The 461373-nt window shown below is 61.0% G+C and carries 398 protein-coding genes, 10 tRNA genes, 3 rRNA genes, 26 pseudogenes and 1 riboswitch (2 of these 438 cut by a window edge); of the genes and pseudogenes, 253 read left to right on the top strand and 184 right to left on the bottom strand.

Annotation, left to right across the window (positions count from 1 at the left end; genetic code table 11):
- The 3 genes from PSH87_RS23385 to PSH87_RS23375 all read right to left on the bottom strand — a co-directional run.
- Positions 1 to 108: the beginning of a hypothetical protein gene (locus PSH87_RS23385; protein ID WP_305431293.1), read on the bottom strand. Its footprint begins 222 nt before the window's first position; 108 of the gene's 330 nt are visible here — the first part of the coding sequence; the start codon lies at positions 106 to 108; its stop codon lies beyond the left edge, outside the window.
- A gap of 72 nt (positions 109 to 180) precedes the next feature.
- A complete protein-coding gene (locus tag PSH87_RS23380) occupies positions 181 to 924 on the bottom strand; it encodes an OmpA family protein (protein ID WP_305431292.1) in 744 nt (247 codons plus the stop codon).
- Positions 921 to 1736, bottom strand: a complete 816-nt coding sequence (locus PSH87_RS23375; protein WP_305431291.1) for a motility protein A — start codon at positions 1734 to 1736, stop codon at positions 921 to 923. The genes PSH87_RS23380 and PSH87_RS23375 overlap by 4 nt, the downstream gene beginning before the upstream one ends.
- A gap of 241 nt (positions 1737 to 1977) precedes the next feature.
- On the opposite strand from PSH87_RS23375, the gene PSH87_RS23370 reads away from it, so the two are divergent.
- Both PSH87_RS23370 and PSH87_RS23365 read left to right on the top strand, forming a co-directional pair.
- On the top strand, positions 1978 to 3030 hold the full coding sequence (locus PSH87_RS23370; RefSeq protein WP_017736843.1) for a flagellin: 1053 nt from the start codon (positions 1978 to 1980) through the stop codon (positions 3028 to 3030).
- 163 nt (positions 3031 to 3193) lie between these two features.
- Positions 3194 to 6436, top strand: coding sequence for a tetratricopeptide repeat protein (locus tag PSH87_RS23365; protein WP_305431290.1), 3243 nt, complete (start codon positions 3194 to 3196; stop codon positions 6434 to 6436).
- Positions 6437 to 6577: 141 nt separating this feature from the next.
- On the opposite strand, the gene PSH87_RS23360 is transcribed toward PSH87_RS23365, so the two are convergent.
- The 13 genes from PSH87_RS23360 to fliE all read right to left on the bottom strand — a co-directional run bounded on the left by PSH87_RS23360 (position 6578) and on the right by fliE (position 18802).
- Positions 6578 to 7270 (bottom strand): RNA polymerase sigma factor FliA, encoded by a 693-nt coding sequence (locus PSH87_RS23360; protein ID WP_305431289.1) that lies wholly within the window; start codon positions 7268 to 7270, stop codon positions 6578 to 6580.
- Positions 7271 to 7491: 221 nt separating this feature from the next.
- Positions 7492 to 7893 carry a hypothetical protein gene (locus tag PSH87_RS23355; RefSeq protein WP_305431287.1) on the bottom strand — a complete coding sequence of 134 codons (402 nt, stop codon included), beginning with the start codon at positions 7891 to 7893 and terminating at the stop codon, positions 7492 to 7494.
- Complete coding sequence (locus PSH87_RS23350; RefSeq protein ID WP_305431285.1) at positions 7886 to 9598, bottom strand: flagellar biosynthesis protein FlhF; 1713 nt, start codon at positions 9596 to 9598, stop codon at positions 7886 to 7888. The genes PSH87_RS23355 and PSH87_RS23350 overlap by 8 nt, the downstream gene beginning before the upstream one ends.
- Complete coding sequence (gene flhA / locus PSH87_RS23345; RefSeq protein ID WP_305431283.1) at positions 9595 to 11691, bottom strand: flagellar biosynthesis protein FlhA; 2097 nt, start codon at positions 11689 to 11691, stop codon at positions 9595 to 9597. Before flhA ends, PSH87_RS23350 begins: the two co-directional genes overlap by 4 nt.
- Positions 11688 to 12857 carry a flagellar biosynthesis protein FlhB gene (gene flhB / locus PSH87_RS23340; RefSeq protein WP_305431281.1) on the bottom strand — a complete coding sequence of 390 codons (1170 nt, stop codon included), beginning with the start codon at positions 12855 to 12857 and terminating at the stop codon, positions 11688 to 11690. Before flhB ends, flhA begins: the two co-directional genes overlap by 4 nt.
- 195 nt (positions 12858 to 13052) lie before the next feature.
- Entirely contained in the window at positions 13053 to 13895 is an 843-nt protein-coding gene (motB, locus tag PSH87_RS23335; protein WP_305431279.1) for a flagellar motor protein MotB, read from the bottom strand.
- Positions 13892 to 14752, bottom strand: a complete 861-nt coding sequence (gene motA / locus PSH87_RS23330; protein ID WP_207041687.1) for a flagellar motor stator protein MotA — start codon at positions 14750 to 14752, stop codon at positions 13892 to 13894. Before motA ends, motB begins: the two co-directional genes overlap by 4 nt.
- A 212-nt stretch (positions 14753 to 14964) precedes the next feature.
- On the bottom strand, positions 14965 to 15531 hold the full coding sequence (flhC, locus tag PSH87_RS23325) for a flagellar transcriptional regulator FlhC (RefSeq protein WP_017735859.1): 567 nt from the start codon (positions 15529 to 15531) through the stop codon (positions 14965 to 14967).
- 3 nt (positions 15532 to 15534) lie between these two features.
- The gene (gene flhD / locus PSH87_RS23320; RefSeq protein ID WP_017735858.1) at positions 15535 to 15870 is read right to left on the bottom strand and encodes a flagellar transcriptional regulator FlhD; all 336 of its coding nucleotides are present in this window, start codon (positions 15868 to 15870) and stop codon (positions 15535 to 15537) included.
- A 330-nt stretch (positions 15871 to 16200) separates the two neighbouring features.
- Positions 16201 to 16572, bottom strand: coding sequence for a flagellar protein FliT (gene fliT / locus PSH87_RS23315; RefSeq protein ID WP_017735857.1), 372 nt, complete (start codon positions 16570 to 16572; stop codon positions 16201 to 16203).
- Positions 16573 to 16574: 2 nt separating this feature from the next.
- A complete protein-coding gene (gene fliS, locus PSH87_RS23310; RefSeq protein WP_017735856.1) occupies positions 16575 to 16976 on the bottom strand; it encodes a flagellar export chaperone FliS in 402 nt (133 codons plus the stop codon).
- 22 nt (positions 16977 to 16998) lie between these two features.
- Positions 16999 to 18408, bottom strand: coding sequence for a flagellar filament capping protein FliD (gene fliD, locus PSH87_RS23305; RefSeq protein ID WP_305431277.1), 1410 nt, complete (start codon positions 18406 to 18408; stop codon positions 16999 to 17001).
- 79 nt (positions 18409 to 18487) lie between these two features.
- Positions 18488 to 18802 (bottom strand): flagellar hook-basal body complex protein FliE, encoded by a 315-nt coding sequence (fliE, locus tag PSH87_RS23300; protein WP_017735854.1) that lies wholly within the window; start codon positions 18800 to 18802, stop codon positions 18488 to 18490.
- A gap of 182 nt (positions 18803 to 18984) precedes the next feature.
- Between fliE and fliF the strand changes: the two genes are divergently transcribed.
- The 13 genes from fliF (at position 18985) to fliR (ending at position 29551) form a co-directional block, all read left to right on the top strand.
- Complete coding sequence (gene fliF / locus PSH87_RS23295) at positions 18985 to 20694, top strand: flagellar basal-body MS-ring/collar protein FliF (RefSeq protein WP_305431274.1); 1710 nt, start codon at positions 18985 to 18987, stop codon at positions 20692 to 20694.
- Positions 20687 to 21685: a flagellar motor switch protein FliG gene (gene fliG / locus PSH87_RS23290; protein ID WP_017735852.1), complete on the top strand. Its 999-nt coding sequence runs from the start codon at positions 20687 to 20689 to the stop codon at positions 21683 to 21685. The genes fliF and fliG overlap by 8 nt, the downstream gene beginning before the upstream one ends.
- Complete coding sequence (locus PSH87_RS23285; RefSeq protein WP_305431272.1) at positions 21678 to 22355, top strand: flagellar assembly protein FliH; 678 nt, start codon at positions 21678 to 21680, stop codon at positions 22353 to 22355. The genes fliG and PSH87_RS23285 overlap by 8 nt, the downstream gene beginning before the upstream one ends.
- On the top strand, positions 22352 to 23698 hold the full coding sequence (fliI, locus tag PSH87_RS23280; protein WP_305431270.1) for a flagellar protein export ATPase FliI: 1347 nt from the start codon (positions 22352 to 22354) through the stop codon (positions 23696 to 23698). The genes PSH87_RS23285 and fliI overlap by 4 nt, the downstream gene beginning before the upstream one ends.
- A gap of 19 nt (positions 23699 to 23717) precedes the next feature.
- On the top strand, positions 23718 to 24188 hold the full coding sequence (gene fliJ / locus PSH87_RS23275; protein WP_305431269.1) for a flagellar export protein FliJ: 471 nt from the start codon (positions 23718 to 23720) through the stop codon (positions 24186 to 24188).
- Positions 24189 to 24196: 8 nt separating this feature from the next.
- Positions 24197 to 25318, top strand: coding sequence for a flagellar hook-length control protein FliK (locus tag PSH87_RS23270; RefSeq protein ID WP_305431267.1), 1122 nt, complete (start codon positions 24197 to 24199; stop codon positions 25316 to 25318).
- Between the two features lie 123 nt (positions 25319 to 25441).
- Positions 25442 to 25900, top strand: a complete 459-nt coding sequence (locus PSH87_RS23265; RefSeq protein WP_305431266.1) for a flagellar basal body-associated FliL family protein — start codon at positions 25442 to 25444, stop codon at positions 25898 to 25900.
- Between the two features lie 3 nt (positions 25901 to 25903).
- Entirely contained in the window at positions 25904 to 26959 is a 1056-nt protein-coding gene (gene fliM, locus PSH87_RS23260) for a flagellar motor switch protein FliM (protein WP_124526386.1), read from the top strand.
- A complete protein-coding gene (gene fliN / locus PSH87_RS23255; protein ID WP_305431265.1) occupies positions 26952 to 27422 on the top strand; it encodes a flagellar motor switch protein FliN in 471 nt (156 codons plus the stop codon). The genes fliM and fliN overlap by 8 nt, the downstream gene beginning before the upstream one ends.
- Positions 27419 to 27796: a flagellar biosynthetic protein FliO gene (fliO, locus tag PSH87_RS23250; protein WP_305431264.1), complete on the top strand. Its 378-nt coding sequence runs from the start codon at positions 27419 to 27421 to the stop codon at positions 27794 to 27796. Before fliN ends, fliO begins: the two co-directional genes overlap by 4 nt.
- Positions 27793 to 28473, top strand: coding sequence for a flagellar type III secretion system pore protein FliP (fliP, locus tag PSH87_RS23245; RefSeq protein WP_017735843.1), 681 nt, complete (start codon positions 27793 to 27795; stop codon positions 28471 to 28473). The genes fliO and fliP overlap by 4 nt, the downstream gene beginning before the upstream one ends.
- Before the next feature lie 13 nt (positions 28474 to 28486).
- Positions 28487 to 28756: a flagellar biosynthesis protein FliQ gene (fliQ, locus tag PSH87_RS23240; protein ID WP_017735842.1), complete on the top strand. Its 270-nt coding sequence runs from the start codon at positions 28487 to 28489 to the stop codon at positions 28754 to 28756.
- 6 nt (positions 28757 to 28762) lie between these two features.
- The gene (gene fliR / locus PSH87_RS23235; RefSeq protein WP_017735841.1) at positions 28763 to 29551 is read left to right on the top strand and encodes a flagellar biosynthetic protein FliR; all 789 of its coding nucleotides are present in this window, start codon (positions 28763 to 28765) and stop codon (positions 29549 to 29551) included.
- A 144-nt stretch (positions 29552 to 29695) separates the two neighbouring features.
- Here fliR and flgL read toward each other — a convergent pair whose 3' ends face one another.
- The 12 genes and pseudogenes from flgL to flgB (PSH87_RS23175) all read right to left on the bottom strand — a co-directional run bounded on the left by flgL (position 29696) and on the right by flgB (PSH87_RS23175) (position 39505).
- Positions 29696 to 30892 carry a flagellar hook-associated protein FlgL gene (gene flgL / locus PSH87_RS23230; protein ID WP_017735840.1) on the bottom strand — a complete coding sequence of 399 codons (1197 nt, stop codon included), beginning with the start codon at positions 30890 to 30892 and terminating at the stop codon, positions 29696 to 29698.
- 12 nt (positions 30893 to 30904) lie between these two features.
- Positions 30905 to 32509: a flagellar hook-associated protein FlgK gene (flgK, locus tag PSH87_RS23225; protein WP_305431263.1), complete on the bottom strand. Its 1605-nt coding sequence runs from the start codon at positions 32507 to 32509 to the stop codon at positions 30905 to 30907.
- A gap of 65 nt (positions 32510 to 32574) precedes the next feature.
- A complete protein-coding gene (flgJ, locus tag PSH87_RS23220; RefSeq protein ID WP_305431262.1) occupies positions 32575 to 33465 on the bottom strand; it encodes a flagellar assembly peptidoglycan hydrolase FlgJ in 891 nt (296 codons plus the stop codon).
- Positions 33465 to 34574, bottom strand: a complete 1110-nt coding sequence (locus tag PSH87_RS23215) for a flagellar basal body P-ring protein FlgI (protein ID WP_017735837.1) — start codon at positions 34572 to 34574, stop codon at positions 33465 to 33467. Before PSH87_RS23215 ends, flgJ begins: the two co-directional genes overlap by 1 nt.
- 11 nt (positions 34575 to 34585) lie before the next feature.
- Complete coding sequence (locus PSH87_RS23210; protein ID WP_017735836.1) at positions 34586 to 35242, bottom strand: flagellar basal body L-ring protein FlgH; 657 nt, start codon at positions 35240 to 35242, stop codon at positions 34586 to 34588.
- Between the two features lie 14 nt (positions 35243 to 35256).
- The gene (flgG, locus tag PSH87_RS23205) at positions 35257 to 36039 is read right to left on the bottom strand and encodes a flagellar basal-body rod protein FlgG (protein ID WP_017735835.1); all 783 of its coding nucleotides are present in this window, start codon (positions 36037 to 36039) and stop codon (positions 35257 to 35259) included.
- A gap of 31 nt (positions 36040 to 36070) precedes the next feature.
- Positions 36071 to 36808, bottom strand: a complete 738-nt coding sequence (locus PSH87_RS23200; RefSeq protein WP_305431260.1) for a flagellar basal body rod protein FlgF — start codon at positions 36806 to 36808, stop codon at positions 36071 to 36073.
- A gap of 4 nt (positions 36809 to 36812) precedes the next feature.
- Positions 36813 to 37043: a flagellar basal body rod C-terminal domain-containing protein gene (locus PSH87_RS23195; RefSeq protein ID WP_305434364.1), complete on the bottom strand. Its 231-nt coding sequence runs from the start codon at positions 37041 to 37043 to the stop codon at positions 36813 to 36815.
- A gap of 7 nt (positions 37044 to 37050) precedes the next feature.
- Positions 37051 to 37962, bottom strand: a pseudogene (locus PSH87_RS23190) (flagellar hook protein FlgE); the annotation flags it as partial.
- 29 nt (positions 37963 to 37991) lie between these two features.
- The gene (locus tag PSH87_RS23185) at positions 37992 to 38669 is read right to left on the bottom strand and encodes a flagellar hook assembly protein FlgD (RefSeq protein WP_305431259.1); all 678 of its coding nucleotides are present in this window, start codon (positions 38667 to 38669) and stop codon (positions 37992 to 37994) included.
- Between the two features lie 3 nt (positions 38670 to 38672).
- A complete protein-coding gene (gene flgC / locus PSH87_RS23180) occupies positions 38673 to 39080 on the bottom strand; it encodes a flagellar basal body rod protein FlgC (RefSeq protein WP_207046709.1) in 408 nt (135 codons plus the stop codon).
- Positions 39081 to 39094: 14 nt separating this feature from the next.
- Entirely contained in the window at positions 39095 to 39505 is a 411-nt protein-coding gene (gene flgB, locus PSH87_RS23175) for a flagellar basal body rod protein FlgB (RefSeq protein WP_305431257.1), read from the bottom strand.
- Between the two features lie 162 nt (positions 39506 to 39667).
- On the opposite strand from flgB (PSH87_RS23175), the gene flgA (PSH87_RS23170) reads away from it, so the two are divergent.
- The 14 genes from flgA (PSH87_RS23170) (at position 39668) to rrf (ending at position 55042) form a co-directional block, all read left to right on the top strand.
- Entirely contained in the window at positions 39668 to 40327 is a 660-nt protein-coding gene (gene flgA / locus PSH87_RS23170; protein ID WP_305431256.1) for a flagellar basal body P-ring formation chaperone FlgA, read from the top strand.
- An 80-nt stretch (positions 40328 to 40407) separates the two neighbouring features.
- Positions 40408 to 40686: a flagellar biosynthesis anti-sigma factor FlgM gene (flgM, locus tag PSH87_RS23165; protein WP_017735828.1), complete on the top strand. Its 279-nt coding sequence runs from the start codon at positions 40408 to 40410 to the stop codon at positions 40684 to 40686.
- Between the two features lie 27 nt (positions 40687 to 40713).
- Complete coding sequence (locus PSH87_RS23160; RefSeq protein ID WP_017735827.1) at positions 40714 to 41145, top strand: flagella synthesis protein FlgN; 432 nt, start codon at positions 40714 to 40716, stop codon at positions 41143 to 41145.
- Between the two features lie 85 nt (positions 41146 to 41230).
- Entirely contained in the window at positions 41231 to 41761 is a 531-nt protein-coding gene (locus PSH87_RS23155) for a sigma-70 family RNA polymerase sigma factor (protein ID WP_017735826.1), read from the top strand.
- Entirely contained in the window at positions 41758 to 42714 is a 957-nt protein-coding gene (locus tag PSH87_RS23150; protein ID WP_305431255.1) for a FecR domain-containing protein, read from the top strand. The genes PSH87_RS23155 and PSH87_RS23150 overlap by 4 nt, the downstream gene beginning before the upstream one ends.
- Positions 42715 to 42801: 87 nt before the next feature.
- Complete coding sequence (locus PSH87_RS23145) at positions 42802 to 45207, top strand: TonB-dependent siderophore receptor (protein WP_305431254.1); 2406 nt, start codon at positions 42802 to 42804, stop codon at positions 45205 to 45207.
- Between the two features lie 76 nt (positions 45208 to 45283).
- On the top strand, positions 45284 to 45820 hold the full coding sequence (locus PSH87_RS23140) for a sigma-70 family RNA polymerase sigma factor (RefSeq protein ID WP_305431253.1): 537 nt from the start codon (positions 45284 to 45286) through the stop codon (positions 45818 to 45820).
- A complete protein-coding gene (locus PSH87_RS23135; protein ID WP_207046696.1) occupies positions 45817 to 46782 on the top strand; it encodes a FecR domain-containing protein in 966 nt (321 codons plus the stop codon). The genes PSH87_RS23140 and PSH87_RS23135 overlap by 4 nt, the downstream gene beginning before the upstream one ends.
- A 90-nt stretch (positions 46783 to 46872) precedes the next feature.
- Positions 46873 to 49287, top strand: a complete 2415-nt coding sequence (locus PSH87_RS23130; protein WP_305431251.1) for a TonB-dependent receptor — start codon at positions 46873 to 46875, stop codon at positions 49285 to 49287.
- A gap of 541 nt (positions 49288 to 49828) precedes the next feature.
- Positions 49829 to 51364, top strand: a 16S ribosomal RNA gene (locus tag PSH87_RS23125).
- 83 nt (positions 51365 to 51447) lie between these two features.
- Positions 51448 to 51524: transfer RNA gene (locus PSH87_RS23120), tRNA-Ile, on the top strand.
- 30 nt (positions 51525 to 51554) lie between these two features.
- Positions 51555 to 51630 (top strand) — tRNA-Ala (locus tag PSH87_RS23115).
- 248 nt (positions 51631 to 51878) lie between these two features.
- Positions 51879 to 54770 (top strand): 23S ribosomal RNA (locus PSH87_RS23110).
- A 156-nt stretch (positions 54771 to 54926) separates the two neighbouring features.
- Positions 54927 to 55042: ribosomal RNA gene (gene rrf, locus PSH87_RS23105) — 5S ribosomal RNA — on the top strand.
- The 16S, 23S and 5S rRNA genes sit together here with 2 tRNA genes alongside, the layout of an rRNA operon.
- Positions 55043 to 55472: 430 nt before the next feature.
- On the opposite strand, the gene PSH87_RS23100 is transcribed toward rrf, so the two are convergent.
- Positions 55473 to 55557: transfer RNA gene (locus tag PSH87_RS23100), tRNA-Leu, on the bottom strand.
- A 108-nt stretch (positions 55558 to 55665) separates the two neighbouring features.
- On the opposite strand from PSH87_RS23100, the gene queA reads away from it, so the two are divergent.
- From queA to PSH87_RS23070, 6 genes and pseudogenes are all read left to right on the top strand, one after another.
- The gene (queA, locus tag PSH87_RS23095; protein WP_017736834.1) at positions 55666 to 56715 is read left to right on the top strand and encodes a tRNA preQ1(34) S-adenosylmethionine ribosyltransferase-isomerase QueA; all 1050 of its coding nucleotides are present in this window, start codon (positions 55666 to 55668) and stop codon (positions 56713 to 56715) included.
- A gap of 5 nt (positions 56716 to 56720) precedes the next feature.
- Positions 56721 to 57837 (top strand): annotated as a pseudogene (gene tgt, locus PSH87_RS23090) (tRNA guanosine(34) transglycosylase Tgt).
- A 43-nt stretch (positions 57838 to 57880) separates the two neighbouring features.
- Positions 57881 to 58220 (top strand): annotated as a pseudogene (yajC, locus tag PSH87_RS23085) (preprotein translocase subunit YajC).
- A 62-nt stretch (positions 58221 to 58282) separates the two neighbouring features.
- Complete coding sequence (secD, locus tag PSH87_RS23080) at positions 58283 to 60151, top strand: protein translocase subunit SecD (protein ID WP_017736832.1); 1869 nt, start codon at positions 58283 to 58285, stop codon at positions 60149 to 60151.
- Positions 60152 to 60160: 9 nt separating this feature from the next.
- The gene (gene secF / locus PSH87_RS23075; RefSeq protein ID WP_120449815.1) at positions 60161 to 61075 is read left to right on the top strand and encodes a protein translocase subunit SecF; all 915 of its coding nucleotides are present in this window, start codon (positions 60161 to 60163) and stop codon (positions 61073 to 61075) included.
- Between the two features lie 123 nt (positions 61076 to 61198).
- Entirely contained in the window at positions 61199 to 61741 is a 543-nt protein-coding gene (locus tag PSH87_RS23070) for a glycine zipper 2TM domain-containing protein (protein ID WP_017736830.1), read from the top strand.
- A 189-nt stretch (positions 61742 to 61930) separates the two neighbouring features.
- Here the strand turns inward: PSH87_RS23070 and suhB are convergent.
- A pseudogene (gene suhB, locus PSH87_RS23065) lies at positions 61931 to 62746 on the bottom strand (inositol-phosphate phosphatase).
- A gap of 145 nt (positions 62747 to 62891) precedes the next feature.
- Here suhB and trmJ point away from each other — a divergent pair.
- The 21 genes from trmJ (at position 62892) to PSH87_RS22960 (ending at position 81729) form a co-directional block, all read left to right on the top strand.
- Entirely contained in the window at positions 62892 to 63662 is a 771-nt protein-coding gene (gene trmJ / locus PSH87_RS23060; protein WP_026136796.1) for a tRNA (cytosine(32)/uridine(32)-2'-O)-methyltransferase TrmJ, read from the top strand.
- Between the two features lie 2 nt (positions 63663 to 63664).
- Positions 63665 to 64447, top strand: coding sequence for a serine O-acetyltransferase (cysE, locus tag PSH87_RS23055; protein ID WP_017736828.1), 783 nt, complete (start codon positions 63665 to 63667; stop codon positions 64445 to 64447).
- 299 nt (positions 64448 to 64746) lie between these two features.
- On the top strand, positions 64747 to 65238 hold the full coding sequence (gene iscR, locus PSH87_RS23050) for a Fe-S cluster assembly transcriptional regulator IscR (protein WP_003194020.1): 492 nt from the start codon (positions 64747 to 64749) through the stop codon (positions 65236 to 65238).
- 50 nt (positions 65239 to 65288) lie between these two features.
- Positions 65289 to 66503: an IscS subfamily cysteine desulfurase gene (locus PSH87_RS23045; RefSeq protein WP_305431249.1), complete on the top strand. Its 1215-nt coding sequence runs from the start codon at positions 65289 to 65291 to the stop codon at positions 66501 to 66503.
- Between the two features lie 99 nt (positions 66504 to 66602).
- Positions 66603 to 66989 (top strand): Fe-S cluster assembly scaffold IscU, encoded by a 387-nt coding sequence (gene iscU / locus PSH87_RS23040; RefSeq protein WP_010565229.1) that lies wholly within the window; start codon positions 66603 to 66605, stop codon positions 66987 to 66989.
- A 28-nt stretch (positions 66990 to 67017) separates the two neighbouring features.
- Positions 67018 to 67341 carry an iron-sulfur cluster assembly protein IscA gene (gene iscA / locus PSH87_RS23035; RefSeq protein WP_003175963.1) on the top strand — a complete coding sequence of 108 codons (324 nt, stop codon included), beginning with the start codon at positions 67018 to 67020 and terminating at the stop codon, positions 67339 to 67341.
- Between the two features lie 8 nt (positions 67342 to 67349).
- Positions 67350 to 67871: a co-chaperone HscB gene (hscB, locus tag PSH87_RS23030; RefSeq protein ID WP_038848811.1), complete on the top strand. Its 522-nt coding sequence runs from the start codon at positions 67350 to 67352 to the stop codon at positions 67869 to 67871.
- Between the two features lie 53 nt (positions 67872 to 67924).
- Positions 67925 to 69787, top strand: coding sequence for a Fe-S protein assembly chaperone HscA (gene hscA, locus PSH87_RS23025; protein WP_305431246.1), 1863 nt, complete (start codon positions 67925 to 67927; stop codon positions 69785 to 69787).
- Positions 69788 to 69790: 3 nt separating this feature from the next.
- Positions 69791 to 70132 (top strand): ISC system 2Fe-2S type ferredoxin, encoded by a 342-nt coding sequence (fdx, locus tag PSH87_RS23020; RefSeq protein ID WP_017736823.1) that lies wholly within the window; start codon positions 69791 to 69793, stop codon positions 70130 to 70132.
- 14 nt (positions 70133 to 70146) lie between these two features.
- Entirely contained in the window at positions 70147 to 70347 is a 201-nt protein-coding gene (iscX, locus tag PSH87_RS23015) for a Fe-S cluster assembly protein IscX (protein WP_017736822.1), read from the top strand.
- Positions 70348 to 70435: 88 nt separating this feature from the next.
- Positions 70436 to 70861 carry a nucleoside-diphosphate kinase gene (gene ndk, locus PSH87_RS23010; RefSeq protein ID WP_003175956.1) on the top strand — a complete coding sequence of 142 codons (426 nt, stop codon included), beginning with the start codon at positions 70436 to 70438 and terminating at the stop codon, positions 70859 to 70861.
- Positions 70862 to 70890: 29 nt separating this feature from the next.
- Positions 70891 to 72039 carry a 23S rRNA (adenine(2503)-C(2))-methyltransferase RlmN gene (gene rlmN / locus PSH87_RS23005; RefSeq protein ID WP_017736821.1) on the top strand — a complete coding sequence of 383 codons (1149 nt, stop codon included), beginning with the start codon at positions 70891 to 70893 and terminating at the stop codon, positions 72037 to 72039.
- Between the two features lie 12 nt (positions 72040 to 72051).
- A complete protein-coding gene (gene pilW, locus PSH87_RS23000; protein ID WP_305431244.1) occupies positions 72052 to 72810 on the top strand; it encodes a type IV pilus biogenesis/stability protein PilW in 759 nt (252 codons plus the stop codon).
- Complete coding sequence (locus PSH87_RS22995) at positions 72810 to 73808, top strand: RodZ family helix-turn-helix domain-containing protein (protein WP_017736819.1); 999 nt, start codon at positions 72810 to 72812, stop codon at positions 73806 to 73808. The genes pilW and PSH87_RS22995 overlap by 1 nt, the downstream gene beginning before the upstream one ends.
- Positions 73809 to 73810: 2 nt before the next feature.
- Positions 73811 to 74920, top strand: a complete 1110-nt coding sequence (gene ispG / locus PSH87_RS22990; protein WP_017736818.1) for a flavodoxin-dependent (E)-4-hydroxy-3-methylbut-2-enyl-diphosphate synthase — start codon at positions 73811 to 73813, stop codon at positions 74918 to 74920.
- A 23-nt stretch (positions 74921 to 74943) separates the two neighbouring features.
- The gene (gene hisS / locus PSH87_RS22985; protein WP_017736817.1) at positions 74944 to 76233 is read left to right on the top strand and encodes a histidine--tRNA ligase; all 1290 of its coding nucleotides are present in this window, start codon (positions 74944 to 74946) and stop codon (positions 76231 to 76233) included.
- Between the two features lie 41 nt (positions 76234 to 76274).
- Complete coding sequence (locus PSH87_RS22980; protein WP_017736816.1) at positions 76275 to 76916, top strand: tetratricopeptide repeat protein; 642 nt, start codon at positions 76275 to 76277, stop codon at positions 76914 to 76916.
- The gene (bamB, locus tag PSH87_RS22975; RefSeq protein ID WP_305431241.1) at positions 76909 to 78060 is read left to right on the top strand and encodes an outer membrane protein assembly factor BamB; all 1152 of its coding nucleotides are present in this window, start codon (positions 76909 to 76911) and stop codon (positions 78058 to 78060) included. Before PSH87_RS22980 ends, bamB begins: the two co-directional genes overlap by 8 nt.
- A 134-nt stretch (positions 78061 to 78194) precedes the next feature.
- Positions 78195 to 79664 (top strand): ribosome biogenesis GTPase Der, encoded by a 1470-nt coding sequence (gene der / locus PSH87_RS22970; RefSeq protein WP_003194008.1) that lies wholly within the window; start codon positions 78195 to 78197, stop codon positions 79662 to 79664.
- A gap of 137 nt (positions 79665 to 79801) precedes the next feature.
- On the top strand, positions 79802 to 80950 hold the full coding sequence (locus tag PSH87_RS22965; protein WP_017736814.1) for a pyridoxal phosphate-dependent aminotransferase: 1149 nt from the start codon (positions 79802 to 79804) through the stop codon (positions 80948 to 80950).
- Positions 80938 to 81729, top strand: a complete 792-nt coding sequence (locus PSH87_RS22960; RefSeq protein WP_305431240.1) for an amidohydrolase — start codon at positions 80938 to 80940, stop codon at positions 81727 to 81729. The genes PSH87_RS22965 and PSH87_RS22960 overlap by 13 nt, the downstream gene beginning before the upstream one ends.
- Before the next feature lie 151 nt (positions 81730 to 81880).
- Here the strand turns inward: PSH87_RS22960 and leuA are convergent, their stop codons facing one another.
- The 4 genes from leuA to PSH87_RS22940 all read right to left on the bottom strand — a co-directional run bounded on the left by leuA (position 81881) and on the right by PSH87_RS22940 (position 87008).
- Complete coding sequence (gene leuA, locus PSH87_RS22955) at positions 81881 to 83560, bottom strand: 2-isopropylmalate synthase (RefSeq protein WP_017736812.1); 1680 nt, start codon at positions 83558 to 83560, stop codon at positions 81881 to 81883.
- A 322-nt stretch (positions 83561 to 83882) separates the two neighbouring features.
- Positions 83883 to 84704 (bottom strand): M23 family metallopeptidase, encoded by an 822-nt coding sequence (locus tag PSH87_RS22950; protein WP_017736811.1) that lies wholly within the window; start codon positions 84702 to 84704, stop codon positions 83883 to 83885.
- 3 nt (positions 84705 to 84707) lie between these two features.
- Positions 84708 to 86087, bottom strand: coding sequence for an exodeoxyribonuclease VII large subunit (gene xseA, locus PSH87_RS22945; RefSeq protein ID WP_305431238.1), 1380 nt, complete (start codon positions 86085 to 86087; stop codon positions 84708 to 84710).
- A gap of 30 nt (positions 86088 to 86117) precedes the next feature.
- Complete coding sequence (locus PSH87_RS22940; RefSeq protein WP_305431237.1) at positions 86118 to 87008, bottom strand: LysR family transcriptional regulator; 891 nt, start codon at positions 87006 to 87008, stop codon at positions 86118 to 86120.
- A 99-nt stretch (positions 87009 to 87107) separates the two neighbouring features.
- Between PSH87_RS22940 and PSH87_RS22935 the strand changes: the two genes are divergently transcribed.
- The 4 genes and pseudogenes from PSH87_RS22935 to guaA all read left to right on the top strand — a co-directional run bounded on the left by PSH87_RS22935 (position 87108) and on the right by guaA (position 91869).
- Complete coding sequence (locus tag PSH87_RS22935) at positions 87108 to 87875, top strand: sulfite exporter TauE/SafE family protein (protein ID WP_305431236.1); 768 nt, start codon at positions 87108 to 87110, stop codon at positions 87873 to 87875.
- A 135-nt stretch (positions 87876 to 88010) separates the two neighbouring features.
- Positions 88011 to 88560: pseudogene (locus tag PSH87_RS22930) on the top strand (sugar ABC transporter ATPase).
- Positions 88561 to 88742: 182 nt separating this feature from the next.
- Entirely contained in the window at positions 88743 to 90212 is a 1470-nt protein-coding gene (guaB, locus tag PSH87_RS22925) for an IMP dehydrogenase (protein WP_017478674.1), read from the top strand.
- 79 nt (positions 90213 to 90291) lie between these two features.
- On the top strand, positions 90292 to 91869 hold the full coding sequence (gene guaA, locus PSH87_RS22920) for a glutamine-hydrolyzing GMP synthase (RefSeq protein WP_017736806.1): 1578 nt from the start codon (positions 90292 to 90294) through the stop codon (positions 91867 to 91869).
- Between the two features lie 67 nt (positions 91870 to 91936).
- Here guaA and PSH87_RS22915 read toward each other — a convergent pair whose 3' ends face one another.
- Complete coding sequence (locus PSH87_RS22915) at positions 91937 to 92707, bottom strand: APH(3') family aminoglycoside O-phosphotransferase (RefSeq protein ID WP_305431234.1); 771 nt, start codon at positions 92705 to 92707, stop codon at positions 91937 to 91939.
- A gap of 159 nt (positions 92708 to 92866) precedes the next feature.
- On the opposite strand from PSH87_RS22915, the gene PSH87_RS22910 reads away from it, so the two are divergent.
- Together PSH87_RS22910 and PSH87_RS22905 are read left to right on the top strand one after the other, a co-directional pair.
- Entirely contained in the window at positions 92867 to 93121 is a 255-nt protein-coding gene (locus tag PSH87_RS22910) for a helix-turn-helix transcriptional regulator (RefSeq protein ID WP_017736804.1), read from the top strand.
- The gene (locus PSH87_RS22905) at positions 93105 to 94340 is read left to right on the top strand and encodes a type II toxin-antitoxin system HipA family toxin (protein ID WP_305431233.1); all 1236 of its coding nucleotides are present in this window, start codon (positions 93105 to 93107) and stop codon (positions 94338 to 94340) included. The genes PSH87_RS22910 and PSH87_RS22905 overlap by 17 nt, the downstream gene beginning before the upstream one ends.
- A 16-nt stretch (positions 94341 to 94356) precedes the next feature.
- Here the strand turns inward: PSH87_RS22905 and treR are convergent, their stop codons facing one another.
- Entirely contained in the window at positions 94357 to 95061 is a 705-nt protein-coding gene (treR, locus tag PSH87_RS22900; RefSeq protein WP_017736802.1) for a trehalose operon repressor, read from the bottom strand.
- Between the two features lie 216 nt (positions 95062 to 95277).
- On the opposite strand from treR, the gene treP reads away from it, so the two are divergent.
- The 5 genes from treP (at position 95278) to PSH87_RS22875 (ending at position 102759) form a co-directional block, all read left to right on the top strand.
- Complete coding sequence (gene treP, locus PSH87_RS22895) at positions 95278 to 96720, top strand: PTS system trehalose-specific EIIBC component (protein WP_017736801.1); 1443 nt, start codon at positions 95278 to 95280, stop codon at positions 96718 to 96720.
- A gap of 125 nt (positions 96721 to 96845) precedes the next feature.
- Positions 96846 to 98492, top strand: coding sequence for an alpha,alpha-phosphotrehalase (treC, locus tag PSH87_RS22890; RefSeq protein WP_305431231.1), 1647 nt, complete (start codon positions 96846 to 96848; stop codon positions 98490 to 98492).
- A 69-nt stretch (positions 98493 to 98561) separates the two neighbouring features.
- Positions 98562 to 99782: a carbohydrate porin gene (locus tag PSH87_RS22885; protein ID WP_305431229.1), complete on the top strand. Its 1221-nt coding sequence runs from the start codon at positions 98562 to 98564 to the stop codon at positions 99780 to 99782.
- A 185-nt stretch (positions 99783 to 99967) separates the two neighbouring features.
- Entirely contained in the window at positions 99968 to 102484 is a 2517-nt protein-coding gene (gene ptsP, locus PSH87_RS22880; RefSeq protein ID WP_305431228.1) for a phosphoenolpyruvate--protein phosphotransferase, read from the top strand.
- A 2-nt stretch (positions 102485 to 102486) separates the two neighbouring features.
- The gene (locus PSH87_RS22875) at positions 102487 to 102759 is read left to right on the top strand and encodes a PTS transporter subunit EIIB (protein WP_305431226.1); all 273 of its coding nucleotides are present in this window, start codon (positions 102487 to 102489) and stop codon (positions 102757 to 102759) included.
- A 141-nt stretch (positions 102760 to 102900) separates the two neighbouring features.
- Here PSH87_RS22875 and mltF read toward each other — a convergent pair whose 3' ends face one another.
- Positions 102901 to 104361 carry a membrane-bound lytic murein transglycosylase MltF gene (gene mltF / locus PSH87_RS22870; protein ID WP_026136794.1) on the bottom strand — a complete coding sequence of 487 codons (1461 nt, stop codon included), beginning with the start codon at positions 104359 to 104361 and terminating at the stop codon, positions 102901 to 102903.
- Between the two features lie 286 nt (positions 104362 to 104647).
- On the opposite strand from mltF, the gene purL reads away from it, so the two are divergent.
- From purL to PSH87_RS22855, 3 genes are all read left to right on the top strand, one after another.
- Positions 104648 to 108544, top strand: coding sequence for a phosphoribosylformylglycinamidine synthase (gene purL / locus PSH87_RS22865; protein WP_305431224.1), 3897 nt, complete (start codon positions 104648 to 104650; stop codon positions 108542 to 108544).
- Between the two features lie 4 nt (positions 108545 to 108548).
- Complete coding sequence (locus PSH87_RS22860; protein WP_017736794.1) at positions 108549 to 108860, top strand: NIF3 1; 312 nt, start codon at positions 108549 to 108551, stop codon at positions 108858 to 108860.
- Positions 108861 to 109321: 461 nt separating this feature from the next.
- Entirely contained in the window at positions 109322 to 109600 is a 279-nt protein-coding gene (locus PSH87_RS22855) for a DUF6124 family protein (protein WP_305431222.1), read from the top strand.
- A 104-nt stretch (positions 109601 to 109704) separates the two neighbouring features.
- Here PSH87_RS22855 and nagE read toward each other — a convergent pair whose 3' ends face one another.
- The 7 genes and pseudogenes from nagE to PSH87_RS22820 all read right to left on the bottom strand — a co-directional run bounded on the left by nagE (position 109705) and on the right by PSH87_RS22820 (position 118199).
- Positions 109705 to 111411, bottom strand: a complete 1707-nt coding sequence (gene nagE / locus PSH87_RS22850) for an N-acetylglucosamine-specific PTS transporter subunit IIBC (RefSeq protein WP_305431221.1) — start codon at positions 111409 to 111411, stop codon at positions 109705 to 109707.
- 27 nt (positions 111412 to 111438) lie between these two features.
- Positions 111439 to 113951 (bottom strand): annotated as a pseudogene (gene ptsP / locus PSH87_RS22845) (phosphoenolpyruvate--protein phosphotransferase).
- A 29-nt stretch (positions 113952 to 113980) separates the two neighbouring features.
- A complete protein-coding gene (locus tag PSH87_RS22840) occupies positions 113981 to 114991 on the bottom strand; it encodes an SIS domain-containing protein (RefSeq protein WP_017736789.1) in 1011 nt (336 codons plus the stop codon).
- The gene (nagA, locus tag PSH87_RS22835) at positions 114984 to 116090 is read right to left on the bottom strand and encodes an N-acetylglucosamine-6-phosphate deacetylase (protein WP_017736788.1); all 1107 of its coding nucleotides are present in this window, start codon (positions 116088 to 116090) and stop codon (positions 114984 to 114986) included. The genes PSH87_RS22840 and nagA overlap by 8 nt, the downstream gene beginning before the upstream one ends.
- 10 nt (positions 116091 to 116100) lie before the next feature.
- Positions 116101 to 116859 carry a GntR family transcriptional regulator gene (locus tag PSH87_RS22830; protein ID WP_016977704.1) on the bottom strand — a complete coding sequence of 253 codons (759 nt, stop codon included), beginning with the start codon at positions 116857 to 116859 and terminating at the stop codon, positions 116101 to 116103.
- A gap of 263 nt (positions 116860 to 117122) precedes the next feature.
- Positions 117123 to 117626, bottom strand: coding sequence for a murein L,D-transpeptidase family protein (locus tag PSH87_RS22825; RefSeq protein WP_017736787.1), 504 nt, complete (start codon positions 117624 to 117626; stop codon positions 117123 to 117125).
- A gap of 24 nt (positions 117627 to 117650) precedes the next feature.
- The gene (locus PSH87_RS22820; protein WP_305431220.1) at positions 117651 to 118199 is read right to left on the bottom strand and encodes an NUDIX hydrolase; all 549 of its coding nucleotides are present in this window, start codon (positions 118197 to 118199) and stop codon (positions 117651 to 117653) included.
- Between the two features lie 149 nt (positions 118200 to 118348).
- Here PSH87_RS22820 and PSH87_RS22815 point away from each other — a divergent pair, with 149 nt between their 5' ends.
- The 5 genes from PSH87_RS22815 (at position 118349) to purT (ending at position 121607) form a co-directional block, all read left to right on the top strand.
- The gene (locus PSH87_RS22815; RefSeq protein WP_017736785.1) at positions 118349 to 118951 is read left to right on the top strand and encodes a CoA pyrophosphatase; all 603 of its coding nucleotides are present in this window, start codon (positions 118349 to 118351) and stop codon (positions 118949 to 118951) included.
- A 35-nt stretch (positions 118952 to 118986) separates the two neighbouring features.
- Positions 118987 to 119511 carry a gamma carbonic anhydrase family protein gene (locus PSH87_RS22810; RefSeq protein WP_017736784.1) on the top strand — a complete coding sequence of 175 codons (525 nt, stop codon included), beginning with the start codon at positions 118987 to 118989 and terminating at the stop codon, positions 119509 to 119511.
- On the top strand, positions 119508 to 119726 hold the full coding sequence (locus PSH87_RS22805; RefSeq protein ID WP_305431219.1) for a DUF1289 domain-containing protein: 219 nt from the start codon (positions 119508 to 119510) through the stop codon (positions 119724 to 119726). Before PSH87_RS22810 ends, PSH87_RS22805 begins: the two co-directional genes overlap by 4 nt.
- 162 nt (positions 119727 to 119888) lie before the next feature.
- On the top strand, positions 119889 to 120356 hold the full coding sequence (locus tag PSH87_RS22800; protein ID WP_017736782.1) for a VUT family protein: 468 nt from the start codon (positions 119889 to 119891) through the stop codon (positions 120354 to 120356).
- 69 nt (positions 120357 to 120425) lie between these two features.
- A complete protein-coding gene (gene purT, locus PSH87_RS22795; protein ID WP_305431218.1) occupies positions 120426 to 121607 on the top strand; it encodes a formate-dependent phosphoribosylglycinamide formyltransferase in 1182 nt (393 codons plus the stop codon).
- A 105-nt stretch (positions 121608 to 121712) separates the two neighbouring features.
- On the opposite strand, the gene PSH87_RS22790 is transcribed toward purT, so the two are convergent.
- The 3 genes from PSH87_RS22790 to PSH87_RS22780 all read right to left on the bottom strand — a co-directional run bounded on the left by PSH87_RS22790 (position 121713) and on the right by PSH87_RS22780 (position 125471).
- Positions 121713 to 123026 carry an MFS transporter gene (locus tag PSH87_RS22790; protein WP_017736780.1) on the bottom strand — a complete coding sequence of 438 codons (1314 nt, stop codon included), beginning with the start codon at positions 123024 to 123026 and terminating at the stop codon, positions 121713 to 121715.
- A 381-nt stretch (positions 123027 to 123407) separates the two neighbouring features.
- Positions 123408 to 124646 (bottom strand): transporter associated domain-containing protein, encoded by a 1239-nt coding sequence (locus PSH87_RS22785; protein ID WP_305431216.1) that lies wholly within the window; start codon positions 124644 to 124646, stop codon positions 123408 to 123410.
- 12 nt (positions 124647 to 124658) lie between these two features.
- Positions 124659 to 125471 carry an inner membrane protein YpjD gene (locus PSH87_RS22780; RefSeq protein WP_370695281.1) on the bottom strand — a complete coding sequence of 271 codons (813 nt, stop codon included), beginning with the start codon at positions 125469 to 125471 and terminating at the stop codon, positions 124659 to 124661.
- 234 nt (positions 125472 to 125705) lie between these two features.
- Between PSH87_RS22780 and ffh the strand changes: the two genes are divergently transcribed.
- The 12 genes from ffh to PSH87_RS22720 all read left to right on the top strand — a co-directional run bounded on the left by ffh (position 125706) and on the right by PSH87_RS22720 (position 139649).
- Positions 125706 to 127082 (top strand): signal recognition particle protein, encoded by a 1377-nt coding sequence (gene ffh / locus PSH87_RS22775; protein ID WP_003193965.1) that lies wholly within the window; start codon positions 125706 to 125708, stop codon positions 127080 to 127082.
- Between the two features lie 250 nt (positions 127083 to 127332).
- Positions 127333 to 127584 (top strand): 30S ribosomal protein S16, encoded by a 252-nt coding sequence (gene rpsP, locus PSH87_RS22770; protein WP_003238923.1) that lies wholly within the window; start codon positions 127333 to 127335, stop codon positions 127582 to 127584.
- Between the two features lie 5 nt (positions 127585 to 127589).
- On the top strand, positions 127590 to 128126 hold the full coding sequence (rimM, locus tag PSH87_RS22765) for a ribosome maturation factor RimM (RefSeq protein ID WP_003175898.1): 537 nt from the start codon (positions 127590 to 127592) through the stop codon (positions 128124 to 128126).
- Positions 128108 to 128881 carry a tRNA (guanosine(37)-N1)-methyltransferase TrmD gene (gene trmD / locus PSH87_RS22760; RefSeq protein ID WP_177413985.1) on the top strand — a complete coding sequence of 258 codons (774 nt, stop codon included), beginning with the start codon at positions 128108 to 128110 and terminating at the stop codon, positions 128879 to 128881. The genes rimM and trmD overlap by 19 nt, the downstream gene beginning before the upstream one ends.
- A gap of 45 nt (positions 128882 to 128926) precedes the next feature.
- The gene (rplS, locus tag PSH87_RS22755; protein WP_003175895.1) at positions 128927 to 129277 is read left to right on the top strand and encodes a 50S ribosomal protein L19; all 351 of its coding nucleotides are present in this window, start codon (positions 128927 to 128929) and stop codon (positions 129275 to 129277) included.
- A gap of 82 nt (positions 129278 to 129359) precedes the next feature.
- The gene (locus PSH87_RS22750) at positions 129360 to 129773 is read left to right on the top strand and encodes an acyl-CoA thioesterase (protein ID WP_286842655.1); all 414 of its coding nucleotides are present in this window, start codon (positions 129360 to 129362) and stop codon (positions 129771 to 129773) included.
- A gap of 152 nt (positions 129774 to 129925) precedes the next feature.
- On the top strand, positions 129926 to 130822 hold the full coding sequence (gene xerD, locus PSH87_RS22745) for a site-specific tyrosine recombinase XerD (RefSeq protein ID WP_017736773.1): 897 nt from the start codon (positions 129926 to 129928) through the stop codon (positions 130820 to 130822).
- 139 nt (positions 130823 to 130961) lie between these two features.
- Entirely contained in the window at positions 130962 to 131693 is a 732-nt protein-coding gene (locus tag PSH87_RS22740) for a thioredoxin fold domain-containing protein (protein WP_017736772.1), read from the top strand.
- A gap of 129 nt (positions 131694 to 131822) precedes the next feature.
- On the top strand, positions 131823 to 133127 hold the full coding sequence (locus PSH87_RS22735) for a homoserine dehydrogenase (protein ID WP_026136790.1): 1305 nt from the start codon (positions 131823 to 131825) through the stop codon (positions 133125 to 133127).
- A 103-nt stretch (positions 133128 to 133230) separates the two neighbouring features.
- Entirely contained in the window at positions 133231 to 134640 is a 1410-nt protein-coding gene (gene thrC, locus PSH87_RS22730; protein ID WP_017736770.1) for a threonine synthase, read from the top strand.
- A 142-nt stretch (positions 134641 to 134782) separates the two neighbouring features.
- The gene (locus PSH87_RS22725) at positions 134783 to 138331 is read left to right on the top strand and encodes a transporter substrate-binding domain-containing protein (protein ID WP_370695334.1); all 3549 of its coding nucleotides are present in this window, start codon (positions 134783 to 134785) and stop codon (positions 138329 to 138331) included.
- A 73-nt stretch (positions 138332 to 138404) separates the two neighbouring features.
- Positions 138405 to 139649, top strand: coding sequence for an EAL domain-containing protein (locus tag PSH87_RS22720; RefSeq protein ID WP_017736768.1), 1245 nt, complete (start codon positions 138405 to 138407; stop codon positions 139647 to 139649).
- Here PSH87_RS22720 and PSH87_RS22715 read toward each other — a convergent pair.
- Together PSH87_RS22715 and PSH87_RS22710 are read right to left on the bottom strand one after the other, a co-directional pair.
- Positions 139618 to 140271 carry a response regulator transcription factor gene (locus PSH87_RS22715; RefSeq protein WP_026136788.1) on the bottom strand — a complete coding sequence of 218 codons (654 nt, stop codon included), beginning with the start codon at positions 140269 to 140271 and terminating at the stop codon, positions 139618 to 139620. The two genes, PSH87_RS22720 and PSH87_RS22715, sit on opposite strands and share 32 nt — an antisense overlap.
- Before the next feature lie 142 nt (positions 140272 to 140413).
- Positions 140414 to 140656 (bottom strand): hypothetical protein, encoded by a 243-nt coding sequence (locus PSH87_RS22710; RefSeq protein WP_017736766.1) that lies wholly within the window; start codon positions 140654 to 140656, stop codon positions 140414 to 140416.
- 312 nt (positions 140657 to 140968) lie between these two features.
- Here PSH87_RS22710 and PSH87_RS22705 point away from each other — a divergent pair, with 312 nt between their 5' ends.
- A complete protein-coding gene (locus PSH87_RS22705; protein ID WP_026136787.1) occupies positions 140969 to 141253 on the top strand; it encodes a DUF3509 domain-containing protein in 285 nt (94 codons plus the stop codon).
- A gap of 170 nt (positions 141254 to 141423) precedes the next feature.
- On the opposite strand, the gene PSH87_RS22700 is transcribed toward PSH87_RS22705, so the two are convergent.
- A complete protein-coding gene (locus PSH87_RS22700; protein ID WP_305431210.1) occupies positions 141424 to 142311 on the bottom strand; it encodes a TIGR02285 family protein in 888 nt (295 codons plus the stop codon).
- Positions 142311 to 143510 (bottom strand): CaiB/BaiF CoA-transferase family protein, encoded by a 1200-nt coding sequence (locus tag PSH87_RS22695; RefSeq protein WP_017736763.1) that lies wholly within the window; start codon positions 143508 to 143510, stop codon positions 142311 to 142313. The genes PSH87_RS22700 and PSH87_RS22695 overlap by 1 nt, the downstream gene beginning before the upstream one ends.
- 148 nt (positions 143511 to 143658) lie before the next feature.
- On the opposite strand from PSH87_RS22695, the gene PSH87_RS22690 reads away from it, so the two are divergent.
- Together PSH87_RS22690 and recJ are read left to right on the top strand one after the other, a co-directional pair.
- Complete coding sequence (locus PSH87_RS22690) at positions 143659 to 144201, top strand: YaeQ family protein (protein ID WP_017736762.1); 543 nt, start codon at positions 143659 to 143661, stop codon at positions 144199 to 144201.
- Between the two features lie 187 nt (positions 144202 to 144388).
- The gene (gene recJ, locus PSH87_RS22685) at positions 144389 to 146098 is read left to right on the top strand and encodes a single-stranded-DNA-specific exonuclease RecJ (protein ID WP_017736761.1); all 1710 of its coding nucleotides are present in this window, start codon (positions 144389 to 144391) and stop codon (positions 146096 to 146098) included.
- 168 nt (positions 146099 to 146266) lie between these two features.
- Here the strand turns inward: recJ and PSH87_RS22680 are convergent, their stop codons facing one another.
- The 4 genes from PSH87_RS22680 to PSH87_RS22665 all read right to left on the bottom strand — a co-directional run bounded on the left by PSH87_RS22680 (position 146267) and on the right by PSH87_RS22665 (position 150817).
- Complete coding sequence (locus PSH87_RS22680) at positions 146267 to 147547, bottom strand: virulence factor family protein (RefSeq protein WP_305431209.1); 1281 nt, start codon at positions 147545 to 147547, stop codon at positions 146267 to 146269.
- Entirely contained in the window at positions 147547 to 150189 is a 2643-nt protein-coding gene (gene mprF, locus PSH87_RS22675; RefSeq protein WP_017736759.1) for a bifunctional lysylphosphatidylglycerol flippase/synthetase MprF, read from the bottom strand. The genes PSH87_RS22680 and mprF overlap by 1 nt, the downstream gene beginning before the upstream one ends.
- A 279-nt stretch (positions 150190 to 150468) precedes the next feature.
- Positions 150469 to 150545 (bottom strand) — tRNA-Met (locus PSH87_RS22670).
- Between the two features lie 195 nt (positions 150546 to 150740).
- Positions 150741 to 150817: transfer RNA gene (locus tag PSH87_RS22665), tRNA-Met, on the bottom strand.
- Positions 150818 to 151096: 279 nt separating this feature from the next.
- Between PSH87_RS22665 and dinB the strand changes: the two genes are divergently transcribed.
- Positions 151097 to 152155, top strand: coding sequence for a DNA polymerase IV (gene dinB / locus PSH87_RS22660; RefSeq protein ID WP_017736757.1), 1059 nt, complete (start codon positions 151097 to 151099; stop codon positions 152153 to 152155).
- A gap of 129 nt (positions 152156 to 152284) precedes the next feature.
- On the opposite strand, the gene PSH87_RS22655 is transcribed toward dinB, so the two are convergent.
- From PSH87_RS22655 to PSH87_RS22640, 4 genes are all read right to left on the bottom strand, one after another.
- Positions 152285 to 153238, bottom strand: a complete 954-nt coding sequence (locus tag PSH87_RS22655; RefSeq protein ID WP_017736756.1) for a hypothetical protein — start codon at positions 153236 to 153238, stop codon at positions 152285 to 152287.
- Positions 153239 to 153258: 20 nt separating this feature from the next.
- On the bottom strand, positions 153259 to 154974 hold the full coding sequence (locus PSH87_RS22650) for a proline--tRNA ligase (protein ID WP_017736755.1): 1716 nt from the start codon (positions 154972 to 154974) through the stop codon (positions 153259 to 153261).
- 127 nt (positions 154975 to 155101) lie between these two features.
- Positions 155102 to 156634, bottom strand: a complete 1533-nt coding sequence (locus tag PSH87_RS22645) for an AmpG family muropeptide MFS transporter (protein ID WP_017736754.1) — start codon at positions 156632 to 156634, stop codon at positions 155102 to 155104.
- A gap of 43 nt (positions 156635 to 156677) precedes the next feature.
- Positions 156678 to 156992, bottom strand: a complete 315-nt coding sequence (locus PSH87_RS22640) for an MGMT family protein (RefSeq protein WP_207040803.1) — start codon at positions 156990 to 156992, stop codon at positions 156678 to 156680.
- Between the two features lie 193 nt (positions 156993 to 157185).
- Here PSH87_RS22640 and PSH87_RS22635 point away from each other — a divergent pair, with 193 nt between their 5' ends.
- From PSH87_RS22635 to groL, 5 genes and pseudogenes are all read left to right on the top strand, one after another.
- Positions 157186 to 158193: a DUF481 domain-containing protein gene (locus tag PSH87_RS22635; protein WP_305431206.1), complete on the top strand. Its 1008-nt coding sequence runs from the start codon at positions 157186 to 157188 to the stop codon at positions 158191 to 158193.
- A gap of 107 nt (positions 158194 to 158300) precedes the next feature.
- Positions 158301 to 159033, top strand: a pseudogene (locus PSH87_RS22630) (HugZ family protein).
- 66 nt (positions 159034 to 159099) lie between these two features.
- Positions 159100 to 159577: pseudogene (locus tag PSH87_RS22625) on the top strand (FxsA family protein).
- Positions 159578 to 159824: 247 nt separating this feature from the next.
- Positions 159825 to 160121 (top strand): co-chaperone GroES, encoded by a 297-nt coding sequence (gene groES / locus PSH87_RS22620; RefSeq protein WP_003175874.1) that lies wholly within the window; start codon positions 159825 to 159827, stop codon positions 160119 to 160121.
- 50 nt (positions 160122 to 160171) lie between these two features.
- Positions 160172 to 161818, top strand: coding sequence for a chaperonin GroEL (groL, locus tag PSH87_RS22615; protein ID WP_305431205.1), 1647 nt, complete (start codon positions 160172 to 160174; stop codon positions 161816 to 161818).
- A 235-nt stretch (positions 161819 to 162053) separates the two neighbouring features.
- Here the strand turns inward: groL and PSH87_RS22610 are convergent, their stop codons facing one another.
- Positions 162054 to 164003, bottom strand: coding sequence for an LTA synthase family protein (locus tag PSH87_RS22610; protein ID WP_305431204.1), 1950 nt, complete (start codon positions 164001 to 164003; stop codon positions 162054 to 162056).
- A 201-nt stretch (positions 164004 to 164204) separates the two neighbouring features.
- Between PSH87_RS22610 and colR the strand changes: the two genes are divergently transcribed.
- From colR to PSH87_RS22585, 5 genes and pseudogenes are all read left to right on the top strand, one after another.
- Positions 164205 to 164888, top strand: a complete 684-nt coding sequence (gene colR, locus PSH87_RS22605; protein ID WP_026136965.1) for a two-component system response regulator ColR — start codon at positions 164205 to 164207, stop codon at positions 164886 to 164888.
- Positions 164878 to 166158, top strand: coding sequence for a HAMP domain-containing sensor histidine kinase (locus PSH87_RS22600; protein WP_305431203.1), 1281 nt, complete (start codon positions 164878 to 164880; stop codon positions 166156 to 166158). Before colR ends, PSH87_RS22600 begins: the two co-directional genes overlap by 11 nt.
- 191 nt (positions 166159 to 166349) lie before the next feature.
- Positions 166350 to 167030 carry a class I SAM-dependent methyltransferase gene (locus PSH87_RS22595; RefSeq protein ID WP_257782504.1) on the top strand — a complete coding sequence of 227 codons (681 nt, stop codon included), beginning with the start codon at positions 166350 to 166352 and terminating at the stop codon, positions 167028 to 167030.
- Positions 167031 to 167034: 4 nt separating this feature from the next.
- A pseudogene (locus PSH87_RS22590) lies at positions 167035 to 167755 on the top strand (lipopolysaccharide kinase InaA family protein).
- Positions 167752 to 167979 (top strand): hypothetical protein, encoded by a 228-nt coding sequence (locus PSH87_RS22585; protein ID WP_017738089.1) that lies wholly within the window; start codon positions 167752 to 167754, stop codon positions 167977 to 167979. The pseudogene PSH87_RS22590 and the gene PSH87_RS22585 overlap by 4 nt, the downstream one beginning before the upstream one ends.
- Before the next feature lie 60 nt (positions 167980 to 168039).
- On the opposite strand, the gene PSH87_RS22580 is transcribed toward PSH87_RS22585, so the two are convergent.
- Genes PSH87_RS22580 through PSH87_RS22570 form a run of 3 tightly spaced genes read right to left on the bottom strand, consistent with a single transcriptional unit; the run spans position 168040 to position 171663 of the window.
- The gene (locus tag PSH87_RS22580; protein WP_305434363.1) at positions 168040 to 169137 is read right to left on the bottom strand and encodes a DUF1513 domain-containing protein; all 1098 of its coding nucleotides are present in this window, start codon (positions 169135 to 169137) and stop codon (positions 168040 to 168042) included.
- Positions 169138 to 169139: 2 nt separating this feature from the next.
- The gene (locus tag PSH87_RS22575; RefSeq protein WP_017738087.1) at positions 169140 to 170204 is read right to left on the bottom strand and encodes an imelysin family protein; all 1065 of its coding nucleotides are present in this window, start codon (positions 170202 to 170204) and stop codon (positions 169140 to 169142) included.
- A 31-nt stretch (positions 170205 to 170235) separates the two neighbouring features.
- Positions 170236 to 171663 (bottom strand): di-heme oxidoredictase family protein, encoded by a 1428-nt coding sequence (locus tag PSH87_RS22570; RefSeq protein ID WP_305431201.1) that lies wholly within the window; start codon positions 171661 to 171663, stop codon positions 170236 to 170238.
- A gap of 139 nt (positions 171664 to 171802) precedes the next feature.
- Between PSH87_RS22570 and PSH87_RS22565 the strand changes: the two genes are divergently transcribed.
- Positions 171803 to 172366 (top strand): NAD(P)H nitroreductase, encoded by a 564-nt coding sequence (locus PSH87_RS22565; protein ID WP_017738085.1) that lies wholly within the window; start codon positions 171803 to 171805, stop codon positions 172364 to 172366.
- A 139-nt stretch (positions 172367 to 172505) separates the two neighbouring features.
- On the opposite strand, the gene PSH87_RS28925 is transcribed toward PSH87_RS22565, so the two are convergent.
- The 8 genes and pseudogenes from PSH87_RS28925 to gap form a co-directional block, all read right to left on the bottom strand.
- Complete coding sequence (locus PSH87_RS28925) at positions 172506 to 173210, bottom strand: methyl-accepting chemotaxis protein (protein WP_370695333.1); 705 nt, start codon at positions 173208 to 173210, stop codon at positions 172506 to 172508.
- Between the two features lie 201 nt (positions 173211 to 173411).
- Positions 173412 to 173468, bottom strand: a pseudogene (locus PSH87_RS28920) (hypothetical protein); the annotation flags it as partial.
- Between the two features lie 1315 nt (positions 173469 to 174783).
- Positions 174784 to 175185, bottom strand: a complete 402-nt coding sequence (locus PSH87_RS22555; RefSeq protein WP_305431199.1) for a YbaN family protein — start codon at positions 175183 to 175185, stop codon at positions 174784 to 174786.
- A gap of 158 nt (positions 175186 to 175343) precedes the next feature.
- A complete protein-coding gene (locus PSH87_RS22550; RefSeq protein WP_305431198.1) occupies positions 175344 to 175952 on the bottom strand; it encodes a biliverdin-producing heme oxygenase in 609 nt (202 codons plus the stop codon).
- A 137-nt stretch (positions 175953 to 176089) separates the two neighbouring features.
- A pseudogene (locus PSH87_RS22545) lies at positions 176090 to 178662 on the bottom strand (TonB-dependent receptor).
- Between the two features lie 115 nt (positions 178663 to 178777).
- Positions 178778 to 179746, bottom strand: a complete 969-nt coding sequence (locus PSH87_RS22540; RefSeq protein WP_026136963.1) for a FecR domain-containing protein — start codon at positions 179744 to 179746, stop codon at positions 178778 to 178780.
- 61 nt (positions 179747 to 179807) lie between these two features.
- Complete coding sequence (locus PSH87_RS22535) at positions 179808 to 180326, bottom strand: RNA polymerase sigma factor (RefSeq protein ID WP_305431197.1); 519 nt, start codon at positions 180324 to 180326, stop codon at positions 179808 to 179810.
- Positions 180327 to 180546: 220 nt separating this feature from the next.
- Complete coding sequence (gene gap / locus PSH87_RS22530) at positions 180547 to 181548, bottom strand: type I glyceraldehyde-3-phosphate dehydrogenase (protein ID WP_017738077.1); 1002 nt, start codon at positions 181546 to 181548, stop codon at positions 180547 to 180549.
- 221 nt (positions 181549 to 181769) lie between these two features.
- Here gap and edd point away from each other — a divergent pair, with 221 nt between their 5' ends.
- From edd to PSH87_RS22510, 4 genes are all read left to right on the top strand, one after another.
- Complete coding sequence (gene edd, locus PSH87_RS22525) at positions 181770 to 183596, top strand: phosphogluconate dehydratase (protein ID WP_017738076.1); 1827 nt, start codon at positions 181770 to 181772, stop codon at positions 183594 to 183596.
- Positions 183593 to 184549, top strand: a complete 957-nt coding sequence (locus PSH87_RS22520) for a glucokinase (RefSeq protein WP_305431196.1) — start codon at positions 183593 to 183595, stop codon at positions 184547 to 184549. Before edd ends, PSH87_RS22520 begins: the two co-directional genes overlap by 4 nt.
- Before the next feature lie 119 nt (positions 184550 to 184668).
- Entirely contained in the window at positions 184669 to 185403 is a 735-nt protein-coding gene (locus tag PSH87_RS22515; RefSeq protein ID WP_017738074.1) for a response regulator, read from the top strand.
- The gene (locus PSH87_RS22510) at positions 185393 to 186862 is read left to right on the top strand and encodes an ATP-binding protein (protein ID WP_017738073.1); all 1470 of its coding nucleotides are present in this window, start codon (positions 185393 to 185395) and stop codon (positions 186860 to 186862) included. Before PSH87_RS22515 ends, PSH87_RS22510 begins: the two co-directional genes overlap by 11 nt.
- A 140-nt stretch (positions 186863 to 187002) precedes the next feature.
- Here PSH87_RS22510 and PSH87_RS22505 read toward each other — a convergent pair whose 3' ends face one another.
- Complete coding sequence (locus PSH87_RS22505; RefSeq protein ID WP_017738072.1) at positions 187003 to 187932, bottom strand: AraC family transcriptional regulator; 930 nt, start codon at positions 187930 to 187932, stop codon at positions 187003 to 187005.
- A gap of 328 nt (positions 187933 to 188260) precedes the next feature.
- On the opposite strand from PSH87_RS22505, the gene PSH87_RS22500 reads away from it, so the two are divergent.
- Positions 188261 to 188602, top strand: a complete 342-nt coding sequence (locus tag PSH87_RS22500) for an antibiotic biosynthesis monooxygenase family protein (RefSeq protein ID WP_305431195.1) — start codon at positions 188261 to 188263, stop codon at positions 188600 to 188602.
- An 8-nt stretch (positions 188603 to 188610) separates the two neighbouring features.
- Positions 188611 to 188889, top strand: a complete 279-nt coding sequence (locus tag PSH87_RS22495) for a hypothetical protein (protein ID WP_017738070.1) — start codon at positions 188611 to 188613, stop codon at positions 188887 to 188889.
- Between the two features lie 128 nt (positions 188890 to 189017).
- Here the strand turns inward: PSH87_RS22495 and PSH87_RS22490 are convergent, their stop codons facing one another.
- Entirely contained in the window at positions 189018 to 189650 is a 633-nt protein-coding gene (locus PSH87_RS22490; RefSeq protein WP_017738069.1) for a flavin reductase family protein, read from the bottom strand.
- A 166-nt stretch (positions 189651 to 189816) separates the two neighbouring features.
- Between PSH87_RS22490 and PSH87_RS22485 the strand changes: the two genes are divergently transcribed.
- Entirely contained in the window at positions 189817 to 190572 is a 756-nt protein-coding gene (locus PSH87_RS22485; protein ID WP_305431192.1) for a hypothetical protein, read from the top strand.
- Between the two features lie 118 nt (positions 190573 to 190690).
- On the opposite strand, the gene PSH87_RS22480 is transcribed toward PSH87_RS22485, so the two are convergent.
- The 4 genes from PSH87_RS22480 to PSH87_RS22465 form a co-directional block, all read right to left on the bottom strand.
- On the bottom strand, positions 190691 to 192010 hold the full coding sequence (locus PSH87_RS22480; RefSeq protein ID WP_017738067.1) for an MFS transporter: 1320 nt from the start codon (positions 192008 to 192010) through the stop codon (positions 190691 to 190693).
- A 271-nt stretch (positions 192011 to 192281) separates the two neighbouring features.
- Positions 192282 to 193607 carry a sigma-54 dependent transcriptional regulator gene (locus PSH87_RS22475; protein ID WP_017738066.1) on the bottom strand — a complete coding sequence of 442 codons (1326 nt, stop codon included), beginning with the start codon at positions 193605 to 193607 and terminating at the stop codon, positions 192282 to 192284.
- The gene (locus PSH87_RS22470) at positions 193592 to 195367 is read right to left on the bottom strand and encodes an ATP-binding protein (protein ID WP_305431190.1); all 1776 of its coding nucleotides are present in this window, start codon (positions 195365 to 195367) and stop codon (positions 193592 to 193594) included. Before PSH87_RS22470 ends, PSH87_RS22475 begins: the two co-directional genes overlap by 16 nt.
- A gap of 156 nt (positions 195368 to 195523) precedes the next feature.
- Positions 195524 to 197047 (bottom strand): fumarate hydratase, encoded by a 1524-nt coding sequence (locus tag PSH87_RS22465; RefSeq protein WP_016971118.1) that lies wholly within the window; start codon positions 197045 to 197047, stop codon positions 195524 to 195526.
- A gap of 331 nt (positions 197048 to 197378) precedes the next feature.
- Here PSH87_RS22465 and PSH87_RS22460 point away from each other — a divergent pair.
- A pseudogene (locus tag PSH87_RS22460) lies at positions 197379 to 198310 on the top strand (iron-sulfur-binding ferredoxin reductase).
- Between the two features lie 30 nt (positions 198311 to 198340).
- Positions 198341 to 199090, top strand: coding sequence for an enoyl-CoA hydratase-related protein (locus PSH87_RS22455; protein WP_305431189.1), 750 nt, complete (start codon positions 198341 to 198343; stop codon positions 199088 to 199090).
- A gap of 166 nt (positions 199091 to 199256) precedes the next feature.
- Here the strand turns inward: PSH87_RS22455 and pyk are convergent, their stop codons facing one another.
- Complete coding sequence (gene pyk, locus PSH87_RS22450) at positions 199257 to 200708, bottom strand: pyruvate kinase (protein ID WP_124524970.1); 1452 nt, start codon at positions 200706 to 200708, stop codon at positions 199257 to 199259.
- A gap of 173 nt (positions 200709 to 200881) precedes the next feature.
- On the opposite strand from pyk, the gene PSH87_RS22445 reads away from it, so the two are divergent.
- Positions 200882 to 201256 carry a hypothetical protein gene (locus PSH87_RS22445; protein WP_017738056.1) on the top strand — a complete coding sequence of 125 codons (375 nt, stop codon included), beginning with the start codon at positions 200882 to 200884 and terminating at the stop codon, positions 201254 to 201256.
- 227 nt (positions 201257 to 201483) lie between these two features.
- Positions 201484 to 201843 (top strand): pilus assembly protein PilZ, encoded by a 360-nt coding sequence (locus tag PSH87_RS22440; protein ID WP_017738055.1) that lies wholly within the window; start codon positions 201484 to 201486, stop codon positions 201841 to 201843.
- Between the two features lie 59 nt (positions 201844 to 201902).
- Here the strand turns inward: PSH87_RS22440 and PSH87_RS22435 are convergent, their stop codons facing one another.
- From PSH87_RS22435 to PSH87_RS22390, 10 genes and pseudogenes are all read right to left on the bottom strand, one after another.
- On the bottom strand, positions 201903 to 203234 hold the full coding sequence (locus tag PSH87_RS22435; RefSeq protein WP_017738054.1) for a DUF58 domain-containing protein: 1332 nt from the start codon (positions 203232 to 203234) through the stop codon (positions 201903 to 201905).
- A 7-nt stretch (positions 203235 to 203241) separates the two neighbouring features.
- Entirely contained in the window at positions 203242 to 204282 is a 1041-nt protein-coding gene (locus PSH87_RS22430) for a MoxR family ATPase (protein ID WP_305431187.1), read from the bottom strand.
- 288 nt (positions 204283 to 204570) lie between these two features.
- Positions 204571 to 205230 carry a 3'-5' exonuclease gene (locus PSH87_RS22425; RefSeq protein WP_305431186.1) on the bottom strand — a complete coding sequence of 220 codons (660 nt, stop codon included), beginning with the start codon at positions 205228 to 205230 and terminating at the stop codon, positions 204571 to 204573.
- 52 nt (positions 205231 to 205282) lie between these two features.
- Complete coding sequence (locus PSH87_RS22420) at positions 205283 to 206467, bottom strand: UvrD-helicase domain-containing protein (RefSeq protein WP_305431185.1); 1185 nt, start codon at positions 206465 to 206467, stop codon at positions 205283 to 205285.
- On the bottom strand, positions 206464 to 207444 hold the full coding sequence (locus PSH87_RS22415; RefSeq protein WP_305431184.1) for an ATP-dependent endonuclease: 981 nt from the start codon (positions 207442 to 207444) through the stop codon (positions 206464 to 206466). The genes PSH87_RS22420 and PSH87_RS22415 overlap by 4 nt, the downstream gene beginning before the upstream one ends.
- 106 nt (positions 207445 to 207550) lie before the next feature.
- A pseudogene (locus PSH87_RS22410) lies at positions 207551 to 208285 on the bottom strand (tyrosine-type recombinase/integrase); the annotation flags it as partial.
- Between the two features lie 154 nt (positions 208286 to 208439).
- The gene (locus tag PSH87_RS22405; RefSeq protein ID WP_305431182.1) at positions 208440 to 209597 is read right to left on the bottom strand and encodes a DUF4350 domain-containing protein; all 1158 of its coding nucleotides are present in this window, start codon (positions 209595 to 209597) and stop codon (positions 208440 to 208442) included.
- Complete coding sequence (locus PSH87_RS22400) at positions 209594 to 211123, bottom strand: DUF4129 domain-containing protein (RefSeq protein WP_305431180.1); 1530 nt, start codon at positions 211121 to 211123, stop codon at positions 209594 to 209596. Before PSH87_RS22400 ends, PSH87_RS22405 begins: the two co-directional genes overlap by 4 nt.
- A complete protein-coding gene (locus PSH87_RS22395) occupies positions 211110 to 212090 on the bottom strand; it encodes a stage II sporulation protein M (protein ID WP_305431179.1) in 981 nt (326 codons plus the stop codon). The genes PSH87_RS22400 and PSH87_RS22395 overlap by 14 nt, the downstream gene beginning before the upstream one ends.
- Entirely contained in the window at positions 212087 to 212779 is a 693-nt protein-coding gene (locus PSH87_RS22390) for an RDD family protein (protein ID WP_305431178.1), read from the bottom strand. The genes PSH87_RS22395 and PSH87_RS22390 overlap by 4 nt, the downstream gene beginning before the upstream one ends.
- Before the next feature lie 167 nt (positions 212780 to 212946).
- Between PSH87_RS22390 and sbcB the strand changes: the two genes are divergently transcribed.
- Complete coding sequence (sbcB, locus tag PSH87_RS22385; RefSeq protein WP_017738048.1) at positions 212947 to 214374, top strand: exodeoxyribonuclease I; 1428 nt, start codon at positions 212947 to 212949, stop codon at positions 214372 to 214374.
- A gap of 86 nt (positions 214375 to 214460) precedes the next feature.
- Here sbcB and mvaT read toward each other — a convergent pair whose 3' ends face one another.
- Positions 214461 to 214835, bottom strand: coding sequence for a histone-like nucleoid-structuring protein MvaT (mvaT, locus tag PSH87_RS22380; RefSeq protein ID WP_005790963.1), 375 nt, complete (start codon positions 214833 to 214835; stop codon positions 214461 to 214463).
- Between the two features lie 346 nt (positions 214836 to 215181).
- Here mvaT and purU point away from each other — a divergent pair, with 346 nt between their 5' ends.
- Positions 215182 to 216030 carry a formyltetrahydrofolate deformylase gene (gene purU / locus PSH87_RS22375; protein ID WP_017738047.1) on the top strand — a complete coding sequence of 283 codons (849 nt, stop codon included), beginning with the start codon at positions 215182 to 215184 and terminating at the stop codon, positions 216028 to 216030.
- Between the two features lie 86 nt (positions 216031 to 216116).
- The gene (locus tag PSH87_RS22370; RefSeq protein WP_305431177.1) at positions 216117 to 216287 is read left to right on the top strand and encodes a hypothetical protein; all 171 of its coding nucleotides are present in this window, start codon (positions 216117 to 216119) and stop codon (positions 216285 to 216287) included.
- Between the two features lie 474 nt (positions 216288 to 216761).
- On the opposite strand, the gene PSH87_RS28915 is transcribed toward PSH87_RS22370, so the two are convergent.
- Both PSH87_RS28915 and PSH87_RS28910 read right to left on the bottom strand, forming a co-directional pair.
- Positions 216762 to 217526: a methyl-accepting chemotaxis protein gene (locus PSH87_RS28915; protein ID WP_370695332.1), complete on the bottom strand. Its 765-nt coding sequence runs from the start codon at positions 217524 to 217526 to the stop codon at positions 216762 to 216764.
- Between the two features lie 141 nt (positions 217527 to 217667).
- Positions 217668 to 218507, bottom strand: a pseudogene (locus tag PSH87_RS28910) (cache domain-containing protein); the annotation flags it as partial.
- Between the two features lie 347 nt (positions 218508 to 218854).
- Here PSH87_RS28910 and PSH87_RS22360 point away from each other — a divergent pair.
- On the top strand, positions 218855 to 220333 hold the full coding sequence (locus PSH87_RS22360; RefSeq protein WP_305431175.1) for a helicase HerA-like domain-containing protein: 1479 nt from the start codon (positions 218855 to 218857) through the stop codon (positions 220331 to 220333).
- 4 nt (positions 220334 to 220337) lie between these two features.
- Here PSH87_RS22360 and PSH87_RS22355 read toward each other — a convergent pair whose 3' ends face one another.
- Positions 220338 to 220793, bottom strand: coding sequence for a DUF721 domain-containing protein (locus tag PSH87_RS22355; protein ID WP_026136959.1), 456 nt, complete (start codon positions 220791 to 220793; stop codon positions 220338 to 220340).
- A 305-nt stretch (positions 220794 to 221098) separates the two neighbouring features.
- On the opposite strand from PSH87_RS22355, the gene secA reads away from it, so the two are divergent.
- The 3 genes from secA (at position 221099) to PSH87_RS22340 (ending at position 226141) form a co-directional block, all read left to right on the top strand.
- The gene (secA, locus tag PSH87_RS22350; RefSeq protein ID WP_017738042.1) at positions 221099 to 223834 is read left to right on the top strand and encodes a preprotein translocase subunit SecA; all 2736 of its coding nucleotides are present in this window, start codon (positions 221099 to 221101) and stop codon (positions 223832 to 223834) included.
- Between the two features lie 124 nt (positions 223835 to 223958).
- Positions 223959 to 225176: a bifunctional glutamate N-acetyltransferase/amino-acid acetyltransferase ArgJ gene (gene argJ / locus PSH87_RS22345; protein WP_124524956.1), complete on the top strand. Its 1218-nt coding sequence runs from the start codon at positions 223959 to 223961 to the stop codon at positions 225174 to 225176.
- A gap of 20 nt (positions 225177 to 225196) precedes the next feature.
- Positions 225197 to 226141, top strand: a complete 945-nt coding sequence (locus tag PSH87_RS22340; RefSeq protein WP_305431170.1) for a Nudix family hydrolase — start codon at positions 225197 to 225199, stop codon at positions 226139 to 226141.
- Positions 226142 to 226258: 117 nt separating this feature from the next.
- On the opposite strand, the gene PSH87_RS22335 is transcribed toward PSH87_RS22340, so the two are convergent.
- From PSH87_RS22335 to PSH87_RS22325, 3 genes are read right to left on the bottom strand one after another with little or no spacing between them, the layout of a single operon-like run.
- Positions 226259 to 226837 (bottom strand): cob(I)yrinic acid a,c-diamide adenosyltransferase, encoded by a 579-nt coding sequence (locus PSH87_RS22335; protein WP_017738039.1) that lies wholly within the window; start codon positions 226835 to 226837, stop codon positions 226259 to 226261.
- Between the two features lie 2 nt (positions 226838 to 226839).
- Positions 226840 to 228876, bottom strand: coding sequence for a PAS domain-containing sensor histidine kinase (locus PSH87_RS22330; RefSeq protein ID WP_017738038.1), 2037 nt, complete (start codon positions 228874 to 228876; stop codon positions 226840 to 226842).
- A 46-nt stretch (positions 228877 to 228922) separates the two neighbouring features.
- The gene (locus PSH87_RS22325; protein WP_305431168.1) at positions 228923 to 229840 is read right to left on the bottom strand and encodes a putative 2-dehydropantoate 2-reductase; all 918 of its coding nucleotides are present in this window, start codon (positions 229838 to 229840) and stop codon (positions 228923 to 228925) included.
- Positions 229841 to 229963: 123 nt separating this feature from the next.
- Here PSH87_RS22325 and PSH87_RS22320 point away from each other — a divergent pair, with 123 nt between their 5' ends.
- Positions 229964 to 230449: a YajQ family cyclic di-GMP-binding protein gene (locus tag PSH87_RS22320; protein ID WP_017738036.1), complete on the top strand. Its 486-nt coding sequence runs from the start codon at positions 229964 to 229966 to the stop codon at positions 230447 to 230449.
- A 138-nt stretch (positions 230450 to 230587) separates the two neighbouring features.
- Positions 230588 to 231430 carry a mechanosensitive ion channel family protein gene (locus PSH87_RS22315; RefSeq protein ID WP_017738035.1) on the top strand — a complete coding sequence of 281 codons (843 nt, stop codon included), beginning with the start codon at positions 230588 to 230590 and terminating at the stop codon, positions 231428 to 231430.
- 190 nt (positions 231431 to 231620) lie between these two features.
- On the opposite strand, the gene PSH87_RS22310 is transcribed toward PSH87_RS22315, so the two are convergent.
- The gene (locus tag PSH87_RS22310) at positions 231621 to 232916 is read right to left on the bottom strand and encodes an OprD family porin (protein WP_017738034.1); all 1296 of its coding nucleotides are present in this window, start codon (positions 232914 to 232916) and stop codon (positions 231621 to 231623) included.
- Positions 232917 to 233649: 733 nt separating this feature from the next.
- Here PSH87_RS22310 and PSH87_RS22305 point away from each other — a divergent pair.
- Together PSH87_RS22305 and PSH87_RS22300 are read left to right on the top strand one after the other, a co-directional pair.
- A complete protein-coding gene (locus tag PSH87_RS22305; RefSeq protein ID WP_017738033.1) occupies positions 233650 to 234075 on the top strand; it encodes an HIT domain-containing protein in 426 nt (141 codons plus the stop codon).
- A 3-nt stretch (positions 234076 to 234078) separates the two neighbouring features.
- Entirely contained in the window at positions 234079 to 234285 is a 207-nt protein-coding gene (locus PSH87_RS22300; RefSeq protein WP_257781290.1) for a SlyX family protein, read from the top strand.
- Between the two features lie 68 nt (positions 234286 to 234353).
- On the opposite strand, the gene PSH87_RS22295 is transcribed toward PSH87_RS22300, so the two are convergent.
- Positions 234354 to 234956 (bottom strand): cold-shock protein, encoded by a 603-nt coding sequence (locus tag PSH87_RS22295; RefSeq protein WP_005790922.1) that lies wholly within the window; start codon positions 234954 to 234956, stop codon positions 234354 to 234356.
- 430 nt (positions 234957 to 235386) lie between these two features.
- Between PSH87_RS22295 and PSH87_RS22290 the strand changes: the two genes are divergently transcribed.
- The 19 genes and pseudogenes from PSH87_RS22290 to PSH87_RS22200 all read left to right on the top strand — a co-directional run bounded on the left by PSH87_RS22290 (position 235387) and on the right by PSH87_RS22200 (position 250158).
- Positions 235387 to 235860 (top strand): Dps family protein, encoded by a 474-nt coding sequence (locus PSH87_RS22290; protein ID WP_003193874.1) that lies wholly within the window; start codon positions 235387 to 235389, stop codon positions 235858 to 235860.
- A 180-nt stretch (positions 235861 to 236040) separates the two neighbouring features.
- Positions 236041 to 236382 (top strand): ribbon-helix-helix domain-containing protein, encoded by a 342-nt coding sequence (locus tag PSH87_RS22285; RefSeq protein WP_026136956.1) that lies wholly within the window; start codon positions 236041 to 236043, stop codon positions 236380 to 236382.
- Positions 236383 to 236553: 171 nt separating this feature from the next.
- Complete coding sequence (locus tag PSH87_RS22280; protein ID WP_010208103.1) at positions 236554 to 236775, top strand: FmdB family zinc ribbon protein; 222 nt, start codon at positions 236554 to 236556, stop codon at positions 236773 to 236775.
- 108 nt (positions 236776 to 236883) lie between these two features.
- Complete coding sequence (aspS, locus tag PSH87_RS22275) at positions 236884 to 238659, top strand: aspartate--tRNA ligase (RefSeq protein ID WP_305431165.1); 1776 nt, start codon at positions 236884 to 236886, stop codon at positions 238657 to 238659.
- Between the two features lie 135 nt (positions 238660 to 238794).
- A complete protein-coding gene (locus PSH87_RS22270; RefSeq protein ID WP_017738028.1) occupies positions 238795 to 239541 on the top strand; it encodes a YebC/PmpR family DNA-binding transcriptional regulator in 747 nt (248 codons plus the stop codon).
- Between the two features lie 158 nt (positions 239542 to 239699).
- Positions 239700 to 240224: a crossover junction endodeoxyribonuclease RuvC gene (gene ruvC, locus PSH87_RS22265; RefSeq protein ID WP_005790910.1), complete on the top strand. Its 525-nt coding sequence runs from the start codon at positions 239700 to 239702 to the stop codon at positions 240222 to 240224.
- A gap of 68 nt (positions 240225 to 240292) precedes the next feature.
- Complete coding sequence (gene ruvA / locus PSH87_RS22260) at positions 240293 to 240904, top strand: Holliday junction branch migration protein RuvA (RefSeq protein ID WP_003193868.1); 612 nt, start codon at positions 240293 to 240295, stop codon at positions 240902 to 240904.
- Complete coding sequence (gene ruvB / locus PSH87_RS22255) at positions 240905 to 241963, top strand: Holliday junction branch migration DNA helicase RuvB (protein ID WP_305431164.1); 1059 nt, start codon at positions 240905 to 240907, stop codon at positions 241961 to 241963.
- 151 nt (positions 241964 to 242114) lie between these two features.
- Positions 242115 to 242570, top strand: a complete 456-nt coding sequence (ybgC, locus tag PSH87_RS22250) for a tol-pal system-associated acyl-CoA thioesterase (RefSeq protein ID WP_017738027.1) — start codon at positions 242115 to 242117, stop codon at positions 242568 to 242570.
- Between the two features lies 1 nt (position 242571).
- The gene (tolQ, locus tag PSH87_RS22245; RefSeq protein ID WP_015885609.1) at positions 242572 to 243267 is read left to right on the top strand and encodes a protein TolQ; all 696 of its coding nucleotides are present in this window, start codon (positions 242572 to 242574) and stop codon (positions 243265 to 243267) included.
- A gap of 23 nt (positions 243268 to 243290) precedes the next feature.
- Positions 243291 to 243743 carry a protein TolR gene (gene tolR / locus PSH87_RS22240; RefSeq protein ID WP_161630238.1) on the top strand — a complete coding sequence of 151 codons (453 nt, stop codon included), beginning with the start codon at positions 243291 to 243293 and terminating at the stop codon, positions 243741 to 243743.
- A pseudogene (gene tolA / locus PSH87_RS22235) lies at positions 243743 to 244818 on the top strand (cell envelope integrity protein TolA). Before tolR ends, tolA begins: the two are co-directional and overlap by 1 nt.
- A gap of 17 nt (positions 244819 to 244835) precedes the next feature.
- Positions 244836 to 246116, top strand: coding sequence for a Tol-Pal system beta propeller repeat protein TolB (tolB, locus tag PSH87_RS22230; protein ID WP_032865025.1), 1281 nt, complete (start codon positions 244836 to 244838; stop codon positions 246114 to 246116).
- A gap of 55 nt (positions 246117 to 246171) precedes the next feature.
- Positions 246172 to 246672 carry a peptidoglycan-associated lipoprotein Pal gene (gene pal / locus PSH87_RS22225; protein WP_003209827.1) on the top strand — a complete coding sequence of 167 codons (501 nt, stop codon included), beginning with the start codon at positions 246172 to 246174 and terminating at the stop codon, positions 246670 to 246672.
- A 6-nt stretch (positions 246673 to 246678) separates the two neighbouring features.
- Positions 246679 to 247512 (top strand): tol-pal system protein YbgF, encoded by an 834-nt coding sequence (gene ybgF, locus PSH87_RS22220; protein WP_305431163.1) that lies wholly within the window; start codon positions 246679 to 246681, stop codon positions 247510 to 247512.
- 164 nt (positions 247513 to 247676) lie between these two features.
- Positions 247677 to 248324 carry a 7-carboxy-7-deazaguanine synthase QueE gene (gene queE / locus PSH87_RS22215; protein ID WP_017738023.1) on the top strand — a complete coding sequence of 216 codons (648 nt, stop codon included), beginning with the start codon at positions 247677 to 247679 and terminating at the stop codon, positions 248322 to 248324.
- A 1-nt stretch (position 248325) separates the two neighbouring features.
- The gene (queC, locus tag PSH87_RS22210) at positions 248326 to 249015 is read left to right on the top strand and encodes a 7-cyano-7-deazaguanine synthase QueC (protein ID WP_305431162.1); all 690 of its coding nucleotides are present in this window, start codon (positions 248326 to 248328) and stop codon (positions 249013 to 249015) included.
- Between the two features lie 63 nt (positions 249016 to 249078).
- Positions 249079 to 249154, top strand: a tRNA-Lys gene (locus PSH87_RS22205).
- 134 nt (positions 249155 to 249288) lie between these two features.
- Positions 249289 to 250158 (top strand): phosphotransferase, encoded by an 870-nt coding sequence (locus tag PSH87_RS22200; protein ID WP_305431161.1) that lies wholly within the window; start codon positions 249289 to 249291, stop codon positions 250156 to 250158.
- A 5-nt stretch (positions 250159 to 250163) separates the two neighbouring features.
- Here the strand turns inward: PSH87_RS22200 and PSH87_RS22195 are convergent, their stop codons facing one another.
- Positions 250164 to 251129, bottom strand: a complete 966-nt coding sequence (locus tag PSH87_RS22195; protein ID WP_026136953.1) for an AraC family transcriptional regulator — start codon at positions 251127 to 251129, stop codon at positions 250164 to 250166.
- 162 nt (positions 251130 to 251291) lie between these two features.
- Between PSH87_RS22195 and PSH87_RS22190 the strand changes: the two genes are divergently transcribed.
- From PSH87_RS22190 to nadA, 15 genes are all read left to right on the top strand, one after another.
- Positions 251292 to 253268 carry a TonB-dependent receptor gene (locus PSH87_RS22190; RefSeq protein WP_305431159.1) on the top strand — a complete coding sequence of 659 codons (1977 nt, stop codon included), beginning with the start codon at positions 251292 to 251294 and terminating at the stop codon, positions 253266 to 253268.
- A gap of 11 nt (positions 253269 to 253279) precedes the next feature.
- Positions 253280 to 254311, top strand: coding sequence for a methyltransferase (locus tag PSH87_RS22185; protein WP_305431157.1), 1032 nt, complete (start codon positions 253280 to 253282; stop codon positions 254309 to 254311).
- The gene (locus PSH87_RS22180; RefSeq protein WP_305431156.1) at positions 254308 to 255537 is read left to right on the top strand and encodes an MFS transporter; all 1230 of its coding nucleotides are present in this window, start codon (positions 254308 to 254310) and stop codon (positions 255535 to 255537) included. The genes PSH87_RS22185 and PSH87_RS22180 overlap by 4 nt, the downstream gene beginning before the upstream one ends.
- A gap of 31 nt (positions 255538 to 255568) precedes the next feature.
- Positions 255569 to 257971, top strand: a complete 2403-nt coding sequence (locus PSH87_RS22175; protein ID WP_305431155.1) for a decarboxylase — start codon at positions 255569 to 255571, stop codon at positions 257969 to 257971.
- Positions 257972 to 257991: 20 nt separating this feature from the next.
- Positions 257992 to 260490 (top strand): aminotransferase class III-fold pyridoxal phosphate-dependent enzyme, encoded by a 2499-nt coding sequence (locus PSH87_RS22170; protein WP_305431154.1) that lies wholly within the window; start codon positions 257992 to 257994, stop codon positions 260488 to 260490.
- 150 nt (positions 260491 to 260640) lie between these two features.
- The gene (moeB, locus tag PSH87_RS22165; RefSeq protein WP_370695280.1) at positions 260641 to 261813 is read left to right on the top strand and encodes a molybdopterin-synthase adenylyltransferase MoeB; all 1173 of its coding nucleotides are present in this window, start codon (positions 260641 to 260643) and stop codon (positions 261811 to 261813) included.
- A gap of 5 nt (positions 261814 to 261818) precedes the next feature.
- Positions 261819 to 262226 (top strand): Mov34/MPN/PAD-1 family protein, encoded by a 408-nt coding sequence (locus tag PSH87_RS22160; RefSeq protein ID WP_017738013.1) that lies wholly within the window; start codon positions 261819 to 261821, stop codon positions 262224 to 262226.
- A 44-nt stretch (positions 262227 to 262270) separates the two neighbouring features.
- Complete coding sequence (locus PSH87_RS22155; RefSeq protein ID WP_124524932.1) at positions 262271 to 262543, top strand: MoaD family protein; 273 nt, start codon at positions 262271 to 262273, stop codon at positions 262541 to 262543.
- Positions 262544 to 262629: 86 nt separating this feature from the next.
- Entirely contained in the window at positions 262630 to 264456 is a 1827-nt protein-coding gene (locus tag PSH87_RS22150; RefSeq protein WP_305431149.1) for a CoA transferase, read from the top strand.
- On the top strand, positions 264453 to 266102 hold the full coding sequence (locus PSH87_RS22145) for a class I adenylate-forming enzyme family protein (protein ID WP_305431147.1): 1650 nt from the start codon (positions 264453 to 264455) through the stop codon (positions 266100 to 266102). The genes PSH87_RS22150 and PSH87_RS22145 overlap by 4 nt, the downstream gene beginning before the upstream one ends.
- Positions 266096 to 267232: an acyl-CoA dehydrogenase family protein gene (locus PSH87_RS22140; protein WP_305431146.1), complete on the top strand. Its 1137-nt coding sequence runs from the start codon at positions 266096 to 266098 to the stop codon at positions 267230 to 267232. Before PSH87_RS22145 ends, PSH87_RS22140 begins: the two co-directional genes overlap by 7 nt.
- On the top strand, positions 267229 to 268383 hold the full coding sequence (locus PSH87_RS22135) for an MFS transporter (RefSeq protein WP_305431144.1): 1155 nt from the start codon (positions 267229 to 267231) through the stop codon (positions 268381 to 268383). Before PSH87_RS22140 ends, PSH87_RS22135 begins: the two co-directional genes overlap by 4 nt.
- Positions 268380 to 269453 (top strand): glucuronyl hydrolase, encoded by a 1074-nt coding sequence (locus tag PSH87_RS22130; RefSeq protein WP_305431142.1) that lies wholly within the window; start codon positions 268380 to 268382, stop codon positions 269451 to 269453. Before PSH87_RS22135 ends, PSH87_RS22130 begins: the two co-directional genes overlap by 4 nt.
- A gap of 198 nt (positions 269454 to 269651) precedes the next feature.
- Entirely contained in the window at positions 269652 to 270938 is a 1287-nt protein-coding gene (locus PSH87_RS22125; protein WP_305431141.1) for an OmpP1/FadL family transporter, read from the top strand.
- Between the two features lie 235 nt (positions 270939 to 271173).
- Complete coding sequence (gene nadA / locus PSH87_RS22120; protein WP_305431140.1) at positions 271174 to 272232, top strand: quinolinate synthase NadA; 1059 nt, start codon at positions 271174 to 271176, stop codon at positions 272230 to 272232.
- A 135-nt stretch (positions 272233 to 272367) separates the two neighbouring features.
- Here nadA and PSH87_RS22115 read toward each other — a convergent pair whose 3' ends face one another.
- The 12 genes and pseudogenes from PSH87_RS22115 to arcD (PSH87_RS22060) all read right to left on the bottom strand — a co-directional run bounded on the left by PSH87_RS22115 (position 272368) and on the right by arcD (PSH87_RS22060) (position 286906).
- The gene (locus tag PSH87_RS22115) at positions 272368 to 272856 is read right to left on the bottom strand and encodes an RDD family protein (protein WP_305431139.1); all 489 of its coding nucleotides are present in this window, start codon (positions 272854 to 272856) and stop codon (positions 272368 to 272370) included.
- Positions 272857 to 272949: 93 nt separating this feature from the next.
- On the bottom strand, positions 272950 to 273168 hold the full coding sequence (locus PSH87_RS22110) for a cold-shock protein (protein WP_003193835.1): 219 nt from the start codon (positions 273166 to 273168) through the stop codon (positions 272950 to 272952).
- Between the two features lie 391 nt (positions 273169 to 273559).
- Positions 273560 to 274686 (bottom strand): annotated as a pseudogene (gcvT, locus tag PSH87_RS22105) (glycine cleavage system aminomethyltransferase GcvT).
- A 39-nt stretch (positions 274687 to 274725) separates the two neighbouring features.
- The gene (locus tag PSH87_RS22100) at positions 274726 to 276102 is read right to left on the bottom strand and encodes an L-serine ammonia-lyase (RefSeq protein WP_017738002.1); all 1377 of its coding nucleotides are present in this window, start codon (positions 276100 to 276102) and stop codon (positions 274726 to 274728) included.
- A 177-nt stretch (positions 276103 to 276279) separates the two neighbouring features.
- Entirely contained in the window at positions 276280 to 279117 is a 2838-nt protein-coding gene (gene gcvP, locus PSH87_RS22095; protein WP_305431137.1) for an aminomethyl-transferring glycine dehydrogenase, read from the bottom strand.
- A gap of 10 nt (positions 279118 to 279127) precedes the next feature.
- Positions 279128 to 279511: a glycine cleavage system protein GcvH gene (gene gcvH, locus PSH87_RS22090; RefSeq protein WP_257783735.1), complete on the bottom strand. Its 384-nt coding sequence runs from the start codon at positions 279509 to 279511 to the stop codon at positions 279128 to 279130.
- A gap of 412 nt (positions 279512 to 279923) precedes the next feature.
- Positions 279924 to 281432, bottom strand: a complete 1509-nt coding sequence (locus PSH87_RS22085; protein WP_305431135.1) for a sigma-54-dependent transcriptional regulator — start codon at positions 281430 to 281432, stop codon at positions 279924 to 279926.
- Positions 281433 to 281634: 202 nt separating this feature from the next.
- Positions 281635 to 281997 carry a DUF5064 family protein gene (locus tag PSH87_RS22080; protein WP_017737998.1) on the bottom strand — a complete coding sequence of 121 codons (363 nt, stop codon included), beginning with the start codon at positions 281995 to 281997 and terminating at the stop codon, positions 281635 to 281637.
- A gap of 18 nt (positions 281998 to 282015) precedes the next feature.
- Positions 282016 to 282945, bottom strand: coding sequence for a carbamate kinase (arcC, locus tag PSH87_RS22075; RefSeq protein WP_017737997.1), 930 nt, complete (start codon positions 282943 to 282945; stop codon positions 282016 to 282018).
- 162 nt (positions 282946 to 283107) lie between these two features.
- On the bottom strand, positions 283108 to 284118 hold the full coding sequence (locus PSH87_RS22070) for an ornithine carbamoyltransferase (RefSeq protein ID WP_017737996.1): 1011 nt from the start codon (positions 284116 to 284118) through the stop codon (positions 283108 to 283110).
- Positions 284119 to 284187: 69 nt separating this feature from the next.
- Entirely contained in the window at positions 284188 to 285444 is a 1257-nt protein-coding gene (arcA, locus tag PSH87_RS22065; protein WP_017737995.1) for an arginine deiminase, read from the bottom strand.
- Positions 285445 to 285478: 34 nt separating this feature from the next.
- Positions 285479 to 286906 carry an arginine-ornithine antiporter gene (arcD, locus tag PSH87_RS22060; RefSeq protein WP_026136948.1) on the bottom strand — a complete coding sequence of 476 codons (1428 nt, stop codon included), beginning with the start codon at positions 286904 to 286906 and terminating at the stop codon, positions 285479 to 285481.
- 447 nt (positions 286907 to 287353) lie between these two features.
- Between arcD (PSH87_RS22060) and arcD (PSH87_RS22055) the strand changes: the two genes are divergently transcribed.
- Positions 287354 to 288781, top strand: a complete 1428-nt coding sequence (gene arcD, locus PSH87_RS22055; RefSeq protein ID WP_305431130.1) for an arginine-ornithine antiporter — start codon at positions 287354 to 287356, stop codon at positions 288779 to 288781.
- Between the two features lie 158 nt (positions 288782 to 288939).
- Here arcD (PSH87_RS22055) and PSH87_RS22050 read toward each other — a convergent pair whose 3' ends face one another.
- The 7 genes from PSH87_RS22050 to PSH87_RS22020 form a co-directional block, all read right to left on the bottom strand.
- A complete protein-coding gene (locus PSH87_RS22050; RefSeq protein ID WP_305431128.1) occupies positions 288940 to 290289 on the bottom strand; it encodes a CoA transferase in 1350 nt (449 codons plus the stop codon).
- Between the two features lie 40 nt (positions 290290 to 290329).
- Positions 290330 to 291673: a HAMP domain-containing sensor histidine kinase gene (locus PSH87_RS22045; protein ID WP_305431127.1), complete on the bottom strand. Its 1344-nt coding sequence runs from the start codon at positions 291671 to 291673 to the stop codon at positions 290330 to 290332.
- A 68-nt stretch (positions 291674 to 291741) separates the two neighbouring features.
- Entirely contained in the window at positions 291742 to 292206 is a 465-nt protein-coding gene (locus PSH87_RS22040) for a Spy/CpxP family protein refolding chaperone (protein WP_017737990.1), read from the bottom strand.
- A gap of 266 nt (positions 292207 to 292472) precedes the next feature.
- Positions 292473 to 293150, bottom strand: coding sequence for a response regulator transcription factor (locus PSH87_RS22035; protein ID WP_017737989.1), 678 nt, complete (start codon positions 293148 to 293150; stop codon positions 292473 to 292475).
- Positions 293151 to 293157: 7 nt separating this feature from the next.
- Entirely contained in the window at positions 293158 to 293565 is a 408-nt protein-coding gene (locus PSH87_RS22030; RefSeq protein WP_017737988.1) for a translation initiation factor 2, read from the bottom strand.
- Positions 293566 to 293672: 107 nt separating this feature from the next.
- Complete coding sequence (locus tag PSH87_RS22025) at positions 293673 to 293972, bottom strand: YciI family protein (protein ID WP_305431125.1); 300 nt, start codon at positions 293970 to 293972, stop codon at positions 293673 to 293675.
- Between the two features lies 1 nt (position 293973).
- On the bottom strand, positions 293974 to 294570 hold the full coding sequence (locus PSH87_RS22020; protein WP_124524905.1) for a septation protein A: 597 nt from the start codon (positions 294568 to 294570) through the stop codon (positions 293974 to 293976).
- Between the two features lie 87 nt (positions 294571 to 294657).
- On the opposite strand from PSH87_RS22020, the gene PSH87_RS22015 reads away from it, so the two are divergent.
- The 8 genes from PSH87_RS22015 (at position 294658) to arfB (ending at position 302593) form a co-directional block, all read left to right on the top strand.
- Positions 294658 to 295521 carry a PHP domain-containing protein gene (locus PSH87_RS22015; protein ID WP_257783709.1) on the top strand — a complete coding sequence of 288 codons (864 nt, stop codon included), beginning with the start codon at positions 294658 to 294660 and terminating at the stop codon, positions 295519 to 295521.
- A 13-nt stretch (positions 295522 to 295534) separates the two neighbouring features.
- Positions 295535 to 296164, top strand: a complete 630-nt coding sequence (locus PSH87_RS22010; protein WP_017737984.1) for an L-threonylcarbamoyladenylate synthase — start codon at positions 295535 to 295537, stop codon at positions 296162 to 296164.
- Between the two features lie 120 nt (positions 296165 to 296284).
- On the top strand, positions 296285 to 296983 hold the full coding sequence (locus PSH87_RS22005) for a ScpA family protein (RefSeq protein WP_177325347.1): 699 nt from the start codon (positions 296285 to 296287) through the stop codon (positions 296981 to 296983).
- Between the two features lie 12 nt (positions 296984 to 296995).
- Complete coding sequence (scpB, locus tag PSH87_RS22000) at positions 296996 to 297916, top strand: SMC-Scp complex subunit ScpB (protein WP_305431120.1); 921 nt, start codon at positions 296996 to 296998, stop codon at positions 297914 to 297916.
- A 227-nt stretch (positions 297917 to 298143) separates the two neighbouring features.
- A complete protein-coding gene (gene rluB, locus PSH87_RS21995) occupies positions 298144 to 299352 on the top strand; it encodes a 23S rRNA pseudouridine(2605) synthase RluB (RefSeq protein WP_305431118.1) in 1209 nt (402 codons plus the stop codon).
- Positions 299353 to 299956: 604 nt separating this feature from the next.
- Positions 299957 to 301378 (top strand): amino acid permease, encoded by a 1422-nt coding sequence (locus PSH87_RS21990; RefSeq protein ID WP_305431117.1) that lies wholly within the window; start codon positions 299957 to 299959, stop codon positions 301376 to 301378.
- 105 nt (positions 301379 to 301483) lie between these two features.
- Complete coding sequence (locus PSH87_RS21985; protein WP_305431115.1) at positions 301484 to 302167, top strand: pentapeptide repeat-containing protein; 684 nt, start codon at positions 301484 to 301486, stop codon at positions 302165 to 302167.
- A gap of 12 nt (positions 302168 to 302179) precedes the next feature.
- Complete coding sequence (gene arfB, locus PSH87_RS21980; RefSeq protein ID WP_017737978.1) at positions 302180 to 302593, top strand: alternative ribosome rescue aminoacyl-tRNA hydrolase ArfB; 414 nt, start codon at positions 302180 to 302182, stop codon at positions 302591 to 302593.
- Here the strand turns inward: arfB and PSH87_RS21975 are convergent.
- The 3 genes from PSH87_RS21975 to PSH87_RS21965 form a co-directional block, all read right to left on the bottom strand.
- Positions 302590 to 303786, bottom strand: a complete 1197-nt coding sequence (locus PSH87_RS21975; RefSeq protein ID WP_305431112.1) for an MFS transporter — start codon at positions 303784 to 303786, stop codon at positions 302590 to 302592. The genes arfB and PSH87_RS21975 overlap by 4 nt on opposite strands.
- 104 nt (positions 303787 to 303890) lie before the next feature.
- Positions 303891 to 304061 (bottom strand): hypothetical protein, encoded by a 171-nt coding sequence (locus tag PSH87_RS21970; protein WP_305431110.1) that lies wholly within the window; start codon positions 304059 to 304061, stop codon positions 303891 to 303893.
- A gap of 363 nt (positions 304062 to 304424) precedes the next feature.
- Complete coding sequence (locus tag PSH87_RS21965; protein WP_026136947.1) at positions 304425 to 304736, bottom strand: DUF962 domain-containing protein; 312 nt, start codon at positions 304734 to 304736, stop codon at positions 304425 to 304427.
- 162 nt (positions 304737 to 304898) lie between these two features.
- On the opposite strand from PSH87_RS21965, the gene PSH87_RS21960 reads away from it, so the two are divergent.
- Positions 304899 to 305957: an AraC family transcriptional regulator gene (locus PSH87_RS21960; RefSeq protein ID WP_026136946.1), complete on the top strand. Its 1059-nt coding sequence runs from the start codon at positions 304899 to 304901 to the stop codon at positions 305955 to 305957.
- On the opposite strand, the gene PSH87_RS21955 is transcribed toward PSH87_RS21960, so the two are convergent.
- The 3 genes from PSH87_RS21955 to PSH87_RS21945 form a co-directional block, all read right to left on the bottom strand.
- Entirely contained in the window at positions 305914 to 307368 is a 1455-nt protein-coding gene (locus PSH87_RS21955) for a TrkH family potassium uptake protein (protein ID WP_017737972.1), read from the bottom strand. The genes PSH87_RS21960 and PSH87_RS21955 overlap by 44 nt on opposite strands.
- Before the next feature lie 249 nt (positions 307369 to 307617).
- Entirely contained in the window at positions 307618 to 308961 is a 1344-nt protein-coding gene (locus PSH87_RS21950) for an imelysin family protein (RefSeq protein ID WP_257782672.1), read from the bottom strand.
- Positions 308962 to 309088: 127 nt separating this feature from the next.
- A complete protein-coding gene (locus PSH87_RS21945) occupies positions 309089 to 311140 on the bottom strand; it encodes a bifunctional diguanylate cyclase/phosphodiesterase (RefSeq protein ID WP_124524892.1) in 2052 nt (683 codons plus the stop codon).
- A 185-nt stretch (positions 311141 to 311325) separates the two neighbouring features.
- Here PSH87_RS21945 and PSH87_RS21940 point away from each other — a divergent pair, with 185 nt between their 5' ends.
- Positions 311326 to 311502 (top strand): hypothetical protein, encoded by a 177-nt coding sequence (locus PSH87_RS21940; protein ID WP_177325346.1) that lies wholly within the window; start codon positions 311326 to 311328, stop codon positions 311500 to 311502.
- Between the two features lie 122 nt (positions 311503 to 311624).
- Here the strand turns inward: PSH87_RS21940 and PSH87_RS21935 are convergent, their stop codons facing one another.
- The 4 genes from PSH87_RS21935 to PSH87_RS21920 all read right to left on the bottom strand — a co-directional run bounded on the left by PSH87_RS21935 (position 311625) and on the right by PSH87_RS21920 (position 313779).
- Positions 311625 to 311849 (bottom strand): hypothetical protein, encoded by a 225-nt coding sequence (locus PSH87_RS21935; protein ID WP_026136945.1) that lies wholly within the window; start codon positions 311847 to 311849, stop codon positions 311625 to 311627.
- Positions 311850 to 311997: 148 nt separating this feature from the next.
- Positions 311998 to 312594 (bottom strand): superoxide dismutase, encoded by a 597-nt coding sequence (locus PSH87_RS21930; RefSeq protein WP_016975406.1) that lies wholly within the window; start codon positions 312592 to 312594, stop codon positions 311998 to 312000.
- Between the two features lie 178 nt (positions 312595 to 312772).
- Positions 312773 to 313372 carry a LysE/ArgO family amino acid transporter gene (locus tag PSH87_RS21925; RefSeq protein WP_017737968.1) on the bottom strand — a complete coding sequence of 200 codons (600 nt, stop codon included), beginning with the start codon at positions 313370 to 313372 and terminating at the stop codon, positions 312773 to 312775.
- 5 nt (positions 313373 to 313377) lie between these two features.
- A complete protein-coding gene (locus PSH87_RS21920) occupies positions 313378 to 313779 on the bottom strand; it encodes an ACT domain-containing protein (protein WP_017737967.1) in 402 nt (133 codons plus the stop codon).
- Between the two features lie 98 nt (positions 313780 to 313877).
- Between PSH87_RS21920 and PSH87_RS21915 the strand changes: the two genes are divergently transcribed.
- The 10 genes and pseudogenes from PSH87_RS21915 (at position 313878) to PSH87_RS21870 (ending at position 325294) form a co-directional block, all read left to right on the top strand.
- Complete coding sequence (locus PSH87_RS21915; protein ID WP_207040712.1) at positions 313878 to 314771, top strand: LysR family transcriptional regulator ArgP; 894 nt, start codon at positions 313878 to 313880, stop codon at positions 314769 to 314771.
- Between the two features lie 52 nt (positions 314772 to 314823).
- A complete protein-coding gene (locus tag PSH87_RS21910) occupies positions 314824 to 315822 on the top strand; it encodes an NAD(P)-dependent oxidoreductase (protein WP_017737965.1) in 999 nt (332 codons plus the stop codon).
- 114 nt (positions 315823 to 315936) lie between these two features.
- On the top strand, positions 315937 to 316782 hold the full coding sequence (locus PSH87_RS21905; RefSeq protein WP_305431101.1) for an ATPase: 846 nt from the start codon (positions 315937 to 315939) through the stop codon (positions 316780 to 316782).
- Positions 316783 to 317039: 257 nt separating this feature from the next.
- Positions 317040 to 318299, top strand: a complete 1260-nt coding sequence (locus PSH87_RS21900) for an AGE family epimerase/isomerase (RefSeq protein WP_305431099.1) — start codon at positions 317040 to 317042, stop codon at positions 318297 to 318299.
- A 104-nt stretch (positions 318300 to 318403) separates the two neighbouring features.
- The gene (locus PSH87_RS21895) at positions 318404 to 319690 is read left to right on the top strand and encodes an ABC transporter substrate-binding protein (protein ID WP_017737962.1); all 1287 of its coding nucleotides are present in this window, start codon (positions 318404 to 318406) and stop codon (positions 319688 to 319690) included.
- 166 nt (positions 319691 to 319856) lie between these two features.
- A complete protein-coding gene (locus PSH87_RS21890; protein ID WP_305431096.1) occupies positions 319857 to 320765 on the top strand; it encodes a carbohydrate ABC transporter permease in 909 nt (302 codons plus the stop codon).
- On the top strand, positions 320758 to 321603 hold the full coding sequence (locus PSH87_RS21885) for a carbohydrate ABC transporter permease (RefSeq protein ID WP_017737960.1): 846 nt from the start codon (positions 320758 to 320760) through the stop codon (positions 321601 to 321603). The genes PSH87_RS21890 and PSH87_RS21885 overlap by 8 nt, the downstream gene beginning before the upstream one ends.
- Before the next feature lie 2 nt (positions 321604 to 321605).
- Positions 321606 to 322769, top strand: coding sequence for an ABC transporter ATP-binding protein (locus PSH87_RS21880; protein WP_017737959.1), 1164 nt, complete (start codon positions 321606 to 321608; stop codon positions 322767 to 322769).
- A 133-nt stretch (positions 322770 to 322902) separates the two neighbouring features.
- The gene (locus PSH87_RS21875; RefSeq protein ID WP_017737958.1) at positions 322903 to 324249 is read left to right on the top strand and encodes a carbohydrate porin; all 1347 of its coding nucleotides are present in this window, start codon (positions 322903 to 322905) and stop codon (positions 324247 to 324249) included.
- Between the two features lie 198 nt (positions 324250 to 324447).
- Positions 324448 to 325294, top strand: a pseudogene (locus PSH87_RS21870) (D-hexose-6-phosphate mutarotase).
- A gap of 117 nt (positions 325295 to 325411) precedes the next feature.
- Here the strand turns inward: PSH87_RS21870 and PSH87_RS21865 are convergent.
- Positions 325412 to 326272, bottom strand: coding sequence for a MurR/RpiR family transcriptional regulator (locus tag PSH87_RS21865; protein WP_177325322.1), 861 nt, complete (start codon positions 326270 to 326272; stop codon positions 325412 to 325414).
- 219 nt (positions 326273 to 326491) lie between these two features.
- On the opposite strand from PSH87_RS21865, the gene zwf reads away from it, so the two are divergent.
- From zwf to PSH87_RS21850, 3 genes are read left to right on the top strand one after another with little or no spacing between them, the layout of a single operon-like run.
- A complete protein-coding gene (zwf, locus tag PSH87_RS21860; protein ID WP_017735660.1) occupies positions 326492 to 327958 on the top strand; it encodes a glucose-6-phosphate dehydrogenase in 1467 nt (488 codons plus the stop codon).
- Positions 327945 to 328658 carry a 6-phosphogluconolactonase gene (gene pgl, locus PSH87_RS21855; RefSeq protein WP_305431094.1) on the top strand — a complete coding sequence of 238 codons (714 nt, stop codon included), beginning with the start codon at positions 327945 to 327947 and terminating at the stop codon, positions 328656 to 328658. Before zwf ends, pgl begins: the two co-directional genes overlap by 14 nt.
- A gap of 17 nt (positions 328659 to 328675) precedes the next feature.
- On the top strand, positions 328676 to 329341 hold the full coding sequence (locus PSH87_RS21850; protein ID WP_017735662.1) for a bifunctional 4-hydroxy-2-oxoglutarate aldolase/2-dehydro-3-deoxy-phosphogluconate aldolase: 666 nt from the start codon (positions 328676 to 328678) through the stop codon (positions 329339 to 329341).
- Positions 329342 to 329544: 203 nt separating this feature from the next.
- On the opposite strand, the gene PSH87_RS21845 is transcribed toward PSH87_RS21850, so the two are convergent.
- Both PSH87_RS21845 and PSH87_RS21840 read right to left on the bottom strand, forming a co-directional pair.
- On the bottom strand, positions 329545 to 330720 hold the full coding sequence (locus tag PSH87_RS21845) for an aminotransferase class V-fold PLP-dependent enzyme (protein WP_017735663.1): 1176 nt from the start codon (positions 330718 to 330720) through the stop codon (positions 329545 to 329547).
- A 10-nt stretch (positions 330721 to 330730) separates the two neighbouring features.
- Positions 330731 to 330967 carry a DUF3820 family protein gene (locus PSH87_RS21840; RefSeq protein WP_017735664.1) on the bottom strand — a complete coding sequence of 79 codons (237 nt, stop codon included), beginning with the start codon at positions 330965 to 330967 and terminating at the stop codon, positions 330731 to 330733.
- A gap of 205 nt (positions 330968 to 331172) precedes the next feature.
- On the opposite strand from PSH87_RS21840, the gene PSH87_RS21835 reads away from it, so the two are divergent.
- Entirely contained in the window at positions 331173 to 331640 is a 468-nt protein-coding gene (locus PSH87_RS21835) for a PA2169 family four-helix-bundle protein (RefSeq protein WP_010208206.1), read from the top strand.
- Positions 331641 to 331777: 137 nt separating this feature from the next.
- On the opposite strand, the gene PSH87_RS21830 is transcribed toward PSH87_RS21835, so the two are convergent.
- Together PSH87_RS21830 and PSH87_RS21825 are read right to left on the bottom strand one after the other, a co-directional pair.
- On the bottom strand, positions 331778 to 332248 hold the full coding sequence (locus PSH87_RS21830) for a MaoC family dehydratase (RefSeq protein WP_017735665.1): 471 nt from the start codon (positions 332246 to 332248) through the stop codon (positions 331778 to 331780).
- Positions 332249 to 332305: 57 nt separating this feature from the next.
- Complete coding sequence (locus tag PSH87_RS21825; protein ID WP_017735666.1) at positions 332306 to 333250, bottom strand: alpha/beta hydrolase; 945 nt, start codon at positions 333248 to 333250, stop codon at positions 332306 to 332308.
- 210 nt (positions 333251 to 333460) lie between these two features.
- Between PSH87_RS21825 and fadD2 the strand changes: the two genes are divergently transcribed.
- Together fadD2 and fadD1 are read left to right on the top strand one after the other, a co-directional pair.
- A complete protein-coding gene (gene fadD2 / locus PSH87_RS21820; protein ID WP_305431091.1) occupies positions 333461 to 335149 on the top strand; it encodes a long-chain-fatty-acid--CoA ligase FadD2 in 1689 nt (562 codons plus the stop codon).
- Positions 335150 to 335532: 383 nt separating this feature from the next.
- Positions 335533 to 337224 (top strand): long-chain-fatty-acid--CoA ligase FadD1, encoded by a 1692-nt coding sequence (gene fadD1 / locus PSH87_RS21815; RefSeq protein WP_017735668.1) that lies wholly within the window; start codon positions 335533 to 335535, stop codon positions 337222 to 337224.
- 199 nt (positions 337225 to 337423) lie between these two features.
- Here fadD1 and PSH87_RS21810 read toward each other — a convergent pair whose 3' ends face one another.
- The gene (locus PSH87_RS21810) at positions 337424 to 337801 is read right to left on the bottom strand and encodes a hypothetical protein (RefSeq protein WP_017735669.1); all 378 of its coding nucleotides are present in this window, start codon (positions 337799 to 337801) and stop codon (positions 337424 to 337426) included.
- A 200-nt stretch (positions 337802 to 338001) separates the two neighbouring features.
- On the opposite strand from PSH87_RS21810, the gene PSH87_RS21805 reads away from it, so the two are divergent.
- From PSH87_RS21805 to def, 3 genes are all read left to right on the top strand, one after another.
- Positions 338002 to 338187 carry a CsbD family protein gene (locus PSH87_RS21805; protein ID WP_017735670.1) on the top strand — a complete coding sequence of 62 codons (186 nt, stop codon included), beginning with the start codon at positions 338002 to 338004 and terminating at the stop codon, positions 338185 to 338187.
- Between the two features lie 170 nt (positions 338188 to 338357).
- Positions 338358 to 339302, top strand: coding sequence for a YihY/virulence factor BrkB family protein (locus PSH87_RS21800; RefSeq protein ID WP_017735671.1), 945 nt, complete (start codon positions 338358 to 338360; stop codon positions 339300 to 339302).
- Between the two features lie 3 nt (positions 339303 to 339305).
- Positions 339306 to 339845: a peptide deformylase gene (def, locus tag PSH87_RS21795; protein WP_305431086.1), complete on the top strand. Its 540-nt coding sequence runs from the start codon at positions 339306 to 339308 to the stop codon at positions 339843 to 339845.
- Between the two features lie 135 nt (positions 339846 to 339980).
- On the opposite strand, the gene PSH87_RS21790 is transcribed toward def, so the two are convergent.
- From PSH87_RS21790 to PSH87_RS21780, 3 genes are all read right to left on the bottom strand, one after another.
- Entirely contained in the window at positions 339981 to 340799 is an 819-nt protein-coding gene (locus PSH87_RS21790; RefSeq protein ID WP_305431084.1) for a class I SAM-dependent methyltransferase, read from the bottom strand.
- Between the two features lie 60 nt (positions 340800 to 340859).
- Positions 340860 to 341297 carry a GNAT family N-acetyltransferase gene (locus tag PSH87_RS21785; RefSeq protein ID WP_017737642.1) on the bottom strand — a complete coding sequence of 146 codons (438 nt, stop codon included), beginning with the start codon at positions 341295 to 341297 and terminating at the stop codon, positions 340860 to 340862.
- 229 nt (positions 341298 to 341526) lie between these two features.
- Positions 341527 to 341739, bottom strand: coding sequence for a hypothetical protein (locus tag PSH87_RS21780; protein ID WP_305434385.1), 213 nt, complete (start codon positions 341737 to 341739; stop codon positions 341527 to 341529).
- On the opposite strand from PSH87_RS21780, the pseudogene PSH87_RS21775 reads away from it, so the two are divergent.
- The 6 genes and pseudogenes from PSH87_RS21775 (at position 341644) to PSH87_RS28900 (ending at position 346820) form a co-directional block, all read left to right on the top strand.
- Positions 341644 to 342529, top strand: a pseudogene (locus PSH87_RS21775) (fatty acid desaturase). The gene PSH87_RS21780 and the pseudogene PSH87_RS21775 sit on opposite strands and share 96 nt — an antisense overlap.
- Positions 342530 to 342538: 9 nt before the next feature.
- A complete protein-coding gene (locus PSH87_RS21770) occupies positions 342539 to 343330 on the top strand; it encodes a phosphate/phosphite/phosphonate ABC transporter substrate-binding protein (protein WP_305431081.1) in 792 nt (263 codons plus the stop codon).
- A 108-nt stretch (positions 343331 to 343438) separates the two neighbouring features.
- On the top strand, positions 343439 to 343951 hold the full coding sequence (locus PSH87_RS21765) for a sigma-70 family RNA polymerase sigma factor (protein ID WP_305431080.1): 513 nt from the start codon (positions 343439 to 343441) through the stop codon (positions 343949 to 343951).
- A gap of 162 nt (positions 343952 to 344113) precedes the next feature.
- Positions 344114 to 345119: pseudogene (locus PSH87_RS21760) on the top strand (ABC transporter substrate-binding protein).
- Positions 345120 to 345410: 291 nt separating this feature from the next.
- Positions 345411 to 346229 (top strand): annotated as a pseudogene (locus tag PSH87_RS28905) (PAS domain-containing protein); the annotation flags it as partial.
- 18 nt (positions 346230 to 346247) lie between these two features.
- The gene (locus PSH87_RS28900) at positions 346248 to 346820 is read left to right on the top strand and encodes a methyl-accepting chemotaxis protein (protein ID WP_370695331.1); all 573 of its coding nucleotides are present in this window, start codon (positions 346248 to 346250) and stop codon (positions 346818 to 346820) included.
- 142 nt (positions 346821 to 346962) lie between these two features.
- Here PSH87_RS28900 and PSH87_RS21750 read toward each other — a convergent pair whose 3' ends face one another.
- The 4 genes and pseudogenes from PSH87_RS21750 to PSH87_RS21735 all read right to left on the bottom strand — a co-directional run bounded on the left by PSH87_RS21750 (position 346963) and on the right by PSH87_RS21735 (position 350212).
- Positions 346963 to 347451 (bottom strand): hypothetical protein, encoded by a 489-nt coding sequence (locus tag PSH87_RS21750; RefSeq protein ID WP_017738786.1) that lies wholly within the window; start codon positions 347449 to 347451, stop codon positions 346963 to 346965.
- A gap of 142 nt (positions 347452 to 347593) precedes the next feature.
- On the bottom strand, positions 347594 to 348331 hold the full coding sequence (locus PSH87_RS21745) for an NAD(P)-dependent oxidoreductase (protein WP_017738787.1): 738 nt from the start codon (positions 348329 to 348331) through the stop codon (positions 347594 to 347596).
- Between the two features lie 15 nt (positions 348332 to 348346).
- Positions 348347 to 348980, bottom strand: a pseudogene (locus PSH87_RS21740) (glutathione S-transferase family protein).
- A 200-nt stretch (positions 348981 to 349180) separates the two neighbouring features.
- Complete coding sequence (locus tag PSH87_RS21735; RefSeq protein ID WP_305434357.1) at positions 349181 to 350212, bottom strand: LacI family DNA-binding transcriptional regulator; 1032 nt, start codon at positions 350210 to 350212, stop codon at positions 349181 to 349183.
- A 214-nt stretch (positions 350213 to 350426) separates the two neighbouring features.
- Between PSH87_RS21735 and PSH87_RS21730 the strand changes: the two genes are divergently transcribed.
- Both PSH87_RS21730 and PSH87_RS21725 read left to right on the top strand, forming a co-directional pair.
- Positions 350427 to 350960, top strand: coding sequence for a gluconokinase (locus PSH87_RS21730; protein ID WP_305431077.1), 534 nt, complete (start codon positions 350427 to 350429; stop codon positions 350958 to 350960).
- 84 nt (positions 350961 to 351044) lie between these two features.
- Positions 351045 to 352397, top strand: coding sequence for a GntP family permease (locus tag PSH87_RS21725; RefSeq protein ID WP_017738791.1), 1353 nt, complete (start codon positions 351045 to 351047; stop codon positions 352395 to 352397).
- A gap of 170 nt (positions 352398 to 352567) precedes the next feature.
- On the opposite strand, the gene alaC is transcribed toward PSH87_RS21725, so the two are convergent.
- On the bottom strand, positions 352568 to 353779 hold the full coding sequence (alaC, locus tag PSH87_RS21720) for an alanine transaminase (RefSeq protein ID WP_017738792.1): 1212 nt from the start codon (positions 353777 to 353779) through the stop codon (positions 352568 to 352570).
- A gap of 193 nt (positions 353780 to 353972) precedes the next feature.
- Between alaC and PSH87_RS21715 the strand changes: the two genes are divergently transcribed.
- Positions 353973 to 354455 carry a GyrI-like domain-containing protein gene (locus PSH87_RS21715; protein WP_017738793.1) on the top strand — a complete coding sequence of 161 codons (483 nt, stop codon included), beginning with the start codon at positions 353973 to 353975 and terminating at the stop codon, positions 354453 to 354455.
- Positions 354456 to 354515: 60 nt separating this feature from the next.
- Here the strand turns inward: PSH87_RS21715 and PSH87_RS21710 are convergent, their stop codons facing one another.
- A complete protein-coding gene (locus PSH87_RS21710; protein WP_305431073.1) occupies positions 354516 to 355016 on the bottom strand; it encodes a GNAT family N-acetyltransferase in 501 nt (166 codons plus the stop codon).
- Positions 355017 to 355173: 157 nt separating this feature from the next.
- Here PSH87_RS21710 and PSH87_RS21705 point away from each other — a divergent pair, with 157 nt between their 5' ends.
- Positions 355174 to 355653, top strand: coding sequence for an SRPBCC family protein (locus PSH87_RS21705; RefSeq protein WP_305431071.1), 480 nt, complete (start codon positions 355174 to 355176; stop codon positions 355651 to 355653).
- A gap of 135 nt (positions 355654 to 355788) precedes the next feature.
- Here the strand turns inward: PSH87_RS21705 and PSH87_RS21700 are convergent, their stop codons facing one another.
- Complete coding sequence (locus PSH87_RS21700) at positions 355789 to 356643, bottom strand: LysR family transcriptional regulator (RefSeq protein WP_017738798.1); 855 nt, start codon at positions 356641 to 356643, stop codon at positions 355789 to 355791.
- 88 nt (positions 356644 to 356731) lie between these two features.
- Between PSH87_RS21700 and PSH87_RS21695 the strand changes: the two genes are divergently transcribed.
- On the top strand, positions 356732 to 357193 hold the full coding sequence (locus PSH87_RS21695) for a multidrug/biocide efflux PACE transporter (RefSeq protein ID WP_305431068.1): 462 nt from the start codon (positions 356732 to 356734) through the stop codon (positions 357191 to 357193).
- Here the strand turns inward: PSH87_RS21695 and PSH87_RS21690 are convergent.
- The gene (locus tag PSH87_RS21690) at positions 357150 to 357908 is read right to left on the bottom strand and encodes an SDR family NAD(P)-dependent oxidoreductase (protein ID WP_305431066.1); all 759 of its coding nucleotides are present in this window, start codon (positions 357906 to 357908) and stop codon (positions 357150 to 357152) included. The genes PSH87_RS21695 and PSH87_RS21690 overlap by 44 nt on opposite strands.
- 106 nt (positions 357909 to 358014) lie before the next feature.
- On the opposite strand from PSH87_RS21690, the gene PSH87_RS21685 reads away from it, so the two are divergent.
- On the top strand, positions 358015 to 358911 hold the full coding sequence (locus tag PSH87_RS21685; protein WP_017738801.1) for a LysR family transcriptional regulator: 897 nt from the start codon (positions 358015 to 358017) through the stop codon (positions 358909 to 358911).
- Here the strand turns inward: PSH87_RS21685 and PSH87_RS21680 are convergent.
- Positions 358908 to 359825, bottom strand: a complete 918-nt coding sequence (locus PSH87_RS21680; RefSeq protein ID WP_305431064.1) for a LysR family transcriptional regulator — start codon at positions 359823 to 359825, stop codon at positions 358908 to 358910. The genes PSH87_RS21685 and PSH87_RS21680 overlap by 4 nt on opposite strands.
- A gap of 102 nt (positions 359826 to 359927) precedes the next feature.
- Between PSH87_RS21680 and PSH87_RS21675 the strand changes: the two genes are divergently transcribed.
- The 3 genes from PSH87_RS21675 to PSH87_RS21665 are packed head-to-tail and all read left to right on the top strand — an operon-like array spanning position 359928 to position 362594.
- Positions 359928 to 360686: a 5-oxoprolinase subunit PxpA gene (locus tag PSH87_RS21675; protein ID WP_017738803.1), complete on the top strand. Its 759-nt coding sequence runs from the start codon at positions 359928 to 359930 to the stop codon at positions 360684 to 360686.
- Between the two features lie 58 nt (positions 360687 to 360744).
- Complete coding sequence (locus tag PSH87_RS21670; protein ID WP_017738804.1) at positions 360745 to 361623, top strand: allophanate hydrolase subunit 1; 879 nt, start codon at positions 360745 to 360747, stop codon at positions 361621 to 361623.
- Positions 361620 to 362594 (top strand): biotin-dependent carboxyltransferase family protein, encoded by a 975-nt coding sequence (locus tag PSH87_RS21665; protein WP_305431062.1) that lies wholly within the window; start codon positions 361620 to 361622, stop codon positions 362592 to 362594. The genes PSH87_RS21670 and PSH87_RS21665 overlap by 4 nt, the downstream gene beginning before the upstream one ends.
- Positions 362595 to 362719: 125 nt before the next feature.
- Here the strand turns inward: PSH87_RS21665 and PSH87_RS21660 are convergent, their stop codons facing one another.
- Positions 362720 to 364336 carry an inorganic phosphate transporter gene (locus tag PSH87_RS21660; RefSeq protein ID WP_017738806.1) on the bottom strand — a complete coding sequence of 539 codons (1617 nt, stop codon included), beginning with the start codon at positions 364334 to 364336 and terminating at the stop codon, positions 362720 to 362722.
- Between the two features lie 244 nt (positions 364337 to 364580).
- Positions 364581 to 365603, bottom strand: coding sequence for a transporter (locus tag PSH87_RS21655; protein ID WP_305431059.1), 1023 nt, complete (start codon positions 365601 to 365603; stop codon positions 364581 to 364583).
- 262 nt (positions 365604 to 365865) lie between these two features.
- Here PSH87_RS21655 and PSH87_RS21650 point away from each other — a divergent pair, with 262 nt between their 5' ends.
- Positions 365866 to 367494 carry a methyl-accepting chemotaxis protein gene (locus tag PSH87_RS21650; protein WP_305431056.1) on the top strand — a complete coding sequence of 543 codons (1629 nt, stop codon included), beginning with the start codon at positions 365866 to 365868 and terminating at the stop codon, positions 367492 to 367494.
- 123 nt (positions 367495 to 367617) lie between these two features.
- Here PSH87_RS21650 and PSH87_RS21645 read toward each other — a convergent pair whose 3' ends face one another.
- A complete protein-coding gene (locus PSH87_RS21645; RefSeq protein WP_017737097.1) occupies positions 367618 to 367923 on the bottom strand; it encodes a PepSY domain-containing protein in 306 nt (101 codons plus the stop codon).
- Positions 367924 to 368079: 156 nt separating this feature from the next.
- On the opposite strand from PSH87_RS21645, the gene PSH87_RS21640 reads away from it, so the two are divergent.
- Entirely contained in the window at positions 368080 to 368943 is an 864-nt protein-coding gene (locus PSH87_RS21640; RefSeq protein WP_017737096.1) for a sterol desaturase family protein, read from the top strand.
- Here PSH87_RS21640 and PSH87_RS21635 read toward each other — a convergent pair.
- Both PSH87_RS21635 and PSH87_RS21630 read right to left on the bottom strand, forming a co-directional pair.
- Positions 368935 to 369588 (bottom strand): helix-turn-helix domain-containing protein, encoded by a 654-nt coding sequence (locus tag PSH87_RS21635; protein WP_017737095.1) that lies wholly within the window; start codon positions 369586 to 369588, stop codon positions 368935 to 368937. The genes PSH87_RS21640 and PSH87_RS21635 overlap by 9 nt on opposite strands.
- Positions 369589 to 370716 carry a glycerophosphodiester phosphodiesterase family protein gene (locus PSH87_RS21630; RefSeq protein WP_017737094.1) on the bottom strand — a complete coding sequence of 376 codons (1128 nt, stop codon included), beginning with the start codon at positions 370714 to 370716 and terminating at the stop codon, positions 369589 to 369591. It abuts the gene before it with no gap.
- A gap of 232 nt (positions 370717 to 370948) precedes the next feature.
- Between PSH87_RS21630 and PSH87_RS21625 the strand changes: the two genes are divergently transcribed.
- Entirely contained in the window at positions 370949 to 371272 is a 324-nt protein-coding gene (locus PSH87_RS21625) for a DUF2025 family protein (protein WP_124524831.1), read from the top strand.
- Positions 371273 to 371380: 108 nt separating this feature from the next.
- On the opposite strand, the gene PSH87_RS21620 is transcribed toward PSH87_RS21625, so the two are convergent.
- Entirely contained in the window at positions 371381 to 371701 is a 321-nt protein-coding gene (locus tag PSH87_RS21620) for an antibiotic biosynthesis monooxygenase (protein WP_305431049.1), read from the bottom strand.
- Positions 371698 to 372396, bottom strand: a complete 699-nt coding sequence (locus tag PSH87_RS21615) for a CTP synthase (protein ID WP_305431047.1) — start codon at positions 372394 to 372396, stop codon at positions 371698 to 371700. Before PSH87_RS21615 ends, PSH87_RS21620 begins: the two co-directional genes overlap by 4 nt.
- Before the next feature lie 80 nt (positions 372397 to 372476).
- Here PSH87_RS21615 and PSH87_RS21610 point away from each other — a divergent pair, with 80 nt between their 5' ends.
- Positions 372477 to 373355, top strand: coding sequence for a LysR family transcriptional regulator (locus tag PSH87_RS21610; protein ID WP_305431046.1), 879 nt, complete (start codon positions 372477 to 372479; stop codon positions 373353 to 373355).
- Positions 373356 to 373481: 126 nt separating this feature from the next.
- Here the strand turns inward: PSH87_RS21610 and PSH87_RS21605 are convergent, their stop codons facing one another.
- The 5 genes and pseudogenes from PSH87_RS21605 to PSH87_RS21590 all read right to left on the bottom strand — a co-directional run bounded on the left by PSH87_RS21605 (position 373482) and on the right by PSH87_RS21590 (position 377528).
- The gene (locus tag PSH87_RS21605; RefSeq protein ID WP_017737088.1) at positions 373482 to 373994 is read right to left on the bottom strand and encodes a DUF1003 domain-containing protein; all 513 of its coding nucleotides are present in this window, start codon (positions 373992 to 373994) and stop codon (positions 373482 to 373484) included.
- Positions 373995 to 374071: 77 nt separating this feature from the next.
- Positions 374072 to 374506: pseudogene (locus PSH87_RS28895) on the bottom strand (methyl-accepting chemotaxis protein); the annotation flags it as partial.
- A gap of 165 nt (positions 374507 to 374671) precedes the next feature.
- Positions 374672 to 375301: pseudogene (locus PSH87_RS28890) on the bottom strand (PAS domain-containing protein); the annotation flags it as partial.
- 353 nt (positions 375302 to 375654) lie between these two features.
- A pseudogene (locus PSH87_RS21595) lies at positions 375655 to 376714 on the bottom strand (diguanylate cyclase).
- Between the two features lie 187 nt (positions 376715 to 376901).
- The gene (locus PSH87_RS21590) at positions 376902 to 377528 is read right to left on the bottom strand and encodes a TetR/AcrR family transcriptional regulator (protein ID WP_017737085.1); all 627 of its coding nucleotides are present in this window, start codon (positions 377526 to 377528) and stop codon (positions 376902 to 376904) included.
- A 123-nt stretch (positions 377529 to 377651) separates the two neighbouring features.
- On the opposite strand from PSH87_RS21590, the gene PSH87_RS21585 reads away from it, so the two are divergent.
- The 3 genes from PSH87_RS21585 (at position 377652) to PSH87_RS21575 (ending at position 381179) form a co-directional block, all read left to right on the top strand.
- On the top strand, positions 377652 to 378710 hold the full coding sequence (locus PSH87_RS21585; protein ID WP_017737084.1) for an MBL fold metallo-hydrolase: 1059 nt from the start codon (positions 377652 to 377654) through the stop codon (positions 378708 to 378710).
- Positions 378711 to 378817: 107 nt separating this feature from the next.
- Complete coding sequence (locus PSH87_RS21580; protein WP_305431042.1) at positions 378818 to 379558, top strand: hypothetical protein; 741 nt, start codon at positions 378818 to 378820, stop codon at positions 379556 to 379558.
- Positions 379559 to 379688: 130 nt separating this feature from the next.
- Positions 379689 to 381179 carry an amidase family protein gene (locus PSH87_RS21575; protein ID WP_017737082.1) on the top strand — a complete coding sequence of 497 codons (1491 nt, stop codon included), beginning with the start codon at positions 379689 to 379691 and terminating at the stop codon, positions 381177 to 381179.
- 125 nt (positions 381180 to 381304) lie between these two features.
- Here the strand turns inward: PSH87_RS21575 and PSH87_RS21570 are convergent, their stop codons facing one another.
- From PSH87_RS21570 to PSH87_RS21545, 6 genes and pseudogenes are all read right to left on the bottom strand, one after another.
- The gene (locus tag PSH87_RS21570; RefSeq protein ID WP_017737081.1) at positions 381305 to 381685 is read right to left on the bottom strand and encodes a helix-turn-helix transcriptional regulator; all 381 of its coding nucleotides are present in this window, start codon (positions 381683 to 381685) and stop codon (positions 381305 to 381307) included.
- Between the two features lie 105 nt (positions 381686 to 381790).
- Positions 381791 to 382738, bottom strand: coding sequence for a hypothetical protein (locus PSH87_RS21565; protein WP_017737080.1), 948 nt, complete (start codon positions 382736 to 382738; stop codon positions 381791 to 381793).
- Positions 382739 to 382887: 149 nt separating this feature from the next.
- Positions 382888 to 383532 (bottom strand): HAD-IB family hydrolase, encoded by a 645-nt coding sequence (locus PSH87_RS21560; protein ID WP_305431039.1) that lies wholly within the window; start codon positions 383530 to 383532, stop codon positions 382888 to 382890.
- Between the two features lie 8 nt (positions 383533 to 383540).
- Positions 383541 to 383714: pseudogene (locus tag PSH87_RS28885) on the bottom strand (HNH endonuclease); the annotation flags it as partial.
- A 65-nt stretch (positions 383715 to 383779) separates the two neighbouring features.
- Entirely contained in the window at positions 383780 to 385030 is a 1251-nt protein-coding gene (locus PSH87_RS21550; protein WP_305431037.1) for a ribonucleotide-diphosphate reductase subunit beta, read from the bottom strand.
- Positions 385031 to 385596: 566 nt separating this feature from the next.
- Positions 385597 to 385866 (bottom strand): DUF2790 domain-containing protein, encoded by a 270-nt coding sequence (locus tag PSH87_RS21545; protein ID WP_026136438.1) that lies wholly within the window; start codon positions 385864 to 385866, stop codon positions 385597 to 385599.
- A 397-nt stretch (positions 385867 to 386263) separates the two neighbouring features.
- On the opposite strand from PSH87_RS21545, the gene acs reads away from it, so the two are divergent.
- From acs to argR, 7 genes are all read left to right on the top strand, one after another.
- Positions 386264 to 388219 (top strand): acetate--CoA ligase, encoded by a 1956-nt coding sequence (acs, locus tag PSH87_RS21540; RefSeq protein ID WP_305431035.1) that lies wholly within the window; start codon positions 386264 to 386266, stop codon positions 388217 to 388219.
- Between the two features lie 693 nt (positions 388220 to 388912).
- Positions 388913 to 389698 carry an ABC transporter substrate-binding protein gene (locus tag PSH87_RS21535; protein ID WP_017734151.1) on the top strand — a complete coding sequence of 262 codons (786 nt, stop codon included), beginning with the start codon at positions 388913 to 388915 and terminating at the stop codon, positions 389696 to 389698.
- Positions 389699 to 389789: 91 nt separating this feature from the next.
- Positions 389790 to 390479, top strand: a complete 690-nt coding sequence (locus PSH87_RS21530; RefSeq protein ID WP_010208305.1) for an ABC transporter permease — start codon at positions 389790 to 389792, stop codon at positions 390477 to 390479.
- Positions 390476 to 391174: an ABC transporter permease gene (locus tag PSH87_RS21525; RefSeq protein WP_017734152.1), complete on the top strand. Its 699-nt coding sequence runs from the start codon at positions 390476 to 390478 to the stop codon at positions 391172 to 391174. The genes PSH87_RS21530 and PSH87_RS21525 overlap by 4 nt, the downstream gene beginning before the upstream one ends.
- A gap of 1 nt (position 391175) precedes the next feature.
- Entirely contained in the window at positions 391176 to 392288 is a 1113-nt protein-coding gene (locus PSH87_RS21520) for a succinylglutamate desuccinylase/aspartoacylase family protein (protein ID WP_017734153.1), read from the top strand.
- A gap of 27 nt (positions 392289 to 392315) precedes the next feature.
- The gene (locus PSH87_RS21515) at positions 392316 to 393080 is read left to right on the top strand and encodes an ABC transporter ATP-binding protein (RefSeq protein ID WP_003214336.1); all 765 of its coding nucleotides are present in this window, start codon (positions 392316 to 392318) and stop codon (positions 393078 to 393080) included.
- A 247-nt stretch (positions 393081 to 393327) separates the two neighbouring features.
- Positions 393328 to 394308, top strand: a complete 981-nt coding sequence (argR, locus tag PSH87_RS21510; protein ID WP_017734154.1) for a transcriptional regulator ArgR — start codon at positions 393328 to 393330, stop codon at positions 394306 to 394308.
- Positions 394309 to 394311: 3 nt separating this feature from the next.
- On the opposite strand, the gene PSH87_RS21505 is transcribed toward argR, so the two are convergent.
- On the bottom strand, positions 394312 to 400179 hold the full coding sequence (locus PSH87_RS21505) for a dermonecrotic toxin domain-containing protein (RefSeq protein ID WP_305431031.1): 5868 nt from the start codon (positions 400177 to 400179) through the stop codon (positions 394312 to 394314).
- A gap of 246 nt (positions 400180 to 400425) precedes the next feature.
- On the opposite strand from PSH87_RS21505, the gene PSH87_RS21500 reads away from it, so the two are divergent.
- The 7 genes and pseudogenes from PSH87_RS21500 to astE all read left to right on the top strand — a co-directional run bounded on the left by PSH87_RS21500 (position 400426) and on the right by astE (position 408251).
- Positions 400426 to 401646: an aspartate aminotransferase family protein gene (locus tag PSH87_RS21500; protein WP_305431029.1), complete on the top strand. Its 1221-nt coding sequence runs from the start codon at positions 400426 to 400428 to the stop codon at positions 401644 to 401646.
- Positions 401647 to 401830: 184 nt separating this feature from the next.
- A pseudogene (gene aruF, locus PSH87_RS21495) lies at positions 401831 to 402854 on the top strand (arginine/ornithine succinyltransferase subunit alpha).
- Between the two features lie 51 nt (positions 402855 to 402905).
- Positions 402906 to 403931, top strand: a complete 1026-nt coding sequence (gene astA / locus PSH87_RS21490; RefSeq protein WP_305431027.1) for an arginine N-succinyltransferase — start codon at positions 402906 to 402908, stop codon at positions 403929 to 403931.
- Complete coding sequence (astD, locus tag PSH87_RS21485; RefSeq protein ID WP_305434354.1) at positions 403928 to 405397, top strand: succinylglutamate-semialdehyde dehydrogenase; 1470 nt, start codon at positions 403928 to 403930, stop codon at positions 405395 to 405397. The genes astA and astD overlap by 4 nt, the downstream gene beginning before the upstream one ends.
- Before the next feature lie 174 nt (positions 405398 to 405571).
- Positions 405572 to 406918, top strand: coding sequence for an N-succinylarginine dihydrolase (astB, locus tag PSH87_RS21480; protein ID WP_305431025.1), 1347 nt, complete (start codon positions 405572 to 405574; stop codon positions 406916 to 406918).
- Positions 406919 to 406943: 25 nt separating this feature from the next.
- On the top strand, positions 406944 to 407234 hold the full coding sequence (locus tag PSH87_RS21475) for a hypothetical protein (protein WP_003214319.1): 291 nt from the start codon (positions 406944 to 406946) through the stop codon (positions 407232 to 407234).
- Positions 407235 to 407246: 12 nt separating this feature from the next.
- Entirely contained in the window at positions 407247 to 408251 is a 1005-nt protein-coding gene (gene astE / locus PSH87_RS21470; protein ID WP_305431023.1) for a succinylglutamate desuccinylase, read from the top strand.
- A 132-nt stretch (positions 408252 to 408383) separates the two neighbouring features.
- Here the strand turns inward: astE and PSH87_RS21465 are convergent, their stop codons facing one another.
- Positions 408384 to 408893, bottom strand: coding sequence for a 6,7-dimethyl-8-ribityllumazine synthase (locus tag PSH87_RS21465; RefSeq protein ID WP_003233516.1), 510 nt, complete (start codon positions 408891 to 408893; stop codon positions 408384 to 408386).
- Positions 408894 to 408981: 88 nt separating this feature from the next.
- Positions 408982 to 409151: riboswitch (FMN riboswitch) on the bottom strand.
- 190 nt (positions 409152 to 409341) lie between these two features.
- On the opposite strand from PSH87_RS21465, the gene ltaE reads away from it, so the two are divergent.
- The 8 genes from ltaE to mgtE all read left to right on the top strand — a co-directional run bounded on the left by ltaE (position 409342) and on the right by mgtE (position 417095).
- Positions 409342 to 410346: a low-specificity L-threonine aldolase gene (gene ltaE, locus PSH87_RS21460; protein ID WP_305431020.1), complete on the top strand. Its 1005-nt coding sequence runs from the start codon at positions 409342 to 409344 to the stop codon at positions 410344 to 410346.
- A gap of 146 nt (positions 410347 to 410492) precedes the next feature.
- Positions 410493 to 413111, top strand: coding sequence for an alanine--tRNA ligase (alaS, locus tag PSH87_RS21455; protein WP_305431018.1), 2619 nt, complete (start codon positions 410493 to 410495; stop codon positions 413109 to 413111).
- A 97-nt stretch (positions 413112 to 413208) separates the two neighbouring features.
- Positions 413209 to 414450 carry an aspartate kinase gene (locus PSH87_RS21450; protein ID WP_017738212.1) on the top strand — a complete coding sequence of 414 codons (1242 nt, stop codon included), beginning with the start codon at positions 413209 to 413211 and terminating at the stop codon, positions 414448 to 414450.
- Between the two features lie 178 nt (positions 414451 to 414628).
- Complete coding sequence (csrA, locus tag PSH87_RS21445; RefSeq protein WP_003175645.1) at positions 414629 to 414817, top strand: carbon storage regulator CsrA; 189 nt, start codon at positions 414629 to 414631, stop codon at positions 414815 to 414817.
- Between the two features lie 62 nt (positions 414818 to 414879).
- A tRNA-Ser gene (locus tag PSH87_RS21440) sits at positions 414880 to 414970 on the top strand.
- 107 nt (positions 414971 to 415077) lie between these two features.
- A tRNA-Arg gene (locus tag PSH87_RS21435) sits at positions 415078 to 415154 on the top strand.
- Positions 415155 to 415226: 72 nt separating this feature from the next.
- A tRNA-Arg gene (locus PSH87_RS21430) sits at positions 415227 to 415303 on the top strand.
- A gap of 349 nt (positions 415304 to 415652) precedes the next feature.
- Positions 415653 to 417095: a magnesium transporter gene (gene mgtE / locus PSH87_RS21425; RefSeq protein WP_017738211.1), complete on the top strand. Its 1443-nt coding sequence runs from the start codon at positions 415653 to 415655 to the stop codon at positions 417093 to 417095.
- 106 nt (positions 417096 to 417201) lie between these two features.
- On the opposite strand, the gene PSH87_RS21420 is transcribed toward mgtE, so the two are convergent.
- The 3 genes from PSH87_RS21420 to PSH87_RS21405 form a co-directional block, all read right to left on the bottom strand.
- The gene (locus tag PSH87_RS21420) at positions 417202 to 417528 is read right to left on the bottom strand and encodes an Arc family DNA-binding protein (protein WP_003193592.1); all 327 of its coding nucleotides are present in this window, start codon (positions 417526 to 417528) and stop codon (positions 417202 to 417204) included.
- A gap of 392 nt (positions 417529 to 417920) precedes the next feature.
- On the bottom strand, positions 417921 to 418100 hold the full coding sequence (locus tag PSH87_RS21410; RefSeq protein ID WP_305431015.1) for a PA3371 family protein: 180 nt from the start codon (positions 418098 to 418100) through the stop codon (positions 417921 to 417923).
- Between the two features lie 10 nt (positions 418101 to 418110).
- Complete coding sequence (locus PSH87_RS21405; RefSeq protein ID WP_026136983.1) at positions 418111 to 418338, bottom strand: hypothetical protein; 228 nt, start codon at positions 418336 to 418338, stop codon at positions 418111 to 418113.
- Between the two features lie 325 nt (positions 418339 to 418663).
- On the opposite strand from PSH87_RS21405, the gene PSH87_RS21400 reads away from it, so the two are divergent.
- Positions 418664 to 418740, top strand: a tRNA-Arg gene (locus PSH87_RS21400).
- Positions 418741 to 419868: 1128 nt separating this feature from the next.
- On the opposite strand, the gene PSH87_RS21395 is transcribed toward PSH87_RS21400, so the two are convergent.
- Both PSH87_RS21395 and PSH87_RS21390 read right to left on the bottom strand, forming a co-directional pair.
- Entirely contained in the window at positions 419869 to 420492 is a 624-nt protein-coding gene (locus tag PSH87_RS21395) for a recombinase family protein (RefSeq protein ID WP_305431014.1), read from the bottom strand.
- Between the two features lie 1269 nt (positions 420493 to 421761).
- Positions 421762 to 425535: a hypothetical protein gene (locus tag PSH87_RS21390; protein ID WP_305431013.1), complete on the bottom strand. Its 3774-nt coding sequence runs from the start codon at positions 425533 to 425535 to the stop codon at positions 421762 to 421764.
- Positions 425536 to 425929: 394 nt separating this feature from the next.
- Here PSH87_RS21390 and PSH87_RS21385 point away from each other — a divergent pair, with 394 nt between their 5' ends.
- The 4 genes from PSH87_RS21385 (at position 425930) to PSH87_RS21370 (ending at position 428725) form a co-directional block, all read left to right on the top strand.
- Complete coding sequence (locus PSH87_RS21385) at positions 425930 to 426904, top strand: hypothetical protein (protein ID WP_305431012.1); 975 nt, start codon at positions 425930 to 425932, stop codon at positions 426902 to 426904.
- A gap of 4 nt (positions 426905 to 426908) precedes the next feature.
- Positions 426909 to 427193 carry a hypothetical protein gene (locus PSH87_RS21380; RefSeq protein WP_305431010.1) on the top strand — a complete coding sequence of 95 codons (285 nt, stop codon included), beginning with the start codon at positions 426909 to 426911 and terminating at the stop codon, positions 427191 to 427193.
- 420 nt (positions 427194 to 427613) lie between these two features.
- On the top strand, positions 427614 to 428534 hold the full coding sequence (locus tag PSH87_RS21375; protein ID WP_305431009.1) for a hypothetical protein: 921 nt from the start codon (positions 427614 to 427616) through the stop codon (positions 428532 to 428534).
- 32 nt (positions 428535 to 428566) lie between these two features.
- Positions 428567 to 428725 (top strand): hypothetical protein, encoded by a 159-nt coding sequence (locus PSH87_RS21370; RefSeq protein ID WP_305431008.1) that lies wholly within the window; start codon positions 428567 to 428569, stop codon positions 428723 to 428725.
- 58 nt (positions 428726 to 428783) lie between these two features.
- On the opposite strand, the gene PSH87_RS21365 is transcribed toward PSH87_RS21370, so the two are convergent.
- From PSH87_RS21365 to PSH87_RS21345, 5 genes are all read right to left on the bottom strand, one after another.
- The gene (locus tag PSH87_RS21365; protein WP_305431006.1) at positions 428784 to 429626 is read right to left on the bottom strand and encodes a chromosome segregation protein SMC; all 843 of its coding nucleotides are present in this window, start codon (positions 429624 to 429626) and stop codon (positions 428784 to 428786) included.
- A 95-nt stretch (positions 429627 to 429721) separates the two neighbouring features.
- On the bottom strand, positions 429722 to 432610 hold the full coding sequence (locus PSH87_RS21360) for a DUF927 domain-containing protein (protein WP_305431004.1): 2889 nt from the start codon (positions 432608 to 432610) through the stop codon (positions 429722 to 429724).
- The gene (locus PSH87_RS21355) at positions 432607 to 432879 is read right to left on the bottom strand and encodes a DUF3077 domain-containing protein (RefSeq protein WP_124371591.1); all 273 of its coding nucleotides are present in this window, start codon (positions 432877 to 432879) and stop codon (positions 432607 to 432609) included. Before PSH87_RS21355 ends, PSH87_RS21360 begins: the two co-directional genes overlap by 4 nt.
- On the bottom strand, positions 432876 to 433160 hold the full coding sequence (locus PSH87_RS21350) for a hypothetical protein (protein WP_124371590.1): 285 nt from the start codon (positions 433158 to 433160) through the stop codon (positions 432876 to 432878). The genes PSH87_RS21355 and PSH87_RS21350 overlap by 4 nt, the downstream gene beginning before the upstream one ends.
- A gap of 385 nt (positions 433161 to 433545) precedes the next feature.
- Complete coding sequence (locus PSH87_RS21345) at positions 433546 to 433746, bottom strand: helix-turn-helix domain-containing protein (protein WP_065929339.1); 201 nt, start codon at positions 433744 to 433746, stop codon at positions 433546 to 433548.
- A 116-nt stretch (positions 433747 to 433862) separates the two neighbouring features.
- On the opposite strand from PSH87_RS21345, the gene PSH87_RS21340 reads away from it, so the two are divergent.
- Positions 433863 to 434402, top strand: coding sequence for a hypothetical protein (locus tag PSH87_RS21340; RefSeq protein ID WP_305431002.1), 540 nt, complete (start codon positions 433863 to 433865; stop codon positions 434400 to 434402).
- Here the strand turns inward: PSH87_RS21340 and PSH87_RS21335 are convergent.
- Entirely contained in the window at positions 434395 to 435606 is a 1212-nt protein-coding gene (locus PSH87_RS21335) for a site-specific integrase (protein ID WP_305431001.1), read from the bottom strand. The genes PSH87_RS21340 and PSH87_RS21335 overlap by 8 nt on opposite strands.
- 437 nt (positions 435607 to 436043) lie before the next feature.
- On the opposite strand from PSH87_RS21335, the gene PSH87_RS21330 reads away from it, so the two are divergent.
- Positions 436044 to 437423, top strand: coding sequence for an MFS transporter (locus PSH87_RS21330; protein WP_305431000.1), 1380 nt, complete (start codon positions 436044 to 436046; stop codon positions 437421 to 437423).
- 61 nt (positions 437424 to 437484) lie between these two features.
- Here the strand turns inward: PSH87_RS21330 and PSH87_RS21325 are convergent, their stop codons facing one another.
- From PSH87_RS21325 to flgA (PSH87_RS21310), 4 genes are all read right to left on the bottom strand, one after another.
- Positions 437485 to 438234 (bottom strand): flagellar brake protein, encoded by a 750-nt coding sequence (locus PSH87_RS21325; protein WP_026136980.1) that lies wholly within the window; start codon positions 438232 to 438234, stop codon positions 437485 to 437487.
- 96 nt (positions 438235 to 438330) lie between these two features.
- Positions 438331 to 438801 (bottom strand): flagella synthesis protein FlgN, encoded by a 471-nt coding sequence (locus PSH87_RS21320; protein ID WP_305430999.1) that lies wholly within the window; start codon positions 438799 to 438801, stop codon positions 438331 to 438333.
- 48 nt (positions 438802 to 438849) lie between these two features.
- A complete protein-coding gene (gene flgM / locus PSH87_RS21315; RefSeq protein ID WP_017738197.1) occupies positions 438850 to 439173 on the bottom strand; it encodes a flagellar biosynthesis anti-sigma factor FlgM in 324 nt (107 codons plus the stop codon).
- Positions 439174 to 439314: 141 nt separating this feature from the next.
- Entirely contained in the window at positions 439315 to 440079 is a 765-nt protein-coding gene (gene flgA, locus PSH87_RS21310) for a flagellar basal body P-ring formation chaperone FlgA (protein ID WP_305430998.1), read from the bottom strand.
- Between the two features lie 94 nt (positions 440080 to 440173).
- Here flgA (PSH87_RS21310) and PSH87_RS21305 point away from each other — a divergent pair, with 94 nt between their 5' ends.
- The 6 genes from PSH87_RS21305 to flgE all read left to right on the top strand — a co-directional run bounded on the left by PSH87_RS21305 (position 440174) and on the right by flgE (position 445166).
- A complete protein-coding gene (locus PSH87_RS21305) occupies positions 440174 to 441106 on the top strand; it encodes a chemotaxis protein CheV (RefSeq protein ID WP_026136978.1) in 933 nt (310 codons plus the stop codon).
- Positions 441107 to 441148: 42 nt separating this feature from the next.
- Positions 441149 to 441976: a protein-glutamate O-methyltransferase CheR gene (gene cheR, locus PSH87_RS21300; RefSeq protein ID WP_016979774.1), complete on the top strand. Its 828-nt coding sequence runs from the start codon at positions 441149 to 441151 to the stop codon at positions 441974 to 441976.
- Positions 441977 to 442227: 251 nt separating this feature from the next.
- Complete coding sequence (gene flgB / locus PSH87_RS21295) at positions 442228 to 442635, top strand: flagellar basal body rod protein FlgB (RefSeq protein ID WP_017529461.1); 408 nt, start codon at positions 442228 to 442230, stop codon at positions 442633 to 442635.
- A gap of 3 nt (positions 442636 to 442638) precedes the next feature.
- Positions 442639 to 443082, top strand: coding sequence for a flagellar basal body rod protein FlgC (gene flgC / locus PSH87_RS21290; RefSeq protein ID WP_017738193.1), 444 nt, complete (start codon positions 442639 to 442641; stop codon positions 443080 to 443082).
- Between the two features lie 16 nt (positions 443083 to 443098).
- Positions 443099 to 443818 carry a flagellar hook assembly protein FlgD gene (gene flgD, locus PSH87_RS21285; RefSeq protein ID WP_017738192.1) on the top strand — a complete coding sequence of 240 codons (720 nt, stop codon included), beginning with the start codon at positions 443099 to 443101 and terminating at the stop codon, positions 443816 to 443818.
- Positions 443819 to 443849: 31 nt separating this feature from the next.
- Positions 443850 to 445166 carry a flagellar hook protein FlgE gene (gene flgE / locus PSH87_RS21280; protein WP_017738191.1) on the top strand — a complete coding sequence of 439 codons (1317 nt, stop codon included), beginning with the start codon at positions 443850 to 443852 and terminating at the stop codon, positions 445164 to 445166.
- 392 nt (positions 445167 to 445558) lie between these two features.
- On the opposite strand, the gene PSH87_RS21275 is transcribed toward flgE, so the two are convergent.
- Positions 445559 to 448453, bottom strand: coding sequence for a ribonucleoside-diphosphate reductase subunit alpha (locus tag PSH87_RS21275; protein ID WP_017738189.1), 2895 nt, complete (start codon positions 448451 to 448453; stop codon positions 445559 to 445561).
- 620 nt (positions 448454 to 449073) lie between these two features.
- On the opposite strand from PSH87_RS21275, the gene PSH87_RS21270 reads away from it, so the two are divergent.
- On the top strand, positions 449074 to 449796 hold the full coding sequence (locus PSH87_RS21270; protein WP_017738188.1) for a response regulator: 723 nt from the start codon (positions 449074 to 449076) through the stop codon (positions 449794 to 449796).
- Entirely contained in the window at positions 449793 to 451403 is a 1611-nt protein-coding gene (locus PSH87_RS21265; RefSeq protein WP_305430995.1) for an ATP-binding protein, read from the top strand. The genes PSH87_RS21270 and PSH87_RS21265 overlap by 4 nt, the downstream gene beginning before the upstream one ends.
- A gap of 98 nt (positions 451404 to 451501) precedes the next feature.
- Here the strand turns inward: PSH87_RS21265 and PSH87_RS21260 are convergent, their stop codons facing one another.
- On the bottom strand, positions 451502 to 452218 hold the full coding sequence (locus PSH87_RS21260; protein WP_305430994.1) for a 4'-phosphopantetheinyl transferase: 717 nt from the start codon (positions 452216 to 452218) through the stop codon (positions 451502 to 451504).
- Positions 452219 to 452329: 111 nt separating this feature from the next.
- Here PSH87_RS21260 and PSH87_RS21255 point away from each other — a divergent pair, with 111 nt between their 5' ends.
- Genes PSH87_RS21255 through PSH87_RS21245 form a run of 3 tightly spaced genes read left to right on the top strand, consistent with a single transcriptional unit; the run spans position 452330 to position 454677 of the window.
- Positions 452330 to 452638 carry a hypothetical protein gene (locus tag PSH87_RS21255; RefSeq protein ID WP_305430993.1) on the top strand — a complete coding sequence of 103 codons (309 nt, stop codon included), beginning with the start codon at positions 452330 to 452332 and terminating at the stop codon, positions 452636 to 452638.
- Between the two features lie 18 nt (positions 452639 to 452656).
- Positions 452657 to 453334, top strand: a complete 678-nt coding sequence (locus tag PSH87_RS21250) for a response regulator transcription factor (protein WP_017738184.1) — start codon at positions 452657 to 452659, stop codon at positions 453332 to 453334.
- Entirely contained in the window at positions 453331 to 454677 is a 1347-nt protein-coding gene (locus PSH87_RS21245) for an ATP-binding protein (RefSeq protein ID WP_305430992.1), read from the top strand. The genes PSH87_RS21250 and PSH87_RS21245 overlap by 4 nt, the downstream gene beginning before the upstream one ends.
- 130 nt (positions 454678 to 454807) lie before the next feature.
- Here PSH87_RS21245 and PSH87_RS21240 read toward each other — a convergent pair whose 3' ends face one another.
- Positions 454808 to 455806, bottom strand: a complete 999-nt coding sequence (locus PSH87_RS21240) for an AraC family transcriptional regulator (RefSeq protein ID WP_305430990.1) — start codon at positions 455804 to 455806, stop codon at positions 454808 to 454810.
- Positions 455807 to 456145: 339 nt separating this feature from the next.
- Between PSH87_RS21240 and PSH87_RS21235 the strand changes: the two genes are divergently transcribed.
- The 3 genes from PSH87_RS21235 to PSH87_RS21225 all read left to right on the top strand — a co-directional run bounded on the left by PSH87_RS21235 (position 456146) and on the right by PSH87_RS21225 (position 459148).
- Positions 456146 to 457477, top strand: a complete 1332-nt coding sequence (locus tag PSH87_RS21235) for a dicarboxylate/amino acid:cation symporter (RefSeq protein ID WP_017738180.1) — start codon at positions 456146 to 456148, stop codon at positions 457475 to 457477.
- 136 nt (positions 457478 to 457613) lie between these two features.
- Entirely contained in the window at positions 457614 to 458567 is a 954-nt protein-coding gene (locus PSH87_RS21230) for an XdhC family protein (protein ID WP_305430988.1), read from the top strand.
- On the top strand, positions 458564 to 459148 hold the full coding sequence (locus PSH87_RS21225) for a nucleotidyltransferase family protein (RefSeq protein ID WP_305430987.1): 585 nt from the start codon (positions 458564 to 458566) through the stop codon (positions 459146 to 459148). Before PSH87_RS21230 ends, PSH87_RS21225 begins: the two co-directional genes overlap by 4 nt.
- Before the next feature lie 99 nt (positions 459149 to 459247).
- Here the strand turns inward: PSH87_RS21225 and rne are convergent, their stop codons facing one another.
- Positions 459248 to 461373: the 3' portion of a ribonuclease E gene (rne, locus tag PSH87_RS21220; protein WP_305430986.1), read on the bottom strand. It continues 1015 nt past the right edge of the window; the window shows 2126 of its 3141 coding nt (coding positions 1016-3141); its start codon lies off the right edge, out of view — the gene reads right to left on this strand; it ends in the stop codon at positions 459248 to 459250.

Genomic DNA, 461373 nt, shown 5'->3' with positions numbered 1-461373 from the left:
CTCATACCCATCCATCACCAAATCATCCCTTAAAACCGGGCTGCCGCCGTCCTCCTCGTGCACCAATTTCAGTGCAAAAAGCGCCACAGCTTCCAGCGTCAATTCCATGGTCTCGGTTCCTCAACAGTCGGGGGGAGGGCGATGATCACTGTTCTGCCGCGCAAAAAACAACCCCGGCCGTCACCGCTCCAGGATCAATTCCACCCGACGGTTACGCGCGCGGCCTTCAGGCGTAGCGTTATCCGCCAGCGGCCGTGTGTCGGCATAACCGATGGCGGCGAGGCGTCCGGGCTGGATGCCGTTGGCTTGCAGGTAGCGCACCACGCTGCCGGCGCGGGCGCTGGAGAGTTCCCAGTTGGAGGGGAAACGGGCGCTGCGGATATCTTGGGTGTCGGTGTGGCCGGCGACGATGAGTTTATGCGGGACGCTGTCGAGCACCGGGATGAGCTTGTGCAGCACGGCGAGGCCGCCGAGGTTGAGGTCGGATTGGCCGGAGGGGAACAGGATTTCGCTGCTGATGCGAAAGCTCACGCTGCTTTCATTGGTGACCACTTCGATGTCGTTGCCCAATTGATCCAGCGGCAGTTCGTTGAGCAGGTCTTGTGTCGTCGGTTTCGCGGGTTCAGGTTCAACGACCGCAACCGGCTCAGGTTCAGGCGCTACAACCGGCACCAACAACAACGCTCCCGGCACCTCCTCCGAGGTCAATCGCTTGAAGGAAAACACCGGCGGTCCACTGATCTCGGCACTATGCCGCGTACGCTCATGCCCCTTGCCCGCCAACGCCAGCATGGCCATGGTCACCACCAGCAGCAACGTCATCATGTCCAGGTACGTCATCATCCATGTCTCACCCGCCGCGTCCTCCACCGGCGGCATGCCGCTGGCAATCGCTGCGGCCTGGATGCGCGTCACCGGCCTCACGTGCGCGGTTTCCAACTGAGCCGCAGCGGCGCCCGCAAAGGCTCATCCCGCAGTTCGTTCTGGTAATGCGCCACAAAGGACTTGAGCGTCTCGCGCATCAACCCCGGGCTGCGTTTGTTGGCCATCATCGCCACGCCTTGCAGCACCATGTTCATCACCACCACGCGCTGTTCGGTGCGTCGCTCCAGCTTTACCGCCACCGGTTTGCACAGCAGGTTGGCGAGCAACACGCCGTACAGCGTGGTCATCAGGCCCACCGCCATCTGCCGGCCGATGGTCACCATGTCGCCATCGCCAAGCACGAACATCAGGTTCACCAACCCTACCAACGTGCCAAGCATGCCGAACGCGGGAGCGTAGCTGGCCATCACACGGAACAGCTGCGCCTCGGCATGTTCCTTGGCCCGCAGCCGGGCGATGCGCCATTGCAGCAGGTCGAGGATGTCGTCCAGCGGGGTTTTGTCGATGACCAACTGCACGCCGGAACGCAGGAAGGGATTTTTCACGCCGTCGAGTACTTCCTCCACGGCGCGCAGGTCGCCGTCGATCCACAGCCGCGAAAGGCTCACCAACTCGTCGATGTCTTCCTGGGTGTACTCGCGCTCATGCCGCACCACGGTCTTGATCAGGCTGAAGATACGCAGCACTTCGCGCAGCGGGTAGCTGATGAAGGTCGCGGCAAAGGTGCCGACCACCACAATGCCCAGCGCCGGCAGGTCGACGAACAAACCGGGTTGTTGCGCGCTGAACACCAGCAGCACGGCCAGCAGTAGCAGGCTGGCGAGCAGGCCGATCAGGGTTGAGGGGTTCATGCAGCACTCCAGTTGTGGGCCAAGGCAGGCTTTATAACGCGCGGGGTGCGGATTCAAATCGGCTAATACAGGCACTTTCGTTGGTGAAATCGAGTGGATGCAGAAATTTTTCAGAGGCTGCCTAAAGACGGCAGATCGGTTCGCCGATGTTCGCTTTGTCTGTACGGCAACGGCGTGGAATGTCCTCGGCGCCGGGCCCGAACTCTGTCCCCAGCGGCTCACCCACGAAAGGAACTGCACCATGTCAGTCATCAATACCAACATCACGTCCATGATCGCCCAGCAAAACCTGAACTCCTCGGAGAGCAGCCTGAGCACCTCGATCGAGCGCCTGTCGTCGGGCCTGAAAATCAACAGCGCTTCCGACGACGCCGCAGGCCAGGCGATTGCCAACCGCATGACCTCGCAGATCACCGGCCTGTCCCAGGCCAGCAGCAACGCCAGCGACGGCATCTCCCTGGCGCAGACCACCGAAGGCGCGCTGGACCAGGTGAACGACAACTTGCAGCGCATCCGTGAGCTGTCGGTACAAGCGGCCAACGGCACCAACTCCCAGTCCGACCTGCAATCGATCCAGGACGAGATCACCCAGCGCCTGGACGAGATCGACCGTATCTCCTCGCAAACCGCATTCAACGGCGTGGACGTGCTGTCCAAAGACCAGACCATCACCATCCAGGTCGGCGCCAACGATGGCGAAACCATCGACATCAAGCTCAGCGAAATCAACGCCGACACCCTCGGCCTGAGCAGCTTCAACGTGAACGGCTACGACACCACCCTGACCGCCAGCACCCTGTCGGACTCCGCAGGCACCGCGATCACCTCGACCAACACCAGCTATGTCGACAAGTCCGGCACCACCGTGACCGGCGGCACCCTGTCCACCGACGCCGATGGCGACTACTTCCTGACCGTCGGCGGCAAGACCTACGCGGCCGAAGTGACCCTGACCACCGACGGCACCACCACCTCGGCGAGCATCAGCATCGACACCGACAACGCGGTGAGCAAGAAGTCCACCAACACCCTGACCACCCTCGACAACGCCCTGAACACCGTGGACTCCATGCGTTCGGACCTGGGTGCGGTGCAAAACCGCTTCGACTCGGCGATCACCAACATTTCCACCACCACCACCAACCTGACCTCCGCGCGGTCGGGCATCCAGGACGTGGACTACGCCACCGAAGTGTCGGCCATGACCAGCGCGCAGATCCTGCAACAAGCCGGTACGTCGGTATTGGCCCAGGCCAACTCGATGCCGCAACAGATGCTGTCGCTGCTGCAATAAGTACTCGCAGGTAAAGAAGGGGCCAGCGCACGCTGAGCCCCTTTTTTTATGCGCGCAATCCCCGGTAATCACCCTGCTGGGGCGGGTTTATCCGGGCTTTGGTGGAGGGGGTGTCGCGCTAGCATTCCCGCAGACTATTTATCCACAAGGCGAATGCCCGTTCATGTCCAAACCCCAGCGCCCCAAGACCCCGCAAGGGTGGAAAGACCTCGGCAACCAACAACTGCGCAGCGCCCCCGAGCAAGCCCTGGCCAGTTTCGAGCAGGCCTTGCGCCTGCTGCCAGACGAGCCCCAGGCCCTGGAGCTGGTCGCCAAGACCGCACAAAAGCTCGGCCAGGCGGATCGCGCCCTGGAGCTGGTGCTGAAAGCGTTGGCGATAGCCCCGGATTTCGCCATCGGCCATCACCGGCTGGCCACGTTGTACTTCGAGAAAGGCCAGTTCGCCCTGGCCCTGGCGCATGTGCAACAGGCACTGGAACTGGCGCCGCAGGATTGCCGCATGCTGTCGCGCCAAGGCTTGATCCTCAACCGCCTGGAGCGCCACGGTGAAGCCATCGCGGTGTTCGAAAAGCTGATCGAGCGCGAGCCCGGCGACTACAGCCACTGGAACAACGCCGCCAACCTGTACAAGGACATCGGCCAACTGGGCAAGGCCGACACCTACTACCAAAAGGCCGTGGCCCTGGCCAAGCGCAAGGACGTGCTGCCGTACTCCAACCGCCTGACGTCATTGCACTACGACCCCGAGCGCAGCCGCGATTACATCTTCGCCGTGTGCAAGGAATGGCAATCGCGCTTCGGCCCCAAAGTCGTGCCGCCACGCCCCGAGACCGACAAAACCCCCAACCGCCGCCTGCGCATCGGCCTGGTCTCCGATGGCCTGCGCCAGCACCCGGTGGGCAATATGATCGTCGGCGTGCTGGAAAAACTGCCGCGCCACCGCTTCGAGCTGTTCGCCTACAGCACCAGCCAGGTCTGCGACCACCTGACCCGGCGCATCCAGGCCAGGGTGCAGCAGTGGCTGGCGATCAAGCATATGGACGACCAGGCCCTGGCCCAGCGTATCCGCGAGGATCGCATCGATATCCTGATCGACCTCTGCGGCCACAACGCCGGCAACCGCATGGGCGCCATGGCCTTGCAGCCGGCGCCGTTGCTGGTGAAGTGGGTCGGCGGCCTGATCAACACCACCGGCCTGGACGCCATCGACTACCTGCTCACCGACCGCATCGAATCCCCCGTGGGCGAGGACGCGTACTACACCGAAAAACTCATCCGCCTGCCCGACGACTACATCTGCTACGACCCGCCGCCGTACACGCCAGATATCCGGCCGTTGCCCGCGCTGGCCAACGGTTACATCACCTACGGCTGCTTCAACAACCCGACCAAGATCAACGACCAGTTGCTGGCGCGCTGGGCCGAGGTGATGCGCGCCACGCCGGACTCGCGCCTGCTGCTCAAGGGCGGCGCGTTCGGCAACCGCGAGTTGCGCGGCCATGTGCACGGCTTTATGGCGGCCCAAGGCATTGCCGAAGAGCGTGTGCTGATCGAGGGCCCGGTGGGCCACAAAACCCTGCTCGACACCTATAACCGCATCGACATCGCCCTCGACCCGTGGCCGTATTCCGGCGGCCTCACCACCTGCGAAGCCTTGCTGATGGGCGTGCCGGTGGTGACGTTCCCCGGCCCGACGTTCGCTGGGCGCCACTCGGCCACGCACCTGATCAACGCCGGGTTGCCGGAATTGGTGGTGCACAGTTGGGAGCACTATCAGCAGCGCGTGATCGAATTGGCCAGCGACCTCGACAGCCTCACGCGTATTCGCAGCCATCTGCGCGAAGTGCTGATGGGCTCGCCGGTGTGCGACAGCCAGCGGTTTGCCAACCACTTCGATACGGCCCTGCGCGCCATCTGGCAGCGCTATTGCGAGAACACACCGCGCGCCGCGTTGACGCTGGACGCGCAAGGGCAGGCCCGTTTCGACGGTGACGACGCTGCCGTCGCACTGCAACACCCAGCCAGGCCGCCAGAGGACGAAGGTTTCCGCTTCACCTTCCAGGGCAAAATCGTGACCCTCGACCACGGCGGTACGTTGATCGCCTCGGCGCAGTTCGTCGCCCTGCAAAAAATGGCGGCGTTTTCCACCGTCGCCTTCGACCCCGCCAGCCGCATCAGCAATGCGCGGCAACTGGCCCAGCTCGGTGAGTTGCACTACTACCCCCACGCCGCGCTGGGCAATGGTCAGCCGGCCACGCTGTATGCCTGCCTCGATCCGAGCCTGAGCGCCACGCTGGCCCCGCTGGCGGCTGCAAATGTGCTGGCCAAACTGGCGTTGCCGACCCTCAAGCTGGACGCGATCAACGGCCTGCCCGCGGTGGATTGGCTCTTGCTCGACAACCTCAACGACAGCCTCGCCGTGATCGACCACGGCCAGCGCAGCCTCGCCGAGACGTTGTTGGTGCAGGCCCGGGTCAACTTCGCGCCGACCCATGACCAGCAGGCCGATGTAGGCTTGATCAGCCGCTGCCTGGCCCGGCGTGGCTTCAGTTTTTACCGCCTGAACAACTTGCAGCATCAGCCGCAGACCTCCCACCTGGTGTGCGCCGACGCGCTGTTTCTGCCGGATGCCACGCGCATGGCGGTGCTGTCGGATAACCAGCGTTTGAAGCTGGCGTTCCTGTTGCACACGGTCTACGCCGCCCACGATGTAGCGGGTGAACTGCTCAAGGCCATCGACGCTGACCTGGCCGCCCAGTACCTCAAGCACTGCCAGAACCCGCAGCTGCCGGAATTGCCCCGCGAGCCCATGGAGGAACCCCAGGTCACCTTCCCGGCAGACGTCGCCGCGTACGTCAAAACCCTCTACACCCAGGCCTCGGTGATCCTTGAATACGGCAGCGGCGGCTCGACCCTGCTGGCGGCGAACCTGCCGGACAAAACCGTGATCGCGGTGGAAAACGACGCCCATTGGGCCGCAGACATGCAAACCTGGATCGCCAACGCCACGCTGCCTTCACGGCCACTGATCTACCCGGTGAACGTCGGCGAAACCGGCAAATGGGCCCGCCCGAAAAACGCCCGGCACTGGAAGAAATTCCACACCTACCCGTTGAAGGTCTGGGATGAACCGTTCTTTGAGCAGCCGGATGTGATCCTTATTGATGGGCGCTTTCGCATCGCGTGTTTTGTGACGGCATACCTGCGGGCGACCAAGCCGATGATCGTGCTGTTCGACGATTATCGGGATCGGCCGCACTACCATGTGGTGGAACGCTTGGTGAAACCCAGCGAGTTTGTCGGGCGCATGGCGCGGTTTGATCTGCAACCGCTGATCCATCTGCCGCGTGAGGAATTGACCTGGCTGGTAGCGAGCTTCAACGAAGTGGCCTACGCCGAAGCCTGATTTGAAATGCAATCCAAATGTGGGAGCTGGCTTGCCTGCGATGACGGTGGGTCAGCTAAATAGTTGTTGGCTGATACACCGCCATCGCAGGCAAGCCAGCTCCCACATTTTGATCGCTGGTGACCTCAGGAATGTGGCGGCCTAGTCCTTCATGCTGACATGCAACCGCGCAATCGCCTGGGCATGCAACTGACACACCCGACTCTCACTCACCTCCAACACCACCCCAATCTCACGCAAGTTGAGCTTCTCGTGATGACACAGCGCAAGCAGCAGCCGCTCCCGCGCGGGCAGGGCGTCGACGGCGCGGGTCAGGTCGGCGCGGTTGCGTTCGTTGAGCAGTTCGGCAAACGGGGTTTGCAGGCGCGAGCTGGAGCCTTCGCTGTGTTCTTCATCGATATCGTCGAAGGGCAGCATCTGGCTGCCGTTGGTGTCGTCGAGCACCTTCTGGTAGTCGGCCAGCGTCAGGCCCATGGCCGAGGCCACTTCACGCTCCTTGGCCGGGCGGCCGAGGTGTTGTTCGACGCGGTGCATCGCCTCTTCCACCGCTCGCGCATTGCGCCGCACGCTGCGCGGCACCCAATCGCGGGTGCGCAACTCGTCGATCATCGCCCCGCGAATGCGCTGGGAGGCGAAGGTGGCGAAGGTCGCGCCAACGTTCAAGTCATAGCGCGTCATGGCATCGAGCAAGCCGATGCTGCCGGCCTGGATCAAGTCGTCCAGTTCAATATTCGACGGCAGCCGGGTCTTCAGCCCGAGCGCCTGGCGCCGGACCATGGGCAGGTACTGCTGGAGCACTTCCTGCTGGTTTATCTTGCCCTGTGCCGTATACATCGTGTGCGCCTGCGAAAGACAGAAAATCCACGGGATTATTACTGCTGAGGGGGGGCGCTTAAGCGTCGAACAGCCTCGTGCCGAATGACATATTCCCTGCTTAGCGCAATTCCAATGTGGGAGCTGGCTTGCCTGCGATGGCGGTCTGTCAGTTGATAAATGTGTTGCCGACCCACCGCTATCGCAGGCAAGCCAGCTCCCACACAAGCCAGTTTCCACAGTTAGGTTTCATTGATCAGTAGTAGGCGCACGCCGAGATACCGCTGCGCGGCTTCGCGCAAGTTGCTGAGCAAACCTTCCTGGGGCAAACCTGAGTGCAACGCCAACACCTGCCCCGGCCCGCCATAGTCATGCAACAGGCTCAAGGTATTGAACGCCCGCTCAAACGCCCCCAAGTCGCTGCCTACCCAAATCCCCCAGCGCGATTGCGCCCACTCGGGCTGATACTTATCCACAGCCCGCACCCGCCAGCGCGCCGGGTCACCGACCCAGCGCTGGCCTTGCCGATGCCAACGCGCCAACGCCTGTTGCGCCAGTAGCGCTTCGGGCGCCGCGCCGAACAGCAGCAGCGTGCGCTGATTGAGTTGGGCCCACTGGCGCAACCCCGCGGCCTGGTCATGCATGCTCGAAGCTGTCCATGACGGCGGCCAGGTGCAGCAACCCTTCAAGGATTTCCCGCGCCTGCCCACGGGGCTTTTTCGGCAGTAACCCGAGCAGTTGCGCCCGCGCCTGGAACGCCCAGTCATCCGGGGCCTGGACCAGCCGCAAGGCGCTGGCGGCGAAGCCGGCGGCCAGGTAGTGGCGGGGTTCGGCGTGCAGGTGCGGGTGCAGGTCGAGCAGCCGCGTGGAACCGCGTGCGGTCAGGTCGGCCAGTTCGTCCTGTTTCAGTTGGTGCAGCAGTTCGGCGGCCTGTTCATGCAGCGCGTATTGCTCCTCGACCAGCCAATAGCGCTGGCTCAGATGCTGGCCGCTGTGACTGTCTTGCAAGGTGGCGAACCAGGCGCGTACAGCGCTGCCTTTAAAGGCCACCGGCAGATGGCTCAAGGTCACCCGCGCAGGGCGGTTGCGGTAGCGCAATGCGCGGATGCCGAAGCATTCGCCACGCTTGGCGAGAGTGCCCAGGGGATGTGACTGCGCTTCAAACACCGCCCGCTGGCTCGCCTTGCCGGACGTGATCCACGCAGCGCTCGACGGCGCTGGCGGCTCGCCGAGAAAACCCTCCCAACACGCCTGCGGCTGCGCCATCAACGGCCAGACCTGCACCAGCAAGGCAAAGCCCTCGACGTGCGTGATCAGGCTGTCGCGCAAGGCCAGCAGCGCCTTGCGCTGGCCCAAAAGGCTGCGCGCCAGGGCGTCGAGGTGCGGGCGGGTGGCAGTGGCGGGGGGCGCAGCAAACCGCGACGGCCGGGAAATATCCAGTGCCTGCTGCAAGAACGCCGACGCGCCGGGCAGTTGCAAATCTTCCGGCACTTGTTGGCCTGTGGATAAGTAATTCAGGCGCAAGCGGTGGCGCATCACGGTCTCCAGCACGGGCCCCAAGCGCGTCGCCTCGTCGCACTTGCTGATGATGCAATCGTCCAGCCGACACCCGGCCGCCTGCGCGGCCTCACGGTAGGTGTGCACCACTTCATCCAGGGTGTCGCCGTGGCTGGCGGCATTGAGCACCAGCATCAGGCGCACGCCGCGCAGTTGCTGGATGTGCGCGAGCAAGCGTTGATCGCGCTGGCTCATGCCCACGGTGTCGATGATCACCAGGCGCTTGTCGGCCAAGCGGCTCAGCAGCGGATCGAGCGCAGCCTGCGGCGCCAGCGTGTGCAGTTCGACGCCGAGCAATTGCGCATAGATATTCAGCTGCTCATGGGCGCCGACCCGAAAACTGTCGGTGGTCACCAGCGCCACATCGCCCGGACCCTGGCGCATCACATACCGCGCCGCCAACTTCGCCGTGGTGGTGGTCTTGCCCACGCCGGTCGGCCCGACCAGGGCAATCACCGTGGGCGCCTGGAACAGCTCGGCTTCATCGCCCAACAGGTTCAATTGACTGTCGAGGCGTTGCATCAGCCAGGCCTTGAGGCGTGCCGGCGTGGCATCGGGCAAGTGCGCGGGCGTGCGGCCCAGCACGTCTTCGCTGAAACCGGCGCTGAAGCCCGCTTCCAGCAGCCATTCCAGCAACGGCGGCGCGCTCGCGGTTTCTTCGCCCTGGGCCATGATCTCCACGCCCGCGTCGGTCATGCGGCTGGACAGGATCAACGCGTCTTCGCCCAAGGCCGCGCGCACCTGGTTCATCGCCTCGCGGCTGTTGGCGCCGATAAAACGTTGCGCACTCACTTAGGCTTGCCTCCGATCACATGGGTCATGCGCAACGTGCGGTCGTCGGGGATTTCGCTGAGGGCGATCACCGTCAGTTGGCGCAAGCGCCGGCGCAGGAAGCGCGACAGCACCGGGCGCAGCCTGTTGGGCACCACCAGCACCGCGGGTTCGCTGCTGTTTTCCTGGCGCTTGAGGGTCAGGCTGGTCTGTTGCATCAGGTTGTCGGCAAGGCTCGGTTCCAGCGCGCCGCCATTGCCCACGGCCTGCATCAGCACCTGCTCCAGGTTGAAATCCAGGCCGATGACTTTCAGTTCGGCCTGGTTGCCAAACAGCTGGTTGACGATGGAGCGGCCGAGGGCAATGCGCACCACGGCGGTCAGTTCCTGCACGTCTGGCGGTTGCAGCACGCCGCCGTGTTCGGCGAGGGCGTCGAGGATGGTGCGCATGTCGCGGATCGACACGTTCTCTTCCAGCAGGTTTTGCAGCACCCGTTGCAGCACCGTCAGCGTCACCAGCTTGGGCACCACTTCGTCGATCAGGCCCTTGCTGTCGGGGCCGAGCTTGTCCAGCAGCTTTTGCACTTCGCCACGGCCGAGCATGTCCTTGGCGTGCTGGTGCAGCAGGTGGTTGAGGTGGGTGGCGGTCACGGTGCTTGCATCGACCACGGTGTAGCCGTAGATCTGCCCATGCTCGCGCAGGTTGGCGTCGATCCAGATCGCCGGCAGGCCAAACGCCGGGTCCACTGCCGCCGTGCCTTCCAGGGTGTGGGTGACCTTGCCGGGATTGATCGCCAGCCACTTGCCGGGGAACACTTCGCCACGGCCGATTTCCACGCCCTTGAGGCTGATGATGTAGGTGTTGGCGGCCAGCTCCAGCTTGTCGCGCACATGCACCACGGGCGGCAGAAAGCCCACGTCCTGGGCGAATTTTTTGCGCAGGCTCTTGATGCGCGTGATCAGTTCGCCTTGCTGGCGGGCATCCACCAATTGGATCAGGCGGTGGCCGACGCGCAGGCTCAGGGTGTCGACCAACTGCACGTCGTCCCACGAGGCTTCGCTGCCTTGGGAGGCGGATTTGGGCAACAGCGTTTGGGTGGGCGAGCCTTCCGGCGCCAGCGCTTCTTGCTTGGAAAACCACCAGCCCAAGCCACCCAGCAGCCCGGTCAACAGCAGGAACACCAGGTTCGGCATGCCCGGCACCAGGCCGAGCAAGCCCATGACGCCAGCGGTCATCATCAGCACTTTCGGGCGGCTGAACAGCTGGCCCATCATCTGCTGGCCCACGTCCTGTTCGGTGTTCACCCGCGACACAGTCACACCCGCCGCAATCGAAATCACCAGGCCGGGGATCTGCGCCACCAAGCCATCGCCGATGGTCAACATGGTGTAGGTGTGCGCCGCATCGGCAAACGCCATGCCGTGTTGCAGGATGCCGATGGCCAGGCCGCCGATGATGCACACGCCCATGATCACCAAGCCGGCCACGGCGTCACCGCGCACGAACTTGCTGGCGCCGTCCATGGAGCCGAAGAAGTCCGCTTCCTGGGCCACCTCTTTACGCCGTTGGCGCGCTTGCGGTTCGCCGATCAAGCCGGCGTTGAGGTCGGCGTCGATCGCCATTTGCTTGCCAGGCATCGAGTCCAACGTGAAGCGCGCACCGACTTCGGCGATACGCCCGGCACCCTTGGTGATCACCATGAAGTTGATCGTCACCAGGATCAAAAACAGCGCCAGGCCCACGGCAAAGTTGCCGCCCACGAGGAACTCGCCAAACGCCTCGATCACCTTGCCGGCGGCGTCGGCGCCGGTGTGGCCTTCCATCAGAATCACCCGCGTCGATGCCACGTTCAGCGACAGCCGCAGCAGTGTGGTGAACAGCAGCACCGAGGGAAATGCGGAGAAATCCAGCGGCTTCTCGGTAAGCATACTGACCATCAGCACCATGATCGCCAGGGCGATGTTGAAGGTGAACAGCAGGTCGAGGATGAAGGTGGGCAGCGGCAGGATCATCATCGACAGGATCAGCACGATCAGCACCGGGCCGGTCATGACTTTCAAGTCGGTGGTGGCCAGCCAGGAGTCGGGGCCGAAAAAATCGGTGATGCCTTTCATGCGTTCGGTTCATCCTCAGGTGTCGGGTTGCGCGGGCCGCGCTGGTCCATGCCCGGCGGTACGCTTAGGTTCGCCGGGGTCGGCGGCAGGTCGCCGCCGTGTCCGCTGACGCGCTTGAGGCGGATCGCCCAGGCGACAACTTCGGCGACCACGGTGTACAGCTCGATGGGAATTTCACGGTCCAGATCGACGTGGAAATACAAGGCTCGCGCCAGTGGCGGCGCTTCCAGCATCGGCAGGTGATGCTCGGCGGCGATCTCGCGGATGCGCAGGGCCACGTCGTCCGCGCCCTTGGCCACCACGCGCGGCGCGCCGTTCTTGTCTTTCTGGTAGGACAGCGCCACCGCGAAGTGGCTGGGGTTGGTGACGATCACGTCAGCCTTGGGCACCTTGCTCATCATCCGCCGCCGCGCGCGGGCCTGTTGTACCTGGCGGATCTTGGCCTTGATATGCGGGTCGCCGTCGGCGTTCTTGTGTTCCTGGCGTTGCTCTTCCTTGGACATGCGCAGGTTCTTGGCGTAGGTCCACAGTTGGTACGGCGCGTCCATGCCCACCACAATGATCAGCGCCGCCACGCACATCGCGCAGGCGCTGGCGGTCAGGCTCATCACCGTGGCCAGGGCTTTGGGTGCGGGCATGTTGGGCAAGGTCAGCAATTGGTCGAGATGGCTGTTGAGGAAGCCGTACGCGACGGTGCCGATTAGCGTGGCCTTGGCGACGGCCTTGGCCAACTCCACCAGCACCTGCACCGAAAACAAGCGCGCCAACCCGCTGATCGGGTTGACCCGCGAGAACTGCGGGCGCACCGCCGCCAGGGTAATCACCAGGCCGCCGAGCAAGGCCGGAGCGGCAAGGGCGGCAAAGGTCATCAAGGCAAAAAACGGCGCCAGCGCCAGCAAGGTGTTCTGGCTCAGCTGCCAGAGCACCGTGAGCATGCGCGCGGTGTCGAACAGTTGCGCGCGGTCAAACAGCAACGCCTGTTCCATCACCTGGCCGAGGCTGTCATACAGATGCCCACCCATCAGCCACAGCCCGCCGATGCCGGCCAGCAGCATGACAAAGGTGTTCATTTCGCGGGAACGCGGGACTTGCCCTTCTTCGCGGGCCTTTTCGATGCGGCGCGGTGACGCCGCTTCGGTCTTGTCTTCTTTGCTGGTCTCGGCCATGGCGCCATTGTGCGAGGGCGCGGGGGCGGGCGATCAGGTGAACACCGTGCACAATCCCCCGCTATTCTGTGGCGAGCGCGCTTGTTGTGGCGAGGGAGCTTGCTCCCGCTGGGCTGCGTAGCGGCCCCAAAATCTTGGGAGCGCTTCGCACTCCAGCGGGAGCAAGCTCCCTCGCCACAGGGTTGTACCTGTTCTTCAGGGGGAGGAGGGCTCAGTGCCGAACTCATCCTGGGACAAGATCCGCTCCGCAACCCGACGATCCAGCACGATGATTTCAATGCGCCGGTTGGCCGCGTCGAAAGGCCCTGCACCCTTGAACGGAATGCGATCAGCCATGCCCGACACCCGCAGCAGCTTGTCGGAATCCAGCCCGCCCGGCACCAACTCTTGTCGCGAAGCCTTGGCGCGGTCAGCGGACAAGTCCCAGTTGTTGTAGCCCGCATCGCCACCGGGATAAGGGTGGCTGTCGGTGTGGCCGCTGATCTGGATGCGGTTGGGCAGTTCGTTGAGCACCGGGGCAAAGGTCTTGAGCAGCTTGCGCAGGTACGGCGCGACGTTGGCGCTGCCCAGTTCGAACATCGGGCGTTTGTCGGTATCCAGCAGTTGCACGCGCAGGCCTTCGGGGCTCAGTTCAATCGCGATCTGCTGCTTGAGTTCGCGCAGTTGCGGGTCGCGGTCGACGGCGGCGTCGAGGCGGTGCTTGAGGGATTCCAGGTGGCGGCGTTCTTCGCCGGACAGGCGCGGCGTGTGGCGCAGTTTTTCCCCTTCGACACTGCGCGGGTCAGGGCCGCCGCCGGGGATCGCGCTGGCGCTGTTGGCGCTGCGCTCGCCTTTGCTGATCGCTACCAGCAGCGGCGTGCTGAAGTAGTCGGCGATGGCGTCCTTGTCGTTCTTGCTCGCGTTGGACAGCACCCACAGCACCAGGAACAGCGCCATCAGTGCGGTCATGAAGTCGGCGAAGGCGATTTTCCAGGCGCCGCCGTGGTGGCCGTGTTTCGCGGCTTTTTTGCGGCGGATGATGATCGGGCGCTCGCTCATGCGCCGCCGCCGCTGCGCACGTAGGTTTCCAGTTCCAGGGCGCCGGGGCGTTCGCTGCTGTGCAGGGCCTTGCGGCCGAATTCCACGGCCAGTTGCGGCGGCATGCCTTGCACGCTGGCCAGCAGGGTGACGCGGATGCATTGCAGCATCTTCACCGACTCCGCGGCCTGGCGCTCGATGCGGCAGGCCAGGGGCGCGACCAAACCGTAGGCCAGGTAAATTCCGAGAAAGGTGCCGACCAGTGCATGGGCGATCATCTGGCCCATCAGGTCCGGGCCGACGTTGACCGCACTCAACGCCTTGACCACGCCCATCACCGCCGCAACGATGCCGAACGCTGGCAGGGCATCGCTGACTTTATAGAGTGCATCCGAGGGCAGGCTGGCTTCGTGTTCGAACGCCTCGATCTCGTGCAGCATCAATTCGTCGAGTTCATGGGCCTGCATTGCGCTGCTCACCAGCAGGCGCAGGTAGTCGGTGAGGAACAGGATGATCAACGGGTCGCTGACCAGCCGCGGATAGGGCGCAAACACCGCGCTTTGCGCCGGGTCTTCAATGTCCCGCTCCAGTGACAGCATGCCCTCGCGGCGCGCCTTGCTGAGCAGGCCGTACATCATCGCCATCAGCTCCAGGTACAAGCGTTTGTCGTAGCGGGTGCTGCGTTTGAAGCGCGCGATGGCGCCGAACGTGGCGCGGATCGCCTTGCCATTGTTGGCCGCAATAAACGCCCCGACGCCGGCACCGCCGATCATCAACAGCTCCATCGGCTGGTACAGCGGGCCGAGGCTGCCACCGGACAGGACGAAGCCCCCGAACACCGACAGCAGTACAGCGATAAGCCCGGATACGATGAGCACGTGGTCGTTTCCTTATATTCAAGCAATGGGTGACTGGCTGAATATCGGCAACGGGGATGGGTGAATTGAGAGGTTCTTCGATCCCAAGAACACCAAAAATCCAATGTGGGAGCTGGCTTGCCTGCGATAGCGGTGTATCAGCTGGCATTTGGGTGGCTGACCCACCGCCATCGCAGGCAAGCCAGCTCCCACATTTAAAAGCAGCAGCGGTCTCAGGCTTTGCGCATGGGCGGCAGGTTGGCGAGCAGCTGCGCATCGATATCCCGCCGCTTCAAAGTCTTGCCCGCCCGCGACGGCGGCTGGCAGATGCCGCACACATAGTGCTGTGCCGGCGCATGGGAGTGCGCCACAAACTCACCGGAGCAACACGAGCAACGGATCAATTCCAGCATGTCGCTTTCAAAGAACCGCACGAGGGTCCAGGCCCGGGTCAGGCCCAGCACCAGCTCGCCTTCCTGGTCGCCGACCTGTTCCAGGTACAGGCGATAGGCTTTGACGAAGGCATCGATGCGATGCCCGCCAATTTCCATGAGGCTGCGGTAAATGCCGTAGAACAGTGACGAATGAATATTCGGCAGCCACGTCACGAACCAATCGGTGGAGAAGGGCAGCATGCCCTTGGGTGGGGAGGCGCCTCGTACTTCCTTGTAGAGTCGGATCAGGCGGCCTCGGCTGAGCGTGGTCTCCGTTTCCAGCACCTGCAGCCGTGCACCCAGCTCAATCAGTTCGATGGCCAGTTGCACTTGCTGCATTTCGGTGACCAGGCTTTTGTCTGACATGGGTCAGCCTTCCCCGATGCGCAAGTCGCCGGTGCGATCCGCCGCAGCCATCAGCAGCGCGGAGTGGATCTCGACCATGCCCAGTTCGCGGGCGTTGCCCAGCACTCGGGACAAGCGATCAGTCTCTTCAAATACCGGGCGACAGATCAACTGGTTGACCCGTGCCAGTTGGGTCATTTGCTTGCTGCTGAGTTTGGTCAGCAGGTCGGCCATGGGTTCGCTGAGTTTCAGGCGGAAAATCGCGATCTCGCGATCTTTGCGCAATAGGTTTTGTGCCAGTAATAAATAGGACAGGTTCAGGTCCTGGATGTCTTCAAGCTCAGTGTTGGTATTTGGCAACTTTCTACCCCTCCCGTTGGGTACTACAGTTCGGCACGCCTAATGGCATGACCTCTGGCAGACAGTGCTGCAAATCGACAAGTACTAAAGTCAGGCTTTTGGGTTGTACAACGAGTGCCTGGATGTAGCGTTATTCGGTTATTCATGCTCCCGACCATCCGCTAGCTGGCCGTGAATACCGGTTTTTTTTAATTTTTTCTAAAGTATTAAGTACGCCGTACGATAACAGACTGAGGAATGATATTTCTTGTCTGTTTTCAGTGTTTTAGCCTACCTCAAAGATATTTTCACACTTATGTGTCGCCCGTAGATGCAGCGTGTAGGTGTTTGTTATTTCTTTCGATACAAATAATGGCTTATTGGTATCACTTGATTGGAAGATGCACCATAGGCGTTGTTTAGATTGCTCTTGCGCCGATTGATTTGCATCAACTCGCCGAGGTCATTTTGTCGCGCATGCAAGAACCCGTTAACTTGCTCTTCGAGCGCGAGGATCTGGCTGAGTAGTTCAAGTTTGTATTGCTGGCCGCTGGCATCCAGGTCAACTTGGTCTTGCGCGCGGCGCAAGTAAGCGGCGTCAATCAAACCCTGGGACTTTAGCGCGAAGATACCGTCCCAGTCGGCGTGTTTGGCGCACTCCAGCAAACGTTGTGATTGTTCGAGCAGTTGTTCGTAGGCCGCGATCAGTTGTGATTGCATCATTTCTACTGCGCTTCCTCGGTCTGCGTGCCAATCGCCCGCCAGGCTGCGGCGACATTCTCCAGCAACTCGGCGGCCGTGTTCAGCGCGGCATCGTCATTGTTCAAGTTCGCGCGCAGCAGCAGGCGAACCACGTAGTCGTAGAGTTGGTCCAGCTGGGCGGCAATCTCGCCGCCTTGTTCCAGGTTCAGCGAGCCACGCAAACCCTGGCTCACCAGGTTGATCGCCTTGGTGATGGCCTGGCCTTTTGCGGCGATATTGCCGGCCTGCAAGTGCAGGCGCGCGATGCGCAGCGTGGCCTGGTAACTGTCGAACAGCATCACGATGTGCTGGTGGGGTGAGGCCGCCAAAATGCCGCTTTCCACGCCCACCTTGGCGTAGGCATTCGCGTCTCGATAGGCGTTCATCTCATGTGCTCCGGGTGGGTCATCAGCTGTCGCTGTTGAGGGCGTCGAACTGGGTGGTGAGGTAGTCCGCAGTCGAGCTGAGCGACGCGATCAGGGTGTCGAGTTGGGTGAACTGCTCGGTCCAGCGCGCCATTTCGGAGTCGATCAGCGCCTGTTTTTCGTCGTAGCGGTCTTCCAGTTGCTCCAGCTTGGTCGCCAGGCTGTCGGTGCGCGCCACGATCAGGCCGTCGTCTTCGTCCAGGTAGGTGTCGAGGTCGGTGGTCATCTGGCCGATGAAGCCGGACGTGCCATCGGTGCCGACAAAGAACTCGGAGACGCCATCGATGTTGTCGGTGATCGCGCTGGTCAGGGTGTCTTCGTCGATCAGCAAGGTGCCGTCGACTTCCAGGGAAATACCCAGCTGCGACAAATAGCTGAAGGTGCCGCTGCCCACCGCGCTGTACAGGTCGCTGCTGAGTTTGGTGCTGATGCGCCGCGTGGTCGAGTCGCCGAGCAATTCGCCCGCCGTGTCGGCATCAGCGTCGTAGGAAGTGAGGGTGTCGACGGTGGACACGTAGCTGTTATAGGCGCTGACGAACGATTCGATGGCGTCGTAGATCGCGTCGGTGTCCTGGGAAATCGTCAGGGTCTGCGAGCTGCCGACGGCGGACAGGTTCAGCGTGACGCCTTGCAACGCGTCTTCGACGGTGTTGCTTTGGCTGGTGACCGAGATGCCATTGATGGTCAGCTCGGCGTCCAGGGCTTCGACGGTCTGGGTCATGTTGCCCGTGCTGCCGTCGTAGCCGAACAGGCTGGAGGCGGTGTCGCTGCTGTCGTCGCCGCTGTAGGTCACGGTCATGGCCGACTCGGTGCCGGTGCTGTCGGAGGTCAAGACCAGGCGGTACGGCGTGCCGGTGCCGTCGTTGACGATAGACGCGGTCACGCCGGCGCCGGACGCGTTGATCGCCGTGCGAATGCCTTCCAGGGTGTTGTTGCTGCTGCTCAGAGTGATCGACACCGCGTCGGCCGTGCCCACTTGCAGGGTCAGGGTGCCGGTGCCGAGGGCCGTGGTCTTGCTCGCGACGCCATCGGTGGTGAGGCTTTGCGCCTGGGCCAGCTGGGTCACTTCCAGCTTGTACGTGCCGGCGACGGCGTCGCTGGTGGTCGCGGCAGTGACGCCGCTGCCAGACAGGCTGGTGGTCAGCGCGGTGTACAGGCTGGAATCGGCCAGGGCTTCCGCGGCCGTTTGCAGTTTGGTCAGGGCGCTGGTCAAGGTGCCGTAGGCGGAAATCTCGGCTTTGACCGAGGTTTCCTGGGTGGTGATGGGCGTCAGCAGGCTGGCTTCCTTGGACTCTTCCAGGCTGGTCAGGATGCTGTCCAGGTCAAGGCCGGAGCCGACCCCGAGAGAGGTAATGGTTGCAGTCGACGAGGTGGTAGAGGTCGTGGTTGCCATGGGTGTGCCTGTCCTGGGGTGCGTTTGAACGCAACATCGGCCAATCGCGGGCCCGTCTTTAGGGGCGCGCCGATTTTTTTCAGACCTGCATCGCCATCACGTCCTTGTAGGCGGTGAGCAGGCGGTTGCGCACCTGCACGCCCATCTGGAACGCGACGCTGGCTTTCTGCGAGTCGGCCATCACATCACTCAGCGACACCGATTCGCTGCCGGCCTGGAACGCGTTGGATTGGCGGGTGGCGGTCTGCTGCAACTGGTTGATGCGCTGCAGCGACGACTGCAACTCGCCGGCAAACCCACCGGCGGGCGCGCTGCGTTGCGCGCTCGCGCCTTCGGCCTGTTCGGCCAGCAGCGACAGTTGTTGCAGGGCATTGGTCAGGGCGGACGGGTTCATGGTGCCGGTTCCACAAGTTGCTATCAGGCCAGCAGGTTAACAAGCCTGACTCCGGGCACATTCGCCCAATTGACCGCAAAAGCAGTGGCTTTTCCGGCCTTTGGCTTTGGCCGTTTTCGCCAGAATGGCCGCCTACTACTGTTACCGGACGCTGCAATGTCTTTCGCACAGGCCCTACCTTCGTGAGTACCGCAGTCCTGGCCAAAGGCGCGCAAAAAAACCTGGCGACCCCGGTCCCTGTCAAACCCCTGGAAGCCTTGACCACGCTGTTCCGCCGCCAACCGCTGGTGCCGTTGCTGATGGCCGCCGCAGCGGTCATCGCGGTGGTGGTCGCCTTGCTGCTGTGGGCGCGCCAGCCGGAATACCGCGTGCTGTTTTCCGGCCTCAGTGAGGCCGACGGCGGGCAGATCATCAGCGAGCTGGACAAGCGCGCCGTGCCTTATCGCCTCAGCGAAGGCGGCAATACCATCCTGGTGCCAGGCGACAAGATGGGCGCGCTGCGCCTGCAACTGGCCGAACAAGGCTTGCCCAAGGGCGGCAGCGTCGGCTTTGAATTGCTCGACAAGCAAGCCTTCGGCGTCAGCCAGTTCGCCGAACACCTCAACTACCAGCGCGGCCTCGAAGGCGAGCTGGCGCGCACCATCGAGTCCCTGGGCCCGGTGGCCAAGGCGCGGGTGCATTTGGTGATGGCCAAGCAATCGGTGTTTGTGCGCGACCGCGAAGCTGCGCGCGCTTCGGTGGTGCTGACCCTGCAACCCGGCCGCGAAGTCGGGCCGAGCCAGACCAGCGCGATTGTGCATCTGGTCACCTCCAGCGTGCCGGAACTGAGCGTGGACGCGGTCACAGTGGTCGACCAGAACGGCCGCCTGCTGTCGCAGACCCATGGGGACAACAGCGGCGTCGACGGCTCGCAACTCGACTATGTGCATGAGATCGAGCGCTCCTACCAGCGCCGTATCGAAGACATCCTCACGCCGCTGCTGGGCAGCCAGAACGTGCACGCCCAAGTGGTCGCCCAGGTGGATTTTTCCAGCCGCGAAAGCACCGCTGAACGCTATGCGCCGAACCAGGACAGCAACGCCGCCGCCGTGCGCAGCAAGCAAACCTCCGAGCATGTGCAGGACGGCGACGATGCCGGCCGTGGCGTGCCCGGCGCGCTGACCAACTCACCGCCCAACACCCCTGCGCCGACCAAGGCCAACGCGCCAACACCCGCAGGTGGCAGCGCGGCGACGCCGGAGGCGAAAACCGCGAAAAGCGCCAGCCAAAGCGAGCGCATGATCAACTACGAGGTGGACCGCAACGTCGAGCACGTCAAGTCCAGCCTGGGCACCCTCCAGCGCCTGACCACGGCGGTGGTGGTCAACTACCGCACGGTGCTCAAGGACGGCAAGCCGACCAGCGAGCCGCTGAGCAAGGACGAACTCGACAGCATCAACAACCTGGTGCGCCAGGCCATGGGCTTTACCGAAAGCCGTGGCGATGCGCTGCAAGTGATCAACAGCCCGTTTGTCGAAGCCGATACCAGCGTCGACGAACAGCCGTGGTGGAAAACCCCCGAAGCCTACAACCTGCTGAGCACCGGCCTGCGCTATCTCGCCGTGGCATTGGCCGCGCTGGCGCTGTGGTGGATCGTGTTGCGCCCGATGCAGCGACGCAACGCGGCGCATACCCAGGCGCTGTTGGCGAACAACGCCGAGCCCGGCACGGCCTTGGTGCCGTCCAGCACCGGCACAAGCCTGGTGGTCGCCGGCCAGGAAAGCGCGCCACACACCTTGCCGCGCAAGTCGGCGGTGTATGAACAGAACATGCAGAGCCTGCAACAGATCGCGGCCGAAGACCCGCGACTGGTGGCCATGATCGTGCGCGGATGGATGAAGAAAAATGACTAGCAAGATCAGCGGTTCGCGGCGCAGCGCCATCCTCTTACTCTCCCTGGATGCGGACAGCGCCGCGGAAGTGTTCAAGTTTTTGCCCAGCGAAGACGTTGAGGCCATCAGCATGGAAATGGCGCGCCTGAGCCAGGTGTCCCATGAAGAAATGCGCCAGGTGCTCGAAGAGTTCATGGACGAGACCGACCAATATGCCGCCATCAATATCCAGACCAGCGACCATATCCGTGCCGTGCTGACCAAGGCCCTGGGCAGCGAACGCGCCGCCAGCCTGATCGACGATATCCTCGAAAGCACCAACACCGGTTCGGGCATCGACAAGCTCAACCTGATGGAAGCCTCGATGGTGGCCGAGATGATTCGCGACGAACACCCGCAGATCATCGCCACCATCCTCGTGCACCTGGAGCGTCACCAGGCCTCGGACATCTTGCAATTGCTGCCGGATCGCCTGCGCAACGACATCATCCTGCGCATCGCCACGTTCAGCGGCGTGCAGCCGGTGGCGTTGCAGGAACTCACCGAAGTGCTTGGCGTGATGCTCGATGGCCAAAGCCTCAAGCGCAGCAAAATGGGCGGTGTGCGCACGGCGGCGGAAATCCTCAACCTGATGAGCTCGGCCCACGAAGAACTGGCCATCGGCACCGTGCGCGAGCACAGCGACGACCTGGCGCAGAAGATCCTCGACGAAATGTTCCTGTTCGAAAACCTTATCGACGTGGACGACCGTGGCATCCAGACCCTGTTGCAACAGGTCGATCAGAACTCCCTGGCCATCGCCCTCAAGGGCTCGCCGCCGGCGCTGCTGGAACGCTTCCTGCACAACATGTCCCAGCGTGCCGGGCAGTTGTTCCGCGAGGACATGGAAGCGCGCGGGCCGATCCGCATGTCGCAGATCGAATCCGAACAGAAGGCCATTCTCGCCGTGGTGCGGCGCTTGTCCGACAGCGGCGACATCGTGACCGCGCGCGGCAACGACACCTATGTCTGACCGTTGGCAACCTTGGCAGATGGACCCGCTGGGCAGCCCGGCGGCGGCCAGCGACGACCCCCACAGCAGCCACCGCGAGCGCCTGCGCAAGCAAGCCTTCCAGCACAAGCTGGAGATGCAGGTGCTGCGCGAAAAAACCATCGCCGAGGCCCAGCAGATCGGGCATGCCCAAGGTGTGGAGCAAGGTTATGCACAGGGCCTGGACGAAGGTCGCCAAGCCGCCGCCGTGGAGTTGCAGCAGCAGAGGGTCGAGACCCTGCAACCGTTGCTGGAGCTGTGCCGCAATTTTGACGACGCGCTGAAAGCCATGGACACGCAGATCGCCCGGCAACTGGTGCGCATCGCCCTGGACGCCGCCGAGCAACTGGCCGGCGAAGCCCTGAACGCGCAGCCGGAACAGGTGCTGGTGTTGGTCAAAAGCCTGCTCGACAGCGACCTGGAACTCACCGGCAAGCCCAAGCTGTGGCTCAACCCCGACGATTTGCAACGCGTGCAGGACAGCCTCGGCGAACAGATCGACGCGGCGGGTTGGGTGCTGCACGCCGACGCGGCGATGCAGGCGGGCGGTTGCCGGGTGGTCAGCGCAGGGGGCGAGCTGGATGCGTCGCGGCCGTCGCGCCTGGCGCTGCTCACTCGCAACGTCGAGCGCGTGTTGGATGAGTTGCCATGAATCCGCATCGCGCGCGCTGGAGCGGTGTGCTCGATACGCTGCACGGCCCAGCCTTGCAGGTCGCGCCGCACCTGCGCAGCGGGCGCATCACCCGCGCCACCGGCATGGTCCTGGAAGCGGTGGGCCTGCGCCTGCCATTGGGCGGGGCGTGTCGCATTGAGCTGGACGGCGTGTTCGCCGAGGCCGAAGTGGTGGGGTTTGCCGGGGACACGCTGTACCTGATGCCGCTCGCGGAAATCCACGGCCTGCAACCCGGTGCACGGGTCTTTGCGGCGGACGAAGGCGGCGGCAATCGCAGTTTTCCGTTGGGCATGGCCTTGCTCGGGCGCGTGCTCGACAGCGGCGGCCAGCCGTTGGACGGGCGCGGGCCGTTGCTCGGTGCCCATCATGCCGGCTTGCATACCCAGCCGCTGAACCCGCTCAAGCGGGCGCCGATTGATCGGCAGATCGACGTGGGCATTCGCGCGATCAACGCCTTGTTGTGTGTCGGGCGTGGCCAGCGCCTGGGCTTGTTTGCCGGTTCCGGCGTCGGCAAGTCGGTGCTGCTGGGCATGATGGCGCGCTACACCCAGGCCGATGTGATCGTGGTCGGCTTGATTGGCGAGCGGGGCCGCGAGGTACAGGACTTTATCGACAATATCCTCGGCGAAGAGGGTTTGCGCCGCTCGGTGGTGGTGGCCGCACCTGCGGATACATCGCCGCTGCAACGCCTGCAAGGCGCGCTGTATGCGACGCGGGTCGCCGAGGATTTTCGCGAGCAGGGCAAGGACGTGCTGCTGATCATGGATTCGCTGACCCGCTACGCCATGGCCCAGCGTGAAATCGCCCTGGCCGTGGGCGAGCCGCCCGCCACCAAAGGTTATCCACCGTCGGTGTTCGCCAAGCTGCCCAAGCTGGTGGAGCGCACCGGCAACGGCCCGCCCGGTGGCGGTTCGATCACCGCGTTTTATACGGTGCTCAGCGAAGGCGACGACCAGCAGGACCCGATTGCCGACTCGGCGCGGGCGATCCTTGACGGGCATATCGTGCTGTCGCGCCAGTTGGCCGAAAGCGGGCATTACCCGGCCATCGATATCGAAGCGTCCATCAGCCGCGCCATGACCGCCATCGCCAGCGACACCCAGCAGCGCAAGGCCAACCAGCTCAAGCAAATGCTCTCGCGGTACCAGCGCAACCGCGACCTGATCAGCGTCGGCGCCTACGCCCAGGGCCACGATGTGCAACTCGACCGCGCCGTGGGGTTGTACCCGCATATCGAGCGCTTCCTGCAACAACGCATTGATGACCGTGCCAGCGTCGACGAGACCCTGCACGGCCTCAGTTTGTTGTTCCCCGGCAACTGACTTTTTCGAGTAATCATCGATGGCTAATCAATCGCTGCACCTGCTGATCGAAATGGCCGCCAAGGCCCGCGACGTCGCGGCCCGTGCCCTGGCGCAGAGCCGCAGCGCCGAGCAGCAGGTGATCAACCAGTTGCGCACCCTCGACCAGTACCAGCAGGAATACCGCCAGAACCTGCAAGTGGAGTTGGCCAACGACGGCATGAGCCCGTCGGCGTTGACCAACTACCGCGGCTTTTTGCAGTCGCTGGAAGAAGCGGTGGAGCGTGCGCAAAAGAGCCTGGAGCGGCATCGCAAGCAAGTCGCCCATCACCAGCTCACGTGGATGGCGCAGTGGCGCAAGGTCAGCTCGATCGAGGCGCTGCTGGCGCGGCGGGCCCAGCAGGAGCAGGTGCTGGCTGGGCGGGTGGAGCAGCGTCAGTGCGATGAACTGGCCAGCCAGCTGCGGCGCCGGGTTGCGGCGTTTCCTTCCTCCATCGATAGCGGTCTTTAAGGAACAGCATGGATATTCTCGCGACGTTAGTGCCGACGGCTGCGCCCGCGCCGGGGGCAGACAATGTTGTCGCCGAGGCGCCGGTGGCGCTGACGGAATCGTTTTCGGCGGTGTTGAGCCAGGTGGTTGCGCCGGTGCCGCAAGCGTTGCCGGTGGTGCAGGCGCCGGTCCCGGTCCCGCCGCCTGTGGCAGTCTCCCCTGCACCCGCTGCGCCGGTCGTCGTGCAAGTGCTGCCCGTGGAAGAGCCCGAGGTTGAGCTGCCGCCCGTGTTGGCGGATGAACCGGTGGCCGAGGTCGAAGTGACAAAGTCAACGAGCGCGGCTGACAGCACCCTTGACGATATCCGCCAGCGCATGGCCCTGATCGAAAGCGCCGGGCAACTGGACGCTTCGGCAGTGATCGTCGCGCCGCCGATTGCGGTCAGCCTGCCGGTACCGCTCAACGTCACACCGACCGCGCCCGAGCCCGTGATCAGCCGCGCGACAACCCAGGTCCCGAGCCTGCCGGTCGCGGCGGAGGATGAGCCCGACACGCCAGAACCGGTGGACCTGCCGGACGCCATGCCCACGTTGGTTGCCACCGTGGCGGAGGCGGTGCCGCAAGTGCGCCCGCAAGCCGATGACCGCCAGCCCGACAATCCGGATTCGCCTGGCGTGTTCAGCCTCGCGCCGGCACCGGCCAGCCCGGTCGCTGCCCCTGTCGCCGACAACGAATTGGTCGTCGCCGCCGTCGTCGGCAGCAGCGACTGGGCGGCCGACCTCGGCCAGCAGATGGTCGATATGGTCAGCCGTGGCGACAGGCAAGTCGACCTGCACTTGCACCCCGCCGACCTTGGCCCGCTGTCCATCAGCCTCGACCTGAACGACGCCACCACCCAGGCGCAGTTCCAGGTCGCCCATGCCTCGGTGCGCGCGGCGGTGGAGCAGGCGTTGCCGCTATTGCGCGAGGCGCTGGCGAGCCAGGGCATTGCGTTGGGGCAGGCGTCGGTCAGCGATCAGTCCTCGCGCGGCAGTGCGCAGCGTGATCCGCAGCCGTCAGCGTTCAGCCGCAGCGACACCTCGCCAGTGGCCGAACCGGTGGTGGTGCAACAGGTCCAGCTGGCCCGTTCGGCGATTGACCTGTACGTGTGAATCCCAAATCAAAACAGCGAGATACCGCCGTTACCCGTGTCTTATCGCGCCATGGGCGGGGCAGGGCGCTGGTCATACTGGCGCCCTGCCTGATCGTTTCCCTTCATTGCATGGTTCCCGCCAATGACCGCCACCCGCAAAACCCCCTGGCTCTTGATTGTGTTGCTGGCGCTGGCCGTCGTCGCCGCAAGTGCCGGTGGTACTTACCTCTACCTGAGCCAGGTGGACGTCGCCAAGGCCGCGCCGGTGGCGAACAAGCCCCAGGCGCCACGCTTGGTCACGGTGGCGCCGATGACGGTGAACCTGTCCAACGAGCGCGATGAACCGAGCCTGTTATATGTGGGGTTCGCCCTGGAAGTCGCCGACGACGCGACCCAAGCCCAACTGACCGACTACATGCCGCAATTGCGCAGCCAGTTGCTGACTCTGGTCAGCGGCCAGGACAGCACGCAGTTGATCACTCCCCAAGGCAAGGCCGCCTTGGCCGCGCGCATCCTCGACGCCCTCAAGCAACCGCTGGCGCCGCAGCAACCCGCCCCCGCGTTGCTGCGCGTGCTGTACACCGACTTTATCGTGCAGTAACCCATGGCCATCGACGATTTGCTCTCCCAGGACGAAATCGACATGCTGCTGCGCGGCAGCGATGAAACCGACGCCGCCCATGAAGAAGCCGGCACCCTCGACGCCGCCCGCGTGCGCCCCTATGACCCGGCGACCCAGCACCGGGTGATCCACGAGCGCTTGCATGCGCTGGACATCATCAACGAGCGCTTCGCCCGTTATTTCCGCATGAGCCTGTTCAACCTGATCCGGCGCAGCATCGACATCACCGTCAAAAGCGTGCGCTACCAGAGCTACAGCGAATTCTCGATGCATATGCCGATGCCCACCAACATCAACCTGCTGGCGATGAAACCGCTGCGCGGCACGGCGTTGGTGGTGTTCCCGCCGGCGGTGGTGTTCATGGTGGTGGACAACCTGTTCGGCGGCGACGGGCGCTTTGTGACCAAGTCCGAAGGCCGCGAATTCACCCGCACCGAACAGCGCATCATCCAGCGTTTGCTGGGGCTGTCGGTGGACGCCTACAAGGGCGCGTGGAAGTCGGTGTACCCCCTGGAAATCGAATACCTGCGTTCGGAGATGCAGGCCAAGTTCGCCAACATCACCAGCTCGCCGAATGAAATCGTGGTGAATGCCACCTTCCACCTGGAGGTCGGCAACCTCTCCAGCGATTTCAATATCGTGATTCCGTACCTGATGATCGAGCCGATGCGCCAGTTGCTCAACGGCCCGCTGACGGACACCAATCCCGAGGAAGAGCGCCATTGGAACAAGCGCATGGCGGGCGAAATCGCGCAGTCGGAGATTGAGCTGATCGCCGACTTTGTCGAAATGGATGCGCGCGTCGGCCAAGTCATGGCGCTGAAAGTCGGCGACGTGCTGCCCATCGAACTGCCCGACATCATCAGCGCGCGGGTCGATGGCGTACCGGTCATGACCTGTGAGTACGGCAGCCAGAACGGCCTGCGCGCCTTGTTGGTGAAGGATCTGGTCGATCATTCCCTGAGCCTTTCTTCCTCTTCCTCCAGCCGATTCGTGAAGGGCCACGTCCCCACAGCCAAGGACTCCGAGCATGACTGATCCAACTGTTACCGAGCCCCAAGAGCCGGATGAATGGGCCGACGCCCTGGCCGAACAAACCATCGCCGAAGGGGCGGACGACCCGTGGGCGATTGCCCTGGCCGAACAAGAGGCGGCCGATGCGGCGCTGGAAAGCCCGGTGCCGAGCGTCGGTTCCAGTGTGTTCAAGCCACTGGCGCCGGCGCAGCCCACCGCTGCGGCGCGTGAGCTGGAAATGATCATGGATATTCCGGTCAAGCTCAGCGTGGAGCTTGGCCGTACGCGCATCACCATCAAGCAGTTGCTGGAGCTGGCCCAGGGCTCGGTGCTGGCGCTGGATGGCCTGGCGGGCGAGCCGATGGACATCTTGATCAACAGCTACCTGATCGCCCAGGGCGAAGTGGTGGTGGTGGATGACAAGTACGGGATCCGTATCACCGAAATCATCACGCCGTCCGAACGCGTGCAAAAGCTCAACCGATGAACAGCGCAAGCCCGCCGCTCGGCGTGCCCACGGACAGCGTGATGAACCTGGCGCTGCTGGGAAAAACCGCACTGGCCCTGGCCGTGGTGCTGGGCTGTGTGCTGGTGTTTGGCTGGCTCGCCCGGCGCATGGGCACGCGGGCGTTGGTGCCGGGCAAGCAGCTGCGCGTGGTCAGCAGCACCGGCCTGGGCCAGCGCGAGAAAGTAGTGATCGTGGAAGTGCGTGGGCAATGGCTGGTGCTCGGCGTGACGGCGCAGCAGGTCACGGCGCTGGCGCAGATGGACGCGCCGCAAGTGGAGCCCGAAACGGTGGTCGCGGGCGGTTTTGCCGAGCGTCTGGCCAATGCCTTGACCGGCAAAGGGCGTGCTTCATGACCGGCATGGAGGGCCTCAGCGCCTTCACCGGGCAAGCGGGCGGCCAGCAATGGTCGCTGAGCCTGCAAACCCTGTTGCTCCTCAGCGCCATGGCGTTCTTGCCGGCGATCCTGCTGATGATGACCGGCTTCACCCGCATCATCATTGTGCTCGGCTTGCTGCGCACGGCCATCGGCACCACCTCGGCGCCGCCGAACCAGGTGCTGTTGGGGCTGGCGTTGTTTCTGACGTTTTTCGTCATGTCGCCGACCCTTGATCAGGCCTACGAAAAGGCCTGGTTGCCGTTCTCCCATGATGAAATCTCGGTGGAACAATTCCTCAAGGACGGCAGCCAGCCGTTTCGCAAATTCATGCTGACCCAGACCCGCCAGGGCGACCTGGCACTGTTTGCGCGGCTGGCGCAGATCGACGACCTGCAAGGCCCCGACGACGTGCCCATGCGCGTGCTGCTGCCATCGTTTGTCACCAGCGAACTGAAAACCGCGTTCCAGGCCGGGTTCACCATTTTTATCCCGTTCCTGATCATCGACCTGGTGGTGGCGAGTGTGCTGATGGCGCTGGGCATGATGATGGTGCCGCCGGCCACGATCTCGCTGCCGTTCAAGCTGATGCTGTTTGTGCTGGTGGATGGCTGGCAGTTGTTGCTGGGTTCGCTGGCGCAGAGTTTTTACACCTGATGAGGCGTTGCCGATGACCCCGGAAATGGTGATGGATCTGGCTTACAAAGGCATGCGCATGAGCATGATCGTGGCCGCGCCTGTGTTGTTCGTGACCCTGTTTATCGGCCTGCTGGTCAGCCTGTTCCAGGCGGCCACGCAGATCAACGAATCGACCCTGTCGTTTATCCCCAAGATCATCGGCGTGTGCGTGGTGCTGGTGATCGCCGGGCCATTGATCATGGAAATGCTCGTGGACTACACCCGTGCGCTGTTCACCAGCCTGCCCACGCTGATCGGCTGACGCGCCGTGATCGAAGTCAGCTCGGCGCAACTGCAACTGTGGCTGACCGGTTTTTTCTGGCCGTTTTGCCGAGTGCTGGCGTACCTGATGAGCGACCCGATCCTGGGGCACAAGAACGTGTCGAGCCAGGTCAAGGTCGGGCTGGCGATGTTGCTGGCGTTCCTGCTGGCGCCGAACCTGCCGCCGTTGCCCCAGGTCGCGCTGTTCTCCTGGCCGGGGCTCGGCGTGATCGTGGAACAGGTGCTGATCGGCATGGCGCTGGGCATGGTCATGCGCGTGACCCTGGCGGTGGTGGAAATGACCGGCGACATCTGCGGCATGCAGATGGGCTTGGCGTTTGCCACGTTCTTCTCGGCTGACACCAGCACCAACAGCCTGGTGCTGTCGCGGTACCTGGGGATGATCACCGTGCTGATGTTCCTCGCGCTCGACGGGCACTTGATGGTGCTGGAGTTGCTGGCCGGCACGTTCAAGACCTTGCCGATTGGCAACCTGCGTTTCGACCCGAATGCCTGGCAGCTGATTGCGCGGTACGGCGGCACGATCTACCTGACCGGCTTGTTGCTGGCGTTGCCGATGGTGGGCACGTTGCTGATCATCAGCCTGGCCATGGGCATCCTCAACCGCGTGTCGCCGCAGCTCACGGTATTTTCGGTGGGCTTTCCGCTGACCTTGTCGGTGGGGTTGATTCTGCTGATGGTGGTGATGGGCGACCTCGGGCCGTTTCTGGCGACGTTGCTCAGTAATACCCTGCACTTCATGCAGTACCTGGTGGATAACATGGCCGTCCCCTGAAGCTACTGCGATCCAACTGTGGAAACTGGCTTATGTGGGAGCTGGCTTGCCTGCGATGGCGGTGGGTCAGCCAGCACCTCTTTCGCCTGACACACCGCCATCGCGGGCAAGCCCGCTCCCACAGTTTTTATCCAGTTCAGGCGGTTAGATGTATTCGAACAGGGACATCTTCTGGATGCTGACGAAGGTTTGCTGGGCGGCTTGCAGGGCCACTTGCAGTGAGGTGTATTGCGTCACCGACTCGGTGTAGTCCGCATCCACCAACCCCGACAACCGCTCCGTGTAGCTCAGCGCCAGGTCATCGCCGATGGTATCCAGTACGTCCAGTTGATTGAGCCGCGAACCCACCGAGGTCTGTACCGTCAGTACCGTGTCCTGGGCATTGCTCAGTTGGCGGCTGGCGGTGGAGAGGGTGTTGTTCAGGTTGGCTCGGTCGGCGTCGGTTTCCACGGGGGTTTGCAGCACGGAAATCAGGTTTTTCAGGGTGGCGAACAGGTCCGGGTCGGCGTCGGCGGCTTTGCTCACGCTGATGCTGTCACCGTCTACCGGGGTGCCGCTGAGGGTCAGGGACAGGCCGTTGACTTGCAGGGTGTCGCCCGAGGTGTAGGCCACCGGGGTGGCGCCGTCGAGGCTGTATTGCGCGGTGCCGTCGGCGGCGGTGCTGAAGGTCAGGCTGAAGCCGGTGCCGTAGTTGGCGGCCGTGGTGTCGGTGATGGTCGGGCCGCTGAAGGTGACGCTGCCACTGTTGTCGCCGGCTTCGGCGATAAAACCCGCCGAGCTGCTCACCGATTGGAAAATCGTCGCACCGGTGTCGCCGCTGGCCATGCTTTGGGTGGAGCTGACCAGTTGCGTGACCACATTGCTGTCGCCCTGGTAAACCAGGTTGCCGTCGGCGTCCGCCGCGAACGCCGGGCTTTGGCTCTGGTAGCCGGAAAACAGGTAGTTGCCGTTGCTGTCGGTGGCGTTGGCCAAGGTGACGAGGGTGTCGTAGACGCCTTGCAACGAGGTGGCGATGGACTCGCGGTCGGCATCGCTGAGTGTGCCGTTGTTGGCCTGCACGATCAGCGAGCGCGCGCTGGTGATTGCATCGTTGATGCTGTCCAGGGTGCTTTCTTCCTGGGACAGCGAGGTGCTGATGCTGCTGCGCGCGTCGGCGTATTGCTCGTTGGCGGCAATCGCCTGGCGCACGTTGACGGCTTGCGCGGCGGCCAGTGAGTCGTCGGACGGCGTGACCACCCGTGTGCCGCTGGCCACTTGCTGGGCGGCGGTCTGGTAGGCACTTTCCTGGGCCAGCATGGAGGTGAGGCTTTGGTTGTAAATCGTCGCACTGCTCAGGCGCATGGCGGCGCTCCTTTAATTAATGTCGAGGATGGTGTCGAGCAGGCTGGTGCCCACTTCAACCACCTTTGCGCAGGCCTGGTAATACTGCTGGTAGACGATCAGGTTGGCCGCCTCTTCGTCCAGGTTGACCCCCGATTCCGACTGTTGCAGCGTCGTCAGTTGTTCGGTGAGGCTGGTCTGGGTTTCCAACTGCCCGGCGACTTTGCTCGCGGTGCTGCCCACATCGCTGACCAGCGCCGAATAGGTCTGGCTGAGGGTCTTGCTGCCGCCGACGATGCTGCTGGTTTGCAGGTTGAGCATGGCCAGGGCGTTGCTGTTGTCACTGCTGCCGGTGGACGTGCCCGCGGCGATCAGGCTGCCGTCGCTGGTCAGGGTGGTGAAGCTGCTGGCGGCGTTGCGCGTGGGCAAGACCACGAAACTGTCGCCATCGTCGGCGGTGCCGCTGATGGCCACGCTCATGCCGGCGAAGGTCAGCGTGCCGTTGTCGTAGGCCGAGGTGACGCTGGCACCGGTGTCGTTGCGGGTCACGCTGTAGCCGTCGCTGTCGGAATAGCTGACGGTGTAGTCGGTGGCGGCGAGGGCGCTGACGTCGTCGTTGAAGGTGGCGCTGAGGGTCGCGTCGCCGGTGTTGCCGGTGTTGCCGTAGACGCTGGGGTCGTCCACCGAGAACAGTGCGCTGCCGGTATCGCCATTGAGGTCGATGCCGGAGGCCTGCAAGGTGTTGAAGGCTTGGGTCAGGCTGACAGCGAGGATGCCCAGTTGGTTTTGCGCATCGCTCAGGCTGTTGTCGCGAAAGTCCATCAGGCCGCCGAGGGAGCCGCCTTCAAACACCGCGTTGTCGAGTGTGGTGGTGTGGCCGGCGGCGTCGACGTAGGTGACCACGGTTTGTGTCGGGTCGCTGGCCGAAACGGCGGTTTGCAGGTCGAAGCTGCTGTTGCCCGACACCAACGCCAGGCCGTTGCTCAGGGATACGGTGTAGCTGCCGTTGTCCTGGGTGGTGACATCCACGTCCACCAGTTCGCTGAGTTGGCTGACCAGCAAGTCGCGCTGGTCAAGCAGGGCGTTGGAAGTGGAACCGAGGGCGTCGCTCAGGCTGATCTTTTTGTTGAGCCCGGCGATCTGTTCGGTGAGGTCGTTGACCTGGCTGACCTGGTCGTCGATCTGGCTGTTGACGTCGTTGGCCATGTCGTCGAGGTAGCTGCCCAACTGGGTGAACTGCGAGGTCAGGGTCTGCGCGGCGCCGATCACTTCTTCGCGGGCGGCGGTGTCGCTGGCGTCGGAGGTCAGGGTTTGCAGGGCCGAGAAGAAACTCTGCATCAGCGTGTCGAGGCTGGCGTCGCCGTCGGCGAGCAGGCTGTCGATCTGGTCCACTTCAGTCTGGTAGGTGGACAGCGCGCTTTCGGCGCTGATCGAGCTGTTGAGCTGGGTGGTGACAAACTGGTTGTATTGGCGATCCACACTGGAGATCTGCACGCCGCTGCCCGAGGTGGACTCGGAGAAGTTCGCCACCTGCAAGGTGTAGCCGGCCGTGTAGGCGTTGGTGGTGTTGCTGCTGCTGGTGCTGAGGGCGATCTGCGCGGCGGTCAGGCCGCTGACGCCAATGGAAATAATGCTCATCGAGAAGCTCCTGGGCTACATGCTTGGCACTATCGGCCCGGCGAAGGGGTGAATTGACCCCTGGCCTATAAATCGTTGCGCGCTTGTGTGGTGTGCAAGGGACCGATGGTGGCCATCACGGAAATCAGCTTTTGCGCATAACGCGGGTCGGTGGCGTAACCGCCCTGTTGCAGCGCGACGGCGGCTTGCGGTGCGTCACCGGCCGTGCGCACGGCGGCGTAGCCGGGGCGGCTGCGTATCAGGCGCGCGTAGTCGGTGAACGCGGCTTCGTCGCTGGCGTACACGCGGAAACTTTCCAGCTGCTTTTGCGCCTCGGCGTCGTTGTATTCGGTGGTCAGCACCTGGGTGGTCGCACCTTGCCAGGCGCTGCCGGCCTTGATGCCGAAGAGGTTGTGGCTGTCGGCGCCCTGGGCGGTGGTAATGGTGCGCCGGCCCCAGTCGGTTTCCAGCGCGGCCTGGGCCAGGATCAGTTCGGCGGGCACACCGCTGTCGCGTGCGGCGGATTGTGCCGGGCCGCTGAGGCGGGCGATGAAGGCTTGCACGTGCTCGGGCTGGTCGCTGTTGCTGGCGCTGACTTCGCGGCGTTTCCAGGCTTCGAAGGGCGAGCGCGTCGGCAGATCGAGAAATGCCGTGGTGGCGGCGCTCAGCTCCGGGTTTTGTTGGCTGGCGTAGCCGCTCAGTTGCCGGGTGAGTTGTTCAGCCAGGCCGATGCCCTTGCCTGACAGGCTCTGCGCCCATTGCTGGTCGAGCATCTCGGTGTACAGCTCGGTTTGCGAGTTGCTCGACAGCTCGGACTTGGGCACTGCCGCGCGCATGCTTTTAAGCATCATCTGGATAAACACTGCTTCGAACTGCTTGCTGGCTTCCTTGAGTCCCGCCTGCGGGTCCAGGTGGGCGCGGTTGCGCAGGTGATCAAGGCCCTGCACGTCGAGGGCAAAGTGATCGCTGCTTTTCATCAGATGATCTCCAGCTCGGCCCGCAGGGAGCCTGCGGCCTTGAGCGCTTGCAGGATGACCATCAAATCCTGTGGTGTGGCGCCGAGGGCATTGAGGCCCTTGATCACGTCCATCAAGTTGGCCGTGCCTTCGAGCAGGTGCAGGGAGCCGCCTTGGGATTCGATGGAAATATTGCTCTGGGACGTGACCGCCGTCTGGCCACCACTGAACGCACCGGGCTGGCTGACGGTATTGGTGGTGTCGATGATCACCGACAAGTTGCCGTGGGCCACGGCCGCGCGGTACAGCTTCACCGAGCTGTTGAGCACGATGGAGCCGGTGCGCGAATCGAGGATGACTTTCGGCCGCGCCTGGATCGGCAGCACTTCGATGCTTTCGATACGCGCCATGAAGTTGGTGCGTTCGTTGGGCGACACCGGCCCCTGGATCTCGATCAGCCCGCCGTCCACGGCCGAGGCGACGGTGCGGCGCATGTCCAGGTTGATCGCGTAGACCACGCGCTGTGCGGTGGCGGAGTCTGGCTCATGCAGGGACAGACCGAGCAGGCCGTGTTCGTTGTTGAGGTTCAGCGCCACCGCGCGTTCGATGATCGCGCCACGGGGGATGCGCCCGCCCGCCAGTTGGTTGACCGTCACGCTGCTGCCGTTGGCCGACGCGCCGGCGCCGCCCACCAGCAGGCTGCCCTGGGCCACGGCGTAGACTTCGCCGTCGGCGCCTTTCATTGGCGTCATTAATAACGTGCCGCCGCGCAGGCTTTTCGCGTTGCCGATGGACGACACCACCACGTCGATCTGCTGGCCGGGGCGCGACAGCGCGGGCAGGTTGGCGGTGACGATCACGGCGGCGATGTTGCGCATCTGCATGTTCGCCCCGGCGGGCAGTGTTACGCCCAGCTGCGAGAGCATGTTGGTCAGGCCTTGTTCGGTGAACGGGCTTTGGGTGGTCTGGTCGCCGCTGCCGTCCAGGCCCACCACCAGGCCGTAGCCCACCAGGCTGTTGGGGCGTATGCCGGCGAAGTCGGCGATGTCGCGGATTTGCTCGGCGTGCGCCGTTGCGCACAGCCACAACGGGCAGCTCAGCAGCAGGATTCTGACGGCTCTCAGGAACATGGCAGGGTCACTCAAAAAGGTGAAACGTTCAGCAGGATGCGATGCAGCCAGCCCATGCGCTGCGCTTCGTTGATATAGCCATCGCCCACGTACTCGATGCGCGCCTGGGACACCTGGGTCGAGGACACGGTGTTCTCGCCGGTGATGCTGCGCGGGTTGACCAGCCCGGAGAAACGGATGAACTCGGTGCCCTGGTTGATCGCGATCTGTTTGTCGCCGCGCACCCGCAGGTGCCCGTTGGGCATCACTTGCATCACCGTCACTGAGATGGTCCCGGTGAATGAGTTGTTCGCCTGGGAGCCGCCGGCCCCAATAAAGTCGTGGGTGGTGGAGGCGTCCATGCCAAACGAGCCGACCTGGGAGGCACGCGCGGAGGTGGTGGCGAACTTCAGGCCCATGGAGCCGGCGCGGCTGGCGTTGGACGAGGAGTTCTTGCTGGCGCTGACCTGTTCTTCCAGCTGGATGGTCAGGGTGTCGCCGACCCGGCGCGGGCGGCGGTCTTCGAACAGCGGCTGGGAGCCGAGGCTGCCTTGGTAGATCGAGCCGTTGGCCTGGCGCAACGGGTAGACCGGCGCCGGCAGGTCTTCTTCGGGCACCACCGGTTTGTGCGGCAGTTGATCGCAGCCGGCGAGGGCCAGCACGCAGGCGAGTAGGTACTTGTGAGCCATGGTGGGGATCTCGCTCAGAGCTGGGTCAGACGCTGGAGCATCTCGTCCGAGCTTTCGACGGCCTTGCTGTTGATTTCGTAGGCGCGCTGGGTCTGGATCATGCCGACCATTTCTTCCACCACGTTGACGTTGGACGTCTCTACGTAACCTTGGGACAAGGTGCCGCCGCCGTTCAGGCCCGGGGTGGTTTCGGTGGGCGAGCCGGAGGCGTCGGTTTCCAGGTAGAGGTTCTGGCCGATGCTTTCCAGGCCGGCCGGGTTGATAAACAGCGCCAGGTTGAGCTGGCCGACCTGGGTCGAAGTGGACGCACTCGGCGTGGTCACCGAGACGATGCCGTCGGTGCTGATGGTGATCGCGGTGGCGTTGGCCGGGATGGTCACGCCGGCCGAGAGTTTATAGCCGTTGGAGGTGACCATCTCGCCGTTGGAATCGAGCTGGAAGCTGCCGTCGCGGGTGTAGCCGGTGCTGCCATCGGGCATGTCCACCTGGAAAAAGCCCAGGCCGTTGATGGCCAAGTCCTTGGAGCTGCTGGTCTGTTCCAGGTTGCCCTGGGTGTGCAGGCGTTCGGTGGCGACTTCGCGCACGCCGGTGCCGACCTGCAAGCCGGAGGGCAGGCGTGTGTCGGTGCTGCTTTGCGCGCCGGGCTGGCGCACGTTCTGGTACACCAGGTCTTCGAACACCGCGCGGGAGCGCTTGAAGCCGTTGGTGCTGACGTTCGCCAGGTTGTTGGCGATCACGTCCATTTGCCCTTGTTGGGCTTCGAGGCCGGTCTTGGCCGTCCACAGTGAGCGGATCATCGTTTGGTTCCTTGTCGGTGCAACGGTGCGCTCAGCTCAGGGACAGCAGGCTGTTGGCGCTCTTGGCGTTTTCGTCGGCGGTGCTGATGGCTTTCATCTGCATGTCGTAGCGGCGCGAGTTGTCGATCATCGCGACCATGGCGCTGGTCGGGCTGACGTTGCTGCCTTCCAGGGCGCCGGGGGCGACGCGCAGGCTGTCGTCGGCGGGCAGCGGTTGGCTGTTAGCGGTGCGGAACAGCCCGTCGGTGCCGGGCTGCAAGGTGCCGGGCAAGGCCGCGACCAGCTTCAACTTGCCCACCGGGCTGAGGCCGCGCGGGCTCATGCCCAGTTCACGCACGCTGATGGTGCCGTCGCTGCCGAGGGTGACTTCGCTGCCCAGCGGCACGGTCACCGGGCCGCCATCGCCGATCACCGGGCGACCGCCCACGCTCATGGCGCCGGTGCCGTCCACCTGCAAATCGCCGCGCCGGGTGTAGGCCTCGCTGCCGTCGCCGGCCTGCACCGCGAGCATGACGTTTTCGCCCAGGGCCACGTCCAGTGCGCGGTCGGTGTGCACCACCGGGCCTTGGCTCCAATCGACGCCGATGCCGTTGGCCGCCACCGAGACGCGAGTCGGCAGGCCTTCGCCGGCAACGGGTGAAGACTGCATCTCCACCAGTTGCGCACGAAACCCCGGCGTGACGATGTTGGCCAGGTTGTTGGCGACCACGGCTTGTTGTTCGAGGGCCTGGTTGGCGCCGCTCATGGCGGTGAAAAGCATGCGGTCCATAGGGTCAGGACCCGATGTTCACGGCTTGCTGCAAGACTTCGCTTTGCGCCGTCACCGACTTGGCGTTGGCCTGGAAGTTGCGCTGGGCAATGATCAGGTTCACCAGTTCGGCGGTCAGGTCGACGTTGGAGTCTTCGGTGGTGCCGCTGAGGATCGAGCCCAACGAGCCGCTGCCGGCCACGCCGAGCAAAAGCCTGGCCGGACGAGGACGTGGCCAGCCAAGTGTTGTCGCCATTGGCTTTCAGGCCGTTTTCATTGCTGAAGGTAGCGAGCTGGATCTGGTCGATGTTCTTGGTCTGGTCGTTGGAGTAGGTGGCGACCACGGTGCCGGTTTCGTCGATGCTGAAACTCACCAGGCTGCCGGAGGTGTAGCCGTTCTGCGAGATATCGGACACGGCCGAGTCATTGCCGAACTGGGTGGTGCCGGTGAGGTCGAGGGTGATCGACAGCTCGGCGGCGCCGTTGGCCGGGTCGTAGGTGTAGGTGCCGGTTTCACCGCTGGTGATCAGGCCGCTGGCGCTGAAGCCGACGGTCTGGGTCTCGGTGAGCAGGTTGCCGTCGATGGCGGTGTGCACTTCCCAGGTGTTGTCGGCGGTCTTGCTGAAATACAGGGTGCTGGTGTGGCTGATGCCGAGGGAATCGTAGAGCGTGGCGCTGGTGGAATAGGAGTAGGTGGACGAATCGGTCTGGTCGAAGGTGGCGGTGATGGTGTCTTCGCTGGCGTCCAGGTTCAGCTCGGCGTCCAGCTCGCTGCTGGCGCTGGCTTGCAGGCCGGTGGTGGGGATCTGGATCACGCCGTTGACGCCGAGCAGTTGGTCGCCGGCAGCGTTTTCCAGGTAGCCCTCGGCCGTCAGGGTCAGCTGGCCGTTGCGCGAGTACACGGTTTGCGTGCCGTCGGTGAAGGTGAAGAAACCATCGCCGTTGATCGCCAGGTCCAGGGAGTTATCTGTGGTGGTCAGGCTGCCGGATTCGAAGTTCTGCACCACGCCGGAAACCTGGGTGCCCAGGCCCACATCCGCGCCGGAATACACGTCGGCGAACTGCGTGGTGGAGCTTTTGAAGCCCACGGTCTGGGAGTTGGAAATGTTGTTGCTGACCACGTTGAGGTCGGTAGACGCCGCCGACAGGCCACTGAGCGCTTGGGAAAAAGCCATGGTGTTGCTCCTTTATATAAGTAGGCGAGTCAGAGGACGAGGCTGATGTCGCTGAGGGCGACGTTGTCGTTGACGCCGCCCAGGTCCAGGGCGACCTGGTTGCTGCTGTCGGTGGTGACGCCGGTGACCAGGGCGTATTTCAGTGCGGTGCTGGTCACGGCGACGTCGCTGGCGGTGGCGCTGATGGCAAAGGTGTAGGCGCCGTCGGCGGCGGTGCTGCCGTCATCGTTCAGGCCATCCCATGACAGCGCTTGGGTGCCGGCACTCATGCTGCCTTCATCAATCGTGCGCACCACCGTGCCGGTGCTGTCCTTGATGGTGACGGTGACGTCATCGGCGGCGCTGTCGAGGGTCACGCCAAAGGTGGTGGCCACGCCGTCGCCGACCTGGAGGGTGTTGCCGTCGATCAACACGCCGTTGCCCACCAGCGCCGAGGCTTGCAGGGTTTCGGCAGCGCTGATCTGGCTGGAGATGCCTTCCAGCGTCGAGGTGACGTTCTCGATGCTGCTGATGGTGCTGATCTGCGCGAGCTGGGTGACCATCTCGCTGTTGTCCATCGGGTCGGTGGGGTCCTGGTTTTGCAACTGCGTGGTGAGCAGGGTGAGGAACTGGTCCTGCAAATCATCCGCCGCCGAGGTGGTGCTGTCGGCGGTGGCGCTGGTGCTGTTCATGCTCGACAGCACCGAGCTGGCAATCGTACTGGTCATGGTTTACGCCTCACCTAAGGTCAAAGTTTTCAGCATCATTTCCTTGCTGGTGGACATGACTTCGACGTTGGCCTGGTAAGAGCGCGAGGCGGAGATCATGTTGACCATTTCGCCCACGGGCTCGACGTTGGGCATGGTCACGTAGCCGGATTCGTCGGCGAGCGGGTCGCCGGGGCGGTATTCCTGGCGCATCGGCGAGCCGTCCTCGACCACTTGGCTGACGCGCACGCCGCCGATGTTGCTGCCGGCCTGGTATTGGGATTCGAAGACCACTTGGCGGGCGCGGTAGGCAGCGTTGTCCGGGCCGCTGGTGGTGTCGGCGTTGGCCAGGTTGCTGGCGGTTACGTTCATGCGCTGGGACTGGGCGCTGAGCGCGGAGCCGGCGATATCGAAAATGCTGAACATCGACATGGTGCTTCCCTGGATTATTCGGACTGCATGGCGGTCTTGAGCGATTGCAAGCGGCTGGTCAGGAACGTGAGGCTGGCCTGGTAGCGCACGGCGTTGTCGGTGAACTGCGCGCGTTCGCGGTCCATGTCCACGGTGTTGCCGTCCAGGCTCGGTTGGTCGGGCACGCGGTAGAGCAAGTCGCGGCTGGACAGGCTTTGGGACGAGGCATGCAGGTGGCGGTCCGAGGTGGTGGCCAGGGCCATGCCGCTGCCCATGTGCTGTTTTTGCAGGGAGCTGGCCAGTTCGCTGGAGAAGTCGAAGTCCCGCGCGCGGAAGTTCGGTGTGTCGGCGTTGGCGATGTTGTTGGCCAATACCTGCTGGCGCTCAGCCCGCAAACTCATTGCGTCCTGCTGAAAGCGCAGCTCGTTGTCGAGCTTGTCGATCATGGTTGCGGACCTGTGCATCAAATAAATGAACGGCTCGCAGGTTAGTCCCAAGGTTGCTTGGGCAAAGGCCGAAACAGGCGGCTATTTGGCGACTAATTCCGGCCTTGCCCCGTGGGCCGGGCGACTAGAATTCTGCGCTTGGAAGCGCGGAGGGCGGGATGGATGAGGTGGCGATCAGGCGGTTGGGTGTGTTTGCTGTGCAGCGCCCTGGCCCAGGCGGACGGCCTGGAGGACAGGGTGCGCGCGGTGATCAGCCCGCGTTTGCCGGCGCATGCGCAACTGGTGGCGATGGAGCTCGGCCAGCCGGCGGCGCGTATCGTGGACTGCGCAGAGCCGCGTCCGTATCTGGTCCATCCCGAGCAAAACGCATTCGGCCGGGTGGCGATGGGCGTGCGCTGTAGCAGTGAGGTGGCGGGTTACCTGCAAGTCAATGTGCGGGTGGTGGGCGACTATATAGTTGCGCGCCAACGCATCACGGCGGGGGAGGTGATCAAGGCGCCGATGCTGGAAAGCAAACGCGGCCCGTTGGAGCGGTTGCCCAAGGGCGTGCTGTTCGACACCGCGCAGATCATCGGACGCCAGGCCAGCCGCAATCTCAGTCGCAATGTGGTGCTGACCCAGAACAGCGTGCGCGAGCGTTGGCTGGTGGAGCGCAACCAGCAGGTGACGTTGCAGGCCGAGGGCGCGGGTTTCACCATCAGCCGCGAGGGCAAGGCGCTGGACAATGGCAGCCTGGGCAGCACCGTGCGCGTCATGGGCAGCGACGGCAAAATGCTCAGCGCCCAAGTGGTGGGCCAGAACGCGTTGCGGCTGCGTTACTGAGTTTTTTCGATCAGCGGGCAAAGTTTGCCTTTTCGATTGCCGATAGTTGATCCAACCCCACAGCAGATGAAGCCCCTAACGTGAAAATCATAAGTGCGAACCTGACCAACCCCCCGGCGCCCGTCGACAGCCAAGCGCCCGGCAGCCAGCGCGTTGAATTGCTGGCGCTGGAAGCCACCGTCGATGACGGTGTGCAGGTTTCCAGCAGCAGTGCCGAGACGCGCGTCGAGAGCTCGGCGGATGTGGACATGGATAAAGTCGCAGCGGTGCGCCAGGCCATTGCCGGTGGGACGTATCAGGTCAGCGCCGATTCGATCTTCGACGGCCTCGCCGCCAGCGTGGGTGAAACCGTCGAATGAGCGCGGGCCAATGAGGTGCAGGTGCCTATGAGCCTGGGCAAACATCTGCAAGTGCAGCAGCAGGCGATTGAGCAGTTGGTGCAGTTGCTGGAGCAGGAACGGTTGGCGTTGGCCCAGGCTAAGGTCGAGGGTGAACGCTTGCAGGAACTGACGGCGAGCAAGCAGGCGGCGTTGCTCAAGCTGGAGCAGCTGGAAGCGATCCGCAGCGGTGCGCAATTGAAGCTCGGCTATGGCAGCGGTCGCCAAGGTGCCTTCAAGGCGGCCGAGGATGCCGATTGCCTGGCGGCGTGGCGGCAGGTGCAGGCGTTGGCGCAACGGGCGCGGCAGCTCAACCTGGCCAATGGCGGGGCGATCAAGCAGCGCATGGCGTGTAATCAGAAGATTGTCGGGTTTTTGAACAGCCTGGGCGGTGACCGGTTGTATGGGCCGGATGGGCGCACGCAGCGGGACAACCCTTGAGTCGGGCCGCCGGTAACTTTTCCCCGTTGTGGTGGTTATCTTTTCTTATTACCATTGGGAACAATTCTTATTCGTAGGGCTGCCCATGCCCCCGCTTCCCGAGCCCTCACCCTTCAACGTTGGCAGCCTGTATTCGGCCCATCACGGCTGGATTCAACGCTGGCTGGCGCGAAAACTCGGCAATGTCAGTGACGCTGCCGAACTGGCCCACGATGTGTTTGTGCGTTTGCTGACCCATCCGCGCGAGTTCGGCAGCGACGGGCATGCGAGGGCGTACCTGAGCACGCTGTCGCGTAACGTCTGTGTGGATTTTTTCCGCCGCAAGCAGGTGGAGCAGGCGTGGCTTGAGGTGTTGGCGAGCCGGCCGGAAGCGTGTGCGCCGTCGGAAGAACACCGGGCGCTGGTGCTGGAAGCGCTGGTGCATTTGCAGGCGATGCTGGATCGCTTGCCGGTGAAGGTGTCGGAGGCGTTCTGCCTGGCGCAGATCGATGGCTTGAGTTACCGCGAGATCGCGCTGCGCATTGGCGTGAGCGAGCGCACGGTGACCAAGTACATCGGGCAGGCCATGTTCCAGTGCATGGTGCTGGAAGCCGAGCTGGACGGCGCTTTGTCGTGAGCACTCCTTCTACTGGCCTGGACTATGCCGCGTTGCAACAAGCCGCTGACTGGTTTGCGCGCTTGAGTGCCGAGCCGGATGCGCGGCATCTGCATGACGCGTGGCGCCAGTGGCATGGGCGCAACGAGGTCAACCGGTTGGCCTGGAGTTATGTCGCGCGGGTGAGCCAGCGGTTTGCACCGTTGCAGGAGGATGTGCCGGGGGCGAACCAGACGTTGGCCCACCTGCGCGGTTCGCAGCGCTCGCGGCGGCAGGTGTTGCGCGGGTTGTCGATTGCCATGGGCAGCGCGCTGCTGGGCTGGGGGAGCTGGCAGCAACGGGGCGCCTGGACCCGCGATTTCCACACCGGTGTTGTGCCGCTGGGCGAACAGGTGTTGGCCGACGGTACGCGTATTTGGCTCAACAGCGGCACGGCGCTGGACGTCAACTTCAGTGCCGGGCAGCGCGCGTTGAAGCTCTACAGCGGTGAAATCCTGATCAACACCGGCAGCGACAGTCGCCCGTTTGTGGTGCAGACCGCGCAAGGTTGCCTGCGGCCTTTGGGGACGCGGTTCAGCGTTCGCGAACACGATGGCCGCACGCAGCTCAATGTGTATGAAGGCCGTGTGCAAGTCGCGTGTGGCGACAGTGGGCAGACGCACATCGTGCCGGCGGGGCAGGGCGTGGATTTCGACCGCCACAGCCTGTCGGCGCTGCACCCTGCGCAACCTGGGCGCGAGGCGTGGGCGAAAGGTGTGTTGATGGCGAACGATATGCGCTTGGCGGAGTTTGTCGGTGAACTGGCCAGCTATCGCCATGGGCATTTGGGGATTGATCCGCAGGTTGCCAATCTTCGGGTGATGGGCACGTACCCGTTGCAAGACACCGATCAGGCGCTGGCCATGCTTGCGCAGGTGTTGCCAGTGCGCGTCGAGCGGCGGTTTGCCTGGTGGGTCAACGTGGTGCCGCGCTGATTTTTTCGTTTGTGCTTCCGGTTTTGCGTTCTCATTCGAATTAGAGAAGGACAACGGCTTGATGCCTCCTTCGACCGGAACTGTTTTATGCCTTTATTCCTGCGTAACTCTCCCCAACCTTTGGCCCTGGCGATTGCTTTGGCCTTGGCCGTGCCTGCGAGCCTGAGCTTTGCACCCCTGGCGGCTGCCGCTGAACAGGCTGTACAGCGCTTCGACCTGCCCGCTGGCGCCTTGGCCGATCAGCTCAATCAGCTCGCCGCGCAAAGTGGCGTGTATCTGGCGGGCAATGCGGCGCTCACCGCCGGCAAGACTGGCCCGGCGCTGCATGGCAGCTACTCGGTGGACCAGGCGTTGCAGGTGCTGCTGGCGGGCAGCGAGCTGACGGTGGTGCAGACCGGCGAGGGGCATTATCAATTGCAGCCGGGGGCGGGCGGTGCTGTGCAACTGGGCGCGATCTCGATTTCCGGCATGGCGCCGGGTTCGACCACTGAGGGCACCGGCCTTTACACCACCTATTCGTCGAGCAGTTCGACGCGACTGAACCTGACGCAGAAAGAAACCCCGCAATCGGTGACGGTGATCACCCGCCAGCGTCTCGATGATCAACGGCTCACCAACCTCACCGAAGTGCTGGAGGCCACGCCGGGCATTACGGTGCTGCGGGTCGGCGTCGGCGCGGAGAACGATACGTACTGGTCCCGCGGTTTCCAGATCAACAACTTCGAGATCGACGGCGTGCCGACCTCGGCGCGCCTGGATAACACCACGCAGAACACCGCGATGTACGATCGTGTTGAAGTGGTACGCGGGGCCACGGGGTTGATCAGTGGGTCGGGCACGCCGTCGGCGACTATCAACCTGATCCGCAAGCGCCCGACGGCGGAGGCGCAGGCCAGTATCACGGGGGAGGCGGGCAGTTGGGATCGTTATGGCACGGGGTTCGATGTGTCCGGGCCACTGACCGACAGTGGCAATATCCGTGGGCGCCTGGTGGTGGACTATAAGAAGCAGAACTCCTGGGTGGATCGCGTCAACACCGACTCGCAGATGGTGTACGGGATTTCCGAGTTCGACCTGAGCGATGCGACGATGCTGACGGTGGGCTTCAGCTATATCAACAATCAGGTGAATGACCCGTTGCGCACCGGTTTTCCGATGTTCTACAGCAACGGCAACCGCACCACCTTCAGCCGCTCGGCCAACAGCGCGCCGGATTGGGCCTATAACGATCGCAAGCAGACCAATGTGTTCAGCTCCATCGAGCATCAGTTCGATAACGGTTGGAGCGGCAAGGTTGAGGTCAGCCACACGCAGAACCAGTTCGATGAGCTGATCAACTATATGAACGGCAGCATCGACCAGGATACGGGGGCGGGGGCTTATCTCTATCCCAATCGCTGGTCGGGCACGCCGCGCCAGAACAACCTTGATGCGTATCTGACTGGGCCGTTCAGTCTGTTTGGGCGTGAGCATGAGTTGATCGCCGGCGTGACGATGTCGCGTTACCACGAAAATACGCCAAGCCATGGCGGCTGGTTTGGCAGTTGGACCGGTTACGACGGCACCGTGCCCAATATCTTCAATTGGAGTGGCAGCGGCGCGAATGTTCCGAATACCACGCCGGTGGGCAAGACCCATATAGAAGAGAACCAGTATGCGGCGTACCTGACGTCGCGTTTGCATGTCACCGACAACACGGCGGTGATCCTCGGTAGCCGTGTAACTGACTGGAAGCGTAGTAATGAAGTAGTGACTTACGCCGACCCGAGCCAGAACACCGAGAGCAAGGAAACCCGCAACGGTGTGTTCCTGCCGTACGCCGGTATCGTGTATGACTTGAACAGCACCTGGTCGCTGTATGCCAGCTATACCAAGATCTTCAATCCCCAGGCCTACGGCATTCATGATGCGAGCTACAAGGCGTTGGATCCGCAGGAAGGCACGGGTTATGAGGTCGGGGTCAAGGGCAGCTTCAATGACGACAGACTCAACGCGAGCCTGGCGCTGTTCAAGATCGACCAGGATAACCTGCCGGTGTTTGTGAGCGACCCGGACATCTATCGTGCGGAGCAGGGCACCACGACCAAGGGTGTGGAGCTGGAGTTCAACGGTGAGTTGAGCGACGGCTGGCAAGCGTCCGCCGGTTACGCCTATAGCGTGAGCACCGATGCCGATGATCAGCGCATTGTCACCACCAGCCCGCGTCACAGCCTCAAGACCTTTACCACTTACCGCCTGCCGGGCGTGCTCGACAAGGTGACGGTGGGCGGCGGGGTGAACTGGCAGAGCAAGACCGGGATGGACTTGCATACGTTTGAGCAGGGCAGCTATGCGTTGACCAACCTGATGGCGCGGTATGACATCAGCCGCAATCTGAGCGCGACGTTGAACGTGAACAACGTATTTGATCGCAGTTATTACGCGTATGCGGACAGTTGGAGCGTCTATGGCGCGCCGCGTAACTTCATGACGAGCTTCAAGTACACGTTCTGACCTGGCAATTGCGGGGGGCGATGCATCAAAGTTACACTTGCTAATCATTCTTATTCGCAAGCAAGGCACGCTCTCCATGAAGGTTCCGCCTGGTGCTCCTGTTCTCAGTTCCAACCTGGAGGCGCTCTACCGCTCGCACCATGGCTGGATGCAGCAGTGGCTCCAACGCAAGCTGGGCAATGCCAGCGATGCGGCGGAGCTGGCGCATGACGTGTTCGTGCGCTTGTTGGCCACGCCGCGCAGGTTCAACGATGACGAGCATGCGCGCGCTTATCTTGGGCGCATGTCGCGGCATATGTGTGTGGACTTCTGGCGCCGTCGGCGCATCGAGCAAGCGTACCTGGACGTACTGGCGGCGCAGCCTGAGCATCAGGTGCCGTCGCTGGAGTATCAGGCGATCATCCTGGAAACCCTTGGGCAGTTGCAGGCCATGCTGGAGCGGATGCCCAAGCGGGTTGCCGAGACATTCCTGCTGGTGCAGTTGCAAGGTCTGACGCAGCGCGAAACGGCGCTGCGGCTGGGGGTGAGCGAGCGCAGTGTGAACAGTTATCTGGCGCAGGCGATGTATCAATGCCTGCTGTTGGAAGTCGAGCTGGCTGGAGCGCTGATATGAACCCGGCCGCGCCCGATCATCGTGTGCTGCAAGCGGCGGCCAGCTGGTTTGCGCGCTTGCATGCACAGCCGGATGACCCCCGCGCCCACGGCCAGTGGCGGGCATGGCTGGCGGAGGATGCTCAGCATCGGCTGGCGTGGCAGTACGTGGAGGGCATCAATCAGCGTTTTGGCAACCTCAGCGGTAGTGCCGATCAGGCGCATCAGGTGTTGACGACGTTGCGCCGTGATCGCGTTTCACGCCGAACCTTGCTCGGCAGTCTATGTGTGGCGGGCATGGGTGGGCTGCTGGCGTCGGCGGGTTGGCGACAGGGCTGGCTGGACTCGCCGCGTGCTCTGTTTGCGACCTATCGCACCGGGTTGGGTGAAGTGCGGCCGATCCGCCTGGCCGACGGCAGCCAGCTGTGGCTCAACGGCGCGACGGCGCTCGATGTGCACTTCGATGAGGGCGTGCGGCAGCTGCGGTTGTATCGCGGTGAAATGCTCATCGAGACCGGTACCGATGTGCGCCCTTTGCAGGTAGTGACGCGGGCCGGGCGCATGCAACCGCTGGGCACCGTGTTTGGTGTGCGGGCCGAGGGCGTGCAGACCACGTTGAGTGTATTTGGTGGCGCGGTGCAGGCTACTTGCGCAGACAGCGGCCTGCAGGTGCAGGTCGCGGCGGGCCAGGCAATGGTGTTCGATGCCCAGGCCGGTGGCGCGTTGGTGCCAGCGCAAGCCCGGCGTCAGGATTGGCGTCGCGGCGTGCTGGTGGCTGAGGACCTGCCGCTGGGCGAAGTGGTGCAGACACTTGGGGATTACCGTCAAGGTCATCTCGGTATCGATCCGGCGCTCGCCGGTTTGCGCGTGGTGGGGACCTATCCGTTGCTCGACAGTGACCGCGCGCTGGCGATGCTGGAGCGGGCGCTGCCGATTCGGGTGGTGCGCACGTTGCCTTGGTGGGTGTCGGTCGAGGCACGTTGAAAATAATCCGAAAAACTTTTTCCGGTTTTGCGCGGCTCGCTCGCTTGGTTGGATGACGCTCCTCCATTCGACTTGCGAAAGGATTCATTCATGCTGTCTCGCACTACCGTTTTCTCACGCCGCCATCCCCTGGCTCTGGCTGTGGTCATCGCTTTGGCCGTTGATGTCGTTTCTGCCCAGGCCGACAGCCCGGGCGCTGCTGCCCAATTGCAAACTCTGGAGATCCCGGCAGGTCCGCTGGCTCGTCAGTTGAACCTGCTGGCCAGCCAGGCGGGGATTCTGATCGGGGGGGATGCCACGCTCACGGCCAATAAGCAGAGTCAGGCGGTGCACGCTTCGAGCGTCGAGCAGGCGCTGGCGCAGATGTTGGCGGGCACTGGCGTACAGGCGGTGCGCACCGGGGAGCGTGAGTTTCAACTGATCGTGCAACCGGCAACGGGTTTGACACTGGGGGCCACCACTATCACCGGCCAGGGCTTGGGGATGGTGACGGAGGGCAGCGGGTCGTATGCGACCGGGCGCTCGTCCACCGCCACCAAGCTGGCGATGTCCCTGCGTGAAACGCCGCAGTCGGTGACGGTCGTTACCCGTCAGCGCATGGATGACCAAAGCATGAAGAACCTCGACGACGTGATGCAGAACGCCACGGGCATCATGGTGGTCAAGAATGGTGGCGAGCGTTCCTTGTACCAGGCGCGTGGGCAGTTGGTGGACAACCTGCAGATCGATGGCGTGCCGACCAATATCAGCAATGCGTATTCGATGGATGCGATTTCCAAGCCCACCACCGACATTTATGACCGGGTCGAGATTGTGCGCGGCGCCACGGGGTTGATGGAGGGGGCGGGGACGCCGTCGGCGTCGATCAACTTGATCCGCAAGCGTCCAACGGCCGAGCCACAGGCGCTGATTGAAACGTCGGTGGGGTCTTGGGACGACTATAAGACGATGGTGGATCTGTCCTCGCCGCTGAATGAAGAAGGCACGCTGCGTGGGCGATCGGTGATTTCCTATAACAATGCCAACAGCTACCTGGATATCGCCCGGAAAGAGAACCAGCTGTTCTATGGCATCCTCGAAGCCGATGTGAGTGAGTCGACGCTGGTGACCCTCGGTTACAGTTATCAGAAGGAGCGCAATTCGGGGTACGACTGGTCTGGCTTGCCGATCCATACCGATGGCACGTTCTATCCGCTGTCACGTTCGACATCGCTGACGGGGGACTGGAATCATCTCGACAAGCGCAACACTACGGTCTTTACCGATATCCAGCACAGCTTTGCCAATGACTGGAAAGCGGTGGTGGCGGTGAACCAGATGTGGTCCAAGGCGGATTTTCTGGGTAACTACACCTGGCCTGCTGGCGACACTGACCAGTTCACCCTCAACCCACGTCATTTCCGTTATGACGATACTCAGACCAGCATCGATGGCTACGCGTCCGGTCCGTTCCAGCTGTTGGGTCGTCAGCATGAGCTGATCATCGGTGGGAACTGGCGCAAGGATGACTTCGATTACCACGGCGGTCGGGATGCGACGTACCGCTACGTGGTGGATATGAACGATGTGGGGGCCTTTGATCCGCCTGCGCCGACGGCGCTGAATGTCAACCAGTGGAAATACAACCGTACGCAAGAACAGAAGGGCGTCTATATAGCAGGACGCTTCAGCCTGACCGATTCTACAAAGCTGATCCTTGGCAGCCGTTTGAGTTGGGTCAGCTACGACAGCCTGGATGTGGTGAGCCGGCCAGTAACAAACCACTACTCCAAGAGCGGTGAAGTCACACCTTACGCGGGCCTGGTCCAGGACCTGACCGAAAACCTGACGGCTTACGCCAGCTATACCGAGATTTTCAAGCCGCAGAGCAACCAGGACATCACGGGCTCGGTGCTTGAACCCATGACTGGCAGCAACTATGAGCTTGGGCTCAAGGGCGAGTTCTTCGACAAGCGTCTGCTGGGTTCGATTGCGCTTTACCAGTCCGATCAGACTGGGCGTCCTGAGTTGGTGGCCTGCGAGCGCGACTGGTCCTGCTACCGTGCTTCCGACAAGGTGCGCAATCGCGGTTTCGAGTTGGAGGTCAATGGGGAGGTGACGTCGGACTGGAACCTCTCGGCGGGTTACACCTACAACCAGTCCAAATATGCCGGGGGTGAGCAGAAGGGCGATGATTTCAACAGCGCTGCGCCGCGTCATCTATTCAAGCTGGCTACCGACTACCGACTGCAGGGCGCGCTCAACCACATGCGGGTTGGCGGCAGCTTTTATGCACAGAGCACGATGGTGCAGAGGGAGTATGGCAAGACGTACAAGATCCAGCAGGATGCATACCATTTGACCAACCTGCATGCGGTCTATGAGATCAATAAGAACCTGGAGCTGCAGTACAACCTGGACAACGTATTCGACAAGAAGTACTACCAGACACTGGGCAACCCCAATTACTGGAACTTCTATGGTGAGCCGCGCAATTTCAACATGGCGCTGCGGGCGAAGTTCTGAGGTCGCAGAAGGCTGCCGACGCGGGCGAATGGCAGTCTTCTCAAGAATGTGAAGAAAAGGGTTGACGGCGAATTGTAACTGTCTATAATTCGCCCCACTTCCGGCGCAGTCGAAACGGAAAACTCTTTGGTAAACAATGAGTTATGTAAGTTTCGGCAGCAGGTGCTTCAGTTCATCGAAGCCAGAAAGAAGTTGAAAAAGAGGTGTTGACAGCAGCGTGTAACGCTGTAGAATTCGCCTCCCGCTGATGAGAGATCTGAAGCGCAAGTGGTTGAAGTTGTTGAAGAATTCTTCGAAAGCTTCTGAAAATAATCACTTGACAGCAAATGAGGCTGCTGTAGAATGCGCGCCTCGGTTGAGACGAAAGATCTTAACCAACCGCTCTTTAACAACTGAATCAAGCAATTCGTGTGGGTGCTTGTGGAGTCAGACTGATAGTCAACAAGATTATCAGCATCACAAGTTACTCCGCGAGAAATCAAAGATGTAACCAACGATTGCTGAGCCAAGTTTAGGGTTTCTTAAAAACCCAAAGATGTTTGAACTGAAGAGTTTGATCATGGCTCAGATTGAACGCTGGCGGCAGGCCTAACACATGCAAGTCGAGCGGTAGAGAGAAGCTTGCTTCTCTTGAGAGCGGCGGACGGGTGAGTAATGCCTAGGAATCTGCCTGGTAGTGGGGGATAACGTTCGGAAACGGACGCTAATACCGCATACGTCCTACGGGAGAAAGCAGGGGACCTTCGGGCCTTGCGCTATCAGATGAGCCTAGGTCGGATTAGCTAGTTGGGAGGTAATGGCTCACCAAGGCGACGATCCGTAACTGGTCTGAGAGGATGATCAGTCACACTGGAACTGAGACACGGTCCAGACTCCTACGGGAGGCAGCAGTGGGGAATATTGGACAATGGGCGAAAGCCTGATCCAGCCATGCCGCGTGTGTGAAGAAGGTCTTCGGATTGTAAAGCACTTTAAGTTGGGAGGAAGGGCAGTTACCTAATACGTGATTGTTTTGACGTTACCGACAGAATAAGCACCGGCTAACTCTGTGCCAGCAGCCGCGGTAATACAGAGGGTGCAAGCGTTAATCGGAATTACTGGGCGTAAAGCGCGCGTAGGTGGTTTGTTAAGTTGGATGTGAAATCCCCGGGCTCAACCTGGGAACTGCATTCAAAACTGACTGACTAGAGTATGGTAGAGGGTGGTGGAATTTCCTGTGTAGCGGTGAAATGCGTAGATATAGGAAGGAACACCAGTGGCGAAGGCGACCACCTGGACTAATACTGACACTGAGGTGCGAAAGCGTGGGGAGCAAACAGGATTAGATACCCTGGTAGTCCACGCCGTAAACGATGTCAACTAGCCGTTGGAAGCCTTGAGCTTTTAGTGGCGCAGCTAACGCATTAAGTTGACCGCCTGGGGAGTACGGCCGCAAGGTTAAAACTCAAATGAATTGACGGGGGCCCGCACAAGCGGTGGAGCATGTGGTTTAATTCGAAGCAACGCGAAGAACCTTACCAGGCCTTGACATCCAATGAACTTTCTAGAGATAGATTGGTGCCTTCGGGAACATTGAGACAGGTGCTGCATGGCTGTCGTCAGCTCGTGTCGTGAGATGTTGGGTTAAGTCCCGTAACGAGCGCAACCCTTGTCCTTAGTTACCAGCACGTTATGGTGGGCACTCTAAGGAGACTGCCGGTGACAAACCGGAGGAAGGTGGGGATGACGTCAAGTCATCATGGCCCTTACGGCCTGGGCTACACACGTGCTACAATGGTCGGTACAGAGGGTTGCCAAGCCGCGAGGTGGAGCTAATCCCATAAAACCGATCGTAGTCCGGATCGCAGTCTGCAACTCGACTGCGTGAAGTCGGAATCGCTAGTAATCGCGAATCAGAATGTCGCGGTGAATACGTTCCCGGGCCTTGTACACACCGCCCGTCACACCATGGGAGTGGGTTGCACCAGAAGTAGCTAGTCTAACCTTCGGGAGGACGGTTACCACGGTGTGATTCATGACTGGGGTGAAGTCGTAACAAGGTAGCCGTAGGGGAACCTGCGGCTGGATCACCTCCTTAATCGACGACATCAGCTGCTCCATAAGTTCCCACACGAATTGCTTGATTCATTGAAGAAGACGATAAAGAAGCAGCCCGAAATTGGGTCTGTAGCTCAGTTGGTTAGAGCGCACCCCTGATAAGGGTGAGGTCGGCAGTTCGAATCTGCCCAGACCCACCAATTTTGTGTGGGAAACGCCTGTAGAAATACGGGGCCATAGCTCAGCTGGGAGAGCGCCTGCCTTGCACGCAGGAGGTCAACGGTTCGATCCCGTTTGGCTCCACCACTACTGCTTCTGTTTGTTGAAAGCTTAGAAATGAGCATTCCATCGTGATGATGGTGAATGTTGATTTCTAGTCTTTGATTAGATCGTTCTTTAAAAATTTGGGTATGTGATAGAAAGATAGACTGAACGTTACTTTCACTGGTAACGGATCAGGCTAAGGTAAAATTTGTGAGTACTCAGTTTTGAGTATTATCGAATTTTCGGCGAATGTTGTCTTCACAGTATAACCAGATTGCTTGGGGTTATATGGTCAAGTGAAGAAGCGCATACGGTGGATGCCTTGGCAGTCAGAGGCGATGAAAGACGTGGTAGCCTGCGAAAAGCTTCGGGGAGTCGGCAAACAGACTTTGATCCGGAGATGTCTGAATGGGGGAACCCAGCCATCATAAGATGGTTATCTTACGCTGAATACATAGGCGTAAGAGGCGAACCAGGGGAACTGAAACATCTAAGTACCCTGAGGAAAAGAAATCAACCGAGATTCCCTTAGTAGTGGCGAGCGAACGGGGACTAGCCCTTAAGTGGCTTTGAGATTAGCGGAACGTTCTGGAAAGTACGGCCATAGTGGGTGATAGCCCTGTACGCGAAAATCTCTTAGTCATGAAATCGAGTAGGACGGAGCACGAGAAACTTTGTCTGAATATGGGGGGACCATCCTCCAAGGCTAAATACTACTGACTGACCGATAGTGAACTAGTACCGTGAGGGAAAGGCGAAAAGAACCCCGGAGAGGGGAGTGAAATAGATCCTGAAACCGTATGCGTACAAGCAGTGGGAGCCCACTTTGTTGGGTGACTGCGTACCTTTTGTATAATGGGTCAGCGACTTATTTTCAGTGGCGAGCTTAACCGAATAGGGGAGGCGTAGCGAAAGCGAGTCTTAATAGGGCGTCTAGTCGCTGGGAATAGACCCGAAACCGGGCGATCTATCCATGGGCAGGTTGAAGGTTGGGTAACACTAACTGGAGGACCGAACCGACTACCGTTGAAAAGTTAGCGGATGACCTGTGGATCGGAGTGAAAGGCTAATCAAGCTCGGAGATAGCTGGTTCTCCTCGAAAGCTATTTAGGTAGCGCCTCATGTATCACTGTAGGGGGTAGAGCACTGTTTCGGCTAGGGGGTCATCCCGACTTACCAAACCGATGCAAACTCCGAATACCTACAAGTGCCGAGCATGGGAGACACACGGCGGGTGCTAACGTCCGTCGTGAAAAGGGAAACAACCCAGACCGTCAGCTAAGGTCCCAAAGTTATGGTTAAGTGGGAAACGATGTGGGAAGGCTTAGACAGCTAGGAGGTTGGCTTAGAAGCAGCCACCCTTTAAAGAAAGCGTAATAGCTCACTAGTCGAGTCGGCCTGCGCGGAAGATGTAACGGGGCTCAAACCATACACCGAAGCTACGGGTATCACGTAAGTGATGCGGTAGAGGAGCGTTCTGTAAGCCTGTGAAGGTGAGTTGAGAAGCTTGCTGGAGGTATCAGAAGTGCGAATGCTGACATGAGTAACGACAATGGGTGTGAAAAACACCCACGCCGAAAGACCAAGGTTTCCTGCGCAACGTTAATCGACGCAGGGTTAGTCGGTCCCTAAGGCGAGGCTGAAAAGCGTAGTCGATGGAAAACAGGTTAATATTCCTGTACTTCTGGTTATTGCGATGGAGGGACGGAGAAGGCTAGGCCAGCTTGGCGTTGGTTGTCCAAGTTTAAGGTGGTAGGCTGGAATCTTAGGTAAATCCGGGATTCTAAGGCCGAGAGCTGATGACGAGTTAACTTTTAGTTAACGAAGTGGTTGATGCCATGCTTCCAAGAAAAGCTTCTAAGCTTCAGGTAACCAGGAACCGTACCCCAAACCGACACAGGTGGTTGGGTAGAGAATACCAAGGCGCTTGAGAGAACTCGGGTGAAGGAACTAGGCAAAATGGCACCGTAACTTCGGGAGAAGGTGCGCCGGTGAGGGTGAAGGACTTGCTCCGTAAGCTCATGCCGGTCGAAGATACCAGGCCGCTGCGACTGTTTATTAAAAACACAGCACTCTGCAAACACGAAAGTGGACGTATAGGGTGTGACGCCTGCCCGGTGCCGGAAGGTTAATTGATGGGGTTAGCTAACGCGAAGCTCTTGATCGAAGCCCCGGTAAACGGCGGCCGTAACTATAACGGTCCTAAGGTAGCGAAATTCCTTGTCGGGTAAGTTCCGACCTGCACGAATGGCGTAACGATGGCGGCGCTGTCTCCACCCGAGACTCAGTGAAATTGAAATCGCTGTGAAGATGCAGTGTATCCGCGGCTAGACGGAAAGACCCCGTGAACCTTTACTATAGCTTTGCACTGGACTTTGAATTTGCTTGTGTAGGATAGGTGGGAGGCTTTGAAGCGTGGACGCCAGTCTGCGTGGAGCCAACCTTGAAATACCACCCTGGCAACTTTGAGGTTCTAACTCAGGTCCGTTATCCGGATCGAGGACAGTGTATGGTGGGTAGTTTGACTGGGGCGGTCTCCTCCTAAAGAGTAACGGAGGAGTACGAAGGTGCGCTCAGACCGGTCGGAAATCGGTCGTAGAGTATAAAGGCAAAAGCGCGCTTGACTGCGAGACAGACACGTCGAGCAGGTACGAAAGTAGGTCTTAGTGATCCGGTGGTTCTGTATGGAAGGGCCATCGCTCAACGGATAAAAGGTACTCCGGGGATAACAGGCTGATACCGCCCAAGAGTTCATATCGACGGCGGTGTTTGGCACCTCGATGTCGGCTCATCACATCCTGGGGCTGAAGCCGGTCCCAAGGGTATGGCTGTTCGCCATTTAAAGTGGTACGCGAGCTGGGTTTAGAACGTCGTGAGACAGTTCGGTCCCTATCTGCCGTGGACGTTTGAGATTTGAGAGGGGCTGCTCCTAGTACGAGAGGACCGGAGTGGACGAACCTCTGGTGTTCCGGTTGTCACGCCAGTGGCATTGCCGGGTAGCTATGTTCGGAATAGATAACCGCTGAAAGCATCTAAGCGGGAAACTAGCCTCAAGATGAGATCTCACTGGAACCTTGAGTTCCCTGAAGGGCCGTCGAAGACTACGACGTTGATAGGTTGGGTGTGTAAGCGCTGTGAGGCGTTGAGCTAACCAATACTAATTGCCCGTGAGGCTTGACCATATAACACCCAAGCAATTTGACTACTCGAAAGAGCATCAGATTGCGGTGTGTGAAGACGATAGAACCGAAAGTTCGATTCTCACAAAACACCGAAAGCTGTCACATACCCAATTTGCTGAAGCGAGGCCACTTGGTCACGACTCAGTACCCGAATTTCTTGACGACCATAGAGCATTGGAACCACCTGATCCCATCCCGAACTCAGCAGTGAAACGATGCATCGCCGATGGTAGTGTGGGGTTTCCCCATGTGAGAGTAGGTCATCGTCAAGATTAAATTCCGAAACCCCATTTGCGAAAGCAGATGGGGTTTTGTTTTGGGCGCGAGAAAAGTGCTTGCTGCTTCGTTCGCGGCGGCTTTACGTGTTGCTTCGAGTGATCGCAGTATCAGCTGCGTGCGAGTGCAGGCCTTATGGTCACGGCCGGTCTGTGACTTCTCGTGTGGCTGTGTCGTTTTCCGCGTTACCGTTTCTTATCAAAACACCCGAGTGCTTCTGAGTGCTGGACGCGCTTCAGCGGTCGCTGGAGGCTTGTGAGCTTGCGATGAATGGTAGCGAGCGCATTGCGCCAGTTGGGCGCGTAGAGCGACCCTGGAGGAGGGAGGGGCGCGCGTGGTGTAGCCCATGAATGATGGATTTAGCCGCTGGTGTACTTTTCTACAGGCGAAAAAAAAGACCTTGAATTTCAAGGTCTTTTTTTAAGATGGTGCCCCGAGGGAGACTCGAACTCCCACTCCTTTCGAAAACGGATTTTGAATCCGCCGCGTCTACCAATTCCGCCATCAGGGCTCAATGGCGGCGAAGTATAGAGATGAGATTACCGTTGGTCAATCACCTTTCATGGTCAATTTTCACTATTTCCGCTAGACTTCCCGGCCCTGCTAGACGAACTCCATCATGCGCGTTGCTGACTTTACTTTTGAGCTTCCTGATTCGCTGATCGCTCGCCACCCTTTGGCCGAGCGTCGCGCCAGTCGACTGCTGACCCTGGACGGGCCCAGCGGTGCCCTCGCACACCGTCAATTCACTGATTTGCTTGAGCATTTGCGCCCAGGCGATCTGATGGTGTTCAACAATACCCGGGTGATTCCGGCGCGCCTGTTTGGCCAGAAAGCTTCCGGCGGCAAGCTGGAAGTTCTGGTGGAGCGCGTACTGGACAGCCACCGCGTGCTGGCCCATGTGCGCTCCAGCAAATCGCCAAAACCGGGATCGAAGATCCTCATCGACGGTGGCGGTGAGGCTGAGATGGTTGCGCGTCATGACGCGTTGTTCGAGCTCAAGTTCGCCGAAGAGGTGCTGCCGCTGCTGGAGCGTGTCGGCCATATGCCGCTGCCGCCCTACATCGACCGTCCCGACGAAGACTCGGACCGCGAACGCTATCAGACGGTTTACTCCCAGCGCCTCGGTGCAGTCGCTGCACCGACGGCCGGCCTGCATTTCGACCAGCCGCTGCTGGATGCAATCGCCGCCAAGGGCGTCGAGACCGCCTATGTAACCCTGCACGTGGGGGCCGGCACGTTTCAGCCGGTGCGTGTGGATAACATCGAAGACCACCACATGCACAGCGAGTGGCTGGAAGTCAGCCAGGAAGTGGTTGACGCTGTGGCTGCGTGCAAGGCGCGTGGCGGGCGTGTAGTGGCCGTCGGGACCACCAGCGTGCGCTCCCTGGAAAGCGCAGCGCGTGATGGTGTGCTCAAGCCTTTCAGTGGCGACACCGATATCTTTATCTTCCCAGGCCGTCCGTTCCATGTGGTCGATTGCCTGGTGACCAATTTCCATTTGCCCGAATCCACGCTATTGATGCTGGTCTCGGCATTTGCCGGCTACCCGGAAACCATGGCGGCTTACCAAGCGGCCATCGATAACGCGTACCGTTTTTTCAGCTACGGTGATGCGATGTTCATCACCCGTAACCCGGCGCCACGCGGCCCAGAGGAACAACTATGAGTCGTATGTCGTTTGAATTGCTCGCCACCGACGGCAAGGCCCGTCGCGGTCGCCTGACCTTCCCGCGCGGCACCGTGGAGACCCCTGCGTTCATGCCGGTTGGCACCTACGGCACCGTCAAGGGCATGTTGCCACGGGATATCGTCGCCACCGGCGCCGAAATCATCCTCGGCAATACCTTCCACCTGTGGCTGCGCCCGGGCACGGAAGTGATCAAGAAGCATGGCGACCTGCATGACTTCATGAAGTGGCAAGGCCCGATCCTCACCGACTCCGGCGGTTTCCAGGTGTTCAGCCTGGGCGCCATGCGCAAGATCAAGGAAGAGGGCGTGACCTTCGCCTCGCCGGTGGACGGTTCCAAAGTGTTCATGGGCCCCGAAGAGTCGATGCAGGTGCAGCGTGACCTGGGCTCCGACATCGTGATGATTTTCGACGAATGCACGCCGTACCCGGCCGACGAAGACGTCGCGCGGATCTCCATGGAGCTGTCCCTGCGTTGGGCCCAGCGCTCGAAGAACGCCCACGGCGACAACACCGCTGCGCTGTTCGGCATCGTCCAGGGCGGCATGCACGAAAGCCTGCGCAAACGCTCGCTGGAAGGCCTCGACAAAATCGGTTTTGACGGCCTGGCCATCGGCGGTCTGTCGGTGGGTGAGCCCAAGCACGAGATGATCAAGGTGCTGGATTATCTGCCGGGCCTGATGCCGTCTGACAAACCCTCGTTACCTTATGGGCGTTGGCAAACCGGAGGATCTCGTAGAGGGTGTGCGCCGCGGTGTGGACATGTTCGATTGCGTGATGCCAACCCGTAATGCCCGCAATGGGCATCTGTTCATCGATACAGGCGTGCTGAAGATCCGTAACGCGTTCCATCGCCATGATGATTCGCCGCTGGATCCCACCTGTGATTGCTACACCTGCCAGAACTTCTCCCGTGCTTATCTGCACCATCTGGACAAGTGTGGGGAAATGCTGGGTAGCATGTTGAATACCATCCACAATTTGCGTCACTACCAAGTCCTGATGGCTGGTTTGCGCGAGGCTATTCAACAGGGTACATTGGCCGCCTTCGTCGATGCCTTCTATGCCAAGCGCGGGCTCCCTGTGCCGCCCTTGGACTGAGTTTTCCGACCCTAAGATTCACTATTTGCAACTGGAGTGCTAAATGAGCTTTTTTATCTCTAACGCCATGGCTGACGCCGCTGCGCCTGCTGCTGCCGGCCCTATGGGCGGTGGTTTCGAGTGGATTTTTCCTGGTCGGCTTCCTGGTCATCTTCTACCTGATGATCTGGCGTCCACAGGCCAAGCGCGCCAAAGAGCAGAAAAACCTGCTGGGCAGCCTGCAAAAAGGTGACGAAGTCGTGACCACTGGCGGCATCGCCGGCAAGATCACCAAGGTTTCCGATGCTTTCGTGGTACTGGAAGTCTCCGACACCGTAGAAATGAAGTTCCAGAAGGGCGCCATCGCCGCCACGCTGCCAAAAGGCACGCTCAAAGCGATCTGAGTAACAACCTTTACCAATCGACGGGGCGCGCAAGGCGCCCCGCGTCATAAGCGGGCGGCGTGATGCTGAACAAATACCCTCTGTGGAAATACGTACTGATCCTGGCGGTGCTGGCGATCGGTTTTATTTATTCCGCTCCCAATCTCTATCCTGATGACCCGGCGATCCAGATCACTGGCGCCAGCACTTCGCTGCAGGTCAATCAGGCTGATCTGGAACGCGCGAGCAAAGCGCTCACCGACGCGGGTATCCAGGTCAAGGCGGCAACGTTGGCGGCTGATGCGAAGGGCGGCTTGTTGCGCCTGACCAAGCAAGAAGACCAATTGCCGGCCAAGGATGTCGTGCGCAAGGCCATGGGTGACGACTACGTTGTCGCGCTCAACCTGGCACAGACCACGCCAAAATGGCTGCGCAGCATTGGCGCGCACCCGATGAAGCTGGGTCTGGACTTGTCCGGTGGTGTGCACTTCCTGCTGGAAGTCGACATGGACAAAGCCCTCGACGCGCGCCTGAAAGTCTACGAAGGCGACGTGAAGAGCCTGCTGCGCAAAGAGAAGTTGCGTTATCGCAGCCTGCCGCAGCTCAACGGTGCCATTCAGCTGGGCTTCTCTGATGAAGCTTCCCGTGAACAGGCTCGTGCGCTGATCCGCAAGAACTTCACCGATTTCGACATCGTACCGGCCGACCTCAACGGTCAACCTGTACTGCGTCTGGCGATGACCCCGGCCAAGCTGGCGGAAATCCGCGAATACTCGATCAAGCAGAACTTGACCACGGTACGTAACCGCGTCAACGAGCTGGGTGTGGCCGAGCCGATCGTTCAGCGCCAGGGTGCCAACCGCATCGTGGTCGAGCTGCCGGGTGTGCAGGACACTGCTGAAGCCAAGCGTATCCTGGGCAAGACGGCCAACCTGGAGTTCCGTCTGGCTGCTGAGCCGGGTGCTTCCAAAGCCACTTCGGAAGAGTTCGAGTTCCGCGAAGGCAACCGCCCTCCTGCATTGATCGAGCGCAGCTTGATCATCACCGGTGACCAGGTGACCGATGCCAAGGCCGGTTTCGGCGAGCACGGTACCCCTGAAGTGAACATCCGCCTGGATGGTCATGGTGGCGAACTGATGAGTCGCGCCACGCGCAGCAACGTCGGTCGCAGCATGGCGGTGATCTTCATCGAGCAACGCCCGGTGACCACCTACGCCAAGCAGATCGTCAACGGCGTCGAGAAAGACGTGCCGGTGCAGTCCTTCAAGGAAGAGAAGAAGATCATCAGCCTGGCGACCATCCAGTCGCCGCTGGGTGCTCAATTCCGCATCACTGGCCTGAACGGCCAGGGCGAGTCGTCCGAGTTGGCACTGCTGCTGCGTGCCGGTGGCCTGGCGGCTCCGATGTACTTCGCTGAAGAACGCACCATCGGCCCGAGCCTGGGTGCCGACAACATCACCAAAGGTATCGACGCCGCCTTGTGGGGCATGCTGTTCGTGTCCCTGTTCATCATCGCCATCTACCGCTTCTTCGGTATCATCGCCACCGTGGCCCTCGCGGGCAACATGGTGATGCTGCTGGCCCTGATGTCGCTGCTGGGCGCTACGCTGACCTTGCCAGGTATCGCCGGTATCGTACTCACCATGGGTATGGCCGTAGACGCCAACGTACTGATCTTCTCGCGGATCCGCGAAGAGATCGCCAACGGCATGACCGTACAGCGTGCAATCAACGAAGGCTTCGGCCGGGCATTTACCGCGATTCTCGACTCCAACCTGACCACCTTGCTGGTCGGCGGGATTCTCTTCGCCATGGGTACCGGCCCGGTCAAGGGTTTTGCGGTAACCATGTCCCTCGGTATCTTTACCTCGATGTTCACGGCCATCATGGTGACCCGCGCAATGGTCAACCTGATTTATGGCGGGCGTGACTTCAAGAAGTTGTGGATTTAAGGGGCTGCCATGTTACGTACAATCAACTTCATGGGCGTTCGCAACGTTGCGTTCGGCGTCACTGTGCTCCTTACCGTTCTGGCGTTGTTCAGCTGGTTCCATAAGGGCCTGAACTACGGTCTGGACTTCACCGGCGGTACGCTCATCGAGCTGACCTACGAGAAGCCTGCCGACGTCACCCTGGTGCGCAACGAGCTGGTCAAGGCCGGCTATCACGAAGCCATCGTGCAGAGCTTCGGTGCAACCACCGACCTGCTGGTGCGTATGCCGGGCGAAGACCCGCAACTGGGTCACCAGGTGGCCGAGGCCTTGCAGAAGGTCGGCGGCGACAACCCGGCGTCGGTCAAGCGCGTCGAGTTCGTCGGCCCGCAAGTGGGTGAAGAACTGCGCGACCAGGGCGGCCTCGGCATGCTGATGGCGCTGGTCGGCATCATGATCTACCTGGCGTTCCGCTTTCAGTGGAAGTTCGGCGTGGGCGCGATTGTCTCGCTGATCCACGACGTGATCGTCACCGTGGGTATCCTGGCGTACTTCCAGATCACCTTCGACCTGACCGTACTGGCAGCCGTGCTGGCGATCATTGGTTACTCCCTCAACGACACCATCGTGGTATTCGACCGGGTTCGTGAGAACTTCCGTGTACTGCGCAAGGCGTCGTTGATCGAGAACATCAACATCTCCACCACCCAGACCCTGCTGCGGACCATGGCAACGTCGATCTCCACCTTGCTGGCGATTGCTGCGCTGATGATCTTCGGTGGCGACAACCTGTGGGGCTTCTCCCTGGCGCTGTTCATCGGCGTTCTGGCGGGTACCTACTCGTCGATCTACATCGCCAACGTGGTACTGATCTGGCTGAACCTCAACAGCGAAGACCTGATCCCTCCTGCTGCTACCGGCAAGGAGGTCGACGACCGCCCTTGATGGGCAGTTGTTGATCCGCTGTTACAAGAAAGGCACGAGTATTGAACTCGTGCCTTTTTTTTTGCTCCAAGGCTGGGTATAGCGCGGACGTTTCCGTCCGTTTGTGATGGTCAGGAGGTTCATGTGAACAAGTCGTTGCTGGTGGGTGCGGTATTGGGTGCTGTCGGTGTGACTGCCGGGGGTGCTTTTGCCACCTATAGCCTGGTAAAAAGCGGCCCTGAGTATGCGCAAGTGCTGGCAGTACAGCCGGTGAAAACCCAGATCAAGACGCCACGGGAAGTCTGCAAGGACGTCGCCGTGACCCGGCAGAAGCCGGTGCAGGATCAACATCAAATCGTCGGCACCGTGGTCGGTGCGCTGGCCGGTGGCCTGCTCGGCAACCAGGTCGGTGGCGGTAATGGCAAGAAACTGGCTACGGTAGCCGGTGCGGTCGGTGGCGGTTACGCCGGTAACAAGGTTCAGGAAGGCATGCAGAACCGTGATACCTACACCACCACGCAAACCCGTTGTAACACCGTGAACGACATCAGCGACAAAGTGGTCGGTTATGACGTGCGTTACAACCTGGATGGCAAGGAAGGCTCCGTGCGTATGGAGCGCGACCCTGGTAGCCAGATTCCGGTGGACAAAGAGGGTCGTCTGATTCTCGGTCAGAATCAGCAGTAATTCTTAAGCCTGATGCAGTTCAAAATGTGGGAGCGGGCTTGCCCGCGAAAGCGCAGTGTCAGTCGCCGGATGTATTGACTGGCCCACCGCATTCGCGGGCAAGCCCGCTCCCACAGTTGATGTGTGTCGTTGCCGAATCCCAGGCATAAAAAAAGCACCCCGAAGGGTGCTTTTTTTGTGCTCGCTCGCTTAGCGCTTCAGCGAAGCCGGCAGGTGCGGCTGGATCGCCGTCAGTACTGCCTTGAAGCATTTGGTGTTACCAGCAACTACGTGGCCTTTCTCAAGGAAGTCATGACCACCGGTGAAATCGCTCACCAAGCCGCCTGCTTCCTGGATCAGCAGGGCGCCTGCAGCCATGTCCCACTCGGACAGGCCCGATTCCCAGACGCATCAAACCGACCGGCGGCCACATAAGCCAGGTCCAGGCTTGCTGCGCCAGCGCGACGGATGCCAGCGGTCTGGCCAACCAGGGCGCGGAACATGCCCAGGTAGTTTTCCAGGTTGTCCATCTGGTCGTCACGGAACGGGAAGCCGGTACCCAGCAGGGCGCCGTCCAGGCTGGTGCGGCCGCTGACACGCAGGCGACGACCATTCAGCTGGGCGCCACGGCCACGGCTGGCGGTAAATTCTTCCTGGCGAACCGGGTCGAGTACGACAGCGTGTTCCAGGCGGCCACGGTATTTGCACGCGATGCTCACGGCAAAGTGCGGGATGCCGCGCAGGAAGTTGGTGGTGCCATCCAGTGGGTCGATGATCCACAGGTAGTCTTCGCCTTCGCCGCTGCCTTTGTGCAGGCCGGTTTCCTCGCCGAGGATGCCGTGGGTCGGGTAGGCCTTGCGCAGCGCGTCGATGATTTTCTGTTCGGCGGCGCGGTCCACCTCGGATACATAATCCTTGGCGTCTTTTTCGTCGACCTTGATGGTATCCAGGCGCTCGATGGAGCGGAAGATCAATTCACTGGCGCTGCGGGCGGCGCGCAGCGCGAATATTCAGCATGGGCTGCATGGATGTGTCACCTAAGGTTGTTAAAGAAAGCCGAGCATTCTAGCAGAAACTTTCTTCAGGTGAAGGACGACGTTAGCTTTCATGGCATAACCTTAGGCGGTTCTGTAAGATTTGCTCCCCTTTCCCGTGTCCGAGAGCGCCTCCCTTGCTGCAAAACATTCGTGTCGTCTTGGTCAATACCAGTCATCCCGGCAATATCGGTGGGGTGGCGCGAGCCATGAAAAACATGGGGCTGACGCGCCTGGTGCTGGTCGAACCGCGTGTGTTCCCGCATCACGAGGCCGATGCCCGCGCGTCCGGCGCTAATGACATCCTGGAAAAAGCCCAGGTTGTCGCCACCCTGGAAGATGCGTTGGTCGGTTGCAACCTGGTGCTGGGCACCAGTGCGCGCGACCGTCGTATCCCTTGGCCGCTGCTGGACCCGCGTGAGTGCGGCACCAAAGTGGTGGAGGAAGCCGCCGGCGGCGCTGAAATCGCCTTGGTATTCGGCCGTGAAGACTCCGGCCTCACCAACGACGAGCTGCAGCGATGTCATTACCACGTGCACATTCCATCAGACCCTGAATTCAGCTCGCTGAACCTCGGGGCAGCGGTGCAGGTGTTGACGTACGAAGTGCGCATGGCCTGGCTGGCCGCCGAAGGTCAGCCAAGCAAAGTGGAAAAGGACGAGGTGGCTTCGACCAAAAGTGGCGAGTTGGCCACCATGGATGAGCTGGAGCGGTTCTATGAGCACCTGGAACAAACCCTGGTGGCCATCGAATTCCTCGATCCGGAAAAACCACGGCACTTGATGGCGCGCCTGCGTCGCTTGTACGGGCGTAGCTCGGTCAGCCGAGCGGAAATGAATATATTGCGTGGCATCCTCACGGAAACCCAGAAAGCGGCCCGTGGCGAGCTTCTAAAGCGGAAGGATTAAAAATGTTCGAGCGTCTGCGAGAAGATATCCAGAGTGTTTTCCACCGTGACCCGGCGGCGCGCAACGCCTTTGAAGTGCTGACCTGCTACCCGGGCATGCACGCCATCTGGATTCACCGCCTGTCCGGCGCCCTGTGGGGCATGGGCTGGAAATGGCTGGCGCGGCTGGTGTCGAACTTTGGTCGCTGGATGACCGGGATCGAGATCCATCCGGGTGCCAAGGTGGGGCGTCGCTTCTTTATCGATCATGGCATGGGCATCGTGATCGGCGAGACCGCTGAAATCGGTGATGACGTAACCCTGTATCAGGGCGTAACCCTTGGCGGTACCAGTTGGAATAAAGGCAAGCGCCACCCGACACTGGGTGATGGCGTGGTGGTAGGGGCGGGCGCCAAGGTGCTCGGTCCATTCACGGTCGGTGCGGGCGCCAAGGTGGGGTCCAATGCCGTGGTGACCAAGGCCGTGCCACCTGGCGCAACGGTTGTCGGCATTCCTGGGCGGATTATCGTCAAGCCGGAAGTCGGCGACGAGCAGGAAGCCAAGCGCAAGGCCATGGCCGAGAAGATCGGCTTTGATGCCTATGGCGTCAGCGAAGACATGCCCGACCCTGTGGCGCGCGCCATTGGTCAGTTGCTCGATCATCTGCAAGCGGTCGACGGTAAGCTGGATGGCATGTGCGGCGCGTTGAAGGATCTGGGCAGCCCTTACTGCGCGAAGGATCTGCCCGAGTTGCGCGAAGAAGACTTCGCCGAAATCAAGGACGAAGCTGCCACCAAGGCTGGCTAGTTCCAAAGGTCAATACATAACCCTGTGGGAGCTGGCTTGCCTGCGATAGCGGTGGGTCAGTAACCCAAGAGGTGGCTGGCATACCGCTATCGCAGGCAAGCCAGCTCCCACATTTGATCTCCATTGGTCTTACGGCTCCCGCCCGGGCCTGATGCTGCTGGTCCTCCCCACCCCATCCTGCTATGATTCGCGCGCCCTTTTTACGGGTAATCCTGACTAAAGTACTAGGTCTTATAGTTGACTTAAATACTCGGGAATCGCATACTCGCTCCCATTCTGAAACACCTTGGTACTTGTCCATGAGACTGACTACAAAAGGCCGATACGCGGTGACTGCCATGCTCGACTTGGCTTTGCACGCGCAAACTGGGCCGGTGTCCCTGGCCGATATCTCCGAGCGTCAAGGCATTTCCCTGTCCTACCTTGAGCAACTGTTCGCCAAGCTGCGCCGCAGCAATCTGGTTTCCAGCGTGCGTGGGCCAGGGGGTGGCTATCAGCTTTCCCGCGATATGCAGGGCATCCAGGTCGCCCAGGTGATCGACGCGGTCAACGAATCCGTCGATGCCACCAAGTGCCAGGGCCTGGGTGATTGCCACGCCGGCGACACCTGCCTGACTCACCACCTGTGGTGTGACTTGAGCCTGCAGATCCATGAGTTTTTGAGTGGTATCAGCTTGGCTGATCTTGTGACTCGCCGTGAGGTGCAAGAAGTAGCCCAGCGTCAGGACCAGCGCCGTTGCAACACCAAGGCGCCGCGTCTGGACAAGATTGAAGCGTCCGCCGTCGAGTGACAGCCGAAGAGCTAACGGCACGCCAGCCAGCCTGATTTAGGAGAAAGTCCATGAAATTGCCGATTTACCTTGATTACTCTGCGACCACCCCGGTTGATCCGCGTGTCGCGCAAAAGATGAGCGAATGCCTGCTGGTTGACGGAAACTTCGGCAACCCGGCCTCCCGTTCCCACGTGTTCGGCTGGAAAGCCGAGGAAGCGGTGGAAAACGCTCGTCGTCAGGTCGCTGACCTGGTCAACGCCGATCCGCGCGAAATCGTCTGGACCTCCGGTGCTACGGAATCCGACAACCTGGCAATCAAGGGCGCGGCGCATTTCTATGCGACCAAAGGCAAACACCTGATCACCACCAAGATTGAGCACAAGGCTGTCCTCGACACCATGCGCCAACTGGAGCGTGAAGGTTTCGAGGTCACCTACCTCGAGCCGACCACCGACGGTATCGTCACCCCGGCCATGATCGAAGCCGCGCTGCGTGAAGACACCATCCTGGTTTCCGTGATCCACGTGAACAACGAAATCGGCACCATCAACGACATCGCGGCCATCGGCGAGCTGACCCGTTCCAAGGGCATCCTGCTGCACGTCGACGCTGCTCAGTCCACCGGCAAGGTCGATATCGACCTGTCGAAGCTGAAAGTCGACCTGATGTCGTTCTCTGCCCACAAGACCTACGGCCCTAAAGGCATCGGCGCGCTGTACGTGAGCCGCAAGCCTCGCGTGCGCATCGAAGCCACCATGCACGGCGGCGGTCACGAGCGCGGCATGCGTTCGGGCACCCTGGCGACCCACCAGATCGTGGGCATGGGCGAAGCCTTCCGCGTAGCCAAGGAAGACATGGCTGCCGAAAACATTCGTATCAAGGTCCTCAGCGACCGCTTCTACAAGCAGGTCGAGAACCTTGAAGAGCTGTACATCAACGGCAGCATGACCGCCCGTGTACCGCACAACCTGAATTTGAGCTTCAACTACGTCGAAGGCGAGTCGCTGATCATGGCGCTCAAGGACCTGGCGGTTTCGTCCGGTTCGGCCTGCACCTCGGCGTCCCTTGAGCCGTCCTACGTGCTGCGCGCCCTGGGCCGCAACGACGAACTGGCACACAGCTCGATCCGCTTTACGTTCGGCCGTTTCACCACCGAAGAGCAAGTTGACTACGCCGCGCAGAAAGTCTGCGAAGCCGTGAACAAGCTGCGCGTCCTGTCGCCACTGTGGGACATGTACAAAGACGGTGTCGATATTTCCAAGATCGAGTGGGCGGCACACTAAATATAGAAGCCGCCACCCCAGCTCTGTAGGCACGTGGCGGAAAACGCAGGCGTGTCTACAGGGTCCCAGAGCGGCCCTGATGAGTGAGGATTCAGTACCATGGCTTACAGCGAAAAGGTCATCGACCACTACGAAAACCCGCGTAACGTCGGCAAGATGGACGCGGAAGACCCAGATGTCGGCACTGGCATGGTCGGCGCTCCGGCGTGCGGCGATGTGATGCGCCTGCAGATCAAGGTCAACGAAGCGGGCGTTATCGAAGACGCCAAGTTCAAGACCTACGGCTGCGGTTCGGCCATCGCCTCCAGCTCCCTGGCGACCGAATGGATGAAAGGCAAGACCCTGGATGAGGCTGTCACCATCAGCAACACCCAGCTGGCCGAAGAACTGGCCCTGCCGCCAGTGAAAATCCACTGCTCCGTACTCGCTGAAGACGCCATCAAGGCGGCCGTTCGCGACTACAAGCAGAAGAAAGGCTTGATCTAAGCATTTGGCGACGAGTAAGGAGTCAACGATGGCTATCAGCATGACAGAAGCGGCTGCGCAGCACATTCGCCGCTCCCTGAATGGGCGCGGTAAAGGTGAGGGGATTCGTCTGGGTGTACGCACCACGGGCTGTTCCGGCCTTGCCTATGTGCTGGAGTTCGTCGACGAGGTGGTTGCGGAAGACCAGGTGTTCGAAAGTCACGGCGAGAAAGTGATCATCGACCCTAAAAGCCTGACCTACCTGGACGGCACCGAGCTCGATTTCGTCAAGGAAGGGTTGAACGAAGGCTTCAAGTTCAACAACCCCAACGTACGCGGTGAATGTGGCTGCGGCGAAAGCTTCAACATCTGAGGCTATTCGTGGGTACTCCTTGTCATTTCGCTTTATTCGAGCTGCAGCCGAGCTTTCGGCTGGACCTTGAGCAGCTTGCCACGCGCTACCGAGAGTTGGCGCGTGGGGTGCATCCAGACCGCTTTGCCGACGCCTCCGAGCGTGAGCAACGCGTTGCTCTGGAGAAGTCGGCCAGCCTCAACGAGGCTTATCAGACCCTGAAAAATCCGCCCAAGCGCGCGCGTTACCTGCTCGCGATGAACGGTGGAGAGCTGCCGCTGGAAGTCACGGTGCATGATCCGGACTTCCTGATGCAGCAGATGCAGTGGCGCGAAGAACTCGAAGACTTGCAGGACGAAGCCGATCTGGCCGGTGTTGCAGTCTTCAAGCGTCGTCTGAAAACGGCCCAGGATGAGCTCAACGAAAGCTTCGCAGCCTGTTGGGATGATGCAGCGCAACGTGAACAGGCCGAACGCCTGATGCGGCGCATGCAGTTCCTCGACAAGCTCACCTACGAAGTGCGCCAGCTAGAAGAGCGCCTCGACGATTAACCCCGTGTGCTGCCCGTGATGCACGCCTGATAGACAGATAAGACCTGATTACCATGGCCCTACTGCAAATCGCCGAACCCGGCCAAAGCCCACAACCGCACCAGCGTCGCCTGGCGGTCGGGATTGACCTGGGCACCACCAATTCCCTGGTTGCTGCCTTGCGCAGCGGCCTGTCCGAGCCGCTGCCCGACGCCGATGGCCAGGTGATCCTGCCGTCCGCCGTGCGTTATCACGCGGATCGCACCGAAGTCGGCGAGTCGGCCAAATTGGCCGCGTCTACCGATCCCTTGAATACCGTGCTGTCGGTCAAGCGCTTGATGGGTCGTGGGTTGTCCGACGTCAAGCAATTGGGCGACCAGCTGCCGTACCGCTTTGTCGGCGGTGAATCCCACATGCCGTTCATCGACACCGTGCAGGGCCCGAAAAGCCCGGTGGAAGTGTCGGCCGATATCCTCAAGGTGCTGCGCCAGCGCGCGGAAAGCACCTTGGGCGGCGAACTGGTAGGGGCGGTGATCACCGTTCCAGCCTATTTCGATGACGCCCAGCGCCAAGCCACCAAGGATGCGGCAAAACTCGCCGGCCTGAACGTGCTGCGCCTGCTCAACGAGCCGACGGCTGCTGCGGTGGCTTACGGCCTCGACCAGCATGCTGAAGGCCTGGTCGCGATCTACGATTTGGGCGGCGGTACCTTTGATATTTCGATCCTGCGCCTGACCGGCGGTGTGTTTGAAGTGCTGGCCACCGGCGGCGACAGCGCCCTGGGTGGCGACGATTTCGACCACGCCATTGCCGGCTGGATCATCAGCAGCGCCGGTCTGTCCGCCGACCTAGACCCGGGCGCGCAGCGCAACCTGCTGCAAACCGCCTGCGCCGCCAAAGAAGCGCTGACTGATGCTGCTTCCGTTGAAGTTTCCTACGGCAACTGGTCGGCCCAGCTGACCCGCGAAGCCTTCGATGCGTTGATCGAGCCGATGGTCGCCCGCAGCCTGAAAGCCTGCCGCCGCGCCGTGCGTGACTCCGGTATCGAGCTGGAAGATGTCGGCGCCGTGGTCATGGTTGGCGGTTCCACCCGCGTGCCGCGTGTTCGTGACGCTGTCGCCGAGGCCTTTGGCCGCCAGCCGTTGACTGAAATCGACCCGGATCAAGTGGTCGCCATCGGCGCCGCGATCCAGGCCGACACCCTGGCCGGCAACAAACGCGACGGTGGCGAACTGCTGTTGCTCGACGTGATTCCGTTGTCCCTGGGCCTGGAAACCATGGGCGGCCTGATGGAGAAGGTGATTCCACGCAACACCACCATCCCAGTCGCCCGCGCCCAGGACTTCACCACTTACAAAGATGGCCAGACGGCCATGATGATTCATGTGCTGCAAGGCGAGCGCGAGCTGATCAGCGACTGCCGCTCCCTGGCGCGCTTTGAATTGCGCGGCATTCCGGCGATGGTGGCCGGTGCGGCGAAGATTCGCGTGACCTTCCAGGTCGACGCCGATGGCCTGCTCAGCGTTGCGGCGCGTGAGCTAGGCTCGGGCGTTGAAGCCAGTATCCAGGTCAAGCCGTCCTACGGCCTCACCGATGGCGAAATCGCCAAGATGCTTAAGGACTCGTTCCAGTACGCCGGTGACGACAAGGTCGCCCGCGTATTGCGCGAGCAGCAAGTGGATGCCCAGCGCCTGCTCGAAGCCGTGCAGGGTGCCCTGGACGTCGATGGCGAGCGCCTGCTGGACGCGGAAGAACGCATGGTCATCGACCTGCAGATGCAGGAACTGGCCGAATTGATGAAAGGCACCGATGGTTATGCCATCGAGCAACAGACCAAGCGTCTGTCGCAAGTGACCGATGCCTTCGCTGCCCGCCGCATGGACCAGACGGTGAAAGCCGCCCTGGCGGGACGCAACCTGAATGAAATCGAGGAATAATTAATGCCGCAGGTCATTTTTCTGCCACACGCCGAGCATTGCCCGGACGGTATGGTCGTGGAGGCTGAGACCGGCAAGTCCATCCTCGAAGTCGCCCATGACAACCACATCGAGATCGAAAGTGCCTGCGGCGGCGTCTGCGCCTGCACCACCTGTCACTGCATCATCCGTGAGGGCTTCAACACCCTGGAAGAGGCTGACGAACTGGAAGAGGACTTTCTTGATCGCGCCTGGGGCTTGGAAGCGCATTCGCGCCTGAGCTGTCAGGCCAAGGTCGGGACCGAAGACATCACTGTCGAAATTCCGAAATATTCGCTCAACCATGCGGCCGAAGCGCCGCACTGATTGGTAGAACTGTCATGAATTATGGTTGGAATGATGTACAGCGCATTGCTGAAGAGCTCGCTGAAGCCAAGCCGGATGTGAGCCCGCTGACGGTCAACTTCGTTGATCTGCAGCGCTGGATCATGGAGCTGCCTGATTTCGACAATACTTCTGGCCGTTGTGGCGAGAAGGTCTTGGAAGCGGTCCAGCAGCTCTGGATCGAAGAAATCGACTGATCGTCCCCGCAGGTTAGGCAATACCCAATAACCCGCGTATAATTCGCGGGTTTAATTTTTCGTAAATTACCGTTTCTGGAGTTACACCATGGCTGTTCAACGTACTTTCTCCATCATCAAGCCTGACGCTGTTGCAAAAAACGTCATCGGCGAGATCACCACTCGTTTCGAAAAAGCCGGCCTGAAGGTTGTAGCTTCGAAACTCAAGCAACTGTCCAAAGCCGAAGCTGAAGGCTTCTACGCTGAGCACAGCGCTCGTGGCTTCTTCGGCGACCTGGTTGCCTTCATGATCTCCGGTCCTGTTGTTGTTCAGGTTCTGGAAGGCGAAAACGCTATCGCTCTGAACCGTGAGCTGATGGGCGCTACCAACCCTAAAGAAGCTGCTGCCGGCACCATCCGTGCTGACTTCGCTGAATCCATCGACGCCAACGCTGTACACGGTTCGGACTCCGAAGCTGCTGCTGCTCGCGAAATCTCGTACTTTTTCGCTGCTACTGAAGTAACCGCTCGCTAAGCATTGGCTTAAAGAGTGAGGGTGAATCCATGACTACATCGACTGTTAAAACCAACCTGCTGGGTCTGACCCAGCCGGAAATGGAGAAATTCTTCGACTCAATCGGGGAGAAGCGTTTCCGTGCCGGTCAGGTAATGAAATGGATTCACCACTTTGGCGTCGACGATTTCGATGCCATGACGAACGTCAGCAAGGCCTTGCGCGACAAGCTCAAGGCCATTGCTGAGGTCCGTGGTCCCGAAGTGGTGAGCGAGGACATCTCCAGCGACGGCACCCGTAAGTGGGTGGTGCGCGTGGCGTCCGGCAGCTGCGTCGAGACCGTGTACATTCCCCAGGGCAAACGCGGCACCTTGTGCGTTTCGTCCCAGGCAGGCTGCGCCCTGGATTGCAGTTTCTGCTCCACCGGCAAGCAAGGCTTCAATAGCAACCTCACCGCCGCCGAAGTCATCGGCCAGGTGTGGATTGCCAACAAATCCTTTGGCAGCGTCCCGGCAACCGTCGACCGTGCCATCACCAACGTGGTGATGATGGGCATGGGTGAGCCGCTGCTGAACTTCGACAACGTCATCGCGGCCATGCACCTGATGATGGACGACCTGGGCTACGGCATCTCCAAGCGCCGCGTGACCCTGTCGACCTCCGGCGTGGTGCCGATGATCGATGAGCTGGCCAAGCACATCGACGTCTCCCTGGCGTTGTCGCTGCACGCACCCAATGACGCATTGCGTAACCAATTGGTGCCGATCAACAAGAAGTATCCGCTTAAGATGCTGCTCGAATCCTGCCAGCGTTACATGGCGACCTTGGGCGAGAAACGCGTGTTGACCATTGAGTACACCATGCTCAAGGACATCAACGACAAGGTTGAGCACGCTGTCGAGATGATCGAGTTGCTCAAGAACACCCCGTGCAAGATCAACCTGATCCCGTTCAACCCGTTTCCCCATTCTGGCTACGAGCGGCCGAGCAACAACGCCATCCGCCGTTTCCAGGATCAACTGCACCAGGCCGGCTACAACGTCACCGTGCGCACCACCCGTGGTGAAGACATCGACGCCGCCTGTGGCCAATTGGTCGGGCAGGTGATGGACCGCACCCGCCGCAGTGAGCGTTACATCGCCGGGCGTGAAGCGAATGCCGCCGACGATTTGCCGCTGATTGCTGTGAATCGAATCTGAGAGAGGATCTCTATGCCCTTGCGCCTTGCGCTGCTCTTGCTTGTTACCGGCCTCGCGGCCGGTTGTGTTTCATCGGGCCATGACAGCCCTTTGCAAACCGGCAAAGGCCGTGATGAGGCGCGAGTTGCCTATGTGCAACTGGGCTTGGGGTACCTGCAACAAGGCATGAGCGAGCAGGCCAAGGTGCCGCTGAAGAAGGCCCTTGAGCTGGACAGCGACGATACCGACGCCAATGCGGCGCTCGCCCTGGTGTTCCAGGCCCAGGCCGAGCCTGACCTGGCCCACCACTATTTCCGCAAGGCGCTGGCCTCCCGACCTGCCGACCCGCGGCTGCTGAACAACTACGGCAGCTTCCTGTTCGAGCAGAAACGTTTTGACCAGGCCGCCCTTTATTTCCAGCAAGCCAGCGCCGATACCCTTTATCCTGAGCGTTCCCGTGTCTTCGAGAACCTCGGGGTGACCTCGATGCGCCTCGGCCAGCGCGACAGCGCTCGCCAGCAGCTGGAAAAAGCCCTGCATTTGAATGGTCGTCAGCCGCGGGCACTGCTCGAAATGGCTGAGTTATCCTTTGATGACAGGCATTATGTGCCGGCTCGTGACTATTACGAGCGTTTTAGCCTGCTCAGCGGGCAAAATGCACGTAGTCTATTGCTCGGCGTGCGCCTGGCGACGGTTCATGAAGAACACGACACGGCCGCACGTTTTGGCCAGCAACTCGAACGACTCTATCCCGGTACGCCGGAATATCAGCAATACCTGTCGGAGCAATGATGAAAGCGGCGCACCCGGAAGTTGTAGCAGCTAATCGCGTAAACCCAGGCGACACCTTGCGTCAGGCCCGCGAAAGCAATGGTTGGTCGCTGGCAGAAGTGGCCCTCAAGCTCAATTTGACCACTACGTCCCTGGGCAACCTGGAAGCCGGCGCGTTCGACAAGTTGCCTGGGCATACCTTTGCCCGTGGCTACATCCGCGCCTATGCCAAGTTGCTGGGCATCGACCAGGCGGTACTGGTCCAGGAGTTCGACCAGTTCACCGGCACCGACTCCCAGGGCAGCAATGTCCACGGCCTGGGGCGTATTGAAGAGCCTGTCCGGGTTTCCCACACGATTTTGCGCATTGTCAGCCTGTTGCTGCTGATCGCCGTGATTGGCGGCGGTTTTGTCTGGTGGCAAGACCAGACCTCCCAGCGCACCAAGGACCTGACCAGCAACGCCATGGAGCACGTCGAAGTCGAAAGCGCCGACGGCACCACGCAGATTCATCCGTTGGACGAGCCGGAAGACCAGGCGGTCGCCGAAGGCCAGGCTGCACCTGAAGCGCCGGTCACTGCCGAGCAACCGGCACCGGAAGTGGCACCTGCCGCAACCGCTGCCGTGCCAGCGCCAGTCACGCCGGCCGCAGCCGCTCACACCCCGGCTGCCCCCGTTGCCCAGGCCCACACGCCAGCCGCACCGGTACAAGCGCCTGCTCCAGCTACCCCGGCCGCTCCAGCCATTTCCCCGCCGACCACCCCAGCGCTGATCGCCGGCGATGGTCGCGTGCAGATTACCTTCGTCGCTGACTGCTGGACGCAAGTCACCGATGGCAATGGCAAAGTGCTGTTTAGCGGTCTGAAGCGTAAGGGAGATACGCTCGACCAAGGCGGCAAGCCTCCTTTGACGCTGCGTCTGGGCTTTGCCCGTGGCGCGCAAGTGGCCTACAACGGCCAGCCTGTGGACGTGGCGCCGTTCACCACTGGCGAGACCGCTCGCCTGAAGTTGGGACAATAGTCATGCACGGCGAATCTCCAATCAAACGTCGCGTATCGCGCAAAATCTGGGTCGGCTCCGTGCCGGTGGGTGGCGATGCCCCCATCGCCGTGCAGAGCATGACCAACAGCGACACCAATGACGTGGCCGCCACCGTTGCCCAGATCAACCGTCTGGAAGCGGCCGGCGTCGACATCGTGCGCGTCTCCGTGCCGGACATGGACGCCGCCGAAGCCTTCGGCCGCATCAAGCAGCTGGTCAAGGTGCCGTTGGTTGCCGACATCCACTTCGACTACAAGATCGCCTTGCGTGTAGCCGAGTTGGGCGTGGACTGCCTGCGGATCAACCCGGGCAACATCGGTCGCGAAGACCGTGTGCGCGCCGTGGTCGACGCTGCCCGTGATCGTGGCATTCCAATCCGCATCGGCGTCAACGCCGGTTCCCTGGAAAAAGACCTGCAAAAGAAATACGGCGAGCCTACCCCGGCGGCGCTGGTTGAATCCGCGCTGCGCCACGTTGAACACCTCGAACGCCTGAATTTCCAGGACTTCAAGGTCAGCGTAAAGGCCTCCGACGTGTTCATGGCGGTGGAGGCCTACCGCCTGCTGGCCAAGGAAATCGTGCAACCGCTGCACCTGGGTATCACCGAAGCCGGCGGTTTACGCTCAGGCACAGTGAAATCTGCGGTGGGTCTCGGTATGCTGCTCGCCGAAGGGATTGGCGATACTATCCGCATCTCGCTGGCAGCTGACCCGGTAGAGGAAGTGAAAGTCGGTTACGACATTCTCAAATCCCTGCGTTTGCGTTCCCGTGGTATCAATTTCATTGCCTGCCCGAGCTGCTCGCGGCAGAACTTCGACGTGGTGAAAACCATGAACGACCTGGAATTGCGCCTCGAAGACCTGCTGGTGCCACTGGATGTTGCGGTGATCGGTTGTGTGGTCAACGGGCCGGGTGAAGCCAAGGAAGCCCATGTGGGCTTGACCGGCGGTACACCGAACCTGATCTACATCGACGGCAAGCCGGCGCAGAAGTTAACGAATGACAATCTGGTGGATGAGCTCGAAAGACTGATCCGCCAGAAAGCGGCCGAAAAGGTCGCGGCTGACGCAGCGCTGATCGCGCGCGGCTGATTGAACGAATTTAAGGATTTGATGTGAGCAAGTCTCTGCAAGCCATTCGCGGCATGAACGACATCCTGCCGGAGCAGACGCCGCTGTGGCGCTACTTCGAAAGCACCGTCGCGCGCCTGCTGGATAACTACGGTTACAAGCAGATCCGCATGCCGATCGTCGAGTTCACCGAGTTGTTCAAACGCTCCATCGGTGAAGTGACCGACATCGTCGAAAAAGAAATGTACACCTTTGAAGACCGCAACGGCGATTCCCTGACCCTGCGCCCGGAAGGCACTGCTGCGTGCGTGCGCGCCGTGCTCGAGCATGGTCTCACCGGTGCTGGCCAGCCGCAGAAGCTGTGGTACATCGGCCCGATGTTCCGCCACGAGCGTCCACAGAAAGGCCGTTATCGCCAGTTCCACCAGATCGGCCTGGAAGTCTTCAACATCGACGGCCCGGACATCGACGCCGAGCTGATCGTGCTGACCTGGCGCCTGTGGGGCCTGCTGGGCATACGCGACGCCGTCAAGCTTGAACTCAACAGCCTGGGCACCAGCGAATCCCGCGGCCGCTACAAAGTGGCCCTGGTCGAGTACCTGTCGGCCCACCTGGACAAGTTGGACGAAGACAGCCAGCGCCGTCTGAAAACCAACCCGCTGCGTGTTCTTGATACCAAGAACGCCGATACCCAAGCCGTGCTGGTCGACGCGCCAAAAATGGCCGACTACCTGGACGACGAATCGCGCATTCACTTCGAGGGCCTCAAGGCTCGCCTGGACGCGGCCGGCATCCCGTTCGTGATCAACACCAAGCTGGTGCGCGGCCTCGATTACTACAGCAAGACCGTGTTCGAGTGGGTCACCGACAAACTCGGCGCCCAGGGCACCGTGTGTGCCGGTGGTCGCTACGACGGCCTGGTCGAGCAGATGGGCGGCAAGCCGACCACTGGCGTGGGCTTTGCCATGGGCATCGAGCGGCTGATCCTGCTGCTGGAAACCCTGGAAAAAGTCCCGGAAGAAATCTCCCGTCAGGTGGATGTGTACCTCTGTGCCTTTGGCGAGGCCGCCGAGCTGGCTGCCCTGGCCTTGAGCGAAAAGGTCCGCGACCAACTGCCGAACCTGCGCCTGCAAGTCAATGCCGGCGCCGGCAGCTTCAAGAGCCAGTTCAAGAAGGCCGACAAGAGCGGTGCGCTGTATGCACTGATCCTCGGCGATGACGAACTGGCCCAGCAAGTGATAGGTTTCAAACCCCTGCGTGGCCAGGGCGAGCAACAGAACATTGCCTTTGATGCGCTCGCTGCGCACTTGGCCACCTGCGTCGTGCAGGGTTGAAGCTGTCGAACAGCCGAATTTAGCGATTAAGGAGTATTGGGGTGTCGAGTTCTGATGATGATCAACTGGCCGAGTTCAAGGACTGGTGGCAGCGTAACGGCAAGCCCCTGGTTACTGGCGGTCTGCTGGCTTTAGTGGTGGTGTTCGGCTGGCAAGCCTGGCACAAGTATCAGGCCAACCAATCCCAGGGCGCCTCGATCCTCTATCAGCAATTGCTGGAAACCACCCTGACGCCGGACGGCAAGCCCGACCCTGCGCAGGTTGCAGATTTGGCCGGCAAGCTGAAAAACGAATTTGGCGGTAGCACCTACGCCCAATACGGCAGCCTCTTCGTCGCGAAAGTCGCGGTCGACACCGGCAAGCTGGATGACGCCGCCTCCGAGCTGAAGGCCATCGCCGACAAGCCGAAGAACCCGACCCTGGGTGAAATCGCACGTCAGCGCCTGGCTCAGGTACTGGCGGCACAGAACAAGGCCGACGAAGCACTCAAACTGCTCGAAGGCGATGCTGACAAGGCATTTGTAGCCACTCGCGAAGAGCTCAAGGGCGACCTGTTGGTCCAATTGGGTCGTACCGACGAAGCCAATGCTGCGTACCAAAAAGCCAAGGCGGCGCTGTCTGATGAAGCGGCGGTCGGTGGCTTACAAATCAAGCTGGACGACTTGGCCAAAGGGGATGCGTGACGTGATCCGTTGGAAACATGCAGCATTGCTGGCTCTGGCCGTTCTGGCCGCGGGTTGCAGCAGCAACAGTAAAAAAGAACTGCCGCCTGCGGAGCTGACCAGCTTCAAGGAAGAAGTGGTCCTGCAGAAGCAGTGGAGCCGCTCCATCGGTGACGGCCAGGGTGACACCTACAACATGTTGGTACCGGCAATCGACGGTGACAACATTGTGGCCGCTGACGTGACCGGCGTTGTGATCTCGATGGATCGCATGAACGGTGACGTGAAGTGGAAGAAAGACCTTGAGTTGCCTGTATCCGGCGCCGTCGGCGTGGGTTACGGCATGGTCATGCTCGGCACGCTGAAAGGCGAAGTCGTGGCCCTGGATTCCAGCACCGGTGAAGAGAAATGGCGCGCTCGCGTGACCAGTGAAGTCCTCGCACCGCCTGCCACCAACGGCGATATCGTCGTGGTGCAAACCCAGGACGACCGTGTGATCGGCCTCGACGCCAGCACCGGCCAGCAGCGCTGGTTGTACGACAGCACCCCTGCGGTGTTGACGCTGCGCGGTACCAGTGGTCCGGTTGTGACCAACAATCTGGCCGTTGCAGGCTTGTCCACCGGTAAAGTAGTCGCCCTTGATACCCAGAACGGCGTGCCGGCCTGGGAAACCCGTGTGGCTATCCCGCAAGGTCGTTCCGAACTGGATCGCGTAGTGGACATTGACGGTGGCTTGCTGCTGTCGGGTGAAACCCTCTACGTCGCCACTTACCAGGGCCGTGTCGCGGCGCTGGACCTGCAGAGCGGTCGTGTGAACTGGCAGCGTGATGCTTCCAGCTACGCCGGTGTCGCCCAAGGGTTTGGCAGCGTCTACGTAAGCCTGGCATCCGGCACCGTTGAAAGTGTCGACGAGCGTTCCACCACTGCACTGTGGAGCAACGACTCCCTGGCCCGCCGTCAACTGTCGGCACCGGAAGTCTTCTCCAGCTACGTCGCGGTTGGCGACTTCGAAGGCTACCTGCACCTGCTGAGCCAGGTGGACGGTCGCTTTGTCGGTCGCGAGCGTATCGACAGCGACGGCCTGCGTGCTCGTCCGCTGGTCGTGGGTAACATGCTTTATGTGTTTGGCAACAGCGGCAAGCTGGAAGCCCTGACCATCAAGTAAGAACTATGCTTGGGGTAACACCCAGGCGGCCCCGCTTCGGCGGGGCATGCGGCATCTGACGATGCTGCCCCGAGCACCAGCCGCTGCCTTGCAGCGGCTTTTGTATTTTCTGAAATAACGAAGTGGAGAGCCGCATGGTTCCCGTAATCGCCCTGGTGGGCCGACCTAACGTCGGCAAGTCCACCTTGTTCAACCGCCTGACCAGGACTCGTGACGCCATCGTTGGCGACTTGTCCGGTCTGACCCGTGATCGCCAATACGGTGAGGCAAAGTGGCAAGGGCGCTCATACATTATTGTCGACACCGGTGGTATCTCCGGTGACGAACATGGCATGGACGAAAAAATGGCCGAGCAGTCGCTGCTCGCCATTGAAGAAGCCGATGTCGTGTTGTTCCTGGTGGACGCCCGTGCGGGCTACACCGCTGCTGACCAAATGATTGGCGAGCACCTGCGCAAGCGCAACAAGCGTTCCTACCTGGTCGCGAACAAGATCGACAACATCGATCCTGAAGCGGCCCGTGCCGAATTCAGCCCGATGGGCCTGGGCGATGCGATTCCGGTCGCCGGTGCCCACGGTCGTGGTATCACCCAGATGCTGGAAATCGCCCTGCGCGATTTCCCCAAGGATGATGTCGAGGAAGAAGAGGGTGAAGAAGAGATCGTCGCCGAAGGCGAGGAAGCCAAGCGCATTCCTGGTCCGAGCGAAAAAGACGGTATCAAGATCGCCATCATCGGCCGCCCTAACGTGGGCAAGTCGACCCTGGTCAACCGCATGCTCGGTGAAGACCGGGTAATCGTTTATGACCAACCCGGCACCACCCGCGACAGCATCTACATCCCGTTCGAACGCAACGAGGAAAAGTACACGCTGATCGACACCGCCGGTGTGCGCAAGCGCGGCAAGATCCACGAGGAAGTTGAAAAGTTCTCGGTGGTGAAAACCCTGCAAGCGATCAAAGACGCCAACGTGGTGATCTTTGTGATGGACGCCCGCGAAGGCGTGGTGGACCACGACCTGAACCTGCTGGGCTTTGCCCTGGAAGCCGGTCGCGCCCTGGTGATCGCGATCAACAAGTGGGACGGCATGACGCCGAGCGAGCGCGATTTCGTCAAGATCGAGCTGCAACGTCGGCTGTTCTTCGTCGAGTTCGCCGATATCCACTTTATCTCGGCACTGCACGGTACTGGCGTGGGCAACCTCTACGCATCCGTACAGAACTCGTTCAAGTCCGCGGTCACCCGCTGGCCGACCAACCGCCTCACCCAGATCCTGGAAGACGCGGTAGGCGAGCACGCGCCGCCGATGGTCAACAACCGCCGGATCAAACTGCGTTACGCCCACTTGGGTGGTGCCAACCCGCCGATTATCGTGATCCACGGTAACCAGATCGAGAAGGTGCCGAAGTCCTACGTGCGTTACCTGGAAAACACCTACCGTCGTGTCTTGAAACTGGTCGGTACGCCGATCCGTATCGAGTTCAAGGGTGGTGATAACCCGTACGAAGGCAACAAGAACACCTTGACCGACCGTCAGGTGAACAAGAAGCGTCGTTTGATGACTCACCACAAGAAGGCCGACAAGAAGCGCCGGGATAAGAAGTAACGGCAGCTTCAGGTTGTAAGCTACAAGCTGCAAGAGAGGGCTCCTTTGGAGCCCTTTTTTGTGCCTGATGGTTTGTCGCTTGACCTGCTTGCAGCTTGCAGCTTAAAACTTGCAGCCTCACCCGAAGGGGGGCTCCCATGATCACCAGCAAGCTGCCGAATGTCGGCACGACCATTTTCACCACCATGTCGCAACTCGCTGCCGAGACGGGCGCGCTCAACCTGTCCCAGGGCTTCCCCGACTTCAACGGCCCCCAAGGCTTGCTCGATGCGGTGGGCAAGCACGTTGCCAGCGGGCACAACCAATATTCGCCGATGACCGGCCTGCCGGCCCTGCGCCAGCAAGTGGCAGCCAAGATCGCCCGCAGCTATGGCGCCACCGTGAATGCCGACAGCGAAGTGACCATCACACCCGGCGCCACCGCCGCGATCTTCTGCGCCATCCAGGCGGTGATCCGCAGCGGTGATGAAGTCATCGTGTTCGACCCTTGCTACGACAGCTATGAGCCCTCGGTCGAGCTGGCCGGTGGTCGTTGTGTGCATGTGCAGTTGAGCCTGCAAGGCTTTGCGCTGGATTTTGAGCGGATCAAGGCGGCGCTGTCGCCGCGTACACGCATGATCATCCTCAACACCCCACACAACCCCACAGGCGCCCTGATCAGCCGCGCCGAGCTGGACCAGTTGGCCGAATTGATCCGCGACCGCGATATCTACCTGGTCAGCGATGAGGTCTACGAACACCTGGTGTTCGACGGTGTGCCTCACGTCAGCGTGCTGGCCCACGAAGAGTTGTACGCGCGCGCCTTCGTGGTCAGCTCCTTCGGCAAGACCTACCACGTCACCGGCTGGAAAACCGGCTACGTGGTTGCGCCACCGGCGCTTACGGCCGAACTGCGCAAGGTGCACCAGTACGTCAACTTTTGCGGCGTGACGCCGTTGCAGTTCGCCCTGGCTGACTTCATGGTCGAGCACCCGGAACATGTCGAGGAACTGCCGGCGTTCTACCAGGCCAAGCGTGACCTGTTCTGCGACTTGCTGGCGCCGTCGCGTTTCAGCTTTAGTCGCGTGGCCGGCACCTACTTCCAACTGGTGGATTACTCACAGATCCGCCCGGACCTGGATGACGTCGCCATGTCCCTGTGGATGACCCGCGAACACGGCGTGGCGACGATCCCGGTCTCGGTGTTCTACCAGAACCCACCGCAAGGCCAGCGCCTGGTGCGCCTGTGCTTTGCCAAACGCGAGGAGACGCTGCGCCAAGCAGCTGAAAAGCTATGCGTGATCTAAGTGCACTGCCGGACCTGAACATCGCCCTGATCCAGACCACCCTGGCCTGGCATGACCGCCAGGCCAACCTGGAACACTTCGAGCTGTTGCTGGAACAGGCCAGGGGCGCCGACCTGATCGTCCTGCCGGAGATGTTCACCACCGGTTTCTCCATGGAGTCCGCTGTCTTGGCCGAACCGGAGCACGGTCCGACCCATCACTGGCTCCAGGCCCAGGCGAAAAAATACAACGCCGTGATTACCGGCAGCGTGATTATCGAGGCCGCCGATGGCAGCCACCGCAACCGCTTGCTGTGGGCACGCCCGGACGGCGAGGTGTGGCACTACGACAAGCGCCACCTGTTCCGCATGGCCGGCGAGCACAATCACTACACCCCCGGCGAACGCCAGGTGCAGTTCGAGTTGAAGGGCTGGCGCATTCGCCCGCTGATTTGCTACGACCTGCGCTTCCCGGTGTGGAGCCGCGATGCCCAGGACACGGACCTGCTGCTGTACACCGCCAACTGGCCCGGCGCACGGCGATTGCATTGGAACCGCCTGTTGCCGGCGCGGGCCATCGAGAACCTGTGTTACGTGGCGGCGGTGAATCGGGTGGGCACGGATGGCAAGGGCTTTGCCTACACCGGGGACAGCCAGGTGTTGGATTTCCAGGGTGAGACCTTGCTCAGTGCGGGGGAAGCGGATGGCGTGTTCCAGGTGTGCCTGAATGCGGCGGAGCTGGCGTCGTATCGCACCCGATTCCCGGCGAATCTGGATGCCGATACTTTTCAGTTTGTCTGACACACCGCTATCGCGGGCAAGCCCGCTCCCACATTTTGATTTGTGAACACGTTCAACTGTGGGAGCGGGCTTGCCCGCGATGAGGCTCTCACAACCAACAAAAAAGGCCCCTGGACTCACATCCAGGGGCCTTCCACATTTCAGCAGCCGATTACGCCGCTTTCGCTTCCAACTGGCTCAACGAACGGTTCAGCGCACTGAACACCGCCTTGAAACTGGCCGTGGTGATGTTTTCATCAATGCCCACGCCATGCACCGGACGTTCACCGTTCACACGCAGTTCAATGTAGGCCGCCGCCTTGGCATTGGTGCCGGCGCCGATTGCGTGTTCGTTGTAGTCCATGATCTCGACCTTGATCGGCAAGGCAGCGACCAGCGCTTCCAGGGTGCCGTAGCCCTTGCCCTGCCAGCGCAGGTTGGTCTCGCCCTGGCCCTTGCCCGACACTTCCACTTCCACGCTGCTGTTGCCGTTCTCTTCCTGCAGACGATGGCTGACCAGCGCGTACGGGGTGTTGGCTTGCAGGTATTCACGCTGCAGCAAGGCGTAGATCTGTGGCGCGGTCATCTCCAGGCCCACGCGGTCGGTTTCGGCCTGGACCACCTGGCTGAACTCGATCTGCATGCGGCGCGGCAAGCTGATGTCGTATTCCTGCTCCAGCAGGTAGGCGATGCCGCCTTTGCCCGACTGGCTGTTCACACGGATCACGGCTTCGTAGCTGCGGCCGATGTCGGCGGGGTCGATCGGCAAGTACGGCACTTCCCACAGGGCGTCGTCTTTCTGCTGGGCGAAGCCCTTGCGGATCGCGTCCTGGTGGGAGCCGGAGAAGGCGGTGTGCACCAGGTCGCCCACGTACGGGTGACGCGGGTGCACCTGGATCTGGTTGCACTCTTCGACGACTTTGCGCACGCCGTCGATATCGGAGAAGTCCAGCTGCGGGTCGAGGCCCTGGGTGTACATGTTCAGTGCCACGGTGACCAGGTCGACGTTACCGGTACGCTCGCCGTTGCCGAACAGGCAACCTTCGACACGGTCGGCGCCGGCCATCAGGCCCAGCTCGGTGGCGGCTACGCCGGTGCCACGGTCGTTGTGGGTGTGCAGGCTGATGATCACGCTGTCACGACGGTTGATATGGCGACCGAACCACTCGATCTGGTCGGCATAGATGTTCGGCGTGGCGCATTCAACCGTGGCTGGCAGGTTTAGGATCATCTTGTGCTCAGGCGTCGGGTTCCACACCTCGATCACCGCGTCACAGACTTCCTTGGCGAACTCCAGCTCAGTAGCGCTGAAGGTCTCCGGGGAATATTCGAAGGTCCACTGGGTCTCTGGCTGCTGGGCGGCATATTTGACGAACAGCTTGGCCGCGTTGACCGCGATGGCCTTGATGCCGTCCTTGTCCTGGTTGAACACGATGCGGCGGAACGACGGCGAAGTGGCGTTGTACAAGTGCACGATGGCCTTTTTCGCACCGCGCAGGGATTCAAAGGTGCGCGCGATCAAGTCTTCACGGCCCTGGGTCAGCACCTGGATGGTGGTGTCCGCGGGGATGTGGTTGTCTTCGATCAGGGTGCGCACGAAGTCAAAGTCGGTTTGCGACGCAGCCGGGAACGACGCTTCGATTTCCTTCACGCCTACCGACACCAGGGTCTTCCAGAAACGCAGTTTCTTCGCGGCGTCCATCGGCTCGATCAGCGACTGGTTGCCATCACGCAGGTCGGAGCTGCACCAGATCGGCGCGGTGGTGATGGTTTTCGAAGGCCAGGTGCGGTCCGGGATGTCGATGGTCGGGAACGCGCGGTACTTCGAAGACGGGTCTTTGAGCATGCTCATCGGGAAATCCTTTGTTTAGGGGCCGAAAAGAGGCGGCCTGCCGTGGAACTGTTATTGGGGATAAAGCGTAGGACGAGGCAGATCGATTCAGCCTGGCAGTCGTGCGCTGACAAGGCACAGGCTGCGGTGCTGGCGGAGCTGAATGAGGGTGTGAGAGGTTTTCATAAGCTCAACCCTAACCGCCGGGGTGAAAGATGGCAAGCAGTCGGGGAAAATTGAGATAAGTTCTGCTATTGGCGTAGAAAACAAGATTTTATGGTTGGGAATTGTCGCGCGTCTATTTTTTATTGCGCGCCATTTGGCTGGCGCGCAATCGAATCAATCAGGGTTGGAAGGCGCCGATAAAGATCGCCGGGTCGACCCGCGCATCGTTGAGGCTGACGTTCCAGTGCATATGCGGCCCCGTCGCACGGCCGGTCGCGCCGACTTTGCCCACCACGGCGCCGCGGGTCAGCTGATCACCGACTTTCACATCGATCTTCGACATATGGCAGAACATGCTGATAAACCCCTGGCCGTGATCGACGAACACGGTGTTGCCGTTGAAGAAGTAGTTGCCCACCAGGATCACCTTGCCATTCGCCGGGGTCTTGATCGGCGTACCCGCCGGCACCGCGAAGTCCAGGCCGGAGTGGGGATTGCGCTCTTCACCGTTGAAGAACCGGCGCACACCGAACTTGCTCGACAGCGGCCCATTCACCGGTTTGTCCAGCACCAGGTTGCTGGGCAGGTTCGGGCTGAAACTGCGGTAAGCCTTGATCTGCACCGCCAGTTCCGCCTCGATGCGCTTGAGTTGCGCCGGCTCGGGGTTTACCTGGCTTTTGTTTTTCAAGGTGATGCGCTGTTCCGGGTACTTCTTGTAGCCGACGATAAACGGCAGGTTGCGCCCGCCACTGCTGAGGCGCTCGTTACCCGGCTTGACCGTCAGCGGGATGCCGACAATTGCCAGCCAGTTGTCCTGTTCCTTTACCACCAACACCGGTTTGCCTTGGTAGCTGGCCTTCGGTGCAGTTGCCGCCGGGCCCAGGTCGACGACGGCCACGCCACCCGGCACCGGCTTGTTCAAGGTGCGGGTGATGTAGCTGTCGGCGTGGGCGTTAACGGCAAGGCACAACAACATCAATAGGCTGAATAAACGTGGCATCAATCAATCCAATAACGAAAGGGTGACGGGCGTGAGGTGGTTGTCTTCCACCCGCACTTGCAGTTGGCCTTCACCGAGGCGTGCGGTCAGGCGCTGGCCGGTGTGGGTTTGCGCGGCATTGCGAATGGCCTGGCCGCGTTCGTCCAGCAGGATGCTGTAGCCGCGGCCGAGGGTCGCCAACGGGCTGACCACGTGCAGCGTCTGCACCTGGCTTTGCAGTTGCAGGCGGCGCGCCTTGAGGCCTTCGCGCATGGCGCGGGGCAGGCGTTCGGCAAGGCTGTCGAGGCGCTGGCGCAGCAGGGCCAGTTGGCGGCCGGGGTGTTGGCCGGCGAGGCGGGTTTCCAGGCGGATCAGGCGCTCGCGACGGGTATTGAGGCTGCGCTCGAAGGCCCGGCGCAGGCGCATGTCCAGGTCGTCCAGGCGCTGGGCTTGCTGGCGCAGGCGTTCGCCGGGATGGCGCAGGCGCCGGGCCATGCCTTCCAGGCGCAGGCGGTCGTGGCTCAGGCGATTGCGCATCAGCATCACCAGGCGGCGATGCAGGTTCTCGACCTGGCGCACCAGATGGCTGGCGTCTGGCGCAAGCAGTTCGGCGGCGGCGGACGGGGTAGGGGCGCGCACGTCGGCGACAAAGTCGCTGATTGATACATCGGTTTCATGGCCGATGGCGCTGACGATGGGCGTAACGCACGCATCCACGGAACGGGCTACGGCTTCTTCGTTGAAGCACCAGAGGTCTTCCAGCGAACCGCCGCCACGGGCCAGGATCAAGGCGTCGAAACCCCGCGCGTCGGCCATTTTCAGCGCCCGCACGATCTGCGGGATCGCCTCGCGGCCTTGCACGGCCGTCGGGATCAGTGTCAGTTCAATGTTCGGCGCCCGGCGGCGGAACACGCTGATGATGTCGCGGATCACCGCGCCCGTCGGCGAACTGATAATGCCGATGCGCCGCGGATGGGCCGGCAGCGGCACCTTGCGCTCGGCGCTGAACAGGCCTTCGGCGCTGAGCTTTTCCTTCAACGCATCGAAGGCCAGGCGCAGCGCGCCATCACCGGCCGGTTCCACCGTATCGAGGATCAACTGGTAGTCGCCACGGCCCTCGAACAGCGAGACCTTGCCGCGCACCTTCACCGCCAGGCCGTCCTTCAAGGCTTGGCGCACCCGCGCGGCGTTATTGCGAAACAGTGCGCAACGCACTTGGGCGCCGCTGTCCTTGAGGGTGAAATACACGTGGCCGGAGGCCGGGCGGGCGAGGTTGGAGATCTCGCCTTCGACCCAGATATTGGTGAACACGTCTTCCAGCAACACCCGCGCGCGGCCGTTGAGCTGGCTGACAGTGAGGACTTCGCGGTCGAGGCCCAGGCGGGCGAACGGGTCTTTAATCATGAGCAGAGATCTTTAATCATGGGCGGCAGTTTATAGGCATTCCTGCAAGGTTTGGCAGAATTGCTCCACCAGTGCGCTGGGCGCCTGCGCGCAAGCCAGGGCCACGGTGCTCAGGCAGTCCGGGTCGGCCAGCGGTAAAAAACACAGGTTGGCGGGGGCGATGTCCTGCATGGATTTTGGTAACAAGGCAATACCGAAGCCGGCCTGGATCAGCTGCAACTGGGTGGTCTTGCGTGACATCACCCGTGCGGCCTTGGGGAAAAATCCCGCACGCATGCACAACTCGGCCGACAGATAACTCAGGCCGCCGCGCTGAGGGTGGGGGATCGAGATAAACGCTTCGTCCTTGAGCTGTTCCAGTTCAATCGGCGCACTGCTGCTTGCCAGCGCATGGCTCGGCGGCACGGCCAGCAACACTTGTTCACTATATAAAGGCGTTACACGCACGCCTTCACGCTGGCGCAGCACCGGCAGGCGCAACAAGCCTACGTCCAGGCGGCCGTCGGCGATTTCTTCCAGTTGCGCTTCCGAGGACAGCTTGGCGATGTCCATCGACACGCCGGGGCAGCGTTCCAGCCAGGTGCTGATTCCTTGCAGCAACGCGCCGCTCATCGGCACGGTGCTCGAATGACTCAAGCGCAGTGTGCCGAGTTGGCCGTTGCCGATCTGCGTCGTCATCTCACTGGCTTTGATCAGCTCACTCAACAGATTGCGCGCCCGCGGGTAGAACGCTTCGCCCGCCGCTGTCAGCCGGGGCTGGCGCGCGGTGCGTTCGAACAGTGGGGTTTGCAGTTGGGTTTCCAGTTCCTTGATCTGCCGGCTCAGCGCCGATTGGGCGACAAACAAACGCTCGGCGGCGGCGCTGAAGCTGCCACTGTCGGCGATTTCGACGAAGTAGCGCAGTTGGCGGGTGGAGATCACGCGTCATGCCTTTTCGAGATAGGTGGAGGGCTTTGAAGATATTAGTCGCAACCCTCGCCGATGGCTAAAGTGAAGGTCATCTTTTTCAAGGAATAACCCATGGGCGCGGTTGAGCTATTGAGCCAGTGGTCGTTTGGCGGTGTGGATTGGCTGGTGATTGCCGTGGGCGTGGTGGTGGCCTACATCGTGTTTGGCATTGCGGGCTTTGGCACGGCGCTGGTGGCAGGGCCGATCCTGATTCTGTTCATGCCGCTGTCAAAAATCATCCCGTTGCTGGTGCTGCTGGATTTTGTCGCGGCCTTTGGCAACCTCCTGCAATCGCGGCGCGACGTGAACAAGCCCGAGCTGCTGAGGTTGCTGCCGTGCATGGCGATCGGTTGCAGCCTTGGCGTGGTGTTTTTGCTTAACCTGCATTCGGATGTGTTGTTGCTGCTGATGGGGCTGTTTATCAGTGCTTATGCGCTCTACAGCCTGCTGGTAAAAGCAAGGCCGGCGCAGTTGGCGGCGGGTTGGTCGATTCCCATGGGCACCGTGGGCGGGCTGTTTGGCGCACTGTTTGGCAGCGGCGGCTTTTTATATGCGATCTACCTGAACAGCCGTTTGCCCAAGGACGCGGCGCGGGCCACCCAAAGTGCGTTGATCAGTTGCAGCACGGTGGTGCGCTTGAGCCTGTTCCTGATGGCCGGGGTGTATGCGGATTTGCCGTTGCTGATGTTGGCGTTGTGCCTGTTGCCGGCGATGGCTTTGGGGCTGTGGTTTGGGCGCAGGCTGACGATGCGCCTGTCGCGGGAGGCGTTTGTGCGGTTGGTGACGTGGTTGGTGCTGGCCAGTGGGCTAGCGTTGATTGGGCGGTATTTGAGTACTTGACCTGTGTGGGGCAGGGATTAAGCTGCCAGCCTTTAGGGCCTCATCGCGGGCAAGCCCGCTCCCACAGGGATTGCATTGCAACTGTGGGAGCGGGCTTGCCCGCGATGGCGCCAGTGGCCACACCGCAGGACTCCCATGAACTCCCAAAGCATCCTTGTCCCGAAAATCTCCACCTTGCCCGTCCACGAACCCCGCGCCCCGGGCGATCGTGCGCTGGCTGGTGCGCAAGAACATCATCAAGGAAGAACTCACCACCTGCGGGCGCACCGGCAACCGCATGGGCTATGCCCTGGCCGACGGCGCCCGCGCGGTGGTTTTGTACCCGCAGGCGCTGCCGTTCAATGAGCCGATCAATGGCCTGGAGATCATCTACAAACGCTGCATCTACACGCCCGCCAAGGGCTTTCTCGAAGAAGCCGGCTGCCCGGAGTGCCGCAAGGAAGTCGGCGAGGCGCTGTTCGACAGCCTGGAAGACTGGATGCCTGGCCACACCGACAACTTCACCTGCCCGCTGTGTGGGCATGAAGACGACATCAACGGCTTCCTGTTCCTGCAGGAGTGCGGCTTTTCCAACCTGGGCTTCATCTTCAACAACTGGGCGGAGGCGGGGTTCAAGCAGAGCTTTATCGACGAATTCGCCGATTGGCTGGACCAGAAGATGAGTTGGGTCAAAGTCGAACTCTAATCCTGATCGTTCCCACGCTCCGCGTGGGAATGCCGCTCTGGACGCTCCGCGTCCCGCCGCTCACAGGGCGAACTTTAATCCATCTATCAGTATTACCAAGTTTGTCAGAGTTTTACATTGAGCCCGGCAGGGCGCATGTATATAATGGCGCGCTTCCATTTTCCCGCTCGGGAGCCCCCGCGATGCTGCGTATCAGCCAAGAAGCTCTGACATTCGACGACATTCTCCTAGTGCCCGGTTATTCCGAGGTGCTTCCTAACGAAGTCAGTCTCAAGACCCGCCTAACCCGTGGCATCGAGCTGAATATTCCTCTGGTTTCCGCTGCCATGGACACCGTCACCGAAGCCCGTTTGGCAATCGCCATGGCTCAGGAAGGCGGCATTGGCATCATCCACAAGAACATGACCATCGAGCAGCAAGCTGCCGAAGTGCGCAAGGTCAAGCGTTACGAAGCCGGTGTGGTCAAAGATCCCATCACTATCGAAGCCGACGCCACCGTGCGTGACCTGTTCGACCTGACCCGCCTGCACAACATCTCCGGTGTTCCGGTGCTGCATGATGGCGACCTGGTCGGCATCGTCACTTCCCGTGACGTGCGTTTCGAAAACCGTCTTGAAGTCACCGTCCGTGAAGTGATGACGCCGAAAGAGCGTCTGGTCACTGTCAAGGAAGGCGCCGACAAGAACGACGTGCGCGAACTGCTGCACAAGCACCGCATCGAGCGCGTGCTGATCGTCGACGACAAATTCGCCCTTAAAGGCATGATGACCGTCAACGACATTGAAAAAGCCAAGGCTTACCCGCTGGCCAGCAAGGATGACCAAGGTCGTCTGCGCGTTGGCGCTGCGGTCGGCACCGGTAAAGACACCGGCGACCGCGTTGCCGCGCTGGTCGCTGCTGGCGTTGACGTGGTGGTGGTCGACACTGCCCACGGTCACTCCAAAGGCGTGATCGACCGCGTGCGTTGGGTCAAGCAGAACTTCCCTGAAGTGCAAGTGATCGGCGGCAACATTGCCACCGGCGCTGCCGCCAAGGCCCTGGCCGAAGCGGGCGCGGATGCGGTCAAGGTCGGTATCGGCCCTGGCTCGATCTGCACCACCCGTATCGTTGCCGGTGTGGGCGTGCCGCAAATCAGCGCCATCGCCAACGTGGCGGCTGCCCTTGAAGGCACCGGCGTACCGTTGATCGCCGACGGCGGCATCCGTTTCTCCGGTGACCTGTCCAAGGCCATCGTTGCCGGTGCTTCCTGCGTGATGATGGGCTCGATGTTCGCCGGTACTGAAGAAGCACCAGGCGAGATCGAACTGTTCCAGGGTCGTTCGTACAAGGCTTACCGTGGCATGGGTTCGCTGGGCGCCATGTCCCAGGCGCAAGGTTCTTCCGACCGTTACTTCCAGGACTCCTCGGCAGGCGCCGAGAAACTCGTCCCGGAAGGCATCGAAGGCCGCGTGCCGTACAAAGGCACCCTGAGCGCGATCATCCACCAACTGATGGGCGGCCTGCGTTCCTCGATGGGTTACACCGGCAGCGCCGACATCGAAGAAATGCGCACCAAGCCAGAGTTCGTGCGGATCACCGGCGCCGGCATGGCTGAATCCCATGTCCACGACGTGCAGATCACCAAGGAAGCGCCAAACTACCGCGTAGGTTGATGCTTTCTGCATACGTTAAGTAACCGGGGCTGTTTTCAGCCCCGAGTTGTTTCTGAATTACATAGACGAGACTGACTCCATGGCCCTCGACATTCACGCCCACCGCATCCTGATCCTCGACTTCGGTTCCCAGTACACCCAGCTGATCGCCCGCCGCGTGCGTGAAATCGGCGTGTACTGCGAACTGCATCCGTTCGACATGGACGACGAAGCGATCCGCGAATTCGCACCCAAAGGCGTCATCCTCGCCGGTGGCCCCGAGTCCGTGCACGAAGCCAACAGCCCGCGTTGCCCGCAAGCCGTATTCGACCTGGGCGTGCCCGTCTTCGGTATCTGCTACGGCATGCAGACCATGGCCGAGCAACTGGGCGGCAAGGTTGAAGGTTCCGAGCTGCGTGAATTTGGTTACGCCCGTGTCGACGTGGTCGGCAAGAGCCGCCTGCTCGACGGCATCGAAGACCACGTTGACGCCGACGGCCTGTTCGGCCTCGACGTGTGGATGAGCCACGGTGACAAGGTCACCAGGATGCCGGAAGACTTCCACATCCTGGCCAGCACCCCGAGCTGCCCGATCGCCGGCATGTTCAGCGACGAGCGTCGCTACTACGGCGTGCAGTTCCACCCGGAAGTGACCCACACCAAGCAAGGCGGCCGCATCCTGTCGCGCTTCATCCTCGACATCTGCGAGTGTGAAGCCCTGTGGACCCCGTCGAAAATCGCTGAAGATGCCATCGCCCAGGTGCGCGCCCAGGTCGGCACCGACAACGTACTGCTCGGCCTGTCCGGCGGCGTTGACTCCTCCGTGGTAGCAGCCCTGCTGCACAAAGCCATTGGCGACCAACTGACCTGCGTGTTCGTCGACAACGGCCTGCTGCGCCTGCACGAAGGCGAGCAAGTGATGGCCATGTTCGCCGAGAACATGGGCGTCAAGGTGATCCGCGCCAACGCCGAGGACCAGTTCCTCAACAACCTGGCCGGCGAGTCCGACCCAGAGAAGAAGCGCAAGATCATCGGTCGCACCTTCATCGACGTATTCGATGCCCAGTCCAACAGCCTGGATAACATCAAGTACCTCGCCCAGGGCACCATCTACCCTGACGTGATCGAATCGGCTGGCGCCAAGAGCGGCAAGGCCCACGTGATCAAGTCCCACCACAACGTGGGTGGCCTGCCTGAGGAAATGAACCTCAAGCTGGTAGAACCGCTGCGCGAACTGTTCAAGGACGAAGTCCGCCGTCTGGGCCTGGAACTGGGCCTGCCGTACGACATGGTCTACCGCCACCCATTCCCGGGCCCGGGCCTGGGCGTGCGCATCCTGGGTGAAGTGAAGAAGGAATACGCCGACCTGCTGCGTCGCGCCGACCACATCTTCATCGAAGAACTGCGCAAGGCCGACTGGTACCACAAGGTCAGCCAGGCATTCGTGGTGTTCCAGCCAGTGAAATCCGTTGGCGTTGTCGGCGATGGCCGTCGTTACGCATGGGTCGTGGCCCTGCGTGCCGTAGAAACCATCGACTTCATGACCGCTCGTTGGGCACACCTGCCGTACGAACTGCTGGAAACGGTCAGCGGCCGTATCATCAATGAGATCGAAGGCATTTCGCGCGTTACTTATGACGTGTCGAGCAAGCCGCCGGCGACGATTGAGTGGGAATGATCCTGCGTTAGCAGGTGATTGCTGAATGACAAAACCCCGGCCTGGTGCCGGGGTTTTGCATTTGGGGCTAGAAGAACTCGTCGAGCAGGCAGTAGAACTTCATGCGCTGCTCGTCGGGCTCGACACCGTAGCGCTCAAAGAAGGGTTTCACCCACGCCTGGCCAAGCTCGCGTTCGATGCTCTGGGCGGCCAGGGCCAAGTCTTGATGGCGGTCACTGACGCTCAGCCGTGCACAGTCGATGAAACCGCTGAAGCGCCCGTTTGCCGCCATGAAGTTCGGCAAGTAGGCATCGCCGTGGGTTACCACCCGATCATGGGTGGTGGGCTGAGTCGCCAACAGTTCTGCAAACACTTCCTCCGCGCTTTGCCCCAATCGCTCGTCGTCGAAGTCGCTGCCGTCCACCAACCCTGCACGAATATTCTCCTGGGCACGTGGGATACGTACTTCAAGGGAGTGATCGAATGGGCAAAGCGCAACGGGCACTTGGTGCAAGGTACGCAGGGCCGTTGCCAGGATGTCGATGATCTGCGCGGCAGAAAGCTCGCTGGCGCTGGCCAGGTCCTGTCCGGGTACGGCAGTCATCAGCAGCCAATGGCGCTGGTCTTCTGTCACTTCATCGATAACCACGGGCGCAGGCAGATTCATTTGCCGCAGCCAGCGAAGGCGCTCGATTTCGTCTGCCAGCTCACCCAGTTCGTCAACGGGCTCGGACTTCAGGAACAGATCCGTGTTGTCGTCCAGGCGCAGGCGGAAGACGTCGGCGCGCGACTCGCCGATGGTCTGCTGCTCGATGAGTGCATGGGGGTGTTGGTCACGCCATTTTTTCGGAATATTCACGATGCTTCTTTCCTATTGATACCCATACAAGCTCTACTTCAAGCCGAAACCCTGAGCCTGGCGTCGTATGCAAATAAAAGACTATTCAAGTTTAAATGCATTGTATATGGTGCATAAGTTGATCTTTATCTATTTTGCATTGTATAGGATGCATTTTGCATGGGCGATTTGGGAGCATTGATCAAAGGACTGCGCAAGGCTGCCGGTCTTACTCAGAGCCAGCTCGCGCAACGGCATGGCATGAGTCGCGCGACCATCTCGGGGATTGAGAACAATACCATTCCAGAAGTGGGTATTCGAAAAGTCGCAGCGATTCTTGAGGGCTTGGGGTATGAGTTGACTGCCATTCCCATGCGTCGGCGCAAGACCCTTGATGAGCTGAAATCGGGAAACATCCATGACGAGTCAAAGTGAACGGCTGTATATCGGTGCAGGCGGTGTTCCGGCTGGAATACTCGGACGCAGTGAGGCCGACCGGCGCGATTCGGTTTTCTCGTACAACGACACTGTCGGCGAAGAGAATGCCGTATCCCTGACCATGCCGGTACGCCTGGAGAGTTACAACTGGGAGTACGGGATCCATCCTCTGTTCGAGATGCACATCCCCGAGGGGCATCTCAAGGACGAGCTTGTGCGGCGCTTTAGCAAGTCTGTGCGCGGCTTTGACGACTTCGCACTGCTGGGCATTGTGGGCCCGCATCAACTGGGTCGTATCAGTGTTGCCCATGACGCGGGGGGCGAGTCATTGCCAGAGGTCAAACTCTCCGAGCTGTTGGTGTATGACGGCGCCAAAGACCTGTTCGACGACCTTCTGAAAACCTACGCCGCCTACTCGGGGGTGTCGGGTGTTCAACCCAAGGTGTTGGTACGCGACCTTGACGACATGGGCGCTGGCATTGAGCGTCTCACCCATCGAGGCGCGACGCACTTGGTGAAGGCGTTCAACGAAGCTGACTTTCCACAATTGGCGGCCAATGAGTTTTTCTGCATGCGGGCTGCATTCCATTGTGGCCTTGAGGTGCCTGAGTTCCAGCTCAGCCAGCAGGGGAAATTTCTGGTGGTGAAGCGGTTCGATATCGGTGAAGACGCCTACCTCGGATTTGAGGATATGTGTGTTTTATCTGGATGGGGAACCGCAAAGAAATACGACGGCAGCTACCAGGGATGCGCGAAGCTGATCAGGTCATTTGTCACGCCCAGCCGTATCGCCGGAACGCTGGAAGACTTCTTCTTGATGGTGGCGCTGTCTGCGGGCATCCAGAACGGTGACGCACACCTGAAAAACTACGGCTTGTTGTATGAAAATTGCGCCGAGGACGCGGACGTTTGGCTAGCACCGGCTTACGATCTGGTGACCACCACCGTGTACAGCAGCAACGACATTATGGGGTTGTTGCTCGGCGGTTCGAAGGCTTGGCCCAAGCGCAAGATGTTGGTCCAGTTCGGACGCAGTTCGTGCAGCTTGTCTGAGGCGCGCTGCAACGAGCTGCTTGCCAGAGTGCAAGAGGGCATGACTCACGCGATGGCAGAGCTTTCAGCGTATCAAAGCACTCACCCAGCGTTCGCGGTGGTCGGGGAGAAGATGACTGCTGCGTGGACGGCAGGGCTGGCCAAGAGTATCGCAGTGCAATGATCCTCCCGGTTTATGCTTATCGCCGCGCAATATCCGAAAAGTAAAACTTATCCAACGTATGCCGCGACTCGGTGTACTCGAACTGCCGCCCATCCTGCAAAAACGTCTGGTTACTCACCACGATCACATGGCTTTGCCCTTCAAGGTCGAGGTGCGCCTGGTCGTCCTTGCTGCGGGGCAGGGCTTCGATGGTGCGTTGGGCGTAGGCAATTTGCAGTTGCAGGGTCTGTTCGATAAACGCGTAGATCGACTGCTCGGCAATCTCGCGGTCCAGCCCCGGAATCAGCTCGGCGACGAAGTGGTTGATGTCGAGGATCACCCGTTTGCCACCAATGCGCCGCACCCGCTTGATACGGGTAATCAGGGTGCCCGGCTCGGCTTCGATATGTTGCTGCAGTGAGCCTTCCAGTGGGAACTGGGTAAATTCCACCACTTCGGTACGTACGTCATCGCCCAGGTCGGCGTGGGTTTCGTAGAAGCTGACGATGCCGCCCAGTTGAAACTCGATGGGGTTGGGCGACAACACGAACGTGCCCTTGCCGTGGATCTTTTGCGCGAACCCACGCTCCTGCAATTGCTCGATGGCCCGGCGTACGGTGCCGCGGCTGGCCTGGTAGCTGTGCATCAGTTCGGTTTCGGAGGGAAGGCGCGTGCCGCGTTGCAGGCGTTCAGTGGTGATGCTGGCAAGCAGATCCGTGTAGATCTGGTTGTATTTGCTCATGGGGATGGCTCTGTGCCTTTGCGTTCAGGCAGGAACCTTAGTGGCATGGCTAGGGTTTGTCCATTCGACCTACAGTCAGTCAGGTCCTACACGGAATAAACTTTTTCAAACTCGTCTGTACGAGTTGTTGCTTTAACTCGTACAGACGAGTACTTTTGCCCTCGGCGTGCTGCCAATGACTGCCCCCAAATAAAAAAATCAAAGTGGAAACCAAGCATGAGCCACGACTATCCGAATATTGCCCGCGAGATCCTCGAACACCTCGGTGGCAGCGACAACCTTGAGCAAGCCGCCCACTGCGTGACGCGCCTGCGCCTGGCGCTCAAGGACCCGAGCCTGGTCAACAGCAGCGCGCTGAACCAGGTCGATCTGGTCAAGGGCTCGTTCTTTACCGGTGGCCTGTTCCAGGTGGTCATCGGCCCGGGCGAAGTGGAAAAGGTCTACGCCGCCCTGCGCGAACAGACCGGCCTCGCCGCTGCCACCATCGCCGATGTAAAGAAGAAGGGCGCCGACAAGACCAACGCCATGCAGCGTCTGGTGCGGGTCTTTTCCGATGTGTTCATGCCGATCCTGCCCGCGCTGATCATCGCCGGCCTGTTGATGGGCGTGAACAACCTGATGGGCGCCAAGGGCATGTTCATCGAGGGCCAGACGCTGCTGGAGGCGTACCCGAACCTCGACGGCCTGTGGAGCCTGATCAACCTGATGGCCAACACCTCGTTTGTGTTCCTGCCGGCGCTGGTGGGCTGGTCGGCGGCCAAGCGCTTTGGCGGCAGTGAAATCCTCGGCATCGTGCTCGGCCTGATGCTGGTGCACCCGGACCTGCTCAACGCCTGGAACTACGGCAAGGCGGTCGCCGGCCTCGACGGCCAGAGCCTGCCGTACTTCGATATCTTCGGCTGGTTCAAGATCGAAAAAGTCGGCTACCAGGGGCAGATCCTGCCGATCCTGATGGCCGCCTATGTGATGAGCGTCATCGAGAAATGGCTGCGGGCGCGGGTGCCCAATGCGATCCAGCTGCTGGTCGTGCCCATCACCACCATCGTGGTTACCGGTGTGCTGGCGCTGGCGATCATCGGCCCGGTGACCCGTCACCTCGGCATCCTGATCACCGAAGGCGTGGTCACCCTGTTCGACCTGGCGCCGATGGTCGGCGGGGCGATTTTCGGCCTGCTGTATGCACCGCTGGTGATCACCGGCATGCACCACATGTTCCTCGCCGTGGACCTGCAACTGATCTCCACCCAGGGCGGCACCTTTATCTGGCCGATGATCGTCATGTCCAACCTGGCCCAGGGCAGCGCCGCGCTCGGCGTGTTCTACATGACCCGCAATGCACGGGACAAAAGCATGGCGTCCACCTCGGCGATTTCCGCGTATTTCGGCATCACCGAGCCGGCGATGTTCGGCGTGAACCTGCGCTTCAAGTTTCCGTTCTATGCCGCGCTGCTGGGCTCGGCGCTGGGCAGTATTTTCCTGTCGCTGAACAAGGTGCAGGCGTCGGCCATCGGGGTCGGTGGCTTGCCTGGGTTTATCTCGATCATCCCGCAGTACATCCCGAGCTTTGTGATCGGGATGGTGATTGCGATCGTGGTGCCGTTTGTTTTGACCTGTGGGTTGAGCATGAAGATTGTTCGGCCTGGGTACAGGGTTGCCTGATCTATCGCTATCGCAGGCAAGCCAGCTCCCACATTTTTGATTTGTGAATACATTCAAAGGTGGGAGCTGGCTTGCCTGCGATGAGGCCCGCAAAGCCAGCACACAACTCTACTGAAGGAATCCCCATGCAAAACTGGCAACACTCGGTGATCTACCAGATCTACCCCAAAAGCTTCCACAGCCACGCGGGTAACGCCACCGGTGACTTGCTGGGCATCGTGGACAAACTCGACTACCTGCAATGGCTGGGCGTGGATTGCCTGTGGATCACCCCGTTCCTGCGCTCGCCGCAGCGCGACAACGGCTACGACATCAGCGACTACTACGCCATCGACCCCAGCTACGGCACCATGGCCGACTGCGATTTGCTGATCAGCGAAGCCGCCAAGCGCGGTATCAAGCTGATGCTCGACATCGTGGTCAACCACACCTCCATCGAACACGAATGGTTCCAGCAGGCGCGCAGCAGCCTCGACAACCCGTACCGCGACTTCTACATCTGGCGCGACCAGCCGAACAACTGGGAATCCAAGTTCGGCGGCTCGGCCTGGGAATACGAGGCGCAAACCGGCCAGTACTTCCTGCACCTGTTCGACCACACCCAGGCCGACCTCAATTGGGACAACCCCAAGGTCCGCGCCGAGGTGTTCAAGCTGATGCGCTTCTGGCGCGACAAGGGCGTTGGCGGTTTCCGCCTGGACGTGATCAACCTGATCTCCAAGCCCGCGGATTTCCCCGAAGACAACACTGACGGCCGGCGCTTCTACACCGACGGCCCCAACGTGCATGAGTACCTGCAGGAAATGCACCGCGAAGTCTTCGAAGGCCACGACCTGATCAACGTCGGCGAGATGTCGTCCACCAGCCTGGAACATTGCATTCGCTATTCGAATCCAGCGTCGAAAGAACTGTCGATGACCTTCAACTTTCATCACCTGAAAGTCGATTACCCGAACCTGCAAAAGTGGGTGAAAGCCGACTTCGATTTCCTCCAGCTCAAGCAGATCTTTTCCGACTGGCAACTGGGCATGCAGGCCGGCGGTGGCTGGAACGCGTTGTTCTGGTGCAACCACGACCAGCCACGGGTGGTTTCGCGCTTTGGTGACGACGGCGAGTACCGTGTGGTCTCGGCCAAGATGCTCGCCACTGCGCTGCACTTCCTCCAGGGCACGCCGTATGTGTATCAGGGCGAAGAATTGGGCATGACCAATCCGGGCTTCGACAGCATCGAGCAGTACCGCGATGTGGAGACCCTGAATATCTTCCGCCTCAAGCGCGATGCCGGTGAGTCCGAGGCGTCGAGCATGGCCGCGATCATGCAGAAGTCGCGGGATAACGGGCGTACGCCGATGCAGTGGAATGCCGGGGCCAATGCGGGTTTCAGCAGGGGCGAGCCGTGGATTGGTATCCCGGCCAACGCGGCGCAGATCAACGTCGAAAACCAGCTGGATGAGCCGGATTCAGTGCTGCATCACTACCGCGCACTGATCGCCTTGCGTCGCCATGAACCGCTGATCCAGCACGGTGTTTACCGCCAACTCCTGGCGGACCATCTCCAGGTCTGGGCCTACCTGCGCGAAGGCCAGGGTGAGCGCCTGCTGGTGTTGAACAATTTCTACGGCACGCCGTGCGAAATCCAACTGCCCGATGGCGTGATTAACGCGACGAGCGGGCAACGCCTGCTGATTAGCAACTACCCCGACCGCCCGCAGCAAACCGCGACAGTGGTGCTGCGCCCGTACGAATCGTTTGTGCTGCACCTCAAGGATTGAGACCCGTTGTACCCCCGTGTGGGAGCACGGGGCGCTGCAAAAACCATAATAAAAATATCGGAGTGCTTCATGAAAACCACGATAAAGCTGGGCCTCGTTGCATCCTGCCTGAGCCTGCCCTTTGGCGCTCAGGCCCTGGAATTTGCCGGCTATTTGCGCAGTGGCGCGGGGACGTCAACGGGCAGCGGCCCGCAGCAATGTTTCCAGTTACCGGGGGCGCAATCCAAATACCGCCTGGGCAACGAATGTGAGCAATACGCCGAGCTGGAACTGCGCCAGGACCTGCTGACCCTCGACGACGGCTCGGTGCTCAGCGTCGATGCGATGGCGTCGCTGTACAACAAGTACGACCGCGAGCTGAAGTTCCAGGGCGAGAACAACGGCTCGGCGCGCATGCCGCAGATGTACGCGCAGTGGTCCAACCTGCCCAGCCTCAACGGCGGCTCGATCTGGGCCGGGCGGCGTTACTACAAGCGTAACGACATCCATATCTCCGACTTCTACTACTGGAACCAGAGCGCCACGGGCGGCGGTATCGAGGACGTGCTGATCGGCGACCTCAAGTACAGCTACGCGATCTCGCGCAAGGACAACCTGTACCAGAAGGAATACGCCACCCGTCACGACTTCAACGTCGCCGGCTTCAAGACTAACCCCGGCGGCGAGCTGGAACTCGGCTTGAGCTATATCGAAAAAGCCGGCGGGCGCGACACCAACAGCGGTTGGGCGATCACCGCGCAGCACGTGCAAAAGCCCTTCCTTGGTGGAAAGAACAAGTTCGCCTTGCAGTACGGCGAAGGCCCCGGCACCGGGCTCGGTTACACCGGCAATACCTTCCTGGACAACAGCAGCAAGAGTTACCGCGCCGTGGAGTTTTTCGACTGGCAGGTGACCCCGCGTTTTGGCGGGCAGATCGAGGCGGTGTACCAGAAGGATATTCGCCCCGGTAGCCAGGACCAGACCTGGATGTCGGTCGGCGTGCGCCCGGCGTATGCCATCAGCGAGCAGTTCAAGCTGGTTACCGAGCTGGGCCATGATCAGGTGGATGCCACGGGCGGCACGCGCAAGCTGAGCAAATTTACCTTTGCGCCGACCTGGTCGCCCAAAGGCCCGGATTTCTGGGCGCGCCCGGAAGTGCGTTTGTACTACACCTATGCAACCTGGAACGAAGCGGCCAAGCGCGCGGCGAATGAGCTGGCGGCGGGGTCGGCGTTGTCCGACACGGGTTCGTACGGCACGGCGCGGCATGGGTCGAACTTTGGTGTGCAAGTCGAATACTGGTGGAAATAACGCGGATTCAAGTGGATGAGCTTTATGTGGGAGCGGGCTTGCCCGCGATGGCGGTGTGTCAGCCAGCAGTGTTTTGTCTGATGTACCGCTATCGCGGGCAAGCCCGGCTCCCACAGGGGCCCTCGCTGAATCTGAAATATGTTTCCACCCTATGATTTTTACAGAACACAACAACAGGTGAAGTCATGACCCCATCCAACCCCCTGGAACTGCTGGCACCCTTGTCCGGTGTGCTGCTGGCGCTGGACTCGGTGCCCGACCCGGTATTCGCCAGCCGCCTGATCGGCGACGGCCTGTGCATCGACCCGACCTCGCAGACCCTCTGCGCGCCGTTGGCCGGGGTGATCAGCAATATCCAGGACAGTGGGCATGCCGTCAGCATCACCAACGACCACGGCGTGCAGGTGCTGCTGCATATCGGCCTGGACACCGTGAACCTCGCCGGCAAAGGCTTCACCCGCTTGGTGCAGGAAGGCCAGCAGGTGGAGGCCGGGCAAGCGCTGATCGAATTCGATGCCGACTACGTGGCGCTGCATGCGCGCAGTTTGCTGACCCTGATGCTGGTGGTCAGCGGCGAGCCGTTTACCTTGCTGGCGAACGGTCTGGTCGAGGTCGGCCAGCCATTGATGCAGTTATTCCCAGGCGCGGCGGTTGACGCAGGGGATGAGGAGGAGGGCGATGCGCTGTTCTCCAAGCCGCTGACCTTGCCCAACGCCAACGGCCTGCACGCACGTCCGGCCGCGGTGCTGGCCCAGGCGGCCAAGGGGTTCAACGCGAGCATCTACCTGCACAAGCAAACCCAGAGTGCCAATGCCAAGTCGCTGGTGGCGATCATGGCGCTGCAGACCGTGCACGGCGACACCTTGCAAGTGAGCGCGGCGGGAGCGGACGCCGAGGCCGCGATCAAGGCATTGGTGGCGTTGCTGGCTGACGGTTGCGGCGAGACGGTCGCGGCACCGGTTGAAGTGATTGAGTCGGTATCGTCGTCGACGTTATTGCGCGGCGTGTGCGCATCGCCTGGCTCGGCGTTTGGCCAAGTGGTGCAAGTGACCGAGCCCGCGTTGAACATCACGGAACCGGGCAGCGGTGAATCGGCTGAGCGTGGCGCTTTGCAGCGCGGCCTGCTGGCGGCAAGCGAAGCGCTGCAAGCCTTGCAAGACAAGGCCAGCGGCAGCGCCCAGGCGCAGATTTTCCGCGCTCACCAGGAATTGCTCGAAGACCCGACCTTACTGGAACACGCCCACGACCTGCTGGCGCAAGGCAAGAGCGCCGCCTTTGCCTGGAACAGCGCCACGCTCGCCACCGTCAAACTGTTCCAGGGCCTGGGCAATGCACTGATCGCCGAACGCGCGGCGGACTTGGCCGACGTCGGCCAGCGCGTGCTCAAGCTGATCCTTGGCGTTCAAGACAGCGCCTGGGACTTGCCGGAGCGTGCGATCCTGATCGCCGAACAACTCACGCCGTCGCAAACCGCCAGCCTCGACACGCGCAAGGTCCTGGGTTTTGCCACCGTCGGTGGCGGGGCCACCAGCCATGTCGCGATCCTCGCGCGGGCCCTGGGCTTGCCGGCCATTTGCGGCGTGCCGGTGCAGGTGTTGGCACTGGCCAATGGCAAGCAAGTGCTGCTGGACGCCGACAAAGGCGAACTGCGCCTGGACCCCGACCTGGCGGAAATCGAACAGCTGGAAACGGCCCGTCAACAGCAGGTTCTGCGACGTCAACGCGAGGTGGCGCAGGCGGCTTTGCCGGCGACGACCCGCGATGGTCATCACGTCGACGTCAGCGCCAACGTCGCCTCGCTGCAAGAAGTCGAGCAGTCGTTGACGTTGGGCGGCGAGGGCGTCGGCCTGCTGCGGTCCGAATTCCTCTACCTGGACCGCAACCGCGCGCCAAGCCCCGAAGAACAAGCGGCCACCTACACCGATATCGCCCGTGCCCTGGGCAGCGAGCGCAATCTGGTGGTGCGCACCCTGGACGTCGGCGGCGACAAGCCGCTGGCCTATGTGCCGATGGACGCCGAGACCAACCCCTTCCTTGGCCTGCGCGGCATTCGCCTGTGCCTGGAGCGCCCGCAACTGTTGCGCGAACAGTTCCGCGCGATCCTCGCCAGCGCCGGTTTTGCGCGTCTGCACATCATGTTGCCGATGGTCAGCCTGCTGTCCGAGCTGCACCAGGCCCGCGCTATTCTTCAGGAGGAAGCGCTGGCGCTCGGGCTCACCGAGCTGCCCAAGCTGGGCATCATGATCGAAGTCCCGTCCGCCGCACTGATGGCGGATGTGTTCGCGCCCCATGTGGATTTCTTCTCCATCGGCACCAATGACCTGACCCAATACACCCTGGCGATGGACCGCGACCATCCGCGCCTGGCCAGCCAGGCCGACAGCTTTCACCCGGCGGTGCTGCGCCTGATCGCCACCACGGTCAAGGCCGCCCATGCCCATGGCAAGTGGGTCGGTGTGTGTGGCGCGTTGGCCTCCGAAGCGCTGGCGGTGCCGGTGTTGCTCGGGCTGGGGGTGGATGAGTTGTCGGTCAGCGTGCCGTTGATCCCCACCATCAAGGCCACCGTGCGCGAGCTGGACCTGGCCGACTGCCAGATCATCGCCCGCCAGGTGCTGGGCCTGGAAGAAGCCGCGCACGTGCGTGAAGCATTGCGCCAGTATCACGCGGCTACCGTTGAAACCTCACCTGTCGTGGAGCTTTGAGCATGTTCGAGAAATTGCAGCGGGCGTTCTGGAAGGCCCTGACCCCGGATCTGGTGGCCGAGACGGTGGCAGCGCCGGGGTTGTTGTCGGCTGAGGTGGTGAAGGCATTGGGTGGCGCGGAGAACCTCAAGTCGCAGCAGCGCGTGGCGCTGACGCGGGTGAGGGTGCAGTTGCAGGATGCAACTCGATTGGATGAACAGGCTTTGAAGGCGGCCGGTGTGCCGGGGGTGATGGTGTTGACGGGCGGCGTGGTGCACCTGCTCACCGGCCTCTAAACCAAATGCAGATCAAACTGTGGGAGCGGGCTTGCCCGCGATAGCGGTGGATCAGACAGCTCATGTGGCGACTGCCCCACCGCTATCGCAGGCAAGCCAGCTCCCACACAAGCCCGCTCCCACATGGGGCTGGTGGTGTTCTTAGAGCTTCGGGTTGTCTTCGGGCGGCTTGGTCTTGTCCACACCCGGCACATGCAAGTTGCCTTCGACCACCTGATTGCCTTCCAGCTGCGGCTGGGTCACCCAGGTCAAAATGTCGTAGTAGCGCCGGATGTTCGCGACAAAGTGCACCGGCTCACCACCACGGGCATAGCCGTAGCGGGTCTTGCTGTACCACTGCTTCTGCGACAGGCGCGGCAGCATCTTCTTCACATCCAGCCACTTGTTCGGGTTCAAGCCTTCGCGCTTGGCCAGGGTGCGTGCATCGTCCAGGTGGCCGCCGCCGACGTTGTAGGCGGCGAGGGCGAACCAGGTGCGATCCGGCTCGGCGATGCTGTCGTCCAGTTCGTCCTTGATCTTGGCCAGGTACTTGGCACCCCCCATGATGCTTTGCTTGGGGTCCAGGCGGTTGGACACGCCCATGGCCTGGGCGGTGTTCTGGGTCAGCATCATCAGGCCGCGCACGCCGGTCTTGGAGGTGACCGCCGGTTGCCACAGCGATTCCTGATAGCCGATGGCCGCCAGTAGGCGCCAATCGACCTTTTCTTCCTTGGCATAGGCGCGGAAGTGCTTCTCGTATTTGGGCAAACGTTGCTGCAAATGCTGGGCGAAGGTGTAGGCGCCTACATAACCGAGGACATCGACGTGCCCGTAATAGCGATCTTTCAGACGCTGCAGGGTGCCGTTCTTCTCGACCTTGTCCAGGTAACTGTTGATTTCGTTGAGCAGGCTGTTGTCTTCACCGGCGGCCACGGCCCAGCTCTGGTTGCTGGCGTTGCCGAGGTCGAACGCCACGCGCACGTTGGGGAAGTACACCTGGTTCATCGCCACTTCGTTGGAGTCCACCAGGGTCAGGTCGATTTGCCCTTCGTCCACCATGCGCAGCAGGTCGACCACCTCAACGGCGTCGGATTCTTCGTATTCAATCGCAGGATTCTGCTGTTTAAGCGCCGCCAATTGTTCGGCGTGGGTGCTGCCCTTGAGCACCATGATCTTCTTGCCCACCAGGTCCGCCGCATTCGTCGGGCGGGACTGGCCATTGCGGTAGATGATCTGCGGGGTCACTTCAAGGTAAGGATGGGAGAAACGTACCTGCTGCTGGCGCTGCTCGCTGCTGACCAGGCCAGCGGCAGCCAGCACCGGGCCGTTGGTCTTGCCCAACTGGCCGAACAGGTCATCGAGGTTGTCGGCGGTCTCGATCTCCAGCTTGACGCCCAGGTCATCGGCAAAGCGCTTGACCAGTTCGTATTCGAAACCGGTTTCACCGTTGCGGTCCTGGAAATACGTCGCCGGGCTGTTCCGGGTAATCACCCGCAATACGCCATCCTCCTTGATTCGCTCGAGCGTGCTGGGTTTATCAACACAGGCGCTGAGCAGCAGGAAGAGTCCGGTTGCGAAGAGCCATTTGGCACATCGCGGGCGCAAAGCAGTTGGGGAGAACATCTGCGCAGTATACGCAAACGGCCCACGGCGCCATATCTCGACAGCGTGGGCGTTGTCTGCTAGCCGCTGTAAAAGCGTGCTGCAGCCCGCAGAAATGGGGCTTTGCGCGGGATTGTGACGGTTAAAATAACTGCGCGACATCGCGCGGATTTTGCCCCGATAGCGTGCAAACCTGGCCAACTGACGTTCGGCAGCGGCCAGCGGTGCCGTTTCGGGTGCCGTTGGCGACGGTTTACGCTAGAATGCACGGCCTCAAAGCACACCCCTTCCCGAGGCTGTCCCGAAGATGTTGATCCTGCGCGGCGCTCCTGCCCTTTCTGCCTTTCGCCACAGCAAACTCCTTGAACAACTGAGCCAGAAGGTTCCAGCGGTTACAGGCCTGTATGCTGAATTTGCTCACTTCGCCGAAACCACCGGCGTCTTGACCGCCGACGAACAGCAAGTGCTGGCACGCCTTCTGAAGTACGGCCCAAGCGTTCCCGTTCAAGAGCCGACCGGCCGCTTGTTCCTGGTTCTGCCACGGTTCGGCACCATCTCGCCCTGGTCGAGCAAGGCCAGCGATATCGCCCGCAACTGCGGACTTTCGAGCATCCAGCGCCTGGAACGCGGTATCGCCTTCTATGTCGCTGGCCAGTTCAGCGATGCCGAAGCCGAGCTGATCGCCAGCAGCCTGCACGACCGCATGACCCAGATCATCGTCAGCCAGCTGGAACAGGCTGCCGGCCTGTTCAGCCACGCCGAGCCCAAGCCGCTGACCGCGATTGACGTGCTCGGCGGCGGTCGCGCCGCCCTCGAGAAGGCCAACACCGAGTTGGGCCTGGCCCTGGCCGACGACGAGATCGACTACCTGGTCAACGCCTTCAACGGCTTGCAGCGCAACCCGCACGACATCGAACTGATGATGTTCGCCCAGGCCAACTCCGAGCACTGCCGTCACAAGATCTTCAACGCCAGTTGGGACATCGACGGCGAAAGCCAGGAAAAAAGCCTGTTCGGCATGATCAAGAACACCTACGTGATGCACAGCGAAGGCGTTCTGTCGGCTTATAAGGACAACGCCTCGGTCATCGTCGGCTCCGTCGCCGGCCGTTTCTTCCCGGACCCTGAGACCCGCCAGTACGGCGCGGTGCAGGAGCCGGTGCACATCCTGATGAAGGTCGAGACCCACAACCACCCAACCGCGATTGCCCCGTTCCCGGGCGCAGCCACCGGTTCGGGCGGCGAGATCCGCGACGAAGGCGCTACCGGCCGTGGCGCCAAGCCAAAGGCGGGCCTGACCGGTTTCACCGTGTCCAACCTGCAGATCCCGGGCTTCGAACAGCCGTGGGAAGTGCCGTACGGCAAGCCTGAGCGCATCGTGACTGCGCTGGACATCATGATCGAAGGCCCGCTGGGCGGCGCTGCGTTCAACAACGAGTTCGGTCGTCCGGCCCTCACCGGCTACTTCCGTACGTTCGAGCAGTCCATCACCACCCCCCGTGGCGATGAAGTGCGCGGCTACCACAAGCCGATCATGTTGGCCGGCGGCATGGGCAACATCCGTGAAGAACACGTCAAGAAAGGCGAGATCCTGGTCGGCTCCAAGCTGATCGTCCTCGGCGGCCCGGCGATGTTGATCGGCCTGGGCGGCGGCGCGGCTTCCTCCATGGCCACCGGCACCAGCTCGGCAGACCTGGACTTCGCTTCCGTACAGCGCGAAAACCCAGAGATGGAGCGTCGCTGCCAGGAAGTCATCGACCGTTGCTGGCAGTTGGGTGACAAGAACCCGATCAGCTTTATCCACGACGTCGGCGCGGGTGGTTTGTCCAACGCCTTCCCGGAACTGGTCAACGATGGCGACCGCGGTGGCCGTTTCGAACTGCGCAACATTCCAAACGACGAGCCGGGCATGGCCCCGCACGAAATCTGGAGCAACGAATCCCAGGAACGTTACGTACTGGCAGTCGGCGCTGAAGACTTCGCACGCTTCCAGGCCATCTGCGAACGCGAGCGCTGCCCGTTCGCCGTGGTCGGCGAAGCCACTGCCGAGCCACAGCTGACCGTCACCGACAGCCACTTCGGCAACAGCCCGGTGGACATGCCGCTGGAAGTGCTGCTGGGCAAAGCCCCGCGCATGCACCGTTCGGCGGTACGTGAAGCCGAGCTGGGCGATGACTTCGACCCAAGCAAGCTGGAACTGGCCGACAGCATCGAACGTGTGCTGCACCACCCGGCCGTGGCGAGCAAAAGCTTCCTGATTACCATCGGCGACCGCACCATCACCGGCCTGGTGGCCCGTGACCAAATGGTCGGCCCGTGGCAGGTGCCGGTGGCCGACGTTGCCGTCACCGCCACCAGCTTCGACGTCTACACCGGTGAAGCCATGGCCATGGGCGAGCGTACGCCGCTGGCCCTGCTGGACGCCCCGGCGTCGGGCCGCATGGCCATTGGTGAAACCCTCACCAACATCGCGGCGTCGCGTATCGGTAAATTGTCCGACATCAAACTGTCGGCCAACTGGATGTCCGCTGCCGGTCACCCGGGTGAAGATGCGCGCCTGTACGACACCGTCAAAGCGGTCGGCATGGAACTGTGCCCGGAGCTGGGGATCACCATTCCGGTGGGCAAGGACTCCATGTCCATGGCCACCCGTTGGAACGAAGACGGCACCGACAAGAGCGTGACCTCGCCGCTGTCGCTGATCGTCACCGGTTTCGCGCCGGTCACCGACATCCGCCAGACCCTGACCCCGCAACTGCGCATGGACAAGGGCACCACCGACCTGATCCTGATCGACCTGGGCCGTGGCCAGAACCGCATGGGCGCGTCGATCCTCGCGCAAACCCATGGCAAGCTCGGCAGCCAGGCACCGGACGTCGATGACGCTGAAGACCTCAAGGCCTTCTTCGCCGTGATCCAGGGCCTCAACGCCGACGGCCACCTGCTGGCTTACCACGACCGTTCCGACGGTGGTTTGCTGACCAGCGTGGTCGAGATGGCCTTCGCCGGTCACTGCGGCCTGAACATCGTGCTCGACAGCGTTGCCGAGGATGCATCCGAGATCAACGGCATCCTGTTCAACGAAGAGTTGGGGGCGGTGATCCAGGTTCGCCAGGACGCTACCCCAGACGTACTTGCACAGTTCAGCGCTGCCGGCCTGGACGACTGCGTGGCAGTGATCGGCCAGCCGATCAACAACGGCGAAATCAACATCTCGTTCAATGGCGACACCGTGTTTGCCGGCCAACGCCGTCTGCTGCAACGCCAGTGGGCCGAGACCAGCTACCAGATCCAGCGTCTGCGCGACAACGTGGAGTGCGCCGAGCAGGAATTCGACGTGATCCTGGAAGAAGACAACCCGGGCCTGAGCACCAAGCTCAGCTTCGACGTCAACCAGGACATCGCCGCGCCTTACATCAAGAAAGGCATCCGCCCACAAGTTGCCGTACTGCGTGAGCAGGGCGTCAACGGCCAGGTGGAAATGGCGGCTGCGTTCGACCGTGCCGGTTTCAACGCGATCGACGTGCACATGAGCGACATCCTCGCCGGTCGCGTTGACCTCAACGAGTACAAAGGCCTGGTGGCCTGCGGTGGTTTCTCCTACGGCGACGTGCTGGGTGCCGGTGAAGGCTGGGCCAAGTCGGCGCTGTTCAACAGCCGTGCCCGCGATGCATTCCAAGGCTTCTTCGAGCGCAACGACAGCTTCACCCTGGGTGTGTGCAACGGTTGCCAGATGATGTCCAACCTCAGCGAACTGATTCCGGGCAGCGAGTTCTGGCCGCACTTTGTGCGCAACCGTTCCGAGCAGTTCGAAGCCCGTGTCGCCATGGTGCAGGTGCAGGAATCCAACTCGATCTTCCTGCAAGGCATGGCCGGTTCGCGCATGCCAATCGCCATCGCCCACGGTGAAGGCCATGCCGAGTTCGCAAGCGAAGAAGCGTTGCTCGAAGCCGACCTGTCCGGTTGCGTGGCCATGCGTTTCGTCGACAACCACGGCAAGGTCACCGAGACCTACCCGGCCAACCCGAACGGCTCGCCGCGCGGGATCACCGGCCTCACCAGCCGCGACGGTCGCGTCACCATCATGATGCCGCACCCGGAGCGCGTGTTCCGCGCCGTGCAGAACTCGTGGCGCCCGGAAGAGTGGAACGAAGACGGCGCGTGGATGCGCATGTTCCGTAACGCTCGCGTGTGGGTGAACTAAGACGGTGTACAAGCTCGCCTTCTTTGTGCCCGACAGCTTTGTTGAGACGGTGAAAACCGCCGTCTTCGCAGCTGGCGGCGGGCGCATCGGCAACTACGACAGCTGCGCCTGGCAAGTGCTGGGCCAGGGCCAATTCCGCGCGATGGACGGCAGCCAGCCGTTTATCGGGCAGGTGGGCCAGGTTGAAGTGGTTGAAGAGTGGAAGGTGGAGCTGGTGGTGGCGGATGAGTTGATCGTGGCTGTCGTGGCTGCTTTGAAACTCAGCCACCCGTATGAGACACCGGCTTATGAAGTGTGGCAGTTGGCGGATTTCTGATTCGTACGCTGCAAAAACAAGAAACCCGCTGGGCCAGTTTGGTCGGCGGGTTTTTTGTTGGCTGTGAGGGCCTCATCGCAGGCAAGCCAGCTCCCACATTTTGAATGTATTCACAGATCAAAAATGTGGGAGCGGGCTTGCCCGCGATGGCGTCAGCCCAGGCACCTCAGATCTTTCCCACATGCCTTTCAGGTTGTCCCTCGGAACTTGCCTCACTAACCTTCGCCAGTCGCTGCCAATTCAGCGACCGGGACTGCAAGCCTGCCGAAATCATGTTGGGAGCTAAGAAGCGCCGCTATAATCGTGGCGTTTTTCATGGTCATCATTTTGTGGTGGCTGTGCGTGGGAGACCTTCGGGTCTGCCGAGCTGCTCCTGACTCGGTCTTGCAGACCCGCGCACAGCTGCCTCCCATCATCTGCAAGTGATGTAGGCAGCTCCTATTTTTTTCAGGAGTTTTACCATGATCAAAGACAGTCCAAATCCCCCATTCAACTCTCTTCCCACCGACCAACTCTTCAGCGTACGACTCAGCCTCGACAGCGAAACCCTGCTCGCCAATGCCGCCCAGGATATTGCTTCAGTGCAGGCGCTGACGGGCCATTTGGCTTTTGAAGTCGACGGTACCCAGCGAGACATCGCACTGGCAATTCACCGGATGCTTGAAGGTATCCAGTTGATGGTGGATCGGGTGTTGGACTTGAATGAGATTCCTGGTCTCAACACTCCGGTCGCCAGTTAAGGCCAATCGCAGGCAAGCCAGCTCCCACAGTTTTGAATGTATTCACAGATCAAAAATGTGGGAGCGGGCTTGCCCGCGAAGGGGCCGGTCCAGGCACTGACGCGTTAAGCCCCAGCCCCAATCTGCCGGCCACTGACCAACCGCTCCAACGCTTCACCCAACCCCGACGCCTTGTCACCAATCAACAAGTGCCAAACACCGCTGTCCAGCTGGCTCACACCTTGGCAACCCAGTGCGGTCAGATCCGCCTCCGACAGTACCGAATCATCCCCTAGTTCCACCCGCAACCGCGTTATCGCCACGGCTTCCAGCTGCCGCACATTTGCCCGGCCACCCAAGGCACTCAGCCATTTCTCGGCTTCCTGCACATTCACGACGACCGGCTTATCCACAGGCACAACCGTTACCGGCGCACTGGCAACAAATGAAGGCATCGCCAAGCGAATCTCATCGGCAATGCTATCGGCCATCGGCCCGACCACGACCTGCAAACTTCCGCCATTGCCCGGTCGAACCACGGCCATGGCGCCCAGCGCTTTCAACTCTGCATCCACCGCCTTGTTGCGGTCCACCATGTCCAGGCGCAGGCGCGTCGTGCACGCGCCCACACTCAACAGATTCGAAGCACCACCCAATGCGCGGATATACGCGCTGGCCCGCTGGTTATCGGTCATCACCTCGGCCTGCACCACCTGAATATCCTCACGCCCCGGTGTCTTCAGATTGAACCGGCGGATGCAGTAGCTGAAAACGCTGTAATAAATCAGCGCGTACGCCAACCCCACCGGGAACACCAGCCAGCCATTGGTGGACTTGCCCCAACCCAGCACCATGTCGATAAACCCACCGGAGAAGGTAAAGCCGAGGTGGATATTCAGCAGGTTGGTGACCGCCATCGACAGCCCGGTGAGCAGCGCATGGATCAAATACAGGAACGGCGCGAGGAACATGAACGCGAACTCAATCGGCTCGGTCACCCCGGTCAGAAACGAGGTCAATGCCATGGACAGGAAGATCCCGCCCATCACTTTACGGCGCTCCGGCAACGCATTGCGGTACATCGCCAGGCACGCCGCGGGCAGGCCGAACAACATCACCGGGAACATGCCGGTCATGAACTGGCCACCTTTCGGGTCGCCGGCGAAGTAGCGCGTGAGGTCGCCGGTCACCACTGCGCCAGTCAGCGGATCGGTAAAGCTGCCAAACACAAACCACGCCATATTGTTGAGGATATGGTGCAGCCCGGTAACGATCAGCAGGCGGTTGAACACGCCAAACACGAACGCACCGAGGCTGCCGCTTTCCATCAGTAGCACGCCAAAGCTATTGATGCCGTGCTGGATCGGCGGCCAGATCAAGCCAAAGATCACCCCCAGCCCGACCGCGCTGAACCCGGTGACAATCGGCACAAACCGTCGCCCACCAAAAAACGCCAGGTACTCCGGCAGCTTGATGTCCTTGAAGCGGTTATACAGCCCGCCCGCCATCAGGCCGCTGGCGATACCGGCGAGCATGCCCATGTTGATGGTGGTGTCCATCACCTTGAGGGTGGAGATCATCACCAGGTAACCAATCGCCCCGGCCAGCCCTGCCGTGCCGTTATTGTCGCGGGCAAAGCCCACGGCAATGCCGATGGCGAAGATCAGCGCCAGGTTGGCGAAGATCGCCTGACCCGCATCGTGCATCACCGCGATGTTCAGCAGGTCGGTGTCGCCCAGGCGCAGCAGCAGGCCGGCGATGGGCAGGATCGCAATCGGCAGCATCAGCGCGCGGCCGAGGCGTTGCAGGCCTTCGATAAAGTGTTGGTACATGGCGTGTCTCCTTTCTTCTTGTTGTTGTCAGCTCAGCGGCCAGTGGTGTTGACAGGCTTGGCGCACGGCCTTGGCGCTGCTCAGGTCGAGCAGGCCAAGGCTGCGTTGCCGGCATTGCGCCGCGTCCAGGTGGCGGACGCGGTCCTTGATTTCGCCGATCTGCGGCGGGCTCACCGACAGCTCGCTGACGCCCAGGCCGATCAGCACCGGCGTAGCCAGCGGGTCGGAGGCGAGGGCGCCGCACACGCCGACCCAACGCCCATGCTTGGCCGCGCCCGCGCAGGTCTGCGCGATCAGCCGCAGCAGCGCCGGGTGCAAGGCATCGACGCGGGCGGCGAGGCCGGCGTGGGTCGCGGTCCATGGCCAGGGTGTACTGGGACAGGTCATTGGTGCCGATGGAGAGGAAGTCGGCGTGCCTGGCCAACTGCTCGGCCAGCAGCGCGGCGGCGGGCACTTCGATCATCACCCCGAGTTCCGGGCGTTTGGGTCAGTTCCAGCTCGGTGCAGAGTTCATCCAGGCGCTGGCGGATCTGCAGCAGTTCATCCACTTCGCTGACCATCGGCAGCAGGATGCGGCAACGCTGCAGCGGCGAGACTTGCAGCAGCGCACGCAGTTGTTGATCGAGCAGTTCCGGCCGTACCTGCGCCATGCGAATCCCGCGCAAACCCAGCACCGGGTTGGCTTCCACCGGCAGCGGCAGATAGTCGAGCTGCTTGTCGCCACCCACGTCGATGGTGCGGATGATCACCGTCTTGTCGCCCATGGCATCCAGCACGGCTTGATAGGCGTGGCGTTGCTCCTGTTCATCCGGTGCGGTGCGGCGGTCGACGAAGAGGAATTCGGTGCGTAAAAGCCCGACACCATCGGCGCCGTTTTCGTACGCCACTTGGGCCTCGGCGCTGGAGGCGACGTTGGCGGCCACTTCGATGCGCACGCCATCGGTGGTGCATGCCGCTTCTTGCGCTTGGGCCTGTTGCAGTTGGCGGCGCAGTATCTGCGCGTCGCGTATCTGATGCACCTCGGCGTGGCGCGCCGCGCTGGGGGCCAGTTCCAGGCGGCCATTGGCGGCGTCCAGTACCACGCGTTGGCCCTGGGGCACGTCGAGCACTTCGCTGCCCAGCGCCACCACACAGGGCAGACCCTTGCCGCGCGCCAGGATCGCCACGTGGGACGTGGCGCCGCCTTCGGCCATGCAGATGCCAGCGGCCTGTTGCGCGCTCAACTGCAACAAGTCCGATGGGGTCAGTTCATGGGCGCTGACAATCGCCCCGGCCGGCAACTCGAAGTGCCAGGCTTCGCCCAACAAGGCGCGCAGCACCCGCTGTTGCAGGTCGCGCAGATCATTGGCGCGCTCGGCAAACAGCGGTTTGCCCAGGCCCAGCAAGACCTCGCACTGGGCCTGGAGCGTATCGCGCCACGCGTGGGTGGCGGCGCTGCCCAGTTCGATGGCGCGGGTGGCTGCGTCCAACAGTGTCGGGTCTTCAAGCAGTGCGAGGTGGGCGGCGAAGATGTCTTCTTCTTCGACGTGCTTGCGCTGGCGGGCATGGGCGAGGGTGCTGCGGATTTCGCTGCGCACCTGTTCCAGCGCGACGTCCAACTGTTGCAGTTGTTCGTCGGCTGAATGCTGGCCGGTGTCTGGCGGCAGGTCGATGCCGGTCAGGCGCACCAGTGGCCCGCACACCAGGCCGGGTGCTGCACAGACGCCCTGCAACACGCCGGCTTCGCTGTTCGCGCGGCGTGGAGCAACGATAACGGGCGCTGGATGATCATCTTCGGTTGCAACGGACAGCGCAGCGACCAAGGCGTGCAGCGCCGCCTCGCAATCCTTGCCTCGGCAGCTGACACGCACCTCGTCGCCTTCGCCAATGCCCAAGCCCAGCAAGCCGATCAGGCTGTCGCACGCGGCCGACTTGCCGGCGAAGTGCAGTTGCGCCTGGCTGCTGAAACCCTGGGCGGTCTTGCGAATCAACGCTGCCGGGCGTGCATGCACGCCGCCACGATGAGTGATGCGAACGCGGGCGCTGGCTTCGGCCGTGGAGTTATCCACAGACGCCTGAATCGAAGCCGCCGAGCGCGCCACAATTTGCAGTAACGGCTCACCGACCTTGACGGTTTTTCCCGCCACCGACCTTAGCTCAAAGTGCTCGCCGTTCGTGAGAATGATCAGGCTGACCAGGCTTTTGCACTGCCGCGCAATCCGGTCCAGATCAAACTGCACCAGCGCCTGCCCCTCACGCACCCGCGCGCCATCCTTGACCAGCAACGCAAACCCTTCGCCGTTCAGCTCCACCGTGTCGATGCCCACATGCATCAGCACTTCGGCGCCGTTGTCGGCGCGTATCGTCAGCGCGTGCCCGGTGCGGGCGACATGGATGATCACCCCATCACAGGGCGCATGCAGGCAGTCGTTCAGCGGGTCGATGGCAATGCCGTCGCCCATGGCGCCGCTGGCGAACACTTCGTCGGGCACGCTGCCCAGGGCCAGCACGGGCCCGCTTAACGGGGCGCTGAGGGTCAATTCATTATTGTTGTAGGACATGGGCACGGTACTCATCAGGAAAACGCGACTCAGTGAGTGCGGGTAACTTTGCTCAGGTGACGCGGCTGGTCCGGGTCCATGCCCCGGGCTTCAGCCAAACCTGCCGCCATCACGTAGAAACTCTGGATCGCCAGGATCGGGTCCAAAGTCGGGTGCTCGGCGCGGCTCAGGGTCAGGTCGCGCTCGGCGATATCGTCCGGCGCGGCCAGCAACACGCGGGCGCCGCGTTGGCGCATGTCGGCGGCAAGGCTCAACAGGCCGGCCTGCTCGGCGCCGCGTGGGGCGAAGACCAGCAGCGGGTAGTCGGCGCCGATCAAGGCCATCGGCCCGTGGCGCACTTCGGCGCTGCTGAAGGCTTCGGCCTGGATCGCCGAGGTTTCCTTGAGCTTGAGCGCGGCTTCCTGGGCGATGGCAAACCCGGCGCCACGGCCGATCACCATCAGTTGCTGGCAGCCGCGCAGGGCGTCGATGGCAGCGCTCCAGTCCTGCTGGGCCGCTTCGCGCAGGCCGTCGGGCAGCGCCTGGCAGGCTTGCAGCAAGTTGGCTTCGGCGTTCCAGTGGCCGACCAGCAACGCGCTGGCGCTGAGGGTGGCGATAAAGCTCTTGGTCGCTGCGACGCTTTGTTCCGGGCCGGCGCACAGCGGCACGTGGAACTCGCAGGCGGCTTCCAGCGGCGAGTCTTCGGCGTTGACCATCGAGATACTGAGCGCACCGCGTTTGCGCAGCAGGCGCAGGCTGTTGACCAGGTCCGGGCTCTGGCCGGACTGGGAGAAGCCGAACGCGACCTGCCCGCTGACTTTCATCGGCGCCTGCAACAAGGTCACCACCGACATCGGCAACGACGCCACGGGGATGCCCACGTGCTGCATCGCCAAATAGGCAAAGTAGCTGGCGGCGTGGTCCGAACTGCCGCGGGCGATGGTCATCGCCACTTGCGGCGGTTGGCGGCGCAGGCGGCCGGCGATTTCTGCAAGCTGTGGTTCCAGGCGTTGCAGCTGTGCCGCGACGGCGTCGCAGGAGGCCAGGGCCTCTTCAAGCATTTTTGAAGTCAATGGTTTCTCCTTCGACCATTACGTCGGTGAGTTGCAGGGAGCGGTCCAGGCGCACGCAGTCGGCAAAGCTGCCGGGTTGCAGGCGGCCGCGTTCTTCCAGGCCCAGGTAGTCCGCCGGAAATTGCGACAGGCGTTGTGAGGCTTCGCTGATCGGCAGGCCGATTTTCACCAGGTTGCGCAGCGCCTGATCCATGGTCAGGGTGCTGCCGGCGAGGGTGCCGTCGGCCAGGCGTACGCCGCCCAGGCATTTGGTCACGGTGTGGCTGCCCAGCTTGTATTCACCGTCGGGCATGCCGGCGGCGGCGGTGGAATCGGTGACGCAGTACAAACATGGGATCGCACGCAAGGCCACGCGCATGGCGCCGGGGTGCACGTGGAGCAAGTCGGGGATCAACTCGGCGTACTTGGCGTGGGCCAACGCGGCGCCGACGATGCCCGGCTCGCGGTGATGCAGCGGGCTCATGGCGTTGTACAAGTGGGTGAAGCTGGTGGCGCCGGCGGCGAGGGCGGCGACGCCTTCTTCATAGCTACCCAGGGTGTGGCCGATCTGCATGCGCACGCCGCGGCCGCTGAGGGCGCGGATCAAGGCGTCGTGGCCAGCGATTTCCGGCGCGATGGTGATCACGCGGATCGGCGCCAGGCGCAGGTAGGCTTCCACTTCATCCATCAGCGCGGTGTGGGCGAAGTTGGGTTGGGCGCCGAGTTTTCCCGGGTTGATGTAGGGCCCTTCCAAGTGCACGCCGAGTACGCGGGCGCAGCCTGCAGGGCGTTGTTCGCAAAAGGTGCCGAGTTGGCCGAGCACGCGGGAGATCTCGTCCACCGGCGCGGTCATGGTGGTGGCCAGCAACGACGTGGTGCCAAAACGCACGTGGGTGCGGGTGATGGTCTCGAAGGCGGCAAAGCCTTCCATGATGTCCTTGCCGCCGCCGCCGTGTACGTGCAGGTCGATAAAGCCCGGCAGCAGGTAGGGCAAATCGTTGTCGGCCGGGTCGCAAGGTGTGCCTTCGATGGCGACGACCTTGCCGTGTTCGTGCACCAGGCGGCCGCGAATCCAGCCGCTGGGCGTGAGGATGTTGTCTTCGGACATGGGCAGTTCTCTAAATTCGCAGTTCGGCGGAATAGTCGTGGCGGCGCAGCTCTGCGACAAAGTCGTAGTAGTCGTTGCGGCAATAGGTGTCGGTGATTTCGATCGGCGTGTTGTCGGCGGTGTAGCCCACGCGAGTCATCAGCAGCATGGCGGTGCCGGGGGCGATGCCCACCAGCTTGGCGAATTCGTCCGAGGCGTTGATCGCCTGGATATGCTGCAGGGCGCGCACCACCGGTTTGCCGATGCCTTCCAGGTATTCATACAACGAATGGCCGATGGCTTGTGGCTGTGGCAACACCGAGGCGGGCATGGTGGTCATTTCAATCGCCATCACCGTGTCATCGGCCTTACGCAAGCGCTTGAGGCGTGCCACTTTGTCGGCGGGCGACAGGCCCAGGCGGATCATCTCTTCGTGGGTCGGCTGGGTCAGTTCACGCTCCAGCCATTGGGAGCTGGGTACAAAACCCTTGAGCCGCAGCATTTCGCTGAAGCCCGACAGGCGTGACAGCGGCTGTTCCAACCGTGGCGAAATATAGGTGCCGGAGCCTTGATTGCGGCGGATCAGGCCTTGGGCAAACAACACTTCCAATGCCTTGCGAGCGGTCACTCGCGAGATGCTCAATTGCTCGCTGAGCACGCGTTCTGACGGCAGTGCCTGTTCGGACGTCCACTGGCCGGCATGGATTGCCGCTTCCAGTTTGCGCGCCAATTGCAGGTACAGCGGCGTGGATTGTTTGTCGTCGGGGCGCAGGGCCAGGATGGGGTTCATCTGTTGGGATTCCGATGCGGTTATTGGAGTGTTGTCGCCCGGTATTGGCCGGAAATTAATACCACTTAAATACCATGTCAATGCAGCCAAAACGGTGCGGACCAGGGTTTTATAGCCCTGCAATGGGGCCTGGTATCAAGTGGTATTAGAGAGGTCTTTATTGCGTGCAGAACAGTGCAGCCCGGCGCGGTGAACTGGTATTCACCGGCAGGCGTGTTCGGGAGGGGGGATTTTTTTTGAATTATTTTACGAACGCTACGAGATTACGGACGAATCTCGATCAGCGTGCCGTCCTTGACCAGGTTCCAGACCTCACGCATGTCCACGTTGCGCATGCCGATGCAGCCGTCGGTCCAGTCCAGGGTGTGGAACCACTGCTCCGGGTATTCTTCGGTGTCGGGGGTGCCGTGGATCATGATCATGCTGCCGGGCTTCACCCCTTCACGGCGGGCGCGGGCGGCGTCGCTGATGTTGGGGTAGGAAATGTGCATGGCCAGGTTGAAGCGGTCGCTGGTCTTGCGCCAGTCGAGCCAGTACAGGCCCTCTGGCGTGCGGCGGTCGCCTTCGATCAGCTTGTGGCCCTTGGGGTTCTTGCCGAGGGAAATGCGGTAGGTCTTGAGGGGCTTGCCGTCGTTGATCAATTGCAATTGGTGGGCGGACTTGAGGACCAGGACTTTTTCGACGGTTTTGCCGCCGAGGGTTTCCACCGTGGAGGCTGATGACAAGGTAGCGAACGACAGGCAGATAAGGGCGAGCAACAGACGCATTAAAACGATTTCCTGCCTGGAGTGTTATTTGGGCGATGGCATCATCGGCGGCACCGCTTCGCTGCGTACCGGGAACTGCTGTTGCCGACGGTCAGCGAAAAAGCATTCTAAGGTACGCCCGACCGTGCGGAAAGCCAGCTCGGACCAAGGGATGTCGGCTTCGTCGAATAGCTGCACTTCAAGGCTTTCGGGGCCTGCGGCGTAGTCCAGGTCCACCAGCTCGGCGCGGTAGAAGATGTGCACCTGGTTGATGTGCGGCACGTCGATCAGGGTGTAGATGCTCAGGTTGCGCACGCGGGCGCAGGCTTCTTCCAGGGTTTCGCGGGCGGCGGCCTGTTCGACGGTCTCGCCGTTTTCCATGAAGCCGGCGGGCAGGGTCCAGTAGCCCAGGCGCGGTTCGATGGCGCGGCGGCACAGCAGCACTTTGTCGCCCCACACTGGCAGGGTGCCAGCGACGATATTGGGGTTCTGGTAGTGAATGGTCGAGCAGTGATCACACACAAAACGCAGGCGGCCGTCGCCTTCGGGGATGCGTTGGGTAACCGGTTTACCGCACTGGCTGCAGAAATTCATGCTGGGGTTCCTGGAAAGTGCGTCTATCTTGGCTTGGCGGGCAGGGCGCTGCAACAAGTTGTCGTTTAGCGACAGCCCCCGGGTTTTGGGGTTGGGCGCCCGCACGCTTTGGTGCATGATGCAAGGTAGCCAACAGACCGAGATGACTCATGCTGGACGAGCTACTTCGCCGGGTAAGCAATCACACTCCCCACACCCTGGAGACCGACGGGCGTTTCCCCGAGGCCGCGGTGCTGGTGCCGATTACCCGCAGTGACGAACCTGAGCTGATCCTGACCCTGCGCGCCAGCGGCCTGTCGACCCACGGCGGCGAAGTGGCCTTCCCTGGCGGGCGCCGCGACCCCGAAGACCCGGACCTGATCTTCACCGCCCTGCGTGAGGCCGAAGAAGAAATCGGCCTGCCGCCCGGCCTGGTGGAAGTGATCGGCCCGTTGAGTCCACTGATCTCCCTGCATGGCATTCGAGTCACACCTTATGTAGGCGTTATCCCCGACTACGTCGAATACCTGGCCAACGATGCCGAGATTGCTGCCGTTTTCAGCGTACCCCTGGAGTTTTTCCGACAGGACCCGCGTGAACATACCCACAGGATCGACTACCAGGGCCGCAGTTGGTACGTGCCCAGCTATCGGTTTGGTGAATACAAGATCTGGGGCCTGACGGCGATCATGATTGTCGAGTTGATCAACCTGCTCTATGACGACGCCAAGATCAGCCTGCACCAGCCACCGAAAAGCTTCATCAATATCTAAGCCATCGTTTGAATGGCGAGCCGTGAGGAAAAACCATGAAATACCGCCTGGGCGACGCCCGCGTCGAGACGCACCCCAACAGCTGGGTGGCCCCCAATGCCACGCTGGTGGGCAAGGTCAAGCTGGAGGAAGGCGCCAACGTCTGGTTCAACGCGGTGTTGCGTGGCGACAACGAACTGATCCTGATCGGCAAGAACAGCAACGTGCAGGACGGCAGCGTGATGCACACCGACATGGGCTACCCGCTGACCCTGGGCACCGGCGTGACCATCGGCCATAACGCCATGCTGCACGGCTGCACGGTGGACGACTACAGCCTGATCGGTATCAACGCGGTGATCCTTAACGGCGCCAGGATCGGCAAGCACTGCATCATCGGCGCCAACTCGCTGATCGGTGAAGGCAAGGAGATTCCTGATGGTTCGCTGGTGATGGGCTCGCCGGGCAAGGTGGTGCGTGAGTTGACCGAGGCGCAGAAGAAGATGCTCGAAGCCAGCGCCGCGCACTATGTGCATAACTCGCAGCGTTACGCGCGTGACTTGGTTGAGCAGGAAGAATGAACCCGACTGAACGCCCTGTTGCGTCGCCGTGCGTGAGTATTTGTGCGTTGGATGACGACGATATCTGTACGGGTTGCCAGCGTACGGTGGATGAGATCACGCGCTGGGGGCGCATGGACAATGCCGAGCGCCGGGTGGTGTTGGGGTTGTGTCATGAGCGGGCGTTGGCGGGGGGGATGGTGTTTATGGTTCCGGGGAAATCGGGCGCCCAATAGATCGCTATCGCAGGCAAGCCAGCTCCCACATTTTGACCGCATTCCTACAGGATAAACGCGGTCCAATGTGGGAGCTGGCTTGCCTGCGATGAGGCCCTCCCAGACGACATATTTCCAATTGTGAAGTACCCTGTGCGGCATAACCCACAGGTCCACTTTCCCATGCTCTTCCTGATCGCCTACATCAGCAGCGTCGTGCTGATCAACTTCGCCTTCTCCACCGCCCCGCACCTGGATGTCATCTGGTCCGCCTGGGGAGGCCTGGTGTTTATCCTGCGGGACATGGTGCAAACCCGCTTCGGCCACGGCGCAATCGTCGCCATGCTGGCGGCGCTGGTGCTGTCGTATGTCACGTCCGACCCGGCCATCGCTCTGGCCAGCGCCACGGCGTTCGCGGTGTCCGAATGCATCGACTGGCTGGTGTTCAGCATCACCAAGCGCCCGCTCCACGATCGCCTGTGGATCAGTTCGGCGCTGAGCATTCCCCTCGATACCTTTATCTTTTTCGGCCTGATCGGCGCACTCACCCCGGCCGTGGCCGGCACGGCGCTGGCGTCGAAATTCGCCGGGGTCACGGTGGTGTGGCTGATCATGGCCTGGCGTGTGCGCAAGCGCGCCGTCGTCAACTGAGGCCAATTCTTACAGTTCATGTAAAATGCCGGCCTTTCTCCCCATGATCCGCTCCCCTGAGGACCTGAGATGACCCGAATCGGAACTCCATTGTCGCCAACCGCGACCCGCGTTTTGCTGTGTGGCTGCGGTGAGCTGGGCAAGGAAGTGGTAATCGAACTGCAACGCCTGGGCGTTGAAGTGATTGCCGTGGATCGCTACGCCAACGCCCCTGCCATGCAGGTTGCGCACCGTAGCCACGTGATCAACATGCTCGACGGCGCTGCCCTGCGTGCGGTGATCGAGGCCGAGAAGCCGCACTTCATCGTGCCGGAAATCGAAGCCATCGCTACCGCCACCCTGGTGGAACTGGAAGCCGAAGGCTTCACCGTGATCCCGACGGCGCGTGCCACTTCGCTGACCATGAACCGCGAAGGCATCCGTCGCCTGGCTGCCGAAGAACTGGACCTGCCCACCTCGCCGTACCACTTCGCCGATACCTTCGAAGACTACAGCAAGGCCGTGCAGGACCTGGGCTTCCCGTGCGTGGTCAAGCCGGTGATGAGTTCGTCGGGCAAGGGCCAGAGCCTGCTGCGCAGCGCCGATGACGTGCAGAAAGCCTGGGATTACGCCCAGGAAGGCGGGCGTGCCGGTAAAGGCCGGGTGATCATCGAAGGCTTTATCGACTTCGACTACGAAATCACCTTGCTGACCGTGCGCCACATTGGCGGCACCACCTTCTGCACACCGGTTGGCCATCGTCAGGAGAAGGGCGATTACCAGGAATCCTGGCAGCCACAGGCCATGAGCCCGATTGCCTTGGCCGAATCCGAGCGCGTTGCCAAAGCCGTGACCGAGGCATTGGGTGGCCGTGGCCTGTTTGGTGTGGAGCTGTTCATCAAGGGTGACCAGGTGTGGTTCAGCGAAGTGTCGCCGCGCCCGCATGACACGGGCTTGGTGACCCTGATTTCCCAGGACCTGTCGCAGTTCGCGCTGCACGCCCGCGCGATTCTCGGTCTGCCGATTCCGTTGATCCGTCAGTTCGGGCCTTCGGCGTCGGCGGTGATTCTGGTGGAAGGGCAGTCGACCCAGACCGCATTCGCCAACCTCGGCGCGGCCTTGAGCGAGCCGGACACGGCGCTGCGTTTGTTTGGCAAGCCGGAAGTGAATGGCCAGCGGCGGATGGGTGTGGCGTTGGCGCGGGATGAGTCGATTGAAGCGGCTCGGGCTAAAGCGACCCGTGCTTCCAAGGCTGTTGTAGTAGAGCTGTAATCGAGTCGCGTCCATCGCAGGCAAGCCAGCTCCCACATTTGACCGCGTTTATCCTGTAGGAATGCGGTCAAATGTGGGAGCTGGCTTGCCTGCGATAGCGGTGCATCAGGCAACGCGATTCAAATCATTATCCCGCGTCTCTTTCAGGCACAGCACCGCAATCAAGCTCAGCAACGCTGCCGCCGACACATACCCGCCGACATAACTCAGCCCACCCATCGCCACCAGCTTGGTCGCGAAGAACGGTGCCGCTGACGCGCCCACAATCCCACCCAGGTTATATGCCGCCGATGCGCCGGTATAACGCACGCGCGTCGGGAACAGTTCCGGCAGCATCGCGCCCATCGGCGCAAACGTCACGCCCATCAGGAACAGCTCCAGCGCCAGGAACAGTGCCACGGCCCAGGTCGAGCCATGGGTCAGCAGTGGCTCCATGGTAAAGCCCGACAGGATCGCCAGGATCGCGCCGACGATCAGCACCGGCCTGCGCCCGTAGCGATCACTGGCCAGGGCTGCCAGCGGTGTGGCCAGCCCCATGAACAACACTGCGAAGCACAGCAAGCCGAGGAACGTCTCGCGGCTGTAACCCAGGGTGGACACACCGTAGCTCAGGGAAAACGCGGTGGTGATGTAGAACAGCGCATAACACACCACCATCGACGCCGCGCCCAGCAGCACCGGCAGCCAGTGCTGGCTGAACAGCTCCACCAGCGGCACCTTGACTGGGGCTTCCTTGGCTACCGCGTTGGCGAACACGGGGGTTTCATGCAGTTTCAGGCGGGCGTACAGGCCCACCATCACCAAGGCCGCGCTGAGGATGAACGGAATGCGCCAGCCCCAGCTGCGGAACTGCTCGTCGCTCAGGCTCATGGCCAGGATCAGGAACAGGCCGTTGGCCGCGAGGAAGCCAATCGACGGGCCCAATTGCGGGAACATGCCGAACCAGGCGCGTTTGCCCTTCGGCGCGTTCTCGGTGGCCAGCAAGGCGGCACCGCCCCATTCCCCGCCAAGGCCCAGGCCCTGGCCGAAACGCAGTACGCACAACAGGATCGGCGCCCAGGCCCCGATGCTGTCGTAGCCCGGCAGCAAGCCGATCAGCGTGGTGCACACGCCCATCAACAGCAGCGAGGCAACCAGGGTTGATTTGCGGCCAATGCGGTCGCCAAAGTGGCCGAACAACGCCGAACCCAGCGGGCGGGCGATAAAGGCGATGCCGAAGGTCAGGAACGAAGCCAGCATCTGCGCAGTGCCGGAGGTCTGCGGGAAGAAGACCGGGCCGATCACCAGCGCGGCGGCGGTGGCGTAGATATAGAAGTCGTAGAACTCGATGGCGGTGCCGACGATGCTGGCCGTGGCCACCCGTGCGGTCGAGTTGGTCGGGGCGGCGTCGGTCGCGGCCTCGTTATAGGTGGTGCTCATGGCGGTATCCCTAGCGGTCATTGCGCGTTTGGACGCGGATTATTATGGGCCGAACTCCCATGGATCATGGGTTGTGCGCGGGGCAGCTCGGGATGGGAGCGAACACCGGTCAGACACGGTAAAGCGGTGCCTGGACGCTTGAAGTGCGGGTAGCACGCGGACGGGCGGGGCTCTGGTAAGCCGCAGGGATTATAGGAAGGGGTTTTGAAATACAACAAGAGGCTGGCGGATTGAAACTGGATCTCTGTGGGAGCTGAGCTTATGTGGGAGCTGGCTTGCCTGCGATAGCATCGCCTCGGTGTAACTGATGAACCGAGTCGCCTGCATCGCAGGCAAGCCAGCTCCCACACAAGCCAGGTCCCACAGGTTGATCAAGTGGGGTCAGGCGGCGACGGGCACCCGGCTGGTATGCCAGATCAGCACCTTGCTCACCCGGTTGTCCTCGGTCTCGAGGATTTCCAGGCGATAACGCCCGATCTTCAGGCACACCGCACAATCGGGGATCGTCTCCAGCGCCTCGGTCACCAAGCCATTGAGGGTCTTGGGGCCGTCGCTGGGCAGGTGCCAGTTCAGGCTCTTGTTCAGTTCGCGGATCGACGCGGCGCCATCGACAATGTAGCGGCCATCGGGCTGCGCTTCGATATGCGGGTTCTCCGCACCCTGTTCGCTTTCGAATTCACCGACGATTTCTTCAAGGATGTCTTCCAGGGTGACAATGCCGAGCACTTCGCCGTATTCGTCCACCACCATGCCCAGGCGGCGCTGCTGTTTATGGAAGTTCAGCAGTTGCAGTTGCAGCGGCGTGCTTTCCGGGACGAAGTAGGGTTCGTGGCAGGCGGCGAGCACGGCTTCCTTGGTCAGGCTGGCGTCGGGTAGCAGGTGCTGGATCTGCCGGGTGTTGAGGACGGCTTCGACCTGGTTGATATCGCTGTGGAACACCGGCAGGCGGGTGCGCTGGGACGTGCGCAGCTGCTCGATGATCTCGTCGATCGGGTCATCCAGGTTGATGCCGTCCACTTCGCTGCGCGGCACCAGGATGTCGTTGACGGTGATGTTGTCGAGGGCGTGGATGCCCGGCATGCCGGGTGTGCGGTCTTCGTCGGCCTGGGGCTCGGGTTCGTCATCATGATCCGGCAACGGCTCGTCGCTCTTTTTCACCACGCCGGACTTGCGGGCGAACGGGCGCAACAACAATAAGCTGATGCCATTGAGCAGCCAGGCCAGGGGATAGAGGATTTTCAGCGGCACGCCCAGCAGCGTGTTGCCAAAGCCCAGCACCGCCTGCGGATAGCGCGTGGCGAGGGCACGGGGCAGGTAGTCGGCGAGGATCAGCAGGATCGCGCAGGAAATCATCCAGCCCAGCCACGGGCCGTTTTGCGCCCAGGCATAGATCGCCAGCAGCGTGCAGAGGATCACCACCGCGGCGCGGCACAAGCTGTTGCACAGGATCAGGCTGTTGCGCGGGAAGTTCAGGCGGGCCGCCGCCTTGTCACCCTGGCGTGTACCGGGGCGCAGGGCCAGCAGGTGTTGTTGTGCGGCTTCGATGGCGGTAAACAGCGCCGCCCATAACACCAGCAAGGCGATTACCGCGAGCATCGGCCCCAGGGGCAAGTTGTCCATGATGGCTGCCCGTCAGATATGCAGGATGTATTCGCGAACCAGCTTGCTGCCGAAATAGGCCAGCATCAGCAGGCAGAAACCGGCCAGGGTCCAGCGGATCGCCTTGTGCCCGCGCCAGCCAAGGTGGTTGCGGCCCCACAGCAGTACGCTGAACACCACCCAGGCCAGGCACGCCAGCAGGGTCTTGTGCACCAGGTGCTGGGCAAACAGGTTTTCGACGAACAGCCAGCCGGAGATCAGTGACAGCGACAGCAGCGTCCAGCCGGCCCAGAGGAAACCGAACAGCAGGCTTTCCATGGTTTGCAGCGGCGGGAAGTTCTTGATCAGCCCGGACGGGTGCTTGTGCTTGAGCTGGTGGTCCTGCAGCAGCAGGAGCAGGGACTGGAACACCGCGATGGTGAACATGCCGTAGGCCAGGATCGACAACAGGATGTGCGCGAGGATGCCCGGCTCCTCATCGATCACCTGGACGGTGCCGGTGGGGGCGAATTGCGATAGCAGCACCGTCAGCACGCCCAGGGGGAATAGCAGGACGAGCAGGTTCTCCACCGGGATGCGCGAGCAGGCGATCAGCGTCAAGGCGATCACGGCCGCTGCGATCAGGCTGGCCGCGCTGAAAAAATCCAGGCCCAGGCCGACCGGCGTCATCAGGTGGGTAAACAGGCTGGCAGCGTGGGCCAGCAGGGCAGCGACGCCAAGGCCAACCAGCAGGCGTTTGTCCGCCTTGGTGCCTTGGGCCAGACGAGTGCCCTGATAGAGAGTCGCAGCGGCGTACAAAATGGCGGCGGCGAGGCTGGGTAGCAAACTGGGTGACAAAGGGAGCATAAATCCTGTTAGGCAAGCCCGAAAGGCGCTGAGTTTGGCATACCCCCGCGTAACACGAAAGACTCTCAGGCCAGACAGCGGGTGTGCATGGCGGCAGTCTTCGCTATAATCCGCGACCTGCCCACGCCGCAGGCTCGCCGAGCGCTGTTTTTAATAGCGATTTACCACAGCCTGGGCCGTCATTACCTCGGTCTACCACTGCATTTCGATGAGTAGGGCCTGAAAGGAACGCGCATGTTTGAAAACTTGACTGACCGTCTCTCGCAGACGCTGCGCCACGTAACCGGCAAGGCCAAGCTGACCGAGGACAATATCAAAGACACCCTGCGTGAAGTGCGCATGGCGTTGCTGGAAGCCGACGTGGCCTTGCCCGTGGTGAAGGACTTCGTCAACTCGGTCAAAGAGCGCGCAGTGGGCACCGAAGTGTCCCGCAGCCTGACCCCGGGCCAGGCCTTCGTGAAGATCGTCCAGGCCGAACTTGAAAGCCTGATGGGCGCGGCCAACGAAGACCTGAACCTCAGCGCCGTGCCACCAGCCGTCGTGCTGATGGCCGGTCTGCAAGGTGCGGGCAAGACCACCACCGCCGGCAAGCTGGCGCGCTTCCTTAAAGAGCGCAAGAAGAAGTCCGTGATGGTGGTGTCGGCTGACGTCTACCGTCCGGCGGCGATTAAACAGCTGGAAATGCTCGCGGGCGAAGTGGGTGTGACCTTCTTCCCGTCCGACCTGAGCCAGAAGCCGGTCGATATCGCCAACGCGGCTATTAAAGAAGCCAAGCTGAAGTTCATCGACGTGGTCATCGTCGATACCGCCGGTCGCCTGCACATCGACGAAGAGATGATGGGTGAGATCAAGGCGCTGCATGCCGCGATCAATCCGGTCGAGACGCTGTTCGTGGTCGACGCCATGACCGGCCAGGATGCGGCCAACACTGCCAAGGCGTTCGGCGACGCACTGCCGCTGACCGGTGTGATCCTCACCAAGGTCGACGGCGACGCCCGTGGCGGTGCCGCGCTGTCGGTACGTGCCATTACTGGCAAGCCGATCAAGTTCATCGGTATGGGCGAGAAGAGCGAAGCGCTCGAACCGTTCCACCCGGAGCGTATCGCCTCGCGCATCCTTGGCATGGGCGACGTGCTCAGTCTGATCGAGCAGGCCGAAGCTACCCTCGACAAGGACAAGGCCGACAAGCTGGCCAAGAAGCTGAAGAAGGGCAAGGGCTTCGACCTCGAAGACTTCCGTGACCAGCTGCAACAGATGAAGAACATGGGCGGTCTCGGCGGCCTGATGGACAAGCTGCCGAATATCGGCGGTGTGAATCTGGCGCAGATGGGCAATGCCCAGGGCGCGGCAGAGAAGCAGTTCAAGCAGATGGAAGCCATCATCAACTCCATGACCCCGGCCGAGCGCCGTGACCCTGAGCTGATCAGCGGTTCGCGCAAGCGTCGGATCGCCATGGGTTCCGGCACCCAGGTGCAGGACATCGGTCGCTTGATCAAGCAACACAAGCAGATGCAGAAGATGATGAAGAAATTCTCCGCAAAAGGCGGAATGGCCAAGATGATGCGCGGCATGGGCGGCATGTTGCCCGGCGGCGGCATGCCGAAAATGTAAAGAATTCGAGCAGGAGTTCGCTCTTGCTCCGACCCACAGGGATGTGGGATCTCCAGCAAACCCGCGGTTAGCGGGAGCTGACTTGCCGTTTTAACCGACGGCTCTATAGCAGATCTGAATGGCACGCCGATAGGCGCCAGAAAAAGACATTTGCAAAAGTCCGGATATTCCTTAGAATATGCGGCCTTTCGGGCACCTATGCCCGCTGTGCATTTAGATTTGCAGCACCGACTACAGGAACGATGTTCACATGCTAACAATCCGTCTTGCCCTTGGCGGCTCCAAAAAGCGCCCGTTTTACCACTTGACCGTAACTGACAGCCGCAACCCACGTGACGGCTCTCACAAGGAACAAGTTGGCTTCTTCAACCCGATCGCTCGTGGTCAAGAAGTTCGTCTGTCCGTGAACCAAGAGCGCGTAGCCTACTGGCTGAGCGTTGGCGCACAGCCATCCGAGCGCGTTGCCAAGCTGTTGAAAGACTCGGCTAAGGCCGCAGCCTGAGCAATATGAACGCGACGCCAGCTGTTGCTGATGATTTGATCGTTATCGGCAAGATTTACTCTGTTCATGGCGTTCGCGGCGAAGTGAAGGTGTATTCCTTTACTGATCCGACTGAAAACCTGTTGCAGTACAAAACCTGGACGCTCAAGCGCGAAGGGAGTGTGAAACAGGTCGAGCTGGTCAGTGGACGCGGGAGCGACAAGTTCCTGGTCGCAAAGCTCAAGGGTCTTGATGATCGTGAAGAAGCTCGTCTTCTGGCCGGTTATGAGATCTGCGTGCCGCGCAACCTGTTCCCTGAATTGACCGACGGCGAGTACTACTGGTACCAGCTGGAAGGTCTGAAGGTTATTGATCAACTCGGGCAATTGCTCGGGAAAATCGACCATCTTCTGGAAACCGGCGCCAATGATGTAATGGTGGTCAAGCCTTGCGCTGGCAGCCTGGATGATCGCGAACGCCTGTTGCCCTATACGGAGCAATGCGTGTTGGCCGTCGACCTGGCCGCGGGCGAGATGAAGGTGGAATGGGATGCGGACTTCTAAGCGTGGCTAATTTGCGCATTGAAGTGATCAGTTTGTTTCCCGAGATGTTCTCCGCCATCAGCGAGTACGGCATCACCAGTCGGGCGGTGAAACAGGGGCTGTTGCAGCTCACCTGTTGGAACCCGCGAGACTACACGACGGATCGACATCACACTGTGGACGATCGCCCATTTGGCGGTGGCCCGGGCATGGTGATGAAGATCAAGCCCCTGGAAGACGCGTTGGCCCAGGCCAAGGCCGCAGCCGGGGAGAAGGCGAAGGTAATTTACCTGTCCCCTCAAGGCCGTCAGCTGAAACAGGCTGCGGTACGCGACATGGCGAATGAGGAAGCATTGATCCTGATTGCCGGTCGCTATGAAGGCATTGACGAGCGTTTTATAGATGCTCATGTCGATGAAGAGTGGTCGATTGGGGACTATGTCCTGTCTGGCGGCGAGCTGCCAGCGATGGTCCTGATAGATGCGGTTACACGACTGCTGCCTGGAGCTTTAGGGCATGCGGACTCCGCGGAGGAAGATTCCTTCACGGATGGTTTGCTGGATTGCCCGCACTACACCCGACCGGAGGTGTATGCGGATCAGCGTGTTCCCGACGTATTGCTAAGTGGCAATCACGCACACATCCGGCGTTGGCGTTTACAGCAGTCCCTTGGTCGGACCTATGAACGACGCGCCGATCTTCTGGAAAGCCGCTCGCTTTCTGGAGAAGAGAAGAAGCTGCTCGAGGAATACATCCTCGCGCGGGACGATAGTTAACAACGTATCGATGGTAGGTCCATTGACTTACCTTAGGAGCACAGCATGACTAACAAAATCATCCTTGCACTCGAAGCAGAGCAGATGACCAAAGAGATCCCTACCTTTGCCCCGGGCGACACCATTGTCGTTCAGGTGAAAGTGAAGGAAGGCGACCGTTCGCGTCTGCAAGCGTTCGAAGGCGTGGTAATCGCCAAGCGTAACCGTGGTGTGAACAGTGCTTTCACTGTTCGTAAAATCTCCAACGGTGTTGGCGTAGAGCGTACTTTCCAGACCTACAGCCCGCAAATCGACAGCATGGCCGTTAAACGTCGCGGTGACGTACGTAAAGCCAAGCTGTACTACCTGCGTGACCTGTCCGGTAAAGCAGCTCGCATCAAGGAAAAACTGGCTTAAGTCCAGCTTCCCGATGCAGAAAAAAGCAGCCTACGGGCTGCTTTTTTGTGCCTGAAATTTGTCTATTTGCCGGTATTTGTTAATGACCACCCGCCTCGAAGAAATCCAGCGCCGCACCGACCTGTCCGTGACCCATGTGACCAAGGCAGTGTTTCCGCCGACCACCAACCACCACAACACGCTGTTCGGCGGCACCGCGCTGGCCTGGATGGATGAAGTGTCGTTCATCACCGCCACGCGGTTTTGCCGGTTGCCGTTGGTGACGGTTTCCACCGACCGTATCGACTTCAATCATGCGATCCCTGCTGGCTCCATCGTTGAGCTGATCGGCCGGGTGATCAAAGTCGGTAACACCAGCCTCAAGGTTGAAGTGGAAGTGTTTGTCGAGAGCATGAGTGCCGATGGCCGTGAAAGGGCGATCCAGGGTGTGTTCAGCTTTGTGGCGATTGATGCCGATAAGCGGCCGGTGCCGGTGTTGCCTGGGTTTGTTGGCTGATCCTGGACCGAGTCGCGGCTATCGCAGGCAAGCCAGCTCCCACATTTGATCAGTGTCGGTCACAAATCATTGGCCAGATAGAAAACCCGGGTGGGAGCTGGCTTGCCTGCGATAGGATCTAACAGACACCACAGAAGCCCGCCTGAGCCCCCATGCCCGCCATCGACCACCCCTTGATCGACCGCTTCCTCGACGCCCTCTGGCTGGAAAAAGGCCTGTCGGACAACACCCGCCAGGCCTACCGCAGCGACTTGGCCCTGTTCAATGGCTGGCTGCAGGAAAAAAACCTCGAACTGCCCAACGCCGGCCGCGAGCTGATCCTCGATCACCTGGCCTGGCGCCTTGAGCAGAACTACAAGCCGCGTTCCACTGCGCGATTCCTCTCTGGTGTGCGTGGCTTCTATCGCTACTTGCTGCGGGAAAAACTGATTACCCTCGACCCGACCCTGCAAGTCGACATGCCACAACTCGGCAGGCCGTTGCCCAAATCTTTGTCGGAAGCCGACGTCGATGCCTTGCTCGCCGCCCCAGACCTGAGCGAAGCCATCGGCCAGCGCGACCGCGCCATGCTGGAGGTGTTGTACGCCTGCGGCCTGCGGGTGACCGAGTTGATCAGCTTGACCCTGGAACAGATCAACCTGCGCCAGGGCGTGTTGCGGGTGATGGGCAAGGGCAGCAAGGAGCGACTGGTGCCGATGGGCGAGGAAGCGATCGTGTGGGTCGAGCGTTACATGCGCGACGGGCGCAGTGAGTTGCTCGGCGGGCGCCCCAGCGATGTGCTGTTCCCCAGCCTGCGTGGCGAGCAGATGACCCGCCAGACGTTCTGGCACCGGATCAAGCATCAAGCCAAGGTCGCGGGTATCGGCAAGAGCCTGTCGCCCCATACATTGCGTCACGCTTTTGCCACCCATTTGCTCAACCACGGGGCGGATTTGCGCGTCGTACAAATGCTGCTCGGTCACAGCGACTTATCCACAACCCAGATCTACACCCACGTGGCACGTGCACGCTTGCAGGATATGCACGCCAAGCACCACCCGCGTGGCTGAAAACCGCCAATTTGTCCCGCTGCGGGCTGCCCTTGCGCCCAACTGTGGTAGGCTTTGCCGGTTAGCAAAGGGGACGGCCCAGGCCTGTGTTTCCAAGCGGCGTCAATGCCCGTCCCTGCATCTGCCTTCAGGAGTTCCCATGCGCTTGACCCAGATTATTGCCGCCGCAGCCATTGCGTTGGTTTCCACCTTTGTTGTCGCCGATGACGCTGCCGAGCAGACCATCCGCAAGAGCCTGGCCAACCTGCAACTCGACACGCCGATCGAAAGCATCAGCGCCAGCCCCATGGCCGGCCTGTATGAAGTCAAGCTCAAGGGCAGCCGCGTGCTGTACGCCAGTGCCGACGGCCAGTACATTGTCCAGGGCTATCTGTTCCAGTTGAAGGACGGCAAGCCGGTCAACCTCACCGAGAAAGCCGAGCGCCTGGGCGTGTCCAAGCTGATCAATGGTATTCCGGTGGCCGAGACCGTGGTTTACCCGGCCATCGGCGAGACCAAGACCCACATCACCGTGTTCACCGACACCACCTGCCCGTACTGCCACAAGCTGCACGCCGAAGTGCCTGCGCTGAACAAGCTGGGCGTGGAAGTCCGCTACGTCGCGTTCCCGCGCCAGGGCCTGGGCTCGCCGGGTGACGAGCAGTTGCAAGCCGTGTGGTGCTCGGCCGACAAGAAGGCGGCCATGGACAAGATGGTCGATGGCAAGGAAATCAAGGCGGCCAAATGCGCCAACCCGGTTTCCAAGCAGTTCGCCTTGGGCCAGTCCATCGGTGTGAACGGTACACCGGCCATCGTTTTGGCCGACGGCCAAGTGATTCCGGGCTACCAGCCGGCACCACAAGTTGCCAAACTGGCGCTCGGTGCCAAATAAACCAGCATCGTCGAAGCATCGACGATCAAGGCTCGCTGACACGTCGGCGGGTCGTTAATTGCAAGCCGCAGTCGTGCGGCTGTTTTCCACGGCCGACCTAGCGTCGGCCGTTTCATGGGGAGTTCTTCAGTGAAACCGGTCAAAGTAGGCATCTGTGGGTTAGGGACCGTCGGTGGCGGCACCTTCAACGTACTTCAGCGTAATGCTGAAGAAATTTCCCGCCGTGCAGGTCGCGGGATTGAAGTGGCGCAAATTGCCACGCGTTCGCCAAAGCCTCAGTTCGAAACGACCGGTATTGCGATTACCAACGATGTCTTCGCCGTGGCCACCAACCCTGAAATCGATATCGTCATCGAGCTGGTCGGCGGCTACACCGTGGCCCGCGAGCTGGTGCTCAAGGCGATCGAGAACGGCAAGCACGTGGTCACCGCCAACAAGGCGCTGATCGCCGTGCACGGCAACGAGATCTTCGCCAAGGCCCGCGAGAAGGGCGTGATCGTGGCGTTCGAAGCCGCCGTGGCCGGTGGTATCCCGGTGATCAAGGCCATCCGTGAAGGCCTGTCCGCCAACCGTATCAACTGGGTCGCCGGCATCATCAACGGCACCGGCAACTTTATCCTCACCGAAATGCGCGAGAAGGGCCGCACCTTCGAAGACGTGCTGGCCGAAGCCCAGGCCCTGGGTTACGCCGAAGCCGATCCGACCTTTGACGTGGAAGGCATCGACGCGGCGCACAAGCTGACCATCCTGGCGTCCATCGCCTTTGGTATCCCGCTGCAGTTCGACAAGGCCTACACCGAAGGCATCACCAAGCTGACCACCGCCGACGTGAACTACGCCGAAGCCCTGGGCTACCGCATCAAGCACCTCGGCGTGGCGCGCAGCACCCCAGCCGGTATCGAGCTGCGTGTGCACCCGACACTGATCCCGGCCGACCGCCTGATTGCCAACGTCAATGGCGTGATGAACGCCGTGATGGTCAATGGTGATGCTGCCGGTTCGACCCTGTTCTACGGCGCCGGCGCCGGCATGGAACCGACCGCTTCGTCGGTGATCGCCGACCTAGTGGACGTGGTTCGCGCCATGACCAGCGACCCGGAAAACCGCGTGCCGCACCTGGCCTTCCAGCCGGACTCGCTGTCGGCCCACCCGATCCTGCCGATCGAAGCCTGCGAAAGCGCCTACTACCTGCGCATCCAGGCCCAGGATCACCCGGGCGTGTTGGCCCAGGTCGCCAGCATCCTGTCGGAGCGCGGTATCAACATAGAGTCGATCATGCAGAAGGAAGTCGAGGAGCAAAACGGCCAGGTGCCGATGATCCTGCTGACCCACCGCGTGCTCGAACAGCACATGAACGATGCCATCCAAGCACTGGAAGCTCTTCAGGGCGTGGTTGGGCCGGTCGTCCGTATTCGCGTCGAACATTTGAATTAATTTAGCTGCAAGCTATTAGCTACAAGCTGCAAGTGGAAGCCGATTCGCTTTAACTTGCAGCTTGTAGCTTGAAGCTTGAAGCCCAAACCAAAGGTTTGCTTTCATGCGCTACATCAGCACCCGCGGCCAGGCACCGGCCCTGAATTTCGAAGACGTCCTGCTGGCAGGCCTTGCCACTGACGGCGGCCTGTACGTGCCGGAAAACCTGCCACGCTTCACCCAGGAAGAGATCGCTTCCTGGGCCGGCCTGCCGTACCACGAGCTGGCGTTCCGGGTGATGCGCCCGTTCGTCACCGGCAGCATCCCGGATGCGGATTTCAAGAAGATCCTCGAAGAGACCTACGGCGTGTTTTCCCACAGCGCCATCGCGCCATTGCGCCAGCTGAACGGCAACGAGTGGGTCCTGGAACTGTTCCACGGCCCGACCCTGGCGTTCAAGGACTTCGCCCTGCAACTGCTGGGTCGCCTGCTGGACTATGTGCTGCAAAAGCGCGGCGAGCGCGTGGTGATCATCGGCGCGACTTCCGGTGATACCGGTTCGGCCGCCATCGAGGGCTGCAAGCACTGCGAAAACGTCGACATCTTCATCCTGCACCCGCACCAGCGCGTGTCGGAAGTGCAGCGTCGGCAGATGACCACCATCTTTGGCGAGAACATCCATAACATCGCCATCGAAGGCAACTTCGATGACTGCCAGGAAATGGTCAAGAATAGCTTCGCAGACCAGAGCTTCCTCAAAGGCACGCGCCTGGTGGCGGTGAACTCGATCAACTGGGCGCGGATCATGGCCCAGATCGTCTACTACTTCCATGCCTCGCTGCAGTTGGGCGGGCCGGCGCGTTCGGTGTCGTTCTCGGTGCCGACCGGCAACTTCGGCGACATCTTCGCCGGTTACCTGGCGCGCAACATGGGCTTGCCGATCAACCAGTTGATCGTCGCCACGAACCGCAACGATATCCTGCACCGCTTCATGAGCGGCAACCGGTACGTCAAGGAAACCCTGCACGCCACGCTGTCGCCGTCGATGGACATCATGGTCTCGTCGAACTTCGAACGCCTGCTGTTCGACATGCACGGCCGCAACGGCGCGGCCATTGCCGGCTTGATGGACACCTTCAAGAGCGGTGGCGGTTTCAGCGTTGAAGAAGAGCGCTGGACCGAAACCCGCAAGCTGTTCGACTCCCTGGCTGTCGATGACGCAGAGACCTGCGAAACCATCGCCGACGTCTACGCCCAGACCGGCGAGCTGCTGGACCCACACACCGCCATCGGTGTGAAGGCCGCCCGCGAATGCCGGCGCAGCCTGGACATCCCGATGGTGATCCTCGGCACCGCGCACCCGGTGAAATTCCCGGAAGCGGTGGAGAAGGCAGGTGTTGGCAAGGCGCTGGAGTTGCCGGCGCACTTGGCAGACCTGTTCGAGCGTGAAGAGCGTTGCACCGTGTTGGCCAATGACCTGAAAGCCGTACAGGCGTTTGTCAGCCAGCACGGCAATCGTGGCAAGCCGCTCTGATCCAACGGCGTTGCGAGGTTGCTCAAGCCCGTCTTCGTGACGGGCTTTTTCATTGGGGCACGCCATACTCCAGTGGGCAATCGACTAAAAAAGAGAGGAAACCAACCCGGTGCGTTTATTGAGCCAGAGGTGTGTGTGGCTGCTGTGTTTGCTCTTGGTGGGTCAATCGCCGGCAAGCCTGGCCGCCGACAGCCTGCCGTTCAAACTGGTGCCGGCGTTTACCCCGCTCGCCCCCTTGCCGCTGACGGCAGGCGAGCAGCAATGGCTGGCGAGCCATCGGACACTGAAGGTCGGCATTTCCATTGCTGACTACCAGCCGATTGATATCACCCGTGACCATAATCGCTACCAGGGCATCAGCGCCGACTACCTGAGCCTGGTCGGCGCGCGCCTCGATGTGCCCATGCAGGTGATGGGCTTCGCTGAGCGGGCGCAGGCGGTGGAAGCCTTGCGCAGTGGCGCCATCGATATCCTGACCAGCGCCAACGGTTATGAGCGGGATGTGCCTGGGTTGCGGTTTACCCGCGACTACATGCCGGACCGTTCGGTGGTGGTCGTGCGCCGCGACGACACCACGCAGAACGACGATCTTGAGGGCAAGAAGGTGGTCTTGCTGGAGGGCTATGCCAATGTCGGCAACGTGCATCGGGCTTACCCCGCCAGCCACATCATGCTGGCTCCGAACCTCTACAGCGGCCTGGAAGCGTTGAACCAGGGGGATGCCGATGCCTTTATCGGCAATGAAGTGATTGTGCGTGCCTACAAGTCATTGCGTCCTTACCTGGGTTTGCAGATCAACGTGGAGAGCCGGCTGGCGCCGATTGGCTTTGCCTTTGCTTCGCGTACGGCCGACCCGCTGTTGGGGGGCATGATGGACCGGGCCCTGGCAAGTATCGACGAGTCCATACAACGGGAAATCCTCGCGCGCTGGACCACCGGCCTGGGGGTGGGCATCGCCGCAGACCGCATCGAGCTGTCGGCCCAGGAGCAAGCCTGGTTGTTGCATCATCCCCATGTGGTGGTGGTGTCCCAGCAACAGTCGCCGTACATCTTCAAGGACAAGGACGGCCAATGGGTCGGCTTGAACGTCGACCTGCTCAACCGGATTTCACGCATGACGGGCTTGCAGTTCGTGATGGAGGAGGTGTCTTCCACCGCGCAGACCCTGGAGTTACTGGCAGCGGGCAGGGCGGATATGAACACCACGCTGGCGGAGAACCAGGAGCGCAGGCGATTCCTGGATTTCAGCCATGGTTTTGGTGGTGCCGGCTGGGTGTTTGTCCAGCGCAGCGACACGCCGCTACTGGCCAGCTTGAGTGAGCTCTCCGGCCAGGTCTTGGCGTTGCCGGCCCGGCATGTGCTGGAAAACTTCATTCGCCGTGAACACCCAGGCATCGAGATTCTCTCGGTCGGTAACTATACCCAGGCCCGTGACCAGGTGATCCAGGGGCATGCAGCGGCGACGATCCAGAATGAAGTGGAGGTGCAGAGCTACCCGTCCGACGGCTTGCGCATCGGGCGCAGCGTGGAGGGCAAGTGGTCGTCCAACAGCCTGGTGGTGCGCAAGGACCAGCCCGAGCTGTTGAGCATTGTGAACAAGGCGCTGGAAGCGATGCCGGTGGCCGAGTTGAGCGCGCTGCGTTTGCGCTGGCTGGGCACGGTGCCGATCCCGACGTCGGCTTGGCAGCGTGTGCCGCCATGGGCCTATTGGACGGTCGCGATGGCGCTGTTGTGTGTGTTGGTATCGCTGGTCTGGAATAGCCGGCTCAAGCGGCAGATCCAGCAGCGCCTGGTGGCCGAGCAACGACTGAGCGATCAGTTGGCCTTCAAGCGTGCCCTGCTGGATGGCATGCCCAATCCGGTCTTTGTAAGGGACCTGGCGGGCCGGTTGGTGACCTGTAACACCCGCTATGAGCAGCAACTGGCCACCCGGCGGGAGCTGATCCAGGGCCTGACCCTGATGGAAAGCGGCCTGATGCCGGAGGCCACGGCCGCGCGCCTGCATGCCGGGCACATGGAGCAGTTGGCGACGCAGCAATCGTTGTTTGTTGATCGGCAACTGGAGTTCAACGGCGGGACTTTCCACGTTTACCAATGGACGGTGCCGTTTTTCGATGCGCGCGGCCAGCTGCAAGGGCTGCTTGGCGGGTGGATCGATATCAGTGAGCGCAAGGTCCTGGAGCATCAGCTGATGGACGCACGCCAGGCCGCTGATGACGCGAACTACGCAAAAAGTGCGTTTCTCTCCACACTCAGTCACGAAATTCGCACTCCCATGACCGCCATCATCGGCTTGCTTGAGTTGGAGCAGGAACGCGCCTTGGCCGAGGGCAAGCGTGTCTCCGAAGCGCTACAGGTGGCCCATCGTTCGGCACGTGAGCTGATTGAGTTGATGGGCGATAGCCTGGACCTGGCCAAGATCGAAGCAGGCCATTTGCAACTGGTGCCGCAGACCACTGACCTGAAGGGTTTTTTCGAAGGCATCCAGCGGCTGTTTGAGGCGATGGCGGGTAAAAAAGGCCTGGGCTTTACCCTGGCATTCGACCCGGCGGCGCAAGGGAGTTATTGGTTCGACCCGCTGCGGTTGCGGCAGGTCATGCATAACCTGGTGGGCAACGCGCTGAAGTTCACCGAGCGTGGTGAGGTCCGCCTCAGCGTGGTTGCCCAGTGCGATGACTCCGGGGCTGAATACCTGCACCTGTGTGTCGAAGACAGTGGGCCAGGGATTGGCATTGAACAGCAGGCGCGGGTGTTCAAGCCGTTTGTCCAGATCAGCCCGCTGACAGCGGCGCAACATGGCGGGACGGGGTTGGGCTTGAGCATTTGCCAGCAGCTGGTGGAGTTGATGGGCGGCACGATCTCCCTGAGCAGCGCGGCGGGCGAGGGCACGACGATTTGCATTGACCTGTATTTGCAGCGGGTCAGAGGCGACGACAGGCCAACTGAGCCTGCAGCGGTCCTGCAGGCTGCCGGTCGCCGTTTGTCGGTGCTGATCGTCGATGACCTGCCGGCCAACCGCCTGGTGCTGGCTCAGCAACTGCAATTCCTCGGCCACCGGGTGGTGGCCTTCGACTCGGCCGAGTCGGCCTTGCAGTGCTGGCGCGATGACGCCTTTGACGTGCTGGTGACGGATTGCAACATGCCGGGCATGTCCGGCTATGCCTTGAGCAAAGCCGTGCGCGGGATTGAAACGCAAGAGCAGCGACCGCGCACTGCGCTGGTGGGATGCACCGCCAATGCCATGGAGGATGAGCGCCAACGTTGCCTGGCGGCGGGGATGGATGAGTTGCTGGTCAAGCCGGTGACCCTTGAGCAATGGGCCAGGGTCCTCGCCCGTGTGGGCCCGGCGCGCACCTTCAATATCCACACCTTGCAGGCGATGACCCAGGCCGATGGGCCGGTCCTGCAGCGCATGCTGGAAGAGTTGGCGAAGAGCCTGGAACATGAACACGATGGGATCAAGACGGCGTTGGCGGGTCAGGACTTTCCAGGAGTAATGGCTTCACTGCATCGCCTCAAGGGCATTTGCTGCCTGGTGGATGCGCTGCCGCTGGCCAAGGCGTGTGTGGGGCTTGAGGGCTGCCTGCGTGAGCAGCGCATTGACGAGGTTGACGCGCTATGGCGCATGCTGGATGAGGCGCTGGCAGCATTCAGGGTGGAGTTGGGCACCCATTTGCATCCGCAAGAATAGGACGCGTCCTATTGGGCGCGCATGGCCTTTTGCGTAGTCTGCGCAACCTTGCTTCTGCGTCTTAGAGTTCGCCATGCGCTCCCTCAATGTCTTGATCCTCGAAGATCACCCGTTCCAACTGATGGCCCTGCACCAGATGCTCAATGCCAACGGTGTCTTCAATGTCATGACCGCCGAAACCGTAGAGGCCGCCCGGCAGTCGTTGGCGAGCAAGGGGCCGGTGGACATTGCTATTTGCGACCTCTATCTGGAACAAGGCGATGCCCTTGAACTGATTCGCGAATTGGGTGAGCAGCGCCAGGCTCAGGTGCTGATCCTGCTAAGCAATGCTCAGCAGGATGTGTTGGCAGGGGTCGCCAGCATGGCGCGCCAGGCCGGGTTGAATGTCCTGCGCTGTTTGCCCAAACCCGCCTCGGCCCAGTTGGTTGGGCAACTGTTGACGGCTTGCCTGCAACACTTGCGTCCGGGGCCGCAGGTCGTGTCCTGGGATAAGGTGCGCCAACTGTTGGGGCTCGGTGAGCTGGATGAGTTGCCGCCTTCGGTGGATGCCTGTCAGGTGGCCATCGCGCGCTACGCCAGCGCCAGCTTCCAGCCTATCGTCTGCCAGGCCGGCGTAGTGCAGGGGGTTGAGGTGCTGGCGCGCTGGTATCTGCCTGACGGCGGAGTGTTACTGCCCCATGAGTTCCTGCCGGTGCTGGAGTTTGCCGGCATGGAGGAGGCGTTTACCTGGCATGTGCTGGAAGAGGCCCTGGGTTTTGTCAGCCAGATCGTGTCGGACACGGGCGAGCTCTTGCCGGTGGCGGTGAATATTCCCGGGCGGATGCTCGAACATGCGCATTTTCCCCAGGCGCTGCAGCGCTTGCTGCAACGCCATGCCGTGCCAGCCCATAGCCTCACGCTGGAGCTGGTCGAAACCACGCGGTTGAACACCGACAGCGCGCATGTCAGCAGCTTGCTGCGTTTACGGATGATCGGCTGCAAGTTGTCTATCGGTGACTTCGGCGTCGGCGGTACCAGTTTGCAGCGTTTGCTGGAGCTGCCGTTCACTGAACTGAAAATACCCCCGGCCTTTGCCAGTGGCGTGGCGAGTGATGAGCGCAAAGTGGCCGTCGTCGCAGGCGCCATGAGCATGGCCAGCCGCATGGGCATGAACGTGGTGGTGACGGGGATTGAAACCGCAGCCGATCGTGACGCGGTCGCTACGCTGGGCCCTGCCTGGTTGCAAGGTTGCCTGATTGCACCGCCAATGGATGCCCAGGCACTGAAAGCGTGGATCGGCTACCCGGTCAGGCCAAGCCATGCTCCTGCACGTAGATAAACAGTGATGCGTCGGTACTGAGCCCCAGCTTGCGCATGGCGCTGACTTTCTGCGCGCTGACCGTCTGCTTGCTGCGATGCAGGTGTGCCGCGATCTCGCCAACGGTCAGCCCTCTTGCCAGCAGGCGAATCACCTCCAATTCGCGGGGCGACAGCTGCTCGTGGGACTGCAATCGATCCGTGCCCAGCGCGCTCAGCGCCTGGCGAATGGTGTGGGCTACATAGCAGCGCTGCTGGCGGACCTGTCGGACGGCTTCAGGCAATTCATCCGCGAGGCTGGCTTTGCTCAGCAGGCCCATGACACCCAGCTCCAGGATGGCGTGAAACAACCCCGCGTTGTTGAGCATGGTCACCACGACAATGGGCAGCGACGGATGATGGCGGCGCAGTTGGTCGATCAGGCGCAAGCCGTCGGCCTGGGGTTCGCCAGGCATCATGAAATCGGTGATCAGCAGGTCGCAGGCACAGTGTTGCAACAATTGGGTCAGGGATTGGGGAGAGTTGGCTTCGCCGACAATCTCCAGTTGTTCATCGCGCTCCAGGACCGCCCGCAGACCAATCAGGAAAATCGGATGGTCGTCGGCAAGGATGATGCGCAAGGGTTTTTCAGGTGCGCTTCTCAAAGTAGGTTCCCCGGGCAATTCGGGGATTCTAGCCTGTTAACCCTGTGGTGGTTGCAGGTGGGGTTTTAATGGTGCATAAAAACGCCGCTTTGCATTCCTTGGGTTAGCGACGTTTTTTGTTTTTGGCAGGCCCGGCCGAGCGCTATGAGAATAGCTTCTGCGCGACCACGATCACGGTGCCGACAGCGGCATAAAAGCCTGTTGCGATAGCCACGGGGTACCAGAAAATCTCACAGGTTATCTTCAGCGATTCCTTGTTGAGTTTGTTTTGCTCAGCATTCATTTTGTTTTGCTCAGCGTTCATACGTGCTATTTCAGCAAAAATACGTGATACCTCGGCGTGCATTCTGTCTGCCGACGTCTGCTGTTCATTGTGTTCCGCCATCGTCTTCATCCTTTGCTATAAGGGCCTTTTGACATGCGCTTTTATCTGCATCACAGCGTCACCAGCGCTCACCGAGTATAGGATTCACCCCCGGCCTCAGCCGTCGGCAACCCCCAAAACAGTCGCCCATTGCGTAAGCAGTTATGTGCGCCGTTTTTTGCTTGTCATGTTGCAAGCGCATGCTGGAATCCGTCACCCCTGGCGGCCCCATAAAGACGATAAAGCGAACTTTCCTACGTCACAAACAGTCACTTAGGATAGATGCAGCTCCCGTTGAACCGATTGTTCCTGAACTATTGAGTGGTGATCGAGATGGAAAGTATCAGCCTATTGCTCGAAGAAGCACTGAGCCCTTATCAGGTTACGCTGACCACCTCCGGTGTGCAGGACGAGTGCCTGGTCACCGTGAAGAACCCTGCTGGCGCCATCGTGGTCGAGCGTGAAGTCGACCGCACGCAATTGATGGACAAGCGTGTGCTGGTGGATGTGGTGGATTGCCTGCTGCGCGATATCAAGATTGCCGAAGGGCGTCTGGAACCCTCGGTCATTGCGGCGTTGCGCAACGCTGCCCAGACCCGCAGCGCCGCCGCTGCATGAAGAATTGTTTAATCGTGGAAACTTCCTACAGCATGGCCGGTCAGATTTCGTAACAGCAAGAGCAAACATTGTGCTCCGGTGTTTGCGCCTTGTTGTACTGGTCTTTATAGGCCACGTTTAACCCCGAAGTGTCTCCCCACTCTTCGGGGTTTCTTTTTGCCTGCGATTTGTCAGGGCTCTGGCGAATCCTGGAAGAAGCTGGGGTTGTCCCGCAGGTAATGCTCGCGCATCACCGGGTCCAGCCACGAGGCGTAGGACTGCTGCACCTGTTCCAGTGGGATGTCCAGCAGCAGCTGATTGATGCGCTGAATGATCTGACGCCCCTGAGGCGTATCCGAGCAACCGATGTGGGTGCGTTGGTAGGGCGCTGAGCCTTTGATCGGGTAAAAGCTCAGGTCAGCGGAAGGGATGCCCTGCTGCATGGCGTGATAGCGGATTTCCGGCCAGTAACCCAACACCGCTTCCAGGCGCCCCAGGCGTTGCATTTGCAGCAGGCTGCCCAGGGCATCGTTGCCGTAGTGAAGGGCGAGCTTGTGCGCATCGGCCTGCTTGAGCTGTTGATCGACGACCGGCCCGTAACTGCGTTCGGCGATGGCGCCCACCCGTGCTTTATGGGCATCGAAAAAGGCCTGCAGGTCGAACTGGCCATCGACGATATAGGGCACCATCGCGTCCTCCTGGCTATGCCGGATCGTGATGCCATTGCTGGCGACCACAAACGCCTGGCTGGAGAACACGATGTAGTTGGCTCGCTCCGCCGTCCACAGCAATGAAGGATCGCAGGTGAGTGTGGTCGGTTCGCGCATCATCTGCATGCCGCGCGCGCGATTGACGTGCAGGACCTGATGTTGATAGTCCGGCAAGTGCTCGATGAGGATCGGCAACAGTTGGTCCAGTGCGCCCTGGCCTTTGCGCGGCCCCTCGAAAATGGTCAGCGGCGGCAGGTCGCGCAACAACCAGGTCAACGTCTCGCCGGCGTGCGCCGACAGGGGCCAGCCGCTGAACAACGAGGCGACAAGGCAGAGCTGCACCCACCCGCGTTTGCACCGAAGCACCATCAGATCGCGCCTGCCTCACGCAAGCGGGCAATGGCGGCGGCGTCGTAACCCAGGCTCTCCAGCAGCACACCATTGTGTTCACCCAACTGCGGCCCCACCCACTCGCAGCTGCCGGGGGTGTCCGACAACTTGGGCACGATGCCGGGCATCTTGAAGTCCTTGCCGCCGGGCAGTTGCGCCTTGAGGAACATTTCCCGGGCGAGAAATTGCGGGTCGCCCAGCATGTCCTCGGCACTGTAGATGCGGCTGGCGGGCACCTCGGCTTTGTTCAAGGCCTCGACCACTTGCTCCAGCGACAATGAATTGACCCAGCGATCAATCACGCCATACAGCTCATCGCGACGGGTATCGCGCCCGTCATTGCTGGCCAGTACCGGGTCGTTGGCCAGGTCTTCGCGACCGATGGCCAGCATGAAACGCTTGAAGATCGCATCCCCGTTGGCGCCGATCTGCACATGCTTGCCGTCGGCGCTGGTGTGGATCGACGACGGCGTAATGCCGGGCATGATGTTGCCGGTGCGCTCGCGGATAAACCCGAACACGTCGAACTCGGGAATCATGCTTTCCATCATGGCGAAGATGGCTTCATACAGCGCCACATCCACCACCTGGCCCAAGCCGCCGTTGACCTCGCGATGCCGCAGGGCCATCAGCGCGCCGATCACCGCCCACAGCGCGGCAATCGAGTCGCCGATGGAGATCCCGGTGCGCACGGGCGGGCGGTCCTCGAAACCGGTGATATAGCGCAGCCCGCCCATGGATTCGCCCACCGCGCCAAACCCCGGCTGGTCCTTCATCGGCCCGGTCTGGCCGAACCCCGACAGGCGCACCATCACCAGCTTCGGGTTCAGCGCGTGCAGGGTCTCCCAGCTCAGGCCGAGCTTTTCCAGCACGCCGGGGCGAAAGTTCTCGATCAGGATGTCGGCATCCGCCAGCAACTGCTTGAGAATGGCCAGGCCGTCCGGGTGCTTGAGGTTCAGTGTCAGCGACTTTTTGTTGCGCGCCTGCACAAACCACCACAGCGAAGTGCCTTCATACAACTTGCGCCATTTGCGCAGCGGGTCGCCGCCGTCCGGGGATTCGACCTTGATCACCTCGGCACCGAACTCGGCGCAGATCCGCGAGGCAAACGGGCCGGCGATCAGGGTGCCCAGTTCGATGACTTTCAGGCCGGCAAGGGGTTTGGCATTAAGCGACATGGGGATCCTTACAAACACGGGACGGTGGTGTGATGCCTTTTAACATAGGCGAGCGGCCCATGGATAAGGATGATGCAGCGCAGTATTCGTTGAATGGCCCTGCCATCGGTTAGACTGGCCGCCTTTCCCTGTCTCTAGAAGCCCGTTCATGGCCCAGCCGTCCACGACCTACAAATTCGAACTCAACCTCACCGACCTTGATCGTTCGGTGTACGAGAGCGTCAAACAGACCATCGCCCGCCATCCTTCGGAAACCGAAGAACGCATGACCGTGCGCCTGCTGGCCTACGCCCTCTGGTACAACGAGCACTTGTCGTTCGGCCGTGGCCTGTCAGATGTAGACGAGCCAGCCCTGTGGGAAAAAAGCCTGGATGATCGGGTTTTGCATTGGATCGAAGTTGGCCAGCCGGATGCCGATCGCCTGACCTGGTGCTCGCGTCGCACCGAGCGCACCAGCCTGCTGGCGTACGGCAGCCTGCGCGTGTGGGAAGGCAAGGTAGTGCCGGTGGCCAACAACCTGAAAAACGTGCACATCGCCGCCGTGCCGCAGGAAGTCCTCGAGACCCTGGCCAAGGATATGCCGCGCGTGATCAAGTGGGATGTGATGATCAGCGAAGGCACGATCTTCGTCACCGACGACCGTGGCCAGCATGAAGTGCAACTGCAGTGGCTGGTCGGCGAGCGCGGCTGAACCTGTGGAAGCAGGCTTGTGTGGGAGCTGGCTTGTCGGATCGCCGCACCGCTGCGATGCAGGCACCTCGGTGTAACAGTTACACCGCGTTGATGCCATCGCAGGCAAGCCAGCTCCCACAGTTGATATGTGTTGTTTTGAAAACTCCTGTTTAACCGCTGTATCGAAGAGAAGCCTTCCTCACCCCATGCGTATCGATCCCCGCCCGTTGCCCGCCGTCCTGCCGTTTCTCGGTGAATTGCCACCGCTGTTGACCCGTCTCTACGCTGCGCGCGGTGTGCAGTCCGAAGCCGAGCTGGATAAAAGCCTGGCGCGGTTGATTCCCTACCAGCAGCTCAAAGGCATCGACGCGGCGGTGGACTTGCTGGTGACGGCCCTGGAGCAACGCCAGCGCATCCTCATCGTCGGTGACTTCGACGCCGATGGCGCCACCGCCAGCACCGTGGGCACCCTGGGCTTGCGCTTGCTCGGCGCGGCCCATGTGGATTACCTGGTGCCCAACCGCTTCGAGTACGGCTATGGCCTGACCCCGGAAATCGTCGCCGTAGCATTGCAACGCGAGCCGCAGTTGCTGATCACCGTGGACAACGGCATCTCCAGCGTCGAAGGCGTGGCGGCGGCGAAAGCGGCGGGGCTGCAAGTGTTGGTCACCGACCACCACTTGCCGGGCGATGAATTGCCGGCAGCGGACGCAATCGTCAATCCCAACCAGCCGGGCTGTGGTTTCCCGAGCAAGGCCCTGGCCGGCGTGGGTGTGATCTTCTATGTGCTGATGGCCCTGCGCGCGCGTTTGCGCGACCTGGGCTGGTACGCAAACAAACCGCAGCCGAACATCGGCGACTTGCTCGACCTGGTAGCCCTGGGCAGCGTGGCGGACGTGGTACCCCTCGACGCCAACAACCGCATCCTCGTGCACCAGGGCCTGGAGCGCATTCGTGCCGGTCGTGCACGGCCGGGGATCAAGGCGATCCTGGAAGTGGCCAAGCGCGACGCGGCGCGTATCACCTCCACCGACCTCGGTTTCATCCTCGGCCCACGGCTCAACGCCGCCGGGCGCCTGGATGACATGAGCCTGGGCATCGAATGCCTGCTCACCACCGACGTCGCCGCCGCGCGGGAAATGGCCGCACAACTGGACGGCATGAACCAGGACCGCAAATCCATCGAGCAAGGCATGCAGCGCGAGGCCCTGGCCCAGCTCAAGGACTTGCCGGTGGAATCGATGCCGTTCGGCTTGTGCCTGTTCGACCCGGAATGGCACCAGGGTGTGATCGGTATCCTGGCGTCACGCATGAAGGAACGTTACTTCCGCCCGACCATCGCCTTCGCCGACGCCGGTGATGGCTTGCTCAAGGGCTCAGGGCGTTCTGTGCCGGGCTTTCACATCCGTGACGCCCTGGCGGTGGTGGCGAGCCAGCATCCCGACCTGATCGCCAAATACGGCGGCCACGCGATGGCGGCGGGGCTGACACTGCACGAGGAAAACTTCCCACTGTTTGCCGAAGCCTTTGATGCTGAAGTGCGTCGGCAATTGCGCGAAGAAGACCTCACCGGTCGCCTATTGTCCGACGGCACCCTGGCGGTGGAAGAGTTTCACCTGGAACTGGCTCGCGCCCTGCGCCACGCCGGCCCGTGGGGGCAGCACTTTCCCGAGCCGTTGTTTCACGGGGTGTTCCAGTTGGTAGAGCAGCGCGTGGTCGGGGAGCGGCACCTGAAGGTGGTGCTCAAGAGCGAATGCGGGTCGGTGAAGCTCGATGGCATCGCATTTGGCGTGGACCGTGACGTCTGGCCGAACCCGACGGTGAAGTGGGTGGAGTTGGCGTACAAGCTGGATGTGAATGAGTTTCGGGGCAATGAGACGGTGCAGTTGATGATTGCGCACATCGAGCCACGCTAGGTATCAGCCACACCCTCAAACAAATGTGGGAGCGGGCTTGTGTGGGAGCCGGGCTTGCCCGCGATGCAGGCACCTCGGTCTTGCAGTGACACCGAGGTGATGCTATCGCAGGCAAGCCAGCTCCCACAAAAGCCGGCTCCCACAATTAGATCTGTATAAGTCTCAGGCTTACTCGGCCTTGGCCTGATGCTTCACGATGATATCCACCAACCGCTGCGCCAGCGCCGGGTAGTTCTCGTCGAAGTGATGCCCACCGGGCAGCTTCAATGCTTCACCCACCGCCGTCTTGTCGGTGCAGCCACTTTCATCGACTTCTTCCGCACCATAGATGCACACCACTTTCTCCGGCGGCAGCTTGGCCATTTCCGGGCCGGTGGCGGCTTCTTTGCCGGCGTTGCCCAGCCAGCCTTCCACTTCGATTTCAAAGCTGCCGGTGCGGGCAAAGGCCAGCAGGATGATCGCGTCGACCCGCTGCTGTTCGTTTTCCGGCATGCGGTTGTAGATCGCGGGCAGCACGTCGGCGCCGAACGAGTAACCGGTCAGGACGAAGCGCTTGGTGCCCCACTTCTGCCGGTAGTGCTGCATCAGTTCGGTGAGGTCCTTGGCGCTTTGTTCCGGGGTCTTGTGCTGCCAGTAGTAGCGCAGCGTGTCGATGCCGACCACCGGGTAGCCGATCTTGGCCATCTCGCCGGCCACGTCGCGGTCCAGGTCGCGCCAGCCGCCGTCGCCGGAGAGGAACAGGGTCACGGTGTCCTTGGCCTGGCCGGCTGGTACTTCGACCACCGGGATGGCCAGGCCACCGTTGTCCGAACCCACCAGTTGCTTGCGCAGTTCGTTGTTCAGCACTTGCGGGTAGTGAATGTCGTAGTCGCTGATGCTGGTGGTGGCGCGCGGCGTGTCGCGTACGAAACTGGCGCTTTCATCGTCAGGGTTGTCGTTCCACGCCACCAACCAGTTGCCATGGGCTGCGGTTTTCGGCAGCGGGTCCTTGCAGCCTTCCTGTACCAGGGCGAAACCGACGGAGATGGCATTGGCCTTGTCGTCGTTCTGTGTCGCCAGCCAGCGCCAGGCGAGGGCTGCGCCTGGGCCGATGCCGCTGACCAGGGTGGCCGGGCCCTTGAGCTGGGCCAGGGCGCCTTGCAGCGCTTGTTCCTGCAGCTTGCAGTCATCCTTTGGCAGGACCACTTGTACGATTTGTGCCTTGCCGCCCTGGCTCAGGGCGATCAGCTGGCTATCGGTCAGGGTTTCATCCGCCATCACGGCCACGACGACGCGGGCTTTGGGTGTGCCGTTTGGCGTCACGCGGGTGATCACCGAGCCGTCCGCCTGGGGCAGTTGCTCCAGGGTCGGCTGCGGGGCAGGGCGGTTCCAGTACCAAAAGCCACCGCCCGCGATCAAGGCGAGCAGCACTACAGCGACCAATACATACCGCCAGGAACGTCGAATCATCAGCGTTTCACCAATCCAGTCAAGCCGCCCGCGATCAGGGCGGCGGTATCGGCCAGTGCCACCAGCGGATCAAGTCCTGCGGGCACGGCCATGTAACGGGGTTCCCAGTCAGGCTGGAACTTGTCTTTGAAGCGGCGCAAACCTTGGAAGTTATACAGTTGCTCGCCACGACGGAACACCATCGAACCCAGGCGTTGGGTCAGTGGGGCGCCGCGGCGTGGTTGCAGGCCCGACAACGGCACCATGCCGAGGCTGAAGCGGGCGTAGCCGTGACTCTTATAGTGTTGAATCAGGCCGACCATCATGAACTCCATGGTCAGCTTGGGCGCGTCCGGGTGCGCACGCATCAGGTCGAGGCTGGCCAGGTCGTGGTTGTAGGTCTCGAGCAGGTTGGCGAAGGCCACCGGGCGCCCTTCGAAGCGAATGATCGCGATGCGAAAGTGCTTGAGGTAGTCGTCGCTGAATCGTCCCAGGGAAAAGCCTTTTTCCCGCACGTTCTTGCCGGTCAGCCAGGCGTCGGAGATGACTTTGAGTTCATCCATCGGCGCCGTGCCCGGTTCATGGATCTCCAGGGACAGGCCGTCCCGGGTGCCACGGTTCCAGGTGTAGCGCAGGTCCTTCATCTCTTTGCCCTTGGCTTCCAGGTCAAAGCGTTTCAGGTCGACGCGGGCTTCTTCGCCCAGCTTGATCGCGGTGAGGCCGATGTCCATGTAGTACGGCAGGTTTTCCGCCCGCACCTGGTAGAACACCGGGCGCGCATGGTGGATGTCGCACAGGTCGCGGAACTGCCAGATCATCTCGGCACGCGGTTGGGTCGGGCCGATCGGATCGTACAAGGCTACCAGGCTGCGGCCGCGACGGGCGTACATGAGGAAAGCTTCATCATTGGGGTGGAACAGCAGCGCTTTGTCGCCGGTCAGCGCCAGGCCGCCGTCGGGCTGGGACGAGGCCATCAGGATCTTGCTGGCGCGTTCCAGTTCTTCCGGGGTCGGCAAGTGGATGATCGGGCGTGCGGTGCGCAGCAACCAGGTCAGCGACACGATCACCAGCAGCACGGCGGCACCCAGCAACGAGCGCAGGCCGCGCGGGGCGTTGGCGTCGAGGGTGAACTGCCACCACAACTGGTGGCTGTAGGGCACGTCTTGATAGGCGAACAGCAGCAGCCAGATCGATGCGCCCAGCACGCAGACGCTGGCCACCAGGTACAGCGGCGAGAACGGCAGTTCGGTCAGGCGGCTGGCGCGGTAGAACGAGCGGCGGAAGATCGCCAGCAGGATCGCCGTCATGGTCATCAGGCTGGCCTCTTCCCAGTCGAAGCCCTTGAGCAGCGAGAGCAGGGCGCCGGTCAGCAGCAACACCATGGTCAGCATCCAGGCCGCCGACAGGCGTCGGCGCAAACCCTGGGCGAGCAACAGGCACAACACACCGATCAGGCTGGCGCCAAAGTGCGAGGCGTCAATCAGGCGGTGGGGAATCAGGAAGCCGATGTTTTCCAGGCGTGAGTCGATTTCTGGCGTGGCGCCGGAAAACAGCAGGACCACGCCGGACAAAAAAACCAGCACGGCCAACACCGGTGCCGCCAGGCCTGAGGCGACCCGCAGGCTTTGCTGGGTCTGGAACAGACGCTGCGCTTCATTGACCAGCAGGAACACGCAGGCGATCAGCAATGGCAGGACCACATAGATCATGCGGTACAGCAGCAGGGCGGCGGCCAATGGCGCGGCACCGAGCTTGTCGGCGAAGGCGGCGAGCAGGATCGCTTCGAACACGCCCACACCGCCCGGCACATGGCTGAGCACGCCGGCGGCCAGGGCCAGCAGGTACACCAGCAGGAACGGGCCGAAGGGTGGCGCTTCCGGCAGCAACATATAGAGGACGGTGGCGGCGGCAGCGACGTCCAGTGCGGTGATGATCAGTTGCAGGAAGGTCAGGCGCCGGCCCGGCAGGCGCAGGGTGCGCCGGCCGGCTTTCACCAGCAGGTTGTCCGGGTAGGGTTGCTCTGGCAGGCGGCGGCGATAAATACCGATGCACAACACCGCCGACAACAGCAGCACCGCGCCAGCAATCCCGCCCAGCACCGCTTGCGGCAAATGCAGGTAGGTCGAGGCGGCCGGCAGGTTGCTCAGGGTCGCCAGTGCAGCCAGTGGCGGCAGGGCGGTGCCCAGGGCCAGGCTGGCAAACACGGTCATGTGCGCGACTTCTGAAGCCCCGATGCCATGCCGTGCATATAAGCGGTAGCGCACCGATCCGCCGGAGAGCATCGACAAGCCGATGGCATTGCCGATGGCAAAGGCGGTGAAGCCGCCGAGGGCCAGGGTCTTGGCCGGCAGGTTCACGCCCGCGTAGCGCGCACCGGAAAACTCATAGCCCAACAGAATGACGAAACCGGCGACCGCTGCAGCAAACGCACCGAGCAGGGCGGGCTTGGGCACTTCCAGGATTGAGTCGTGCAGGGCGTAAAGGTCCAGCTCCAGCAACAAGTGCCGGCAGGCGATCAGGGCGATTGCGAACAGCAACAAGGTGACAGCCAGGCCGATGGGCTGGCGGTACTTGCTCAACAGATCCAGCCAGCGCAAACGGGCGGGAGCGATCGGTTGTTCTGCTGTGACGGTGTCTAGTGGTTCAGACGAGTTGGCGCGCATCAATCACCTCGTGGATTGTGCGCGACAGGATGGAGGTATCCAGCCAAGTTACCAATCCCTATGGACAAAATAATTACAAATATTAACGCGGATCGCCGGGGGCGGCGACAGCGGCCATTGGTCGTAGAGGGCAGCGCTTGAGCATTGAGCATAGCTTGCAATGAGATGGACTCTACAAACCGTCTACGGTTTCATGAAAGATGCCATGTCATTGTTTCAGAAGGACTTTTTCACCGGATACAAAAAAGGCCACTCTTTCGAGTAGCCTTTTTTGATGTTTGGTTGCGGGAGCCGGATTTGAACCGACGACCTTCGGGTTATGAGCCCGACGAGCTACCAGACTGCTCCATCCCGCGTCTGTGGGCGGCATTCTACAGCCAAGCGGCGGGGTGTCAACCGTTAATGGAGGTATCGGTCAAATAAGTGTGAATTAGCCGTTGAATGGCCGCTCGCGAGCGGTAAGTGCGCGATAGACAAAGATTTTTGTCCGACAATCGAAAAATGGACGCGCACAAAAAAGGCCACTCTTTCGAGTAGCCTTTTTTGATGTTTGGTTGCGGGAGCCGGATTTGAACCGACGACCTTCGGGTTATGAGCCCGACGAGCTACCAGACTGCTCCATCCCGCGTCTGTGTGTCGGCATTCTACAGAGGAACGCGGGGGTGTCAACCGCTTATTCGAAGAAAAGCGCTTGTGGTTCAATCGGTTAGCGCTATAAGACACTTGTGTGAACGGCTCTGGCCCAGTCTGGCCAAGGGTTTCAGCTCTATTGGGGCGCTCGATTCGATTGAAAAAATAAATTCATCCGCGAATCTTCCTACCGTTCAAACGGAAGATTCAAACTACTGGTGCTATATACAGGGGTGGATGCGATACTGGCCGTCCGTTGAATCAACCCTCTGTTTATATGACGCAGCGCAAAATCATCCACGTTGATTGTGATTGTTTCTACGCCGCCATCGAGATGCGCGACGACCCGAGCCTGGCGCAAAAGCCGCTGGCGGTGGGTGGCTCGGCAGACCGGCGCGGGGTGATCGCCACCTGCAACTACGAGGCGCGGGCGTATGGGGTGCGTTCGGCCATGTCGTCACGCCACGCCTTGAAGCTGTGCCCGGACCTGACCATCGTCAAGCCGCGCATGGATGCCTATAAGGAAGCGTCGAAGGAAATCCACACGATCTTTCGCGACTACACCGACCTGATCGAGCCGCTGTCGCTGGATGAAGCCTACCTGGATGTGTCCGACTGCCCACACTTTGGCGGCAGTGCCACGCGCATTGCCCAGGATATCCGGCGCCGGGTTTCCAATCAGCTACACATCACTGTCTCTGCGGGCGTGGCGCCGAACAAGTTCCTGGCCAAGATCGCCAGCGACTGGAAAAAGCCCAACGGCCTGTTTGTGATTACCCCGGACCAGGTTGAAGATTTTGTGTCCCAATTGCCGGTGAACAAATTGCACGGCGTGGGCAAAGTCACGGCGGACAAGCTGGCGCGCCTGGGCATTGAAGACTGCCTGCAACTGCGCGAGTGGAACAAGTTGGCGCTGGTGCGCGAATTCGGCAGTTTTGGCGAGCGACTGTGGAGCCTGGCGCGTGGGATTGATGATCGAGTGGTGCACAACGACAGTCGGCGACAATCCATCAGTGTGGAAAACACCTATGATGTTGACCTGCCGGATCTCTCAAGCTGCCTGGCGAAACTGCCCGAACTGATGGAGACCCTGGCGGGGCGGATGGCGCGTATCGACAGCAGCTACCGTGCGGGCAAGCCGTTCGTGAAGGTGAAGTTTCATGACTTTACCCAGACGACCCTGGAACAGGCGGGGGCAGGGCGGGATCTGGAGAGTTATCAACAGCTGCTGACGCAGGCGTTTAATCGGGGTGGGAAGCCGGTGCGGTTGTTGGGCATTGGTGTGCGCTTGCTGGATCTAAGCAGCGGCAACGAACAACTCGAATTTTCCTGGTAGAAACCGGATAAAACTGTGGGAGCTGGCTTGCCTGCGATAGCGGTGGATCAGTCAATACATGCTTTGACTGACACTCCCTCATCGCGGGCAAGCCCGCTCCCACATTAGATCTTCAGCAGGCTTTAGATCTCAGCGAGCGCCAGGATCTGCGACCAAGCGCCCCGCATCCTTGGTCAACGCCTGCAAAAACTCCTGCTGCAACTCGGGATCATTGCGCGTCAGTTCGATCAGGCTCTGCTCAAGCTCGCTGGCCTCTTCTTCCAAACCCAACTCCGACAAGCGCTTGACCCGGTGCACCCACTGGTTCACCTCGTCATCTTCCAGGTCGTCGTAGATCAGGCCGTGAGCTTCCAGCAGCTTGCCGCGCAATGTGCTGCTGATCGCCAGTGTGGAGTCCGAATGCACATCGTCCTGGCCATCTTCCACGCTGATTTTCAGGGTGGTGACGCGGTTCAGGTCTTGCTCGGCAAAGGGGCTGTCCAACAGGTTCAGGCGCAGGACGCCGTTGCGGTCGGTGCTCAGCTCGTGGGTTTGCTTGCCGGCGGTGACTTGTACCGGGCGCTCGCTCCAGGGCAGGCTCGAATACTCCACGCGCTTGTCGCGCTGGACTTCATCGATACCCGCCAGGTTCTGTTGCGCGCGGCCATGGGACTGCACGTTCATGAACGGGTTGAGGCCGTCCACGCCGTAGGTCAGCCAGTCGCGGGTAACGCTGGTCGGCAGGTTGCCCAGGGCGAAGATATTCACCACGTTGGCGCCCGCGCCGGCCACCAGGGCGACGGCACCCAGAGGCATCTCATAGAGTTTGCGCCAGGGCTGGTAGGGGGTGTAGCGGTCGTAGCGACGGGTGACTTCGAACTCGGTGACCTCAAAGGTCTTCTGCTCGTGAATGCGCACCCGGCGTTGCGGCAGCTCCAGCACTTTGGGTTCGCCTACATCGATCTGCAGGCTGTGGTCGAGCAACTTGCGCTCGACCCGCTCCTCGTGCTCACTGCGTTGCGACATCTGGTTGGCGCAGCCGCTGACCAGCAGGGCGCCGCACAAGGCGGCGCCCCCCAGGGCTCTGGTGTTTCGCTTGAACATGACTTCTCTTGATCTGGTTTTCAGCGACGAATACGCGCCTGAAGGAAAGACAGCACGTCAGCCACCGGCAACGGTTGGGCTTCGGCTTCGGTCCGGCTCTTGTATTCCAGATTGCCATCGGCCAGGCCGCGGTCACTGACCACGATCCGGTGGGGGATGCCAATCAGTTCCATGTCGGCGAACTTGATGCCCGGGCTGGTTTTCTTGTCCCGGTCATCCAGCAGCACTTCAAAACCGGCGGCCGTCAGTTCTGCATACAGTTTGTCGGTGGCTTCGCGTACTTGCTCGGTTTCGTAGCGCAGGGGCACCAGGGCGATCTGGAACGGCGCCAGGGTGTCGCTCCAGATAATGCCGTTTGCGTCGTTGTTCTGCTCGATGGCAGCGGCCACCACGCGGGACACGCCAATACCGTAGCAACCCATTTCGAGGATCACCGGCTTGCCGTTTTCGCCCAGCACCTTGCAGTTCATCGCCTGGCTGTACTTGTTGCCCAGCTGGAAGATGTGCCCGACTTCGATGCCGCGCTTGATTTCCAGGGTGCCCTTGCCATCCGGGCTTGGGTCGCCAGCGACGACGTTACGCAGGTCGGCCACGGTCGGAACCGGCAGGTCACGCTCCCAGTTCACGCCGAAGTAGTGCTTGTCGTCGATGTTCGCGCCAATGCCGAAGTCGCTCATCAGCTCGACCGAACGGTCGATGATGATCGGCAGCGGCAGGTTCAGCGGGCCGAGGGAACCGGCGCCGGCGCCAATGGCGTCGCGCAGTTCGGCATCGGTGGCCATGACCAGCGGGCTGGCCACGCCAGGTTGCTGGGCCGCCTTGATTTCGTTGAGTTCGTGGTCGCCACGGATCACCAGGGCGATCAGCTTGCCTTCTTCTTCGGCGCGCACGATCAGGGTCTTGATGGTCTTTTCAATCGGCAGATTGAATTTTTCCACCAGGGCCGCGATGGTCTTGGTCTCTGGGGTGTCCACCAGGCGCAGCTCTTCGCTTGGCGCTGGGCGGGAAGTTTCCCGTGGCACGGCTTCGGCTTTCTCGATGTTCGCCGCGTAGTCGGAACCGTTGCTGAACACGATGTCGTCTTCGCCGGATTCGGCCAGTACGTGGAATTCGTGGGAGCCGGCGCCGCCGATGGAACCGTTGTCCGCTTCAACCGGGCGGAACTTCAGGCCCAGGCGAGTGAACACGTTGCAGTAGGCCTGGTGCATGCGGTCGTAGGTGACCTGCAGCGATGCCTGGTCAGCGTGGAACGAATAGGCGTCCTTCATGATGAATTCGCGGCCGCGCATCAAGCCGAAGCGTGGGCGGATTTCGTCACGGAACTTGGTCTGGATCTGATACAGGTTCAGCGGCAGCTGCTTGTAGCTGCTCAGCTCGTTGCGCATCAGGTCGGTGATCACTTCTTCGTGGGTCGGGCCGGCGCAGAAATCGCGGCCATGACGATCCTTGAAGCGCAGCAACTCCGGGCCGTACTCTTCCCAGCGCCCGGATTCCTGCCACAGTTCAGCCGGTTGGGTGCTCGGCATCAACACTTCCAGAGAACCGGCGGCGTTCATTTCTTCGCGAACGATGGCTTCGACCTTGCGCATCACCTTCAAGCCCATGGGCAGCCAGGTGTACAGGCCGGAGGCCAGTTTGCGGATCATGCCGGCGCGCAGCATCAGCTGATGGCTGATCACAACCGCGTCGGAAGGCGTTTCTTTCTGTGTGGCGAGCAAATATTGACTGGTACGCATGGTAGGCCGTTGTCGGTTGCTTGGACTTGAAATGACTTGGGATTGTACGGGCGGTTGCTGCTGGAGTACAGGCGCGAGGTCGCAGTGTGTTTTTGTGGGAGCTGGCTCCCACACTGATCGGGGTGTGTCAGTCTTCTTGCGTTGGATTCAACCGCGCCCGCCGATTTTCCTGAAACCAATGCAACGCAATCAGAAACAGCGTCGGCACGCCCAGCAGGCAGGTAATCAGGAAGAAGTTGTGATAACCGAACTTCTCCACCATCACCCCCGAATAGCCGCCGATCAGGCGCGGCAGCAGCAGCATGATCGAGCTGAGCAGGGCGTATTGGGTGGCAGAGAACTTCAGGTTGGTCAGGCTCGACAAGTAGGCGACGAATGCTGAGGTGGCCATGCCCGAGCTGAAGTTATCCAGGGAAATGGTGAAGATCAGCATCTGCAAGTCCGGGCCCATGTCGGCCAGCGCCACGAACAGCAGGTTGGTACCGGCGGAGAACACACCGCCGATAAACAGGATCGGCAAGATACCGAACCGCACAATCAGCAGGCCACCCATGCCGGCGCCGAGCAGGGTCATGATCAGGCCGAAGATCTTGCTGACTCCGGCGATCTGGTCCTTGGTAAAGCCCTGGTCGATGTAGAACACGTTGGCCATCACGCCCATCACCGTGTCGGACATGCGGTAGGTGGCAATCAGCCCGAGCAGCAGCAGCGCTTGCCAGCGGTAACGCAGGATAAAGTCGTTGACCGGCGTCAGCACCGGCGCCAGGCCGCGGCGGCCCATGGCCGACAGGCACAGCGCGGTGAGGGTGATATAGAGGATGGCCCGCAGGAACGCGCGGTCGTCCATCAGCAGGTCCCACAGGCTCATGCCGTGGAACATCACGCTCTCGAAATCGGTGTTGTACAGCTGGGTGAACATCGCCGGCACTGACACCAGCAGCACAATCAGCACGAACACCGAGACCAGTTGGTGCACAAAGCTGTAGCGCCCGGCCTGCAATTGGGTGCGCAGTGGCACGTTCGGTTCGCGCATGAACAGGGTGGTCAGCAGCGCCGGCACCATCAGTACGCCGAACAGCACATAGGTGCCGAGCCACGCCGAGTGCTGGTAGTTGAAACCGGTGGAGCCGAAGCCTTCGGCAAAGAACAGTGCACCGGCCGTGGCCAGCAGGGCGGCGATGCGGTAGCCGGACATATAGCTGGCAGCCAGGGCGGCCTGGCGGCTGTCGTCGGCAATTTCCAGGCGGTAGGCGTCCACCGCAATATCCTGGGTGGCCGACGCGAAGGCCACGACCACGGCGATGGCTATCAGCCAGGACAGGTGTTTCTGCGGATCGCAGAAACCCATGCCGATCAGTCCGAGGATCACCAGCGACTGGGCAAGCACCAGCCAGGAACGACGACGCCCGAGTTTGCCGAGGATTGGCAGGCGCCACTGATCGAGCAGCGGCGACCAGACCCATTTGAAGGCGTACGCCAAACCGATCAGGCTCGCATAGCCGATGGTCTCGCGGGCCACACCGGCCTCACGCAGCCACACCGAAAGCGTCGAGAACACCAACATGTAAGGCAGGCCGGCGGCAAAGCCGAGCAACAACAGGACTAATGTCGAGGGGCTGGCATAGGCGGCGAGCGCGGCGCGCCAGGTTTTACGGGGCATGGGCTGGAGTCTGCCTCAGGATTGCGAAAACAAAGCGCGCACTCTAACCGCTGTGCTCTACCGGGCGCCAGCCATGACGCTGAATATCCACGCGATTGTTCAGGATACTGACACCTTCGCTGCGTAAACGCGCACGTTGTTCGTCGCCCGAGGCGCTGCCCACTGGCAGGCTTATCCGACCACCGGCAGCCAGCACCCGGTGCCAGGGCAGCCGCGTGTCTTGCGGCAACTGGCTCAACGTGCGCCCGACCCAGCGCGCTGCGCGGCCCAATCCGGCCAGCTGTGCCAGCTCGCCGTAACTCACCACGCAGCCTTCAGGCACCTGGGCCAGCGTCAGGTACAGCGCCGTACGGCGCATTTCGGCGGGGCTTTGCGGGGTGTCGGCGGGTTGATTCACTGTGGGTACATCCGTTGAGATCTTCGGCCTAATTGTAAGAAACGTCTGTAATTATGCTGATGAGAATTGAACTCAATATTAATCCTTGAGTCAGTCCTAGCTATCTAACACGATATCGCGCCCTTTTCGCCAATCCTGAGCCCCGAATCCGCTTATGTTGTCCAGAACCCTGCTGTGCCTTGCTGTTTTCAGCGCCTCCACGCCCTTGCTGGCTGACACCGTCTGGTTGAAGAACGGTGACCGCCTGAGCGGCAAGATCAAAGTCTTCGACGGTGGCAAGCTGCTGATTCAGACCGACTACGCAGGGGCCATCCCGATTGACTGGAAACAGGTGAAAACCCTGGAGAGCGACCAGGAGTTGCTGGTCAAGCAGGACGCCTACACCGGCGAGAAGGCCAAGTCGTTGAAAGCGGCGGATGACGGCAAGGTGGTCCTGGCCAACGGTGAGGCGCCGAAGACCGTCGACCTGGCGAGCATCCAGCAGATCATCAAGCCCAAGCCGGTGATCGAAGACCTGGTGTGGAAGGGCAATGTCGATCTGGCGCTGGACTACAAGCGTGCGGAAAAAGACACCAATGACTACGATATCGACTTCAAGACCACTGCGCGCCACGGCCAGTGGCGTCACACCGGGCAGGGCGAGTACAACCGCGAGTTCCAGGATGACGTGACCACCACCGACAACTGGGCGCTGGAATATGACCTGGACCGGTTTATCACCGAGCACTGGTTCTGGCAGGGCCGTTTGACCTACAAGCGCGACAAGGTTGAAGACCTGTCGCGCCAGCGCACCGTCGGTACCGGCCCGGGCTACCAGTTCTGGGATGATGAACTGGGCGCGTTCTCCCTCGGTTCCCTGGTCAACCGCACCGATTACGAATATTCCGAGGGCGGCAAAGACCATTTCTACTCATTGGCCATGAAGTGGAACTACAACCGCTATCTAGTGGGCAAGACCGTTGAGTTCTTCACCACAGGGGAACTGGGCAAACCGGTGGATGGGCCGATCGACTATTCCCTGGATGCGGAAATGGGCCTGCGCTACAAAGTCACCGAATGGGCGTCCCTCAATCTCAAGGCCGAGCGCGACATCATCAGTGGCGATTCCGACAGCAGCTTGAGCAAGACCCGCTATACCGCAGGTTTTGGCGTGGCCTGGTAACAAGGTCGAACAAAACCTGCTTGGCAACCTCTGCGGATATTGATTACCTTGTGTTGAGATCCATTCCCATATGCCATGGGCGGCTGAATACCCCGAGGAGTCATACGTTGAGCGCACAGGTTGCCAAGAACGCCCGCGAGCTTTTGCTCAAGGAATACCGTGGGGCTCTCGCCACACAATCCAAAGCCATGCCCGGGTTTCCTTTCGGTTCAGTGGTGCCGTACTGCCTCGACGAGCAGGGCCGCCCGCTGATCCTGATCAGCCGCATCGCCCAGCACACCCACAACCTGCAAAAAGACCCCAAGTGTTCGCTGCTGGTCGGCGAGCGCGAGGCGGACGACGTGCAAGCGGTGGGGCGCCTGACCTACCTGGGCGAAGCCGAGAAGATCGACGACCCGGTCGCGATTGAAGCGGCGGCAGAGCGTTATTACCGCTACTTCCCCGACTCGGCCAACTACCACAAGGCCCATGACTTCGATTTCTGGGTGCTCAAGCCGGTGCGCCATCGCTACATCGGCGGGTTTGGCGCGATTCACTGGGTTGATCAGCTCACCCTGGCCAACCCGTTTGCCGGCAAGGCCGAGCGCAGCATGATCGAACACATGAACAGCGACCACACCAAGGCCATCGCCCATTACGTCGAATTGACCGGCTTGCCCACCCGTGAGCCCGCGCAGTTGGCCGGTATCGACAGTGAAGGCATGCACTTGCGTGTCGGCCAGTCGTTGCATTGGCTGCCTTTTGCAGAGCCTTGCAACACGCCGACACAAGTGCGCGAAGCCCCTGGTTTCATTGGCTCACGCCGCGGCCTGGCCGAAAAAAACCGCAGCCAGCGCTTGAATTCACGAAACGGCGACGTCATCTAAGGTGGACTAGCAAGGCATTCTTGCGTTGAGGAACCAGTTGATGCGCCCTTTTTTATTGCTCTTTCTGCTATTTCCAGTGTTGGAGCTGTTCGTCTTCGTTCAAGTCAGCAGTGCAATCGGGTTTTTCCCGGCATTGCTGCTGATCATTCTCGGCTCGATGCTTGGCGTGTTGGTGCTGCGCGTCGCCGGCCTGGCCACGGCACTGCGGGCCCGTGAAAGCCTGAATCGTGGCGAACTGCCAGCTCAGACCATGCTTGAAGGCCTGATGATGGCCCTGGCCGGTGGCCTGTTGATCCTGCCGGGTTTCATCAGTGACGTGATCGGCCTGCTGCTGTTGTTGCCCGTTCTCGCGCAAGCTGCTCGCCGGCAAGATGCGCCAGCGTGCCGAAGAGGCTGCCCTGCGTCAGCGTGCGTTCGCCGACGACCTGCAACCCCGTGGCGGCCCGGCCCCGCGCCAACCGCTGGGGCGTGAAGGTGATGTGATCGAAGGCGAGTTCGAACACCGCGACAGCAAATAACCGCTTCACTGGCACGGCACCTCTGGGTGCCGTGTTGCTTTCAGCCGTCGGCACAGGTAAAAAATTTCCGCCGCGGCCCCTTGTAATAAGCTTATGCGCCCTTATGTATCGGTCACCGCAAGGTTTCTGGTGGCGACACCAGACAGACTTCCGCGTCTTGCTTGGCGAGGCGCGACCGGCACAGCCGGAATACAACCCGCCGGTACTGATACCGGCCGATGAAAAACACAATTAGGAGAGATCGACAATGAGCAAGCTTCGTCCTCTGCACGACCGCGTCGTAATCCGTCGCAGCGAAGAAGAAAAGAAAACCGCTGGCGGTATCGTTCTGCCAGGTTCGGCTGCTGAAAAAGCCAACCACGGTGTGATCGTCGCTGCAGGCCCAGGCAAGACTCTGGAAAACGGTGACGTGCGTGCGCTGGCCGTAAAAGTCGGCGACAAGGTTGTATTCGGCCCTTACTCCGGCAGCAACACTGTGAAAGTTGATGGCGAAGATCTGCTGGTCATGGCTGAGAACGAGATTCTCGCCGTTCTGGAAGACTGATTTCCCCGCTCATTTTCCCGTTACTACAAAGTATTTAAGGAATATCGATCATGGCTGCTAAAGAAGTTAAATTCGGCGATTCCGCCCGTAAAAAAATGCTCACCGGTGTCAACATCCTGGCTGACGCAGTAAAAGCGACCCTGGGCCCGAAAGGCCGTAACGTGATCATCGAGAAGAGCTTCGGCGCCCCGACCATCACCAAGGACGGCGTTTCCGTCGCCAAAGAAATCGAACTGGAAGACCGTTTCGAAAACATGGGCGCGCAGCTGGTCAAAGACGTTGCCTCCCGTGCCAACGATGACGCAGGCGACGGTACTACCACCGCTACCGTTCTGGCTCAGGCTATCGTCAACGAAGGCTACAAAGCTGTCGCTGCCGGCATGAACCCGATGGACCTGAAACGCGGCATCGACAAGGCGACCATCGCCATCGTTGCCGAGCTGAAAAACCTGTCCAAGCCATGCGCTGACACCAAGGCTATCGCTCAGGTAGGCACCATCTCCGCCAACTCCGACAGCTCCATCGGCGACATCATTGCCGAAGCCATGGAAAAAGTCGGTAAAGAAGGCGTGATCACCGTTGAAGAAGGCACTGGCCTGGAAAACGAACTGTCGGTTGTTGAAGGCATGCAGTTCGACCGTGGCTACCTGTCCCCGTACTTCGTCAACAAGCCAGACACCATGGTTGCCGAGCTGGAAAGCCCGCTGATCCTGCTGGTCGACAAAAAGATCTCGAACATCCGCGAAATGCTGCCAGTGCTGGAAGCCGTTGCCAAAGCCGGCCGTCCACTGCTGATCGTTTCCGAAGACGTTGAAGGCGAAGCCCTGGCGACTCTGGTTGTGAACAACATGCGCGGCATCGTTAAAGTCGCAGCCGTCAAGGCTCCAGGCTTCGGCGACCGTCGCAAGGCCATGCTGCAGGACATCGCCGTCCTGACCGGCGGTACCGTTATCTCCGAAGAGATCGGCCTGAGCCTGGAAAGCGCCACCCTGGAAAACCTGGGCAGCGCCAAGCGCGTGACCATCTCCAAGGAAAACACCATCATCGTTGACGGTGCTGGCGTTGAAGCTGACATCCAGTCGCGCATCACCCAGATCCGCGCCCAGGTTGCCGAGACTTCGTCCGACTACGACCGTGAAAAACTGCAAGAGCGCCTGGCCAAGCTGTCCGGCGGCGTTGCAGTGATCAAGGTTGGCGCTGGTTCCGAAGTTGAAATGAAAGAGAAGAAAGCCCGCGTTGAAGACGCCCTGCACGCAACCCGTGCAGCCGTTGAAGAAGGCGTGGTACCTGGCGGTGGCGTTGCGCTGATCCGTGCGCTGGAAGCGATCAGTGGCCTGAAAGGCGACAACGCCGACCAGGACGTGGGTATCGCTGTACTGCGTCGCGCTGTTGAAGCTCCGCTGCGTCAGATCTCCGCTAACAGCGGTGATGAGCCAAGCGTTGTGGTTAACGCAGTCAAGAACGGCAAAGGTAACTTCGGTTACAACGCTGCGACTGGCGAGTACGGCGACATGATCGAAATGGGCATCCTGGACCCTACCAAGGTGACTCGTTCGGCGCTGCAAGCAGCTTCCTCCATCGGCGGTCTGATCCTGACTACCGAAGCGGCAGTTGCTGATGCACCGGCCAAATCTGCTCCAGCTGGCGGCGGTATGCCAGACATGGGCGGCATGGGTGGCATGGGCGGCATGATGTAAGCCAGCCTTACCCCCGTACTGAAAAAGCCCCGCCTGCAGTGATGCAGGCGGGGCTTTTTTATGGCTTGAGGCCAGTGTCTTGAATGCTTCACCCATCGAACGGTGGGACTGGGTTATGTGGGAGCTGGCTTGCCTGCGATGCAGGCAACTCGGTGTATCAGTAGAACCGAGGTGATGCTATCGCAGGCAAGCCAGCTCCCACGCAAGCCAGCCCCCGTAAGCCAGCTCCCGTGCCTTAGCGTGTGCTCAACTGCGGGCTCGCCTCCTTGGCCCCCTTCCAGCTCAACAACTGCTGCTTGAACCCATAACTGGCGCCCTGGTAATAGGTGATCGCCCGCTGAATCAACGGGTCATCACTGCCCACGCGCAACTCCTGGCTTTCACCCAGCGCCTGGTCGTGGCGACGCAAGCCCAGGCGTGGGCTGAGAATCGCCAGGTCCTTGCCGTCAAACAAGCCCAGGTGCTGATAGTTGCCGACGACCACGCGCGGCGGCAGTGGATTGTCTTGCAACAGGTTGCGGCCAAAGAAGGTCGACTCGTAGCTGAGGTTGATCAACCCCAGCAACGTCGGCGCCAGGTCGATCTGGCTGGCCAGTTGCGCGCTTTCCCGGGCATCGATCAGCTTTGGCGCATAGACGAACAGCGGGATCTGGTAGTTGGTGATGGGCAGGTCTTCCTTGCCCGCGCTGCCAGCGGTGTGGTCGGCAACAAACACAAAGATCGTGTTATCGAACCAGGGTTTCTGGCGCGCAGCGGCGAGGAATTCACCGATGGCGTGGTCGGTGTACTTCACCGCACCATCGCGGCCGTTGCCGGACTTGATGTCGATGCGCCCGTCCGGGTAGGTGTACGGACGGTGGTTGGAGGTGGTCATCAGTTGCAGCAAGAACGGCTGCTGCTTGGCGTAATCGGCATCGGCCAGTTTCAGGGTTTGTTTGTAGAGGTCTTCGTCGGCCATGCCCCAGGCGTTTTTAAACGAGATTTCCGCTTCTGGCACGCTGCTCTGGTCCACGACCCGATAACCGTTGCCGCTGAAAAACGCGTTCATGTTGTCGAAGTAACCGCGGCCGCCATAGACGAACACGCTGTCGTAGCCGATGGCGCTGAGTTGCTGGCCGAGGCTGGCGAAACCGCTTTCACGGCCAATACGCTTGACGATCGAGCGGCCAGGCGTCGGCGGGATTGCCAGGGTAATCGCCTCCAGCCCACGGTCGGTGCGCGTGCCGGTGGCATAGAAGTTATTGAAGTACAGGCTTTGCTTGCGCAGCGCATCGAGGTTGGGCGTGAGGTTGCGCTCATCGCCGTTGCTGCCCATGTACTTGGCGCTGAAGCTTTCGATGGTCACCAGCACAATGTTGGGTTTGCGCAACGTGCCGGGGTTGTCGATGGCCCGGCGGATATCCAGCGGGTCTTTGCCGATAAAGCGCGCGTTGGGCTCGCTGAGCTCGGCACGCAGCTGCTTGGCGATTACGTCGGTGGGCAGGGTTTTGTAGAACTGTGGGTAGTCCAGTTCGTTGTTACGGAAGGCGGCGAAAAACTGATACGGGCCGTTGCTGGCCAGCTCGTTGTTGTAGGCATTGCCGCCCTGGGTGCGTGGGCTGTCCTGGCTGATCAGTTGCAGGCTGAGGCCGGCGATCACCAACAGGCCCAGCGCATTCAACAGACGGCCACGCAGGGGGGGCAGTGGCGCGTTCATTGCCGCGTTGAAGGGCTTGCGCAGGAGCAGGCTCAGCACAATCGCCAGCATCGCCAGCAGGCTGAGCAGCTTGCCGATGGGGTAGGACTCCAGCAGGTTGTTCAACACCTCGTCGGAGTACACCAGGTAATCGACGGCGATAAAGTTGAAGCGCACGCCGAACTCATCCCAGAACAGCCATTCGGCGACGGAGGTAAACAGCATCGCGAACAGGCTGACCGTGAGCACCGCTTGCAGAAACCAGCGATGGCCCCGGCGATGCCACAACGCAGGCGGGCAGAGCAGCAGGTACAACCCCAGCGGCAGGGCGGCATAGGCGAGGAAACCCAGGTCGTACAGCAGGCCCACGCCAAATACCGGCAGCAGGTTGCCACTCACTTCGTCCAGGTGAGTGATGAGCAACACGCCACGCGTGAGCAGGAAAACGGCGAGCCAGGCGCCGGTTACCAACAGCAAATAGCGCATAGGCGCGGTTTTCAGAAAGCCCATATGTATTTTCCTAAGATCAATGGGCGGGGATCTTCGGCCTGACGCTGTAGTCAGTTTGTGAAGCTATAGTGAAAATCTCGTTCAACTGAAATATCGGTTGAAAACCTGTATCGATGGGCCTTGCAGGTCTATCCCTGAGCCACACTTGGCCTTAAGCTGCGCGAGCCAACACGGCCGTTACCGCGTACGGAGACACTGCCCATGCGAATTCTATTGGTTGAAGACAACCGCGATATTCTGGCCAACCTGGCCGATTACCTGGGGCTCAAAGGCTATACCGTGGACTGTGCGCAGGACGGTTTGTCGGGCCTGCACCTGGCCGCCACCGAGCATTACGACCTGATCGTGCTCGACATCATGCTGCCCGGCATCGATGGCTACACCCTGTGCAAGCGCCTGCGCGAAGACGCCCGCCGCGACACGCCGGTAATCATGCTCACCGCCCGCGACCAACTGGATGACCGCCTGCAGGGCTTCAAGTCCGGCGCCGATGACTACTTGCTCAAACCCTTCGCCCTCTCGGAATTGGCTGCACGCATCGAAGCCGTGCTGCGCCGCGCCCAGGGTGGCGGCCGCCGTGCCCTGCAAGTGGCAGACCTGAGCTACGACCTCGATACCCTGGAAGTCACCCGCGAAGGGCGCCTGCTCAAGCTCAACCCGGTCGGCCTGAAATTGCTGGCGGTGCTGATGCAAAAGAGCCCGCACGTCCTGCGCCGGGAAATCCTTGAAGAAGCCCTGTGGGGCGACGACTGCCCGGACAGCGACAGCCTGCGCAGCCACGTCCATCAATTGCGCCAAGTGATCGACAAACCGTTCGCCAAGCCGTTGCTGCAAACGGTGCACGGCGTCGGTTATCGCCTGGCCGAGGGGCGTGATGGAGTTTAAGCAAAGCCTTGCCCAGCGGATCATCATCGCCTTTGCCTTGATGAGTGCGTTGGTGGCGGGGGCCTTCGCCATGGGCATCGTCGCCACCGTGCACCTGGTGGAAGAGAAACTGATCTCGGCGGGCCTCGGCGGCGATTTGCAACGCCTGCTGCTGATGGACAGCGTCGAGGACTGGAACCACCGTCCGGAGCCGGACCAGCTGTTTTATTTCAGCGGTGGCCCTGGGGATTTCGAGTTGCCCAAGGACCTGCGTCACCTGGAGCCGGGCTTCCATGAAGTGTTCCGTGAGGCGCTGTCGTACCACGCCATGGTCGAAGTGGTGGATGGCCGGCGCTACGTGCTGCTGCAGGATCAAAGCGATTTCGAAGAGCGTGAGCGTGTGCTGTTCGCCGTGGTGCTGGTGGGCTTTGTGCTCAGCCTGGCATTGGCGGTGTTTCTCGGCTGGGTGCTGGCGCGCAAAGTGATGGCACCGGTGGTGCGCCTGGCCCGTCAGGTGCGCCACCGCGACCAGTTGCTCGGCCTGGCACCGCCCCTGGCGCCGGACTACGCGGCCGATGAAGTGGGCGAACTGGCCGTGGCGTTCGACGCCACCCTGGGCCGCCTGCGCCAGGCACTGTCCCGCGAGCAGTTGTTCACCAGTGATGTGAGCCACGAGTTGCGCACGCCGTTGATGGTCCTGGCCAGTTCCTGCGAACTGCTGCTGGAAAACCCGGCCATCGACCAGCGCGGGCGCAACCAGGTGGAACGCATCGCCCGCGCCTGTGAAGAAATGCGCGAGCTGGTGCAGACCTTCCTCATGCTCGCCCGCGCCCAGCACGACGATGGCAGCATGTCGCCCCAGGTTACGCTGGAGCAGGTGGCGGATGATTTGCTCAACATCTGGCGCGAGCCGATCGAACGCAAAGGCCTGGCGCTGATCTATCAGCCGGGCAACCCGCTGGACACGCGCTACAACGCGACGTTCCTGCACGCGGTCATGGGCAACCTGCTGCGCAATGCCCTGCACTACACCGAGCACGGCTTTATCCGCCTGACCCTGGAATCGGAAGGTTTCGTGGTGGAGGACTCAGGCGTGGGCATCCCCGAAGACAAGCGCGAAGCCATGTTCGAGCCCTTTGTGCGTGGCAGCGAGAAGCGCGGCGAAGGCCTTGGCCTGGGCTTGTCGTTGGTGCAACGGATCTGTGAGAACCAGGGCTGGAGCGTCAGTCTGAGCACCATGGAACCCAACGGCTGCCGCTTTCACGTCGAGCTGCGCCAGGTCAAGTCCTGAGGGCCGGGCTTGCCGTTATGCTGCGGCAAGCCTGTTCTGATTTTCGGCGAAGATGGCTACATGATACTGAATGTGTCCGTAAAGTCTTGAAATGTATGGGATTAGACAGGACAAGTTTTTCACAAAGAGTTGACCGGATCATCACAGTTGGATGCTTAAGGTTGTAGGCATCAGCTACTGGAGATCCGTTGATGACTTCCCCGATCAAGCTCGAATTTTCCGATAAGTACGACGATCAGCACGCCCAGGAATATTTGCTCAAGCACAAGGACAATCTGGCGCGCCGGTTGTCCCACAAACGCGATGAGCAATTGGCCCGTGGTGCGCTGGCCATGGCCGGCGAGCCTGGCCTGGTGTTGGACCTGCCCTGCGGCGCGGGGCGCTTCTGGCCGCTACTGGCGGAAAAGCCCAACCGCGTGATTATCGGCGCGGACAATTCCGCGTCGATGTTGAAGGTCGCGATGGCCGCTCAACCGGCGGATGTGGTGAAACGGGTACGGCCCTTGCAGACATCTGCCTTCGATATCGATTTGCCGGATAACTCGGTGGACAGCATTTTCTGCATGCGCTTGCTGCACCACATTGGTGACCCGGTGCACCGGGTCGCGATATTGCGGGAGTTTCAGCGTGTTACACGGGACAGCGTGATTCTTTCGCTGTGGGTCGATGGCAATTTCAAGGCTTGGAAACGTAAGCGTCTCGAAGAAAAACGTCGTGGCAAAGGTGAGCAGGACGGTTACCAAAATCGCTTTGTGTTACCAGCTGCTACTGTTGAAGACGAATTCGAGCAGGCGGGTTTCCGCGTTCAGGAATCTCTGGACTTCATGCCGCTCTATGCCATGTGGCGAGTGTATGTATTGAGAAAGAGGTAACAGGATGGCAGTTGAGTGCGTAGCAGGCAGTCACGTAGCTCCCGAAGAAAAATTCGATTTTTTCTGGCGCCAGCAGGGCGAGTGGGTCGAGGAGCCCAACCGTCGGCGCGGCGGTGAAAGCGGTGTGCAACGGGTGACCGGCCCCAATGGGCGCTTGCTCTACAGCAAGCGCCAGACCGGGCATATCTACCGCAGCTGGTTGCATCCCTTTGGACGCCCCGACCGTGTTGCGCGAGCGTGATGCACTCAAGGGCCTGCGCGCGCTCGATGTGCGGGTGCCGGACCTGGTGTTTTGCGAGGCGCGTCGCGACCCTGAGCACCAATGGAAGGCACTGTTGGTGACGGCGGCCCTGGACGGCTTCGATGAAATCGAAAACTGGTATGCCGCCGGTGGCCGCGAGCGGTACGGCGAATTGGTCCACGAACGTGTGCTCAAGGAGTTGGCCGGAACACTGGTGCGCATGCACAAGGGCCGCTGGCAGCACGGTTGCCTGTATGCCAAGCACGTTTTTATACGCGTCACCGGTACAGGCGACTCGGCCAACGTCGACATTGCCTTGCTGGATTTCGAGAAATGTCGGCAACGGCTGACCGCTTATCGGGCGGCCTCCCATGACATGCAGCAACTGCGACGCCATTCGTCGTGGAGCAGCGCCGACTGGAACAAACTCAGCTACTTTTACGAGACGGCGTTTGGCAGCGCTATCAAGGGTTTAACCAGATGAAGCTAGAAATAGCACGAGGTTTGTTCCTGGTGGGGGCGATGGGCGTTGCAGCGCTGGCCCTGGCCGCATGGGAACAACCTCGCACACAAGTCCTCAGTGCCGTGCAAGGCAGTGCGCAGTGCTTGCTGCCGCGCGTTGCCAAGGCGAGTACGGCGGTCAAGCCTGATCATGAGTTGCTGTTGTTTATGTTTGGCATGTCCCAAGGCATGAGGCCGCAGAGTTGAAACGATTCAAGCCCGACAAAAAAGGCCTCGCAATGCGAGGCCTTTTTTTGTGCGTTGGCTTCAGACCAGATGCAGATGGTTATCCCACAGCCCTGCCGGCAATTCCAAGGGTGTTGCCACCAACGGTGTTTGGCGGCAGTCGTAGAAACGGCAACGGCCTTGGCCGGATGTGACAACAAACCCATCCGCCACCGCGCCCACGCCAGCACAGTCCGGCAGCGGCCCGTCCAGGCGCAGCTCACCGCTGTCCATGTCCCAGATAAAGAAGCGATTGCCCCGCGGTGCAGTCAACGCCACCAGGCGCAACTCGCTGTGCACGGCGACGCTGGCGGTGTAGTGCCCCATGGCCTGTAACTGCTCATCGGCCACCGGGAACGCCACGAACGGTTGCCCGGGCCGCTTGATTGCGAGCAACTCGGAACGCTCTTGGGACGGCCCCATGAACTGCTGCCCGGTGAGGACGGTGCCATCACTGGCGATGCCCATGTGGCGCACGCTGTTCATCTGCTGGCCGAGGGTTTCCTTGCTTATCAGCGTACCGTCGCGGTGCATCAGCACCAGGCTGGGTTCCATGGCGTTGAGGTTCATCTCGACGCGGCTTTCAGCTTCGGTGCGAATGCCGCCGTTGGCCACCACCAGGGTTTCACCGTCGGGCATCCATGACACCTGGTGCGGGCCGATGCCGTGGGTGGAAATCTCGCCGCTGTGCACCAGCCGCTCGCCTTCAAACGTGTACACGCCGAGCAAACCACGGCCGGGGTCGGACGTGTCGTTCTCGGTGGCGTACAGCCAGTCGCCGCTCTTGTGAATGACCGCGTGGCCATAGAAGTGGCGATTGGCCTTGGAGGTGATGGTTTGCAGCAGCGTGCCGTCGCGCAAGTCGATCAGGTAACTCTCGGTCCCCGGGCGACGGGCGACAAACAGCGCAATCGGCAGCGTCGGGTGGTTGATGATGTCGTGGCAGCGCTGGCCGACCTGGGTGGCAAACATCTGCTTGCCGTCCAGGCGAAACCCGACGGCATAGTGCTTGCCGTCGCCATCATCCCGCGCCGACAACAGCAGCGGGCCCTTGTCCTTTTGCTTGAACAGCGTCCAGCCACCCAATGTAAGGGCGCTGAGCAGCACACTGCCAACGGCCAAAGCCTGTCGCCTGAGCATCATCAGTCACCGTCGTTGGCGTTAAAGCCCAGTTGGATGCCCAGCGCCTTGGCCAGCTCGCCTTCGTGCAGGCGGTGGACGACGTTGAGGCTGTCATAGAGGTCGTTGAGCTGTTGGCGGCCGGCATCGTCGCCCAACAGTTCGTTGAGGGTGCGCTGGTTGCTGGCGAACAGTTTCAGCGACGCGGCGTAGGCGGCGTCGATCTTGTCGGCCAACGCCTTCTGATCAGATGGCAGCAGGCCACGCAGGCCTTTGTTGTCGACACCGACCCATACGGTCTGGGCGGCGGCGAGACTGGCTTCGAGGCTTTGCAGGGACGACTGGCTGCGCCAGGCATCGGCCTGGAACGGCTGCGGGATGCCCTTGGTCTGGCGACCCATCGGCGTGCCGAGTTTTTTCTTCAGGGTATCCAGTGCGGTCACCTGGACGCGCAGCAGATCGGCAATGGCTTCGTGGGAATCGGCGTAGCGCTGGTTCGGAAACTTGCTCATCTGCGCGAGCATGCCGTCGGTGCTGTTCCAGCTCGCCAGGATCTCTTCGGCCAAGGCCTTCTGGCGGTCACCGATGGCGACCAGCAGCGGGCAGTAGCGGGCTTTCTGCGCTTCGTCGGCGATGTCGGTCTTGGCGTCGTAGAGGATGTATTCGTAAGCCGACAGGCCCTGCACCACAACGCTGGATTTGGCCAGTGCGGCGCCATCGATCTGCGGCTGGGCGGTGACCAACTGTTCAACCTGGCGGCCGACGAGGTTTTTCTTGTCCGGCCAGAACTGCACTTGCCACGAACGGTTGCCCTCGGCCAGCGGGCCGATCAGCAGCGGTTGCAACTCGGCCCAGGCCTTTTGCGCGTGGAGGAAGTCCGCGCGGGCGGTGTCCAGGCTTTCCTTGCCCTGGCAGTAGGCCAGGGCGCTGACGGCCAGTTGGCGGTCCGCTTCGACCCAACGGCTGTAGGTCGGCAGGATCACTTGCTTGGCGATGGCCGCCGAGGTCACCGCTTGCGGGTCTTGCGGCGAGCAGGCGCCCAGGGCGAGGGCGGCGAGGCTGGTGAACAACAACTTGGGACGGAACATGTAAAGCTCCCTTCGGTAATTGGGGCGAAGCTTATAAAGAATTCAGGAACGCCAGCAACGCAGCGCGCTGTTCGGCATTAAAGGACAACACATGCTGCTGCGCCGCTTGTGCCTCACCGCCGTGCCACAGCACGGCTTCCAGCAGATTGCGGGCGCGGCCGTCATGCAAAAACTGGGTGTGGCCACTCACGGTCTGGGTCAGGCCAATGCCCCACAGCGGCGCGGTGCGCCAGTCGCGGCCACCGGCCTTGAATTCGCTGCGGTTGTCGGCCAGGCCTTCGCCCATGTCGTGCAACAGCAGGTCGCTGTAGGGGCGAATCACCTGGCTGGCCAGTTCAGGTTCGGCGGCATTGGCCGCCGTGGTGAACGCAGGCTTGTGGCAGCCCTGGCAACCGGCCTGGTAGAACAGGTTCTTGCCGGCCAGCACCTCGGGCGTGTTGACGCCGCGACGGGCCGGCACGGCGAGGTTGCGTGTGTAGAACAGCACCAGGCGCAGGATGTTGTCGCTGACTTCCGGCTCGCCATCGGGGCCATTGCCATTGGGCGCCTGTTTGCAGGCGACTTGGGCATCGGTGCAGTCATCGAAGGGTCTCAGTGAAGTGGTGAGGCCCATATCACCAGAAAACGCGTGAACATTTTGTTGATTGAGGTTCGGTTGCCCGGCTTTCCAGCCAAAACGTCCGAGAACCGTCTTGTGCTGGGCGTCATCCCAGACCCGATTCGCGCGGCCGACGATGGCTTCCTTGTCGGCGGTCCTGGGGTCGGTGTTGCGCAGGATATCGGCGTCGCTGATGGCTTCGAGCAAGCCCAGGCCGATCATCGGCGGGGCAATGCGCGCGGAAAAACGTGTATCGGGATGCATCGGGCCGTAGCCGAGCTGGGTGATCTGCAGGTCTGGCTTGCGCAACTCGACCACGGTGCCGTCCTTGAACGTCACGTGGACCGGCGTGTAGTCGACCCGTACCTTGCCCTCCGGCGCTACGCCGGGCACGGCCATGTCCTGCAATTGCCCGCCGTAGACCGGCTCGGGTACCACGCCCATCTGCTCGATGGCCTTGGCGTAGGCGGGACTGTCCGGGATGGACAGGCGCACCAGCATCGACACCGCATTCGCCGCATCGGGCAATGGCGGATGGCCGCGCCCGTCCTTGATATGGCAGTTCTGGCAGGCATTGGTGTTGAACAGCGGGCCCAGGCCATCACGCGCCGTGGTGGTCGACGGCGCAATCACCCAGGGGCTGCGAAAGAAGCTGTTGCCGACGCTGAAATCCAGGCGGCGCGTAGGCGACAGGTTGGCCGAGGGCAGGGAAAACGCGTTCTGGTCGCGCTTGTTCACGGTCGCCGCGCCGCCCGCCCGCGATTCACCCGGCTCGGCCTTGGTAAACCGGGGCGCGTCGTCGCAGGCAGTCAGGCTCAAGGCCAGCAGTGCAGCGGACAGGCGAAAAAGCCAACGGGACATCGAGTTTCCTGAGCGAAGGGCAAAAATAAGGTGGCAAAGTCTAACAGGGCAGGGCGTAAGGAATAAGAGCAATTATCGTTTGGTGGCCGGCGCTGCATTCCCGCTAGAATGGCCGCACATTTTTTTCTGGAGGTGGCCAATGCAGGCTCTCGACGCTTTGCTCAACCGTGTTTCCGTGCCACGCCTGCTGGAACCGGCACCGACCCAGGAACAGCGCGACGTGCTGTTCGCCGCCGCCCTGCGTGCGCCAGACCACGGCCAACTGCGCCCGTGGCGCTTCCTCACGGTGGAAGGCGCCGCCCGTGAGCAGATGGGCACGCTGTTGGCCGAGGCCGCACGCCTGCAAGACGCCGACGCCCCGCAAGCGGTGATCGACAAGGCCCAGAACGGCCCGTTGCGTGCGCCGTTGGTGGTGGTGGTGATTGCGCGTTTGCAGGAACACTTCAAGGTGCCGAAGTCCGAGCAGTTGCTGGCGGCCGGTTGCGCGGCCCACGGTATTTTGCTGGCGGCGTATGCCCAGGGGATTGGTGCGGTGTGGCGCACGGGTGAATTGTCGTATTCGGCTCACGTCGCCAAAGGCTTGGGGCTGGCGGAAGGTGAGGAAGTGATTGGCTTCCTGTACCTGGGCACGCCGCAGAACCCGCCGCGCACGGCGGCGAAGGAAGATGTGGCGGCGTTTGTGCAGGCGTGGCCTGGTCTCTAAGGCAGCGCAGATCTGCTTTATGTGGGAGCTGGCTTGCCTGCGATAGCTGTGTATCAGTCAATGATGTGTTGCTGATGTACCGCTATCGCGGGCAAGCCCGCTCCCACAGGGGAGGCTCCATTGTTCTCGGGATTGGGATTTACACCCTGAACTGATCCATCAACGTCATCTGCTGGTTGGCCAGTGCATTCAGCTGGCTGCTGATGGCCGCCGACTCGGTGGCCTGGCCGGTCAGCGTCTCGGTCACGGTGCGGATCGCCGAGACGTTGCGGTTGACCTCTTCGGCCACGGCGCTCTGCTGTTCGGCGGCGCTGGCGATTTGCAGGTTCATGTCGCTGATCACCGTTACCGCATCGCTGATCTTGCCCAGGGCCTGCACCGCCTGATGGATCTGCCCGGCATTGTTCTGGGCCTGGCTCTGGCTCGAATGCATGGTCGCCACTACGCCGCGGGTGCCGCTCTGGATGCGTTCGATCACCACGCGGATTTCCTCCACCGAATCCTGGGTGCGCTTGGCCAGGTTGCGCACTTCGTCGGCCACTACCGCAAACCCCCGACCGCTTTCGCCGGCGCGGGCCGCTTCGATGGCGGCATTGAGCGCCAGCAGGTTGGTCTGCTCGGCAATGCTGCGGATCACTTCCAGCACCGAGCCAATCTGCTCGCTGTTGACCGCCAGCGCCTCGACTTCGCCCACGGCCTTGCTGACTTCTTCGGCGAGGGTGGTGATGTCGCGGGTGCTTTGCTCGATGATCGATAGGCCTTCACGCGCCGACTGATCGGCGCCCCGTGCCGCGCTGGCGGCGTTGGACGCGCTGTTGGCGACGTCGTGGGCGGTGGCGCTCATTTCATTGGAGGCGGTGGCCACCTGGTCGATTTCGCGGAACTGCACCTGCATGCCTTCGCTGGTCTGGCGCGCGATGGCCGAGGACTGGTCGGCGGTGCCGCGCGCTTCGGTGATGCTTTGCTTGATCTGCGCGATGGTCGGTTGCAGCTTGTCGAGGAAGGCGTTGAAGCCGTTGGCCAATTCGCCCAGTTCGTCTTTTTTGCTATAGGCCAGGCGTTGGGTGAGGTCGCCGTCGCCGCTGGCAATGCCCTTGAGCATGGCGGCGACGTTGTTGATCGGGCGGGTCACGCCGGTGGCGGTCAGCCAGATCAGCAGCAAGCCCAGCAGGCCAGCGGCGGCGCCGACCAGCAGGGCCTTGAAGGTGCCAGCGTCCTGGGCTTTGTCGAGCAGGTTTTGCAATTTTTCCGTGTCAGCCAGCATCACCTGTTTGGGCAGCTTGATCAGCACACCCCAGGATTTAGCATCGGCGATCGGCTTGACCGGGTACACGGCTCGGATGGTGTCGTCCTGTTCGCGGATCGTGTGCGTGCCGTTGGCCAGCAGTTGCACGATCTCCTTGCCTTCGGCGCCGAGGATGTCGACCAGGTTTTTGCCGACCCGGCCCGGCTCGCCACTGTAGGCCGCAATCAGGCCGGTGCTGGAAAGGATTTCCAGGTGGGCGGCGCCGTCGAACAATTCTTTTTGCGCAACGTCCGTGGTGGCTTGCAGGGTGTCGAGGGCGATGTCGATACCGACCACGCCGATGACGTTGCCGTCGACGGTCAACGGCAGGGAGATGGTGGTCATCAGCATCGACTTGCCCGCCACTTCATCGGCGTACGGGTCCAGCAGGCAAACACTGCGGGTGTCCCGTGGGCAGGTGTACCAGATGTTGTAGGGCGTACCGCTGAGGTTGAGGCTGGTCTTGGTCAGGTCGTCCTCGACCATGATGGTGTTCAAGCCTTCGCCGCCGGCGCGGCTCCAGTAGGTGGAGAAGCGCCCTTTCTCGTTGGAGACGCGGGCCTTGTCGTCGATGAACTCGCTGTCCTTGCCATCCAGTCCGTTGGGCTCGAACGACAGCCAGATGCCCAGGGCCTTGCGGTTGCGCTCAAAGGCGGTCTTGACGCTCTGGTTGAGGGCTTCGCGCAGGGCGCCGGGCTCCAGCGAGCGTTGGCTGGCGAGGGCGCGCAGGTCTTTGACCTGATCGGCGAGGGCGGTCACCACCAGCAGGTTTTCGCCAAAGGTTTTCTGCAGCTGCACCGCTTGTTCGGCGGCCTTGGCCTGCAACAAGTCCTGCACGCTGTCGGTGAGCATTCGCGAGCTTGAGTCGCGGACCAGATGGTTGTTCTGATCGGCCTCGTACAGGTTGACGCCGACGACCAGGGCAATCACGCCCAACAGGCAAAGGCCGGACAACAGGACGATTTTCAGGCGGATGGAGAGGGTGTCGAACATAGGTTCACTCGCGAATGGACGTGTTGAAAGGCACGCAGGGCGGGCCAAGTCCATTCGGCGCTATGTCCGGAACATCGGCGTATCGGGATGTTTCATTAGCGGCAGGCGATGAGCGGTAGGAAAAAGACTACAGGCAGCGTTACGCGGGGGCTGCAAGCCGCTCCGGGCGCGACCAGATCCACAGGTTGCCCAGGCTCATCCCGGCAATCGCCAGGTAGATCGGCCAGCCGTGGTCGAGCATCACCAGCATCAGCCCGGCGCAGAGCAGCATGCTCACGGTGGCGCTGACCTTGGCCCGGCGGGCGATGATCTTGCCGTTGCGCCAGTTGAACAGGATCGGCCCGAACAACCGGTGGTTTTCCAGCCAGGCGCTGAGGCGCGGTGAGCTTTTGGTGGCGGCCCAGGCAGCGAGCAGGATGAATTCGGTGGTGGGCAAACCCGGTATGACAATCGCCACCAAGCCAATGCCCAGGCTGACGTAGGCCAGCAGGCCGAAGAGGACCCGGGCGATTTTCGAGGTGGATTGGGTTTTGCCGGTCATGGGGGTATCACAGGAATTCAATATGAAATGAGACCTGAATGTGGGAGCGGGCTTGCCCGCAATTGCGGTGTATCAGTGGTGAATGTATTCACTGGCACACCGCAATCGCAGGCAAGCCAGCTCCCACACAAGCCTGCTTCCACATTTTTATCGAAGGGTCAGGCCAGTTCAGGGGCGCTAGCGTACGCCTGTTCCAGCAGCACGGTGAAGCGTACAAACGCATCCACTGCACCTTTTTCCACAGCAGCTTCTTCTTCAGCGCTGAATTCCAGGCCGTCGAGGGTGCGGGTGAAGCTCTTCCAGCCTTCAGCACGACCACCGGCCGGCTCGCCCAGGTGACGGGCACCGAAGGTTTCGCTCAGGCCCAGGCCCACGGCGCGCTTGATCAGGAACGCGGCGCCCAGCTTGGAACCTTCGGACACGAACAGCCAGCCCAGGGCTTCGGCCTTGCTCGGGCTGTTCACCGCGCCAGCTACTGGCGCCGGCACGTCGGTGTCGAGGTCGGCCAGGTCGAGCTTGGCGGCGTCGGCGCGGCAGCGTGCAGCCAGGTCCGGGACGATCTTGATCAGTTCGGCGTCGTTGTACAGGGCCACCAGTTCCGACTGGAACAGGTATTGCGCCACCACGAAGCGGGCAAAGTTGGCTTGGGTTTCGAACGGCGCGTGGGCTTTGACGAGGGCGTCGAGCTTGGTGTGCGGTTCGTTGGTGATCTGGTTCAGGCGCTGGGAGCGCAGGCTTGGGCGTTCTGCGGTAGGGGTAGCGGTCATGAAAAAAGTCCTTGAGAAGGGGGAGCGCCTTGTTGCTCTTAAAGAGAGCCGTTATCAAATAGACGAACAAGAAGACGTGGCACAGTAAAAAAACCTCACCCCGCCGTTGAAATATCGGCGGGGTGAGGCAGGCGCTATCAGATATCCCAGATCAGGTTGATCGCAAAGTTGCGGCCCGGCTGGGTCAGGCGGTCGATATTGGCGGGCGCGGTCACACCGGCTTCGCCAATGCTGTCGAAGCTGCGCACGTCGTCCCAGTTCCAGTATTTCTTGTCGGTCACGTTGTACAGGCCGCCATTGATGGTCACGTCGTGGGTGACTTTGTAGAAGCCGGTCAGGTCGACGATGCCAAAGCCTGGGGTCTTGAACGGGGCTTTGCTGGTGTCGCCGTCGGGCGAGAAGAAGGTGTTCTTGTCGACACGATCCTGCTTCTTGACCAGGGTCCAGCTGACCAGTGCGCCATAGTTTTGCTGCTCGTAACCCAGGCCAAACACGCCCTTGAGCGGGTTGACGCTGTTGATCGGCTCGCCGGTGTCTTCGTTGCGGCCGTAGGCATAGGCCACCGAGCCCTGGGTGTACAGGCCCTGCGGTGCGCCGAAGCTGTCGAGGTTCAGGCGACCCTTGGCTTCCACGCCCTTGATGGTGGCGCGCTTGATGTTGCTGGCCTTGAACGCAGTGCCGGTGGGGGACAGCAGTGCCGCGTCTTCGTTGATGAAGTCGTGGTACTTGTTATAGAACACCGCCACGTCGAAGTTGCCTTCCTCGAAGTTGCCGCGCAGGCCGGTTTCAAAGCTCTTGCTGCTTTCTGGCTTGAGGTCCGAGTTGGGTTCGACCACGTAGCCTTGCTGGATATTTTCGAAACGGCCGTACAGGGCCTTGGCCCGACGGCGTGCGGAAGCCTTCGGCGTATTGGCCGAACCAGGTGTAGTGATCGGTCAGGGCGTAGGTCAGGCCGAATTTCGGTGACACGCGGTGCCAGGTCTTGTCGCTGTCGTCGTGGGCGTAGATGCGATTCGGGTCGGTGGCGTTGAGGAAATCCTCGGTCAGCTTGGGCTTGAGCTGGGTGTAGTCATACCGCACGCTGGGCAGGAAGGTCCATTTGCCCCAGTTGATCTGGTCCTGGGCGAACAGCGCGTAGGTGTTGATGGTCGGGTCCGGGAAGTCGCTGGCCGGGACGACCTTGTCCGACGGGAAGGTGCTCGGGCCGCCGACGGTTGCGCAGTAGGGTGCTGACGGTCAGGCAGGTGGCGCTGCCGGTGCGTGAACCGGTGACTTTCGCCTGCTTGATTGTGGTGCCGTAGGTCAGCACGTGGTCGGTGTCGCCAATGGCAAACGCCTTGTCCAGCTGGGCGTCGAACACCCATTGTTTTTCCTCGTAGAGCGTCTGCCGCTGGCGCAGCAAATTGCGCGCGCCCGACACGTAGTGTTCGTCCGTGGTCTGGTCGGTCTTGGCGATCTGGTAGTTGAGGCTGGTCTTGATGCGGTCGGCAAACAGCGTGTCGACGGCAACGCTGTTTTCCAGGCCGAAGCGTTCGCGGCTGATGGTGTCGTTGCCGGTGCGAGCGCGGTACAGGTTGCTGTTGAAACCGGTGTTGTACGGGCCGCCCACGGCGCTTTTCTGGTTGGTGTCGCGGTCGTCCTTGTACTTCTCGTAGGTGAAGCCCAGGCGGTTGTCGTCGCCGTAGTTCCAGCCGAGCTTGGCCAGCACGTTGGTGGTGCGCGCGTCTTCCGGGTTGGCGGCGGTGCGGTTCAGGCCGGTGACGTTGTTGCCGTCGTAGGATTCGGTCTCATGGCCGTTACGCTGGCTCAGGTGCAGCAAGCCGTCGAAGTCCTGCACACGGCCGGCGACGGTGCCGGAGGTCAGCCAGCTCTCGTCGGCGGAGCTGTAGCCGGTCTTCAGGCGGGCGCCGACGTCCTGGCCGGGCTTGATGATGTCGTCGGGGTCGAGGGTGAAGTAGCTCACCGCGCCGCCGATGGCGCTGCTGCCGTACAGGGCCGAGGCCGGGCCGCGCAGGATCTCGACGCGCTTGACGATCTCCGGGTCGACATAGTTGCGGCGGGTCTGCGCGTACGGGCCGTTGGAGAAGTGATCGGGCACTTCGACGCCATCGACCTGGGTGAGGATGCGGTCGCCGTCGATGCCGCGGATATTGAAACCGGCATTGCCCGAACGGGTGCCGGCGCCGCCCACGGAGACACCGGGCTCGTAGCGCACCAGGTCGCGGCTGTTGCCGACGTTGAGGCGGTCCAGCTCCTGGCGGTCATGCACGCTGACGGTGCTCGGTACGCTGGTCACGTCCTGCTCATGGCGGGTGGCGCTGATGGTCACTTGTTGCAGGTTGAGGGTGCCACCGGCTGCACGTTTTTCCAGGACGATGTTGTTGTTGCCCAGTTTGCGGTAGCTCAGGTTGGTCCCCACCAACAACTGGTCCAGGGCTTTTTCCGCTGACAGCGGGCCACGTACGCCAGGGGACGACACACCCTGGCCCAGCTCTGCCGGCAGGCCGACTTGCCAGCCAGTGACACTGGTGAAGGCGTTCAGCGCCGACACCAACGGCTGTTGCTCGATGCTGAAGGTGTAGTTGCCGTGGCTGCGCGGGGCAGGTTCGGCAGCGGTGGCGGCCATCGCCGGCGCGCCAGCCAGCAGGATGGCGGCGGTCAGCACGGACAGCACGGGCAAGGAAGACCGGCGGTTGAAACGAGAGGACATCGAGAGCGCTCCGGGGTACGAATCTTATAGTCGCGAACTGAAACAAATAGGAATCAGTTGCATTGGCTAAGACGAGACGTACCGCCAGAGGTTATCGAGTAAAAATAATTCTCATTTAGTTCAAGATCACCAACGCCGGGTATTCCGACAGCTTGGCCGAGGTGATGTGGGCCAGTGAGCGCACCACGTCCAGGGGCTGGTCGAGGCGGTAGTTGCCGGTGACGGCGACGCTGGCCAGTTGCTCGTTGTTGTTGACGATCCAGCCGGGGTAGTAGCGGCGCAGCTCGGCGAGCACTTCGCTCATCGGGCAGTTTTCAAAGATCAGCCGGCCCTGGACCCAGGCCAGGTCCTTGTTGGCGTCCAGCTTGGCGGGCGGGCCGAAGCCCTTGGGGCCGATGCGGATACTTTGCCCGGCGCTCAAGCGCACGCGGGCGTCGTCGAAGGTGTTGCTCAGGTCGACGTCGCCACGTTGCACCTGCACCTGCGCCTCGCCATTGAGGTAGCGCACGGCGAAGGCGGTATCGCGCACGCTGGCGCGCACCGGGCCGGCGTCGATCTCCAGGGGCAGGCCGTGGTTGGGAGCGACTTCAAAAAAGGCTTCGCCCTGGTACAGGCGGGCGATGCGCTGCTGGTCCTTGATGCGGCTGGAGAACGCCGAGTTGGTGTTCAGCAGCACCTTGGCGCCGTCGTCCAATTGCACGCGCTGGCGTTCGCCGACCACGGTGAGATGGTCGGCTTGCAGGCGCACCGGCAGGTTGCTGAAGCTGAACAGGCCGATCAGCAGCACGGCGGCGGTGGCCAGGGGTTTCCAGTGCGGTTTGATCCGGCGCCAGGCGCTCGGCTTGCGCGGCGCGGCGAGGGCCACGGCGGCGCTGTGCACCGGCGCGCCACCCCAGGCCGCCTGGGCCTTGGCGAATGCCTGGACGTGGGCCGGGTCGCTGGCCAGCCAGGCTTCGAATTCGGCCTGCTGCCCGGGCAACGGGCATTGCAAGGCGATCAGCCAATCGAGGGCCTGGTCCATAGCCGTGTCTTGCAACACCTCATGAGCCAGCTCATGGGGGTGTCGTTTATTCGGGTCCGTCACGGTGTTCCTCGGGTCTTCGCCACGTTTTATTGATCTTTCCTACCGCTGAATCGGATGCAGCTTAAGGCCGATCCAGCCTTTCGGCCACACCTACGCAGATGGCCATGATCAATTTGAGTTCCTTTTGCACGGTGCTCAAAGACACTTCCAACTGATCGGCAATCTCCTGGTAGCTGCAACCGTGCAGGCGGCTGAGGATGAAAATCTGCTGCTGGCGGGCGCTCAACTGGCCCAGGCTGACGCTCAGGTGCTCAAGCAATTGCTCGGCCTGGGTGGCATCTTCGGGCGTGCTGATGGGGGCGGCGACGCTTTGCAGGATGTCCAGCGGGACATCTTCCTGCAACGTGCGGGCCTGGATCCTGCGGGAGCGCAGGTGGTCCAGCGCCAGATTGCGCGCCGTTTGGTAGACGAAAGGTTCGAGGTGATCGATAGGCCGCTCACTGAGGGCCCGGGTGACGCGCAGGTAGGTTTCCTGCAACAGGTCCTCTGCGGTGCTGTGGTTATTCACCATGCGCTGCAAGGTGCGCAGCAGAATCACCCGTTGGGTGAGAAAGACGTGGTTGAAGCGAGATTGGCTCACAGTGATACCAGACCGATTTGCAGTGAATGATAATGCTTATCATCAGCGCAAATGGCAAGTGGCACTTTTTGTGGGCCGACACCAAAGCCAGCAGGTTGCACAAAAACCCTGTGGGAGCGGGCTTGCCCGCGAATGCGGCCTATCAGAGCCAGATGTGCTGTCTGATCCACCGCTATCGCGGGCAAGCCCGCTCCCACAAAAAGCCCGGCCCTACTGGGGATTATTCGGCGTTGCACAGCGCCAGGCAGTTATCCAGCATGCGGTTGGAGAAGCCCCATTCGTTGTCATACCAGGCGAGCACCTTCAGCAATTTGCCGCTGACCTTGGTGTGATTGGCATCAAAAATCGACGACAACGGGTTGTGGTTGAAGTCACTCGAGACCAGCGGCAGGGTGTTGTAGCCGAGGATTTTCGAGTGCTGGCTGGCTTCCTTCAGCAGCGCGTTGACCTGTTCGGCGCTGGCTTCTTTCTTCAATTGCACGGTGAGGTCCACCAGCGACACGTTGATCACCGGCACGCGCACGGCCATGCCGGTCAGCTTGCCCGCCAGTTCCGGCAGCACCAGGCCGACTGCTTCGGCGGCGCCGGTCTTGCTTGGGATCATGTTCTGGGTGGCCGAGCGCGCGCGGTACGGGTCGGTGTGGTAGACGTCGGTGAGGTTCTGGTCGTTGGTGTAGGCGTGGATGGTGGTCATCAGGCCGCTTTCGATGCCCAGTTCGCGGTGCAGCACCTGGGCCACCGGCGCCAGGCAGTTGGTGGTGCACGAGGCGTTGGAGATGATCTGGTGGGATTGGCGCAGAATGTCATGGTTCACGCCGTACACCACGGTCGCGTCCGCGCCCTTGGCCGGTGCAGAAATGATCACCTTGCGCGCACCAGCGGTAATATGGGCGGCCGCCTTGTCACGGTCAGTGAACAGGCCGGTGCATTCGAACACCACGTCGATCTTGTGGGCAGCCCACGGCAGCTCGGCCGGGTTGCGAATGGCACTGACGGCAATCCGGTCACCATTGACGGTCAGGCTTTCCTGATCGTGGGCGACCTCTGCTTCGAAAGTGCCATGTACGGTGTCGTATTTGAGCAGGTGGGCGTTGATCGAACTGTCGCCCAGATCGTTGATGGCGACGATCTGCAAATCCTGGCGGTAGCCTTGGGTATACAGTGCGCGCAGGACATTACGGCCAATACGGCCAAAACCATTGATTGCGATACGAAGAGTCATTGGAAAGTGCCTGTCGTCGATTTGTTGTAAGAATTACAAGATTATTCGCATAAAAATAGAAAACAAGCCTTTTTAGTGGCAATATTTTGTTCAATCTACAACGAGTGACCTGAATCAACTGGTCCGATGATTTAAACGACACCCTGCCATCCCATGCGTAGCGGGCGTTTGATCAGCATAGACACTCAGGTCGCCACATCCGTTAGCCTGGAGTTCTACACATGCATCCCCGCGTTCTTGAGGTCACCGAACGGCTTATCGCCCGCAGCCGCGCCACCCGCGAGGCATACCTTGCGCTCATTCGCGGCGCAGCCAGCGACGGTCCGATGCGCGGCAAGCTGCAATGCGCCAACTTCGCCCACGGCGTGGCCGGTTGCGGTACTGAAGATAAAAATAGTCTGCGCATGATGAATGCCGCCAACGTGGCAATTGTTTCGTCATATAACGACATGCTTTCGGCGCACCAGCCGTACGAACATTTCCCCGAACAGATCAAGAAAGCCCTGCGCGAAGTCGGCTCGGTCGGCCAGTTCGCCGGCGGCACCCCCGCCATGTGCGACGGCGTGACCCAAGGCGAGCCCGGCATGGAGCTGAGCCTGCTCAGCCGTGAAGTGATTGCCATGTCCACGGCGGTAGCGCTGTCCCACAACATGTTCGACGCCGCGCTGATGCTGGGCATCTGCGACAAGATCGTCCCCGGCCTGATGATGGGCGCGCTGCGCTACGGCCATCTGCCGATGATCTTCGTGCCCGGCGGACCAATGCCTTCCGGCATCTCCAACAAGCAGAAAGCCGACGTGCGCCAGCGCTACGCCGAAGGCAAGGCGACTCGCGAAGAGCTGCTGGAGTCGGAGATGAAGTCCTACCACAGCCCCGGCACCTGCACCTTCTACGGCACCGCCAACACCAACCAGTTGCTGATGGAAGTGATGGGCCTGCACTTGCCCGGCGCGTCATTCGTCAACCCGTACACGCCGCTGCGTGACGCGCTGACCCGCGAAGCCGCGCACCAGGTCACGCGCCTGACCAAGGCCAGCGGCAACTTCACGCCGATCGGCGAGATCGTCGACGAGAAATCCATCGTCAACTCCATCATTGCCCTCAACGCCACGGGCGGCTCCACCAACCACACGCTGCACATGCCGGCCATCGCCATGTCGGCGGGCATCATCCTCACCTGGGATGACATGGCCGACCTCTCCGAGGTGGTGCCGACCCTGTCCCATGTCTATCCAAACGGCAAGGCTGATATCAACCACTTCCAGGCGGCGGGCGGCATGTCGTTCCTGATCCGCGAACTGCTCGAAGCCGGCCTGTTGCACGAAGACGTCAACACCGTCGCGGGCAAGGGCCTGAGCCGCTACACCCAGGAACCGTTCCTGGTGGACGGCGAGCTGATCTGGCGCGACGGGCCTATCGAAAGCCTCGACGAAACCATCCTGCGTCCGGTGGCCCGTGCGTTCTCCCCGGAAGGCGGTCTGCGGGTGATGGAAGGCAACCTCGGGCGTGGCGTGATGAAGGTCTCGGCCGTGGCCCTTGAGCATCAAATCGTCGAAGCACCGGCGGTGGTGTTCCAGGATCAGCAGGATTTGGCGGACGCCTTCAAGGCCGGCCAGCTGGAAAAAGACTTCGTTGCTGTGATGCGCTTCCAGGGCCCGCGCTCCAATGGCATGCCCGAACTGCACAAGATGACCCCGTTCCTCGGCGTGTTGCAGGACCGTGGTTTCAAAGTCGCGTTGGTCACAGACGGGCGTATGTCCGGTGCCTCGGGTAAGATCCCCGCCGCGATCCACGTCAACCCCGAAGCCCAGAGCGGTGGGCCACTGGCGCGGGTGCGTGATGGCGATATCATTCGCGTCGATGGCGTGAAAGGCACCTTGGAGCTTAAGGTGGACGCCGAAGAATTTGCAGCGCGCGCGCCTGCCACGGGCCTGTTGGGCAATAACGTGGGGGCCGGTCGCGAGCTGTTTGCATTTATGCGCTTGGCCGCAAGCTCCGCAGAGCAGGGCGCCAGCGCCTTTACCTCTGCCCTGGAGACGCTTAAGTGAAGCTTGCGCTGGTCGGTGATATCGGTGGAACCAACGCGCGGTTTGCGTTGTGGCGGGACCAGGAACTGCATTCGATCCGCGTGCACGCCACGGCGGATCACGCCAGCCCTGAGGACGCGATCAAGGTTTACCTCAAGGAAGAAGGCCTGCACATCGGCGACATCGGCGCGGTGTGCCTGTCGGTGGCAGGTCCCGTGAGTGGTGATGAGTTCAAGTTCACCAACAATCACTGGCGCCTGAGCAGGACCGCGTTTTGCAAGACGTTGCAGGTGGATGAACTGCTGCTGGTCAATGACTTCTCGGCCATGGCCCTGGGCATGACCCGTCTCAAGCCCGACGAATTCCGTGTGGTCTGCGCAGGTACCCCGGAACCGTTGCGCCCGGCCGTGGTGATCGGCCCGGGCACCGGCCTGGGCGTCGGCACCCTGCTGGACTTGGGTGGCGGTCGCTTTGCGGCGCTGCCGGGGGAGGGTGGCCATGTCGACTTGCCCCTGAGCAGCCCGCGTGAAACCCAGCTGTGGCAGCACATCTACACGGAAATAGGTCACGTCAGCGCCGAAACCGCGTTGAGCGGCGGCGGCTTGCCGCGTCTGTACCGGGCGATTTGCGCGGTGGACGGGCACACGCCGGTGCTGGACACGCCCGAGGCCATCACGGCCGCAGGCCTGGCCGGCGACCCGGTGGCGATGGAAGTGTTGGACCAGTTCAGCATCTGGCTCGGCCGCGTGGCCGGCAACAACGTGCTGACCACCGGCGGGCGCGGCGGTGTGTATATCGTGGGCGGGGTGATACCGAGGTTTGCCGACTTCTTTATCAACAGTGGTTTCGCCAAGAGTTTTAGTGACAAAGGCTGCATGAGTGACTACTTCAAGGGGATTCCGGTGTGGTTGGTGACGGCGCCGTATTCCGGGCTGACTGGCGCGGGCGTGGCGCTTGAACAGGCTTTTGCGTAGGCAGTGATGGCCCTATCGCAGGCAAGCCAGCTCCCACAATTGGAATGCATTCCCCTGTGGGAGCTGGCTTGCCTGCGATGAGGCCCGAGAGAACACCCCATAACAACAAGGAGGCCCCCGTGAGCGTAATCAGTAAATCCATTCTCCTCGTCGACGACGACCAGGAAATCCGCGAATTGCTGCAAACCTACCTCAGTCGTGCCGGCTTCCAAGTGCGTGGCGTGCCGGACGGCGCGGGGTTCCGCCAGGCGATGAACGAGGCGCCGTGCGACCTGGTCATCCTCGATGTGATGTTGCCCGACGAAGACGGCTTCAGCCTCTGCCGCTGGATCCGCCAGCACCCGCGCCAGGCGCAGGTGCCGATCATCATGCTCACCGCCAGCTCCGACGAAACCGACCGCGTGATCGGCCTGGAACTGGGCGCCGACGATTACATCGGCAAACCCTTCAGCCCCCGCGAGCTGCAAGCGCGGATCAAGGCGCTGTTGCGCCGTGCGCAGTTCGGCCAGGAGCAACGGGGCAGCAGCGACGTGCTGGTGTTCGATGAATGGCGCCTGGATATGATCAGCCACCGTCTGTTCCACCTCGACGGCGAAGAAGTGATCCTCTCCGGCGCCGACTTTGCCCTGCTCAAGTTGTTTCTCGACCACCCGCAACAGATCCTCGACCGCGACACCATCGGCAACGCCACCCGTGGCCGTGACCTGATGCCGCTGGACCGGATCGTCGACATGGCCGTCAGCCGCCTGCGCCAACGCCTGCGCGATACCGAAAAACCGCCACGGCTGATCCGCACCGTACGCGGCAGCGGTTATCAACTGGCAGCCAGCGTGGTTGCCGGCAATGCCCACTGAACCTGTGACCGAGCGCCGCCGGCGCCTCCCGGTGCCGCGCTCCTTGCTGGGGCGCATGTTGCTGCTGACCTTGCTGGTGGTGCTGTTCGCCCAGGCGCTGTCGAGCGTGATCTGGGTCTCGCAATTGCGCGCCACCCAGCTCGAAGGCCTGGTCACCAGCGCCCGCAGCCTGGCGCATTCGATGACTGCCAGCGTGAGTTATTTCCGCTCGTTGCCCGTGGCCTATCGCCCGTTGGTCCTCGACCAATTGCGCAGCATGGGCGGCACGCGGTTTGTGGTGACCCTCAACGACCGGCCGCTGGACATGCAAGTGTTGCCGGAAACCCCGCGCAAGCAGGCGGTGCTGGTGGCGGTCGACGAAGTGCTGCGCCAGACCCTCGGCGCCGACGTGCATATCTCGGTGGAATTTGTCAGCGCCGAAGACCTGCGCATCTTCAATGCCGGCCTCAAGCTCGATGAGCTGCCACGCTCCTGGGCGCATTACGCACTGACCCTGGAACCGGTGAACCCGCCAGTGCTGGTCACGCAGATCCAGCTCGCGCCCGGCGAATGGCTGTACATCGCCTCGCTATTGCCCGAGCCGTACACCAGCCTTGAAGAACAGGGCCTGCCGTCCCAGCAAGTGTGGTTTATCGTGCTCACCAGCGGCTTTCTGCTGCTGTTCATCGGTTTGCTGGTGCACTGGCAAAGCCGCCCGCTCAAGCGCCTGGCGCGGGCCGCACGGGACATGTCCCTGGGCGCCGATGTGGAACCGGTGGCCGAAGGCGGCGGCAGCGAAGTGGAGGAAGTAGGCCGCGCCTTCAACGCCATGCGTGAACGCATCAGCCGCTACCTGACCGAACGCAGCCAATTGTTCAGCGCGATTTCCCACGACCTGCGCACCCCGATCACCCGCCTGCGCCTGCGCGTGGAGCTGCTCGAAGACGACAACCTGCAAGCCAAGTTCGGCCGCGACCTGGATGAATTGGAGTTGCTGGTCAAAGGCGCGCTGCAATGCGTGAAAGACACCGACATCCACGAAAACATCGAGCCCGTGGACCTCAACCACGTCCTCGATTGCCTGGTGGAGCCGTACCTGGCGCCCAACGGCAACGGCCGCGTGACCCAGCACGGCCGCGCGCTGACCACCTACCCGGGCAAGCCGCTGGCGCTCAAGCGCTGCATCGGTAACCTGATCGACAACGCCTTGAAGTACGGGCAGAACGCCCATTTGCACATCGAGGACGATGGCGCGCAGTTCATCCTGCATGTGGATGACGAAGGCCCGGGCGTGCCGGAGCAGCGCTTGGAGCAGGTGTTTGAACCGCACTTCCGGTTGGCCGGGCAGCAGCAGGGGTATGGGTTGGGGTTGGGGATTGCGCGCAATATTGCCCACAGTCATGGGGGGGAAGTGAGTTTGCAGAATTTGCGTGAGGGTGGGTTGCGGGTCACCCTGCAATTACCCCGCGGTCTCGACTGAATGCATGCAGAACCAATGTGGGAGCTGGCTTGCCTGCGATAGCGGGATGTCAGTCAACAGATGTATTGGCTGATCCACCGCTATCGCAGGCAAGCCAGCTCCCACACAAGCCAGTTTCCACCGTTCGATCTGCATTTGGCTCAGATGCTTTGGCGCAGTCTGGCCAAATCCCTGAGGGGCGGCGCACCAAACAACCGGCTGTATTCCCGGCTGAACTGCGACGGGCTTTCATACCCCACCCGATACCCCGCCGCCGACGCTTCCAGCCCTTCGGCAATCATCAGTCGCCGCGCTTCCTGCAAGCGCAACTGCTTCTGATATTGCAGCGGGCTCATCGCGGTAATCGCCTTGAACCGATGGTGCAAGGTCGAGACGCTGAGGTTCACTTCCTTGGCCAGGTCATCGATGCGCAGCGGTTGTTCATAGTTGCCATTCAACCAGGTGATTGCCTGGCTGACCCGATGGCTCTGACTGTTGGCCACGGCAATTTCATACAGCCGATAACCCTGCGGCCCACGCAACAACCGATAGAGGATCTCCCGGTTGATCAACGGCGCGAGCATGGCGATGTCTTTGGGCGTATCCAGCAGGCGCGTCAGGCGCAGCACCGCGTCCAGCAGTTGGTGGTCGATGCGATCCACGTACATGCCACGGGATGTCGGCCGCGACGGCACACCCATCGGCCCGGCCTCGGCGATCAGCGCGGTGAGTTGCGCGGGGTCGATGTTGATGCGCACCGACAGGTTGGGGTCTTCAGGTGTGGCGTCGATAATCCGCCCGGCCACAGGCATGGCGACCGAGAACACCAGGTAGTTGAGCGGGTCGTAGGCGAAGATCTCATCGGCCAGGCGTACTTCCTTGCTGCCACTGGCGAGGATGCACAGGGCCGGCTCCACCAGCACCGGCATGAAATCGCGCGGCGTATTGTGGCGGTTCAGGTACAGCGAGGTAATCGCGGTACCGTAGGAACCGTCTTCCCAGGTGTGCCGATGCACGATGCTGGCCAGTTCGGCGCGCTGTTTTTCCATCTCGGCATCGAGGGGAACGGGCTGATGTTCAGGCGACGACATGAGGGGGCCTCTACACGCTTTTTTGATGGGCTCAGCTTAGCGGCGGGTTGCGCAAAAGTGTTACGTCGATCCTGCACAATCCTTGCCTGATCCTGCGATAAGTCGTGAATCAGGCAAGCGCGCGGCCTGTCATCTGCCTGAAACACTGAGTCTGTGCCGGCCATAAAACCAGCGGGTCAGGTCGCCTGTCTGCGCTTCTCGCAGGATTGTGCAATAAGCCGGCAGGAATCGACTAACCGCGCCCGGCCCCGCGCCGTTATCTTTGATCCTGTGGCAACACGCCCCCACAGTGTTTGCCGAGCATCACTTCTCAACGGGAGAGTCGAACATGTCCACCCCCATTCCCGCGAGCCATATGGCCTTTATCCGCGCCCGCAGCGGGTGCAGCACCGAACTCGGTGCACGCTTGAGCAGTTTGATCGAACCGGGCCGCCAGGCTCAGGGTTGCCTGCAATTCTCGTTGCAGCAGTCCCAGGTAGACCCCGATGTGTGGCTGGTCTCGGGTTTCTGGAGCAGCGAGCAGGCGATGAGCGTCTACTTCAACTCGCCGGCCTTGATGATCTTCACCGAGTTGTTGAACGACATGGTCATCCGCAGCATGGATTTCCAGACCTTCACCGATGCATCCGCCGCCCATGCCTACGGCGAGTACCTGCAACTGGCCGGTTAGGGTTTAGAATGGCCGACTTCCCATTGGCCAGGACCTGCAACATGGCACGTAAAGAATTTGCCCACCACGAAGCCGTTTCCGCCGTAGTGCCGGGAGAGGGTGGCTACAGTGCCGCCGTCGCCGTGAAGGCACTGGATGGTATGGGCGCACCGCGTTTTCACAAGATCCTTGATGGACAGAAGTTCAAGACGGCGTCCGATGCCGATGATGCGGCTGCGTTGCAGCTGGAGCGGTTGGTTGACGTTGACGAAGAAGGCCAGCTTTCCTGGGCTCCTGCCACAGCCTAACCAACACCACTGATCCAAACTGTGGGAGCGGGCTTGCCCGCGATAGCGATCTGTCAGTCACAGCTGTGATAACTGACCCTCCGCTATCGCGGGCAAGCCCGCTCCCACATTTTTTGACTGTATTTCAGTCAGGGTTTTGTGGCGCCTGGGCGGTACATCTTGAACAGCGCTTCCGGGCCCAACTGGAAGTAATCCGCTGGGCCACCACCGCGCAAGATCGGCTCGGCGGCGGCAGTGTCATAGACGCCATCCTTGAGCAACCACTTGGCAATATGCACCGCCACCACCTCGCCCAGCACCAGCCAACTCGGCACCAACTCCTTGTCGGCCCGTTGCAGCTGGATAATCTGCGTCACCTTGCATTCAAACGACACCGGGCTCTCGCCCACCCGTGGCACCTGGATGACCTTCGACGCCACCGGCGTCAGCCCGGCCAGTTCGAATTCGTTCACCTCAGGTGATACCGCCGCGCAACTCTGGTTCATCTGCTCGGCCAGCGGGCGGGTCGCCAGGTTCCACACAAACTCGCCGGTCTGTTCGATGTTATTCAGGCTGTCTTTGCGCCCGACACTGGAAAACCCAATGATCGGCGGAATGTAGTTGAACGCATTGAAAAAGCTGTAGGGCGCCAGGTTCAGGCGGCCGTCACGGTCGTGGGAAGAAATCCAACCGATGGGCCGCGGGCCGACGATGGCATTGAACGGGTCATGGGGCAGGCCGTGGCCGTTGGCGGGTTCGTAGAAGTGAATATCGTCGGGCATGGCCGGGGTTCCTGCGATCGGGTGTCATGAGGCGCCCATACTGCAAGGCGTGGCGGAGAATTTCCATCGGCGATATGGAATTTTCATACCGCGCCCACCTATTTTTCACAGCTCCCCGTTCAGTCTGCGCGCAATTGAATGACTGCGCCTCGGAGCCTTCCACCCCATGAATAAACTTCCTCAGATCACCCTGGCGTTCTGGGTCATGAAAATCTGCGCAACCACCCTCGGCGAAACCGCCGGGGATTTGCTGTCGATGACCCTGAATGTCGGCTATGCCCTCAGCTCGATGATCCTGATCAGCGTGTTTCTCGTCACCCTGCTGACGCAACTCTGGTCGAAAACCTACAACCCGGTGCTGTACTGGATCGTGATCCTGTCCACCAGCACGGCCGGCACCACCATGTCGGACTTTATGGACCGCACCCTGGGCCTGGGTTACGCCACGGGGTCGATGATCCTGATTGTGATCCTGATGATCATCTTCGCCATGTGGCACCTCAGCGGTGATTCGCTGAACGTGAACAAGGTGCAGACCTTTCGCGGGGAGTTGTTCTACTGGATGGCGATTCTGTTTTCCAACACCCTGGGCACCGCGCTGGGCGACTTCCTGGCGGACGATTCGGGGCTGGGTTTTGCCGGCGGCGCGTTGTTGATCGGCTCGACCATTGCCGTGGTCGTCGCGCTCAAGTACTTCACGCAGATCTCGTCGGTGTTGTTGTTCTGGGTCGCGTTTGTGCTGACCCGGCCGTTTGGCGCAACACTGGGGGACTTCCTCACCAAACCCCATGAAAAGGGCGGGCTGGATTTCGGCACGATTGGCTCGTCAGCGGTGCTGGCGGCGGTGTTGGTGGTGATGATTGCGGGGGCTTCGTATATGCAGCGGCGGTATGGACGCAAGGCGATGGCTGAGCTGTCCTGATTCAAAACTGTGGGAGCGGGCTTGCTCGCGATAGCGGTGTGTCAGCATCAGTCAATGCTGACTGGCCCACCGCCATCGCGGGCAAGCCCGCTCCCACATTTAGAACTGCATTCAGCTGTTAGTCGGTGGTAATCCGCGAATGCTTGCGGGTGTCCTTCATGGTCACGTAGACCACCAGCGACACTGCAATACACGCGGTCACGTACCAGTAATAACCGGTCTCCATGCCAATGCTCTTGAACCACAGCGCGATGTATTCAGCCGTACCGCCGAAGATCGACACGGTCAGCGCATACGGCAGGCCTACGCCCAGCGCGCGGATTTCGGTGGGGAACAGTTCGGCTTTCACCACGGCGTTGATCGAGGTATAGCCGCTGACGATGATCAGCGCGGCCATGATCAGGAAGAACGCGCCCCACCAGGTCTGGATGGTGTGCAGGGTGGTGAGGATCGGTACGGTACACAGGGTGCCGAGGATACCGAACGCGATCAGGATCGGCCGGCGCCCCACCTTGTCCGACAGCCCGCCGACCAGGGGTTGGATGCACATGAACAGGAACAGCGTCGCCGCCGAGATGGTAGTGGAGTCGGAAATGCTCATGCCGACGGTGTTCACCAGGTATTTCTGCATGTAGGTGGTGTAGGTGTAGAACGCCAGGGTGCCGCCCATGGTCAGGCCGACCACGGTCAATACTTCCTTGGGGTGGCGCAGCAAGGTGCGCATTGCGCTTTCCTTGGCTTTTTCCTTCTTGGTGAACGACTCGGTTTCTTCCATGCCACGACGCAGGTACAGCGCAACCACTGCACACAAGGCGCCGATGGCGAACGGGATACGCCAGCCCCAGGCGTACAGCTGCTCGGTGGTCAGGGTCTGTTGCAAGACGATCAACACCGCGAGGGCGATGAGCTGGCCGGAAATCAGGGTCACGTACTGGAAGCTGGAGAAGAAGCCACGACGTTCCTTGGTCGCCATTTCACTCAGGTAGGTGGCGGAAGTGCCGTACTCGCCGCCGACCGACAGGCCTTGCAGCAAACGGGCGAGGACCAGCAGGATCGGCGCGCCGATGCCGATGGTGTCATAACCGGGGGTCAGGGCGATCAGCAGCGAGCCGAAACACATCAGCAGCACCGAGGCCATCAGCGCCGCCTTGCGACCTTTGTAGTCGGCATACATGCCCATCAACCAGCCACCGATCGGCCGCATGATAAAGCCCACGGCAAAGATCGCGGCGGTGTTCATCAGTTGTGCGGTAGAGGAGCCGGCGGGAAAAAAGGCTTTGGCGAAGTACAGCGAGAAGGCGGCGTAGACGTACCAGTCATACCACTCGACCATGTTGCCGACGGAGCCACTGAAGATCGACTTGATACGGCTGGAGGTGGTGCGCTCTTTCGCCGGCGCGGCCGCCGACCCCAGAGGCAGGGTGTTGGAGTTATCCATTGAAGGATCCTTCATCTAGTTGTTTTTATGGAGCGTGCCTGGGCACAGCCTGGCTGGGGCTGTAGCAGGAGCTGTGCCAGGTGGATGAAGGCCCGGTCTAGAAGGGTTGGGGGATTTTTTTGAGCGGAAAGTTGCTGATGAATTGGGGGTGATGAGCGGAAATCCGCTTATGGCTGCCGGCCTCATCGCAGGCAAGCCAGCTCCCCCATGGGAATGTGTTCACAGATCAAACTGTGGGAGCGGGCTTGCCCGCGATGAGGCCTGAAGGTCGCTAGAGAAACATCTCCCTGACCAACCCATGCCGCTGCATCTTCTCATTCAACGTCCGCCGCGGCAGTTGCAACTCTGCCAGCACCGCCTTGATATCGCCTTTATGCCGCGTCAACGCCGCCTTCAAGCAATGCGCTTCAAACGCTTCCTGCTGCGCCGCCAGCGATTGCCCCGCCTCGATCCCTTCCGGCTCCGGCTCGCCCAACCCCAGCACCTGCCGTTCGGCGACGTTGGCCAGCTCGCGCACATTCCCCGGCCAGTCATGGCTGAGCAGGCGCCCCAGTTGCGCGCCGCTCAGCGGCTCAGCCGTACGGCCCAGGCGTTCGCCCGCGCTGTGGGCGAAGTGCTCGAACAGCAACGGAATATCTTCGCGCCGCTCACGCAACGGCGGCAGGCGCAGTTGCGCGACGTTCAGGCGATACGCCAGGTCCTCGCGAAACCGCCCGGCGCGGGCTTCATCCAGCAGATCGGGCTTGGTCGCGGCAATGATGCGCAAGTCCACATGGATGCTCTGGTTGGAGCCCAGGCGTTCCAGTTTCTGCTCCTGCAACACCCGCAGCAGTTTGACTTGCTGGGCCAGGGGCATGCTTTCGATTTCATCGAGGAACAGCGTGCCGCCGTGGGCGTATTCCAGCTTGCCGATGCGCTTGCCCTGGGCGCCGGTGAACGCGCCGCTTTCGTGGCCGAACAGCTCGGCTTCAAACAGTTGCTCGGGGATCGCCGCGCAGTTGAGCGCGACAAACGGTTTTTTCGCCCGTGGGCCGAAGTCGTGCAGGCAGCGTGCGACCAGTTCCTTGCCGCTGCCGGTCTCGCCGCGGATCAGCACGTTGACCGGCAGGCTCGCCAGGTCCAGCACTTGCCGGCGCAGGTTCTGCAAACCCCGGGACACGCCGAGCAGTGTCGAGTCCAACTGCGACCGATGATCGGCCTGTTGATGCAGGCGGCGGTTTTCCAGGATCAGCCCGCGCTTGTCCAACGCCCGGCGCAGGCTGTTGAGCAGGGCGTCGGGGCTGAAGGGTTTTTCGAGGAAGTCGTAGGCGCCGTCGCGCATGGCTTCCACCGCCATCGGCACATCGCCGTGACCGGTGAGCAGGATCACTGGCAAGTCGGCGTCGCGGCGCTGCACTTCGGCGAGCAGCTCCAGGCCGCTGAGGCCGGGCATGCGCACATCGCTGAGGATCACCCCGGGAAAATCCCTGGGCAATTGCGCCAGGCATGCTTCGGCGCGACTGAACAGCTGCACCTCAAAGCCCGACAGGCTCAACCACTGCTCGACGGCCGTGCGGATGCTGGCTTCGTCATCGACCACAATCACTGCGTTAAGCATAGGTCGGGCGTCTCCAGCGCAATGGGCAAGGTCAGGGTAAAGACGGCGCCGTCGCCACGGTTGCCGGCGATCAGGCGCCCGCCAAGTTCGTGCACGATGGCGTAGGACACGGCCAGCCCCAGGCCCAAACCGTCACCCACCGGCTTGGTGGTGAAGAACGGGTCGAACACGCTGTTGAGGTGTTCTTCGGCAATCCCGCCGCCACTGTCGCTGACGGTCAGTTGCCACAGTTGCTGGTCGGCGTGCAGGCGGATTTCCAGGCGTTTGCGCGGGGTGTTGGCCATCGCATCGAGGGCATTGCGCAACAGGTTGATCAGCACCTGTTCCAGGCGGATCGCGTCGCCGCGCACCCAGGCCGGCCGGGTCAGGTCGAGCACCACGCCGATGGACTCGTCGCGCAGGCGGGCGTCGAGCAGGTGCAGGGACTGATCGACCACCAGCGCCAGGTCCAGGCGTTCGCGCAGGCCGCTGGGGCTTTTGCGCGCAAAGGTCTTGAGGTGGCCGGTGAGCGCGGCCATGCGTGTGAGCATTTCGTCCAGCGGGGTGAGGGCCTTGTAGGCGTCGTCCACGCGGCCGTGGTCGAGCAGCAGGCGCAAGGTGGCCAGCTGCATGCGTTGGGCGGTCAGCGGTTGGTTGATCTCATGGGCGAGGGCGGCGGACATCTGCCCCAATGCCGCCAGCTTGGCCGATTGCACCAGGCCATCCTGGGCCGTGCGCAGGGCCTGGGTGCGCTCTTCCACCAGTTGCTCAAGCTCTTCGCGGCTGCGCTGGCGCAAACGGGCCAGGCGCCAGCGCTGCGTGAGAAACAGCACGAGGAACACCAGCGCCAGCCACGAACCGGCGGCGGCGAGGCCAGCGTTGCGTTGGTCCTCAAAGGCAAACTGCGGCTTGCGCAGCAAGTGCAGGGTCCAGCCTTCGGCTTTCAGCGGCAGGGATTCCCAGATGTAGTTGGCCTTGCCGTCGGGGCCGTTGACGAGCACCAGGTGGCTGTTGTCGTCAAAGCGCTGCAACGCCTCGGTCTCCAGGGGCTCCAGTTGTTTCTTGTCGTATTGGCGAGTGGCCTTGAGTTCGGCCAGGTCGGTGGCCGACAGCGGCCGCAGGTTGCGATAACGCCAGCCCGGCTGATTGGCGATAAACACGATACCACGCGCGTCGCTGACCAGCAGCAGGTCGTTGCCCTGGGCCCATTCGCGCTCCAGTTCGGGGAACTCCAGCTTGACCACCATGGCGCCGAGGAACTGCTGGTGTTCATCCACCACCGCGCTGGAGAGGAAATACCCCGGTACCCCGGTGGTCACCCCGACGGCGTAAAAGCGCCCGGTGCCCTGGCTCAGGGTCTGGCTGAAATACGGCCGGAACGCGTAGTTGTGCCCGACATAACTGCTCGGCAGATTCCAGTTGCTGGCAGCCACGGCCAGGCCGGTGCGGTCCATCAGCTCCAGGGTGGACGACTGCGCGGCGCCGTTGATGCGCTCCAGCTTGCGGTTGAGCACGTCCTGGGTGGTGGCATCCAGCGGGCCTTTCAACGCATTGATCATTTCCGAGTCCAGCGCCAGCACGGCGGGCAGGGCGCGGTAGCGTTCGATCAGGGTGTGCAGGGAATTGGCGTACAGCGCAAGTTGCTGGTTGGCGCGGGCGGCGTCGTCTACCAACGCCTGGCGTTCGGCGTGGCGGGTGGCCAAGGCGGCGGCCAGCAGAGCGCCGGCGATGATCAGCAGGGAGTAGAAGGTCAGGCGCAGGGGGCGAGGGATCACGATCATACGGTGATGAACAGGCGCAGTGAGGGGAGTGCACCATACCATGGGTGCCCGGATCTTGTGGTGAGCAAGCCCGCTCCCACATTTGATTGCGTTCGGCCATAAAAAAGGCGACTGGGCCATGGGGCCGCAGTCGCCTTTATCCTTGCGGGGAAGCGCTTACTGCACTTCTACCGCCAGGCTTTCACTGATCTTTTTCTGCCAGATGGCAGGACCGGTGATGTGTACGGATTCGCCCTTGCTGTCTACCGCAACGGTGACCGGCATGTCTTTCACGTCGAACTCGTAGATCGCTTCCATGCCCAGTTCGGCGAACGCGACAACGCGGGACTTCTTGATGGCTTGCGCCACCAGGTAAGCGGCGCCGCCGACGGCCATCAGGTACACGGCCTTGTGGTCCTTGATCGCTTCGATCGCAGTCGGGCCGCGCTCGGATTTGCCGATCATGCCCAACAGGCCGGTTTGTTCGAGGATCTGGCGGGTGAACTTGTCCATCCGCGTCGCGGTGGTCGGGCCTGCCGGGCCAACCACTTCTTCGCGCACCGGATCCACCGGGCCGACGTAGTAGATGAAGCGACCCTTGAGGTCCACCGGCAGGGTTTCGCCCTTGTTGAGCATCTCGACCATGCGTTTGTGCGCCGCGTCGCGACCGGTGAGCATCTTGCCGTTGAGCAACACGGTTTCGCCCGGCTGCCAGCTCTGCACTTCTTCCGGGGTCAGGGTGTCGAGGTTGACGCGGCGGGCCGATGGGCCGGCTTCCCAGACGATTTCCGGGTAGGCGTCCAACGGTGGCGCTTCCAGCGACGCCGGGCCCGAACCGTCGAGTACAAAGTGCGCGTGACGGGTGGCGGCGCAGTTGGGGATCATGCACACCGGCAACGAAGCGGCGTGGGTCGGGTAGTCCATGATCTTCACGTCGAGTACGGTGGTCAGGCCACCCAGGCCCTGGGCGCCGATGCCCAGTTGGTTGACCTTCTCGAACAGCTCCAGGCGCATCTCTTCGATACGGTTCTGCGGGCCGCGCTTTTTCAGCTCGTGGATGTCGATGGATTCCATCAACACTTCCTTGGCCATCACCGCAGCTTTCTCGGCGGTACCGCCGATGCCGATGCCCAGCATGCCCGGTGGGCACCAGCCGGCGCCCATGGTCGGAACGGTCTTGAGCACCCAGTCAACGATCGAGTCGGACGGGTTGAGCATGGCCATTTTCGACTTGTTCTCGGAGCCGCCGCCTTTGGCCGCCACGTCCACTTCCACGGTGTTACCCGGGACGATGGAGTAGTGGATGACCGCCGGGGTATTGTCCTTGGTGTTTTTACGCGCGCCTGCCGGGTCGGCCAGGATGGATGCACGCAGGACGTTTTCCGGCAGGTTGTAGGCGCGACGCACGCCTTCGTTGATCATGTCGTCCAGGCCCATGGTGGCGCCATCCCAACGCACGTCCATGCCCACGCGCACGAACACGGTAACGATACCGGTGTCCTGGCAGATCGGGCGATGGCCGGTGGCGCACATGCGCGAGTTGATCAGGATCTGGGCGATGGAATCACGGGCCGCTGGCGATTCTTCGCGCAGGTAGGCTTCGTGCATGGCCTGGATGAAATCAACCGGGTGGTAGTAGGAAATGAATTGCAGGGCGTCGGCAACGCTCTGAATCAGGTCGTCTTGCTTGATCACGGTCATGAGTCGCGCTCCTCTATAAGGGAACATTCAATAAAGGTGGCTCCAGTGTTGCATCGGTCGGCTGGAGCCACCTTTCCAAGGCACGCCAATGGTGCAGGCGCGACGCTAAAAAGGCGCGGCAGTATAACCCGGCGCGGTGGCCGATACACCCGACTATGGTCAAACTCTGATGAGTGTGAACACAGGGCCAATGTGGGAGCGGGCTTGCCCGCGAAGGCGGTGTGTCAGCCAACTTGGGGGAACTGATAGTCTGCTATCGCGGGCAAGCCCGCTCCCACAAAAAAGCTGCTCGCGTTATGGTTGGCGAACATTCGCATTGTTTGAGATTTATATGCCTGAACTGCACGTCGGCGAACGCCACTGGTCGGTCTCCACCGGAAGCAATTTGCTGGACGCCTTGAGTCAGGCGGGTGTGGCCGTGCCCTACAGTTGCCGCGCGGGCAGTTGCCATGCGTGCCTGGTGCGCTGCGAGGGGGAGGTTGAGGACAAGCAGCCCGACGCCTTGAGCCCGGCGCAGCGTCAGGAGGGCTGGCGGTTGGCTTGCCAGTGCCAAATCACGGGTGATCTGCGGGTTGAAACCTTTGATCCTGCGCGTGATGGTTTGGCGGCGCAGGTGGTGGGCGTCGATTGGCTGAACCCGACGGTGCTGCGCCTGCGCCTGCAGCCTGAGCGCGGCCTGCGTTATCGCGCCGGCCAGCACCTGGTGCTGTGGGCGGGGCAGGTGGCGCGGCCGTATTCGCTGGCGAGCTTGCCCCAGGAAGAGCCGTTCCTGGAGTTTCACCTCGATTGCCGTCAGCCCGGTGAATTCAGTGATCGTGCCCGAGTTGCAGGTTGGCGACGTTTTGCGCCTGGGTGAATTGCGTGGCGGCGCGTTGCAATACGATCCCGATTGGCAATCCCGGCCGTTGTGGCTGCTGGCGTCGGGTACAGGCTTTGGGCCCATTGTGGGGCGTGTTGCGCGAGGCGTTGCGCCAGAATCACCAGGGCGCCATTCGCGTGATTCACCTGGCCCATGATGCGGATGGACATTATTTGGCCGAGCCCTTGGCCGCACTGGCTGCGCAGCATCCGAACCTGACGGTGGAGTTGTGGACGGCGGCGCAGGCGTCCCAGGCATTGGCGCAACTGCGGCTTGTTTCGCGGCAAACGCTGGCCTTACTCTGCGGGCACCCCGCCAACGTCGAGGCATTCTCCAAGCGCCTGTTCCTGGCGGGGCTGCCGCGCAATCAACTGCTGGCCGATGTGTTCCTGCCCCGTGGTTGAGCGCTGACTTCCAAGGCCGCGAGAATCGCCATGACCGACGCCATCCTGCAGTACCGCGAACGTGGGTTGCTGACCTTGCAACTCAATCGCCCCGACAAGAAAAACGCCCTGACCCGCGCGATGTACACGCAGTTGGCCGAGGCGTTTGAACAGGCAGATGCGGATGATGCTATTCGTGCCGTGCTGATCCAGGGCAGCAGCGCGTGTTTTACCGCCGGCAACGACATCGGCGACTTTCTCGAACAGCCGCCCGCCGACCTCGACAGCCCACCGTTTCACTTTATGCAAAGCCTGCTCAACTGTCGTAAACCGGTGGTCGCCGCAGTGGCGGGCGCGGCGGTGGGTATCGGCACTACGCTGTTGCTGCATTGCGATTTGGTCTACGTCAGTCGTGATGCGCGTTTGCGCATGCCGTTTGTCAACCTGGGACTGTGTCCGGAGTTTGGTTCCAGCCTGATCCTGCCGCGCTTGTTGGGGCATGCGAAGGCGGCTGAATTGTTGCTGTTGGGCGAAGGTTTCAGCGGCGAGCAGGCGGCCGCCTGGGGGATTGCCACCGAGGCGTTGGCGAGCGGCGAAGCGGCGTTGGCCAGGGCGCGGGAAATGGCCGCGCGTTTTGAAGACCTGGCGCCGGGGGCGGTGCAGGTGACCAAGCAACTGATGAAGCGTGTGGATCGCGAGCAGTTGCGGCAGGTGATCGAGGAAGAGGGGGCGTTGTTTACCCAGCGGTTGAGGTCGCCGGAGGCGGTGGCGGCGTTGTCGGCCTTTGTCACTCGGCGGTAGAGGTGTGTTGGTTGGTCGGGCCTTATCGCGGGCGAGCCCGCTCCCACAGGGGATTGCGGTCAAACTGTGGGAGCGGGCTTGCCCGCGATGAGGCCCTTCAAGCCACACAAAAACCCAGGCATAAAAAAGCCCCGAACCAGTCGGGGCTTTTTCATTCAGCAGTCACTCAGACCTGCGGGTCGCCCACATGCAGGATCTTCATGCCATTGGTGCCGCCGGTGGTGTGGTAGCTGTCGCCCTTGGTCAGGATGACCCAGTCGCCTTTCTCCACGACGCCGCGCTTGACCAACTCGTCGATGGCTGCCTGGCTGACTTCATTCGGTGCCAGCGAAGCCGGATCGAACGGTACGGTGTACACGCCACGGAACATCGCCGCGCGAGCCTGGGCTTCGCGGTGTGGGGTGAACGCGTAGATCGGCACCGAGGAGCGGATGCGCGACATGATTAACGGCGTGTAGCCACTTTCGGTCAAGGCGATGATCGCCTTCACGCCCGGGAAGTGGTTGGCGGTGTACATCGCGGCCAGGGCGATGCTCTGGTCGCAGCTTTCGAACTCTTTGCCGATGCGGTGGCTGGAGGTCTTGCTGGTCGGGTGCTTTTCGGCGCCGACGCAGATACGCGCCATGGCTTGCACCGCTTCCAGCGGATACGGGCCGGCAGCACTTTCTGCCGAGAGCATCACGGCGTCGGTGTAGTCGAGCACGGCGTTGGCCACGTCGGACACTTCGGCGCGGGTCGGCATCGGGTTCTGGATCATCGACTCCATCATCTGGGTCGCGACGATTACCGCTTTGTTGTGGCGGCGTGCGTGCAGGATGATCTTCTTCTGGATACCGATCAGCTCGGCGTCGCCGATTTCCACGCCCAGGTCACCACGGGCAACCATCACGGCGTCGGAAGCCTTGATCAAGCCGTCGAGGGTTTCGTCATCGGCCACGGCTTCGGCGCGTTCGATCTTCGCCACCAGCCAGGCGGTACCGCCGGCTTCGTCACGCAGTTTACGGGCGTATTCCATGTCGGCAGCGTCGCGCGGGAAGGACACGGCGAGGTAGTCCACTTCCATTTCGGCGGCGAGCTTGATGTCGGCCTTGTCTTTTTCAGTCAGGGCCGGTGCGGTCAAGCCACCACCACGACGGTTGATGCCTTTGTGGTCCGACAGCGGGCCGCCGATGATCACGGTGCAGTGCAGTTCAGTCGGGGTGGCGGTGTCGACGCGCATCACGACGCGGCCGTCGTCCAGCAGCAGTTCGTCGCCGACGCCGCAGTCCTTGACCAGGTCCGGGTAGTCGATACCCACGACTTGCTGGTTGCCTTCGGTCAGCGGGTGGCTGGTGGAGAAGGTGAACGGGTCACCGATCTTCAGCTCGATACGCTTGTTGGCAAATTTGGCGATACGGATTTTCGGGCCTTGCAGGTCACCCAGCAGCGCCACAAAGCGGCCGTGCTTGGCGGCCAGGTCACGCACCAGTTTGGCGCGAGCCTTGTGCTCGTCTGGGGTGCCGTGGGAGAAGTTCAGACGGGCGACGTCCAAACCAGCCAGAATCAGCTGTTCGAGGACTTCCGGCGAGTTACTGGCCGGGCCAAGGGTGGCGACGATTTTGGTACGACGGACGGACATGCACAGACTCCTGAGTTCAAGCGCTGAGGAAGGCTACTATGCTCTTTCGTTGTAGTCATTGTTCGTTTGCACTACTTATCGATGATTGACTTGTTTTTGCTGCGGCTGATTACGAACAACCTTGAAGATTTTCAACGAGGGGTCGATACATTGCACAAGACAGGAGAACCCTCATGCGAATTTTGCTCATTGCTGCCCTGGCCGTCAGTGTTGTCGGCTGCACCCGCTGGTCGATGGACCACCATTTGAACAACGCCTACCGCGCCTATAAGGTCGGCGATTGCGAGCGTGTCACCCTGGAGTTGTCCCAGGTCGATCGCGAAAGCCGCACTCGGCGGTATGTGCAGCCAGAAGTCTCGATGTTGCGCGGGCAGTGCCTGGAACGGCAGAAATTGTTTGTCGATGCGGTGCAGACCTACCAATTCATCATCAATCAATACCCGTCGAGCGAGTACGCGTACCGTGCCCGCGCGCGGCTCGATACCCTGCAACAGCTGGGGCATTATCCCGGCGCAAGTACTGCACAGACACGTCCGGCGTCTTTGTGATGATATATTCGTCATTTAATAGCTGGCCTGCTGCCAGTCTTGGGCTATTCTTTGAATGTTCGTTTGTACAAGTTTCTATTCGAACGGATGCGGGGCCCGGATTCGGCAGTTGTCCAGTGACAAACGCGGTGTTGTTGTCACGTCGAAATCCAGGGAGAGCGAGCGATATTGCTCGTTCCGAATCACTGGCACGGCCAAAGTCATGGCCACTGGATGGCGATCTCATCATGTTTACCGACCGACGGATCGAGCGGCATCAGTTACCTTGTTTCCTGCAAGTCTTTAATCGCCTTACCGACAAGCCCATTGGCTTTTTAGGTAATGTCTCGCAAGACGGGCTGATGCTGATCAGCCAGTTGCCCATGATGGTCGGCGTTGACTTCGAGTTGCGCTTGAAGATGCCAGGGCCTGACGCTTCCGTGCATGTGGTTGATCTCACTGCAACCTGCTTATGGAGCCGCGAAGATATCAACCCGCAGTACTACGATTCGGGTTTCAGCGTGTCCCCTGCGCCGTTGGAGTACGGGCAACTGATCAGCCTCCTGTCGCATTACTTCAGTTTTGACCACGTACAGGCTTCCGCCTAGAGCCAACGCGTCAATGGTGCGGTGAGGGGACTACCCCAGCCGTGCCCGTGTGCGTTGTTTCAAAATACCCCGGCTTTTTTCCAGCCCAGGTAGCGTGTCACCAGATCCGCTCCCAGTTCCGATGGCGACGTGTCCAGCACCGACAGACCGTGGGCGGTCAGCCGGTCGTGCAGTTCATCCCGGGTATTGAGGTAGTCGATGGTTCCGCTGTAAGCCAGGGCTTCGGGTAAGGTCTGCACCGGGGCCTGGCGCAGTTGATCGAGTACTTCCTCGCGCAAGCTCGCCACCAGCACCCGATGTTGGCGGCCGATACGTTTGACGGCACTCAGCAGCGTGTCATCGTCCTCATCCCTGAGGTTGGTCACCACGATCACCAATGCACGACGTTTCTGGCGAGCCAGCAGTTGGCTTGCCGCGGCCTCGTAGTCGGCCGTGCGTTGGCTCGTGTCCAGGTCGTACACCGTATTCAACAGCAGGTTCAACTGGCTGCTGCCCTTGACCGGCGCCAGGTAGCGCGGCCGCTCGCCGGCGAAGGTGCACAACCCCACCGCGTCACCCTGGCGCAAGGCAACATAGCTGAGCAGCAGGCAGGCGTTGAGCGCATGGTCGAAATGCGAGAGCTCGCCATCCTGGCTGCGCATGCGTCGGCCGCAATCGAGCATGAACACGATCTGCTGGTCGCGCTCGTCCTGGTATTCCCGGGCGATGGGCGTGCGTTGTCGGGCGGTTGCCTTCCAATCGATCTGGCGCAGGCTGTCGCCTTCGCGAAACTCGCGCAGTTGATGAAACTCCAGGCCTAATCCGCGTCGCTGGTGCTGGCGAACCCCCAGTTGGCTCAGCCAGTTATCCACCCCCAAAAGCTGCGCACCGTAGAGGCGGGCAAAGTCCGGGTAGACACGGGTGGCGTCACTGGCGTCGATAAACCGTCGTGCCGCCCAAAGCCCCAAGTGGCTTGGCAGGTGGACTTCGCAGCGACTGAAAGTGAAATGCCCACGGCGTAAGGGGCGTAGTCGATACACCAGCCCGCTGCGCTCGCCGGGACGCAACTCGATGGACTGGGGCATGTTCTCCACGCCCAGGCCGTCGGGGACGTGGTCGAATACGTGCACGCTCAGGGGCTGTGGGTAATCGTGCTCAAATGTTAGGTGTACCTCGCCCCAACGGCCCAGTGCCAGGCTGCCGGGCATCTGCCGTTGCACGCGCGGGGAAGGGCGCCGGCGCAGGCGGGCGGCATCCAGCATTGCCAGCAACAAAAGCGCCAGCAGCAGCCCCCAGGCGACTGAATGCAGGGCGTCGGGCACCTCAAGCTGCAATGCCGCGGCGGCGCCCAGCACGGTATTCAGGCCCAGCAGCACAGCAAGCCAGGCCAGCAGCAGGCGGGTTGGTTTCATGGGCGGCTCACTGCCGAGGGGCCGGGATCTGGTCGAGCATTTGCTTGAGCACCTGGTCCACGTCCAATCCATCGATGTCCAGTTCCGGGGCGATACGGACCCGGTGGCGCAATACGGCCAAGGCGCAACTCTTGATGTCATCCGGGGTGACGAATTCGCCGCCGCGCAACAGGGCCCTGGCCCGGGCACCGCGCACCAGGGCGATGGACGCACGCGGGCCGGCGCCAATGGTCAAGCCGGGCCAACTGCGGGTGGCGCGTGCCAGGCGCACGGCGTAGTCCAGGACTTGCTCGTCCAGGGCGAGTTCACTGGTGACCTGTTGGAGTTGCAGCACATCGTCGGCGTGCAGCACGGTGCGCAGGGGCTGTACGTCGAGCATGTCGGCCCGGGACGAGCGCGTGACTTCACGCACCATGTCCAGTTCCTGCTGGGCATCGGGGTAGTCCATGCGCACCTTCAGCATGAAGCGGTCCAGTTCGGCTTCGGGCAAGGGGTAGGTGCCTTCCTGTTCGATGGGGTTCTGGGTTGCCAGCACCATGAAGGGTTGGCCTATGGGCAATGCTTCCCCTTCCAGGGTGACTTGGCGCTCCTGCATGGCTTCGAGCAAGGCGGCCTGGGTCTTGGCTGGGGCACGGTTGATTTCGTCAGCCAGCAGCAAGTGGGTAAACAGTGGCCCTTTGCGCAGCTTGAACTGTTCGGTGTGCAGGTCGTACACGGCGTGGCCTGTAACATCGCTGGGCATCAGGTCCGGGGTGAACTGGATGCGCGCGAATTCACCGCCGAAACACCGCGCCAGGGCACGCACCAGCAAGGTCTTGCCCAGGCCGGGCACGCCTTCAAGCAGCACGTGACCGCCGGCTATCAGTGCCGTGAGCACGTCATCGATCACTTGGTCCTGGCCAATCACTGCCTTGCGCAGTTCAACACGCAGGGCCTGTGCCTGTTGGCTTGCGAGGTGCAGGGCTTCGGTTGTCAGAGCCGGTGCCGGGGAATGTTCGCTCACGATTTCCGGAGCCTCGCTAACTGTTAAATTCGTTTTATCTTCCATAAATCAATCACTTACCTAATCTAACTTTTTTAAAGTTTTTTTACGCGTGGAACGAGTGAGTGACTGCCAATTTGCCTCATTGCAATTCCTTGGCAACCCCCTCCTTTGTGCGTTCGTCTGAAGTGGAGGTTAGGCCATGATGGCAAGTCGTGTTTTTGTAGGTAGTGATCCTCCTTAAGGAGACGAACTCCGAAACCGACGTTATGCCATCTCGAACGAAAGCGGCTTCGATGGCCAGCAGCCTGGCTCAAAACGGAAGCCGCATTTTGAAATGCGAAGCGTTTTATTTCATCCGATTCCGGTCTCCTCAACACCGGCGTCAGTCAGCAACTGATAGAGCTCGGAGACATTCTGTCTTGCACCTCGATGCGGACAGAACATAAAGATTGCGCGTTGCTTGGCGCGCGACAGGGCGACAAAAAACGTCGCGATACCTTCCGGATTGCGTGGCGTATGACTCCACCATGATCGATCATCAAGTCCGAGGAAGAACACTGTGTCGTACTCCAATCCTTTACTTTTGTGCACCGTCATTAACGGTATGTCATTCGTTCCCAGATATCGGTTGATACAATCCAACCAAGTGGCAGTCTCCGACGCAGCACTCTGAAGGTGTGATGAGAAGCCCTCTATCATGATTTCAAGCAGGTCATTGCGAAGGTAAGCAGGAAAAGCGCGCTTTATCGCGGAAACATCCAGGAACTCAAAAATTTGGTGCGCGATCTGTACGGCCGATTCGGATGTGGGGGCGTGAGCGCGGACAGTCAGTTTCAACTCTTCCAAGAATCCCTCAAGATCTCGATCAGCCCGTCCTCGCTGTACCTCATCTTCCTCATCGATTTCACGGATTGCATAGACGGCCCCTGAAAGTGTCAACCATGCTGCTGCGCTGCGCTGCCCGGAGGCCAAACACAATGCTGCCAATGCTACACACGAAGCCTCGTCCACCATCAAGTCCTGGACGTTGGTGCGTCCAATGCTACGGCTTTCATTGCGTATGCTAAGTCCGACCGAAGCAAAATATAGGCTGAAGCTCCTCCTCGAACTGGTCCGGTCGTTGACGAACGAGGAGTACATAGTCTCGTGGCTGTAACTGACGCGTTGCCATATCTGTCTCGACCCACTGAGCAAGATGTCGTCCTTCCACATCAGTGGACCTAGAGTTCCACACCTGTACAACATCGCTGTCCAGCTGACTTGGCGCTTGAGATTGTATTTGTGGCGAATGCGGATCTAGGGCTTGCGCAACGAAGTGCTGAACGCGCACCAACTCCGGAGAGGACCTGTAATTAAAAAGCAGATTTATCCGCCGCGCATCGAAGTCAGCTTCGAATTGCTCAAAAGCATCCTGACGCGCGCCAGCCCATCCCATGATGCGCTGCTTATGGTCACCAACGGCGGTGACGACCGCTCCACCCTGACCAAAGGTAGAGAGCAGGAAGTCATATTGAGCAAAAGAAGTGTCCTGAAACTCATCAACAAACACATAGGGATAGGTCATGCGCAGCGCGCGAGCGATCTTTGGATTTGCTCGCACAATCAGCTCGGCGAGACGATTGAGGGTGACGAACGTCAGCTTTGACGGCTCAGTGCCGAACAGTTGCTTATGCAGCCAATGATAGCGGGCAAAGTCGTCTGCTGTCGTGAGCTGCTGTGGAACCTCCAAGGCGAGGCGATTTCCTCCGATGTACTGGGCTTCAAAAGTACCCGGGGAAAAGTCCGCTAGCCTTACCTGCCATGCAGGCTGCCCCATAGCACGAATACGGTGCAACTCGTCCTCGACCACGCGCCGAGTTGGGAAGTCGATATCATAGGGTCGAGTGGGCCGCCAATGCGGAGGAATGGACGCATGAAAGCGGTCAACGAGGCTCTTGGTGAACGCGTCAAATGTAAGGGACGTAAAACGCCCAGCTAGCTCCGGAGGGCAACGCTTGCGCACACGCGCCGCGAGGTTGGCCGCTGCATCGGTTTTGAAAGAGATGGCAAGAATCTGCTGCGGTGGCTTACATAACCCAGTCTCCAACAAGTACGCCGCGCGTTGCGCCAGAAACTCAGATTTGCCGGCCCCCGGACCTGCGACAACCGACGTCGCCCCCTCTCGACGCAGGGCTTCCCAAGCGTTAGGTTCAAGGTTGGTGATACCGCGAGGCAGCCAGTCCTCTGGCGAGACAGGCTGCCAGCTCATAGCGTAGTACCTCCTTCTAGAGTTTCACGGACATTAGCCAGCATGCGTTGCAAAGGTTGTGGAATGGCGGCAGCTAATTGCTCCTGAGACAGGCAACTCAGAATCCTTACGTGCGTGCTTGGTTTACCGCGACCCAGGAAGAGATATCGATACCAACGTAGTGCATCGTCTGCGGTTGCATCGTAGAACGCAGGGTAGCCTTCTTCGCCCAGCACGGCCTCTCTCGGCTCTCCCCTTGCCGACGGCCCCCTCATATCGGTTTCGAGCGTTCGATACGCAGTTGGGTATGCCATCAGCATCGTGAAGTCCAGATCGAGCGGATCGGCGAAGTAGATTTGGAAACGTTCTAGCCAAGTTGTCCATTTACGAAGGCTCTGGATATCTGCCTGATTGCGACTTGGAAAACCTGTGAGAATTGCTTCGGGCGTACTTGACGACAAAGCAGTACCAAAGATTTGCTCAGGTGTCTTGCCTACGCTCAGCAACTGCTCGCACACAGTTTTTATACGGCCAAAGCCACCACCGCTGCGCCCCCAATCGAGATCCAAGAGGGTCGCATAGGGCACTTGAAGATTTGATAGCAACCGCCATAGGTGGTTGACATGTCGACCGCCCAGCGGCACGACGGCGACAAAGGATCGGTCGATGGGGAAATCTATCGCTTTGGCCAGCAGTGGCAGTACAACCTCTTCCGTAGCACCTTCACCTAGAATCACGTAGCGCGCAAAGTACAGTTCTGGGTAGGCCCTGACAGCTTCTCGGATAAACTTCGAAGCCTCTTCATCACCTATCGGAAGATCAATTTGTCGCACCTCCGAACAACGATTTTGAAGGTTTAGGCGAAAGTGCCGGACACTCGAAGGATCGACCCTGGCGAGGATGCTGGGTGAATGGCTTGAAACGATAGCTTGGGCGTTCCTGCCGGATGCGATTTCCTGCACCTGCTTGATGATGCGGGACAGGTAAAAAGGTGCCAAGTTGTTTTCAGGCTCCTCCAAGGCAACGATGGTGAGCGCAGGAAGAGGAACTCCTGCCTGAGTAAACCCCTGAGGAGTATCACCACCTGCTATCCTCGCTTCAATGTCTAGCGTTGCTGCCCTTGGTCACCATGCCGCTGCCGTCGAATGGATCGAGGTAGATGCGAAGGTTGCGCTCGGTTCGTAACGCCTTGTCTGGATCGAAGACATAGGACAGCGGAAAGGCGGCGAGTTCCTCGCGGCGCAGACCCGTATGCAGCGCCAGGCGCATCATCATGCGGTGATGCGGATTCTCCGCAGCGGTCAGTAGCGCCTTGACGTCGGCCATGTTCAGGAACTTGGGCAGACTCTTATGCCTACGCGGCATCACATCGTTTGCCATAGCCTTGCCGCCACTCGCATCAATATGTGCGAGAAAATGTCTCCCGCGCCTCACGCTGCGTTCCTCATAGGCGAAGGGCAGGCGCTTCACCCACCCTTCCTTGTGCGCGAACTCGTAGAACTTGCAGATGTAATGCAGACGCTGGCGTGTGGTGTTCGATGCCAGTTCGCACGCAATTAGGCAGTAGTCCCGATAGGCCGCCACAAGGCTCTTTGCCTCGCCACGATCAACGTCGCACCAGTCCAGCTCATGAGCCTGGATGAAGCTGAAAAAGTCGTAGAGCGCGCGTCCGGTGCTGGGCCAGGATCGCTTAGAGCCGATGACCCCGCGAAACAGGTAGTGACGAAAGAACTGATTGGCTGGGATACAGCTTTCCATTGAGTCCCATAGCAGAATAGGGAATCCAGGGTAGGGGTTCCCAGCGATCACCAAATCGTCAGTAGCCCAAACAAGCTCCATCTGTCGTCCCCTGTACTGACCGGGCAGCCAATCCCTTTGTCTGCTCTGGCAGAGTTAGGGCCATTAGATCGACCCTCAAGCACATCTTGGAACTATGAATTCGTGAGGGTCTGTTTCTATTAGACGTAATACTTAACGGTTGCAAGGTGCCGGATCATAGGGCGTTCCTGAGAGTTTGCAGGCTTGCCACCTGCCGGCTGAAATCGGCACTGGAAAGCCGTTTTGCCGGAAGTGGGTCGAGGGCCTGACTGATGACGTGAGAAGGTTGGCGTGTCAGCTGTTCTAGGGCTTGTTGCTGTTCAGCCGTGTCGAGGTGTTCAAAACCTGGGTGGCGACGCCGGGCGGCGCGCAGTATGTCGCGCTGCAAGGCTTGCAACAGGGCACCCTGGCCACTGCGGCGCAGCAGGAAGTCGGCGCTGGCCTGCAAGTGTTCCAGCAATTGCCGGCGCGCCTTGGGCGCGGGGGCGCGTATCGGACCTTGCCGCATGCCGGCGTGCCATAGCGCCAGGGCGAGCAGTGCGACGAGTGCCACCAGGGCTTGGGGGAAATAGCGCAGCAACAAGGTGAAGAGGTCGTCCACGTCGCTGTTGAACAGCAAGGTCACAACGGTGCCTTGGTTGAGGTACCACAACAGCCAGGCGTTGTCGTGCTTGCCGATTGCCGGGTATTTCCACAGGTCGCTGTCGGTGATCACCGTCACATTGCCCTGCCCGAGCTTGACTTGCATCAGGTGGCTGGACTTCGCGCTGTTGGCGGAAAACTGCGCCAGGTGCTTGGGGTCGGTGAGGTTGAAGTCAGTGTCGAAGCTGAAATAGGCCGGGGCGGTTTCGTTGTCGACATAGAGCTTGGTCAGGTCGGGCGCCCGCTTTTTTCGGGCCTGGACGGGCTCTTCAGGTTCGTCACTCAATGTCTGGCGCAGATGCAGGCGATCAAGCAGCAAGTCGCCGCTTTTGCCGCTTTCGTCGTCCCACAGTGCTTCGGCTACCAGCAGCAGGTGGCCGCCGGCCTTGGCCCACGCCAGGAGTTGTTCGACCTGGCGAGGCGACATGTTGCTGCGCTCCCCCAGTAACAATAGGCTGCTGCCCTTGGCGGGAAGGGTCTCCAGGCGCTCCAGGCCTTTGGCGTGTTGGACACTCAGGCCGTGCTGGCGCAGAAAGTGTTCCGCCGCCAGGTAAGGGTTGGCCCTGGCTTCTGGCGAGGGGCCGTGGTCGATGACTTCATCGTAGGGGACCATCCGGCTCCAGAGGAAATAGCTCCCTGCCCCCAGCAGGCCCATGAGCAGCAGGCCGATCCACAGGAATGGCCGGTTCATTGGGTCGCTCCCGAGTTGAACAGGGTGCGCCAGTGACTGCACAGTTGCTGTTGAGCCTGGACCGGGGGAAGGCGATGGCCGTACGCAAGGTTTTGCCAGTGTCGAGTCAGCTCGTCGCTGAAGGCCAGCAGTTGCGGCTGCTGCAATCGCTGAATACGTTCCAGGACCTCGCCTTCGGTGTCCGCGCTCTTGAGTGGCAGGTTGAAGTCGTGCAACAGCCGGCTGAGCAGGCCGCGATAGAGCAGGCCAAGCGCTTCCCGTGGCTGCGTGGGCCAAAGTCGCTCAGCGGTGCTGGCGATATCGTCCGGCAGGGTTTCAACGCCCAGTTCCAGGCCGAACAGTTGCGTCGGCAGCGGCTTGCCGGTTTTGGGCTGGCGTGGCCGGCGCCGGGTGACAAAGGTGTGCAGCCAGTCGCGATAACGCCAGACCAACAGGGCAATGCCGCCTGCCAACAGGCTCCAAAGCAGTATCTCGACGCCCTCGGCAATGCGCTTGAAGGCATTGCTGTTGAGGTTGTCGAGCAATGCCTGCAACCAGGCAGGCAGTTTGCCGTCACCTTTGTGTTTGGCGCTTGCGGCGGGTTTTTCTTCGCCGAAGTGATAACGGGTGACGGTTTCCGGATTTTTGAAAGGGGGCTTTTCCAGCAATGCCTTGATCGACTGGCTGGCGGCTTGGGTGGTCACTGGTGTGGACGGCGGCGCATCATCGGCCATGGCATGTCGGCTGAACGGGGTTGATACCAGCACGATCATCAGCAACGCCAGCGGCGCCACGCTGCCCAGGCGTTGACGCAGGCGGCGGAACACCAGCTCCAGGTCCCAGGCTTCCAGAGCGGTGCGGCGATTGAGGTAAAGGCTGAAGCCGCATGCCACGTAGATAGGCTCCCAGAACACCAGGATCAGTGCGTAGAACCCATTGCCCAGGTGTTCCAGCCAGAGCGCCTCTGAACCGGTTGCCAATGCCAGCCGTCGCCAGTCCCAATCCAGTTCAAGTTGTTGGGGTATGAATAAATAAAACAGGGCCATGCAGCCAAGCCACAGGCCCATTTCCAGGTGCATCCCGATAAGAGTCAGCCAGCGCCCGGCCCCGGCATTGCGTTGCTGCAATACGCCGAGGCGGCGTTGGCGGTCCTTGCCATCCAGGCCTTCGAGTTGGCTGACGGGCATTGCGAAGCTGCGGCTCAGGCTGAAGCGCCGCCAGGTCAGGCTGGCCAGCAATTGGCCTTTGAGCTGGTGCGGCCATTGGCGTACGGCTTGGCCGATACTGGGCGTTTCTGCAAATAAGGTTTTGGACAGGATATACAGCGGCAGACGCTCAAAGGCCGGCTTCAACCACCAGAACAGGAACATGACCATGGAGGGGTACTTCCACAGCAGTGCGGTCAGCAGCGCGAAAATCGGCAATGTCACCAACGCCCAACTGCCCATCAGCAGCCAGCGATGTTCCTGCGCCATGAGCACCCCAAGGTCCATGGCCTCCCAGGAGGTGCGAGGGCGAATCACCACGCTTGCATTACTCAGGCGCATGGTGAGTCCGTCCGGCAAAGATCAGGTAAGTGGCCACCAGCAGCCAGAGCAGGGCGCCCACGAGGTATTTGAGCCACGGCGCAATGCTGGTGGTGGAGGACCAGTAGGCTTCGATAAATGCAGCGATCAGGAGGAACACCATCACGCCGCAGAGCATCTGCACGCTTTGATGGGCCGCCAGCCTCAGGGATTCACCGCGGGTCAGTTGCCCGGGGGCGATCAACGCCCAGCCCAACTGCAGGCCGGCCGCGCCGGCCAGGGCGATGGCGCTGAGTTCAAAGGCACCATGACCGATCACGAATGACCAGAACGTCTGGCCGTAGCCGATTTCGGTGAGGTGCCCGGAGATTGCGCCGATGATCAGGCCGTTGAAAATCAAGAAGAACACACTGCCCAAACCCAGGAGCAAGCCCGCGGCAAAGGTCTGGAAGGCGATGCCTGTGTTGTGCATCACGTAGTAGCCAAACATCATCCAGTCTTCGCTGGACGCGCGCTCGGCGGCCCGCCCGAGGTGGCTGGCAGCGGGGTCATACATGCTTTGCATCTCGGCCACCTGCTGGGGGCTGACGATGCTGTAGATCAGGTCGGGAAACAGGAACACCAGCAGTGCTACGCCCACCAGACTGCCGAAGAACAGCAGGCTGGCGGCCAGCACAAAGCGCCACTGGGCGCGCACCAGGCGAGGGAAGTCCGCGAGTACGAAGCTCAATACCTTCGCCCCCAATTGGCTGCGATGGCGATACAACTGTTGATGGCCACGCAGGGCCAATTGCTGCAGCGGGTCCACCAGGTAACTGCTGTAGCCACGCTCCTGAGCCAGGGCGAGGTGTTGGCACAGGCGTCGATACTGATGGGGGAAGCCGGCCAGGTCACCGGCCTTGGCCTTGCCCTGCTCCAAATGTTCCAGCTGTGCGGCAAAAGCCTGCCATTGGGGCTGGTGGCTGTGTTCGAAAAGGCTCTGTTTCATGTCGGCCCCAATAGCCCACGGGCCACGCCGTTGAGTTGCTCGACGGCGCGGGCCGGAGACACTTGCAAGGGCGTCGCGAGGATGGAGGCGAGTTCGTGAACCCGCTCAGCGGACAGTTCGCCCTGGCGTTCGGCAAAGCCGAGAATGGCGCGCTGCTCGTCGAGGTCCAGGGCGAAGGGCAAGCGCAACGCGGCGGCCTGGGGCACTTTGGGGCGTGGCAGGGGGCGTTCGTGGTAGATCACCAGGGTGCCGGCGGCCAGGTCGCCGAGCCGTTTGAAATGAGGGTGCTGCAGGCAACTGATGGCCCCGAGAAAATAACCGAAAGGCAGCATGTCGATAAAACGCAGCAGGTTGCGAATCAATGAGGCTGACCAACTGATGGGCGTGCCGTCGTCCTGTACGACACGCAAGCCCATCACCTGTTTACCTGGCGAGCAGCCCTGGTTGAGCACTTCGAACAGCACCATGTACCACCAGCCGACCAGGAACAGCAGCAGCGAACCGATGCCGATGCCGATGTTGCCGAGCAACGCCAGGGGGACGATGAGGATGCCCATGACCAGCCCGCGCAAGCCCAGGTCGAACGCGAAGGCCAATGCACGAGGCGCAAGACCGGCGGGGCGCAGCGGCAGGTCGATGCCCTCCGGGGTCTCGATCTGGTAACGGGTGTCCAATGGGGCTGATGGCATCGCGATCCTTGGCAGTGCTGTATGGCTGGCAGACACGGATGCTAGCAGTGTCGGCGCTGGAAGCAACCACTCAAGCTTTTGCTGGATGTTTGTACAGGCGAGATCGCGCTGGCTTCGAGCGCCTTGCAGCGCCTAGACTTTGCGCATCATCAGCACAGGAACAGCCCGTGACCTCCATTTTCTGGTACGACTATGAAACCACCGGCATCAACCCGCGCAGCGATCGCCCGCTGCAGGTCGCTGGTATTCGCACCGACCTCGAACTGAACGAAGTCGGGCCGCCGGTCAACCTGTACTGCCAACCCAGCGACGATATCCTGCCCCATCCTGCGGCTTGCGCGATCACTGGCATCACCCCCGACATCCTCGCGCAAAAGGGCTTGGCCGAGGCCGACTTCATGACGCGGGTGCACGCGGAGCTGGCAGCCCCCGGTACATGCGGGGCGGGTTACAACACCCTGCGGTTTGACGATGAAATGACGCGCTACAGCCTGTATCGCAACTTTTTCGACCCCTATGCGCGTGAGTGGCAAGGGGGCAACAGCCGCTGGGACTTGATCGACGTGGTACGTACCGCCTATGCCCTGCGCCCGGAAGGCATCGAGTGGCCGCAACAGGACGGGCGCGTCACGCTCAAGCTCGAACGCCTGACCGCGGCCAACGGGATTGACCATGGCCAGGCCCACGATGCCTTGTCCGACGTGCGCGCCACTATCGCGTTGGCGCGCCTGGTGCGGGAAAAACAGCCCAAGCTGTACGACTGGCTGTTCGAACTGCGCAGCAAGCAGCGTGTGATGGACCAGGTACGGCTGCTGCAACCGATGGTGCATATTTCCGGGCGCTTTTCTGCCGAGCGCCATTACCTGGGCGTGGTGCTGCCGTTGGCGTGGCACCCACGCAACCGCAATGCGTTGATCGTGTGCGACCTGGGCCTCGATCCTCAAGGGTTGCTGGACCTGGATGCCGAGACGCTACGCCAGCGCCTTTACACGCGGCGTGATGACCTGGCAGAGGGCGAGTTGCCGGTGCCCCTCAAGTTGCTGCACATCAATCGTTGCCCGGTGGTGGCGCCATTGAGTGTGCTGCGGGCGCAAGATCGCGAGCGGTTGCAATTGGATATGGACAGTTATCAGGCGCGTGCGCTGCGGCTAACTGACGCACAGGAAGTTTGGCGCGACAAGTTGGCGGCGATTTATGCCGAGGAAGATTTTGCGCCGACCCAAGACCCGGAGCAGCAGCTTTATGATGGTTTTATCGGTGATCGTGATCGTCGCTTATGCGAGCAAGTGCGTAACGCCGAACCGGCACAATTAGCGAGCCAGCCGTGGCCTTTCGATGATCATCGCCTACCCGAATTATTATTTCGCTACCGTGCGCGTAACTTTCCGGAGACCTTGAACAGCGAGGAGCAACAACGCTGGAAACTGTTCTGTGCGCAGCGTTTGACTGATTCTGAGTGGGGGGCGCCGATTACCCTTGAGGCATTTAACCAGGCACGTCTGGAGTTGGCGGTAAGTGCTACGCCGTATCAGCTTCAGGTGTTGGATCAGTGGCAGCACTATGCCGATTCTTTAGCGGCACGCTTCAATTTGTAATCGGGGTATTAAAAAACCGGCAATAAAAAACGCCAGCAAGCTGGCGTTTTCAATGTGTCGCGTATCAGGCCTTGGCCCGATGAGGCTTAGCCCAGCAGGGTAGCCCAGCCTTCAACCACGTCACCGCCCCACTTGGCTTTCCACTCTTTCAGCGTTTTGTGGTTGCCACCTTTGGTTTCAATCACTTCGCCGTTGTGCGGGTTCTTGTATTGCTTGACCTTGCGTGCACGCTTGGTGCCGGTAGTTTTCACGGCGCCACGTGGGGCCTTAACTTTCGACTCCGGGTCCAGCAGCGCGATGATGTCACGCAGGGACTTGGAGTATTCACCCATCAGGGTGCGCAGTTTGCCTTCGAATTCCAGCTCAGTTTGCAGCTTGTCGTCTTGGGACAGGTTTTTCAAACGGGCTTGCAGCTCTTTGATAGCTTCTTCGGTGGCGCGGTATTCGTTGATCAGGGACATGTGGACTACCTTATGTAGAGCGCTGATTGACAGGAAGTGGGCCAATAATAGTCAGGCCAAATCCTCAAGTAAACATTTAAGGGTGTATTTATGTGAATTACGTTGAATGTTTGTGGCAGTGCCCTGCGTTCGAATTAATTAATAGGGCGTAGGCGCAAAGATAATTTCCTTAAAACGCCTAACTGCGCAATCTTGCTGTTAAGCGTTCATATAACGGTGGGAAAAACCATGCGCAGTTAAGGGATGTGTCCGGGGTGCAGGCTCAGAATGGGCGCAACGGATACTGCAGTTTTTCTGCGTTGTCGCTAGAATGGCGGCCTTTGCGAAGTTCTGGAGTTTCCCCCTAATGCGCACTTTTCGGCTGGTGATTGCTTGCCCGGACCGGGTTGGTATCGTTGCCAAAGTCAGTAATTTCCTGGCCTCCCACAACGGCTGGATCACCGAGGCGAGCCATCACTCGGACAATCTCAGCGGTTGGTTCTTCATGCGTCACGAGATTCGTGCCGACTCGCTGCCCTTTGGTCTTGATGCCTTCCGCGACGCATTTGCGCCGATTGCCGAAGAGTTTTCGATGACCTGGCACATCACCGACACCGAGCAGAAAAAACGCGTGGTGCTGATGGCCAGTCGCGAATCCCACTGCCTCGCCGACTTGCTGCACCGCTGGCACAGTGACGAGCTGGACTGCGAGATCGCCTGTGTGATTTCCAACCACGATGACCTGCGCAGCATGGTCGAGTGGCATGGCATCCCGTACCACCACGTGCCGGTCAACCCGCAGGACAAGGAGCCGGCCTTTGCCGAAGTCTCCCGCCTGGTCAAGCAGCATGAAGCCGACGTCGTGGTGCTGGCGCGCTACATGCAGATCCTGCCGCCGGAGCTGTGCAGTGAGTACGCGGGCAAGGTGATCAACATTCACCACAGCTTCCTGCCGTCGTTTGTCGGCGCCAAGCCTTATCACCAGGCTTCGCTGCGCGGCGTGAAGCTGATTGGCGCGACGTGCCACTACGTGACCGAAGAACTGGACGCCGGCCCGATCATCGAGCAGGACGTGGTCCGTGTCAGCCACAGCGACAGCATTGAAGACATGGTGCGCTTCGGCCGTGACGTCGAGAAGATGGTACTGGCCCGTGGCCTGCGCTATCACCTGGAAGACCGCGTATTGGTCCACGGCAACAAGACCGTCGTGTTCTGATCAACGGGTTGTGATTGAAGAATGAAGGGCCTGGGCGTTAAATCGTCCCAGGCCCTTTTTCTTTGCCTGCCATCAAGGAGTGGAGCATGAGCGATCCGCTGGACAAAGCCACGTCCAAAGCCCCGGCGACGTTGGGGGAGGGTTGTTTGAGTCGGTATGACCCGGATGACCTCGACGCTGAAGACGGCACCGAATTTCCGGGTGCCGCCGAGCTGTGGGAGCGTGAGCAGGGCAAGGCCGAAGACGACAAGGCGTAACGGCTTGCCCTTGATGAACATAGGTATCGACACAACGACTGGACCTGACAAAACCCGAAGCTCTGGCTCTGGCTCTGGCTCTGGCTCTGGCTCTGGCTCTGGCTTTTGATTTGGCTTTTGATCTTAGGCGCCCCGTTAACCACGCTGGCCGGAGAGAGGGCACACCGAGCCTAGGCGAGGTGCCGAGTGGTGGGGCAAGAGCCCTTTTGGTTACTTTTGGGGCTCTTTTCCAAAAGTGACCCGCCGTAAGGGCGGAACCAATATCAGCCGTTACCTAAATAACGGATATGTACTCCGACCAGAACGCCTCAGCGCCTAACACATAGCTATCGCAGGCAAGCCAGCTCCCACATTTTGAACCGGTTTACACCCGGTAAAAATCGCCCGACTGTCAGGCCGTCACGGGAGCAAGCTCCCTCGCCACAGGTCCAGCAGCAATGCTCAAAGTTGTGTAGATACCTATGCCTTGATGGGTCAGATACGGAAACTGCCGACCAACTGCTTCAACCGCCCAGCCTGTTGCTCAAGGTCAGCGCAGGCACGCAAGGTCGATTGCAGGTTTTCCACGCCTTCCTGGTTGAGGGTGTTGATCTCGGTGATGTCCATGTTGATCGACTCCACCACCGAGGTCTGCTCCTCGGTGGCAGTGGCGACCGACTGGTTCATGCCGTCGATCTCGCCGATGCGCTGGGTCACGCTGTTCAGGCGTTCGCCGGCGAGGTTGGCAATCTCCACGCTGTCCTGGCTGTGGCGCTGGCTCTCACTCATGGTGCTGACCGAATCCCGGGCGCCGACTTGCAGCTCTTCGATCATGGTTTGCACCTGTTGCGCCGACTCCTGGGTGCGGTGCGCCAGGTTGCGCACTTCATCGGCCACCACGGCAAACCCGCGTCCCGCTTCCCCGGCACGGGCCGCTTCGATCGCGGCGTTGAGCGCCAGCAGATTGGTTTGCTGGGAGATGCTGGTGATCACTTCAAGGATCTGCCCAATGTTCACCGTTTTGCTGTTAAGTGCCTCGATATTGGTGCTGGAAGCGCTGATCATCGCCGATAGCTGAGTCATCGCCTTGATATTGCGTTCCACCACTTGCTGGCCGTCTTCCGCCAGGTTGCGCGCATCGCTGGCCTGGCTGGAGGCTTGCGCGGCGTTGCGAGCGATTTCCTGGGCGGCGGCGCCCAGTTGGTTGATGGCAGCAGCGACGCTGTTGGTGCGGTTGGCCTGTTCGTCGGAGTTGAGCATCGACGAGTTGGAGGCGCTGACCACGCGCAGGGCCACTTCATTGACCTGCCCGGTGGCCGAGGACACTTCACGGATCGAGGTATGAATGCGCTCGACGAAACGGTTGAAGGCATTGCCCAGGGTGCCGAACTCGTCGTGGTTCTGGATGGTCAGGCGGCGGGTCAGGTCACCCTCGCCATCGGCGATGTCTTGCATGGCACGGGTCATCAGGTGCAGCGGTTGCAGCAGCACGCGGATCAGCATGCCGAGCAGGGCGATGATGATCACCACCGCAATCACCGTCGCGATCACCGCCGAGGTGCGGAATTCGCTGAGCATGGCGAAGGCTTTGTCTTTGTCCACCGAAATGCCGAGGTACCAGTTCACCGACGGCAACCCTTTGATCGGCGTGAAGGTGATGATGTTGTCCTTGCCGTTGGCCTCGACTTCGCTGAAGTCGCTGCTGATTTTCGGGGTGTTGGTTGGATAGACGTCGGCCAGGGACTTCATCACCAGGTTCTTGTCCGGGTGTACCAGGACCTTGCCGTCGGCGCTGACCAGGAAGGCATACCCCATGCCGCCCAGGTCCAGTGCGCCAATGTTGTCCACCAGGGTTTGCAGGCTCAGGTCGCCGCCCACCACGCCGATGGCCTGGCCGGCCTTGGTGCTCGGGGTGGCGATGGAAATGATCAACTTGCCCGTCGCCGCATCGATATAGGGCTCGGTCAGGGTTGAACCGTTGCTGGTCTGGGCGCCCTTGTACCAGGGGCGGGTGCGCGGGTCGAAGCCGTCGGGCATCTTGGTGTCGGGGCGGATGGTGAAGGCCCCGCTGCTGTCGCCAACGTAGGTTGCCATGAACGAGGAGGTCAGGCTTTTCTGGTCCAGCAGGCTGGCGACCACGTTGGGTTCCGGGTTGATGGCGATGTTTTGCGCCGCGTTCTCGACCAGCGCAATGCGCCCGCTGAGCCAGGTTTGAATATTGCCGGCGGTGACATCGCCCATTTCATGCAGGTAACTGTTGAGGTTGTTGCGGATCGCGTTGCGTTGCAGGTAGTCGTTGTAGAGGGTAAACAGCGCAAAAGCGGCGACGACGATAAGGGAGGCTGCAAGCAGGATTTTGTGGCTGAAGCGTAGATTTTTATTCATGGCTTGTAGGGTCCGCTAAGGTCTTGATATCCGATGCGCGCCCTTATGGGGGCGCAGAATGGCAGCGTCAAAAAAGGTGTGTTATTGCTTGTGACAGTTCCGCTGGCTCCTGTGGGAACGATCTGACCTATTTTTAGACTTTGTGGGTCTCACATCTGTCTATATCGACCTTGCTGCACTAAAGCTTAACCACGGGTGAGAAAATGTCCGACTTCACGCAACTCCTGATCGGCGCAGACCTTGAAGGCCAGCCCATCGCCCAGGCCATGCGCCTGGCCAACCGCCATGGGCTCATCGCCGGCGCCACCGGCACGGGCAAGACCGTAACCTTGCAGCGCCTGGCCGAAGCGTTCAGCGATGCCGGTGTGGCGGTATTTGCCGCCGACATCAAGGGCGACCTCTGTGGCCTGGGCGCCGCCGCCAACCCACAGGGCAAGGTGGCCGAGCGGATTGCCGGCATGCCCTTCCTCAACTACACGGCCAAGGCATACCCGGTCACGTTGTGGGATATCCACGGGCAGTCCGGTCATCCGTTGCGTACCACTATCAGCGAGATGGGCCCTTTGCTGCTCGGCGCGTTGCTGGAACTCACCGACAGCCAGCAGTCGGCGCTCTACGCGACCTTCAAGGTGGCCGACCGCGAAGGCCTGTTGTTGCTGGACTTGAAGGACCTCAAGGCGCTGCTCAACCACCTGCGGTATCACCCGGAACTGCTGGGCGACGATGCGGCGTTGATGACCACCGGCTCCAGCCAGGCACTGCTGCGTCGCCTGGCGGTGCTGGAACAACAGGGCGCCGAAGCCTTGTTTGGCGAGCCGGCCCTGCAACTCGAAGATATTCTGCAGCCGGCCAGCGACGGCCGGGGGCGCATCCATCTGCTGGATGCCAGTCGCCTGGTGCATGAGTCGCCGAAGGTCTATGCGACCTTCCTGTTATGGCTGTTGGCAGAGTTGTTCGAGCAACTGCCGGAGCGCGGTGATGCGGACAAACCGCTGCTGGCGCTGTTTTTCGATGAGGCACATTTGTTGTTCGCCGATACGCCCAAGGCCTTGCAAGAACGCCTGGAGCAGGTGGTGCGGCTGATCCGTTCCAAGGGCGTTGGCGTGTATTTCGTCACGCAATCCCCGGGGGACCTGCCGGACACTGTGTTGGCGCAGCTAGGTTTGCGTATCCAGCATGGTCTGCGGGCGTTTACCACCAAAGAGCAGAAGTCCCTGCGGGCGGTGGCGGACGGTTTCCGGCCAAACCCGGCCTTTGACGCCTTGGCGGTGCTGACCGAATTGGGCACGGGTGAGGCATTGGTGGGGACGTTGCAGGAAAAAGGCACGCCGGAAGTGGTCCAGCGCGTATTGGTTGCACCGCCACAATCGCGGATCGGGCCGTTGAGCGAGGCTGAGCGCGCGGCGCTGATCGCCAGTTCGCCGCTTGCGGGGCGCTATGACAAGCCCATCGACCGCGAATCGGCCTATGAAGTGCTGATGGCGCGTAAGGAGTTGGGGCCGACCGAAGAAGCCAAGCCGGCCGATGCGGAACCGAGCTTTACCGACAAGGCCGGCGCATTCCTGGGCACCACGGCAGGCAAGGCGCTGAAGTCCGCGATGCAACAGGCCGCCAATCAGATGGGCCGGCAGTTGGTGCGCGGGTTGTTGGGGTCGTTGCTTGGCGGCAGCAAGCGCAAGTAGTGGTTCAGGCCTTCGGCTTGGCGTGGGCGGCGAGCCGTTCCAGTGCGGCGCGCAGGCCTGGGTCGCTGATGCCGTCGGCCGTTGCCTGAATGGTTTCGGCCGCGTTTTCCGACAAGTCCATGGTATGCCCCACCGCGCCTTGCTGGACGGTGGGTGGTTGGACCTTGAACTGGATGCGCATCAGGCTGGCGAACTCATCAAAGGCCATCAATTGCCGTTGCAGGCGTTTTTGCTGGTAGCGCAAGCGGGTCGCCCAATGGCCGTCTGTGACAATTAGCAGCAGGTTACCTTCGCGCCAGGACGCCACGTGACAATGTTCACGTGCAGCGGGTTGCAGCTGGGTTTCGAGCAGGCGTTGCAGATGGCCCAGGCGTTGCGCATGGCCGAAGATGGCTTTCAACGGCTTGGCTTCGCGAAGCAACGCGCCGGGAGCGCGGGCTATTAGGGGGCGAAATGCCATTATTGGACACCTTAAGTAACAGAGCGGCCATCTTAGCAGAAAGCGCCTGAATGCCCCCACGCAACGCATCGGCCGGGCAAAACCTGCGAAATCAATAGGTAACTTCTGTGCTCCATGGGTTGAAGTTCCAGCAAAAGCCCTTATTTTAAACAAGCCCTCTCACAGCACCATGCCAGCATCGGGGAACAACGCCACTTTCCTCACCCACGAATCCGGGTAGAATGCGCGTTCGCATGCGGCCGTGAGGGCTGCTCGGGCCACTCACGGTGCGCCCTCCATCCCTATGTGTGGAAGAACCTGCCGATATGTTTGCGCCTTTGTTAAAGAAACTTTTTGGAAGCAAGAATGAGCGCGAAGTCAAACGCATGCTCAAGACGGTGCAACTGGTCAACGGCTTCGAAGAGCAGATGGTTGCCCTTTCGGACGACCAATTGCGCGCCAAGACCGAAGAGTTCAAGGCCCGCATAGCCAAAGGTGAAACCCTCGACAAGCTGCTTCCCGAAGCCTTTGCGGTCGCCCGTGAAGCCGGTAAGCGTGTCATGGGCATGCGCCACTTCGACGTCCAGTTGATCGGCGGCATGACCTTGCATGAAGGCATGATTGCCGAAATGCGTACCGGTGAAGGCAAGACCCTGGTGGCAACCCTGGGCGTTTACCTCAACGCACTGTCCGGCAAGGGCGTGCACGTTGTGACGGTGAACGACTACCTGGCCCGCCGGGACGCCAACTGGATGCGTCCGCTGTATGAATTCCTCGGCCTGACCGTCGGCGTGGTAACGCCGTTCCAGCCGCCGGAAGAGAAACGCGCGGCCTATGCTTGCGACATCACCTACGGCACCAACAACGAATTCGGTTTCGACTACCTGCGCGACAACATGGCGTTCAGCATGGATGAAAAATTCCAGCGCGAACTCAACTTTGCCGTGATCGATGAAGTCGACTCCATCCTCATCGACGAAGCCCGTACCCCGCTGATCATCTCCGGCCAGGCCGAAGACAGCTCGCGCCTGTACACCGAGATCAACAAGTTGATCCCGCGCCTGGAGCAGCACATCGAGGAAGTGGAAGGCGTGGTGACCAAAGAAGGTCACTTCTCCATCGACGAGAAGACCCGCCAGGTCGAGCTCAACGAAGCTGGTCACCAGTTCGTCGAAGAGATGCTGACCCAGATCGGCGAGCTGGCCGAAGGTGAAAGCCTGTACTCTGCACACAACCTGGGCCTGTTGACCCACGTGTATGCCGGCCTGCGCGCCCACAAGCTGTTCCATCGCAACGTTGAATACATCGTGCAGGACGGCCAGGTTGTACTGGTCGACGAACACACCGGCCGTACCATGCCGGGTCGTCGCCTGTCCGAAGGCCTGCACCAGGCCATCGAAGCGAAGGAACACCTCAACATCCAGGCTGAAAGCCAGACGTTGGCGTCCACCACCTTCCAGAACTACTTCCGTCTGTACAACAAACTGTCCGGCATGACCGGTACAGCCGACACCGAAGCGTTCGAGTTCCACCAGATCTACAGCCTGGCCGTGATGGTGATCCCACCGAACAAGCCGCTGGCCCGTAAAGACTTCAACGACCTGGTGTTCCTGACGGCCGAAGAGAAATACGCGGCCATCATCAACGACATCAAGGACGGCATGGCCCAGGGTCGTCCGATCCTGGTGGGTACCGCCACCATCGAGACTTCCGAGCACGTATCGAACCTGCTCAACAAGGAAGGCATCGAGCACAAGGTCCTCAACGCCAAGTTCCACGAAAAAGAAGCCGAGATCATCGCCCAGGCCGGTCGCCCAGGCGCACTGACCATCGCCACCAACATGGCCGGTCGTGGTACCGACATCCTGTTGGGCGGCAACTGGGAAGTGGAAGTCGCTTCCCTGGACAACCCGACCCCTGAGCAGATCGCCCAGATCAAGGCTGACTGGCAGAAACGCCACCAGGCCGTGCTGGAATCCGGTGGTTTGCAGGTGATCGCTTCCGAACGTCACGAATCGCGCCGTATCGACAACCAGCTGCGTGGTCGTGCCGGCCGTCAGGGTGACGCCGGTTCCAGCCGCTTCTACCTGTCCCTGGAAGACAGCCTGATGCGCATCTTCGCCTCGGATCGGGTGAAGAACTTCATGAAGGCCCTGGGCATGCAGTCCGGTGAAGCGATCGAGCACCGCATGGTGACCAACGCCATCGAGAAGGCGCAGCGCAAGGTTGAAGGCCGCAACTTCGATATCCGTAAGCAACTGCTCGAGTTCGATGACGTCAACAACGAACAGCGTAAAGTGATCTATCACATGCGTAACACGTTGCTGGCCGCCGACAACATTGGCGAGACCATCGCCGATTTCCGTCAGGACGTACTCAACGCCACCGTCAGCGCACACATTCCGCCACAATCCCTGCCTGAGCAGTGGGATGTTGCCGGTCTGGAAGCCGCGTTGAAGAGCGACTTTGGCGTGGACTTGCCGGTTCAGCAGTGGCTGGACGAAGACGACCACCTGTACGAAGAAACCCTGCGCGAAAAACTGATGGCCGAACTGCTGGCCGCGTACAACGAGAAAGAAGAGCAGGCGAGTGCCGAAGCACTGCGCACCTTCGAGAAGCAAATCGTACTGCGCGTGCTGGACGACCTGTGGAAAGACCACCTGTCGACCATGGACCACCTGCGTCACGGCATCCACCTGCGTGGCTATGCCCAGAAGAACCCGAAGCAGGAGTACAAGCGCGAGTCGTTCACGCTGTTCTCCGAGCTGCTGGATTCGATCAAGCGCGATTCGATCCGCGTGCTGTCCCACGTTCAGGTGCGTCGCGAAGACCCGATCGAGGAAGAGGCTCGCCTGCGCCAGGAAGCCGAGGCACTGGCGGCGCGCATGCAGTTCCAGCACGACGAAGCACCGGGCCTGGACGCGCCTGAAGTCTTGGGCGAAGAGGTCGATGTGGCCTTGGCTCAGACGCCAGTGCGCAACGACCAGAAACTGGGCCGCAACGAGCTGTGCTACTGCGGTTCGGGCAAGAAGTTCAAACACTGCCACGGCCAGATCGAATAAGATTTCGCCCTGACGCTGCAACACCCCGCGCCGCGACCGGCCTTTGCCGTCGCGGCGTTTTGCCATTAATTTCACCGTCGCTTACGACGGCACACACATCATCTGATTTTTAAGGAGCGCATTCATGGCTGTTGGTCTTGGTCCTTTGCCCACTTTGCACCCGGTTGCCGGTTTTGAACTCGGTATCGCTTCGGCCGGCATCAAGCGTCCGGGGCGTAAAGATGTGGTGGTGATGCGCTGTGCCGAAGGTTCGACGGTCGCGGGTGTGTTCACCCTCAACGCGTTCTGCGCAGCGCCGGTGATCCTGGCCAAGCAACGCGTGGCGGGCACGATCCGCTACCTGCTGACCAACACCGGCAATGCCAACGCGGGCACCGGCGAACCAGGCCTTGTGGCGGCTGCGCGTACCTGCGCCAAGCTGGCCGAGTTGACCGGCGTCGATGCCAGCCAAGTGCTGCCGTATTCCACCGGTGTGATTGGCGAGCCGCTGCCCGTCGAAAAGATCGAAGGCGCCCTGCAAGCCGCGCTGGATGACCTGTCGGTAGACAACTGGGCCGCCGCTGCCACCGGCATCATGACCACCGACACTCTGCCCAAAGGCGCGAGCCGCCAGTTTGTGCACGACGGCGTGACCGTTACCGTGACCGGCATCAGCAAGGGCGCGGGCATGATCCGCCCGAACATGGCCACCATGCTCGGCTACATCGCCACCGACGCCAAGGTTTCCCGCGAGGTGCTGCACAGCCTGATCCTCGACGGCGCGAACAAGTCGTTCAACCGCATCACCATCGATGGCGACACCTCGACCAACGACTGCTGCATGCTGATCGCCACCGGCCAGGCCAACCTGCCGCAAATCACCGAGGCCAGCGGCCCGTTGTTCGCGGCGTTGAAGCAGGCCGTGTTCGAAGTGTGCATGGACGTGGCCCAGGCCATCGTGCGCGACGGCGAAGGCGCTACCAAATTTGTCACCGTTGAAGTCAATGGCGGCGGCAACCACCAGGAATGCCTGGACGTGGGCTACACCGTGGCCCACTCGCCACTGATCAAGACCGCACTGTTCGCCTCCGACCCGAACTGGGGCCGCATCCTGGCCGCCGTTGGCCGTGCCGGCGTGCCGGACCTGGACGTGAGCAAGATCGACGTGTTCCTCGGTGACGTGTGCATCGCCAGCCGTGGCGCCCGTGCCGAAACCTACACCGAAGCCCAGGGCTCGGCGGTGATGCAGCAGGAAGAAATCACCATCCGCATCGAGTTGGGTCGCGGCGATTGCAGCGAAACCATCTGGACCACCGACCTGTCCCACGAGTACGTGAAGATCAACGCGGAATACCGTACCTGATTGCCAAGAGGATAAGCGCGGTGAAACGAGTGCATGTAGCAGCAGCGGTGATCCGTGGTGTCGACGGCAGGATTCTGCTGGCGCGCCGCGCCGATTCCCAGCATCAGGGCGGCCTCTGGGAGTTTCCCGGTGGCAAGGTGGAGGCCGGTGAATCGGTCGCCACCGCGCTGTCCCGCGAGTTGCAGGAAGAGTTGGGTATCCAGGTCACCACGGCGCGGCCGTTGATCAAGGTGCAGCATGACTACCCGGACAAACAGGTGTTGCTGGATGTCTGGGAAGTGTCGGCGTTTACCGGCGAGCCACACGGTGCCGAAGGGCAGCCGCTGGAATGGGTCGCAGCGCGGGACTTGCCCAACTACGAATTCCCGGCGGCCAATGCGCCGATTGTGGCGGCGGCGCGTTTGCCGGCCGAATACCTGATCACCCCAGGCGAGCTGGAAACCCCGACGCTGTTGCGTGGCATCCAGAAAGCCATTGCCGGTGGGATCAAGCTGGTTCAACTGCGTGCGCCTAACGGTTACGACCCGAAATACCGTGACCTGGCGGTGGACGCGGTTGGGCTGTGTGCGGGCAAGGCGCAGTTGATGCTCAAGGGGCCATTTGAATGGCTGGGGGATTTTCCTGCGGCCGGCTGGCACATGACCTCGGCGCAACTGCGCAAGTACGCGAGCAAAGGTCGGCCATTGCCGAAGGACCGCTGGCTGGCGGCGTCTTGCCACAATGCCGAAGAACTGGCGCTGGCGGAATTGATGGACGTGGATTTTGTCACGCTATCGCCGGTGCAGCCGACGCAGACTCATCCTGATGCGCAGCCGTTGGGCTGGGAGCAGGCGGCAGAGTTGATCAGTGGGTTCAGCAAACCGGTGTTTCTGCTGGGTGGGGTTGGGCCGGCCGAGCGGGAGAAGGCTTGGGAGGCGGGAGCCCAAGGCGTTGCGGGAATCCGGGCGTTCTGGCCTGAGGTTTGAGGTGGCTTTGCCGGCCTCATCGCAGGCAAGCCAGCTCCCACATTTTGAATGTATTCACAAACCCAATGTGGGAGCGGGCTTGCCCGCGATAGGGCCGGATCAAACACTACAACATCATCAGTGCGGCTTGGCCGCCGCCTGCCACAAAACCTCCGCAACACCCTGACGCTTGGCAATAATCCGCGCCGCCACAAACAACAAATCCGACAACCGATTGATATACGCCAACCCCACGCCTTCCAACGGCTCAATCGCATTCAACTGCTGGCAGCGTCGCTCCGCAGTGCGCGCCAGGCTGCGGCACACATGGGCCTGGGCGATCAACGCCGAGCCACCGGGCAGGATGAAGTTCTCCAGCGGCCCGACTTCCTCGTTCCAGCGGTCAATTGCCGCTTCCAGCCGGTCCACTTCCGCTGCATTCAAGGCCTTGTACACCGGCATTGCCAGTTCGCCGCCGAGGTCAAACAGGCGATGTTGGCAAGGTGTCAGCACCTCGATCACGTCCTTCAATTCAGGATGTTTGCCGCATTGTTCTTCCAGGTTGGCCAGCAACAACCCCAACTGGCTGTTCAGGCTGTCCACCTCGCCAATCGCCTCGACCCGAGGGTGGTCCTTGGGTACGCGGCGGCCGTCGCCAAGGCCGGTTTCGCCTTTGTCACCGGTGCGGGTGTAGATCTTCGACAGGCGAAAGCCCATGGTCATTGCTCCAGTTGAGTCAGTTCGTAAGGCGGCAGTTGGCTGCCGGCCAAGGGCAGGCGCAAAGTGAAGCAGGTGCCTTGGCCGAGGGTGGAGTGCACTTCCATCTGGCCCTTATGGTTGTTGGTGATGATGAAATACGACACCGATAGGCCAAGCCCGGTGCCCTGGCCGATTTCCTTGGTGGTGAAGAACGGCTCGAAGGTGCGTTTGCGCACGTTCTCACTCATGCCGATGCCGTTGTCTTCCACCTGGATTTCCGCCCACGGCGGGTTGAGGCGCGTGCGCAGGATGATGCGCCCCGGCTCGCGGTCGTCTTCACGCAGGTGGATGGCCTGGGCGGCGTTTTTCAGCAGGTTGAGCAGCACCTGTTCCAGTTCGTTGGCGGTGCCGGGCACGGGGCCCAGTTGCGGGTCGAACTGGCGGACGATGGCTTGGCCCTTGAAGTCGAAGCCGATGGTCAGGTCGAAATCATTGCCGGCGATTTCCACGGCCTGATCGATCAGCGCGGGCAGGTCGCACGGCGCCATCTGCCGATTGCTGCGGCGGCTGAAACTGAGCATGTGCGTAACGATTTTCGCCGCCCGCGCACCGGCCTGCTGGATGCCGTCGAGCAGTTGCGGCACTTCGCGGCTGCGCAGGTAACGGTTCACGACCTCCAGTTCCACGCCCGCCTGCTCGGCGTGTTCGAGGTTCTTGGGCAGGTCGGGCGAGAGGCGGCGGCGGATGTTCTGCACGTTATGCAGGATCGCCCCCAGCGGGTTATTGATTTCGTGGGCCATGCCGGCAGCCAGGCCGCCGACGGAGAGCATTTTTTCCGACTGCACCATCATCTCTTCCAGGGACAGGCGCTGGGTGATGTCGTCGATACGGATCACCACGCCGCGCCCGGCGCCGCCCATCAGCGGGTAGAAGGTCAGGGCGTAATGCTTGGGTTCGTCGTCCTTGATCCAGGTGACACGCTCGATACGCTCCACGGTGTGCTGTTCAACGGTGGCCTTGATCTGTGGCAGGTACGGTTTGAGGGGCTGGAAGGCGAGGAAGATCGGCTGGTTCAGCGCCTCATCCAGGCGCGTGCCGGAGAGGGCGCTGGCCTCCTGGTTCCACTGGGTGACGTAGAGTTGCTCGTCCAGGGCGATCAGGGCGGACGGCATCGAGTCGATGATGCTGTTGAGGTAGTTCTGGAAGCCCGTCAGCTTTTTCTCGATCTTGCTGCGCACCTGGACTTCGAGTTCCAGTTTGCGGTTGGTGTGGCGGGTTTCTTCGGCCAGGCCCTGGGCTTGGGCGTAGGCTTCCTGGGAATCGTCCCGGGCGCGCTTGAGCTGCTGCTCGCGGGCTTCGATGCGTGACAGCATGGTGTTGAAGGCTTCGGCCAGGCTGCCGATTTCATCGTGGTTGCCACGGCCGGCGCGCAGGGCGTAGTTCTCTTCACGGGTAACCTGGCGCGAGAGTTCTTCCAATTCGTGGATCGGCCGGGTGATCAGGCGTTTGATCTGCCGGGCAATGATCAGCCACAGCAGCACACTGAAAATCAGGATGCCCAGGCTGGCAGTCAAGGTGCCAGTATAGAACGCCACCGGCAGTTCACTGCTGGCCACCAGCAGCAAGTGTCCGGACGGCTGGCCCGGACGGGGCAGGGTGATGATTTGGTTGCTGCGAAACTCGGTGACGCGCCAGGCTTCGATGTGTCGGTAGTGGTCCGGCAGGTGCAGACGGTCGCCGTGTTGCATCTGCGCCAGGCGGTTGCCTTCACCGTCATACAAGGCTGCGGCGCGCAGGGGCGAGTAGCTGGTCAGCTCATTGAGCAAGGCGTCGGCTTTGGCCGGTGACTCAAGGGCTTCTGCTGCCAGGGCGGGGTTGGACACCAATCGGCCGATGGCCTGGAGTGCCTGGGGGGCCATGCTTTCCTGGGAGATCCAGTAGGCGGCGCTGATAAAAGTGAGGTTGGCCACCAGCAATACGGTGGTCAGCAGCACCAGCAGGGCGGCCAGCAGTTTCTGCCCGACCGGTAGATTTTCAAGACGCTGGCGCAGCGGCATCAGGGTTTTCCCAGGTGATAGACAGGCGGGCAGGGTAGCGCGTGGCTCAGTCTTGGGGCAATCCGCGTACGCGTAACTGCTCGACCAGGCGCACTTGCAACTGTTGCAGATGGGGCAGGTTCAATTGGTGACGGGCCGCCGCCTGGCAAGCATAGCCCAATAGATAGCTGATTTCGGTGCGCCGGGCATTGGCCACGTCCTGATACATCGAGGAGTAATTGGCCGTGGTCGCTTCGATCACCCGCGTCACTTCGCTGTGCAGGTCCTGGGCGGCGGCGGGTTGGCCGCAGCATTCGAGCAGCTCGCTCAGTTCCGCGCAGAGCGTCGCGACTTCGCACGCGTGGGCCTGCAAGCCGCCGTTGCGGCATTGGTAAAGCACCGTCAGCGGATTGATCGCACAGTTGAGTGCGAGCTTGCGCCACAGGCGGGTGAGGATGTCGGTACTCCAGTCGTGAGGAATTGCGGCAGCGTGCAGGTCTTCCAGCCACAGCGGCGGGGTGGGATGGCCTACGTCACCCAGCCAGGTGTAGCCGTGGCCGGCGAACACCACGCGCCAGTCGCCGTCGCGGAAGGCGCCTTCGGTGCTGGAGGCAAAAATGCAGCGGGCCAGGGGGAATTGGGCGGCCACCGCATCCTGGCTGCCGAGACCGTTTTGCAGGAGGATCAATTCGGCGTCCGCAGCTAAACGCTGTTGCAGCTGTGCGACGGCACCTTGAGCGTCGTAGGCTTTGCACGCGACCAATAGGCGATGGATTGGCTCCGGGCTGTCGGATGTTTCAGCGATCACTGGGTAGGTGTGTGGGATGCCGTGTTCCACCAGCGTCAGCCCTGGCCCGGCCTGATAGCTGGCCAGGCGCGTTTTGTCGCGCACTATCAACCTGACCGGCACGCCCGCCCGCGCCAATCGTGTAGCCCACAGGGTGCCAAGGCTGCCGGCGCCGAGAATATGCCAGGTGATCGACATCAGTTTTTGCTCCGTAGGGTCGCCCGCAGTGAACGGGGCGAAAGAACCGCTATAATGCCCCGGCATTTTAGCTCGGGCGCGCTCCATCTCTACTGAGCCCGCCCCTTATATTGGAGAAATGACATGCCTTCGTTCGACGTGGTATCCGAACTGGACAAACACGAAGTCACCAACGCCGTCGAGAACGCCGTCAAGGAACTGGACCGTCGCTATGACTTGAAAGGCAAGGGCAGCTTCGAATTCAAGGAAAAGGACCTGACTGTCAACCTGACCGCTGAAGCCGAATTCCAGCTGGAAGCGATGATCGAGATCCTCAAGCTGTCGTTGGTCAAGCGCAAGATCGATGCGCAGTGCCTGGAAATCAAGGACGCCTACGCCTCCGGCAAGCTGATGAAGCAGGAAGCCGTCCTCAAGGAAGGCATCGACAAGGAGCTGGCGAAGAAAATCGTTGCTCACGTCAAGGACGCCAAGCTGAAAGTCCAGGCGGCCATCCAGGGTGAGCAGGTGCGTATCACCGGCAAGAAGCGTGACGATCTGCAAGAGGCGATCGCCGCCCTGCGCGCCAAGACCTTCGACATGCCGCTGCAGTTCAATAACTTCCGCGACTGATGGCCATTTGGGGAACCTGAAGGCGTTTTTGACGTCCCACGCCCCAGAACCTGCGCCTGCCATTGAGCCCTACGGGGCTCAATTGCGTTACTGGGAACTCAATTTAACGTCGCACACCCGCGAGACAGGAGAATGTAGATGGATTTGAACGCTGAAGTGGATCAACTGATCAAAACGTCGCAGTCTTGGGTTCCGATGATCATGGAGTATGGCAGCCGCGTATTCCTGGCCGTGCTGACCCTGGCCATCGGCTGGTGGCTGATCAACATCTTGACCCACCGGGTGGGGCGCTTGCTGGCCCTGCGTAATGCGGACCTGGCGCTGCAACACTTCATCACCAACCTGGCCAACATCGCGCTGAAAGTGATGCTGATGGTCAACGTGGCCTCGATGATCGGCGTGGCGACCACCTCGTTCGTTGCCGCAATCGGCGCCGCGACCCTGGCCATTGGCCTGGCACTGCAAGGCAGCCTGGCGAACTTCGCCGGTGGCGTGCTGATCCTGTTGTTCCGCCCGTTCCGTATCGGTGACTGGATCGAAGCCCAGGGCACTTCCGGCACCGTCGACAGCATCCAGATCTTCCACACTGTGCTGCGCACGGGCGACAACAAGACGGTCATCATCCCGAACGGCAGCCTCTCCAACGGCATCATCACCAACACCAACCGTCAGCCAACCCGCAAAGTGGTGTTCGACGTGGGCGTGGACTATGACGCCGATCTGCAGAAAGCCCGTGAGGTGCTGCTGGAACTGGCGAAAGACCCGCGCGTACTGGCCGACCCGGCTGCGGTGGCCGTGGTGTCGACCTTGGGCGACAGCTCTATCACGGTTTCCCTGCGTTGCTGGACCAAGACGGCGGATTATTGGGATGTGGTGTTCATGCTCAATGAACTGGCGCGTGACCGTTTGAAGGCCGCCGGGATTGATATCCCGTTTCCGCAGCGGGTTATTCGCGTAATGCAAGAAACGGCCGCGAAGTAATAAGGTGTTGCAGTGTTTAACCTGGTCAAACGGTCAGGTTTAAACTTTTTGATGTCGCTAGTTAGTTAGCTTGCTAGTTAATTTCGCATTGAAATAAAACCGCAATAAAAAAGCCGCTCCCTTGTACACAGGGGAGCGGCTTTTTATTTAAGGCCGAAGCCTTAAACCATCATTGTAATCAAATAGCCGATTACATGATTTTCAGCGGGTACGACACGATCAGACGCAGTTCGTCGATAGACGACGAGCCGTAGTACACACCATCAGACGAACGATAAGTTGCTTGACGTACACGCAGGCTCAGGTCTTTTGCTGGACCGCTCTGGATGACGTACTTGCCTTCGATGTCGCGTTCCCACTCTTTGCCGTTCGACGTGGTTGCGGTGTTGGCGCCGCTACCGGTGATGTAGGCAGCGCCAAAGGTCAGGCCTGGTACACCGAAGGATGCCATATCGAGGTCGTAACGAGCCTTGAACGACTTCTCGCCTTCGGCGTTGAAGTCGGAACGGGCAACGGAGTTGGCCAGGAAGACTGTGCCGCCGCCATCGATACCGTAGCCGTAGTCGCCATCGCCGCTGACCTTCTGAGCCGCCAGGGTGAAGGTGTGCGCGCCGAGGGTGTAGGCACCCTGCAAGCTGAATGCACGGTTGTCGAGCTTGGTCACGTCGTCTTTGTAGGCGCGTTGCAGGCCTTCGCCCGAGCTCTTGGTGTCGTAGATGTTGAAGTCCACGGCCACCGACTGGTCATCGCCCAAGGCGTGAGTCCAGTTGACGTTGGCGTAGAGTTTGCGCCAGTAGTCTTCGACTTTGGAGTAGTAGAGGCTGGTGGTGAACTCTGGAGTCCAGGAGTACACGCCGCCGAAGAAGTTGGCCTGCTTGATGCCTCGGCTGGTTTCAGGGAAGTCGAGGATACTGTCCTTGAAGGTCTGGGACTGCGCGACGCTGGAAGTGAAGTGGCCGCCTTCGAGCTTGAGGCCCTTGATCTCGGTGCTGGTCAGCGAGATACCTTGTGGCAGTTCCGGCAGCAAGCGGCTGTCGTCGGAAGCGAACACAGGTGCGGTGGTGTATTGGTCGCCGATTTTCAGGACAGTATTGGACACGCGGAACTTGATGGCGCCGCCGCCTTTGGAGTAGTCATCCTGGGCGCGACCATCCGAGCCGTTGGGGAACAGGCCGGTGCCGTTACGGCCCTTGCCGCTGTCCAGTTTCACGCCCAGCAGGCCGATCACGTCAACACCCACACCGACGGTGCCTTGGGTGAAGCCCGATTGGTACAGGCCGTTGAAGCCCAGACCGGTCTCGTTCGTGTAGCTCTTGCCGGAATCGTTGTTACGGAAGTCCCGACGGAAGTTCAGCAAACGGGTGTTGATGCTGAAGGAACTGTCGTCAACAAAGCCTTTGGAATCGCTTTGGTCGGATGCCATTGCGAACTGTGAGGTGCCTGCTGAAACAGCCAGGGCGATCATGCTCCACTTCATCACGCGCATCGTGATTTGCTCCTTTGGTTTTTAGGAAGAGTACTGCCGTCCCACCTGTATTTTTGTCTGGGCGGCTCTTTCTTTTTGTGTCGGCGCAAAGGTATATCACGCTGACAATACTTGGCGATACTTGCCTATCTTTCCTTTCAGCTTCTTTACGAGGCTGTCGTAAATTGCTAGATCCGTGTCGCAAATTCACAGTCCTTAATGTAACGGGACTGACAACTTCAATGCTGTTTTCAAACAGTTTTCAACCGTTGAATCCTTCCTTGGCATGCATTGAAACGCTGCTGTTTTTATCGCGTAACACCTACTTCCAGGCAGGGGTTGTTGCCGACGATATGAGTCTGAATGCAACAAGCGTGCACAAAGCGGTAACCGAATGTCATTTTTTCGTGAAAACTGTGATCCCCGTGTAAAAACCGCATAAGCACGGGGTTTTTACGCCGTTTGGTTTGGGCTTGACGCTGGGGTATTACGCCTGTGCATTCATCCGTAAACAGTATCCCAAAGCAAAACGTTACCGGTTCACCCCTTCAAGTGGGTAATTGGCGGATCTCTATGAGGCACAAGTGAGTCATTTTGGTGCGCCCCGCTGAAGCCCGACTTAGCGTAGTCGAAATATCCGCCTGCATCGAAAAGGTGCAGGTCTTTTTGTCGGGTGGCGTCTTCGTCGTGAAGGCGCACGCATTCGAAGGTATGCTGGGCGCCTGAAACTGACCTGCCGAATGGAGTGCCCGCGGTGTTTGCCCTAGACCAACGCCTGCAACAAGACACGCTGGCCATTGGGGATTTCCCCCTGTGCCGCCTGCTGCTGTCCAACGACTCGAATTACCCCTGGTTCATCCTCGTGCCCCGCATCAACGCTATCAGTGAAGTGTTTCAACTGGATGTCGCCGACCAGCAGACTTTGTGGCAAGAGACGACAGCCCTCGCCCAATTGCTGAACGAAGGCCTTGGCGCTGACAAGATGAACATCGGCGCGCTCGGTAACGTGGTCAGCCAGTTGCATGTGCATGTGATCGTGCGCAGGCGCGACGACGCCGCCTGGCCGGCACCGGTATGGGGCAAGCATCCCGCCCGGCCTTACACCGACGCGCAAGTGACGGCCATTCGTGCGCGCCTGCGTGAACTGTTGCCGGCCGACTTTATCTTTACCCAGGGCTGAACCATGGACTTGCAAGACCGCGTCAACGACCTGGAAAGCCGCCTGGCCTTTCAGGACGACACCATCGAAACCCTCAATGACATCCTGGTCACCCAGCAGCGGGCGGTCGAACGCCTGCAAATGCAGATGACCGCGCTGCTCAAGCGCCAGGAAGAAATGGGCGGCCAGTTCGAGACCGCCGAAGAAGAAGCCCCGCCGCCTCACTATTGATTGGCGTGCAATAAAAAACCGCGATCCAGCCAGTGCTGGATCGCGGTTTTTTTGTTGCGAAGGTTAAATCAGCGACGCGGCAGTGCTGCGATCACATCTTCAGCTTGCAAGCCCTTGTCGCGGTTCATCACGGAGAACTCCACGCGCTGGCCTTCCACCAGGACGCGATGACCTTCGCCACGGATGGCCCGGAAGTGGACGAAGATATCGTCGCCCGAATCACGGGAAATAAAGCCGAAGCCTTTGGAGGTGTTGAACCACTTGACGGTGCCGGTATCGCGGTTGGTCATGTCGTAGTTTTGCGACGCGGCCGCAGGCGACGAACGGTAGAAGCTGATCGCCAGGTGAAGAACGATGGCGACCACTGCAATCACCAGGCTGAGCAGGATGGCCGGGTGGCCACCGACTTCAGGCATGGGTGCCAGGAGGGTGAGGGTTTGCACGACAACGGTCAGTACCAGCAGCGCGCTGACCAGGTTTTGCAGTTGATGACGTGTGCCTTTGTTCCAGTAAGGAATCACCGGTGCCAGCGTCAGGTTAAGAAGGCCGAACAAGGCCAGGTACAGAGCGTCATGTTGTTGCAGGTAGGGCAGGCTTTCAGGCTGCAGGCTCGGGATAAAGGACAGCAGCAACGCTGCAACGCCCGTTAGCAGGTGGACGATTTTCAACATTTTGATTAACTCACGTTAAGACGGATCACAAGGAAGAGCTGACTGGCACGGTTCGCTTCTGAACAATGGGAGGCGTTGAGCACGTGCGCGGGTATCAGCCTATGTAGCGTGCCGCAAACATTAACGGCAGCTACACGCCGTCTATTTAACAGCAAAGGCTGTGCCTACTCAAATCAAGCATTTCAGGGTATTGCGACGGCGTGGGCATTTCTGCGGCAAAGGCTTGTCCTAGACGGGTGTGGGTGTTTTTGAGTGGGGTTTTGAGAGTTTTCCTACATGGTCGGCGGCTAGCCCTGCGTCGGTCAGTACCAGTTGGAAGGGTCAATTTGCCGCATGTCCTGCCTGGGGTCTCGGCTGCACAAGGTCGACTCTCTTGCTAGAGTGGTCCTGCACCTGATCAATGAACGTTCGTCAATTGAAGGGGAAAAACATGGCAATCGATATTGGTATCAGTGAAGAAGACCGTAAATCCATCGTCGATGGGCTTTCGCGGCTGCTGTCCGATACCTACGTACTGTATCTGAAGACCCACAACTTCCATTGGAACGTCACGGGCCCGATGTTTCGTACGCTGCACTTGATGTTTGAAGAGCAGTACAACGAACTGGCGCTGGCGGTGGACTCCATCGCCGAGCGTATCCGTGCCCTGGGCTTCCCGGCACCGGGCGCCTATTCGATCTATGCCCGCCTGTCTTCGATCAAGGAAGAGGAGGGTGTTCCCAGCGCCGAAGAGATGATCAAGCAACTGGTGGCGGGCCAGGAGGCGGTTACCCGTACCGCGCGGGGTATCTTCCCACTGCTCGACAAGGTCAGTGATGAACCGACCGCCGACTTGCTGACCCAACGTATGCAGGTTCACGAAAAAACCGCGTGGATGCTGCGTTCCCTGCTCGAAAATCAGTAAATACGCACCCACAGTGGCGCCGTCCTGGCGCCACTTGCCGTTTCCCTTCGCTTCCTGGCGTTGTCCTACAACTATCAACTCCACGTCTTCTGGTCGCCAGCGTCCTCCTGCTGTTTTATAGGCCCACTGTCCCATGGGACAAGCCCATGGGCTGTTGTTTGGCAATGGAGTGTCAGGTGTATGTCACGCGGAGTGGGTAATGGAGTGATGGAGGCGTGTGGCTTCCATAAGATAAAGGTCGATCCCTTTGCAAAGGGGTTCGACATGGGCCTGGCCAGGCCCTTGTCCCGATCGGTCAGGCTCAACGGGTTTTCCACGTGCCTGCGGCTTGAGCAGATCTATTGGAACATCCTCACGGAAATCGCCAGGATCAATGCCTGTTCCGTCAGTGCGTTGCTGTCTTATGTCGATCGGGAAGTGCATTTGCGTTACGGGGGAGTGAAGAACTTCAGTGGCCTGGTCCGGGTAGTGTGTGTAGTTCATGCTTTAAGGGGCCACGTAGATCCACAGAACCACGGGTAAACCTGCGGCTCCGAGCGCGGCCTGCTGTCCAGGCGGGCCGCGCCTCCGGCACAAAGCCGGCTGCGCTGCCTTGATTTACCCTATATAATCCCGCGCTTTGCTGCGTGTGCCTGGTCTACTCTCCAATGGGCAGGCGTGGCGCAGTAATGATCTGATCGCCGAGACATCGCCATGCCCATGTACGACTATCAATGTGCTTCCTGTGGTCATCAGTTGGAAGCCATTCAGAAGATCAGCGCAGCACCGCTGGTCGATTGCCCAGCCTGCCAGGCGCCGGAGCTCAAGAAGATGTTGTCCATGCCAGGCTTCCGCCTGAGTGGCAGCGGCTGGTACGAGACCGACTTCAAGACCGGCTCGAAGAAGAATCTGGCCGGCGGCGACAAAGCAGACTGAGTTGAACTCTACGCGCAGGCTCCTGCATTATCCGTCCCCTGGCTTAAATGTACGGTGACGAGGCAGGCCTCCACCGAATTTCGAATTACGAGAAGTGAAACCACTACCATGATGCGCAGCCACTATTGCGGCCAACTGAACGAGACCCTGGAAGGTCAGGAAATCACTCTTTGCGGATGGGTTCACCGTCGCCGCGACCACGGCGGGGTAATCTTCCTCGATATCCGTGATCGTGATGGTCTGGCCCAGGTGGTGTTCGACCCGGACCGCGCCGAGAGCTTCGCCGCCGCCGACCGCGTGCGCAGCGAATACGTCGTGAAGATCACCGGCAAGGTGCGCCTGCGTCCGGCCGGTGCCGTGAACAAGAACATGGCTTCTGGCGGCATCGAAGTGCTGGGCTACGAACTGGAAGTGCTGAACGAGTCGGAAACCCCGCCGTTCCCGCTCAATGAGTTCTCCGACGTGGGCGAAGAAACCCGCCTGCGCTATCGCTTCCTCGACCTGCGTCGTCCGGAAATGGCCGAGAAGTTGCGTCTGCGCTCGCGCATGACCACCAGCATCCGCCGCTTCCTCGACGAGAACGGCTTCCTCGACGTAGAAACGCCGATCCTGACCCGGGCCACCCCGGAAGGCGCGCGTGACTACCTGGTGCCGAGCCGCACCCACGCCGGTTCGTTCTTTGCCCTGCCGCAATCGCCGCAGCTGTTCAAGCAACTGCTGATGGTGGCCGGCTTCGACCGTTACTACCAGATCGCCAAGTGCTTCCGCGACGAAGACCTGCGCGCCGACCGCCAGCCGGAATTCACCCAGATCGACATCGAGACCAGCTTCCTCGATGAAAAAGAGATCATGGGCCTGACCGAGCAAATGATCCGCAACCTGTTCAAGGAAGTGCTGGGCCTGGAGTTCGGCGATTTCCCGCACATGACCTTCGAAGAAGCCATGCGCCGCTACGGTTCCGACAAGCCAGACCTGCGTAACCCGCTGGAACTGGTAGACGTTGCCGACCAGCTCAAGGCCGTCGACTTCAAGGTGTTCAGCGGCCCGGCCAACGACCCTAAATGCCGCATCGCCGCCCTGCGTGTACCCGGCGGCGCGAGCATGCCGCGCAAGCAGATCGACGACTACACCAAGTTCGTCGGCATCTACGGTGCCAAGGGCCTGGCGTACATCAAGGTCAACGAGCGCGCCAATGGCGTTGACGGCCTGCAATCGCCGATCGTCAAAAATATCCCGCTGGACAACCTGAACGAGATCCTCGATCGCGTTGGCGCGGTTGACGGCGACATCGTGTTTTTCGGCGCCGACAAGGCCAAGATCGTCAGCGAAGCCCTGGGCGCGCTGCGGATCAAGCTGGGTCACGACCTGAACCTGCTGACCTGCGAATGGGCGCCGATGTGGGTCGTTGACTTCCCGATGTTCGAAGAGAACGACGACGGCAGCTTCAGCGCCTTGCACCACCCGTTCACCGCGCCGAAGTGCACGCCGGCCGAGCTGGAAGCCAACCCGGCTGGCGCTCTGTCCCGTGCCTACGACATGGTCTTGAACGGTACTGAGCTGGGTGGCGGTTCGATCCGTATCCATCGCAAGGAAATGCAACAGTCGGTCTTCCGCCTGCTGGGCATCAACGAAGCAGAACAGGAAGAGAAGTTCGGCTTCCTGCTCGACGCCCTGAAATACGGCGCGCCGCCCCACGGTGGCCTGGCTTTCGGCCTGGATCGCCTGGTGATGCTGATGACCGGCGCCCAGTCGATCCGTGAAGTGATCGCCTTCCCGAAAACCCAGAGTGCTGCGGACGTCATGACCCAGGCTCCAGGTGTGGTGGATGCCAAGGCGCTGCGCGAGCTGCACATCCGCCTGCGCGAGACGCCGAAGGCTGAGTAAGGCTGCGGCGTGCAAGCGCATTGAGTTCCACGCAGTCTAAAAAGGCGCATCTTCGGATGCGCCTTTGCGTTACAAGGGTTGCATCCTGCCTGGGGCAGGGTTGACAAGGTTTCTACAGAATTTCGGAGTTGTGTTATGGCTGGCCATTCCAAGTGGGCGAACATCAAGCACCGCAAAGAGCGTCAGGATGCCAAGAAAGGCAAGATCTTCACCAAGTGGATCCGCGAGCTGACCGTCGCTGCCCGCCAGGGCGGTGGTGACCCGGGTTCCAACCCGCGCCTGCGCCTGGCGCTGGACAAGGCTCTCGGCGCCAACATGAGCCGCGACATCATCGACCGCGCCGTGGCCCGTGGTGCCGGCGCTGCCGATACCGACGACATGGTCGAGCTGACCTATGAAGGCTACGGCCCGGGCGGCGTGGCGGTGATGGTCGAGTGCATGACCGACAACCGCAACCGAACCGCCGCGGCGGTGCGCCATGCGTTCAGCAAGTGCGGCGGCAACCTCGGTACCGACGGTTCGGTGGCTTACCTGTTCGAGCGCAAAGGGCAGATCACCTTTGCCCCAGGCACGGACGAAGACGCGCTGATGGAAGCGGCGATGGAAGCGGATGCCGACGACGTGGTGACCAACGAAGACGGTTCGATTGACGTGTTCACTTCGTTTGCCAGCTTCTACGCCGTGCGCAACGCCCTCGAAGCGGCCGGCTTCAAAGGCACTGACGCGGAAATCGTGATGTTGCCGACCACCAGTGCCGAGCTGGACTTGGACGGTGCGCAGAAGGTGCTGAAGCTGCTGGATATGCTGGAAGACCTGGATGATGTGCAGAACGTCTATTCCAACGCAGATATCCCGGAAGACGTAGCCGCACAGCTAGTCTAAGGGTTGATGTAGATCAAAATGTGGGAGCGGGCTTGCCCGCGAATACGGTGTGTCAGTCGCTGAAAATGTTGGCTGACCCACCGCCTTCGCGGGCAAGCCCGCTCCCACAGCTGATCTTCTTTGTCGCAAGAATTGTGTTTACCCAACCCGCAGGCGTTATGACTTTAATCCTAGGTATCGACCCCGGTTCGCGCATCACCGGTTTTGGCGTGGTGCAACAGACCCCGCGCGGCTGCATCTATGTGGCCTCGGGTTGCATCCGTACCGGCGCGGGCGAGTTGGCCGAGCGCCTGCAGATCGTCTATCGTGGCGTGCGTGAAGTGATCCAGACCTACGGGCCGGTGACCATGGGCATCGAAAAGGTGTTCATGGCCAAGAACGCCGATTCGGCGCTCAAGCTTGGCCAGGCCCGTGGCGCTGCCATCGTCGCCGGGGCCGAGGAGGGCATGGAGATCGCCGAGTACACGGCGACGCAGGTCAAGCAGGCCGTGGTCGGTACCGGTGCAGCCAACAAGGAGCAGGTGCAGATGATGGTCATGCACATGCTCAAGCTCACCTCAAAGCCGCAAATCGACGCCTCCGACGCTCTGGCCATCGCCATTTGCCATGCGCACACCCGCTCCAGCCTGTTGCCCCACGGCCTGGGTACGGCACGCAGTCGTGGCGGGCGGCTGCGTCTCTGATAGCATCAGCGCAATCGTTTTTCCCGGTCTGGTCTGTGCCTGACCCTCAAGCTTTAAGGATTTGAACCGTGATTGGACGCTTGCGCGGCACCCTGGCTGAGAAACAGCCGCCGCACCTGATTCTGGATGTCAACGGGTTGGGGTATGAGCTGGAAGTGCCCATGACCACCCTGTATCGCCTGCCGTCGGTCGGCGAGCCGATTACGCTGCACACCCATCTGGTGGTGCGTGAAGATGCGCAATTGCTCTATGGTTTCATTGGCAAGCGCGACCGTGACTTCTTCCGCGAGTTGATTCGCCTCAATGGCGTTGGCCCGAAGCTTGCGCTGGCCTTGATGTCGAGCCTGGAAGTGGATGAACTGGTGCGTGCCGTATCCGCCCAGGACACCTCGGCGCTGACCAAGGTGCCGGGTGTCGGCAAGAAGACTGCCGAGCGCCTGCTGGTGGAACTCAAGGACCGTTTCAAGGCCTGGGAAGTCGTGCCGAGCATGTTTGCCCTGGTGCCGAACCAGCCGGACATGCCAGCGGCCCAGGTCGCCAGCGCCGAGAGCGATGCGGTCAATGCGCTGATTTCCCTTGGCTACAAGCCGCAGGAAGCCAGCAAGGCCGTGTCGGCCATCAAGGACAAGAACCTGAGTGCCGAAGACATGATCCGCCGCGCCCTGAAGGGAATGATTTAAGTGATTGAAGCAGATCGTCTGATCGCGGCCACCGGCCCGCGCGACCGTGAAGAAGTGCAGGACCGCGCCATCCGCCCCCTGAGCCTGGCCGACTACATCGGCCAGCCCACCGTGCGCGAGCAGATGGAGCTGTTTATCCAGGCCGCGCGTGGGCGCAGTGAGTCGTTGGACCACACGTTGATCTTCGGCCCACCGGGCTTGGGCAAGACCACGCTGGCCAATATCATCGCCCAGGAAATGGGCGTGTCGATCAAGTCCACCTCCGGCCCGGTGCTGGAGCGTCCGGGTGATCTGGCGGCGCTGCTGACCAATCTTGAGCCGCACGACGTGCTGTTTATCGACGAGATCCACCGGCTGTCGCCGATCGTCGAGGAAGTGCTGTACCCGGCCATGGAAGACTTCCAGCTCGACATCATGATCGGCGAAGGACCGGCTGCGCGCTCGATCAAGCTCGACCTGCCGCCCTTCACACTGGTGGGTGCCACCACCCGCGCAGGCATGCTGACCAACCCGTTGCGAGACCGTTTCGGCATTGTTCAACGTCTAGAGTTTTATAGCACCGCAGACCTGGCGACCATCGTCAGCCGTTCGGCGGGCATTCTCGCCTTGCCGCTGGACCCGGAAGGCGCGTTCGAAATCGCCCGGCGTGCCCGTGGCACACCGCGGATCGCCAACCGTTTGCTGCGCCGCGTACGTGACTTTGCCGAAGTGCGCGCCAAGGGCCATATCACCAAGGCCGTGGCCGACCTGGCCTTGAACCTGCTGGATGTGGATGAACACGGCTTCGATCATCAGGATCGGCGTCTACTCTTGACCATGATCGAGAAGTTCGACGGCGGCCCGGTGGGCGTCGACAGCCTGGCGGCCGCGATCAGCGAAGAGCGCCACACGATCGAGGATGTGCTGGAACCGTACCTGATCCAGCAGGGTTACATCATGCGCACCCCAAGGGGCCGAGTGGTGACGCGGCATGCCTACCTGCACTTTGGGTTAAACATTCCGTCACGATTGGGTGAGATGCCCGTGGTAGACGAATTCCTCGATGCAGTGGACGATTAAAAGCATTACGCAAGTCGATTTATTCGACGTTTGTGCTGTCCTAGTGGCTGGTGTCGTCATTCAGTCAGTGGAAATATTCTTCAGAATGAAGAGCGGGAATGAAAAAACAGTTGCGGGCTGGATTGGCAACCTGAGGAGTAAGCACTAGAGTATGCGCGCGCAAAACGGGGATCAGTCGTTCGCACATCGCTGTCGCGTTTATTACGAGGACACCGATGCGGGCGGCATCGTGTATTACGTCAATTATCTCAAGTTCATGGAGCGGGCTCGCACCGAGCGGCTACGGGAGCTGGGCTTTGCCCAATCCCAGCTGGTAGGGGAGGACCTGTTGTTTGTCGTGCATTCCAGCGAGGCGCGGTATCACGCGCCGGCGCGGTTGGACGATGAACTGCTGGTCAGCGCTGAAGTAATCGAATTGAACCGTGTCAGCCTGCGCTTTAAACAGCAGGTCAGGCGGGCAACGGATGCAACGCTGCTCTGTGAGGGGCAGTTCCTGGTGGCTTGTGTGCGCACCAATAGTTTGAAACCCCGGGCCATTCCCGAAGCTCTACGTGCGGCCTTTGCCGGCGTAAGCGGCGCGGGTAAACAATCAAAGCAGGAGATTTAGCGTGGAACCTACCGTCGTCGACCATTCCTCCATGTGGAGCCTGGTCAGCAATGCCAGTGTCGTGGTTCAACTGGTAATGCTGACCCTGGTAGCCGCATCGGTTACCTCTTGGGTCATGATTTTTCAGCGCAGCAACCTGCTGCGTGCCGGTCGACGTGCCCTGGAGAGCTTTGAAGAGCGCTTCTGGTCGGGTATCGACCTGTCCAAGCTTTACCGCCAGGCGGGCAGCAACCCGGACCCGGATTCGGGCGTCGAGCAGATCTTCCGCGCCGGTTTCAAGGAATTCTCCCGTCTGCGCCAGCAGCCAGGCGTTGACCCGGAAGCCGTGATGGAAGGCGTGGCCCGCGCCATGCGCGTGGCCATCTCCCGCGAAGAAGAGAAGCTTGAGCAAAGCCTGCCGTTCCTGGCCACCGTCGGTTCCGTGAGCCCGTACATCGGCCTGTTCGGTACCGTGTGGGGGATCATGAACTCCTTCCGCGGCCTGGCCCAGGCCCAGCAAGCGACCCTGGCCACCGTGGCCCCGGGTATCGCCGAAGCCCTGATCGCCACCGCGATCGGCCTGTTCGCTGCTATCCCCGCAGTAATTGCCTACAACCGTTTTGCTGCCACCAGCGAAACCCTGATTGGCCGTTACTACACCTTCGCCGATGAATTCCAGGCGATCCTGCACCGTAAAGTGCACACCAGCGAAGAATAAGCAGGTAATTCACAATGGCTTTAATCGCTCGAGCTCGCAAAAAGCGCAAGCCGGTCGCCGAGATGAACGTAGTGCCCTACATCGACGTGATGCTGGTACTGCTGGTTATCTTCATGGTGACCGCGCCGATGCTCAATCAGGGCGTGAAGGTTGATCTGCCCAAGGTTTCCAGCGAAGCCTTGCCGCAAGACAACAACACCCAGGTCCTGACCATTTCGATCAAGGCTGACAAGACCTACTACTGGAACCTTGGCAGCGAAGTCGATACCCAGAAACAGCAGGACAAGGCCATGACCTTGCCGCAGATGACCGACGCGGTGACCAAGATCATCCGCTCCGGCAACGAAGGCGGCAAGCACACCCAGGTGTTCATTCGTGGTGACAAGGTTGTCGACTACGGCTCTGTCATGGGCGCCATGGGCGGGCTGCAGAAGGCCGGCGTCGGTAACGTTGGCTTGATTACCGAGGCGCCCTGATGCAGCAGCAGCGAGAGCCGTCCGCCTCGGAAAGCTACTTCTGGCCTAGCGTCTGGGCAATTGCCCTGCACGTCCTGGTGTTTGGCATGCTGTTCGTCAGCTTTGCCATGACCCCGGACCTGCCGCCAGCCAAGCCGATCGTGCAGGCGACCCTGTATCAGCTGAAATCGAAAAGCCAGGCCACCACCCAGACCAATCAGAAGATTGCGGGTGAGGCCCAGAAGTCGGCTGCGCGCCAGACTGAAGTCGAACAGATGGAACAGAAAAAGGTCGAGCAGGAAGCGGTGAAGGCTGCTGCGGAACAAAAGAAAGAAGAGGCGGCTCAAAAGGCCGAGGAATCGAAAAAGGCTGACGAAGCGAAGAAGGCCGACGAGGCGAAAAAGGCTGATGAAGCCAAGAAAGCCGAGAAAGCTGCCGAAGCCAAAAAAGCCGAAGAGAAACAATTGGCTGATATAGCCAAGAAGAAATCTGAAGAAGAAGCCAAGAAAGCTGCCGAAGAAGAGGCCAAGAAAAAGGCCGCTGAGGAAGCCAAGAAGAAAATAGTCGAAGACGCGAAGAAGAAAGCCGCCGAAGACGCCAAGAAAAAAGCTGAAGCAGACGAGGCGAAGAAGAAAGTCGCCGATGATGCGAAGAAGAAAGCTGCCGCCGACGCCACCAAGAAAAAGGCCCAGGAAGCAGCACGCAAATCCGCCGAAGAGAAAAAGGCCCAGGCCTTGGCAGATTTGCTTTCCGACACGCCGCAGCGTCAGCAAGCCTTGGCCCGATGAACGTGGTGATGAAGTCGCGGGCAGTTTCGACGACCTGATTCGGGCACGGGCAGCAGAGGGTTGGACGCGTCCACCTTCGGCACGCAAAGGCATGACAGTAGTGCTGCAGATCGGCATGTTGCCGGACGGTACGGTGACTTCGGGTCAGCGTGGCCAAGTCCAGTGGCGATGGTTCGTTCGACAGTTCGGCGGTTGCAGCGGTCAAGAACATTGGCCGGTTGACCGAGATGCAGGGAATGAAACCAAGCGACTTCGCTCCCTATCGTTCATTCAAGATGACATTCACACCTGAGGATCTAGCCTTGTGAGAAACCTTCTTCGAGGAATGCTTGTCGTTATTTGCTGTATGGCAGGGATAGCGGCGGCGGATGAAAAAAACATCCTGGTCACCAGCGGTAGCGATCGGGCCACCCCGATCGCGGTAGTACCGTTTGGCTGGCAGGGCGGCAGCGTGCTGCCGGACGACATGGCCCAGATCGTCAGTGACGACCTGCGCAATTCCGGTTACTACGCGCCGATTCCAAAAGGCAACATGATCAGCCAGCCGAACCAGGCCAGCGAAGTTGTGTTCCGCGACTGGAAAGCCGTGGGCGCGCAGTACCTGATGGTCGGCAATATCGTGCCAGCCGGTGGTCGCCTGCAGATCCAGTACACCTTGTTCAACGTGGCCACCGAGCAGCAGGTCTTGACCGGCAGCGTGTCGGGCACAGCTGAACAACTGCGTGACATGGCTCACTACATTTCGGACCAGTCGTTTGAAAAACTCACCGGTATCAAGGGTGCTTTCTCGACGCGTCTGCTTTATGTAACGGCTGAGCGTTTCTCGGTAGACAACACGCGCTACACCTTGCAGCGTTCGGACTATGACGGTGCTCGCGCCGTGACCCTGCTGCAATCCCGTGAGCCGATCCTGTCGCCGCGTTTTGCGCCGGACGGCAAGCGTATTGCCTACGTGTCCTTTGAACAGAAGCGTCCGCGCATCTTCGTCCAGCACATCGATACTGGCCGTCGTGAGCAGATCACCAACTTCGAAGGCCTCAACGGCGCGCCAGCCTGGTCGCCGGATGGTTCGCGCCTGGCGTTCGTGCTGTCCAAGGATGGCAACCCGGATATCTACGTGATGAACATGGCTTCGCGCCAGATCTCCCGCGTGACCAGCGGCCCAGGTATCAACACCGAGCCGTTCTGGGGCAAGGATGGCTCGACCATCTACTTCACTTCCGACCGTGGCGGCAAGCCACAGGTCTACAAGGCAAGCGTGGGCGGCGGTGGTGCGGAACGTGTGACCTTTATTGGTAACTACAACGCCAATCCGAAGCTTTCGGCTGATGAAAAGACGTTGGTGATGATTCACCGTCAGGATGGTTTCACTAATTTCCGGGTTGCGGCCCAGGATTTGCAGCGCGGAACCGTAAAAATCCTCACAGATACCAACCTTGATGAGTCAGCCACTGTTGCGCCCAACGGCACCATGGTAATCTACGCCACCCGCCAGCAGGGCCGGGGAGTCTTGATGCTCGTATCCATTAATGGACGCGTAAGGCTCCCACTTCCTACCGCTCAAGGCGAAGTCAGAGAACCATCCTGGTCCCCTTACCTGAACTGACGCGGCGCTACAAAAAGAAGTACTTAACACACTGGGGTTCATTAGGAGTTTCACGATGGAAATGCTGAAGTTTGGTAAGTTTGCTGCTCTGGCTCTGGCTCTGTCCGTAGCCGTTGGTTGCTCGTCTAAAGGCGGCGACAATGCCGGTGAAGGCGCAGCTGTTGATCCAAACGCTGGTTACGGCGCTAACACTGGTGCAGTTGACGGCTCCCTGAGCGAAGAAGCTGCTCTGCGCGCTATCACCACTTTCTACTTCGAATACGACAGTTCGGACCTGAAACCAGAAGCCATGCGCGCTCTGGACGTTCACGCGAAGGACCTGAAAGCTAACGGCGCTCGCGTTGTTCTGGAAGGTAACACCGACGAACGTGGTACTCGTGAGTACAACATGGCACTGGGCGAGCGTCGTGCGAAAGCCGTTCAGCGCTACCTGGTACTGCAAGGTGTTGCTCCAGGCCAACTGGAACTGGTTTCCTACGGTAAAGAGCGTCCAGTTGCTACTGGCCACGACGAGCAGTCCTGGGCTCAAAACCGTCGCGTCGAACTGCGTAAGTAATTCGTCATGCGAACGTGCCGTCGTGCTCTAACTGTATTGGCTCTCAGCCTCGCACCGCTTGCGGTGTGGGCTGCGGTTCCTGTGGAAGATAGCAACTCTGGCTATAACAATAGCGGGAGCAGTTATCCGCCAGCGGGTTATGGCACGAACGGCGCCTATGCGGGGGGAGCGGCTACGTCCGCTCCCTCGGCACAGGGCGAACTGTTCAACCAGCTGCAACGCATGCAGGATCAATTGGCGCAGCAGCAAGGCACCATTGAAATTCTGCAAAATGAAGTGCGTCAGCTGAAGCAAGAAGGCCTGGAGCGTTACCAGGATCTTGATCGACGCATTGGAGCCGGCGTTGCACCTGCCGCAACTCCTGATAATTCTTCTGCCGGTGGCGCGCCTAGCGCAGCCATCGGCGGCGCAGCAGCAGGGGCGGCTGCCAGCCAAGCCCCTGCCGCGAGCAGCGAACCGGGTGATCCTGCGAAGGAAAAGCTGTATTACGATGCAGCCTTCGACCTGATCAAGGCCAAGGACTTCGATAAAGCCAGCCAGGCATTTAGCGCTTTCCTGCGCAAATACCCGAACAGCCAGTACGCGGGCAATGCCCAATACTGGTTGGGCGAGGTCAACCTGGCCAAAGGTGATCTCCAGGGCGCTGGCCAGGCATTTGCCAAGGTCAGCCAACTGTATCCCAAGCATGCCAAGGTGCCAGATTCGCTGTACAAACTCGCTGATGTAGAACGCCGCCTGGGTCATACCGACAAGGTCAAAGGCATTCTGCAGCAAGTGGTTGCCCAGTATCCGGGGACTTCCGCTGCCCAGTTGGCCCAACGGGATCTGCAACGCTTGTAAGCAAAGCAGCCCGTTTAGAAGAAACCCGCGCCTGGCGCGGGTTTTTTCGTTAGAATCCACGCCCTTTTATGAAACACGCTTTTGGGGGCCCACGCGTTGGCGGGGTTTCTTGAAGTGCCTGACGGAGGCGGACAGCCTGTTTAGCTGTTACGCCCGTGGCGACTATGCAAGACACATTACGTATCACCGAAGTTTTTTACTCGTTGCAGGGTGAAACGCGCACTGCTGGCCTGCCCACCGTATTTGTGCGCCTGACCGGTTGCCCGCTGCGCTGCCAATACTGTGACAGCGCCTACGCCTTCAGTGGCGGCACTGTGCGCACCCTCGACGACATCCTCGAACAGGTTGCCGGCTTCCGGCCACGCTACGTCTGCGTGACGGGCGGTGAGCCCCTGGCGCAACCCAATGCCATCCCCTTGCTCAAGCAGTTGTGCGACGCCGGTTACGAGGTGTCCCTGGAAACCAGCGGCGCCCTGGATATTTCTGCGGTCGACCCACGTGTAAGCCGGGTCGTCGATCTCAAGACCCCAGGTTCCAAGGAGTCGCATCGCAACCTCTACGAGAACATGGACTTGCTGACGGCCAACGATCAGGTCAAGTTCGTTATCTGTTCCCGTGACGATTACGACTGGGCGAGCTCCAAGCTGATCCAGTACGGCCTGGACCGTCGCGCAGGCGAGGTGCTTTTTTCTCCCAGCCACCACGACCTGAACGCCCGCGACCTTGCCGACTGGGTCGTGGCGGACAACCTACCGGTGCGCCTGCAATTGCAGTTGCACAAATACCTTTGGAACGACGAGCCAGGACGCTGACATGACTGCACAAACCAACGATCAAAAACGCGCCGTAATCCTGCTGTCCGGCGGCCTCGACTCCGCCACCGTAGTCGCGATGGCGCAAGCTGAAGGCTACAGCTGCTACACCATGAGTTTCGACTACGGCCAGCGCCATCGTGCCGAACTCAACGCCGCAGCCCGTGTAGCGCGCGACATGGGCGTGGTCGAACACAAGGTCATCGGCCTGAACCTCAACGGCATCGGCGGTTCTGCCCTGACCGACAGCAGCATCGACGTGCCGGAAGCGCCGAGTGAAGGCATTCCGATCACCTACGTGCCGGCGCGCAACACGGTGTTCCTGTCCCTGGCCCTCGGCTGGGCAGAAGTGCTCAACGCCCGCGACATCTTTATCGGCGTCAACGCCGTGGATTATTCCGGCTACCCGGACTGCCGCCCGGAATTCGTCGAGTCGTTCGAACGCATGGCCAACCTGGCGACAAAGGCCGGTGTAGAAGGGCAGGGCTTCCGCATCCTGGCGCCGCTGCAAAACCTCAGCAAAGCCGATATCGTCAAGGCTGGTGTAGGACTTGGCGTCGATTACTCGCTGACAGTTTCCTGCTACCAGGCGGACGATGACGGCCGTGCTTGTGGGAAATGCGACAGCTGCCGACTGCGTGCAGAAGGCTTCCAAGCGGCCGGAATTAAGGACCCAACGCGTTATTTCTGATTTATTTAAAATAAGGTGTTGAATAATCCTTAGAAATCAGTATTATACGCGCCACCACACAGCGGGTCGTTAGCTCAGTTGGTAGAGCAGTTGGCTTTTAACCAATTGGTCGTAGGTTCGAATCCCACACGACCCACCATTTTTGGCGGTTTAGAAAATCCGGAAGGCCCACGCAAGTGAGGATTTCCGGGTTTTTTTTTGTCCGCGATTTAGCGCGGTCTACCTGGCTGGGCCATTTCGCAAAAGTCGATAGCCCCACGTCAGGAAGACCCCATGCGTCACCTCAACCACATCACCCGCGCATTCCAAACCTCGTCCATCGGCGACATCACCTTCCATTTCGACCCCCGCCATCAGCCTGAACTGTCCACCCTGGTCCAGCGCTTCCTCGCCGCACCGCACCAACACACCACCCTCGACCTACCCGAAGCCACCCGCGGCGTGTTCCTGCTGGAGGGCGAGCGCCGATGGGTGTTGAAGCACAACAAACTGGAACACTGGAAAAAACAGCTGCAAAACTACCTGGGGCTCAAGCGCGCGTTCGGCCTGCACGATTTGACCAACGAGTTCATCAACCTGTCCGTGGTGTCTGCCAAGTCCGCCAGCGTGCCGCGTGTCGCCGGGTTCGGCTATAAAACACGCTTCCCGTTCCTGAAAGAGGAATACCTGCTGGTGGGTTTTTTTGAAGATCATTGCAGCGTGGATGATCGACTGATCGCGCACCCGGAGCAGGCCGGTGAGCTGCTTCCACGGGTCTTCCGATTGTTTGCGCAGATGCTCGCCGAAGGGTTTGTGCACATGGATCCGCACCCCAAGAATATTTTGATCGCACCGGACGGCCAGCTACGCCTGATCGATTTTGAGTGCTGCGCCCATTCGGTGATCGATCACGATTTCAGCCTGGGTTTCCTGATGGGCTATTTCTATCACTTCTGGATCAAGCGCTTCGTCACCCTCGACGCCTATCGTGTGCTCTGTGAGCGCTACCTGATGGACGAGCAGCCGAACCTGCAACGCGCCACCTTCGATCCGGTATTCGAACGCTTCCTCACCCAAAAAGTCTCGCGCACCACACGCTACAGCATTCTCACCAACCCCAAGGCCCAGGCCGCCTTCAAGCTGGCTCCCGCCACTCACCCTTGACGCACTCAGCGGCGTTTGCCAAACACTGACTTCGGCGTCTTGCCGAAGAATCGCGTAAACGCCGCGCTGAAGTTGTTCGGGAATTTGTACCCCACCTGGTAGGCCGCCTGCGCCACCTGGCAGCCGCTTTCCAGCAGGGTGTAGGCCTTGCGCATGCGAATCTCGTTGAGCATGCGGTGCGGGGTGGAGTTGAAGCGGTAGTGCAGGCCTTCCTTGAGCTTGAACTCGTTGAGTCCAACCGCCGCACAGAGATAGGGGATGGTCAGCGGTTGGTCCATCTGCTCGATCATGATGTCGCGCGCACGCTCCAGTTTCTCGATGTCGGTGGCGCTGAATTGCAGGCTTTCCGGGAGGGTGGCGGGGCTCAGCAACTTGAGCTGTTCGGAGAGCAGGCTCAGGGTGTGGATATGCATGTCCAGCGTGCCGGTCACGCCGTGGTTGAGGTAGCGGGTCAGGGCGCTGGCATGGCTGGCACTGGCGGCCGAGGTCTTCTGGAAGGCCAGTTGGCGCACGTTGCCGTTGCCGAGGATCTGCTGGGTACGCTGCTCGCCGATGTACTTGTTGAGCATGCTCTCGCCAATCAACAGGCGCAGTTGCGACACCGTCGCGCCGGCTTCATAGCAGCGCTCGCCCAGGCTGAGCTGGAACGACGTGATGGTGGTGAAGCCCGCCCTGAACGACACCGCCGCGCCATCCGCCCCTTTGTAGCCGGAATCACCCTGCATGCCGAAGGTAATCACCAGCATGTGGCGGTTGTGCGGGCTGACGGTTTCTTCAATCAGGTTGCGCGTCGGGCGATAGCGCGAGCGCACCACCATCAGGTCGTCATCGAAGCTCAGGCGTTCCGAATAGCACTCGCCCAGCTCTTCCGGCAACTGCTGGCGCATCCAGCCGCAGTCTTGCGTGCTGACCAGCCGCGAGTGCGTTGACGCGACTCGATACGACTGGGAAATCTTTTGTAAAGCCGACACGTTCAACGCCCTCCCTAGATTTGGCTCCGATTCGCATATGGATTGATCCGAAATCCATACGGACATACATGATAAGCATTCGCATTAATGAATAGCATGTTTCCCCATCAACTGCCATCGCCACGACGCGGCCATGGGGCGAATCATTGAAGGGGAAAGCGTTTGAACACAGGGGTTTTCAGCGGTGTGCTGGTGTGTTGCCTGGGCAGTGCAAGCGTTGCCGTGGCACAGACCGAACTGGCACCGGTCAAGGTCACGGCCAACAAGATCGAGCAGGCGCAGGAAGAAGTCCCGGCGAGCCTGTCGGTGATCACCGGCGAAGACCTGCGCAAAGGCAACATTGACGACCTGGAACGCCTGGCCCGTACCACGCCGGGCTTCACCTTCCAGCCGTTCGGCCAGTCCGGCACCAACCTGCCGGTGGTGCGTGGCCTGAGTTCCGGGGCGACGGCGTTTTCTTCCTCGATGCTGATGCTCGTGGACGGCGTACCGACCCTGATGGGGCAGGGCTTCGACCACAACCTGCTGGGCGTCGAGCGCATCGAGATCCTGCGCGGTCCGCAGTCCACCCTGTACGGGCGCAACGCCGAAGCCGGGGTGCTGAGCATTCACACCCGCCAGCCCGGCGATACGCCTTACGCGCGCCTCGAAGCCGGCACCGGCAGCCGCGACCTGCGCACGCTGAGCGCGGACGCCAGCACGGCGTTGGTGCCCGGCACCTTGTATGCCGGCGTCTCCGGCCAATGGCGCGAGCAGGACGGCTTTATCGACAACGCCTATAAAGGCGGCCAGGCCGATGACCGTGAGCGCCACAGCGCGCGCATGGTGCTGCGTTGGACGCCAACCCTGGCCACCGACGTCAACCTGCGCTACAGCCGCCAGGACTACCGCGACGGCGGCTCACAATGGGGCGCCGCCACCTCGACCCGGCGCGAAGTGCGTTCCGGCACGCCCAGCTGGAACCACTCCAGCGGCCGCAGCCTGTCGCTGGACGTGCAGCACACCTTCGACTCCGGCGTGACACTGCGCTCCATCACCGCCCGCAACGACTTCTACGACCGCCTGCAACAAGACACCGACTTCCAGCCGGCCGACCAACTGCACCTGGCCCGCGACTACCACTTCAACACCCTGTCCCAGGAATTTCGCCTCGAAGGCCAGTGGCACGACAACCAGTGGCTGCTCGGCGCCTATGCCGACCGTGACGACCACGACCTGTCCTACCAGCAAAAACTGCCTCTGCGCCTGACCGAGACCGCCAGTCAGTTGGGCGGCAACACCAGCGCACTCTTCGGCCAATGGCTGATGCCCCTGGCCGAGCGCTGGACTCTCACCCTCGGCGCCCGTGCCGAGCAGGACAAAGTGCACATCGACCCCGCCATCGGCACCCGCCAGAGCGCCAGCTGGCAACGCTTCACCCCCAAGGCCGCGCTGCAATACGAATGGCAGCCCGACGCCTACGTCTACGCCAGCTATGCCGAAGGCTTCCGCGCCGGCGGCTTCAACGCCTTCTCCAGCGCCGCCAACTACCCCGGCTACGACCCGGAAAAAGTCAAAACCTACGAACTCGGTGCCAAGGGTTGGCTCGCCGACAAACGCCTGCGCTACTCGGCCGCGGTGTACTTGATGGACGTGCGCGACATGCAGGTGCAGCAGATCATCCAGCCCGGCGTGGTGTACATCACCAACGCCGCCACCGCGCGTTCCACCGGGCTTGAATTGGAGGCCGACTACCTCGTCGCCGACAACTGGCGCCTGGTCAGTTCCGTGGGCCTGAGCCGCACGCGCTTCAAGCTGTTCAGCGAAGGCAGCAACGACTACAAGGGCAATCACAACCCCTACGCGCCGGACCTCACCGGCCACCTCAGCCTGCGCTACGACGCGCCGGCCGGCTGGTACGCCCAGGGCGGCGTCAGCGCCGTCGGCAAGACCTACCTCGACGCCGCCAACCAATACAGCCGTGGCGGCTACGGCCTGATCGACCTGACGGCCGGCTACGACTTCAGCCACTACGGCATCAGTGCCTACGTGAACAACGCCGCCGACAAGCGCTACGACGCCGTCGGCTACCTGAATGGCACCACCCGCGTGTACAGCCCGGGCCGCGAAGTCGGCCTGCGGCTCAGCTATGAACTGTGAGCGATAACCCTATGAACCTGTCCACCCCACATGCCCTGCAACCTTTCTGGGACATGACCCTGTCCGCCGTGCGCGCCGACGCCCTGCGCATCGCGCTGGAATGGAAACTCTTCGACCTGCTGCAAGTGCCCACCTCGGCCCACCTGGTCGCCCGGCAACTGGAACTCGACCCGGCCAACACCGGCTTCTGGCTCGAAGCCCTGTGGAGCATGGACCTGCTGCAACGCGATGAACGCCAGCCGCCGCTGTACCGCAACACGCCGGTGGCCAGCGACTACCTGCGCAGCGATGCCACGGACTATTGCGGCGACGCCTGGACCTTTCGCCTGCGCGGCATGCGCCGTTTCGGCAGCCAACTGGGCGAGCAAGTGCGCGCCGGCCAACCCGACAGCCAACCCACTGACATGACCACCACCATCGACAACTGGACCGCCGCGGCGCGCCTGCAAATCGCCCAGGAACAGCGCGCCGTCACCGTCGACGTGGCCCTGCGCCTGACGGCCCTAATCCCCGAGTTCAGCCAGGCACGCCGCCTGCTCGACCTTGGCGGCGGCCCCGGCCTGGTGGCAATTGCCCTGGTGCGTGACAACCCGCTGCTCAGCGGTGAAGTCTTCGACTTCGAAAAAACCGTCGCAGTGGCCGCCGCCAACATCCAGCACGCCGGCCTCGAACAACGCCTCGGCGTGCGCGGCGGCAACCTGGCCAGCGACCCGATTGGCGACGGCTACGACGTGATCTGGTGTTCCTCGGTGCTGCACTTCGTCCCGGACCTGCGCGCCACACTGGCCAAGATCCACGCTGCCTTGCGCCCTGGCGGCGTGCTGATCAGCGCCCACGCCGAGATCCCCGCCGACCCCGAACACGCCCAGCGCGTGATGCCGTATTACCTGTCGATGCAAATGCTCGGCCGCCATGTCACCGAGGCGGGCGGCCTGAGTGACGCCTTGCAACAGGCCGGCTTCAGCCACATCGACAGCTACCCCGAAGTGGCCTTCGCCGTGGCACCCGTCTCGGTGCTGGTCGCCCGCCGGAGCGCCTCATGAACCCTTCCATGTGGCGCCTGCAATTGTTGTTTGGCTGGCTCGGTTTTGTGCTGGTGGTGCCGAGCATCTACCTGCTGCTCGGCCTGCCGTTGGTGATGCGCGAACACGGCTGGTCGGGCACCGACATCGGCCTGTTCCAGCTCGCCGGTTTGCCGGCGGTGTTCAAGTTCCTGCTGGCGCTGCCCGTGCAGCGCTATCGCTTCCAGCGTGGGCATTACCGCAACTGGGCGATGCTGTTGTGCCTGTTGTTGGCGGTGTTGCTGCTGGCGGCCAGCCAACTGTCGATCACCGGCAACCCGCTGTACCTGTTCGGCCTGGCGTTCGCCGCCTCGGTGCTGGCGACCTGGGCCGACATCCCGGTCAACGCCTTGGCAATCAAGTTGCTGCCGCAATCCGAGCAAGTACGCGCCGGCAGCATCCGTTCGGCCGCGCTGTTTCTCGGCGCGATTGTCGGCGCGGGCGTGATGTTGCTGGTGCAGAGCCGCTGGGGCTGGCAAGCGCCGTTCCTGTTGATGGCCGGCGGTTTGGTGCTGGCATTGCTGCCCCTGGCCTGGCTGCGTGAAGGCGATGCGCGAGGCACCAGCGCTGCGCCGGTCAACCCGGCGCTGGCCGACTGGTCGGGTTACTTCCGCCAACCCGGCGCACGCCTGTGGACCTGGGTGCTGTTGACCAGTTTCCCGTTTGTCGGCGCGGCGTGGCTGTACCTCAAGCCGCTGCTGCTGGACCAGGGCATGGTTGCGCCGAAAGTCGCGCTGATCGCCGGCGTCGGCGGCGGCGTGGTTGGGGCCGTGGCCAGCTTGCTCGGCGGGCGGCTGATCCAGCGCATCGGCCCGGGCCGCGCGATTCCGCTGTTTATGTTGTGGGCGTTGATTTCGTTATTAGCACTGACCGCCGCTGTCGGCCTGCGCGCCGACATGGTCTGGCTGGTGGCGGCGGCGTTCCTGCTGGCGACGGCCATGGGCGCGGTATCGACCCTGGTCTTCGCCCTGATGATGTTTTTCTCCCGCGAGCATCGCCAGGCCGCCGACTACGGCTTGCAGGCCAGCCTGTTCGTGTTGACGCGCATGTTGGTGCCGATCGGCGCAGGCGTGCTGCTCGACCGCAGCGGCCACGTCGGCATGCTCGCCGGCCTGTCGCTGGCGATGGCCCTGGTGTGCGGCGTGGCCGTGCTGGGTCGGCGCTCGATTGCCTTGGCTACCGGCGATCAGCAGCGGCCGGTCATTTGATCCTCAGTTTGATTTGAATAGGGATAGGTTCATGAAGGCCACGTTAGGAATCTGCTTGATTACTCAGGCGCAGCCGCTGATTGAGGACGTGACGTTTGTCATCGAGCATTTGCAGGCCGGTTTGCAACCGCTGCCGAATGCCGCTGACTGGCCCGTGACCGCTGGCGATTGCGAAGAGATGCACCAGGCCCTGGGCCCCCGGCCGCACAGCGAGGCGGTGCTGGAAACCCTGATGGTCCAGGCCCAGCGCTACCTGCAAGGCAGCCCGGCGCATGCGGCGGCGTTGCCGGACATGTGGCTGATGAGCTTCGATTCGGTGGCGGCTGCGCAGGCCCGCTTGCGTCAGCAAAGGCCGCCACTGTCCAACGAGCTGTTCATCCTCGACCTTGGCGACCAGGCCGAGGCGGGTGTGGACGACCCGTTCGACGCGCTGATCGCTGCCGCGCCGAATGCACGCCTGTCACCCCATTCGGCCGTGCTGTACTGCGCCTTGTCGGCCTTGCCGGGCTGGATGAACCGCGTCGGCGGCAACCGCCACCTGCGCGTGGCCAACGACGACCGCGCCGCGCGCCGTGCCGATCTGCTGCGCATCATCCTCGACCATCTGGAGCATGCGCACTTCAACCGCTTGCTCGCCCGTTCCATCAGCGGGCCGTTGCTCTCGGTGAGCCTGGCCACCGAGGTCACGCGCTTCATGCACAGCCGCTGGCAGGAACGCTGGGACTTTCACGCCTACACCGGCTCGATGGTCGCGGGCCTGATCCAGTCGATGCAGCAAAACGTCGCCGGCACCGGCGTGCGTTGCCTCAGCGGCTGCAACGAACACAGCCTCGCCGTGGGCGCCATGGCCGGCTGGCAACTGTTTGGCCGCGCCTATGTGATCACCGTGACCTCGGGCATGATCGACGAGTTTCGCGGCACCCTGGCCAACCTCAAGCGCATCGGTGCGCCGGGCCTGATCATCTGCGCCGACAGCCCGGAAAACGTCTGGTACGCGTTCCAGGGCACCCACGACAACGACAACGACGGGCGCCAGGTCATCGAAGCCAAGGGCTTGCGCCAGGTGTTCATCCGCAAGGTCGAAGAGATCGGCGCCTGCCTGGAACAAGCCTTCGCCATGCTCGCCGAACGTGCCGAGCCGGTGTTTATCCTGGCCACCCAAGGCGTGCTCGAATCCCGCCCGCAAGTGCCGCTGAATGTGACGCTGCCGGCCTTGCCATCGACTGCCGAAGTGACTCTCGGCAGCGCGCAAATCGAGGCGCTGGACCAGGCCTTGGACCTGATCAACCGCCAGCCGCTGCACCTGCTCTGGCAGTGCGGCAAGCTCAACGAACAGCAGCGCCGACGCGTGCATGCCCTGGCCGAACGCGGCGCGATTGCGCTGTCCGACAGCATCACCCAGCCGGGCAGCGTCGGCCCGTATCACCAGGGCCGCAAGGTGCCGAACTACCTCGGGCCGCTGTCGTTGTATGGCTTCAGTCGCCGGGTCTACCAATTCGTGCACACCGACCACGAACTCAACGGGCCGCACAGCCACTGCGTGTTCTTCCTCAAGGGCAAGGTCGACCAGGCCGCCACGCCGTTCTCCGAAGGCAAGCTCAAGCGCCAGTTGCGCGTGGTGCAGGTCAACCATGAGCCGCGGCACCTGTCGCCATTTACCGACCTGGCGCTGGACGTGCCGCTGGACGTGTTCCTCGATCACATCGAGCGCGGCTTGCAGGTCGAGCCGGTGGTGCTGGCCCTGCGCCGCGCCAAGCTGGCGCAAGTGGCCGCCACCAGCGAAAGCGTGGCGGCGGACCATATCGAAACCCTGCCGATGACCGCCAACTACTTCTTCCGCCGCCTCGGCAACCTGGTGCGCGAGTTGATCGAGCAGCACGACTACCGCTACATCGGCGTGTACGACGTCGGCCGTGGCGCCATCTCGGCGTTGCGCAACGTGCCGCGCACCGATCCGGGGTTCTCCGGCTGGTATGGCCGCGCGCTGATGGGCGATGGCCTGATGGCCTTGCCGTATATCGCCATGACCGGCAGCGGCAACGTGCTGGCGTTTGTCGGCGACGGCGCCCGGGCGTTGGTGCCGGACATCGAAGCGCGCCTGGCCCAAGGCCTGACCGATCCTGCGCGCAACGTGACCTTGTTCTACCTCAGCAACGGCGTGCTCTCGCTGATCCAGACCTACCTCGACAAACGCTACGCCCACAACGGCGCGCACCAGGTCGCGGTCAGCACCCGCGCCGCCGCGACGCAGCCCGTGCAGCGCATCGGCACGATCAACCTGCACCGCGAGCGCCTGGTGAGCTTCGATGAAGCGCACCTGCGCAGCGCCCTGACCCAACCCGGGCAACTGAATATTTTCGACGTGTTGCTGGCCCACAACTCGGAAGGCGACGGCTTGAGCCTGGTCTCCGAAACCGCCTGGAACCGTCAATGAAACACAAAGGACACGCTCCCATGAAATTCGGCTTTATCGCTCACCCGACGTCCATCGCGCTGCAACGCCAAGTGAAGATCATCGACCTGCTCGACCGCACCCTCGCCGAGCAGGATCGCGGCTATCAGCCGGACCTGTGGCAGCCACGCAACCTCGTGCCGTTCGCCGATTTCGGGCGCATCGTCAGCGCCACCGGCGCCACCTGCGAAGGCATCCTGCATTACCTGCCACTGACCGCCGAGCAAATGCTCAGCCAGCCGCGCAGCATTGCCGCGCGGGTGCTGGACGGTGTGAACAGCCTCAAGGAGCAGGGCGCCCATCTGGTTGGCCTCGGCGGCTTCACGGCCATCGTCGGCAACCGTGGTTTGCAGACCCAGGAGCGCAGCGGCGTGGCGGTCACCACCGGTAATTCGCTGACCGCTTACGCCGCCTACAAGAACGTGCTGGAAGCCATGCAGCGCCTCGACGTCGACCCGGCCGACAGCGAAGTCGCGGTGGTGGGCTACCCCGGTTCCATCGCCCTGGTCATCGCCAAACTGCTCGCCCGCCACGGTTGCCGCCTGCGGCTGGTGCATCGCGGCAGTGTCGAGCAAGGCCTGGAAAGCCTGGCCTATCTGCCGGGGGAGATGCACACCCAGGTGCGCCTCACCGCCGAGATCGAAAGCTGCTACGACGACGTGCGTTTCTACGTCGCCGCCACGTCCAGCGGCGGCGTGATCGACCCCTATCGCCTGGCTCCTGGCGCGGTGGTGATCGACGCTGCATTGCCCCGCGATGTGCTGGCGTTCAACCACGACCGCAACGACATCCTGATCGTCGACGGTGGCCTGGTATCGGCCAGCGACGCGGTGCATTTCGGCACCGAAAACCTGGGCCTCGCGCCGAAGAAATTCCTCAACGGCTGCCTCGCCGAAACCCTGGTGCTGGCCCTGGAAGGGCGTGCCGAGGCATTCTCCATCGGGCGTGAATTGCCTGAAGAAAAAGTCCTGGAAATCGGCCGCATCGCCGAGCTGCACGGCTTCTCGCCGTCGCCCATGGCCTCCTACGGCGAGCGCCTGCGCGACGAAGACTTCCAGCCCCTGCGCCGCTTCCACCGCCGCCAGGACGTGGCGCCACCCGCCGACCTGCGCGCCGAAGCCCTGCGCTGCTTCGGCCAGCACATCAACCCGGTGCTGCGCGAGTTCTACCAGTTCAACCATATCGAGCGCGTCTTCACTCAAGGCGAAGGCTGCTGGCTCACCGACCTGGACGGCGGCCGCTACCTGGATTTCGTCGCCGGCTACGGCTGCCTGAACACCGGGCACAACCACCCCAAGGTCAACCAGGCGTTGCAGGCATTCCTGCAAAACCAGCACCCGACCTTTGTGCAGTACGTGTCGGTGCCGCTGCACACCAGCCTGCTCGCCCAGCGCCTGAGCGAACTGGCGCCGGGAGACCTGGAGCGGGTGTTCTTCAGCAACTCCGGCACCGAGGCCATCGAAGCCGCGTTGAAACTGGCGATGGCCGCCATGCGCCGCCCGCGCGTGCTGTATTGCGACAACGGCTACCACGGCAAAACCCTCGGCGCGCTGTCGGTGACCGGCCGCGACAAACACCGCGACCCGTTCAAGCCGCTGCTGTCGCGCTGCGATTCGATTCCCTTCGGCGACCTGCACGCCCTGGAAAGCGCCCTGCAACAAGGCGATGTCGGCGCGTTCATCCTCGAACCGATCCAGGGCGAAGGCGGCGTGATCTTCCCGCCGGCGGGTTATCTGCAACAGGTGCGGGCGCTGTGCTCCGCCCACGATTGCGTGATGATCCTCGACGAAATCCAGACCGGCCTCGGCCGCACCGGCAAGCTGTTTGCCTGCGAATGGGAAGGGGTGGTGCCGGACATTCTGGTGCTGTCCAAATCGCTTTCCGGCGGCGCCGTACCGATCGGCGCGACGCTGTCCAGCGCAGCGCTGTGGGACCGCGCCTACGGCAGCATCGACACCTTTGCCCTGCACACCTCGACTTTCGGCGGCGGCAACTTCGCCTCGGCGTCGGCCCTCGCCACTTTGGAGGTGATCGCCAACGAAGACCTGGCCGGCAACGCGGCACGGGTCGGTGCGCAACTCAAGGAAGCCCTGAGTGAAGCGGTCAGCGGCTACCCGTTCATCCGTGAAGTGCGCGGCCAGGGCCTGATGATCGCCATCGAGTTCGAGTACAGCTACAAGGGTGGCGTGGAGGCATTTGTGCGCGAGTTTGCCAGCCGCATGCCGGGCAACGCGGCGGGCACCTATCGCATGCTGTCGGGCAAGGCCAAGCGGCATATCGACGAGGCCATCAGCGAGATCGAGAAAAACTTCGAAGAGATGTTCGTGCTGCGCTTCGTCAGCAAACTGTCCCGGGAGCACGGCGTGTTGACCTTCGTTACCGCCAACAACAACCGGGTCATGCGCATCCAGCCGCCGCTGGTGCTCAGCGAGTCCGAGGCACGGCATTTTGTGCAGGCGTTCAGCGCGGTGTGCAAGGACATGTCGACTTTCCTCGGCTGACGTTCTGACTCCAAGCCCTCCCGTGGGGCTTGGAGTTTATTTAAACGCATACAAAAATATCCCTTATGAATATGAAACCCCTGGCCTGTTGAATTGATTAAACCAAGTGTTTACTTGAGAATCACTTGCATTCAGAAACAGGTATTCGTGATGAAACTTCCTGCACTTGTAGAACCTCTTGCCCAACTAAGTAACGACGAAATAACCCGTTATAGTCGGCACTTGTTGATTCCCGATGTCGGCATGGACGGCCAGCGCCGTTTAAAGACCAGCAAAGTGTTGGTCATTGGTGCCGGTGGTCTCGGTTCGCCCGCCTTGTTGTACTTGGCAGCGGCCGGTATTGGCACCTTGGGCCTTATCGATTTTGACGTGGTGGACGAATCCAACCTGCAACGCCAGGTGATCCATCGCGTCGCCACCGTCGGCCAATTGAAGGTCGACAGCGCCGCCGCCGCGATCCGCGATCTGAACCCCCATGTGCAGGTCAACTGCTACAACCTGCGCCTGGAGCCGGAAACCGCTGTGCAGCTGTTCAGCGAGTACGACCTGATCCTCGACGGCACCGACAACTTCGCCACCCGCTACCTGGTCAACGACGCCTGCGTGCTGGCTGGCAAGCCGTACGTGTGGGGTTCGATCTACCGCTTCGAAGGCCAGGCCTCGGTGTTCTGGGAAGATGCTCCCGGCGGCGTCGGCCTCAATTACCGCGACCTCTACCCCGAGCCGCCGCCACCGGAACTGGCGCCGTCCTGCTCCGAAGGCGGGGTGCTGGGCATCCTCTGCGCATCGATTGGCGCGATCATGGCCACCGAGGCGGTCAAGCTGATTACCGGCATCGGCGACAGCCTGCTGGGGCGCTTGATGGTCTACGACGCCTTGGAAATGTCCTACCGCCAAATGCCGCTACGCCGTGCGCCGGGCCGTCAGCCGATTACCGCCCTCAGCGATTACCAGGCGTTCTGCGGCCTGCTGGCGCCCCACGGCGTGCAGGCTTCGGACATCCCGTCCATCAGCGCCCGTGAGCTGCACGCCCTGCGCGAACGCCGGGAAAACCTGCTGCTGATCGACGTGCGGGAACAGACCGAATGGGACATCGTGCGCATCCCCGGCGCGCAACATATCCCCAAAGGCCCGAACACTGCGCACGTGATCGAAACCCGCTTCGGCAAGCACGCCAACCTGGTGCTGCATTGCAAATCCGGCATGCGTTCCAAGGCGGTGTTGCTGGAGTTGCAGCAGCGCGGCTTCAGCAACGTGCGCAACCTCGACGGCGGCGTGCTGGCCTGGGTGCGTGATGTCGAACCGACGTTGCCGAGCTACTGACGGCCATGTTGAAGCTGCGTGCCGGCCTGCTGGAGGCCATGCTGGAACAGGCGCACCGCGATCACCCGCAGGAAACCTGCGGCATCATCGCCGCGCCGGTGGGCGAGCCAACCGCCGAACGCCTGGTGGCGATGGAGAACGCGGCGCGCTCCGCAACGTTCTTCAGCTTCGCCCCCAAGCAGCAATTGGCGGTGTGGCGCGAACTGGATGAACGGGACGAGGAGTGCCGGGTGATCTACCACTCCCACACCGCCAGCGTGGCCTACCCCAGTGCGGAAGATGTGAGTTATGCCGGTGATGCATCGGTGCACTACGTCATTATTTCAACACTGCCGGAAGTTGAAGTTGCAGTGCGCAGTTTTCGTATCGTGCAACGCAGAGTGACTGAAGAAGTTATCTGCATCGTTAATTAAACCGAAGTTAATCAATGGGCCAACTAAGGCCCAGGGAGTTCTGCATGTCGATTTCCGTGATGGTGCCCACTTTGTTGCGCTCTTTTACCCAGGATCAGAAACGCGTGGAAGTGCAAGGCAACACAGTTCTGGAAGTCATCGAACAGATGGAGCGCGAGTACCCAGGCGTCAAGGATCGCCTGATCGGCGACGGCCAGGTGCATCGCTTCGTGAACATCTACGTCAACGATGACGACATCCGTTTCGCCGACAACCTGGGCACCGCGCTCAAGGCCGGTGACGCCATCACCATCCTGCCGGCCGTCGCGGGCGGCTGATCGGCGAACACGTCTCAGGGCTGGCGCGGCGTACCTCACCCGAGGTCGCGCGCGCAGCGATCACTCACCTTTCTGGCGAATGTCGAATGTCTGCACTTCTACACGGCTGTAGCCTCAGCGGCACGTTTACCGGCGCACCGGCCGGGATGGCCAGCTTGGCCGCGTCTCTGCGCTACCAGGCGACGGCGCTGGGCCTGGCGCCCCACGACAGCGACAGGCGCGATGCCATGTGCATCGGCCTGCATCATCCTGACCTCAAGTCGGTGCAGGGCGTGATTCAGGGCTGGGCCGACGGCACGTCCGCCGGCGCCACCGAACACACGCTGCAAGCGGCCTGCGGCCTGATGTCGGTGCACGGCCGGGCCAGCGGCAAGGCCCAGGGGTTGGGGGTGGATTACGTCTCCACCCTCGGCGCCAGCCTCGCGCTGCAAGGCGTGTTCGCCGCAGCCGTCGGGCAACTGCGCGGCGGCGATTTCAGCCGCGTGGACACCTCCATGGCCGGCGCCGGCGTGTTGAGCATCGCCCAATACCTGGCCGGTGCCACGGCGGGCGCCGAAGCCGAACGCCTGCTGCCCGGGGCGACGTGCGCGAAGAATCGCCCGCCGTTCATGTCGGCGGACGGCGTGTATTTTGAGTTGGAAACCCTCGACGCCGAACCTTGGCGGCGCTTCTGGGCGCAGGTCGGCATCGACGGCGAACAGGCCGGGCAGGGCTGGAAAGCCTTCCTGCTGCGCTATGCCAAAGCCGTCGCGCCGATGCCGCCGGTGTTCCGTCAGGCCATGGCGCGCTTGTCCATGGCGCGCATCACTGCGTTGTGCGCCTTGAGCGGTATGGCGGTGTGCCCGTTGCGCAGCCTTGCCGAGCGCCGTAGCGATGCAGACCTGCCCGCGCAAATCGCCCAAGGCCCGTGGAGTTTTGCCGTCGCCGCCGGCGGCCAGCCACTGCGCGCCCTGGACAACCCGGCGCTGCCGTTGAGCGGCCTCACCGTGATCGAATCCTGCCGCCGCATCCAGGGCCCGCTGGCCGGGCATCTGCTGGCGCTGCTGGGCGCCGAAGTGATCCGCCTCGAATTGCCCGGCGGTGATCCGTTGCGCGGCATGCCGCCGTGTGTGGATGGCGTGTCGGTGCGCTTCGATGCGCTGAACCGGCACAAGCAGGTGCGCGAGTTGGATATCAAGTCCCGTGCCGGTCGCGACGAACTGTTTGAGCGCGTGCGTGACGCCGATGTGTTCCTGCACAACTGGGCGCCGGGCAAGGCCGCCGAGCTGGGCTTGGACAGCAGCGACCTGATGCGCGTCAACCCGGCGCTGGTGTACGCCTACGCCGGTGGCTGGGGCCACGACCGCCCGGGCGAACCGCTACCCGGCACCGACTTTATGGTGCAGGCGTGGTCCGGTGTCGGCGCACAGATCGGCCAGGCGTCGGCCACGCCGGGTGGTTCGTTGTTCACCGTGCTCGATGTGCTCGGCGGTGTGGTCGCGGCGCAAGGCGTGAGTGCGGCATTGCTGCACCGTGCCCTCAGCGGCCAGGGCGCGCGGGTCGACAGCTCGCTGCTCGGCGCCGCCAACCTGCTGACGGTGCAGGACGTGCCCGCAGCAAGCCTGCTCAAGGGCGTCTACCCGACTGCCGACGGTGTGCTGGCCATCGACTGCCAGACCGCGCAGCAACTTGAACAACTGGAAAACATCCTCGCCTGCGACCTGCACAACGCTCCTGAAACGCGTGACGCAGCCATCCGCAGCGCCTTGGCGTCGCAACCCGCCGCTACCTGGCAACAGGTGCTGGGCGCCGCCGACATCCCGGCCGTGGTGGCCGTAGAAGACCTGTCAGCCCTGGCTCAAGACAGGCGATTGAAGACGTGTTTAAGCGTGAATGCCTATACCTCGGTCAACGCTCACTGGAGTTTTCGATGAATAACGCAGGCATTATCGATCTGGTTCCCGCCGCTGTGCGCAGCGTGTGGGAACAGGACGGCACCTACCCCAACCGTTCGGTCTACCAACTGTTTCGCGAGCACGCCGAGCGTGATCCGCACAAACCGGCGGTGCTCGAACCCGACAGCCGCATCAGCTACGGCGAGCTGCACGCCGCGGCGCTGCGCATGGCTGCCAGTTTGCGCAACGCGGGCATCGTTGCCGGCGACGTGGTGGCGTATCAACTGACCAACAGCTGGCGCAGCTGCGCCATCGACCTCGCGGCGGCAGCGCTGGGCGCGGTGGTCGCGCCGTTTCCACCGGGGCGCGGCAGCCTCGACATCCAATCCCTGGTGCGCCGTTGCGATGCGCGCGCGGTGATCGTGCCGGCGCAGTACGCCGGCATCGATTTGTGCCAGGTCATCGAAGCCCTGCGCCCGACGCTGTTGTCGCTGCGCGTGCTGATCGTCGAAGGCGAGGCGCGCAAAGGCTGGCTGAGCCTTGCGCAGATGTTCCAGGCCGAGCCGTTGAGCGCAGCGCAATTGCCCGAGGTGTGCCCGAATTCTCCGGTGCGGTTGCTGGTGTCCTCCGGCACCGAATCGGAGCCTAAATTGGTCGCCTATTCCCACAATGCCCTGGTCGGCGGACGCGGGCGTTTCCTGCAACGCGTGCATCCCGAAGGCGGCACGTTCCGTGGCCTGTACCTGGTGCCGCTGGGTTCGTCGTTTGGTTCGACGGCGACCTTTGGCAGCCTGTCCTGGCTCGGCGGTTCGATTGCGGTGTTGCCGCAGTTCGATGTCGGCGCGGCCATCGACGCCATCGCCCAATTGCGTCCGACCCACATCCTCGGCGTGCCGACCATGCTGCAACGTATCGCCGCCGATGCGCGGTTGGCGCAGGTGGATAAATCCAGCCTGCTCGGCCTGATCTGCGGCGGTTCGCTGATCGATGAAGTCACCGTGCGCCGCTGCGTCGAGGCGTTCGGTTGCGGTTTTATCAGCCTCTACGGTTCCGCCGACGGGGTGAACTGTCACAACACCCTGGACGATGCGCTGGATGTGGTGTTCTACAGCGTCGGCCGGCCGAACCCGGCGGTGTGTGCGATCAAGATCTTCGACGAAGACGGCGTGGAATTGCCCCAGGGCAGTGTCGGCGAAATCAAGGCGCGCGGCCCGTTGAGCCCGATGCAGTACGTCAACGCGCCGGAGCTCGACGCGCAGTACCGCGACGCCGAAGGCTGGGTGAACACCGGCGACCTCGGTTACATCGACAGCGACGGCTACCTGATTTTGGCCGGGCGCAAGAAAGACATCATCATCCGCGGCGGCGCGAACATCAGCCCGGTGCAGATCGAAACCCTCGCCACCAGCCACCCGGATGTGGTCAGCGTCGCCTGCGTCGCGGTGCCCGACCCGGACCTCGGCCAGCGCGTGTGCATCTGCGTGACCTTGCGTGACGGCGCGCCGCGTTTCTCCCTCAGTGAGTTGACCGACTACCTGCGCGAGCAAGGGCTGGAGGTGAACAAGCTGCCGGAATACCTGCGTTTCTATCGCCAGTTGCCGCTGACGCCAGCGGGCAAGATCGACAAGAAATCCCTGGCCGCCGAAGTGGCGTTCCTCGAAAGCGGGGCGGGCATCGCATGTTGAAGGCGCAGCGGGTACGGCAGTTTGTCGATGAGCGCATCATCCCTTTGGAAGGCGAGTTGGCCAGCAACCCGCAGTTGCTGGCCGAGCTGAGCGAGCAGGCGCGGGCCGAAGGGTTGTGGGGCAATTTTTATCCGCAAACCGGCGGTAGCCTGCGCGAGTATCTGGCGGTGGCCGAGCAGGAAGGGCGTTCGGAATACGCCCCGGCGATCTTTGGCGATGACGCCACCCTGGATCTGCATATGCTCAGCCGCCACGCCAGCGAGGCGGTGCGCCAGCGTTTCCTGGAGCCGTTGGCGTGCGGGGCGATGGTGTCCAGTTACGGCATGTCCGAGCCGGACAGCATCGGCTCGATCCCGGCGACGATCACCGCGCACGCGGAACTGATCGACGGCCAGTGGCGCTTGAATGGGCGCAAGTGGTTTATCTGCCGCGCCGAGCGGGCGGCGTTGGTCACGGTAGTGGCGCAGACGGCGCAGGGCTTGTCGATGTTCCTGGTGCCGGCGGATGCGCCGGGGTTTCGCGTGGTGCGGCCGTTGTCGATCCTTGGCCGTTTCAGTGGCCAGGGCGAGTTGGCCTTTGACGATGTGCCGGTGGCGCCCAGCTATGTGCTGGGCCAGCCGGGGCAAGGGCTGGCGCTGATGCAGGAGCGCCTGGGGCTGGGACGCATCCTGCGCTCGGTGCATTGGCTGGGGTTGGCGCAGCGTTGTTTTGACCTGATGTGCGCGCGTATTCATTCGCCCCGTGGCCAACAGGCGCGCCTGGCGGACAAGCAGTTGGTGCGCCTGCGGGTGTTCACTGTGTACCAGGCCATCGCCAGTGCGCGGTTGTTGTTGCAGGACGCGGCGGCCAAGCGTGATGCGGGCGTGGCCAACAGCGTTGAAGTGAATATCGCCAAGGTCGCGGCGTCCCAGGCGTTGAGCGCGGCGGCGGATTCGGCGATCCAGATCATGGGCGCCGAAGGCTTGAGCGCGTGGTCGCCACTGCCGGGGATCTACAACACGGCGCGCACCACGCACATTCTCGACGGCACCGACGATGCGCTGATCAGTGCAGTCGGCCGGCAGCTGCTCGACAGCTGTGGCGTGGACGGGTTGGACTTCGACCAGCCGTCGTCGGGAGCGCGGGGATGAGCAATCGCCTGTGGTTGCGCGTGGTGCTGACCTGCGCCATGGCCCTGCCGATGCTGATCTTCTACGCGGTCGGCACCCTGGGCCCGCTGATGGTCGCCGACCTTGGCGTGCCGACGCCATGGCTCGGTTGGTTGATCACCAGCACCTTTGGTTTTGCCGCGTTGCTGTCGTTGTGGGCCGGGCCGCTGGTGAATTGGCTGGGCAGTCGGCGCGGTTTGGCGTTGTTGTTTTGGAGCACGGCGTGTTCCTACAGCCTGCTCGCCGCTTTGCCGGGATTTGCGGGTGTGGTGCTGGCGCTGACGGTGTGCGGCATCGCCCAGGCGTTGGCCAACCCGGTGACCAATCTGCTGATTGCCGAGCGCGTGGAGCCAGCGTTCAAGGCGGCGGTGGTGGGGTTGAAGCAGTCCGGGGTGCAAGTCTCAGCGTTGTTTGCCGGTGCGTTGTTGCCGGGCTTGGCGCTGGGTTTTGGTTGGCGCGGGGCCTTGGCTTGCCTGTTGATCCCGGCGCTGTTGCTGGCGGTGTTGGGGCCGCGTGTGGCGCCAGCGTCGTCGGCGCGTAAACCACTGAGCTTGCGGGTGGCACGGCCGACTGGGCGCCTGGCTGTGTTGATGAGTATCCAGTTGTGCGTGGGCGTGGTGTTGTCGTCCTTCGTGACTTTTCTCGGTGTGTTCGCCGCCGGGCAGGGCATGTCGGCCACGGCCATCGGTGGCTTGATCGCCGGCTTTGGCGTGATGGGCATTGTCGCGCGCACGCTGTTGACGCCGTTGGGCGCGCGCATGGCCGATGAGTCGTGGCTGTTGCTGGTGTTGCTGCTGCTGGCGAGCGTGGCGTTGTGGCTGACGTCCCAGGCTACGCCCGCGCGTCACTGGCTGTTGTGGGCCGGTGCGCTGGGCATGGGGCTGACGGCGGTGGCGACCAATGCCATCGCCATGAGCATGGTGCTGCGTGACCCCGGTTTCGGCGCACCAGCGCCCTCGGCCGGTCTACTCTCGGTGGGCTTTTTCGGCGGGTTTGCGCTGGGCCCGCCGTTGTTCGGGTTGGTGTTTGGCCAATCCTGGTGGATGCCCATCGGCGTGGTGCTGCTGGCCTGTGGGCTTAGCCTGGTGTTGACGCGGGTGCGTGCTGCGCCGGGTTTGCAGGTGGTCAAATGAGTGCGTTTGAAGTGTTGGACCGGCCGCTCAACAGTGCCGAGACGCAGCGCGCCATCGAGGCACTTCTGTCTCGACTGGAGCAGATCGAGGCGGTCTGTGGTGAGGGTTTCCCGCTGTACAACGACGGCGCCTGGAAAGTCTCGGCCGGTGGCTCGTGGCTGGGTGGTTTCTGGGCGGGTGTGTGGTGGCTGCGCGCGGTTCATTACGGGCGCCAGGCGGATCGGCAGCACGCGCTGAGGATTGCCGAACGCCTGCGGGACAAGCTCGACAGCGACACCCATCATCGCGCCCTGATCTTCTGGTACGGCGCCGGTCTTGGTGCGCAGTTGTTGGCGGATTCCGAGGCTGCCGCGCTGGCGGGCGAGGCCGCACAGCGCCTGGCCCATGGGTTTGATCCGGTGTTGTGTTGCATCCCCTTGGGCCGAGAAATGGGCGGTGGCGCGCTGGGTGATCGGTGCTTGAGCATCGACCCGTTGGCGGCGACGTTAAACCTGTTCGCATTGGGCAACACCCCTGACTTGCTGAGTTTGGGGCGCCAGCACTTGCAGACGTCGTTTCGCGCCTGTGCGGGCGCGGATGGCGCCTGGAGCAGTCACGCACTTCATGAACAAGGCCAATGGCACGCGGGCGACCCGGCGGGCGACTGGTCCCGTGGGCAAGCCTGGGCCATGCTCGGCCTCGGCGTTGGTGCGCGTCTGTACGGTGTGCCGTTTCGCGAGGACGCCCAGCGCGCCAGCCAATACTGGCTGCGCAGCCGCTCGGTGCAAGCACCGCTCAATCGCCAGGCTCAGCCCGACGGGCCAAACGATCCGTGTGCCGCCGCCATGGCTTCGCTGGCCCTGCAAGCACAGGCGCTGGAGCAAGCCGATGGGCATGTGTTGCAGCAGGAGGCGGGGCGTTTGCTGGCGGCTATCGTGCGCAGTGGCGACTTTGTCGAAGGGCGTTTCAGCGGGCATTGTTATCGCACGTCGGCGACGACAGAGCAGAAGGTGGAATCGGCCTGTGGCAGCTTCTTTTTGCTGGCGGCGCTGATGGCTTGGGCGGGGGAGTTGGATGCTCGGGTGATCTGAGCCCCCGTCTGCGCCTACGGATAGAAACCAGCGGGTCACGATCAGGTTAAAAAGTCATAAAAAGAAGCGCTAAATCAGTCAAAGTCTTTGAAATGGCTATGATTGTCCGACAAATTCGCGCATGAAAAACTCTTCATAATCGCTCCCCTCGAAGGTTGGTAGTTTTCTCCCCGCTGCCCAACAATTCGAGTCCTAATAATGAATAAAAAAACTCTTAAAAGCGCTCTGGCGCTCGCCATTTCGCTTGCCTCTACACCGCTGTTCGCCGGAGGGTTTGCCCTCAACGAACAAAGCATCAGTTCGATGGGTACAGGCTACGCCGGTCGCTCGTCCTCGGCCGATGACGCCAGTACGGTGTTCGGCAACCCGGCCGGTATGGCTCGCATCAAACAGAATGAAGTGAGCATCGGTGCGACCTACCTCGATGCCAAATCCAACATCAAGGACGCCAGTTCCTCCCAGGGCGGCGCCGACAACCCAGGTACCAACAAAGGCGACATGGTCCCCGGCATTGCCGTGCCGATGGGTTACCTGGTGACGCCGATCGACGAACACTGGGCGTTTGGCCTGGGGGTCTACGCACCGTTTGGCCTGGTGACCGACTACGAGCACAGCTTCCAGGGCAATGGCTTTGGCAATAAGAGCAAGGTCCAGGTCATCACCGTGCAACCGACGGTCAGCTACGCGTTCAACGACAAGGTGTCGGTAGGTTTCGGCCCGACCTTCAACAAGATCAGCGGCGAGTTGGACTCCAAGGTGCCTGCGTTTGGCCTGGGCACGGAAACGGCCAAGATCAAGGGCGATGACACCGCGATGGGCTTCAACGCCGGGATTCTGGTGCAGGCCCTGGACACGACTCGCGTTGGCGTCACCTACCATTCGCAAGTGGTCTATCACCTGAGCGGCCATACCAACGCCTCGGGCGTGCTGTCCGACCTGCTGGACGGCGGGCCGCAGAAGTATGACGCCAAGCTGAACGTCACCACTCCGTCCTCGGTGGACTTCTCGGTCACCCATCAATTGAGCGATGCGCTGACCCTCTATGTGGGCAGCACCTACACCCGCTGGAGCCAGTTGAAGAAGATCACGGTCAACAACACTGGTGTGTCCGACATTACGGCCGAGCTGGCCGGCCTGGATTCCATCACCGAAGAACAGCATTGGCATGACACCTGGTCCCACGCGATCGGCCTGTCGTATCAGCTCAACAAGCAACTGGTGCTGCGCACGGGCTTCTCCGTGGACCAGACGCCGACCAACAACACCGATCGTTCGGTGCGCATTCCGACGGGCGATCGCACCGTATTCAGCCTGGGTGCCGGCTGGACGCCCGTGGATAACCTGACCTTTGACGTGGCCTATTCCTACCTGAAGGAGGAGCCGATCAAGGTCCGCGACAACAACCCGCAGTTGCAGCTGACTTACGACGCCAAGTACGAAAACAGCGCCAACGGCTTTGGGGGTTCGGTCACTTATCGCTTCTGACCTGTGCCAACCTGCAAACGGCAAGGCCCATCACCGGCCCTTGCCGTTTTTTTTGCCCGACAGGCGTGCCGCTGGATGCCAGATTAGGCTTTTGAAACGATTGGATATTCTGTAGCCTTGCGCAGCTTCACCCGTGCTTGATGAACAAAAACACTTCGTCCGGCGGCGCCCGAAAGGCTCCAGAGCCGGTGGTACACTCGACTTTCGCGCTACTGCGCCTGCAGGTCTTGCGAACATGACGCACATTTCCGAACGCCTTCTGGTTCAAGCCCACCTCGACGCCAAGCAGCCCAAGGCCCTCAGCGCCGAAGAAGAGGCGAGCCTGCGCGCCGCCATCGCCGCCGAGCTTAAAGCCCAGGACGCGGTGCTGGTGGCCCACTTCTACTGCGACCCGGTGATCCAGGCCCTGGCCGAAGAAACCGGTGGCTGTGTTTCCGACTCCCTGGAAATGGCCCGCTTCGGCGCCGCCCACCCGGCCAAGACCGTACTGGTCGCCGGCGTGCGGTTCATGGGCGAGACGGCCAAGATCCTCACCCCGGAAAAACGCATCCTCATGCCGACCCTGGAAGCCACGTGCTCCCTCGACCTGGGTTGCCCGGTGGACGAATTTTCGGCGTTTTGCGACCAGCATCCCGAGCGCACCGTGGTGGTCTACGCCAACACCTCGGCGGCGGTCAAAGCCCGCGCGGATTGGGTGGTGACGTCCAGCTGCGCGCTAGAAATCGTCGAGAGCCTGATGGACAACGGCGAGACCATTATCTGGGGCCCGGACAAGCACCTGGGCACCTACATCCAGCGCCAGACCGGTGCCGACATGCTGCTGTGGGACGGTGCGTGCATCGTCCACGAAGAGTTCAAGTCCAAGCAGTTGGAAGACATGAAGGCGCTGTACCCGGACGCCGCGATCCTGGTGCACCCGGAATCGCCGACCGCCGTGATCGAACTGGCGGACGCCGTGGGTTCCACCAGCCAATTGATCGCGGCTGCCCAGCGTTTGCCGAACAAGACGTTTATCGTGGCCACCGACCGCGGCATCTTCTACAAGATGCAGCAGTTGTGCCCGGACAAGGTGTTTGTCGAAGCGCCCACCGCCGGCAACGGCGCGGCATGCCGCAGTTGCGCGCACTGCCCGTGGATGGCGATGAATACGCTGGAGCGGACGTTGCAGTGCCTGCGTGAGGGCAGTAACGAGATCTTTGTCGAACCGTCGGTGATTCCGCAGGCGGTGCGGCCGCTCAAGCGCATGCTGGATTTCACCCAGGCGGCGCGGTTGAAGTTGGCGGGCAACGCCTGATCCTGAGTGGGCACAATTAGAAATGTGGGAGCGGGCTTGCCCGCGATAGCGGTGTATCAGTCAACACATGCCTGGACTGACACTCCCTCATCGCGGGCAAGCCCGCTCCCACATTTGGATCTTCATTCGGTGGGATTATTTCTTCTGCTTCGGAATCCGCACCAACTGCGTATCCGAATAGATGTCATGCCAGCTGCGCTTTTGCTTATCAAACAGCGCCCAGACAAACCCCAGCCCCACGCACAACCACGATGCAATCGACACCACAAACCGCAGCAGCGCCTGCCACAGGCTGATGCGCGAGCCATCCGCGTTCTGCACGCGCACGCCCCACACCTGCATGCCCAGGGTCTGCCCGGAATGGGTCCAGAACTTGGCGAAGAAACCAAACACCACAAACAGCAGAATCGTTGACAGCAGCGGGTCGCCGTCCAGCGCGCCGGATTCGGTGAGGGTGCGCATCCTGGCTTCGCCGATAAACGCCATCCACACCAGCTTGTAGATAAACGCGGTGACGATCAGCAGCGCGGTGCACAGCAAGAAGTCATAGAACATCGCTGCCAGACGACGGCCCAGGCCAACGGCGGGAAATTCGCCCTGGGGGCTCAGCAGGGATTTGGACATGGCAGGCTCTCTGGAGAAAAAACCCATAGTACGGAATAACGCCCATAAAAAAGCCCCTGATGTCATATCAGGGGCTTTTTGTCGCAGGAAGGATCAGCCTTCTGCTTGTACTTCGTCTGCTTGCAGGCCTTTTTGGCCCTGGACCGAGACGAAGGTCACTTTCTGGCCTTCTTTCAGGCTCTTGAAGCCGTTGCCTTGAATAGCGCGGAAATGCACGAACAGATCCGGGCCGCTTTCTGGAGTGATAAAACCAAACCCTTTCTCGTCGTTAAACCACTTGACGGTGCCGCTCTGACGTTTGCTATCCGACATTTTCTTATTTCCTTGACGCTAAAAATTAATGACAGCCTCTTTCGCATGAAAGAGTACTGGGCTGGATTGCAGGAAAGTAAGACGTCGAACGGGTTGTAGCGCAACTACTTCAGCTACTGCCCAGGTCCAGGTTCAAAGCGACCCATGCAAACACAGTGGGCAAACTCTACGCCAACTAATAGAGAAAATACAAGCCCTGCCAAAACCCCAGCGTTTGCTCGGCTTTATGACACTTTTGTCACCGCGGTGGATTCGGCTTATTCGATAGAGTTGATCACTTGTTATAGGTTATCCCCTATTAAATTGACTATCGTCAATGCACTGTTTTATGGCGGCTGCGTTACAAATTAGTGCGCGTTAACGCAGCCGCGTTACTTATAGAAACAGTCAATCAGCCGCGATAGTAACGTTGCGGCACAAATGGCATTTTACTTACACGAAGTGGCACCTTTTTCCCCACGTACCAACGCAGACACTTCCGTATCCAGTGCCGTGAATGCGCTGTCCAGGTAACCCATGGCCAGCGGGCCGCCGAGGGTCGGGCCAAAACCGCCGCTGCACACGTTGCCGATCACGGTGCCGTGTTCGTCGACGATCTCTGCGCCTTCACGCACCGGCGTACGCTCTTGGGGCAGCAGGCCCACACGCTTGCGGCTCACACCGGTTTGCTGCTGGGTAAAGATGCGATCGGCGCCCGGGAAACCACCCGGCACGCGGGCCATCGGCGCGACGGGCCTTGGAGATCGCCCACAGCAGGCTGGCTTCGATGGGGGTGGTCTCGGCGTTCATGTCGTGGCCGTACAGGCACAGGCCGGCTTCCAGGCGCAGGGAATCGCGGGCGCCCAGGCCGATGGCCTGTACTTCGGTCTCGGCCAGCAGGCTGCGGGCCAGGCTTTCGGCGTTGGCGGCGGGCACGGAGATTTCAAAGCCGTCTTCACCCGTGTAGCCCGAACGGCTGACGTAGCACTCCACACCCAGCAGGCGCAGGGTGGCGAACTGCATGAAGGTCATCTTGGTCACTTCCGGTGCGAGGCGCGCCAGCACCTTCACCGCCGCCGGGCCTTGCAGGGCGAGCAGGGCGCGTTCTTCGAACAGCGGCTCGATGCTGCACTGTTCGCCAATGTGTGTGCGCAGGTGCGCCAGGTCCTGGTCCTTGCACGCGGCATTGACCACCAGGAACAGCTCGTCGTTACCCAGGTTGGCCACCATCAGGTCGTCGAGGATGCCGCCTTGGTCATTGGTGAACATCGCATAACGCTGCATGCCCACCGGCAGGTCGATGATGTCGACCGGTACCAGGGTTTCCAGGGCCTTGGCGGCATTCGCGCCAGTGAGGCGGATCTGGCCCATGTGGGACACGTCGAACAGCCCGGCCTGATCACGGGTGTGCAGGTGTTCCTTCATCACGCCCAACGGGTATTGCACCGGCATGTCGTAGCCGGCGAAGGGCACCATGCGCGCGCCGAGTTCGAGGTGCAGGGCGTGCAATGGGGTTTTCAACAGGGTTTCGGTGGACATGTTCAGCTCCTGAAAAACGTGCTGGCGCGCCTTGAGGCGTCAGCACTCGATAATGTTGACCGCCAAACCGCCACGGGCGGTTTCCTTGTATTTGCTTTTCATATCGGCGCCGGTCTGGCGCATGGTGCGGATGACCTTGTCGAGGGACACAAAGTGCTGCCCGTCGCCGCGCAAGGCCATGCGCACCGCATTGATGGCTTTCACCGAGCCCATTGCGTTGCGCTCGATGCACGGCACCTGCACCAGCCCGCCAATCGGGTCGCAGGTCAGGCCGAGGTTGTGTTCCATGCCGATCTCGGCGGCGTTTTCCACCTGGGACACCGTGCCGCCCAACACTTCGCACAGGGCGCCGGCGGCCATGGAGCAGGCCACGCCGACTTCGCCCTGGCAGCCGACTTCGGCACCGGAGATCGAGGCGTTTTCCTTGTAGAGAATGCCGATGGCGGCAGCGGTGAGCAGGAAGCGCACCACGCCATCTTCATTCGCACCGGGGATAAAGCGCATGTAGTAATGCAGCACGGCCGGCACAATCCCGGCCGCGCCGTTGGTGGGCGCCGTCACCACGCGCCCGCCGTTGGCGTTTTCTTCGTTGACGGCCAGCGCGTACAGGTTGACCCAGTCCAGCACCGACAGCGGATCCCGCAGCGCCGACTCCGGGTGCTTGCACAGTTGCCGATGCAACGCCGCCGCGCGGCGCTTGACCTTCAAGCCACCGGGCAAGATGCCTTCGTTGCGACAGCCCGCATCCACGCAGTCCTGCATCACTTGCCAGATCTTCAGCAACCCGGCGCGGGTTTCCGCTTCGGGGCGCCAGGCACTTTCGTTGGTCAGCATGACCTGGCTGATGGACAGCCCGTAGGTGGTGCAATGGCCGAGCAGGTCCTTGGCATGCTTGAACGGGAAGGTCAGCGGTGTGGCATCTTCGACGATGCGGTCGGCGCCGGCGGCGTCTTCATCCACCACAAAACCACCGCCGACCGAGTAGTACTCACGGCTGCGGATCTGGATGTTGGTGGCGTCGAAAGCACGAAAGATCATGCCGTTGGGATGGTAGGCGAGGGGTTTGCGGATCATCGCCAGGTGTTCTTTCTCGTTGAACGCAATGCTGTGTTCACCGAGCAAATTCAGGCGGCCGTCCTTGCGCATCTGCGCCAGGCGGGCAGCCACGGTTTCGGTATTCACGGTGTCGGGGTGTTCGCCTTCCAGGCCCAGCAACACGGCCTTGTCGCTGCCGTGGCCTTTGCCAGTGGCGCCCAACGAGCCATAGAGCTCCACCTTGACGCAGGTGGTGGTGCCCAGCAGGTGGTCGCGCTTGAGACCCTCGACGAATCGAGCGGCGGCGCGCATCGGGCCAACGGTGTGGGAACTGGAGGGGCCGATGCCAATCTTGAACAGGTCGAACACGCTTAAAGACATGAGTTGTTCTCCGGTTTCTTATTATTTTCTGGATGGACTCGGTCTAACTGTGGAGGAGGTCCATGTGGGAGCTGGCTTGCCTGCGATAGCAGTGGGTCAGGCAACATCTCTGTCACTGATACACCGCTATCGCAGGCAAGCCAGCTCCCACATTGAATCGTGTTCCGTCAGTCAGGTTTACGCGTAGCTCTCGATCGACGGGCAGGCGCACACCAGGTTGCGATCACCAAACACGTTGTCCACCCGCCCAACCGGCGGCCAGTACTTGCCTTCGATCAACGACGGCACCGGGTACACCGCCTGCTCGCGGGTGTAGGGGTGCGTCCACTCGCTCACCAATTCAGCGGCGGTGTGTGGCGCGTTTTTCAGCGGGTTGTCGTCCTTGTCCAGGGTGCCGTTTTCCACCGCGCGGATTTCTTCGCGGATGGCGATCATGGCGTTGCAGAAGCGGTCCAGTTCTTCCTTGGATTCGCTTTCGGTCGGCTCGATCATCAAGGTGCCGGCCACCGGGAACGACATGGTCGGTGCGTGGAAACCGAAGTCGATCAAACGCTTGGCCACGTCATCCACGCTGATGCCGCTGCTGTCTTTCAGTGGGCGCAGGTCGAGGATGCATTCATGCGCCACCAGGCCGTTGCTGCCGGTGTAGAGCACGGGGTAGTGCTCTTCGAGGCGACGGGAAATGTAGTTGGCATTCAGGATCGCCAGTTGCGATGCGCGCTTGAGGCCTGCGCCGCCCATCATGCTGATGTACATCCAGGTGATCGGCAAAATGCTCGCGCTGCCGAACGGCGCCGCGCACACCGCGCCTTCCTTGCGTTCCATGGCCGCGTGGCCTGGCAGGAACGGCGTGAGGTGCGACTTCACGCCAATCGGGCCAACGCCCGGGCCGCCACCGCCGTGGGGAATGCAGAAGGTCTTGTGCAGGTTCAGGTGGGACACGTCGCCGCCGAACTTGCCCGGTGCGCACAGGCCGACCATGGCGTTCATGTTGGCGCCGTCGATGTACACCTGGCCGCCGTTGTCGTGAATGATCCCGCAGATTTCGCGGATACCTTCTTCGAACACGCCGTGGGTGGACGGGTAGGTGATCATCAGCGCAGCGAGGTGCTCGCGGTGCTCGATGGCCTTGGCGCGCAGGTCTTCGATGTCGACGTTGCCGCGTGCATCGCAGGCGGTGACGACCACGCGCATACCGGCCATGTTGGCGGTCGCCGGGTTGGTGCCGTGGGCCGACGACGGGATCAGGCAGATGTCGCGACGTTCATCGCCACGGCTCTGGTGATAGGCACGGATCGCCAGCAAGCCGGCGTACTCACCCTGGGAACCGGCGTTCGGTTGCAGCGAGATCGCGTCGTAGCCGGTGGCGGCGCAGAGCATGGCTTCCAGGTCGCTGGTCAGCTCCAGGTAGCCGGCGCTTTGCTCAGCCGGGGCGAACGGGTGCAGGGCGCCGAACTCGGCCCAGGTCACCGGGATCATTTCGCTGGCGGCGTTGAGCTTCATGGTGCAGGAGCCCAGCGGGATCATGGTGCGGTCCAGCGCCAGGTCCTTGTCGGCCAGCTTGCGCAGGTAGCGCATCAGCTCGGTTTCCGAGTGATAACGGTTGAACACCGGGTGGCTGAGCACGGGCGACTGGCGCAGCAGGGCAGCGGGCAGGGTGCTTTCAGTCTCGGTGAAGGCGGGCAGTGCCTTGCCGTCGGCGAAGATCGACCACAGCGTTTCGATATCAGCCTGGTTGGTGGTTTCATCCACGGAAACGCCAAGACGCTCACCGTCCACCACACGCAGGTTGATGCGCTGGGCGCGGGCCTTGTCGTGCAGCGCGGCGGTGTTGGCGCCGGTGTTGAGGGTGAGGGTGTCGAAGAAGTTTTCCTGCTCGACCTTCAAGCCCAGGGCGGTCAGGCCCTTGGCCAGGATCGCGGTCAGCTGGTGCACGCGCTGGGCGATCTGGGTCAGGCCTTTGGGGCCGTGGTACACGGCGTACATGCTGGCGATGTTGGCCAGCAGCACCTGGGCGGTGCAGATGTTCGACGTGGCTTTCTCGCGGCGGATATGTTGCTCGCGGGTCTGCATGGCCAGGCGCAGGGCCGGCTTGCCGAAACGGTCGACGGATACACCGACCAGGCGGCCCGGCATGTCGCGCTTGAACGCATCCTTGGTGGAGAAGTACGCCGCGTGCGGGCCACCAAAGCCCAGCGGCACGCCGAAGCGTTGCGCGCTGCCGATGGCCACGTCGGCGCCGAACTCACCCGGCGGAGCGAGCAGGGTCAGGGCCAGCAGGTCGGCGGCCACGGCCACCAGGGCGTTGGCGGCGTGGAAGCGCTCGGTCAGTGCGCGGTAGTCGAACACGTCACCGTTGCTCGCCGGGTATTGAAGCAGGGCGCCGAAGAACGGGTTGACGTCGGTCAATTCGCGCTCATCGCCTACGACTACTTCAATGCCCAGTGGCTCGGCACGGGTGCGCAGCACGTCGAGGGTTTGCGGGTGGCTGTGGATCGAGGCGAAGAAGGCGTTGCTGCCCTTGTTCTTGCTCAGGCGCTTGCAGAAGGTCATGGCTTCGGCGGCGGCGGTGGCTTCGTCCAGCAGGGAGGCGTTGGCGATCGGCAGGCCGGTGAGGTCGCTGATCAGGGTCTGGAAGTTCAGCAGCGCTTCCAGGCGGCCCTGGGAAATTTCGGGTTGATACGGCGTGTAGGCGGTGTACCAGGCCGGGTTTTCCAGGAGGTTGCGCAGGATCGGCGACGGCGTATGGCAGTTGTAGTAGCCCTGGCCGATGTAGGTCTTGAACAGCTGGTTCTTGCCGGCGATGGCCTTGATCTTGGCCAGGGCTTCGGCTTCGCTCAGGCCGTCTTCCAGGCCGAGCACGCTGGTGCCCTTGATGCTTTCCGGGATCACGCTGGCGCTCAGGGCTTCGAGGGAGTCAAAACCCAGGCTGGCGAGCATCTGCTGCTCGTCTTCCGCACGCGGGCCGATGTGGCGGGCGATGAATTCGTTGGCGGTGGTCAGTTGAACGGTCATTGCGCGCTCCTCAAGCTTCAGCGTTGGCTTTGATCAGGCGGTCGTACGCGTCCTGATCCAACAGTTTAGCTACCGCGTCGGCATCGGCCGGTTTAAAGCGGAAGAACCAGCCTTCGCCCATCGGGTCTTCGTTGACCAGTTCCGGGCTGTCGCTCAACTTGTCGTTCACTTCCAGTACTTCGCCCTCAAGCGGCATGTACACGCCGCTGGCGGCCTTGACCGACTCCACGGTGGACGCTTCGGCGCCCTTGTCGTAGGCCTGCAACTCCGGCAGTTGCACGAAAACCACATCACCCAGCGCGTTCTGTGCGAAAGCGGTGATACCCACGGTGACGCTGCCGTCAGCTTCGGCGCGCAGCCATTCGTGATCTTCAGTGAAACGCAACTCGCTCATGGAAACTCCTCGGGGCCAGATTCGTCTGGTGGACGGAATAATGGGGAGTTGCTTAGCAAGATCGCGGCCAAGGTTGTTAAGTTGTTATAAATCAACAAGTTAGAAAAATTGGTTATAGCCTTATGCATTGAGGGTGTAGCGATTTCGCTACAGTTCTGCGCAGGAAAAAAAGCCTATGCGGATCAAAGCCTTGCATGGCACGCAAAAAACAGGGTTGTAGCGATATCGTTACGCTGTAGCGATATCGGTACACTGGATGTCGTTCTCAGACCCAAAATTGGAATGCGATCACTGTGGGAGCTGGCTTGCCTGCGATAGCATCACCGCAGTATCACTGAAAGACCGAGTTGCCGGTATCGCAGGCAAGCCAGCTCCCACAAAAGCCTGCTCCACATGTTGAGCTGTGTTTTTGTCAGGGCTTGCTGGGAATGCCGTATTTGCGCAGGCGATGGGCGATGGCGGTGTGCGACGTTTGCAAGCGGCTGGCCAGCTGCCGAGTCGAGGGATAGCTGGTGTAGAGCTTCTCCAGCAGGCTGCGCTCGAAGTCTTCCACGGCCTGTTCCAGGCTGTCGACTTCGTTGTCGCCCTGGCGCGCCACCGAGGTGCCGGCGATGTCGAGGTCGCCGATGTCCACCAGGCTGCTTTCGCAGATGGCGGCGGCGCGGAAGATCACGTTCTGCAACTGGCGCACGTTGCCCGGCCAGCGGTTGCCCAGCAGCGCCGGGTAGGTGCCCGGCGCGAGACGGCAGACCGGGCGCTGGATCTGCGCACAGGCCTGCTGCATGAAGTAGCGCGCCAGCAGCAGGATGTCCTGGCCGCGTTGGCGCAGCGGTGGCACTTCGACGTTGAGCACGTTGAGGCGGTAGAACAGGTCTTCGCGAAAAGTGCCCTCGCTGACCATCTTTTCCAGGTCGCGGTGGGTGGCGCTGAGGATGCGCACGTTGACCTTCACCTCACGGTCGCCCCCCACGCGGCGGAAGCTGCCGTCATTGAGAAAGCGCAGCAGCTTGGCCTGCAAATACGGCGACATCTCGCCGATCTCATCGAGAAACACCGTGCCCTGGTTCGCCAGTTCCATCAGCCCCGGCTTGCCACCGCGTTGCGCGCCGGTAAACGCGCCCGGCGCGTAGCCGAACAACTCGCTCTCGGCGAGGTTCTCCGGCAACGCCGCGCAGTTCAATGCCAGGAACGGTGCACTGTGGCGCGCACTGCTGGCGTGACAGGCCCGCGCCACCAGCTCTTTGCCGGTGCCGGTCTCGCCCTGGATCAACAGCGGTGCATCCAGCGCCGCCACCCGCTGCGCCCGCGCCTTGAGGGTACGGATCACCGGCGATTCGCCAAGCAGCGCATCAAAGCCTTCGGCATGGTCGTGGTGCAGCGCCGACAGTTGTTCGCCGATGCGGTTGGGTTGGTAGAGGGTCAGCAGGGCGCCGGCGTCGGTGATCGGCGTGGCGTCCAGCAGCAGGGTCTGGCCGTTGACGCTGATCTCGCGCAGCGGCAAGCGAAAGCCATGCTCCAGCAAGGTCGCCAGCAGCGCCGGGTCGTTGAACAGCTCGCTGATGCTTTCGCCGGCGGGTTCGCGACCGTACAGCGCGATCAACGCCGGGTTGGCCAGCAGGATCTTGCCCGCGCTGTCCAGGGCCAGCACCGGGTCGGTCATGGCGGCCAGCAGGGCGTCGAGTTGCAGGTGGCGGCGCTGGCCGGGGAGGATGTCCACCACGGTGACGGCCTGTACGCCGTGCACGCTGAAGAGGGCGTCGCGCAGTTCTTCGAGCACCTCGGCGCTGAGGGTCGGCGCGTCGATGTAGACGTTGGGCGGCACCATCTCCACCGCATCCAGGTTGAGATTGCGCCCACCGAGCAGGGCCAGGACTTCCTGGGTGATGCCGACGCGGTCGATGAAGCTGACGTGGATACGCATGGGGCGAATCTGGATTCTGGCGAGCGAGAGGCGGCCAGTATGCCTGACGGGCGATGGAGATCAAAAAATGTGGGAGCTGGCTTGCCTGCGATGGCGGTGGAGCAGTGACATTGATGTCGCCTGACACTCCGCTATCGCAGGCAAGCCAGCTCCCACACAAGCCAGCTCCCACATTTGTCCTGTTTTGCCTATGAGAGAAGGGTCATTCCAGGTGTTCAGGCTTGACCGGATCACCGGGCTTCACATCCAACTGATGCCGCACATCCTCGAACATCAGGTCGTACTGCTTGTGCATCGAGCCGTTGAGCACCGCGACCTTCGGCATCCCGTACTTCTGCGCGATGTTCATCGCATGCCGGGCAAAGTCGAACGCCTGGTCCTTGGGCAGGAAAAACTCCTCCTTGAGGTCCTTGCCCTGCACCGAGCCATGCAGCTTGAAGAGCATGCCCTTGCCTTCCTTGGGGTCCTGGCTGACTTCGTAGTCGATGCACAGGTTGTAGCTGTAGTCATTGGCATTGAGCGCATGACGTTCAACGTGCAGGTGACCCGGTTCAAAGATGGCCATAGGCGTTTCTCCTCAACTTCACAGGTAGGTGATGCCAGGTTTTGCCGTGCTGATGCGTGTACCGGCGCTGCCCTGGACAATCGCTTCGATGTCCGAGAGTGAACCGATGACGGCGGTTTTGCCAGTCTTGCGGGCGAACTCGCAGGCCGCTTGCACCTTGGGCCCCATGGAGCCGGCGGCGAAGCCGAGTTTTTCGATGTCGTCGGGGTGGGCCTGGCCGATGGCTTTCTGGGTCGGCTTGCCGTAGTCGATAAAGGCGGCGTTGACGTCGGTGGCGATCACCAGCAAGTCGGCTTCCAGTTGCGACGCCAGCAGCGACGAACACAGGTCCTTGTCGATCACCGCTTCGATGCCCTTGAGCTTGCCGTCTTCGCCGTACAGGGTCGGGATGCCGCCACCGCCGGCGCAGATCACGATGCTGCTTTTTTCCAGCAGCCACTTGATCGGGCGGATTTCAAAGATGCGTTTGGGGCGCGGGCTGGCCACCACACGGCGGTACTTGTCGCCGTCCGGGGCAATCGCCCAGCCTTTTTCGGCGGCGAGTTGTTCCGCTTCGGCCTTGGAGTACACGGGGCCGATGGGCTTGGTCGGGTTTTTGAAAGCGGGGTCGTTGGCGTCCACTTCGACCTGGGTGAGCAGGGTGGCGAAGGGCACTTCGAAGTCCAGCAGGTTGCCCAGTTCCTGTTCGATGATGTAGCCGATCATGCCTTCGGTCTCGGCGCCGAGCACGTCCAGCGGGTACGGCGACACCTGGGTGTAGGCCGCCGCCTGCAACGACAGCAGGCCGACTTGCGGGCCATTGCCGTGGGCGATGACGAGTTCGTTGCCGGGGTGGATCTTGGCGATCTGTTCGGTGGCAATTCGGATATTGGCGCGTTGGTTGTCCGCAGTCATGGGTTCACCACGGCGGAGCAGGGCGTTCCCGCCCAGTGCAACGACGATACGCATAGCAATTGTCCTTCCATAAATTCTGATGAAGGAACGCGGTCAATGTGGGAGCCGGGCTTGCCCGCGATGGCATCACCTCGGTCTACCTGAACGACCGAGTTGCCTGCATCGCAGGCAAGCCAGCTCCCACATTGACCGTGTTGAGTCAGTGGGAGCTGTGGATTACAGGTCAGCCAGGGTGGAGACCAAAATCGCCTTGATGGTGTGCATGCGGTTTTCCGCCTGCTCGAAGGCAATACACGCCGGCGACTCGAACACGTCGTCCGTCACTTCAATGCCATTGGCCAGGTGCGGATACTGTTCGGCAATCTGCTTGCCGATCTTGGTATCGCTGTTGTGGAACGCCGGCAGGCAGTGCATGAACTTGGTGCGTGGGTTGCCGGTGGCTTTCATCAGCTCGGCGTTAACCTGGTACGGCAGCAGTTGCTCGATGCGCTCGGCCCAGGCTTCCACCGGTTCGCCCATGGAGACCCAGACGTCGGTGTGGATGAAGTCCACGCCTTTCACCGCGGCCTTCGGGTCTTCGGTGAGGGTGATGCGTGCACCACTTTCTTCCGCGTATTTCTTGCAGCGGCTCACCAGGTCATCGTGAGGCCACAGGGCTTTTGGCGCGCAGATGCGCACGTCCATGCCCAGCTTGGAACCCACCAGCAGCAGCGAATTGCCCATGTTGTTGCGCGCATCGCCCAGGTAGGCGTAGCTGATCTCGTGGATCGGCTTGTCGGCGTGTTCACGCATGGTCAGCACGTCGGCGATCATCTGGGTCGGGTGGTATTCATCGGTCAGGCCGTTGAACACCGGCACGCCGGCGAACTTCGCCAGTTCTTCGACGATTTCCTGCTTGAAGCCACGGTACTCAATGGCGTCGTACATGCGCCCGAGCACGCGGGCGGTGTCTTTCATGCTTTCCTTGTGGCCGATCTGCGACGAGCCCGGGTCGATGTAGGTGACGTTGGCGCCCTGGTCATAGGCGGCCACTTCGAAGGCACATCGGGTGCGGGTCGAGGTTTTTTCGAAGATCAGCGCAATGTTGTTGCCTTTGAGGTGCTGCTGTTCGGTGCCGGTGTACTTGGCGCGCTTGAGGTCGCGGGACAGGTCCAGCAGGTAGCGCAGCTCGCGCGGGGTGTGGTGTTCCAGGCTGAGCAGGCTGCGGTTGTGGATGTTGAACGCCATGATGATTCTCCTTGGATTCGGTAATCGGCCCGGTCGGCGCGGGATATGCGCCGCCGGGTGGATGGTCGTCTAGTAGTCGATAGGGTCGCGGATGATCGGGCAGGTCATGCAGTGGCCGCCGCCACGGCCCCGGCCCAGTTCACCGGCGCTGATGGTGATCACTTCCACACCGGCCTTGCGCAGCAGGGTGTTGGTGTAGGTGTTGCGGTCGTAGCCGATGACCACGCCAGGCTCCACGGCCACCACGTTGTTGCCGTCGTCCCACTGCTCGCGCTCGGCGGCGAAGGCGTTGCCGCCGGTTTCCACCACGCGCAGGGCCTTGAGGCCGAGGGCGGCGGCGACGGTGTCGAGGAAGTTGGATTTCTCCCGAGTGATGTCGATGCCGTGGGGTTTGCTTTCGTCAGGGCGCAGGGTGAAGGCGACGATCTGGTTGACCACTTCGGGGAAGATGGTCACGAGGTCGCGGTCGCAGAAGCTGAACACGGTGTCCAGGTGCATCGCGGCGCGGGATTTTGGCAGGCCGGCGACGATGACTTTTTCCACCGCCTTGTTCTTGAACAGGTTGCGCGCCAGTTGGCCGATCGCCTGGTGGGACGAGCGCTCGCCCATGCCGATCAACACCACGCCGTTGCCGATTGGCATCACGTCACCGCCTTCCAGGGTGGAAGCGCCGTGTTCTTCATCGGGGTTGCCGTACCAGATTTCGAAATCAGCGTTGGTGAACTCGGGGTGGAATTTGTAGATGGCGGTGGTCAGCAGGGTTTCCTGACGTCGCGCCGGCCAGTACATCGGGTTCAGCGTCACGCCGCCGTAGATCCAGCAGGTGGTGTCACGGGTGAACTGGGTGTTGGGCAGCGGCGGCAGGATGAAGCTGGCGTGGCCGAGGAAGTCGCGGAACATCTCGATGGTCTTGCCGCCGAATTGGCTTGGCAGGTCATCAGCGGATACGCCACCGATGAGGAACTCGGCGGTCTTGCGCGGCTCCAGGCTGCGCAGCCACGAGCCGACTTCATTGACCAGGCCCAGGCCGACGGTGTTGGCGGTGATCTTGCGCTCCAGGATCCAGTCCAGCGCTTCAGGGATGGCGACGATGTCGGTGAGCAGGTTGTGCATTTCCAGCACATCAATATCCCGCTCGCGCATCTTGGTCACGAAGTCGAAGTGGTCACGCTTGGCCTGGGCCACCCACAGCACGTCATCGAACAGCAGTTCATCGCAGTTGTTGGGGGTCAGCCGCTGGTGGGCCAAGCCTGGGGAGCACACCATGACTTTGCGCAGTTTGCCGGCTTCGGAATGTACGCCGTACTTCACTTTTTCCGTGGTCATTACAGATCCTCCAGTGAACAAAAAGATTCAGGTGTTACAGGGTCAGGAAGCCGTCGTAGAGTCCATAGGCCGCCACCAGGGCGCCAATGACCACTGCGGCGAAGATCAACTTCTCGACATTGGTGAAAATCGGTTTGCCCAGTTCACGCTTGGCCTTGGCGAACAGGATCGCGCCGGGGGCGTAGAGCAGGGCGGAAAGCAGCAGGTATTTGGTGCCACCGGCGTAGAGCAGCCAGATCGCATAGATCAGGGCGATGGCGCCGATGAACAGGTCTTTCTTGCGCTCCTTGAGGGCGTTTTCGTAGGTCTCGCCGCGCACCGCCAGCAGCAGGGCGTAGGCCGCCGACCACAGGTAGGGCACCAGGATCATCGAAGTGGCGAGGTAGATCAGCGACAGGTAGGTGCTGGCGGAGAACAGCGTGATGATCAGGAACAGCTGCACCATCGCGTTGGTCAGCCACAGGGCGTTGACCGGCACGTGGTTGGCGTTTTCCTTGCGCAGGAACTCCGGCATGGTGTGGTCCTTGGCGGCGGCGAACATGATCTCCGCACACAGCAGCACCCACGACAGCAGCGCCCCCAGCAGCGAGATGATCAAGCCGACGCTGATCAGCACCGCGCCCCAGTGACCCACCACGTGCTCCAGCACAGCGGCCATCGACGGGTTCTGCAGCTTGGCCAGTTCCGGTTGGGTCATGATCCCCAGGGACAGCACGTTCACCAGCATCAGGAACAGCAGCACGGTGATAAAGCCGATCACGGTGGCCTTGCCGACGTCGGAGCGTTTTTCCGCACGGGACGAGAAGATGCTCGCGCCCTCGATACCGATAAACACCCACACGGTGACCAGCATCATGTTGCGCACCTGGTTCATCACGCTGCCCAGGTCGGGGTTCTTCACGCCCCAGATGTCCGCGGTGAAGATTTCCAGCTTGAACGCGAACAGCGCGATCAACACGAACAGCACCAGCGGCACGACCTTGGCGACGGTGGTCACCAGGTTGATGAAGGCCGCTTCCTTGATCCCGCGCAGTACCAGAAAATGCACGGCCCACAGCAGCGCCGAGGCACCGATCACGGCCGCTGGCGTGTTGCCCTCGCCGAAGATCGGGAAGAAGTAACCCAAGGTGCTGAACAGCAAGACGAAGTAACCGACGTTGCCCAGCCAGGCGCTGATCCAGTAACCCCAGGCGGACGAAAAGCCCATGTAATCGCCGAAACCGGCCTTGGCGTAGGCGTACACACCGCCGTCGAGGTCGGGCTTGCGGTTGGCGAGGGTCTGGAACACAAAAGCGAGGGTCAACATGCCGATGGCGGTAATCACCCAACCAATCAACACCGCGCCGACATCGGCGCTGGCGGCCATGTTTTGTGGCAGAGAGAAGATCCCGCCACCAATCATCGAGCCGACGACAAGTGCAACCAGTGCACCTAGCCTAAGTTTTCCGGGAGTGTCAGACATTGCGTGACTCCAATGCAGGAGAAGAGAGACCACAGAATAATTCTGTGCGCTATTCAAACAGCTGACTCAGATCACTTCATTGGCACATTCCATTGTGAATTAATGACTTAGGATGGAATCCCTTGGGCAATACAAAGACGCGGGAAGGCGCTTTCCAGAGCGGTTTCGCCGTTGTTGTTAATCATTTAGTCAGGGGCATGGACGTTTGAAGCTAGCCCCTTTTTTCGGATGTGCAAACTTTTTGAACGAAGTTTCACAAAAGCGCTATAAGCGTTAAGTTTTGTGCAGTATTTAAAATCTAAATAAGCCTAAACTTCACGGCGCGACATGCTTTTAGGTTATGAACATGTCTGTTTTATCGCCTTCTCTAATAAACGCTACACTCGCTGAGTTAATTAGTTGAGTGCACAGTTGTCAGCTCAAACAGTGGTTAATCCAGGAGTCGCCATGTCCCAACCGGCCCAGAAACTTCGACTTGGCGCCCTGATCGCCCTGGTGGTGGGATCGATGATTGGCGGGGGGATTTTTTCCCTGCCACAAAACATGGCCGCCCGTGCCGAAGTGGGCGCCGTGTTGATCGGCTGGGGGATCACCGCCGTGGGCATGCTGACCCTGGCGTTTGTGTTCCAGACCCTGGCCAACCGCAAGCCCGAGCTGGATTCCGGGGTGTATGCCTACGCCAAGGCGGGGTTTGGCGACTACATGGGTTTCTCGTCTGCCTGGGGGTACTGGATCAGCGCGTGGATGGGTAACGTCGGTTACTTCGTGTTGCTGTTCAGCACCCTGGGCTACTTTTTCCCGGTGTTTGGCCAGGGCAACACGCCGGTGGCCATCGGTTGTGCGTCGCTGTTGCTGTGGGCGGTGCATTTTCTGGTGATGCGTGGGATCAAGGAAGCGGCGTTTATCAACCTGATCACCACCGTGGCGAAGATCGTGCCGTTGCTGATGTTTATCGTGATCGCCGCCGTGGCGTTCGAGGCGCATATTTTCACCCGGGATATCTGGGGCCTGGGCAACCCGCAGCTGGGCGACGTGGTGGACCAGGTGCGCAACATGATGCTGGTCACCGTGTTTGTGTTTATCGGCATCGAAGGCGCCAGCGTGTACTCCGCGCGGGCCGAGAAACGCTCGGACGTGGGCCGCGCCACGGTGATCGGCTTTCTCGGCGTGCTGGCGTTGCTGGTGCTGGTGAATGTGCTGTCCCTGGGGATCATGAGCCAGCCTGAGCTGGCACAACTGCAGAACCCGTCCCTGGCCGGTGTGCTGGAACATATCGTCGGGCCATGGGGCGCCATGGCGATCAGCCTCGGCCTGGCGGTGTCGCTGCTCGGCGCGTTGCTGTCGTGGGCGTTGCTCTGCGCCGAAATCCTCTACGCCACTGCCCATGACAAGACCATGCCGGCCTTTCTGAAGAAGGAAAACGCCAATCAGGTGCCGGTCAATGCGCTGTGGCTGACCAATGTGATGATCCAGATCTTCCTGGTGATCACGCTGTTTTCCCACAGTACCTACACCACCCTGATCTACCTGGCCTCGTCGATGATCCTGGTGCCGTACCTGTGGTCGGCGGCCTATGCGGTGCTGTTGAGCGGACGTGGCGAGACCTATGAAGGCGCCCATGGCCAGCGCCTGAAGGACTTGCTGGTGGCCCTGATTGCGCTGGGCTATGCGGTGTGGCTGTTGTATGCCGGTGGTTTGAAATACTTGCTGTTGTCGGCGCTGCTGTATGCGCCGGGTGTGATCCTGTTTGCCTTGGCCAAGCGTGAGCAGGGCCAGCCGTTGTTTACCCACATGGAAAAGGGCATTTTCAGCTGTGTGATTGCTGGTGCCGGGTTGGCGGCGTATGGGCTGTATAGCGGGGTGTTGACGTTGTGAGATTGGCCTTTGCGCCGCCCTACGATTGGGCGTCGTTGAGTCGGGGGGGTTGATAGTGACTGTAAGGGCCCCATCGCAGGCAAGCCAGCTCCCACATTTTTGATTTGTGAACACGTTCAAATGTGGGAGCTGGCTTGCCTGCGATAGCGATTTTCAGGTCACCACTGAGCCCGGTGTGACCCCAATTCCCCAGCCGGCAAATCCCACTGCAACGGCGTGCCGCTGATTGTCACCGGCGCCAGCAATCGATGGGCCGGCCCCCAGGCCGTCTGTTCCACCAGCAAACCTTGATCACTTGCCTGCTCCGCCCGCAACGCCGGTTGCGGCGGCACTTGCCCAGCCTCTACCAACAACGCCGCCGTGCGCGCCAGCGACAAGCGCGCCGAACCGCCGCATCCGGTGTTCAAGCGCTCGCTCAAGGCCTGGATCGCACTGGCCGCCATCAAGTACCCGGTGGCGTGATCCAGCGCCTGCAACGGCAGCGGCACCGGTTTATCCGCCTGTTTCCAGGCCATCCCCGCATCGGCAATCCCGCTGCTCATCTGCACCAGGCTGTCGAACCCGCGGCGATTGCGCCACGGGCCGCTCCAGCCGTAGGCATTGAGGCTCACGTCGATCAGGCCCGGGGCGATCTGCTGTAATTCAGTGGCGGTGTAGCCCAGGTGTTCCAGGGCGTCGGCGCGGTAGCCGTGGAACAGAATGTCAGTGTCCTTGAGGAGTGCTTCGAATACCTGCCGGCCCTCGGGGCTTTTCAGGTCGAGGCGCGCGCAGCGTTTGCCCAGGGTCATTTCCGGCACCACGCCGGCTTCGTCCCAGGTCGGCGAATCGATGCGCAGCACGTCGGCGCCAAGGCCGGCGAGGAAGCGACTGGCCACCGGGCCGGCCAGGACGCGGGTCAGGTCGAGCACCTTGATGCCCGCCAGTGGTCGTGCGACTGAGCCGAGCCAGGGTTTGTCGGAGGTGGTTGTCACGGTCTGACGCTGCACCAACGCCTCGGCATTCACGGCCAAGCCCTGCGGGTGCGCCTGCCAGGCTTGCCATGAGCGCATCTGCGCGGCACAGCCGCCCTCATCGACAATCGCCTGCTCCAGTTCGGCGGCGTTCCATTGGGCAACCTTGCTGGCCATTTCGTCGCGGTCGGCGACCTTGCCGAGGATACGTTCGGCGGCCGCGCGGTGATGAGGTGCGTTGGTGTGCAGGCGAATCCAGCCATCGGCGCTGGCGTAATCGCCGGCCACCGTGTCCCACAGCGGCGGTACTTGCCAGCCCAGCGGGCGGATCGAGGACGAGAACCAGAAGGAGGCGAGGCGCCGGTCCACGCTGACACCGGGCAAACGCCCGGTCTGTTGCTGGATCAACTGCGCCACCGCCTGGCCCGCAGCGCCGAGGCTGGCGCTGGCCAGTTCGGTGACGGCAAAGGCCGAGGGCAGGGCGCCGGCCTCGGTAACGGCCAGCGGGGTGTGGGGTAGCGCGAGTGCGGCTTGGATGGGAGTCAGCAGGTCAGTCATCAAAGGCCCTCCGTAAGAGAAGGACCACTATAAGAGATCATCAGGCCGGTGTGACAACTCCAGGCTCCAGCGGCAGCTCGATGCTGGCGATAAAACCACCGCCCGGGTGATTGGCCAGGATCAGGCTGCCGCCGTGACGCTCGGCTGCGCGGCGTGCGATTGCCAGGCCCAGGCCGTGGCCTTGGGCGGTCTGGCCGGGGGCGCGGTAAAACGGTTCGCCCAGTTGGCTCAGGTGCTCGGCGTCGACGCCGGGGCCGTGGTCGCGCACGCTGATCAGGATGCGCTCGCCCTGGCGCTGGGCATGCAATTCGATGGGCTGATCCGCTGGGTTGAAGCGCTGGGCATTGCGCAGCAGGTTGTCCACGGCGCGTTCGATCATGGTCGGCCAGCCCTTGAGGTGCAGGTCGCTGTCGCCGCTCAGTTGCACCTTTTGCTCGGGCGCGCTGAGCAGGGCGTCTTTTTGCAGGGCCTTGAGCAACGGGTCGAGATCGACGTCCTCGGCGCTGGCGTTGTCGGCATCGACGCGGGCCAGGACGAGGATTTCACTGATCAAGGCTTCGAGGCGGTCGCATTCGCGGGTCAGGCGCGGCCAGAGTTTTTCCCGTTCTTCGGGGCTGGCGCGCTCGGCCAGGGCCAGGGCGATACGCAGGCGGGCCAGGGGCGAGCGCAGTTCGTGGGAGACGTCGCGCAGCAATTGGCGCTGGCTGCCGATCAGGCTTTGCAGGCGCGCGCCCATGCGGTTGAAGTCGGTGGCGAGGACGCCGAACTCGTCGCGGCGGTTGGCCAGGCGCGCCAGGCTGTTTTGCTGGTAGGTGGCTTGGCCGAGGTCATGCACTGCGCCGCGCAAACGGCTCAAGGGGCGGGTGATGGACAGCGTCACCAGCAAGCTGAACAACGTCAGCACCACCAGGGCAATCGCCAGCGCGCTCAATGGCCACAACAGGCTGCTGCGGTGCCAGGCGTCCAGTTCCGGGTGGGGGATGCGGTAGATCAGCAGGTAGGTGTCGCCGGTTTTTTCGCTGGTGTACTCGGCGGTCAGGCGGCGCCACGGCAGATGGCCGTCTTTGCTGTCATTCTGCCGGGCTTCGAACGCAGCCGAGCGCCGCGGGAACGTGCCACGCACCACCGGCTCGCCGCTTTCATTGAGCACCTGCACGTCGATGTGGTACTGGCGCTTGCGCTGTTGCAGCAACTCCTGGGCGGCGTCTTCGCCCTGGGATTCGTAGAGTTGCGCCCATTCTTCGGGCAGGTTGGCGAGGCCGGGGTGGCGGCTGAGAATCCAGCCGTCCTGGTTGAGCATGTGCCCGAGCAGGATCGACAACCCGGCAACCAGAGCGATGGCCAGCCAGAAACTGGCCAGGATCCGCCAGAACAATGAGCGCACAGGAAACCCTCAAACAGGAAAAGCCCAGTGGCGGTGGCCACTGGGCTGGAAGCGTCAACGCGTGGGCATTATTGCGCTTTTTGCGGCTGTTGCGCTTTCCAGGCCTGGAATTCCTTCCACTCGGCACGGCGCTCGGCTTGTTTCTTGACGATCTCGTCGAATTTCTTCTGTTGATCGGGTTTCAGCACGGCGCGGATATCCGCCTGGGTTTTCTGCTTGCCGGCGGCGATCTCGTCCTGCATGGCTTTCTGCTCAGCGGCCGGGAGCTTGTCCAGGTACTTTTTGGTCAGGTCTTTGCGAGCGTGCCATTGGTCGCCCATCAGCTTGCCGATTTGCTCGCGCTGCTCTTTGCTCAAGTCCAGCTGGCTGAAGGGGCCGCCTTTGCCACGCGGACCGTGTTCACCGCCGTGGCCCGGGCCGCCCATCATGTGGCCTTCCGGGCCGCCCATCGGGCCGCGGCCGTCGGGCATTGCCGCCATGGCAACGGTGGGCAGGGCAGCGGCGAACATCAAAGCGATAAGGGTCTTGCGCATGGTGATTCTCCTGTCTCTATTCCGGTGAGTCCGGATGTGAGTAGATTACGGAGATGAAGGTCAGCGGCAGTCAGGGGAGCGTAAAGCTTGGGTAAAGAGGGGGTTGGTGGGAGCTGACAAAACTGTTGAGGCGGATGAGGTCAAGTGTGGGAGCTGGCTTGCCTGCGATGCAGGCAACTCGGTCTGTCAGTTAAATCCAGGTGATGCCATCGCAGGCAAGCCAGCTCCCACAGGAAACCAGTATTCCCAGGAGAGCTGTGCAGTGCCTAGAGGCTGTAGTAGTAACCACGGCTACGCAACGCCACGATCCGTGGCCGGCCATCCGGGTGCGGGCCGATCTTTTTGCGCAGGTTGCTGACGTGCATGTCCAGGCTGCGGTCGTAAAGCGTCAGCTTGCGGCCCAGGGCGATCTGCGCCAGTTCCTGTTTGTCCAGCGGCTCGCCGGGCTGGCGCAGCAAGGCTTCCAGCAGGCGGCTTTCGGAGACGGTGAGGGTGAATTCCTGCTCGTCGATGCTGACCACGCCGCGCACCGGGCTGAAGCACAGGTCGCCCAGTTCCATCTGCGTCGAGACAGCCGCGGGGTGGCTGCGGCGCAGTACCGCGCGCAGGCGCGCGGTCAGTTCGCGAGGGTCACAAGGCTTGGCCAGGTAGTCGTCGGCGCCGAGTTCCAGGCCGAGGATGCGGTCCAGCGGTTCGCCCCGGGCCGACAGCATCAGCACGGGCAAGTCCGGGTGGTCGCTGCGCAATTGCTTGAGCAGCTCCAGGCCGCTGCCATCGGGCAGCATCACATCCAGCACCACGGCGGCAGGCGCCGTGTCGGCCAAGGCTTTACGCGCACTCAAGCCGTCATGGCAGGCGCGCACCTGGAAGCCTTCCTGGCTCAACCAACTGGTCAGCAGCTCACAGAGCTCCTGGTCATCATCTATCAGTAACAGCTCGCTCATGACTCACTCAATTTAGCCATTGTCGACGGCGACGGTGCCCACCGCTGGCGAAGATCCCGCACAGCAAGGCGATCAGTGCGACGGCCCCACCGGTGACAAACCACTGTTGTTGCTCGGTCAGCCAACGGGTCAAGGCACCGCCCTGTGTCTCTTTGAGTTGCTGGGACAGGCGTTGGTTCTCTTGGCGAAGGCGACTTAGTTGCGCGCTTTCGCGGGTGGCATCCGCGTTCTGCAGTTGCTTGCTCAGTTCTTCACGTTGCCGCTCGCTGTCTTTCAAGCGTTGCTGCAACTCGCTGATCTGGCTGCCGGCACTCAACGACAGCGGCGTCGAATTGCCGGTATTCGGGGTTTCTTCAGCGTGGGCCGTAGCCCCGATCATTACCACTGCCAACAGACACAACTGACGTAAGCGCATCGGAACTCCTGATTCCACACGAATATTCAGGACGTTGTCGGCAGGTTACCGAGAATAATGAGCAATAAGCTGTGTGCCGAACGCAATCGGTTCGGCACAAGCTCGGGTCAAGGCAGGACTTGCTTGAACGGCTTGATCACCACGTCGGCATAAACGCCGGCGGCGATATACGGATCGGCCTTGGCCCAGGCCTGGGCGTCAGCCAGGGACGCAAACTCGGCGACGATCAGGCTACCGGTGAAACCGGCGTCGGCCGGGTCATTGCTGTCTACGGCCGGGTGCGGGCCGGCCAGGACGAGGCGGCCTTCGGCTTGCAGCTGCTTGAGGCGCTCGACATGGGCCGGGCGCACGCTCAGGCGTTTATCCAGCGAGTTGGCGACGTCGGTGGCAATGATGGCGTAGAGCATGTCAGTCCTCGGTTTTTGGCGTGGTAGGGGCGGTGTCATGCAGGTGGCGCGACAGATAGATGCCCTGGCCGACCAGGAACAATACGGTCATGCCCAGGCTGCCGAACACTTTGAAGTCGACCCAGTAGTCCTGGAAGGTAAAGGCCACGAACAGGTTGGCGGCGCCGCAGAACAGGAAAAACACGATCCAGGCGACGTTCAAGCGTGTCCACACCGGCTCTGGCAGGGTCAGCGCATGGCCCATGATCCGCTTGATCAGCAAGCGGTCACCGATGAAGTGGCTGCCGATAAAGACCAGGGCGAACAGCCAGTTGACCACCGGCGCTTTCCATTTGAGGAAGGTTTCGCTGTGGAAGGCCAGGGTCAGGCCGCCGAAGACCAGGCAGGCGACCAGGGTCAGCCATTGGCTTTTTTCCAGCTTGCGCTGGGAGATGAAGATGGCGCCGTAGACGACGATGGAACTGATGATCAGGACGGCGGTGGCGCTGTAGATGCCTCCGAAGGACACCGGGTGGCCGGCGATATCGATGACCCGGGGGTCGATTTTGGTAACGATGAAAAACAGCAACAGCGGGATGAAGTCGATGAATTGTTTCACAGTAAGAGCCAGAAGCTGGATGTGGCGGCATAATAACAAACATCCTAGGTAGCGAAAGCGCCAGCTGACTTGAGGTTACACATCCCCGTGAATGTTGATTTGCACTGCCACAGCACGGCCTCCGACGGCGCCCTGGCGCCCGCGGTACTGGTTGCGCGTGCGTTTGAAAAAGGCGTGCGAGTCCTGGCGTTGACCGACCACGACACCCTCGAAGGCCTCGACGAAGCTCGCGAAGCCGCGCAGGCCCTGGGCATGCAACTGGTCAACGGCGTGGAATTGTCCTGCACCTGGGGCGGCGCCACCATTCATGTGCTCGGCTACGGTTTCGACCAGACGGCCGCGCCGCTGGTGGCCGCCATCGCCGCTTTGCACGATGGCCGCTGGCTGCGCTCCGAAGAAATCAGCCGCAAACTCAGCCTCAAGGGCATGCCCAACGCCCTCGACGGCGCCCGGGCGATCCAGCAGGAACTCGGTGACAGCGGCAACGCCCCGGCCCGCCCGCACTTCGCCGATTGGATGGTGCGCGAGGGGTTCGTCAAGGACCGCGCCGAGGCCTTCCGCAAATGGCTGGGCGCCGGCAAGCTGGGTGACGTCAAGCAACACTGGCCGACCCTCGAAGACACCGTCGCCACCTTGCGCGCCGCCGGGGCCTGGGTCAGCCTGGCGCACCCGTGGCATTACGATTTCACCCGCAGCAAGCGTCGCAAGCTGATCAGCGACTATATTGGAGCGGGCGGCCACGCGATCGAAGTGGTCAATGGGCATCAACCCGCTGAACAGGTCGGCAGCCTGGCTATTCTTGCCCGCGAATTTGGTCTGCTGGTCAGCGCCGGCAGTGATTTTCATGGCCCAGGTGGGTGGTCCGAAATCGGCGAGTATCGCCAGGTACCTGAAGACCTGCCGCTCTTGTCGGGGCGATTCAAGCATGACCCCATTACTGCCACCGTCTGAACAGGTAGAACACGTGAGTCAATTCTTCCAGATTCACCCGGAGAACCCCCAGGCGCGCCTGATCAAACAGGCCGTGGAGATCATTCGCGCCGGTGGCGTGGTGATCTATCCAACGGACTCGTCCTACGCCATCGGTTGCCAGATCGGCGACAAGGGCGCGGTCGAGCGTGTACGACGCTTGCGTCAATTGGACGACAAGCACAACTTCGCGCTGATCTGCAGCGACCTGTCCCAGTTGGGCCTGTTCGCCAAGGTCGACACCGGCACCTTCCGCCTGCTCAAGGCGCACACGCCGGGCCCCTACACCTTTATTCTCAACGCCACCCGCGAAGTGCCGCGCCTGTTGCTGCACCCGAAGAAACGCACCATCGGCCTGCGGGTGCCCGAGCATCCCATCGCCCTGGCGTTGCTGGCGGAGCTGGGCGAACCGCTGATGAGCGTGTCGCTGATCATGCCCGGTGACAGCGAGCCGCTGGAAGATCCGTACGAAATGCGCCAGCTCCTGGAAAAACAGGTCGACCTGATCATCGACGGTGGTTTCGGCGGCAACAAGGCCTCCACCGTGATCAACCTGGCCGATGGCGAGCCGGAAGTGATCCGCGTCGGTTGCGGCGATCCGGCGCCGTTCATGGTCGAGGCCTGAATGTCCGCCGTGGAAACCGTCGATAGCCAGGCCGGCGCCCAGCAGGAACTGCCGTTTGCCATGGTGTATGGCCAGGCCGTGCTGGAAATGCCGCTGGACCTGTACATTCCGCCGGATGCGCTGGAAGTCTTCCTCGAAGCCTTCGAAGGCCCGCTGGACTTGCTGCTGTACCTGATCCGCAAGCAGAACATCAACATCCTCGACATCCCGGTGGCGGAAATCACCCGCCAGTACATGGGCTATGTGGAATTGATGCAGTCGGTGCGCCTGGAACTGGCCGCCGAGTACCTGGTGATGGCCGCCATGCTCGCCGAGATCAAGTCGCGCATGCTGCTGCCGCGTTCGGAGACGGTGGAAGCCGAGGAAGACGACCCGCGCGCCGAGCTGATCCGCCGCCTGCAAGAGTACGAGCGCTTCAAGGCGGCTGCCGAAGGTATCGATGGCTTGAGCCGCGTCGGCCGCGATGTGGTGGTGCCCAAGCTGGATGCCCCCGAGGCCCGCGCGCGCAAGTTGTTGCCGGATGTGAGCCTGGAAGAACTGCTGATGTCCATGGCCGAGGTGCTGCGCCGTGGCGATATGTTTGAGAGCCACCAGGTCAGCCGCGAGGCGCTGTCGACCCGCGAGCGCATGAGCGATGTGCTGGAACGCCTCAAGGGCGGTGGTTTCGTGCCGTTTGTCGAGCTGTTCACCAAAGAAGAAGGGCGCCTGGGGGTAGTGGTGACCTTTATGGCGGTGCTTGAACTGGTCAAGGAATCCTTGGTCGAGCTGGTCCAGAATGAGCCTTTTGCGGCTATCCACGTGCGGGCGCGAGCCGAATAAAGAGCTGAATCGATGAATCTGACTGAACCCCGCGAACTGGCCCCGTTGCTGGAGGCGTTTCTACTGGCCTCGGGCAAGCCGCAATCCCTGGAACGCCTGTTCGAACTCTTTGAAGAAGCCGAACGCCCCGAGCCGCCGGTGTTCAAGAAGGCGCTGGAGATCCTGCGCAAGTCCTGCGACGGCCGCGCCTTTGAGCTGCGGGAAGTGGCGTCGGGCTATCGCCTGCAGATCCGTGAGAAATTTTCCCCATGGGTCGGCCGCTTGTGGGAAGAGCGCCCGCAGCGTTATTCGCGGGCGATGCTGGAGACCATGGCGCTGATCGCCTATCGCCAGCCGATCACCCGGGGCGAGATCGAGGACGTGCGGGGTGTGGCGGTCAACAGTCATATCGTCAAGACCCTGCTGGAGCGCGAGTGGATTCGCATCGTTGGTTACCGTGACGTGCCCGGTAAGCCGGCGATGTTTGCCACCACCAAGGTGTTTCTTGACCACTTCAACCTGAAAAACCTCGACGACTTGCCGCCGCTGGCCGAGTTGCGCGAGATGGAGCCAGACCCGGTGCTGGACTTCGACGACGCGCCGGTGCCCGCCAGCCTGCAAGAGCTGGCGGATGCCAGCGCCGAGCCGGAAGAGCCGAAGGACGAAACCAGTTTCCACACCTTGTTGCTGGAATTGGATGACATGGAGCAGGGCATCAAGACTGACTTTGATGACTTGCTGCGTGATGGTGCCGTCGAGCCTGAGGCCCTTGAAAACGTTGAGCCCGAGCCAGAGCCTGAACCCGAAGAAGATATTCTCGGTGTGGCCGAAGCCCGCGAAAAACTCCTGGCCGCCGTCGCCGCCCTCGAACAGCCGGCCCTGAGCGACGAAGAAGCCGAAGCCCGTGCACTGGCTGAAGCCATCGAAGCTGAACGACGCGAGTTCGAAGACTGACCCAATCCGGCAAACACTGCTGAACCCCTGTGGGAGCTCCCACAAGGATGGAGGGCGGCACCGGTCGGCGGAAAAGTGAACGACTTGAGGCTTATCAACTAGTCTCTGATGCGCAATGCGCGCCATACGCGTATGATTCGCGACCCTTCGCCGACCTCTTCGGCCAAGACCCTGCTTTCAACACTCTTCGGGCCACGCCTGAATCGACCCACCGGGAGGTGCTTAAGATGAACGACAAAGACCAGAACGACAGCCAGGAAATCGGCCCAGCAGGTGAAAAACTGCAAAAGGTGCTGGCGCGTATCGGCGTGGGCTCGCGCCGCGACGTCGAAGCCTGGATCACCCAGAAGCGCATCAAGGTCAACGGCGTCGAGGCCACCCTCGGCCAGCGCGTCGACCTGCACGATGCAATCACCATCGATGGCAAGGTCATCAAGCGTGAAGAGGCCGCCGAATCGGTGCGCCGCGTGATCATGTACAACAAGCCCGATGGCGAGATCTGCACCCGTGACGACCCGGAAGGCCGTCCGACCGTGTTCGACAAGATGCCTAAGCCCAAAGAAGGCCGCTGGATCAACATCGGTCGCCTCGACATCAACACCACCGGCTTGCTGATGTTCACCACCGACGGTGAACTGGCCAACCGCCTGATGCACCCGTCCTACGAGATGGACCGCGAATACGCCGTGCGTGTACGTGGCGAAGTCGATGACGAGATGATCGAGCGCTTGAAAGCCGGCGTGGTGCTGGAAGACGGCCCGGCCAAGTTCACCGACATCAAGCAGGCGCCAGGCGGCGAAGGTTTCAACCACTGGTACCACTGCGTGGTGATGGAAGGTCGTAACCGTGAAGTCCGTCGCCTGTGGGAATCCCAGGGCCTGGTGGTCAGCCGCCTGAAGCGCGTGCGTTTCGGCCCGGTGTTCCTGAACTCCGACCTGCCGATGGGCCGCTGGCGCGAAATGAGCCAGTACGAAGTCGACATCCTCAGTGCCGAAGTGGGCCTGACGCCGGTGGCCATGCCGCAGATGAACGCCAAGAGCAAAGACAAGCTTGAGCGTATGCAGCGTAAATCGTCGCGTCCTGTTGCGCGTACCGAGCGCGTTGCGCGGACCGTGCGCCCGGCGCTGGATGCGCCGGCCACGGGCGGGCGTATTTCCCGCCAACCGCACATCGAAGGCGAGCGTCGTCCAACCGCGCCATCGCGCCAGGAAGGCGAACGTGCTCCACGCACGCCGCGTCCGGCCCCGGCCGGTGGTCGCAGCAACCGTGGTGAGGCCGAGCGCCCGGCCGACAACGCCAGCACCAAGCGTCCAGCCAAGCCAGCGGCGAACAAGCGCCCTGGCCCGAAACTGGTCGCGGACGAGCCGTCGGGCAAGCGCCGTGGCGCCCCGGCCGGTTCGGGTCAGCGTCCTGGTTTTGGTCGCAAGAAGCCTTGAAGGCAGCGGCTAGTTTTTAGCGGCAAGCTGCAAGAAACAACGCCAACCTTCGGGTTGGCGTTTTTTTTGCCTTGAATTTGAAATGCAATCAAACCTGTGGGAGCGGGCTTGCCCGCGATGGCGGTGGATCAGCCAAAGCTGCTTTAACTGAACGAGCGCCATCGCGGGCAAGCCCGCTCCCACAGTTGATCTCCAGTGTCTGTAACGTCTGTGTTCCGTTCTGTAACGAATAATTTACGGCTTTGCCCTGTTTTTATTAGGGTGGGTGGTGCTGTAAGGATTAGCTTACAGTTTTGGTCCGTGACGATAGGGCTCGGCCTGAAGCTTGTCTGCGTGTACAATCCGCCGCGTTTTACTGTGACCCCCCTTGCGTACCCACGCAAAAGGCCAAGACCCAGGGTTTGCCTACCCTGATCACTCCGCCTGGCCACGAGCCGGACGGGTTCGATTTCGTCACAGATAAAAACAAACAGGTGACGCATGACCGATATAAACACGCTGTACTCCTGGTGCCTGCGCTGGGGTTTGAGCGGCGCTGCTTGAGTCGAGATTCGAGCGAGCGACGTGCATTCAACATCATCAAACCTTGCGTGAGACCCTTTTCATGAGTGGACCCCATTCCCCTTCAGGCGAGCTTAAACGCGGCCTGAAAAATCGTCATATCCAGTTGATCGCCCTCGGTGGCGCCATCGGTACCGGCCTGTTCCTCGGCTCGGCCGGGGTGCTCAAATCCGCCGGTCCGTCGATGATCCTGGGCTATGCCATCTGCGGCTTTATCGCCTTCATGATCATGCGCCAACTCGGCGAGATGATCGTCGAAGAGCCGGTGGCCGGCTCCTTCAGCCACTTTGCCCACAAGTACTGGGGCGGTTTCGCCGGCTTCCTGTCGGGTTGGAACTGCTGGATCCTGTACATTCTCGTGGGCATGTCGGAGCTGACGGCTGTCGGCCAATATGTGCACTACTGGTGGCCGGAGATCCCGACCTGGGTCTCGGCGGCGGCGTTCTTCGTGCTGATCAACCTGATCAACCTGGCCAACGTCAAAGTCTTCGGTGAAGCCGAGTTCTGGTTTGCCATCATCAAGGTGGTGGCCATTGTCGGCATGATCGCCCTGGGCAGCTATTTGCTGGTCAGCGGCAGCGGCGGCCCGCAAGCCTCGGTGAGCAACCTGTGGGAACACGGTGGCTTCTTCCCCCACGGTGTGGGCGGCCTGGTGATGGCCATGGCGATCATCATGTTCTCCTTCGGCGGCCTGGAAATGCTCGGTTTCACTGCGGCCGAGGCTGACCAGCCACGCACGGTGATCCCGAAAGCGATCAACCAAGTGATCTACCGCATCCTGATCTTCTACATCGGTGCCCTGGTGGTGCTGCTGTCGCTGACCCCGTGGGACGCGCTGCTGACCACCCTCAATGCGTCCGGCGATGCCTACAGCGGTAGCCCGTTCGTGCAGGTGTTCTCGATGCTGGGCAGCAACACCGCGGCGCACATCCTCAACTTCGTGGTACTGACGGCGGCGCTGTCGGTGTACAACAGCGGCACCTACTGCAACAGCCGCATGCTGCTGGGCATGGCCGAGCAGGGCGATGCGCCCAAGGCGCTGGCGAAGATCGACAAACGCGGCGTGCCGGTGCGCTCGATCCTCGCCTCGGCGGCGGTCACCCTGGTGGCGGTGCTGATGAACTACCTGATCCCGCAACACGCGCTGGAACTGCTGATGTCCCTGGTAGTGGCCACGTTGGTGATCAACTGGGCGATGATCAGCTTTTCCCACTTCAAGTTCCGCCAGCACATGAACCGCACAGGCCAGGTGCCGCTGTTCAAGGCGCTGTGGTACCCGTACGGCAACTACCTCTGCCTGGCGTTCGTGGCGTTTATCCTGGTGGTCATGCTGATGATCCCGGGGATCCAGGTGTCGGTGTACGCGATCCCGGTGTGGGTGGCGTTTATGGCGGTGTGTTATTGGGTCAAGAACAAGCGTAAGGCGCAGGCAGCCCTGAGCACAACGGGGACAGTTCTGGAGTAGGAACCTTCCCGTAAACGGAAAACCCGGCGCTTTGCCGGGTTTTTTGTTGGCGTTGACGGGGTAGACTCGCGCCTCGTTTTAATTGGCTACAGGCTCGGAGGCCCCATGCACCACACCGACATCGACGGCGGCACCCTGCAACGTGCTGACCTGGAAGACCTGATCGACCAGCACAACGGCCCTTTGCGCCTGATCGGCGTGGACCTGAGCGGTGCCGACCTGTCGCGCATGGTGCTCGATCACTGGATCTTCGAACGCTGCATCCTTGTCCAGACCTCTTTCCTCGGCGCCCGCCTGGAAGGCACCCAGTGGAAAAGCTGCCGCGCCAGCCTCGCGATCTTCGAAGCGGCCAACCTGCTGGAAGCGCAGTTCCACAGTTGCGACCTGAACAACACCCGCTGGCAGCGCAGCAAGCTGCCCCAGGCGAGTTTCGAGCACTGCAAGCTGACCGGTGCCAACTTCACCCATTGCGCGTCGCTGGGCCTGAGTTTCAGCGAGACCCGGCTCAACAGCGCGTTCCTGTCTGGGTTGTCGTTTGCCCGCACGGTGCTGAATAACCTGGATTTCTCCGACAGCGATTTGTCGGATGCCGACTTTCGCAAGGCCGAATTGATCGACTGCAGCCTCGCTCACGCGCGTATCAACGGCGCCAACTTTGCCGGTGCCGACCTGCGGGGCGCGGATTTGAGCGGGTTTCGCCTCAATGATGCCAAACTGTTCAAAGGCGCCGTGATTTCCAAAGCCCAGGCGTCGATGTTGTTGTCCGAGTTGGGCTTGTCCGTTGCCTAGGGTTTTTGATTGATGCTGGTGATTTCCAACAATGTGCAGCTGCCGGATGCCGAGATCGAGCTGACCGCGATTCGCGCTCAGGGCGCCGGTGGGCAGAACGTCAACAAGGTGTCGAGTGCGGTGCACCTGCGGTTTGATATTCCGGCGTCGTCGCTGCCTGAGTTCTACAAGGAGCGGCTGCTGGCGCTGCGCGACAGTCGCATCACCAGCGAGGGTGTGCTGGTGCTCAAGGCCCAGCAATATCGGACCCAGGAGCAGAATCGCGCGGATGCGCTGGAGCGCCTGGTGGAGCTGATCCTCAGTGCCACCAAGGTCGAGAAGAAGCGCCGTCCGACCAAGCCCACCCTGGGCTCGAAAAAACGCCGGCTGGAATCCAAGACCAAACGCGGCAGCATCAAGGCCGGGCGCGGCAAGGTCGACTTCTAGTCACCGCGCGCCTCACGGGCCTTGGGCGCTTGCCGGTACAGGTAGACGCTCAGCAGTAAACCACCGAGGGCGGCGAGGGCGGCGAACAGGAAGATCGACGCAAAGCCGAACCCTGCCGCCACCGCCCCGGCCAACGGGCCGGTGATCCCCAACGACAAGTCGATGAACAGCGAGTAAGCCCCCACCGCCGAGCCACGGCTAGACGCGGGCACCAGGTTGACCGCCTCGACGCCCAGCGCCGGAAACACCAGGGAAAAGCCAAACCCGCTCAAGGCCGCGCCGGCCAGGGCCAGGTTGGCGTCAGGCGCCAGCCACAACAGCAGCAGGCCGAGGATTTCCACGGACAGGCAGGCAATCGCCACGCGAAAGCCGCCGATCCGGTTGATCAGGTTGCCAAACAGCAGGCGTGCGCCGATAAAACTGGCGCCGAACAGGCTCAGGGCCCACACGGCGTTGTCCCAGTGCTGGGTGGTGTAATACAGGGTGATAAAGGTGGCGATGGTGCCGAAGCCGATGGAGCCCAGCGCCAACGCACAACCGTGGGGCAACACGCGGCCCAGCACATTCATGAAGGGCAGGCGCACGCCAGCGACGATGGGCGCGGGCTCCTTCTTCCAGGCCAGTAGCAGGCCGATGATCGCCAGCAGGATGATGCTGACGCCCATGCTCCACAGCCCGAGATGGCTGACCAGCAGCACCCCCAGCGGCGCGCCGACGGCGAGGGCGCCGTAGCTGGCGATGCCGTTCCAGGAAATGACCTTGGCCGTATTGGCCGCGCCGACACGGCCGATGCCCCAGCCGATGGCGCCCGAGCCGACCAGGCTCTCCGCGCTGCCCAAGACCAGGCGGCCAATCAACAGGCTACCGAGGCTGACGGCCGGCAAGCTGGCAAACCACGCCGCCAACAGCATGAACACGCCGCTCAAGCCGCAGCCCGCCAAGCCGATCACCACGGCGCGCTTGCTGCCCAGGTTGTCGATGATCTTGCCGGCGTACGGGCGGCTGAGCAGGGTGGCCAGGTATTGCACGCTGATCACCAACCCGGCAATCACGGCGCCGTAGCCCAGCGTGCTGTGGACATAGCCCGGCAATACGGCGAGGGGAATGCCGATATTCAGGTAGCCGATAAAGGTGAACAACACGATGGAAACAACTTGCAGCGTGACCGCCATGGGGCGCTGGGTATCTGGCATGGGAGAGGTCCACAGTCGCAGCAGGTAAAGATAGGCTGCTAATGATACCGGTGGTTGGGCGCGTGCAGGGCGGTAAATCGCAAAAACGTCAGATCAAAAAGACATCAGGGCTGGGCGGGGGCGAGCAGTTGAGTGGTGACCAGGGCGGCCAGGGCGTTTTCCTGGGTGCCGAAGCGCTGGAGCAGCACGGCTTGTTTGTCCGCGCTGAGGCGGTTCCATACGTCGACCATCTGCAAGGCAGCGTCGAGTACGGCGGTGTCTGGGGTGTCGGTCATGGCGGGTATCCGGGTCTATTCAGGCAGTGTGGAAAGCGCTCAAAGCTGCGCTTTCCACACGGTCTGGTACGGCGTCAGTCCTGGCTTTCGCTGTCGACTGGTTTGGCTTCTTTGGCCTCAGGCTGTTTGTCGCTGGCCTGCTGCGGTGTTGGCTGCTCAGTTTCGTGCAGGCTTGGGAAGGGGAGATTAGGTATCTCGTGCATCGTCGTCGCTCCTCGCAAGGTCTGTTTTTTTCAATCGCAGGTGATTCCGCGCTCTCAAAAAGCCTTGGCAGGATACAGCACTGCAAATGACAAAAAGAATTTTATGTCGGCGGATGTCGGAACTTTCATTCTTTAACGCAAGTGACATGAGGTCACAGGGCTAGAACGGCACTTTGCCGAGGATCATGTCGCGATACATCACAAAATCCCCCAATAAGCTGTAGAACGGGTGCTTGAACGTCGCTGGACGGTTCTTTTCGAAGAAGAAGTGGCCGATCCAGGCAAAGCTGTAGCCGGCAATCGGTATGGCCAGCAGCAAGCCCAACGAACCGCGACCAATGGCGTAGGCCAGGAGGCCAATCACCAACGTGGTACCGATAAAGTGCAGGCGCCGGCAGGTGCTGTTGCCGTGCTCTTTCAGGTAATAGGGGTAGAACTCAGCGAAGCTATTGAATTGCTTGACGTTTTCCACGGTGGCCGGCCCTTTGATTGTTATGCCGCCCAACAGATGTTCGGCGGGGAGCTTATTTGAGTCTAGAGTGATCAGTGGTAACAGCCAGTGACAATAGATGCCACTTTAGTATCCTTGGCTTTCCTGGCTGCCGTTTTAAGCCTGCTTTATTAAGAAGACGCCATGAGCGAACGAACAACTTCTGCAAGCTGGGCGATGGGGATAGTCAAGGCATTGGAGATGGACGGCCTGGATTGCCGAGCCTTGTTCAAGCAGCTGGGCCTGGACTACAGCGCCCTGAGCGATCCCGATGCGCGGTTCCCGCAAGACTCCATGACCCGCCTGTGGCAGCGGGCGGTGGAGCTGTCGGGCAACCCGGCGATTGGCTTGAACATGGGCAAAGTGGTGCGCCCTGCATCGTTTCATGTGGCGGGGTATGCACTGATGTCCAGCAACACGCTGGCCGAAGGCTTTATGCGCCTGGTGCGTTACCAGCGGATCATTGCGGAAAGCGCCGACCTGAGTTTCCGACTGTTAGCCGAAGGCTATGCGCTGATTCTGACGGTGCATGGCGATCATCTGCCACCCACCCGGCAAAGCGCCGAAGCCTCGCTGGCCAGCGCCCTGGCCCTGTGCGGCTGGCTGACCGGGCGCACCCTGGAGCCGCGCAAGGTGCTGTTGCAAGGCGATCAGCCAGCGGACCTGGCGCCCTATAAACAAGCGTTCCATGCGCCCCTGGAGTTCAACGCGCCGTATGACGCGCTGATTTTCGAGCGCGCCGACATGGATGCGCCGCTGCCCACCGCCAACGAAGCCATGGCGCTGCTGCATGATCGATTTGCCGGAGAATACCTGGCACGCTTTTCGGAAAGCCGCGTGACCCACAAGGCGCGCCAGGTGCTGTGCCGCCTGCTGCCCCAGGGTGAGCCCAAGCGTGAGGTGGTGGCCCAGACCCTGCACCTGTCCCAGCGCACCTTGCAGCGGCGCTTGCAGGAGGAGGGCACCAGTTTCCAGACCTTGCTCGACGACACCCGTCGCGAACTGGCCGAGCAATACCTGGCGCAGCCGAGCATGACCTTGCTGGAAATTGCCTACCTGTTGGGGTTTGCCGATCCGAGCAACTTCTTCCGCGCGTTTCGCCGCTGGTTCGATGCCACGCCCGGCGAATACCGGGCGCGGTTGCTGGAAGCGACGGCGATCAGTGGCGCCAGAACGCCGGAATACACAGCACAAACACTGTAATGATCTCCAGCCGGCCCAGCAGCATGCCCAGCGACAGGATCCACTTGGCCGCATCCGGCAGGCTGGCGAAGTTGCCGGCCGGGCCGATGGTTTCCCCCAGGCCCGGGCCGACGCCGGACACGGTGCTGGCGGCGCCGGTCAGCGCGGTCATCCAGTCCAGGCCGAGCAGCGACAGGGCCAGGGCGATGGCGCAGATGGTGATGGCGAAGAAAAAAGAGAAGGTCAGGATCGACCGCACGATCTCTTCGTCGAGACGGTGGCCGTTGTACTTTTGTTTAATTACTGCGCGCGGGTGAATCAGTTGGTTCAAGTTGGCCTTGAGCAGGATGTAGGCGACCTGGAAGCGGAAGATCTTGATCCCGCCCGCCGTGGAGCCCGAGCAACCGCCGATAAAGCCCAGGTAGAAAAACAGCATCAGTGAGAAGTTGCCCCACAGGCTGTAGTCCCCCAGTGCGAAGCCGGTGGTGGTGACCACCGAGGTCACGTTCAGCGCCACGTGGCGCAGGGCGTCCAGCCAATGCAGGTTGGTGGTCCACCAGTACCAGGTGCCGAGCACCAGCCAGGTCACCAGCAGCAAACCGAGCAAACCCTGCACCTGCTGGTCCTTGATCAATGCCTTGCGGTTGCCGCGCAACGTGGCGACATACAAGGTAAACGGCAAGCTGCCGAGGATCATCACCACCACGGCGACCCAATGCACCGCCGGTTGCTTCCAGTGGGCCAGGGACTCATCGGAGGTGGAAAAACCGCCGGTGGAAATCGCCGACATCGCATGGTTGATCGCATCGAACAACCCCATCCCGGCCCACCAGAACGCCAGGCTGCCAAGGATGGTGATGCCCACGTACGCCGCCACGATCAGCCGCGCCACCATGTGCGAGCGCGGCATGACCTTTTCCGAGCGGTCGGAGGATTCGGTCTGGAACAGGCGCATGCCACCGATGCGCAGCAGCGGCAGGATCGCCACCGCCATGCCGATAAAGCCGATGCCCCCCAGCCAGTGCAGCAGCGAGCGCCACATCAGGATGCCCGGGGACATGCTGTCCAGCCCGCTCAATACGGTGGAGCCGGTGGCGGTGATGCCGGACATGCTTTCAAAAAACGAGTCGGTGTAGCTGATGTGCTGGGTCAGCAGGAACGGCAGCGCGGCAAAGATGCACACCACCACCCAGCTGGTGACGGTCAGCAGGTACATGTCCCGTGGACGCAGGTGCACGTGTTCGGGGCGCCCGGGGATGACCAGGGCCAGGCCGGCGAGAAAGGTGATCATGCTGGCCCACAGGAACGAAGGCAGGTCTTGGGTGCGTTCGAAGATCACCAGGGTGGCCATGGGCACGACCATGGCGATCGCGAGGGTGATCAGGAAGATGCCGATGATGAAACCGATGATGCGTAGGGTCGGCAACGCCATGAAGTGAGCTCGGGTGATTGGGCAGAGGCGCCATTCTACCTAGGGCGCAGAGCATGTAAACCGGGGCCGGAACGACGCAGGTCAACTGTGGGAGTTGGCTTGCCTGCGATAGCGGTGTATCAGTTGATAAAGGTGTGACTGACCCACCGCTATCGCAGGCAAGCCAGCTCCCACAGGTGTATGGGGTGGCTGAGAGTAGGCGCATAAAAAAGGCGACCCGAAGGTCGCCTTTTTTCAACTCGGCGTTGATCAGAACTCGTGATCAGCGTTATCCGGGTTCAGGTCGCTGATGCCCAGCTTGCCCGCAGCGGCTTCGATCGAACCGGTCTGCTTGACCAGTGCGGCGATGGCGTCGCGTACGATCTGGTTGCCCGCGTCGTTACCGGCGGCGATCAACTGGTCGTAGTGCTCACCTTTGCCAGCGTGATCAACCATGACCTGGATCTTCGCTTCGGTCGCCGCCAGGTCAGCCTTCAAGGCGCTGTCGGCAGCCGGGTCGGCCTTGGCCACCAGGGACGACAGGCTGGCGCCGGTCATCTTGCTGCCGTCGGTGCGGGTGTACTCGCCCAGGTAGACGTTGCGGATGCCCTTGGCGTCGTAGAAGTGCGAGTTGTGGGTGTTGTCGCTGAAGCAGTCCTGCTCGTCTTCCGGCGAGTTGGCTTCCAGGGAAACCTTCATGCGCTCACCCGCCAGTTCGCCGAGGGACAGGCTGCCCATGCCGAACAGCATTTTGCGCAGGCCGTCGGTGGCAGGTTCTGCTTCCAGGGTGGCGCGGTAGTTGTCGGCGACGTTTGGCTTCCAGTTGCCGACCATTTCTTCGAGGTCGCTGACCAGCAGTTGGGTCACGGCGCTCAGGTAGGCGCGGCGACGCTCGTTGTGGCCGCCCGTGGCGCCGTCACCGGTCAGGTAGTCCGAGGCCGGACGGTTGCCCGCGCCAGGGCCGGTGCCGTTGAGGTCTTGGCCCCACAGCAGGAATTCGATGGCGTGGTAGCCGGTGGCGACGTTGGCTTCGGAACCGCCCAGCTCATTGAGGCTGGCGAGTTTTTCCGGGGTGATTTCCTTCACATCGACTTTGTCTTCGCCGACCTGGATCTCGGTGTTGGCGATGATGTTGGCGGTGGCGCCCGGGTTGCCCAGGGCGTGTTCGTAGGACTTGTCGACGTAGTCGATCAGGCCTTCGTCCAGTGGCCAGGCGTTCACCTGGCCTTCCCAGTCGTCGATGATGGTGTTGCCGAAGCGGAACACTTCGCTCTGCAGGTACGGCACGCGGGCGGCAACCCATGCGGCGCGGGCGGCTTTCAGGGTTTCATCGTTTGGCTTGGCGAGGAACGCGTCGATTGCGGTTTGCAGGGTTTTTGCGGTGGATTCGGCGTCGCTGTAGACCGCGAATACCATGTCAGCGTAATGCGCGACCACTGCCTTGGCGGCTGCTTCGTCAACCTGGCCGGCAGGGGTGGCAGCCGCTGGAGCGGTAGTGCTGGCAGCCGGGGTCGGCGCCTGTGGCGCGGCGGCCTTGTCTTTACCTTCGCCGCAACCGGCGAGAGAAATGGCAATGGCCAGCAGACTGGCGGTGGCCAGGGGCATACGAATCATGGCGAACATCCTGCTTCGGTTGTTGATAGGGCGCGCGGGGGGAGCGCAAAACTGCGACATAATGCGAAAGATTTGCATTTTGTGTAAAGGCTTAAACGCGGGAAATATTCAGTATCGTTTTCCCGGTTCAAAGAATCGCGGCGTTATTGCGCTCGGACTGTTTCAAAAAAGCCGCCAACTCCCGGGCCGGCAGCGGTTTGCTGTAGTGATAACCCTGCCCCTCGTGGCAGCCCTCGGAGATGATGTACGCCTCCTGCTCGGCGGTTTCCACGCCTTCGGCGATCACCTGCATGCCCAGGCTTTTGCCCAGCTGGATGATGGCTCGCACGATGGTGGCATCGTCGTCGTCATCCAGCAGGTCCTGGACGAAGCTCTTGTCGATCTTGATCTTGTCCAGCGGCAGGCTTTTCAGGTAGCTGAGGGATGAATAGCCGGTGCCGAAGTCGTCGATGGCGATCAACGCCCCGGAGCGGCGCAGGCTCAGCAGGTGTTGGGCGGCGGTGCTGATGTCTTCCATCAGGCCGGTTTCGGTGACTTCCAGCTCCAGGCTGCGCGGCGGCAGGCGGTAGATCTGCATCAGGTTGTTGACCACCCGCGGCAGCTCGGTGTGGTGCAACTGCACGGTGGACAGGTTGACCGCCATGCGCAACTCGGTGAAACCCTGGTCGTGCCATTCGCGCAACTGCCGGCAGGCCTGGTCCAGCACCCATTCGCCAATCGCAATGATGGTGCCGTTCTGTTCGGCCAGCGGGATGAACAGGTCGGGCGGCACCAGGCCGTGTTCCGGGTGCTGCCAGCGGATCAGCGCTTCGACGCCCACCACGCGATGCTCGCGGTAGCTGATCTGCGGCTGGTACACCAGGTGAAACTGGTTGCGGCTCAAGGCATCGCGCAGGTCTTTTTCCAGTTCGCGGCGCCGGCGCATTTCGCTGTCCACGCTGGCGATATAAAACTGGTAGCGATTGCGTGAGCGGCTCTTGGCCAGGGTCATGGTCTGTTCGGCTTTTTGCAGCAGCTTCTCGGTGCTGTCGCCGTCTTCCGGGAACAAGGTGATGCCGATGGTGGCGCGCAGGCGGATCTGCTCGTGGTCGAGGGCGAATTCCGCTTCCAGGTCGTCGAGGATGCTTTGCGCCAGTTCGGCGGCTTCGTAGGGCTGATCGATGTCGGCCTGGACCAGGGCGAACTGGTCGCCCCCCAGGCGGGCCAGGGCGCCGAGGCGACCACTGTGGGCGCGCAAGCGGTCGGCAAGGGCCAGCAGCAATTGGTCGCCGGCCTGGTAGGTGAACTGCTCGTTGACGCTTTTGAAGTCGTCCAGGCCCACACACAGTACGGCCACGCGACGTTGCCGGCGGCCGGCGTCGATGAGGATCTTGTCCAGTTGCTCCTGCAGCTTCTGGCGATTGGGTAAACCGGTCAGGAAGTCGTATTGCGCCATGCGCCGCAGGCTGCTCTCGGCCTCGTGACGCAGGTGGGTGTTGCGCTCGATGGATTCGAGCAACTGGTTGGCGGTGTTGATCCACAGCCCCAGTTCATTGCGCTCATGGCCCTTGAGCTGGGGGATCTTGTGTTCGCTGGGGCGGTCCGGGTTGATCGACGTCAGGTGTTCGATAATCCGCGACAACGGCTTGGTCAGCAGCCAGTGATAGACCAGGTACAGCACCAGGCCCATGGCCAGGGCGCGCAGCACCCCGGAAATAAAGATGATCACCGAGCTGACAATAAAGCCCTTGCCGTAGGTGGCGGTGTCGAGGGTGATGCTCAAATCGCCGTAATACTCGCTGTACGGGCCTTTGCCGACCAGGGCAGTGGTGAACGTGCGTTCCTGGCCCAGAATCAGGTCGGTCAACCAGCGGCTGGGGGATTGCTGCAAGGCGCGGCTTTTTTCCGCAAGCATGGTTTCGTTGGGATGGCCGATGGACGCCATGCGCACGGCGTCGTCCTGGAACAGGCCCTCGATGACCTGCATGCCCATCTCGCGATCAAGGCTGTAGACGGCCTGGGTCGAGGGGTCGCGGAACATGTCGAGGATACGCTGGGCGTCGCTGGCCACGGCCTGGCGCGTCTTATAGGCGTCAAAAACGATCTGCGCCACGCTGAGCGCCACACCCACGACCAATGCCGAGAGCAGCACAACCCGTAGCAACTTCACCGACAAGCTGTTTTTGAGTTCCAGCTTCAAAGGGTTATTCCTTGTTCCATGCGGGTAGCCTCAATATGCCATGAGTATTGGCAATCTCGTGATGGCAGTCAAAGGGACATTCGGGCAATCACACAAACTTACGAAAGATGGAACCAGCTCCGTGAGATTTGCCACTGAGGCGACGAGAGGAATACACCTCTCGTTCTAATTCGGAGTATTGACTTATGTTGACGGCATTGGGTGTAGGTGGAGGAGCAGCGGCTGCTGCGGCATTGGCCCCCGTTGTACTGCCACTGGCTGGTCAAGCGGCGAGCATGGCGGTGGATGTTGCGAAACAAGCGGTGGGCGGTGTTTTAAACGCGGTGGGTGGTGCGACGAATCAGCAGCAAATCAAATTTTGATGGATGAGGCTTGCTGCTGACCTTGGAAGGGGGCGCAGGGTTGAATCTGCGTCACCTTTTCCTTCGTAACCCGCACGCCTGGACGGCCCAGGCATCAGGCGGGAGTACTGGCCACCTGGCGTTTACAGATTGAAGGTAATCGTCTGCTTTGCCTCTGCTGGCGGGCTGGCAAAATTCACGGGTTCGGTTGGCGAACCCGTGCTTTCACCCGCTATCTTTTTTGCTGCGGCATCTGCAAACGGTTGCAGCAGTGGCGCGATCGCCTTGACCACATCGCCCACCACAGGCAGCGCTGCCTTCAACAGGTCGCCGACGACAGGGAGTGCTGACAGTGCGTTTATAGTCATCGTAAATTCTCCGATACGTATATGGGATAAGTCTGTCTCGGTGAATGTGTGGTGGGAGAGATTGGCGAAGTTCCTGCGCAAGATGCGACATTCTGTAAGGCACAAAAAAGCCCGGCATTCGCCGGGCTCTTTCTACTGCAAGCGTTGCTTAGGCAGTGAAGGTCTTGCCTTCGAACTGCTCAGCCACGAACTTCCAGTTGACCAGGTTCCAGAACGCTTCCACATACTTTGGACGCACGTTGCGGTAGTCGATGTAGTAAGCGTGTTCCCAGACGTCGCAGGTCAGCAGCGGGGTATCGCCATTGGTCAGCGGGTTGCCGGCGCCGATGGTGCTGGCCAGGGCCAGGGAACCGTCAGCCTTTTTCACCAGCCAGCCCCAACCGGAACCGAAGGTGCCGACGGACGTCTTGGTGAACTCTTCCTTGAACTTGTCGAACGAACCGAACGCAGCGTTGATGGCTTCAGCCAGCGCGCCGGTTGGTTGGCCGCCGGCGTTTGGCGCCAGGCAGTTCCAGTAGAAGGTGTGGTTCCAGACCTGAGCGGCGTTGTTGAAGATGCCGCCCGAAGAAGACTTGACGATCTCTTCCAGGGTCTTGCCTTCGAACTCGGTGCCAGGCACCAGGTTGTTCAGGTTCACGACGTAGGTGTTGTGGTGCTTGTCGTGGTGGAATTCCAAGGTTTCCTTGGAAATGTGCGGCTGCAGGGCATCGTGTGCGTAGGGCAGCGGCGGCAATTCGAAAGCCATGATGATTCTCCTAATCAGGTCAGTTGCGGTGAGCGCAAGGCCGATCACGGGCGGCCAAACAAGCGCCGGGGAGTTTGTACTCTTTGCGGCGCAGGGGCAGGATCATAGCACCGGGGGTGCGGCAAAACCACGCAACAACTGTGTGGGATAGAGGTTCCAGAGCGTTTTGGAATATTCGTCAGGCGGCGATCAATTGATAGGCCACGCTGAACATCATCACCGCCACCAACAGGTCCAGCAGGCGCCAGGTGGCCGGCCGCGCCAGCCACGGTGCCAGCCATGCCGCGCCGAGCGCCAGGGTGGCGAACCACAGGAACGATGCACTGGCCGCCCCGGCCACGTAGGCGCCGGGTTCGGTTTGTTGTGCGCCGAGTGAGCCGATCAGCAGCACCGTGTCCAGATAGACGTGGGGATTGAGTAGCGTCACTGCCAAAGCGCTGAGCATCACGGCACGCAGTGAGCGGGTCTTGAGGTTGCCGCCTTGCTCCAGGCTCTGCCGGGAAAACGCCCGGCGCAGCGCCAGGGTGCCGTACCACAACAGGAACGCCGCGCCGCCCCAGCGGGCAATCGCCAGCAGCAGCGGGTTTTGCGCCAGCACCGTGGCCAGGCCGAACACCCCGGCGGCCACCAACAACGCATCGCACACCACGCACAACGCCGCCACGGGCAAGTGATGCTCACGGCGCAGGCTTTGCGCGAGGACAAAGGCGTTCTGGGTGCCGATGGCCATGATCAAACCGAGGGCCACCAACAGGCCGTTAACATAGCTTTGCCACATAGGATTTACTCCGCGCCTGCCGCCAGTTGCCGCAGTACTTGCATCGCGCGTTCAGCATCGGCGCGGCCAACGAACAGGTGATCGTGGTAATAACCGGCAATCACATTGCAACTGATGCCGGCCTGGCCCAGTGCACTGGCGAACGCGGCGGTGAGGCCCACGGCTTCCAGGGCCGAATGCACGTTCAGGGTGATCCACGCGGCGACGTAGTCGAAGGCCAGGCCCGCCTGTTCCGCCTGCTGGCGCTCGACGATGACCGTCAGGCCTTCCCTCTCGCGAAAGCTGCCGATCACTTCGCAACCCGTCGGGATACGCTGGTCGGGCAGGGTGCAGAACACATAATCGCCGTCATTCAGCTGCGGGCTCATGCTGCGTAGCAGGGTTGCCAGGGCGGTTTCGCCAGCCATGTGAAGTTCCTTGAATAGAGAGAAGCAATGCTGGTCATTCTCACGGGCTAAGCTGTATAAGAAAAACCAATATTGCTGATCGCTCATTAGAGAAACTGATGTTCGACTATAAATTGCTTTCCGCTCTGGCAGCGGTGGTGGAACAGGCCGGCTTCGAGCGCGGCGCCCAGGTGCTCGGGGTGTCGCAATCGGCGATCTCCCAGCGCATCAAATTGCTGGAGGCGCGCATCGGCCAACCGGTGCTGGTACGCGCCACGCCGCCGACGCCCACCGACATCGGCCGGCGCCTGCTCAACCATGTGCAGCAGGTGCGCCTGCTGGAGCGCGACCTGCAAAGCCAGGTGCCAGCGCTGGACGCAGAGGGCATGCCCGAACGCCTGCGCATCGCCCTGAATGCCGACAGCCTCGCCACCTGGTGGGCCGAGGCCGTCAGCGTGTTTTGTGCCGAGCAACACCTGTTGCTGGACCTGGTGGTAGAAGACCAGACCGTCGGCCTCAAGCGCATGCGCGCCGGCGAGGTGGCGGCATGTATCTGTGCCAGTGAACGGCCGGTGGCCGGGGCCCGCAGCTTGTTGCTCGGCGCCATGCGTTACCGTGCGCTGGCCAGTCCGGCCTTTATCGCCCGGCACTTTCCCGAGGGCGTACGCGCCGACCAACTCGCGCGCACGCCGGCGTTGGTGTTTGGCCCGGATGATTTCCTGCAGCATCGCTACCTGGCGTCTCTCGGCGTGGACGGCGGTTTCGAACACCATTTGTGCCCGTCGTCCGAAGGCTTTATCCGCCTCACCGAGGCCGGGCTCGGCTGGGGCCTGGTGCCGGAATTGCAGGTGCGCGACCAACTGGAAAAGGGCGTGTTGGTGGAGTTGTTGCCAGATAAGCCCATCGACGTGCCGCTGTACTGGCATCATTGGCGCAGTGGCGGGCAACTGTTGGGCTTGTTGACCGACCATCTGGCCCAGGCGTGTGGCCAATGGTTGGTGCCGTTGGAGTGATGGCGCGCGTCAAGGCAACAGCGATGAAAAACGAAAGAGCACGGAGTAATACATGAAAATTCTGGTCACCGGCGCAAGCGGCTTCATTGGCGGGCGCTTTGCGCGTTTCGCCCTGGAGCAAGGCCTGGACGTACGGGTCAACGGGCGGCGTGCCGAAGGTGTGGAACACCTGGTCAGGCGCGGCGCCGAGTTTATCCAGGGTGATTTGAATGATGCCGACCTGGTGCGCGACCTGTGCCGCGACGTCGAAGCCGTGGTGCATTGCGCCGGCGCCGTGGGGCTGTGGGGCAAATATCAGGACTTCCATCAAGGCAATGTGCTGGTGACCGAGAATGTCGTCGAGGCCTGCCTTAAACAGCGGGTCGGACGCTTGGTCCACCTGTCGTCGCCGTCGATCTACTTTGACGGCCGCGACCATCTGGGCCTGACCGAAGAGCAAGTGCCCAAGCGCTTCAAGCATCCTTATGCGGCGACCAAATACCTGGCCGAGCAAAAAGTCTTTGGTGCGCAGGAATTCGGCCTTGAAGTGCTGGCCCTGCGCCCGCGCTTTGTCACCGGCGCCGGTGACATGAGCATCTTCCCGCGCCTGCTGAAGATGCAGCGCAAGAACCGCCTGGCCATCGTCGGCGACGGTTTGAACAAAGTCGATTTCACCAGCGTGCACAACCTCAACGAAGCCTTGCTCAGCAGTTTGCTCGCCACCGGCTCGGCGTTGGGCAAGGCCTACAACATCAGCAACGGCACCCCGGTGCCCGTGTGGGATGTGGTGAACTACGTGATGCGCCAAATGGAATTGCCGCAGGTGAAACGTTACCGGTCCTACGGCTTGTCCTACAGCGTGGCGGCGCTCAACGAAGCATTCTGTGCGATGTGGCCGGGGCGCCCGGAGCCGGCGCTGTCGCGTTTGGGCATGCAAGTGATGAACAAAGATTTCACCCTCGATATCAGCCGTGCCAGGCATTATCTGGACTACGAGCCCAAGGTCAGCCTGTGGACCGCCCTCGACGAGTTTTGCAGCTGGTGGAAGGCCCAGGATCCGGGGCTGAAGTAAGGTCACAACAGGCAACACATCGGGAACCGAATTCGTGGTTCCGGGTCGATCAGAGCAACAGGACAGCGGTTTATACTCCCGCCGCTCGCCACCTCACCGATTCAGGGTTGATTCATGCGTAACGATGCCAAAGACGATTTCGACAACGTTCCCAGCCTGCGGGCCGACCTGGGGGATGACGACGATTTCGAACCTACCCCCGCCACGTCGGTGCGCTCGCGCAGCACGCCGGTGGTCAAGGTCAAGAGCGCCAGCACCGGGCCATTGTGGGCCTTGGTCGGCGCCTTGTTGATCGCCTTTGCCGGCCTGGCCTGGTGGAGCTTCCAGCAGATCTCCCTGATGGGCCAGCAACTGGTCGCGACCCAGGAAAGCTTTGCGCGCATCAGCGAAGAAGCGGCGGGGCGCCTGCAGGATATTTCCGGCAAGGTCGTCGCCAGTGAAGCCAGTGTGAGCAACGGCAGCGAAGCGCTGAAGTTGCAGATCCGCCAGTTGGAAACCCAGTTGCTCGAACAGGGCAAGCAACAGGTTGGCGTGGCCGGCCAGGCCACCGAGCTGGACAAGCGCCTGGCGCAAATGAGCGCCAGCACCACCGAGCTGTCGAGTGCCAACAGCAAGCTGCAAGGCCAGGTCCAGGCCCTGACCGACGCCGTGGCTACCCTGAAAGCGGCGCAAGGTGATGCGGCCAGGCGCGATGCCGAATTCAAGGAGCTGGTGGCCGATGTGGCCGCGCTGAAGAAGCAAGGCAACCCCAGTGCGGCCATTGCCCGTCTGGAGCAGGACCTGGTGGTGCTCAAGAGCGCCCAGGACAACCAGCCGGCCAACAGCGATGCGCCGACCAACAAGGAGTTCGATGTGTTCCGCATCCAGACCACCCGCAACATCACCACGTTGCAGAGCCAGGTGCAGAACCTGCACCAACGGCTCAGTGAGCCGGCGAAGGTCATTCCGCTGAGCCAGTGATCAACAGCCAGGAGGTGCTCAACCTGTGGGCGCTGGCTTGTGTGGGAGCTGGCTTGCCTGCGATAGCGGTCTATCAGTCGCATCATTGCCAACTGATCCACCGCTATCGCAGGCAAGCCAGCTCCCACAGTTGTATTGGGGTCGAGAGTTGAAGAAGTGTCACTGCTTGGTGACATTTCCCATCCCCTTCGTTACTTGCCCCCCGGGCCCCCTTGTTTAGACTCCGGTCATCCCACAAACAATAATAAGGGCCACCCATGACCACCCAACCTCTGCCTGCCAGCAGTTGGCTGAACGCGCCTGCCCATCACGCCTGGCTGGCGGCCGAAGGCCAGCGCCTGCTGGCCTTCGCCAAGGCTTCGCGACTGCCCGACGGTTTCGGCAACCTGGACGAAAAAGGCCAGTTGCCAGCCGATGCCCACGCCGAAACCATGAACACCGCCCGCATGACCCACAGCTTCGCCATGGCCCACGCCCTGGGGTTGCCGGGTTACGCCGACTTGGTCGCCCACGGTGTCGCGGCCCTCAGCGGCCCGTTGAAGGATGCGGCACATGGCGGCTGGTTCGCCACACCCCACGCCCTCGATGGCAACCATGGCAAGGCCGCCTATCTACACGCCTTTGTCGCCCTGGCCGCCAGTTCTGCCGTGGTGGCGGGCGCCCCCGGTGCACACCATCTGTTGAACGACGCTGTCCATATCATCGACCAATTTTTCTGGAGCGAGGAAGAGGGCGTGATGCTCGAATCCTTCGCCCAGGACTGGAGCGCGGTCGAAGCCTATCGCGGCGCCAACAGCAACATGCACGCCACCGAAGCGTTCCTCGCCCTGGCCGATGTGACCGGTGAAACACGCTGGCTGGACCGCGCGCTGCGGATCGTCGAGCGGGTGATCCACACCCACGCTGCCGTCAACCAATTTATGGTGATCGAGCATTTCGACGCGCAATGGCAACCTTTGCTCGGTTACAACGAAGACAACCCCGCCGACGGCTTCCGCCCTTACGGCATCACCCCCGGCCATGGTTTTGAGTGGGCGCGGCTGGTGCTGCACCTGGAAGCCGCGCGCCAGCAAGCCGGGCTGGCCACGCCGGACTGGCTGCTGACCGACGCCAAGGGCCTGTTCGCCAGCGCCTGCGAATACGCCTGGGCCGTCGATGGTGCCCCGGGCATTGTCTACACCCTCGACTGGAACCACCGCCCGGTGGTGCGTGAGCGCCTGCACTGGACCCATGCCGAAGCCAGCGCCGCCGCCCAGGCCTTGCTCAAACGCACCGGTGAGCTGCACTACGAAACCTGGTATCGGCGCGTCTGGGAATTCTGCGAAACCCATTTCATCGACCGCATCCACGGCAGCTGGCACCACGAACTCAGCCCGCACAACCAGCCCAGCAGCACCATCTGGGGCGGCAAGCCGGACCTGTACCATGCCTGGCAAGCGGTGGTGCTGCCTGCGCTACCCTTGGCACCCAGCATGGCCAGTGCCATCGGGGATGGGCGCTATGTCACCAGCTGGTGACATTTGTACGTCCCTTTGTTACCTGCGCCGCAAAAATCCATGTTTAAACTCCGTGCAGCGCAAGCTCTAGACTTGCATGCATAACAACAAAAAAAGGTACTCAGATGAACGCGATTAATCGCCTCGCCGTCGCTATTTCCATTGCCTCGTTGTTTCCCCTCACTGCATTTGCCGCCGACTCCAAAGGCACGGTCGAAGTGGTGCATTGGTGGACCTCTGGCGGTGAAAAGGCGGCTGTAGATGTCCTGAAGGCCCAAGTCGAGAAAGACGGTTTCACCTGGAAAGACGGCGCCGTTGCCGGTGGCGGTGGTGCCACGGCCATGACCGTGCTGAAAAGCCGCGCAGTTGCCGGCAACCCACCCGGCGTTGCCCAGATCAAAGGCCCCGATATCCAGGAATGGGCGTCCACCGGCCTGCTCGACACCGACGTGCTCAAAGACGTCGCCAAAGAAGAAAAGTGGGACTCCCTGCTCGACAAGAAAGTCTCCGATACCGTGAAGTTCGACGGTGACTACGTCGCCGTACCGGTCAACATCCACCGCGTGAACTGGCTGTGGATCAACCCGGAAGTCTTCAAGAAAGCCGGTATCACCAAGAACCCGACCACCCTCGAAGAATTCTACGCCGCCGGCGACAAGCTCAAAGCCGCGGGCTTCATCGCGCTCGCCCACGGTGGCCAGCCTTGGCAGGACAGCACCGTATTTGAAGCCGTGGTCCTGTCGGTGATGGGTGCCGATGGCTACAAGAAAGCCCTGGTGGACCTGGACAACGCTGCGCTGACCGGCCCGGAAATGGTCAAGTCCCTCACCGAATTGAAGAAAGTCGCGACCTACATGGACGTTGACGGCAAAGGCCAGGACTGGAACCTCGAAGCGGGCAAAGTCATCAACGGCAAGGCCGGCATGCAGATCATGGGTGACTGGGCCAAGTCCGAGTGGACCGCCGCGAAGAAAGTCGCTGGCAAGGACTACGAGTGCGTAGCCTTCCCGGGAACCGACAAGGCGTTCACCTACAACATCGACTCCCTGGCGGTGTTCAAGCAGAAAGACAAAGGCACTGCTGCCGGCCAGCAGGACATTGCCAAAGTCGTGCTGGGTGAAAACTTCCAGAAAGTGTTCAGCATCAACAAAGGCTCGATCCCTGTTCGTAACGACATGCTCCATGAAATGGACAAGCTCGGCTTCGACTCCTGCGCCCAGACCGCTGCCAAGGACTTCCTCGCGGATGCCAAGACTGGCGGCCTGCAACCAAGCATGGCGCACAACATGGCCACCAACCTGGCGGTGCAAGGTGCGTTCTTTGACGTCGTGACCAACTTCCTCAACGACCCGAAAGCCGACCCGGCCGACACCGCCAAGAAGCTGGGCGCTGCGATCAAGTCTGCCAAGTAACGTCTGGTACCGGCTTTCTGTGGGAGCCGGGCTTGCCCGCGATGCAGGCACCTCGGTGTATCGGTTACACCGAGGTGACGCCATCGCAGGCAAGCCAGCTCCCACATAAGCCGCGTTCCATCAGAGAGTCACCCTGTAGTCCTTTTTCCCTGTATTGGATTTCCCCATGAGTTCTGTTGCTGTGTTCAGCAAAGCCTCGCCGTTCGATGCACTGCAGCGCTGGCTACCGAAATTGGTGCTGGCGCCAAGCATGTTCATCGTGTTGGTGGGCTTCTACGGCTACATCCTGTGGACGTTTGTGTTGTCGTTCACCACGTCCACCTTCCTGCCCAGCTACAAGTGGGCGGGCCTGGCGCAATACGAGCGCCTGTTCGACAACGACCGCTGGTGGGTGGCGAGCAAGAACCTGGCGCTGTTTGGCGGCATGTTTATCGGCATCACGTTGGTGATCGGTGTACTGCTGGCGGTGTTCCTCGACCAGCGTATCCGTCGCGAAGGCTTTATCCGCACCATTTACCTGTACCCGATGGCGCTGTCGATGATCGTCACCGGTACGGCCTGGAAATGGCTGCTCAACCCGGGCATGGGCCTGGACAAACTCCTGCGGGACTGGGGCTGGGAAGGCTTCCGTCTCGACTGGCTGATCGCCCCGGATCGCGTGGTCTACTGCCTGGTGATCGCCGCTGTGTGGCAAGCCTCGGGCTTTATCATGGCGATGTTTCTCGCCGGCCTGCGTGGGGTTGATCAGTCGATCATCCGCGCCGCGCAGATCGACGGCGCCAGCCTGCCGCGCATCTACTGGAGCGTGGTGCTGCCAAGCCTGCGCCCGGTGTTCTTCAGTGCGGTGATGATCCTCGCGCACATTGCGATCAAGAGCTTCGACCTGGTGGCGGCGATGACCGCCGGTGGCCCGGGCTATTCGTCCGACCTGCCGGCGATGTTCATGTACTCGTTCACCTTCAGCCGTGGCCAGATGGGCATGGGTTCGGCCAGTGCCATCCTGATGCTCGGTGCGATCCTCGCGATCATCGTGCCTTACCTCTACTCCGAGCTGAGGACCAAACGTAATGACTAGTCTCGCCTCCAAACCTGCCATCAGCCTGAGTCGCATCGCGATCTACGCGGTGCTGATCCTCGCCGTGCTGCTGTACCTGGTGCCGCTGGTGGTGATGCTGCTCACCAGCTTCAAGACCCCGGACGACATCAGCAACGGCAACCTGCTGAGCTGGCCGACCGTGGTCACCGGCATCGGCTGGGTCAAGGCCTGGGCCACGGTGGACGGTTACTTCTGGAACTCGATCAAGATCACCGTTCCGGCCGTACTGATCTCCACCGCCATCGGCGCGTTGAACGGCTATGTGCTGTCGTTCTGGCGCTTCAAAGGTTCGCAGTTGTTCTTCGGCCTGCTGTTGTTCGGCTGCTTCCTGCCGTTCCAGACCGTGCTGCTGCCGGCGTCGTTCACCCTGGGCAAGATGGGCCTGGCCAGCACCACCACCGGCCTGGTGTTTATCCATGTGGTCTACGGCCTGGCGTTCACCACGCTGTTCTTCCGTAACTACTACGTGAGCATTCCCGATGCACTGGTGAAGGCCGCACGCCTGGATGGCGCAGGATTTTTCACTATCTTTCGTCGAATCATCCTGCCGATGTCCACCCCGATCATCATGGTCTGCCTGATCTGGCAATTTACCCAGATCTGGAACGACTTCCTGTTCGGTGTGGTGTTCTCCAGTGGCGACTCGCAGCCCATCACGGTGGCGCTGAACAACCTGGTCAACACCAGCACCGGGGCCAAGGAATATAACGTGGATATGGCAGCGGCGATGATCGCCGGGTTGCCGACCCTGCTGGTCTATGTGATCGCAGGCAAGTATTTCGTGCGCGGCCTCACGGCCGGCGCGGTCAAGGGGTAATCATGGCTACGCTTGAACTTCGCAATGTAAACAAGACCTATGGCCCCGGCCTGCCCGACACCTTGAAGAATATCGAGCTGTCGATCAAGGAAGGCGAATTCCTGATCCTGGTCGGCCCTTCGGGTTGCGGCAAATCCACGCTGATGAACTGCATCGCTGGCCTGGAGACCATCACCGGCGGCGCGATCATGATCGGCGATCAGGACGTCAGCGGCATGAGCCCCAAGGATCGAGACATCGCCATGGTGTTCCAGTCCTACGCGCTGTACCCGACCATGAGCGTGCGCGAAAACATCGAGTTCGGCCTGAAAATTCGCAAGATGCCCCAGGCTGACATCGACACCGAAGTGGCGCGCGTGGCCAAGCTGTTGCAGATCGAACACCTGCTCAACCGCAAGCCGGGCCAGCTGTCCGGTGGCCAGCAACAACGTGTGGCCATGGGCCGCGCCCTGGCACGCCGGCCGAAGATCTACCTGTTCGACGAACCGCTGTCCAACCTCGACGCCAAGCTGCGCGTCGAGATGCGCACCGAAATGAAACTGATGCACCAGCGTCTGAAAACCACCACCGTCTACGTCACCCACGACCAGATCGAAGCGATGACCCTGGGCGACAAAGTGGCGGTGATGAAGGATGGCATCATCCAGCAGTTCGGCACGCCGAAAGACATCTACAACAACCCGGCCAACCAGTTCGTGGCGAGCTTTATCGGCTCGCCGCCGATGAACTTCGTGCCCCTGCGCCTGCAGCGCAAGGACGGTCGCCTGGTGGCCCTGCTCGACAGCGGCCAGGCCCGCTGCGAGCTGGCGCTGAACGTGACCGATGCCGGCCTGGAAGACCGCGACGTGATCCTCGGCCTGCGCCCGGAGCAAATCATGCTGGCGGCGGGCGAGGGTGACAGTGCGTCGAGCATTCGTGCCGAAGTGCAGGTCACCGAGCCGACCGGCCCGGACACCCTGGTCTTCGTGCAGCTCAATGACACCAAGGTCTGCTGCCGCCTGGCACCCGACGTGGCACCGCAGGTGGGCGAGACCCTGACCCTGCAATTCGATCCATCCAAGGTGTTGCTGTTCGACGCCAATACCGGTGAGCGTCTGGGCACTGTGCAGTCACAGCCTACTCCTGTGGGAGCCGGGCTTGCCCGCGATGGCATCAGCGCGTTGTAACTGAAGGACCGAGTTGCCTGCATCGCGGGCAAGCCCGGCTCCCACAAAAGAAGATAAGTTGTTGTTTTAGATAAAAAAAGTAAACCGCGTTAGATAAAAACAGTTTAATAACAATAAAGACGAGGATGTAGGGATGAAAAAGCAACACAACACTACCCGGCTGATCTGCCAACTGTCAGCGGCAGCAGCCCTGGTTTTGTCCGCCAATGCGATGGCGGACGAAGCATTCAGCGCCGATTCCAAGTGGATGACCGGCGATTGGGGCGGCGAACGAACCAAGCTCATCGAGCAAGGTATCGATATCAAGGCTGACTACGTCGGCGAAATGGGCTACAACGCCCACGGCGGCTACAACACCGACAAGACCGGTCGCTACTCCGACCAGTTCGGCTTGGGCGTGGCGCTGGACCTGCAAAAACTGTGGGGCTGGGACAACACCCAGGCCAAGATCCAGTTGACCAACCGTAATGGCCAGAACATCTCCAACGACCGTATTGGCGACCCGCGTGCCGGCACGCTGAGTTCGTCGATGGAAGTCTACGGTCGTGGCCACATGGTGCGCCTGACCCAGTTCTGGATTCAGCACCAGATGTTCGACAACAAGCTGGACGTGAAACTCGGCTACTTCGGCGAAGGCGAAGATTTCAACACCTTCCCGTGCGACTTCCAGAACCTGTCGTTCTGCGGTTCCCAAGTCGGCAACTACGTGAGCACCTGGTACAACTGGCCGGTCAGCCAGGCGGCAATCCGCGTGAAGTACCACATCACGCCTGAGCTGTACGCACAAATCGGTGCGTACAACCAGAACCCGTCGCAGCTGGAGCACGGCAACGGCTTCAAGCTCAGCGGCAGTGGCACCAAGGGCACCGTGATCCCGGTGGAATTGGTCTGGTCGCCGAAGGTCAATAACCTGCCGGGCGAATACCGTGTGGGTTACTACAAAAGCGCCGCCGAGGCTTCTGACGTACGTGAAGACGTCAATGGCAACGATGCTGCGACCACGCGCGCGGACTACCGCACCCACAGCAGCAAAAAAGGCTACTGGTTCGTTGCACAGCAGCAACTCACCACCCATAACGGCGACGCTTCCCGTGGTCTGAACATCGCGGCCAACGCCACGTTCCACGACAAGGAAACCAACACCGTCGACAATTACCAGTCGCTGATGCTGGTGTACAAAGGCCCATTCGACGCGCGTCCAAAAGATGACGTCGGCATTGGCGCGGCGCGTCTGCACGTCAACAATGACGTGAAGAAAAACGCCGAGCTGCTCAACGCCTCCAACGGCGTGAGCGACTACGACAACCCGCTGTACACGCCGATCCGCGAGACCGAGTACAACTTCGAAATCAACTACGGTTTCCACGTCACCAACTGGCTGACCGTGCGTCCTAACCTGCAATACGTCGTGCAACCTGGCGGCGTGGATAAAGTCGACAACGCGCTGGTGGCCGGCCTGAAAATTCAGTCTACGTTCTAACGCTGTTGCGATAAGCTCCTTCTCTCTGTGCGCATTTTGCGGGTAGCCATGGCTATCCGCTTTTTTTTGGGGAAGGGGAGCACATCCCCTGTGGGAGCTGGCTTGCCTGCGATGCAGGCGACGCGGTGCAGCAGGCAAACCGCGTTGATGCCATCGCAGGCAAGCCAGCTCCCACAAAGACATTCAGGACTGTGGCAAATGCACGAGCAACCGCTGCAACGCTTTTTCAAATCCCTGCGTGAACAGCCAGTGTTCGCCTGGGAGCGCTTCCAGATGCGCGACGTATTGGTGATCGACCACCCGCTGTGCCAGGCAGTGTTCAGTCGCCAGGGCGCGCAACTGTTGCACTTTCAACCCACGGGGCAAAAACCCTGGCTGTGGTGCGCGGCGAAGTGGCCGCAAGTCGGCGCTATCCGTGGCGGCGTGCCGGTGTGCTGGCCGTGGTATGGCCGTCATCCTAGCGAGAACGCGTGGCCGTCCCATGGTTGGGCGCGCTTGATCGACTGGAAACTGCTCGACAGCAGCACCGACGACGACGGCGTGCGCCTGCACTGGCAATTGCAGCTGTGCGACTGGCAGGTGGATTTGCACGCGCACCTGGGCGACACCCTGGAATTGCGCCTGAGCACCGAGCACCAGGACGAGCTGCCGTGCCAATTGAGCCATGCTTTTGCATGCCTATTGGCGTATTGGTCACGTCGATGAGATAGCGCTGTCTGGGCTCGACGGCGCGCAAGGCTATGACCAGCTCAGCCGCCAGGCCTGCCAGCAGGAAGGTGAGTTGCGGGTGGACGGTGGGTGCCAGCGGGTGTTCCAGCATGATGGGGAATTGCAACTCAAGGACCACGCCTGGCAGCGTGAACTGTGCATCGATACCGGCGCCAGCGCCGACACGGTGGTGTGGCATCCGGGCAGCCGGCCGCTGTTGGGGGTGAGCTTCAACGAGGCGTCGGGGTTTGTGTGTGTGGAGTCGGCGATGGCCAGTGCAAGCCTGGCGCCGGGGGAGAGGGCGCATTTGAGTTTGCAGGCGCGGGCTGGGGGTTAGCGGTGTGGCTGCTGGCCCCATCGCGGGCAAGCCCGCTCCCACAGGGGAATGCATTCCAACTGTGTGGGAGCGGGCTTGCCCGCGATGAGGCCAGTACGGCTGGTAGAGATTCCAGCCTTAGTTGAACTCATCCCCAACCGGATACCGGCTGTCATTCAAGCTCTCTTTGATCTTGCGCAAATGCGGCTGGAAATCCACGCCACGGCGCAAGGTCATGCCGGTCGCCAGCACGTCCAGTACCGTCAACTGAATGATCCGCGAGGTCATCGGCATGTAGATGTCGGTATCTTCCGGCAACGGAATATTCAGGCTCACCGTACTGGCCTTGGCCAGCGGTGAGTTCTCGGCAGTCACGCCCAGCACCGAAGCACCGTTGCTGCGGGCGATACGCGCCACTTCCACCAACTCGCGGGTACGCCCGGTGTAGGAAATAATCACGAACAGCTCGCCCGTATGCGCCACCGAAGCGATCATGCGCTGCATCAGCACGTCCGCGTGGGCGGTGACCGACAGGTTGAAGCGGAAGAACTTGTGCAGCGCATCCATGGCCACCGGTGCCGAAGCGCCAAGGCCGAAGAAGTGGATCTGCCGCGCCTGGATCAACAGGTCCACGGCCTTGCTGATCAGGTTCGGGTCCAGTGCCTGGCAAGCGCTGTCCAGGGAGGCAATGGCACTGCCAAAGATCTTCTGGGTGTAGGCCTCGGGGTTATCATCGGCTTCCACGGCGCGGCTGACGTACGCCGCGCCACTGGCCAGGCTTTGCGCCAGTTGCAGTTTCAGTTCAGGGTAGCCGCTGACACCGAACGAGCGGCAGAAGCGGTTGACCGTCGGTTCACTGACCGAGGCGGCTTGGGCGAGGGCAGCGATAGAGAAGCGGGTCGCCTGCTGTGGGTTGAGCAGGATGACCTCGGCGACTTTTTTCTCGGCCTTGTTCAATTCTTCGAGGCGGTTCCGGATCTGTTCCAGAAGATTTCGCACGCGGTCCATTCAGTCTTTCCTTCGGGCGACGATGCAAATAAAAGGTGGCAACCAATCGATCAGTGGTCTTTTGCGGTGGCCTATCCTACTGAGGGTAGCTGAACACCACCACTCGGAATGCGTATTTCGGGAAAATGTTGTGGTTATTACTACATTTTTCCTTGAGTGATGCCTTGAAAAAAGGTATTTGTAGCTTAACTTGATAAAAGAACAAACATCATGCCTTCGATAACCGTAGAACCCTGCACCTTTGCCCTGTTTGGCGCCTTGGGTGATCTGGCGCTGCGCAAGTTATTTCCTGCCCTCTATCAACTCGATGGCGCCGGGCTCTTGCACGACGACACCCGCATCCTGGCCCTGGCCCGTGAAGCCGGGACCGAGCAACAGCACCTGGCCCATATCGAAAAAGAACTGCGCAACTACGTCGGCAAGGAACTGGACGAGACCATCGCCCAGCGTTTCCTGGCGCGCCTGACCTACGTTCACGTGGACTTCAAGAACGCTGACGACTACCTCGCCCTGGCGGAAAAAGTCGGCAGCGAGCAACGCCTGATCGCCTACTTCGCCACCCCGGCGGCGGTGTACGGCGCGATCTGCGAAAACCTGGCCAAGGCTGGCCTGGCGGAAAACACCCGCGTCGTGCTGGAAAAGCCCATCGGCTCGGACCTGGAATCCTCGCGCAAGGTCAACGACGCCGTGGCGCAGTTCTTCCCGGAGAACCGCACCTACCGCATCGACCACTACCTGGGCAAAGAAACCGTCCAGAACCTGATCGCCCTGCGTTTCGCCAACAGCCTGTTCGAAACCCAGTGGAACCAGAACTACATCTCCCACGTGGAAATCACCGTGGCCGAGCAGGTCGGTATCGAAGGTCGTTGGGGCTATTTCGACAAGGCCGGCCAGTTGCGGGACATGATCCAGAACCACCTGCTGCAACTGCTTTGCCTGATCGCCATGGACCCGCCGGCCGACTTGTCCGCCGACAGTATCCGTGACGAGAAGGTCAAGGTGCTCAAGGCCCTGGCGCCCATCAGCCCGGAAGGCCTGACCACCCAGGTGGTGCGCGGCCAGTACATCGCCGGCTACAGCGCGGGCAAGCCGGTGCCGGGTTACCTGGAAGAAGAGAATTCCAACACCCAGAGCGACACCGAAACCTTCGTCGCCCTGCGTGCCGATATCCGCAACTGGCGTTGGGCCGGCGTGCCGTTCTACCTGCGGACCGGCAAGCGCATGCCGCAAAAGCTGTCGCAGATTGTCATCCACTTCAAGGAACCGTCCCACTACATCTTTGCCCCCGAGCAGCGCTTGCAGATCAGCAACAAACTGATCATCCGCCTGCAACCGGACGAAGGTATTTCCTTGCGCGTGATGACCAAGGAGCAAGGTCTGGACAAGGGCATGCAACTGCGCAGCGGCCCGCTGCAGCTGAATTTTTCCGACACCTATCGCAGCGCACGGATTCCCGATGCCTACGAGCGGTTGTTGCTGGAAGTGATGCGCGGCAATCAGAACCTGTTTGTGCGCAAAGATGAAATCGAAGCCGCGTGGAAGTGGTGTGACCAGTTGATCGCCGGCTGGAAAAAATCCGGTGATGCGCCCAAGCCGTACGCGGCGGGTTCCTGGGGGCCGATGAGCTCCATTGCACTGATCACGCGGGATGGGAGGTCGTGGTATGGCGATATCTGATTTGAAACTGCCCCAGGGCGTCACGCCCCATGAGTACCGCACGCCGGTGCTGTTGGCGGAAGACCTGGCCAATGACGTGGCCGAGCAATTGCGCGCGGCCATCAGTGCCCGTGGCGAAGCGACGTTGGTGGTGTCCGGTGGCCGTAGCCCCGTGGCATTTTTCCAGCACCTGGCCAAGCAGGGCCTGGACTGGTCCAAGGTGACCATCACCCTGGCCGACGAACGCTGGGTGCCGGTGGAACACGCCGACAGCAACGCGGGCCTGTTGAAGCAGCACCTGCTGCAAGGTCCGGCGGCCAAGGCCAAGTTCCTCAGCCTCTACAGCGCTGCGGCGAACCTGGAAGACGCTGCCTTGCAGGCCGATCGCCTGCTGGCTGAATTGCCGGCGATTGACGTGCTGGTGCTGGGCATGGGCGATGACGGTCACACCGCGTCGCTGTTCCCCAACAGCCCGAACCTGGCCGAAGCCTTGAAGCCCGACGGTACCCGCCGTTGCTGGCCGATGCTGGCGCCGACCGTGCCACACCAGCGCCTGACCATGAGTCGCGCACTGCTGGCCACGGCGACCTACACCGTGCTGTCGATTTCCGGCAGTTCGAAATTGACCACCTTGAGCGCCGCGCTGGCCAGTGACGACGTTGCTGCCATGCCGATTCGCGCGTTTTTGCAACCTACATTAGAGATTTACTGGTGCCCATGAGCCAAGGATCAGCCGCTATGAAAAGCCCTCAACCGACCGTGTCCATGGCGGATAAAGTTGCCTTGATCGACAGCCTCTGCGCCAAGGCGCGGATCCTGCCGGTGATCACCATCGCCCGCGAACAGGACATCCTGCCGCTGGCCGATGCCCTGGCAGCCGGTGGTTTGACCGCATTGGAAGTGACCCTGCGTTCCGAGTTCGGCCTCAAGGCCATTCAGGTCCTGCGCGAGCAGCGCCCTGAACTGTGCACCGGTGCCGGCACCGTGCTGGATCGCCATATGCTCGAAGCGGCGGAAGTGGCCGGTTCGCAATTCATCGTCACCCCAGGCATCACCCGCGACCTGCTGGAAGCCTCGGTCCACAGCCCGATCCCGCTGCTGCCCGGCATCAGCAATGCGTCCGGGATCATGGAAGGTTATGGCCTGGGTTACCGCCGCTTCAAGCTGTTCCCGGCCGAAGTCAGCGGCGGCGTCGCGGCGATCAAGGCCCTCGGCGGCCCGTTCGGCGAAGTGAAATTCTGCCCGACTGGCGGCGTTGGCCCGGCCAATATCAAGAGCTACATGGCGTTGAAAAACGTGATGTGCGTGGGCGGTAGCTGGATGCTTGATCCTGAGTGGATCAAGAACGGCGACTGGGCACGTATCCAGGAAGTCACCGCCGAGGCGCTGGCGCTGCTGGACTGATTTATCGAATCGTTGTTGCTGTGCTTAACGGCATTTTTGGCGGTGCACTTGGTCGGTGTACCGCTTTTTTTTGCCTGAAAATTACCGCTAAGCAACTGTGGGAATGATCAATGTGGGAGCTGGCTTGCCTGCGATGGCGGTCTGTCAGCCAATACAAGGGTGACTGAGCTACCGCTATCGCAGGCAAGCCAGCTCCCACAGTTTTAATCGGTGTTTAGCTCGGTGATGGCGTTGACCAAGACATTGATATCCGCCGCCGAAGTGACCAACCCTGGCGTCACCCTTATGCAGGTGCCAAACGCCGCGCCCACTCGGGTGGTGGTGAACAGGTCGTACTCCTTGAGCAAGCGATCTGCCATCACCTGCTGATCCCGCCCGACAAACTTGAACGCCGTAATCCCGCAATACAGCCGTGGATCATCCGACGTCAGCACCTCGATTCCCGCCAACGGCCGCACCTGGCTCACCCACAGGTCCCGCAGGTAATTGACCCGCGCACCTTTGGCCGCCGAGCCGCCCAAGGCACGATGCTCCTCAAACACCAGCGGCAACGTCATCAGCGCCGGAAAGTTCGGCGTGCTGTAGGACGTGCGTGCGCGTACGTCGCTGATGGGGTAGTGAAACTCGCCCATGTCCGGGTCGATGTCGGCCAGGCGCTCGGGGGCGATGTACAGAAAGCCCAGGGTCAGCGGCGCGCCGATCCATTTATGCAGGTTGAAACCGGCGAATTGAATGCCCAGTTCGGCGAGGTTGAAGTCGATCTGGCCCAGGGCGTGAGCACCGTCGAGGATCACGTCCACGCCGTGTTCACGCGCGGCCTTGGCAATCGCTGCAACGGGCATCACCAGGCCGGTGCGATGGGTGACGTGGGTCAGCGCCATCAGCTTTAAACGCGGGTACTGGGCGAAGGCATCACGATAAGTCTGCACCAGGCTGTCGAAACTGGCCGGGTGTGCGTGGGACAGTTCGATCACCTCCACACCGCGAACGCCCGCCAACCAGCGCATGGCGCCTTTGACCGTGTCGTACTCCAGGTCACTGATCAACACCTGGTCACCCGGTTGCAGGCGGTTGTAGTTGCGGATCAGCGACTGCAAGGCTTCGGTGGCGTTGCGGGTGAAGGCCACGGACTCTGGGTCGGCATTGATCAGCTCGGCCAGTTGGCGGCGGATCTCGAGGTTTTCGCCCTGCTCGAAGCGCTGGCGTACATACAGCGAGTTGCTGCGGTTGATAAACGCCACATGCTCCAGGTACTGCGCGCGCACGACGCGGCTCATACGGCCGAAGTAGCCGTTTTCCAGGTTGATCGGCCCGGGCTCCAGCTCATAGCGCTGGGCAACGGTGTGCCAGTGGTGTTCGTTATCGGCATTCCTTGGCATGGCAGGGCTCTTAATGGCGAGGGGCGGGTTTGCCGTGTTTGGCGCGCAGCGGTTCGAGCAATTCGGCGAGGCCGTTGCTGTCGATTTCCTGCATCAGGGCCAGCAGCCCCCCCAGCTCGCCGTGGGGGAACCCTTCACGGGCAAACCAGTTCAAGTAGGGGCCGGGCAGGTCGGCGATGATCCGCCCTTTGTACTTGCCGAAAGGCATTTGGCGGGTGATCAGCAGTTCGAGTTTTTCGGGGTTCATGGGACTTCAGACGATTGAGTCGAGACCCTGGAAAATACAGGCATTCTGCATGAAGGCCAATTGACAGATCATGCAAATAACGTACATACAGATGGTTCAATTTATCGTAACTAATTGAAAATAAAGACTAATTTGTTTTTTGAAAACCTGGCACGGGCGCTGCAACCATTAAGACAACCTTCTAACCCGTACAAGGAATTGAAAAATGACTGACATCAATAAAGAATCGATCTCCGTACTGAACGACCTGATCGAGACCAGCATCGACGGCCAAAAGGGTTTCAAGGAGTGTGCTGAAGATATCAAGCACCCAGAACTCAAAGCCCTGTTTGCCAAGCGTTCCGCCGATTGCGCCACTGCCGCCGCCGAGCTGAAAACCGCCGTGCGTGCCTTGGGTGGTGATCCGGAAGATTCCGGCAGCGTTGCCGGCGCACTGCACCGTGGCTGGGTCGACGTGAAGTCGATGCTCACCGGTAAAGATGAAGAGGCTGTCCTGAACGAAGCCGAGCGCGGTGAAGACCACGCGTTGAAGGCTTACAAGGAAGCGATCGAGAAGATCAACAAGCACAACCTGCTGGGCATTCGTGACCTGGTTGAGCGTCAGTACCACGGCGTCCAACGCAACCACGATCAGGTGAAGGCACTGCGTAACCAGGCTCGCGCCCAGTCGTAAGCCTTACCCGGTAACAAATGTGGGAGCGGGCTTGCCCGCGATAGCGATCGATCAGTCAATACACCTGTGACTGACAAACCGCCATCGCGGGCAAGCCCGCTCCCACATTTGGTTTTGTATGAATCTTTGGATCGAGATCAGCCAATGCTGATCGGCGGCAATTCAGTCAGCGTTACCACCTGCTGCTTACGTGGCGCCAGGATCTCTGCTTCGCCATCCACCACCAACTCATCGCGCTGGTTGAACACGCGAGTGGCAATGCGCACACGGAACTTCGGCAGTTTTTCGAGGATTTCCAGGCGCACGGTCAGGGTGTCGCCAATTTTTACCGGCTTCTGGAAGCTCATCTGCTGGCCGATATAGATAGTGCCCGGCCCAGGCAGTTCGCAGGCCACGGCCGCGCTGATCAGGGCGCCGCTGAACATGCCGTGGGCGATACGCTCCTTGAACATGGTCGCCTTGGCGAACTCGGCGTCCAGGTGCACCGGGTTGTGGTCACCGGACATCGCGGCGAACAGCTGGATATCGCGCTCTTCCACCAATTTGCTGTAGCTGGCGGTCTGGCCGACTTCGAGGGCTTCGTATGGGGTGTTGGTTACCTGGGTCATCTAAAGGTGCATCCTGTGGCTAATCGGTCATTTAATCGGCTGATTTTAAAGCAAAAATTACTCGCAGCGGGCCGGCCTGTGCAGGGTCAGGGCCTGGTCGAGCCACGTCAGCACATCCGCGGTGACTTCCTCGCGGTTGGTTTCGTTGAACACTTCATGGCGCGCCTGCGGGTAAATCGTCAGCTGTACCTGCTGGCAGCCGGCCTCGCGCAGGGCGTTGGCCAGGCCTGTGAGACGCTTGCCCTCACTCACCGGATCACATTCGCCGCCGGTCACCAGGATCGGCAGGCCCGGATCGATCTGCGCGAGATTGGACGCTTTACTGATCTGCTGCAAGCCGCCGAGCAGGTCGATCCACAGCTGGTTGGTGCAGCGGAAACCGCAGAGTGGGTCGTTGATGTACTTGTCCACCTCATCCGGGTCGCGGCTGAGCCAGTCGAAGGCGGTGCGGTTGGGCTTGAACGCTTTGTTGAATGAACCGAACGACAGGAACTCGATCAGCGCACTGCGCCCGCGCAAGCCCTGGCGCGCCCGCTCGATGCGCGCGATCAGCCGCGCGGCACGGTACAGCGCCACTGGCTGGAAATTCGAACCGCTGAGAATCGCCCCGTCCAGGCTGGCACTGTGGTGCAACAGGTAGGCCTGGGCGATATAGCTGCCCATGCTGTGCCCCAGCAGGATGATCGGCAGGCCCGGCTGCTGCTGGCCGATGTGCTGGTTGAGGCTGGCGAGATCGCCCACCACTTTGTTCCAGCCATCTTTTTCGGCGTACAGGCCCAGGGTGCCTTCGTCGGCGGTGCGGCCGTGGCCGCGCTGGTCCAGCGCATACAAGCCGTAGCCCGCCGCACACAAGGCCGCCGCCAGGTGCGCATAACGCCCGCTGTGCTCGGCCATGCCGTGGGACAGCATGATCATCGCCTTGGCCTGGCCTTCCGGCAGCCATTGATTGACGTACAGGCGGCTGCGGTCATTCGCGGTCAGCCAGAAGGTGCTGTGGTTCATGGCGCTTCCTTTGCTCGGGGTCGATGCAGTGTATAGCTCATCGGTGGAGGGGCGGGGTATCTGCCTACGCGTCAGGGGCAAGATTCATACAATCAATGACAGGGTTTGGCATATTTGCCAGTTTGGCCATAACTGCTAACGTCCCCCAAGCTCCGCTTTATATAGCACTGCAAAAGCGGCCGGACACACTCAGGTAAGAGGACAAGAATAATGCAACCTGATTTCTGGAATGACAAACGCGCCGCAGGCGTCCCCAATGACATCGACCTCACGGCCTACAAGTCGGTGATCGAAGTCTTCGAACGTTCCTGCAAGGCCTTTGCCGACCGTCCGGCGTTCAGCAACATGGGCATCACCCTCACGTATGCCGAGCTGGAGCGCCAGAGCGCGGCGTTCGCCGGCTACCTGCAACAGCACACCGACCTCAAGCCCGGCGAGCGCATCGCCGTGCAGATGCCCAATGTGCTGCATTACCCGATTGCCGTGTTCGGCGCCTTGCGCGCCGGGCTGATCGTGGTCAACACCAACCCGCTGTATACCCCGCGTGAGATGCGCCACCAGTTCAAGGACGCCGGTGTACGTGCCCTGGTCTACCTCAACCTGTTCGGTTCGCGGGTGCAGGAGGTGTGCGGCGACACCGAGATCGACTACCTGATCGAAGCCAAGATGGGCGACTTCATGCCCGCCGCCAAAGGCTGGCTGATCAACACCGTGGTGGACAAGGTGAAGAAGATGGTCCCGGCCTACAGCCTGCCGCGGGCCGTTTCGTTCAAGCGTGCCTTGCGCATGGGCGCAGGCCTTGGCGTGACCCGTCATCCGGTGACCCTGGATGATATCGCCGTGCTGCAATACACCGGCGGCACCACCGGTTTGGCCAAGGGCGCGATGCTCACCCACGGCAACCTGGTGGCGAACATGCAGCAGGCGCGGGCGTGCATGTCCCAGGTCACCGACGACGGCCAGCCCCTGGTGCGCGAAGGGCAGGAAGTGATGATCGCGCCGCTGCCGCTGTACCACATCTATGCATTCACGGCGAACTGCATGTGCATGATGGTCACCGGCAACCACAACGTGCTGATCACCAACCCCAGGGACATCGGCGGCTTTATCAAGGAGTTGAAGAAGTGGCGGTTCTCCTGCCTGCTGGGGTTGAACACGTTGTTTGTGGCGCTGATGGACCACCCGGACTTCAAGACCCTGGATTTCTCCCACCTGAAGATCACCAACTCCGGCGGCACGGCACTGGTCAAGGCCACGGCTGAGCGTTGGAAGGCGCTGACGGGCTGTTCCATCGGCGAAGGCTACGGGCTGACGGAAACTTCTCCGGTCGCCAGCACCAACCCCTACGGCAGCCAATCGCGGCTGGGCACCGTGGGCATCCCGGTGCCGGGCACGGCGATGAAAGTGATCGATGATGAAGGCCGCGAGCTGCCCCTGGGCGAGCGCGGCGAACTGTGCATCAAGGGCCCGCAGGTGATGAAGGGTTACTGGCAGCAGCCGGTCGCCACCGCCGAGACCCTTGACGCCGAAGGCTGGCTCAAGACCGGTGACATTGCGGTGATCGACACCGATGGCTTTGTGAGCATTGTCGACCGTAAGAAAGACCTGATCATCGTGTCGGGCTTCAACGTGTACCCCAACGAGATCGAAGACGTGGTGATGGCGCACCCGGCGGTGGCCAACTGCGCGGTGATCGGCGTGCCGGACGAGCGCACGGGGGAGGCCGTGAAGCTGTTCGTGGTGGCGCGCGCCCACGGCGTGAGCCTTGAGGAATTGAAGGCGTACTGCAAGACCAACTTCACGGGGTACAAAGTGCCCAAGCATATTGTGTTGCGTGAGTCGTTGCCGATGACGCCTGTAGGGAAAATCTTGCGACGGGAACTGCGCGACATCGCCTGATGTGAAATGCGCTAAACAATGTGGGAGCTGGCTTGCCTGCGATAACGGTGTTTCAGTCACTGGATGTATCGACTGATGGACCGCTATCGCAGGCAAGCCAGCTCCCACATTGTCTTTTGTTGCCCTGGAAAGTGCATTCCAGAGCCTTTTGCAGGGGTATTTCAGGGTTGTTTATAGTGTGACCAAATATTGTAGGACAGTCGCGAATATGACTGTGGGGCCCGCGTTTGGCTCTAGGCGGCCCTTGGCAAAGCTGCTACTCTCGGCGCGCTTTGTGACGTCTCGGCCTGCTTGAAAGCGCCAGATTCACCTAAAAAAACATACACCAATAATAATCGCATCAAATGCGATGATGAATTCGCGTCGCTGAGGAGTGGGCTTCCATGAACGAAGACTTTTGGAAGGATAAGTACCCCGCCGGGATTGCTCCAGAGATCAATCCAGACGAGTATCCAAATATTCAGGCGGTACTGAAGCAGTCCTGCCAGCGCTTCGCCAACAAACCGGCTTTCAGCAACCTGGGCAAGACAATCACCTACGGTGAGTTGTACGAATTGTCCGGCGCGTTCGCCGCGTATCTGCAACAGCACACCGACTTGAAGCCCGGCGATCGCATCGCCGTGCAGTTGCCCAACGTCCTGCAATACCCGGTCGCCGTCTTCGGTGCCATCCGGGCTGGCCTGATCGTGGTCAACACCAACCCGCTGTACACCGCGCGGGAAATGGAACACCAATTCAACGACTCCGGCGCCAAGGCCCTGGTCTGCCTGGCCAACATGGCGCACCTGGCCGAAAAAGTCGTGCCCAAGACCGCCGTCAAGCACGTGATCGTCACCGAAGTCGCCGACCTGTTGCCGCCGCTCAAGCGCTTGCTGATCAACAGCGTGATCAAGTACGTGAAGAAGATGGTCCCGGCCTATCACCTGCCAGACGCGATCAAGTTCAACGACGTGCTGGCCAAGGGGCACGGCCAACCGGTCAGCGACGCCAGCCCGGCGAGCGGCGATGTCGCGGTCCTGCAATACACCGGCGGCACCACCGGCGTGGCCAAGGGCGCGATGCTCACCCACCGCAACCTCGTCGCCAACATGCTGCAATGCAAGGCGCTGATGGGCTCCAACCTCAATGAGGGCTGCGAGATCCTGATCACGCCGCTGCCGCTGTACCACATCTATGCGTTCACCTTTCATTGCATGGCGATGATGCTGATCGGCAACCACAACATCCTGATCAGCAACCCGCGCGACCTGCCGGCGATGGTCAAGGAACTGTCGAAGTGGAAGTTCAGCGGCTTTGTCGGCCTGAACACGCTGTTCGTGGCGTTGTGCAACAACGAGGCGTTCCGCAAGCTGGACTTCTCGGCGCTGAAAGTCACCCTGTCGGGCGGCATGGCCCTGCAACTGGCGGCCGCCGAGCGTTGGAAGGCCGTGACCGGTTGTGGCATCTGCGAAGGCTACGGCATGACCGAAACCAGCCCGGTGGCCACCGTGAACCCGATCCAGCATATCCAGGTCGGCACCATCGGCATTCCCGTGCCGTCCACCGTGTGCAAGGTCATCGCCGATGATGGCAGCGAGTTGCCGCTGGGCGAAACCGGCGAGCTGTGCGTGAAGGGCCCGCAGGTGATGAAGGGCTACTGGCAGCGCCAGGACGCCACCGACGAGATGCTCGACAGCGAAGGCTGGTTGAAGACCGGCGACATCGCGATCATCCAGCCGGACGGCTACATGCGCATCGTCGACCGCAAGAAGGACATGATCCTGGTCTCGGGCTTCAACGTGTACCCCAATGAGCTGGAAGACGTGCTGGCCGGCCTGCCGGGCGTGCTGCAATGCGCGGCCATTGGTGTGCCGGACGAGAAGTCCGGTGAGATCATCAAGATCTTCATCGTGGTCAAGCCGGGCGCCACCTTGACCAAGGACCAGGTGATGGAGCATATGCGCGCCAACGTCACCGCCTACAAGGTGCCCAAGCTCGTGGAATTCCGCGATGCCTTGCCGACGACCAACGTGGGCAAGATCCTGCGCCGTGAGTTGCGTGATGAAGAGCTGAAGAAGCTCGGTCTCAAGAAGTAACCCAATAAAAAACCCCGCGAATGCGGGGTTTTTTATTGCCTGCTGATTCCCACGATTGGATTGGAATGCAATCCCATGTGGGAGCTGGCTTGCCTGCGATAGCGGTATATCAGTCACTTCTTCAGAGACTGACCCACCGCTATCGCAGGCAAGCCAGCTCCCACACAAGCCAATCGGCCACAGATTTTGGGCCGGGTTTTTACAGGGCAAACTGCGCGAAGCTGATGCCCGCACCCGCTGGCCGCACATCCTTCAGGAACGAATCCTTATCCGCGCTCAACTCCAGGGTGATCTCCGGCTTGCGCTTGTTCGCATTGCGCACCACCAAGCCTTCGATGTGCTCACGCAGGAACACGGTCGGCACCTTCAGGTGCAGCAACTGGTCAGTCTCGGCGTTGTGCATCAACAGGTGGATCCACTCGTACTGGCCCACGCCGATACGCACCACCGGCAGGTCGAACCACCAGATGTTGCGTCGGCTGTCCAGGTCAGTGAAGTGGCAGTTGTTGACGCCGAGTACGGCACCGCCCAGTTCGGTGTTTCTGCGGGCGATGGCCTGTGCTTTATTGAGTTTCATAACCTTCCTACGGGATCTGTTATTCAGCGTTATAGCCTGAATGTGCCGGGCATTCTCGTGGGTTGGCCGCAAAACATAAAGCCAAACCTGCGCCTGGCGATGAAATGCCCATCGAAAAATAATTGAAACTCTGCCGGACAGCGCCGGGTCAATCTCTAGGTAATGACCAAAACCCTTGAATGTTCTATCGGAGAAATACCATGGGCAGCACAGCGGATAAGGCAAAAGGTTTGAAAGACGAAGCCGTCGGCAACATCAAGCAAGGCATCGGCAAAGTCACCGGCAACGACAAACTGCACGCTGAAGGCGTGGTGCAGGAAAAGAAAGGCCAGGTCGAAAAAGCCATTGGCGACACCAAGGACGCCGTCAAGAAAGCCGTCAAATAGGCGGGTACTTGAGCAGCGACAGCGGCCATCCACGGATGGCCGTTTTTTTGTCACCGGATGCAGTTAAAGTTTCGAAATTGTTTCAAGGTCGCCAAATAAGCTACCTTGTTGTAGAAAACGGCCCCTGAGTCGCCCTTGAACTCAATCTTTTTGCGGCGAAAGGAGACGCTATGATTTTTCCGGTCCTCAACGGCCTCAAGCTCCACAAAGTACTGGTGCGCACCGTCAAAGAGTTTGTCGATGACGAGATGTCCACCTACGCCTCGGCGTTGGCCTACCAGATGCTGTTCTCGCTATTCCCCTTCCTGCTGTTCCTCATCGCCCTGATCGGTTTCCTGCACCTGCCCGACTTCTTCACCTGGCTGCGCTTGCAGTCGGAACTGGTGTTGCCGCCCCAGGCCCTGGAGCAGGTCAACCCGGTGATCGACCAGTTGCAGCAATCCAAGGGCGGCCTGCTCTCGGTAGGTATCGTGATTGCCCTGTGGACCGCATCGGCCGGCGTGCGCCTGATGATGAGCGCGATGAACGCCGCCTATGACGTGGTCGAAGGCCGGCCGATCTGGAAGCGCTTCCCGCTGTCGATTTTCTACACCGTCGGTATCGCCGGCATGTTGCTGGCCGCCGCCGCGCTGATGGTGCTCGGTCCGCAAGTGATGGAGTGGCTGGCCGGGCAGATCGGCATGCAGGAATTCGTGGTCACCCTGTGGACTATCCTGCGTTGGCCGCTGATCGTGGTCCTGCTGATGTTCGCCGTGGCCCTCATGTACTACGTGATGCCCGACGTGAAGCAGAAATTCCGCTTTATCACCCCAGGCTCGGTGTTGGCGGTGGTGGTGTGGATCGTCGCGTCCCTGGGTTTTGGCTACTACGTGAAAACCTTCGCCGACTACAACGCCATGTATGGCAGTATCGGTGCGATCATCGTGTTGCTGCTGTACTTCTATATTTCCGCCGCGGTGCTGTTGCTGGGGGCGGAGATGAATGCCGTGATCGAACACATGTCGGCCGAAGGCAAGGCGCCGGGGGCCAAGGATTTCGATGAGCCGCCGCAGGAAAAACAACACGTCTCGGGCCTTGGCCGGGACCATTCCAAGCCCACCACTGATGAAGTCTGATCGATGATCCGTGAAATCCTGAAAATGGGCGACGAGCGCCTGCTGCGCATCGCGCCACCGGTGCCCCCGGAGATGTTCGACAGCCCCGAGCTGTGGCAATTGATCGATGACATGTTCCAGACCATGGAACACGTCGGCGGTGTCGGCCTGGCCGCGCCGCAGATCGGTGTTGACCTGCAACTGGTGATCTTTGGTTTCGAGGCCAGCGAACGCTACCCGGACGCGCCGCCGGTGCCGCAGACCATCCTGATCAACCCGCTGATCACGCCGTTGAGTCCGGTGCTGGAAGAGGGTTTCGAGGGTTGCCTGTCCGTGCCCGGTCTGCGCGGGGCGGTGGACCGCTACCAGCAGATCCGTTACGAAGGTTTTGATCCCAAGGGTGAGCCCATCGTGCGCATTGCCGAGGGTTTCCATGCGCGGGTGGTGCAGCATGAGTGCGATCACCTGATCGGGCGGCTGTACCCGTCGCGGATCACCGATTTCACCAAGTTCGGCTTTATCGAAGTGATGTTCCCCGACATGGACCCCACGGCCGACGCCTGATTTTCAGGTTCACTGAGATCAAAACTGTGGGAGCTGGCTTGCCTGCGATAGCGGTAGATCAGTCACTGAAGCTGTGACTGTCAGACCGCTATCGCAGGCAAGCCAGCTCCCACATTGGTTCTGTGTTGAGCCTGTTTATTTGGCAGGTTTGACGAACCGCAACGTCATCCGATCCGACTCGCCAATCGCCACATACCTGGCCTTATCCTGCTCCCCCAGCCGCAACGTCGGCGGCAACGTCCACACTCCGGCCGGGTAATCCTTGGTGTCCTTCGGGTTGGCGTTCACTTCACTCTGCGCCGCCAGCTTGAACCCGGCATCGGTGGCCAGTTTCACCACCTGGGCCGTGGTCAGGTAACCCGTGTCCTTGATCGCCGCAAGATGCGCCCCGTCCTTCGCCCGGTGATCTTCCACCCCCAGCACGCCACCCGGTTTCAACACGGTGTAGAACGCACTGAACGTGGCCGGCGCGGTGCCTGCTTCCACCCAGTTATGCACGTTGCGAAAGGTCAGCACTGCATCCGCCGAACCCGGCGGGCCAAACACCGGCGCCTTGGGCTCGAACTCGACCACCTGGGCCTTGCCATACCGCGCCGGGTCTGCCGCAAACTTCTTCTGCAGGTTTTCTGCGGACGTGCGCGCGTAGGCACTGCTGTTCGCGGCCTGTACGGCGGCGATGTAGTGCCCGTGGTCGTTGAGCAACGGCGCCAGCAGTTCGCTGTACCAACCGCCGCCGGGGGTGATTTCGATCACCGTCTGTTTGCCGCCCAGGCCGAAAAACGCCAGGGTCTGCTGCGGGTGGCGATACCCGTCGCGGGCGCTGTTGGCCGGGTCGCGCCAACTGCCGGCGAGCACGCTGGCGTACTGCTGGGCGCTGATGGGCGCGTCGGCGGCCTGGCTGAACGTCGGGAGGAGGAGGGCGGTAAGGGACAGCACTGCAAACGTCGTTTTCATGATCATCCGAAAAGTGGGCCACTGTGCCGCCGAGGCTAGCATGGGCCCCCTATCGGCCGATCACACATTATCCGAGGTCGACCGCACCAAACGTTCTAAGCCCATGGCGATCATCGGCTTGTTGCGTTTGTAGCGCACCAGCCGTTCGCTGAGGGATTGGGGCAGCAGCGTGTCCTGGGTAAAACCCATGCGCTGGTACAACCCTTCCAGGTCGGGATGGCACAGCAGCCACAGCGTGCCGTCGCCATCCGCAGCCGCCGCAAGAATCAACTTCGCCGCCAACCCCTGGCCGCGATACGCCGGGTCGACAAATACCCCGGTCAACCATTGCCCGCCCACCACGGGCGTCAGGCACAAGCCGGCGACGATCTCGCCATCGCGCGCGACCCACAAGCGCCCGCCCTTGAGCGCCTTCATCGACGAATTGTGGCTGCGATAAAACTTGTTCAGCAGCGGCCACAGGGGCTCTGCCAGCAGATCGATGGTCAACTCGGACATGGTGTTCAGGAGGTGTGGGAAAGGGGGCGCGATTATAAGCGCCTTCTGCCGGGCAATAGGTGGTATACCCACTGTTACATTCACTGTCAGTGGAGCATGCATCATGGCCAAAGGTATGGATTCAAAGAAAGCCGCGAAGAAAAAACCGGCAAAGACCGCCGATGAAAAACGCGCCGACAAGAAAGCCAAGAAGTCCGAGAGCGGCCTGTTCGGCCATTGAGTTCCAAGCTTAGAAGCAAATGATCTGCAAGATTTTCCCGCGCCAATGCACAGAGCAGGAAACACCTGCTCTGAGCTGACGATGGCCCATTACCTTGACCCGATCCAACGCCAGGAAATCCAAGCCCTGGCGCACAGTTTCACCGCCAAGACCGAATGGCCGACCTGGCTGCTGCTGATCGGCGTGTATGCCGGCTGGTTTGCCGTGATCCTTGGCAGCCATTGGCTGGGCCTGTGGCTGAGCACGCTGTTGCTGATTCCCGCTGGTGACCCTGTGGTTGTCGGTGCAGCACGAATTGCTCCACGGCCATCCAACCCGCTCGCTGCTGCTCAACAAACTCCTCGGTTACGCCCCGTTTGCCGTCTGGTATCCCTACACCCTGTACCGCGACAGCCACCTGCTGCACCACAACGACGACGACCTGACCCTGCCGGGCATCGACCCGGAAAGCCGCTACCTCAACCAACAGCAGTGGGACACCAGCTCGCTGTTCGACCGCGGCGTACATTGGTTGACCAAGACCCTACTCGGCCGCTTCCTCTTGGCGGCGCCGTTGTCGATAACGCGGCTGGCGCGCCATGAGTGGCAGCGCCTGCCCCAGGCCTGGCCGATGTGGCTAGCCCATGGCGCCATCACCTTGCTGATGCTGGCGTTCATCGCCCACTTCAGCGCACTGTCGGTGTGGCAGTACCTGCTGCTAGTCAGCGTGCCGGCGCTGTCCCTGGCGTCGATCCGTTCCTACTATGAACATCGCCCGCACCCGCAACCCGAGCAACGTAGCGTGCTCAACGAAGCGGCCTGGCCCTGGTCCTGGTTGTTCCTCAACAACAACCTGCACCTGGTGCACCACGACTTGCCGAAGCTGCCCTGGTATTTTCTGCCGACGGTCTACCGTGCCCGCCGCGAGCAATGGCTGGCGCGCAGCGGTGGTTTCCTGGTGCGGGGCTATGGGCAGTTGATAAGCCGCCACGGCCTCAAGGCCATCGATAGTCCGCGCCACCCTTTTGCGTGAGAGACGAGCATGAGTGAGCACTACGCCGAGCTGCTGATGTACGTGGCGCCCGAGCCAATCCAGCAGGCCAACCAGCAGTGGCTGGCGCGTCTCTTCGAACGGCTGGATCTCAAGCGTCGCAACGCCGATCATCTGGACCTGCGCAGCCTGTGGCTCGCCCCCGAACTGCTTGTGAGCCAAACCTGCGGCTATCCGCTGATGACCCAGCTGCACGGCCAGGTCCGCGTCATTGGCCGTCCCCGCTATGAACTGGCCCACAGCAGCCAGGGTGAACATTGCAGCCTGCTGCTGACCCAAGCCGACAACCCGCGCACCGCCTTGGCCGAGTTCTACAACAGCCGTGGCGTGATCAACGGCCACGACTCCAACAGCGGCATGAACCTACTGCGTGAACGCCTTGCGCTTTTACAACGCGCGGGGCGCTTCTTCGCCAGCATCGCCATCAGCGGCGCCCACCGTGAGAGCTTGCGCTGGCTGCGGGAAAACCGCGCCGACCTCGCCGCCATCGACAGCGTCACCTACGACTACCTCGCGCGTTTCGCCCCTGACGAAGTGGCAGGGCTGCGCCTCGTCACCCGTAGCGCACCAAGCCCGACGCTGCCCTATATCGGCCCGCTGGGCTTGAGCGATGCGCAGGTCGCGAGGATTCGTGAGGCGATGAACCTGGCGTTGGGGGATCTGCCGCAGGTCGTGGAAACCCTGGGCGTACGAGAAGTCCTCGCGGCCAGCGAAGACGACTACCAAGTGCTGCTGGACTATCAGCAGCAAGCCGCCAGTGTCGGCTACTCGGTGCTTAAATAAGGTTATATAAAAATGCCTTTTAAATATTATTAATGAATAAGCAGCCTTGCTAGGATCGCCCCACCGGAACACCGGACATAACGTGCAACCTACTCAGATGGAGCCACTATGTCCGGCGCCGACAGTTCTCACAGCGATTACGTGGGCGGATTGTTCCGCAGCCATTACGACTGGCTGTGCAGCCGCCTGCACCGCCACCTCGATTCCCGCGCCCATGCCGAAGACATTGCGGCCGACACCTTCGTCCAACTGCTGACGTCGGCGGACCGCCTGCCGATCCGCCAACCCCGCGCCTTGCTCACCACCATTGCCCAGCGCCTGATGTACCAGCTGTGGCGCCGCCGTGACCTGGTGCGCGCCCACCTGGACGCCCTCGATCACGACGAGACCTGCAGCGCACCGTCCCCCGAAGACCTGGCGCAAACGCTCGAAGCGTTGCAAGCCATCGACCAGTTGCTCGACCGCTTGCCGGCCAAGGTCAAGGCGACCTTCGTGCTGTCCCGGCTCAATGGCCTGACCTACCCGCAAATCGCCGCCGAACTGGGCATTTCCCAGCGCTCGGTGAGCGACTACATGGCCCGGGTCTTCAACAACCGCCAAGCGCTTAGTTATGACTTGTAAAAAAACTGGAGATCACACCGATCCAGTGTGGGAGCTGGCTTGCCTGCGATAGCGCGGGGTCAGCCAATGAGGATGTTGGATGTGCTGGCCTCATCGCAGGCAAGCCAGCTCCCACATTGGATTTCCTGTGTGTTTGGAAATTGATTCAACATGAGGTCCTGCATGAAAAGACTGAAAACCCTGCTGGGCGGCTCGCTGCTCGCACTGACGCTATTGGCCCCGCCGACACACGCCGCCGCGCCGATCCACTTCGGCGACATCACCTGGGAAAGCGGCAGCCTGATCACCGAAGTCCTGCGCCGTGATCGTCGAAAAAGGCTACGGCCTGCCCACCGATACCCTACCCGGCAGCACCGTAAGCCTCGAAGCCGCCCTGGCCAAGGACGATATCCAGGTGATCGGCGAAGAGTGGGTCGGGCGCAGTCCGGCGTGGGTCAAGGCTGAAAGCGAAGGCAAAGTGTTCGGCCTCGGTGACACGGTCAAAGGCGCCACCGAAGGCTGGTGGGTGCCCGAGTACGTGATCAAGGGCGACGCGGCGCGCGGCATCCAGCCCCTGGCGCCGGACCTCAAGTCGGTGGCCGACCTGGCGCGCTACAAGGACGTGTTCCGCGACCCCGAAGACCCGAGCCGCGGGCGCTTCCTCAACAGCCCCACCGGCTGGACCTCGGAGATCGTCAACAGCCAGAAGATCAAGGCGTATGGCCTCACCGACAGCTTCGTCAACTTCCGCACGGGCTCCGGCGCGGCGCTGGATGCGGAAGTGGCCTCGTCAATCCGGCGCGGCAAGCCGGTGTTGTTCTACTACTGGTCGCCGACGCCGCTGCTGGGGCGCTTCAAGTTGATCAAGCTGGAAGAGCCGGCGTTCAACGCCGACGCCTGGAAGACCCTGGCCGACGCGAAAAACCCCAACCCCATCGGCACCCGCTCGATGCCGGCGCAACTGGCGATTGGCGTGTCGGCGCCGTTCAAGGCGCAGTATCCGCAACTGGTGAGTTTCTTTGAAAAGGTCGACCTGCCGATTGATCTGCTCAACGGCATCCTCGCGGACATGAGCGAGAAACGCACAGCGCCGCGCCAGGTGGCTTTGGCGTTCCTCAAGGAGCAACCGCAGGTGTGGCAGCAGTGGGTGCCGGCAGAGGTGGCAGCCAAGGTCAACGCCGCGCTCTAAGCCGAACCCACAAAATTCAACAGTGGGAGAAGACTTATGTGGGAGCGGGCTTGCCCGCGATTGCGGTACATCAGTGACAGATGAGTCGGCTGACAGGACGTCATCGCGGGCAAGCCCGCTCCCACAGGGGTGTGTGGTGTTGGCTCTTATAGGCTGTCGCCAAGCCGATCACCGTTCGTCGCCAGCCATGGATTGTTAAAAATGCTCGCTGACTAGTGGCCTTGCATAGCGCCAAGCCCTGTCTATGCTCACCCAGAACCGTGATGACGCTTGGCATATAAAGCGATTCGGATGGTTGTTCCCCATGCAAGGTTTGCCAGCAGTATCCAACAGATGAATGGAATGCGCCGACCGGCGCCGGGAATCAAGGGTGATCTGACCATGTTCAACCGCCATCACAAATCCGACCTGCAAGAAATCGAACGTTTCTCCTGCGCCCTGACCGAAGCCAACGCCAAACTCGCCGCCATCAGCCGTTCCATGGCAATGATCGAGTTTGACCGCAATGGCGTGATCCTCGATGCCAACGACAACTTCTGCAAAACCATGGGCTACAGCGCCGAGGAGATTCGCGGCAAACATCATCGGATCTTTTGCGAAGAGGCCTACACCCACAGCGAACCCTACGCCAAGCTCTGGCGCGACCTGGCGCGGGGCGAGGCCATCAGCGGCACCTTTATGCGCCTGAACAAGCGCGGCCAGGAAGTGTGGCTCGAAGCCAGCTACATGCCGGTGCTGGACAGCGACAAGCAGGTGCAGAGCGTGATCAAGGTGGCGTCGGATATTTCCGCGCGGGTGCACCATGAGCACGAAAACCAAAGCCTGATCGACGCCATCGGCCGCTCCATGGCGGTGATCGAGTTCACCCCGCAAGGGCAGATCCTCAACGCCAACGACAACTTCCTGCGCACCGTGCAGTACTCATTGGACGAAATCATCGGCCAGCACCACAGCATGTTCTGCCATCGCAGCGAGGTGGAGTCGCCGGCCTACAAGGCCTTCTGGGCTTCCCTCAACCGCGGCGAATACCATTCCCACCGCTTTGAACGCCGAAACAAACACGGCAAGACGCTGTTTCTGGAAGCGTCCTACAACCCGATCTTCGATACCAATGGGCGCCTGTACAAAGTGGTGAAGTTCGCCAGCGACATCACCGACCAGGTCACCACCCTGCGCAATGCTGCCGATTCGGCCCACGCCACCTCGGTACAAAACGACGCCTGCGCGCGCAAGGGTTCGGAGGTGGTGCAGCAAACCGTGCAGATCATCGAAGAAATTTCCCACGACCTGAACCAGGCGGCGCAAAGCATCGACGCGGTGAGCAAGCAGTCGGACATCATCGGTGCCATTGTGCAGACCATCCGCAGCATCGCCGAGCAGACCAATATGCTCGCCCTCAACGCGGCCATCGAAGCGGCGCGTGCCGGTGAGCATGGGCGCGGCTTTGCGGTGGTGGCCGATGAAGTGCGCAGCCTCGCGGCCAGGACGAGCCAGGCGACGGTGGAGATCGTCGATGTGGTGCGCAAGAACCACGACCTGTCGCTGAGCGCGGTGTCGAGCATGCAGTCGAGCTTGAGTCGCACGGGGTTGGGGGTGGAACTGGCGAATGAGGCGGGGCAGGTGATCCTGGAGATTCAGGAAGGGTCAAAGCATGTGGTGGATGCGATCAGTCAGTTCAATTCCACGCTGCAACTGCAGTAACCCGATCCCTGTGAGGTTTGGCTTGTGTGGGAGCTGGCTTGCCTGCGATGGCATCAACTCGGTCTAACTGATGTACCGAGGTGTCTGCATCGCAGGCAAGCCAGCTCCCACAAAAAGCCAGCCTTCACATTTTAATCGGCAGTTAGATCGCCGCCAGGGTTGCTTTCACCGCCTGTGCCGGATCAGTGGCCTTGGCGACGACCTGCTGTTCTTGCTGCTGCTTCACGCGCTCCGCCACTTGCTTGCTGATCGCGTCCTGCTTTTCCTGGGACATGCCCTGCACATCCGCCTCGGTCAAGCCTTGTTCCTTGAGCAATTGCTCACGGATGCGTTCGGCGGGGGATTTGCTCATGTAGTCGGTGAATTCCGCGCGGGCCGAAGATGTGGCGTTGACCGCTGGCACATCCGTGCTGCTGGTTTGCAACTGCACGCGGGTCTTGGCGAAGGCTTCGTCGATGCGGTCGGCGGCCTTGTCCAGTTCCTTCTGCGCGGCCGGCACGGTCACGCTTTGCTGCGCCGCTTGCAGGGCACCGCTGTACAGCGCGCTGGCGGCGGCGTTGGCCGGGTCCATGTCGGAGCGCTTGAGCTGCTGCACGGTGGTCACGGCTTGGGTGTTGTTGTTAACCAGCATGATCGGTCACCTGGGGAAATGTCTGTGTGCCACAGGTGGAGCAAATAGCGTGCCGGGTGTGAAACCCCCGATTTCATTGGGGATGGCGCGGTGGTTGCGGCAACGGTTGGCCTGTCGGCGGCCAACCGTTGCCGTGGGGGCCTCAGTAGGTGATCGGGATTGCAAACGTCTGGAACGCATCATCCTGCGGCTGGTAACCCAACACCCGCGTGGTTTCGCTCAAGTCCAGGCGCTTGAAGCGGTTGTTGGAGATGCCATGGGCGATCAGGTGCTTCACGCCTTCGGCTTCCACCGAGCGTTGCAGCAGCTGCACCGCATCGCGCGGGCTGAGCCAGGCGCTGAGGTCGCGGGCGTTGTTGAGGTCGTGGGTTTCGACGAACTCGAAGGCGCCGATGCGCAGGGCAATCGTCGATAGCGGGGTTTTCGCCGCGTAGTAGGCGCACAGCGCCTCGCCGTAGCATTTGCTCACGCCATACAAATTGGCCGGCATCACCGGCATGCCGGGGGTGATCTGGCGGTCCACCGGGTAACCTTCGATGGTCTGCGCGCTGCTGGCGAAGACCAGGCGTTGTACGCCAGCGGCCACGGCGGCTTCGAACAGGTAGGTGGTGGCGAGGATATTGTTCGGCAGCAATTCGTCGAACGAGGCGCTGGCGTGGGGGATGCCCGACAGGTGCACGATCACGTCGATACCGTCGAGCAGCGCCGCCAGGCCTGTTTTGTCGCTGAGGTCGGCGTGCACGAAACGGTGTTCGCCGAGGGCGAAATCCGGTGCGATGCGATCGGTGAGGGTGAAGCGGTAGCGGTCTTTCGAGGCGTCGAAAAACGTCTTGCCGATTCTGCCGCAAGCGCCGGTGAGCAGTACGTTGAGTCCTTTCACGGTGTTGTCCTTGTTTTAGTTATGGCCGTCGAGGGCGAAGGCCTGGAAACCGGGGCGCTGGCTGAGGCGCTGGTAATACGCCTCGACAGCGGGGTAGGGCGGGTGGTCCAGCGGGGCATTGCGCCAGCGGTGTACCGAGAGGCCGACGAGGATGTCGGCCAGGGTAAATTCATTGCCGGCGACAAAGGCGCCGGTCTTGATCAACTGTTGTTCGAGCAGGCCCATCTTGCTGTTCCAGGCTTGCACGCCGGCCTGGATGCGCTGCGGGTCCTGGTAGTCGGGGTTCTGCCGCACCAACGCGTGAAAGGCGTAGCCCCAGGACGGATTGAGTTCGGTGGCTTGCCAGTCCATCCATTGCTCGACGCGGGCCCGTGGCGCAGGTTCGGCGGGCAGCAGGTCATGGCGCTCGTAGAGGCCGACGAGGTAACGGCAGATGGTGTTGGATTCCCCACAGCACACCGTGATCGTCGATCAGCACCGGCACCTGGGCGTTGGGGTTCAGGGCGAGGAATTCGGGGGATTGGGTGGGGGTGTAGCCGATGCCCCAGTCTTCACGGTGGTAGTCGATGCCGAGTTCTTGGCAGGTCCACAACACTTTGCGCACGTTGATGGAGGACGTGCGGCCCAAGATTTTCAGAGAGTGTCCCATGGTGCTTTCCTTGCGGTGGAGAGCAGCCAATCTAGCAGGGGTAGGAGCCGACCGCGATATTTCCAAGTGGGCACGGAAAAAAACATGTGGGAGCTGGCTTGCCTGCGATAGCGGTCTATCAGTCAATGTTGCAGTGACTGGACTGACGCTATCGCAGGCAAGCCAGCTCCCACATTTTGATTGTGCTCGGCTTAAGAGGGTCAGGTGCTTTCTCGGACCTGGAGTTCAAAGCCCATATCCACCACCGGCTTGGCCACCTTGTTACCCGCCATGATCGTCAACAGATGCTCCGCCGAGCGCCGCCCGATCGCCTCACGTGGCGTGCTGATGCTGCTCAGGCGCGGCACCATGAACGACGAGGCGGGCAGGTCGTTGAACCCCAGCACAGCCACGCGCTCCGGCACGTTGATACCGTGGCGCAGGGCTTCGAGCAAGGCGCCCTGGGCCAGGTCGTCGTTGCCGAAGAAGATCGCGTCCACGTCGGGATGGGCCGCCAGCATCTGCAGGAACAGTTCGCCGCCCAGGCCCACAGAAGAGGGGCGCGGCGTCAGCAATTCCAGCGCCGGGTCGTACAGGCCCGCGTGTTGCAGCGCACGGCGGAAACCTTCGCCGCGTAGCAAGGTGCGTTGGTCCAGTTGCGCACCTATGTAAGCCAGGCGCTTGCGCCCACGGGACAGCAGGTGCGCCGCCGCCGTTTCACCCGCCGCCAGCTGCGAGAACCCCACGCAGTTCACGCCGGCATTCGGGTCCAGGTCCATCATGTACACACACGGCACATTACTGGCCTCGACCATTCGTCGGGCGCTCTCGGTCCGATCAAACCCAGTCAGCAACAAACCCCGTGGCTGGTAGGCCATGTAGTTGCGCAGCAGGTTTTCTTCTTCATCACGGGAATAGTGGGAGTTGCCGATCAGCACTTCAAAGCCCTTGGGCCGCAGCACTTGGTGGATGGCTTCGAGGGTTTCGATAAACAGCAGGTTGGACAATGACGGCACGATCACCACCACCGAATGGCTCTGGGCCGAGGCCAGGGCGCGGGCAGCGGGGTTGACCACGTAATTCAGTTCACTGGCGGCCTTTTGCACTTTTTCCACCAGTTCGGTGGCCACAGTGCTGATGCCGCGCAAGGCGCGGGAGGCGGTAATCGGGCTGACGCCGGCGAGGCGGGCGACTTCGTTAAGGGTCGGGCGACCCGTGGTGCGCAATTTTTTATCGTTCTTGGAGGTCATCAGGCGGCTTGCCAAACAAAAATCGAGGCACTAAGGTAGCGCTGTCTCCAAAAGGCTGCAAATTCTTGAATTTCGGGTTGCCTGATCCGGGTTCAAACGCTTGGAGCGGATGCACGCGTCACTCCATAAAAAAAGACAAGACGGCGCGGGAAAAGCCTGTTTTTGCACTAGCCTTACAGCGTGCAAAGGTAGCGCTATCTGCGTCCTGAGGTGTTTCATGAGTCAACCTGTTACTGCCCTGGTCATCATGGGTGTTGCTGGCTGTGGCAAGACCAGCGTCAGCGAGGCCGTGTGCCGTCTGAACGGCGCCACTGCGATTGAAGGCGACAGCTTTCACCCTGCCGCAAACATCGAAAAGATGAGCGCCGGCCACCCCCTCAACGACGACGACCGCGCCGGCTGGCTCGACATCCTCGGCGATGAATTGCGCCGTTCGCTGAAAGCCGGTGAACACCCGGTACTCACCTGTTCCGCCCTCAAGAAGAAATACCGCGACCACCTGCGCGAAGCCGCGCCGGGCCTGGGTTTCGTGTTTCTGGAGCTGAGCCGTGAGGTGGCGTCCGACCGCGTGTCCCATCGCCCCGGCCATTTCATGCCGGCCAGCCTGATCGACAGCCAGTTCGCCACCCTTGAATCGCCTGTGGGCGAGCCGCTGACCCTGGCCCTCAACGCCAGCGTCGACAGTGTCGAGGCGTTGGCCGAGCAGACCCATGCCTGGTGGCTGCAACACGGCTTCGAACCTTCCAAGTAATTTTTTGCCGGAAAAGATAGCGCTATCCCCGGCAGGAAATTCAACACCCGCTTTAATAACAACAACAAACAGGAGAGACCCCCCATGTTTGGCATGTCCCACGAGTCTTACCTGCTGCTAGATGCAGTGGTCACTATCATCGGGTTGATCGTTCTGATCACCAAGTTCAAGGTGCACCCGTTCATTGCACTGATCATCGCGGCCGGCTTCCTCGGCCTGACCTCGGGCATGCCCGTGGACAAGATCATCAAGGCGTTCCAGGACGGCTTCGGCGGGGTGCTCGGCTTTGTCGGCATCATCCTCGCGCTGGGTACGATGCTCGGCAAGATGATGGCCGAATCCGGCGGTGCCGATCAGATCGCCCAGACCCTGATCCGCGCCTTCGGCAAGGAAAAGGTCCAGTGGGCCATGATGTTCGCCGCGTTCCTGGTGGGCATCCCGCTGTTCTTCGAGATCGGTTTTGTGTTGCTGATCCCGCTGGTGTTCATCGTCGCGCGCCGCACCGGCGTGTCGCTGATCAAGATCGGCATCCCGCTGCTCGCCGGCCTGTCGGCGGTGCACGGCCTGGTGCCACCGCACCCGGGCCCGCTGCTGGCCATCGGCGTGTTTGGCGCGGACATCGGCAAGACCATCCTGTACGGCCTGATCGTCGCGCTGCCGACGGCCATCATCGCCGGCCCGATCTTTGGTACGTTCATCGCCAAATACATCCCGGGCAACCCGTCCCAGGAACTGGTGGACCAACTGGCCCGCGAGTCGGAACACAAAAACCTGCCAAGCTTCAGCATCACCCTGATCACCGTGCTGCTGCCGGTGTTCCTGATGCTGCTGAAAACCTTCGCGGACATCGGCTTGCCTGACGGCCACATCGTGCGCAACTGGATGGACATGATCGGTCACCCGATCTCCGCGCTGTTGCTGGCGTTGCTGCTGTCGCTGTACACCTTTGGCCATCGCCAGGGCATCCACTCCAAGCAAATCCTCAAGTTGCTCGACGCCAGCCTTGCGCCGACCGCCGCGATCATCCTGATCATCGGTGCCGGTGGTGGCTTCAAGCAGATGCTGGTGACCAGCGGCGTGGGCGATGTGATCGGCCACATGGCAGTGAACGCGCAGATCAACCCGATCCTGCTGGCGTGGCTGGTGGCGGCGGTGATTCGTGTGGCCACCGGTTCGGCGACCGTGGCAACCATTACGGGCGCGGGCATTGTGGTGCCGGTGGTGGGGATGATTCCGGGGGTTAACCGTGAGCTGCTGGTGTTGGCGACGGGGGCGGGCTCGTTGATCCTGTCGCACGTCAACGATGCGGGGTTCTGGCTGGTGAAGCAGTACTTCAACATGACCGTGGCGGAGACGTTCAAGACGTGGACGGCGATGGAGACGATTCTGTCCGTCGTGGCGCTGATCTTCATCATGTTGCTGTCGCTGGTGGTGTAAGCCACACCACAAAACCCCATGTGGGAACCCAATCAAAATGTGGGAGCTGGCTTGCCTGCGATAGCTTCACCTCGGTCTAACTGAAATACCGAGGTGCTTGCATCGCGGGCAAGCCCGGCTCCCACACAAGCCAGCTCCCACATTGATTGGGTTTCTACAGGTGGATTGGGTCAGGCCTTGGTAACCAGGCCATCCGCCCTGAACATCCCGCGAATCCCCCGCACCGCCTGCCGGATCCGGTCCTGGTTCTCGATCAGCGCAAAGCGCACATGATCGTCGCCATACTCACCAAACCCAATCCCCGGCGACACGCACACCTTCGCCTCCAGCAGCAGCTTCTTGGCAAACTCCAGCGAACCCATGGCGGCATACGCCTCGGGAATCTTCGCCCAGACGTACATCGACGCCTTCGGATTCTCCACCATCCAGCCCAGCTCATGCAGGCCCTTGACCAGCACGTTGCGGCGTTGGCGATACTGCTCGGCAATGTCCTTCACGCACTGTTGGTCGCCTTCCAGCGCAGCAATCGCCGCCACTTGCAGCGGCGTGAACGTGCCGTAGTCGTGGTAGCTCTTGATGCGCGCCAGGGCGTTGACCAGTTCCGGGTTGCCCACCATGAAACCGATGCGCCAGCCGGCCATGTTGTAGCTCTTGGACAGGGTGAAAAACTCCACCGCAATGTCCTTGGCGCCCGGCACCTGCATGATCGACGGGGCTTTCCAGCCGTCGTAGACGATGTCGGCGTAGGCCAGGTCGTGGATCACCAGCACGTCGTACTGCTTGGCCAGCGCGATCACGCGTTCGAAGAAGTCCAGCTCCACGCACTGCGCGGTGGGGTTGGACGGGAAGCCGAGGATCATCATCTTCGGCTTGGGGATCGAGCCGCGAATCGCCCGTTCCAGTTCGGCGAAGAAATCCACGCCGGGAATCAGCGGCACTGACCGCACCTGGGCGCCGGCAATCACGGCGCCGTAGATGTGGATCGGGTAGCTCGGGTTGGGCACCAGCACGGTGTCGCCCTGGTCCAGGGTGGCCAGCATCAAGTGCGCCAGGCCTTCCTTGGAACCGATGGTCACGATGGCTTCCGACTCGGGGTCGATGTCCACTTCGTAGCGGTCCTTGTACCAGCGCGAAATCGCCCGGCGCAGACGCGGAATGCCTTTGGACGTGGAGTAGCCGTGGGTGTCTTCACGCTGGGCCACTTGCACGAGTTTCTCGACAATGTGCGGCGGCGTGGGGCCGTCAGGGTTGCCCATGCTCAAGTCGATGATGTCTTCGCCGCGCCGACGCGCAGCCATCTTCAGCTCGGCGGTGATATTGAAAACGTAAGGGGGGAGTCGATCTATGCGCGCAAAGCGGCGCGGCGAACCTTGGTCTGCCATTGTTGCCTCGAGGTACGTAAGCGCCCGGAACCGTCCGAGCGACGTCGGCCACTGCGGTGGCCTGCGGGCAGACAATACGGGCGATGATGGCCAGTTGTCCAGATGCGTAGGAAAATTTTCTGCTTGGAGTACAGCGCGGATATGCCCCTATACTCGATGCGGGTTTGTTCCCTATAAGAAGGAGACTGTTCCAATGGATCAGCAGACAAAACAACCGTTAGAGCCACGCATGGAAGCCGGTAAAGCCCTGGTGATCGCCGGGGTGCAAGGGCGTTATTCGAAGGCCACTGTGGGCGATATTCCCAAGTTGTGGGAGTTGTTCGACACCTGCATCAAGGACATCAAGAAGCGCGTCGGCGGGGTGACGTATGGGGTATGCCATAACCCCAGTCACGGCGAATTCGATTACATGGCCGGGGTGGAAGTACCGAGCAAAAGCGACGTGCCGGGCAATTTTGAAGTCATCGAAATTCCACCGCTCAACTATGCGGTGTTCCCGCATTACGGCCCGGTGCAGGCGCTTGAACAAACGTACGAACGCATCATGTTCGAGTGGTTGCCGCACTCGGGCTACAAGGTCATGGGGGCGGATTTCGAGCGCTACAGCGCCGATTTTGACGTGCGCAAGGGCACCGGCACGGTGGAAATCTGGCTGCCGGTGGGCGAACGCGGCTGAAGCTTCAGCCACTGTCACGTAAACAGGACATGTCCCTTTGAATGTCGTGTTTACGTGACATCAGCGTTGTGCCGCAAAATCCCACCGCAACCTGCGCTCATAGCCAATCCGTCCCTTGTACGCTTCGCCGTCGTCGACCCAACCGGCCGCTAGATACAGCCCCATCGCCGCCACATTGTCTGCGTCCACCGACAACTCGATCCCCTTGATCTGCGGCCACACCAACAGCGCCGCAGCCGGCAGCGCCTGCAGACACGCCTTGCCAAACCCCCGGCCTTGTTGCCCGCGATCCACCTGGAATGCATGCAGCGTGGCGCTGTGTTCATCGGCCCAATGGGGCAGGCAGGGCGGGCGTTTGAGCAGCAGGAAGGCCACGGGCTGGTCATCGGCGAGCAGGGCGAAGCCTTTGATCGCGTTGGGGTGGGGATTGACCAGCAGGCTGTTCAGCGCGCAGTAGATATCGCCGCTGAACGCCAGTTGTTCGGGGTGCACTTGCAGGGTGTCGAGCTGCTGTTTTTGCACAAGGCTCAGCGTCTCATAGGGGACGAGGCGGGTTTCCATCGGGGCGGCATCCCAAATACTACAGAGAGCCGGCGATTCTAGCGGGTTTGTCGCCTGTCTGGTCGAACGCAAACCAGGGGCGGCGCGAACTATAGTGAGTGCCGTGCACCCGTTGACTCTCTGAACACAACAATCAAAAAATCAGGAGGTTTACCCCATGTCCAGCCAACCTGCCGAATTTGAACTGTCCATCAGCCGCGTGATCGATGCGCCCCGCAGCCGGGTATTCCGCGCCTGGACCGAGCCGGCCCTGTTGCAACAGTGGTGGGGCCCCCACGGCATGACCACCCCCGAGTGCGAAATGAACCTGTGGGTCGGTGGCCTGTTTCGCACCCTGATGCGCGCGCCGGACGGCAGTGAGTATCCGACCCAGGGCGTGTTCCTGGAGATTGTCGCGCCACGCCGGCTGGTGTTTACCGATGCGTTTACGCCGGGGTGGATTCCTTCCGGCAAACCGTTCATGACGGCTGAAGTGACCTTGCAGGAGGTCGAGGGCAACATGACGCTCTACACCGCGCGGGCCATGCATTGGAGTGCCGAAGATAAGCAAGCCCATGAGGCGATGGGCTTTCATGATGGCTGGGGGCAGAGCCTGGATAGATTGGTGACGTTGGTCACTCAAGGCATGAACGATTGACCAGACTGTAGGCAATCAAAACTGTGGGAGCTGGCTTGCCTGCGATAGCGGTGGCTCAGCTTGCATCTCTGTGGCTGATAGACCGCTATCGCAGGCAAGCCAGCTCCCACATAGAGTGTCATTGCCTGGGAAATATCATTCAAGCATCTTGCCCAGCAACCAACTCCCCGCCGGCCCCGGCGGGTGATGCCGCGACCACAACGCATCCACCGCCACCGAGCGCGGCCAACTGCGGGCTTTCAGCTCCACCAGCTGGCCGCCATCAAAGCGCTCCACCAGCCAACGCGGCAGCGGCGCCCAGCCAAATCCGAGCTGGGCCATCTCCATCAGCATCAGGTAGCTCGGCGCCGACCACACCCGCCCGCTGGCGCGGGTTTCATTCGGATTGATGATGCTGGCCAGGCGCAGTTCGCGGTGTTGGCGCAGGGTGTCGGCGGGGATGTTTTGCAGCTTCGCCAAGGGGTGTTTGGGCGCGACATACAGGGCGATTTCCGTGCGTTCTTCCACGGGCGCGCCAGTCAGGTCGGGCGGATACACCTCCTGCTTTTCGATAAACGCCACGTGCGCCCGGCCACTTTGCACCAGGGCGATCAAGTCTTCGCATTCGGCGATCAGGCACTCCAGCTCAAGGTCCGGGTAGCGTTGTTCGAACGCACTGAGGGCGACCTCGAAGCGGTCGGACTGGTAGGTGTCCGACATGGCAATCGTCAGCTTCGGTTCCAGGCCCTGGGACAACTGGCTCGCCGCCAGCTCCAGACGACTGCTGGCCTCCAGCACCTGCTCGGCACGTTGCAGCAGCACCTGCCCGGCGGCGGTCAGGGTGGGTTTGCGGCTGCTGCGGTCAAACAGCACCAGGTCCAGGTCAATTTCCAGGCTGGCGACGGCGGCACTGACGGTGGACTGGCTCTTGCCCAGCTTGCGCGCCGCCGCCGAAAACGAGCCCTGGGTGGCGGCCTGCACAAACGCCTGCAGCACTTCATTGGACGCCATGACTATCGCCTATCTCGATGGTTATTGATTATGAAGTATCGAGCCAGGGGGTAATGATGGCAACCATCGTTACTCACGGAGTTGGACCATGAACCCTACCAAGTCGATTTCTGAACGTGTTGGCCAAGCCCTTGGTTTTGAAGGCCTGGCCCTCTTGATCTGCACGCCGCTGCTGGTGTGGATCACCGGCCGGCCGGCGCTGGAGATGGGCGCGGTAACGCTGGGCATCAGCTTGCTGGCGCTGACCTGGAACATCATTTTCAACAGCCTGTTCGACCGCCTCAAGGCGCGCCTGCAACTGGCCACCAACGCCTGGACGCGGGTGCTGCATGCGCTGATGTTCGAAGGCGGGTTGATCATCGTGTGCGTGCCGCTGATTGCCGCGTGGCTGAACATCAGCCTGATGGACGCGTTTATCCTCGACATCGGTGTACTGCTGTTCTTCCTGCCGTACACCTATGTCTACCACTGGGCCTATGACGTGCTGCGCGACAAGCTCCTGGCGGTCAAAGAAACATCCCGCCCGAAGCCTCAATGCGCTGACCGGTGATCCAGTTGCTGCCATCGGCCAGCAAGGTTGCAATGGCTCCGCCGATATCGTCCGGCAACCCGGCACGCCCCAGTGCCGTGTTGTTGGCGACCATGCTGTTGAGGGCCGCATTGTCACGCACGGCGCCGCCGCCGAAGTCGGTCTCGATGGCGCCGGGGGCGAGGATGTTCACGGTGATCCCTCGCGCGCCCAGTTCCTTGGCCTGATAGCGGGTCAGCACTTCCATCGCCCCCTTCATTGCTGCGTACGCCGCATAGCCCGGCAGGCTGAACCGCGCCAGGCCGCTGGAAATATTGACGATACGCCCGCCATCGCGGATCAGCGGCAGCAGTTTTTGCGTGAGGAAAAACGGGCCCTTGAATTGGATCGCCACCAGCTGGTCGAACTGCGCTTCGCTGGTTTCGGCAAAGCTGGCGTGGGCGCCGATGCCGGCATTGTTGATCAGAAAGTTGAAGTGCTCCTGTGCGAATACATCCTTGAGCACGCTGGCGACTTCGCCGACAAAATCATCGAAGGTGGCGCTCTGGCTCACATCCAGTTGCAGCATCGCGGCGCGGCCGCCCAAGGCCTGGATTTCCTCGACCACCGCATGGGCTTCGGCCGCGGCGCTGTGGTAAGTGCCGATGATATCGACGCCCTGTGCCGCCAGGTGCAGCGCCGCGCTTTTGCCCAGGCCGCGGCTGGCGCCGGTGATCAATGCGATTTTACGGGTCATGGTGCAGTCCTCTCAGGTGGTCAGTGGGATTGAGTGTATTTGTCCGGCCATTACGTGATAAACAGCGCTATACCGGAATCACTGGCCGGATAAGGCGAACAATCCCATGAACAAACTTGAGCTGCTGCGCACCTTTGTGCGCGTCACCGAACTGTCGAGTTTTACCGGCGCGGGCGAGAGCCTTGGCCTGCCACGCTCCACCGTGTCCGAGCACGTGCAAGCGCTGGAAGAACTGCTTGGCGCGCGCCTGTTGCAGCGCACCACGCGCAAGGTGCAGGCGACCCAGGACGGGCGTGTGCTGTACGAACGCAGCAAGGATTTGCTGGCGCACATGGAGGAGCTGGAAGGGCTGTTTCGCCAGGACGAGGCGCAACTGAGCGGGCGCATCCGGGTGGACATGCCCAACGTAATGGCGCGGGAATTGATCCTGCCGCGCCTGCCCGAGTTCATGGACGCGCACCCGCTGATCGAGCTGGAAATCAGCAGCACCGACCGCCAGGTCGATCTGCTCGCCGAAGGTTTCGACTGCGTGCTGCGGGTGGGCGCGCAACCCGACCAGAGCGTGGTGGCGCGCCTGCTGTGCAGCCTGCCGATGATCAACTGCGCGAGTGCGGCCTACCTGCAACGTTACGGCGTGCCTACGACGCTGGCCGACCTTGCCCACCATCAACTGGTGCATTACGTACGGCCGTTGGGTTCACGCTCGGCAGGGTTTGAATACCAGCAAGGCAACAAGGTGCACCGCATCCCTATGGCCGGGCGAGTCACCGTGAACAGCACCGATGCGTACCGCGTGGCGTGCCTGGGTGGATTCGGCATTACCCAGGTGCCGGCTCTGGGCATTCGCGAGTTGCTGGCCAGCGGCGAGTTGGTGGCTTTTTTGCCCGACTACCCGGCGCCGCCGCTGGATGTGTCGCTGCTGTACGCCGGCCAACGGCATTTGCCGCTGCGGGTGCGGGTGTTTATGGATTGGCTGGCCGCGCTGTTGCAAGGCGCACTCTAGCGGCGCGCCGACAACTGTTGCGGGGCGAGGAAGGCGTCGTGGAAGTAGTCGCGAAACGCCTGCATCGCCGGGGTGAATGCGCGCTCGCGATGCCAGGCCAGGCCGACGCTCATGGGGGTGACGGGGTCGGTGACGGTCAGCGTTTCGATGCGTTTGCCTTCCAGCGACCAGGGCCGGTGCACCAGGTCCGACAGAATCGCCACGCCGCTGCCGTTGGCGACCATGCTGCGCACGGCTTCCACCGAACTGGTGCGCAGGCGTACCTGGGGCGTTTGCCCGGCCTGTTCCCAGTAGCGCATGGCGCTGTGTTCGGCCTCGTCGACGGTGAGCAGGATATAGGGCTGCCGCGCCACGTCCGCCAGGCTCACGGCGTCGCGCTCGCACAGCGGGTGATGGCTGGGCAGCCAGAGGCGGCGTTCCGAGTTGAACAGGATCTCCGAGGTGATATCCGCGTGGGTCAGGTTGGCGGTGAGCACTACGGCCATGTCGAATTGACCGTCCAGCAGGCCTTGCTCGATGGCCTGGCGTTCCTGCTCGAACACCTTGATATGTACGTCCGGGTGCCAGTGTTCCATGCGTTGCAAGTGGTGGGGCAGGAAGTAACCGAGCACCGTGTAGCTGGCCGCCACCCGCAGTTCGCCGCTGGCGCGGTAGTCGGGCAACGGGCTGTTCAGGGCGTCGTCCACGCTGCGTTGGATCACATAGGCACGGTTGAGAAAATGCCGCCCGGCGTCGGTCAGGCTCATGCCCTGGGCCGAGCGCACGAACAGTTGCACGCCGAGCATGGCTTCCAGCTCCTTGATTGCGGTGGTCACCGCTGACTGGGAAATGTTCAGGTGAATCGCCGCCTGGGAGATCTGGCCGATCTCGGCGGTGGCGACGAAGTAGCGGACTTGGCGCAAGGTCAGGGACATAGCGATATCTGTTTTTAAGAAGATGGCCTATCTGATAATAGATCTTCCCAAGGGGTCAAGCCGCAGCCTACTTTCTGCCATCACCTAAGCGGAGCGACCTCAATGCAGGCAGTGGATTTCAACTCGGACATGGGCGAAGGCTTCGGCCCCTGGACCATCGGCGATGGCGTTGACGCCGAACTGATGGCCTACATCAGCTCGGCCAATATCGCCACCGGCTTCCATGCCGGCGACCCCGGCACCATGCGCCGCACCGTCGAGCGCGCCAAGCAACTGGGCGTGGCCATCGGCGCGCATCCGGGCTTTCGCGACCTGGTGGGTTTTGGCCGTCGGCATATCAACGCTCCGGCCCAGGAACTGGTGGACGACATCCTCTACCAGCTCGGCGCCCTGCGGGAAATCGCCCGCGCCCAAGGCATGACCCTGCAACACATCAAGCCCCACGGCGCGCTCTACATGCACCTGGCCCGCGATGAAGAAGCCGCGCGCCTGTTGGTGCAAAACCTGCAAATCATCGAACCGACGCTGTTGCTGTACTGCATGCCCAACTCGGTGATCTGGCGCGTGGCCAAGGAGCTGGGGCAACCGGTGGTGCGCGAATTCTATGCGGATCGTGAGTACGATCTCAGCGGCTCAATCGTGTTTACCCGCACGGTGCGCGCGCTGGATCCTGCGACGGTCGCGGCGCGCGTCCTACGGGCTTGTCAGACCGGTTTGGTGCGCACTGTTGAAGGCGAAGACCTGTTTATCGAATTTGATTCCATCTGCCTGCACAGCGACACCCCGGGTGCCCTGGAGCTGGTGGAGGCCACCCGCGAAGCCCTGGACCAGGCTGGTATTACGGTTAAAACCGCAGAATAAGATCGCTCCGTTATTTTTTTTCGCCTGCCTTTCTACAATGATTCCAAGAGGAACAGACATGGCTGAAACGACCCCCATCCGCTACAGCTTCGGCGGTGATGAACACCTGTTTGCCGAAGTCAGCGACAGCATGTCCCTGGAGGCCTTTTTCACAGGCATGGCGGTGACACGTGCGGTGGAGCGCCTGGCGCTGGAAGGCGTGCTGGATGTGTGCCTGGCCAATGCCTCGTTCCAGATCCGCTTCGACCCCGACCGCATCGCGCCCCACGTGCTGCTCGACGCGGTGCAAGGCGCCGAAGCCCAGGCCGTGGCCGAGCGCACCTTGCACACGCGCATCATCGAAATCCCGGTGCTGTACAACGACCCCTGGACCCACGAGACGCTGATGCGCTTTCGCGACCGCCATCAGGACCCCAGCGGCACCGACCTGGAGTACGCCGCGCGCATCAATGGCCTGGCCGATGTGGACGCGTTTATCGCCGCCCACAGTGGTGCGCCGTGGTTTGTGTCGATGGTGGGGTTTGTCGCGGGCTTGCCGTTCATGTTCCAGATGGTCGAGCGCGAGCGCCAGTTGCAGGTGCCCAAGTACCTGCGCCCGCGCACCGACACGCCAAAATTGACCCTCGGCCATGGCGGCTGCTTTGGCTGCATCTACTCGGTGCGCGGCGCCGGCGGCTACCAGATGTTCGGCGTGACGCCCGCACCGATCTACGACCCGGCGCAGCAGTTGGCGTACCTCAAGGAGCACATGGTGTTCTTTCGTCCCGGCGATATCGTGCAGTTCAAGCCGATTGATCGCGAGGCCTACGACCTGGCCGTCGCCGAGGTGGACGCAGGACGTTTCGACCTGCGCATCCGGCCGGTGGAATTTTCCCTCGACGCCTTTCTGGCCGACCCCATCGGCTACCCGAAAACCCTGCAGGAGGCGCTGGCATGATCAAGGTTCTCAAACCCGGCCTCGCCACCTCGGTGCAAGACCTTGGCCGCGAAGGTTATTACCATCTGGGCATCCCGCCTTCGGGGGCGTTGGACCAGTACGCGCTGAGCGCGGCCAACCACCTGGTGGGCAACCCGCCTGGCGCGGCCGGTCTGGAATGCACGTTGATCGGCCCCGAATTGGAGTTTCAACAGGATGCATTGGTGGCCCTCAGCGGCGCGTTGATGTCGCCGCGCCTGGACGGCGAAGTGGTGCATCAGGACACCGCGTTCCAGGTGCGTGCCGGGCAGGTATTGCGCTTTGAATTTCCCAAGGCCGGCGCGCGCACGTACCTGGCGGTGGCCGGTGGCATCGATGTGCCGGTGGTGCTGGGCAGTCGCTCGACTTACACCCTCGGTGCGCTCGGTGGGTTTAACGGGCGACGCTTGCAGGAAGGCGATGTGTTGCCGGTCGGCGCGGCGAGCGGCACGGGGCGCGCGGGCAATAGTTTGCCGATGGCCTTGCGCCGTTCGGTCGGCGGGGATGTGACCTTGCGCGTCGTGCCGGGGCTGTATTACGAGCGCTTAAGCGAGGCGGCCAAAGGCAGCTTTTTTGCCGAACCCTGGACCGTCGGTTCAGAAGCGGATCGCATCGGCTATCGCTTCAAGGGCGGTAGCGCGTTGAGCTTTCAGCCACGGGAACAGCCGTTTGGCGCGGGCTCGGATCCGTCGAACATTGTCGACAGTTGCTACCCGATCGGCTCGATCCAGGTGCCGGCGGGGCTGGAGCCGATTGTGCTGCATCGGGATGCGGTGTCGGGCGGTGGCTACGCGATGATCGGCACGGTGATCAGCGCCGACCTGGACTTGATCGGGCAGATGCAGCCGAACCAGCGGGCGGGGTTTGTGGCGGTGAGCCTGGAGGAGGCGCTGGAGGCGCGGCGGGTCTACAAAAAGCGGATGAAAGCGATGGCTGGACTCTTCAACAACTGAAGAAACACAAAACCAACTGTGGGAGCTGGCTTGCCTGCGATGGCGGTGGATCAGTCAACAACTCTGTTGAATGTTGATCCGCTATCGCAGGCAAGCCAGCTCCCACATTTTTGTCCGGTGTTGGGTCAGAAGAGTTGGGTGAACAGCCAGTAGAGGCTGCCTGACAACAGGATCGCCGCGGGCAACGTCAGCACCCACGCCATCAGCAGGTTGCGGATGGTCTTCATCTGCAACCCACCGCCATTCGCCACCATGGTCCCGGCCACGCCGGACGACAACACATGGGTGGTGGACACCGGCAAGCCGTACATGTCCGCCGCGCCGATGGTCAGCATCGCCACGGTTTCCGCCGCCGCGCCCTGGGCGTAGGTCAGGTGGGTCTTGCCGATCTTCTCGCCCACCGTCACCACGATGCGCTTCCAACCCACCATGGTGCCCAACCCGAGGGCGATGGCCACGGCGATCTTCACCCACAGCGGGATAAAGCGCGTGGAGTTGTCGATCTGTTGCTTGAACAGTTGCAGCTTGCCTTGGGTGTCGGCGTCGAAGTTGCCGACCTTGCCCTTGTCCATCAGGCGAATGGTTTCGCTGGTCAGGTACATGTCGTTACGCACGTTGCCTACCGCTTCGGCGGGGACTTTGGCCAGGGAGCCGTAGCCTTTGACTTCTTCGCCGATCTGCCCGGCGAGGGCGGCGAGGGCCGGCACCAGTTCCGGCGTGGCTTCCTTGGTGCGTACATAGGTCGAGAGGATCGGCCGTGGATCGCCCGCCAACACCTGCGGCGCGCTTTTCACCAGGGCCACCTGGGTCACTTCGGCCACGGCGGCGAACTGCAACGACTGTTCGGCGGGCATGGTGCGGTTCAGCGCGTAGGCCATCGGCAGCGTGCCCACCAGGATCAGCATGATCAGGCCCATGCCTTTTTGCCCATCGTTGGAGCCGTGGGCGAACGACACGCCGGTGCAGGTGGCGATCAGCATGCCGCGAATCCACCACGGCGGCGGGGTGTCGCCTTTCGGTGCCTTGTACAGCGCGCGGTTCTTCACAAAGGCGCGCAGGGCCAGCAACAGCAGGGCGGCAAAACCGAAGCCGATCAGCGGCGACAGCAGCAGCGCGTAGCCAATCTTGATCGCCTGGGCCCAATCCACACCGCTGGTGCCGTCACGCCCGTGCATCAGGGCGTTGGCCACGCCGACGCCGATGATCGAACCGATCAGGGTGTGGGACGACGAGGCCGGCAGGCCCAGCCACCAGGTGCCGAGGTTCCACAGGATCGCCGCGATCAGCAGGGCGAAGATCATTGCGAAACCGGCCGATGAGCCGACCTGCAAGATCAGCTCCACCGGCAGCAGGGCAATGATGCCGAACGCCACCGCGCCGCTGGACAGCAGCACGCCGAGGAAGTTGAAAAAGCCCGACCACACCACCGCAAAATGCGGCGGCAGCGAGTTGGTGTAGATCACCGTCGCCACCGCGTTGGCAGTGTCGTGGAAACCGTTGACGAACTCGAACCCCAGGGCGATCAGCAGCGCCACGCCGAGCAGCAGGAACGGCGTCCAGGTGGTAACCACCGTGCCCAGTTCGTGCATGTCGTGCATCAGGCTGTAGGCGGTAAACAGCAGGCCCATGGCAAGCACGGCGAAGAAAATGATCACCGTCACCAGGTTGGGTTTCTTGTCCAGCCGGGGCTTGGGGTCTGCGGGGGAGGCGTGGGAGGAGGCAGTCAGGGAAGGGGTGGCCATGCCGGAGCATCCAGTGTGGGAGGGATGCCGTTCATGATCATTGCAGAATGTTACAGAGATGCTGCCATATGTCAGTGTTTAGGGGATTGAGGCGACCGCTGATCTGCAATGCACTGCTGGATCTATGGTGGACTGGCTTGTGTGGGAGCTGGCTTGCCTGCGATAGCATCACCTCAATTCTGCTGATACACCGAGGTGTCTGCATCGCAGGCAAGCCAGCTCCCACAGAGGCCTGCTCCTACATTCAGTAGTCTTTGCGCTTTCTGAAGGCCCAACGCCCGGCAATCAAGGTAAACGTCGCCACCAACGCCACCAGAATCCAGAACCCCTCCGGGTCCGTGGACAGCGGCACGCCGCCCACGTTCATGCCAAAAAAACCGGCAATGATATTGATCGGCAACGCCAGCACCGTCACCACTGTGAGGGTAAACAGCGTGCGGTTGCTTTGCTCATTGAGGTTGGCGGCGATCTCTTCCTGCAACAGTTTGATCCGCTCGCCCAACGCCATCAGGTCGTTGATGATCAGCGCGAACTCCTCGGTGGATTTGCGCAACTCCTTCACGTCTTCCTTTTGCAGCCACTGCGGCGGGCGGTTGAGCAGGCGCAGCAGCGAACCCGGTTCCAGCGCGAGCAGGCGTTGCAGGCGCACCAGCACGCGGCGGGCGGCGCCCAGTTCGGCGCGGTTGGTGGACAGGCGTGAAGACAGCAACTGGTCTTCGATATGGTCGACGCTGATGCTGGTCTTGCGCACGATCTGGGTCAGCACTTCGCCCTGGTCGCGCAGTAAATGCACGAGCAATTCCAGCGGTGAGCGGAAGCGTTCACCGGCCTTCACCGACGAGCGCAGTTTGTCTACCGAGTGCAGCGGTTGCAGGCGTGCGCTGACCAGCAAGCGGCTGCGGGCGCAGACCCACAGGGTGGAAATATCCGAGGACACCATGCTGCTGAAGTTGAACACCACGTCGTTGACCACCGCCAGCAAGGCCGAGTCCACGTGTTCGATACGGGTGGAGCGCGAGCCTTCGTGCAAGGCCTCGAAGAATTCTTCCGGCAATTCCAGGTGCGTCTGCATCCAGCGCTCGCACGCGGCGTGGGCCAGGTTCAGGTGCAGCCACAAAAATTCTTCCGGGTCGGCCGGTTGCTGCAAGGCCCGCAGGGCGGTGGCCGAATCAATCTGCTCGCCTTTTTCGCCGGGGCGAAAACGGAAACCGTAAAGCAAGCCAAACAGATCGGAATCCTGGTGGCTGTGGTCAATGCTGTGGTTCATAGCGGCTCGCAGACAAAGGGCCTGTAGGACGTTTCACAGGTTCGCGTAGGCGAATCATTGCAAGGGGATTTGACAGTTTTGTGACAGTTTTCTAATTATTTCGCCGCTGTGACATTAATTTGACCATTTGTCAGGAAGCGTTCAAGAAGCGTCTGGCGCGGCCGATTCAAGCGGGTAGAACCGCTGTGGATGGGCGGTGCCTTAGATGACAGGGATGTTATGGCGTGCATGCACCAATTCCCTGTATCGAGGCTTTACCCCGATGAATGTTTTGCGAACCTCCTTGAGAGCACAAATCCTGTCGCTGCTCGGTGGCAGCTTGTTGGCGATGCTGTTGATCGCCCTGGCCTGTTTCAACTTCCTGTCCAATGGGGTGCAGAGTTATCGCAGTTTGATCGATGGGCCATTGCAGACCTCACAGCTGATCGATGAGGCCAACCTGCAATTCAAGGTGCAAGTGCAGGAATGGAAAAACGTCCTGCTGCGCGGCAAGCAGCCCCAGGACATGGAGAAATACTGGGGCCAATTCCAGGATCGCCAGCGCGATGTGCAAGGCATCCTTACCCGCCTGGTCGCGCAGACCCATGACGATGCAACCCTGAGCCGGCGTATCGAAGCCCTGCGCGAGGAGCACCAGCAACTCGGCGTGGCCTACCAGAAAGGCCGCGACGCCTATGTAGCTGCTGGCCGTGATGCGACGGCTGGAGACGCTGCCGTCAAAGGCGTGGACCGCGCCGCCAGTGATCAGATGAGCGCGCTGGTCAGCGACCTGCGTGAACAAGGGGCGAAACAATCCCTGGCCATCAGTGCCTACGCCGAGCGCACCGTGATCGTCGGTCTGGCGATCATGTTGCTGTCCGGTGTGTTGATCGGCCTGTTCAGCCTGTGGTTGATCAACCGCAACCTGATCTTGCCAATCCGCGGCTTGATCGACTACGTGACCCAACTGAGCCACGGCCGCTTTGCCGAGCGCGTGGCCAGCCGTCGCCAGGATGAACTCGGGCACCTGGCCGCCGCCGCCAACACCTTGCGCGACTTTCTCGCCGAAACCTTCAGCCGTTTGCAGCGCAGCGCCACCGATCTGGTCAGCGCCAGCGGCGAGTTGAATTCGATCGCCGGGCAGATGAGCGCCGGCACCCACGAGCAGTTCAACCGCACCGACCAGGTGGCCACGGCCATGACTGAAATGTCGGCCACGGCCCAGGAAGTCGCCCGCCACGCCGCCAGTGCTTCACGTGCCGCCGATGAAGCGGATCACTCGGCCCGCGAAGGCGGTGAAGTGATGAAAATCACCATCGCCACCATCGGCCAGATGCGCAACGAAATCCTCAACACTGGCACCATCATCCGCCAGCTGGAAACCGACAGCGTGCGCATCGGCAAGGTGCTGGAAGTGATCCGCGCGATTGCCGAGCAAACCAACCTGCTGGCGCTGAACGCGGCGATTGAAGCGGCGCGCGCGGGTGAAGCGGGCCGTGGTTTTGCGGTGGTGGCCGATGAAGTGCGCTCGCTGGCGCAACGCACGGCGGCGTCGATCATCGAGATCAACCAGATTATCCACGCGGTGCAAACCGGCGCGGTGGATGCGGCCGAGGCGATTGTCAGCGGCCAGTCGTGCAGTGATGAGAGTGTCGAGAAGGTGACGCAGGCTGGTGCCATGCTCGCGCATATCACCGAGGCGGTGGAGGCGATTCGTGACATGAACCGTCAGATTGCCACGGCGGCGGAGGAGCAGACGTCGGTGGCAGAAGATATTTCGCGCAACATTACGCAGATCACCACGGTGGCTACGGCCAATATGGATAACGTGCAGCGTACGGAAGCGGCGAGTTTGAACTTGCGGGGCTTGTCGGGGGAGTTGAATGAGGTGACGGCGCGGTTGGGTGCTTGATCGAGTACAAAAAAATGTGGGAGCTGGCTTGCCTGCGATGGCGGACTGTCAGGTGGCCGATTCGGTGTCTGACAGTCCGCCATCGCGGGCAAGCCCGCTCCCACATTGGGTTCTGGGTTTTGATCAGGTATCGAGTTTGTTTTCCAGCACTTCGCTGGTCTTGGCGTCGAGCTTCACGTCCCACTTTTTGCCGCTGGTGTCGGTCATGTCCACTTCGTAGACCAGGCGACCGGCTTCGTCGTCCAGCTCGGTGTCATTGATGGTGGCGCCGGGGTGTTTGGCCAGGGCGTCTTTGTTGAGCTGCTCGAAAGGCTTCACCGCGCCGGACTGCAACAGGCTTGGAATCTGGTCTGGGCGCACATCGGCCTGGGCCAGGCCGGCGGTCAGGGTCAAGGCGGTGGCGGCGAACAAAGCGGTCAGGGTTTTCATCGTGTGTGTGTCCTTTTCGGGTGAGCTGTTTAAGTGGCCTCAGGTTAGCCAGCGCAACTTAATTCACCCTTAATTAATTCAAGCGGTTGCGCAGTTTGTTCAAGCCGCCGGGCGCGCGGGATTTCATGCTGGGTCCTCACTTGAAGGGAGACTCGGATGAAACGGTTAGTCAGTTGGATCTATGCGCCGGCATTTCTGCTGGGCTTTATCGGCTGGGCGCTCTGCCAGCCGCAGTGGCTGCTGTTGATATTTGCCACGGCGGTGGCGGTGTCGTTCCTCGCGGAGCAGTGGTTGCCCTACGAACCGCAGTGGAATCGCAGCCTGGGCGATCGCCGCCGCGACACCTTGCATGCGCTGGTCAACGAAAGCCTCAACGCCCTGGGCCTGTTGATCCTGCCGGGGCTTACGGCGTTGTTGGCGTTCGACGGCATCTGGCCGCGTGGCTGGCCGTTGTGGCAGCAGCTGCTGATGGCCATCGTGCTGGCCGATGCGGGCATCACCCTGATGCACTACGCCAGCCATCGCATCGCGCCGTTGTGGCGTTTGCATGCGGTGCACCACAGCGTGCAGCGCCTCTATGGTTTCAACGGCCTGATGAAGCATCCCTTGCATCAAATGCTTGAAGCCACCGCAGGCTTGCTGCCGCTGGTCCTGCTGGGCATTCCCCTGGACGTGGCCCTGTTGCTGGCGCTGGCGATTGCCGTGCAGTTGCTGTTGCAGCATTCCAACGTCGACATGCGCCTGGGGCCGTTGCGCTGGGTGTTCGCCTGGGCGCCGGTGCATCGCTTTCACCATATGAAATACGGGCGCGCCGGGGATGTGAATTTCGGCTTGTTTTTCAACCTGTGGGACTGGCTGCTGGGCACGGCGTTTTACCGCGATGACTACCGCATGGGCCCGGGGGATTTGGGCATTGGCAGCCGGCCGGATTTTCCGGTGGACTATGGCGCGCAATTGCGTGACCCGTTCATGCCGGTACGTACCGGCAAGGAGCCGCCGTTGCCCGACGCGCTACGGTAGCAGTCGCACGTCCAACTGGCGCAATGACGCCGCCGCCGTGACGCCGAACAACTGCTTCATGGTCCGCGAGAAATGCGCCGAATCGGCAAACCCCGCGCCGTGTGCGGCTTGGGTCAGCGTGTTGCCGGCGAGGGCCAGTTGCAGGGCGACACGCAAGCGTCGCCACAGCACCAGGCGGCGCACGGGCACACCGAGGCGATGGCTGAACAGGCGCTCCAACTGGCTGAGCGACAGGTGCGCCGCCTCGGCCAACACCTGGGCCGACACCTTGCCGCCCAGCTGTTGATCCAGGGCGCTGAGGGCGCGTTCCAGGCGCGGGTCATCCAGGCTGCGCCGGGGCAGTTGGCGCAAGGCGTCCAGGGACAAGTCCGCGTGCAGCAACGGGGCGAGATCAAACACGGCAGGTTCGGCATACAACACCGTGACCTCGCCCTGTGTTTCAAGAATGGCGTGGGTGTGTCGCGAAGGAATGAACAGGCGATGGGCCGTGAGGACCTGGCCCTCCAGACTGACCGTGATCGGTGAGCCCTTGCTGCACATCAACTGATGCGCGTAGTGCGCATGGGGCGCGGTGCGCCCCAGCTCGCCGAGGATCAGGCCGTAGTCACGGCCCAACCACAAGCGGCCCGACCATTCGGCCTTCACTCAGTACTTATAGTCGTTCAGCAGGTCTTGCACGCTGGACGACGGCCAGCGCTTGTAGAACTTCAACAGTTCGGCGGCGCGGTTGGTGAAGATGCCATCGACGCCGGCCTTCATCACTTTGTCGAAGTCCACCGGCTCATCGACGGTGTAGACGTGCACCAGCAGGCCTTTGTCGTGGGTCAGCGCGTTCATCTCAGGCTTGACCAGGTCCGAATAGCTTTGATCGCCGTGAGCGGTCAGCTCCGCCGAAGGACCGGTGCCGATGGCGCCCAGGCTCTTGGCTTCGTCTACCCACTTCTCGAACTCGGCGGCGTCTTTCGGCTCTTGCTTGGCGTAGTAGGCGGCCTTGGTGGTTTCGCCGGACTCGGCGAAGGTCTGCGTGGATTTTGGCTCGATGCTGCCTTCACCGACCCACAACAGCAGGATCTTCGGGGTGTTCGGCATTTCTTTCTGCAGCTCGACCAGGCTGGATTTTTCGAAGGTTTGCAGCACCACGCGGCCCTTGCCCTGGCCGACGCCGGTGTTGCTCTTGCCCAGCTTGGAACCGGCGGAGCTCAACCAGCCCTTATCCAGCAGCTTGTTTTTCAGGTCGGCTTCGATGCCCGGGAATTGCTTGGGCTCCTTGGTCTCGATGTACAGGCCGGGTTTGTGCTGCGGGTTGCCCTCGGCGATCTTGATGATGTCGTCCAGGCTGAGGATTTTCAGGCCGACAAAACCCGGGCGCGCACGCTCGGGGTAGGCGGCGTTGAACCAGCTGCCGGCGTCGAGGGTTTGCAGTTCTTTCCAGGTGAATTCGTTGGCCGGCGCGTCTTTGCGCTCGGGGAACTTGGTGGCCACGTCGGTGGTGCGCTGCAGGTTGTTGTCGTGCAGGGCGAACAGCACGCCGTCCTTGCTACGCTGCAGGTCCATTTCCAGGTAGTCGGCACCCAGGTCGCGGGCGACTTTGTAGGCGGCAGCAGTGGATTCGGGGGCGTCGTAGGACGCGCCACGGTGGGCGATGACCGCCGGGTAGGGAATGCCTTCGTTGGTTGCCAATTCAGCCGGGCTGATGGGGCCCGCAGCCTGTGCCTGGCCAAGGCCCAGCATGAGTGCGAGCAGCAGGGCGCTCTTGGTAAACGTGACAGGCATATGCGAAGTCCTTTCGAGGAGGTAGCTTTTAGAAGGCCTCCTTTTTAACAATTGATTGCGAATGGCGCTATCACCAAACCGACATTAACGTGCGTGGGCGTCAATTTTCTCGGTTTTTTTGTGGAGCATTGCAGTAATCTTGCGCGAAGCTGCCCCATTAGAGGGCTGCAATTTCTGCCACGCGTGTAAACCATCTTTCCAGTCCCTGTGGGACTTTTCAGTGAGGTTTACCATGCGCATCACTTCCGAGCTTATCTGCCAGGCCGCCGACCAACTCCACGGCTTTGTTGGCCTGAACCGCAAGACCGGCCAATACATCGTGCGTTTCAGCGAGGACTCCTTCGGCATGGACGTGGCCGACGACGGCATCATCCCCACCGCCGAATTTGTCTGGCTGCCGGCCACGGATGACACCATGACCTTGTCGCGCGAGCGTATCCAGTTGCTGCTGGACCAGAATATCGACGACCGCATCAACATCAGCGAGCCGCTGCGGGTGTACATGCGCCGGGTGGAGATTCCGCAGATCAGTGCGTTGCGCAGTTTGGTCAGCTAACGATTGAGTGTGGGAGCTGGCTTGCCTGCGATAGCTGTGTATCAGTCCCCCATAAGGTGCTGACCCACCGCTATCGCAGGCAAGCCAGCTCCCACAGGGGTCAGCATTTCAGCTCTGGAATGTGTAGGCCCGTTCGACTTTGCATACCCGGGTCTGGAACGCCGAATACCAACGGGCCCGCCCTTGCTCGCGCACCGCCTGGTGCTCGGCCTGCCGCTTCCACGCCAGGATCGCCGCTTCGCTTTCCCAATACGACACGGTAATCCCCAACCCATCCTCCCGCGCCGATTCCACCCCGAGAAACCCCGGCTGCTCACGCGCCAGTTCCAGCATGCGCGTGGCGGCCTCGCCGTAGCCGTGGTCACCCGCGGTGCGCTGCGAGCTGAAAATCACTGCGTAGTAGGGCGGGGCGGGTGTGTGGGCGATCATGCCGACACCGCCTGGCAAGCCTTGAGCAAGGCCACGGCCAGCGGCGGGGTGTTGCCCTTGAGCGCGGCGCGTTCGGGTTGGAACAGGGTGGCGACGAAGAACGGGTGGTCGAGCAATTCCACCGCGCGCAGGTCGCCGGAGGCGTCGTGGCCGCTGGGAATCAGGTCTGCGTCCAGCAGGGCCTGCAGAAACTCGGGGTTTGCGCCATAGCGGCAGCGGTAGCCCTCGTGCAGATCCAACGAGCCGTAAGCCTCGGCGATGCGGGTGTAGGGCACCAAACGCACGCTATCGGTCGCTTCCACCAACGCGCAGCTCAAAGGTGCGATCACGGCGCGTTTGGCGTCGGGCGCCAACTCGCCATGTTCGGCATCCGCCCAACCCAATACGTTGCGCGCATATTCCAGCAGCGCGTGTTGAAAACCGGCACAGGTGCCGAGGAAAGGTCGCTGCTGCTCGCGGGCAAAACGGATCGCCCGCAGTGCGCCGTCGATGTCGCGGTATGGGCTGGCGGGCACGCACCAGAAACCGTCGAAACCATGCAGTGACGGGCGCGTATCGGTATCGAGCCAGTGCAGGTGAACCGTCAGGCCGAGCGCGTCGGCGGCCTGTTGCAGCGCCACGGGAATGGCCTGGTGCGCGGTCACCTCAGGGTTGTAATCGCCGATCAGGGCGAGGTTCAACGTCGTACTTTTCATCGTGTGCGTCCCATGGCTTGTGGTGTCCTGGAGCGCACTATAGATTGGCGTTCGCGCAATCAATATTGGCATTTACCCATATGTTCAATGCATCGACGCACTATCAAATCGAACACGCCGACTTGTCGCTGATCCTCGCCCTGGTGCGCGGTGGCACCCTGGCGCGAGCGGCGGGGTTATTGCGTGTGGATGTGTCCACGGTGTTCCGCGCGGTGCGGCGCCTGGAGGCAGCGTTGGGCCAGACGCTGTTTGAAAAAAGCCGCACGGGCTACCTGCCCAACAGCCTGGCCCGGGACCTGGCGCAGCAGGCCGAGCGCGCCGAACAAGCCCTGGAGGCGGCGCGCATTGGTGTGGAGCAGGGCGGTGAAGTGATCAGCGGCACCGTGCGCCTGACCTGTACCGACTCGGTGTTGCAAGGTTTGTTGCTGCCGGCGCTGGCGCAGTTCATGCCGGGTTACCCGGCGCTGACCCTGGAGCTGAGTACCTCGAATGACTTCGCCAACCTCAGCCGCCGTGATGCGGATATTGCCCTGCGCCTGACCAAGACACCGCCGGAGCACCTTGTAGGACGCTGCCTGGGTGAAGTCGCCTATCAGGTCTGCGCCAGTCCGGCGTATGCCCGCCAGCACGCGGGGCGTGAGCTGGCCGAATTGGCGTGGATCGCGCCGGACGACTTCCTGCCGGATCACCCGACGGTCGTCTGGCGGCGCGAGCATTTGCCGGGTGTACGCCTCGGTTACCGCTGCAACAGCATGTTGTCGGTCACCGAGTTGGTGCGTGCAGGGCTGGGTGTGGCGGCGTTGCCGGATTTCTTGCTGGATGAAGGGTTGCAGCCGTTGGGACCGGCGCTGGCCGGGCATGATACTGCGCTGTGGCTGCTCACCCGCCCCGATTGCCGGGCGTTGCGCTCGGTGGTGACGTTGTTTGATGAGTTGGGCAAGGCCTTACGCACAACATGAATCTAATGGGGGAGCTGGCTTGTGTGGGAGCTGGCTTGCCTGCGATAGCGGACTGTCAGGTGGGTGATTCAGCGGCTGACACACCGCTATCGCGCGCAAGCCCGCTCCCACAGGGGAGCATCGGTGTTATTGGGGTTTGCGTACGAACTGCTCGTGCATCTCGCACGTCAGGGTTTCGATGCGCTCGGTCAGTTGCTTGGTCATTTCCGTCAGGCGGGTGTTTTGCTCCAGCAGTTCCAGCAACTGCCTGGTGGTCTGTGCGGCCTGGGCCTGGCGTTCGGTGTTGGCCACGGCCAAGGCTTCGCGGTGTTGCGCGTCGGCGTCGGACTGGGCTTTATCGCGCGCGGCCTGGCGCGTCTGGGCCAGCAGGATCAACGGCGCGGCGTAGGCCGACTGCAGGCTGAAGGCCAGGTTGAGCAGGATGAACGGGTACACGTCAAAGTGGGTGACGCCGGTCATGTTCAGCACCACCCACAACACCACGATGGCGGTCTGTGCGCCAAGGAAGGTCGGCGTGCCGAAGAAGCGCGCGAAGGCTTCGGCCTTGAGGGCAAAGGTGTCGTTGCCAAAGGTCGGCGCCAAGTGGGCGTGGGGGCGGTGAAAACGCAGGTGGTCGACTTCGGGTTTGTCTGGGGTCATGGCGGGCTCGGATCATCAACATAGAGACAGGCAATCACTATAGACCGAGCCCTCGGCCCCTACGCATGAAGATCGGGTCAGCTTCCGCCGCGTTCATTAGCAAACGCACTCACCGCCTGTACCGCCTCGCTGGTGCCTTCACGAATCTGCAGGATCACCGTGCCGGCACGGTTGGCCAGGTCGACGCCTTGCGCGGCGCGGTCGCGGGTGCCGTCCATGCTGTGGATGGCCTGGCGGGTTTCGTCCTGGATCATCGCGATCATGCTGGATATTTCCGCGGTGGAACCGCTGGTGCGTGCCGCCAGTTGCCGCACTTCATCGGCTACTACGGCAAAGCCTCGGCCCTGTTCGCCGGCACGCGCGGCTTCGATGGCGGCGTTCAGTGCCAGCAGGTTGGTCTGGTCGGCAATGCCACGGATGGTATTGACGATGGCAGTGATCTGCTGCGAGCGCTCGCCGAGCTTGGCGATCAATTGGGAAGATCCGTCAATGTCGGCGGCAATTTCCCGCATGCCGCTGGCGGTTTGCTGAATCACCTCGGCGCCTTTTTCCGCGATGTCACGGGTATTCAGGGAGATGTGATACGCCTGGGCCGCGCTGGCTGCGTCGGCGCTGTGTTGTTGCACCATGGCGGTGACGTCGGAGGCAAACTTGACCACTTTGCACAGGCGCCCGCTGGCGTCGTGCACCGGGTTGTAATTGGCTTCCAGCCACACGGTGTGGCCCTGTTTGTCCACGCGCTCGAACTGGCCGCTGAACATCTCGCCCTGGTTCAGGCGTCGCCAGAAGTCGCTGTAGGTTGAACTGTTGGCCAATTCCGGTGTGCAGAACAGACGGTGATGCTGGCCCTGGATCTGGGTGAGGCTGTAACCCATGCGCTGCAGGAAGTTTGCATTGGCGGTGAGGATGGTGCCGTCGAGGTTGAACTCGATCACCGCCATGGCGCGGCCGATGGCGTCCAGCTTGGCGTTGGCTTCACTTTCGGCCTGCATGCGCGGGGTGACGTCCATGGCGTATTTCACCACTTTGAGCACGCGGCCGGCCTCGTCACGTACCGGGTTGTAGCTGGCTTCGAGCCACACTGACTGGCCGGTGCCTGCCACGCGTTCGAATGTGCCTGATTGGAATTGACCATTGCGCAGGTTCGTCCACAGCTGGCTGTACTCGGTGCTGCGGGCGAAGGCGGGCGTGCAGAACAGCCGGTGGGACTGGCCCAGGATCTGTTCGGCGCGGTAGCCCATGGTCTTGAGGAAGTTGTCGTTGGCCCGCAGTACGTTGCCTTGCAGGTCGAACTCGATGACTGCCATGGAGCGTTCGATGGCGTCGAGCAGGCTGGCCTGTTGGGCGACGGTGTGTTGCAGGGTGCTGATGGTTTTTTTATGGGCGTTGAATAGCATATTCGGGTGCTCGGGCAAGCAAGCTTCGGGGTTATCCATGCAAAGTCGCCTGCCCCCGTAGAGTGCCTGACGCTACGGTTGACGTGCTCATTGTCAGCTTCCGGGTGCTGACAGCAGGGGTTAAACAACGGGCTTCAGAGTCGCGCGATGCGTCAGAAGTTCGGCCATGGGCTGGCACTTTTCACCGGAGGCGACCAATGGAGGCATTATGCTATCGCCGCGGGCGCTGGCTAGAAAATTCAGACGAGGTGTCGTCGGACAACTTAGGCGGAATGGGCCACGGGATAGGCGCTGATATTGACCCGGTTGCGCCCGGTGGCTTTGGCGGCGTACAGCGCGCGATCCGCGGCGTTGAGCCACATGGCGGCGTCGCTGAAGCCGGGCTGGAAGTCGGCCAGGCCGATGCTCAGGCTCACGCGCAATTCAGGGATCTGCGGGTTGCGATAGTTGCCGAATGTTTCGCGCATGCGCTCCATCACTTGCGCGGCTTCTTCCAAGGGCATTTGCGGAAGAATCACACAGAACTCATCGCCACCGTAACGTCCGGCCAAGTCGTTTTCCCGCAGGTTGCGCCGCAGTTCCAGGCTGAGCTGGCGCAGGACAGCGTCACCGACGATATGGCCGTGGGTGTCATTGATCTGTTTGAAGTGGTCGATGTCGATCAGCGCGATGCTGGCGTGGCTTTGTTGTTGCTGGCACTTTGTGGAACTTGATGTGCAGCAGGTCCTTCCAGGAGCCGTGGTTGAGCAGCCCGGTGAGGCTGTCGGTGCGACTCAGCGCGCTGAGGGCGCGCTTGTGCTCTGACAGTTTTATCGCCAATTGATAGCAGACGGTGCCAATGGCCATGGGGTAGAGGGTCAACATCGGCAGGCAGGCATAGACCTGGAGCAGGCTGACATCCGCGTTGAACCGGGCGCCGAACAGTAGCCATGCGACACCGACGCCAACGGCCTGTGCCAGCAGGCCGCGCAGAAACAGGCGCTTGCCACCGGCGGCGACGTTGTTCATGGCCATCATCGACAGGATCGTCACGGCGGTCAGGGGTGTGAACTGGGTGGCCGCCGCCCAGAACCCGCCGAAAAGCGAGTCGTAGATCAGGTTGCGTTGTTCGGCCTGGTAGGGGAATTGGGCGCGGGTTGAAAGCTGATACGCCACATGCGCCCAGGCAAAGCCGTTGAACAGCAGGAACGCCCAGACCCAGCCGGGCATGGCCAGTGGGTAAAGGGCGGCGGCGACGCTGATGCTGCCGATGCCCAGGCCAATAATCCTTGGCTTGTAGATACGCTTGGCAAACGAAAGCCCTTTGCCTTGTCTGTTTTCCATAAGTTCTGAGTCAGCTCAATTCTGCAGATGCAACAGCGCGCGATCCCGGCTTCACCGTTGATCGGATAATTCGTTGATTATTGTCAGTTATTTGCAACGCAATAATCAGTGGCCTTACAGGCCATTTGCGCAAAACAGAGGGCGAATGCGTCAAAAACGACCCGCGATGTCGTTTCGACGATAGGTTTTACAACGGCTTGGCGGGGCGCGCTTCGTAGCCGGCCAGGAACAGGTCGATGGCCGACTCGATCACGCTGGCCTGGCTGGCGGCGTCGAGGGTGGGTTGGCCGAGGGTGATCTGGGGCCAGAACGCAAACGCCTTGAGCAGGCTCTGAATCTGGTGGGCGGCGAAGGCCGGGTCGGTGCAACTGAGCCGGCCGTCTTCCTGGGCGGCGCGGACCCACTGGGTAAACCCTTCTTCGCGTTGGCTCAGGCGGGTGACCATGTCTTGCGCACGTTCCGGCGAGTGGATGGTGGCGGCGATGGCGACCCTGGCCAGGTCGAGGAAGTTGGCATCCGCCATCATCTTCATCTTCGCCTCCAGCAACCCGCGCAATTGCTCGCGCAGCGGGCGGTCGCTCGCATAACCCACGTCCAGTTGAGCAACGCTGCTCGCCCAGAGTTGGTGAAGGATTTCGGCGAACAGTTCTTCCTTGCTCGGGAAGTGGTTGTACACGGTGCGCTTGGAAACGCCGGCGGTGGCGGCGATCTTGTCCATGCTGGTGACCTCGAAACCGTTGGCGCGAAACTCGGCGATGGCGGCGGCCACGATGGCTTCGCGTTTGCGGTCGGTGAGGCGTTGAGGAGCAGTCATGGCGGGTGTTCGGCTCTTTGGGGAAAATTACACTCGGTAGTTTACTTGTTCCGGCTTTTGTTGCAATCTTGAAACTACACTGTGCAGTGTAACTTTTCAGCGGCCCGTAGGAGTCACCTGGTAATGGCCACGATCTCATCCCGTGTCGCCCCTTCGCCCAAGGCGCGTAAACCTGCCGAGCAGGAACAGAGCCACTTCAGCAACGACGCTCCCGTGCAGCACGGCGGCTTGGGCAAGACCTTGCGTATTTTCTGGAATATGTTGTTCAACAAGCCGCGCAGTACGCGACCGGTGGGCAGGATCCCGGTGCAACCGCTGACCCGTGAGCAACTGCTGGCCGCCCCTGATCACAGCGTGTTTCGCCTAGGGCATTCCACCGTACTGCTGAAAATGCGCGGCAAGTTCTGGATCACCGACCCGGTGTTCGCCGAGCGTGCCTCACCGTTCAGTTGGGCGGGCCCCAAGCGTTTCCATCAGCCGCCGATCAGCCTTGACGAGCTGCCACCGCTGGAGGCCGTGATCCTTTCCCACAATCATTACGACCATCTTGATCACAAGGCTGTCGTCCAATTGGCGGAGAAGACCCGCTGGTTTCTGGCACCGCTCGGTGTGGGCGACATTCTGGTCAAGTGGGGCGTCGATCCCGGCAAGGTGCGGCAACTGGATTGGTGGCAGGGCACTGAGGTGGACGGCATTCGTTTTGTCGCTACGCCTGCCCAACATTTTTCCGGGCGTGGTTTGTTTGACGGCAACCAGACCCTGTGGTGCTCCTGGGTGATGATCGACGGTGCGCGGCGGATCTTCTTCAGTGGTGATACCGGCTACTTCGATGGCTTCAAAAGCATCGGCGCGCAATACGGCCCGTTTGACCTGACGCTGATGGAAACAGGCGCTTACAACGTCGATTGGCCCCACGTGCACATGCAGCCGGAGCAAACCCTGCAAGCGCATATCGACCTCAAGGGCCGCTGGTTGCTGCCGATCCACAATGGCACGTTCGACCTGGCGTTCCATGCCTGGCACGAACCCTTCGACCGCATCATGGCCCTGGCGTGGGAGCGCAATGTGTCGATCACCACGCCGGCGATGGGCCAGGCGTTCAGCTTGAACCAGCCAGAACGCGGGCATGCATGGTGGCTGGAAGTGGAGGCTCAGGGCGCATACGAAGCGGCAGCTGGCTGAGGGCTGCGTGCAGGAAAAAAGGAGTTTTCAGAGTGTTTCAGTCCTGCGACAAGTGTCAGTTGAGAGTGCGATGATCCCGGCAACGTCATTGTCCGGGGTAGGTATTGATGGAACGCGATTGTGAGAAGAACTGGCATTTAGGCATGTCGTGCCAGCTTGGCTTGGCGCCTTCGGCCCCCGCAGAAATCGGGGGGCATGAGTCCGTGTTGCCCCTAGTGAATACCCAGAATACCAACCCCTCCGGTATTGTCTTCGGCGCCGCGCACCCTGAGGGGGCAGTGCGTATCCCGGGATACAACGCGCTGGCCCCACATGTGAAAACGGTGCGGGATCCTTCGTTGTCACTGATCGCCTTGAGTGGCATCGAGCCGACGGGACCGGTGATGGTGGAAGTTCCCCTGGTGCTCAACAACACCGTCTTTACTTCTTCGAGGGCACTGGCGGGTTGGCGCATCGGTTATGTCGGTCGGTACGTGCGCGCAGGTCATGCTGAACCCGTCGAACAGGGCAGCGCCTTGCGTCAAGTGTTTGAAGTCCTTCGCCAGGCCAGTGTGCAATGGGTCGCGGTGGACGCGAAACGCGCGGATGAGTCTCTTGAGTTCACCTTGCAGGCCTGCAATGACATCGATGATCTCGTGACCCGGTATCGGCTTGACGCCCTGGTATCCGTTGAGGGGGACGGGGCGTTTCGGGGGGCGTGCGCAAGTGGATACAGCAGTATCTGCGTACCGGTGGAGGGGGGAGTGAAACTCTGGTTTTATGGCGCGAGGTGGTCGCGGGACTCACTGGACACCCTGGTGCAGGTGTATCGACAGCATGCTTCTGGCTTATCGGAGCGCCAAGGGTAACTACAGGTTGCGTTGATTCTTCTCACCGCTGAAGTGGCAGGGGGCTTAACGCCAGGGAGACGCTGGGGTACTTAGACTGACGCACGGATCGACACTGATCCTTCGTCAAGTCTGCCCTCAGGAGGCACGTATGATTGGTATTGCGTACGGCGTGTATTCGTTTGTCCAGCAGGCTTTTCAGCAGCCGGTGACAGGTTCGTCCCCCGCGGGCTCAAAAGCGCTTCCCCCCGGTACGGCATTCTTGAGTGTCCGCGAACTGGGTGAGCAGATGGCCCGGCCGGGTGGGTTGACCTCGGTCGATCTGGTCGGTTTTCTGCAAGAGCGTATTCGTCGGCTTGATCCGCAACTACGTTCCGTCATTGAGCTTAATCCCGAGGCACTGGAGAGCGCGCGGGAGTTGGATCGCGAGCGCGCCAGTGGCAAGGTGCGCGGGCCATTGCATGGCATTCCCGTTTTACTCAAGGACACTATTGAAACCGCAGGCATGCAAACCAGTGCAGGCGCCAATGGTCTGGTGGGCGCACCTGCCGGGAGGAATGCCACACTCGTGGAGTATTTGATCAAGCAGGGCGCGGTGATCCTGGGCAAAACCAATATGACGGAACTGGCCGGTTTTCGCGGTGGCCCCGATGGCTGGAGCAGTCGCGGTGGGCAAACCCGCAACCCACATCACCCGGACGCCGACGTCGGCGGCTCCAGTTCCGGCTCCGCCGCGGCGGTTGCTGCGGGGTTGGCGCCCTTGGCCGTTGGCGCCGAAACCAATGGATCAATCATCGTGCCGGCGGCGTTTAATGGCATCGTGGGGCTTAAACCCAGTGTTGGCTTGCTGGATCGCAATGGAATCATCCCGGCCAGCCAGCGCCAGGATACGCCCGGCCCAATGGCTCGTTCAGTCCATGATGTTGCGTTGATGCTCAACGCTATGTCGGGTGACCCGGAAAGCCAGGGCACAACGCCTGGGATCGATTACACCAAACTTCTGGTGCCTGGCGCATTAAAGGGAAAACGTATCGGCTATCCCGCGACGTTTACCAGGGATGGCGAAAACCTGCCGGTGGAGAACAGCCCGCAATTCAGCAAAACCCTGGAAGTGCTTCGCGAGCAAGGCGCTGTATTGATACCGCTCAACCTGCGCCTGGCAGACGCTTCACGCTATGAAGAGTTGCTACTCTCGGACGTGAAGGAAGAACTGAATGCCTACCTGGCCAGTCGCCAGGGGTTGAAGAACAACTCGTTGTCCAAACTCATCGACTTTAATGACAAAGAGGAGGGTTCTGGCACGGACCACCAACCGGTGCTCAAGCAGATCGTTGCCTCCACCCTGACCCCACAAGAGCGCAAAGAGCATTGGGACGTACTGATCGAGGACTTTCGCCGCACTGTGGATGACCCCATCAAACAGGAAAATCTCGACGCCATAGTGTCGGACTTCGATACCAACATCTACTTTGGTGTAGCAGTAGCAGGGTATGCAGGGATCACTGTCCCGTCTGGAGTGAATGATGACAATCTGCCGACTGGCGCATATTTTTTCGGTACCGACAGGTCCGAAGCCACATTGCTCGCAGTGGCACATGGGTATGAGCAGGCGGCTCAAGTGGCGCTTAAACCGGTGCTTTGAGTGTTAGGCAGATGTACGGTAGGTGCCAAAAACAATGTGTTGGCTGCTGCCGCTGCAACGACAGACTCTCCGTCGCCACGGCTTACACTCGTGCGATGAGGTTTGCAGGTTGATCCGGATGGATCCTATGCCCCATTGGGCTGAGGGGCTGAGGAGTCAACGGATGTCGCTGTGGAACCCATCAGCCGCGAGATGATGCCTGGCTCGGCGGGTTGTGTAGGAGGGGCGCAAGGCTTGCGCACATTCATCCCCCACCCCGGTGCAAACCCCGGGAAGAACACCAGCCCTTCCGCTTCCAACCGAAACGCCAGGATCAAGCGGGTTTCATCCTCCACGTCGGCGTGGCTTTCAAAGCGTTGCACTGCTTCCAGCGCCACACCTGCCTGGCGGGCCAGGTCTTCGCGGCTCCAGCCCAGCATCGCGCGGGCCTGTGCGCTGTGCTTGGCGGTGAATTGGTGCAGGACGATCTGCTGTTCTACAGAAGAGCTCATTGCCAGGGAGGACATGGGGTTTCTCCAGGGTTTGACGGGGGAGGGCAAACTATACTGTGTTTTTGTACAGTTGTTTTGACCGTCTATCAACTGGATTTTTTTCATGGGCTCGGCGAGTCGTTATTCCACCCCTGGCGCTTCCCGAATAATCAGGTGGTCGAGGTTTTCGATGTTGACGCTGAACACCCCGAACGTCTGTTCGGGATTCTTCTTGCTGGGCACCTGTTTCAGCTCCGGTGTCACGCCGTAAAAGAAGCAATACAACGGCTGTTCACTGTCCGCTGCGGCCTTGATCTGCTCCAGGAAGGCTTTGCGTTTGCGGTAGTTCTCGATCAGTTTTTTACTCAGGTAGACGTTCACCGAGTAAGGCTTCTTGTCGAGCCACACCTTCTTTTCGAAGTCGATGCGAAAGCTGCTGGTGTAGTCCTTGATCGCCTTGATCCTGCCCCAGTAGATCAGGCCCTTGTTGTCTTGCAGGTATTCGATCTTCTTGAAAAATGCCCAGTAGGTCGCGGTATGGTCGCCGATCTTCAAGGGCATGCTTTTAAGCTTGTCCTTGTCGTCGATATTCGACACGTAGCATTCCACCGGGTGGGCGAACACGCTGGTTTTGTCCGGGGTGGTCTCAATGCCTGTGTGGGCGACAGTGCTGCGGCTTGAAGGAACTTTCGTTGGATCTTGCGGGGTGTTTCCTTCAGCGCCAGCGACGAGGGCTTTGCGCTCGTACTGACGGCGAACGAGCACAAATTCCGATGGGAAATTATCCTCGCGCTCGTCGTCACTTTCACCGGATGCGGACTTGTGCGTGCTGGCATAACGGCAGCCGTCGATATGCCGGGTGCCGGTCTTGTTCTTGAAGTGCGGCGTGCGCTGGTAGTTGACGTTTTTTGCGTTGAAGGTGCTCAACGCATTGCCCGAATCGAAGGCTGCACGGCATTCATCGTTGGGGCAGAGGAAGCGGTCCTTGTCGGAGTCGAAATCCGCGGTTTCGTCGAAATTCAGGTCTCGTACGTCGTAGATCGACAGCTTTTCATCGAGACTCAGGCTATAGGCCGTGTCGAATTTCATGGGGCTCGGGTCCGTGGGAGGTTTCGCTATTAATAGCGGGATTTCACCCAAATATCAGCAACAGAAGCTATCAAATGTGGGAGCTGTCGAGCCCTAGCGAGGCTGCGAAGGGATCGACTCAATCTTCTTGCCCACCCTATCCACTGGCATCACCGCTGCAGCCGAACCCGCTTCTTCTTTGTATGAAAATGTCGAAAATGCGCATCCTGCGCCGCCGCCAGCAACTCCCGATCCCCGCGCGTATCACCCCAGGCCCTGAGCCGATATTCCCCCAGGTCCCCATACACCGCTTCAAGGCGCAGCACCTTGTTTTCACACCGGCAATTATTCCCGGTGAGCTTGCCGGTCAACACCCCGTCGACCACCTCAAGCTCGGTGCCAATCAACTTGATCCCCAGGCGATCGGCAAACGGCTGCAACACCAGCGCCGGGGATGCCGAGCACAGTGTCACCACCGCTCCAGACTTCAACTCATCCGCCACCGACTGCAAGCCGCTCGGGCGCATCAACTTGTTCCAATACGCCTGGCAATAGGCCTGCGCCTGCTGCTGCACCCAAGCCTTCTCGACGCCAGTCATAAAGGTGCGGATCAACTGCGCCTTCAACTCATCCCGGCTGGTCAGCCGCAACAAAAACCGCAGCCCTGGCACCGCGAGCTTCACCATGCGCCGGCAGAATTCAGCCTTGCCAAAGGCAAACTTGAGGAACGGCACAAAACTGTCGTGGTGGGTCAGGGTGCCGTCGAAGTCAAAGACGGAAAGTACTTTGGCGTCAGCGGGGCCGGCTTCGAGCATGTCTGGGTTCACGGGTTGGCCTCGGTCCTATCTAGTATTTTTTTGAGTACATCAGCTGTGACAGCAAGCGTTTGCTCACGTATCAATCGCTGATGGCAATTGGGGCACAAGGCTACAGCATTGCTGGTGCGATCCGAACCCTTCTGAACCAAGTGCCTGGTGCGATGTGCTTCAAGAAATGGCCAAACACGGGGCATAAAAAAGCCCTGAACAAGTCAGGGCTTCTGGATGCTGCTTGGCTCAGGAATCAATCCCAGCTCAGCGCACCACCAGTTTGATACTCGATCACACGGGTTTCGAAGAAGTTTTTCTCTTTCTTCAAGTCCATGATCTCGCTCATCCACGGGAACGGGTTGGTCGTCCCTGGGTATTCTTCCTTCAAGCCAATCTGCGACAGGCGACGGTTGGCGATGAACTTGAGGTAGTCCTCCATCATCGCGGCGTTCATGCCCAGTACGCCGCGCGGCATGGTGTCGCGGGCGTATTCGATTTCCAGCTGGGTCCCTTGCAGGATCATCTGGGTCGCTTCTTCCTTCATCTCGGCATCCCACAGGTGTGGGTTTTCGATTTTGATCTGGTTGATCACGTCGATACCGAAGTTCAGGTGCATCGACTCGTCGCGCAGGATGTACTGGAACTGCTCGGCCACGCCGGTCATCTTGTTGCGGCGGCCCATGGACAGGATCTGGGTGAAGCCGCAGTAGAAGAAGATGCCTTCGAGGACGCAGTAGTAGGCGACCAGGTTGCGCAGCAGCTCTTTGTCGGTGTCGACGGTGCCGGTTTCGAACTTCGGATCGGAGATCGAACGGGTGTACTTCAGGCCCCAGGCGGCTTTTTTCGCCACCGATGGAATCTCGTGGTACATGTTGAAGATCTCGCCTTCATCCATGGCCAGGGATTCGATGCAGTACTGGTAGGCGTGGGTGTGGATGGCCTCTTCGAAGGCCTGGCGCAGGATGTACTGGCGGCACTCCGGGTTGGTGATCAGGCGGTATACGGCCAGCACCAGGTTGTTCGCGACCAGGGAGTCGGCGGTGGAGAAGAAGCCCAGGTTGCGCATGACGATGCGACGCTCGTCGTCGGTCAGGCCTTCGGGGTTTTTCCACAGGGCGATGTCGGCGGTCATGTTGACCTCTTGCGGCATCCAGTGGTTGGCGCAGCCGTCGAGGTACTTCTGCCAGGCCCAGTCGTACTTGAACGGCACGAGTTGGTTGAGGTCGGCGCGGCAGTTGATCATGCGCTTTTCGTCAACGGCGACACGGGCGGAGGCGCCTTCGAGTTCGGCGAGGCCTTCGGCGATGTCGAGTTTGTCGAGGGCAGCCTTGGCGCGCACGATCGCGGCGGAGTCGTTGGCGGTGACTGCGCGCGCTTCCACGGCGGCAGCAGCGCCGGCACCGTCGAGGCGGTCCATGTTGGCTTCGGTGGCGTGGCCGGCGTTGGCGCCTTTGGTGGCTACTTCGCCGTCTTCTTCTTTGTCGAATTCGTCCCAGCTCAGCATGACGTGTCGTCTCCTGCGTGAGGGCTCAAAGGTGCCCGTGTGAAACCGGATGGTTGGGTGTTCACACGGCCCAGAGGCCGCGGTGGATCTTAAGGAATCGTTTCTTGCAACAGCTCGCGCAGGCATTAAACGGAAATTGCGTTACGGGTGCTCTGCTTGAGGCTAGAGGGGCGGAGCGGTAGGTGTTTGCTCCAGCGGGGCCTCAGGTCTGGCTCTTCATCCCAGTGTAAAGGGATATTGCAGGCCCGATTTACCCGCGCATTATAGGGAAAAAATTGGGTTTGTGTTGCGGCGGATGGTCTCGGATCGCAGACAAAAAGCCTGCTATTTGAGCCAGAGTGCGGGTTTATAAGGCTTTGCTGGGGTTGGATTTTTTTGACGGACGGCGGGAGGGATTCTGTAGGGCTGGCGGGGGAGGGCTTTATAGGGGGTGCATGGCTGAAATTGCCATCGCAGGCAAGCCAGCTCCCACAGGGGGATCGCGGTGTTTCTGTGGCGGGTTCTTTGCCGCAAGAACGATTTCTTGCGGCGAGTAGGATCAGGTTCAGTTCACACTAACTAAGTTGTTATCCGTTAGAGCAACCATTACCCATTACATGGTAATTAAGAATATGACGCTGACCTTGCGAATCTTCATATTCCATTTTCACCGGTACAACTTCGCAGACTTCGGGAATGCTGCTCATGGACAATACTTTCGCCACGTCCAGGTGGGTGCTGTAAGTGTAGTCTTCAACAATCGGCGCGTTGCGGCTAGCTACGTCAGTCGGGGCTTCGTCGGCCAGGGCGGCGGTGGCGCACAAGCTGCTGAGGGCCATAACTACTAGAGCTTTCATTTCTTTATTTACCTTATTCAGGGCGAAAGGGGTCACGGGGCCTTTGTGAGGCCGCGTGTGTAACTTAGGGTTGGTTGTTTCGGATTAACGTTGCCTTCGTGGGGGCTGTTACGGTGTTAATCACAGTGCCTGTGTTGGCGGAAGTGATTCTAGGCCTGCGGGTTATATTCATATACCCGTGCTTTTGATAAACACTGTTGGCGGTTTTTGTAACAATCCCGTGGTAAAGCTTTTTTCATCTGCGCGCAAAGCGCCACGGGCCGCGGGCCAGAGCCGCCCAAGCAGATAGCAGGGCAAAATGTAGGGGCTTGTTACTACCATCGTCGAATGGTTCTATGGGGCAGCCCCGGCTACAACAGGGCATACAAAAACAACTATTGTCACCGAGGTAAGAAAGATGAGTGCGGCTTCCCTGTACCCCGTTCGCCCCGAAGTAGCAGCCAACACGCTGACCGACGAGGCGACCTACAAGGCCATGTACCAGCAGTCGGTGGTCAACCCCGATGGCTTCTGGCGTGAGCAAGCCAAGCGCCTTGACTGGGTCAAGCCTTTCACCGCGGTGAAGCAGACCTCGTTCGACGATCACCATGTCGATATCAAGTGGTTTGCCGATGGCACCCTGAACGTTTCCTACAACTGCCTGGACCGTCACCTCGCCGAACGTGGCGACCAGGCAGCCATCATCTGGGAAGGCGATGACCCTTCCGAAAGCCGCACCATCACCTACCGCGAGCTGCATGAAGAAGTCTGCAAGTTCGCCAACGCCTTGCGCGGCCAGGATGTGCATCGCGGCGACGTGGTGACTATCTATATGCCGATGATCCCCGAAGCCGTGGTCGCCATGTTGGCGTGTACCCGCATCGGTGCGATTCACTCCGTGGTATTTGGCGGTTTCTCGCCGGAAGCCCTGGCCGGTCGCATCATCGACTGTAAGTCGAAGGTAGTGATCACCGCTGACGAAGGCATCCGCGCCGGTAAGAAGATTCCGTTGAAGGCCAACGTCGACGACGCCCTGACCAACCCGGAAACCAACAGCATCCAGAAAGTCATCGTGTGCAAGCGCACCAATGGCGCGATCAAGTGGAACCAGCATCGCGACATCTGGTACGAAGACCTGATGAAAGTGGCCGGCACCGTTTGCGCGCCTAAAGAGATGGGCGCCGAAGAAGCCCTGTTCATCCTGTATACCTCCGGCTCCACCGGCAAGCCGAAGGGCGTGCAGCACACCACCGGCGGCTACCTGCTTTACGCGGCCCTGACCCACGAGCGCGTATTCGACTACCGCCCGGGCGAGATCTACTGGTGCACCGCCGACGTCGGCTGGGTCACCGGCCACACCTATATCGTCTACGGCCCGCTGGCCAATGGCGCGACCACGCTGCTGTTCGAAGGCGTGCCGAACTACCCGGACATCACCCGCGTAGGCAAGATCGTCGACAAGCACAAGGTCAATATCCTCTACACCGCACCGACCGCGATTCGCGCAATGATGGCTTCCGGCACCGCCGCCTGCGAAGGCGTGGACGGCAGCAGCTTGCGCCTGCTGGGTTCGGTGGGTGAGCCGATCAACCCGGAAGCGTGGGACTGGTACTACAAGAACGTCGGCCAATCCCGTTGCCCGATCGTTGACACCTGGTGGCAGACCGAGACCGGCGCCACCCTGATGAGCCCGCTACCGGGCGCCCATGCGCTCAAGCCGGGTTCGGCGGCGCGGCCGTTCTTTGGCGTGGTGCCAGCACTGGTGGACAACCTGGGCAACATCATCGAAGGCGCCGCCGAAGGCAACCTGGTGATTCTCGACTCGTGGCCGGGCCAGGCGCGCACCCTGTACGGCGACCATGACCGGTTTGTCGATACCTACTTCAAGACCTTCCGTGGCATGTACTTCACGGGTGACGGCGCCCGTCGCGACGAAGACGGCTACTGGTGGATCACCGGGCGTGTGGATGACGTGTTGAACGTGTCCGGCCACCGCATGGGCACCGCCGAGATCGAAAGTGCCATGGTGGCTCACCCGAAAGTCGCCGAAGCGGCGGTGGTCGGTGTGCCGCATGACATCAAGGGCCAGGGCATCTATGTGTATGTCACCCTCAAGAATGGTGAAGAGCCGAACGAAGCGCTGCGCCTGGAGTTGAAAAACTGGGTGCGCAAGGAGATCGGGCCGATTGCTTCGCCGGACGTGATCCAGTGGGCGCCGGGCTTGCCGAAGACGCGGTCGGGGAAAATCATGCGGCGGATCCTGCGCAAGATTGCCACGGCTGAATATGACGGGCTGGGAGATATTTCCACCCTGGCGGACCCGGGCGTGGTGGCGCATCTGATTGAAACGCACAAGACCATGAACGTCGCGTAAGGCGCGATAGTCAAAAATAGCCCCATCCGGTGTAAGCCGGGTGGGGCTTTTTTGTGGGATCTCAACACCAATGGAGATCAACTGTGGGAGCTGGCTTGCCTGCGATAGCGGTGGGTCAGCTACACATCTGCCAGCTGAATGACCGCCATCGCAGGCAAGCCAGCTCCCACATGGGGATGCATTGCCCATCAATGCTGACGGTGCTCTGACAGATCCCTATAACCCCAACCCAATAAATATCGGTTTCTCTCGTAGGACATTTCTGAATGTTACCGCCCACCCTAAATGTGTAACCCAACGCCCAAACATGAGGCAATGTGCTACACCTGTGCCCCGAAAAGCCGCGTTTTAGACACCCCCGCAAATAAGATTAAACGCCAGACTTGCCGTGCTAGAAGGGTTTGCGAATAATAGGCCCGCAATTTGCAGCGTCTATAGGTTTAATGTCTTTTGCCTCTGCATAAAATCCAGGGGTTGTCAATGTGCTGAAACCGCTTTCTCAGTGCTTCTGTAAATTGTTGTCGCATTGAGGAAATATCGGCTTCCGGCCTGTCGTTAGAATGCCGATCACTCGCTCGTCGTCTCCGGTGTTGAATCGGTGTAGGACGCAGCACCGCAATTCGGTTTCCCTTATGTCGCATCGTGGGCCATGGCTCATACTGCTGTTTTGCCCCATACCGATGGAGTCCCAAGATGAAGAAACTCGTGCTGTTGGGCGCCCTGGCGCTGTCCGTGCTGTCCATGCAGGCTTTCGCTGAAGGCAAGCCTCTGAAAATTGGTATCGAAGCGGCTTACCCTCCGTTTGCCTCGAAGGCGCCGGATGGCAGCATCGTGGGTTTTGACTACGACATCGGCAACGCCCTGTGCGAAGAGATGAAGGTCAAGTGCACCTGGGTCGAGCAAGAATTCGACGGCCTGATCCCGGCACTCAAAGTGCGCAAGATCGACGCGATCCTGTCGTCCATGTCCATTACTGACGACCGCAAGAAGTCCGTGGACTTCACCAACCGCTACTACCTGAGCCCGGCGCGCCTAGTGATGAAGGAAGGCGTTGCGGTCAGCGACAGCCTGGTTGAGCTCAAAGACAAGAAAATCGGCGTGCAGCGCGGTTCGATCCACGATCGTTTTGCCAAGGAAGTGCTGGCTCCAAAAGGCGCCACCATCGTTCCTTACAGCACCCAGAACGAAATCTACCTGGACGTGGCTGCCGGTCGTCTTGACGGTACCGTGGCCGACGCCACCCTGCTGGAAGACGGTTTCCTGAAGACTGACGCCGGTAAAGGCTATGCATTCGTGGGCCCGTCCTTCACTGACGTCAAATACTTCGGCGAAGGCATTGGCATCGCGGTACGCAAAGGCGACAAGGAAAACCTGGACCGCATCAACGCTGCCATCGCCGCGATCCGTGCCAATGGCAAATACAAAGAAATCGAGAAAAAGTACTTCAACTTCGACATTTACGGGCCTGACGCCCAGTAAATCGTCCTAGCTGTCTGTCCGAAATGGCGCAAGCAACAGAATTCCTGCGGTTTGCGCCATTTTTTCATCCCCCTTTTCGAGGACCTGAATCATGTTGAAAGGCTACGGGGCCGTCATCCTCGATGGCGCATGGTTGACGCTTCAGCTCGCCTTGTCGTCCATGGCCTTGGCCATTGTTCTGGGTCTGATCGGGGTCGCGTTACGCCTGTCGCCGGTGCGCTGGTTGGCCTGGCTGGGTGACTTGTACTCCACGGTGATCCGCGGGATCCCTGACCTGGTGCTGATCCTGCTGATTTTCTACGGCGGCCAGGACCTGCTCAACCGCGTCGCGCCGATGCTGGGCTACGACGACTATATTGACTTGAACCCCTTGGCCGCCGGTATCGGCACCCTGGGTTTCATCTTTGGCGCCTACCTCTCGGAAACCTTCCGTGGCGCCTTCATGGCCATTCCCAAGGGCCAGGCCGAGGCCGGCCTTGCGTATGGCATGAGCAGTTTCCAGGTGTTTTTCCGGGTGATGGTGCCGCAGATGATCCGCCTGGCGATCCCTGGTTTCACCAACAACTGGCTGGTACTGACCAAGGCCACCGCGCTGATCTCGGTGGTGGGTTTGCAAGACATGATGTTCAAGGCCAAGCAGGCGGCAGACGCCACCCGCGAGCCTTTTACCTTCTTCCTCGCAGTGGCGGCGATGTACCTGGTGATCACCAGTGTGTCGTTGCTGGCCTTGCGTCACCTTGAGAAGCGCTACTCGGTAGGCGTAAGGGCGGCTGATCTATGATCTTCGACTACAACGTCATCTGGGAGGCCATGCCGCTGTACCTTGGCGGCCTGCTGACCACCCTGAAACTGCTCGCCATCTCGCTGTTCTTCGGCCTGCTCGCCGCCTTGCCCCTGGGCTTGATGCGGGTGTCCAAGCAGCCGGTGGTCAACGGCGCAGCCTGGCTGTTTACCTACGTGATCCGCGGTACGCCGATGCTGGTGCAGCTGTTCCTGATCTACTACGGCCTGGCCCAGTTCGAAGCGGTACGCGAAAGCTTCCTGTGGCCGCTGCTGTCCAGTGCCACCTTCTGCGCGTGCCTGGCGTTTGCGATCAACACCAGCGCCTACACCGCCGAAATCATCGCCGGTAGCCTCAAGGCCACGCCCAATGGCGAAATCGAAGCGGCCAAGGCCATGGGCATGTCGCGCTACAAGCTGTACCGCCGCATCCTGCTGCCGTCGGCCCTGCGCCGCGCACTGCCGCAGTACAGCAACGAAGTGATCATGATGTTGCAGACCACCAGCCTGGCCTCCATCGTCACCCTGATCGATATCACCGGTGCCGCACGCACGGTGAACGCCCAGTTCTACCTGCCGTTCGAAGCCTACATCACCGCCGGCGTGTTCTACCTGTGCCTGACCTTTATCCTGGTGCGCCTGTTCAAGTTGGCCGAGCGCCGCTGGCTGAGCTACCTGGCTCCACGGAAGCATTGAGATGGAACGTATCGATCATCTGTTGCCCTGGGGCCACCTGGGCTGCGAGCGCCAGCTGAGCGTGTTCCGCTTCGGCAAGGGCGAGCGCAAGGCCTATATCCAGGCCAGCCTGCACGCCGATGAATTGCCCGGCATGCGTGCCGCCTGGGAGCTGAAAAAACGCCTCACCGAACTGGAACAGCAAGGCGCCCTCAACGGCGTGATCGAGCTGGTGCCAGTGGCCAACCCAATGGGCCTTGGCCAGTTGCTGCAAGGCAGCCATCAGGGGCGTTTCGAGGTGGGTAGCGGCAAGAATTTCAACCGCGATTTTGCGGAGTTGAGCGAACCGGTTGCGGCGCTGCTCGACGGCAAGCTCGGCGATGATCCCCGCGCCAATGTGCGATTGATCCGTCAGGCGATGCAGGATGCACTGCACGCGTTGCCTGCGCCAAGCAGCCAACTGCAAGGCATGCAGCGCCTCTTGCTGAGCCATGCCTGCACTGCCGATGTGGTGCTCGACCTGCATTGTGACTGCGAAGCCGCGCTGCATATGTACGCGCTGCCGCAGCACTGGCCGCAGTGGCGCTCACTCGCGGCGCATTTGAATGTGAAAGTCGGCCTGCTGGCGGAGGACTCCGGCGGCAGTTCGTTTGATGAAGCGTGCTCGACGCCTTGGTTGCGTTTGTCCGGCTTGTTCCCGGACGCACAGATCCCGTTGGCGTGCATGGCCACTACCCTGGAATTGGGCGGGCAATCTGACACGGGGCGGGATGCCGCGATCTTCCACGCCGAAGGCATCCTGGCCTTTCTCGCCGAACAAGGCTTGATCAAGGGCGATTGGCCCGCGCCGCAGCACGAGCCGTGCGAGGGCATGCCATTCGAGGGCACGGAAATGCTGTATGCGCCCCATGCCGGTGTTATCAGTTTCCTGCGCTCGCCGGGCTGTTGGGTTGAAGCGGGCGAACCGATTTTTGAAGTGATTGATCCCTTGTCCGATCAGGTCAGCATTGTCTGCGCCAGCACGGCCGGGGTGTTGTTTGCCGTCGAACGGCTGCGCTATGCCCAAGCAGGTTTTTGGCTGGCCAAGGTGGCGGGGCGTGAAGTCCTGCGCCATGGCAATTTGCTGAATGACTGACCCACTGTTTTTGTGAGAACCGACCGCATGTACAAACTTGAAGTCCAAGACCTGCATAAACGCTATGGCAGTCATGAAGTGCTCAAAGGCGTGTCCCTGGCCGCCGCAGCCGGTGATGTGATCAGCATCATCGGCTCCAGCGGTTCGGGCAAAAGTACCTTTTTGCGCTGCATCAACCTGCTGGAGCAACCCCACGCCGGCAAGATCCTGCTGAACAACGAAGAGCTGAAACTGGTGGCCAACAAGGACGGCGCCATGAAGGCCGCCGACCCTAAACAGCTGCAGCGCATGCGTTCGCGCCTGTCCATGGTGTTCCAGCATTTCAACCTGTGGTCGCATATGACCGCGTTGGAAAACGTGATGGAAGCGCCGGTGCACGTGCTGGGCATGTCGAAAAAAGACGCCCGTGAAAAGGCCGAGCACTACCTGGCCAAAGTCGGCGTGGGCCATCGCAAGGATGCGTTCCCCGGGCATATGTCCGGTGGCGAGCAGCAACGCGTGGCGATTGCCCGTGCCCTGGCGATGGAACCGGAAGTGATGCTGTTTGACGAACCCACCTCGGCCCTCGACCCCGAACTGGTCGGCGAAGTGCTCAAGGTGATGCAGGACCTGGCCCAGGAAGGCCGCACCATGGTGGTGGTGACCCACGAAATGGGCTTTGCCCGCGAAGTGTCGAACCAGTTGGTGTTCTTGCACAAAGGCATCGTCGAAGAGCGCGGCAACCCGCGTGAAGTGCTGGTGAACCCGCAGTCCGAGCGTTTGCAGCAGTTCTTGTCCGGTAGCTTGAAATAATCAAGGCTGCTTTTGTGCACTGAATTAGTGCATGCTTTGTAGCCTGAAAGCTGGCCTCGATCCCTGTGGGAGCTGGCTTGCCTGCGATGGCGGTGTGTCAGAAACACATGTGCCAACTGACCCACCGCTATCGCAGGCAAGCCAGCTCCCACATTTGGAAACTCATCAGCTTTTAAGATTTGTGTTGGTTTACGGGCTAGCATTAGCCCCTGTCTTCATTACCGTTACTGGCTTCGGATAGCACTCCATGACCGCCCATAAAATTGGTTTCCTGATTTGGCCCAGCACAAAAGCACTCACGCTTGCGCTGGCTGAGGAGGCCTTGCGCGTTGCTCAGCGGGTGCATCCGGATGTGGTCTACGAGCTGTCGTTCCTGCTCGCCGAGCCGTCCATCGAGGGCGCATGGCAACTGCCGGGCGAGCCGTGGGCCGGCAAGCTGGAAGGCTTCCAGAAACTGTTCCTGCTGGCGGACGAGCCCCCGGCTGCCATCGCTTCCCAGCTCAGCGCTGCCCTCAAGCAACTGGTGCGGGCGGGCTGTGTGATCGGCGGTTTGTCGGCCGGTGTCTACCCGCTGGCCCAGCTCGGCCTGCTGGACGGCTACCGCGCCGCCGTGCACTGGCGCTGGCAGGACGATTTTGCCGAGCGCTTCCCCAAGGTCATCGCCACCAGCCATCTGTTCGATTGGGACCGCGACCGCCTCACCGCCTGCGGTGGCATGTCGGTACTCGACCTGCTGCTGGCCGTGCTGGCCCGTGACCACGGCGCCGAGCTGGCCGGTGCGGTCTCCGAGGAGCTGGTGGTGGAACGCATCCGCGAAGGCGGCGAGCGCCAGCGCATTCCCCTGCAAAACCGCCTGGGCTCCAGCCATCCGAAGCTGACCCAGGCCGTTCTGTTGATGGAAGCGAATATCGAAGAGCCGCTGACCACCGACGAAATCGCCCAGCACGTCTGTGTGTCGCGACGACAACTCGAACGCATCTTCAAGCAGTATCTCAATCGCGTCCCCAGCCAGTACTACCTGGAACTGCGCCTGAACAAGGCGCGCCAGATGCTGATGCAAACCAGCAAGTCGATTATCCAGATCGGCCTGTCGTGCGGCTTCTCTTCGGGGCCGCACTTCTCCAGCGCCTACCGCAATTTCTTCGGCGCCACCCCCCGTGAAGACCGCAACCAGCGACGCAGCAGCAGCCCGTTCGAATTGTCATCGGTGCCGGCTGAGCGAGGCTAGGCGTTATTCCTCCAGCGCTTCCTCCGGCAGTGGCGCCAGCGTGACGCCGGTGCCGTTCACGGTGACCTGCGGAATCTGGAAGAAAACCCCGGTGTGCAGGTAGTACTCGCGCATACGCCTGAGGCTTTCCTGTGACCAGGGGTTGCCCCTGAAATCACTGTCGTCGTCGAATACCTGATGCATTGCCAGAAAATCGTCAGGAAGGTCGTGCAGCTGGTTATTGCTCAAGTCCAGCGTCTGCAAATCACTCAGTTGGAACACCCCGGCGGGCAGGGCATTGATCTGCGTGTTGGGCAGGTGCAGTGAGCTCAATTGGTGCAGGCGGCTCACGTCCGGCGCGTTACCCAGCGGGTTGTTGCTCAAGTCCAGGTATTCAAGGGTGCTGAGGTCACCTACCGCGAGGGCTGTGGCGGGGGTCAGTCGTATCTCGCAGTGGGACAGATCAAGGCTGGTCAGGTTGTGCAGCGAGAATACCGCCGGCGGTATCGCGTCGAGTGTGCAATGGCTGACGATCAGGGTTTGCAGGGCCGGGAAGGCTTTGAGCGTGCCGTCGATTTCGGTGAGGGTGAAGGCGCCTCGCAGGTCGAACGCGGTTACATGATTCATGCGCGTGCTCAGCGTCGGCAGTGCGCCGATGATGGGCGTGTTGAGTACCACTCGGTGGGTGGTTCGCTCATCCAGGCTTTCGTCATCGATCGGGCTTTCCCGGCGCCAGGCTTCCTCGAACCTGCGCTTGACGTGGCGACGCCTGAGTTCCTCTTCGACGCGCAGAAAGTCCTCCAGTGGACCGCCCACCAACGGGTGTTCCGTGGGGATATCGTCTGCCCAGCGTTGCAGGTCGGCGACCAGTTGCTGGTAGTCGGCTTCCAGGGTACTGAGCGCGTTATCAGTGTTGTCCAGCCCGCCGGGAAGCCCGAAGATCAGGCGGTTTATCTCGTCTTCGTGCATTTTTGGGTAGAGCCGCCGGGCCCAGTCGCGCTGCTCGGTGGGCGCCTGGATGTTGAAACACTCCTCGGTGCGCTGGCAGTAGCGCTTGACCTGTTCCAGCGCTTCACGCGACAGCGGGTTGGCCGACAGGTAGAACCCACGTCCGACATGAGCAGGCAGTGCAAACAGCTCGGCAGGCAAATGCGCGATGTGGTTCTGGCTGAGGTTTACGTGCTCGCGGGGGACCTGAGCCAGCAGGCCAGGGGGGATTGCACCGAGCCCTGTGGCCCTCAAGTTCAGGGTGGACAGGTGGCTCAGTTGGCTGAAGTCCACGGGTTCGCCAAGCGGGTTGTCGCTCAAGTCCAGGTGTTTGAGCAGGGCCAGGTGCGCCAGGCTCGTGCGACTGCGTGTCGAAAGGCGCAGAGCGCAGCCCTCCAGGTCCAGTAGCGCCAGCCTGGGCAGGGAGAAGACGGCGCTGGGGATGTCGCCGAGTACCACGTGATTGAGGCTCAGGCCCAGCAACTCGGGGAAGCAGCCAAGAAACCCATCGACGTCGATGGGCGCGTTTTTGCCCTGAATCGTCAGCCCGTTGATGTGCTTGAACGACGCGCTCAACAACGGCAGTTCGCCAGCCAGGCTTGCGGGGATCACCAGCGAGTGGCGTTGCCGGGTGCCTGCCGCCATCTCTTGGCGCCAGCTGCGTTCCAGCAACAGGCGCAGCGCGATTCGCCGTGCAAACTCTTGCGGGCTGGTACCGGGGGCCTGCTCCCATTCCATGAGCTGTTGTTGCAAGGTTGTCAGCTCCGCAGCCCTGCGCGCCAACTCGACCTGGCCGGCTTCAAGCGTGCCGGGCAGGTCGTAGATCAGTTGATTGAGTTCCACGATCGTCAGGCTTGGGTACAACCGGCGCGCATCGCGTAAATCGCTGTGGAAGGCGTCGGCGCCGAAGGTGAGGCCATGGCGCTGGTAGTAGGCCTTGATCTGCGCCACCGTCGCTTGCGACAGCGGGTTGTGGCTGAAGTAAAAACAGTCGCTCCGGCGTGGGGGCAATTCAAACAACTCGGCCGGCAGCGTGCGGATGCGGTTGTTGTTGAACAACGCCACTTGCAGTTCCAGACAACTTAACAAGCCATCTGGCAAGTGCTCGATCAAGGTATGCGACAAGTCGAGGTGAATCAGGTTGGGTATGGCCGCGACGCTGGGGGTCAGGCCCAGGGGGTTGTCATGCAGGACCAGAGACTGAAGACGCCGTAACGCGGCAATCCGTGCCACGCTGATGGGGCTCAGGCGGATGTTGCAACTGCTCAGGCTCAGGGAGTTCAAGCGCGGCAGGTTGAACACGAAGTCCGGCACGCCACCAAGGTTGGCGCCTTTGACTGTCAGGTGCCGCAGTTGCTGGAAGCGCTCCAGAAACGCAAGCACACCAGGGGTGTGTGCATGGGTGCTCAGCGTCAGCAGCGACACGTGGTCGAAATTTGCACTCAATTGCGGTAGTGCGCCGAGGGTGGGGTAATCCAGGCGCAGGCTGTAGCCATCGACGCTGGGGTCGTCAAAGTAGTCGTCGAGGTCTATTTCGCGGAGCCAGCAACGTCGCAACTCTCTGGCGATCATGCGGCGGTTCTGACGCTCGTCCCGCCGTTCGTCCGCCGTCAGCCGCTCACCGGTTTCGGGGTGCAGGGCGGGTGCTTGGCGCCGCCAGGCCGCCAGGTCGTTCTCCAGTTGCTGGTACTCCTCGGCCAATGCCGCCAGCCCATTGGCGGCGCCGCCAGGCTGGGTGTGCAGGTGGGTAAGCAAATCGTTGATCTGGAGGGTGTTGAGCGCCGGGTACAGCGCCTGCGCGCGTTGTTCCAGGGTGTGCGCGGGGGCGGCCTGTACCGGATAGCCGGCGTCGCTTCCCAGCAGGCGCAAGGTTTCCTGGGTGGGTGGGTGGATCACGTGGGTGTCCAGCACTTGGCGCAATTCCTCCCGTGGCAGCGGGCGTTGCCGCAGCCGTTGGTGCAGGGCGGGGCCCTGGTTGACGCCAAAGCCGAGGGCATCGCGTTGGGTGTCGGGCAGGGCATTGAGAATGGCGGTGTACAGGTCGGTTTCGCCGGACAGCGGGCCTTGTTCATCGTGGGGTACATAGCGGCCGTCGGCAGTGCGCACCAGGCTGCGTAGCAGCGGCGTGTCGTCAGGGCCGACGCTCAGCCACAGTTGCCCCTGTGCGGTGAGGTGCCTGGCCTCGAGGCGCAAGTCGGGCGACCAGCCTGGCTGGATCTTCAGCGAGTTCAGCGCCAGCCGCTCGCTGTCGAGGTTGGGCGTCGCCGCCAGTGCCAGGCCTTCGTAGGCGCGGTTGATGCGCAACTCGGCCAGGGCGCCGCGGGCCAGATCTGCCAGACGCGGCGGTGTGCGTTGGTGGTCAAGTTCATCCCATTCGTTGGCGCTGGCGTGGTCCAGCAGGTGTGCGACGATGTTGCCCGGCAGCCCCGTGGCGCTCTTGCCCAGCTGTTGCGCGGCGGCGTCCGCCGTCACTTGCAGTTGGGCGTAGCGCGAGTCGAACAGTTCGCCGCGATGGGCCTCGGCCAGGCGCGCGAGCTTTTTGCGCAGTTGCTTGACGCGGTTGTCCAGGCTCAACTGCGGGTCGGCCGCGCGTTCGCCGAATTGGGTGCGGATCTCTTCCGGGCTCAGGGTTTGCAGCAAGGTCTTGAGCAGCTCGCCGTTATTCAGTTGCGCTTCGTGGATCTGCACCACGGGGCTGTCGGTATCGCCGAACTCCCAGGCCGTGTTGCCCGCGGCGTCGAGTATGCGCAGGCGTCGGGTCCGGGGCCAGTCGCCGTAGGTGGTGAGCAGTTGCAGCAGGTCTTGGGGGTCGATCTGTTGATGGGCCGCCGTATCGTCGCTGTTGAGGCGCTGGATCAGGGTGTGCAGGCTGCGGTCGATGCGCAGGCGTTTGAGGGTGTCGTCCAGCAGCGGCGGCACCGGTTCGCCCCGTACATGCATCTTGCGCAGGGCGTTGTCATCGACGCCGCTGATGTCTAGCGCCAACTCGCGATCGGCTGCGCTCAACTCGCTGACCTCATGGCCCAGGCGGCGCAACAGGGTTGGGCGGTCCCACTGCAGCGGGTTGTCCAATTCGGTATGCCAGGCACCGGCGCCGTTGTGTTGCAGGCGCGGAGTATAGGCTTCGGGGCGAGCCGGATGGGTGATCACATGGCGCTCGCCATCGGCCACGGATCGCACCGTGTACACCTGGCCCTCCAGAGGTAGAACCGGTTCGCCGCGAACCCGGTGCAGGCCCAGGGAATCGACGCCCAGGCGCGGTGGCAGGGGCATGTCGTGCCGGTAGGGGGCAAGGTCCGGTTTCCAGTAACGCTTGGCGCCATTGGCGAGGGTGACAGGCTTGAAGCGGTCGATAAACGCCAGCACTGCCTGCGGCAACACCTTGCGCAGTTCGGCGGCGCCGATGGTGCTGCCGGCGGCAAATGCGCCGAGTTGCACCAACGATTGCAGCACACTCATCACATGCCCGAAGGCTTCCTGGGACAGGCCTTCGGTCCAATCGACAATACCTTCGAAGATCTCATCGAGGAGTTGATAGGCCATGTAGCCGAGCATCAACTCCCCCAGGCCTGGAATAAACGGCGCGACGATCAGCAGCGCCGCGTTGAGAACCGAAGACGCTACATTGACGAACGAATCCCAGCGCGCCCAGCGGGCCTTGCGGTCAACCTCGGCGGTAGAGACCGCCTGAGTGCGTGCATCGTTGAGAATCCGGTTGAGCTTTTGCTGGTAGAGGTGCGTCCAGATATCGCCCGGGACCGGCGTGGCGACAAATTGCAGTTTGGGGTCGTCGGTCGGTTGCGTGCGCCAGGGTGCCAGGGTGCTGCCACGCTCGGGCGGGTGCCAGGTGATACGCGCCAGGCGTTGGCTCAGGTTGGCGAAAAATGCGCCACGGTGTTCGTGGCTGACAAACCGGCTGAAAAACGCCTGGTAGTCCTCCGCGCGCAGTTGCCGGGTCAGTTCTTGCTTGAATGCCAGCGGCGAGGCGTATTCCTTGAGCGGGTGCACGGGATCGTCTGGCACGTAGGCCACCAGGCGCTGTACCGAGCGGCTCCGTTCCAGGTCGGGCGCCAACAGCAGGATGCCGCTGAGTGGTGCATCCATCAATTGCAGGTCATGGCATTGCAGTGCGAAGTCGCCGAGCTTCAGGCTGGCGCGTCCCTCTAGCAACCCTTCGACCTGTTGCGCGAAGTCGTCCTGAATTTCACCGCGGATCCGTGCCAGGTGCAGCGCGGCACGCAAAGCGGCTTTCTGGCTGGCCACTACCTTGTGCTGCAACACCGCACCGGTCACCGGCTCGCGCAGACCCAGTTGCTCGCGTAAGTATTCTTGGTAGCGCGCGCCGATATCCAGTTCGCGGCACAGGCGCGTGAACGCGGCTATCGAGAGTTTTTCGCGCACCGCCGGCAGGGGCTCGAATTGGCCGCTGGCGGACGGGCGGGTGATGAAGGTCGAGTCGGGCTCGAACGCCGTCGCCAGGGTTTCGTCGTGTTCGAAGTTGTGCAGGGCGGCGTCCAGCAGCGACACGGTCCAGGTGCGCGCCGCGCCGGAGGGGATCGACAGCCAGGGCACGTTCAGCGGGATATACAGGCGCAGGTAAACGGCGGCGCTGTCCAGGTCCAGGCTGAATTGGGTCAGCAGTGCGTCTTCAAGCACCGTGCGCGCAAAGGCCTGGGGGCCTTGCACGTGTCGCAGGGCGTCGTCCACGGCATTCTGGGCGTTCCAGTGCACGCCGTTGAGGCGCTTGAGTTCGGCGTGTTGCGTGGCGTTTGCCTGGAACGGCTGCGGTTTGCTGCGGGACAGGGCTTGGCGCTTGGTGGTTGACGCCTGGCCCAGCCAGGCGGGAATACCGGTATGCAGCGGCCGGTAATGGCTATCGGGTTGGTCGGAGGTGGGGGTGGCCATGAGCGGATCTCTGAAGGGCTATAAAGCGCATCAGTAGATCAGCGCGTTTGAGCCGACCCGCTCTAGATAGTTAGTTTAAACTGCGCCATTGCGACGGTATTTGTCGCATTGGCGTAAACCCGCCAAAATCGCGGGTTGGCGCTATAAGAAGTTGTCGCTTGGCGGCAAGGCCGCGCTGAAAACTGTCCTTACAATCCCTGCATCGCCCGCCATGTCCAGGCAGGCGTTCCTCTTCAGGAGACTCCGATGTCCGTTGAGCAAGCCCCGGTGCAACGTGCCGATTTCGACCAGGTCATGGTTCCCAACTACGCACCTGCCGCATTCATCCCTGTGCGTGGCGAAGGTTCCCGCGTGTGGGACCAGGCGGGTCGCGAGCTGATCGACTTTGCCGGCGGCATCGCGGTCAACGTATTGGGCCACGCCCACCCGGCGCTGGTCGGTGCGTTGACCGAACAGGCCAACAAGCTGTGGCACGTGTCCAACGTCTTCACCAATGAGCCGGCCCTGCGCCTGGCCCACAAGCTGATCGACGCCACCTTTGCCGAGCGCGTGTTCTTCTGCAACTCCGGCGCTGAAGCCAACGAGGCCGCGTTCAAGCTGGCCCGTCGCGTCGCATTCGACCGTTTCGGCACTGAGAAGTACGAGATCATCGCCGCGCTGAACAGCTTCCACGGCCGTACCCTGTTCACCGTCAACGTCGGCGGCCAGTCCAAGTACTCCGATGGCTTCGGGCCGAAAATCACCGGCATCACCCACGTTCCTTATAACGACCTGGCTGCGCTGAAAGCCGCCGTGTCGGACAAGACCTGTGCCGTTGTATTGGAGCCGATTCAGGGCGAAGGCGGCGTACTGCCGGCCGAGCTGGCTTACCTGCAAGGCGCCCGCGAACTGTGCGACGCCCACGACGCGCTGTTGGTGTTCGACGAAGTGCAAACCGGCATGGGCCGCAGCGGCAAGCTGTTCGCCTACCAGCATTACGGCGTGACCCCGGACATCCTCACCAGCGCCAAGAGCCTGGGCGGTGGTTTCCCGATCGCGGCGATGCTCACCACCGAAGCGCTGGCCAAGCACCTGGTGGTCGGCACCCACGGCACCACCTACGGCGGCAACCCGCTGGCGTGCGCAGTGGCCGAGGCGGTGATCGACGTGATCAACACCCCGCAAGTGCTGGCTGGCGTGAACGCCAAGCACGACCTGTTCAAGGCCCGCCTGGAGCAGATCGGCAAGCAGTACGGCATCTTCACCGAAGTGCGTGGCATGGGCCTGCTGCTCGGTTGCGTGCTGAGCGACGCGTTCAAAGGCAAGGCCAAGGACGTGTTCAACGCGGCCGAGAAAGAAAACCTGATGATCCTGCAAGCCGGCCCGGACGTGGTGCGTTTTGCGCCGAGCCTGGTGGTGGAAGAGGCGGATATCACTGAAGGTCTGGATCGTTTTGAGCGTGCTGTGAAAGCCCTTACACAAATCTGATTGACCGGGCCGGATCAAGTGTGGGAGCGGGCTTGCCCGCGATAGCGGTGGATCAGTCACCTGATTCATCAACTGACAGACTGCTATCGCGGGCAAGCCCGCTCCCACATTGGATTTATGTGAATCCAAATTCCGTGTCCGGCATTTTTCCCTCTATGAGTTTTTCGAGTTAAGGAGTGACACCATGCTGGTGATGCGCCCCGCGCAAATGGCTGATCTGGGCGAGGTACAGCGTCTGGCTGCGGACAGCCCGATTGGTGTCACCTCCTTGCCGGATGATGTCGAACGCCTCAGCGTCAGACAAGATCGCCGCCAGCGAAGCGTCCTTCGCGGCCGAGGTGAGTTTCAACGGTGAAGAAAGCTATTTCTTCGTGCTCGAAGACACCGAGACCGGCAAGCTCGCCGGGTGCTCGGCCATTGTCGCGTCGGCCGGCTATTCGGAACCCTTCTACAGTTTTCGTAACGAGACCTTCGTGCACGCCTCCCGCGAGCTGAAGATCCACAACAAGATCCACGTGCTTTCCCAGTGCCACGACCTCACCGGCAACAGCCTGCTCACCAGCTTCTATGTGGTGCCCGAGCTGGTCGGTTCGCCGTGGTCGGAACTCAATTCCCGTGGCCGCCTGCTGTTCGTCGCCAGCCACCCCGAGCGCTTTGCCGACTCGGTGGTGACCGAGATCGTCGGCTACAGCGACGAGAACGGTGACTCGCCGTTCTGGGACGCCATCGGCCGCAACTTCTTCGACCTCAACTACGCCGCCGCCGAGCGCCTGTGCGGGCTGAAAAGCCGTACCTTCCTCGCCGAACTGATGCCGCACTACCCGATCTACGTGCCACTGCTGCCCGACGAAGCTCAAGAGGCGATGGGCCAGGTGCACCCGCGTGCGCAGATCACCTTCGACATCCTGATGCGCGAAGGCTTCGAGACCGACCATTACATCGACATCTTCGACGGTGGCCCGACGCTGCATGCACGGGTCTCGGGCATTCGCTCGATTGCCCAGAGCCGCGTGGTGCCGGTGAAGATCGGCGAGATGGTCAAGGGTGTCGGCCGCCAGTACCTGGTGAGCAATGCGTCGTTGCAGGATTACCGCGCGGTGCTGCTGGAACTGGACTACGCGCCCGGCAAACCGGTGACCCTGGATCTGGCCGCAGCGGAAGCGCTGGGTGTCGGCGAAGGCGCCAGCGTGCGTTTGGTTGCGGTTTAACACAGAGTTTCGCGGGTGGCCTTTAGCGGGCGGCCCGTCTGAGGAGATAGCATGATCGTTCGTCCCGTACGCAGCAGCGATTTACCGGCCCTGATTGACCTGGCGCGCAGCACCGGCACCGGCCTCACCACCTTGCCGGCCAACGAAGAGCGCCTGACCCACCGGGTTGGCTGGGCCGAGAAAACCTTTCGCGGCGAAGCCGGGCGCGGCGATGCCGACTACCTGTTCGTGCTGGAAAACGACGAAGGCCGCGTGGTGGGCATTTCTGCCATCGCTGGCGCCGTCGGCCTGCGCGAGCCTTGGTACAACTTCCGGGTCGGCCTGACAGTCAGCGCCTCCCAGGAACTGAATATCTACCGCGAAATCCCTACGCTGTTTTTGGCCAACGACCTCACCGGCAACTCCGAGCTGTGCTCGTTGTTCCTGCACGCCGATTACCGCAGCGGCCTCAACGGCCGCATGCTGGCCAAGGCGCGCATGCTGTTTATCGCCGAGTTCCCGCAGTTGTTCGGCAACAAGATCATCGCCGAGATGCGCGGGGTGTCCAACGACGCCGGGCGTTCGCCGTTCTGGGAAAGCCTGGGCCGGCACTTCTTCAAGATGGAATTCAGCCAGGCGGATTACCTCACCGGCGTGGGCAACAAGGCGTTTATCGCCGAGCTGATGCCGAAGTTCCCGCTGTACAGCTGCTTCCTGTCCGAGGATGCGCGCAACGTGATCGGCAAGGTCCACCCGGACACCGAACCGGCGCTGAGCATGCTCAAGAGCGAAGGTTTCAGCTACCAGGGCTACGTCGATATCTTTGACGCGGGCCCGGCGGTGGAGTGTGAAACCAGCAAGATCCGTGCGGTTCGCGACAGCCAATCGCTGGTGCTGGCCATCGGCACGCCGGGGGACGATGCCACGCCGTTCCTGATCCATAACCGCAAGCGCGAGGAGTGCCGCATCACGGCCGCTCCAGCCCGTCTGGCGGCAGGCACGCTGGTGGTCGATCCGCTGACCGCCAAGCGCCTGCAACTGGTGGTGGGTGATCAAGTGCGTGCTGTTCCGTTGTCTGCTGCTCGGGAGTCGAAATAATGAATTCGCTGTATATCGCAGGTAGCTGGCTGGCGGGCCAGGGTGAGCTGTTTGAATCGCGCAACCCGGTGACCCAGCAAGTGCTGTGGGCCGGCAATGGCGCCACTGCCGAGCAGGTTGAGTCCGCCGTGCAGGCTGCACGCCAGGCGTTCCCGGCCTGGGCCAAGCGTTCGCTGGAAGAGCGTATCGCTGTGTTGGAAACCTTCGCCGCCACCCTGAAACAACGCGCCGATGAAATCGCTCGCTGCATCGGTGAGGAAACCGGCAAGCCGCTGTGGGAGTCGGCCACCGAAGTCACCAGCATGGCCAACAAGATCGCCATCTCGGTGCAAAGCTACCGCGAGCGTACCGGCGAGAAGAGCGGCCCCCTGGGCGACGCCACCGCCGTGCTGCGCCACAAGCCCCACGGCGTGGTGGCGGTGTTTGGCCCGTACAACTTCCCCGGCCATTTGCCCAACGGGCATATCGTCCCGGCGCTGCTGGCGGGCAATACCGTGCTGTTCAAGCCGAGCGAGCTGACGCCGAAAGTCGCCGAGCTGACCGTGCAATGCTGGATCGAAGCCGGTTTGCCGGCGGGCGTGTTGAACCTGCTGCAAGGCGCGCGGGAAACCGGCATCGCGTTGGCGGCGAATCCTGGGATCGACGGGTTGTTCTTCACCGGTTCCAGCCGCACCGGCAATCATCTGCACCAGCAATTCTCCGGGCGCCCGGACAAGATCCTCGCCCTGGAAATGGGCGGCAACAACCCGCTGGTGGTGGATGAAGTGGCCGACGTGGATGCGGCGGTCTACACCATTATCCAGTCGGCGTTTATCTCCGCCGGCCAGCGTTGCACCTGTGCCCGTCGCCTGCTGGTGCCGGAAGGCGCGTGGGGCGATGCGTTGTTGGCGCGCCTGGTGGCAGTCAGCGCGACTATCGAAGTGGGCGCATTCGACCAGCAACCGGCGCCGTTCATGGGCTCGGTGATTTCCCTGGCGGCTGCCAAAGCGTTGATGGAGGCCCAGGAATTGATGCTCGCCAACGGCGCCGTGGCGCTGCTGGAAATGACCCAGCCGCAGGATCAGGCCGCGCTGCTGACGCCAGGCATCATCGATGTGACCGGCGTCACCGAGCGCGAAGACGAAGAACTGTTCGGCCCGCTGTTGCAAGTGATTCGCTACGCTGATTTTGCCGCGGCGATTGCCGAGGCCAACAACACCCAGTACGGCCTGGCCGCTGGCTTGTTGTCGGACTCCGAAGCGCGTTACCAGCAGTTCTGGCTGGAAAGCCGTGCGGGCATCGTCAACTGGAACAAACAGCTGACCGGCGCCGCGAGTACTGCGCCGTTTGGTGGGGTAGGGGCGTCGGGTAACCATCGTGCCAGTGCGTATTACGCGGCGGATTATTGTGCGTATCCGGTGGCGTCGTTGGAGACCCCGAGCCTGGTGGTGCCAGCCACGCTGACCCCAGGTATTACGCTGAACTAAAGGTGGAAGCAGGCTTGTGTGGGAGCTGGCTTGCCTGCGATACAGGCGACTCGGTCTTTCAGGTACACCGAGGTGATGCCATCGCAGGCAAGCCAGCTCCCACAGTTGATCGGGTTTACAGATATAGACCTGCAATTAATGCCTATAAAAACAGATGTTCGTGGAGCCTCGCCGATGAAATCCTATGAAGTCAATTTTGACGGTCTAGTGGGGCCGACCCATAACTACGGCGGTTTGTCCTTTGGCAACGTCGCGTCCCAGAGCAACAGCCAGCAGCATTCCAACCCCAAGGAAGCGGCGTTGCAGGGCCTGCAAAAAATGAAGGCCCTGATGGACATGGGCTTTGTCCAGGGCGTGCTCGCACCACAGGAACGTCCCGACGTCGCCGCCTTGCGCAGCCTCGGCTTCAGCGGCAGCGACGCCCAGGTGATCCAGCAAGCCGCCAAGGACGCCATGCCATTGCTGGTCGCCAGCTGCTCGGCATCGAGCATGTGGGTGGCCAACGCCGCCACGGTCAGCCCAAGCGCCGACACCGCCGACGGCCGCGTGCACTTCACCGCCGCCAACCTGAACTGCAAATACCACCGCAGCATCGAACACCCGACCACCAGCCGCGTGCTGGGGGCGATGTTTGCCGACGCCAAGCACTTCGCCCACCACGCCGCGTTGCCGGCGGTGGCGCAGTTCGGTGATGAAGGCGCGGCCAACCACACGCGTTTCTGCCGTGAGTACGGTGACGCGGGCGTGGAGTTTTTTGTGTTCGGCCGCAGTGCGTTCGATAGCCGCTTCCCGGCGCCGCAAAAGTACCCGGCGCGCCAGACGCTTGAAGCGTCCCAGGCGGTTGCGCGCTTGCACGGCCTGAAGGACCACGGCGTGGTCTACGCCCAGCAGAACCCGGCGGTGATCGATGCCGGTGTGTTCCACAACGACGTGATCGCGGTGGGCAATGGCGAAGTGCTGTTCTATCACGAGGATGCGTTCCTCAATACCGAACAGATGCTCGCTGAGCTGCAAGCCAAGTTGGGCAAGCTGGGCGGCAACTTCCAGTCCGTCTGCGTGCCCCGTGCCCTGGTCAGTGTCGAGGACGCGGTGCGTTCCTACCTGTTCAACAGCCAGTTGCTGACCCGCGCCGACGGCTCGATGCTGCTGATCGTGCCGGAAGAATGCCGCGCCAACGAACGCGTGTGGCAGTACCTGCAAGGCCTGACTGCGTCGGGCGGGCTGATCCGTGAAGTCAAAGTCTTCGACCTCAAGCAAAGCATGCAGAACGGCGGTGGCCCGGCGTGCCTGCGCTTGCGTGTGGCGTTGAACGAAACGGAACTGGCGGCGGTGAATCCAGGGGTTATCATGACCGCGCCGTTGTACGAAACACTGACCCAGTGGGTAGGCAAGCACTACCGCGACAGCTTGCGCGAAAGCGACCTGGCTGACCCGCAGTTGTTGCTTGAATGCCGGACGGCACTGGATGAACTGACGCAAATCCTTAAACTGGGCGCGGTTTATCCTTTCCAGATCAATTAACGCCGCACGGCTGAGAGTTATATATATGACCACCGACACCCTGAAACTGATTCTTGAAGACACCGACGGCACCCAGCTGGAAACCTCCTGCACCCGCGTCGCCGTGGTGTGGCAGGGCAAGGAAATCTGGATCCAGCACGACGGCCGTGGCCAACTGCTGATCGGCGTGGACGTGGAAGAAGGCGATGCTGAATACGCCAACCTGCTGATGCGCCCATTGGCCACCAACCTGATGAGCCTGCAACTGGAAATGGAACCGGCTGACGTTGAAGGTGACGACGACGATCACGTCCACGGTCCAGGCTGCAACCACTAAGAGAAGCTGCTTATGCTCGCCCTCGGCAAACTGCTTGAACTGACCCTCGCCGGTCGCGAACCGGCGCAAAAAATTCAACTGACTGTCGACGGCGTGCAGATGCGCTGGCTCAGCGAGGGCGCGCTGGAAGTGCGCCCACCGCAGGGCCGAGACGACGGCGGCGACCTGCTGCTGTCGTCCGGCATCCATGGCAACGAAACGGCGCCGATCGAACTGCTCGACCGCCTGTTGCAAGGCATCGCCCGTGGGGAGATCAAGCCCCGCAACCGTATTCTGTTCCTGTTCGGCAACCCCGAGGCCATGCGCCGCGGCGAGCGTTACCTCGAACTGGACGTCAACCGGCTGTTCAATGGCCGCCACGAACAAAACATCGGCCCGGAGGCCATGCGTGCCGCCGAGCTTGAGCAACTGGCCCGCAGCTTTTTCAGCCTGCCCGACCGAGCGCGCCTGCATTACGACCTGCACACTGCGATTCGCGGTTCGAAGATCGAGCAGTTCGCCTTGTACCCGTGGAAGGCCGGGCGCCAGCATTCCCGTCGTGAACTGGAGCGCCTGCGTGCCGCCGGTATGGAGGCGGTGCTGTTGCAGAACAAAACCTCCATCACCTTCACCGCGTTTACCTACGAGCAACTCGACGCCGAGGCTTTCACCCTGGAACTGGGCAAGGCGCGGCCGTTCGGGCAGAACCAGGGCGTGGACGTGTCCCGCCTGGAGACGCGCTTGCAGCAGATCATCGAAGGCAGCGAGCCTGCGACCGACAGCCTTGACGGCCTGAAACTGTTCGCCGTGGCGCGGGAAGTGATCAAGCACAGCGATGCGTTCCTGCTGCACTTGCCAGCGGATGTGGAGAATTTTTCGGAGTTGGAAAAGGGCTATCTGCTGGCCGAAGACGTGGCCAAGACCCGTTGGGTGATCGAGGAGGAGGGGGCGCGCATTATCTTCCCGAATCCGAAGGTGAAGAACGGCTTGCGGGCGGGGATCCTGATTGTGCCGACGACGGCTGCCGGGCTGGCGTAAATCTCAAGGTCTAGCACTACCCAATGTGGGAGCGGGCTTGCCCGCGATAGCGGTGGTTCAGTCACAGCGTTGTTGACTGACACTCCGTAATCGCGGGCAAGCCCGCTCCCACATTTGGTTTTGCAGGGTGGCTTAGACCGCTACGGCACGCGGCTCGCTGCGGCGGATCGCGCGGACCTTGTGCAGGGTGTCGGCGCAGGTGCGTGCCGCTTCCTGGCCCTTGTGCACGAAGTGCTCGTAGAAGAACGTGTGGTGCTCGCTGCCCGCATGGAAGTGATGCGGCGTCAGCGACACCGAGAACACCGGCACTTCGGTTTCCAGCTGCACCTGCATCAGGCCGCTGACCACCGACTGCGCCACGAACTCGTGGCGGTAGATGCCGCCGTCCACCACCAGCGCGGCGGCAACGATACCGGCGTAGCGGCCGGTCTTGGCCAGCAGCTTGGCGTGCAGGGGCATTTCAAAGGCACCGCCGACTTCGAAGAAATCGATGTCCGATTCCTGGTAGCCCTGGGCGATCATTTCGGCGAGGAAGCCTTTGCGCGATTGGTCGACAATATCCTTGTGCCAGCAGGCCTGGATAAACGCGACGCGCTCGCCGTGATGGTTTTTGCTTTTGCTGTCGATTGCGGTGGGTTGCATGTTCTGACTCCTGTTTAAGAAAAAAACAGGGCGATATGAATCGAATGGGATTTAAGGGTACGCAAGACGAGCGGCCCTTAGGTGCCAATCCCGTTCTCTCTTCATCCGGACTATGACCGTCGGCCCCGGGATCACACCGGGTCTGCTGACCTTGGCGCCGTCCCGCGTGAGCAGTTCGAGGCGCCAAGCGCTCGCGGGCTATACACATTGCGTGTAATTACCGCCGGTGGGGAATTGCACCCCGCCCTGAGAACGTTGCCACCAGAACCCTGGCGGCGGAGAGTTTTTATCATGGTTTTTCAAAAACTGCACGGCTGCCGTATCGATAGGCTATATCGGTTTGTTTGGTTGGTATTCGATTGAATATGCCCGGGGCTTGATATTCCGTGGCGTTGCCCGCAGTAATGATCTGCAAAAGGACTTATCCAATCCGTTAGAGGCCTGTTTCATGTCTGTGATCGACCTGCGCAGCGACACCGTGACCCAACCCACCCCCGGCATGCGAGACGCCATGGCCAACGCCGCCAGCGGCGACGACGTGTATGGCGAAGACCCCAGCGTCAACCTGCTGGAAGCCGAAATGGCCAAACGCCTGGGCTTCGACGCGGCGTTGTTCGTGCCCACCGGCACCATGAGCAACCTGCTGGCGTTGATGGCGCACTGTGAGCGCGGCGAGGAATACATCGTCGGCCAGCAAGCCCACACCTACAAATACGAAGGCGGTGGCGCGGCGGTGCTCGGTTCGATTCAGCCGCAGCCGCTGGAGGTGCAGGCGGACGGCTCCCTGGACCTGGACCAGGTGCTGGAGGCGATCAAGCCCGACGACTTCCACTTCGCCCGCACGCGCCTGCTGGCGTTGGAAAACACCATGCAGGGCAAGGTGCTGCCCCTGGAATACCTGGCCAGGGCGCGCGCGTTTACCCGCGAGCATGGCCTGGCGCTGCACCTGGACGGCGCGCGGATCTACAACGCGGCGGTCAAGCTGGGGGTGGATGCGCGGGAGATCGCCGGGTATTTCGATTCGGTCTCGGTGTGTTTGTCCAAAGGCCTGGGCGCGCCGATTGGTTCGGTGCTGTGTGGCTCGCAGGTGCTGATCGCCAAGGCCCGGCGCTTGCGCAAGATGGTCGGCGGCGGTATGCGCCAGGCCGGCTCGCTGGCGGCGGCGGGGCTGTACGCGCTGGATCACCAGGTGCAGCGCCTGGCCGACGACCATGCCAACGCGCAATGGCTGGGGGATGAGCTGCGCAAGGCCGGCTACACGGTGGAGCCGGTGCAGACCAACATGGTCTACGTGCAGATTGGCGAGCAGGCCCAGGCGTTGAAGGCGTTTGCCGCCGAGCGTGGGATCACGTTGAGCGCCGCCCCGCGCCTGCGCATGGTCACCCATTTGGATGTGAGCCGCGCGCAGATCGAACAGGTGCTGGCGACATTCGTCGAATTTTCGCGCAAATGAGCCTGCACACCGTCTAATTGAACGTTTCAATCGTATAAACACGCTGTACCACCGGCAAAGGGCCGATATAATGCGGCCCTTTGCCGTCGCTCCGTCTGATGATGTTGCGCACTGGCCTTTGGCCGCAGCCTCCGTGGAAGAACCTAATGAAAAGCGCAGAAATCCGTGAAGCCTTCCTTCGCTTCTTCGAAGAGCAAGGCCACACCCGTGTAGCCTCCAGCTCCTTGATACCAGGCAATGACCCAACCCTGCTGTTCACCAACGCGGGGATGAACCAGTTCAAGGACTGCTTCCTGGGCCAGGAAAAGCGCGCCTATACCCGCGCCACCAGCAGCCAGAAGTGCGTACGCGCCGGCGGCAAGAACAGTGACCTGGAAAACGTCGGTTACACCGCGCGTCACCACACGTTCTTCGAAATGCTGGGCAACTTCAGCTTTGGCGACTATTTCAAGAAAGATGCGATCACCTTCGCCTGGACCTTCCTGACCGGCGTGCTGCAGCTGCCGAAGGAAAAACTCTGGGTCACCGTGTACGCGACGGACGACGAAGCGTATGACATCTGGACCCAACACATCGGCGTGCCTGAAGAGCGCATGATCCGTATCGGCGACAACAAAGGCGCGCCGTACGCTTCCGACAACTTCTGGACCATGGGCGACACCGGCCCGTGCGGCCCTTGCACCGAGATCTTCTACGACCACGGCGCCGACATCTGGGGCGGCCCGCCGGGCTCGCCGGAAGAAGACGGCGACCGTTACATCGAGATCTGGAACAACGTGTTCATGCAGTTCAACCGCACCGCCGATGGCGTGTTGCATCCGTTGCCAGCGCCGTCGGTAGACACCGGCATGGGCCTGGAGCGGATCAGTGCGGTGATGCAGCACGTGCACTCCAACTATGAAATCGACCTGTTCACCAACCTGCTGAGCGCCTCGGCGGCGGCCATTGGCTGCGCCAATGAAAGCCAGTCTTCGCTCAAGGTAGTGTCGGACCACATCCGCTCCTGCGGCTTCCTGATCGCCGATGGCGTGCTGCCGTCGAACGAAGGCCGTGGTTATGTGCTGCGCCGCATCATCCGTCGCGCCTGCCGCCACGGTAACAAGCTGGGCGCTACCGGTAGCTTTTTCTACAAGATCGTTGCTGCGTTGGTTGCCGAGATGGGCGAAGCCTTCCCGGAACTCAAGCAACAGCAAGGCAACATCGAGCGCGTGCTCAAGGCCGAGGAGGAGCAATTCTCCAAGACCCTGGAACACGGCCTGAAGATTCTCGAGCAGGACCTGGCCGAGCTTAAAGGTACCGTGGTGCCGGGCGACGTGGTGTTCAAGCTGTACGACACCTACGGCTTCCCGATGGACCTGACTGCCGACATCGCTCGTGAGCGCGAGCTGACCATCGACGAAGCCGGTTTTGAGCGTGAGATGGAAGCCCAGCGTGTGCGTGCGCGTTCCGCCAGCTCTTTTGGCCTGGACTACAACACCCTGGTCAAGGTTGATGTGCCGACCGAGTTCACCGGCTACAGCGCCACCGTGGGTTCGGCCAAGATCGTTGCCATCTATAAAGACGGCAAGTCGGTCGACGTGCTGAACGAAGGCGAAGAGGCCGTCGTGGTCCTGGACCAGACGCCGTTCTACGCCGAATCCGGTGGCCAGGTCGGTGACTGTGGTTTCCTGAGTTCGACGTCCGGCCGTTTTGACGTGCGCGACACCACCAAGACCGGCGGTGCGTTCCTGCATCACGGTGTGATGGTGCTGGGCAACCTGACGATCGGTGCGCCGGTCGATACCCAGGTCGATGCCGATGTTCGCCATGCCACCGCACTGAATCACTCGGCCACGCACTTGCTGCACGCCGCACTGCGCCAGGTGCTGGGCGATCACGTCCAGCAGAAAGGCTCGTTGGTGGATAGCCAGCGCCTGCGTTTCGACTTCAGCCACTTCGAAGCGATCAAGCCTGAGCAGATCAAGGCGCTGGAAGACATCGTCAACGCCGAGATCCGCAAGAACACCCCGGTGCAAACCGAAGAAACCGACATCGAGACCGCCAAGGCCAAGGGCGCCATGGCGCTGTTCGGCGAGAAGTACGGCGACAGCGTGCGCGTGCTGAGCATGGGCGGCGATTTCTCGGTGGAACTGTGTGGCGGTATCCACGCCAACCGTACCGGCGACATCGCCCTGATGAAAATCATCAGCGAAGGCGGTGTGGCATCCGGTGTGCGCCGTATTGAGGCAGTGACTGGCGCTGCGGCCCTGGCCTACCTCAACGCGGCCGAAGAACAACTCAAGGAAGCGGCCAGCCTGGTCAAGGGCAGCCGCGACAACCTGATCGACAAACTGTCCGCCGTGCTGGAGCGCAATCGCGCCCTGGAGAAACAGCTGGAGCAGTTGCAGGCCAAGGCAGCCAGCGCGGCGGGCGACGATCTGTCGGCCACGGCCCTGGACGTCAAGGGTGTGAAGGTCCTGGCCACGCGCCTGGACGGTCAGGACGGCAAGGCGCTGTTGGCCTTGGTCGATCAGTTGAAGAACAAGCTCGGCCGCGCAGTGATCCTGCTCGGCGGTGTCCATGAGGATAAGGTCGTTCTGGTTGCCGGTGTAACCAAGGACCTGACTGGCCAACTCAAGGCCGGTGATTTGATGAAGCAAGCCGCTGCGGCAGTGGGCGGGAAGGGCGGTGGTCGTCCAGACATGGCACAAGGCGGTGGTGTAGACGCCGGTGCCCTGGACGCGGCCCTGGCCCTGACCGTGCCGTTTGTCGAAGCGGGTATTTAAGGCACTGGTGGCGTGCCCATGGTCTAGTCATGGGCGCGCGCAGGTGCTGGAAGATTGGTTTATTGGGCGCCCCTTTACGGGCTGAGGCGGCTTAGAAATGGCTTTGATCGTACAGAAATTTGGAGGCACCTCGGTCGGCTCCGTCGAACGAATCGAGCAGGTGGCCGACAAGGTTAAGAAATTCCGCGATGCCGGCGACGACCTGGTGGTGGTGCTGTCGGCCATGAGCGGCGAGACCAATCGCCTGATCGACCTGGCCAAGGCTATCAGCGGTGATCAACCGCCGCTGCCGCGTGAGCTGGATGTGATTGTGTCCACGGGTGAGCAGGTGACCATCGCCTTGCTGGCCATGGCGCTGAACAAGCGCGGTGTGCCGGCGGTGTCCTACACTGGCAGCCAGGTACGCATCCTCACGGACAGCGCACATACCAAGGCGCGCATCCTGCAGATCGACGATCAGAAAATACGCACTGATCTGAAAGCCGGGCGTGTGGTAGTTGTAGCAGGCTTCCAGGGTGTGGATGAGCACGGCAACATCACCACCCTTGGGCGTGGCGGTTCGGACACTACCGGCGTGGCGCTGGCAGCGGCTCTCAAGGCCGATGAATGCCAGATCTACACCGATGTGGACGGCGTTTACACCACTGACCCGCGTGTGGTGTCCGTGGCCCAGCGCCTGGACAAGATCACCTTTGAAGAGATGCTGGAAATGGCCAGCCTCGGTTCCAAGGTGTTGCAGATCCGCGCGGTGGAGTTCGCCGGCAAGTACAACGTTCCGCTGCGCGTATTGCACAGCTTCAAAGAGGGTCCGGGCACCCTCATTACTATTGATGAAGAGGAATCCATGGAACAGCCGATCATTTCCGGTATCGCTTTCAACCGTGATGAAGCCAAGCTGACTATCCGTGGCGTGCCAGACACCCCGGGCGTGGCTTTCAAGATTCTGGGCCCGATCAGCGACGCGAATGTTGAAGTCGACATGATCGTGCAGAACGTTTCCCACGATAACACCACCGATTTCACCTTCACCGTGCACCGCAACGAGTACGATGCGGCGCTGAAGATCCTGGAGAACACTGCCCGCGAGATTGGTGCGCGTGAAGTGGTCGGCGATACCAAGATCGCCAAGGTGTCGATCGTGGGCGTGGGCATGCGTTCCCATGCCGGCGTTGCCAGCCGCATGTTTGGGGCCCTGGCCAAGGAGAGCATCAACATCCAGATGATCTCCACGTCGGAGATCAAGGTCTCGGTAGTGATCGAAGAGAAGTACCTGGAGTTGGCTGTACGCGCGCTGCATACCGCGTTCGAGCTGGACGCTCCGGCCCGACAGGGCGAGTGATGCAGTAATGCCAGGAAGGCGCGGTTTACCGCGCCTTTCCTTTTTTTGTAGGGCGCATGTTCTTTTGCGTGGGCTCGACAATACTTAGGCGGGTAGGGCTATGGCCATCAGGTTGTAGGTCGAACGCCTTTTTTTTGCAGACTGTTGTTCCTGAACTGAAATGCGTGAGGAGAAAGGTATGCTGATTCTGACTCGTCGTTGCGCAGAAAGCCTGATTATCGGTGATGGCGAAATCACCGTGACCGTGCTCGGCGTCAAAGGCAATCAAGTGCGTATTGGGGTTAACGCTCCGAAAGAGGTAGCGGTCCACCGCGAGGAAATCTACCTGCGGATCAAGAAAGAGAAGGACGAAGAACCAAGCCTTTAATTTTTATCGTTTTTTATGTTTGCAAACGGGGAAGAACGTGGTTAATATACGCCCCGTGTTGCGGAGAGCTGGCCGAGTGGCCGAAGGCGCTCCCCTGCTAAGGGAGTACACCTCAAAAGGGTGTCGGGGGTTCGAATCCCCCGTTCTCCGCCATTATTTGCTTAGTACGTTGCAATCTGGTTTTTTCGTAAGTTGTTGAAAATAAACGAAAAAATAGCTTTACATAGAGATTGAACGGCCTATAATGCGCGGCAACAAATGCACTCGTAGCTCAGCTGGATAGAGTACTCGGCTACGAACCGAGCGGTCACAGGTTCGAATCCTGTCGAGTGCACCATTTAAGAGTCAGTTGCAGCAATGCAGGTGGCTTGGCTCCAACCAGTTGTGATCTGGTCTAAAAACACAATCTGCACTCGTAGCTCAGCTGGATAGAGTACTCGGCTACGAACCGAGCGGTCACAGGTTCGAATCCTGTCGAGTGCACCATACAAACAAAAAGCCCGCCTAGTGCGGGCTTTTTGCCGTCTGGGGTTTGAGTAGGATTTATCCCAGGTCTTATCTTTTCTCCTGCGTCATGTGTTTTCCTTTCGGGCTGCGTCGTCGCAGTTCATAGATCCAGCCGTTGCTCAGCTTTTGCTCGCAAGCGCTTGTTCTTTCCAGTTTTTTGACGTTTAAAGCGGTCGGGCGGTGTATGATTGCGCCCGTCAGCCCCGCCGGGGCTTGTGGAATACCTCCATGGACTTACCCAGTAGTGACTCAGTACCCCGTTTTACCAATCATGAATTGACTGATTGATCCTTCCGGCGTGCCCCGCTGCTGGGAGTGGAGTTCGCCTATGACCGAAGTAGAAGTAAAGAAAACACAAGAAAGCCTGCAGGATCGCCTGGCTCAAGTCATCGAGCTGCTGCAGCGCCAGCGCGTGGTCGAAGACCTTACGCATCGCCAGGAAGGTCCGAACCACGACCGCGTCGAAAACCTGGTTCACCGACAAAATCTCGTCGAGCTGCAACGCAAGCTCGATGACCTGCACTCCGCCGACGTCGCCTACATTCTCGAAGCCTTGCCCCTCGATGATCGACTGACCCTCTGGCAGTTGGTCAAGGCTGACCGCGACGGCGACATCCTTCTCGAAGTATCCGACTCGGTGCGTGAAACCCTGATCGCCGACATGGACGATCACGAGCTCCTGGCTGCTGCCAAGGAGATGGATGCCGACGAACTCGCTGACTTGGCCCCTGAGCTGCCGCGTGACGTCGTACATGAGCTGATGGAAGCCCTCGATGGCCAGCAGCGTGAGCGAGTACGCTCCGCGCTGTCCTATGACGAGGACCAGGTCGGCGCCCTGATGGACTTCGAGATGGTCACCATCCGCGAAGACGTCAGCCTGGAAGTGGTATTGCGTTACCTGCGTCGCCTCAAGGAGCTGCCAGGCCACACCGACAAACTGTTCGTGGTGGATTACGAAGGCATCCTCAAGGGCGTGCTGCCGATCAAGCGTTTGCTGGTCAATGACCCGGACAAGAAAGTCGCGGATCTGATGGCCAGTGACACGGTAAGTTTTCACCCGGACGAAGATGCCTACGAAGCGGCGCAGGCGTTCGAGCGTTATGACTTGATCTCGGCCCCGGTGGTCGACAAGAACGGCAAGCTGATTGGCCGTTTGACCATCGATGAAATGGTCGACTTGATTCGTGAGGAAAGTGAGACTGAAGTCCTCAACATGGCGGGTCTGCGTGAAGAGGAAGATATTTTTGCCTCGGTCTGGCGCTCGCTGCAAAACCGTTGGGCCTGGTTGGCCGTCAACCTGATCACTGCTTTTATCGCATCGCGGGTGATTGGCTTGTTCGAAGGCTCGATCGAGAAGCTGGTGGCGCTCGCGGCACTGATGCCGATTGTGGCCGGGATCGGCGGCAACTCGGGCAACCAGACGATCACGATGATCGTGCGCGCCATGGCACTGGACCAGGTGAGTACCGCCAATTCATCGCGACTGCTGCGCAAGGAGCTGGCGGTGGGCTTGATCAACGGCCTGGTGTGGGGTGGGGTGATCGGTGTGGTGGCTTACTTGCTTTACGGCAGTTGGTCGCTTGGCGTCGTGATGACGGCCGCCATGACGCTCAACCTGCTGCTGGCGGCGCTGATGGGGGTGTTGATCCCGATGACCCTGGCGCGCCTTGGGCGCGATCCTGCCATGGGTGCCAGCGTGATGATTACCGCCATGACCGACAGTGGCGGCTTCTTCATCTTCCTGGGTCTGGCGACGATCTTCCTGCTCTGATCCTGTCCTTAGGGGGGGCAACTCTGCCCCCTTTGCTGCGCTTCCCTGCTCAAATTTCAAGCAAAAAAAAGCCAGCACATAGCTGGCTTCGGCTTTCAGTTGTCTATCAATTGGCTTCTGCGGCCGCCTCGACGTCGTGCGCGATGAGCGAGACGAGAGCATTTTGCTGGCGGTGGGAGAGCTGACGAAAACGCTGCAGCAGTTCGCGTTCGTGCAGCGACAGCTCGGGGCTGTCCAGGCGCATGCTCAACTCTTCGCCCAACGCACCTTCCTGAATAAGGCTTTGCTCCAGGCGCGCGATGATTTCGGAGTTCATGCTGCGGTGATGATTGCGAGCCACCTCGGCAATGCGTTCCCGCATTCCGTCTGGCAGACGTACGACGAACTTGTCAGCCGTACGGCTGGAATAAATTGCCTGTTTCAATGGGCGCATATATTTAACCGGTTAGTTCAGGGGAGCGGTTTTTGGAATTGGCCGCAAGCGATGAGAGTTAAGACAAGGCTCACGACCAAAGTTCAACCTGAATTGCAAAGAGGCCGCATCATGCCTCAGATTTGCCAGTTCCTTGGCGTCAATTCTGTGACAAATATTGAACTGCCTAAAGGCTTAATGCCAGCACTGATTTGCTTTTTTGCGGACTGGTTGGAAAACTTTTCGACGAAAAACTTCATCCAGCAATTTTCGCCCACACCCCGGCCACAAAAGGGCTGGAGGGCGCACATCGTATAGCAATGTGGCCTTTTGCCCTTGATTTTAAGACTAGTGGCAATCTGCCGATTTACTAGCGCGAGGCGACATAAGGTAGGCGATGGGGAGGGGGCGGTTCAGCGCAATACAGGGTCGAATTTGATCCGCCGGCCGACGATGAGGGTCAGCAAGAGCAGGCTCGCAAACACACCGCTGGCAATAAAGGATGTGGTTTGCTCATCCTGGGTGTTGACGTTAAGTCCCAGAATGGCAGTGGCCAAGGTCATGCAAAGGAACAGCCAGGCAGGCTTGCTCATGGGGGTGCCCTCAGAAAACCCAGTGTTCGGAGGAGGGCGCTGCTTGAGTGCCCTGTGTCAGGTGGATGTCGGATTGTGGCTTGGCGGTCATCACCGCCAGTTGCGGGCGCTGTTGCAAGTGGTGTGGCACCGGTTGGCGAAGCTGCGCGGTGTCTTCGTTGTTGCTCGATTGGAAGTGGAACATCACCAATGCGGCCAGGGCCACGGCGTTGAGAGCTAACAGAAGCGCGCTGTTCATGATCATGTTCTCCGTGGCTGGTGTGGCCAATTGACTGTTGTAGGAGAAGTATTGCAGAACCCGTGCCAATGTTTTATTTCAATAAAATCAGTGGCTTAGGTGTTGTTTAAGGGGCTGTTTCCTTGCAATTTGCAATGATGGCATTTTGGCGGAGTGCATTTTGCACGATGGCGCCAAGTGCCCGGATTTGCAGGGGCAGGCCGTAGTCACCCAGGCAGGCGGCGGCCTACACTCAAAAAGCCTACGGACGACATGACAAAACCCACCTTGGCCGTTAACATGCACGCCGTCCGTCGCACTGCCCCTGGCGCAGTGGCTGTCATTTGTCCCAGTAGCTCAATTGGATAGAGCATCCCCCTCCTAAGGGGAAGGTTGGCCGTTCGAACCGGCCCTGGGACACCATATAATTCAAGGCTTCCAGGCTTAACTCTATAATGCATTTCCGCTCTGTGACAGCAGCGTGGCAGCTAGCGTATACAGTGCCTGGGGTTCCCGAATCGCTTTTTAGCGTCGATACATTCGGCGTGGCTCCTCTCCAGAGCCGTGGTTTAAGGCTATTCTGCTGTATCTATCTCTGGTCCTTCCCAAATCGTTTTGCATATTTTGACTACGATTACGCTTCACGCAGACGGACCGTCGAGTCTCTTAAAGATGCGTACTGCTGTTAACGAGAGAATTTTATGCAATCCGAACACGGTCGAATTGACGGCGACATCGAGCTCAATAGGGCGCTTTCACTTTACGGGATGGCGTGTGGGAGCATCATCGTAAAATCGGGAGGACTTTTGCTCCTGTACGGGACGTGCATAAAAAATGTTGTCGTTCAACCTGGCGGTGCAGCCAAAGTCCACGGGATGGTGAAAGGCGACGTCGTGAATCAGGGGGGGGTCCTGGAGGTTTATGGCACAGTGCATGGACAGGTAATAACGGAGAGTGGCAACTCGGTAATATCGCCCTCGGCGTCTGTAAGAGGCGCTACGCAATCCTCTCGAGGTAACTCACAAGCTATCGGCCTGATCGGCGGCGCGACATTGGGGGCTGCTATAGGTGGTCCTTTTGGGGCTGTAGTCGGAGGGGTGATAGGCGCAATTATAGGCAACGAATCTAAAGAGCGTGGCTGATGGATACCACTACGATCGGGATAGCGCTTGGTGTGTCATTGTCCGTCTTTTATGCAGGTTTCAGAGCGATAAACAAACAACCCTTTGACCTCAATCATACGGTTCTAGTTTTTCTATCAGCTTTTAGCGTGCCAGGTGGAGTCGCAATTATCGCCGCTGGTTTTGTTGGGAGCGCCGCAAACCTTCCATCGTCGTGGCGGGAGCACGTCACAGTTGCTGGTATCGTCGCTATCGGTCTAGCAGTTCGATACGTGTGCTCGGCGTTCCAAGAAATATGGCAGATGAGAACTAGGCCCGCGGACAGCGCGTCACCCTCAGAACATCAGGAATAGCTCTCGCACCCATTGCCGTTTTATGTGTAATCACGCCCACGACTTGGAGTTGTTTTAAAAGCCTGCCTCTGCGAGCCCTAAAGCTCGACTTTCGAACTACCCTTAATGCGCAGAACGGTTGTTGTTGAGCAGTTAGCGTGCCTTGCAGTAGCTCTTATGCCGAGGCCTGCTCCCAATAACTCGGCCACACGTCTGTGCAGATCAGCATCCACCGGGCGCCCCAGGTACTTGCCCTCGGCTTTGGCCTTTTCGATGCCCTGGGCCTGCCGGTCGCGGCGCTGCTCATAATCCTTGCGCGCGATGGCGGCCATCATTTCCACCAGCATGGAGTTAATCGCCCCCAGCATCCGGCCTGTGAACTCGTCGCCCTTGGTGTCCTGCATTCCCTGGTGGCTGGTCGGCAGGTCGAGCGCGACGATGCGCAGCCCCTTTGAGTCGATGGCAGTCTTCAGCTTTTGCCAGTCCTCCACTGGGAGGCGGGAGAGGCGGTCTATCGACTCCACCAGCAACACGTCACCCTTACGGGCATCCTTGAGCAGGCGCAGCAGCTCCGGCCGGTCGGCGGTGGCTCCGCTGGCGTTCTCCAAGTACACGCTTGCAATGACCTTGTTATGGTCGCTGGCGAATTGCTCGAGCGAGGCCCGGGCACGGCCGGCGTCTTGTTCTTCGGTGGAGGCTCGGAGGTATGCGCGGATGAACATGATGGGTGCCTGTATCAGTTAAGGCGTTCTACTAATACTGTTGCACTATGGGTGTTACTTATCAAGCAGAAAGCCCGAAAAAGGCAAAATAAGCCTGTATCTGGATAGGCATATTCGGGTGTAACACCTGACGTCCTGTAACACCCACTTCTAAATCAGGGCAGAGAACGTGTAACGAATAAAAAACCTTTATATTCAATTGGTTATGTTTTTTGTAGCGCGCGTAACATCAGTAACACGACTTGTAAGTCCCGTCCCCTTGCCCCTCTTACAGAGGTTCCTGCAGCGAGAGTGACTTCCCTCGTGATGCAGCATTGAATACCTGGCTGTGTTGGCCGGATCCGATTAGGCACCGATGTTGCTATCGGCCTGTACGACGCTTTGTCGCTAAGCGTCTGGGCATGTTTGATGTGCTGCCCTCAGGGATTGGGCAGGCGTGATGCGCTGAGTCCATGTTACACGTGGTCCGTAGTGCGACGTTTCAAATGGTGCATTGAAAAGTCGCCGGGGACCCTGACGACATCCTAGCGACACGGGGCATGAAACCCGCGGGATCTAGTTAGTGGGAGGCATTGGAAGTTACTGAAATTTCAATCGTTGAAATTGAAAGGATCTTGAAGAAAAAAGGCCATCCTTACCGGATATGTAAGGGTCATGGGTTTCGTTCAGGATAGTGAACGATTGGCCCGGTCAATTTGGTCAACCAGTCAACTAACTTTGGAGCCCAGTCACTAACGAGATCCGGCGGGTTCTTTGCCCCTTGTCTAGCCTAAATGCCCAGGGTCCCCAGCGACTTTCCGATTCATAGGGCAAATGCACTGGTGAACAGCAGTTCACCCGGTTCACCTGTTCACTAAGCTGGGTACCTTTTCGCTGACACGATCACGCGGGTTTCCGACCCCGTGAATGAGTAGTCTTCCAGGGTCCCTTTACGTTTTGAATTCGAAGCGATCATGCTTTCTCGCTGGAGGAAGCGCCATTTCGGGGCTAGGGGGCATACCTCTTTATAAAACCATGTTACGGGTGTTACACGTGTTACTATTTATCGTAACTATTTGAATTTAAAGGATATATGTGTCGTTACACACGGTGTGTTTCATTGCCGTATGGGCGTGTTACAGGGCCAGTAGGTGTTACATAAATGGGTGCTTTGTGAGCAGCGGTTTATGCTGACTAAGGTAGACCATCGTCGAACCGAAGTCTTTCTTCATCAAGGCCCTCTATCTAGGCCGGTCACTGGCACGTCGTGGCCTACTCAGGCAGGGTTCACTACAGTAAGTTTTTAGGCTCCTGACACCTTATGGCACCGTCCTCGTTGATCAAGCGCTCCCCCCTCGTCGCCTCTACCAAGCGAACAAACCATAACCAGCAGTCCTCACTGCATTCAGATACTGCATCAATAATTTGGAGTACCTCCTCCTTCGAATAAGCTCTCAGCATGTCCGCCACGTAATGCAACTCATGCCATTTGGGCGAGCACGCGAGGACGCGCTCGATAAGCTCCTCATGCACTCCACGATGCATGGGATTCGCTGTTGCGGCGAGTCGGTACAGCAAACTTTCTTGGTCGATATCGATCGATGCAATGCACCTCCGGAGAGCATCGATGGGAAATTGTTCGAAACTTTCGGCGAATACCTGAGGAATTAGAGCAGCAAGGGTTGGCACTGCAAGCATGCGATCCAGCAGCGGAGCGCTGTAGGTGGTTACTCCCTTTAACCGCTCCAGTACCGCTTCAGCGCGTTTGTCATCGAGATGACGCACGACATATTCGATAGCTATTTCGGGCGTAAGGGCTAACAACTCCGGCGTGAAATAGTCTTCCCATTGGCTCATCGCACAATGAAGTGCGATCCAATTGGGAAAAGGATGTTCGTTACCATCGGACGTCTTTACGACGAGTATCGCACCAGATTTCTTTTGCCAATCCAAGTACAGCAAAAGGGCTTGGTGTAGGTGATACGCCGGAAGCGCGTTGGGTTGTTCTGCGATAAAACTTACAATATGGGGAATTCCAGCTGGATATACTCGCGCAATAGCGTTGAGTACATCCCGCATCGCCTTCGGTTGCATTGGGCTTCCCAGGCGGCGCCAGACCTCGTTGATGAGCGTAACCGGAGCGCCCGGAAGCCAACGCATATGGGCGAGTGCTGGGATGTGGTGGATATCTGCGAAGGAAGGAGGCAATTGTTGAATCAACTCAGGCAGTATTGCCTCGCCATGACGCGCGATTAGGACCCGCCAGCCAGTCTCGTCATGACCTGCGGTAATCCAGGCTCGCGCCGTCTCATCATCAATTTCAGGCGAGAACTCCCCTGCAAGTTTGTGATGATGAGCGGCACCAGTTGCTAAAGCCACGCGCTGAAAGCGGGCTACCCATGGTGGGCCACGCTCGACGACAGCAAAGCCGAGAAGTTCTTGCGCACGTGGCCTCATGGATGGGAAATGAGAGAGTAAAAGACTGAACATGTCTTCATCGCCGCAGCCGGCTAGCACACGGTTGAGTTCGATCCACCCGCTGGAGTTCAGCTCTACGACTGATTCCACCAAGAGCTCGTAATCGATAGCAATGAATTGAGCGAGGGCTCTGTTTCCACATCTTGCTGCGGCGGGCCGAAGTAGCCAGGCGCATGAGGCGATGACAGAGTCAAGATGCGGTCGTACCCATGTCGGTATGTCGCCACAGCAGCCAAGCGCGGTTGCGGCCGCTTCTGCCCAACTGATGCGGCCGTTAGCCGCAACGTGTTCTAACCACAGACCCCACTCTGGCCCGCCACTTTCGGCAATAGCATCGAGGACGAGACTGCTATTCGGTGAACCTAACCAGTCTGCGAGTGTAGCTCGCTGCGCATAAAGAGCTGCTTGGCGGAGGGTTAGCGTCCACTCAGGTGGGTAAATGCTGGATCTTCCTAGCTCAGCGAGCACGTCCAGGGCGGGGCGAAAAAGTCCTGCGCGCGCTCCCTCCATTGCAGCAAGTGCGGCGCGATTGCGCACAGCCAAGCGAGGATCTTCCAGAGCGCCGGTAAGCGCTGCTGTTAGAGCTGGCATGGGGCGGTCTGCACCGCGGCTTACGTCGAGTGCGGCGGCCAGCACAAAATCTTCCAACATGGTTGCGTTTACGTCGCTCTCTGCTGCGCGCCCACCAGACTGAATAGCCAGGGCATAGCTTTCTCGCGTCCGGAGAGGGCTCACAGCGCGCTCGGCGACAGCGTCGGCTAGCAGTCCGCGCCCAGTGAGCCAGCTCCAGTAAAGGTCGTGAAATGGGACCGCCTGACCGCCACGTTCGAGAATCGTGCCGAGACTCCTTAATAGCCTTGCTGGATCAGCAATTTCCACTTTAGCTGATCGAGTTTGGAGCTCATCGACGAGGCGACCAAAAGATCGTGTTCCCGCCAGAGATAAATCGGATACGGCTCCGGCGAGTGCTTCTGTGAAGCGCTCGGGTAGCCCACTCATAAGGTGCTCATGGAATTGACGTAAGAGATCACCGGTCGTCGCAGAGCGCGCGCCCGAAAGAACATGAATGGCTAAAAGGAGAGGGAGCCTTAGTAGGTCAGTCACCGGACTAGGTTGAAGCGCTTCGCCCGGGTTTGCTGCTGCGACTGCGCGAGCAACCCGGTCGGGCGGGAGCAGATCAAGAGTCCACTGTTTAAGGGGACCGTCATCGATGTCTGCGAACTTGGCCGTCGCCACTAGGCGTGCGCTTCGCAGTGCGCGGAGCGCACGTCGCTTCTCACCTACACGCGCAACACCCGCGAACTCTGACCAACTGTCGACGAAAACACAGATTCGTGGGTCTTGGAACAAAGTAGATAATCTGACTCCCGGAGCCGCTTCCGTGACCATCTCCTCAAGGTCGTGCCAGCCTGTCGCTTGTCCTGCTGGTAGATAAAGCGGGATGATCGTTCCGGCCGCGAGCAACTTATTTGCTGCTTGCCAGAGTGCGTGAGTCTTACCTGAGCCGGGCTGGCCCAAGACTAAGTGCTTTTTTTCCGGGAGCCCAATGAGATCCGATATGAATGCGCTCGCGGGAACTCCATTAAATTTGATTTCGGTAAGACGCGGCTCCACTGAGAATGCGTTTACAAGGGCTTCTATAGCTGAAGGCCTGGCACCAGGAAATAGCAGGTCGATTGATGGAGGCGCCCCAGTCTGAATTAACACCTCCGCCAGGTTGCGTAATTCGCTAATGGACAGAGTGTTGCTTGGCCGCTCGCAGCGCTCAGCTAGTAAGTCTATGGCGACACCTGAGGGAACTGCGATGGAGGTCGCACGTTCTAGGCAGGCCTGAAGTTGTGCTCCGTTTAAGCGGCGCGAATCCGGTCCGAGCGCACACGCAACGGCATCGCGGAATACAGCATCGTATGCACGATGTGCCATGTCTGCGGTGGATCGAAGGTGTTCTCGACGGTTCATGATGGCTCGCCGATTACTCTCCTCCAATGAGCGCCAATCCAGTTCTCCGCATGCAAAGAGCATTGGACTGAGAAGTTCAACTCTAAGCTGATCAGGAAGGCTAGTTTTGATGAATTTTCGAAGCTCCTCAGAGAGCTTAAGCTGAAGGAGCGCTGTGCGAAGCTCCTCAACGTCCGCGCCGGAAGCAGCCGCTTCCCAAGCTTTCAATCCAGGCACGCCGGAGGGTAGCGCATTCTTCCGCTCCAGTCCGATGCGCGATGTAGTCAGAAATACGAACCTAACTTCGCGTCCAGGATTGCAGGCCCGCAGTCTGTGAAGAGACTCAATGGCGGCCAGCACATCTGGTGAGTTCAGAGTCACGGCCCCGGACTCGCGTGTATCCTTGACCTGAGTGGCCCTCAGAATGTCAGCCACCCTTCCGGGCTCGCGGAGAAGCTCGGCGAAGTCCTCGGCGACCTCTAGGTAGAGTTCGTCGTCTACACTCAGCGCCAACCACGCGGCCGCTGAGGCGTGGAGCTGATAGACATATCCACGCAGTGAGGCATTCGCTTGCCGGATCAAATCCTCTGGTGGAACGCTCCAAACTTGAGAGGGATCTCCGAAGACAGAAATGGGTGCGATTGGCATGTGATGAACTCTGGCAAAGCAGCGGAGTAACGGAAAGCTGCGCAATTGCGAAGTGGCTAGGAACTGAGTCAAGTATGCAACTGGGCGCCCTGCTTGAATACTACATTCCCTGTGCACATCCTCAGGAGGCCAAGGATCATGCTGGAATCAGCCAGGCGCCGGTCTAAGGGACGGCATGATCAGATTTACATGAAATTCTGTGAGGAAATTTGTGTAATCACAGTGCTCATTTCGCCACAGCGTTTGGACATGCTTGGTCGACAGCTTTTGGCCGGCTTCCGCCAGTCCTACAGATAGATATCGGCCAGCACCTGCCGTTCAGTACCGCCGATTCGATTTAAACTAAGCCTGTAGATTAAAAACTGAATAAAATCAGCTAAACAAGGAGGGTAGAATGACTGAGGAAGGACGTTTTTATAAATTACCTGAGGAAACTTTGCCTGCAATAAGTTTTCATGACCATGCTGCTGATTTGCTACGGTTTAAAGAATTTGTAGATGATCTCGGAATCAAAACTCACAACACTCGTATTGCTCGTTACACGCAGTATTTTATCCAGTTGGCGGAAGGCAAAAGCATTGATGAAAGTAAAATATTCAAAAATGTTAATGATGTACGTTTCCAAAGCTCTCTTGATTGGCAGTTGTACTTATTGAGAGAAACCCATGAGCTAATGTGGATATTGCGAGGTTTGAAAAAAAATGTACCCAAGGGGATTGAAGAGAAAATAGAAAAAATAATTAGTGGTAGCGATTTTGCGGCCCTCGACAAGAACACTGAATCAAGAGATACGCAATTTGAACTGCGGATTGCAAGTTACTTTTGTCAAGCTGGATGCGCAGTGGATATCAGCACAAATACTGATATCATTGCCGTCACGGATAAGCATGCCTTTTTTATAGAGTGTAAAAGAATAGCGGGGGCGCGCAATCTTAAAGATAATCTTGTGAAGGCTAGAGATCAATTAGTTTCCCGCATGCCCAAAAAATATGAAGATAAACATGCCTTCGGATTTATAGCGGCAGACGTAACAAAGTTAGGTTTTATGCATAATGGCCTTACCATGGGGCTGACACCTGACCATGCGAGAGATATTATTCGGGGAAAACTAACGGAAATTAAGAATGCGGCGTCCGCAATGCCGATCTTTACTGGGCGACCTGACATTATCGAGTGTTTATTTCAAATTCACATACCATCTGTTGTTGTTTATCCACCGATGACTATCACTCATTTTACTTCAGGTTCGTTATACAATAAAAAGCTCGATAGAAAAAGTAGGTCGGCAATTGCGGAACTTCAATTGATCTATAAGGCGGGGGAGATAGTTGATGGGCGAGAAACACCTGTCGAAAAGTTGAAAGTATAGAAAAATGTTGGAAGTGAATGCTGGTACTGAATTTTTCTTGGAGCAAAATTTGATAACGGCTGTGCTCTCAAATACTAATAGCAATACACATGTACCAGAGTCAGTTGTTGCCAAAATGAAGACGGGCGATGTTGTTCATGAATTCTCTGTCATGGAGCTACGTATGCTGATGAGAAAATTGACCTCCGATCAGCTTAGTCATCTCGCATCGAGCGAGTCTTCTGATAGGATTGAACTAGCGCTAAGAATGTTTATGCAGCGCTACCCGTATGAAAACAGCCCGTACTAGTCACGCAGAGGTTTTTGATTGAGGTTATTACGCCCACTATCCTGCCGTTAACGACCTATATCGAATACAGCTAGCTCTCGCTTCTGCACATTGAGGCGCCGGAACGGGCCTGAATTGCCGATGCCGCTTGATCGGCCCGATTTTATTCGCTGTAGCGTTATTGAATGCATGTTTAGCTTGATTGTTTTACCGCGCTGGAGTGAAGATAGGGTTATCTAGAAGCTCTAGCGCTATCCCACTTTGCTGATTCTAGCTTCCTTGCTTGTTAATTTACAAAGTGTGCACGCCTCCGCAGTCTGTTCGTTTGGCTATGATCGCAATCGCCTTTAGTTGGCTAGGCGATTATAAAAAGCTGTTGAGTGTTTTTAGTTGATGTGCTATTGCCAATAATTAATTCATTTTTTTGTTTAAGGGCTGGTCATGACAATAGTCGCCTTTCATTATACCAAGGACAGTTTCTTTGCGATCGCTGATGGTTTGATTAGTAAAGGCGCAGCCCGTGTTACAGAAGAAAACAAAAAAATTATTTCATTTAAAGCCAGTTATAAAATCCCCAGGATCTCGCTAGGCAGGTTTAACGGGTTTTCCGAGTACCTCGGTGGAAGTTTTTATTTAGCCTATGCAGGAAACTACACCTTAATATCCAACATCATTAATGAATTCACCTCAATAGTTTCAAGAAAGCTAGTGCTGGTGCGTAATAAGTTCAATGGAGATCCAGCGGTATATGCGCGAGATGACGAGGGTGATGGGCTTCGCGGAGGCTACTATTCGGATGATTACAATTTTTCTGATAAAGAGCTTGTTCCTATCACTATTAACTTCTTGGTGAACATATTAGAATCTGTTATTAAGTCCTGCGCTCTGGATTTTTCAAGGAACGCAATGCAAAATCCTGACGTAGAGCTAATCATGTTCGGCGAACAATTGGTTGACTATCAGAGGTCCAAGCGGGCGCAGGTAATTAAATGCAAAACCCTTATTGATGGATTGCCAGCTATAGAGCGTTTTTCGGTTGTTCCATGGAGCCTTGTCTGCATTGGTGATAGTTCTGTAATTCCTAAAACCGTAGCTGAGATTGAAGCAGATTCTGAGTATTTTGCTCCACTCTCAGTAAGGAATAGTGCATGCACACTGTTTGTGAAAGAGCCGACAGAAAACTCTTACCATTTTGAGAGGAAACGCATACAAATTATCAAGAGGAATGTGATGCCCCTTATCTTGAATAACGTAGGAACCATAGGTGGAAGCTGTACAATTGCTCAGTCCGGGTGGGCATCAGATCTAGAGATGTCTACTATTAAAAATGAAGATTTGGAGCTTGAGCTTTCTAAAATATAGGGTGCTGGTTTTTCCAGGTGAGAGAAGGACGCGTGAACACGCGCCCTTGGCATTTTATTGCATATTTATTTGGTCGTAATCCCGCAGCACATATCGGTGATAATAAAAATTATCACGTTAAAATAGAGCTTTCGGAACTTCAGGTGTTCTGTCCACTGGCCGCTGTTTTTTGGTGGTTTATTCATGGTTAGGCCGATGGTAGGTCAGACGCAACCGGCCCTCGCCGGTTGCTTCGGGGGAAGGTTTGGGTTAGGCCGCTAACAGGTCAAGCAGGCTGTGTTGGTGTGATCGTTCTGCAAGTTCTCCGAAGGTCCAGCTTCCGAAGTTTTCACCTTGCTCAGGGATTTCCAGTTTCAGCAGCGCAACCGGATCACGATTAATCAGTTTGCGAGCAGCCCACAACTTGCCGCCGGTCTCTAACAGTGCTTTGGCGGCCTCATTCCATTGTTCTTCCAGAACAGTATTCGCCAGGTGAGCCGCTTTGTTCTCGATCTTGGTGCGTTCTTTTTGTGCCTCCGTGATGTGCAGGTCAATCGTCACCAACTCCTGCTCCAGAGCCGTGATGAGCAGCTGTTGGCGGCGGTGATGCTCTACCGCAGCAGTAAGGTTTTTTGCTGCTTTTTGAGCTTCAGCGTTTGCCGCTTTCTCGCCCTCCACATCGCCCCAGGCCACAGCCTGCGCATAAGCGGTAGCGGCGTCCGTTTCGGCTTGTCGCGCCTTTGCCATGTCTTCCTGATCGCTCTGGCGGACCTGTTGCAACCGGGTCTCGATGCTGTTGCGCTTTTCGTTGAGCTCCATCTCGTCGGCCTTCCAAGTCGCCATCGCGCTGATGTAGCCCGCAGCCAAGCTCTCACGGTTAGCCAGTGCCTCGAGGCGATCGATCTTTTGATTCAGGCGGTGGATCTCAAAGCTTCGCGAGTCGATGCGTCTTTTGTGATCGTTGATTTCATCCTGCACAGCCCGTTGACGGCCTTGCTGGATAACCTCGGGACTTTCCAGCGCTGCTTCGAAGGGATCCAGGTCAGCCTGTATGCTCTCTATTTCGAGGGTCAGTGTGTCGCGGCGGTCTTTCAGTTCTAGGATAGTGTTCATCTGTATTGTCTCTGTGCATTACGATTGATAAGGATGGTTGAACGGCTGGCGAGGCCGGGAATGAGCCGGCGCTACCCCGATCAGTAGGTATGTCGTCAGGCGGCCTTGGCCTCGCTTTCGTCCGCTCCTGGAACCGTCTTCACCACATAGCAGCGCTGAGGGCCTAATCCAGGTAAGCGAATTAGGCTGTATGCCTTTCCATTGCTTCCCGGCTCGAGCGCGCCCCGTTGCAGCAGCTCCTTGTTCACTGCACTGATGTTCATGCCCTTGAAAATTTCGGCTCTCCAGGCTTCCGGCAGTACGTAGTAGGTATTAGTGGTGTGCAGGGCGTCGCCCATGCCGTGTTCCATCGTCTTACGAAAGCCCAACCGATCAATCGTGCGTGGGCCATGTTCATCGATCTTGGCGGCGGCAGATTCCCAACGGGTAAAGCGGCTTTCTCCAAAACGTTCGATGATCTGGCTCAATCGCGCCATGATCGCATCGCCTTCGAAATTACCGGCACCACCACGTTCGGCCAGCCAGGCATGCAGGCACACCCGTGCGGCGGTCGTGGCCGCGCCATCAGGCCAGCCTGTGACGCCGAAGGCGGTGGCCAACTCTCCGGCCGCTGCCGCGAGGCCGAAGCGAAAGGCGGCACGCTGGGCTTGTCCACTGGCAGTGGTGGGCAGGTTTTGTGTGATGAACTGTTCTACCGTGCGGCGAACGATCACCGACCATCCCAGCATTTCTCCCGGCGCGCACAGTGCGTTCAGGAAGGCGGTGAGGGGCGTTCCGTAGTATTTGGCAACACGGGCCTTGAGCGCATCGGAGAGGGCGGCAGCGTCCTCAAAACCGTTCAGCACATCGAACATGCCGAGGCCTTTGCTGGCATCCGCCGGCACGGCGAGCATACGTACCTCCATACCGGCTTTCAGCTCCTTGTTTGCATCCGCCATGTGCTGAGCCAGCGTCTTTTCGCCCGTCGAGAGAAACAGCAAGCGCCACTCCTGCACCTGTCGGCCCGCTTGCCCTCGATCATTCGCCCGTGCCTTACCGGTGCCGTTGCCGAGCATGTAGACCGTTTCGCCAATGATGCGCGGGTCACACATACCAATTTCATCCAGCACCAGGAGGCCGTCTGAGTGTGCGGCAGCGATGGACTCGAGGGCGTTATCCGTAGAACGCCACGAACGCACCAGACGCGGCCCGCCATAGACCGAGGCAGCGACTTGCAAGTGAGTGGTCTTGCCCCCGGAACTGTCGCCGTATAGGTGGAAGCCACCCGACTCATGTCCGAGCAGGTTTAGCAACGGGCCTGCAAAGGCCACAGAGACGACAAACGCCAAGCGATGGTTACCAACGCACAGCGCGCCGATTTGCTGCTGCCATTGCTCCAGAGAACCTGCTTCGGTGATTGGTGGAAGCTGCGCCCCTGCTTCATAAAAATGCAGGTGTTCGGCGTGCGAGCCGATTTGCTGTTCGGGCAAAAGGAAAGCGTTGTCGTGCCAACCCAGGCGCGTCACCAAACGTGCGCGCTGGGCGCTGTCGAAGCCGCCGAGATAGCTTTGTAGGTCGTTGCGGGCATTGCGTCCTAATCGGCTTCCGGCAAGGCGCAGGCCCATGTCTACCAGCGGGCCGAGTACGTCTTTGCCGAAGTCGCCGGTCATGGTCCTGGCTGGAATATTCCAGCGTTTTTTGGCGCCGTCCGGGTCGTCGAATTCGACCAACAAGCCCCAGTTGTGGCCCTTGTCGTCGCGAGTGCGAGCGATGATTTCGAGAGGCGAACACACGGGACGCGCCTCGCCATCATCGCCGGAATAAAACACCCCTTCAGGCGTCAGGCGAAAGCCGCCCGGCAACAGGTTATTCTTCGATTTCGCAGGACGTTTGGCGGGTGCCTTGACCTTCTGTTCTTGAGGTTCAGTTGGCTCAGCGGCACTGCCGAAATACTCACCGCTGCGCATCAGCTCGGCGACGTGGCCAGCGGTCCAGCCTTTGGTTAATGCGTCCGCTGCGTCGTCGCCGTCCGCCCATTTTCCACCCTTGATGAGCGTCGGTTTGCCGCCTTTGCTGCTTGGCTTGAGCTTGAACACGTCGAGCGAGATTCGTTGCACTGAAGCGGCGCCCAGCTCAATCAACTTGAGCTCGATGGCGTCCATGCAGGTCTTGCCGCTGGCATCGTTATCCGGCCACAGCACGACAGTGCGTCCTTTCAGTGGCGTCAGGTCGGCCTTGTGCCAAGAGTTGGAGCCGTTCGGCCAGCAGGTGGCTACATAGTCCGGCATCAGTTCAGCGGCGGCGTCAGCAGCCTTCTCGCCTTCACAAAACACCACGGGCGCATCGGCGCGCAGTGTCAACTCATCCAGGCGCAGCAGTGGCCGAGGCTCGGGCAATCCTTGCCAGCGCCATTGTGTGGTTTGCCCATCGGAGCGCTTGCACCAGGTCAATGGCGCAAAGACCTTTCGCGGTTTGCCGTCATCATCTGGGCCTAGGTCGAAGCGATACAGCGCCATGACCGGCTGGCCCAGGGCGTCGCGATAGATCCACACCTTGGACGGAACACCGTGTTGTCGATGTTTGGCTGGGCACTTGTTCATGGCCTCGGCTGGGATCGGCTGAATCGCGATCCACTCAGGCGTTGCGCTCTTAGCTGGTGTGCTTTTGGCGGCCGCGGGGCCTGCGGAAACACTCAGCAGATCTGCCAGTTTTTTGCAGGCATCAACGTCGGTGCCGCCGTCGATGTAGCGCACCAGGTCGATCAGATCGCCGCCCTTATCGCCGGTGGCAAAGTCCGCCCATGTGCCTTTGCTCAAACTGACCTTGAGTGAGCCTGCTCGTTTGTCCGTGCGCGTCGGATTAGGCGCGGTGTATTCCTTGCCACCGTCGACTCGTTTGCCGTTCGGCAGCCAGTGAGTAAGGACGCGGTCTATGTTCTTTAGGGCAGCGCTTTTTACGTCGGCAAAGCTGGGCAGTTTTGAGGTGTTGCCGGTGCGCGGAGTCATGGTGCGCTCCTCGATTCAAGCAACGCCTCGTTCACGTCGTCGATCAGTGCCTTAGCCATCTCGCCGAGGTAGAACGCAGGCCAACTAAAACGCTCGCCTGCATCGCTGATGGCGGCGTCGAGGATCAGTTGATTGGCGTGGTGCAGAATCTGAGAGACTGCTTCAAGTGCGTCCTCTAGCGGGATACCGGCATTCACCCGAAACAGGTTTTGGCCGTTACCGTTGGCGGGGGAAAACTCGGAGCGTCCAAGCGTGCTGGAGTGGGTCACAGCGCACCGCCTTTCTGGTCCATCGGCACAGAGGAGGCGTCACCGTACATGGTGAGTGTTTTGATCAAACCCAAGGTGCCGCGCACGTCCCAAATAACAGACGACAGCACGCGGTTGGAAAGCAACGGTTTATCGCCGTCTAAGTGATCTTCCAACAGCATGAGAACTGAATCGGCACGGTCGAGCGCACAGGTGATGGCGTCGATAGGCAGACCGGCTTCGGCGTCGTGGCTGACGCAGAGTAAGTCCTCGGGTAGTGCAAAGCCTGGGAGCATGCTCATTGGGCACCTCCTGAGGTTCCCAAGTCTTCATGTTTTTTTTGGGGCGCGTAGGTGTGCGTCCATTCAAAGGAGTAACTATCTGGCTTATTGCGAATGGTGCGTGGCACTTGAACTCTACAGGCGCCATGAGTACGAAGAGTTTCAAGATCAACCACACGTGTTGTGTTCAACATATTGCACTGGCCAAGAATTACGCCCATGCGGTCTACCAAATGGATGGTGATATGCTTAAGGGGTTGCATTGCGGTCTGCTCAGATTTGCTTTGTGACAGTCGGGTCAGTGGTACGAACACTGACTCGACACCTCTTCCTGCTGAGGCCGGTTCTAGGACCAGTCTTCTAGGGGACATCCCAGCAAAATTTCCCCCCTCGACTGTTACCGCGTTCACCGGGAGCCTTCCTTTGCCGCGCGTTCAATCCAAGCCTTGAGTTCAGCCATCAAAATCAGACGGCGCCGCCCGAGTTTGAAAGCCTTAAGGTCACCAGAAGCTATGAGTTCATAAACTCCTGATCTTGAGTAGCCAACCACGCGTGCTGCGTCCTCCACGCTAACTGCAAGAGGTGCGATGTGTTCGGGGTTGTTCATTAGCTTGTCCTTGATCGATGGGGCGGACTGTACGATACTGGTCCGGACGTAAACATCCTATTTGTAAGTAACATGATCTGCAAGCAAAACATTTGTAGACATCTAGAGGCGTGTAAATGGCAAATCGTTCGAAGAAGGTTGTTTTATCGGCTAGGGTCGACCCCTACCTTAAAGCTGCGCTTGAATTGCTGGCGGCATCACGCAACGAGAAAATCGTGAAGATCCTGGAGTCATGCCTTGAGAATGGGATGAATGACAGGACCATTACTAACCCGTTTAACGCTCCGCGTAAGGATTTGGGAACAATCAGTTTTATGGTCGCGTTTACTGCGATCTGGTCGGAGAATGAAACTCTCTACAAGCTGCGCGCCGGAACGCTTGGGCCCGATTTCGCCGGGGAGGAGTTATCGATGGTCGCTATGGTTATCAATGACGATAAATATTTCGATGGGGAGTTCGATGTTTTCGGGGATTTGAACGGTTCGACAGAGAAGTTTGGGTTCACACCGAGAATGCAGCCTCGGGTGGACCTTGCATTGGTAGAGAAGGAGTGGCCAATTGTTGAGGAATATGTGAGGTTTCTGGCAAACAACAAGCCGCTTCAGCCGGGCTATGCCGATTACAAAAATATGCGAGCTCAATCTCTAGCTAAATGAGTTCAACCGCAGCGGCTTTTGTACCCGGAGCCAAGTGGGCATACCGGAGTGTCATCTTGATATCGGCGTGCCCTAGCAGATCCCGTACCGTGTTGAGCGGTACGCCGGCCATTACCAGGCGTGAAGCGAAGTCGTGCCGCATATCGTGCCAGCGGAATCCGTCGATCTGCGCCCGCTCAAGCAACTTGAGCCAAGCGCTTTTGACGTCCTCAAAGCGACCGCCGCCCTGACCTGGGAACACATACGGCGACTTGCTTACCTGCTTCTTCCAGGCTTGCAGTACACCAATAGTCTCCTTGTTCATTGGTATGTGGCGCGTATCGCTTGTCTTGGTTGTGGCCCCGGCGACTGTGATTGTCTTCGTGTCGAAGTTCACCGCTGACCATTTCAGGTCGAACAGCTCTCCGCGCCTCATGCCGGTATTCAACGATACCAATACCATTGGCTTCAGGTGATCGGTGAAGGGCAGTTGCAGCAGGCTTGGCATCGGCTCTTTGTGGCGGTCGGTCCGCCAAGTGTTCGCACTCTCACGCTCGACCCTCATTTCATCCTGTCGAGCGTCCAAGGCCTCGCGTAGGCGCTTGGTCTCGTCGGCAGCCAGGTAGCGAATTACCCCCTTTGAGTCGACTTTGAGCTGTTTCAGCTTGGCCAGAGGATGCTCGTCGAGGTAATCCCACTCGACCGCCCGGCTGAATACTCCGCTGATAGAGCCCATTTTCCGGTTGACCGTGGAGGGCTTGTTGCCGGCCTGCATCCATCCAGTGCGGATCTGCTCCATGTCTCGCCCGGTGATCGCGTCCAGGCGCTGGGGCAGAATTGGGTCGAAGTTATTGCTGAGGGTGTGCTGAGTCTTCTCATGGCCTTTGTGATGAGCCTTGAACCACGGCATATACGTGTCGTCGATAAAATCGCGCAGCGAGGGCAGTGCTGACCCCTTGCGGCCCTGGGCGATGGCTAGGGGCTCGCCGTGGGCGTGCGCATCGGCTAGGTACTGAGCGGCCTCGGTTCGGGCTTGGTCAAGAGTAATCACGCCGACACGCCCAAGGGTGGCGTTCTTGTTTCGGCCCCAAGTGACCATGTAGGACTTATGACCGCTGGGCAGTACGCGAATGAAAAAACCGGGTTGCACGGTGTCATGCACGCGATATGCTTTCGCCTCGGCGGCTAGGCTGCCAATTAGCTTCTGGGTGATTTTGGATTTCAAGGGTTCGTCCGTGACAGCAGGGTGGCAGCAAAACGCACTATACCGCTCGATGTTCACGGACTCAATGGGACTAAAAGGCCCAGTAATACTGGGCTTGTGGCTGTATCTGCTGGGTCTAAATTAACCCTCCTAAGGGGAAGGTTGGCCGTTCGAACCGGCCCTGGGACACCAGATCCAAAGCCCCGCACAGATTCTTCTGGCGGGGCTTTTTTGTGCGCGCTTTCCAAGATGAGTCGAACCTTGCCGGTGTTCAGGGTTCACAGCAGGTGCGCGATGTATTTATCGCAATCTGTGTACCTTGCAAGCCGTCGGGCAGCGTCTGACGGTTAGGCAAAATAATCCCCGGAAACAGCATTTGCCGCCTGTCCGGACCCGCCACCCAGGACTATCATGCCGATAGCCCTGTCCCTCACTGCAAGGAGCCGCTCGGAACGCCGATGCGCCAGATCTGGAAATCTTTTCGAGCCCTTTATTTTGCCTCCTTGATGATGCTGATCGGCTCCGGCCTGCTCAGTACCTACCTGGCCTTGCGCCTGGCGGCCGACCATGTGGACAGCCTGTGGGTCGGTGCGTTGATGGCGGCCAACTACTTTGGCCTGGTGCTGGGCGGCAAGATCGGGCACCGCCTGATCGCCCGGGTCGGGCATATCCGTGCGTATGCTACCTGTGCCGGGATCGTCGGTGCGGCGGTGCTGGGGCACGGGCTGATCGACTGGCTGCCGGCCTGGATTGTGCTGCGGATCATCGTGGGCCTGGGGATGATGTGCCAATACATGGTCATCGAGAGCTGGCTGAATGAGCAGGCAGACGCCAAGCAGCGTGGCGTGGTGTTCAGCGGCTACATGATTGCGTCCTACCTGGGGCTGGTGCTCGGCCAATTGATCCTGGTGATGCATCCCCAGCTCGGTCTTGAACTGCTGATGCTGGTGGCGCTGTGCTTTGCCCTGTGCCTGGTGCCGGTGGCGATGACCCGGCGGATTCACCCGGCGCCGCTGCATCCTGCGCCGATGGAGCCGCGCTTCTTTATCAAGCGGGTGCCGCAGTCGCTGAGCACGGTGCTGGGCGCGGGGCTGATCGTCGGTTCGTTCTACGGTCTGGCGCCGCTTTACGCCTCCCAGCAGGGGCTGACGACCGAGCAGGTGGGTCTGTTCATGGGCTCCTGTATTTTTGCTGGCCTGCTGGTGCAGTGGCCGCTCGGCTGGTTGTCCGACCGTTATGACCGGGCCTTGTTGATTCGCTGTTTTGCCTTGTGCCTGGCGGTCGCCGCGTTGCCCCTGGCGATCATGACGCAGGTGCCTCTGGAGGTGCTGTTCGTGGCGGGCTTCCTGTGTTCTCTGGTGCAGTTCTGCCTTTACCCGTTGGCCGTGGCCTTTTCCAACGACCATGTCGAGGGGGATCGCCGCGTGTCGCTCACCGCGATGCTGCTGGTGACCTACGGTGTCGGTGCCAGTATCGGGCCGCTGTTGGCCGGTGTGGTGATGAAGCTGTTCGGCAGTCAGATGCTCTACGCGTTCTTCAGCTTGTGTGCGCTGATCCTGGTGTGGCGTATCCGGCCGAAGGCGGTGACCAACCTGCATCAGGTGGAGGATGCACCGCTGCATCACGTGGCGATGCCGGACAGCATGTCCAGTTCGCCGCTGGTGGCGGCCCTTGATCCGCGGGTGGATGAGGCGGTGGTGCAGGAGCAGATGCAAACCACGGTGGTGGAGCCTGAGGCCGAGTCACAACCACCGGCTGATGAGCCCTTGTTCGAAGGGCCGCCGGCGCCCCAGGGGCCGGACGAGCATCCCCATGAGCTGAGCAGGGCGCGCCCCTGAACTCAAAAACGGGCAGATCCCATCAGGATCTGCCCGTTTTTTTTGCAGCGTGTCTTAAGGCTTAAAAGTCGTCGTCTTTGTCAAAACGCCGCGCTTCGCGTTGCAGCTGGTACACAAAACGTTCGACCTGGCGCTGCACCAACCCGCTCATGTTGTGGAAGCGCACGCCGGCAAAGGTGGTGTTGATCTTCTCTTCGAAGTGCAGGTAACGCAGTTCGACGGAGGTGGTCATGCTGCCAAAGGGCAGGGCGGCGATAAAACGATCGTAGACCTGGCCCAGTTGCAGGCGCTCGGAGATGTCGCCTTCAAAGCGCAATTTGCAGCCGGTGGCGGAGATGTCCAGCAGTTTGCCGCTGACCGGTGCCTTGAGCTTCTCGCCGCCCAGCTCGATGTTCACCAGTTGCGCCAGCTTCAGCGCGGCGCGGAAGGCATTGCGGCGCTGATGGTAGACCACCTCGTCCGGCATGCTGCCGGTGTAGATACGGTGGCCGTCTTTTTCGCTGACGGTGTAGGTGCCGTTGCTTTCCCACGCGACGCGAACGCCTTCGTGGAAGCCTTCGATACGAAACGGTTCGCCGCTTTCGAGGAAGCGCTCGCCATCGCGCGGGATCATTTCGTCCAGTGCCAGGGTCTTGCTGTCCCGGTCGATGTCCACCAGGTAGCTTTGGAAGCGCTGGCTGCGTTCGTGGAAGGTGATGATCAGCGGGTCGTGGCTTTCTTGCAGCATCCGCAGGGTGCCGACAATTTCCAGAGGTGTAGTGAGTACCTTGGGTGGCTGCGGTGTATCTTCCGCATTAAGGGCGTTGAACACGGTTCTTCCATCTCCAGACAAAATACGACTACACGCAAGAACCGGCATTTTGCCAGCATGTAGCGCGCCTTGGATAGGGCGCGCTGTAAACCGGCGTCAGGCTTGGCTGCGGGTGCCTGGCTTGACCAGGCGTGAGGTGGAGCCTTGGGCGTTGTACAGGGCCGGTGGCTCGCCGCCATGGAGTATACGCAACTGGTTGGCGGTGGTGGCTTGCTGCAGTTGGATCGACTGACCGTTGAGCAGGTTGGCTTCCTGGCATTGGCTGAGCAGCTCGTTGAGTGCCTGGCTCTGCGCCAGCAATTCGTCGCCGACGGAGGAATGACTGGCCAGTTGGGCAAGGCCGTCGTGATCGGTGGGCAGGCCGAGGCTGGCCAGGATCTGGCTGCGCTTCTTGCCATGCTGTTCGAGGAGCACGATGAGCGACTGTTTGCGCGCCAGGATTTCTTCCAGCAAGCGCATATCCCGGCCGTAGAGGGCCAGGGATTCTTCTTTCAGCAGCTCGAGCAATTGTTGCGTCGGCGCCAGATCATCAATGATCAGTTGAAGCAGGGTTTCGTCGTGGTGCATGGCTGGCCTTGGGTTTTAAGCGTCCAAAAGCCCGGCGCAGGCCTTTGCCTAGCGCTCGGCTTCGAAGTTAAGCAGCTTGCTGGCTACACGGTTGCTGTCGACTTTATAGCTGCCATCGGCGATTGCCTGTTTCAACTCGGCCACACGGGCACTGTTGACTACCGGTTGATCGCGCAGCGAGTCAGTGACCTTCTGCAACTGTTGAGCCTCATTGCTCAGGTGTACGGATTCCCCGCTTTGGCTTGCGCCGGCCTGTTCTGCCTTGGCGGGCAGTGGCTGGGACTTGGCTTCTACGCTGTCCTTGGCACCGGTGGTGCGCGTAGAGCCGGGCAATGCCTGGGAATTATTTAAACGACTGAAATCGATGACCATGATAAAAAACCTCTGGGTATTTGGACGCTTGCCATGTTTTCGGCCATACCCGGACAAACTTTAGGCTCGATTGACAATAAACCTGCCTGTGCGGACGTCTAGCGCACAGTGTAGGAAAAGCTGGCGCCTGATACCAGTTCTCTATAGGGCCACCTCGACCTGGCCCGGTGCCGTCACCCGTGCCTTGATCACGCGGTTGGAGTTGAGGTTCTTCACCCTGATCTGTTCACTCATGCCGCCATTGGATAGCGCTTCCCCCGGCATTTTTACCTGCAAGGCACCGCTGCTGGCGGAAATCACCACCTGATCGCCCTTGCGAATGACCTCGGCCTGTTCCAGATGCACCAGGGTAATGACCTGATCGGTGACCACTGGTCGGGTCAATTTCTGCCCGACCGCCTGATCGACCGAAGTGAGATAGCCCTGGCTGATCTGGCTGATATCGCGTTCACGCAGCACAACGTCTTCAAAACCGATGATGCCGGTACGCTTCAGCGGCCGCGCCACCACCACCACATCGCGGAACAGCTTGACCTGCGCCGGCACGAATACCGTCCACGGCGCAGCGCCCTCGCAACGCACCTTCACGGTCACGCGGCCAATCGGCTGGGCGGGGCTTTCCAGGGTGGCTGTCAATTCCTTGTCGCACATCGGCATGCGCAAGCGCGGGTCGAGTTGGTTGACCTGGATTTCATATCGCCCGGGTGTCTGGGTGGTCGCCAGATAATCTTCTACAGTGAACTCAAGAAACCCTTGGGTGACGCCGATAAGTAGATCAGGCAAGGTGACGTTGTCCGCGCGGGCCGTGGTGCCCAATCCCAGGGCAAGCAGCGCCAGCGGTACGCAAAACAAGCGGCAATACCGTGTCAGGTCAAGGTGTCGGGAAACTGTCGTTTTAATATCCATGACCAATAAATAGCAAAGCTCGTGCCGTTTAGTGTTGGGTGCGCGTCACTGCCCTTATAGGTATGGCCAAAGGTTTTAGCGTGGGAGTCAAGGCATGGCAGGAGTAATGGATTCAGTAAACCAGCGCACACAGCTGGTAGGGCAGAATCGCCTGGAGTTGTTGCTTTTTCGCCTGGATGGCAAACAGCTGTACGGCATCAACGTGTTCAAGGTGCGGGAAGTGTTGCAGTGCCCCAAGCTGACGATCATGCCCAAGTCCAGCCCGGTGGTGTGTGGCGTGGCCAACATCCGTGGCGCGACCATTCCGATCCTTGACCTGTCCCTGGCTACCGGCTCGGCAGGTTTGCAGGACCGCGAAAACCCTTTCGTGATCATCACCGAGTACAACACCAAGACCCAGGGTTTCCTGGTGCGCTCGGTGGAGCGCATCGTCAACATGAACTGGGAAGAGATCCATCCGCCGCCCAAGGGCACCGGCCGCGATCACTACCTCACGGCGGTGACGCGGGTGGACAACCAGTTGGTGGAAATCATCGACGTGGAGAAAATCCTCGCCGAAGTGGCGCCCACCTCGGAAGCGATTTCCGTCGGTGTGGTCGACGCCGAGACGGCGCACAAGGCGATCTCGCTGCGCGTGCTGACGGTGGACGACTCCTCGGTGGCGCGCAAGCAGGTGACCCGGTGCCTGCAAACCGTCGGCGTAGACGTGGTGGCCCTCAATGATGGGCGCCAGGCGCTGGATTACCTGCGCAAACTGGTCGATGAAGGCAAGAAACCGGAAGAAGAATTCTTGATGATGATTTCCGACATCGAGATGCCGGAAATGGACGGATACACCCTCACGGCCGAGATACGCAACGATCCACGCATGCAAAAATTGCATATCATCCTGCATACTTCATTGTCGGGCGTATTCAACCAGGCGATGGTCAAGAAGGTCGGTGCTGATGACTTCCTGGCCAAATTCCGTCCGGATGACCTGGCAAACCGGGTTGTCGACCGGATCAAGGCAGCAGATCACGGCTAGGGGATTTCCCCTGGCGGTCACACGATTTAAGAGGCGGTATCATTGTCTACGGGTAATTTGGATTTCGAACAGTTCCGGGTCTTCCTGGAAAAAGCCTGTGGCATATTGCTCGGTGAAAACAAGCAGTACCTGGTATCCAGCCGTCTCAACAAGCTGATGGAACAGCAGGGCATCAAGTCGTTGGGCGAGCTGGTTCAACGTATCCAGGGGCAGCCGCGCAGCGGGCTCAAGGAAATGGTGGTCGATGCCATGACCACCAACGAAACCCTGTGGTTTCGTGACACCTACCCGTTTGAAGTGCTCAAGAGCAAAGTGCTGCCGGAAGCCATCAAGGCCAGCCCGGGCCAGCGCTTGCGCATCTGGTCGGCGGCCTGCTCCTCGGGGCAGGAGCCGTATTCGATCTCGATGTCCATCGATGAGTTCGAGCGGACCAACATGGGCCAACTGAAAGCCGGTGCGCAGATTGTTGCCACCGACCTGTCCGGCACCATGCTCACCAACTGCAAGACCGGCGAGTACGACAGCCTGGCCTTGGGCCGAGGTTTGTCCCAGGAGCGCCTGCAGCGTTACTTTGACCCGAAAGGGGCAGGGCGTTGGGCGGTCAAGGCGCCGATCAAGAGCCGCGTGGAGTTTCGCTCGTTCAACCTGCTCGACAGCTACGCCAGCCTGGGCAAGTTCGACATGGTGTTCTGCCGCAACGTGCTGATCTACTTCTCGGCCGAAGTGAAGAAAGACATCCTGTTGCGCATCCATGGCACGCTCAAGCGTGGGGGCTATCTGTTCCTCGGTGCTTCCGAAGCGCTGAACGGTCTGCCGGATCATTACCAGATGGTGCAGTGCAGCCCTGGGATCATCTACCAGGCCAAGTAAGAATCAAACATGTGGGAGCAGGCTTCTGTGGGAGCTGGCTCCCACATTTGATTTTTTGCGGCAATCGTTGCAATAGCGGCAATCCCCCATTGCCGCTTTACTGGCACCACGCGGAAACCCATTGCCGCTTTTCTGGCATTGCCGCCCGGCAATCTCCCCGCAAAGCCCTGAAATACGGGCCTTCGAAGAATTGGCACACACCTTGCTATAACCCTGCTAACGAACAGCAGGTCAGCCTAAAGGTTTCCGCCATGAGCATCAGCTTCGATAAAGCGCTCGGTATCCATGAACAAGCCCTGGGCTTCCGCGCCCAGCGTGCCGAAGTCCTGGCCAACAACATTGCCAACGCCGATACCCCGAACTACAAGGCTCGGGACCTGGACTTCTCCGCCGTGCTCGCTGCACAGCAGGACAAGACCAAGAACGGCACCTTCGCCTTGAACATGACCAACAACCGTCATATCGAAGCGCAAGGCCTGAGCAGTGGGGACGAGTCGCTGCTGTATCGCACGCCGATGCAGCCGTCGATCGACCAGAACACCGTCGACGCCCAGCTGGAGCAATCGGCCTACGCCGAGAACTCGGTGAACTTCCAGGCCAGCTTTACCCTGCTCAACAGCAAATTCAAAGGGCTGATGTCAGCCCTGCGTGGAGAGTAAGCCATGTCCCTGTCCAGTGTTTTCAATATTGCCGGTAGTGGCATGAGCGCGCAGACCACGCGTCTGAACACCGTCGCCAGTAACATCGCCAACGCCGAAACCGTGTCGTCGAGCATTGACCAGACCTACCGCGCCCGTCACCCGGTGTTCGCCACCATGTTCCAGGGCGGCCAGGCCGGTGGCAGCGATTCGCTGTTCCAGGACCAGGGCAATGCCGGTTCCGGCGTGCAGGTGCTGGGCGTGGTCGAAGACCAGAGCAACCTGGAAGCCCGCTACGAGCCTAACCACCCGGCCGCGAACGAAAAGGGTTACGTCTACTACCCCAACGTCAACGTGGTCGAGGAAATGGCTGACATGATTTCCGCCAGTCGCTCGTTCCAGACCAACGCGGAAATGATGAACACCGCCAAAGCCATGATGCAGAAGGTCCTGACCCTGGGTCAGTGATAAGGGGCGCCAAATAATGGCCATCGTTGATACCACCACCAACACGGCAGTCCAGGACCTTTTCAACACCAAGGTCAAGACCGCAACAAACAATGTGGCGAGCACCGCCACTGCGGCCACGGGCAACCAGTCCCTGGGCAAGGATGCGTTCCTGCAACTGCTGGTCACCCAGCTGAAGAACCAGAACCCGCTGTCGCCCCAGGACAACGGCGCGTTCGTCGCCCAGCTGGCGCAATTCAGCAGCCTGGAAGGCATCAACACCCTGAACGACTCGGTGAATGCGATTTCCAGCAACTTCAGCTCGTCGCAAGCGCTGCAAGCGTCGTCGCTGGTGGGGCGTTCGATCATCACCCAGACCGACAAGGCCTTGGTGGATACCAGCAAGAGCATGACCGGTTCCGTCGCCGTCACCTCGGCGGTGGGCAACGTCTCGGTGAAGATCACCGACAAAGACGGCAACGTGGTGCGCACCGTCGATATGGGCGCGCAGAGCGCCGGTACGGCCGACTTTATCTGGGATGGCAAGAACGACAAGGGTGAGGTCGCCGCAGCGGGCACTTACACCTTTACCGCCACCACCAAAAATGACAAAGGCGACGCGGTTGTCCTGGCGACTTCCCTGCCAGCCACCGTCACCAGCGTGACCTTGAGCAAGACCGGCGGCGAAATGCTGCTGAACCTTGCCGGCGGCATGGGCAGCGTCAAGCTGTCGCAAATTCAGACTATCGGTACATAGAGCCGGCTAAATACGGCAGAGGGAGAGAAACATGTCTTTTAACATCGGCCTTAGCGGCCTCTATGCGGCCAACAAACAACTGGACGTGACCGGCAACAACATCGCCAACGTCGCGACCACCGGCTTCAAATCGTCCCGTGCGGAATTCGCCGACATCTACGCCGCGTCCAAGCTCGGCACCGGCCAGAACACCATCGGCAACGGTGTGAACCTGGCGGCAGTGTCCCAGCAGTTTACCCAGGGTGAAGTGAACGCCAGCGGCGGCATCCTGGACATGGCGATCCAGGGTGGCGGCTTCTTCGTGCAGAAGGGCAGCGACGGTTCGCTGGAATACACCCGTAGCGGCGCCTTCCGTGCCGACAAAGACGGCTACATCACCAACAACACCGGCACTTCGCGCCTGCAAGGTTATGCGGCAGACGAAAATGGCAAGATCACCAAGGGTGGCCTGGTCGACCTGCAGCTGAACCTGGCCAACCTGCCGCCAAAGGCGTCCACCAAAGTGGATTCCAGCAGCAACCTGAACTCCTCTGAGCCGGTCATCGACCAGAGCAAGAAGCCGTTCGATCCGCTCAAGACCGACACCTTCACCACGTCCTACAGCACCACGCTGTACGACTCCCAGGGCAACGCCCACCCGATGGTGCAGTACGTGGTGAAAACCGACGCCAACGAATGGCAGTCGTACACCTTGATCGATGGCCGCAACCCTGATGGTACGCCGCCAACCGGTAACGCTACGGACATGAAGCCGCCTGTGCCTTCGACGTTGACCTTCGACGGTGCCGGTAACCTCAAGAGCATCGTGACCGGCGGTGTGGCTGGCACGACCTTGACCATCAAGGATTGGGTGCCAGGTACGGTGACCGACGGCGTCTGGAAGGCCAACGACGCGACGGCGAACAAGGACGGCATTGCGATCAACATGTCCAACGTCACCCAATACAACTCGGCCACCTACCGCAACCCGCCGGTCACCGATGGCTACGCCACCGGCCAGATCACCGGCCTGAAAGTCGACGGCAACGGCGTGCTGTTCGCTACGTTCAGCAACCAGCAGAGCAAGGCCATCGGCCAGATCTCCCTGGCCAGCTTCAACAACGAGCAGGGCCTGCAACCGGCTGGCGGCACCACCTGGAGAGAGACCTTCGCGTCAGGCCAGCCGGGCTACGACTCCCCGCAAGCGGGCACCCTGGGTTCGATCGTGGCCGGTTCCCTGGAGAACTCCAACGTCAACCTGACCAACGAGCTGGTGGACCTGATCAAGGCCCAGAGCAACTACCAGGCGAACGCCAAGACCATCTCCACCCAGAGCACCATCATGCAGACCATCATCCAGATGACCTGATGCGGTAGCGCTCAACAAAAAGCCCCTCACATGAGGGGCTTTTTTGTGGGTGGCATTTAGCGTGAGTACAACTCGGTCACCTGTGGGAGCTGGCTTGCCTGCGATAGCAATGTGGCTGACCCACCGCTATCGCAGGCAAGCCAGCTCCCACATTCGGATGTGTGTCAGGCTCAGGAAGCAGACACACCACCAAACCCCCTGTGGGAGCGGGCTTGCCCGCGATGGCGGTGTATCAGCCAGAGAGGTATCGACTGACAGATGGCTTTCGCAGGCAAGCCAGCTCCCACAGGGGAATACATTTCAAAAAGTGCCCATAAAAGAAAACCCCCGGCAAACCCAGGGGGCTTGGCGGGGGTTTCAGGTGAGCGCCTGTTGGCGCTCACCGGCTCAGCTTATTGGCAAGCTTCGCAATCCGGCTCGTCGATCGCGCAGGCTTTTGGCACTGGCGCCGGACCGGCAGGGGCAGCGAGCACCGAATCATCACCGTGGTTGCCGCTGGAAACAGCGTTCAGCTTACCGGTGTTGATGGTCGATTTCTCGGTGCTGGTCGCGGCCAGGGCACGGAGGTAGTAAGTGGTTTTCAGGCCACGGTACCAAGCCATGCGGTAGGTCACGTCCAGTTTCTTGCCCGATGCACCGGCGATGTACAGGTTCAGGGACTGGGCCTGGTCGATCCACTTCTGACGACGGCTGGCGGCGTCAACGATCCACTTGGTGTCCACTTCGAAGGCGGTCGCGTAGAGCTCTTTGAGTTCTTGCGGGATGCGCTCGATCTGCTGCACCGAACCGTCGTAGTACTTCAGGTCGTTGATCATGACCGAGTCCCACAGGCCGCGAGCCTTGAGGTCGCGAACCAGGTACGGGTTGATCACGGTGAATTCGCCCGACAGGTTCGATTTCACATACAGGTTCTGGTAGGTCGGTTCGATCGACTGCGATACGCCGGTGATGTTGGCGATGGTCGCGGTCGGCGCGATGGCCATGATGTTGGAGTTACGAATACCTTTCTGCACACGGGCACGTACCGGCGCCCAGTCCAGGGATTCGTTCAGGTCAACGTCGATGTACTTCTGGCCACGGGCTTCGATCAGGATCTGTTGCGAATCCAGCGGCAGGATGCCCTTGGACCACAGCGAACCCTGGAACGTCTCGTAGGCGCCGCGCTCGTCGGCCAGGTCGCAGGAAGCCTGGATCGCGTAGTAGCTGACCGCTTCCATGGACTTGTCGGCGAACTCGACCGCAGCATCCGAACCGTAAGGGATGTGCTGCAGGTACAAAGCGTCCTGGAAGCCCATGATGCCCAGGCCGACCGGACGGTGCTTGAAGTTGGAGTTCTGCGCCTGTGGCACCGAGTAGTAGTTGATGTCGATTACGTTATCGAGCATGCGCACTGCGGTGTTGACGGTACGTTCCAGCTTGGCGGTGTCCAGCTTGCCGTTGACGATGTGGTTCGGCAGGTTGATCGAGCCCAGGTTGCAAACGGCGATCTCGTCCTTGTTGGTGTTCAAGGTGATCTCGGTGCACAGGTTGGAGCTGTGGACCACGCCCACGTGCTGCTGCGGGCTGCGCAGGTTGCACGGGTCTTTGAAGGTCAGCCATGGGTGGCCGGTTTCAAACAGCATGGACAGCATCTTGCGCCACAGGTCTTTGGCCTGGATGGTCTTGAACAGCTTGATCTTGCCCGGGTACTGGGACAGGGCTTCGTAGTACTCGTAGCGCTCTTCGAAGGCCTTGCCGGTCAGGTCGTGCAGGTCCGGCACTTCGGATGGCGAGAACAGGGTCCACTGGCCGTCATCGAAGACACGCTTCATGAACAGGTCAGGGATCCAGTTGGCGGTGTTCATGTCGTGGGTACGACGACGATCATCACCGGTGTTCTTGCGCAGCTCGATGAACTCTTCAATGTCCATGTGCCAGGTTTCCAGGTAGGCACACACTGCGCCTTTGCGCTTGCCGCCCTGGTTGACCGCTACGGCGGTGTCGTTCACCACTTTCAGGAACGGTACAACGCCCTGGGACTTGCCGTTGGTGCCCTTGATGTACGAACCCAGTGCACGCACCGGCGTCCAGTCGTTGCCCAGGCCGCCAGCGAATTTGGACAACATGGCGTTGTCGTGGATCGCGTGGTAGATGCCCGACAGGTCATCCGGCACGGTGGTCAGGTAGCAGCTGGACAGCTGTGGACGCAGGGTGCCGGCGTTGAACAGCGTCGGGGTCGACGACATGTAGTCGAAGGACGACAACAGGTTGTAGAACTCGATGGCACGGTCTTCTTTGTGCTTCTCTTCAATCGCCAGGCCCATGGCCACGCGCATGAAGAACACTTGCGGCAGTTCGAAGCGGATACCGTCCTTGTGGATGAAGTAACGGTCGTACAGGGTTTGCAGGCCCAGGTACGTGAACTGCTGGTCGCGCTCGTGGTTGATCGCCTTGCCGAGTTTTTCCAGGTCGAAAGTGGCCAGGATCGGGTTCAGTAATTCGAATTCGATACCTTTCGCGATATAGGCTGGAAGCGCCTTGGCGTACAGGTCGGCCATCTCGTGGTGGGTGGCGCTGTCGGCAACGCCGAGGAAGCCCAGGCCTTCGGCGCGCAGGGTGTCCATCAGCAGGCGCGCGGTCACGAACGAGTAGTTCGGCTCACGTTCAACCAGGGTACGGGCGGTCATCACCAGGGCGGTGTTGACGTCGGTCAGGGCCACGCCGTCGTACAGGTTCTTCAGGGTTTCGCGCTGGATCAGGTCACCATCGACTTCTTCCAGGCCTTCGCAGGCCTCGGTGATGATGGTGTTCAGGCGGCCCAGGTCCAGCGGTGCAAACGTACCGTCGGCCAGGGTGATGCGGATCGACGGGTGAGCTTGCACGGCAGCGTCTTCGGCTGGGGTGCGCACGGCACGCTCCTTGGAGCGGGCGTCACGGTAGATCACGTAGTCGCGGGCCACTTTCTGCTCGCCGGCACGCATCAGGGCCAGTTCGACCTGGTCCTGGATTTCTTCGATGTGGATGGTGCCGCCCGATGGCATGCGACGCTTGAAGGTCGCGGTGACTTGTTCGGTCAGGCGGGCAACGGTGTCGTGGATGCGCGACGAAGCGGCAGCGGTGCCGCCTTCAACTGCAAGAAACGCTTTGGTGATGGCGACGGTGATTTTGTCATCGGTGTAAGGAACGACAGTGCCGTTACGCTTGATCACGCGCAGTTGGCCGGGTGCGGTGGCGGACAGATCCAGGTTCGAATCGGCGGCCTGCGTCACGGAGCCTTGCGGGTTCTCGCGAGTTGTGTCGGTTTGCATGGGGGGTTGTCTCCACGTTCTATATTTGATTGCGAGTGCCAGGCTCTTCCTGCAACACCCGTACCGTTTTCCATATCGGGGAATGGGAAACAGCTGCCATCCGCGTGAGCGGTTTGGTCTACTGAAAAATCGGTTGGTTCCCTACTGCGTCAGCAATAAAACCCTTGAATTTCGAACCACTTGTGTGGTTAAGCGATTTGCTCGAAAACCCCACATATAGGGTCTGTCGTGTCGCCGAGGTACAAGATAATGCGTTTCGGAAGGGTTGGCAACGCAGTAACCTGTGGATAACGCTGTGGGTAAAATGTGTATGAAAGGTCCAACCTGCGTGTAGGCCGCATTACTGCTGCGTTACGCCGTTTGTCATGAAATATTTCCGGCTCAAAACCGCTGGGCCATTTTCGAAGGGCGCGAACCCTATCACAGATTATCGCGATCACCGAATGGATTTCCCGCCTTGTGCTACAGGCCGTGGGCATGGCTACAATCGGCCTCTGTTATGCCCTCAAAACATGACAAACAGGGTACGACCGATGGAGATCAAACTGTGGGAGCAAGCCAGCTCCCACAGTTTGATCTCCATCGGCCAGAAGAACGTCTAATAACAACGAGGACCACCCGTGGAGCAAGAAGCCTGGCAAATACTGATCGTCGAGGACGACGAACGATTGGCCGAGTTGACCCGTGACTACCTGGAAAGCAACGGCCTGCGCGTCTCGGTCGAGGGCGACGGCGCCCTGGCCGCAGCGCGGATCATCGCCGAGCAACCGGACCTGGTGATCCTCGACCTCATGCTCCCCGGCGAAGACGGCCTGAGCATCTGCCGCAAGGTGCGCGAGCGCTACGACGGCGTGATCCTCATGCTCACCGCGCGCACCGACGACATGGACCAGGTGCTCGGCCTCGACATGGGCGCCGACGACTATGTGTGCAAACCCGTGCGCCCGCGCCTCTTGTTGGCGCGCATCCAGGCCCTGCTGCGGCGCAGCGAGCCGGCCGAGCCGGCCCACGTAGAAAACCGCCGCCTGCAATTCGGCCCGCTGGTGGTGGACAACGCCCTGCGTGAGGCCTGGTTGCAGGACGGCAGTATCGAACTGACCAGCGCCGAGTTCGACCTTTTATGGCTGCTGGTGGCAAATGCCGGGCGCATCCTGTCCCGCGAAGAGATCTTCATCGCCCTGCGCGGCATCGGCTACGACGGCCAGGACCGCTCCATTGACGTGCGCATCTCACGTATCCGCCCAAAAATAGGCGACGACCCGATCCACCCGCGCCTGATCAAGACCATCCGCAGCAAAGGCTACCTGTTCGTCCCCGAAGCCGCCGCCGACATGCCGCTGTGAACTCGATCTTCCTGCGCATCTACGGCGGCATGTGCGCGGCCCTGATCCTCGTGGCGCTGCTGGGCGTGCTGGCCCTGCACCTGCTCAACGAGGTACGCAGCGGCCAGTACCGCGAGCGCCTGGCCCACGGCACCTTTGCGCTGATGGGCGACAACCTCAAGCCGATGAGCCCCATCGAGCGCCAGCGCGCCCTGGCGGTCTGGGAACGCCTGCTCGGCATTCCCCTGGAACTGCGCAGCCTCAGCGACGCGCAGTTGGACCTGAGCCAGCGCAACCGCCTGCAACGCGGCCAGGTCCTGGTGCAGCAGACCGGCCCCCATGCGGCGCGGGTGCTGCGCCTGGTCAGCGAGCAGGAGTCGCTGGTGTTGACCGGTGAAGTGCAGCAGATCAGCGAGCAATTGGCCCGCGCGACGATCTACCTGCTGGCCGATGAACTGGTGCGCTACCCCGTCGCCGAACAGCCGCAGCGCCTGGCCGATATAAAGGAAGCCAAGGGCTTTGGCTTTGAGATGCATCTGATGGCCCTCGACCAGGCCGATATGGACGACGACCAGCGCCGTCGCGTCGCGGAAGGCGACACGGTGATGGCCCTGGGCAAGGGCGGCGATTCGATCCGCGTGTTTGCCGGCATGGTCGGCACGCCGTGGGTGTTGGAAATCGGCCCGCTGTATCAAATGAACCCGTACCCGCCGCAATGGCTGATCCTCATCGCGTTGATCGGCCTGACCCTGATCGGCTTGATCGTCTATCTATTGGTGCGCCAGCTGGAGCGGCGCCTCAAAGGCCTGGAGGCTGCCGCCACACGGATCGCCAAAGGCAACCTGGAAGTGCGCGTGCCCGCCCGTGGCGCCGACTCGGTGGGGCGCCTGGCCGCGGCCTTTAATGGCATGGCCGAGCACTTGCAGCAACTGCTGGCGATCCAGCGCGAACTGGTGCGCGCCGTGTCCCACGAATTGCGCACGCCGGTGGCGCGCCTGCGTTTCGGCCTGGAGATGGTCGGCGATGCCACCACGCCGGAAGCGCGGCACAAATACCTGGAGGGCATGGACAGCGACATCCAGGACCTCGATGGCCTGGTGGACGAAATGCTCACCTATGCCCGCCTGGAGCAGGGCGCGCCGGAGCTGAATTTCCAGCGCGTCGACCTCAGTGCATTGCTCGACCAGGTGATCGGCGAATTATCGCCACTGCGCCCGCAGGTCGCGGTCAGCCGGGGCATTTGCCTGTCTTCGGCGCATTGGGACGACGCTTGGGTCGACGCCGAACCGCGTTACCTGCACCGTGCCCTGCAAAACCTGGTGAGCAACGCCATGCGGCATGCTCAGGGCCAGGTCATGATCAGTTACCAGGTGGGGCAGGTGCGTTGCCGCATCGATGTGGAGGACGACGGCCCGGGCGTGCCGGAAAGCGCCTGGGAGCGCATCTTCACGCCGTTCTTGCGCCTGGATGACAGCCGCACCCGCGCGTCGGGCGGGCATGGGCTGGGGTTGTCGATTGTGCGGCGGATTATCTATTGGCATGGCGGGCGGGCGTTGATTGGCAAGAGCAACAATTTGGGTGGGGCTTGTTTCAGCCTGAGTTGGCCTCGGGATCAGGAGAAACCTTGAGGCCCTCATCGCAGGCAAGCCAGCTCCCACAGTGGACTGCATTCCAAAGTTGAAACTCGGTCAACTGTGGGAGCTGGCTTGCCTGCGATAGCGATCTATCAGGCGCCGACCGCCACCAGGCTCAACAACTGCCCATCCGCCACTACAAACTGCCCCACCAACTCCGTGCCATAACCCCACTCACTGGACAGATCCGTCAGCAACCGCAACCGCACAGCCCCCGACTCATGCCAGTCCACCACCTCGGCATGCTCAAAATAAAAGCGCTTCTGCACAATCGGATACAGCGCCTTGAACAAACTCTCCTTGGCCGAAAACGTCAGCGTCACCAGCAACGCGATCTGCTCGCGCGGCACCTCGGCCATGCGCTTGAGTTCATCGGCAGTGAGTATTTCCCCGGCCAGACGCTCCGCCCGGTCCAGCGGCATCACATTCTCCAGGTCCATGCCCAGCCCGCGCCATTGCGCCTTGTGCCCGACAATCGCCGCCGCATGCCCGGTGCTGTGGGTGATGGAACCGCTGATATGCCCAGGCCACACAGGTGCGCGGTCATCGCCGATGGCGGGGATGCAGTCGAGCTGATCCAGTTGTTGCAACGCCGCACGCGCACACAGGCGGCCGGCCAGGAATTCGGCCTGGCGCTTGGCCACTGAGCGCTGGATGCTCGGCGGTGGCGGCACGGCGCTGCGTTGGAAGTCGCCATCGGCCAGCAAGGCTGGGTCGAAACGGGTGCTGAGCAGCACCGTGCCGGGCAAGGGGTCGGGCAGTGGCCAATGGGCGTCGAGTGGGGTGCAGCAAGCGGGTAGGGGCGTCATGGGCGCTATTTTGCCGAGTTGATAGGCCAGAGGATAGCCCGCTGTTCAGGGGGAGTTCAGGGGCGCCTGCGTAGTCTGGCCTCAACAGCCAAACGCGTAGAGGTAAGCACCATGACTGCGATGAAAAAGCTGATGTTGGCGTTGACCATGCTCAGTGCCACCTCCGGGGCCCAGGCCGTCGACGGTTTCTTTCCGGGATTTGGCAGCGAGAAGACCAAGAAATCCAGCACGCTGATCCAGCGTGTCAGCGTCGAAAACGCGGGCAGCCAGCCCACGCCGTGGGGCCAGTCCCTGGGCTTTACCGCCGCGCAGCCGACGTACCGCACCGGCTACGAACGCCTGACGGGCCACTACAATGGCACTAAACTGCGCCCGCAAGACCTGCAGGGCCGCTATGATATCCCTCTGTCGGACAGTTGATTTGCCTTGGAGAGCCTTATGAAATTGCTGGTGGTGGAAGATGAGGCACTGCTGCGTCATCACCTGTTGACCCGCCTGACCGACAGCGGACACGTGGTTGAAGCCGTGGCCAATGCCGAAGAGGCGCTGTACCAGACCGGCCAATTCAACCATGACCTGGCGATCATCGACCTGGGCCTGCCCGGCATGGGCGGCCTGGACCTGATCCGCCAGTTGCGCACCCAGGCCAAGACCTTTCCCATCCTGATCCTCACCGCGCGCGGCAACTGGCAGGACAAGGTCGAAGGCCTCGCCGCCGGCGCCGACGACTATGTGGTCAAGCCGTTCCAGTTCGAAGAGCTGGAGGCGCGCATGAACGCCCTGTTGCGCCGCTCCAGCGGGTTCACCCAGTCGACCATCGTGGCCGGGCCGCTGATGCTCGACCTCAACCGCAAGCAGGCGTCCCTCGACGAACAACCCCTCGCGCTGACGGCCTACGAGTACCGCATCCTCGAATACCTCATGCGTCATCACCAGCAGGTGGTCGCCAAGGATCGCCTGATGGAACAGCTCTACCCGGATGACGACGAGCGCGATCCAAACGTCATCGAAGTCTTGGTCGGCCGCCTGCGCCGCAAGCTGGAAGGCCCGGCAGGGTTCAAGCCGATCGACACCGTGCGCGGCCTGGGCTACCTGTTCAATGAGCGCTGCGTTTGATTCGCTCGCTACGCGTGCGCCTGATGCTGGCGGCCGCCACCCTGGCCGTGCTGTTTATGCTCGGCTTGCTGCCGGCCATGCAGGGCGCGTTCAGTCTGGCGTTGCAGGATTCCATCGAGCAACGCCTGGCGTCGGACGTCACCACGTTGATCTCCGCCGCCCGTGTGGAAAACAATCGCCTGCTGATGCCGGCGCAGTTGCCTGACGAACGCTTCAACCTCACTGACAGCCGCCTGCTCGGTTATATCTACGACCGCGAAGGCCATCTGGTGTGGCGCTCGCGGGCGACCAAGGAAGAAAACATCAACTACAAACCGCGCTACGACGGGCGCGGTAACGAGTTTGCGCGGATTCGCGAGGCCAATGGCCAGGAATTTTTCGTCTATGACGTGGAGGTCAAGCTGCTCGGTGGCAAGAGCGCGGCGTTCAGTATCGTCGCCCTGCAGCCGGTGCGTGAGTACCAGTTGACCCTCGAAGGCCTGCGGGAAAACCTCTACCTGGGTTTCGGCGCGGCCTTGCTGGTGCTGCTGACGCTGCTGTGGCTGGGCCTGACCTGGGGCCTGCAAGCCTTGCGGCGCTTGAGCCAGGAACTGGACCAGATCGAGGGCGGCACCCGCGAGAGCCTTTCCGAAGAGCACCCGCGTGAATTGCTGCGCCTCACCGGTTCCCTCAACCGTTTGCTTGCCAGCGAACGCGAGCAACGAGCACGTTATCGCGATTCCCTGGATGACCTGGCCCACAGCCTGAAAACCCCGCTCGCCGTGTTGCAGGGCGTCAGCGAAGACATGGCCCAACGCCCCGAAGACCGCGATCAGGCCTGGGTGCTGCAATCGCAGATCGAGCGCATGAGCCAGCAGATCAGCTACCAATTGCAGCGCGCCAGCCTGCGCAAAAGCGGCCTGGTGCGCCATCAGGTGCGTCTGGAACCGGTGTTGCAAAGCCTGTGTGACACGTTGGACAAGGTCTACCGCGACAAGGGTGTCACCGTGGCATTCGACTTGCCGGACGAGTGCTACGTGCCGATCGAGAAGGGCGCCTTGCTGGAAATGCTCGGCAACCTGCTGGAAAACGCCTATCGCCTGTGTTTGAGCGAAGTGCGCATCCGCCTCGTGGAAAGCCTCGAAGGCTGCGAGTTATGTATTGAAGATGATGGGCCGGGCGTACCGCCGGACCAGCGGGCGCGGATTCTGCAACGGGGTGAGCGGCTGGACCGCCAGCATCCGGGGCAGGGGATCGGGTTGGCGGTGGTCAAGGACATCATCGAAAGTTACGGCGCGCGGCTGACCTTGGGGGATTCGCCGTTGGGTGGGGCCGCTTTCAAAATTCATTTTCCGGCTGTTTGATCTTTTTTTGCCTGTGCTGGCCTCATCGCAGGCAAGCCAGCTCCCACATTCGACCGGGTTCCAACTTTGAAATGCAGTCAACTGTGGGAGCTGGCTTGCCTGCGATGAGGCCCGCCCAGCCAACACATCTCTAGCTCTCCTGCGCCCGATACGCCCCCGGCGTCACCCCCGTCCACTTCTTGAACGCCCGATGAAACGCCGACGGCTCGGAAAACCCCAACTGCTCGGCAATCTCCTGCAACGACAAATCCGCCCGCCCCAGATGATAGATGGCGATGTCCCGCCGCAGCTCATCCTTGAGCGCCTGAAAGCTGGTGCCTTCCTCACGCAGATGCCTGCGCAGCGTCTGTGGGCTGATGTGCAAGTGTTGGGCGACGGCTTCCAGATCCGGCCAGGGCGTGCGGTCGCGGCTCAGCAGGCGGCGTAGCTGGCTGCTCAAGCTGTCGCCTTCGTCCGGCCGCGACAGCAAGTCGGCCGGTGAGCGCTCCAGGAAGTGCTTGAGCGTGCGCTCATCCTGCAACAGCGGCAGGCTCAGGTAGCGCGCGGGAAACACCAGGCTGCTGTTCGGTGCGCCGAATACCAGGGTGCAGGGAAACAGCAGGTCGTACTCGCTGGCATGGGCCGGCATCGGGTAACTGAACGTGGCCTGGTGCAGGCGGATGCGCTGGCCGATCAGCCAACTGCCGAGGCGATGCCAGATCACCAGCAGGCATTCGCTGAGGAAGTGATCCGGGTCCCACAATTGCGAGTCGTCCAGGCTCAAGCGGGCCATGTCGCCTTCGCGCGTCAGCTGCCAGCGCGGGCCCTGTGGGAATAGGCTATAAAATAATAAGCCGCGTTCCAGCGCCTTCTCCAGGGTGCGGCAGTGGATCAGCGCATGGCACATCATGGCGAAGGTGCCGCGCTTGCTCGGGCCCTCGGCGAAGCCCAGGTATTCGTCATCCAGCCCCAGCCAGAGCATTTGCAGCAGTTGGGTGAATTGCTCGGGGGCAATGCGCGCGCGGGGTTCGCTCAGCAGTTCCGGGGTGATCCCCACCTGCTGCAACAGCCCCGAATAGTCGTAACCCGCCCGGCGTGCACCGCCGAGCGCGGCCCGGGCGTAGTGACTGGCGATGGTACGTTCACGCATGCGAAGGCCTCGTCCATGGAGTGGCGGATGTTAGCCACCCGTGGAAAGGGCGACAAGGCGGATATCCGCCAAATTGTAGGACGGGATTGGATGAGTGGGCGGAAATCCGCCACCGGATTCGGCGCGGTGGAGGGCGCCTGAAAACCCGCAACCCTGATGTCTAAAGGCCTTCAGGCGTTTTCAGAGAAGTGGCACGGCGTTTGCGATAAGGATTACAGCGCAGGCCTGGACCTACAGGCTTCGCAAACAACAAATCCCTCCAGTGCAGGAGGGTTCGCAATTTAAGTGTCGTGGGCAATGGCGGATCTTTGCCACACGGGACGATTGAGGAACTTTGCAATGACGACTCGTCAGCCAATCTACAAATCCCTGTATTTCCAGGTGATCGTTGCCATCGTAATCGGCATTTTGCTCGGTCACTTCTACCCGGACACCGGCGTGGCCCTCAAGCCGCTGGGTGACGGGTTTATCAAACTGATCAAAATGGTCATCGCCCCGATCATCTTCTGCACCGTTGTCAGCGGCATCGCTGGCATGCAAAGCATGAAATCGGTGGGCAAGACCGGCGGCTACGCGCTGCTGTACTTCGAAATCGTTTCCACCGTCGCGCTGCTGATCGGCCTGATCGTGGTGAACGTCGTGCAACCGGGCGCCGGCATGCACATCGACGTAGCGACCCTGGATGCTTCCAAAGTCGCGGCCTACGTGACCGCCGGTAAAGACCAGAGCATCGTCGGCTTTATCCTCAACGTTATCCCGAACACCATCGTCGGCGCCTTCGCCAACGGCGACATCCTGCAAGTGCTGATGTTCTCGGTGATCTTCGGTTTCGCCCTGCACCGCCTGGGTGCCTACGGCAAGCCGGTACTGGACTTCATCGATCGCTTCGCCCACGTGATGTTCAACATCATCAACATGATCATGAAGCTCGCGCCAATCGGTGCCCTGGGCGCCATGGCGTTCACCATCGGTGCCTACGGCGTCGGTTCGCTGGTGCAGTTGGGCCAGCTGATGATCTGCTTCTACATCACTTGCATCCTGTTCGTGCTGGTGGTGCTGGGCGGTATCTGCCGCGCTCACGGTTTCAGCGTGATCAAGCTGATCCGCTACATCCGTGAAGAGCTGTTGATCGTACTGGGTACTTCCTCCTCCGAGTCCGCACTGCCACGCATGCTGATCAAGATGGAGCGTCTGGGCGCGAAGAAATCCGTAGTAGGCCTGGTGATTCCGACTGGCTACTCCTTCAACCTCGACGGTACTTCGATCTACCTGACCATGGCTGCCGTGTTCATCGCCCAGGCGACTGACACCCACATGGACATCACCCACCAGATCACTTTGCTGCTGGTGCTGCTGCTGTCCTCCAAAGGCGCGGCTGGCGTGACCGGTTCGGGCTTTATCGTACTGGCTGCCACCCTGTCGGCCGTAGGCCACCTGCCGGTTGCCGGCCTGGCGCTGATCCTGGGTATCGACCGCTTCATGTCCGAAGCCCGCGCACTGACCAACCTGGTCGGTAACGCCGTTGCCACCATCGTTGTGGCCAAGTGGGTCAAGGAACTGGACACCGACAAGCTGCAAAGCGAGCTGGCGTCGGGCGGTACCGGTATCTCGGAAACCCGTGAACTGGACGACCTGGGCGTGGCCGAAGGCCCTGCACCGACCGTCAAGTAAGGCGCTGATGGCGTGAACTGACGCCCACCGCTACGCACAAACGCCCCGACCCGTTCGGGGCGTTTGCGTTTCTGGCGGTTTTTTTGTTTTACAGTGAGTGAATCGGTTTTTTGTTGTAACGCCTGCTGGAGGTCTGATGGACAGCGTGGATCTGAATGTCCTGCGCAGCGTGCTCGAATGGCGCCGTGCCGGGCAGCGTGTGGTGTTGTACAGCGTCGTGCAGACCTGGGGCAGTGCGCCGCGCCCGCCGGGGGCGATGTTGGCCTTGCGCGGCGACGGGGTGGTGATTGGCTCGGTGTCGGGTGGTTGCATCGAGGATGACTTGATCGCCCGGCTGTACGACGGCCGGCTGGCTGACGATGGGCCGCCCGTGCAGTTGGTGACCTACGGCGTCACCCGCGATGAGGCGGCGCGCTTTGGCCTGCCGTGCGGCGGCACCCTGCGCCTGACCGAGGAGCGGGTGGAGGAGTGGGCGTGGGTGGCAGAACTGCTGGCGCGTTGCGAAGATCATCAGATGGTCGCCCGCGAGCTGGACCTGGCTACCGGAGAGGTGACGCTGAGCGCCGCGAGCAAGGCCGATGCGCTGACGTTCGACGGCGAACGCCTGCGCGCCATCTACGGCCCGCGCTGGCGCCTGCTGCTGATCGGTGCCGGCCAACTGTCGCGCTATGTGGCGCAGATGGCGCGGCTTTTGGATTTCGAGGTGTTGATCTGCGACCCGCGTACCGAGTTTGTCCACGGCTGGGAGGAACAGCACGGCCGCTTTGTGCCGGGCATGCCCGACGAAGCGGTGCTGACTATCCAGGCCGATGCGCGCACGGCCATTGTCTGCCTGACCCATGATCCGCGCCTGGATGATATGGCGTTGCTCACGGCCCTCAACTCCGACGCGTTCTATATCGGCGCCCTCGGCTCGCAGGTCAACAGCCAGAAACGCCGGGAAGACCTGGCGGCGCTGGGGTTGTCGGCGCCGGCGATTGCGCGCTTGCATGGGCCGATCGGCGTGTATATCGGCAGCCATACGCCGGCGGAGATAGCCCTGTCGTTGCTGGCGCAAATTGTGGCGATCAAGAATGGTGTGATGGCGTGAGGGTCACGGCGATTGTGCTGGCGGCGGGGCAGGGCAGCCGGTTCCGGGTGGAGGCAAGCCAGGATAAGCTGCTGGCGGATTGCGTGGGCCTGGATGGTGTGACGCGGCCGGTGATCGAACAGGTGCTGTTGAATCTGCCGGAACGCCTTGTGCGGCGCTGGGTGGTGACCTCACCGGCGCAGCATGAAGTCATTCGTCTGGCCGGGGTATACGGTTGTGAGGTGCTGCTGCTGGAATCGACGGGCATGGGTGACAGCCTGGCAGCGGCAGTTGCGGCCAGTGGTTCTGCGGACGGTTGGCTGGTGGTATTGGGGGATATGCCGTTCATTCAGCCGTCAAGTATTGAGCGGGTGATTGATGGCGTGAAGGCCGATGGCATCGGTGTGCCGGTGCAGGCGGGGCAGCATGGACATCCTGTGGCGTTCGGCCGGGCGTTTGGACCGGGGTTGAGGGCGCTGAGCGGTGATCGTGGGGCCAAGTCACTGTTTGCGCAGGCGGCGGTGCATGAGGTTGTCGTGGATGATCCTGGCGTGCTGTGGGATGTAGACGTGCCGCAAGCGTTGAACTTCAAACCCATCTGAAGGTAGAAGCTGGCTTTTGTGGGAGCTGTGTCACTTTTCAGAATGCATAAAAAAGCCCCGCCTGATCTCTCAGGCGGGGCTTTTTAGTCGCTGATGGAATCAGACGAGGGGTTTAGTCTCGTGTTCTGCTTCCTGTGCAGCGGCGGCTGCAGCGGCTTCAGCTTCCTTGCGACGACGACGCACTTCACGTGGGTCGTTCGGCGCACGGCCGTTTTCGGTCAGGGCGCTGGCCGGAGCGGCTTCGACCACCACGGCGGCGACCTCGGCAACCACTGCCACTTCAACCACTGGCGCAGGCTCGACTACCGGTGCAGGTTCAGCCACTGGTGCAGGTTCTGCAACCACGACTTCTTCGGCCACCGGAGCCGGCGCTTCTTCTACCACTGGGGCAGGCGCTGGTGCTTCAACCGGAGCGGCAGGTTCGGCAGTCCACTGGAAGGCGGTCTGTTCTTCACGAACTTCGCGCACTTCTGGAGCCGCTTCGACAACCGGTGCTTCAACCACCGCTTCTACCACTGGCTCAGGCTCAACCACTGGGGTTGGCTCAACCGCAGCCACTTCAACTGCTGGCAGGGTTTCCTGAACCGGTGCAACTTCCACTTCGGCAACAACCGGCGCTTCGATCGGGGTGATGGCTTCCACGACTGGCGCTTCAACTACCGGCGCTTCTACCACTCGGGTCTCGGCGACTGGCGCTTCAACGGCAGCGGCTTCTTCGACGGCAGCGGTAGCGCGTTCAGCCTGCTCGTGAGCCTGGGCTTCAGCAGGTGCGCTGATGACCGAGCTGGCAACGGCAGCGGTAACGGCCAGGCCGGCAGCCAGTTCGCTGCCAGTGGCTTCGCCGGTGGCCGCTTCGGCGTTCTCGCCGGCTTCTTCCGAGCCTTCGATCACGTTGCCGTTGGCATCACGCTGACGCTCACGACGGTTGCTGCGACGACGCTGGCCACGGGAGCGGCGGCGTGGGCGATCGCCTTCGGCGCTGTCCTGACCGTCTTCCTGCGACTGCTCTTCAGCGGTCAGCACTTCTTCGTCTTCACTGGCAGCGGCTTGCTCGGCACGCGGCTGACGCTCTTCACGCGGTGGGCGTGGAGCACGTTCTTCACGTGGCGCACGTTCTTCGCGTGGCTGGCGCGCCGGGCGCTCTTCAGCGACAACGGCGGCGCCGGCAGCGGCAACGGCAGGTGCTGCGTCCAGCGGCTCGCGCAGTTCACGTACACGTTCTTCACGCTCACCACGTGGCTTGCGATCTTCACGTGGGGCACGTGGCGTACGTGGTGCGCGCTCTTCACGCGGTGCACGTTCTTCGCGGGCTACGGCCGGGGTTTCTTCACGGGCTTCGCGTGGGGCACGTTCTTCACGCGGTGCGCGTTCTTCACGTGGCGCACGCTCTTCGCGCGGCTTGCGTTCTTCGTCACGGCGACCGTTGCGGTTACGGCTCTGTTGACGGCCGTTGCGACGCTCTTCGTTGCGTGCTGGACGCTCGGCGGCTGGTTTTTCAACCACCACCGGAGCAGCAGGCTCTTCTTTAGTGGCGAACAGGCTGACCAGCGACTTCACCAGGCCTTTGAACAGGCTCGGCTCAGGCAGCGCGGCCGGCGCGGCAACCGGTGCGGCAACTTCGGTCGGAACCGGAGCGTTGGCGCGGGCTGGGGCAGTCTTGACCGCTGCTTCCTGGCGAACCAGGGTGCGGGTCGCGGCGGCTGGCTGGACTTCTTCCACTTCGGCAGCGGCAGCGGCGATTTCGTAGCTGGACTGGCCGCTGTGGGCTTCCGGGCTGTCATCACGCAGGCGCTGTACTTCGAAGTGCGGCGTCTCGAGGTGATCGTTCGGCAGGATGACGATACGGGCACGGGTGCGCAGTTCGATCTTGGTGATCGAGTTGCGTTTTTCGTTGAGCAGGAAAGCTGCAACCGGGATCGGCACTTGCGCGCGGACTTCGGCGGTGCGGTCTTTCAGGGCTTCTTCTTCGATCAGGCGCAGGATCGCCAGGGACAGCGATTCAACGTCACGGATGATACCGGTGCCGTTGCAACGCGGGCAGACGATGCCGCTGCTTTCGCCCAGGGATGGACGCAGGCGCTGACGGGACATTTCCAGCAGGCCGAAGCGCGAGATGCGGCCGACTTGCACGCGGGCACGGTCGGCTTCCAGGCATTCGCGGACTTTCTCTTCCACGGCGCGCTGGTTCTTGGCCGGGGTCATGTCGATGAAGTCGATCACGATCA

It is taken from the genome of Pseudomonas sp. FP453, from assembly GCF_030687495.1.
Lineage (GTDB): Bacteria > Pseudomonadota > Gammaproteobacteria > Pseudomonadales > Pseudomonadaceae > Aquipseudomonas.
This window is presented reverse-complemented; position numbering and strand designations above follow the sequence as displayed.

Bases quoted from the DNA above. Each gene is read 5' to 3' on its own strand.
- PSH87_RS23375 (WP_305431291.1), bottom strand. From the start codon at position 1,736: ATGAACCCCTCAACCCTGATCGGCCTGCTCGCCAGCCTGCTACTGCTG.
- PSH87_RS23370 (WP_017736843.1), top strand. From the start codon at position 1,978: ATGTCAGTCATCAATACCAACATCACGTCCATGATCGCCCAGCAAAAC.
- PSH87_RS23365 (WP_305431290.1), top strand. From the start codon at position 3,194: ATGTCCAAACCCCAGCGCCCCAAGACCCCGCAAGGGTGGAAAGACCTC.
- PSH87_RS23360 (WP_305431289.1), bottom strand. From the start codon at position 7,270: ATGTATACGGCACAGGGCAAGATAAACCAGCAGGAAGTGCTCCAGCAG.
- PSH87_RS23355 (WP_305431287.1), bottom strand. From the start codon at position 7,893: ATGCATGACCAGGCCGCGGGGTTGCGCCAGTGGGCCCAACTCAATCAG.
- flhA (WP_305431283.1), bottom strand. From the start codon at position 11,691: ATGAAAGGCATCACCGATTTTTTCGGCCCCGACTCCTGGCTGGCCACC.
- flhB (WP_305431281.1), bottom strand. From the start codon at position 12,857: ATGGCCGAGACCAGCAAAGAAGACAAGACCGAAGCGGCGTCACCGCGC.
- motB (WP_305431279.1), bottom strand. From the start codon at position 13,895: ATGAGCGAGCGCCCGATCATCATCCGCCGCAAAAAAGCCGCGAAACAC.
- flhC (WP_017735859.1), bottom strand. From the start codon at position 15,531: ATGTCAGACAAAAGCCTGGTCACCGAAATGCAGCAAGTGCAACTGGCC.
- fliT (WP_017735857.1), bottom strand. From the start codon at position 16,572: ATGATGCAATCACAACTGATCGCGGCCTACGAACAACTGCTCGAACAA.
- fliS (WP_017735856.1), bottom strand. From the start codon at position 16,976: ATGAACGCCTATCGAGACGCGAATGCCTACGCCAAGGTGGGCGTGGAA.
- fliD (WP_305431277.1), bottom strand. From the start codon at position 18,408: ATGGCAACCACGACCTCTACCACCTCGTCGACTGCAACCATTACCTCT.
- fliE (WP_017735854.1), bottom strand. From the start codon at position 18,802: ATGAACCCGTCCGCCCTGACCAATGCCCTGCAACAACTGTCGCTGCTG.
- fliG (WP_017735852.1), top strand. From the start codon at position 20,687: ATGACTAGCAAGATCAGCGGTTCGCGGCGCAGCGCCATCCTCTTACTC.
- PSH87_RS23285 (WP_305431272.1), top strand. From the start codon at position 21,678: ATGTCTGACCGTTGGCAACCTTGGCAGATGGACCCGCTGGGCAGCCCG.
- fliI (WP_305431270.1), top strand. From the start codon at position 22,352: ATGAATCCGCATCGCGCGCGCTGGAGCGGTGTGCTCGATACGCTGCAC.
- fliJ (WP_305431269.1), top strand. From the start codon at position 23,718: ATGGCTAATCAATCGCTGCACCTGCTGATCGAAATGGCCGCCAAGGCC.
- PSH87_RS23270 (WP_305431267.1), top strand. From the start codon at position 24,197: ATGGATATTCTCGCGACGTTAGTGCCGACGGCTGCGCCCGCGCCGGGG.
- PSH87_RS23265 (WP_305431266.1), top strand. From the start codon at position 25,442: ATGACCGCCACCCGCAAAACCCCCTGGCTCTTGATTGTGTTGCTGGCG.
- fliM (WP_124526386.1), top strand. From the start codon at position 25,904: ATGGCCATCGACGATTTGCTCTCCCAGGACGAAATCGACATGCTGCTG.
- fliN (WP_305431265.1), top strand. From the start codon at position 26,952: ATGACTGATCCAACTGTTACCGAGCCCCAAGAGCCGGATGAATGGGCC.
- fliO (WP_305431264.1), top strand. From the start codon at position 27,419: ATGAACAGCGCAAGCCCGCCGCTCGGCGTGCCCACGGACAGCGTGATG.
- fliP (WP_017735843.1), top strand. From the start codon at position 27,793: ATGACCGGCATGGAGGGCCTCAGCGCCTTCACCGGGCAAGCGGGCGGC.
- fliQ (WP_017735842.1), top strand. From the start codon at position 28,487: ATGACCCCGGAAATGGTGATGGATCTGGCTTACAAAGGCATGCGCATG.
- flgL (WP_017735840.1), bottom strand. From the start codon at position 30,892: ATGCGCCTGAGCAGTGCGACGATTTACAACCAAAGCCTCACCTCCATG.
- flgK (WP_305431263.1), bottom strand. From the start codon at position 32,509: ATGAGCATTATTTCCATTGGCGTCAGCGGCCTGACCGCCGCGCAGATC.
- flgJ (WP_305431262.1), bottom strand. From the start codon at position 33,465: ATGAAAAGCAGCGATCACTTTGCCCTCGACGTGCAGGGCCTTGATCAC.
- PSH87_RS23215 (WP_017735837.1), bottom strand. From the start codon at position 34,574: ATGTTCCTGAGAGCCGTCAGAATCCTGCTGCTGAGCTGCCCGTTGTGG.
- PSH87_RS23210 (WP_017735836.1), bottom strand. From the start codon at position 35,242: ATGGCTCACAAGTACCTACTCGCCTGCGTGCTGGCCCTCGCCGGCTGC.
- flgG (WP_017735835.1), bottom strand. From the start codon at position 36,039: ATGATCCGCTCACTGTGGACGGCCAAGACCGGCCTCGAAGCCCAACAA.
- PSH87_RS23200 (WP_305431260.1), bottom strand. From the start codon at position 36,808: ATGGACCGCATGCTTTTCACCGCCATGAGCGGCGCCAACCAGGCCCTC.
- PSH87_RS23195 (WP_305434364.1), bottom strand. From the start codon at position 37,043: ATGGCGACAACACTTGGCTGGCCACGTCCTCGTCCGGCCAGGCTTTTG.
- PSH87_RS23185 (WP_305431259.1), bottom strand. From the start codon at position 38,669: ATGACCAGTACGATTGCCAGCTCGGTGCTGTCGAGCATGAACAGCACC.
- flgC (WP_207046709.1), bottom strand. From the start codon at position 39,080: ATGTCGATGTTCAGCATTTTCGATATCGCCGGCTCCGCGCTCAGCGCC.
- flgB (WP_305431257.1), bottom strand. From the start codon at position 39,505: ATGATCGACAAGCTCGACAACGAGCTGCGCTTTCAGCAGGACGCAATG.
- flgA (WP_305431256.1), top strand. From the start codon at position 39,668: ATGAGGTGGCGATCAGGCGGTTGGGTGTGTTTGCTGTGCAGCGCCCTG.
- PSH87_RS23160 (WP_017735827.1), top strand. From the start codon at position 40,714: ATGAGCCTGGGCAAACATCTGCAAGTGCAGCAGCAGGCGATTGAGCAG.
- PSH87_RS23155 (WP_017735826.1), top strand. From the start codon at position 41,231: ATGCCCCCGCTTCCCGAGCCCTCACCCTTCAACGTTGGCAGCCTGTAT.
- PSH87_RS23145 (WP_305431254.1), top strand. From the start codon at position 42,802: ATGCCTTTATTCCTGCGTAACTCTCCCCAACCTTTGGCCCTGGCGATT.
- PSH87_RS23140 (WP_305431253.1), top strand. From the start codon at position 45,284: ATGAAGGTTCCGCCTGGTGCTCCTGTTCTCAGTTCCAACCTGGAGGCG.
- PSH87_RS23135 (WP_207046696.1), top strand. From the start codon at position 45,817: ATGAACCCGGCCGCGCCCGATCATCGTGTGCTGCAAGCGGCGGCCAGC.
- PSH87_RS23130 (WP_305431251.1), top strand. From the start codon at position 46,873: ATGCTGTCTCGCACTACCGTTTTCTCACGCCGCCATCCCCTGGCTCTG.
- queA (WP_017736834.1), top strand. From the start codon at position 55,666: ATGCGCGTTGCTGACTTTACTTTTGAGCTTCCTGATTCGCTGATCGCT.
- secD (WP_017736832.1), top strand. From the start codon at position 58,283: ATGCTGAACAAATACCCTCTGTGGAAATACGTACTGATCCTGGCGGTG.
- secF (WP_120449815.1), top strand. From the start codon at position 60,161: ATGTTACGTACAATCAACTTCATGGGCGTTCGCAACGTTGCGTTCGGC.
- cysE (WP_017736828.1), top strand. From the start codon at position 63,665: ATGTTCGAGCGTCTGCGAGAAGATATCCAGAGTGTTTTCCACCGTGAC.
- iscR (WP_003194020.1), top strand. From the start codon at position 64,747: ATGAGACTGACTACAAAAGGCCGATACGCGGTGACTGCCATGCTCGAC.
- PSH87_RS23045 (WP_305431249.1), top strand. From the start codon at position 65,289: ATGAAATTGCCGATTTACCTTGATTACTCTGCGACCACCCCGGTTGAT.
- iscU (WP_010565229.1), top strand. From the start codon at position 66,603: ATGGCTTACAGCGAAAAGGTCATCGACCACTACGAAAACCCGCGTAAC.
- iscA (WP_003175963.1), top strand. From the start codon at position 67,018: ATGGCTATCAGCATGACAGAAGCGGCTGCGCAGCACATTCGCCGCTCC.
- hscA (WP_305431246.1), top strand. From the start codon at position 67,925: ATGGCCCTACTGCAAATCGCCGAACCCGGCCAAAGCCCACAACCGCAC.
- fdx (WP_017736823.1), top strand. From the start codon at position 69,791: ATGCCGCAGGTCATTTTTCTGCCACACGCCGAGCATTGCCCGGACGGT.
- iscX (WP_017736822.1), top strand. From the start codon at position 70,147: ATGAATTATGGTTGGAATGATGTACAGCGCATTGCTGAAGAGCTCGCT.
- ndk (WP_003175956.1), top strand. From the start codon at position 70,436: ATGGCTGTTCAACGTACTTTCTCCATCATCAAGCCTGACGCTGTTGCA.
- rlmN (WP_017736821.1), top strand. From the start codon at position 70,891: ATGACTACATCGACTGTTAAAACCAACCTGCTGGGTCTGACCCAGCCG.
- pilW (WP_305431244.1), top strand. From the start codon at position 72,052: ATGCCCTTGCGCCTTGCGCTGCTCTTGCTTGTTACCGGCCTCGCGGCC.
- PSH87_RS22995 (WP_017736819.1), top strand. From the start codon at position 72,810: ATGAAAGCGGCGCACCCGGAAGTTGTAGCAGCTAATCGCGTAAACCCA.
- ispG (WP_017736818.1), top strand. From the start codon at position 73,811: ATGCACGGCGAATCTCCAATCAAACGTCGCGTATCGCGCAAAATCTGG.
- bamB (WP_305431241.1), top strand. From the start codon at position 76,909: ATGCGTGACGTGATCCGTTGGAAACATGCAGCATTGCTGGCTCTGGCC.
- der (WP_003194008.1), top strand. From the start codon at position 78,195: ATGGTTCCCGTAATCGCCCTGGTGGGCCGACCTAACGTCGGCAAGTCC.
- PSH87_RS22965 (WP_017736814.1), top strand. From the start codon at position 79,802: ATGATCACCAGCAAGCTGCCGAATGTCGGCACGACCATTTTCACCACC.
- PSH87_RS22960 (WP_305431240.1), top strand. From the start codon at position 80,938: ATGCGTGATCTAAGTGCACTGCCGGACCTGAACATCGCCCTGATCCAG.
- leuA (WP_017736812.1), bottom strand. From the start codon at position 83,560: ATGAGCATGCTCAAAGACCCGTCTTCGAAGTACCGCGCGTTCCCGACC.
- PSH87_RS22950 (WP_017736811.1), bottom strand. From the start codon at position 84,704: ATGCCACGTTTATTCAGCCTATTGATGTTGTTGTGCCTTGCCGTTAAC.
- xseA (WP_305431238.1), bottom strand. From the start codon at position 86,087: ATGATTAAAGACCCGTTCGCCCGCCTGGGCCTCGACCGCGAAGTCCTC.
- PSH87_RS22935 (WP_305431236.1), top strand. From the start codon at position 87,108: ATGGGCGCGGTTGAGCTATTGAGCCAGTGGTCGTTTGGCGGTGTGGAT.
- guaB (WP_017478674.1), top strand. From the start codon at position 88,743: ATGCTGCGTATCAGCCAAGAAGCTCTGACATTCGACGACATTCTCCTA.
- guaA (WP_017736806.1), top strand. From the start codon at position 90,292: ATGGCCCTCGACATTCACGCCCACCGCATCCTGATCCTCGACTTCGGT.
- PSH87_RS22910 (WP_017736804.1), top strand. From the start codon at position 92,867: ATGGGCGATTTGGGAGCATTGATCAAAGGACTGCGCAAGGCTGCCGGT.
- PSH87_RS22905 (WP_305431233.1), top strand. From the start codon at position 93,105: ATGACGAGTCAAAGTGAACGGCTGTATATCGGTGCAGGCGGTGTTCCG.
- treR (WP_017736802.1), bottom strand. From the start codon at position 95,061: ATGAGCAAATACAACCAGATCTACACGGATCTGCTTGCCAGCATCACC.
- treP (WP_017736801.1), top strand. From the start codon at position 95,278: ATGAGCCACGACTATCCGAATATTGCCCGCGAGATCCTCGAACACCTC.
- treC (WP_305431231.1), top strand. From the start codon at position 96,846: ATGCAAAACTGGCAACACTCGGTGATCTACCAGATCTACCCCAAAAGC.
- PSH87_RS22885 (WP_305431229.1), top strand. From the start codon at position 98,562: ATGAAAACCACGATAAAGCTGGGCCTCGTTGCATCCTGCCTGAGCCTG.
- ptsP (WP_305431228.1), top strand. From the start codon at position 99,968: ATGACCCCATCCAACCCCCTGGAACTGCTGGCACCCTTGTCCGGTGTG.
- PSH87_RS22875 (WP_305431226.1), top strand. From the start codon at position 102,487: ATGTTCGAGAAATTGCAGCGGGCGTTCTGGAAGGCCCTGACCCCGGAT.
- mltF (WP_026136794.1), bottom strand. From the start codon at position 104,361: ATGTTCTCCCCAACTGCTTTGCGCCCGCGATGTGCCAAATGGCTCTTC.
- purL (WP_305431224.1), top strand. From the start codon at position 104,648: ATGTTGATCCTGCGCGGCGCTCCTGCCCTTTCTGCCTTTCGCCACAGC.
- PSH87_RS22855 (WP_305431222.1), top strand. From the start codon at position 109,322: ATGATCAAAGACAGTCCAAATCCCCCATTCAACTCTCTTCCCACCGAC.
- nagE (WP_305431221.1), bottom strand. From the start codon at position 111,411: ATGTACCAACACTTTATCGAAGGCCTGCAACGCCTCGGCCGCGCGCTG.
- PSH87_RS22840 (WP_017736789.1), bottom strand. From the start codon at position 114,991: ATGCTTGAAGAGGCCCTGGCCTCCTGCGACGCCGTCGCGGCACAGCTG.
- nagA (WP_017736788.1), bottom strand. From the start codon at position 116,090: ATGTCCGAAGACAACATCCTCACGCCCAGCGGCTGGATTCGCGGCCGC.
- PSH87_RS22830 (WP_016977704.1), bottom strand. From the start codon at position 116,859: ATGAACCCCATCCTGGCCCTGCGCCCCGACGACAAACAATCCACGCCG.
- PSH87_RS22825 (WP_017736787.1), bottom strand. From the start codon at position 117,626: ATGCGTCTGTTGCTCGCCCTTATCTGCCTGTCGTTCGCTACCTTGTCA.
- PSH87_RS22820 (WP_305431220.1), bottom strand. From the start codon at position 118,199: ATGAATTTCTGCAGCCAGTGCGGTAAACCGGTTACCCAACGCATCCCC.
- PSH87_RS22815 (WP_017736785.1), top strand. From the start codon at position 118,349: ATGCTGGACGAGCTACTTCGCCGGGTAAGCAATCACACTCCCCACACC.
- PSH87_RS22810 (WP_017736784.1), top strand. From the start codon at position 118,987: ATGAAATACCGCCTGGGCGACGCCCGCGTCGAGACGCACCCCAACAGC.
- PSH87_RS22805 (WP_305431219.1), top strand. From the start codon at position 119,508: ATGAACCCGACTGAACGCCCTGTTGCGTCGCCGTGCGTGAGTATTTGT.
- PSH87_RS22800 (WP_017736782.1), top strand. From the start codon at position 119,889: ATGCTCTTCCTGATCGCCTACATCAGCAGCGTCGTGCTGATCAACTTC.
- purT (WP_305431218.1), top strand. From the start codon at position 120,426: ATGACCCGAATCGGAACTCCATTGTCGCCAACCGCGACCCGCGTTTTG.
- PSH87_RS22790 (WP_017736780.1), bottom strand. From the start codon at position 123,026: ATGAGCACCACCTATAACGAGGCCGCGACCGACGCCGCCCCGACCAAC.
- PSH87_RS22785 (WP_305431216.1), bottom strand. From the start codon at position 124,646: ATGGACAACTTGCCCCTGGGGCCGATGCTCGCGGTAATCGCCTTGCTG.
- PSH87_RS22780 (WP_370695281.1), bottom strand. From the start codon at position 125,471: ATGCTCCCTTTGTCACCCAGTTTGCTACCCAGCCTCGCCGCCGCCATT.
- ffh (WP_003193965.1), top strand. From the start codon at position 125,706: ATGTTTGAAAACTTGACTGACCGTCTCTCGCAGACGCTGCGCCACGTA.
- rpsP (WP_003238923.1), top strand. From the start codon at position 127,333: ATGCTAACAATCCGTCTTGCCCTTGGCGGCTCCAAAAAGCGCCCGTTT.
- rimM (WP_003175898.1), top strand. From the start codon at position 127,590: ATGAACGCGACGCCAGCTGTTGCTGATGATTTGATCGTTATCGGCAAG.
- trmD (WP_177413985.1), top strand. From the start codon at position 128,108: ATGGGATGCGGACTTCTAAGCGTGGCTAATTTGCGCATTGAAGTGATC.
- rplS (WP_003175895.1), top strand. From the start codon at position 128,927: ATGACTAACAAAATCATCCTTGCACTCGAAGCAGAGCAGATGACCAAA.
- PSH87_RS22750 (WP_286842655.1), top strand. From the start codon at position 129,360: ATGACCACCCGCCTCGAAGAAATCCAGCGCCGCACCGACCTGTCCGTG.
- xerD (WP_017736773.1), top strand. From the start codon at position 129,926: ATGCCCGCCATCGACCACCCCTTGATCGACCGCTTCCTCGACGCCCTC.
- PSH87_RS22740 (WP_017736772.1), top strand. From the start codon at position 130,962: ATGCGCTTGACCCAGATTATTGCCGCCGCAGCCATTGCGTTGGTTTCC.
- thrC (WP_017736770.1), top strand. From the start codon at position 133,231: ATGCGCTACATCAGCACCCGCGGCCAGGCACCGGCCCTGAATTTCGAA.
- PSH87_RS22720 (WP_017736768.1), top strand. From the start codon at position 138,405: ATGCGCTCCCTCAATGTCTTGATCCTCGAAGATCACCCGTTCCAACTG.
- PSH87_RS22710 (WP_017736766.1), bottom strand. From the start codon at position 140,656: ATGGCGGAACACAATGAACAGCAGACGTCGGCAGACAGAATGCACGCC.
- PSH87_RS22705 (WP_026136787.1), top strand. From the start codon at position 140,969: ATGGAAAGTATCAGCCTATTGCTCGAAGAAGCACTGAGCCCTTATCAG.
- PSH87_RS22700 (WP_305431210.1), bottom strand. From the start codon at position 142,311: ATGGTGCTTCGGTGCAAACGCGGGTGGGTGCAGCTCTGCCTTGTCGCC.
- PSH87_RS22695 (WP_017736763.1), bottom strand. From the start codon at position 143,510: ATGTCGCTTAATGCCAAACCCCTTGCCGGCCTGAAAGTCATCGAACTG.
- PSH87_RS22690 (WP_017736762.1), top strand. From the start codon at position 143,659: ATGGCCCAGCCGTCCACGACCTACAAATTCGAACTCAACCTCACCGAC.
- recJ (WP_017736761.1), top strand. From the start codon at position 144,389: ATGCGTATCGATCCCCGCCCGTTGCCCGCCGTCCTGCCGTTTCTCGGT.
- PSH87_RS22680 (WP_305431209.1), bottom strand. From the start codon at position 147,547: ATGATTCGACGTTCCTGGCGGTATGTATTGGTCGCTGTAGTGCTGCTC.
- mprF (WP_017736759.1), bottom strand. From the start codon at position 150,189: ATGCGCGCCAACTCGTCTGAACCACTAGACACCGTCACAGCAGAACAA.
- dinB (WP_017736757.1), top strand. From the start codon at position 151,097: ATGACGCAGCGCAAAATCATCCACGTTGATTGTGATTGTTTCTACGCC.
- PSH87_RS22655 (WP_017736756.1), bottom strand. From the start codon at position 153,238: ATGTTCAAGCGAAACACCAGAGCCCTGGGGGGCGCCGCCTTGTGCGGC.
- PSH87_RS22650 (WP_017736755.1), bottom strand. From the start codon at position 154,974: ATGCGTACCAGTCAATATTTGCTCGCCACACAGAAAGAAACGCCTTCC.
- PSH87_RS22645 (WP_017736754.1), bottom strand. From the start codon at position 156,634: ATGCCCCGTAAAACCTGGCGCGCCGCGCTCGCCGCCTATGCCAGCCCC.
- PSH87_RS22640 (WP_207040803.1), bottom strand. From the start codon at position 156,992: ATGCGCCGTACGGCGCTGTACCTGACGCTGGCCCAGGTGCCTGAAGGC.
- PSH87_RS22635 (WP_305431206.1), top strand. From the start codon at position 157,186: ATGTTGTCCAGAACCCTGCTGTGCCTTGCTGTTTTCAGCGCCTCCACG.
- groES (WP_003175874.1), top strand. From the start codon at position 159,825: ATGAGCAAGCTTCGTCCTCTGCACGACCGCGTCGTAATCCGTCGCAGC.
- groL (WP_305431205.1), top strand. From the start codon at position 160,172: ATGGCTGCTAAAGAAGTTAAATTCGGCGATTCCGCCCGTAAAAAAATG.
- PSH87_RS22610 (WP_305431204.1), bottom strand. From the start codon at position 164,003: ATGGGCTTTCTGAAAACCGCGCCTATGCGCTATTTGCTGTTGGTAACC.
- colR (WP_026136965.1), top strand. From the start codon at position 164,205: ATGCGAATTCTATTGGTTGAAGACAACCGCGATATTCTGGCCAACCTG.
- PSH87_RS22600 (WP_305431203.1), top strand. From the start codon at position 164,878: ATGGAGTTTAAGCAAAGCCTTGCCCAGCGGATCATCATCGCCTTTGCC.
- PSH87_RS22595 (WP_257782504.1), top strand. From the start codon at position 166,350: ATGACTTCCCCGATCAAGCTCGAATTTTCCGATAAGTACGACGATCAG.
- PSH87_RS22585 (WP_017738089.1), top strand. From the start codon at position 167,752: ATGAAGCTAGAAATAGCACGAGGTTTGTTCCTGGTGGGGGCGATGGGC.
- PSH87_RS22580 (WP_305434363.1), bottom strand. From the start codon at position 169,137: ATGCTCAGGCGACAGGCTTTGGCCGTTGGCAGTGTGCTGCTCAGCGCC.
- PSH87_RS22575 (WP_017738087.1), bottom strand. From the start codon at position 170,204: ATGTTCCGTCCCAAGTTGTTGTTCACCAGCCTCGCCGCCCTCGCCCTG.
- PSH87_RS22570 (WP_305431201.1), bottom strand. From the start codon at position 171,663: ATGTCCCGTTGGCTTTTTCGCCTGTCCGCTGCACTGCTGGCCTTGAGC.
- PSH87_RS22565 (WP_017738085.1), top strand. From the start codon at position 171,803: ATGCAGGCTCTCGACGCTTTGCTCAACCGTGTTTCCGTGCCACGCCTG.
- PSH87_RS28925 (WP_370695333.1), bottom strand. From the start codon at position 173,210: ATGAGCGCCACCGCCCACGACGTCGCCAACAGCGCGTCCAACGCCGCC.
- PSH87_RS22555 (WP_305431199.1), bottom strand. From the start codon at position 175,185: ATGACCGGCAAAACCCAATCCACCTCGAAAATCGCCCGGGTCCTCTTC.
- PSH87_RS22550 (WP_305431198.1), bottom strand. From the start codon at position 175,952: ATGACCGCTACCCCTACCGCAGAACGCCCAAGCCTGCGCTCCCAGCGC.
- gap (WP_017738077.1), bottom strand. From the start codon at position 181,548: ATGACTCTTCGTATCGCAATCAATGGTTTTGGCCGTATTGGCCGTAAT.
- edd (WP_017738076.1), top strand. From the start codon at position 181,770: ATGCATCCCCGCGTTCTTGAGGTCACCGAACGGCTTATCGCCCGCAGC.
- PSH87_RS22510 (WP_017738073.1), top strand. From the start codon at position 185,393: ATGCCCACTGAACCTGTGACCGAGCGCCGCCGGCGCCTCCCGGTGCCG.
- PSH87_RS22505 (WP_017738072.1), bottom strand. From the start codon at position 187,932: ATGTCGTCGCCTGAACATCAGCCCGTTCCCCTCGATGCCGAGATGGAA.
- PSH87_RS22500 (WP_305431195.1), top strand. From the start codon at position 188,261: ATGTCCACCCCCATTCCCGCGAGCCATATGGCCTTTATCCGCGCCCGC.
- PSH87_RS22495 (WP_017738070.1), top strand. From the start codon at position 188,611: ATGGCCGACTTCCCATTGGCCAGGACCTGCAACATGGCACGTAAAGAA.
- PSH87_RS22490 (WP_017738069.1), bottom strand. From the start codon at position 189,650: ATGCCCGACGATATTCACTTCTACGAACCCGCCAACGGCCACGGCCTG.
- PSH87_RS22485 (WP_305431192.1), top strand. From the start codon at position 189,817: ATGAATAAACTTCCTCAGATCACCCTGGCGTTCTGGGTCATGAAAATC.
- PSH87_RS22480 (WP_017738067.1), bottom strand. From the start codon at position 192,010: ATGGATAACTCCAACACCCTGCCTCTGGGGTCGGCGGCCGCGCCGGCG.
- PSH87_RS22475 (WP_017738066.1), bottom strand. From the start codon at position 193,607: ATGCTTAACGCAGTGATTGTGGTCGATGACGAAGCCAGCATCCGCACG.
- PSH87_RS22470 (WP_305431190.1), bottom strand. From the start codon at position 195,367: ATGATCGTGATCCCTCGCCCCCTGCGCCTGACCTTCTACTCCCTGCTG.
- PSH87_RS22465 (WP_016971118.1), bottom strand. From the start codon at position 197,047: ATGACCGTGATCAAGCAAGACGACCTGATTCAGAGCGTTGCCGACGCC.
- PSH87_RS22455 (WP_305431189.1), top strand. From the start codon at position 198,341: ATGACCGACGCCATCCTGCAGTACCGCGAACGTGGGTTGCTGACCTTG.
- pyk (WP_124524970.1), bottom strand. From the start codon at position 200,708: ATGTCCGTCCGTCGTACCAAAATCGTCGCCACCCTTGGCCCGGCCAGT.
- PSH87_RS22445 (WP_017738056.1), top strand. From the start codon at position 200,882: ATGCGAATTTTGCTCATTGCTGCCCTGGCCGTCAGTGTTGTCGGCTGC.
- PSH87_RS22440 (WP_017738055.1), top strand. From the start codon at position 201,484: ATGTTTACCGACCGACGGATCGAGCGGCATCAGTTACCTTGTTTCCTG.
- PSH87_RS22435 (WP_017738054.1), bottom strand. From the start codon at position 203,234: ATGAAACCAACCCGCCTGCTGCTGGCCTGGCTTGCTGTGCTGCTGGGC.
- PSH87_RS22430 (WP_305431187.1), bottom strand. From the start codon at position 204,282: ATGGAAGATAAAACGAATTTAACAGTTAGCGAGGCTCCGGAAATCGTG.
- PSH87_RS22420 (WP_305431185.1), bottom strand. From the start codon at position 206,467: ATGAGCTGGCAGCCTGTCTCGCCAGAGGACTGGCTGCCTCGCGGTATC.
- PSH87_RS22405 (WP_305431182.1), bottom strand. From the start codon at position 209,597: ATGAACCGGCCATTCCTGTGGATCGGCCTGCTGCTCATGGGCCTGCTG.
- PSH87_RS22400 (WP_305431180.1), bottom strand. From the start codon at position 211,123: ATGCGCCTGAGTAATGCAAGCGTGGTGATTCGCCCTCGCACCTCCTGG.
- PSH87_RS22395 (WP_305431179.1), bottom strand. From the start codon at position 212,090: ATGAAACAGAGCCTTTTCGAACACAGCCACCAGCCCCAATGGCAGGCT.
- PSH87_RS22390 (WP_305431178.1), bottom strand. From the start codon at position 212,779: ATGCCATCAGCCCCATTGGACACCCGTTACCAGATCGAGACCCCGGAG.
- mvaT (WP_005790963.1), bottom strand. From the start codon at position 214,835: ATGTCCCTGATCAACGAATACCGCGCCACCGAAGAAGCTATCAAAGAG.
- purU (WP_017738047.1), top strand. From the start codon at position 215,182: ATGCGCACTTTTCGGCTGGTGATTGCTTGCCCGGACCGGGTTGGTATC.
- PSH87_RS22370 (WP_305431177.1), top strand. From the start codon at position 216,117: ATGAGCGATCCGCTGGACAAAGCCACGTCCAAAGCCCCGGCGACGTTG.
- PSH87_RS28915 (WP_370695332.1), bottom strand. From the start codon at position 217,526: ATGCTCAACTCCGACGAACAGGCCAACCGCACCAACAGCGTCGCTGCT.
- PSH87_RS22360 (WP_305431175.1), top strand. From the start codon at position 218,855: ATGTCCGACTTCACGCAACTCCTGATCGGCGCAGACCTTGAAGGCCAG.
- PSH87_RS22355 (WP_026136959.1), bottom strand. From the start codon at position 220,793: ATGGCATTTCGCCCCCTAATAGCCCGCGCTCCCGGCGCGTTGCTTCGC.
- secA (WP_017738042.1), top strand. From the start codon at position 221,099: ATGTTTGCGCCTTTGTTAAAGAAACTTTTTGGAAGCAAGAATGAGCGC.
- argJ (WP_124524956.1), top strand. From the start codon at position 223,959: ATGGCTGTTGGTCTTGGTCCTTTGCCCACTTTGCACCCGGTTGCCGGT.
- PSH87_RS22335 (WP_017738039.1), bottom strand. From the start codon at position 226,837: ATGGGCTTTCGCCTGTCGAAGATCTACACCCGCACCGGTGACAAAGGC.
- PSH87_RS22330 (WP_017738038.1), bottom strand. From the start codon at position 228,876: ATGCCGCTGCGCCAGCGTCTTGAAAATCTACCGGTCGGGCAGAAACTG.
- PSH87_RS22325 (WP_305431168.1), bottom strand. From the start codon at position 229,840: ATGTCGATCACCTGGCATATTCTCGGCGCCGGCAGCCTTGGCACCCTG.
- PSH87_RS22320 (WP_017738036.1), top strand. From the start codon at position 229,964: ATGCCTTCGTTCGACGTGGTATCCGAACTGGACAAACACGAAGTCACC.
- PSH87_RS22315 (WP_017738035.1), top strand. From the start codon at position 230,588: ATGGATTTGAACGCTGAAGTGGATCAACTGATCAAAACGTCGCAGTCT.
- PSH87_RS22310 (WP_017738034.1), bottom strand. From the start codon at position 232,916: ATGCGCGTGATGAAGTGGAGCATGATCGCCCTGGCTGTTTCAGCAGGC.
- PSH87_RS22300 (WP_257781290.1), top strand. From the start codon at position 234,079: ATGGACTTGCAAGACCGCGTCAACGACCTGGAAAGCCGCCTGGCCTTT.
- PSH87_RS22295 (WP_005790922.1), bottom strand. From the start codon at position 234,956: ATGTTGAAAATCGTCCACCTGCTAACGGGCGTTGCAGCGTTGCTGCTG.
- PSH87_RS22290 (WP_003193874.1), top strand. From the start codon at position 235,387: ATGGCAATCGATATTGGTATCAGTGAAGAAGACCGTAAATCCATCGTC.
- PSH87_RS22285 (WP_026136956.1), top strand. From the start codon at position 236,041: ATGTCACGCGGAGTGGGTAATGGAGTGATGGAGGCGTGTGGCTTCCAT.
- PSH87_RS22280 (WP_010208103.1), top strand. From the start codon at position 236,554: ATGCCCATGTACGACTATCAATGTGCTTCCTGTGGTCATCAGTTGGAA.
- aspS (WP_305431165.1), top strand. From the start codon at position 236,884: ATGATGCGCAGCCACTATTGCGGCCAACTGAACGAGACCCTGGAAGGT.
- PSH87_RS22270 (WP_017738028.1), top strand. From the start codon at position 238,795: ATGGCTGGCCATTCCAAGTGGGCGAACATCAAGCACCGCAAAGAGCGT.
- ruvC (WP_005790910.1), top strand. From the start codon at position 239,700: ATGACTTTAATCCTAGGTATCGACCCCGGTTCGCGCATCACCGGTTTT.
- ybgC (WP_017738027.1), top strand. From the start codon at position 242,115: ATGCGCGCGCAAAACGGGGATCAGTCGTTCGCACATCGCTGTCGCGTT.
- tolB (WP_032865025.1), top strand. From the start codon at position 244,836: ATGCTTGTCGTTATTTGCTGTATGGCAGGGATAGCGGCGGCGGATGAA.
- pal (WP_003209827.1), top strand. From the start codon at position 246,172: ATGGAAATGCTGAAGTTTGGTAAGTTTGCTGCTCTGGCTCTGGCTCTG.
- ybgF (WP_305431163.1), top strand. From the start codon at position 246,679: ATGCGAACGTGCCGTCGTGCTCTAACTGTATTGGCTCTCAGCCTCGCA.
- queE (WP_017738023.1), top strand. From the start codon at position 247,677: ATGCAAGACACATTACGTATCACCGAAGTTTTTTACTCGTTGCAGGGT.
- queC (WP_305431162.1), top strand. From the start codon at position 248,326: ATGACTGCACAAACCAACGATCAAAAACGCGCCGTAATCCTGCTGTCC.
- PSH87_RS22200 (WP_305431161.1), top strand. From the start codon at position 249,289: ATGCGTCACCTCAACCACATCACCCGCGCATTCCAAACCTCGTCCATC.
- PSH87_RS22185 (WP_305431157.1), top strand. From the start codon at position 253,280: ATGAACCTGTCCACCCCACATGCCCTGCAACCTTTCTGGGACATGACC.
- PSH87_RS22180 (WP_305431156.1), top strand. From the start codon at position 254,308: ATGAACCCTTCCATGTGGCGCCTGCAATTGTTGTTTGGCTGGCTCGGT.
- PSH87_RS22175 (WP_305431155.1), top strand. From the start codon at position 255,569: ATGAAGGCCACGTTAGGAATCTGCTTGATTACTCAGGCGCAGCCGCTG.
- PSH87_RS22170 (WP_305431154.1), top strand. From the start codon at position 257,992: ATGAAATTCGGCTTTATCGCTCACCCGACGTCCATCGCGCTGCAACGC.
- moeB (WP_370695280.1), top strand. From the start codon at position 260,641: ATGAAACTTCCTGCACTTGTAGAACCTCTTGCCCAACTAAGTAACGAC.
- PSH87_RS22160 (WP_017738013.1), top strand. From the start codon at position 261,819: ATGTTGAAGCTGCGTGCCGGCCTGCTGGAGGCCATGCTGGAACAGGCG.
- PSH87_RS22155 (WP_124524932.1), top strand. From the start codon at position 262,271: ATGTCGATTTCCGTGATGGTGCCCACTTTGTTGCGCTCTTTTACCCAG.
- PSH87_RS22150 (WP_305431149.1), top strand. From the start codon at position 262,630: ATGTCTGCACTTCTACACGGCTGTAGCCTCAGCGGCACGTTTACCGGC.
- PSH87_RS22145 (WP_305431147.1), top strand. From the start codon at position 264,453: ATGAATAACGCAGGCATTATCGATCTGGTTCCCGCCGCTGTGCGCAGC.
- PSH87_RS22140 (WP_305431146.1), top strand. From the start codon at position 266,096: ATGTTGAAGGCGCAGCGGGTACGGCAGTTTGTCGATGAGCGCATCATC.
- PSH87_RS22135 (WP_305431144.1), top strand. From the start codon at position 267,229: ATGAGCAATCGCCTGTGGTTGCGCGTGGTGCTGACCTGCGCCATGGCC.
- PSH87_RS22130 (WP_305431142.1), top strand. From the start codon at position 268,380: ATGAGTGCGTTTGAAGTGTTGGACCGGCCGCTCAACAGTGCCGAGACG.
- PSH87_RS22125 (WP_305431141.1), top strand. From the start codon at position 269,652: ATGAATAAAAAAACTCTTAAAAGCGCTCTGGCGCTCGCCATTTCGCTT.
- nadA (WP_305431140.1), top strand. From the start codon at position 271,174: ATGACGCACATTTCCGAACGCCTTCTGGTTCAAGCCCACCTCGACGCC.
- PSH87_RS22115 (WP_305431139.1), bottom strand. From the start codon at position 272,856: ATGTCCAAATCCCTGCTGAGCCCCCAGGGCGAATTTCCCGCCGTTGGC.
- PSH87_RS22110 (WP_003193835.1), bottom strand. From the start codon at position 273,168: ATGTCGGATAGCAAACGTCAGAGCGGCACCGTCAAGTGGTTTAACGAC.
- PSH87_RS22100 (WP_017738002.1), bottom strand. From the start codon at position 276,102: ATGTCTTTAAGCGTGTTCGACCTGTTCAAGATTGGCATCGGCCCCTCC.
- gcvP (WP_305431137.1), bottom strand. From the start codon at position 279,117: ATGACCGTTCAACTGACCACCGCCAACGAATTCATCGCCCGCCACATC.
- gcvH (WP_257783735.1), bottom strand. From the start codon at position 279,511: ATGAGCGAGTTGCGTTTCACTGAAGATCACGAATGGCTGCGCGCCGAA.
- PSH87_RS22085 (WP_305431135.1), bottom strand. From the start codon at position 281,432: ATGCGTATCCACGTCAGCTTCATCGACCGCGTCGGCATCACCCAGGAA.
- PSH87_RS22080 (WP_017737998.1), bottom strand. From the start codon at position 281,997: ATGGCCATCTTTGAACCGGGTCACCTGCACGTTGAACGTCATGCGCTC.
- arcC (WP_017737997.1), bottom strand. From the start codon at position 282,945: ATGCGTATCGTCGTTGCACTGGGCGGGAACGCCCTGCTCCGCCGTGGT.
- PSH87_RS22070 (WP_017737996.1), bottom strand. From the start codon at position 284,118: ATGGCGTTCAACATCCACAACCGCAGCCTGCTCAGCCTGGAACACCAC.
- arcA (WP_017737995.1), bottom strand. From the start codon at position 285,444: ATGACCACGGAAAAAGTGAAGTACGGCGTACATTCCGAAGCCGGCAAA.
- arcD (WP_026136948.1), bottom strand. From the start codon at position 286,906: ATGTCTGACACTCCCGGAAAACTTAGGCTAGGTGCACTGGTTGCACTT.
- arcD (WP_305431130.1), top strand. From the start codon at position 287,354: ATGTCCCAACCGGCCCAGAAACTTCGACTTGGCGCCCTGATCGCCCTG.
- PSH87_RS22050 (WP_305431128.1), bottom strand. From the start codon at position 290,289: ATGACTGACCTGCTGACTCCCATCCAAGCCGCACTCGCGCTACCCCAC.
- PSH87_RS22040 (WP_017737990.1), bottom strand. From the start codon at position 292,206: ATGCGCAAGACCCTTATCGCTTTGATGTTCGCCGCTGCCCTGCCCACC.
- PSH87_RS22035 (WP_017737989.1), bottom strand. From the start codon at position 293,150: ATGAGCGAGCTGTTACTGATAGATGATGACCAGGAGCTCTGTGAGCTG.
- PSH87_RS22030 (WP_017737988.1), bottom strand. From the start codon at position 293,565: ATGCGCTTACGTCAGTTGTGTCTGTTGGCAGTGGTAATGATCGGGGCT.
- PSH87_RS22025 (WP_305431125.1), bottom strand. From the start codon at position 293,972: ATGCTCTACGCCATCATTGCCACCGACGTCGCCAACTCGCTGGATAAA.
- scpB (WP_305431120.1), top strand. From the start codon at position 296,996: ATGAATCTGACTGAACCCCGCGAACTGGCCCCGTTGCTGGAGGCGTTT.
- rluB (WP_305431118.1), top strand. From the start codon at position 298,144: ATGAACGACAAAGACCAGAACGACAGCCAGGAAATCGGCCCAGCAGGT.
- PSH87_RS21990 (WP_305431117.1), top strand. From the start codon at position 299,957: ATGAGTGGACCCCATTCCCCTTCAGGCGAGCTTAAACGCGGCCTGAAA.
- PSH87_RS21985 (WP_305431115.1), top strand. From the start codon at position 301,484: ATGCACCACACCGACATCGACGGCGGCACCCTGCAACGTGCTGACCTG.
- arfB (WP_017737978.1), top strand. From the start codon at position 302,180: ATGCTGGTGATTTCCAACAATGTGCAGCTGCCGGATGCCGAGATCGAG.
- PSH87_RS21975 (WP_305431112.1), bottom strand. From the start codon at position 303,786: ATGCCAGATACCCAGCGCCCCATGGCGGTCACGCTGCAAGTTGTTTCC.
- PSH87_RS21970 (WP_305431110.1), bottom strand. From the start codon at position 304,061: ATGACCGACACCCCAGACACCGCCGTACTCGACGCTGCCTTGCAGATG.
- PSH87_RS21960 (WP_026136946.1), top strand. From the start codon at position 304,899: ATGAGCGAACGAACAACTTCTGCAAGCTGGGCGATGGGGATAGTCAAG.
- PSH87_RS21955 (WP_017737972.1), bottom strand. From the start codon at position 307,368: ATGGCGTTGCCGACCCTACGCATCATCGGTTTCATCATCGGCATCTTC.
- PSH87_RS21950 (WP_257782672.1), bottom strand. From the start codon at position 308,961: ATGATTCGTATGCCCCTGGCCACCGCCAGTCTGCTGGCCATTGCCATT.
- PSH87_RS21940 (WP_177325346.1), top strand. From the start codon at position 311,326: ATGTTGACGGCATTGGGTGTAGGTGGAGGAGCAGCGGCTGCTGCGGCA.
- PSH87_RS21935 (WP_026136945.1), bottom strand. From the start codon at position 311,849: ATGACTATAAACGCACTGTCAGCACTCCCTGTCGTCGGCGACCTGTTG.
- PSH87_RS21930 (WP_016975406.1), bottom strand. From the start codon at position 312,594: ATGGCTTTCGAATTGCCGCCGCTGCCCTACGCACACGATGCCCTGCAG.
- PSH87_RS21925 (WP_017737968.1), bottom strand. From the start codon at position 313,372: ATGTGGCAAAGCTATGTTAACGGCCTGTTGGTGGCCCTCGGTTTGATC.
- PSH87_RS21920 (WP_017737967.1), bottom strand. From the start codon at position 313,779: ATGGCTGGCGAAACCGCCCTGGCAACCCTGCTACGCAGCATGAGCCCG.
- PSH87_RS21915 (WP_207040712.1), top strand. From the start codon at position 313,878: ATGTTCGACTATAAATTGCTTTCCGCTCTGGCAGCGGTGGTGGAACAG.
- PSH87_RS21910 (WP_017737965.1), top strand. From the start codon at position 314,824: ATGAAAATTCTGGTCACCGGCGCAAGCGGCTTCATTGGCGGGCGCTTT.
- PSH87_RS21905 (WP_305431101.1), top strand. From the start codon at position 315,937: ATGCGTAACGATGCCAAAGACGATTTCGACAACGTTCCCAGCCTGCGG.
- PSH87_RS21900 (WP_305431099.1), top strand. From the start codon at position 317,040: ATGACCACCCAACCTCTGCCTGCCAGCAGTTGGCTGAACGCGCCTGCC.
- PSH87_RS21895 (WP_017737962.1), top strand. From the start codon at position 318,404: ATGAACGCGATTAATCGCCTCGCCGTCGCTATTTCCATTGCCTCGTTG.
- PSH87_RS21890 (WP_305431096.1), top strand. From the start codon at position 319,857: ATGAGTTCTGTTGCTGTGTTCAGCAAAGCCTCGCCGTTCGATGCACTG.
- PSH87_RS21885 (WP_017737960.1), top strand. From the start codon at position 320,758: ATGACTAGTCTCGCCTCCAAACCTGCCATCAGCCTGAGTCGCATCGCG.
- PSH87_RS21880 (WP_017737959.1), top strand. From the start codon at position 321,606: ATGGCTACGCTTGAACTTCGCAATGTAAACAAGACCTATGGCCCCGGC.
- PSH87_RS21875 (WP_017737958.1), top strand. From the start codon at position 322,903: ATGAAAAAGCAACACAACACTACCCGGCTGATCTGCCAACTGTCAGCG.
- zwf (WP_017735660.1), top strand. From the start codon at position 326,492: ATGCCTTCGATAACCGTAGAACCCTGCACCTTTGCCCTGTTTGGCGCC.
- pgl (WP_305431094.1), top strand. From the start codon at position 327,945: ATGGCGATATCTGATTTGAAACTGCCCCAGGGCGTCACGCCCCATGAG.
- PSH87_RS21850 (WP_017735662.1), top strand. From the start codon at position 328,676: ATGAAAAGCCCTCAACCGACCGTGTCCATGGCGGATAAAGTTGCCTTG.
- PSH87_RS21845 (WP_017735663.1), bottom strand. From the start codon at position 330,720: ATGCCAAGGAATGCCGATAACGAACACCACTGGCACACCGTTGCCCAG.
- PSH87_RS21840 (WP_017735664.1), bottom strand. From the start codon at position 330,967: ATGAACCCCGAAAAACTCGAACTGCTGATCACCCGCCAAATGCCTTTC.
- PSH87_RS21835 (WP_010208206.1), top strand. From the start codon at position 331,173: ATGACTGACATCAATAAAGAATCGATCTCCGTACTGAACGACCTGATC.
- PSH87_RS21830 (WP_017735665.1), bottom strand. From the start codon at position 332,248: ATGACCCAGGTAACCAACACCCCATACGAAGCCCTCGAAGTCGGCCAG.
- PSH87_RS21825 (WP_017735666.1), bottom strand. From the start codon at position 333,250: ATGAACCACAGCACCTTCTGGCTGACCGCGAATGACCGCAGCCGCCTG.
- fadD2 (WP_305431091.1), top strand. From the start codon at position 333,461: ATGCAACCTGATTTCTGGAATGACAAACGCGCCGCAGGCGTCCCCAAT.
- fadD1 (WP_017735668.1), top strand. From the start codon at position 335,533: ATGAACGAAGACTTTTGGAAGGATAAGTACCCCGCCGGGATTGCTCCA.
- PSH87_RS21810 (WP_017735669.1), bottom strand. From the start codon at position 337,801: ATGAAACTCAATAAAGCACAGGCCATCGCCCGCAGAAACACCGAACTG.
- PSH87_RS21805 (WP_017735670.1), top strand. From the start codon at position 338,002: ATGGGCAGCACAGCGGATAAGGCAAAAGGTTTGAAAGACGAAGCCGTC.
- PSH87_RS21800 (WP_017735671.1), top strand. From the start codon at position 338,358: ATGATTTTTCCGGTCCTCAACGGCCTCAAGCTCCACAAAGTACTGGTG.
- def (WP_305431086.1), top strand. From the start codon at position 339,306: ATGATCCGTGAAATCCTGAAAATGGGCGACGAGCGCCTGCTGCGCATC.
- PSH87_RS21790 (WP_305431084.1), bottom strand. From the start codon at position 340,799: ATGAAAACGACGTTTGCAGTGCTGTCCCTTACCGCCCTCCTCCTCCCG.
- PSH87_RS21785 (WP_017737642.1), bottom strand. From the start codon at position 341,297: ATGTCCGAGTTGACCATCGATCTGCTGGCAGAGCCCCTGTGGCCGCTG.
- PSH87_RS21780 (WP_305434385.1), bottom strand. From the start codon at position 341,739: ATGGCTGCCAAGGATCACGGCAAACCAGCCGGCATACACGCCGATCAG.
- PSH87_RS21770 (WP_305431081.1), top strand. From the start codon at position 342,539: ATGAGTGAGCACTACGCCGAGCTGCTGATGTACGTGGCGCCCGAGCCA.
- PSH87_RS21765 (WP_305431080.1), top strand. From the start codon at position 343,439: ATGTCCGGCGCCGACAGTTCTCACAGCGATTACGTGGGCGGATTGTTC.
- PSH87_RS21750 (WP_017738786.1), bottom strand. From the start codon at position 347,451: ATGCTGGTTAACAACAACACCCAAGCCGTGACCACCGTGCAGCAGCTC.
- PSH87_RS21730 (WP_305431077.1), top strand. From the start codon at position 350,427: ATGAGTCAACCTGTTACTGCCCTGGTCATCATGGGTGTTGCTGGCTGT.
- PSH87_RS21725 (WP_017738791.1), top strand. From the start codon at position 351,045: ATGTTTGGCATGTCCCACGAGTCTTACCTGCTGCTAGATGCAGTGGTC.
- alaC (WP_017738792.1), bottom strand. From the start codon at position 353,779: ATGGCAGACCAAGGTTCGCCGCGCCGCTTTGCGCGCATAGATCGACTC.
- PSH87_RS21715 (WP_017738793.1), top strand. From the start codon at position 353,973: ATGGATCAGCAGACAAAACAACCGTTAGAGCCACGCATGGAAGCCGGT.
- PSH87_RS21710 (WP_305431073.1), bottom strand. From the start codon at position 355,016: ATGGAAACCCGCCTCGTCCCCTATGAGACGCTGAGCCTTGTGCAAAAA.
- PSH87_RS21705 (WP_305431071.1), top strand. From the start codon at position 355,174: ATGTCCAGCCAACCTGCCGAATTTGAACTGTCCATCAGCCGCGTGATC.
- PSH87_RS21700 (WP_017738798.1), bottom strand. From the start codon at position 356,643: ATGGCGTCCAATGAAGTGCTGCAGGCGTTTGTGCAGGCCGCCACCCAG.
- PSH87_RS21695 (WP_305431068.1), top strand. From the start codon at position 356,732: ATGAACCCTACCAAGTCGATTTCTGAACGTGTTGGCCAAGCCCTTGGT.
- PSH87_RS21690 (WP_305431066.1), bottom strand. From the start codon at position 357,908: ATGACCCGTAAAATCGCATTGATCACCGGCGCCAGCCGCGGCCTGGGC.
- PSH87_RS21685 (WP_017738801.1), top strand. From the start codon at position 358,015: ATGAACAAACTTGAGCTGCTGCGCACCTTTGTGCGCGTCACCGAACTG.
- PSH87_RS21680 (WP_305431064.1), bottom strand. From the start codon at position 359,825: ATGTCCCTGACCTTGCGCCAAGTCCGCTACTTCGTCGCCACCGCCGAG.
- PSH87_RS21675 (WP_017738803.1), top strand. From the start codon at position 359,928: ATGCAGGCAGTGGATTTCAACTCGGACATGGGCGAAGGCTTCGGCCCC.
- PSH87_RS21670 (WP_017738804.1), top strand. From the start codon at position 360,745: ATGGCTGAAACGACCCCCATCCGCTACAGCTTCGGCGGTGATGAACAC.
- PSH87_RS21665 (WP_305431062.1), top strand. From the start codon at position 361,620: ATGATCAAGGTTCTCAAACCCGGCCTCGCCACCTCGGTGCAAGACCTT.
- PSH87_RS21660 (WP_017738806.1), bottom strand. From the start codon at position 364,336: ATGGCCACCCCTTCCCTGACTGCCTCCTCCCACGCCTCCCCCGCAGAC.
- PSH87_RS21655 (WP_305431059.1), bottom strand. From the start codon at position 365,603: ATGAACCACAGCATTGACCACAGCCACCAGGATTCCGATCTGTTTGGC.
- PSH87_RS21650 (WP_305431056.1), top strand. From the start codon at position 365,866: ATGAATGTTTTGCGAACCTCCTTGAGAGCACAAATCCTGTCGCTGCTC.
- PSH87_RS21645 (WP_017737097.1), bottom strand. From the start codon at position 367,923: ATGAAAACCCTGACCGCTTTGTTCGCCGCCACCGCCTTGACCCTGACC.
- PSH87_RS21640 (WP_017737096.1), top strand. From the start codon at position 368,080: ATGAAACGGTTAGTCAGTTGGATCTATGCGCCGGCATTTCTGCTGGGC.
- PSH87_RS21630 (WP_017737094.1), bottom strand. From the start codon at position 370,716: ATGCCTGTCACGTTTACCAAGAGCGCCCTGCTGCTCGCACTCATGCTG.
- PSH87_RS21625 (WP_124524831.1), top strand. From the start codon at position 370,949: ATGCGCATCACTTCCGAGCTTATCTGCCAGGCCGCCGACCAACTCCAC.
- PSH87_RS21620 (WP_305431049.1), bottom strand. From the start codon at position 371,701: ATGATCGCCCACACACCCGCCCCGCCCTACTACGCAGTGATTTTCAGC.
- PSH87_RS21615 (WP_305431047.1), bottom strand. From the start codon at position 372,396: ATGAAAAGTACGACGTTGAACCTCGCCCTGATCGGCGATTACAACCCT.
- PSH87_RS21610 (WP_305431046.1), top strand. From the start codon at position 372,477: ATGTTCAATGCATCGACGCACTATCAAATCGAACACGCCGACTTGTCG.
- PSH87_RS21605 (WP_017737088.1), bottom strand. From the start codon at position 373,994: ATGACCCCAGACAAACCCGAAGTCGACCACCTGCGTTTTCACCGCCCC.
- PSH87_RS21590 (WP_017737085.1), bottom strand. From the start codon at position 377,528: ATGACTGCTCCTCAACGCCTCACCGACCGCAAACGCGAAGCCATCGTG.
- PSH87_RS21585 (WP_017737084.1), top strand. From the start codon at position 377,652: ATGGCCACGATCTCATCCCGTGTCGCCCCTTCGCCCAAGGCGCGTAAA.
- PSH87_RS21580 (WP_305431042.1), top strand. From the start codon at position 378,818: ATGGAACGCGATTGTGAGAAGAACTGGCATTTAGGCATGTCGTGCCAG.
- PSH87_RS21575 (WP_017737082.1), top strand. From the start codon at position 379,689: ATGATTGGTATTGCGTACGGCGTGTATTCGTTTGTCCAGCAGGCTTTT.
- PSH87_RS21570 (WP_017737081.1), bottom strand. From the start codon at position 381,685: ATGTCCTCCCTGGCAATGAGCTCTTCTGTAGAACAGCAGATCGTCCTG.
- PSH87_RS21565 (WP_017737080.1), bottom strand. From the start codon at position 382,738: ATGAAATTCGACACGGCCTATAGCCTGAGTCTCGATGAAAAGCTGTCG.
- PSH87_RS21560 (WP_305431039.1), bottom strand. From the start codon at position 383,532: ATGCTCGAAGCCGGCCCCGCTGACGCCAAAGTACTTTCCGTCTTTGAC.
- PSH87_RS21550 (WP_305431037.1), bottom strand. From the start codon at position 385,030: ATGCTGAGCTGGGACGAATTCGACAAAGAAGAAGACGGCGAAGTAGCC.
- PSH87_RS21545 (WP_026136438.1), bottom strand. From the start codon at position 385,866: ATGAAAGCTCTAGTAGTTATGGCCCTCAGCAGCTTGTGCGCCACCGCC.
- acs (WP_305431035.1), top strand. From the start codon at position 386,264: ATGAGTGCGGCTTCCCTGTACCCCGTTCGCCCCGAAGTAGCAGCCAAC.
- PSH87_RS21535 (WP_017734151.1), top strand. From the start codon at position 388,913: ATGAAGAAACTCGTGCTGTTGGGCGCCCTGGCGCTGTCCGTGCTGTCC.
- PSH87_RS21530 (WP_010208305.1), top strand. From the start codon at position 389,790: ATGTTGAAAGGCTACGGGGCCGTCATCCTCGATGGCGCATGGTTGACG.
- PSH87_RS21525 (WP_017734152.1), top strand. From the start codon at position 390,476: ATGATCTTCGACTACAACGTCATCTGGGAGGCCATGCCGCTGTACCTT.
- PSH87_RS21520 (WP_017734153.1), top strand. From the start codon at position 391,176: ATGGAACGTATCGATCATCTGTTGCCCTGGGGCCACCTGGGCTGCGAG.
- PSH87_RS21515 (WP_003214336.1), top strand. From the start codon at position 392,316: ATGTACAAACTTGAAGTCCAAGACCTGCATAAACGCTATGGCAGTCAT.
- argR (WP_017734154.1), top strand. From the start codon at position 393,328: ATGACCGCCCATAAAATTGGTTTCCTGATTTGGCCCAGCACAAAAGCA.
- PSH87_RS21505 (WP_305431031.1), bottom strand. From the start codon at position 400,179: ATGGCCACCCCCACCTCCGACCAACCCGATAGCCATTACCGGCCGCTG.
- PSH87_RS21500 (WP_305431029.1), top strand. From the start codon at position 400,426: ATGTCCGTTGAGCAAGCCCCGGTGCAACGTGCCGATTTCGACCAGGTC.
- astA (WP_305431027.1), top strand. From the start codon at position 402,906: ATGATCGTTCGTCCCGTACGCAGCAGCGATTTACCGGCCCTGATTGAC.
- astB (WP_305431025.1), top strand. From the start codon at position 405,572: ATGAAATCCTATGAAGTCAATTTTGACGGTCTAGTGGGGCCGACCCAT.
- PSH87_RS21475 (WP_003214319.1), top strand. From the start codon at position 406,944: ATGACCACCGACACCCTGAAACTGATTCTTGAAGACACCGACGGCACC.
- astE (WP_305431023.1), top strand. From the start codon at position 407,247: ATGCTCGCCCTCGGCAAACTGCTTGAACTGACCCTCGCCGGTCGCGAA.
- PSH87_RS21465 (WP_003233516.1), bottom strand. From the start codon at position 408,893: ATGCAACCCACCGCAATCGACAGCAAAAGCAAAAACCATCACGGCGAG.
- ltaE (WP_305431020.1), top strand. From the start codon at position 409,342: ATGTCTGTGATCGACCTGCGCAGCGACACCGTGACCCAACCCACCCCC.
- alaS (WP_305431018.1), top strand. From the start codon at position 410,493: ATGAAAAGCGCAGAAATCCGTGAAGCCTTCCTTCGCTTCTTCGAAGAG.
- PSH87_RS21450 (WP_017738212.1), top strand. From the start codon at position 413,209: ATGGCTTTGATCGTACAGAAATTTGGAGGCACCTCGGTCGGCTCCGTC.
- csrA (WP_003175645.1), top strand. From the start codon at position 414,629: ATGCTGATTCTGACTCGTCGTTGCGCAGAAAGCCTGATTATCGGTGAT.
- mgtE (WP_017738211.1), top strand. From the start codon at position 415,653: ATGACCGAAGTAGAAGTAAAGAAAACACAAGAAAGCCTGCAGGATCGC.
- PSH87_RS21420 (WP_003193592.1), bottom strand. From the start codon at position 417,528: ATGCGCCCATTGAAACAGGCAATTTATTCCAGCCGTACGGCTGACAAG.
- PSH87_RS21410 (WP_305431015.1), bottom strand. From the start codon at position 418,100: ATGAGCAAGCCTGCCTGGCTGTTCCTTTGCATGACCTTGGCCACTGCC.
- PSH87_RS21405 (WP_026136983.1), bottom strand. From the start codon at position 418,338: ATGAACAGCGCGCTTCTGTTAGCTCTCAACGCCGTGGCCCTGGCCGCA.
- PSH87_RS21395 (WP_305431014.1), bottom strand. From the start codon at position 420,492: ATGTTCATCCGCGCATACCTCCGAGCCTCCACCGAAGAACAAGACGCC.
- PSH87_RS21390 (WP_305431013.1), bottom strand. From the start codon at position 425,535: ATGCCAATCGCACCCATTTCTGTCTTCGGAGATCCCTCTCAAGTTTGG.
- PSH87_RS21385 (WP_305431012.1), top strand. From the start codon at position 425,930: ATGACTGAGGAAGGACGTTTTTATAAATTACCTGAGGAAACTTTGCCT.
- PSH87_RS21380 (WP_305431010.1), top strand. From the start codon at position 426,909: ATGTTGGAAGTGAATGCTGGTACTGAATTTTTCTTGGAGCAAAATTTG.
- PSH87_RS21375 (WP_305431009.1), top strand. From the start codon at position 427,614: ATGACAATAGTCGCCTTTCATTATACCAAGGACAGTTTCTTTGCGATC.
- PSH87_RS21365 (WP_305431006.1), bottom strand. From the start codon at position 429,626: ATGAACACTATCCTAGAACTGAAAGACCGCCGCGACACACTGACCCTC.
- PSH87_RS21360 (WP_305431004.1), bottom strand. From the start codon at position 432,610: ATGACTCCGCGCACCGGCAACACCTCAAAACTGCCCAGCTTTGCCGAC.
- PSH87_RS21350 (WP_124371590.1), bottom strand. From the start codon at position 433,160: ATGAGCATGCTCCCAGGCTTTGCACTACCCGAGGACTTACTCTGCGTC.
- PSH87_RS21345 (WP_065929339.1), bottom strand. From the start codon at position 433,746: ATGAACAACCCCGAACACATCGCACCTCTTGCAGTTAGCGTGGAGGAC.
- PSH87_RS21340 (WP_305431002.1), top strand. From the start codon at position 433,863: ATGGCAAATCGTTCGAAGAAGGTTGTTTTATCGGCTAGGGTCGACCCC.
- PSH87_RS21330 (WP_305431000.1), top strand. From the start codon at position 436,044: ATGCGCCAGATCTGGAAATCTTTTCGAGCCCTTTATTTTGCCTCCTTG.
- PSH87_RS21320 (WP_305430999.1), bottom strand. From the start codon at position 438,801: ATGCACCACGACGAAACCCTGCTTCAACTGATCATTGATGATCTGGCG.
- flgM (WP_017738197.1), bottom strand. From the start codon at position 439,173: ATGGTCATCGATTTCAGTCGTTTAAATAATTCCCAGGCATTGCCCGGC.
- flgA (WP_305430998.1), bottom strand. From the start codon at position 440,079: ATGGATATTAAAACGACAGTTTCCCGACACCTTGACCTGACACGGTAT.
- PSH87_RS21305 (WP_026136978.1), top strand. From the start codon at position 440,174: ATGGCAGGAGTAATGGATTCAGTAAACCAGCGCACACAGCTGGTAGGG.
- flgB (WP_017529461.1), top strand. From the start codon at position 442,228: ATGAGCATCAGCTTCGATAAAGCGCTCGGTATCCATGAACAAGCCCTG.
- flgC (WP_017738193.1), top strand. From the start codon at position 442,639: ATGTCCCTGTCCAGTGTTTTCAATATTGCCGGTAGTGGCATGAGCGCG.
- flgD (WP_017738192.1), top strand. From the start codon at position 443,099: ATGGCCATCGTTGATACCACCACCAACACGGCAGTCCAGGACCTTTTC.
- flgE (WP_017738191.1), top strand. From the start codon at position 443,850: ATGTCTTTTAACATCGGCCTTAGCGGCCTCTATGCGGCCAACAAACAA.
- PSH87_RS21275 (WP_017738189.1), bottom strand. From the start codon at position 448,453: ATGCAAACCGACACAACTCGCGAGAACCCGCAAGGCTCCGTGACGCAG.
- PSH87_RS21260 (WP_305430994.1), bottom strand. From the start codon at position 452,218: ATGACGCCCCTACCCGCTTGCTGCACCCCACTCGACGCCCATTGGCCA.
- PSH87_RS21255 (WP_305430993.1), top strand. From the start codon at position 452,330: ATGACTGCGATGAAAAAGCTGATGTTGGCGTTGACCATGCTCAGTGCC.
- PSH87_RS21250 (WP_017738184.1), top strand. From the start codon at position 452,657: ATGAAATTGCTGGTGGTGGAAGATGAGGCACTGCTGCGTCATCACCTG.
- PSH87_RS21240 (WP_305430990.1), bottom strand. From the start codon at position 455,806: ATGCGTGAACGTACCATCGCCAGTCACTACGCCCGGGCCGCGCTCGGC.
- PSH87_RS21235 (WP_017738180.1), top strand. From the start codon at position 456,146: ATGACGACTCGTCAGCCAATCTACAAATCCCTGTATTTCCAGGTGATC.
- PSH87_RS21230 (WP_305430988.1), top strand. From the start codon at position 457,614: ATGGACAGCGTGGATCTGAATGTCCTGCGCAGCGTGCTCGAATGGCGC.